This window comes from Halomonas sp. H10-9-1, from assembly GCF_040147005.1.
GTDB lineage: Bacteria > Pseudomonadota > Gammaproteobacteria > Pseudomonadales > Halomonadaceae > Halomonas.
In genome coordinates, this window is record NZ_JAMSHO010000001.1 from 1,306,035 (window position 1) to 1,752,428 (window position 446,394).

Here is a 446,394-nt window from a genome sequence, read left to right on the forward strand (position 1 = left end):
TGACCCAGCTACGCCTCCATAACCAGTTCGGCCTGCACCTGGTGGCGGTGGCCCGGGACGGCGGCCGCCTCAAGCAGCGTCTGCGCGAGATCCGCTTCCGCCCGGGGGACGTGTTGCTGCTGCAGGGCGGCGAGAGCGAGCTCGCCGAGAGCCTGGCGACCCTGGGCTGCCTGCCGCTGGCCCGGCGCGAGCTCAGGCTCGGCCAGCCGCGCCTGCTGCTGGTGTCGCTGGCCATCTTCGCCGCCGCCATCCTGGCCATCCTCACCGGGATGCTGCCGGCGGCGGTGGCGCTGGCCACCGCCGCGCTGGTCTCGCTGCTGGTGGAAGTGCTGCCTCTGCGCGAGGGCTACCAGGCCATCGACGGGCCGGTGATCGTGCTGCTCGGCGCCATGATTCCGGTGGGGCAGGCGCTGGAGACCAGCGGTGGCGCCGCCCTGATCGCCGAGGCGATGCTCGCCTGGGGCAGCGAGTGGCCGGTGGTGATCACCCTGACCGGCCTCTTCGTGATCACCATGATGCTCTCCGACGTGGTCAACAACGCCGCGGCGGCGGTGCTGATGGCGCCCATTGCCGCGAGCCTGGCCAATGGCTTCGGGGTCTCGCTGGACCCCTTCCTGATGGCGGTGGCGATCAGTGCCTCCTGTGCCTTCCTGACGCCCATTGGCCACCAGTCCAACACCCTGGTGATGGGCCCCGGCGGCTACCGCTTCGGCGACTACTGGCGCATGGGGCTGCCCCTGGAGGGGGTGATCACCCTGGTGGCGATCCCCATGATCCTGCTGGTGTGGCCGCTATAAAGCGGTGCCAGGGTACGAGAGGCGCCGGGGAAAGGACGTAGAGGGGGCCTATGTCAGGGATGGCATCGGTAGCGTACAGGGAGGTATTCACAGCGCCCCCTCGTAGGCCTTTCGCCGGAATAGCCTCGAGTCATGCTTTGGGGGACGCACAACCCCCGGCACCTGGCCGGGGCGTGGGGATGGTGGGGATGGCGAGGATGAGAGCCGTCAGGCGCCGTGGTGGCGCAGCACCTTGGACTTGTCGGTGACGAAGGCGTCGTACTCGAAGTCGTCCACGGTGAGCAGCTCCAGCACCTGGGCCTCCCGCTCGCGCATGAAGGCGGCGTCGTCTGCCGAGACCAGCCCGGCGGCGAGCGCGGCCTCCACCCGCTGCTCGGGGTGCAGGGCCGCCGCGGGCAGCTCCCCTTTCGCATAGGCCTTGTTGACGGTGCGGTAGAGGGCCTCGGCGCGCTCCTGGGAGGCCAGCAGGGTGTTGTAGCGAGCCAGGAAGTTGGGCTGGCTGCCGTCGTCGACGCTCCAGGTGTTGGCCAGCAGCTTGGCGCGCAGGGGGCTGTCCCGCGAGACCGCCTGGGCGATGGTCCGGGCCAAGTCGTCATGGGGACGCTTGAAGCGTCGGCCCCGCGGCATCACCACCCGGCGCAACACGCCGGCCAGGGCGCGGTTGGGCAGGTTGTCGAACAGCTCGTCCAGGGCCTGCTCGGCGCGCCCCAGCAGGAATTGGCAACTGTAGTGGAGGAGCGCCGCCTCGTCCTCGACCTTGTCGCCCTCGTGCCACTGCTTGATCACCATGGAGGCGAGATAGAGGTTCGCGAGCACATCGCCCAGCCGCGCCGAGAGCATCTCGCGCAGCTTGAGGGTGGCGCCGAGGCTCGCCATGGCGGCGTCGGCACACAGCCCGAAGCCGGCCGAGAGGCGGGCGATCTCCTGGGCGTAGCGCCCGGCCTCGGCGTCGAAGGGCACTGCCGGCTTGCCGATCCCCAGCCCCAGGGTGAAGGCCCGGGCGGCGTTGCCGAAGATCAGGCCGGCATGCCCGAAGAAGGCGCGGTCGAAGGCCTGGAGGTCGTCGGCGTCCTTGGCGGCCAGCTCCTCGAGTACGTAGGGATGGCAGCGGATGGCGCCCTGACCGAAGATCATCAGGTTACGGGTCATGATGTTGGCGCCCTCCACGGTGATCGCCACCGGGTTGGCGCTATAGCCGATCCCCAGATAGTTGCGCGGGCCCAGGGTCACCGCCTTGCCGCCATGGATATCCATGGCATCGCCGAGGATCACCCGCTGAAACTCGGTGAGCTGGCTCTTGAGGATCGCCGAGGGCACCGCCGGCTTCTCGCCGTGATCGATGGTGTTGGCGGTCTGGTAGACCGCGGCCTGGGCGATATAGCCCAGTGCCGTCATGCGGGCCAGCGGCTCCTGTACGCCCTCCATCTCGGCCACGGGCACATTGAACTGACGACGGATGCGGGCGAAGCCACCGCTCCAGCCGATGGCGTAACGCGCGGTGCCGGTGGCACCGGAAGGCAGGGTGATACAGCGACCCACCGAGAGGCACTCCACCAGCATGCGCCAGCCCTGGCCGATCATCGTCTCGCCGCCGATGATGGTGGAGAGCGGCACGAACACATCCTTGCCGCGGATCGGACCATTCAGGAAGGGGCTGCCGATGGGGTGATGCCGGCGGCCGATCTCCATGCCCTCGGTATCGCGAGGGATCAGTGCCAGGGTGATGCCGCGATCCTCTTCCTCGCCGAGCAGATGGTCCGGGTCGAAGAGGCGGAAGGCCAGGCCCACCACGGTGGCGATGGGTGCCAGGGTGATCCAGCGCTTCTCGAAGTTGAGGCGCAGGCCGATCACCTCCTCGCCATCGATCACCTGCTTGCAGACCACGCCGGTATCGGGCAGCGAGGTCGCATCACTGCCGGCGCGAGGGCCGGTCAGGCCGAAGCAGGGTATCTCGCGGCCGTCGGCCAGGCGGGGCAGGTAGTGGTTCTTCTGCTCGTCGGTGCCGTACTTCAGCAGCAGCTCACCCGGCCCAAGGGAGTTGGGCACGCCAACGGTGACCATCAGGGTCTCGTTGATCGACAGCTTCTGCAGCACCAGCGACTGGGCCTTGGCCGAGAAGCCGAGGCCGCCGTACTCCTTGGGAATGATCATCCCGAAGTAGCGCTCCTGCTTGAGGTGATCCCACAGCGCCTGGGGCAGGTCGGCCCGCTCCTTGGCGATATCCCAGGCATTGCACATGCCGGCGGCCACGGAGCACTGATTGTCGAGGAAGGCCTGCTCCTCCTCACTCAGCCCCTCGTCGGTGTAGTCGAGCAGGGCCTGCCAGTTCGGCTTGCCGGTGAAGAGCTCGCCGTCCCAGGCGACGCTACCGGCCTCCAGCGCCACACGCTCGGTCTCGGAGACCCTGGGCGAGACCTTCTTGAACATGGTGAACAGGCGAGGGGTCAGCCACTTGCCGCGCAGGGCCGGCAGCCCGGCGGCGGCCACGCCAGCGGCGCCAAGCAGCAGCAGGATGCCGAGCACGGGGGAGGCGGCCAGCAGGCTTATCAGGCCGATGACGGCGAGCACCGCCAGGGCGGGCAGGGCGCCAGCCTCCCGGCGCATCACCGCGAGCAGGCCGATGATGGCCGCGAGCAGCAAGATCAGGGTGAACATGGGACGTCTCCAGGGGGCGATGATAGAGATTCGAACATTTGTTTGAATTCTTTCAGACTAGCCCACATCGCTGCGACTGGCCAGTGCCGTCATGCCAAGTCCGACTGCCTCGCGCAGCCGCAGGCCGTCGATCACTGCCGCCAGGGTGTGCGAGGCCAGGCCGCCTCCATCGATGACCGCCCCCGCGGTGGCTTCGTCGAGGAGTGCACCAACGTCGGGCTTGCCAAGCGGCGTGCCCGTGTGCATAATGCGTCTCCATTGCTCGGCCAGGGTCGGGCAATCTTGTGAAAAGGCTACGTAGCTCAGCTGGTTAGAGCACATCACTCATAATGATGGGGTCCCCTGTTCGAATCAGGGCGTAGCCACCAGGATTTATTCAGCGCCCGCCCGGCATCGCCAGGCGGGCGCTGTGCGTATAGGCGGCAGCAGACACGGATCATCGCGGATGTCCTTGACCTTGTCGGGCGGATCCGTATACTACGCCCCGTGTTCGACGCCGTTCCCGGATAGCTCAGTTGGTAGAGCAAGTGACTGTTAATCACTGGGTCGCAGGTTCGAGTCCTGCTCCGGGAGCCAACACGGCGCCAGTAACACAACGATACGGCGTGATTCCTCGATAGCTCAGTTGGTAGAGCAAGTGACTGTTAATCACTGGGTCGCAGGTTCGAGTCCTGCTCGAGGAGCCAACCGCCCGTCATCGTCACCTCAGGTCATTCCCGGATAGCTCAGTTGGTAGAGCAAGTGACTGTTAATCACTGGGTCGCAGGTTCGAGTCCTGCTCCGGGAGCCATCTCTTCCTTGTACTGATCCCTCTTTCGTCTCGCGCTGATCGCGTAGCCTGAATCCCCGCTCCGGCCCTGGTCCCGGAATTTTCGTGTGCCTGCCGTTGTCGGTAGCGACACCCTGTCGCTGACGCAGCGTCCACGAAAAAGGCCGCCGCCCGGAAGGGGCGACGGCCTGCTGTGGTGCGGGAAGAGGCGACGTCAGTCGCGGTGGGCGAAGCGAAAGTTGTTCTCCAGCTGGGCGTAGTCGAGCAGGATATGGGCGGCTTCCTGGGTCTGTACCTGCTCTACCGGCTCCTCCTCTTCGGCGCTGCCCTCGTCCTCCTCGCCTCGGGTATCGGTCCACTCCTCCAGGTGCTCCAGACCGAGTGCCTCGCGGCGCTGGTTCTCCAGGGCAAGCTGTTCGGCCTCCTGGGCCTTGAACTCTTCCTGACGGAGCTCGCGGTTGAGGCTGACGCTGGTCGTTTCCTCGCGCATCCGGCGATTCAGCTCGGCCTGCTGCTCGAGATAGCGGAAGTTGGGATGGACCTCGGTGCGCTGGCGATGGCGGTCGCGCAGCGACTCCAGGAAACGCCACGGCTCGCCGTACTTGCGGTACTGCACCGAGCGCACCGTGTCCCAGTCCAGGGCGTTGTCGAGGCTGCTCTCGCCGATCAGTTCAGGGTCAATCAGGCTCGGGAAGATGATGTCCGGCTCCACGCCGCGGTTCTGGGTGCTCTCGCCCGAGATGCGGTAGAACTTGGCGCGGGTCAGCTTGATCTCGCCGTGGGAGAGCTCGTTGAGGGTCTGCACCGTGCCCTTGCCGAAGGTGGGGGTTCCCACCACCAGGCCGCGGCCGTAGTCCTGGATGGCGCCGGCGAAGATCTCCGAGGCGGAGGCCGACAGGCGGTTGACCAGCACCACCAGCGGGCCGTCGTAGGCGGCGCCGGTCTCGGTATCACCGTAGAGGCTGATGCGCCCGCGTGCGTCGCGTACCTGGACGGTGGGGCCGCGATCGATGAACAGCCCGATCAGCGAGTTGGCCTCCTGCAGGGCGCCGCCGCCGTTGTTGCGCAGATCGAGCACGATGCCCTCGATCCCCTGCGCCTGGAGTGATGCAATCTCCTTGGCCACGTCGCGAGTGGTGCTGCGATACTCCTCTTCGCCGGCCTGCCAGGCGTCGAAGTCGACATAGAAGGTGGGCACGGTGATTAGGCCGACACGGTGGCTGCCGTCGTCGCGCTCGAGTTCGATCACCTCGCTCTGTGCCGCCTGGTCCTCGAGCTTCACGGTGTCGCGGGTGATCTGCACTTCCTTGGAGCGAGTCATGTCCACCGCCTGGGCGGGGACGATGTCGAGGCGTACCACCGAGCCCTTGGGTCCGCGGATCAGTTCCACCACCTCATCCAGGCGCATGCCCACCACGTTCACCATCTCGCCATCCTCCTGGCCGACGCCGACGATGCGGTCGGCGGGCTCCAGCACCCCGGCGCGTTCGGCGGGGCCGCCCGGCACTAGGCTTGCCACCTTGACGTACTCGCCGTCGGCCTGCAGCAGGGCGCCGATGCCCTCCAGCGAGAGGCGCATCTGGATGTCGAAGGACTCGCCCTGGCGGGGTGAGAGGTACTCGCTGTGGGGGTCGATGGTGCTGGTGACCGCGGCCATCAGCAGGCCGAAGACATCTTCCGGCTTGGTCTGGCGCAGGCGGCTGAGCTGGCCCTCGTAGCGCTGCCGAAGGTTGCCCTCGACCTGCTCGTCGTCCTGGTCGCTGATCACCAGGGTAAGGGCGGCATTCTTGAGGCGGCGAGTCCACAATTCGTCGAGGGCCAGGGGGGTCTCGGCCCAGGGGGCATCCTCGCGGTCCACCTCCAGACGCTGCTGTCCGTCGTAGGTGAAGTCGAGACCGTCGTCGAGGCGCGCCAGCAGCCACTCGAAGCGTGCCTCGGCGCGCTTGTGGTAGCGCTGATAGAGAGCGAAGAAGGGGGCCAGCTCGCCATCGAGCAGGGCGTCATCGATCTGCTCTTCCAGCGGGAGGAACTCCGCCACGTCCTGTGCGGTGAGGAAGGCGCGCTGGCCGTCGAGCACGTCGAGATAGCGCTCGAAGGCCTGGCGTGACCAGCTGTCATCCAGGCTGACGTCGGCGTAGTGGCCGTAGCGCAGCGATTCGGCCACTTCGGTGGCGACCTGGCGCTGGGCGTCGGTGGGTTCTAGCTGTGCCAGGGCGACGCCGGCGCTCAGCAGCAGGCCTGCCAGTACGGCCATGGATCGTCCCATATGGGCAAGCGGGCTCATCGATGAAGCACTCCCGGTTTGATGTACACTCATTTCCCTTGACCCTGATCCGGCCCGCGAGTTGCGCTGGCCGGAGATCCATTGTAGCAGCTTACCTGCTGCGCCCATCACCTCCAGCCCCGAGGAATCCATGCTGTCCCAGGACGATCTGCTCCAGCGGCTTCTCGACTTCCTGCATCGCTCGCCCACTCCCTGGCATGCCACCGCGAACATGGCCGCCCGCCTCGAATCGGCCGGTTTCCGGCGTCTCGATGAGCGCGAGGCCTGGGCGTTCACGCCCGGCGAGCGGGTCTATGTGACGCGTAACGACTCGTCGATCATCGCCCTGCAGCTGCCAGCAGGCAGGCTCGAGGCGCTGCGCATGATCGGTGCTCACACCGATAGCCCCGGACTGCGGCTCAAGCCCAATGCCGCCCAGACCGCGGCGGGCTGGCTGCAGCTCGGCGTCGAGGTCTATGGTGGGGCGCTGCTTGCGCCCTGGTTCGACCGCGACCTGGGGCTCGCCGGCCGGGTCCATGTGCGTCGCTCCGACGGGCGTCTCGAGGGACGGTTGCTGCATGTCGATCGCCCCGTGGCGATCATTCCCAGCCTGGCCATCCACCTCGATCGCGAGGCCAACAACGGTCGTGCGCTCAATGCCCAGACCGAGATGGCGCCGGTGCTGCTGCAGGGCGGGGAGGGCGCCGACCTCAAGCGGCTACTCGAGGAGTGGATCGTCGAGCAGCATGCTCTCGAGGCGTTCGAAGTGCTCGACTTCGAACTGGGCTTCCATGACATGCAGCCGCCGGCACGGGTGGGGGTCAACGGCGAGCTGGTCGCCAGCGCCCGGCTCGACAACCTGCTCTCCTGCTTTATCGGCCTGGAGGCGCTGCTGGCCAGCGATGGCAGGCAGGGGGCGTTGCTGGTGGCCAATGACCATGAGGAGGTGGGTAGCGCCAGCGCCTGTGGCGCCCAGGGGCCCTTTCTGGGCGATGTGCTGCGCCGGGTCAACGAGCGACTCGGTGACGGCGGCGAGGAGGGGTTCATCCGCCTGATCCAGGCCTCCAGGATGATCTCCTGCGACAACGCCCATGCCCTGCACCCCAATTTCCAGAACAAGCACGATGCCGCGCATGGCCCGGCGCTCAATGGCGGTCCGGTGATCAAGGTCAATGCCAGCCAGCGCTATGCCACCAATAGCGCCACCGCGGCGCTGTTCCGCGACCTCTGTCGCGAGGCCGAGGTGCCGGTACAGAGCTTCGTGACGCGCGCCGACATGGGGTGCGGCAGTACCATCGGGCCGATCACCGCCACCGAGCTCGGTGTGCCGACCCTGGACGTGGGGGTTCCCCAGTGGGCCATGCACTCGATCCGTGAGACCGCGGGTGCCCAGGATGTGGCCTACCTGGCACGGGTGCTTGCCGCCTTCTGCAATCGCGCCGAACTGGCCTGACGCTAAACACCAAGAAGCCCGCCTGACGATATCAGGCGGGCTTCTTGGTGTTTGGCTGGTGGCTACGCCCTGATTCGAACAGGGGACCCCATCATTATGAGTGATGTGCTCTAACCAGCTGAGCTACGTAGCCAGCGGCGAGTAATCTATCCATCGCCGGACGGACTGTCAAGCGTTTGATGTGGATCCTGATCCCGCATTATCCCGCACGGCCTCTTCGGGGTGTCGCATCTACCGGCGAGAGGCTGGCGATTAAAGCGGATTGGCCGCGGGCCAGATCGTCCGGTCCGCGGCCAGCTCTGTCGGATTACTCCGACTTGACATCGATACGCTTCACCCTTGACTTGGCCTCTTCGGTCTTGGGTAGCGTGACGGTCAACACGCCGCGCTTGAACTCCGCCTCGGCCTTTTCGGGGTCCACGCCCGGTGGCACCGGGATCATCCGATGGAAGCTGCGCCGCGATTGCGAGGTGAAGTCGCCTTCGTTGCTCTTCTCCTCGCGCTCGCCACGAATCGTCAGCATGTCATCGGTGACGTTCACCTCGATGTCCTTGTCATCGAGTCCCGGCAGGTCAACCGAGACCAGCATCGCCTCATCGGTCTCCGAGATGTTGGTGCGCGGCCCGGCGGCGAGATTGTCCCCGAAGGGGCTGTCGAAGCGTGCCCAGAAATCCTCGAACACACGGTTCAGGTCACGCTGCAGCGAGACCATCGGGTTCTCGTCCGCCTCGCGGCGGGCCGGCGCCCGGTTACGCTCCCGGCTCCAGGGAATAAGATCACTGAATGCCATCTTGATCCTCCTTTCGTGTTTGCCACGTGGTTGCCAAGGTGGGTCGAGGCCGCTTCAGGTAGCCTTGACTTCGATCCGCTTCGGCTTGGCGGCCTCGCTCTTCGTTAGCCTGAGCGTGAGCACACCGTCGCGGTGGCTGGCCTCGATGCCGTTCGCATCGATTGTTTCGGGCAGGCTGAAGGCCCGCTCGAAGGTGCCTGGCGCATATTCGGCATAGATGCGCCGGTAACCTTCAGGCGCAGGCGCGTCGATGACTCCCCGCACCGTCAGTGCGCGGTTCTCGACCGAGACATCGACGCTGTCGGGCGTCACCCCCGGCATGTCGATGGCCAGCGTCACAACGCCATCCTTCTCGACGATATCAGTGGCCGGTCGGAACACGGGGCCGCTGATGCTCTCTTCGTTACGCTCGCTGGTCGTTGCGACGTCACCGCCTGTCTTCTTGAGCTCCTGTACCATGTCACGCCTCCTTATTTTCCCGTTCGTCAACTGGCCTTGACCGAGATCTTGCGCGGCTGTTCCGCATCGGGGCGGCCCATCTCGATCTCCAGAACGCCGTTCTTCGCCCGCGCCTCGACCTTGTCGGGATCCACCCTCAGGGGCAGGCGGATCGAGCGTGAGAATTCGCCCGTTGGGCGCTCGCGGCGGTGCCAGGACGCACTCTCGTCTTCGGTGGGGGAGCTGCGCTTGCCGGCGATGATCAGGGTGTTTTCACGCACGGTCAGATCGATGTCGTCGGTGCCGACACCCGGTATCTCGGCGGTGACCACGACACTGTTATCGCTTAGCCACATATTCACCGGCGGCCAGGCGCCATCGCCGACGGTGCGCGCGCCGCCGGCGAACAGGCGGTTCATCTGCGATTGAAGTTGCCTCAGCTCGGCAAAAGGATCCCATTGTGCCGATGGTAATCCGAAATTCAGCATTGTCTTCTCCTCTTCTCACGGTTTTCAGACACTGCACGTTCTCACCAGGGGTGCGAACGAGTCTTATTGGTGGAAGTGTCGCAAACGTCGCAAAAGAAGAAGCAGAACCGTCGTCGGTCCGGCAGGAAGAGGCATGTCGGCCCCATGTTGCGGCATTCCACGCAATCTATAGATGGGAGCGCGGTGGGTAATTATCAAGGGTCGGGTAGGCTGGGCGATTGGCCGCGGACAACGCAACCACGGTTGTTGGGTATCTAGTCAATGCTTGACACTCTGCCAGGTGGTAGTTACTATGCGCGCCACTTCGATGAGACGAGACATTGCGTCCCATTCGTCTAGTGGTCCAGGACACCGCCCTTTCACGGCGGGAACAGGGGTTCGAACCCCCTATGGGACGCCACTCGACTCATCAGGTAACCGGAGTGCGGGAATAGCTCAGTGGTAGAGCATCGCCTTGCCAAGGCGAGGGTCGGGAGTTCGAATCTCCTTTCCCGCTCCATGCGTCCCATTCGTCTAGTGGTCCAGGACACCGCCCTTTCACGGCGGGAACAGGGGTTCGAACCCCCTATGGGACGCCACTTCTTCGGCAGCAGCAGTGAGTCGTCGAAGTAGAAGTAGAACGAGAAGTGCGAGACAGGCGGGAATAGCTCAGTGGTAGAGCATCGCCTTGCCAAGGCGAGGGTCGGGAGTTCGAATCTCCTTTCCCGCTCCATCTTCCGAAGGGAAGACGCTGCGTCCCATTCGTCTAGTGGTCCAGGACACCGCCCTTTCACGGCGGGAACAGGGGTTCGAACCCCCTATGGGACGCCACCTCGCTCGCCGCACCACCGATAAAGCGGGAATAGCTCAGTGGTAGAGCATCGCCTTGCCAAGGCGAGGGTCGGGAGTTCGAATCTCCTTTCCCGCTCCAATCGGTCACCTGCAATCGGCCAAGGCTCGCGTCAGGAGCTGGGGCGCCAGCCCGGTCGAATCTCCTTCCCGTTCCAATCGGAACCTGCCCCCTATTTACTTCGATGTAGTCTGCCGTTGTGCAGGCCGTTCTGCGTGCCCGGCCCGCAGGAAATCGCCCATGGCTTGAACTCTGGCGGCCTCGTCCCCATATCGTCATGCCTTTGCGGCATGCCCGCACCGAACCCCGAACCGTTCCAAGGATTGCGCATGGCCGAACCGGCTCTGTCCATCCGTGGCCTGACCAAGGTCTACGGCAATGGCTTCCAGGCCCTCAAGGGCATCGATCTCGACGTCGCCGAAGGGGACTTCTTCGCGCTGCTGGGCCCCAACGGCGCCGGCAAGTCCACCACCCTGGGGGTGGTGTCGTCGCTGGTGCAGAAGAGCGCCGGTCGGGTGTCGATCTTCGGCATCGATATCGACCAGGATTTCGCCCGCGCCAAGTACCACCTCGGCGTGGTGCCCCAGGAGTTCAACTTCAACCAGTTCGAGAGGGTCATCGACATCGTGCTGGCCCAGGCCGGCTACTACGGCATGTCGCGTCGCGAGGCGCTGCCCCGTGCCGAGGAGCTGCTGCGTGACCTGGGGCTCTGGGACAAGCGCAATGGCAGTGCGCGGATGCTTTCAGGCGGCATGAAGCGCCGGCTGATGATCGCCCGGGCGCTGATGCACCGGCCGAAGTTGCTGATCCTCGATGAGCCCACCGCGGGTGTGGACATCGAGTTGCGTCGCAGCATGTGGGAGTACATGCGGCGCATCAACCGTGAGGAGGGCACCACCATCATCCTCACTACCCACTATCTGGAGGAGGCGGAGAGCCTGTGTCGCAACGTGGCGATCATCAACCATGGCGAGATCATCCGTAACACCAGCGTGCGCGACCTGCTGATGGAGCTGGACACCGAGACCTTCCTGCTCGACCTGGCCCACCCGCTGGAGGAAGTACCGGTGGTGTCGGGCTTCGAGGTCAACCAGTCGGAGCCCGCCCAGCTCAGTGTGGCGGTGCAGCGTGGCCAGCGCCTCAATGATATCTTCGAGGTGCTCTCTGCCCGGGGCATCCAGGTGGTCTCCATGCGCAACCGCGCCAACCGCCTGGAGGAGATGTTCGTCAGCATGGTGGAGCAGGGCAACGAGGCCCTGGACCGGGCCGCCGAAGCCGGCAAGGACAAGGAGGCGCGCGCATGAATCCGCATCAGATCGCCATTGCCCTCTGGACCCTGGTGGTCAAGGAGATCAAGCGCTTCACGCGCATCTGGCCGCAAACCCTGCTGCCGCCGTCGATCACCATGACCATGTACTTCATCATCTTCGGTAACCTGATCGGCTCGCGCATCGGCGAGATGGACGGCTACAGCTATATGGACTTCATCGTCCCCGGACTGATCATGATGGCGGTGATCACCAACAGCTACTCCAACGTCGCCTCGAGCTTCTTCTCCAACAAGTTCCAGCGCAGCGTGGAGGAGATGATGGTGTCGCCGATGCCCAGTTGGGTGGTCTTGACGGGCTTCGTGCTCGGCGGCATGGCGCGAGGCCTCGGCGTGGGGCTGATCGTCACCGGCGTCTCGCTGTTCTTCACCCGGCTCGAGGTGGCCCATCCGCTGCTCACGGTGCTGGTGGTGGTGCTGACCGCGGCACTGTTCGCCATCGGCGGCTTCATCAACGCCCTGCTGGGCAAGAAGTTCGACGATATCTCCATCGTGCCGACCTTTATCCTGACGCCGCTGACCTACCTGGGCGGGGTCTTCTACTCGATCTCGTTGCTGCCGGAGTTCTGGCAGGGGGTGTCGATGCTCAACCCGATCCTCTACATGGTCAACGTCTTCCGTTACGGCTTCCTCGGCGTCTCCGACATTCCGGTCGGCTGGGCCCTGGCCGCCATCCTTGCCTTCATCGCGGTACTCTTCACCATCGCCCTGCGCATGCTGGAGCGTGGCCAGGGGATCCGCTCATGAGCCAGCGGCCGGAGACTCTCGCCGATGCCCCCCTGGGGCGCGAATCCGCCTATCCCGAGCGCTATGACGCCGGGCTGCTCTATCCCATCCCCCGTGCCGCCAACCGCGCCCCGCTGGGGATCGAGGAGGGCGCCTTGCCCTTCGTCGGCGAGGACGAGTGGCACGCCTTCGAGGTCAGCTGGCTCAACGCCCGGGGCAAGCCGGTGGTCGCCGTGGCTCGCTTCCGGGTACCGGCGCAGTCGCCCTGCCTGATCGAATCGAAGTCGTGGAAGCTCTACCTCAACGGCTTCAACCAGAGCCGCTTCGCCAGTCGCGAGGCGGTCATCGAGACCCTGGAGCGCGACCTGGCGCAGGTTGCCGGGGCCGCGGTGTCGGTGGAACTCTTCGCGGTCGACGACGAGGCGCTCGCGCCGCGCCGGCTGCCCGGCGAGTGCCTGGACGACCTGGATATCGCCATCGACGACTACACCCCGAGTGCCGAACACCTGCGTGTCGGCGACGAGGTGGTGGAGGAGACCCTCCACTCCCACCTGCTCAAGTCCAACTGCCCGGTCACCGGCCAGCCCGACTGGGGCAGCGTGCTGATCCGCTACCGCGGGCCGCGCCTCGACCGCGAGGGACTGCTGCGCTACCTGGTGGGCTACCGCCAGCACCAGGACTTCCACGAGCACTGCGTGGAGCATATCTTCATGGACCTGATGGCCCGCGCCCGACCCGAGCGGCTGCTGGTGCTGGCGCGTTACGTGCGCCGCGGCGGGCTGGACATCAGCCCCTGGCGCGCCACCCCGGGTGAGCGTCCCCCGGCGCCGCTGCGGCTCTCTCGCCAGTAAGGACGCGCGGCAGAGAGGCGCTAGGCGGGCAGGGCTATCGCAGTTACGAAGGCCGAGGGGCGCTGGGGGCAAGCCGACGAGGAGGTCCTACGCCAGGGATGGCGTCGGTAGCGCCCAAGGAAGGGTTCACAGCGCCTCCTCACAGGCTTGCCCCCAGATCAGCCCCGAGCGATGTATCTATCTGCGATAGCCCTAACGAGGAGGGCGCCCGGCACGACAGGCGTTCGGGCAGCTGATAGAGTGACGAGAAAGATTCTCGTCTGAAAAACCCAAGGAGAGACTCAATGGACGCGCTGACGCTGCTGCACGAACGCAGCTCCATGGGCAAGTTGATGGGCCCGCCGCCGAGCCCCGATCAGCTCGAGGCCATTTATCGGGCGGCGCTGCGGGCGCCGGATCACAAGGAGTTGCGCCCCTGGCGCTTCATCGAGTTCTCCGGCGAGGGCCTCTCGCGCCTCGGCGAGCTGTTCGCCGAGGCCGAGTTCCACGAGGATCCCCACGCCTCTGACACCACCCTCAACGCGGCTCGCAAGAAGCTGCTGCGTGCGCCGATGATCATCGCGGTGATCGCCAAGGTCACCCCGAACGAGCCCAAGGTGCCGAAGGTCGAGCAGGTAATCTCTGCCGGCTGTGCCGCCCACGGTATCCTGCTCGCCGCCCACGCCCTGGGCCTCGGTGCCATGTGGCGCAGCGGCAAGTACGCCTTCGACCCGGTGGTGCGCAAGGGGCTGGGCCTCGAGGAGGAGGACGAGGTGGTGGCCTTCATCTATCTGGGCCGTCTCGGCGGGCGCCACAAGCCGCTGCCGGAACACGATATCGGTGCCTTCGTCGAGCGCTGGCGCTGAGGTGCGCGAGGTCGGCGTTCCCCACCCGCGCCTCCCGCTGCCGTCCCCCGGCGGCGAGGATGACCCCACGGCCTTCCTGACCTGGCTAGGCGAGGCGATCCCCATGGTGGCGCATCTCGGCATCCGCGAGATGCACCGCGACGGCGACGTCCTCCACTGGTCGCTGGCCCTCACTCCCAGCCTCAACGACAAGGGTACCGGTTTCGGCGGCGCCCTGGCCGCCCAGACCACCCTGCTGGGATGGTGTTGGACCACCCTCTGGCTGCGCCGTCGCGGACTCTCCCGCGACGTCGTCGTGGCCGAGGCGACCCAGCGCTTCCTCGCCCCGGTGACCGGCGACTATCGCCTGGAGTGCCTGCCCGAGGACGCGCGGGGGCCCGAGGTTCTCGCCGCGCGGCTCGCCGAGAAGGGGCGTGGGCGCATCCGTCTGGTTCAGCGCCTGTGGTGCGGCGATACCCTCTGCCTGGAAGCCCGCGGCGACTACGCGGTACTGCCAGCGGCTTGAATGTGGGCCTCCGGTCGTCACGATTCCACCTTCTATACCGAGATGTGGCAGACCATCGCCGCCGATGGCAGCTGGCAGGGCGAGGTGTGGAATCGCCGCAAGAGCGGCGAGGTCTACCCCCAGTGGCTGACCATCAGCGCCATCCACGACGACCACGGTGGGGTCCTGCACTATGTCGCCACCCTCACCGACCTCTCCGCGACCAAGGCGGCGGAGTCCACCATCCAGCGCCTGGCCTTCTACGACCCCTTGACCGGCCTGCCCAATCGCCGCCTGCTGATCGATCGCCTGGGCGAGGTGATCAAGCACACGCGGCGGCGGGGTCACTACGCCGCCCTCTTGCTGGTGGGGCTGGACAACTTCAAGGCCTACAACAGCACCCTGGGCCACGCCCGCGGCGACACCCTGCTGCGTCACCTGGCGGAGGGGCTGCGCGGTCGCCTGCGCGAGAGCGACACCCTGGCGCGCTGGGGTGGCGACCAGTTCGCCCTGCTGGTCCAGGACCTGGGAGAGCGCTCCGCCCATGCCGCCCGCGGCGTCGAGCGCCTGGCCGACAAGCTGCTTCACGAGGTGGCGCGCCTGGCCGGCGGCGAAGACGTGACCCTGCCCCTCTCGGCCAGCATCGGCATCGCGCTGTTCCACGACGACGAGCTGGACGCCGCCGAGGCGATCCAGCAGGCGGAGCTCGCCATGTACGAGGCCAAGCGGGAGGGCGGGGCGGCGCTGCGCTTCTTCGACCGCGCCATGCAGACCCAGGTGATCGAGCGCGCTCACCTGGAGGCGGACCTAGAGCGCGCCCTCGACGCCGACCAGCTGCGCCTCTTCTATCAGCCCCAGGTTGATGCCGCGGGGGTCACCGTGGGACTGGAGGCGCTGCTGCGCTGGGAGCATCCGGTGCGCGGCATGGTCTCGCCGGGGGTGTTCATCCCCCTGGCCGAGGAGGGCGGGCGCATCGTGGCCATCGGCAATTGGGTGCTGGAGCAGGCCTGCCACCAGCTGGCGCATTGGGCTGACCAGCCGGCGCGATGCGAGCTGACCATCTCGGTGAATGTCAGCCCGGTACAGTTCCGCGAGGCGGGCTTCGTCGACGGGGTTCGCGAGATCCGCGCCGCCACCGGCGCCGACCCGCGGCGGCTGGTGCTGGAGGTGACCGAGTCGCTGTTCCTGCAGGACCCGAAGCTGGCCCGCGAGACCATGCTGGCGCTCAGCGCGCTGGGGGTGCGTTTCGCCCTGGACGACTTCGGCACCGGCTACTCGTCGCTGAGCTACCTCAAGCGCCTGCCCCTGGACGAGCTCAAGATCGACCAGAGCTTCGTGCGCGACCTGTTGGCGAGCCCCGCCGACGCCGCCATCGTCGAGACCATCATCGCCCTGGCCGACCGGCTCTCGCTGTCGGTCACCGCCGAGGGGGTGGAGACCGAGGCCCAGGCGGCCTGGCTACGCGATCACGGTTGCCGCCACTTCCAGGGCTACCTCTTCGCGCGGCCGGCGCCGCTGGTGAGCGGGAAGGAGCCCCTGCCGGGGCTTCCGAGCTGACGCCGTCCCGGCCGATGGCGGCGGCGAGTCAGCGGCCGTAGCGCGACAGCATCACTGCGGGTTCCAGCGGCCGGGCGAACAGGAAGCCCTGCACCTCGTCGATACCCAGCGAGCGTAGCCACTCGGCCTGCTCCGGTTCCTCGACCCCTTCGGCCACCACCGCCAGCCCCAGGTGCCGGGAGAACTGCACCATGGCGGCATAGGCTTCCCGGGCCCGGGGATAGCGGTCGGCGCCCAGCAGTAGACTGCGGTCCATCTTGATCGCCGTGAAGGGCAGACGCTGGATCAGCTGGAAGGAGGTGTTGCCGGTGCCGAAGTCGTCCAGCGCCAGGCGCACGCCGTGGGCCCGCAGGTCGTTCATGTGCCGCTCCACCGCCTCCAAGTCACGGAAGTCGGAGTGCTCGGTGACCTCCAGCTCGATCATCGACGCCGGCAGCGCCAGGGCCTGCAGCCGTTCCAGCAGGCGGCGCCGGAAGGCCGCCTCGGCCAGGGTCGCCAGCTTGACGTTGATGGCCAGGCTGCCGAGCCCTGGCAGCCGTGGCCTGGCGGCGGCCAGCCAGGTGAGGCTCTCCTCCATCACCCAGTGGTCCAGCCGCGAGGCCAGCCCGAGGATCTCCGCCACCGGCAGGAACTCGCCGGGAGAGATCTCGCCCAGCACCGGGTGATGCCAGCGCAGCAGCACCTCGGCGCCGCGCAGCTCGCCGTCGGCCGCGGCCACCTTGGGCTGCAGCACCAGCCGCCATTCGCGGCCGGGGTCGTCGATCAGCCCCTCGAGGGCATCGGAGAGCTGGCGGAAGCGGGTGGCACGCTCCCGGTCGAGCGGCTCGACACGGATCAGTGGCTGCCGCCAGCCCTGGCGCTCGAGGCGAAACAGCCCGTCGTCCAGGGCCGCGCGGCACTGGGGGAAGTCCGCCTCGCTGCCGGGCAGGCGCAGCAGGCTGGCGTACCAGGCCAGGCGGCGTATGCCGCCCTCGTCGCTGGCATGCGCCAGGGAGGTGAGCATGCGGTCGACCAGGGGCTCGGCCTGGTCGCGATCGTGGAGCGGCAGGAAGCCGATCACCCCCAGGTCGGCGTTGAGGTAGAGTCGGCCCGCGCGGGGCAGCAGCCTGCGCAGGGTGGCGAGCTGCTCCCGGAACAGCGCCTGGGCGGCGGGCAGGCCGAGGTGCTGGCGGTAGTCACGCAGCCCCGGCGAGACCAGTGCAAACAGCCAGCCGCCGGCGTGGCGACGGCACAGCCCGGGCAGTTCGTTCTCCAGCACCTGGCGAGTCGGCAGGCCGCTGCCCGGGTCGATGGCCAGCCGGCGCTGGGCGCGCCTGGCGCGGCGCCGCGACAGCCCCATCAGCAGCAGCGCCGCGAGCAGCACGGCGGTGACCGCGCCACCCCCGCGGATCAGCAGCGAGATCCGGCTGTCGGCGTTGGCGATGGTGCCCTCCACCGCCAGCCACTCGATGCTGTCGCGGTAGGCCTCGGGGGCCTGGCGATGGAAGCTGGCGTGCAGTGCGTAGCGCCCCGCCCCGACCTCCTGGATGGCCGGCAGGGCCTCGAAGGCGGGGCTGATCAGCGACTCCACCGCCAGCCGTCCCAGGCGCCGGGTGTCGAGCAGGGCGCCTCCGGCGCACCCCAGCGACACCTGGTAGGGGAGGTGGCAGAACACCCGCACGCCGCGCTCGGCGAGCCGCTCCAGCCACTCCCGTGAGCCGGGATAGAGGTCCTGGGCACCGGTGGTGTGGCCCTCCACGAGGTAGACGCGGGTATCCGCCGGCAGGCGCTCGAGGGCGGCCAGCACGCTCTCCGGGCGCCACTCCCACAGCACCCGGGCGGCCCTGATCTCCGGCTCCTCGGCGATGCTGTCGAGGAAGTGCCGGGTCAGGTAGCGCCCGCTGCCCTGTTCGTCACCCAGCACCAGCAGCGACAGCGGCTCGCCGAAGAGCGCCCGGAGGAACGCCAGCGACTGGCGCTCTACCCTGCGGGTGACGATCACGCGCACGCCGCGCTCGATGGCCCGGGCGAGCAGCTCGGGGTCGTTGATGCCGATCGCCACCACCCGGGTGGGGTGGTCCAGGGCCGCGGGGTGGCGCAGGTAGAAGCGCAGGGCGGCATCATCGATCAGCAGCACCCGCTCGGCGGGGGCCACGGCGCGGCGCTCGGCGAGGCGGCGGCGCTCGATGTCGAAGGCGGTCTCGAGGCCAAGCCGGCGGGCGTCCAGATAGTCGACGTCCAGGCCCTCGTCCCAGCCGAGCTGTATCGCCGCCTCTTCGATTCGGTCGACCAGCTCGTCCGACCAGGGGCTGCCCCGGTGGTAGGAGGCGAGCACCTGGATGGCATCGCCCGTTGCTTCGGCATCGGGTTGCGCCTGGGCTGTCGGCCCCAGGCTTCCGGCCAGCAGCAACCAGGGAGCGCCCCAGCGGGTCAGTCGGCGCAGGCCCCTGTGCATCAGGCCACCACCAGTCGGTCGCGGCCGTTCTCCTTGGCGCGGTAGAGCGCCTCGTCGGCGCGCTGCAGCGCGCTTTCCAGCGTCTCGCCGGGCTGGGCCAGGCAGGCGCCCACGCTGACGGTGACACCGCCACCTGGGTAACGGGCCTGCTCGGCGACTTCCTGGCGCAGGCGGGCGGCGATAGTCATCAGGTCGTCGGCCTCACAGGGGGTCAGCAGCACCAGGAATTCATCACCGCCCCAACGCGCCGCGTGGTCGTAGCCGCGCAGGCCGGCCTCCAGCACCCGGGCGACCTCGCACAGTGCCTGGTCGCCGGCGGCATGGCCCGCATCGTCGTTGATCTCCTTGAAGCGGTCCAGGTCGAGCCAGATCAGGCCGAAGGCGAGGTTGTCGCGAGCCGCCCGCGCGGTCTGCTCCCCCAATAGCAGGGTCATGCCCCGGCGATTGAGTAAGCCGGTCAGCACGTCGACTCGGGCCAGGCGCTCCAGCTCCTCGGTGCGCTCGCGTACCTTGGCTTCCAGCGCCTCGGTGTGGCGGGTGACCTCGTCGGCCATGTCGCCGAAATGGCGGATCAGCTGGCCCATCTCGCCGCTACCGCGGGGCAGAGAAACCTCGCGGCGCCCCTCGCGCAGCGCCCCCATGGCCTGCCTGAGCGAGGCCATGGGGCTGAGCAGCTGGCGGTGTAGCGCCCAGTAGAACAGCAGCAGTGCCACCAGCAGAAAGGCGATCAGCAGGCCCAGCGCCGGCACGAAGCTGGCCACCGGCATTACCTCGTCGAGGTCGAGCAGCGTGACCTCGAACCAGCCGATGCTGGCCAGGTAGGCGATGCCGGCGAGGTGGCGTTTGCCGTCCACGGTGACGAAATCGGTGATCACACTGGGTTGCTCCAGCGGGGCATCGCGCAGGCGACGCATGCGCTCCATCACCCGCTCGCCGTCGCTGGGGAGGTCGAACAGCAGGTCGAGGGTGCGCTTCTGCCCCTCGGGCTTGACGAAGCTGGCGAAGTCGATGAAGCGTGGATCGCGGTAGAGCTGGATGGCGCCGTTGACGTCGGCAAACAGGGTGGTGATGCCGCGCTGATCGATGTCGATGATCTGCTCGAGGATGTTGCCGAGCTCGATGCCGGTGCCTACCACGCCGAGGATCTCGCCCTCTTCGTCGCGCATCAGCACGTCGATCCACAGCTGGGTGATACCGAGCTCGACGTCCGGGTTGACGTTGAGGTGGAAGTCTCGCCCCTCTTCGATCAGCTGATAGAACCAGGCGTCGGCGGGGCGGTTCTCGCGCAGGTGGTAGCGCAGCGGGTCATCGCCGAAGTCGTCCTCGGCGTTGTTATGGTAGTAGGCGCCGCTCTCGCGAAGGGCGACGAAGTAGTTGCGGTCGATGAAGTTGCGCCGGAAGCTCTCCATCTCGCTGATCGCCTGGGCGCGCAGCAGGGGCTCCTCGGGGTTTGCCGCCCAGCGCTTGAGCACCTGGGAGTTGGCGAGCTGGTGGGCGAGGGCGACCTCGCGCTCCAGCGGCTGCAGCAGGCGGGCGCTGTCGTATTGCACCTGTACCTCGGCCACCCGTCGTCCCCACTGCTCGACGATCCGCTCCGCCATGTACTGGAAGCTGAACCAGGCCAGCAGCGAGGCACCCAGCATCAGGGCCGCCGCCACCAGCAGGAAGCGCAGTTTCAGGCTCAAGAGAGGCTCCTTCGTTTCTCATCTGCAACGGCGTGGAGGGGATTCGGTATATCTTCAGGATACCTGCTATGCCGGTGACGGTATTCAGCGCAGGACGTGACGCTGGCAACGCGGAGGAAGATAGGCTTTGAGTAACTCCTCAGTGCTCCTCGAGGATGGCCCGCAGCCCTTCGAGGGAGAGGATGGTCAGCTCTCGCGTGGCAATCTGGATCACCCCCTGGCGCTGGAAACGCCCCAGCACACGACTGACCGTCTCCAGAGCCAGGCCGAGGTGGCTGCCGATGTCACCGCGGGACATGGCCAGGCGGAACCGGTAGCGGCTGCAGCCGCGCTGCTGGAAGCGTTCGGAGAGCCCCAGCAGGAAGCCGGCCAGGCGCTGCTCGGCGGTGCGTCCGGACATCAGGCAGAGCTGGCGCTTCTCGCCGCGCAACTCGCGGCTCATGCGATGAAGAAGCGACTCACTGAGGGAGGGGTTGTTGCAATACAGCTCGCGCAGGCGCGCATAGGGCAGCTCACAGACGAAGGTGGTTTCCATCGCCACCACCGAGGCGGGACAGTGAGATTCGCCGATCCCTTCCAGGCCCACCGTTTCACCTGGCAAGTAGAATCCCACCACGTGTTCCAGCTCATGGCCCAGGGGCCTGACCACCTGCTTTAGGCTACCGCTGCGCACCAGATAGAGGCTGGTGAAGGCGTTGCCCTGGGTGATCAGCGATTCACCACGCTTGAGCGGGCTGGGCTGGTCAAGCATCGAGTCGAGCCGCTCCAGTGCATCCGCGGAGAGGTCCTGAGTCAGGCAGACCCCATGCAGGCTGCAGACGTCACACTGGGCGCCCGGCAAACGGGTGACGGGGTCCTGTTCGGTGGCGGTCATCTTTCATCCTTGGATGTTGCCGATCAAACCTTGACCCGGGTCAGCCTAGCCCACCATGGCGAAATTTAATAGACGGATAGGCGTGTCCAGGCAGGTGGCCTGCAAGGTAAAGCGGGTATGGGGTGGAGGGCAGCAACGCTAACGCGCCTTGCGGGCCCGCTTGCGTGTATACATCTCGGCATCCGACAGCTGCAGCAGCGTCATGGCATCGGTATCACTTGGCGTCGAGGTGATCACGCCGACGCTGGCCCCGGGATACTGGATGCGCTTGCCGCAGACTCGGAACTCGCCGGCGGTCAGTGCCTCCAGCGCCGCCTTGACGGCTTCACGCTCGGCCGATGGATCCTCGCCTGCCTGGCGCACGATCACGAACTCGTCGCCGCCGAAGCGTGCCACCAGGTCGTCGGCCTGACACCCGCCGACCAGGCGGTGGGCCATCTCGATCAGGAAGCGGTCCCCCGCGTCGTGGCCATGTTGGTCGTTGATCGCCTTGAAACCGTCCAGGTCGATGAAGGCCACATGCAAGCGGCCGCCGGCGCCCCCCGCCTGCTCGAGGCGCCGCGTGAGCTCCTGGAGCAGCGCGCGGCGGTTGGCGATGCCTGTCAGCGGGTCGGTGTTGGCGTGCTGGGCCAGGGTGCGGTTCTCGCTGACCAGCTGGCGCAGCAGGCGTTCGCTGTCCACGTAGCGGGCGATCAACTCGGCGAAGGTGTCCAGCGTCTCCATTGCCTCCGCCGACACCTCGATGGCCTGGTCGCTGGCCGCGCAAAGGGTGCCCAGCAGCGTCTCATCGCCCAGGCGGATCGGTTGGCTGAGGTAGGTCTGGAGGCCGAGCTCGCGCGCCGCCTCGGAATCCCCCCAGCAGCTCGCCACGTCGGCGGTGTAGCGCTGCCCCTCGAGGATCGCCCGGCGGCAGAGGGTGTCCTCCCAAGGCACCGACAGCCCCTCGGGCAGCTGCAGACTGCCGCTGTTGCGGGCATACAACACCCGCTGCACGCCGGCCTGTTCGTCGATCAGCGTGAAGTAGGTGGAATGTAGCCCGGTGACCTCCTCCAGCAGGCGGAGCAGCGGGCGTATCACCGCCTCCAGGCGCGCGCCGAGTACCGGCGTCTGCAGCAGCGACTGCGGGTCGACTCGGTCGTTCATTTTGCCTCCTCGGAATCCGTGGGTGTCGCGGGGCCGAGCCACTCTTCGGCGAACGCTTGCGCGGCGAGCGGACGGCCGAACCAGTAGCCCTGGGCCTCGTCGCAGCCCATCTCGGCGAGCGCCTCGGCCTGTGCGGCGGTTTCGACCCCTTCCGCTACGGTCTTCATGCCCAGCGCCTGGGCCATGGCGATGATGGTGTTGATGATGGTGCGGTCGTGTCGACTCTCCAGCATGTGCCTGACGAAGGACATGTCGATCTTGAGGGCCTGAGCGGCGAAGCGGCGCAGGTAGGCAAGCGAGGAGTAGCCGGTGCCGAAGTCATCGATGGCCAGGGAGAAGCCCGCCCGGCGTAGTGCCCGGGTGATGGTCACCGCCTGCTCGGGGTCGCGCATGAAGTCGCTCTCGGTGAGCTCCAGGGCGATGGCACTGGCGGAAAGTCCGGCGGTCAGGCGCTGGATATGCTCGGCCAGGTGGGGGTCGGCGAACTGCTGCGCCGAGATGTTGAGCGAGAGCCGACCGGGCAGCGTCAGCTTCTGTTCGCCCCAGCCCAGCAGCTGGCGGGTGGCCTGCTCCAGTACCCGGTCTCCCAGCGCGCGGATCAGGCCACGCTCCTCGGCCAGTGGGATGAACTCGCCGGGACTGACCCAGCCCCAGGTCGCGTCCTGCCAGCGGCACAGCGCCTCGGCGCCGGTCAACCTGCCCGTACGCAGGTCGATCTGGGGCTGGTAGTGCAGTGCCAGGCGGTCCTCGCGGATCGCCTCGCCGAGGCGCTCGGTCATCTGCTGACGACGCTCCAGGGCGCGGTGCATGGAGACGCTGAAGGGGCAGACGCCGTCATCCTCGCGCTTGGCATGATAGAGCGCGATGCTGGCCGCCTTGAACAGCTCCCCCGGCGTTCGCGCATCGCGTGGGTAGCCTGCCAGGCCGATGGAAACCCGCAGCGAGAAGGCGTGGTGCTCGAGATGGATGGGGCGGGCGATGACCTCGCGCATGCGGGCGACGCACTGCTCGATGCGCTCCGGGGTAGCCTCGGGAACCAGCAGGGCGAACTCATCGCCGGAGAGCCGTGACAGCGTCTCGTTCGGTGCCACCGAGCGCTGCAGCCTGCCGGCCAGGGTGGCCAGCAGCCGGTCACCCAACTGGTGCCCATGCAGGTCGTTGATCTCCTTGAAGCGCCGAATGTCGAGCAGCAGCAGGCCCAGTGGCTTCAGGTCGCGCTCGGCGGTGTCGCGCATCGTCGCCAGGTCTTCCATGAAGCGCACACGGTTGGCAAGCCCCGTGGTGCCATCGAAGTAGGCGAGCTGGCGCATACGACGATGGTCATGGCGGCGCTCCACCTCCGCCGCAGCGCCGCTGGAGAGGATGCGCAGCACCGAGGAGGCGAAGCCGTTGGTCTCCGGCGGCTTACGGTAGAGCACCACGATGATGCCCTCCGGCTCGCCGCAGGTGCTGTCGAGTCGCCGCCCGATCCAGGCCGCGTGGTCCTCGGCAAGGCCTGCCCAGCGCAGCGGCGGATCCGCCTGCCCGGCACACTCCGGCGTCGTCATCAGCGTCGCGAAGGGCGAGGTCGAAAGGTCGAAGGCGTGAGCCTCCAGGCGCCCGTCACCCCCGACCGCGCTGACGGTGGTGAGGTGGCGCGGTGCGGTTGCCCTCTTCTGCCGCGGGGAGGCGTCTTGGGAGAAGGTGGCGATGAACCCGGCATCGGCCTCGAGAATCTCTACCAGGTGGCGCACCAACTGGTGGAAGTAGCCGTCGCCGATGCGCGTGGTGATCGCCGCGGCCACCCGCGCCACGGCATCCTGCACCCGCTGCGCCTCGTGCTGCTCGGTGATGTCGCTGATGAAGCCCTCCAGGACCTTCACCTCATCCTCGGTGTCGTAGAGCGCCTGACCCTGCTCCAGCATCCAGCGCCACTGGCCGGAGGCGGTACGCAGCCGGTAGACCACCCGAAAGGGGCTGCACGTGGCGACGCCTTCCTCGACGGCGGCCTGCACCCGGGCACGGTCCAGCGGATGGATCAGCGCCGCATAGCTGACCTCGCGGCTATGCAGCAGCGCCTCGCGGGCGTAGCCGGTCAACGTTTCGGCCCCCTGGCTGACCACTAGCATCGTCCAGTCGGCATCATTCAGGCAGCGGTAGGCCATGCCGGGCAGGTGGTTGAGCAGCGTCTCGAGCCGACGCTCGCTCTCGCGGGCCACCGCCTCGCTCCTCTGCAGCGCCAGGTTGGCCTGGCTGCGCTCGATCTGGGCGCTCGCCTGGGCCGCGGCGATATGCAGGACCTCCGACTCGAGGCCGGCCAGGCGCATGGGGCTGCTGCTGAGTACCGCCAGCAGGCCCAGCGCTCGGCCGTCCTGGGCGTTGAGAGGCAGGCCAAGGTAGCCCTCCGCCCCCAGCTGCGACAGCAGCTCGTCTTCGGGAAAGCGGTGTTGCACCCCTTCCGGATAGAGGCAGACCGCCTGATCCACCACCGTCTCGCAGGGTGTGCCGGCCAGGTCGTAGCTGAGGTTGGGTGCCGGCTCGCCGCGTGACCATACCGCCAGGGTATACGCGCGATGATCCTCGCCGACCCGGGCCACCAGCACATGGTCCACGTCGAGGATCTCCGCCAGCTTCTTCACCAGGATGGAGAAGAAGTTCTCGCCGGTGGCCTGGCTCATCCCATCGGCCAGCAGTCGGAAGGCGGCTTCGGCGGTCACGCGGGCTTGCATCGCTTCATCCTTGTTCCAATGACTCTCCGGGCACACGCTACCATACCATTTTGGCACAGGACCGATTGCCAAGGTTGCTTCGCCCTGGCGGCATCCGATGCTGGATGGGGCCGAGTGAGTGCGTTGCCGACACCATCCATTGGTCGCAGTACCACCAGCCATTTGGGAAAGAACAGGCCTGGTTACGCTGCCTTATGCCCTACACCCGGCACGTCCATGCCTGACGATGATCTTGTAATTCATTGATTTTATATGCTTGTGATCTGACTGTTTGCTCAATTTTCCGGACGAGCGAAGTATGCCTGCCAACCCCCTGGGTATTGGCCGCGCCGCTCAGATAGCGAGCACACTTGATGGTTTCGTCATGCGGACTCAGGTGCAGATCATGTCGCAAACTACCGGGACAGCCGAACAGGCACCCTACACGGAAGCTACGGCCTTCAAGCCCGTACCCTTGGCCCTCGGCCTCATCATCGGCCTAGCAGTCTGTCGGGTTATGGGTGTCGCTCACAGTAACGACACCCACTTCTCTCCATTTTCGTGTTGGCGCCGGCCATGTCAGCAACCTGGCGTCGTTCGGCAATCCTGGAGTAGCCTGAGCGCTTGTGACACCGCCCTATCAGGCTAAGGGACGGCCCTCAGCCTGCTGCCAAGCGATGCATCCGCTTGATATTCCATGCCAGGGTGGCCAGTCGCCACTCACCGCTGACCTTATCCAGACCGCGTAGCGAGAACTGCCGGAATCCCATCACGTGTTTGATGATCCCGAAGACCGGCTCCACCGTGTGCTTGCGCAGCGCATAGAGCGCTCGGCCCGCCTGCGTCTTCAAGCGGTACGCCATGTGCTCGACAGGGTCCTCGCTCTCCGGTGCGGGCGGGTCCGCGGCGAAACGTTCGAAGACCGGAAGGTGATGGACATCACGCCTCATCGCCAATAGCGGTTCGATACCATGGTCATGGCAGGCCTGGATATTGGCGGTACTGAAGTAGCCGGTATCACCCAGCAGGTGGTCAGGCTTGCCCAGCGTCTCCGGGTAACCCTGCCAGGCCGTCAGTAACGGCATGACTTGCTGCTTGTCGTTGGTCGCCTGAGTGACGTGGACATGGGTCACCAGCAGACTCTCGGTATCGACGGCGGCCTGGGCGTTGTAGCACTGATCAAACCCCTTGCCGGTGACCGGCATGATGCGAGACTGCGGGTCGGTGAAGTTGATCTGGTCCTTGTCACGCGGGCCGCCAGTCGGCGGTTCGGGATCACGCCCACGGGGCTTCTTGCCGGCCTTGCGCTGTGCGTCTCGTCGCGCCACCTTTTCCTGGTAGGCGGCTTGCTCGGTGGCGTCCCGCTCCTCGGCACGCGCCTCGATCTTGGCCTTCGCCTCGGCGATGGCCGCCAGGCGTGCTTCACGGCGGGCAATCTCGGCGGGGATATCCATGCCATCGGCCGCATCCTCCTTGTCCGCCGACTCGGCCCGCTGCGTCAGCGCTTTCACCTCAGCCCTGAACTGCGCCTCCAGCTTCTTGGCGTGGCCATACGATAGCGCCTTGTGCTTGCTGGCGTTGGCCTTGAGCTTGGTGCCGTCCAGGGCGATGGTGCCGAGCTTGAGCAGCTTCATCTCGCGGGCCAGCAACAGCACCTGCACGAACAACTGTTCCAGTTCCGGCAGAAAGCGGCGGCGAAAGGTGGCCAGCGTGTCATGGTCGGGATGGGTATTGGCGGCCAGGTAACGGAACGCCACCGAGTCATAGGTGGCGCGCTCGATCTTGCGGCTGGAGACCACCCCGGTGGCGTAGCCGTAGACCAGCAGGCTCAGCAGTACCGCCGGGTGATGCGCCTTGTGCCCGCGGCCGGCGTAGCGCCGCGTTAATGCCGAGAGGTCCAGCTGCTCGACAACATCCACCACGAACCGTGCCAGGTGGCCATCGGGCAGCCACTCATCCACCGAAGGCGGCAGGAGATAGTCGGTCTGGCGGTCAACGGGGATGAAGCGACTCATGGCGACGTTCCAGTAGTGGCGGCATGCTGAGAGTATCTCACGGCATTATCGAAAACCCGACAGACTGCTAGGGGTCTTCTTCCTGCTGCCGGAGTCGCTGGCATTCAATGCCCGTATCGTGGCGGGCATCGCCATGCTGATGGCCACCTGGTGGATGACCGAGGCGATTCCGATCCCCGCCACCTCGCTGCTGCCACTGGTGCTGTTTCCCTTCTTCGACATCGCCTCGGTGGGGGCCACGGCCGCGCCCTACGCACACAGCATCGTCTTCCTGGTGCTGGGCGGGGTGCTGCTCGGCCTGGCCACGCAGCGCTGGAACTTGCATCGACGCTTCGCCCTGCTGACCGTACTCACCGTGGGCACCAAGCCGGCGCAGATCGTCTTCGGCCTGATGGCAGCCAGCTGGTTCATCACCATGTGGGTCAGTAACACCGCCACCGCGGTGATCATGGTACCTATCGGCGGCTCCATCATCGCCCTGGTGAAGTCGCTGGGTAATGGTGATGACACGCCCAAGTTCTCGGCCGCCGTGCTGCTGGGTATCGCCTACGCCATCACCATCGGTTCCATGGCGACGCTTATCGGTCAACCGCCCATGGCGCTGATGCGCGCCTATATGGAGGATACCCATGGCCTGACCATCGGCTTTGGCCACTGGATGCTGATGGGCGTGCCGTTCTCCGCCACCATGTTGGTTCTGGCGTGGTTCGTGCTGAACAAGATCGTGTTCCGCGCCGAGGTCGAGGACATCAAGGGCGGTCGGCAGATGATCGAGTCCGAGCTCAAGGCCATGGGCCGACTGACGCCGGAAGAGGGGCGGGTGCTGATGGTCTTCGCCGGGGCGGTCTTCTGCTGGGTGTTCCTGCCGCTGATCGCGAGGATTCCTGCGGTGCAGGGTGCGCTGCCGTGGCTGTCCAACATCAACGACACCAGCGTGGCGATCCTGGCCGCGATCCTGATGTTCGTGATTCCCGCCTCCAGGGGGCAGGGTGCGTTGCTGGAATGGACGGCCACGCGTGACGTTCCCTGGGGCGTACTGATCCTGTTCGGCGGCGGCCTGACCCTCTCTGCGCAGTTCACGGCCACCGGGCTGAGTGTCTGGATCGGCGAGAGCGTCTCGGGCTTGTCGGGACTCCCGCCGATCATGATCCTGGCCGTCACCGCCATCGTGATCATCCTGCTCACGTAGCTGACCAGCAACACGGCCACGGCGGCGGCCTTCTTCCCGATCATGGGGGCCATTGCCGTCGGGCTGGGTATTGAGCCCTTCCTGATGACCATCGTGGTGACCTTCGCGGTGAGCTGTGCCTTCATGTTGCCGGTGGCGACGCCTTCCAACGCCGTGGCCTTCGCCACCGGCGACCTGCCGATCAAGCACATGATCCGCGCCGGCATCTGGCTCAACATTATCGGCCTGCTGGTGATCATGGTGGCTCTCTACACCATCGTGCCACTGGTCTTCGACGTCTCGTTCTGATCCAGCCATGGTCTTCCCGCCCCAATTTTGATGAGATAGCCGCCTGTCACCATGGCCGCCTGCGGCGGCCGTGCTCATCGCCAAGGGAACCGCAGCACATGATCCTCACCCTCAACCAGCTGGAGCGGCACCTGTTCAAGGCCGCCGACATCCTGCGTGGGCGCATGGACGCCTCGGAGTTCAAGGAATACATCTTCGGCATGCTCTTCCTGAAGCGCTGCTCGGACGTGTTCGAGCAGCGTCAGGAGGAGGTGCGTGAGCAGCTCGCCCAGGCCGGCAGGAGCGAGATCGATATCGCCCAGGTCATCGAGATGACGAGCTGGTACAAGGCCACCTTCTACGTGCCCGAGCAGGCGCGCTGGTCCTATCTGCTCAAGGAGGCGCACCAGGGTGTCGGCAATGCGCTGAACAAGGCGCTGGCGGGCCTGGAGGAGCATAACCCCAGCCTCGCCGGGGTGCTGGAGCATATCGACTTCACCCGCAAGGTGGGCTCCACCACCCTGCCGGACAAGAAGCTCCGGGACCTGATTACCCACTTCAGCGAGTACCGCCTGCGTAACGAGGACTTCGAGTTCCCCGATCTGCTCGGCGCCGCCTACGAGTATCTGATCCGCGACTTCGCCGACTCCGCCGGCAAGAAGGGTGGCGAGTTCTACACCCCGCGCCCGGTGGTCCGCATGATGGTGCGGCTGATGGACCCCGAGGAGGGCCATAGCGTCTACGACCCCTGCATGGGCTCTGGCGGTATGCTGATCCACGCCAAGGAGTACCTGGAGGAGCAGGGCTGCGACCCACGCCGGCTCAACCTGTTCGGCCAGGAGGCGTCGGGCTCGGTATGGGCCATCGCCAAGATGAACATGCTGCTGCACGGGGTGAGCAGTGCGGATCTGCGCAACGACGACACTCTCACCGACCCACAGCACGTCGAGGGCGGCGAGCTTACGCGCTTCGATCGCATCCTCACCAACCCGCCTTTCTCCATCGGCTATACGCCGAGCCAGAACTTCCCCGAGCGTTTCCATTACGGCAGCGTGCCCGAGGGCGCCAAGAAGGCCGACCTGATGTTCCTGCAGCATATGGTCGCCTGCCTCAAGTCCGATGGCCGCCTGGCCACCGTCATGCCCCACGGCGTGCTGTTCCGCGGCGGCGACGAGAAGCGCATCCGCGCCGGCATGCTCGAGGACGACCTGGTGGAAGCGGTGATCGGCCTGGCGCCCAATCTCTTCTACGGCACCGGCATCCCGGCCAGCATCCTGATCCTGCGTGCCAAGGGCGCCAAGCCCGAGGCGCGTCAGGGCAAGGTGCTGTTCATCAATGCCGATCGCGAATACTATGAGGGCCGCGCCCAGAACCACCTGCTGCCCGAGCATATCGAGAAGATCGCCAGCACCTTCGATGCCTTCGATGACGTGCCCGGCTTCGCCCGGGTGGTACCCATCGAGGAGCTGCGCAACAACGACTACAACCTCAACATCCGCCGCTACGCCGATAACACCCCACCGCCGGAGCCCCAGGATGTGCGCGCCCACCTCAAGGGTGGCGTGCCGGTGGCCGAGATCGAGGCCAAGCGCCCGCTGTTCGACGCCCAGGGCCTCGACCCCATGGCGCTCTTTACCCCCAGGGCGAACGATCCCGACTATGCAGACTTCGCCGAGTGCCTGAGCGAGAAGCGCGACCTCAAGCCCGCCATCGAACAGGACACCGGCCTGACGAGCAAGGAGGCCAGCGTGATGGCCGCCTTCGAGACCTGGTGGGCGGAACACGGGGCGAGCATCACGGGGCTCTCCGGCAACGGAGGCCGCCTCACCCAGCTGCGCGACGAGCTGCTCAGCAGCTTCTCTGAGGCGCTTGAGCCCACCGCCATGCTCGACCGTTTCGCGGTGCGCGGGATCATCGCCGGCTTCTGGTTCGACAACAAGAACGAGTTTCGTACCCTGCAGGCCCGCGGCTGTCCGGGTGTGGTGGACGCCTGGCGCACCAGTATCAACAGCCTTTTGGAAGACGAGCAGAGCAAGGCCAATCCGCTGGACCACCGTCTGGTCCACTTCCTGCTGGCGGACTACGTGGCCGAGCTGGAAGCACTCGACGCCCAGCGCGCCGAGCTGGACGCCCGCATCAAGGCCGCCGAGGCCAAGCCCGACAATGACGACGACGCCGAGAGCGATGACGGCGAGGACGACGCGCCCACCGAAGACGAGATCAAGGCCTGGAAGAAGGAGCGCACTCAGGTGCGTAAACAGCACCGCGCCAAACAGGCCAGCTTCGAGCAGCACCTCAACGCCGCCGTGGACGCCCTGGACGAACCCGCCGCCGCCGAGCTGGTGAGTACCATTCTGCACAACGACCTCAAGGGCATCCTCGAGCGCTATATCCGCCAGCAGCGCCAGCAGGTGATCGCCGCCTTCGAGACCTGGTGGGACAAGTACCGGGTGACGCTGGCCGATATCGAGGCCGAGCGAGATGCCGCCGCCAAGGAGCTGCAGCAGTATTTGGAGGGGCTGGAGTATGCTTGAACCTATAGCCGAATTGGCTGAAATCAATCCACCTCTCAGAGCGCCAACTCCAGATAGCCCTGACGCACCCATCTCGTTCATCCCGATGGGTGACGTGAGTGAAAGTGGTCAGTGGATGGCTCGCCAGACAAGACCATTACGAGAGGTGAAGTCTGGCTTCACCCCTTTCCAGGAAGGCGATGTTCTTTTCGCGAAGATCACCCCCTGCATGGAGAATGGAAAGGGCGCCCATGCTTTTGGCCTTGAGAGCGGTGTCGGCTACGGCAGCACGGAGTTCCATGTCCTGCGAGCCAAAGCTGGAAACTCCCCACGCTATATCTTCCACCTCTCCCAAAGCTCGAGCCTCAGGCTGAAAGCAGAAGCCTCTATGATCGGGTCAGCCGGTCAGAAGCGAGTGCCCTCGGACTTCTTTCGGAAGCACCGAGTCTTTGCTCCCGACTCGGCTGAGCAACGCCTCATCGCTGGCATCCTCGACACCCTCGATACCCAGATCCAGAAGACCGAGGCGCTGATCGCCAAGTTGGAGAAAGTCAAGGAGGGCCTGCTCCAAGACCTGCTGACCCGCGGTATCGACAAGAACGGTCGACTGCGCCCCAGCCCCGGGCAGGCGCCGGAGCTCTATAAGGAGTCGCCGCTGGGGTTGATTCCGAGGGAGTGGGAAGTGAAAAGATTGGAAGGCCTGCTTGACGGTATTGATGCTGGATGGAGCCCCAGCTGTTCAGACGTTGCGCCTAAAGAAGGCGAATGGGGTGTATTGAAAGTGAGTGCCATTTCTACAGGGTCTTACCTACCCCATAAGTCAAAGACTCTTCCGGAGAGGCTCTCTCCCATAGAAGAAATTGAAGTTAAATCGGGCGACGTGATTTGCGTCAGAGCAAATGGCGTTGCCGACTTGGTAGGAAAAGTGGCATATGTATCCTCCACCCCAAGGAGGCTGATGCTTTCAGATAAAACACTTCGACTAAGACCGGGAAAAAACCTTGATTCACGCTTTCTATTTCTTCTTATGGGTAGTGCAAGTTCGAGGAGGCAAATCGCTTCATTGATAAGCGGGAGTAGCGGGCAAAAAAACCTTTCCCAGAGCCAGATAAACTCAATGAGAGTAAAGGCTCCCAGTATTGACGAACAGAGAAGGATTTCCGGCGCATTATCTTCAATAACCAGTCGGATCGAGCACGAAAAATCTGCATGCAATAATGCAGCAACCCTTAAGTCAGGCCTAATGGACGACCTCCTTACCGGCCGCGTCCGCGTCACCCCGCTTCTTGAAAGGACCCAGGCCACCACCCCGGCATAGACCGGGGCTCTTACAACATCACAACACCAGGATCACATCGCAAAGGGAACCGCCATGACCACCTTCGACAGCACTCTTTCAACGCCCAGGCGCTCGCTGCCGCTGACTATAGAAGGTCAGACTCAAGGACACCACCACCGGCAAGACCCCGGTGCTCAGGTGGCGCGTGGCAGCCCATCGACCGGGCAACTAAGCTAAGAGCAATGAGTCAAATGAGTGAACGCAGGGAAGCCCCATGATCAACGTACCGATTCCTGACTGGACAGCGGAAAGCGTACTGCCGCCGGTGGATGCCAATAATCCGACTTCCCCGGCTCGCTCCCCCTACGAGGTGTCGCTGGTCGACCTCGTCCAGCGCTTCGGCACTTCACAGGAACGCATCAGGATACTCGATGGGTTTCTGCGCTACCGCCAGGGCCTGCATGATGCCGGGCTGACCCAGGGGTTCCAGTGGCTGGATGGAAGCTATATGGAACACGTTGAAGCGCTTGAAAAACGGCCTCCGAATGACATCGATGTTGTCAGTTTTATTGATTTTCCTGGCGTAAAAAACCAGCAAGAAGTGCTGAACAGCTTTAATGAAATTATTGGGATCCTTCCCGATGCACGCTTGGCGATAAAGAAATACTACCATGTTGATGCGTATTTCGTGGCCATGAACGTCATTCCTCCTGAAAGGTTGGTCGAGCGCTCATCCTATTGGTACAGCATGTGGTCACATCGCCGAGATGACTCATGGAAAGGGTTTCTTCAAATTTCATTATTTCCGAATCAAGCTGCCAGAGAGCATCTTGACAGGCTTAAAGACCAGGAGGGCTTTCAATGAGCCAGAAAGAGCTGTTTGCCCTCAAGGCGGAGGTCAATAGCCTCCAAAAAATGCTGGAAAAAATTCCTTTCGAGGATGTCCTCGACCGGGCCAGCGTAGAAACTCGCTTGAAAGTTGTTCAAGAACAACTTGAGGAAGTGGTGCCTCAAGAGCGAGAACTTGCTCGAGCCGTGCTGACATTCAGCGGGCGCCCGGTAGCAGGGTCGGAGGGCGTTATTGCCGACTTTGCTACCAAGGCGCTATCCGCTTTTTCCGACGCAATCACTGCTGTCGGCGCCTCTTTGCATGCCACCTTGGCCCCCACAGGACCCGTTCCAAATCGTCAGCAGTACCAGATGATGATCACCGGCACGGCACGCGGCTCCTTTGGTTTCCAGCTTCAGGAGTCGTCGGCGCAGCTGGAGTTAGACGATGACAGTACGGTTTCCCAAGCCCTGGAGGCGACTCGAAACCTACTGGACGGCAGTATCGGCATCGACGATGAGGAGCTAGCAGAAGCCGCCGCTGATATGGATCAGCGGGCTCTGGACAAGATTCGGAGCTTTGTCAGTGTCCTGAATGACCATGAGGCTGTCTGTTCACTCAAACACGCCGACAAATCATTCCGCTTCAGAGATTCGAGTCAGGTCAAACGCAGCCTCGAACGCCTGAGCACGGAGTATCTATCCGAGAGCGAACAGGTGCTCTCGGTAGTGTTTGGAGGCGCAATGCCTCATAAGGGCAGCTGCGAATTCCAGATTGAAGATGACAAGGAGTGGCTAACGGCCAAGATAGGGCCAGGCGTTGAAGCCCCCGACTCCATTAATGACCATCGCGGCCAGGTGGTCGAGGCGAAGATGCTGGTGACCCAGGCCGGGCGCGGCAGACCCCGCTACAAGCTGCTGGAACTGCCCGCATGGCCGCTGGGTAAAGCAACAGAGTGAGTGGGTTCTCTATGAGTGCGGCATGATGACACTCAGTAGCCCATGTCCAGGTCCTGAGCCTGGTCGGCCAGCGCCTGCAGAGCGGCCTCGGAGGCTTCCTCCTGCTGGCGCTTGTAGGCCAGCAAGTCCTGCAGGCGAATCCGGCGGTGCGTGCCCACTCGGGTGAAAGGAATCGCGCCCTCCTCAAGCAGTTTGACCAGGTGGGGCCGCGAGACATTGAGCATGTTGGCGGCTTCCTGGGTCGTCACCTCGGCATGGGTGGGAAGGATGGTCACGGCATTGCCCTGGGCCATTTCGATGAGCAGGTCACGCAGCAGCACCAGCGCCTGGCGGGGCAGCACCAGGTCCGCCCCATCCAGCTTGATATGCGCACGGTCGCTCTCGGGCCGCTCGCGGAGCAGCTGACTAAGCTCAGTGGCGCTGGCCCTAGCCAGGCGAGTGAGCTCGGCATCGTGGGGCACGGACTCCTGGACGATAGTGTTCATAGTATGACCTCTTGATAGCCGCGGCTTTTGCTGGCTGCCTCTTGTGCTTCATCATTATCAGACAAGATATTCGAAATAAACAAAAATCGCAATATCCGAAACGAGTGATTGGCCTCCGGGCTGGTATGCTCAGGATAGTGATTTTATTCAGGGAGCCACGGTATGGCAGGACCCGAGTACACGGATGTCGAGAAGCCCTTTATCGATCAGCTGGTAAGCCAGGGCTGGGAGTACCTGGCCGGTTCGGTGGACGATCCCGCCGTGACCCACCGCGAGAGCTTCGCTCAGGTAGTGATGGAGCCGCTGCTGAGAGATCGTCTGCGCAGGATCAACCTGCGTGACGGTAACCCCTGGCTGGATGAGGCGCGCCTGGATCAGGCAGTGGCGGCCATCACCCGGCTGCCGGCCAGCAAGGTGCTGGAGGCCAACAAGCTGGCCACCGAGCTGCTCCATGATGGGCTGGCGGTGGAGGGGCTCGAGGGATGGGACGGTGGCCGTGGGCAGGTAGTGCGCTACATCGACTGGGACGAGCCCACCAACAACGTCTTCACCGTGGTCAACCAGTTCAAGGTGAAGTGCCCACCCGGCCACGACTCCGCCAAGGGCCACGTGATCCCGGATCTGGTGCTGTTCGTGAACGGCATCCCGCTGGTGGTGGTGGAGTGCAAGAGCCGCACCGTGCCGGAGGGGCTCAGCGAAGCGGTGGATCAGCTACGCCGCTACCATAACCAGCGCTTCCTGGAGAATGAGGTGGGGGAGCATGAAGGCGCCCCGGCGCTGTTCGCCACCTGCCAGTTCCTGGTGGCCAGCAACTTCGACGAGGCCCGCGTTGGCACCGTTGGTGCTCGCTTCGCTCACTACCTGAGCTGGAAGACGGTAGCCCCGATGCGAGAGGCGGAGGTGGCCATCGACCTGGACGTGGCGGAGCTCTCGGCCCAGCAGCGCCTGATCGCTGGCATGCTAACCCGCACCAACCTGCTCGATATCGTGCGTCACTACACCCTGTTCATGAATATTGGCGGCCAGGAGATCAAGCTGGTGTGCCGCTATCAGCAGTTCCGTGGCGTCACCCGGGCCGTTGAGCGCCTGAAGAGCGGCAAGACCCGCCGCGAGGATGGTGAGAGCGATCGCCGAGGCGGCATCGTCTGGCACACCCAGGGCAGTGGCAAGAGCCTCTCCATGGTGTTTCTGGTGCGCAAGCTGCGGACCGACCCAGCGCTGCGCCGCTTCAAGGTCGTGGTCATCACCGACCGCAAGGACCTGCAGGCCCAGCTCTCCGCTACCGCCGAACTCACCGGCGAGAGCGTCGAGAAGGCCGGCAATACCACCCAGCTCAAGAAGCTGCTGAGCCGCGAGGGACCCGGCCTGGTATTCGGCACGGTTCAGAAATACAGAGACCAGAAATATCGCGACCCGGATGCCGAGGGAGAGGGTGAGGCAGCGCCGGAAACAGATGAGGCTGGCGCCAGCAGCGGGCTGGACAGCGGCCGCCGTGATGCCGCCGAACCGAGCGCCGCTACCCCCAAGAAGCCGATCCTGAGCGAGCCCTTCGAGGTGCTCAATACCAGCGAGGACATCCTGATCCTGGTGGACGAGGCCCACCGTACTCAGGCCGGCGACCTGCACGCCAATATGATGCGCGCCCTGCCCAATGCCGCGCGCATCGGCTTCACCGGCACGCCGATTATCATGGGCGACAAGAAGCGCACCCACGATATCTTCGGCGAGTACATCGACCGCTACACCATCAAGGAGGCGGAGCAGGATGGTGCCACGGTGCCGATCCTCTATGAGGGGCGCACCACCAAGGGGGCGATCAAGGAGGGCGCCAGCCTCGATGGCCTGTTCGAGGATCTGTTCCGCGATCACAGCAAGGAGGAGCTGGAGGCGATCAGGAAGAAGTACGCCACCAAGGGGCAGATCTTCGAGGCGCCACAGCTGATCCAGGAGAAGGCCCAGGACATCCTGCGCCACTACGTCACCCATATCCTCCCCAACGGTTACAAGGCCCAGCTGGTGGCCTACAGCCGCCGGGCCGCCCTGCGCTACGTCGAGGCCCTCGAGCAGGCCAAGGTAGCGCTGCTGGAGGAGGCCATGGCGCTCTCTCCCGAGGACAAGGCGCTGGAAGAGGGCGAGCTGCTGTTGCGCCCGCCGCGGGTCAAGGCGGCGATCCAGGCCTGGCGCTATCGCAAGGTGCTGGCTGAGCTCGAGTTCGCGGTGGTGTTCAGCAGCGGCAACAACGATGATCCCGCCTGGGCGAAGTGGAGCGACCGCGCCGCCGTCGAGAACCACATCAAGCGCTTCAAGAAGCCGCTTCCGCCGCTGGATGACATATCCCAGCCATCACAACATCACGATCCCGCCAAGCACGACCCGCTGGCCTTCCTGATCGTCAAGAGCATGCTGCTCACCGGCTTCGACGCCCCCATCGAGGGGGTGATGTACCTCGACCGCTCACTGCGCGAGGCAGAGCTCTTGCAGGCCATCGCCCGGGTCAACCGTACCGGCCACGGCAAGACCCACGGCATCGTGGTGGACTACTTCGGTGTGGCCAACCACCTCAAGGAGGCGCTGGCCGCCTACAGCGAGGAGGACATCGAGGGTGCCCTGCAGAGCCTCAAGGATGAGATCCCGCTGCTGCGTGACCGTCACCTGCGAGTGGTCGATGTACTGCGCGCCCAGGGTGTGGACAACCTGGATGACGCCGAGGAGGCGGTACAGGTGCTCGCCGATGAACGGCTGCGGGCCGAATTCCTGGTCAAGCTCAAGGAGTTCAACCGCAGCCTGGATGATGTGCTGCCGCGCCCCGAGGGGCTCGAGTTCGTCAATGACGCCAAGCGGCTCGCCTATATCCACGCGCTGGCGCGCAACCGTTACAAGGACACCAAGGAGCTCGGTCGCGACATCGGCAACAAGGTACGCAAGCTGATCGACGACTACGTGATCTCGCTCGGCATCAATCCACGTATTCCACCGGTGCAGCTCACCGACGCCGAGTTCGACGAGCATATCGGCCGCCAGGTGGGCGACCGCGCCAAGGCCTCGGAGATGGAGCACGCCGTGCGCTCCCACGTGCGCAAGCACCTGGACGAGGACCCGGTGAAGTATAGCCAGCTGAGCGAGCGTCTGGAGGAGCTGCTCGACCAGCTCGATGGCCAGTGGGCCGAGCAGGTGGAGGCGTTCAAGGCGCTGATTGAGCAGTTGCGGGATGGAGCACCCGGTCCAGGCGAGGATATCCCTGACATGCCCGCCCATGCTCAGCCCTTCTGGCGCGAGCTGATGGCCAGCGCCGGCCTGGAGGTTGAACAGATGGAGGCTGCCACCGCCCAGAAATTGCTCGACGCCACCGAGGAGGTGGTGGCCACGATCCAGCAGGAGATCGCCATTCCCGACTTCTGGAAGCCCTCCCATATTCCCGACCAGGAGCGCCTCAAGCAGCACCTGTTCAGCCAACTGATGATGGGCAGCCTGGTGCCTATCGACCAGGCCGAGGCCACCGCCGAGCGGCTCTTCGACCTGGCCCGCAGCAACCACCACAAGCTGGCGAAAGCATGACGCAGCTCTCCGTGGATGATCTCACCTTCGAGGTGCGTGAGAGTTCTCGCCGCAAGACGCTCGAGATCACCGTGGACCGTGACGGTGAGCTGATCATCGCCGCGCCCACCGGCATCGACGAGCAGCGGCTGCGCGACTTCGTTCTCGAGAAGCGCTACTGGATCTATCAGAAGCTGGCGCTGAAGGCCGAGCGCCGCCATCGGCTGCCGCGCAAGGAGTACGTCAACGGCGAGGGGTTTCTCTACCTGGGGCGCAGCTACCGGCTCAAGCGCGTGTCACCGGACGACCAGGTGGCGCCGCTCAAGCTTGTCGCCGGCCGCTTCCAGCTACGCGAAGACGCCCTGCCCGACGCCCGCGATCACTTCGTGCGCTGGTACAGCGCCCGCGCCAGCGACTGGCTCACCGCCAGGGTCAAGGAGCACGCCCGGCGAATGGATGTCGAGCCCGCCGGCGTGACGGTCCAGGACCTCGGCTACCGCTGGGGCTCCTGCGGCAAGGGCAACCGAGTCTACTTCCACTGGAAGACCATCCTGCTGCCCCGGCATATCGCCGAGTACGTGGTCGTTCACGAGCTGGTTCACCTGCACGAGCCCCATCACACCCCGGCCTTCTGGCGCCGCCTGGAGCGCGCCATGCCGGACTATGAGCAGCGTAAGGGCTGGCTCGCTAGGCAGGGTATCGAAGTGGAGGGGGTGTGATCCAAGGCGAGGATCAGGCTCAGCGAGGCGGGACGCCTGCTGGTGGAGCACTACCACGCCCAGCACGCTGCGAAAGCGGTGGTTGAGAGCGCTGTGGATAACATATCAATGCCATCAGGTTTGAATAGTCAGCGCGTTAACGCCTAATCTGCTGATATACCGGCGTCGCCGGGTCTTCACCAACAACAAGCCATGGAGATCAGCATGACCCTGTCTGCCCGCAAGCCTCTCGTCTCGCGCCTCGGCCGCTCCCTCGCTGCCGCTCCGCTGCTGACGGCCTGTCTCGCCGCCGCTTTTGCCGGCAGCGCCCAGGCCGCCACCACCGTCAACATCGGCTACAACGGCGCGCCGGATCCCGACAAGAATGCCGTCCACGTCTTCGCCACCAACCTGAAGGCGCTGGTCGAGGAGAAGACCGAGGGCGAGATCGAGCTGAAGCTTTATGCCAATAGCCAGCTGGGCGAAGAGCAGGAGCGCATGGAGCAGGTGATGACCACCCCCAGCCTCAATATCGCCTCCTTCGCCGGCATGTCGCCGGTGGTGCCCGAAGTCTTCGTCAGCGCGATTCCTTTCCTGTTCGACGACTTCGAAGCGGCGCGCACCTTCTTCGACGAGGGCCAGTACTGGCAGGCGGTGGAAGACGCCCTGCGTGAACGCACCGGCCTGGAGCTGCTCGCCGTGGTGGAGGAGGGCGGTTTCCTGGCCTTCACCAACGACGCGCGCCCGATCTCGTCCCCCGAGGACTTCGAGGGGCTGCGCTTCCGCGCCATGGACCCCAGCCAGGTCGCCCTCTATGAGGCCTTCGGCGCCTCCGGCACCCCGATCCCGTGGACCGAGGTCTACATGGCGCTGCGCACCGGGGTCGCCGACGGCCAGATGAACCCGCCCATGTACATCATCCTGGGTAGCCTCTACGAGGTGCAGGACTACCTGACCCTGGCCAACATCCAGTACTCGGATCAGTTCCTGGTCGGCAACGGGGCGATGATCGATGGCTGGGGCGAGGAGATGCGCAGCGCCTTCCTGGAGGCCGTCGAGGAGGCCAACCAGATGGCCCGCGAGCACAACGAGGCTCAGGTAGACGAGCGTATCGCCTACCTCGAAGAGCAGGGCATGGAGATCATCCGTCCTTCGGAAGAAGAGCTGGAGGCGTTCCGCGAGCTGGGCCAGCCCGCCTACCTGGAGTGGCTAGGCGAGCGTGATATCGAGCCGCGCTTCATCGAGATGGCCCTCGAAGACGCCGGCATGACCCACCTGGCCGAGTAAGCATCGCCAACCCACGGGGCAGGCGTCCGCGCCTGCCCTAGGCCTCAATTCGCGACACTCCCGGAATCCTTCATGTCATCCTTGAACGCTCGCGTGCTGGGTATCAGCCGCCGTGTGTCCCTGTCCGTGGCCAGCACGCTGCTGCTGATCGACCTGGCCATCATCCTGTTCGGCGTCTTCATGCGCTACCTCGCCGGTGGGGCGCCCATCTGGACGGATGAGCTGGCCCGTTACCTGATCATCGGCAGCGTCCTGCTGGCCGCCGGTGCCGTCTGGGTCGAGGGCGGCCACATGCGTGTGGCGCTGATCGAGCGATTGTTGCCGGTATCATTGCGACGCCTGCTCAACCTCTACCAATGGCTGCTCACCCTCGGCATCGCCATCGCCGCGGCGATCTTCAGCTACCGCTACGCGCAGTCGGTCGCCATGTTCACCAGCCAGGGGCTGGGGGTCAGCCGCACGGTGCCGGTGATGGCGTTGCCGATCGGCTTTGCGCTGCTGGCCTGGCAGGCGCTCTGGTACGGGCCGGCACCCCTCAAGGAGCTCTCGGAGACGGCGGAGACGGAGGGGGCGTCATGACCCTGACCATGCTTGCCGTCTTCCTGGTACATGTGCTGCTGGGCCTGCCCTTGTTCATCTCCCTGCTGGCCACCGCGCTGGTGGGCTTCCTGTTCGTCGACCCCAGCATGATCCCGCGCATGCTGCCGCAGCAGTTCTTCGGCGGCATCAATGCCTTCTCGCTGATGGCCATCCCGCTGTTCATCCTGGCCGGCAACCTGATGAACGTGACCCGCCTCACCGATCGTCTGATGGCCTTCGCCAAGCTGCTGGTAGGCCACCTGCGCGGGGGCATGGGGCATGTCAACGTGGTGTCCAGCGTGTTCTTCGCCGGCGTCAACGGCTCGGCGGTCGCCGATACCTCGGCGCTGGGCTCGCTGCTGGTGCCGCCGATGCGCAAGGAGGGCTACTCCACCGCCTTCGCCGCCGGGCTCACCGCCGGCAGCTCGTTGATCGGGCCGATCATCCCGCCGAGCATCTTCATGATCCTCTACGCCTCGCTGACCAACACCTCGGTGGGCGACCTCTTCCTCGCCGGGGTGATTCCCGGGCTGCTGCTGGGCGCGGCCTTCATGGGCATGAACGCCTGGTATGCCTGGCGCGTCGGGCTGGAGAAGCGCGGCGGGTGGCCTGGCGCACGCGAGCTGCTGGTCACCGCGGTGGGGGCGCTTCCGGCGCTGGTGGCGCCCTTCATCATCGTGGCGGGTATCGTGCTGGGGTTCGTCACGCCGACCGAGTCTGGCGCCCTGACCGCCCTGTATGTCGCGCTCTGCGGCGCCGCGCTCGGCAACCTTCGCCTGGCCGACCTGTGGAAGGCCATCGTCGATACCACGCGGCTGACCTCGGCCATCTTCGTGATCATGGCCGCCTCGGCCACCATCAGCTGGCTGCTCTCCTACGCCCAGGTACCCAACCAGTTCGTCGAGCTGCTGGCGCCCTACATCGAAAAGCCGGTGGTGATCCTGCTGATGCTGAGCCTGATCACCTTCGTCACCGGCATGTTCATGGAGGAGGTGTCGGCGCTGATGCTGCTGACGCCGATCTTCTCCCCGGTGGCGATGATGGCCGGGATCGACCCGGTGCACCTGGGCATCATCATCACCCTCAACATCACCATCGCCTTGATCACCCCGCCCATGGGGGCCTGCGTGTTCGTGGCGGCCGCGGTCAGCCGGCTGGAGATCGTCTCGCTGTTCCGGACCATCTGGCCCTTCGTGCTGACCGCGGTACTGGTGCTGTTACTCCTGATCCTGTTCCCGGGGCTGGCGCTCTGGCTCCCGACGCTGCTTGGATAGTGCCATGACGGATTCCCTTTCTCAGTTGACCGCCACCCCGATCGTCGCGAGGCCCGAGCCGGACTGGCCGGTGCTGACCCGCATTCCCATCCGGGGCAGCGACGAACCCTTGATGCCGCTCAGCCTGGCGCCATCGCCGATCAAGGTGTTCCCCGTGTATGCCAAGCAGGGGCTCCCGGGGGCGGTGAACGAGTGCTACGTGCGCGAAGGCGTGTACCGCCGCCTGCTCGAGGTGGCGCGCTCGCTGCCCGAGGGAATGGGGTTGATCATCCTCGACGGCTGGCGTCCCTGGCGGGTCCAGCAGTACCTGTTCGATACCCTGCAGGACGCGATTCGCGCCCACCACCCCGAGCTCGACCAGGAGGCGCTGCTGGCGCGCACCCGCGAGTTCGTCTCGGTGCCCAGCCACGAGCCCGACGCACCCAGTCCCCACCTGACCGGCGGGGCGGTGGATGTCACCCTGAGCGATGCCGACGGGTTGCCGCTCGACATGGGCACGCTCTTCGATGAAGCGGTGCCGGCCTCCCACACCGCCTACTTCGAGACCCTTGCAGAGCTGACAGAAACGCAGCGGCAGGTGCGCGACAACCGGCGCTTGCTGTACTCGGTGATGCATAAGGCCGGCTTCACCAACCTGCCCAGCGAGTGGTGGCACTACGACGCCGGCGACCAGCTCTGGGCCCATTACGGCCAGCACAAGCAAGCGATCTATGGCCCGGCCGAGGTGGAGACCGTCGAGAGTCGGTGGCGGAGGCAGCTTTAGGTCCTGCGTTCTAGCAACCGTCACTACAGGAGCGCGCCATGCCGAACTATGAGCTGCACAAGGGCTGGCTTGCCCGGCGCGGCATCGAGGTGGAGGGGGCGTGAGGTCGAGGCGCTGAGTTACAGGGGGCCTAAAGCCCCCGCGTGAACCTTGACGACGTCCATCATGGCGTTGGCTGCGGCCGACCGCGAGGTGCGGGCCGGAGTAATAATGCCCAGGGTTCGCGGTACGTTGGGGTGCGTCAATGGGCGCCACTCCAGGCCTTCGGCCGAAATTTGCTTGAAACTGAGCGAGGGCAGGGCGGCGACGCCGAGCCCCGCCGCGACCATTCTGCCCGCCGTACCGATCTGGCTGACCTCGCACATCACATCCATCCCGGTGCCGAGCTTCTGCAAGACATCATCGATGGCTTGACGTGTGCTCGATAGCCGGCTGAGCGCGATGATCGGAAAGGCGATCAGCTCTTCCCATCTGACTGTCTTGTTCTCGAGCAGCGGGTGACCCTGTGGGCAGACGGCAACGAAGTGGTCGTCTACCAGCGGCTCGAAGTGAATGGCCTCGGCCGCACCAGGCTTCACCGAGAAGCCGATATCCGCGCGTTGGCTGCTGACAAGCTCATCCACCTGATTGGCCAAGACGTCGTGCACATTGATCGCAATGTTGGGATATCGACGGCGATAGTCGGCCAGCACCGCAGGCAGAAAGCCGGCGGCGAGGGTGGGCAGGGCAGCCAGGGTGACCTTTCCTCGCTCCTTGTTGAATAGCTCACCGAGATCGCCCAGGGCGTCATCCCAGTCGCCGATCAGACGCCGTGCCATGGGGAGAAAGTGGCGCCCTTCGGGCGTCAGCTGTACCCCCCGGGGGGAGCGGTTGAAGAGGGCGCCGCCCGCCGACTCCTCGAGCTTGCGAATGGCGATGCTCAAGGCGGGCTGAGAGAGATGAAGACGTTCCGAGGCCTCGACGAAGCTGCCGTGCTCGGCGATGGCCACGAAGGCCTTCAGCTGACGTATCGATGGCTGCATAAAAAAAATAAAAGTCCCGTTCGAATAATTATATTAGACATATACTAGCATCCTTTCCCATGCTGGGGATGTCGCAAGACACCCGTCTATTGGACGCCAAAACCAACAACACCAGAGAGAGCAACGCCATGTCGTCATACAAAACCCCGCTGCTGGCCGCCATGATCAGTGCCGGGCTGATGGCCGGTGCCGCCCAGGCCGAGGAACAGCTGCTGATCGGCTCGACGTCCACCTCGTCGAGCCAGTACGGCTATTTCGTGGCCGTCGGTCAGATCATCAACCAGGAAGTGGAAGGCGTCCGCGCCTCGGTCGTCGAGACGGGAGCCACCGTCGATAACCTGCGCCGAATCCTTCGCGATCAGGTCGATATGGGGCTTGTCACCACCAATGTGGGCTATCACGCCTACGCCGGAGAGGGTGAGTTTGCGGACCGCAAGGTTGATAACCGCCTGCTTTGGGTGTATTCCGCCGCCCCACAGAACGTGGTCATGCGGGTGGATGCCGGCGTCACCTCGATGGCCGAACTGGAAGGTGTGGAACTGAATCCGGGGATCACCGGCTCGGCCACCGAGGCGACCACCATGGCCGTGATGGAGACCCTGGGGATCTCGCCGGACTACGTACGTGGCTCTACCACCGATGTGGTGGCCGGTGTCAAGGACAGCCGCATGGCGGGCTACGTCAAGTCTGGCGTGGGCAACAAGCTCGACGGTTCATCGCTGGATATCGCCACCTTCACTCCGATCGAGGTGTTGTCCCTCACCGAAGAGCAGGCGGATACGCTGCGCCAGCAGATGCCTGATATCTCGGTGGTGGATATTCCGGAAGGCGCCGCCGAAGGCATACCCGCCTATACCACCTGGAGCTTCGGCCTTGCCATGCACTCTTCGCCGAACCTCGATGAGGATACGGCCTATGAGATCGTCAAGGCGGTGATGGAGAATCCTGACCCTCAAGTCAGCGCGCTGGCCAACCTGGCGGATGTGGACCTGGCAGAGCTTACTCTGGAAAGTGGCACCGTGCCCTTCCACCCCGGAGCGGCCCGCTATTTCGAGGAGCAAGGCTACGAGATTCCTGACCACCTGAAGCCGGTGGAATAAGCCCAGGAGCCCGATCCCATGCGTAATACCATGTTGATGCTGGTCGCCCTGGCGCTAGGGGGCTTTATCTTCTACACCTCGGCAACAGGGCCCCTCGATAGCCTGGTACATCGAAGCGTCTTCCTTGCGCTGGTGATCGGGCTGGGCCTTCTCAGTTTCCCCCTGGGTGCGGGCCAGTCCTGGCGCCCAGTGGGGATCATTATTGATCTGTTGCTGGCCGCCGGTGCCATTACGGCCTGTCTCTACGTCACCGTCAAGGCAGACGACATCCTGTCGACGCTGCCCTGGGCGACCACCCAGGACATGCTGCTGGCGGGTATCTTGGTGGTGAGCATCCTTGAAGTTGCCCGGCGCGCCATCGGCTGGATCTTTCCAGTGCTCGTGGCCCTTGGCATTGCCTATGCGCTTTTCGGTAACCATCTCTCTGGGCCGTTGAGCCACCGAGGCTTCGATACCGCCTTCGTTACCGAAACCCTTTTCCTCGGTGACCTGGGGATCTGGGGCATGTTGCTGGGTGTAGCGGCCACCACGATTGCGGCGTTCGTCCTGTTCGGCTCTTTGCTGTTGCATACCGGGGGTGGTCAGACGTTCATCGACCTCTCCATGCGCATCGGTGGACGCAGCCAAGGGGGTGCGGCCAAGATCGCCACCGTCGCCTCCAGCCTGTTCGCCATGGTCAGCGGAAGTGCTGTCGCCAACGTCGCGACGACCGGCAACTTCACCATTCCCATGATGAAACGCTTGAAGTATCCCGCCGCCTTCGCCGGTGGGGTTGAGTCGGTAGCCTCGACGGGGGGGCAGATAGCACCGCCGATCCTGGGTGCTGCCGCCTTCATCATGGCCGAGATTCTGGGCATCAGCTACGTCACCATCGCCCTGGCGGCTCTGCTGCCTGCGGTGCTCTTCTACATTGCGGTGTTTTTTACCATTCATCTGGTGGCGGTGCGTCGCTCTCTGCCATTGGTGCCGGAGGCCGATTTGCCACGCTGGCCAGACGTGCTGCAGCTCAAGCGCATAGTGCCGATCGTAGCAGCCCTCGGAGGCCTCTTCGGTGGCGTGCTCAAGGGCTACTCGATCCAGTACGCGGCATTCTTGGGCATTGCGCTGCTGCTGGTGAGCTATGTGGTCTTCGGGGTGCTGGATCGCATGCCGCCCAGAAAGATGCTGCGCATGCTGATGACTGGGCTGGAAGATGCCGGCAAGGGCATGGTGATCATCGGTGTGCTGCTGGCGGGGGCGCAGATCCTTGTGGCCATGCTCAACATGACGGGGATCGGGGTGACGTTATCGACCCTGGTGGTGAGCGTCGCCGGTGAGCAACTTTTCCTGGTGGCCCTGATTGTGGCCGCTATCTGCTTGATCATGGGCATGGGCATACCCACCACGGCGGCTTATGTGCTGGTGGCCGCCGTCCTGGCGCCTGCCCTGACGCGCATGGGCGTTGAACCGCTGGTCGCTCATCTCTTTGTTTTCTACTTTGCCACGATCTCGGTGATCACTCCGCCCGTGTGCATTGCGGTATTCGTCGCCGCGGGTATCGCCCAGGCGGGCTGGTTGCAGGTAGCGGGCCATGCCGTTCGGCTTGGTGCAACCACTTACATCATTCCTTTCCTGATCTTGGCCTACCCGGCATTGATTGGCATGGGGGACGCGTGGGACATCAGCGTGGCGGCGCTGCGTGCCCTGGCGTTTGTCCTGGCGTTTGCCGGCGTGTTGGGCGGCGCCCGCTTGACGGGTCGTCGCTGGCTGGATACCGCCATGCTTTCGATCGTCGGTGTCCTGGCCGTGCTGCCGGGGGCTGCGCCTGGCTTGGTCGGCGTCATTGGCCTGTTCGCCCTATATGGCTGGGCCTGGCGTGTGGCACGTCGTAACCCGTTGCAGGGAGCATCATCATGAACCATATCGAATCGCCGTTGACGCGCATCGCGATCATCGGTTGCGGGACCATCGGCGTCAGTTGGGCTGCCTACTTCCTTTCCCGGGGCCTGGAGGTCAGAGCCTTTGACCCGGATGCTTCGGCTAGAGCGGCTTTCGTAGACCTTGTGGCTGCCGATATGGTCACACTGGGCAACTCTCCCTGCCAGCCCACGGTATGCGGTTCGCTGGCTGAAGCAGTCGCGCAGACAGAGCTAGTGGTGGAGAATGCGCCGGAGTCGATCGAGCTGAAGCGGAAGTTGCTGGCCGATGTGCAACGGCTGGCACCGGATACGGCACTGATCGTGAGCAGCACGTCTTCGCTGCAACACTCCGATATCGCGCCGGATGCTCCAGAGCCTTCGCGAATCGCGGTCGCTCATCCCTTCAATCCGCCCCACCTGGTGCCGCTGGTCGAGCTCTACGGGACCGATCCGGAGGTGGTCGCAAGGCTGGCCACCTTCTATCGCGCTATCGGTAAGCAGCCTGTGGTGATGCGCAAGGAAATGGTGGGACATATCGCCAACCGACTTTCCTCTGCGCTGTGGCGTGAGGCCCTCTATCTGCTGCAGGAAGGGGTTGCCAGCGTCGAAGATATCGACAGGGCCGTGACCGCGGGGCCGGGAATGCGCTGGGCTATCCAGGGCCCTTTCCTGACCTACCACCTGGGGGGTGGCAAGGGGGGGATTCGACACTATCTCGAACACCTGGGGCCGAGTCAGCAGTACCGCTGGTCGAGCCTGGGAACCCCGGTAATGGATGAGACCTTGAAGGCCAGTGTGGTGACGGGCGTCGAGCAGGTGACGCATGGTCAATCACTGGCCGAGCTTTTTGCTCAGCGAGATGCCCGCCTGGTGTCGCTGCAACAGGCGATCGAGCCTGAGAATCAGCCCGCGGAGGTGCGGTCATGACGATGCCTTGCCTGTTGATGGTGGCCCCCAACGGCGCGCGGCGCACCCATGCCGACCACCCGGCAATACCGCTGACCCCGGAGGCGCTGGCCGCGGATGCCGTGGCCTGCCGCGATGCTGGCGCGGCGATGATCCACGTGCATGTTCGGGAAGACGACGGCCGCCACCTCCTGGATGCGGCAGCTTACCGGGAGGCGTTGAGTGCGATAAGAGCGGCCGTCGGTGATGAGATGGTGCTGCAGGTGACCAGCGAGGCAGGGGGGCGATATGGCCCCGAGGCGCAGCGGCAGCTGCTGTCGGAGCTGCGCCCCGAAGCGGTCTCGGTGGCGATACGTGAATTGTTTGGTGATCCGCAGCAGGTCGAGGCGAGCGGGGCTCTGTGTCGTGACCTCCAGGCCGGCGGTAGCAGCGTTCAGTATATTCTCTACTCTCCTGAAGACTTGATCTACTTCAACCAGTTGCGTGAAGCAGGGGTATTGCCACCCGGAAGTGCCTTTCTTCTATTTGTGTTGGGCCGCTACGAGACCCCACCCGTGGCAGACCCCTCACGCTTGCCTGGGTTCCTCGCAGCACTAGCGCCTGAGGATCGTTGGGCCGTCTGTGCTTTCGGGCCGACGGAAGGCGACTGCATGGGGTTGGCGGCAAGCCATGGGGGGCATGCGCGCGTGGGATTCGAGAACAACCTCTGGCGTCCCGACGGCAGTGTCGTAGAAGACAACGCAGAACTGGTACGACTGGCGCGTGAGCGTATCGAGACCAGCGGTCGCACCCTCATGAATCCTCGTCAGGCTCGAGCCTTTCTCGGGTTGCCTTCGGTGTATTCGGGGGGTGAGACATGACCGTTGTCGTGGGGTGTGGTGCGGGCTTCTCGGGTGATCGTACCGATGCCGCTGTGCCGTTGGTGGATGCGCTGCTCAGCTATGATGCACCGCGTGCCCTGATGTTCGAAACGCTCGGAGAGCGAACCTTGGCGGCGGCGCAGCTGGCTCGTCTTCAAGACCCCGACGGGGGAGATGAGCCGCTACTGGAAGCCTTCCTTGCACCGGTGCTCGGTGACTGTTTGCGCCATGATGTCACCGTGCTGGGTAACTTCGGGGCGGCGAACCCCGAAGCCGCCCGCAGGCGAGTGGCAGGGCTGGCCGTGCGTGAAGGCATCGCTGAGGCGCGTATTGCCGTGATTCAGGGAGATGATGTCCGTGAGCAGATGCACGCGCTCGACTGGCAACCCTGGGAGGGTGAACGCCGTGAGCTCCCGGAGCCCAGTGCTGTGGTGGCCGCCAATGTCTACCTCGGTGCTGAGGCGCTGGTGGAGGCCCTATCCCAGGGGGCTCAGGTGGTGATCACTGGGCGTGTGGCCGACCCCGCCTTGGCGTTGGCACCGCTGCGCTACCATCACGACTGGGCACAAGACGACTGGGACCGGATTGCCGCCGGGACCCTGGCGGGGCACCTTATCGAGTGCGGCGCCCAGGTGACGGGGGGCTATTTCGCCGACCCAGGCGTCAAGGACGTTCCCGGCATGGCAAGCCTCGGGTACCCCATCGTCGAGGTCGAGCGCGATGGGAGCCTGATCGTGACGAAACCGCCAGGCACGGGCGGGTTGGTCACCGAGCAGACCGTCAAAGAGCAGCTTCTCTATGAGATTCACGATCCAGGCGCCTACGTGACTCCGGATGTGGTCCTGGATCTTACCGGTGTTGAGGTTCGCCAGGTCGGCCGTGACCGGGTGTCGGTAAAAGGTGTGCGTGGCAAGCCGGCACCGGAAAGACTGAAGACCACCATCAGCTTCCTCGAAGGTTACCAAGGGGAGGCAGAGATTTCCTATGCGGGGCCAAATGCACTGGCGAGAGCCAAGCTGGCACGCGATACGCTGCGTCAGCGCCTGGCTAGCCGATGTCCGGCTGACATGAGGTCACGCTTCGATTTGATCGGCATATCCAGCGTGTTCGATGGTGATTCAGCCGTCTGGCGCGACATTCCTGGAAGCCTGTCGGAAGATATTCGTCTGCGACTCGCTGTGGAGCATAGGGAGCGTGCCGTTGTTGAACTGGCGACCCAGGAACTGCTCGCTTTATATTGCTGTGGCCCGGCTGGAGGAGGGGGGGTGAGACGCCATCACACCCGCCGTCTCAAGACGGCGTCTTACCTTGTTCGGCGTGAGCAGGTGACGCCGCAAGTCAGTATTAAGCAAGCGAGGGTCAGTCATGCATAGCGAGCATCTTGCTCTCCATCATTTTGCCCATGCCCGGGCCGGTGATAAAGGAGATCGCCTTAACCTTGCTGTCTTCGTCTATCGGGAAGAGCATTACAGTTGGTTGTTAGGGCAACTGACCGAAGAGCGTGTTTCAGACCTCTTTTCGCACCGTGGCGTTACCAGAGTGAGACGCTACCCTATGGCTAATCTCGCTGGTATTAATTTTGTGCTAGACGACGTGCTTCAAGGAGGGGTGAATGGTTCCCTCAATCTTGATGGTCACGGCAAGACGCTATCTGCGATGCTGCTTTCAATGTTGGTTGAGAGCCCTGTCGCGCTGAAGTTATCCTGAATCCGTGAGACCAGCCCCCAGAAATGCTTCTAACCTACTGAACTGCATGGCAATATAGCGAATATCGCCATTCACCCAGATAGTGCCATGCCCAACGTCAAATTCCGTGCCAGTCGCCGCACCCTCACCAGCCACGCCGGGCTGTCCATCATCGGGCAGTGCTTCGAGATCGCTGGCGTCGATAGCATCGACGGGCGCTTCCCCACCACGCTGGGCATGCGCACCAGCGATGTGGTCAAAAGCTACCTGGGCCTGCTGTGTCTGGGCATGAGCGACTATGACGCCATCGAAAACTTCCGCCGCGACAAGCCCTTCCAACAGCTGCTGACCCTGCAAAAGGTGCCGAGCACGGCGACGCTGCGACAGCGGCTGGAGAAACTTGCCGCCAACGACCTGCAGGCGCGCACCGCCACCTGGTCCACGACCCTGCTGTCACTGATCGAAGCACCGATCACCGCCGAGACGACGCACGTCTGCCTGGACATCGACACCTTCGTCATGGACAACAGCAACTCGAAGAAGGAAGGCGTTTCGCGGACTTACCAGAAGGTCGATGGCTACACCCCGATCGCCGCCTATCTGGGCAACGAAGGGTGGTGCCTGGGTCTGGAACTGCGTCCTGGCAAGCAGCACACCATGAAGGAGAGCAACGCCTTCCTGGAGCGGGTACTGCCTCGCGCCCAAGGCCTGACCGAGCAACCGATCCTGTTACGCGAGGACAGCGGCTTCGACAGCCAGGCGCACCTGGCGCTTCTCGAACAGCAGCGCCAGGTCTTTGCCGACGAGGGGCGCCGGCTCGACTATGTCGTCAAATGGAACCCGCTATGCGACGTCAACTACTTTGGCCGCTTGGCGACAATTAAAATGGCCGGTTGGGTGGGGTAGTTGTCGTCAGTCCGACGACCCAGCTTTTCCTCCTTGTAATTGTCGTTGATAAGCACGCTTACGGTAGCTCTCCCCGCTCAGCTCCATCAGCGTGGCGTGGTGCACCAACCGGTCGATGGCAGCCACTGCCATCATGCTGTCGGGGAAGATACTGTCCCAGGCGCTGAACGGCTGGTTGGCGGTGATGATCAGGCTGGCCGACTCGTAGCGATGGGCGATCAGCTCGAACAGCACTGACGTCTCGGCCTCGCTGCGTTGGACGTAGCCGATATCGTCGATCACCAGCACGGCGTACTTGTCGAGCTTGATCAGGGCGTCGCTCAGGCGCAGTGCCTGCTTGGCAGCCTGGAGCTCCTGGACCAGGCTTGAGGCGGTGGCGTAGCGCACCCGGTAACCCTGGTCGACCAGCGTATGCCCGAGCCCGGCCGCCACGTGGCTCTTGCCGACGCCGGAGGGCCCAAACAGCAGCAGGTTGTGAGCCTGGTCGACCCACTGCGTGTCGCCGGCCAAGGCGCTCAGTTGCCGGCGCTGCTCGGCCGCGATGGCGTCGAACTCGAAGGACTCCAGCGTCTTGCCCACCGGCAGCCGGGCCTCCTTGAGGTGCCGGGCCAGCCGGCGTCGCTCACGCTCGGCCAGCTCGTGCTCGCATAGGGCGGCCAGTGTTTGTGGCAGGCTCCAGTTTTCGGCTCGGGCGCGGGTTTCCAGCTGGGGCCAGCAGGCGGCCATGGTGGGCAGGCGGAGCTGTCGCAGTAGCAGCGGCAGCGTCTGGGCATCAGGCATGGCAGCCCACCTCTGTGGTCGGCACGCTGGGCACCAGATGGTTGTAGCTGGCGATGTCATGCTGAGTCACCTGGGGGAAAACCAGCGTGGCGCTCGGCGTGGCGGCGAAGCGGGCCTGGAGCTCGGCCAGCGTCGGGCTCTTCCCGCGCGCCAGGGCGCCCAGCCAGTAACTGGCGATCGCCTCGGCCTGGTCCTGCTCGGCGGCCAACGCCAGAGCGCCAACGATGCGCTTGCAGGCCTCGGCGACCGGCAAGGCGGCGGTCAGCCGGGCGTACAGCTCGCGCCACTCCGCACTCGGCAACAGGTCGTCGCGGAACGTCAGCCCCGCCAGCGCCCGGGGCTTGCGGACCAGCCAGCCGATCACATGGCGGTAATCGATGACCCGCAACCGGCCGCTTTCCGGCGTGGCATGCAGCCGCCTCAGCGTCAGCAATGCTTGCTGTGCGTGATGCAGCACCAAGCGATCATCGTAAAGGTGCACCCGCAGGTTCTCGCCGATCAGCCGGGACGGCACCGAGTAGAGCACCTTGCGCACCTGGATGGTGCTGGAGGTAGTGACGCGCACCGTCACCTCGCTGTAGTCGGTACCGGGCCGGCTGGGCAGTGGCTGCAGCGCGCCACGCTCGACGGTGATCCGGGCCGCGTTGCGGCGGTTGATCGCGGTGGTCACCTCATCGAGGAAGGCCTGGTAGTCATCGAGGCTAGCGAAGTCCTGGGAGCCGCGCAGCGTCAGGCGCTGTTGCAGACGCCGCTTGAAGTGGCCATGCGGCGACTCGATGCTGGCGTTTTCATGGCCGCGCCCTGGGTTATTACGGGTGGCCGTCATGCCGTAGTGAGCGCACAGGGCAGCATAACGCTCGGTGAGGTCGGCTTCCGCCTCCCGGCCGAGGTTGCGGAAGGCCGCCGACAAGCTGTCGGTGCGGTGCTCCGCGGGGACACCGCCAAGCCGCTCCAGCGCACGGGTCAGGCCTTCAGCCAGCGCCGGGTAGCTCTCGCCACCGAGCACCACCCGGACATAACACCAGCCGCTGTAGGCCAGGCGGAAGTGGTAAAGCCGGTGATCAAGCAGCTCCCCTGCCACGGTAATGACAATCCCCTTGAGCTCGGTGAAGTCGGAGAGGCCGCGCAGCCCGGGGCCATGGGTTTGCGGGAACATTACCTCTTTCTCCGGGCCATGCGCGGCTCGCCAGCCCTTGACCCGGCGCTGCAGGGTTCGCAGCAGGCTGTCCGGGTACTGGCCGGGGTGCTGCTCCTGCAACCACTCCAGCAGGGTCAGTGCCTGCAAGCCCGGGGCGGCGGCCAGCTGGGGGACGAGCGTGGTCTCCCACACATCGGCGAAGGGGTCGGGCCGGGTTCGCCAGTGTCGTGATGCCTGCGGCTCGGAGGACTCGGCCCGGCGTTCGAGGCGGCGAGCGGTTCTAACGGAGAGGCCGGCCTTGGCGGCGGCGACCTCCTGGGTCTGGCCTTGTTGACGTTGCGACATATAGAGCGTGACCTGTTGGCTGGTGACCGCCATACCGGCTCCCTGGTGGGTCGGGACAAGCGGTCAAGCTTAGGGCAACCGGTCACAGTAGTTGTCGTCGGCCGGCCAGAGTAATTGTCGCTCTATACCCGCGCGGCTCGGCCACGGCCGATCAGGATACCTGGTTGGCTGTGGCGGCGGACTACTGGGAAGAGCTGCGTCCTGGCAAGCGCCAGGCGCTGTGGACGCAGACCGTCTCGATCCACGACGACAACAAGACCGAATACGTCGTCCAACGCGTGATGCGCCTGGTCGAGCGCACCGCCGATCGCGATGGCCAGTTGCTGCTCGAACCGGACTATGAGTTGGAAGGCTGGTGGACCAGCCTGGACGAGGCGCCGGAGGCGGTGATCAAACGCTACCAGGCGCATGCCACCCACGAGCAATTCCACAGTGAGATCAAGACCGATCTCGACCTGGAGCGGCTGCCGTCGGGCAAGTTCGCCACCAACGATCTGATCCTGCACCTCGCCCAGCTGGCCTACAACATCCTGCGGCTGATGGGGCAGCTGGGCATGACCGGCGAGCTGAGCCCGGTGCGCCATCCCGCCAAGCGGCGCCGGATCCGCACCGTGCTACAAGAGCTGGTGCATCGTGCGGCGCTCGTGGTTCAAAAGGCGCGGCAGATCATCCTCGACTTCGGGCAGGACATCGGACGCATGACGGTATTGAACACCTTGCGAAGCCGCCTGCGCTATCCCCGAGGCAGGCCATGCTGATCGTCTGTCGTACAAAGGCACCACGCAGAGAGCTGACGGTCATCGGCAGCCAGTATCACCGTGTCCGGCGGGTAGAAATGCCTGTCAAAATGGGCTGCTCTCGTCGGTCAGCGTCGCCATGGTTGGTCCTCCCCGGGATGCGTTCAGCGGTTGAGACGGAATCGGCGGTCAAAAAAATGCTCGCTGGCGGTGATAGGGGAAGTGTCGGCGCTGGCTTCACGGAATCAGGATCCACTTATTGTATGGTTGAACAATTTAGATCCAAAACAGCTTTCCAGTTGAGAGATTCTGTTGGCCACTGTGGCCCTAGAAGTTCCAAGGGAGGCTGCAGCATGCGCGATCCTTTTGCATCTATGCAGTGCCAGAAAGTACTCAAGATCTTCCTGGCAAAGGATCAAGGAGGCATCCCCAACGTTGCCTGCAGGTGAGCCACCTTTCGTGACGCTTGGCTGACATTGTGGTTACGGTTTCGTGGCCATCGACTCTAACCTGGATATTGCATCAGACATGAAAAAGGCGGCTGAAAATCGGTTATGATTCAAGGGCCTAATCCAGAATCAACCGCTACAGCCGCCATGACAAAATGTACCACGCCGTCCACTTCCTTTCCACGCTGCAAAGGCCGTCAGGTCATCGCCCGTTTCGATGGCGGTGATGTCACCTCCGACGGCGGTATCCTGCTGCTGCGGCAGCTCGATCGCGAGATGGGCCTGACCCGCGCCGTCGCTCGCCGGCTCAGCGACGAGCGCGACCCGCAGCGCTGCCTGCATCGCACCGAAACCCTGGTCCGGCAGCGCGTTTTCGGCCTGGCGCTGGGCTATGAGGATCTCAATGACCACCAGGCCCTGCGTCACGACATCGCCTTGCAGACCGCAGTCGATACCGATGGCGTGCTGGCCAGCCAGTCCACCTTGTGTCGCTTCGAGCAGCAGGCCGATCGAGACTGGGCGGTTACCATCCACGAGGAGATGATCGAGCAGTTCATCCGCTCGTTCCGGCGGCCACCCAAGAAGCCGCTCTACCTCGACTTCGATGCCACCGACGATCGGGTGCATGGCCAGCAGCTCGGGCGGCACTTCAACGGCTACTACAACCACTACATCTTCCTGCCGCTGTTCGTGTTCTGTGGCGACCAGCTGCTGGTCAGCTACCTTCGTCCGGCCTCGCTGGATGCCGCTCACCACGCCGGTGCCATCCTCGCCCTGTTGGTCCGGCGGCTGCGCCAGGCGTGGCATGAGGTGAAGATTGTCTTCCGAGGCGACAGCGGCTTCTGCCGTCCGCTGATTCTCAACTGGTGCGACCGCCACGGCGTCGATTACATCATCGGCCTCGCCGGCAACAAGCGCTTGGCCAAGCTGGCTCTGGACATCGACTACACGTCGGCTATCCGCTTCGAGAAGAGTTGGGAGAAGGAGCGTGTCTTCGGCTTCATCGAGTACGCTGCCAAGAGCTGGAAGGAGCGTCGACGAAAGGTCATCGTCAAGTCCGAGACCAGCCGGCGTGGCTTCAACACCCGCTATGTGGTCACCAGCCTGCGCGGCTGCAGCGCCGAGTGGCTCTATGACCACCGCTACTGTGCCCGGGGCGAGATGGAGAACCGCATCAAGGAGCAGCAGTTCCTGTTCTCCGACCGCACCAGCTGCCACGAATGGTGGCCCAACCAGTACCGACTGCTGCTGTCGGGGTTGGCCTACCTGCTGCTGGAGCGGCTACGCCGGATTTACCTCAGGCGCACCGCCTTCGCCCAGGCCCAGGTCAACACCCTCCGCCTGAAGCTGCTGAAGATCGGCGCTGTCATCACCCGCAACACGCGCACGATTCGGCTGATGTTGAGCAGCCAGTACCCGGAGCAGGACCTCTTCCTGAAGCTGGCCAACAAGCTGGTGCCCGGATAGCGCCGCGGCGTGCTGTCCCCGGCACAGAAAACACATGGGGGTTGGGGGCAGTGCGTCCTGAGCGCAGAAAATTGATCAATAAATAGCCAATCTCAAGCCCGTAGCGCCATCGTCTTCACCGAGCCTGAGATCTGGGAGCGTCTGGTCGGCCCGGTGCAACATCCGGGCTAACGCACTGATTCTCTGCTAGTGACTCTCTCTGTGGCGGTTAGCCCCTTGCTTCACGAAGGCGCACTGTCACGAGATCATCATTGTCTAGACAACTGCCTTTAACCTGATGCCCCGACACTGATGCCATTCCCAAGAGGAGAGGCATCATGTCGATTCACAGCATCCTGGTCGATCGGGTCAGCAAGACCTTCGGCCAGCGCCCGGTCCTTCGCGACGTCGGCTTTTCGGTATCCCCCGGTGAGATGGTTGCCCTGGTAGGTCCCTCGGGTTCCGGCAAGTCCACCCTGATGCGCCATATGGCCGGCCTGACCCGTGCCAACCGCGACAGCCACAGCCGCATCCAGGTGCTCGGCCGCGACATTCAGCGCGCCGGCCGCCTGTCTCGCCGCACCCGCGAAGAGTGTTGCCGTACCGGCTACATCTTCCAGCAGTTCAACCTCGTCGGCCGCCTGAGCGTGCTCACCAATGTGTTGATCGGACGCCTGGGCAGCATGCCACGTGGCCGTTCCCTGCTGGGCCGCTTTACCGCCGCTGAAGTCGACCAGGCGCTGCGGGCCCTGGCCCGGGTCGGCATCGACGCCTTGGCCCATCAGCGCGCCAACACCCTCTCCGGCGGCCAGATGCAGCGCGTGGCCATCGCCCGCGTCTTGATGCAGGACGCCGACATCATCCTCGCCGACGAGCCGATCGCTTCGCTGGACCCGCGCAGCTCCCGCGAAGTGATGGAGATCCTGGCCCGCATCAACGCCGAGGATGGCCGCACCGTGCTGGTCACCCTGCATCAGGTGGAGGTGGCCCGCCGTTTCTGCCCGCGCACCATTGCGCTGAAGGAGGGCCGGCTCTATTTCGATGGCCCCACCAGCGATCTCACCGATGCGCGCCTCGAGGCGCTCTACGCCAACGCCGGCCTGGATGAGCTGCACGCCAGGCCGGCTCCCCAAGACATCGGCAACGCCATCGGGGCGTTGGGGTAGTGCCCCGCGCCCCGGCCACTCAAAACGTGACACACCACTGAATGCTTGCTTGCCCCCAAGGAGAATTGTCCATGTCCCGCTTCCCCCTGCGTCGTTTCGCGCTGCCGCTGGTCGTCGGCGCCAGCCTGTTCGCCAGCCAGCTGACCCTGGCCGACGAGGCTCTCAACTTCGGTATCATCTCCACCGAGTCCAGCCAGAACCAGGCCGACCAGTGGCAGCCCTTCCTCGACGACATGTCCCGCGAACTGGGCCGTGAGGTGAAGCCCTTCTTCGCCACCGACTATGCCGCGGTCATCCAGGCCATGCGCTTCGACAAGGTCGACCTGGCCTGGTACGGCAACAAGTCCGCCATGGAGGCCGTCGACCGTGCGGGTGGCGAGATCTTCGCCCAGACCGTGGCCCACAACGGTGCCCCGGGCTACTGGAGCCTGATGATCACCCACCGCGACAGCGACCTCGACAGCGTCGAGGAGATGCTGGAGCGCGCCGACGAGCTGGTGTTCGGCAACGGTGATCCCAACTCGACCCGCTGGTGTGGCGCACGAACCTGCCCGAAGAGCTCAAGGCCGACCTGAGCGAGTTCTTCTATTCCTACGGCGAGACCGACGCCCAGCGCGAGATCCTCGAGCCGCTGCAGTGGCTACGTTTCGACGAGTCGAGCAACGACCAGCTGCTGCCGATTCGCCAGCTCGAGCTCTTCAAGGAGCGTGCCCAGGTGGCCAAGGATGACAGCCTCTCCAGCGAGCGGCGCGATGCCCTGCTGGCGGAGCTGGATGCCCAGCTCGACGCCCTCAACCAGCGCATGGAAGAACTCCAGGCCAGCGCCGACGACGCGCCGGCCACCGCCATGGCCAGCCAGTAATCCTGACCGCCTTGCGTCATCACGAGGGGCCGCGCCGGCCCCTCATCGGGAGTCTCCATGAACATGCAACACGCTACCCTCGAGGCCCAGTTGCCACGGCGCCGCTGGAGCACGCTGATCGGTTGGGGCCTTACGCTGGCGGTGCTTGGCTGGGCCTGGCAGGGCGCCGAGATGCAGTCGGGCCAACTGGTCGCCAACGCCGGTAACATGGCCGAGCTCGCCGGCGACTTCATGCCGCCGAGCCTGGGCAACCTTGGCCACTACATCGACCAGATGCTGGTCACCATCCAGATCGCCATCTGGGGCACGCTGCTCGCGGTGATCTGCGCGGTGCCCTGTAGCCTGCTCTCGTCAGAAAACCTCGCCCCCTGGTGGATCCACCAGCCGATGCGGCGCCTGATGGATGCCTGTCGCGCCATCAACGAGCTGGTCTTCGCGATGCTCTTCGTGGTCGCCGTGGGCCTGGGGCCCTTCGCCGGCACCCTGGCGCTCTTCGTGCATACCACCGGGGTGCTCGCCAAGCTCTTCTCCGAGGCCGTGGAGGCCAGCGATGCCGGCCCCATGGAGGGCGTGCGGGTCACTGGGGCCGGGCGCATCGAAGAGATCATATTCGGGTTGATTCCCCAGGTGCTGCCGCTGTGGATCTCGGTGAGCCTCTACCGCTTCGAGTCCAACATCCGCTCGGCCACCGTGCTGGGCATGGTCGGCGGTGGCGGCATCGGCGTCGCGCTGTGGGAAACCATGCGCGGCTTCCAGTACACCGAGACCGCCACCATCCTGCTGGTGATCATCGTTGCCGTGACCCTGCTCGACATGATCTCGCAACAGGTTCGCAAGCGCTTCATCTGAAGCGCTTCTTTTCAGGAGCCGACATGTCTAGACAAGTGCTTCGCGAACCCCGCTACCAGGCCCTCGCCGACACCCTGGCCCAGGAGGTACGTACGCACTTCCAGCCCGGCGAATGGCTGCCCGGCGAGACCCACCTGGCCAGGCGTTTCGGCGTCAACCGCCACACCATACGCCGGGCGCTCGATGAGCTGGTGCGGGCAGGACTGGTGACTCGCCACCAGGGCCTCGGCACCCTGGTCGTCGACCGCCGCCTCGACTACGCGGTGAGTGCCGCCAGCAAGGTCACCCATCACCTGGCCGAGCGTGGCATCGCCTCGCGCACCGAGTGCCTGCACCAGGCCATGGCGCCGGCGCCGGAGGGCGTGGCCGTGCGCTTCGGCCTGGCCACGGATTCACCCCTGATCGCCGTCGACACCCTGCGCTGGGTGGATGAAATCCCGTTGATGCGCCTGCGCCACTGGTTCGATCCCGAGCGGGTGCCTGGCTGGCTTGAACGCTATCGCGGCGGCTCCACCCGGGCGCTGCTGGACCAGCACTACGGCCTGCGCCTGCACCGCCAGCGCGTGCGCATCGAGGCCAGCGGCGCCGAGCGCGACGACCAGCGGCTGCTGCGCTGTGCCAACCAGACCCCGCTGCTCCAGCTGACCAGCGACAACGTCGATGCCGACGGTGTGCTGGTCGAGGTCTCGATCAGCCGCGCCCGGGCCGACCGGCTCGCCTACCACATCGATTTCCCCGACTCACCGACCGACGAGGTGTCTTCATGACCTCTGCACGACGTCAGCGCATCCTCGCGCTGACTCCCTGTGAACGCCTGGCCGAGCAGTGGGCTCGGCTGGGGATCGCCCCCGACTACCGCTGCGTGCGCGGCCCCGAGGTGGGCATGGCCATGGTGCGTGGCCGCATCGGCGGCAGCGGCAATGCCTTCAACCTGGGCGAGATGACGCTGACCCGGGCCAGTGTCCAGTTGACCGACGAGGGTGGCAAGGCCGCCGCAGCCGACACGGCGCTGGGCCATGGCTGGGTGAAGGGGCGCGCTCCTCGTCATGCCGAGCTCATCGCCCTGGTGGACGCCTGTGCCCAACGCCGCGACTGGCAGGCCGCCATCGAGGAGGGGCTGGTGGCCCCGCTGGAGCAGGCGCTCGACGCCGAACGCCATGAACAGGCCCGGCGGGCCGCGGCGACCCGGGTCGATTTCTTCACCATGGTCAGGGGAGAGTAACCATGCGCTGGAACGCCTTCGACACCCCCGTGCACGACAGCCAGCGGGTCTATCGCCAGCTACTCTCGGCGATGGCCGAGCCCGGCACCCTCGCCGAGGTGAGCGGGGCCCCGCTGCCGCCGCCCGAGGCCGCCATCGGTACCGCCTGCTGGGCCACGCTGCTGACCCTGTGTGATCTCGACACCCGGGTCTGGGTGGCCCCCGAGCTCGATGCCGCCGGCATCAACGAGGCGCTGGCCTTCCACTCCGGGGCGCGCCTGACCGAGCGCGCCGATGAGGCCGACTTCGCCCTGGTCACCCCGGCCACCCCGGCCGGGCAGGGCGGGGCCCCCGCCTTCCAGGAAGGCAGCGATAGCTACCCCGACCGCAGCACCACCCTGGTGGTGGTGCTCGACTGCCTGGAGGCCGCCGGCCCCTGGATGCTGAGCGGTCCCGGTATACCTGGCCGGCGGCAACTGGACGTGGGCCAGGGCGGTGAGGCGCTGATGACGCGGCTCGCCGCCAATCGCGCCCGCTTCCCGCGCGGGCTCGACGCCATCCTCACCTGCGGCAGCCGGCTCGCCGCCGTGCCCCGCAGCACCCGTATCATCCGTTCTGTTGCAGAGGAGGTCGACGCATGTATGTCGCCGTGAAGGGGGGCGAGCAGGCCATCGCCAACGCCCACCGCTGGCTCGCCGATCGTCGCCGTGGCCCGCGCGAGACGCCGGAGCTCGCCGTCTCCCAGGTCGAGGGGCAACTGCGCCTGGCCGTCTCCCGGGTGATGGCCGAGGCCTCGCTCTACGACCCCGAACTCGCCGCCCTTGCCATCAAGCAGGCCAGCGGCGACATGGTCGAGGCGGTCTTCCTGCTGCGTGCCTATCGCACCACGCTGCCGCGCCTGGCCGAGAGCGTGCCGCTGGACACCGCGGGGATGCGTATCGAACGGCGCATCAGCGCCACCTACAAGGATATTCCGGGTGGCCAGGTGCTGGGCCCGACCTATGACTACACCCACCGCCTGCTCGACTTCCTGCAACTGGCCAATGCCGAGGTGACGCCGCCGGCCGTGGCCGAGGAGACCCTGGACGCCTGTCCCCAGGTGCTGGAACTGCTCGATGCCGAGGGGCTGGTCGAGCGCGAGGAGGATGACGGCGCCGAGCCCTACGACATCACCCGCGACCCCCCCGACTTCCCGGTGGACCGCGCCACCCGCCTGCAGATGCTGGCCCGCGGCGACGAGGGCTACCTGCTGGCACTCGGTTACTCCACCCAGCGCGGCTACGGCCGCAACCACCCCTTCGCCGGCGAGATCCGCCTGGGCAGCGTGGAGGTCGAGATCGCGGTCGAGGAGGGCGTTGATCCGCTGTGCATCGGCGAGATCGAGATCAGCGAGTGCCAGATGATCAACCAGTTCGGTGGCTCGCGGGAGACCGCGCCCCAGTTCACCCGCGGTTATGGCCTGGCCTTCGGCCACAACGAACGCAAGTCCATGGCCATGGCGCTGGTCGATCGTGCCCTGCGCGCCGAGGAGCTGGGCGAGACGGCCACCGGCCCCGCCCAGCAGGCGGAGTTCGTGCTGGCTCACGCCGATAGCGTCGAGGCGGCGGGCTTCGTCTCCCACCTCAAGCTGCCGCACTACGTCGACTTCCAGTCGGAGCTGGAACTGCTGCGACGGCTGCGCCGCGAGCACGCCACGCGCCACGAGGCCTCATCCAGCGCCCCCGCCGAGACGCCCGCAGAGGAGCCCCAGGCATGAACGGCTACAACTTCGCCTACCTGGACGAACAGACCAAGCGCATGATCCGCCGCGGCCTGCTCAAGGCGGTGGCGATCCCCGGCTACCAGGTACCCTTCGGTGGGCGCGAGATGCCTATGCCCTATGGCTGGGGCACCGGCGGCATGCAGCTGACCGCCAGCGTCCTGGGCCAGGACGACGTGCTCAAGGTGATCGACCAGGGCGCCGACGACACCACCAATGCGGTCAGCATCCGCGCCTTCTTCGAGCGCGTGGCCGGTGTCGAGACCACCACCGCCACCGCGGAGGCGGATGTGATCCAGACCCGCCACCGCATCCCCGAGCAGCCGCTGCGCCAGGGGCAGCTGTTGATCTTCCAGGTGCCGATCCCCGAGCCGCTGCGCTTCATCGAGCCAAGCGAGGAGGAGACCCGGCTGATGCACGCCCTGGAGGAGTATGGGGTCATGCACGTCAAGCTCTACGAGGACATCGCCCGCCACGGCCACATCGCCACCACCTATGCCTATCCGGTCAAGGTGGACGGGCGCTACGTCACCGATCCCTCGCCGATCCCCAAGTTCGATAACCCCAAGCTGCACATGAACGAGGCGCTGATGCTGTTCGGCGCCGGGCGCGAGAAGCGCCTCTACGCCATCCCGCCCTATACCCGGGTGGAGAGCCTGGACTTCGAGGACCACCCGTTCGAGGTCCAGCAGTGGGACGCCCCCTGCGCCATCTGCGGGGCCCGCGACACCTTCCTCGACGAGGTGATCACCGACGACCAGGGCGGGCGCATCTTCGTCTGCTCCGATACCGACTACTGCCAGTCACGCACCGAGGAGGTGGCATGAAGCGTCCCGACCTTGATCGCGCTACGCTGCTCGAGGCGCGCGGCGTCTCGCGACTCTACGGTCCCGGCAAGGGCTGCGAGGCCATCGATATCCGCCTGCACCGCGGCGAGGTGCTGGGCATCGTCGGCGAGTCCGGTTCCGGCAAGTCGACGCTGCTACGCCTGCTCGCCGGGATGGAGCGCCCCGATGCCGGCCAGGTGGTCTATCACGCGCATGAAGGCGAGCTCGACCTCTACGCCATCGGTGAGGCCCGTCGCCGGGCCCTGCTGCGCATGGAGTGGGGCCTGGTGCACCAGAACCCTCGCGACGGCCTGCGCCTGGGCGTCTCGGCCGGCGCCAACATCGGCGAGCGCCTGATGGCGCTGGGCGAGCGCCACTACGGGCAGCTGCGCGCCGCCGGCCAGGACTGGATGGGGCGCGTCGAGCTCGACCCGCGGCGTATCGATGACGCCCCGAAGACCTTCTCGGGCGGCATGCAGCAGCGCCTGCAGATCGCCCGCACCCTGGTCACCCGCCCCAACCTGGTGTTCATGGACGAGCCCACCGGGGGCCTGGATGTCTCCGTGCAGGCCCGGCTGCTCGACATGCTGCGCACCCTGGTCCGCGAGCTCGGCCTCTCGGTGATCCTGGTCACCCATGACCTGGCGGTGGCTCGCCTGCTGGCCCACCGCCTGATGGTGATGCGCCGTGGCCAGGTGGTGGAGACCGGCCTGACCGACCAAATCCTCGACGATCCCCAGCATGCCTACACGCAGCTGCTGGTGTCGTCGGTCCTGACCTCGTGAGGAGGCCCGCCATGACATCCCTGACGCAACCTTTTCTCAGCGTCGACGCCCTGCACAAGGCCTTCGTGCTTCACGGCCAGGGGGGCATGACCCTGGAGGTGATGCGTGACCTGTCGCTGACCCTGTCGCCCGGCGAGTGCCTGGTGCTCGCCGGGCCCAGCGGCATCGGCAAGAGCACGCTGCTCAAGATGCTCCACGGCAGCTACCGCGTCACCGGCGGCACGCTGCGCCTGCACTTTGATAGTGACGGGCAGGAGGACGGCGACCTGGCGCTGGAGACCTTGCCGGCCCACGCCTGGCACACCCTGCGGCGCGACGTGATCGGCTACGTCAGCCAGTTCCTGCGCGTGGTGCCGCGGGTGCCGGCGGTAGAGGTGGTGATGGAGCCGCTGCTGGCCCGTGGCGAGGACGCGGCCGTGGCGCGCGCGCGGGCCGAGGCGATGCTGGCCCGCCTCAACCTGCCCGAGCGCCTGTGGAGCCTGCCTCCGGGCACCTTCTCCGGCGGCGAGCAGCAGCGGGTCAACATCGCCCGCGGCTTCATCGCCGAGCATCCGCTGTTGCTGCTGGATGAGCCCACCGCCTCGCTGGATGCCGCCAACCGTGAGGTGGTGGTGCAACTGATCCAGGAGGCCAAGGCGCGCGGCGCGGCCCTGCTGGGCATCTTTCACGACGAGGACGTGCGCGACCGCGTTGCCGACCGCCTGCTGCCCCTGACGCCGCATATGGGGGCGGCGCTTGCCACCATGCCAGCCAATGATGAGGAGATTCGCGGATGAGTGCTTCCGAACAGGTGCTGACCAACGCCCGGCTGGTCCTCGACGACGAGGTGTGCCGGGGCTCGCTGGTGATTCGCGACGGACGCATCGCGGCCGTGGATCGTGGCGCCACCGGCGTGGCCTCCGCGCTGGACTGCGATGGCGACTACCTGATGCCGGGTCTGATCGAGCTGCACACCGACAACATGGAGAAGTATTTCCAGCCCCGCCCCAAGGTGGCCTGGCCGGGACGTTCCGCGGCGCTTGCCCATGACGCCCAGATGGCCGCCAGCGGCATCACCACGGTGTTCGATGCGCTCTCCATCGGTGACATCGACGAACAGAGCATGCGCGAGGGCGCACTCAAGCAGATGGTCGGTGCGCTGCAGGCGATCATGGACGACGGCATGGCCCGCATCGACCACCGCCTTCACCTGCGCTGCGAGGTCTGTCAGCCGGCCACCCTGGAGCGCTTCGAGTCGCTGGCCGATTCGTCGCTGCTGGGCCTGGTGTCGCTGATGGATCACGCCCCCGGGCAGCGCCAGTTCGTGAGCCTCGACGCCTACCGCACCTATTACCAGGGCAAGCACCGCATGAGCGACGAGGCGCTGGAGACCTTCATCGAGAAGCAACTGACCAATAGCGCCCGCTACAGTAGCCCCAATCGTCAGGCGATCGCCGCGGCCTGTCACCGGCGTGGCCTGGCCCTCGCCAGCCACGACGATGCCACCATCGAGCACGTGGCCGAGAGCGTGGAGTACGGTACCCGCGTGGCGGAGTTCCCGACCACGCGCGAGGCGGCCGAGGCCTCCCACCGCCACGGGCTGGCGGTGATGATGGGCGCACCCAACGTGGTCCGCGGCGGCTCCCACTCCGGCAATATCGCCGCGGCGGAGCTGGTCGCGCTGGGCGTGCTCGATGTGCTCTCATCGGACTACTACCCGGCGGCGCTGCTGGATGCCGTCTTCCGTATCGCCGACATGCAGGGCGGTTACTCGCTGCCTAAGGCCGTGGCCACGGCCACCCGCACCCCGGCCCAGGCCGTTGGCCTGGAGGACCGCGGGCGCCTGGCCAACGGCTTGCGTGCCGACCTGCTGCGCGTGCGGGTCGTGGACGACCACCCGCTGGTCCAGCGGGTGTGGTGCGCCGGACGGCAGGTGCACTGATGGGCCGGCTGATCTATCTGGTCGGGGCCAGCGGCGTGGGCAAGGACACGCTACTGGCCGCTACCCGCCAGCGCTATCCGGAGTGGCTCGTCGCCCACCGTTACGTGACGCGGGAGAGCGGGGCCTCGGAGAACAGCGTCGCCCTGACACCAGAGGAGTTCCTGGCCCGACAGCGCGCAGGCCTGTTCGCCCTGAGCTGGGAGGCCCATGGCCTTCACTATGGATTGGGGGTCGAGCTCGACGCCTGGCTGGCTCGCGACCGAGTGGTGCTGGTCAACGGCAGCCGGCGTGCCTTGCCATCGGCCAGGGCGCGTTTCGGTGCGGCGCTGGCGCCGGTGGTGATGACCGCCGCGGACGAGGTGCTGCGTGCGCGGTTACGCCGCCGTGGGCGCGAGGATGAGGCCGAGATCGAGGCCCGCCTGGCGCGCCATCGCGAGCTGCGTGATGCACTGCCGGAGCTGCCGCGCCTGGATAATGGGGGGCCACTGGATGGCACCCTGACAGCCTTGGAGCGGCTGGTGGAAGGGGAGGTCATGGCGTGAGGTTTCGCTTCATCGGCACCGGCGACAGCGCCCAGGTGCCTTGCTTCGGCTGTGATTGCGTTGTGTGTGCCCGGGCGCGGGTGATCGCCAGCGACCGGCGCGGGCCCTGCGGCGCCGAGCTCGAGGTCGATGGGTACCGCTACCTGCTGGATGCAGGGCGGATGGACCTGGCCGAACGCTGCCAGCGGCAGCGCCCCGAGGCCATCCTGCTCACCCACTACCACCCCGATCACGTGCAGGGGCTGTTTCACCTGCGCTGGGGGTGTGGCGAGTCGATCCCGGTCTATGGCCCCAAGGATCCCCAGGGGTGTGCCGACCTCTATCGTCACCCCGGCGTACTCGACTTCCGGGTGCCCCTCAAGCCCTTCAAGCCCCTGTCACTCGCGTCGCTGACGGTGACGCCGGTGCCGCTCAACCATAGCAAGCCGACGCTGGGCTACTGCCTGGATGATGGGGAAGGGCGGCTGGCCTACCTGACCGATACCTGTGGCCTGCCGGGGGCGACCGAGCGCTTCCTGCGCGAATGGCAGCCGGACGTGGTGGTGCTGGACTGCGGCTACCCGAGTCGCGTGACGGAGCCCCGCAACCACAACACCCCGGCGCTTGCCGTGCAGATCATCGAACGACTGGCGGTGCCGATGGCCTACCTGACCCACATCGGCCACGAGCTCGACCGGGAGCTGCATGAGGGGGCGTGTGCCTTGCCGGCCAACGTGCAGGTGGCGAAGGATGGCGAGGAGCTGAGCCTGTAGAGGCGGGGCAAGGGTTGGGGGTGCGGCGCCCTCCCTTGCGGCCGCGAGCTCTGGCCGCTGCCAGGCCAGCCAGGGTCCGTTCCCGGATCAGGCTATGCTCGAACTCGGCCAAGGCGCCAAAGATATGGAACACCAGCTTGCCGCCGGCGCTGGTGGTATCGATCGCTTCAGTCAGAGACCGGAAGCCCACACCGCGCTCGTTGAGGTCGTGGATCAGCTCCATCAGGTCCTTGAGCGAACGAGCCAGCCGATCGAGCTTCCATACCACCAGGGTGTCGCCGTCGCGCAGGGTACGCAGGCAGGCCTGCAGCTCGGGACGCTCCCGCTTGGTACCGGTGACACGCTCCTCGAAGACCAGCTCGCAGCCGGCCTCCTCGAGCGCATCACGCTGCAGCTGGGGATTCTGGTCCTGCGTGCTAACGCGAGCGTAGCCAATGATCATGCAAAGCCTCCCTGCTGTTCAGCGTCGAGGTATGCCCGGAGTTCACGTAAGGCGGATAGCCCACCATGGCGCAGGTGCTCCATTGGTGCCCTGCCCTGGAAGAGCGCCCCTGATTGGGGTGATGTAGCCACCGACACTGGCGATCGGCCGACTGAAACAGGGTCTCCAGCGCCGAGTAGATCCCCAGCAGTAGAGGTGCTCGCTCGCGTTGCTCTCCATCCAAAGCTGCCCGGGAGGGATCGCTCGACCATGCACAGTACGTCGCCACCCCCCAGCCCCAGGAGAGCCGCCACCTCCTCATCAGAACACCCCACTCGCGAGCAATTCTCGGCATTGTCCGCAGTACAGCCGCGCTAATAGCAGCATGATTGTCATGTGCCTCCCAATCCTCGAGGCCCACTGGCTCAAACGGCTCCTGGTACCCCTGCACCGAACCCTTCAGGCGATCTCGGGGGTTATCGGGGGTAGCTCCCTCAACAGCATGGCTCGGCGCTCCATCTTCCTCGTTTCATCACGGCACCTCACAGAAAACAAACCCTCTTTTTCTTTGCATCATGGCCATGAATTATACTCGAGACAATAATTGACCATAATTTCCTCTCACACCCACCGTGACACCAGAGGCTGAGCCAGATGCGGACTGTACCGATCCATACCCTCGAAGGGGATCAGGTAGTGTGCCTACCGGCTGACATGGCTTATGAAGGCGTAGAGGAGTTGGCCATCTCTCGGAAGGGGAACGTGGTCACCCTGCGTCCTGTGCGTCCCTCGTGGACGACCTTCCTGGAGCTGCCGAAGGCAGAGGATACGTATCTTCAGGAGCGCCCCGCCGTCGTGGGTGACGCCTACTCCCCGTCGTTCTGACGGAGCCGTTCCGACACCTGATAGCGCGTGCTGCGACCACCTCCGGGAAGCTTCACCAAGCAACCCTTCTCGACCAGCCCAGCGAGGTGACGGGTGGCGGTTGCCTTACTGACCTTGGCGACTTTCTGGTACTGCGACGCACTGATGCCGTGTTCGAAGCCTCGCTCACCGCCATCCAGCAGGCGGTTCAGCACTGTCACCTGCTCAGGCAACAGGCCGGCCGCCCTGAAATTCTGCCAGAAGTGGGCCTTGGCCAGTGTCCGCTCTACCTTGTCCAGGACATCCAGCAAGGTGGCATCCAGAATCTCCAGGAACCAGACAAGCCAGGCCGTCAGGTCTGGCGTGCCATGCTGGCTCGCTTCCAGGCGGCAATAGTAGTCGGCGCGGCGCTTCAGGATGGCCGCCGACATGGCATACAGGCGGATACTCTGCTGATCCGCCTGCGCCAAGGCGCGATCGGCGATGGCCCGAGCAATCCGGCCGTTGCCATCTTCAAACGGATGCAGCGTCACAAACCAGAAGTGTGCCATGCCCGCCCGAACCAGGGGATCCAACTCGGGGTCATGACGGCTGGACTCGAACCACGCGAGGAACTGATCAACCTCATGCTCCAACCCCTCACGCGGCGGTGCCTCGAAATGCACCTTGGGACGATCGAGGCGACCCGAGACCACCTGCATGGGCTCCACCCCGCGCCACTGCCCGGGCCTTAGCGTCGTCAAGCCGGCGTCAGCATCAGGGAACAACCACCGATGCCACTGAAACAGCCTCTTGGTGTCCAGCGGCGTGTCAGGCTTGAAGGTGGCATCCAGCATTAGCTCCGCCAGGCCTTCGGAACGTGGTGACGTCACCCCCTCTGCTTCCTCCACGCCAAGGCGCCGGGCCAGGGATGAGCGAACTGACGCCACATTGAGCCGCTCCCCCTCGATGGCCGAGGAGGTGACGATATTCTGCAATAGCGTATCCAGAGCGGCTCTTGCCTCAGCGTCCTGGTCATCCGCGGATGTCAGGGCTCCCGACCGTCCCAGCAAGATGCCGAGATCCCTCCTGTCAGGCGACACGTAAAACTGACCCCCAGGCGACACGGAGAACTGACCCCTCCGTAAGCTCATCAGGAGGGTCCGCCCATGAAGAAATCCGGATATAACGTTCCCCACACTCAGGTACGAGGGGAACCGATGCAGAGCCCAGAGGATGTCGCCGCCATGCTGCGCCTGAAGGCCTGTGGCTGGGGGACGAAACGCATCGCCGATGAACTCGGTGTCAGCAGGAACACCGTCAAGCGCTACCTGCGCCAGGGCGGCTGGGCGCCCTACGCGAGCCCGCAGCGCAGCAAGTCGCTGGAAGGGCTGGAGGAATGGCTGAAGGCCCGCTTCCTGCAGCATGCCGGCAACGCCGCCGTGGTCCTGCAGGACCTGCAGCTCGAACACGGCGTCACGGTCAGCCTGCGTACGGTGGAACGCGCCTGCGCGCCCTTCCGTCAGGCCCTGGCCGCCGAAGCCAAGGCCACGGTGAGGTTCGAGACTCCGCCCGGGAAGCAGCTCCAGATCGACTTCGGCAGCCGCCACATCACCATCAATGGGGAGTCGGTCAAGGTCTTCCTGTTTGTCGCCACCCTGGGCTACTCCCGCCGCCACTACGTCCGCGCCTTCCGGCACGAGCGGCAGTCGGCGTGGTTCGCCGGCCTGGACGGCGCCTTCCGCCACTTTGGCGGCGTGCCGGAGCAGGTACTGCTGGATAACGCCCGGGCGCTGGTCGATCACCACAACGCTGCGACCCGCGAGGTGGTGTTCAACGAGCGGCTGGCGACCTTTGCCCGCTACTGGGGGTTCCGGCCGGTGGCCTGTGCGCCGTACCGCGCCCGCACCAAGGGCAAGGACGAGCGTGGCGTCGGCTATGTGAAACGTAACGCCATCGCCGGCCGGACCTTCGCCTCCTGGGCGGCGCTGGAGGCCCACCTGATCTGGTGGATGCGTGAGATCGCCGACCAGCGGGTCCACGGCACCACCGGCGAGCTGCCAGCGGTGCGCTTCACTGCCGAGCAGGCCAGCCTGCAGCCGCTGAACGACCGGGCGCCCTTCGAGCAGGCCCGAGAACTGAACCGTCGGGTCCAGCGCGATGCCACCGTGGAGGTCGACACCAACCGCTACAGCGTGCCCTGGCGCCTGATCGGTGAGCCCGTCCAGGTCAGCGTGACCGACGGCGAACTGCGGGTGCATCACGCCGGCCGCGAGGTGGCCCGCCACCCGGAGCTGGGCGGGCGTCGCCAGGTGCGCTGCCTGCCGGAGCACCTACAGGGCATTGTCGGCTACCGGCCGCCCAAGGCGGACACCGGAGGCGCCGTGTCGCCCAGCGAGGTCGTGGCAACCTTGCCATCGGCGGCAGTTCCGCCGGCCGCGCTGCAGCGCGACCTGACTGAGTACGACGCCGTGGTGGGAGGTGGCTGGTGATGACGACGCCAGACATCGAGCGCCTGGACGCCATGCTGACGCGTCTCAAGCTGACCGCCATCCGTGAGCGGCTCGACACGCTGCTCGACGAGGCCGCACGCCGGGAGTTGACCCTGCGCGAGACGCTGGCCTACCTGTGCGAACAGGAGGTGGCCCACAAGGAACAGCGACGCATCCAGATGGGGCTGAGCATCGCCCGCTTCCCGTTCCTGCGCACCCTGGAGGGCTTCGACTTCAGCGCCCAGCCTGCCGTGGATCCCGGCCAGATCCGTGAACTGGCCTGCGGGCGCTGGATCGCCAACGGCGATGCCCTGCTGCTGCTGGGCCCGCCGGGCGTGGGCAAGAGCCACCTCGCCGTGGCACTGGGTCGGGAAGCAGTCAAGGCCGGCTACTCGGTGCTGTTCACCACCGCCACGGCACTGATCACCCAGCTGGTCCAGGCCCATGCCAACGGCGCCCTGGAGGAGCGGCTGAGGCACTTCGCCAAGCCCAAGCTCTTGATCATCGACGAACTGGGCTACCTGCCGCTGGAGCCGGGGGCGGCCAACCTGTTCTTCCAGCTGGTCACCCGGCGTTACGAACGCGGAAGCCTACTGGTGACCAGCAACCGGGCGGTCAGCGAGTGGGGCGAGGTGTTCGGTGACGCCGTGGTCGCCACGGCGATCCTTGACCGACTGCTGCATCACAGCCACGTCATCACCATCCGCGGCGACAGTTACCGACTGCGTGCCAAACGCAAGGCCGGGCTGATCAAGCCCGACACCATCCACCATCACGAGCAGGTCGTCAGGTAAGGGGGTCAGATTTCACTGTCGCCAGGGGGTCAGTTTCTGATGTCGCTTGACAGGTCGATCAGCTCGGCCCGTGTCTGTGTCTCGGATTTAGACATGTCTAGCATCCTCCCTGGCGATGAGGAAGTCCTGGCTACCTGCAGCTATTTTCCCGGCCAGGAGCGCGGACACGTTGCCGCAGGTGTAATTATCGCGGATGCCGTGGCTGAAGACCTTTTTTTGAGTACTCATTTGTCACCCAATTGATGGGTGCGGCGCCACTTTGTTCCACGCCCCTTGCCGGTCGATTCGATCAAACCCTCTGATTTCATCGCCCGGTGAACCGTACCGGCTTTCTCGGAGACTCGTTGGTTTGAGTCAGGCCGTCCTCTTGGCCTAACCCTGTTGCTCATAATACAGCGCTTCTCGCTCAGCAGGCGGTATGTTGCCGATCGGCTCCAGGAGCCGTCGATGATTGAACCAGTCGACCCACTCCAGGGTGGCGAACTCAACAGCTTCCAGGTGCCGCCATGGCCCGTTTCGGCGGATGCCCTCCGTCTTGAACAACCCGATCACCGCCTCGGCCAGTGCATTGTCATATGAGTCACCGACATTCCCGACAGACGGGGCGACGCCGGCGTCCTCCAAGCGCTCTGTGTATTGAATCGAAACATACTGGACGCCCCTGACGCTATGGTGAATCAAGTCGCCGTCAGGTCGCTGAGGCCGTTCATGAGACACTTGTTCCAGTGCCTCCAGCACCATGTCGGTGCGGGGAGAGCGGGAGACTCGCCAGCCGATGATCCGGCGGGCAAAGGCACCGATGACGAAAGCGACGTACACGAACCCCTGCCAGGTCGCAACATAGGTGAAATCCGACACCCACAGCGCATTTGGCTGAGCTGGTTGAAACTGCCGTCGCACCAGGTCCGCCGGAGAGGCCTTGTTGGGGTATGGTACGGTCGTACGGACCGGCTTGCCTCTCACCACGCCTCGCAGCCCCATCCAACGCATCAGGCGCTCGACGGTGCAACGAGCGGTGGGAATCGCTTCTCGATGCAATTGTCGCCAGACCTTGCGGATACCGCAGACACCGAAGTTCTCGTCCCAGACGTGCTGGGTTTCGGCACTCAGCCAGCGATCACGCTGGATGTGTCGACGGGGCGATCGGCAGGATGCGGCAGATCGGCTCGACCCCGTACGACTCCCGGTGATCATCGATGAACTCGATCATCACTTGCCGCGGCGGTCGAGCTCCGCCTGGGCAAAATACGTGGAGGCCTTGCGGAGAATCTCGTTGGCCTGCTTTAACTCGCGATTCTCGCGCTCCAGGGCCTTGATCCGCTCGCGCTCAGTAGTGGTCGTGCCTTCTCGACGTCCCGCATCACGTTCGGCCTGACGAACCCAACTACGCAGCGTCTCCGGTGTGCAGCCGATCTTGGGGGCAATGGCGCCGATGGCCGCCCATTGGGAGGGGTAGTCGGCCTCGTGGTCGAAGACCATGCGGACGGCCCGCTGACGGACCTCTGGGGCATATCGCTTGGAAGTGTTCATGGCTCCATCCTCTCAATGTTTGGAGCCTCCGGGAATTCCGGTACGGTTCACCGTATTGTTTGGCAAGCCATTGATTGCAAATGGCCTGCCCAGTCCACCAAGCGCTACCGAACGCTCCTGAGCTCAGAAAAAATAATCAGACGTTGAAGCGGAAGTGGATCACGTCGCCGTCCTTGACGATGTACTCCTTGCCCTCCAGGCGCCACTTGCCGGCGTCCTTGGCGCCCTGCTCGCCGCCCAGCGAGACGAAGTCGTCGTAGGCGATGACCTCGGCGCGGATGAAGCCCTTCTGGAAGTCGGTATGGATCACCCCGGCGGCCTCGGGGGCGGTGGCGCCCACCTTCACGGTCCAAGCGCGCACCTCCTTCACGCCAGCGGTGAAGTAGGTCTGCAGGCCCAGCAGGGCGTAGCCGGCGCGGATCACGCGGTCGAGCCCGGGTTCGGCCATGCCCATCTCGTCGAGGAACATGGCGCGCTCCTCGTCATCGAGTTCGGCGATCTCGGCTTCGAGCTGGTTGCATACCGGCACCACCACGGCGCCCTCCTGCTCGGCGATCTCGCGGACCACGTCGAGATAGGGATTGTCGGCGAAGCCATCTTCGTTGACGTTGGCGATGTACATGGTGGGCTTGAGGGTCAGGAAGCCGAATCCCTTGAGCTGGTGCTGCTCGTCGTCGCTGAGCCCGAAGCTCCTCAGCGGCATGCCCTCGGCCAGGTGGGGCTGGATGCGCTCGAGGATCGCCTTGGTGGCGATGGCCTCCTTGTCGCCGCCCTTGGCCACCCGCACCAGGCGCTGGATGGCGCGCTCCACGGTGTCGAGGTCGGCCAGCGCCAGCTCCATGTTGATGATCTCGATATCGGCCCGCGGGTCGACCTGGTTGGCGACGTGGATGATGTTGTCGTTCTCGAAGCAGCGCACCACATGGGCGATGGCCTGGGTCTCGCGGATGTTGGCCAGGAACTTGTTGCCAAGGCCCTCGCCCTTGGAGGCGCCGGCGACCAGGCCGGCGATATCCACGAACTCCATGGTGGTCGGCAGCACCTTCTGCGGCTTGACGATCTCCGCCAGCTTGTCGAGTCGCGGGTCGGGCATCGGCACGATGCCCACATTGGGCTCGATGGTGCAGAAGGGGAAGTTCTCGGCATCGATGCCGGACTTGGTCAGGGCGTTGAAGAGGGTCGACTTGCCGACATTGGGCAGGCCGACGATACCGCAGTTGAAACCCATGGGATCATCCTGGAAGCGTGTACGCGAGTAGAAAGTGGCGACTATTCTACGAGATAAAAGCGGTAAGCTCTAAGCTTTGAGCGGCAAGGCCCCCCTGGGAGCAAGAGTCTGCCTGAACTGGCCCCCCCCCAATAGTTGGGTGGTGGTTCATTCAGCCGGCGGCTGAAAAGCTGTGCAGCCGGTTCATGGCCTTCGCCCATTCGCCGTCGAGGGCGTCGGGCAGGGTGGCCAGGCTCTCGTCGATGGTGGCCTCGATGGCGGCGTGTTCGGCCTTGCCGGGGCGCCCCAGCACGTAGTTCGTTACCTGGCGCGAGTCCCCGGGGTGGCCGATGCCGAGGCGCAGGCGGTGAAAGCCGCGCTCGTTGCCCAGTGCACTGATGATGTCGCGCAGGCCGTTGTGGCCGCCGTGGCCGCCGCCGGTCTTGTAGCGGGCGCTGCCCGGCGGCAGGTCGAGCTCGTCATGAACCACCAGCAGCTCATCGGGTGCCAGCTTGTAGAATTGACAGAGTGCCGCCACCGCATCGCCGCTGCGGTTCATGAAGGTGGTGGGGTTGAGCAGGTGGAGGTCGCGCCCCTCGAACTGGACCCTGGCATGCAGGCCCATGAACTTGCGATCGGCGCGCAGCGCACCGCCGGCGCGGCGCGCCACGGCCTCCACCAGCCAGGCCCCGGCGTTGTGACGGGTGGCCTCATAGTCGGCGCCGGGGTTGCCCAGTCCGATGATCGCTCTGACCTGACTCATGTGTCACCTCCAAAAAAAATCAAGCGCCGAGGCGCTTGATCATCAGCAGAGGGGCCGCGTCTGGCGCGGCCCCGGAGCGGGTAAGGATCACTCGCCCTGCTCGCCTTCTTCGCCGCCCTCGGCACCTTCCGCGTCATCACCCGCGGAGCGGACCTTGGCCTTGACGATGCTCAGCACCGGGCCGTCGTGGTCCTCGCCCAGCGCCAGCGCCGGGATGGTCACGCCGGCCGGCAGGCTCAGGTCGGAGAGGTGCTTGATGGCACCGACCTCGAGGGCGCTGATGTCGATCTCCAGGTAGTCGGGCAGGTCCTTGGGCAGGCAGCTGATCTCGACCTCGGAAGCCAGCTGATGCAGCTCGCCGTCCTGGTCCTTGATGCCCACACAGGCCTCTTCGCCGGCGATGTGCAGCGGCACGCGGGTGGTGAACACCTGGTTGGCCGCCACGCGCAGGAAGTCGACGTGGGTGATCAGCGGCTTGAAGGGGTGACGCTGCAGGTCACGCACCACGACCTGCTCGCTCTTGCCGTCGATCACCAGGTTGAGGATGGAGGAGAAGAACACCTCTTCCTCGATCGCCTTGTAGAAGGCGGCCTTCTCGACGGAGATCGGCTGGGGCTCCTTCTCACCACCATAGACGATGGCGGGAACCCGCTCGTTCGCACGACGCAGGCGGCGGCTCGCACCTTTCCCCAGGTCGTTACGAGCGCTGGCGTTAATAGTGAAATCGGACATGGAATTGCCTCTTGCTTGCAGTAAGAAAGCGTCAGGGACCGCGACCAGAGCCCTGATGCTTCCGGATGCCCCGAAGGGCGCTTTCCGGCGCCTGTTCCCCAGAGGGGTGCTCCCAGTGGAGCTCTCTCAATGGAGCTCTCTCAGTGGAGCTCCCTCAATGGAACATGGCGCTGACGGATTCTTCGTTGCTCACTCGGCGGATCGCCTCGGCGATCAGGCCGGCGACGCTCAGCTGGCGGATCTTGCCACTGCGCCGGGCGATGTCGGCCAGCGGAATGGTGTCGGTGACCACGACCTCGTCGAGTACCGAGCCGATGATGTTATCGACCGCCGGGCCCGAGAGGATGGGGTGGGTGGCATAGGCCACCACGCGCTCGGCGCCGTGGTCCTTGAGTGCCTCGCCGGCCTTGCACAGGGTGCCGGCGGTATCGATCATGTCGTCCACCACCACGCAGTTGCGACCCTCGATCTCGCCGATAATGTGCATTACCTGGGCCTGATTGGCCGCGGGGCGGCGCTTGTCGATAATGGCGAGGTCGGCGTTGAGCTGCTTGGCGATGGCACGGGCGCGCACCACGCCGCCCACGTCGGGGGAGACCACCACCAGGTTCTCGTAGTTCTGGCGCTCGATGTCGTCGAGCAGGATCGGCGAGCCGTAGACGTTGTCCACCGGCACGTCGAAGAAGCCCTGAATCTGGTCGGCATGGAGGTCCATGGTCATCACGCGATCCACGCCGGCCTTGACCATCATGTCGGCCACGATCTTGGCCGAGATCGGCACCCGCGCCGAGCGTACCCGGCGGTCCTGACGGGCATAACCGAAGTAGGGCACTACGGCGGTGATCCGCGATGCAGAGGCCCGGCGCAGGGCGTCTATCATCAGGATCAGCTCCATCAGGTTGTCATTGGTCGGGGCACAGGTGGACTGCAGGACGAAGACATCCTTGCCGCGTACGTTCTCATTGATCTCGACCGCAATCTCGCCATCGCTGAACTGGCCAACCGTGGCGTTGCCCTGGCGGGTGTCCAGACTCTCGGCGATCTTGCGGGCGAGTTCGGGATTGGCGTTCCCGGCGAAAACCATCAATTTTGACACGCGCGGCCACCTATGCAGTGTGTTGGGTCATCGGGGGTTTGGAGCGGATGCGATCAGCGATCCAGAGCGTCATGCAGTGGAGAACGGTTCAGGCCGCGGGCCTTGAAGGCCTGCCAGCGACCGTCGATCTCGGCCAGCAGTCGGTCGGACTGCTGCTCGTCTGCCAGACTGGCGAAGACGCATGCGCCCGTGCCGGTCAACAGGGTCGGGGCTCGTCGTGCCAGCCAGTCCAGGGTTGCGGCTACCGGCGGATAGAGAGACCTGACCGTGGCCTCGCAGTCGTTGCGCCAACTGGACGCTCCCCCCTGCAGGGCGCGCGCCATGGTAATAGGGGGGGTGTGGCGTGTCAATTCAGGGGCCTGGAATACCGCCGGGGTGGCCACCTCGATGCCGGGGTGCACCACCACGAACCAGGGCGTGTCGAGATCCACCGGAGTGAGGTGCTCGCCGACCCCTTCGGCCCAGGCGGCGCGGCCGCGCACGAAGACCGGCACATCGGCGCCCAGCGCCAGGCCCAGCTCGGCGAGGCGGTCGAGCGACAGTCCCAGCCCCCAGAGCGCGTCGAGGCCGAGCAGGACGGTGGCGGCATCGGAGCTGCCACCGCCCAGGCCGCCGCCCATGGGCAGGCGCTTCTCGAGATGGATATCGACACCCAGCGGAGAGCCGCTCACGGCCTGGAGCCGGCGTGCCGCTCGTACGATCAGGTTGTGGTCATGGGGCACGCCGGGAATCTCCGGCGCCAGCCGGATCTCGCCATCCTCGCGCAGGGTCAGGCGCAGGGTGTCGCCGTGGTCGAGGAACTGGAATAGCGTCTGGAGCTCGTGGTAGCCGTCCGTGCGTCGCCCGGTGATGTGCAGCATGCGGTTGAGCTTGGCGGGCGCCGGCAGGACCAGCGACCCGGCGTGTGGCGTGAGCATGCTGGCGTCTCCCCGCTCACTCATCGACGACGGGGTGCCAGGCGTTGACCACCAGGGTCACGCGCAGCTCGCCGTAGGTCATCACCAGGCGACGCGGCAGCCACAGGCCGTCGGTGCGGGTCCAGTCGCGGTAGGCGACTTCCCAGCCATCCTGCTCGAGGCGCGCCGGGAAGCCCAGTTCGTCCTCCTCCAGGCGATGTTCGCTGGCGTCGCCGGGCAGGCCGCGAATCCAGTCCGACAGTGCGCCCAGCGGCAGCGACCAGCCCAACTGCTGCTCCATCAACGCCTCGGGGGTCTCGGCCTCGAAGCGACCCTCCGCGGTGGTCAGCGAGAAGCGACCCTCGCGGCCCTCCAGGGTGCTGCGACCGCTGCCGAAGGGGCCGCTGATAAGCAGGCGGTAGTAGTGGGGATGCTGGTTCCAGTCGAGGTTGGCGCTGGTGGAGTCCTCGGGGGTGCGCAGCCCGGCCTTGCCGGCCAGTTGCCAGGTATCCAGTGACTCGATGCGCGCCTCCTGGGCTTGCCACTGCCCCGGGCCTCGCTCCCCCTCGGGCAGCGGTGCCTGGCGGGCACAGCCGGCGGCCAGGGTCATCAGTAGCAGGGCGGCGGTGAGTCGAAGCGGGTGTCGGCGTGGCATGGCGGCCTCGGGGTCGGTTGGGCGTGTCATCGGGGGGCAATCCCGGGGATGCGTTGCAGCAGGTCGTCGATCAGCGGGTGGTCGTCGAAACGCTCGAGGGCCTCACGAACCAGGTCGCGGGCCTCCGCGTGGCGCTTCAGGGCCCACAGCACCTCGGCCAGGTGGGCGGCGATCTCCTGGTCGGGCATGGCGCGATAGGCGCGCTCGAGCCAGGGCAAGGCCTCCTGGGGGTCGCCCTGGCGATAGCTGACCCAGCCCATGCTGTCGAGGATCGCCGGGCTGTCGGGCTCGAGCTCATGGGCGCGCTCGACCAGTTCGCGGGCCTCGTCGAGACGGTCCTCGGGGCCCTGGTCGGCGAGGGTGTAGCCCAGGGCGTTGAGGGCCATGGCGTTGTCGGGGTTGCGTTCGATGATGCGCCCGAGGTCGCGCTCCATGCCCGCCAGGTCGCCCGCCTCCCAGGCGCGCATGCCACGCAGGTAGAGCAGTTGTTCGTCGTTGGGAGTGCGCGTCAGTTCGCGGTCGAGCAGGGCGCTGGCGTCCTGGCTGAGCCCCTCGCGGTCGAGCAGCTCGATCTCCAGGGAGAGCAGGTCGTCGAACCAGTCGTCGTGGCGCAGCCGCTCGACGCGCAGGAAGGCGCGGGCGTCATCCAGCCGATCATTCTCGACCAGCATCTCGGCGGCTCGCAGCCGGCTGAGCAGGAAACCCTGCTCCGGCGGCACCTGGCGATAATAGAGCAGGGCGTTGTCGGCCTCGCCCTCGGCGCGGGCGATATCGCCCAGCAGCAGGAAGGCGTCGGGCGGGGGCTCGGGGGTGTCCACCAACGGCAGCAGCAGGCGGCGTGCCGGCTCGTGGTGCCCTTCATCCAGGTAAAGGCGGGCCAGGCCGATGGTCAGTGCGCTGTCGCCGGCATGCGCTTCGAGCAGGGCATCGGTCTGCGCCTCGGCGGCGGCGACGTTGCCCAGGCGCAGCTCGCTCTGGGCCAGCAGCAGGATGAAGCGTGCATCGCCCGGAGAGACGTCGAGGCCGCGGCGCGCGGCGGTGCGCGCGGCGAGCGGGTCCTGCGCCTCCTGGGCCAGCCGGGTGCGAGTCAGCCACAGCGCGGGCAACTCGGGCGCGCGCGCCCCCAGGCGGTCGAGGCGCCGCTCGGCGGCGGCCGTCTCGCCCACGGCCACCTCGAGCAGCGCAGTGGCGAGCTCGGCGTCATGGCGGCGGGCGTCCTCGGGCGCCGTGGCCAGGTGGTCGCGTAGCCTGGCGAGGAGTGGGGCCGGGTCGGCGTTGGTGGCCAGGGCGGACTCGACCAGCGACGAGATCTCGCTGTCGCCGCCTTCTCGGACCAGCGCCAGGCGCTGGCGCAGGGCTTCGTCCCAGTCGCCGCGCTGCACGGCGAGGCCGGCCAGCAGTCGGGCCGGCGCGAGGCTGCCGGGAGCCAGCACCTGCCACTCCCGGGCGGCCCGGTCGAGCAGCTCGGGTTCGTTGCCGAAGCTGGCGGCAAGCGCCGCCCGCTCCGCCAGGCCGGCGCTGTGGTAGCGTTGGCTTGCGGTAAGATAGCCCTCGGCCGCACGTCGGTAATCACCGCGCTGGCCGGCCAGCTCCGCGGTAAGCAGCCCGGCCAGGCCTTCTGCGTCGAGGCCGCGCTCGATGGGCGGGGCACCGGCCAGCGGGTCCTCCATCAGCGAGGCATCGTCGTCGGCGAGCGGCCACGCCTGGCAGCCGGCCAGCATCAGGGCCAGTGCCGGCATCGCCAGAGACAGGGATAACAGGGAAAGCGGGGCGCGGGCCATGGGGGTCTCGCTTGCGGTGCGGTGGCCTCAGCATAACGGCTCGGCCGGCGTGGGCAAAGGCAAGCGGTGGGGTGCGCCCTTCGCCTTTCGGCTGTGATAGAATCCACGCGCCTCGATCGCGAGGCCGTAACGGCCGCACACCCCACGTTCAAGATGCCCGACGCATGACGCTGCTTGCCCTTGGAATCAATCACCGAACCGCCACCGTGGAGGTGCGCGAGCAGGTGGCCTTCGACCCCGCCGAGCTGGATGCCGCGCTGGGCGAACTGCGTGGCCTGCCCGAGGTAAAGGAGGCGGCTGTCCTCTCCACCTGCAATCGCACCGAGCTCTACTGCGTGACCGAGCCCGAAGGGGAGGTGGCCATCCTGCACTGGCTGGGCCGTTTCCACGGTCTGCCGGTCGACGACCTCGCGAAGTGCGCCTACCACTACCTGGAACATGATGCCGCTCGCCACCTGATGCGGGTGGCTGTGGGCCTGGACTCCATGGTGCTGGGCGAGCCGCAGATACTCGGCCAGCTCAAGGACGCCTACCAGGCCAGCCGCCTGGGGCGTGGCCTGGGCAAGGAGCTGGAGTGCCTGTTCCAGCACACCTTCTCCGTGGCCAAGCAGGTGCGCACCGAGACCGGCATTGGCCGCAACCCGGTGTCGGTGGCCTATGCGGCGGTGAGCCTGGCGAGCCGCATCTTCGATGACTTCGGTCGTGCCCGGGCACTGCTGATCGGCGCCGGCGAGACCATCGAGCTGGTGGCCCGCCACCTGGTAGAGGCGGGCGTCAGCCAGCTTACCGTGGCCAACCGCACCCGCGAGAGGGGGGAGCTTCTGGCCGCACCGCTGGGCGGCCAGGCGATCACCCTGGACGCCATCCCCGATGCCCTGGTTAACGCCGATATCGTCATCTCCTCCACGGCGGCCCCGCTGCCGATCCTCGGCAAGGGCATGGTGGAGCGGGCGCTGAAGAAGCGCCGTCACCGGCCGATCTTCATGGTCGACATCGCCGTGCCCCGGGATATCGAGCCCGAGGTGGGCCAGCTCGCCGACATCTTCCTTTATACGGTGGATGATCTTCAGGAGGTGATCGCGGAGAATCGCCGCCACCGCCAGGTGGCCGCCGACCAGGCGGAGTCGCTGATCGAGCATGGCGTGGGGGCCTGGTTGCATGACCGGCGCGTCCGCAGCGGCGGCGAGCTGATTCACGACTACCGCTCCCGCGGCGAGTCACGGCGTGACCACTCCCTGGAGCAGGCCCTGGCACGCCTGGGGAATGGCGAGGATCCCGAGGCCGTGGTGCGCCGGCTGGCCTACCAGCTCACCAACCGGCTGCTGCACGGTCCCACCGTGGCGCTGCGCGAGGCCGCCTCCGCCGAACGCCATGACCTGCTCGAGGCGGCCAGCGTGCTGCTGCTCGAGGCGACTCCCGACAAGATCCGATAGGACCGATTCATGAAAGCTTCCCTGCGTGTGCGTCTCGACGCCTTCGGTGAGCGCTTCGAGGAGCTCGCCGCCCTGCTGTCGGAGCCCGAGGTGCTCGGCGACCAGGCCCGTTTCCGCGACTACTCCCGAGAATATGCCGAGCTCGAGGCACTGGTGGAGGCATGGCGCGAGTATCGCGCCGTGGAGGGCACCATCGAGGAGGCCGCACAGCTCGCCTCCGACAGTGACCCCGAGATGCGCGAGCTGGCCGAGCTCGAGCTGGCCGAAGGGCGTGAGCAGCGTGACGCCCTGGAGGAGACCCTCAAGCGCCTGCTGGTGCCCAGGGATCCCGACGATGGCCGTGGCGTCTTCCTGGAGGTGCGCGCCGGCACCGGTGGCGACGAGGCGGCACTGTTCGCCGGCGACCTCTTCCGCATGTACTCGCGCTACGCCGAGAAGCACGGCTGGAAGGTAGAGGTGGTCAGCGCCAATCACGGTGAACAGGGCGGCTACAAGGAGGTCATCGCGCGTATCAAGGGCGAGGGGGCCTATGCCCGGCTCAAGTTCGAATCCGGCGCCCACCGCGTGCAGCGCGTGCCGGCTACCGAGTCCCAGGGGCGCATCCACACCTCGGCCTGCACCGTGGCGGTAATGCCCGAGGTGGAGGCGGTGGGTGACATCGACCTCGACCCGAGTGACCTGCGCGTGGACACCTTCCGCTCCAGCGGCGCCGGCGGCCAGCACGTCAACACCACCGATTCGGCGATTCGCATCACGCACCTGCCCAGCGGCGTGGTCGTCGAGTGTCAGGAGGAGCGCAGCCAGCACAAGAACCGTGCCAAGGCGATGTCGCTGCTCGCCGCCCGCCTCAAGCAGCATGCCGTGGACAGCCAGCGCCAGCAGCAGGCCGACACCCGGCGCTCCCTGGTCGGCTCCGGGGATCGTAGCGAGCGCATCCGTACCTATAACTTCCCCCAGGGGCGTGTCACCGACCACCGCATCAACCTCACCCTCTACAAGCTCGCCGAGGTGATCGGCGGTGAATACCTCGACGAGGTGATCGAACCGCTGATCCACGAGTATCAGGCGGAGCAGCTCGCCGCCCTGCAGCAGGAGGCCTGACGTGGCGGGGGCAAGCGCGACCCTCGACACCCTGCTGGCCGCGGCCGCGGCCCGCCTGGTAGCGGCCGGTTCGCCGACGGCCCGCCTCGATGCCGAGGTGCTGCTCTGCCATGTGCTGGGCGTCGAGCGCACCTGGCTCTACACCTGGGGCGACCGCCAGGCCGAGGAGGCCCCGGCCCGGCGTTTCCAGGCGCTGGTGGCGCGGCGCGAGGCGGGGGAGCCGGTGGCCTACCTCACAGGCGAGCGCGAATTCTGGGGGCTGGCCCTGGCCACCGCCCCCAGCACCCTGATCCCGCGCCCCGACACCGAGACCCTGGTCGCGGCGGCGCTGTCCCTGGCGGCGGCCCCCCGCGGGCGGCTGCTCGACCTGGGCAGCGGCAGCGGCGCCATCGCCCTGGCCTTCGCCAGCGAGCGCCCCGGCTGGTGGGTGCTGGGGCTGGAGCTGCGCCCCGAGGCGGTGGCCCTGGCGCGACACAATGCCGCGCGCCACGCCCTGGCCAATGCCGAGTTCCGCGAGAGTGACTGGTTCTCGGCCCTGGACGCGGGGACGATCGCCGAGGGCTTCGAGTTGATCGTCTCCAACCCCCCCTATATCGCCGCGGATGACCCGCACCTGGCATCGGGCGACGTGCGCTTCGAGCCGCGTTCGGCGCTGGTGGCCGGCGATGAAGGCCTGGCCGACCTGCGTCATCTGGTGGCCGCGGCGCGTGACTATCTCCTGCCTGGCGGCTGGTTGCTGCTGGAGCACGGCTTTCGGCAGGCCGCGGCGGTGCGCGAGGCGCTCGTCGCGGCGGGCTATGCCGAGGTGGCCAGTCGCCGCGACCTGGGCGGCCACGAGCGCATCAGCCTGGGGCGCCATCCGGCCTGAGTCAGACCACAGGCAGTCGCATTTACGGAAACCAAGGGGCGCTGGGGACAAGCCGAAGAGGAGGTCCTACGCCAGGGGTGAGAAGCACTGCTTCGAACGGGCTGGCCATGGTCAGCGATACCTCTGGGTCAGACCAAGCGTTGATAGCCGTGGAAGCGAGGGTGTGGTACACATTCGGCAGAGGATTATTCCGTTTGCTGCCGTGATGTCGGGCGATTTCCAGTCAATTTCGCTGCCACGGCGGCGCTCATGACTCTGCCGACCGGTGCCTGCCATTACAATGAAAGCCAAGACTCGCTCCCTCGACCGCATCGACCTCAAGATCCTGCGTTGCCTGCAGGAGAATGCCCGCATCTCCTACGTCGATCTCGCCTCCCAGGTGGGACTCTCCACCACGCCCTGCCTGGAGCGGGTCAAGCGCCTGGAGCGCGCCGGGGTGATCCGCGGCTATCGCGCCGTGCTCGACCCCCGGGCGCTCAAGGCCAACTTGCTGGTGTTCGTCGAGATCAGCCTGGAGACGCAGTCGCCGGCGGTGTTCGACGAGTTCCGCCGCGCCGTGGCGCGCCTGCCCCAGATCCAGGAGTGCCACCTGGTCTCGGGGCAGTTCGACTACATCCTCAAGTGTCGTATTCCCGAGATGTCCGCCTATCGCCAGCTGCTCGGCGACGTGGTGCTGACCCTGCCGGGGGTCAAGGAGTCCAAGAGCTATGTGGTGATGGAGGAGGTCAAGGAGGAGTTCTCTCTGCACGTGCCCGACATCGAGGAGTTCGACGACAAGTGAGCCACGCCATGAACGACCGGGAACTGCTGCGCTACAGCCGCCAGATCATGCTGGAAGCCATCGATATCGAGGGCCAGGAGCGCCTGCTCGCGGGCCATGCCCTGGTCATCGGTGCCGGCGGGCTCGGCTCGCCGGTGGCGCTGTACCTCGCCGCCGCCGGGGTGGGTCGGCTGACCCTGGCCGATGCCGATGAGGTCGAACTCTCCAACCTGCAGCGCCAGATCGCCCATGGCGAGGCGGACCTGGGACGTCACAAGGCCGAGTCGGCCCGGGAGGCGGTACTGGCGCTCAACCCGGGCTGTCGCATCGAGGCGCTGACGGCGCACCTGGCGGGGGAGAGCATGGCCGCAGCGGTGGCCGCGGCCGATGTGGTGCTCGACTGCACCGACCGCTTCTCCAGCCGCTATGCGATCAACGCCGCCTGCCGCGCGGCCGGGGTGCCGCTGGTCTCCGGGGCGGCGATCCGCTTCTCCGGCCAGCTGGCGGTGTTCGATCCCCGCGACCCCGCGTGTCCCTGTTATGCCTGCCTCTATCCTCCGGATGGTCAGGGCGACGAGGCGCTCTCCTGTGCCGAAAGCGGGGTGGTGGCACCGCTGGTGGGGTTGATCGGCAGCTTCCAGGCACTGGAGGCGATCAAGCTGCTCAGCGGTGCGGGCACCCTCCATCGCGGGCTCTCCACCTTCGATGGCCTGAGCGGCGAGTGGCGCCGCTTCGAGGTGCCCCGCGATCCGGCGTGTGCCACCTGCGGCGGTGGCGTGCCCGCGTTGTGATCGTGATTTCTTGACGCTTTCGGCGCCGCGTCGAGCGACGGTTCGCCCGGGATGTTTGGTCTGTCGTGCCTGGCAATCCAGGCGATATCCTGGACCAGGGCGGGTAGGGGAGGGAGTCGAATTGGTGGTGTATTGTTATTAAATACTTGACACTCGAGTGCCGCCTGGTGTCAAACTGACTCCCGGGAGCATCCTGTCATCCTGGCAGTCATCACAACAACGACACTGGCCACCGGCGCCGAGCGCCCACTCCCGGGGAGCCTGCATGATCGACCACGCCGCACCTCCGAACTCCTGGTATCGCGATTCCATTGCCGTCGAGATCGGCGCCTGCCCGCCCCTCGAGGGTGAGGTGCGCGCCGACATCTGCGTGGTGGGTGGCGGCATCACCGGTTGTTCGGCGGCGCTCGAGCTGGCCGAGCGCGGCTACACGGTGGTGCTGCTGGAGGCCGGCGAGATCGGCTACGGGGCGTCGGGGCGCAGCGGCGGCCAGATCCTGCCGGGGCTGGGCACCGACATGGCCACCGTGGAGAAGGCGCTGGGGCGCGAGGCCGCCCGCGACATCTGGGCGCTGAGCCGCGAGGCGGTGCGTCTCACCGCCGAGCGTGTTGAGCGCCACGCTATCCCCTGCGACCTGCAGTGGGGCTACCTGCATGCCGCGGTCAAGCCGCGCCATGTGCGCGAGCTGGCCGAGCATCGCGAGCACATGGCCCGCGACTACGGCTATCACGACCTCGAGATGCTCGAGGGCGAGGCGTTGCGCGAACGGGTGGTCACCGACGCCTATCCGGCCGCCCTGCACGAGCGCTCGGCTGGGCACCTCCACCCGCTCAATTACACCCTGGGGCTGGCCCGCGCCGCCCGCGAGGCTGGGGTGATCATCCATGAGCAGAGCGCCGCCGTGGCGATCGAGCGCGGCCAGCCGGCCAGCGTGCGCACCGCTGCCGGCCGGGTCACCGCCGACTTCGTGGTGCTGGGCACCAACGCCTACCAGACGGGGCTGGTCGCGGAGCTCTCGGGGCGGGTGATGAGGGCGGCCAACTACATGATCGCCACCGCCCCCCTGACAGAGGCTCAGGCAGCCCGGGTGCTGCCCCGCAACGACGCCCTGTCGGATGCCAACTTCGTGCTCGACTACTACCGTCTCTCCGGCGATCGGCGCCTGATCTACGGCGGCGAGGTGAGCTACGACGGCCGCGAGCCCCCGGGACTTCAGGCGCGCATGGATGCCAAGATCGCCCGGCTCTTCCCGCTGCTCGAGGGCATCCCCATCGAGTACCGCTGGGGGGGCGATGTGGCCATCACTCTCAACCGTGCGCCGGACTTCGGCCGCCTGGGTGGCAATATCTACTATGCCCAGGGCTACTCCGGCCATGGCATGGCCCTGGCGGGCATGGCCGGGCGACTGATGGCCGAGGCCATCGGTGGCCAGGCCGAGCGCTTCGATGCCTTCGCCGCCATGCCCCACCGACGCTTTCCCGGCGGGGCCCTGCTGCGCACCCCGCTGCTGGTACTGGCGACCCATTTCTACAAGTTGCGCGACCGGCTGTGACGGGACAGCTGACCGCGAACATCACCACCGAGGGCAAGCCCATGACCGACACCCTGACCCCGGATGCCGCTGAGGCCTCGCACGCGGAGCGCACCGAGTCGACCCGCGCGGCCTCCTCCATCGAGATGCAGGGTCTGCACAAGCGCTTCGGCCGCGACACCGTGGCCCTGGACGGCGTCGACCTGGTCATCGAGGCCGGCGAGTTCTTTACCCTGCTGGGCCCCTCGGGCTGCGGCAAGACCACCCTGCTGCGCATCCTCGCCGGGCTGGAGGAGGCCGATGACGGGCGCCTGGCCATCGGCGGACGCGACGTCACCGAGGTGCCGCCCCACCGGCGTAGCGTCAACACCGTCTTCCAGTCCTATGCACTCTTCCCGCACCTGTCGGTGCGTGAGAACCTCGCCTTCGGCCTCAAGATGCGCGGCATGCCCCCCGAGGAGCGCGCGGCCCGGGTGGCCAGGATCGCCGAGTTCATCAAGCTGGGCGACCTGGTGGAGCGTCGCGTCGACCAGCTCTCCGGGGGGCAGCGCCAGCGCATCGCCCTGGCTCGGGCGCTGGTCAACGAACCCGACGTGCTGCTGCTCGACGAGCCGCTCTCGGCGCTGGACGCCGGCCTGCGCAGCCAGCTGCAGGTGGAGCTGCTGCGGGTCCAGAAGCGCCTGGGGATGACCTTCGTCTTCGTCACCCACGACCAGGACGAGGCCATGGTGATGTCCGATCGCATCGCCGTGCTCAACGGCGGGGTGATCCAGCAGGTCGGCCCGCCCCGGGAGGTCTACGAGCATCCGGCCAACGCCTTCGTGGCGCGCTTCATGGGCCACGCCAACCTCTATCCGATCCGCGCCCGGGATGGCGACCGGCTGACCACGCCGCTGGGCGTGCTCACCGCCGAGGCGGCCGGGGAGGGCGGCCTGCTGCTGATCCGCCCCGAGACCCTCGACCTGCTGCCCGGCGAGCAGGCCGGCGAGAACCAGTTGCCGGCCACCGTCACCGAGCGGCTCTATCGTGGCAGCCACGCCGAGTATCGCCTGGAGGTGGGTGAGAGCACCCTGCAGGCCACGCTGAGCAATCGCGGCCGGCGCCTGCCCGAGGTGGGCGATCGGGTCACCGTCAAGGTGGCGCCGGAAGACCTGGTCACCCTGAGCGAATGAGGAGTCTCCCATGTCCTACGCCGGCGTGACCCCGACGGCCCGCAGCCGGGCCATGGTCCAAGAGAGTCGCCACCTGCTGTTCACCGTGGCACCGGGAGCGGCCTGGATCGTTATCTTCCTGGTGCTGCCCAGTGCCTACCTGATGGGCGTGGCCTTCATGACCAACGGCCCCTACGGCCTGCCGGAGATGCCGCTGTCGCTTGCGTCCTTCGAGCGCCTGGCGGGCTTCGGCTTCCTGGGCTGGAGCCCGGGCAATCTCTATACCCTGCTGCGCTCTCTCTGGCAGACCCTGGTCTCCACCGGCCTGGTGGTGCTGGTGGCCTACCCCATCGCCTACTACATCAGCACCTGCCGCGAGAAGTGGCGGCCGATCATGCTGCTGCTGGTCGTGGTGCCGAGCTGGACCAACCAGGTGATTCGCACCTTCGGCTGGATGAACCTGCTGGCGCCGGGGACCCCGCTCTCCGGCCTGGCCGAGGGGTTGGGCCTGATACCGCCCAACATGGGGCTCTACCCCTCCAACTTCGCGGTCACCCTGGGGCTGGTCTACAACTTCCTGCCCTTCATGGTGCTGCCGCTCTACGCCGCCTTCGAGAAGCTCGATACCGCCCAGGTGGAGGCCGCCCAGGACCTCTACGCCTCGCCGGTGCGCGCCTTCTGGCATGCGGTGTTCCCCCAGACGCTGCCGGGCCTCCTGGCCGGCATCGTGCTGGTGGCGATCCCCGCCTTCGGCATGTATGTGATCCCGGAGCTGCTCGGCGGTGGCAAGGGCATGATGCTGGGCAATCTGGTGGCCAACCAGTTCTCCGGCGGGGCCAACTGGCCGCTGGGGGCGGCCGGCGCCATCCTGATGCTGATCGCCACCTTCGTGGGGCTCTTCGCCATGCGTCGCATCGGCAAGCGCCTGGGTGGCGGCGAGGAGGTGGTGATATGAGAAAGCGTACGCTCAAGCGCGGCCTGACCGGCTTCTGGTGGTTCACCCTGGCCTTCCTCTATCTGCCGCTGGCGGTGGTGATGCTGTTCTCCTTCAACGCCTCCAACAGTGCCGCGCGCTTCACGGGATTTTCCTGGCGCTGGTACGAGCGGCTGTTGGGCAACGAGGAGATCCTCTCGGCCTTCGCCAACAGCATGGTGCTGGCCATCGTCTCCTCGCTGATCGCACTGGTGGTCGGCTGCCTGATCGGCTACGGCATGTATCGGCATCGTCACCGCAAGCTGGGTTGGCTGATCGTGCTGATCTACCTGCCCATCGTGTTGCCGGACATCGTCTTCGGCATCTCGGAGATGGCCTTCTTCGTGCAGATTCACCGCCTGACCGGGCTCTTCCAGCCGGGGCTCGGCACCATGATCATCGCCCATGTCACCTTCCAGATCCCGTTCGTGGCGCTGATCGTCTACTCGCGCTTCGTGGGGCTCGACCCGACGCTGTTCGAGGCGGCCAAGGACCTCTATGCGACCCCGGCCAAGCGGGTGGTTCACTTCATGTTGCCGACCATCAAGCCGGCCCTGATCTCGGCCTTCTTCCTCTCCTTCACGCTGTCGGTGGATGACTTCGTCATCAGCTTCTTCACCGCCGGGCCGGAGAGTGCGACCCTGCCGATCTACATCTGGGGGGCGATCAAGAAGGGGGTCTCGCCGGAGATCAACGCCATCGCCACGCTGATGATCGGCGCGGTGGCCATCGCCGCCATCATCAGCCTGATATTCAGTCGTCGCCGGCAGGCTTGAGCCGGCATTCCATCCCGCGGGGAAATCAGGAGAGTCATCATGACAATCAACAAGACCGCCTTCGCCCTGTCCGTCGGTGCCGCGCTGCTGGCCGGCAGCGTCCAGGCCCAGGAGAACAAGCTCTACCTGTTCAACTGGACCGAATACATGGACCCCGAGATCATCGCGGCCTTCGAGGCGAAACACGATGTCGAGGTGGTGCAGAACTACTTCAACTCGCTGCCGGAGATGCTCTCCAAGCTCCAGGCGGGGGGTGTCTCGCAGTACGACATCATCGTGCCTTCCAACTATTATGTGCCGCGGCTGATCGAGACCGGCCTGGTACAGCCGCTGGACAAGTCGAAGATCCCCAACTTCGACAACCTCATGGCGCAGTTCAAGGATCCCTCCTTCGACCCGGGTGGCGAGTACACCGCCGCCTACCAGTGGGGTACCACCGGGGTGGTCTACAACAGCGAGACCTTCCCGGATGCGCCCAAGAGCTGGTCGCTGCTCTTCGACCCCGAGGTCAATCCCGACCACCCCTTCGCGCTGATGGGCGATGGCCAGGTCAGCCTGGGCGGTGCCTGTGCCTATCTGGGGCATGGCTACGACTGCACCGACCCCGAGGGCTGGAAGGCAGCCGCGCGGCTGCTGATCGAGACCAAGAATCGCGAGACCTTCAGCGGCTTCAGCGACGGCACGCCACAGCTGCAGCAACTGGCCCGGGGGGTGACCCATGTCGGACTCAGCTACAACGGTGACTATCTCTACTTCAAGGAGGAGGATCCCGAGACCTTTGCGTCGCTGGATTTCATGATCCCCGACGAGGGCGCCGAGATGTGGGTCGACTCGATGATGATCACCGCCGAGGCCCCCAATCCCGATCTGGCACACCAGTTCATCGACTTCATTCTCGATGCCGAGGTTGGCGCCCAGCTCTCCAACTTCAACTACTACGCCAGCCCCAACGCCGCGGCGGAGCCCTACCTGGATGAAGTGCTGACCCAGCCCCCGGTGCAGCCCAGCGAGGCGGATATGGAGCGCTTGCGCTTCACTCCGAGCCTTGAGGGCGAGTCGCTGCAGGTGTTCCAGCAACTATGGTCGGAAGTGCAGTCGCGCTGAGTGGACGGCCCCGGAGAGCGGGGCCGCCTTTCCATGAGCAAGGACATTCCCCATGAGTAACCGACAGGAACAGCCGCTTCTCAACGACTGGTTCCAGAAACATGGCATCACCGAGGTCGAGTGCCTGGTCAGCGACCTGACCGGCATCCTCAAGGGCAAGATCATGCCCGCCGGCAAGTACCTCAACGGCGGTCGCCCACGCCTGCCCGACTCGATCTTTATCCAGACCGTTACCGGCGGTTATCCCGACGACGAGGATATCCGCTTCTGGAACCAGACCGAGCGGGACATGGAGCTGGTGCCCGACCCCGGTGCCATCTACCTGGTGCCCTGGGCCGAGGATCCCACCGCCCAGATCATCCACGACTGCTTCTACCTGACCGGCGAGCCGGTGGATCTGGCGCCGCGCCATGTACTCAAGCGAGTACTGGGGCTCTACGCCGAGCGCGGCTGGAAACCGGTGATCGCGCCGGAGGTGGAGTTCTACCTGGTCAAGACCAACACCGACTCCGACTACCCGCTGGAGCCACCCATCGGGCGCACCGGGCGCCAGGAGAGCAGTCGCCAGTCGTTTTCCATCGATGCGGTCAACGAGTTCGACCCGCTGTTCGAGGAGATGTATGACTACTGCGACGCCATGAACCTCGATCTGGACACCCTGATCCACGAGGAGGGAGCGGGTCAGATGGAGGTCAACTTCCAGCATGGTGACCCGCTGGCCCTGGCCGACCAGGTGGTGATGTTCAAGCGCACCCTGCGTGAAACCGCGCTGCGCCATGGCATGTATGCCACCTTCATGGCCAAGCCGATGGCGAATGAGCCCGGTAGCTCCATGCATATCCATCAGAGCCTGCTGGATAGCGAGTGCGGCCACAATCTCTTCGCCGGCGACGACGGCCAGTCCAGCGAGCTGTTCCATCACTTCATCGGTGGCCTGCAGCAGTACCTGCCGGCCGCGATGCCGCTGCTGGCGCCCAACGTCAACTCCTATCGTCGCCTGATGCGCACCGAAAGCAGCGGCTCGGCGCCGATCAACGTGGAGTGGGGCATGGATAACCGCACCGTGGGGTTGCGGGTGCCGGTATCGACGCCCGAGTCGACCCGCGTAGAGAACCGGCTGGCCGGTGCCGATGCCAACCCGTATCTGGTGATGGCGGCCTCGCTGGCCTGTGGCTATCTGGGCATGACCCACCGGCTCGAGCCGCGCCCGCCGATGACCGGCTCAGCCTGGTCCGGCGGTCACAGGCTGCCCGACGATATCGGTCCGGCCCTGGATCTGCTGCGCGACTGCCAGCCGCTGGCCGATATCCTCGGCGAACGCTTCACCCACAGCTACCTGGCGGTGAAGCGCGCCGAGCATCGTGCCTACTTCCAGGTGATCAGCTCCTGGGAGCGGGAGCATCTGCTGCTTCGGGTCTAGGCTGGTAGCGGGGCCCTCGCCACGCGAGGGCGCCATCCAACAGGAACGCGACAAGGAGAGTGACGATGCCGATGACACCGAGACGCTGGGCGCCGCTGGCCGGCGTGAGCCTGCTCACGCTGAGCGTGGCGGCGGCCGCCGACGACGGCAAGCTGCGGCTGTTCAACTGGTCCGACTACATGGACCCGGCGATCATCGCCGACTTCGAGGCCGAGAGCGGCCTGGAGGTGGTGCAGAACTACTACAACTCCAACGCCGAGCTGTTCTCCAAGCTCACCGCCGGCGGCGATGCCCAGTACGACCTGATCGTGCCCTCGGACTACTTCGTGCCGCGCCTGATCGACGCTGGCCTGGTGCAGCCGCTGGCCGAGGAGGGCGAGGGACTCGCGGGGCATGACAACATCCTCGCCGAGTTCCGGGCGCCGAGCTACGACCCGGAGGGCGACTACACCGTGCCCTACCTGTGGGGCGCCACCGGCATCGTCTACAACACCGAGACCTGGCCCGAGCCGGCACCCAGCTGGGGGCTTCTGTATGACCCCGAGGTCAACGGCGACTACCCCTTCGCGCTGCTCAAGGGCGATGCCCAGTTCACCTTCGGCACCGCCTGCGCCTTCCAGGGCGCCGGCTTCGACTGCGTGGGGCAGGCGCCCTGGGTGGAGGCGGCGCGGCTGGTGATCGAGACCCGCGGGCGCGACAACTTCGTCGGCTTCGTGGATGCCACGGCGGCCATCGAGCAGGTGGCCAGCGGCGTGATCCATGCCGGCATCGCCTACAACGGCGACCTCGCCGGCAAGCGCGCCGAGGACCCCGAGACCTACGGCAAGCTGGGCTTCTTCATCCCCGAGGAGGGGGCCCAGCGCTGGGTCGATGTCATGGCGATCCCCGCCCGGGCGCCCAATCCCGAGGCCGCCCGCGCCTTCATCGAGTACCTGCTGCGCCCCGAGGTGGCCGCCCGCCTGGCCAACTACAACTACTACACCACGCCCAACGAGGCCGCCCTGGAGCGGGTCGATGACGCCCTGCGCGAACCGCCGGTGATGCCCGACGCCGCCGCCCGAGAGCGGCTGCACTTCACCCCCTCGGTGAGCGGCGAGCAGCTGGAACTGCTGCAGGAGCTGTGGAACGAGGCGCGCAGCCGCTGAGACCGCCCACGCGTGCCATCACGCCGCCGGGGGCTCGCCTCCGGCGGCGTCTTGTTGGTGAGTATTGCATGGCACCCTGTTTGCCATCTTTCGCCAAGCCTCGGTAGTATGGTGGAAAGGTGTTGAATAAAATTTCCAAAGGGGGTCTCATGTCCGTCTCGTTCGAGCCCGATCACGCCGCGTCCTGGTACGCCGCCACCGCCAACCCCGCCGCCGAGCGCCCGGCCCTCGAGGGCGAGGTCGAATGCGACGTCTGCGTGGTGGGCGCCGGCTTCACCGGCATCTCCGCCGCCCTGCACCTGGCCGAGCGCGGCCTCTCGGTGGTGGTGCTGGAGGCGGTCAGGGTCGGCTACGGCGCCTCCGGGCGCAACGGTGGCCAGATCGTCAACAGCTACAGCCGCGACATGGACGTCATCGAGGCGAAGTACGGCGCCGAGATCGCCCGCGCCTTGGGCGACATGGCCTTCGAGGGCAACCGCATCATCCGCGAGCGGGTCGCGCGCTACGCCATCGACTGCGACCTCGCCGACGGCAACCTCTTCGCCGCCTGCAACGCCAAGCAGCTCGAGGGCCTGCGCGAGCACCAGGCGCTGTGGGAGCGCTACGGCTACCGCGAGCTGGAGCTGCTGGAGGGGGACGCGCTCAAGCGCGAGGTCAATTCCGACCGCTACACCGGCGCCCTGGTGGACCACGGCGGCGGCCACCTGCACCCGCTCAACCTGGTGCTGGGCCAGGCGGCGGCGGTCGAGTCGCTGGGCGGGCGCATCTTCGAGTACTCGCCGGTAACCGCCCTTGAACATGGGGAGCCCGTGGTGGTGACCACCGCCAACGGCCGGGTGCGCGCCGAACGGGTGGTGATGGCGGGCAACGCCTACCTCAAGGGCGTGCTGCCGGAGATCGAGGGCAGGTCGATGCCCTGCGGCACCCAGATCATCACCACCGAGCCGCTGGGCGAAAAGCGTGCCCGTGAGCTGATTCCCAATGGCCTGGCGGTGGAGGACTGCAACTACCTGCTCGACTACTATCGGCTGACTCGTGACAACCGCCTGCTCTACGGCGGCGGGGTCAACTACGGTGGCAGCGACCCGGCGGATATCACCGCGGTGATCCGCCCCAAGATGCTCAAGACCTTCCCCCAGCTTGCCGACGTGGCGATCGACTACGCCTGGAGCGGCACCTTCCTGATGACCCTCAGTCGCCTGCCCCAATTCGGGGTGGTCAACGGCAATGTCTACTATGCCCAGGGCTACTCCGGCCACGGGGTCACCTGCACCCACCTGGCCGGCAAGCTGATCGCCGAGGTGATGCATGGCCAGGGGGAGCGCTTCGATGCCTTCGCCGGGTTGCCCCAGCTGCCGTTCCCGGGTGGCCGCCTGCTGCGGGTGCCGCTCTCGGCCATCGGCGCCTGGTATTACCAGACCCGCGACAGGCTGGGGCTATGACCCCTGTCGCCTGCGCGCGACACCACGACAACCTTCATGCAACGTCCCGGCGCTATCTTCCCGGTGGCGCCGCGCCTGTCTATGCTCTTGTCACGGGGGTGCAGGAGGCGCCGCCTCTCATCTAGATATCGGTCATGCCATCCTGGAGAGACTGTCGAATCGAAGCAGGCGGCGCCCTTGAGCGCTCAGGAGGTGACAGATGAACAAGTCGATTGTGGTAGGCACGACCCTGTCCGTGCTGGGCCTGGGCGGGCTGGCCTTCGGGGCCTGGCAGGTGCAGCAGCCGAGCGGTCCTCGCTACGCAGAGATCGTGGGGGTGCAGCCGGTGACCCGCAGCGTGGAGCGTCCCCGTGAGGTGTGCGAGGACGTGGAACGGGTGGTCAACGAGCAGGTGCCGGTGGAGGTACCAGTGCAGGCCCCCTCCGGGCCGGCGGCGAGCCGCGACCCGCACCGCATCGTCGGCAGCGCGGCGGGGGCCCTGGTGGGCGGCCTGCTGGGCAACCAGGTGGGCGGCGGCAGTGGCAAGAAGATCGCCACCGTGGCCGGCGCCATCGGCGGTGCCCTGGCCGGGCGCGAGGTGCAGGAGCGGGTCGAGGCGCGCCAGCATGCCCAGGCGGGCGGCCAGGTGCGCTACGAGACGCGTTACGAGACCCGCGAGCGGGTGGTCACCGAGGAGCAGTGCCGCACGGTCATGGAGACGCACCAGGAGACGCACGGCTATGACGTCACCTACCGCCTCGATGGCGAGGAGCTCATCCACCGCCTGGAGGAACCGCCCCAGGCCGAGCGCCTGCCGGTCGTCGACGGCGAGGTGCAGTGGCGGGCCGGGTCCGGGGAGGCGTCGGCCGAGGCCATCACCGAGGCATAAGGCGCGCCGCGCCTAGCAGTCTGTCGGGTTTTCGATAATGCCGTGAGATACTCTCAGCATGCCGCCACTACTGGAACGTCGCCATGAGTCGCTTCATCCCCGTTGACCGCCAGACCGACTATCTCCTGCCGCCTTCGGTGGATGAGTGGCTGCCCGATGGCCACCTGGCACGGTTCGTGGTGGATGTTGTCGAGCAGCTGGACCTCTCGGCATTAACGCGGCGCTACGCCGGCCGCGGGCACAAGGCGCATCACCCGGCGGTACTGCTGAGCCTGCTGGTCTACGGCTACGCCACCGGGGTGGTCTCCAGCCGCAAGATCGAGCGCGCCACCTATGACTCGGTGGCGTTCCGTTACCTGGCCGCCAATACCCATCCCGACCATGACACGCTGGCCACCTTTCGCCGCCGCTTTCTGCCGGAACTGGAACAGTTGTTCGTGCAGGTGCTGTTGCTGGCCCGCGAGATGAAGCTGCTCAAGCTCGGCACCATCGCCCTGGACGGCACCAAGCTCAAGGCCAACGCCAGCAAGCACAAGGCGCTATCGTATGGCCACGCCAAGAAGCTGGAGGCGCAGTTCAGGGCTGAGGTGAAAGCGCTGACGCAGCGGGCCGAGTCGGCGGACAAGGAGGATGCGGCCGATGGCATGGATATCCCCGCCGAGATTGCCCGCCGTGAAGCACGCCTGGCGGCCATCGCCGAGGCGAAGGCCAAGATCGAGGCGCGTGCCGAGGAGCGGGACGCCACCGAGCAAGCCGCCTACCAGGAAAAGGTGGCGCGACGAGACGCACAGCGCAAGGCCGGCAAGAAGCCCCGTGGGCGTGATCCCGAACCGCCGACTGGCGGCCCGCGTGACAAGGACCAGATCAACTTCACCGACCCGCAGTCTCGCATCATGCCGGTCACCGGCAAGGGGTTTGATCAGTGCTACAACGCCCAGGCCGCCGTCGATACCGAGAGTCTGCTGGTGACCCATGTCCACGTCACTCAGGCGACCAACGACAAGCAGCAAGTCATGCCGTTACTGACGGCCTGGCAGGGTTACCCGGAGACGCTGGGCAAGCCTGACCACCTGCTGGGTGATACCGGCTACTTCAGTACCGCCAATATCCAGGCCTGCCATGACCATGGTATCGAACCGCTATTGGCGATGAAGCGTGACATCCATCACCTGCCGGTCTTCGAACGTTTCGCCGCGGACCCGCCCGCACCGGAGAGCGAGGATCCCGTCGAGCACATGGCGTACCGCTTGAAGACGCAGGCGGGCCGAGCGCTCTATGCGCTGCGCAAGCACACGGTGGAGCCGGTCTTCGGGATCATCAAACACGTGATGGGATTCCGGCAGTTCTCGCTACGCGGTCTGGATAAGGTCAGCGGTGAGTGGCGACTGGCCACCCTGGCATGGAATATCAAGCGGATGCATCGCTTGGCAGCAGGCTGAGGGCCGTCCCTTAGCCTGATAGGGCGGCGTCACAAGCGCTCAGGCCACTCCAGGATCGCCGAACGACGCCAGGTTGCTGACATGGCCGGCGCCAACACGAAAAACTGAGAGAAGCAGGCGTCGCCACTGTGAGCGACACCCATAACCCGACAGACTGCTAGACGTGGCGCAGGTACCAGTCGGTCTCCAGGCGGCTGACATGCTGCATCGCCTGGTCACGCTCGGCGCGGCGGTTGGCCAGGAAGACCCCGAGGAAGTTGCCGCCCAGGGCCGCGCCGAGCGGCTCGCTCGCCTCGAGCAGTTCCAGTGACTGGCGCCAGCTGTTGGTCAGGCTGGTCGCGACCTGGTCGTAGGCGTTGCCGGTGATCGGGGGCGGGGGCGCGAGCTCGCCGGAGAGCCCGTGCTCGATGCCGGCCAGTAGGGCGGCCAGCAGCAGGTAGGGGTTGGCGTCGGCACCGGCCACCCGGTGCTCCAGGCGCCGCGCCGCGTTGGGGCCGGAGGGGATGCGGATCGCCACCGAGCGGTTGTCGAAGCCCCAGGTGGGGGCCATGGGCACGTAGAGCCCCGGCTGGAAGCGGCGGAAGGAGTTGAGGTTCGGCGCGAACAGCGCCACGCTCGCCGGCATCAGCGCCAGCAGGCCGGCGATGGCCTGCTTTAGCGTCGTGCTGCCCAGCACGTCGCCCTCGGCGTCGGCGAAGACGTTCTCCCCGGCCGCGTCCAGCAGGCTGATATGCACATGGGTGCCGTTGCCCGCCTCCAGGCCGTAGGGCTTGGCCATGAAGGTGGCCTCGACGCCGTGGTTCTGGGCCACCCCCTTGATCAGCCGCTTGAGCAGCACCGCCGCGTCGCAGGCGGCCAGCACGTCCGCGCCATGCTTGAGGGTGATCTCGAACTGGCCCGGGGCACACTCCTTGAGCATGGTGTCCAGCGGTAGCCCCTGGGCCTCGGCGGCCGCCTGCACCTCGCCGAGGAAGTCGGCGTACTCGTCGAGCTCGCCGACCGAATAGAGCTGGCTGTGGTGGGCCCGCTCGCCGGTGGCGGGCGAGCAGGGCGGCTGGATGCCGCCGGCGGCATCGCGCTCGCGATCCACCAGGTAGAACTCCATCTCCACGGCGACCACCGGGGTCAGGCCGCGCTCGGCCAGGCGCGCCAGCTGGCGCGCCAGCACCCGTCGCGGCTCGGCGAAGAAGCCCGTCCCATCCGGCTCCTCCATGGCCATCAGCAGCTGGGCCTGACGCCCCTGGCGGCGCCAGGGGGTAGGCATCAGGGTGCCGGGCAACGGCCGGCAGACCCGGTCGGCGTCACCGCTGGCCAGCCCCAGCCCGGTCTCCTCGATGGTGTTGCCGAGGATGTCCAGGGCATACACCGAGGCGGGCAGGTTGATGCCCTGGGTGTAGGCCTTCTCGAGGTTCTCCCGCGCCACCCGCTTGCCGCGCAGCACGCCGTTCAGGTCGCTGATCAGCAGGTCGACGGTCTCGATCTCGGGATGACGGGCGAGGAAGTCTCGTGCCTCGGCGGCGGGGTGTGGCGACATGGCGTGACGTCCCTTGTTCTGCTTGGCATGGCGCTATCTTTGAGGGTGGCTCGGGGTGTTGTCAAATTCTTTACGGCGAGCCGGCCGGTTGTCCGCCGCGCCGGCGCCTCGAAGTTGCCTCTTTATTCCAGCTTTACTGATCCTTCCTGACGTCTGCCGGGGTGTCGCTTGGCATCGGCGGTGTGACGCGCTATGTTGAGCAAAGCATAACATCTGGCTTCATAACCGAGAGGAGGGCGCCATGTCGTCCCGACCCCTGGTGGGCGTGATCGCCTGCCGTCGCGAGGTGGAGGGCCATCCGGCCCACATGGTCACCGACAAGTACCTGGCCGCGCTGCGCGAGTACGGCCTGGCGCCGGTGATCCTGCCGGTCTGGGAAGATGCCGTGGCCGGCGACCTGCCGGCCCACCTCGATGGCCTGCTGCTCACCGGCAGCTACACCAACATGGCGCCGGGACGCTACGGCGCCGAGCGGGCCCCGGAGAATACCCGCGACGACCGGGATCGGGATGCCGCCGCCCTGGCCTGGATTCCCGCCGCCCTCGACCTCGGCCTGCCGCTGTTCGGCATCTGTCGCGGCTTCCAGGAGCTCAACGTGGCCTTCGGCGGCACCCTGCACCAGGCGGTGCAGACGGTACCGGGGCTGATCGACCATCGCGAGCCCGAGGGCGAGCGGGCGGAGAAGTACGCCCCGAGCCACGACCTTGCCATCGTGCCCGGTGGGCGGCTGGCCGCGCTCCATCCCGAGCCCACCTCGCGGGTGAACTCGCTTCACCAGCAGGGCATCGCCAGCCTGGGGCCGGGCCTGGTCGCCGAGGCCCACGCCCCGGACGGGCTCATCGAGGCGATCTCGGTGCGCGATGCCCCGGGCTTCGCCCTGGCGGTGCAGTGGCACCCCGAGTGGCAGCCCCGCGAGCATCCTCTCTACGACGCCCTGTTCCGCGCCTTCGCCGCGGCCTGCGAGGCGCGCCACGCCCACCGTGTCCAGTCCCCGGGAGCCCTCGACCATGCAGACGCCTGACTACCAGCGCCTCGACCGCGCCCACCATCTGCACCCCTTCACCGACTTCAAGGCCCTGGGCGAGGAGGGCAGTCGCATCATCGAGCGCGGCGAGGGGGTCTACATCATCGACTCCGAGGGCAACCGCATCCTCGACGGCATGGCCGGCCTGTGGTGCGTCAACCTCGGCTACGGCCGTGAGGAGCTGGTGGAGGCGGCCGCCGCCCAGATGCGTCAGCTCCCCTACTACAACAACTTCTTCAAGACCACCCATCCGCCGGCGGTGAAACTCGCCGAGACCCTCTGCCGCCTGGCGCCTGGTCACCTCAACCGCGTCTTCTTCACCGGCTCCGGCTCCGAGGCCAACGACACCGTGCTGCGCATGGTGCGCCGCTACTGGGCGCTCAAGGGGCAGCCCGAGAAGCAGTGGGTGATCGGCCGCGAGAACGCCTACCACGGCTCCACCGTGGCCGGCATGAGCCTGGGCGGCATGGCGCCAATGCACGAGCAGGGTGGCCCCTGTGTGCCCGGCATCGCCCATGTGCGCCAGCCCTACTGGTTTGGAGAGGGGCGGTTCGGCGAGGAGCGTGACCGGTCGCCCGAGGCCTTCGGCCGCGAGTGCGCCGCGGCACTGGAGGCGAAGATCCGCGAGCTCGGAGAGGAGAACGTGGCCGCCTTCATCGCCGAGCCGGTGCAGGGCGCTGGCGGGGCCATCATCCCCCCCGCAAGCTACTGGCCGGCGGTGAAGGCGGTGCTCGAGAAGTACGACATCCTGCTGGTGGTGGACGAGGTGATCTGCGGCTTCGGCCGGCTGGGGGAGTGGTTCGGCAGCGTCCACTACGACCTCGAGCCGGACCTGATGCCGATCGCCAAGGGGCTCTCCTCGGGCTACCTGCCCATCGGCGGGGTGCTGGTGGGCGATCGCGTCGCCGAGACCCTGATCGAGGAGGGCGGCGAGTTCTTCCACGGCTTCACCTACTCCGGCCATCCCACCTGCGCCGCCGTGGCGCTCAAGAACCTCGAGCTGATGGAGGCCGAGGGCGTGGTCGAGCGAGTGCGTGACGACCTGGGCCCCTACCTGGCGAAGCGCTGGCGGGAGCTGGCGGAGCATCCGCTGGTGGGGGAGGCGCGTTCGCTGGGGCTGATCGGGGCGCTTGAGCTGATCGACCCCGCCAGCGGCCAGCGCTTCGACAAGGCGCTCGGAGTGGGCAACCTGTGTCGCGATCTGTGCTTCGCTTCGGGGCTGGTGATGCGCTCGGTGGGCGATACCATGATCATCTCACCGCCCCTGGTGATCACCCATGCCGAGATCGACGAGCTGGTCGACAAGGCGCGCGCCGCGCTAGATGCTACCCTGGGCCGACTGGCCGAGACGACCACCGATCAGCAGCAGGAGATTCCCGTATGAGCCGTCCCGAGATGCCCAAGACCCTGGCGGACTGGCAGGCCCTGGCCGCTTCCCTGACGTCGGGAGCGGGGCTCGAGACCCGCGCCTACATCAACGACGTCTTCGTCGATGCCGCCAGCGGCGAGGCCTTCGAGAGCATCAACCCGGCCACCGGCGAAGTGCTGGCGAGGGTGGCGAGCTGCGACGCCGCCGACGCCGACGTGGCGGTGAGCCACGCCCGGGCCGCCTTCGACGGCGGTGACTGGTCGCGCCTGGCCCCGGGCAAGCGCAAGAGGACGTTGTTGCGCCTGGCCGACCTGATGGAGGCGAACAAGGCCGAGCTGGCCCTGCTCGACACCCTCGACATGGGCAAGCCGATCGCAAGCGCACTCGGTGACATCGGCGGTGCCATCGCCTGCTTCCGCTACCAGGCGGAGTGCATCGACAAGCGCTACGGCGAAGTGGCCCCCACCGGCGAGGAGACCCTGGCGCTGGTGCTGCGCGAGCCGCTCGGCGTGGTGGCCTCCATCGTGCCCTGGAACTTCCCGCTGATGATGACCGCCTGGAAGGTGGCCCCGGCGCTCGCCGCCGGCAACAGCGTGATACTGAAGCCCTCGGAGAAGTCGCCGCTCTCGGCGCTGCGCCTGGCGGCGCTGGCCAAGGAGGCGGGCCTGCCGCGGGGCGTCTTCCAGGTGCTGCCGGGCTTCGGCCACACCGTGGGCAAGGCGCTCGCCCTGTCCATGGAAGTGGACTGCCTGGCCTTCACCGGCTCCACCGCGGTGGGCAAGCAGCTGATGCAGTATGCCGGCGAGTCCAACCTCAAGCGCGTCTACCTGGAGTGCGGCGGCAAGAGCCCCAATCTCGTGTTTGCCGACTGCAAGGACCTGGACCGGGTGGCGCGCCACGCCGCCGAGGCGATCTTCCACAACCAGGGCGAGGTGTGCATCGCCGGTTCCCGGCTGCTGGTGGAGAACTCGATCCGCGAGGCCTTCATCGACAGGGTGGTGGCCGCGGCCGAGACCATGCAGCCCGGCGACCCCCTGGACCCGGCGAGCTTCATGGGGGCCATGGTGGACGAGACCCAGCACCGCCGGGTGCTGGAGTTCATTCGCCGCGGCCAGGAGGAGGGCGCCCGGCTACGCGCCGGTGGTCGAGCCCTGGAGGGGCCGGGACTCTTTATCCCGCCCACGGTGTTCGACGGCGTGACCGCCGAGATGGCCATCGGCCGCGAGGAGATCTTCGGCCCGGTGCTGTCGGTGTTTGGCTTCGACACGGAGGAGGAGGCGGTGCGCCTGGCCAACGACAGCGTCTACGGCCTGGCGGCGGGCCTGTGGAGCCAGGATATCGACCGCATCATGCGGGTGACCCGGCGGCTGCAGTCGGGCCAGGTATTCGTCAACAACTGGGCCGGCGGCGACCAGACCATGCCCTTCGGCGGGGTCAAGCAGTCGGGCAACGGCCGCGACAAGTCCCACCACAGCCTGGAGGAGTACTCCACGCTCAAGAGCGTGTGGATGGCGCTGGCTACTTGAGCGCGCCTTTTTCCATGACCCGGCGAGTTCCATGACTCGGCGAGGTCGCTGTGCGAGGAGCTGGGAAAGCTGGAGCGGGCCCGGGCCTCAGAACGCCCGGGCCGGCGTGGCGCAGCTCACCAGGCGGCAGGGTTCCTTGCCCGGGTTGCGGAAGCGGTGGGGCACGTTGGTCTCGAAGTAGTAGGCCTCTCCTGCCTTCAGCATGCGCGACTCGGCGCCGATGGTGATCTCGATCTCGCCCTCCAGCACCACGCCGGCCTCCTCGCCCTGGTGGGCGATCATCTCGCGGCCGGTGTCGGCGCCGGGCGGGTAGGTCTCGATCATGAAGGCCAGTGCCCGGTCGCGGCGATCCGCGCCCACCAGCTTGAACACCACGTCCCCCGAGCCGACGTCGGCGAGGTCCTCGGCCGCGTAGAAGACCCGGCGGCCGCTCTCCAGGTCCATGGTGAAGAAGTCCCCGACGCTCATGGGAATGGCATCGAGGATCTTCTTCAGCGAGCTGACCGAGGGGCTTACCTTGCCCTGCTCGATCAGCGACAGGCTGGAGTGTGTCACCCCGCAACGCTTGGCGAGCTCGCGCTGGGAGATGCCGCGCAGGGTGCGCAGGGTGCGCAGTCGTGCGCCGACGTCATCGGCCATACCGGCCCTCCTCCTGGGCTTCGAGAGTCGCTCCTGTCGTCAGCACAGGGCGTCGAGCTTCTCTTTGAGCAGACTGTTGACCTGCTGCGGGTTGGCGGTGCCGTGGGAGGCCTTCATCACCTGGCCGACGAAGTAGCCGATCATCTTGCCGCGCTTGTCGGGCTCGGCGTCACGGTACTGGGCCACCTGGGCGGGGCTGTCCGCGATCACCCGGTCGATCATCGCCTCGATGGCGCCGCTGTCGGTGACCTGCTTGAGGCCCTTGGCCTCGATCACCTCGTCGGCGTTGGCGCCCTGGCCGTTCCAGAGTGCCTGGAACACCTGCTTGGCGGCCTTGCCGCTGATGGTGTCGTCCATCACCCGTGCGATCAGCCCGCCGAGCTGGGGGGCGGAGACGGGGCTGTCCTGGATCGCCAGGCCCTCGCGATTGAGGGCGCCTGCGAGCTCGCCCTGCACCCAGTTGGCGGCCTGCTTGGCATCGCCGCAGGCCTCCTTGACCGCCTCGAAGTACTCGGCCATCTCGCGACTCGCCGCAAGCACTCCGGCGTCATAGGCGGAGAGCCCCAGCGCGCTCTGGAAACGGGCGCGCTTCTCGTCAGGCAGCTCCGGCAGGGTCTCGCGCAGGTGGTCCACATAGGCGGCATCAAGCACCACCGGCAGCAGGTCGGGGCAGGGGAAGTAGCGGTAGTCGTTGGCCTCCTCCTTGGTGCGCATGCTGCGGGTCTCGTCGCGCTCGGGGTCATAGAGGCGTGTCTCCTGGACCACCTTGCCGCCATCCTCGATCAGCTCGATCTGGCGCTCCACCTCGAACTCGATGGCGCGCTCCACGAAGCGGAAGGAGTTGACGTTCTTGATCTCGGCGCGGGTACCGAACTCGGCCTGGCCCACGGGGCGCACCGAGACGTTGACGTCGCAGCGCATCGAGCCCTCTGCCATGTTGCCGTCGCTGATGCCGAGATAGGTGACGATGGAGTGGATCGCCTTGAGGTAGGCGGCCGCCTCCTTCGCCGAGCGCATGTCCGGCTCGGAGACGATCTCCAGCAGCGGGGTGCCGGCACGGTTGAGGTCGATGCCGGTCATGGCGTGGCCCATGCCGTCAGAAAAGGATTCGTGGAGCGACTTGCCGGCGTCCTCCTCGAGGTGGGCGTGGTGCACCCGGACACGCTTGCTGCTGCCGTCATCCAGGGTGACCTCCACCTCGCCGGGGCCGACGATGGGGTGATACATCTGGCTGGTCTGGTAGCCCTTGGGCAGATCGGGGTAGAAGTAGTTCTTGCGGTCGAACACCGAGACCTCGGGGATCTCGGCGTGGATCGCCAGGCCGAACTGCACCGCCATGGCCACCGCTTGCTCGTTGAGCACCGGCAGCACCCCGGGCAGGCCCAGGTCCACGGCGCAGGCCTGGGTGTTGGGCTCGGCGCCGAAGGCGGTGGAGGCACCGGAGAAGATCTTCGAGTGCGTGGCGAGCTGGACGTGCACCTCAAGGCCGATCACGGTTTCCCATTGCATCAGGCGCTCTCCTCGACAAGCTGGGGACGACGCAGGTGCCAGTCGGTGGCCTGCTGGAACTGGTGGGCGACGTTGAGCAGACGCTGTTCGGCGAAGTGGGTGCCGAGGATCTGCAGGCCCACGGGACGCTTGCCCACGAACCCCGCCGGCACGCTGATCCCGGGGATGCCGGCCAGGTTCACCGCGATGGTGTAGATGTCCTGCAGGTACATGGAGACCGGATCCTTCTGGGCGCCCAGGTCGAAGGCTGGGGTGGGGGAGGCCGGGCCCATCAGCACGTCGACCTCCTCAAAGGCATCTAGGAAGTCCTGGCGGATCAGGCGGCGCACCTGTTGGGCCTTCTTGTAGTAGGCGTCGAAGAAGCCCTCGGAGAGGGTATGGGTGCCGATCAGGATGCGCCGCTTGACCTCCTCGCCGAAGCCCTCGGCGCGGGAGCGCTTGTAGAGGTCGATAAGGTCGCTGGGGTTCTCGCAGCGGTGGCCGAAGCGCACGCCGTCGTAGCGGGAGAGGTTCGACGAGGCCTCCGCCGGGGCGATGACGTAGTAGGCCGGGATCGCGTAGTGGGTGTGCGGCAGGCTGACCTCGCGCACCGTAGCGCCCAGCGACTCGTAGACCGCCACCGCCTCGCGCACCGCACGCTCCACCTCCGGGTCGAGGCCGTCGCCGAAGTACTCCCGGGGCAGGCCGATCTTGAGGCCCGCCAGTGGCGCGTCGAGTTCCTCGCGGTAGTCGGGCACGCCGCGGGCCACGCAGGTGGAATCCCTGGGGTCGTGGCCGGCGATGGCGTTCAGCAGCAGGGCACAGTCCTCGGCGGTGCGCGCCATGGGGCCCGCCTGGTCGAGGCTCGAGGCGTAGGCGATGATGCCCCAGCGCGAGACCCGGCCGTAGGTGGGCTTGAGGCCGGTGATGCCGCAAAAGGCCGCCGGCTGGCGGATCGAGCCGCCGGTATCGGTGCCCATGGCCGCGGGAGCCAGCCCCGCGGCCACCGCGGCGGCGCTGCCGCCGGAGGAGCCGCCGGGCACGGCGCTGGTGTCCCAGGGGTTCTTCACCGCGCCGAAGGCGCTGTTCTCGTTGGAGGAGCCCATGGCGAACTCGTCCAGGTTGGCCTTGCCCAGGCTCACCGTGCCGGCGGCCTTGAGTCGCTCGACCACGCTGGCATCGTAGGGAGCGATGAAATTGGCCAGCATCTTCGAGCCGGCGGTGGTCAGCACGCCGTCGGTGCAGAACAGGTCCTTGATCGCCACCGGCAGGCCGGTCAGCGGCCCGGCCTCGCCGCGGGAGCGCGCGGCATCGGCGGCGTCGGCCGCGGCCAGGGCCTGCTCCGGGGTGACGGTAATAAAGCTGTTGAGGGTGCCATCGAGGCGCTCGATGCGCCCCAGCAGATGTTCGGTCAGCTCGCGGCTGGTGAACTCGCCGGCCGCCAGGCTGGCGGCGAGCTCGGTCAGTGTCTTGTCATGCATGGGCCGGAGGCTCCGTAGAAAGTGGCTCACTCGACGACGCGGGGTACCAGGTAAAGGCCCTGTTCCACCGCCGGGGCGCAGCGCTGGAAATGGTCGCGTCGGTCGCTCTCGGTGACCTCGTCGGCGCGCAGCCGCTGGGTGGCGTCCAGGGGGTGGGCCAGGGGGGCAACGCCCTCGGTGTCCAGTGCCTGGAGGCGGTCGACCATCTCGAGGATGCGGCCGAGGTCGTCCAGGTAGTGGACGGCGTCTTCGTCGGAGAGGCCGAGCCGGGCGAGATGCGCGGCCCTGAGCACATCAGCGTGTTCAAGCGCCATGAGTCGGGTGTCCTCGATGAGAAAATCAGGCCGCTGAAGGTACCATATTCGGCGTCGCTCGGGCAGGGCCTCGATGTGCCAGTGCACGGGGGTTTCGCTTGCTGCTGAGGGGGTGCGGTGATACCGTTTGCCTCCGCACAGGGTTCCCGGACTGCACTAGGTAACGACTTCCATGTTCAAACGCTTGAGGGGGCTGTTCTCCAGCGATCTGTCGATCGATCTGGGCACGGCCAATACGCTGATCTACGTCCGCGGCCGAGGCATCGTGCTCGACGAACCATCGGTCGTGGCCATTCGCCAGTCCGGCAACATGCGCAGCGTGGCCGCCGTGGGCTCCGACGCCAAGCGCATGCTGGGCCGCACCCCTGGCAACATCACTGCCATCCGGCCGATGAAGGACGGGGTGATCGCCGACTTCACCGTCACCGAGCAGATGCTCCAGCACTTCATCCGCAAGGTCCATCAGAGCACCTTCCTCACCCCGAGTCCGCGGGTGCTGGTGTGCGTGCCCTGCATGTCGACCCAGGTGGAGCGCCGGGCCATCAAGGAGTCCGCCGAGGGCGCCGGTGCCCGTGAGGTGTTCCTGATCGAGGAGCCGATGGCGGCCGCCATCGGTGCCGGCCTGCCGGTGGAGGAGGCCCAGGGTTCCATGGTGGTGGATATCGGTGGCGGCACCAGCGAGATCGCCATCATCTCCTTGAATGGCATCGTCTACTCCGAGTCGATCCGCGTCGGCGGCGACCGCTTCGACGAGGCGATCATCGGCTATGTGCGGCGCCACTATGGCAGCCTGATCGGTGAGGCCACCGCCGAGCGCATCAAGGAGGAGATCGGCTGCGCCTACCCCGGCGGCGAGCTGCGCGAGATCGATGTGCGCGGCCGCAACCTGGCCGAGGGCATCCCGCGCAGCTTCACCCTCAATTCCCACGAGATTCTCGACGCCCTGCAGGAGACCCTGGCCTCCATCGTCGCCGCGGTGAAGAACGCCCTGGAGCAGTCCCCCCCGGAACTCGCCTCCGATATCGCCGAGCGTGGCCTGGTGCTGACCGGCGGGGGTGCGCTGCTGCGTGACCTGGACAAGCTGATCGCCGAGGAGACCGGCCTGCCGGTGATCGTCGCCGAGGATCCGCTGACCTGCGTGGCGCGCGGCGGCGGCAAGGCCCTCGAGATGATCGACCAGCACACCTTCGAGCTGCTGTCCAGCGACTGACCCGGGGAGACGCGTCATCAAGCCGCTGTTCTCGCATGGCCCGCTGCCTGTCTATCGCCTGCTGGTCTGCGCGATCGTCGCGGTCGGGCTGATGGTCGCCGACTTGCGGTTGACCCGCATGGAGGAGGTGCGCGCCCAGCTCTCCACGGTGGTGGCGCCCGTCCAGTGGGTGGTCAGTCTGCCCAGCAGCGTGCTGAGCTGGGCGACGCTGGCGCTCTCCGACCAGCGCGCCCTGGTCGACGAGAACGGTCGACTGCGTGAGCAGATCCTGACCCTCTCGCATCGGGTCCAGCGCATGGCGGATCTCACCGCCGAGAACGTGCGCCTGCGCGAGCTGCTCTCCGCGGCCCGCCAGCACGACATGCCCTTCATCACCGCCGAGCTGCTCTCCCTGGACCCCGACCCCTTCGCCCATCAGATGGTGCTGGATCGTGGTCGTCGCGACGGGGTCCATGTGGGGCAGCCGGTGATGGATGCTGCCGGCCTGGTCGGCCAGGTGACTTCGGTCTCGGCCTACTCCAGCCGGGTGCTGATGGTGGCCGATGCCAGCCATGCGCTGCCGGTACGGGTCAATCGCAATGGCCTGCGCTTCATTCTTCAGGGCGGTGGGAGCTACGACCGCCTCAACGTCCTGCATGTCCCCGATACCGCCGATATCCGTGTGGGCGACCTGCTGGTGACCTCGGGCCTGGCGCGACGCTTCCCCCCCGGTTACCCGGTGGCCCGGGTCAGTGAGGTGGTGCACGACCCTGGCGAGCCGTTCGCCCGGGTCTCCGCCACTCCGGTGGCCCAGCTGCAGCGCTCGCGCCACTTCCTGCTGCTCTTTCCGCCCGGCCAGCTGCGCTTCGATGATCCCGGCTGGGAGGGTGACATCGACGCGGCGGCCATCGACGCCGCCCGGGTAGTGGCCGGTGACGCCGCCGTTCGGGACGCTGCCACCCGGGGCGTCGACGAGGAGGAACGCTGATGGCCGTACCCTCCGCCGCCAACCTGGCGCTGCCATGGATCTGGTGCTCCCTGCTGCTGGCGCTCTGCCTGCAGGTGATGCCGCTGGCCGAGGGCTGGCAGATCTGGCGGCCCGACTGGCTGGGGCTGATGCTGGTCTACTGGTGCATGAAGACCCCCTATCGGGTGGGTGTCTTCCATGCCTTCGTGCTGGGCATCCTGCTCGACCTGATCGAGGGGGCGGTGCTCGGCCAGAACGCCTTGCTGCTGTCGCTGCTGGCCTTCCTGTGCGCCCTGGTCTATCCGCGCTTCCGTGCCTACTCGCTGCTTCAGCAGGCACTGATGGTGCTGGTGCTGCTGGGCAGCGTGCAGCTCGCCGAGCAGTGGCTGCGTACTCTGCTTGGCCCCTTCGCCATCCACCTCTCCTTCCTGACGCCGTCGCTGATCGGCGCGTTGCTCTGGCCTTGGTTTGCCACCCTCTTCAACGCCCTGGGGCGGCGCCTGGCCCGCGACTGACCGGAGCCCATTCATGTCCGCTATGCCATCCCCCATGCTCTGCCTGGCCTCCGCCTCGCCGCGGCGGCACGAACTGCTGGCCACCATCGGCGTGTCGCTGACGGCGTGTCCGGTGGATATCGACGAGAGCCCGGCGCCCGGGGAGGGCGCCGAGGCGTATGTGAGCCGCCTGGCCCGGGAGAAGGCGCTGGCCGGTGCGCGGCTCTCCGCGTTGCCGACCCTGGGCGCCGATACCGCTGTGGTCCGCGACGGCGAGATCCTTGGCAAGCCCGAGGGGCCGGAGCACGCCGCCGCCATGCTGCGCTCGCTCTCGGGACGCGAGCACCGGGTGCTCACCGCGGTGGCGGTGACCGGCCCCGTCGGCCTGCTCGAGGCCTGCGTGGCCACCCGGGTGGCCATGCGTGTGATCTCGGATGCCGAGATCGCCGCCTACTGGGCCAGCGGTGAGCCCACGGACAAGGCGGGAGGCTATGCCATCCAGGGGCGGGGCGCGGTGTTCGTCGAGCATATTGCCGGCAGCCACTCCGCGGTGGTGGGTCTGCCGCTGTTCGAGACCGCCGCGCTGTTGCGCCGCCAGGGGGTGGTGCTGTGGGATGGCGCCCTCGGCTGAGGCCGCGGCCCATCTCTCCGCCTTGGGGCCGGGTCTCTATGTCATAATGGCCGCAAAGCAATCTGGACAAGGATTTCCGCATGAGCGGCGAAGTACTGATCAACCTGACGCCGATGGAGACCCGCGTCGCCGTGGTGGAAAACGGCGTGCTCCAGGAAGCCTTCATCGAGCGCAGCCGGCGACGCGGCATCGTCGGCAATATCTACAAGGGCCGGGTGGTGAGGGTACTGCCCGGCATGCAGGCGGCGTTCGTCGACATCGGCCTCGACCGTGCCGCCTTCATCCATGCCCATGAGGTGATGCCCCCCGGCACCCCGGCCGAGGAGCAGCTCTCCATAGGCCACCTGCTCCACGAGGGCCAGGCGCTGGTGGTGCAGGTCACCAAGGACCCCATCGGCTCCAAGGGGGCGCGGCTCACCACCCATCTGTCGGTGCCGTCGCGCTACCTGGTCTATATGCCCGATGCTCCCCATCACGGCGTCTCCCAGCGTATCGAGGACGAACGTGAGCGTGAGCGCCTGCGCGGCCTGATCGAGGAGGCCCAGGCCCAGCAGAGCCTGGAGGTGGCCGGCGGCTTTATCGTGCGCACCGCCGCCGAGGGGGTGGGCGTCCAGGAACTGGCCGCCGATATGCACTTCCTGCTGCGGCTGTGTCGCAAGGTGAGCGAGCGCAAGGTGACCTCTTCGGCGCCCAGCGTGATCTACGACGACCTGCCGCTGTTCATGCGCATCCTGCGCGACGTGATGCGTGACGACATCGAGAAGGTGCGCATCGACTCCCGGGAGAACTACGTCAAGCTGATCGAGTTCGCCGAGGAGTTCATGCCTGACGCCGTGGAGCGCATCGAGCACTACGCCGGCGAGCGGCCGATCTTCGACCTCTACAGCGTCGAGGACGAGATTCACAAGGCGCTGGGCCGCAAGGTTCAGCTCAAGTCCGGTGGCTACCTGGTGATCGACCCCACCGAGGCGATGACCACCATCGACGTCAATACCGGCGGCTATGTGGGGCACCGCAACCTCGAGGAGACCATCTTCAAGACCAATCTCGAGGCCGCCACCGCCATCGCCCGCCAGCTGCGGCTGCGCAATCTCGGCGGCATCATCATTATCGACTTCATCGACATGGAGGATACCGAGCATCAGCGCCAGGTGCTGCGCATGCTCGAGAAGTCGCTGGAGCGCGATCACGCCAAGACCAAGTGCACCGGGGTCACCGAACTGGGTCTCGTGCAGCTGACCCGCAAGCGCACCCGGGAGAGCCTCGAGCAGACGCTCTGCGAGGCGTGCCCGACCTGCGCGGGCCGTGGCACTCTCAAGACCCCCGAGACGGTCTGCTACGAGATCTTCCGTGAGATCCTGCGCGAGGAGCGTGCCTACAGTGCCGAGACCTACATGGTACTGGCGGCGCAGGAGGTGGTGGACCGCCTGCTCGACGAGGAGTCGGCGGCGGTGGCCGACCTGGAGGAGTTCATCGGCAAGCCGATCCGCTTCCAGGTGGAGGCCCACTACTCCCAGGAGCAGTACGACATCGTGCTGATGTGAGCCCATGGCCATGACTCGCCCGGTGATTCGCTGGACCCTGACCCTGGTGGCCTTGCTGCTGGCGGGGGTGGCGCTACTGGTGCTGCTGGCGCGCCTGGCGCTGGGGCTGGCCGATGGCCTGGTGCCGCGGCTGGAGGCGCTGCTCTCGGCGCGTTTCGCGGCGGAGGTGCGGATCGCCTCCCTGGAAGGCGGCCTGGCGTACCTCGACCCGCACCTCAGCCTGGATGATCTGAGCCTGAGCACCCGGGAGGGTGACAGGCCGCTGCTGGAGGTCCGGTCGGGCCACCTGCGCCTGGACAGCTGGCAGAGCCTGCGCGAAGGGCTGCCGGTGGTGGAGGATGCTCGCCTCGAGGGCGTGACGTTGCACCTCTACCAGACTCCCGACGGGGGCTGGCACTGGCCCGATCCCGCCGAGCTACCGCCCGAACTGCAGCCCGAGGGCGAGCTCGACCTGGAACGTATCGACTTCTGGGTCGGGGTCCTGCTGCGTCAGCGCGCCTGGGCCGAGCGGGTGAACGTGGTGCTGCATGGCCGTGAACGGCGTGTCGCCTTCGAGGCGCCGCGACTGCTGATGACCGGCGATGACCGACGCGCCCATCTCGAGGGGGAACTGCGCCTGGTCGGCGACCGTGACATCGCCATGCAGGTGGCCCTGGAGGTGCTGCCGGGGCCCCGGGGGCTCGGCGACTTCAACGCCGCCCTGCAGGTCGAGTTGCGCCTCGACAGCCTGGTGGAGCTGGCCGCGGTGCTGGGCAACAGCCAGCCGCTGCGCCTCGACGAGGCGCGTGGTGAGGCGAGCCTGTGGGGGCGCTGGCAAGGCGGCAGCCTGGCCGACGCCCGCCTGGCCCTGGACATCGAACGGCTGGCGGTCAGCCACCGGGACGCGGCGGGAGAGCGCCATGACCTGGAACTCGACAGCGTGACCGGGCGCGGCCAGTGGTTGAAGGGAGAGAGTGGCTGGCAGGCGTGGTTCCAGGGCGACGCCGAGAGTCCCGATGCCAGCGAGCCAGATGTCCCCGCACCGCGCTGGGGCCCGGCCTTGCCCTATCGCTGGCACCTGAGCGGTGATGCCGACGGCTGGTGGCTCAACACCAGTGCCTTCGACCTGGGTTCGCTGGCCGCCTGGCGTGACCGGGTGCCGCTGCCCGAGGCCCTGGCCCGGGTGGTGGAGAGCCTCGACCCGCGTGGGCGCGTGATGGGCTTCGGCCTGGGTTTCCAGGAGGGAGAGTGGCAGGCGCGAGCCGCCCTGCACGGAGTGGAGGTCTCGCCCTGGCAGCAGGCGCCGGGCGGCGGGCCCCTCGACATGTGGGTGGAGGCCCGGGGGGGGAACGGGTTGGTGCGCTTCGTCGGCGGCGACGCGGCCACGCTGCACTTTCCCGAGATCTTCGCCGGCCCCATGGCCCTCGAGCACGCCTCGGGCGAGGTGCGCTGGGTCTACGATGGCCCGCGCAGCATGGTCAGCGGCCGCGACCTGCGGGTGGGCTGGAACGGCGCCGAGGTGAGTGGTGGCTTCGGCCTCTCGATTGGCCTCGGCGCCCGGGGCGGCTTCGGCCTGACCCTGGCCCTCGAGGATGTCGATGCCGTGGAGACGCCGCTCGTCGAGTGGTTGCCGGTGGGTATCCTCGGCGATGAGCTGCGTGACTGGCTCGCCGACGGCGTGGCGGGACGGGTGCCCGAGGGGGCGTTGCGCCTGCATGTGCCGCTTTCCGGAGGCAGTGACGAGCATATCGCGGCGAACTTCGGCCTCGACCTCGCCATTCGCGACGGTCGCCTGCCCATCGCCCCGGGCTGGCCGATGCTGGAGGGCATCGAGGGGCGGATGCGGCTCGACAATGCCATCCTGGAGGCCGAGGTGAGCCACGCCGAGAGCCTCGGGGTGGAGGCGCACGGTGGCCGGATACGCCTGGCCGACGAGCACCTCGAGGTGGAGGGCACCCTCGCGGCCGACGCCGAGGCCCTGCGCGACTTCCTGCGGGCGATGCCGGTGGACGGCATGCAGGCGCTCGACGACTGGCGGGCCGAGGGGCGCGCCGAGGGCACGCTTTCCCTGGCGCTGCCCCTGGGTGACCCGGAGGCCATGGCGCTCACGGTCGCCACCCAGGCCGCCTTCCCGCGCCTCGAGTACGTCCCCCTGGGGCTCGCCTTCCGTGACCTCGAGGGGCCCCTGACCTGGCGCCAGCAGGGCGGGGCGGGCGGCCTCGAGGGGCGCCTCGAGGGGCGAGCGCTGGGTGGGCCGGTGCGTGCCGCGATCGACACCACCGCCGGCGGCCTCGACCTTTCCGGACGCGCCGAGATCACCCCCCTGCTGGCGCTGGTCGATGCCTCGGCGCTGGCGGGGTCGCTCGCGGGGGCCGTCGACTGGCAGGGTCGCCTGGCGATCGCCGATACGAGCGTCAGCCTGAGCCTTGCCAGCGACCTCACCGGCCTCGCCATCGACCTGCCGTCGCCCCTGGGCAAGGCGGCCGGCGAGGTTCGCCCCCTGCGACTCGACATGGACCTCACCCGGGGCCGGCTGGAGGGGCGGCTGGGCGAGGCGCTGGCGCTGCGCTGGCGGCGGCTCGATGGCACCTCGGGCCAGGGCCAGGTGTGGCTGGGTCGCCCGCCCGCGAGCAACTGGCCCACGGGGGCGGGGTGGTGGGTCGATGCCTACCTGCCGAGGCTGTCGCCCGCCGCATGGGGCGAGGCGCTCTCCGGCCTGCTGGGGGACGATTCGGGAGCGGCAGGCGGCGCCCTGGGCCTGCGCGAGATGCGCCTGGCGAGTGACTGCCTGCATCACGACGACCGCTGTCTCGGCTCGTTCTATGCCACGGCACGCCCCCAGACCGGAGGCGGCTGGCGCCTGGCGCTGGATGGCAGCCTGCTGGAGGGGCAGCTCGACTACCGGCCCCAACTCGCCGAGCCCCTGGATATCGGCCTGGCGCGGCTCTCCCTGGATGCGCTGATGCCGGGGAGTCGCGAGGCCGGTTCGTTGTTCGACGAAATCGCCATCCCGCCCGAGCCACAGCCGCTGCCCGGCTGGGTGGCCGACCTCCCCGATGGTCGCCTGCGCGTCGCCGACATCGAGCGTGCCGGCCAGCGTCTCGGCCCCCTGACCGCCCGCTGGCAGGCCACGCCCGAACGACTCCGCATCGCTCCCCTGGGGCTGACCCTGGGCGAGATCAGTGCCCGTGGTGAGCTGGTCTGGGAGGCCGCCGGCACCGGGGCCAGCCTGACCCGTGCGCGCCTCGACCTGGATGGGCGGGACCTGGGCACGGCGCTGGAGCGCCTGGGGCAGGAGGCGGTGATCCGCAGCCAGGAGACCCGGGTCAAGAGCCAGCTGGCCTGGCCGGGGGCGCCCTGGCAGTTTGCCCTGGAACGCTCCCGGGGCAGCGTCGAGGCACAGCTGCGTGACGGGCGCTTCGTCAACCTGGAGTCCACCCCGGCGCGCCTGGTGGGGCTGCTTAATATCGACAACCTGGTGCGTCGCCTGCGCCTGGACTTCTCCGACGTGACCGGGCAGGGGACCGCCTTCGATCGTGTCAGTGGCGCGGCAACCCTGTATGGTGGCAGTCTCGAGACGCGGGGGCCGGTCGAGGTCGTGGGGCCCGCCACCCGCTTCTCCCTGGATGGCAGCGTCGCGCTGGCGCGGCGGGAACTCGACATGCGGCTGGCGGTCACGCTACCCGTCAGCCGCAATCTGCCGCTGGCCGCGGTGATCGCCGGCGCCCCCATGGTAGGCGGCGCCCTGTTCATCGCCGACCGCCTGTTCGGTGATGTCATCGACAGCGTGACCCGAATTCATTATCGCGTGCTCGGTCCCTGGACCGCGCCGCAGATCTCAGTGGAAAGCGCCGAATGACCCAAGCGAGACACACACTGCTAGACGAAGCCGCCGGTATCCTGCTGGCTCCCGGCGGCCTCTCCCTGGATGACCTGGATGCCGGCCTCGGCCACGCCATGGGCCCGGGCATCGATTATGCCGACCTCTACTTCCAGCGCAGCTGGCATGAGGGGTGGGTGCTGGAGGACGGCAAGGTCAAGGAGGCCAGCTACAATATCGACGGCGGGGTGGGCGTGCGCTCCCTGGCCGGCGAGAAGACCGGCTTCGCCTACTCCAACCAGATCACCGCCGATGCCCTGGGCGAGACCGGGCGCACCGCCGCGGGCATCGTGCGCGGCGGCAGCCGCCTGGCCCTGGGCGTGGCGGTCGCTGCCGCTCCCCAGGCACGCTATGCCGGGGTCGACCCGCTCTCCGGCCTCAGCGCCGAGGAGAAGGTCGCCATGCTCAAGGAGGCGGATCGCGTGGCCCGGGCCGCCGACCCCTCGGTCAGCCAGGTCAGTGCCTCGCTTTCCGGGGTCCATGAAGTGGTGCTGGTGCGCGCCAGTGACGGCACCCTGGTGGCCGATATCCGTCCCCTGGTGCGTTTCAACGTCAGCGTGATCGTGGTGCGGGGCGGCCGTCGCGAGCGTGGCAGCGCCGGTGGCGGTGGGCGCTATTCCATGTCGCGGCTGCGCGACGAGGGCGTGGCCGAGCGCTACGCGAAGGAGGCGGTACGCCAGGCGCTGGTCAACCTGGAAGCCGTCGATGCACCGGCCGGCCAGCTGCCGGTGGTGCTGGCGCCGGGCTGGCCGGGGATCCTGCTCCACGAAGCGGTGGGCCACGGCCTGGAAGGTGACTTCAATCGCAGGGGCAGCTCCGCCTTCGCGGGTCGCCTGGGGCAGCGCGTCGCCGCCCCGGGGGTGACGGTGGTGGACGATGCCACCCTGGCCGACCGCCGCGGCTCCATGAGCGTCGATGATGAGGGCACCCCGGGACAGCGCACGCCGCTGATCGAGGATGGCATCCTCACCGGCTACATGCAGGACAAGCTCAACGCCCGGCTGATGGGCATGGCGCCCACCGGCAACGCCCGGCGCGAGTCCTTCGCTCACCTGCCCATGCCGCGCATGACCAACACCGTCATGCTGGCCGGGCAGGACGACCCCGCCGATATCCTCAAGAGCGTCAAGCGTGGCCTCTATGCGGTGAGCTTCGGCGGCGGCCAGGTGGACATCACCTCGGGCAAGTTCGTGTTCTCGGCAAGCGAGGCCTACCTGATCGAGGATGGGCGGATCGGTGCCCCGGTGAAGGGGGCGACGCTGATCGGCAACGGCCCCGAGGTGATGGGGCAGGTGTCGATGATCGGCCATGACATGGAGCTGGACAGCGGCATCGGGGTCTGTGGCAAGGAGGGGCAGGGCGTGCCCGTGGGCGTCGGCCAGCCCACCCTCAAGATCGACGAGCTGACCGTGGGTGGTACTGCTTCCTGATCGAGCGAGGGGCGCCGGGGGCAAGCTGAAGAGGAGGTCCGATTCCAGGGAAGGAATCGGTAGCAATGGGATGGAGTCCTCCCCACCCTATATCGGCGTCGTTGCGCCACACTGGTGGGCGAGAACACCAACCAGCCTGAGGGTGAGGAGAACTCGTCATGAACATTACCCGTGTCGGCGTCGATATCGCAAAGTCTGTTTTTCATGTCCACGGCGTCGATCGCCATGATCAGGTGCAGTGGCAAGGTAAGTACACCCGCGAAAAATGGCTGAATGCGGTCAGCAAGCGGGTGCCGGCGGGAGCCGAGATCGGCATGGAAGCCTGTGCCTCGTCTCACTTCTGGGCGCGGGCCCTGCAGGCGCGGGGCTATCGCGTCAAGTTGATCGCCGCACAGTTCGTGACGCCCTACGTGAAGAGCAACAAGAATGACCGGGTCGACGCCGAAGCGATCTGTGAAGCCATGGGGCGGCCCAGTATGCGCTTCGTGGCCGTCAAGAGCGTCGCTCAGCAGGATACCCAGGCGGCACACCGCATTCGTGAAGAGCTGGTACGGCAGCGCACGGCCAAGGCCAACCAGATACGCGGGCTGGTGGGGGAGTATGGCCTGGTCGCTCCGGTGGGTATCGGTCAGTTGCGTGCCGCCCTGCCTCGCTGGCTGGAAGCGGCAGACAACGGGCTGACGGATGCCTTTCGTGTCCTGCTTGCCGGCCTTGCCGAGGATCTGCGCCACCTGGATGAGCGCATCGCGACGGTCACGGCAAGCCTCGAGCGACAGGCCAAGACCGACCCCGTGGCCAAGCGGCTGATGACGCTGCAGGGTATCGGTCCACTGACCGCCACCGCGCTGGCCGGCGCCCTCGGCGATGGCAAGAGCTTTCGGCGCGGGCGAGATTTTGCCGCCTCGCTCGGCTTGACGCCGCGACAGCACAGCACCGGGGGGCGAGACCGCCTGCTGGGCATCAGCAAACGCGGCGACAGTTACCTGCGCAAGCTACTGGTGCATGGCGCGCGCTCGGTGCTCCGGCATGTGGGCACCAAGGACGACGGCCTGAGCCAGTGGGTCAGGCACCTGGCCGAGCACAAGCATGCCAATGTGGCGGTCGTCGCACTGGCCAACAAGACGGCACGGATCGCCTGGGCGGTAACCCGCCATGAGACGGCCTATGATGCGTCGCTGGCGTCGCGGCTGTCGGCATGAAAAACGATTGGATTTAGCACGTTAGTGTAATATTGAGCATCGTCCACCACGATTGCTGAGCATGCTGCAGGATGGCGAACAGGTCGAACCGACGTCAGACAACCCCTTCTGGACGCTGAGCCTTTTGAGCTCGAGGTAGCGATTGGGAGCTGACGTGCGGATAGCCCATCAAGGTCCGATGCTCATCAGAGCATCATTAACGAGACCGGATATACGTGTGCAGTCGTACCTACCGACCATCGTGCCTCGTGCTTGCAAACGGGGAGGACTCCATATACGTACAGGGAGGTATTCACAGCGCCTCCTTGCAAGCTTGCCGCCGGATCAGCCCCGAGCAGTGCGAGACCTACAGCCCCGCGATATCGCGGATCAGCTTGAACAACTTGCGGGCGCTGGCCGGGGGCTTGCCCTTCTCGCGCTCGCGCTGGGCGTTGCGGATCAGCTGGCGCAGCGCCTGGCGGTCGGCGTCGGGGTAGTCGGCCACGAAGGCATCCAGCGCGACGTCGCCCTCGTCGACGAGGCGGTCACGCCATCTCTCGAGGCGATGGAAGGCGTGGTCGCGGCGCAGCGTTTCCTGCTCGATCTCGTCGTGGACGGCGCGGATCGCCTCGAGGTCCTCGCGGCGCATCAGCTTGCCGACGTACTGCATATGCCGTCGCCGCCCCTCGTGGGAGCGGATGCGCGCGGTCTCCTCCACGGCGGCGAGCATGTCGTCGGAGAGCGGAAAGCGCGCCCGTTCGCCGGGGGTCATGGCGATGATCTGTTCGCCCAGCGCCTGCAGCGCCTGCATCTCGCGCTTGAGCTGGGACTTGCTGGGACGTTCGTCGTTGTCCGGCTGCTGAAGGACCTGGTCGAGCAGCTCGCGGGGAGATTCCTGGGACATGCCGCTTCCATCGGTTGGGGGCTGGGTGTCCCGACAGTATACCAGTCCGCTTCACCGGGCTGAGAATGAACATCACAGGCGTGGCCCACGGGCCCGCCGCAGGAGGATAGAGATGACTCAGGCTTTCGATGCCGCCGCCCAGCAGATCCAGCTGGAGAGCCGTTCCCGACAGGCGGTGGAGCTGGCCCGCACGTTGGGCGCCGACGCCTGCGAGGTGGGTGCCAGCGTCGACCAGGGCGTCGACATCAGCGTGCGCGAGGGCGAGGTAGAGACCGTCGAGCTCTCCCGCGACCAGGGCATTGCGGTGACGGTCTATCTCGGGCAGCGCAAGGGCAGCGCCTCCTCCACCGATGCCAGTGAGGCCTCGTTACGTGCCGTGGTCGAGAAGGCCATCGCCATCGCCCGCCATACCGGCGAGGATTCCGCCGCCGGTCTTGCCGATGCCGAGTTGATGGCCACCCGCCTGCCCGACCTCGACGTGCACCACCCTTGGGCGCTGACCACCGAGGAGGCCATCGACCTGGCGCTGGCTTGCGAGGCCGCTGGCCGCGGCAAGGCCGGGATCAAGAGCTCCGACGGGGCCTCGCTCTCCAGCGGCGAGGGGGTGCGGGTCTACGCCAACAGCCACGGTTTCCTGGGCAGCCAGCGCGGCAGCCGCCACTCCCTCTCCTGCATGCTCATCGCCGAGGATGCCGCCGGCATGCAGCGTGACTACGACTACACCAGTGCCCGCAACCCCCGTGACCTGCTGGCCCCCGAGCGCGTCGGTGAACGTGCCGCCGAGCACACCCTGCGGCGCCTCGGTGCGCGGCGTCCGGCCACCGGGCGCCTGCCGGTGCTCTTCGATCCGGACCTGGCCGCGGGGCTGATCGGTTCGCTGATGGGCGCCATCGCCGGCGGGGCGCTGTTCCGCCAGGCCTCCTTCCTCTGTGACCGCCTCGGTGACGGGCTCTTCCCCGAGTGGTTCAGCCTGCAGGAGAGGCCCATGGAGATCGGTGCCATGGCCAGCTCGCCCTTCGACAACGACGGCGTGCAGACGCGCGACAATGTGTTCATCGAGAACGGGCGCCTGGCCAGCTATATGCTCTCCGCCTACAGTGCGCGCCGCCTCGGCATGCAGAGCACCGCCAACGCCGGGGGCGCCCGCAACCTGCGCATCGCAGCACCACTGGCATCGCGGGACGAGCTGCTCGCCCGCATGGGGCGCGGGGTGGTGGTCAGCGAGCTGATGGGGCAGGGGGTGAACGCCGTCACCGGCGATTACTCACGTGGCGCGGCCGGCTTCTGGGTGGAGAATGGCGAGATCCAGCACCCGGTGGAGGAGTTCACCATCGCCGGCAACCTGGAGGCGATGTTCCGGGGACTCTCCGGCGTGGGCAGCGATATCGACACCCGCGGCAGCATCCATAGCGGGAGCTGGCTGATCGACGAGATGACCGTGGCCGGGAGCTAGTCAGCCTCGTCGAAGCGGGCCTCGAACAGCGCCTCAACGGCGTCGAGGGCCGCTTCCGCGTCCTCCCCCTCGGCACTGACGGTGAGCTCGGTGCCGCAGGGGGCGGCAAGCATCAGCAGCGACATGATGTTGTCGGCCTCTCCCAGCATGGAGCCATTGGCTACGCGGATGCGGGCCGCGAAGCGCTGGCAGCACTGCACCAGCCGGGTGGCGGCGCGGGCGTGGAGTCCGCGCTTGTTGGTCAGGGTCAGCTTGCGTTGCGGCACGCTCAACGTCCTTGATGCGATGTGACGTCGGGGTCTGGCAGGGTGTCCTGGGTGCCCAGCTCGCGGTGGCGCAGGCGGACATGGGACTGGCCCTGCGCCAGGTGCATCGCCAGTCGCTCGGCGATATAGACCGAGCGATGCTGCCCGCCGGTGCAGCCGATGGCTACGGTCAGGTAGCTGCGATGGCTGGCCTCGTAGCTGGGTAGCCAGCGTGTCAGCCAGGCGTGGATATCCTCGAGCATCGCCTGGACCAGCGGGTACCCCTCGAGGAAGGCGATGATCTCGGGGTCCTGGCCAGTGAAGGGTCTCAGCCGCGGGTCCCAGTAGGGATTGGGCAGGCAGCGGGCGTCGAACACCAGGTCGGCGTCGAGGGGTACGCCGCGCTTGAAACCGAAGGATTCCACGGTCAGGGTCAGCTGCTCCGGGCGATGCCGGGCCACCTGGTCAGCGATGCGGCCGCGCAGTTCGTGCACCGACAGTCGTGAGGTATCGATCACCAGATCGGCCAGGTCACGGATCGCGGCCAGCGCCTGCTCCTCGGAGTCGATCGCCTCGCCCAGTGTCATCTCGTTGCCCCGGGTCAGCGGATGGCGGCGCCGGGTGGCGGAGTAGCGCTCGATCAGGATGCGCGCATCGGTGGTCAGGTAGATCACCTGGCAATCGATGCCGCGTCCGCGTACCTCCTCGAGCAGGCTGGGAAAGCGTTTCAGGGCCTCGGGCAGGTTGCGTGCGTCGATGCTGACGGCGATGGAAGAGCGTGCAGATTCGGGGTTGCCCAGCTCATCGATCAACGATCCCAGCAGCATGGCCGGCAGGTTGTCGATGGCGTAGTAGCCGAGATCCTCCAAGGCCTGTAGCGCGATCGACTTGCCGGAGCCGGAACGGCCGCTGATGATCACGAGCTGCATGGGGGTCTCCTGGTCGGGGGGTGGCCTCAGCCCTGTCGTCGGATCGCCTCGATCAGGCGCTCGTGGAGGTCGCGCTGGCTGTGGCTGCCGCGCAGCCGCGAACGGGTCTCGGCATCGTTCATGATGCCGGCGACCTCGGCCAGCAGCGCCAGGTGGGCGGCGTCGGCCTCCTCGGGGACCAGCAGCACGAACACCAGGTCCACCGGTTCGCCGTCGATGGCGTCGAAGTCCACCGGCTCGGCGAGCCTGAGGAAGGCGGCGACGGGTTCCTTGCAGTGGGGGCTGCGGGCATGGGGGATCGCCACGCCGTTGCCGATCCCCGTGCTGCCCAGGCGTTCACGGGCGATCAGGCGCGCGAAGACCTCCTGGCTGTCGAGGCTCGGCGTGTTCTGGGCAATGAAGGTGCTAAAGAACTCCAGTACCCTTTTCTTGCTTCCCCCGGGCACATCGAAGAGGGTGCGCTCGGGGGGCAGGATGGTTTCGAGAGATGACATCGTGGACTCAGCGAGCGCCGGCGCCCTGGGCGCGGGCCTGGGCCTTCTCCTTGTGCTTGACCAGCTGGCGGTCCAGCTTGTCAGCCAGGGCATCGATGGCGGCGTACATGTCGACATCCTGGGCTTCTGCATGCAGCTCGGCACCGGCAACATGCATGGTGCAGGCGGCGGACTGACGCTCCTTCTCGACAGACAGGGTCACCTGCACATTGGTGATGTTGTCATAATGGCGTTCCACGCGCGTCAGCTTCTCGTTGACATAGTCACGCAGGGCATCGGTCAGTTCCACATGAAGGCCGGTGATATTCACTTGCATGACACGCTCCTTGCTCGATGGTTGTGATTCGATTGTAACCCTTTTTCCTGCCTTGCATACCCCCCGGCGGCCCCGGGGCGATTTCCCGCCATGTTCAAGGGGTTGAGCCGGTTGAACAGGGGATGATTTGCTGTCATACGCACTCGGCGCAGTCGCTTGCGCTCGCTGGAGGAGGGGATGCCCATGGCCTCGCGGGTAAGCGTTGGAGAGCGCCACGGTGCGGCGTCGCACCGGGATCAGCGCAGTCGCTTGCGCTCGCTGGAGGAGGGGATGCCCATGGCCTCGCGGTACTTGGCGACGGTGCGACGTGCGACCCGGATCCCGGCCTCGTCGAGCAGGCTGACCAGCCGGCTGTCGGAGAGCGGCTTGTGTGGCGGCTCCTCCTGGATCAGCTTGCGGAGGCGGGCACGGATGGCGGTGCTGGAGTGGGCGTCGCCCTCGCTCTCGCCGCCGACCTGGCTGGAGAAGAAGTACTTGAGCTCAAACACCCCCCGCGGCGTGTGGATGAACTTCTGGGTGGTGACCCGCGAGATGGTGGATTCGTGCATCTCCACCGCCTGGGCGATATCGGCCAGGACGAGAGGCTTCATCGCCTCCTCTCCGTGCTCGAGGAAGTCGAGCTGGCGGGCGAGGATCTCGCGGCCGACTCGCAGCAGGGTGTCGTTGCGGCTGGACAGGCTCTTCATCAGCCAGCGCGCCTCCTGGAGGTGCTCCTTGAGGAACTGGTTGTCGCTGCTCTTGTCGGCGCGGCGCACCAGGGCCGCGTAATCGGGTTGGATGCGCAGTCGTGGCAGTGCCTCGGAGTTGAGCTCCACGTGCCAGCCACGCTGGTCGTGGAAGGCGACCAGGTCGGGGGTCACATAGTCGTCGGTCACGCTGGCAAAGGCGCTGCCGGGCCGTGGATCCAGGCCTCGCACCAGGGCGATGGTGGCGTCGAGCGCGGCATCGTCCAGCCCCAGGCGTCGCTTGAGCAGGCGCCGGTCTCCGCCGGCCAGAGCCTCGAGGAACTGGCGTACCAGGCGCCGCGCCTGGGGCAGCAGCGGCGTGCCGTCGGGGAGGGTGGCGAGCTGCAGCTGCAGGCATTCGCGCAGGTCGCGGGCGAAGATGCCGGTGGGCTCGAACTGCTGCAGGCGCAGCAGCACCCGCTCCATCTCTTGGCTGCGCAGGTCGGCAAGCCCCTGCTGCCTCAGGCCGTCACGGATCTCGTCGAGGGGGGCGGTCAGGTAGCCGGCATCGTCCACGGCATCGATCAGGCTCTCGGCAATCTGGCGTGCCCGGGGTTCGAGGTCGCTCATCGCCAGCTGCCAGATGAGGTGGCCCTGGAGGCTCTGGCCCTGGGCCTGGCGCTCGAAGTCGGGGCCCTCGCCTCCGGCCGGTGCGCCCAGGTCCTGATAGGTATCGGACCAGTCGCTGTCGGTGGTGAGCTGTTCGGGAATCTCGCTTGCCCAGTCGTCTTCCGTGGGTTCCTGAGTGGCCTGCTCGCCAAACTCGTCGTCGAGCTCCAGCAGTGGGTTGCTCTCCATGGCCTGCTGGATCTCCTGGCGCAGGTCCAGGGTGGAGAGCTGCAGCAGGGCGATGGCCTGCTGCAACTGGGGTGTCATGGTCAGCTGAGTGCCGACCCGCAACTGCAGGGATGCCTTCATGGCCATGGCAGGCGTCCTCCTGGCGTGTCGGAAAGCCTTACCCTAGCCGCTGGTCTCGCAAGGTGCAATACGATCTTAAGCAACAATCATGCCATTGGCGCGGGCGCGGCGTTCCATGAAGAGAGTGGGGCGCCCATGCGGGCCGGGGGTCACAGGCGGAAGTCTTCGCCGAGGTAGACCTCGCGCACCCTCTGGTTGGCGAGGATCGATTCGGCGTCGCCCTCGGCGATGATCTTGCCGTCGCCGACGATATAGGCGGTGTCGCAGATGTCGAGGGTCTCGCGGACGTTGTGGTCGGTGATCAGCACGCCGATGCCCCGCGCCTTCAGCTGGCGGATGATGCCCTTGATCTCGCCCACCGAGATCGGGTCGACTCCGGCAAAGGGCTCGTCGAGCAGGATAAAGGCGGGCTCCGTCGCCAGAGCCCTGGCAATCTCGACCCGGCGTCGCTCGCCGCCGGAGAGGCTCATGCCCGGGTTGTCGCGGATATGGGTGACGTGGAACTCCTCGAGCAGCTGCTCCAGGCGTGCCCGGCGGCCCTCCCGGTCGAGATCCTTGCGGGTCTCGAGGATGGCCATGATGTTGTCTGCCACCGACAGCTTGCGGAAGATCGAGGCCTCCTGGGGCAGGTAGCCAATCCCCGCCCGGGCCCGCTCGTGCATGGCGGCGCGCGAGAGGTCCAGGTCATCGATGGCCACCGAGCCGGCATCGGCGCGTACCAGCCCCACGATCATGTAGAAGGAGGTGGTCTTGCCGGCGCCGTTGGGGCCCAGCAGTCCGACGATGCTGCCCTGACGGATCGACAGGCCGATGTCCTGAACCACGCGGCGGCGCTTGTAGCTCTTGGCGAGATGACGGGCGTGAAGGGTCTTCATGAACGTCCTTACTGCTGTTCCGGCTGGAGCGTCATGCGGATGCGCTGGTTGCCCTCGACGCCCTCGGCATCGGCGCGGGCCTGCACCACGCGGCGGTCGAGGAAGTACTCCAGATACCCCCCCTCGAAGGTGTCGCCGCCCTGGTGGAGCTCGGCGCGATCGATCAGCTCCACGCGCCGCTCGGCCACATGATAGATGACGGTGCGTCCCCATCCCTTGACGACCGGCTCGGTGGGGTCGGGTTGCTGCTCGAGGTAGGCCCGCTCGCCGGTGGCGGTGGCCAGGGAGAGCTCACCGGCCGCGTTGCGGCGGATCTCCACCCGGTTGCCGGTCAGGCGCATGCTGCCCTGGCGGATATCCACGTTGCCGGTATACACGGCGGTACCGGCGCGGTCGTCCAGGTCGAGGCGGTCCGCCTCGACCAGGATAGGCGCATTGGCATCCTGGTTCTGAGACTGGGCCTGGCTGGCCGGGGCGACAGCCAGTGCCAGCAGCAGCACATAGGCCAGCGTGGGGAGCAGGGGGCGCGTCATGACGAGGACTCCTCGGATGTCTCGGGCGGATGGTGGCCGCGCACATTGTCGGTCAGGCGCGCCCGGTTGTCATCGAGCCAGGCGTCGAAACGCTCGCCGCTCACCTGCTGTGGCGGCTGGTGCAGCGTCGCCGGGGTGGTGCTCCAGGCGTGGCCTGTGTCGGCATCGTAGTGCAGCGTCTCGGTCTCGAGCCGCCAGCGCTCGGCGGGAGCCTGCAGGCGGGCCTCACCGTCGAGCAGCAGCGGATTGCCCCCGGGGCCCAGTTCGCCGCGCTCGGCCTCGGCCAGCCACAGTCGGCCGTCGCGGTCGTGGAGCCGGGCCAGCGGAGTTTCCAGGCGGATCACGTCGTCCACCGGGGTGTGGACCAGGCGTGGCGTGGTCACCCTCTGGTGCGGCCGGCCTTCGGTGTCGAAGCGCGTGAGGCGTGCGTTCTCGAGGTAGAAGTCTGGCTCGCCCGCAGCGTCGCGCGGTACCTGGCCGGTGGGGGTGGGGGTGTGCTGGTCGAGCAGCGCCAGGCCCCCACCCAGGGCCAGCAGCAGCAGGGTCAGCCAGGTGCGAAAGCCAGGACGCGGTAGGGCCATGGGCTCAGCCGGCTCCGTGGACGTAGGTGTCGGTGACCGCGTCCCAGTGGCCCTGGGCGCGCAGCAGGGTGTCGCTGATCTCACGGGCCGCACCCTGGCCACCGCTGCGCTCGGTGACCCAGTCCGCATGCTGCTGGATATAGGCCGGTGCGTTGGGCACGCTGATGCCCACGCCGGCACGACGGATGGCGCCGATATCGGGCATGTCATCGCCGCAGTAGGCCACCTGCTCGAACTCCAGGCCCAGGCGTGCGGTGAGCTCCCGCAGCACCGGCAGTTTCTTCTCGACGCCCTGGAAGACATGCTGGATGCCCAGGGCGGCGGCGCGGCGACTCACGGTGGGGGAGTCGCGGCCGGTGATCAGCGCGACCTGGATCCCGGCACGCTTGAGCAGCTTGAGGCCGTGGCCATCCTGGACATTGAAGGCCTTGATCTCGATGCCGTCGGCCTGGAAGTAGAGCTGGCCGTCGGTGAGCACGCCATCGACGTCCAGTGCGAGCAGGCGGATACGGCGCAGGCGGTCGGTCAGCAGCGGGTCCTGCAGGGGGGAGGTGTGGGTCATGGGGGCTCCATGTCGTTGGGGTCAGATCACGCCACTGGCGAGCAGGTCGTGCATATGCAGGGCGCCCACCGGGCGCCCCTCGTCATCGACCACGGCCAGGGCGGAGATGCGGTGGTCTTCCATCAGGCTTACCGCCTCGGCGGCCAGGGTCTCCGGGGCGACGCGCTTGCCGGGGCAGGTCATCACCTCGTCCACGCTCAGGCCGGTGAGATCGCTGTGCTGGTCCAGGGTGCGGCGCAGGTCGCCATCGGTATAGACCCCGGCGAGGCGGCCGTCGGGGGCCACCACGCAGGTGAAGCCGAGCCCCTGTCGGGTGATCTCCAGCAGGGCGTCGCGCAGGGGGCTGCCCAGTGCCACCCGGGGCAGCCTGTCGCCCGAGTGCATCAGGTCGCCAACGCGCAGCAGTAGCCGCTTGCCGAGGCTGCCACCGGGGTGGGAAAGGGCGAAGTCCTCGGCAGTGAAGCCGCGTGACTCCAGCAGCGCCACGGCCAGGGCATCCCCCATGGCCAGGGCGGCGGTGGTGGAGGCGGTGGGGGCCAGGTCGAGAGGACAGGCCTCGCGTTCGACGCCGACATCGAGATGCGCATCGGCATGGCGGGCCAGGCTCGAGGCCGGGCGACCGGTCATGCTGATCAGCGGCACCTTCATGCGCTTGAGCAGCGGCAGCAGGGCGGTCACCTCGGCGGTCTCGCCCGAGTTGGAGAGGGCCAGCACCACATCCCCGGGCGTGATCATGCCCAAGTCGCCGTGACTGGCCTCGCCGGGATGCACGAAGAAGGCCGGCGTGCCGGTACTGGCCAGGGTGGCGGCGATCTTGCCCGCGATATGGCCTGACTTGCCCATGCCGGTGACCACCACGCGACCGCGGCAGGCCAGGATCAGTTCGCAGGCGCGGTCGAAGGCGTCGTCGAGGCGCGCCACCAGGGCGCCGACGGCCTGCTGCTCGAGGCGCAGGGTGCGGCGGGCGCTGTCACGGAGGGCCGGACCGGCCGGGGGGGTGTCGGATGTCATGGTGTCGATTGTTGCCTGTTGCGGGGAATCACTCAAGGGCCGTTGCCCAGACTGGCCATGCCGAGCCAGGCCAGGTAGCCGAAATAGGTGGCGGCCAGCGCCGCGCCGGGGAGCCGGCCCAGGTGGTTGCGGCGGTGCCACAGCAGCAGGGCGCCGAGCGCCAGGGTCAGCAGCAGTAGCAGGGGGTAGTCACGCTCGCCGGCGGCGGGGTCGGTCGCGCCCGGGGCGAGCAGGCCGGGGATCGGCAGCACCGCCAGCAGGTTGAAGAGGTTGGAGCCGATGATGTTGCCGATGGCCAGGTCGTGGTGCCGCTTGAGGGCGCTGGCTATGCAGGCCACCAGTTCGGGCAGGCTGGTACCGATGGCGACGATGGTCAGGCCGATGACCAGCTCGCTGATCCCCATGCTGCGGGCCAGTTCGCTGGCTCCCCACACCAGGCCCCGGGAGCCGGCGACCATCACCGCGAGTGTCACCACCAGCCACAGCAGCGCACGCGCCAGCGTCATGTCGGGGATCTCCCCCGAGACGGCTTCCTCGGCGTCCGGGGTATCGGCACGGAACAGCCACCACAGGCTGAACACCAGCAGGGCGATGAGCAGTGCGGCATCCAGGCGCCCCAGGTGGCCATTGGCCAGGGTGTAACCGGCGAGCCCGGTGGCACCGAGCAGCAGCGGCAGCTCGCGGCGCACGATGGAGAAGCGTACCGGGATCGGCACCACCAGCGCGGTGATGCCCAGCACCAGGCCGATATTGGCGATGTTGGAGCCCAGGGCGTTGCCGGTGGCGAGGTCGGGAATGCCGTCCAGGGACGCCATCAGCGAGACCACGATCTCGGGCGCCGAGGTGCCCAGGGCGACGATGGTCATGCCCACCAGCAGCGTGCTCATGCCGGCACGGCGGGCGGTGGCGGCCGCCGCGCCGACGAAGTGGTCGGCGCTCCACAGCAGGGCCACGAGGCCCAGGGCGACGGCGATCAGGGGAAGCAGCATGGGATATCGACTCGTTCGGCCAGTGTCGGAAGGGCGCCATTAAACGTGCTGGCCAGCAGTGGTGCAAGCCGGGTGGACGGCATCGGGCTGGCACCCGGCAGGGCAGTTAGGATACGATGTTCGATAATTTTACTGGGATGGCTGAGCCAATGAGTGACACTCCCTTCGTGGCAGTGGAGGGGCTGCATTTCGCGCGTGGCGACAAGGAGATATTCCGCGGCGTCGACATGACGATCCAGCGAGGCGGCATCACCGCCATCATGGGCCCCAGCGGCAGTGGCAAGACCACCCTGCTCAAGCTGGTCGGTGGCCAGCTCATGCCCGACGCCGGACGAGTGCTGATCGAGGGCCAGGATGTGCACCGCCAGTCGCGCAAGGCGCTGTTCTCCATGCGCCGACGCATGGGCATGCTGTTCCAGAGCGGCGCGCTGTTCTCCGACCTCAGCGTGTTCGAGAACGTGGCCTTCCCGCTGCGGGTGCATACCGACCTGCCGGGCAGCATGGTTCGCGACCTGGTGCTGATGAAGCTTGAGGCGGTGGGGTTGCGCGGTGCCCGGGAGCTGATGCCCTCGGAACTCTCCGGGGGCATGGCGCGCCGGGTGGCCCTGGCCCGGGCCATCGCCCTGGATCCCGAGCTGATCCTCTATGACGAGCCGTTCGTCGGCCAGGACCCGATCTCCATGGGGGTGCTGGTGCAGCTGATCAAGCGCCTCAACCAGGCGCTGGGCCTGACCTCCATCGTGGTCTCCCACGATATCAAGGAGACCCTGAGCATCGCCGACTACGTCTACGTGATCGCCAATGGCCAGGTGATGGCCCACGGCACGCCCAAGAGCCTCGACGTGGACCAGGACCCCCGGGTCAGCCAGTTCGTCCACGGCGAGCCCGATGGGCCGGTGCCCTTCCACTACCCGGCGGTGGACTTCGTCAGCGACATGCTCAGCCCGGGAGGCCCACGATGATCCACCGAATTCGCCGCCTGGGGCGCCGCGGCTGCGACCTGCTCGAGGCCTTCGGTCGCGCCGGCATCTTCCTGGCCCAGTCCGCCGTGGGGCTGCCGAGTCGCGAGGGGCTCTACCTCTGGGTACGCCAGATGCACTTCGTTGGCGTGCTGTCGCTGGCCATCGTGCTCGTTTCGGGGCTCTTCATCGGCATGGTGCTGTCGCTGCAGGGGTATACCATCCTGGTCGACTTCGGCGCCGAGGATGCGCTGGGGCAGATGGTGGCGCTATCGTTGCTGCGTGAGCTTGCCCCGGTGGTGGCGGCACTGCTGTTCGCCGGGCGTGCCGGCTCGGCATTGACCGCCGAGATCGGGCTGATGAAGGCCACCGAGCAGTTGACCAGCATGGAGATGATCGGCGTCGACCCGCTGCGGCGGGTGGTGGCGCCACGCCTGTGGGCCGGCTTCGTGGCGCTGCCGCTGCTTACCGTAGGCTTCAGCGTGGTGGGCATCTACGGAGGTTACCTGGTCGGGGTCGACTGGCTGGGCGTCTTCGAGGGCTCCTATTGGTCCAACATGCAGGCCAGCGTCGACTTCATCGACGACGTGGGCAACGGCATCATCAAGAGCCTGGTGTTCGCCTTGGTGGTGACCTGGATCGCGGTATTCCAGGGCTATGACCTGCTGCCCACCTCGGAGGGCATCTCGCGGGCCACCACCCGTACCGTGGTCTATTCCTCGCTGGCCGTGCTCGGCCTCGATTTCGTGCTGACCGCCGTGATGTTCGGCGGCCTCGCCTGAGCGGCGAGCGATCGCCCTGATGTGTGGAGATACTAGATGAAGCGCAGCAAAACCATGGAACTGGGGGTGGGGCTGTTCATGCTGGCCGGCATCCTCGGCCTGGTGTTCCTCGGCCTGCGGGTCAGCGGCATGACCCTGCAGGCATCCAGCGATACCTTCCGCCTGGAGGCCAACTTCGCCAATATCGGCGGCCTCAAGCCCCGGGCACGGGTCACCATGGCCGGGGTGACGGTGGGGCGCGTGGCGGCCATCGAGCTCGATACCGCCTGGTACGATGCCCGGGTGGTGCTCGAGCTCGATGATGCACTGCAGGGACAGCTCTCGCGGGATACCACCGCGGCGATCCTGACCTCGGGGCTGCTCGGTGAGCAGTACGTAGGGCTTTCCGTGGGCGGCGATCCCGAGACCCTGGCCGACGGCGATACCATCCGCGATACCCAGTCGGCCCTGGTGCTCGAAGAACTCATCCAGCAGTTCGTGTCCAACATGGTCAGCGACTAGCCGCTGACCGCCCCCCCATCGACCCTGACATGGAGACGTTGATCATGATCCGTTCCCCCCTGGCCCTGGCGGCACTGCTGCTGGGTCTGCTGTTCAGCCTGGCCGTGCAGGCCGCTCCCGAGCGCACCCCCGACCAGGTGATCCGCCACAGCGTCGAGACGCTGACCGGCAAGATCGAAGGTCAGCGTGACCACTTCGCCGAGAACATGGACGAGCTCGAGGCGCTGGTCGACGACAGCCTCGAGGATATCGCCGACTTCCGCTACATCGGCGCCAGCGTGATGGGGCGCTACTTCGCCAACGCCACCCCTCAGCAGCGCTCGCGCTTCGTCGAGACCTTCCGCCAGACCCTGATCGACACCTACGCCAAGGGGTTGGTCACCTTCGATTACCGCGAGTTGCGCGTGCTCGATGCCCAGCGCGCCCAGCGCCATGAGGATCAGGCCAGCGTCGACATGGAGGTGGTAGCCAAGGATGGCACCGTCTATCCGGTCAGCTACTCCCTGCGCCTCTCCGGTGGCGAATGGCGGGTGGTCAACGTGATCGTCAACGGCATCAACCTGGGGCTGACCTTCCGCAACCAGTTCGATCAGGCGATGCGTGACAACGCTCGCGACTACGACGCCGTGATCGACGGCTGGTCGCCCGAGGTGGGCGTCGAGGCGCTGGAGCAGGGCGCGTGAGCGACCTGCTTGCACGCGAGGGCTTGTGCCTGGAGACCGGCGATGCCGGTCTGGTGGTGCGCGGAGAAGTGGGCTTCGAGCATGCCGCCGAACTCGCCGAGGTGGGCAGTCGCTGGCTCGCCGAGCGCCAGTCGGGCGAGGTCGTGAGCTTCGACCTGCGCGGCGTCGCTGGCGTCAGCAGTGCGGCCCTCTCCGTGTTGCTGGAATGGGCCCGAGCGGCAAGCCGTGCCGGGCTCGCCCTGGAGCGGGTGTACCTGTCGGCCTCCCTCTGGCGCCTCACCGACCTGGCCGGCCTCGAGCGCCTGCTGCCGCTGGAGGCGGCGGGCGAGTAGCCGGGGCGATCGCCAAGCGCGGTGCTTTTCATTACCATGGGCCATCCCCATTGCCTGTCGACGACGAAGTGCCTGGCGTCGGCGGGCCCGTTTCAGTACTGACATTTCAGGACTACTAATTTCAGGACTACTAAGGAGTGCCTCACCATGCAACCCAGTGACGTCAAGGGGCTGCTCGAGTCGCGTATCGACGGCTGCGATTTCCACATCCAGGGCGAGGGCTGCAACTTCCAGGTGGTGGCCGTGGGCGAGGTGTTCGCGGGCATGTCGCCGGTCAAGCGCCAGCAGCTGATCTATGGCGCGCTCTCCGACGAGATCGCTTCCGGCGCGCTGCATGCGGTGAGCATCAAGACCTATACCCCGGCGCAGTGGCAAGATGCGCCGGAGAACTCCCGCGCCTGAGACCCGACCCTCCATGGACAAGTTGATCATTACCGGCAATGGGCCGGTCGATGGCGAGGTGTGGGTCAGCGGCGCCAAGAACGCCGCCCTGCCTATCCTCTGCGCCACCCTGTTGGCTGACGAGCCGGTCACCATCGGTAACCTGCCGCACCTGCAGGACATCACCACCACGCTGGAGCTGCTCGGCCACCTGGGGGTGGAGCCGGTGATGGGCGAGAAGATGACCATCCAGCTCGATGGCTCCCAGGTGAAGCACTGCGATGCGCCCTATGAGCTGGTCAAGAAGATGCGCGCCTCGATCCTGGTGCTCGGCCCGCTGGTGGCTCACTTCGGCCATGCCGACGTCTCCCTGCCGGGGGGCTGCGCCATCGGTTCGCGTCCGGTCGACCTGCACCTGCGTGGCCTCGAGGCCATGGGGGCCGAGATTCGCGTCGATGGCGGCTATATCCGTGCCCGGGTGGAGGGGCGGCTGAAGGGGGCCACCATCTTCTTCGATACCGTCACGGTGACCGGCACCGAGAACCTGCTGATGGCGGCCGCGCTGGCGGAGGGCACCACGGTGCTCGAGAACGCCGCCCGGGAGCCGGAGGTGGTCGACCTGGCCGAGTTGCTGATCAAGATGGGTGCGAAGATCAGCGGTCACGGCACCGATACCATCACCATCGAGGGGGTGGAGCGCCTGCATGGTGCCTACCACGACGTGATGCCCGACCGCATCGAGACCGGCACCTTCCTGGTCGCCGCCGCCCTGTCTCGTGGGCGCGTCCGGGTGCGACGCACCCGCGCCGATATCCTCGAGGCGGTGCTGGCCAAGCTCGAGGAGGCCGGCGCCGAGATCACCACCGGCGATGACTGGATCGGGCTGGACATGCACGGCAAGCGTCCGCGGCCGGTCAATATCCGTACCGCGCCCTATCCCGCCTTCCCCACCGACATGCAGGCCCAGTTCGTGGCCATGAACGCGGTGGCCGGTGGCACCTCGCGGGTGGTGGAAACCATCTTCGAGAACCGCTTCATGCACGTCCAGGAGCTCAATCGCATGGGCGCGAGGATCGCCCTGGAGGGCAACACCGCGGTGATCGAGGGGGTCGAGAAGCTCTCCGGCGCCCCGGTGATGGCGACCGACCTGCGCGCCTCGGCGTCGCTGGTGATCGCGGCGATGATGGCCGAGGGCGAGACCCTGGTCGACCGCATCTACCATATCGATCGCGGCTACGAGTGCATCGAGGAGAAGCTGCAACTGCTGGGCGCACGAATCCGGCGCGTACCGGGCTAGCCTGCCCCCTGACCAAGGCGAGAGCATGAGCAAACAACTGATCGTGGCCCTCTCCAAGGGCCGTATCCTGGACGAGACCCTGCCGCTGCTGGCCGACGCCGGTGTCGAGCCGGTGGAAGACCTGGGCAGCAGTCGCAAGCTGCTGTTCGCTACCAACCTGCCCGACGTCAAGCTGGTGGTGATCCGGGCCACCGACGTGCCGACCTATGTGCAGCTGGGCGCCGCCGACCTGGGGGTGGCGGGCAAGGACGTGCTCCTCGAGCACGGTGCGGCGGGGCTCTACGAGCCGCTGGACCTGGAGATCGCCCGCTGCAGGCTGATGACCGCCGGCATCACCGGCGCCGAGCCGGCCCGTGCCCGGCGCCGGGTGGCCACCAAGTTCGTCAACGTCGCCCGGCGCTGGTACGCCGAGCAGGGGATCCAGGCCGAGGTCATCAAGCTCTATGGTGCCATGGAGCTGGCGCCGCTGATGAACCTGGCCGACGAGATCGTGGATATCGTCGATACCGGCAATACCCTGCGCGCCAACGGCATGGAGCCCCGCGAGTTGATCGCGCCGATCTCTACCCGGCTGGTGGTCAACAAGGCGGCGATGACCATGAAGCATTCGCGCATCAAGCCGCTGCTCGAGCGCCTCGAGCAGGCGGTGACCGCACGTCGCGAGGGCGTCGCGGGCTGAGATGCCCGCGATGGACCCGACTGGATAGGCCCGACACGATATGGATGCTGCCATGACCGAGACCACTGCCCCCGCTGGAATCGCCCGCCTCGCTACCACCGACGCCGACTTCACGGCACGGCTCGACCACCTGCTGGCCTGGGAGGGAGTCTCCGACGGCGAGGTCCAGGCGCGGGTCGCGGAGATCCTCGCCGCGGTGAGGGAGCGCGGCGACGCCGCCCTGGTGGAGGCCAGCAACCGCTTCGATCGCCTCTCGGTATCGAGCATGGCCGAGCTGACCCTCAGCGCGCCGCGCCTGCGCCAGGCCTATGAGGGGCTGCCCGCCGAGCAGCGCGAGGCGCTGACGCAGGCCGCCGAGCGTGTCCGGCTCTACCATGAGCGCCAGAAGCCCGAGTCCTGGCACTACACCGAAGATGACGGCAGCGTGCTTGGCCAGCAGGTCATGCCGCTGGATCGTGCCGGCATCTACGTGCCCGGCGGCAAGGCGGCCTATCCCTCCTCGGTGCTGATGAATGCGATTCCCGCCCACGTGGCCGGCGTCCGCGAGATCATCATGGTGGTGCCCACGCCGGATGGGGTACTCAACGAACTGGTGCTGGCCGCGGCGCACCTCGCCGGGGTCGACCGGGTGTTCACGGTGGGGGGCGCCCAGGCGATCGCGGCCCTGGCCTATGGCACCGAGAGCGTGCCGCGGGTCGACAAGATCGTCGGTCCGGGCAACATCTACGTGGCAACGGCCAAGCGCGCGGTGTTCGGGCAGGTGGGCATCGACATGATCGCCGGCCCCTCGGAGATCCTGGTGGTCTCCGACGGCGGCACCGACCCCGACTGGCTGGCCATGGACCTGTTCTCCCAGGCCGAGCATGACGAGGATGCCCAGGCGATCCTGGTGGGCTGGGATGCCGGGCACCTCGACGCCGTGGAGGCCGCCATCGACCGACTCTTGCCGACCCTGGAGCGTCATGCGATCGTCCGCGAGTCGCTCTCCCGGCGCGGGGCGCTGATCCATTGTCGCGATCGTGCCGAGGCGATGACGCTGATCAACCGCATCGCACCTGAGCATCTCGAGCTCTCCGTGGCCAACCCCGAGGGCTGGTTGCCCGAGGTGCGCCACGCCGGCGCCATCTTCATGGGGCGCTATACCGCCGAGGCGCTGGGGGACTACTGCGCGGGCCCCAACCATGTGCTGCCCACCTCGGGCACCGCGCGCTTCTCGTCGCCGCTGGGGGTCTACGACTTCCAGAAGCGCTCATCGATCATCCACTGCTCGCCCGAAGGGGCGTCGAAGCTGGGTCGGGTGGCCTCGGTGCTGGCGCGCGGCGAGTCGTTGACCGCCCATGCACGCAGCGCCGAGTACCGCATCCGGAAGTGACCGAGCGGTGTGGCTGGAAATAGGGAGGGCCTCGCCGGATGGCGAGGCCCTCTCTGCCTATCGGGGCACCTTGGCGGTGTCGTCATGGGCGAGGGGCTACTCGGGGGCGCTCAGCTCGGGGGGCGGGCGCTCGCCGACCTCGACCGTCAGTTCCAGCTCCTCGCCGCCGCGCACCACGGTGAGCGGCAGGCTGTCGCCCGGTTCCACCGCGGCGATGTCGGACATCGCTTCCCGGGCGTCCAGGATCGGCCGGCCCTCGATGGAGAGCAGCACGTCCCCGGGTCGCAGGCCGGCCCGGTCGGCGGGTCCTCCCGGCACCACCCCGGCAATGATCACGCCGCGGGGCGCCTGCAGGCCGAAGGAGGCGGCCAGCTCCGGGTTGAGCTCCTGGGCCTCGACCCCCAGCCAGCCGCGGATCACACGCCCCTGGATGACCAGCTCCTCGAGGATGTTGCGCGCCAGGTTGGCGGGGATGGCGAAGCCGATGCCCTGGGAGCCGCCCGAGCGCGAGAAGATGGCGGTATTGATGCCGACCATGGCCCCGTCGGGGCTGATCAGCGCGCCCCCGGAGTTCCCCGGGTTGATGGCGGCATCGGTCTGGATGAAGTCCTCGTAGGCGTTGAGCCCCAGGTGGCTGCGGCCGGTGGCGCTGATGATGCCCATGGTGACCGTCTGGCCGACCCCGAAGGGATTGCCGATGGCCAGCGCCACGTCGCCGATGGCCACGTCGGCGGAGTCGGCCAGCTCGATCACTGGCAGGTCGTCGAGCTGGATGCGCAGCACCGCGAGGTCGCTCTCCGGGTCGGTGCCGATGACCTCGGCCAGGGTTTCGCGGCCATCGCGCAGGGCGACCTGGATCTGGTCGGCGCCGCCGATGACATGGTGGTTGGTCAGCACATAGCCCTCTGCGCTGACGATGACGCCCGAGCCGAGGCTCGACAGCATGCGCTGGCGCGCCGGCATGTCGTCGCCGAAGAATTGGCGGAAGAAGGGATCCGATATCAACGGGTGCTGGTCGCGCTCGATGACCCTGGAGGAGTAGATGTTGACGACCGCCGGGGCGGCGCGCTCCACCGCGGCGGCGTAGCTGGCGGGTCCCTGCTCGCGGGCGAGCGGCGGTGCCTGGCGCAGTACCGGAGCGGGACGCTCGGCCTCGTCGCTGGATGCCGTGACCTCGGGGGATACCGCCAGCGGCTCGCTCAAGGGCGGGGCGGGCGTCGCGAGGGCGGGCGGCTGGCGACCATCGCGGCCGGATAGCTGTGGGAAGGCGTTGAGCAGCACCACGGCCAGCAGCACCCCGATCAGTACCGGTAGCAGGTAGGGGGCAAGGGCGCGAAGGCGCTGGCGCGGCGGTCGGTACGGCATGCGGGGCTCGGTTCTCGGTCGCGTCGGGTCTGTGGTGGTCGCCGGCACTCGTCGGTGACGGTTACAATCGGCGCATGGTAACACCTTCTATTCCGCAGCGTCCGGAGGAGACGATGACACATCGCGACACGCTGGTGGCGGCCTGCGCAGGCAAGTTGCAACCCGAGCGCTTCAATGACTATACCGTCAATGGCTTGCAGGTGGAGGGGCGTGACGAGGTCAGGCGGGTGCTGAGCGGCGTCACCGCCTGCCAGGCACTGCTCGACGAGGCGTTGGCCTGGGAGGCCGACCTGGTGCTGGTCCACCACGGCTATTTCTGGAAGAACGAGCCGGTGGCCATCACCGGCATGAAGCGGCGTCGCCTGCAGACCCTGCTGGCCCATGACATCAGCCTGCTGGCCTACCACCTGCCGTTGGATGCCCATGCCGGGCTCGGCAACAACGCCGAGCTGGGGCGTCGCCTGGGCTTCACGGTGGAAGGGTGTGCTGACGGTGAGCTGGGAGAGGGGCTCCTGTGGCTGGGGGCGCCACCGTCGGTAATGGATGCGCGGGCGCTGGGCGAGCACGTCGGTGAGCGGCTGGGACGCGAGACGCTGGTGGTTGAGGCGCCGTCCGGCGGTCCCGTGCGACGGGTGGCCTGGTGCACCGGTGGTGCCCAGGACATGATTACCGCGGCCTGGGAGGCCGGGGCCGATGCCTTCATCTCCGGGGAGATCTCCGAACGCACCACTCACCTGGCCCGCGAGTTGGGCATTCACTACCTGTGTGCCGGTCATCACGCCACGGAGCGGGACGGCGTGCGGGCGCTGGGCGAGTGGCTGGCCGCTGAGTTCGGTCTCGAGCACCGTTTCGTGGATATCGAAAACCCGGCATGAGGCCCTGAAACCGCGACGCCCCGCCGGTGGGGCGGGGCGTCGCTGGGCCTGGCGCTCGCTCAGTAGCGGGGCTCGGGCTTACGGCTGGCATCATCCTTGAGTCCGAAGTCCTCGGAGAGGGTGCCACCGGAGCCATCGGCATAGTCACGGGGGGTCGATACGGGCGCGTTGCTGGTGGCGTCGGCAGGGGCGGCGGGCGCCTCCACGGCAAGGCCCGGGCGGCTCCTGGTGTGCCCCCCGAGGCTATCGGCATCCTCGGCAAGGCGGGTGGCCAGCGCCTCGCCATCCCGGCGCAGCGCGTCCACCAGGCGACCGACCTCGTCGAAGTGCACGTCCAGGCCATCGCGTAGGGCCGCGAGCTCCCGGTCGCGTTCGGCGAGTCGCTGGCGCAGGCGCTGTATGCCATGGGCACCGGCATTGAGCAGGTGGTAGCCCAGTGCACCTAGGCCGATACCGGCCAGCAGGCAGGCGATGGCCAGAATCCAGTTGATGTTGCTCTCGTCCACGTCGGTCTCCCAGCGGCGGTGAACGATCCAGCGGCCGGCGTTACGGCGGGCGGATCCGATGGTGGGGCGGCGGCCCCGGCGCACCATTATAGGGCCGAGCGCCGCCGCCGGGTCAACGCGGAGAGGTGCCGGCGATGCGCTTCGTGGTTCAGGCGCGTATAATATGCAGCCTGTCGAAGCCGCAACAGGCCGTTTTCGCCCCCATGAGTGCCGTAAACCGAGACGTTCGCCCCACCCCCATGGCCCGCTACCGGGCCGATCTGCAGCGCGATGACTTCCAGTATGACGCTGCCCAGGAGCAGGCCGTGGCGCATCTGCAGCGCCTCTACGAGGCGCTGCTCGCGACGCCGCCGTCGCCGCGCTCCGCTCCCTCGGGTGGTGGCCTGAGCTCCCGCGTGGCCGGGCTGTTCGGCAGGCGTGCACACCGCGAGCCCCAGGCGCCGGTGCTGCCGGAGATCCGCGGGCTTTACTTCTGGGGCGGTGTCGGGCGCGGCAAGACCTACCTGGTGGATGCCTTCTACGAGTCGCTGCCCTTCCCCGAGAAGATGCGCACCCACTTCCACCGCTTCATGCAGCGGGTCCACAACGAGCTCGAGCACTACAAGGGCGAGAAGAACCCACTGCGCCTGATTGCCGCGAAGTTCGCCGCCGAGGCCCGGGTGATCTGCTTCGACGAGTTCTTCGTCAAGGACATCACCGATGCCATGATCCTGGCCAACCTGCTCGAGGCGTTGTTCGAGCGCGGGGTGGTGCTGGTGGCGACCTCCAATATCGTGCCCGGCGAGCTCTACAAGGATGGCCTGCAGCGCACACGCTTCCTGCCTGCCATCGACCTCCTCGAGCGCCACTGCGAGGTGGTCAACGTCGACTCGGGTATCGACTACCGGCTGCGCGCCCTGGAGCGTGCCGAGATCTTTCACTCGCCCCTCGACGCGGCCGCCGAGGTGGAGCTGGCGCGCAGCTTCCGCGAGATCGCCGGTCATGATGGCGAGGCGGGCGTGCCGCTGGAGATCAATCGCCGTGTGCTGCATGCCCGCAGGCTCCACGACGACGTGGTGTGGTTCGAGTTCCGCGAACTGTGCGACGGTCCGCGCAGCCAGAACGACTATATCGAGCTGGCCCGCGAGTTCCACACCGTACTGGTCTCCAACGTGACCCGCATGAGCGGGGCCACCGACGACCAGGCGCGACGCTTTATCAACATGGTCGACGAGTTCTACGACCGTGGGGTCAAGCTGCTGATGTCCGCCGAGGTACCCGCCGAGGCGCTGTATGCCGACGGGCGCCTCGAGTTCGAGTTTCAGCGCACCTTGTCGCGGCTGCAGGAGATGCAGTCCCACGACTACCTGGCGCTGCCCCACAAGCCTTGACCCGGCCCGGCTTCGCCGGGAGCTGTAAGCCTTAAGCTATAAGCTGGAAGAAAACCCTGGATCCGGGCGGTGGAGGTTTCATGCTGCCTTCCAGCTTCCAGCTTCCAGCTTCCAGCTTCCAGCTTCCAGCTTCCAGCTTCCAGCTTCCAGCTTCCAGCTGGCATTGCCTCGGGTGGGTCGATTCGTGTAGACTTCGCGCGCTCTACTCGTTGTCACCGCCTGTCGGGGGCAACCAAGAAGAATAGGGATGGTTGCATGCCGGATGATCGGCTGATAACCCACTACAATTTGATTGGTGAGATTCCATGAAGACGTTCACTGCCAAACCGCAGTCCGTCGAGCGCGACTGGTACGTCGTCGACGCCACGGACAAGACGCTGGGCCGGCTGGCCACAGAGATCGCTCGCCGCCTTCGCGGCAAGCACAAGCCGGAGTTCACCCCGCACATCGATACCGGCGACTACATCGTCGTGATCAACGCCGAGAAGGTGAAGGTCACCGGCAACAAGGCCAAGGCCAAGACCTACTATCGCCACACCGGTTACCCGGGTGGCCTGCGTTCCATGACTTTCGACAAGATGCTCGACCACGCCCCCGAGCGTATCATCGAGAGCGCCGTCAAGGGCATGCTGCCGAAGGGTCCCCTGGGCCGCGCCATGTACGGCAAGCTCAAGGTCTACGCCGGCGCCGAGCATCCGCACGCCGCCCAGCAGCCGCAAGAACTGAACCTCTGAGGGAGTCTTCGCCATGACACAGCAGTATTACGGTACCGGGCGCCGCAAGACCTCTACCGCCCGCGTTTTCCTGAAGCCGGGCACCGGCAAGATCACCGTCAACAGCCGTGAGCTGGACCAGTACTTCGGTCGCGTCACCGGTCGCATGGTGGTCCGTCAGCCCCTCGAGTTGACCGAGACCCTGGGTCAGTTCGACGTCTACGTGACCGTCAAGGGCGGTGGTGGTTCCTCCCAGGCCGGCGCGATCCGTCACGGCATCACGCGTGCGCTGATGGCCTACAATGAAGACTTCCGCGCGCCGCTGCGCGAGGCCGGCTACGTCACGCGTGACGCACGCCAGGTCGAGCGCAAGAAGGTTGGCCTGCGCAAGGCGCGTCGCCGTCCGCAGTTCTCCAAGCGCTGATCGCCAGCCAGTTTGGAATGCTCAACGCCCGGGTTTATCAACCCGGGCGTTTCTTGTTCTGGGTCAACAATTTGTATGTGTTATGCCACCTTCGTCAAGGTCCTTTTCCTTGTGCAGGGCGGCTCGATTTCTTAACATGTAGCGCATTTGGTGTCCGTGTTCGCGGGGATGATGCCCGTGATGGATCAACGGGTAAGCTGATGGGAGAAACCTTGAAATGGCAGATAACGGCGTGAACAAGGGTCGGCGCCGTTTCCTCGTGGGTGCCACCACCGTTGTAGGTGGGGTTGGTGCCGTCGGGGTTGCGGTCCCCTTTGTGGCTTCCTGGCAGCCGAGTGCCAGGGCGAGAGCGGCGGGCGCGCCGGTTCAGGCGGATGTGTCCAAGCTGGAGCCGGGTCAGCAGATGACCGTGGAGTGGCGTGGCAAGCCGGTATGGATCGTCAACCGTACGCCGGAGATGATCGAGCGGACCGAGGGGTTCGACGCCTCGCGACTGGCCGATCCCGACTCCGAAGTACCCCAGCAACCCGCCTATGTGACGGGGCCGCTGCGGGCCATCAAGCCCGAGATCGGGGTGCTGATCGGAATCTGTACCCACCTGGGCTGCTCACCGCTGTTCAAGCCTGAGCCCAACGCCGAGGGTGTGGGCACCGACGACTGGCCGGGCGGCTACTTCTGCCCCTGTCACGGTTCGCGTTTCGATCTGGCGGGTCGGGTATTCCGCAACGTGCCGGCGCCCACCAACCTGGAGATCCCGCCATACCGCTTCGAGACCGACGACATCATTGTCGTGGGCGAAGATGAGGAGACTGCCTGATGGGTAACCCGAACAAGGCGATGGCGGAAAAGGGCATCATGCGCTGGGTGGATGAGCGCTTCCCCGCGACGCAGATGTGGCAGGAGCACCTGTCCAAGTACTACGCCCCCAAGAACTTCAACTTCTGGTACTTCTTCGGCTCGCTGGCACTGCTGGTGCTGGTCAACCAGATCCTCACCGGCATCTGGCTGACCATGAGCTACAACCCCTCCGCGGAAGGCGCCTTCGCCTCCGTCGAGTACATCATGCGCGACGTGGAGTGGGGCTGGCTGATCCGCTACCTGCACTCCACCGGTGCCACGGCCTTCTTCGTGGTCGTGTACCTGCACATGTTCCGTGGCCTGCTCTACGGCTCCTACAAGGCGCCACGCGAGCTGGTGTGGATCTTTGGCATGGCGATCTACCTGGCGCTGATGGCCGAGGCCTTCATGGGCTACCTGCTCCCCTGGGGCCAGATGTCCTACTGGGGTGCCCAGGTCATCATCTCGCTGTTCTCCGCCATCCCGGTGATCGGTCCCGATCTCACCCAGTGGGTGCGTGGTGACTTCCTGATCTCCGGTATCACCCTCAACCGCTTCTTCGCGCTGCACGTGGTGGCGCTGCCCATCGTGATCCTGGCGCTGGTGGTGCTGCACATCATCGCCCTGCACGAGGTCGGTTCCAACAACCCGGACGGCATCGACATCAAGCAGAAGAAGGACGAGACCGGCAAGCCCCTGGACGGCATCCCCTTCCATCCGTACTACACGGTGAAGGATATCGTTGGCGTGGCGGTGTTCCTGTTCGTCTTCGCGGTGGTGATCTTCTACTTCCCCGAAGGGGGCGGCTACTTCCTCGAGAAGCCCAACTTCGAGCCGGCCAACCCGCTGAAGACCCCGGATCATATCGCACCGGTGTGGTACTTCACGCCCTTCTACGCGATCCTGCGCGCCATCAACTTCTCGTTGTTCGGCCTCGACGCCAAGCTCCTGGGCGTGATCTGCATGGGGGCGGCCATCGCGGTGCTGTTCGTGCTGCCCTGGCTTGACCGCAGCCCGGTGCGCTCCATCCGCTACAAGGGCTGGATCTCCAAGGTGATGCTGGTGCTGTTCGCCATCAGCTTCGTGATCCTCGGGGTGCTTGGGGTGCTGCCCGCTACCGATGGTCGGACCCTGGTGGCTCAGATCTGCACCGCCATCTACTTTGCCTTCTTCCTGCTGATGCCGTTCTACACCCGGCTGGAGAAGACCAAACCCGTTCCGGAGAGGGTGACTGGCTAATGAAAAAGCAACTGTTCGCACTGCTCTTCGCGCTGGTACCCCTGGCGGCGATGGCCGCGGGGGGGGCGAGCGTGCCGTTTCACATGACGCCCGACCTCGAGGACAAGGCGTCGCTGCAGCGGGGCATGCAGCTCTACACCAACTACTGTATGGGGTGTCACTCCCTCGGGCACCAGCGCTTCGCGCGGGCCGCCGAGGATCTGGGGATGCCCCAGGACCTGGTCGAGGAGCACCTGATCTTCTCCTCCGACCTGGCCTTCAATGACCAGATGCACAGCGCCATGGACAGCGGCGATGGCACGGCCTGGTTCGGGGCGCCGCCGCCCGACCTGACCCTGGAGTCGCGCCTGCGTGGCACCGACTGGATCTACTCCTACTTGCTCTCGTTCTACAAGGACCCGAGCACCGGCACCGGGGTGAACAACACCGTGTTCGACCTGGTGGCCATGCCCAACGTGCTGGAGCCGCTGCAGGGCGTGCAGGAGATGGTGTGTGCCGAGACCGACCGTCCGGTCGATGGTGCCGAGCTCGACCCGCTGACCGGCAAGTACCAGTCCTGCGCGACCCTGCAGGTGACGCAGCCGGGGGAGCTGGAGCCGGATGAGTTCGAGGAAGTGGTCTACGACCTGACGAACTTCCTGGCCTATGTCGGCGAGCCCTCCAAGCTCCAGGCCCAGGCGCTGGCGCCCAAGGTGCTGATCTTCATCTTCATCTTCGGTGTCATCGCCTACCTGCTCAAGCGCGAGTACTGGCGCGACATCCACTGATCCACCGCGGTGGACAATGCGGGGGCGCACGGCCATCGGCCATGCGCCCCCGCGACGTATGTACCGCGAAACGCTCCTCCGCGGAGCGCTGCCCGCGTGCTATCATAGCCGTTCGATTTGATGCGAGGATTGTTTCATGGGTGTAGTGGCCAAGCGGTCGTCGATGATCTTCTATTCCGGTGGTACCGACCACTTCAGTCATCGAGTGCGTATCGTGCTCGCCGAGAAGGGTGTGGCGGTAGACATCCTGGAAGTCACCCAGGACCAGCACCCCGAGGAGCTCGCCGATCTCAACCCCTACAACAGCGTGCCGACCCTGCTGGATCGTGAGCTGGTGTTGTATGAGTCCAAGGTGATGATGGAGTACCTGGACGAGCGCTTCCCGCATCCTCCGCTGCTGCCGGTCTACCCGGTGGCGCGAGCCCAGAGCCGCCTCTGGATGCACCGCATCGAGCGCGAGTGGTGCCCTCTGGTGGAGCAGATCGAGCAGGGGGCCAAGAAGGAGGCGGACAAGGCGCGCAAGGAGCTGCGCGAGAGCCTGGTGGGCATCTCGCCCATCTTCGAGGACATGGCGTTCTTCATGAGCGAGGAGTTCACGCTGGTGGACTGCTGCCTGGCCCCGATCCTGTGGCGCCTGCCGGCGCTGGGCATCGAGCTGCCCGAGAAGCAGGTGGCGCCACTGCTCGGCTACATGGAGCGGGTCTTCGAGCGTGAAGGCTTCAAGGCCTCGCTGAGTGAGCGCGAGCGCGAGATGCGCAGCTGATACACTTCCGGTCGCCTGCGGGCGGCCGTTCAACGGAGGAGGGCCAGACGATGGATTCCAGTCGTCCCAACCTATCCAGTCGCCCCTACCTGGCCAGGGCCCTGTTCCAGTGGCTGCTGGACAACGATCTCACCCCGCATATCGTGGTCGATGCGGAGCATCCCGAGGTCGAGATCCCGCGGCAGTTCGTGCAGAACGGCCAGATCGTCCTCAACCTGTCGCCGACCGCGGTGCGCGATCTCGCCATGGAGAACGACGCGATCAGCTTCGGGGCCCGCTTCGGCGGCCAGCCCATGCGGGTGATGGTGCCGAGCGATGCCCTGGTGGCGATCTACGGTCGCGAGAATGGCGTGGGCATGGTCTTCGGCCATGAGCCGGTGATGCCCCGGCCCGCCGACGCCAGCGATGAGGAGGCGCCGACGCTGACCGAGGTGGAGAGCGCTGCTGAAGCTTCGGCAGAGGAGGCGCTTCCGGTCGAGGATGACGAGGGCAGCCGTCGTCCACCCAGGGGGAAACCCTCGTTGCGCGTGATCAAGTAGCTTCTGGTCAGGCGCTGAAAACGCAGTACGGCAGGCCCTTGGGCCTGCCGTACTGCGTTGGCGGCCTGGTGTCGGACACGCCGCTCAGTCGAGCCCGTCAGTCAAGATAGTCGAACACCTTGACGATGCGTTGCATGCCGCCCAGTTGCGAGACCGCCTGGACGATGCGTTCGGCCTCGGCGCGGGTCACGATACCCATCAGGTAGACGCTGGCGTTCTCGGTAATCACCCGGATGCGGCCCGAATCGATGCGTTCGTTGGCGGCCAGGTGGGTGCGGATGCGCGTGTTGAGCCAGGTATCCGAGAGTCGCTGGCTGGCGGGCAGGTTGCCGGCGATGGTGAGTTCATTGTGAACGGTACGCACGTTGCGTACCTCGCCGGCCACCTCGCTGGCCCGGGCCTTGAGCTCCTCGCTGGGGACCTGGCCGGTGAGCAGGACCACGCCGTTGTAGCTATCGACATTGATCCTGGCATCCCCCAGGCGGGCATCGGTGCGACCCAGGTTGTGGCTGATCTTGGTCTCGATGCTTTGATCCTCGACCTGGGCGCCGGAGGTGCGCTTGCCGTAGTTCTCATCGATGGTGCCCTGGTGCGTCACGCTGGTCACGGTGGTGCAGCCGGCGAGGCCCACCATGGCGGAGAGCAGCAGCGCGCTGAGCAGAGGGGTGCGAGTCGTCATTCACTTGCTCCAAAGAGTTGTTCGTCGATCAGATCGCAGAGGCAGTGGATCACCAGCAGGTGGACCTCCTGGATGCGCGCCGTGGAGGTCGCCGGGACGCGGATCTCGCAGTCGTCCTGGCCCAGCAGCGAGGCCATGTTGCCGCCGTCGCGGCCGGTCAGGGCCACCACCGTCATGTCGCGGTCATGGGCGGCCTGGATGGCCTGGATGACGTTGGCCGAATTGCCGCTGGTGGAGATCGCCAGCAGGATGTCGCCGGGCTGTCCCAGGGCGCGTACCTGCTTGGAGAAGACCTCGTTGTAGCTGTAGTCGTTGGCGATGGAGGTGAGGGTCGAGGTGTCGGTGGTCAGGGCCAGGGCGGGCAGGCTGGGCCGTTCCCGTTCGAAGCGGTTGAGCAGTTCCGAGGAGAAATGCTGGCTGTCTCCGGCGCTGCCGCCGTTGCCGCAGGCGAGGATCTTGCCCTCGCTGACCAGGCACTGGACCATCATCTGGCTGGCCACTTCGATAAAAGGCGGCAGCACCTCGCTGGCATAGGTCTTGGTGTCGATGCTGGCGTTGAAGTGGCCGAGAATGCGCTGCTGGAAATCCATGCTGAGTCGGGTTCCTCTGGCGGGTTAGTAGGCATCGAAGGCATTGACCACCCACTGAATGTCGAGTTCGGGCGGCAGGCCGGTCACGGCTACCACATCGAAGCGGCAGGGACATGATAGCCGGTTGCGCTGGAGATAAAAACGCGCCGCCCGGATCAGGCGGCGCTGCTTGGTGGCGGTGATGGTCTCGAGGGGGTGGCCATGACGGGTATCGGCACGGTGGCGTACCTCGACGAAGACCAGGGTGTCGCCGTCACGCATTACCAGGTCCAGCTCGCCGCCCTTGGCGTGCTGGTTGGCGGCCACCGGCGTTAGGCCGCGTTCGACCAGCCAGGTCGCGACGAGGCGCTCGATGGCCTCGCCGCGTGCCCGCGCGTCACGGGGACCGGTCATCGCCGAGCAGGCCCGGGATCAGTACCGGCTGCGGCACGCCGTTGACGAAGCGTGCCCAGGGCAGCAGGCGTTCGACCCGGCCGTCGGGCTGCGGCCGCAGGGTGCCGGTGGCGCCGAACAGCTCGCTGCCCGAGAGCAGCTGGAGCTGGGGCAGCCGCAGCGCCAGCTCGAGGGCGTCGACCCCCATGGCGTTCAAGCGGAACAGGTTGGGGTCCGACTCCTCGCGCAGCGCGCGGTAGCTCGCGGTGAAGGGCAGGGCATCCTCGCCACCCACGGCGGCATCGGGGATCTGCCAGGGAATGTCGAGGAACAGCACGTCATTCAGGTCGCCGTCGAGGCGCGGGTTGAGCCGCCCGCTGAACAGGTGCGAGGTGGCATACACCGGCAGGTTTGGGGCGCCATAATAGTCCAGGGTCGGCGGTACCTGGCGCGCGTAGTCGGGCAGCGCCAGCATGAACAGGGCGTCGGGGCGTGCCTCGGCGATGGTGCGGCGGGTGCTCTCGGTGGCCGCGGCCGCGGGGTTGTAGCGTACGGCGCGGGTGACCTCGCCGCCCTGGGCGCGCCACTCGTCCCAGAAGGCCTCGCCGACACGGCGGCCCCAGTCGTTGTCGGGCACCAGCAGGGCGGCACGGCGGTGGCCGTCGCGCCAGGCGCGTCGGGCGGCCTGGCGGGCCTCGTCCTCGGCGGAGAGGCCGTATTGGAAGAGTCCCGCGGGAGAGTTGCCGCCCGCCGAGGCGTAGTTGAGTGCCAGGGTGGGCAGTGGCACCCGGTCGCGGTGCTGGAGCTCGTTGACCCGGTCCTTGTCGAGGGGGCCGATCACGACCTGGGCGCCACGATTCTCGGCCTCCCGGTAGAGCGCCTCGAGGCTGCCGCTCGTATCATCGATGAAGCTCAGGCGGACGTCGGTGTCGTTCGACAGGCGGTGCTGGGTACGAATGCCATCGGCGATGGCCGTGGCGATTCGGGACAGCGGGCCGGATTCGGGCAGCAGCACGGCGATATGCTGCACCTCCTGGCCGCTCAGTTCACGCAGGGCTAGCAGGTCCGCCGGCAGTCGGCGGGCCGCCGGGTGGCGCTGGTTGCGGCTGCGCCAGTCGTCCAGGCGCAAGAACAGCCGCTCGATATCGCCACTGCCGCTGCGCACCGTCTCGCTCAGTTCGACCCAGCCGCGGGTCAGGGCATCACCCTGTTCGCCGAGCCGGGTCAGTCGACGCCCGTCGAGGCCCCCCAGGGCACGCCAGATGGGGTCATTGAGCGCCTCGTCATCGGATTCCGCCTGCACCGCCAGGAGTGCCTCGGCCGCGGCGAGGGGTTCATCCACCTCGAGCAGGGCCAGGCCCCGCTGCTCACGCAGGGCCAGCGCTTGGCCACGATTGAGCTCCAGCCCGTCGAGCTCCTGGGTGGCTCGTATCACCGCCTGGGGGTCGCCTTCGCTCTCGCCGAGATCGGCCAGCAGCAGTGCCCAGCGTGCCCGCTGGTCGCCGCTCAGCCGCGCGTCGTCGATGTTGCGGGCGATCTCGAGCGCCTGGGTGCGCGCTCCCTGGCGTGCTAGGATATCCGCCGCATCCAGCCGCGTGCGGGCCGCCTGGGTCGGCTCCTGTTGCTGGGCCCGCTCGAGCAGGCTCGCGGGATCGTCATCCGGGATGCGCTCGATGATACCCGGCCGGTAGGCGCAGCCGACCAGCAGTAGCGCGAGGAGTGCCGTGGCCAGCAGGCCGCGTGTGTGTGTGAGCATGAATCCTTCCTTTCTTCATCCTTCGTATCGGGAGCCCGCCGAGGAGGCGACGTGTCAGAACCGAACTCAGCTTCATTGTACGTGGTCGCCACGCCGATTGGGAATCTGGCCGACCTGAGTCCGCGTGCCGCCCGAGTGCTCGGCGAGGTGGCGCTGGTCGCCGCGGAGGATACCCGGCACACCGCACGCCTGCTGCGTCATCTGGGGGTGCAGGTGCCCCTGCTGTCGCTGCACGAGCACAACGAGGCGGCGCGGGTCGAGCGTATCGATGCGCACCTGGCCGCCGGTGAGTCGATTGCCCTGGTCTCCGATGCGGGCACGCCGTTGATCAGCGATCCCGGCTTCGTGCTGGTGCGCGAGCTGCGCGCCCGGGGGCGGCGCATCGTGCCGGTTCCCGGGGCCTGTGCGCTGGTCGCCGCCCTCTCGGCCGCGGGCCTGCCTACCGACCGCTTCACCTTCCATGGCTTCTTGCCGGCCAAGGGTGGGGCGCGCCGGGCGCAGCTCGAGGAGCTGGCAGCGCGCACCGAGACCCTGGTCTTCTATGAATCGCCCCATCGCATCCGCGATACCCTGACGGACATCGATACGCTGTTCGGTGAGCGTCGCCTGGTGCTGGCTCGGGAGCTGACCAAGGCCTTCGAGACCTTCCTGTCGGGCAGTGCGGCCGAGCTTTCCCGGTGCATGGAGGAGGATCCGAACCAGGCCCGCGGCGAGTTCGTGGTGATGATGGCCGGTGCGCCCCCTCGCGAGCAGGGGGGGAGCGGCCAGGTGGAGGGAGAGGCGCTGCTCGCAGCGCTGCTGGCCGAGGGCGTCGGTGTCAAGCAGGCCGCCGCGGTGGCGTCGCGGGTGCTGGGGGGCGCCAAGAAGGCCTGGTATGCCCGCGCCCAGGCGTTGAAAGAGCGGGAGTAGGGCGGCCGGCGTTGAGGGGCGGCCGGGGCACTGGTATCCTTGCCGCGGGAGTCGGCCAGACAGTCGCCGCCGGAGTGATCCGGGGGAGGAAAGTCCGGGCTCCATAGGGCAGAGTGCCAGGTAACGCCTGGGCGGCGCGAGCCGACGGAAAGTGCAGCAGAGAGCAGACCGCCTACGTCTCCCTCGGGAGGCCGGTAAGGGTGAAAGGGTGCGGTAAGAGCGCACCGCGCGCCTGGTAACAGTGCGTGGCACGGTAAACCCCACTCGGAGCAAGACCAAATAGGAACCCGTTGGCGTGGCCCGCGTCGGGTTCGGGTAGGTTGCTCGAGGGTCGCGGTGACGCGACCCCTAGATGAATGACTGTCCTCGACAGAACCCGGCTTATCGGCCGGCTCCCCCCTTGTTTTATGAGTTTCAGAGCTTTCAGTTTCAGACCGGCGGCGGAACTCTTCGTCGCCCCACCGTGGATCGAGAAGCCCATGCCGTCCGCCCCTGATACCCCACCACAGGGTTTTCGCCACGCCAGCGTGTTGCTCGACGGTGCGGTCGAGGCCCTGGTCCACGATGCCGATGGTGCCTATCTGGACGGCACCTTCGGTCGCGGCGGCCACTCCCGGGAGATCCTCGCGCGCCTCTCGCCCCGGGGCCGGCTGCTGGCCATCGATCGTGATCCCCAGGCGATCGCCGAGGCCGCCGCTATCGAGGATCCGCGCTTTAGCATCGAGCGTGCCGAGTTCGCCCGCCTCGGCGAGGTCGCCCAGAGGCATGACCTGCACGGCCGCCTGGCTGGGGTGTTGCTCGATATCGGGGTCTCCTCCCCTCAGCTCGATGATCCCGAGCGCGGCTTCAGCTTCCTGCGTGATGGCCCGTTGGACATGCGCATGGATCCGACCCGGGGCGAGAGCGCGGCGGGCTTCATCGCTCGGGCCGGGGAGGCCGAGCTTGCGCGGGTGTTCAAGGAGTACGGCGAGGAGCGCTCTGCCCGGCGCCTGGCCAAGGCGATCCTCGAGCGGCGCAGTGAGCGGTGCTTCGAGCGCACCGCCGACCTGGCCGAGGTGGTCAAGGCCGCGCATCCCGCCTGGGAGAAGCACAAGCACCCCGCCACCCGGGTGTTCCAGGCCCTGCGTATCCAGGTCAATGGTGAGCTCGAGCAGCTCGATGCGGCCCTGGAGGCGGCCCTGGAGGCCCTGGCGCCCGGGGGGCACCTGGTGGTGATCAGCTTTCACTCCCTGGAGGATCGTCGGGTCAAGCGCTTCATCCGGCACCACGTGCGGGGCGATACCCATCTGCCGCGGGGCATCCCGATTCGTGACGAGCAGCTCGAGCGCCGCCTCGAGGCGGTCGGCAAGGCCCAGCGCCCCGGAGAGGCAGAGGTCAAGGAGAACCCCCGTGCGCGTAGCGCGGTGATGCGAGTGGCGCGCAAGCGCTATTGATGATGTGGCATTTCATGGGGCATTGAAGGAGTCGGCATGACACAGGGACGGTCGTTTACCGCGCGCCTCGCCTGGCCCTCGGCGCTGCGCCTGAACCCGCGAGCGCTGCTGGTTCTGGTGTTGCTGATGGCCTGCCTGGTGAGCGCCCTGGCGGTGATCGCCATCAGCCATCTGACCCGCGAAGAGTATGCTGCCTTGCAGCAGCTCGAGCGTGAGCAGCAGCAGCTGCAGACCGAGTGGGGTCAGCTGTTGCTCGAAGAGAGTGCCTGGTCGTCGCCGGCGCGCATCGAGCGCCTGGCCCTGGAGCGCCTGGAGATGCGCCTGCCCGGCGTGGACGAGGTGGAGGTGATCCGGCGATGAGTAGCGAGGTTCGCAGCGGCGTCTCGCCGCGCCGACCGCCGCCCGGCGCGCCCATGGGGCGGCTGCGCTATGCCGTGATGCTGGGGCTGGTGCTTCTCGGGTTGGGCTTGCTGGTGGGACGGGTGGTGATCCTGCATGTGGTCGACCGTCCCTTCCTCCAGGGGCAGGGCGACGCCCGCACGCTGCGCACCGACGCGCTGCCCGCCCACCGTGGGATGATCGCCGACCGCCACGGCGAGCCGCTGGCCATCTCCACTCCGGTGGTGACCCTGTGGGCCAATCCCCAGGATGTGCCCGACGACCCCATTCTGCGCGTCCAGTTGGCCACGGCGCTGGGCATGGACCTGGAGGCCTTGAACGAGCGACTGGCGCGCTATGCCGAACGCGAGTTCATGTATCTGCGCCGGCAGCTGACCCCCGAGGCGGCCCAGCGGGTCCTTGACCTGCGCGTGCCCGGTGTCTACGGCCAGGACGAGTACAAGCGCTACTACCCGGCCGGCGAGGTGGCCGCCCAACTGCTGGGCGTGACCAACGTCGATGATGTGGGCCAGGAGGGGCTCGAGCTCGCCTACCAGCCCTACCTGGCGGGCACCCCCGGGCTGCGGCGCGTGCTCAAGGATCGCCGCGGGCGCTTGGTGCGTGACCTCGAGGTGCTGCGCGAGGCCAAGCCCGGTGGCGAGCTGACGCTGGCCATCGACCAGCGTCTCCAGTACATGGCCTATCGCGAGCTCAAGGCCGCGGTGGCCGAACACGATGCCGACGGTGGCGTGGTGGTGATGCTGGACGCCCGCACTGGCGAGGTGCTGGCCATGGCCAACCAGCCCTCCTATAACCCTAACAACCGTGCCGGCCTCGACCCCCAGGGGCTGCGCAACCGTGCCATCGTCGACCCCTACGAGCCCGGTTCGGTGGTCAAGCCGCTGGCCATGGCGGCGATGCTCGATGCCGGTGACCTGTCTCCCGCCACCGTGGTGGATACCTCCCCCGGCTGGATGCGCATCGACCGCTTCACCATCCGTGATGTTCGCAACTACGGCGAGCTCGACCTCGCCGGTATCCTCGGGAAGTCCTCCAACATCGGTATGTCCAAGCTGGTGCTGCGCTACGACGAGCCGGTGGTGCCCCAGCTCTACCGCCGCCTGGGCTTCGGCCAGGCACCCGGTACCGGCTTTCCCGGCGAGGCGACCGGGGAGGTGCCGGCTCCGGTGCGCTGGTCGAGCAGCCAGTGGGCGGCACTCTCCTACGGCTACGGGCTCTCGGTCACGCCGCTGCAGCTGGCCAGTGCCTTCACCGCCATCGCCAACCAGGGGCGCCTGCTGCCGCCATCGCTGCTGCGCCTGGACGAACCCGTCGTGGGGGAGCAGGTCATCTCGCCTGAGGTCGCCCGTCAGGTGCTGGCTATGATGGATGAGGTCGTCGCGCCGGGTACCGGGGCCCGGCGAGCCGAGGTGCCGGGCTATCGGGTCGCCGGCAAGACCGGCACGGTGCGCAAGACCGGCGCCGGCGGCTACCAGGCAAATGCCTATCGCGGCTTCTTCGTGGGCATTGCCCCGGTCAGCAACCCGCGCATCGTGGCGGTGGTGATGATCGACCACCCGCGCGGCGACTCCTATTATGGTGGGGCGGTGGCGGCACCAGTGTTCTCGCGGGTCGCCGGCAGCGCCCTGCGCCTGCTCGATGTGCCCCCCGACCAGCGTCACGTCCCGGAGGCCGAATGAGCGAGCCCCTCCCGCCAACCGACCGCCTGAAGCGAGTCCCGTCATGTCGATAGCACTGTCCCGCCTGGACGCCACCCTGTCGCGACTCTGGCCCGATCGCGAGTTCGTCACGCATGGCGGGGGGGAGACCCGCCTACAGACCGACAGCCGGCGGGTGGCAGCGGGCGATGTGTTCGTCGCGGTGCCCGGGGTGACGGTGGACGGGCGCGACTTCATCGACACGGCCTTGGCCGGGGGCGCGGCGCGGGTGCTGTGCCACTCGGGGGATGGCCGTGGCTGCCCCGATGACCCGCGGGTGGTGCCGTTGGCGGGGCTGCGCGAGCGGCTGGGGGACCTCGGGCGCATGCTCTATGGCGTACCCGAGTCCCTGGAGCTGATCGGCGTTACCGGTACCAACGGCAAGAGCTCGGTGACCCATTACATCGCCGAGCTGAGCCAGGCGCTGGGCGTCGATGCCGCGGTGATCGGCACCCTGGGCCATGGTCGCCCCGGCGAACTGGTCGACGCCGGCCTGACGACGCCGGGTCCCCTGGCGCTGCAGGCCTCGCTCGCCGCGCTCGCCGGTGACGGCGTCACCCGGGTAGCCATGGAAGTCTCCTCCCATGCCCTGGAGCAGGGGCGCCTCGCGGGCTGTCGGGTGCAGGCCGCGGTCTTCACCAACCTGACTCGTGACCACCTCGACTACCATGGCAGCATGGCCGCCTATGCCGCCGCCAAGGCGCGGCTGTTCCGGCGTGCCGAGCTCGAACTCGCCGTGGTCAATGGCGACGATTCCCTGGCCCGGCTGATGCTGGCCGGACTGCCAGCCGGCGTGCGGGTGCTGGCCACTGGGCAGGCTGAGGCGGTGACCCTGCGGGTGCTGGAGCGCTTCCCCCATGCCACCGGACAGCGGGCCCTGGTCGCCACCCCCGGGGGCGAGCGAGAGCTGTCGCTGCCGCTGGTGGGGCGCTTCAACCTCGACAATGTGCTGCTGGCCATGGCCACGCTGCGCGGCCTGGGGCATGACCTCGCGGCGCTGTTCGAGGCGGCGGCGCACCTGGCGCCGGTGCCGGGGCGCATGGAGATCCTGGCGCGGCCCGGGACACCCACGGTGGTGATCGACTATGCCCATACCCCGGATGCTCTGGACAATGCCCTGGCAGCGCTGCGTGACCACCTGCCGGGGCGCGGCCACCTATGGTGCCTGTTCGGCTGTGGCGGCGATCGCGATCCCGGCAAGCGGGCGCCCATGGCCGCCGCCGCCGAGCGCCATGCCGATCGCCTGGTGCTCACCGACGACAATCCACGCAGCGAGGATCCCGGAGCCATCCGCGCGCAGATGCTGACCGGGCTGAGCCAAGCGGCTCGCGAGCGAGCCTGGGATATCGGCGGCCGTGCTGCGGCCATCCGCCGTACCCTGGCCGAGGCGGGTCCCGACGATGTGGTGCTGATCGCCGGCAAGGGGCATGAGAACTACCAGGAGATCGCCGGCGTGCGTCACCCCTTCGACGACCGCGAGGTGGCCGAGCAGGCGCTGGCGGCTCGCGGCAAGGGGGAGGGAGCGCCATGAGCCGCTGCGGGCTGTCCAGCCTGGCCGAGGTGGCCGAGGCCCTGGGGGTCGCCACCCCGGCCGATGACCTGCCGGTCGGGGCGATCGTTACCGATACCCGCAGGGTGTCGGCGGGGGCGCTCTTCGTCGCCCTGCGCGGCGCGCGCTTCGATGCCCATGACTTCCTCGCCGAGGCTCGCGAGGCGGGGGCCGTGGCCGCCGTGGTCGCGGAAGCGGTGGATGACCCGTTGCCCCAACTGGTGGTGGCCGATACCCGTCTCGCCCTGGGGCTGCTGGGCCGGGCTCGCCGTCGCGTCTGGGGTGGCCCGGTGGTAGCGGTCACCGGCAATAGCGGCAAGACCACCGTCAAGGAGCTGCTGGCCGCGATCCTCGGCCGGCAGGGGGCGACCCTGGCCACCCGTGGCAACCTCAACAACGACTACGGGGCGCCGTTGACCCTGCTCGAACTGACCCCGGACCACCGTCAGGCGGTGGTGGAACTGGGGGCCAACCATCTGGGCGGGATCGCCTGGACGGTGAGCCTGGCCGAGCCTCGAGTGGCCCTGATCACCAATGTCACCGGCGCCCATGTCGGCGAGTTCGGGGGCATGGGACAGATCGCCCAGGCCAAGGCGGAGATCCTCGCTGGCCTGCCCGCGGACGGCGTGGCGGTGCTCAACCGCGACGATGCCTACTTCGCCACCTGGAGCCGGCTGGCCGCCCCACGGGAGGTGCTCGACTTCGGGCTGACCGAGGGCGCCAGGGTCACGGCGCGCTCACTGGTCGCCGATGCCCTCGGGCGTTATGCTTTCTCGCTGGTCGTCGATGACCGCGAGGTCGGCCATGTCAGGCTGCGGCTGATGGGGCGCCACAGCGTGGCCAATGCCCTGGCCGCGGCGGCCGCGGCGCTGGCCATGGGGGCCTCCGCCAGCGCCCTGCTGGCAGGCCTCGCGGCGGTCGAGCCGATGGCCGGTCGCCAGGCCGTGGTGGCGGGCATCCGCGCCACGCGCATCATCGATGATACCTATAACGCCAACCCCGGTGCAGTGAAGGCCGCACTCGAGCTGCTGGGCAGCCTGCCCGCGCCTCGCTGGTGCCTGCTGGGCGCCATGGGAGAGTTGGGAGAGGCGTCCGCGGCGCTGCATGCCGAGATCGGGCGCCATGCACGGGAATTGGGGATCGACTTCCTGGGCACCCTTGGCGAGGCGGCACGCCCCGCCAGCCAGGCCTTCGGTGAAGGCGGGTGCCATTTCAACGGCCGCGAGGCGCTGCTGCGCCATGCGCTGGACCATCTTCCCCCCGGCGCCAGCGTGCTGGTCAAGGGGTCGCGGAGTGTCGCCATGGAGCAGGTGGTGGCGGCACTGCGCGAGGACACAACACGGTGAACGTGATACATGCTTCTCTATCTGGCTGAATTTCTGGCGCAGTACTTCAGAGCCTTCAACGTCTTCGAGTACCTCACGTTGAGGATGATCCTGGCCACCATCACTGCTCTGGTACTCTGCCTGTGGCTCGGCCCGGTGATGATCCGCCGCCTGGTCGAGGGACAGATCGGCCAGGCGGTGCGCGACGATGGTCCACAATCGCACCTCTCCAAGGCGGGTACCCCGACCATGGGGGGGGCCATGATCCTGATGGCCATCGCCGTGAGCACCCTGCTGTGGGGGGACCTGGCCAACCACTACGTCTGGATCGTGCTGGCCGTGACCCTGGGCTTCGGTGCCATCGGCTGGGTGGACGATTACCGCAAGGTGGTGGAGAAGAACCCGCGCGGGCTGCCGGCGCGCTGGAAGTATCTCTGGCAGTCGGTGGTCGGCCTGGCGGCGGCGGTGCTGCTCTATGCCACCGCCGCCTCGCCGGTGGAGACCAGCCTGATCGTGCCGCTGTTCAAGGAGTTCGTGCTGCCGCTGGGGCTCTTCTACGTGGTGCTGGCCTACCTGGTGATCGTCGGCAGCTCCAACGCCGTCAACCTCACCGACGGCCTCGATGGCCTGGCGATCATGCCCACCGTGCTGGTGGCCATGGGGCTGGGTATCTTCGCCTATGCCAGCGGCAATGCGGTGTTTGCCGAGTACCTGCAGATCCCGGGGATTCCCGGAGCGGGTGAGCTCGCCGTGTTCTGTGCCACCATCGCCGGTGCCGGCCTGGGCTTTTTGTGGTTCAACACCTATCCGGCCCAAGTGTTCATGGGCGATGTGGGAGCGCTGGCCCTCGGCGCGGCCCTCGGCGTGGTGGCGGTGATCGTGCGCCAGGAGATCGTGCTGTTCATCATGGGCGGGATCTTCGTGATGGAGACCGTCTCGGTGATCCTGCAGGTGGCGTCCTACAAGCTCACCGGTCGGCGCATCTTCCGCATGGCGCCGCTGCACCACCATTACGAGCTCAAGGGCTGGCCGGAGCCGCGGGTCATCGTGCGCTTCTGGATCATCACCGTGGTGCTGGTGCTGATCGGCCTGGCCACCCTCAAGGTGCGTTGATGGAGCGCGATGCCAGCGCCACGCAAGTGGCCGTCATCCCGGTGCCCCCCGGCACCACCCTGGTGGTAGGGCTGGGGCTATCGGGGCGTGCGATCTGCCGCCATCTGGCGCGCCGCGGCGTGCCCTTCATGGTCGCCGACACTCGCCAGGCACCGCCCGGACTCGACGACTTTCGCGCTACTCATCCCGGCGTCGTGGTGCACCTCGGTCCCCTCGAGGCGCTCGACCTCGAGGCGGCCGAGGAGGTGGTGCTGAGTCCTGGCATCGACCCGCATGCGCCGGGGCTCGCGGCCATGGCCGGCCGGGTCAACCCCGCCACCGGCGAGCCGCGGCTGGTCGGAGAAATCGCGCTGTTCGTGCGGGCGGCGCAAGCACCCATCGTCGCCATCACCGGCTCCAATGCCAAGTCCACCGTGACCACCCTGGTCGGCGAGATGGCCCGGGAAGCGGGGGTCAGGGTGGCCGTGGGCGGCAATCTCGGCACCCCCGCCCTGGACCTCCTCGACGAAGTGCCCGACGCCGGCCTCTTCGTGCTGGAGCTCTCCAGCTTCCAGCTCGAGACGACGCCGCGGCTGGGCGCCGAGTGCGCACTCTTCCTGAATCTCTCCGAGGACCACCTGGACCGCCATGGCGACATGGCCGGCTACCGGGCCGCCAAGCTCGCCATCTTCCGTGGTGCCCGTCATGCCGTGGTCAATGCCGACGACGCCCTGACCTGGCCGGCGGACGAGGTGCCTGCCATAGACCGCTTCACCAGCGGGCAGCCGCAGGGCGACGACTGGGGCGTGGCCGGCCGCGCCGATGGTGACTGGCTGATGCATGGCGAGTCGCCGTTGATGCCGGTCGCCGCCATGCGCCTGGCCGGTCGTCACCACCAGGCCAATGCCCTGGCCGCCCTGGCCATGGGCCATCGACTCGGCTTTCCGCTGGCCGCCATGCGGGCGGTGCTCGAACGCTTCCCGGGGCTGCCCCATCGCAGCGAGCTGGTCGCCGAGGCGGGCGGCGTGCGCTGGATCAACGACTCCAAAGGCACCAACGTCGGCGCGACCCTGGCGGCCATCGCCGGGCTCGGGCCGACCCTCGAGGGCCGGCTGGTCCTGCTGGCCGGTGGCGTGGGCAAGGGCGCCGACTTCACGCCCCTGGCCGAGCCTCTGGCGCGCTTCGGCCGCGAGGCGATCCTGTTCGGCGCCGATGCCGGCCGCCTCGAGGCGGCCCTCGCCGGGCGATTGCCGATCACCCGGGTCGCCGATCTGGCCACGGCCCTGGCGCGGGCCGCGACCATCGCCGAGCCGGGCGACGCGGTACTGCTCTCGCCGGCCTGTGCCAGTCTCGATCAGTTCGCCAACTATCAGGCGCGCGGCGACGCCTTTCGCGACTGGGTCCACCACCACCTGGCGCAGGAGGGGACATGAGCCGCCTGACAAGACTCCGCGAGGGACTCTCGACCCGCGACCACCCCGTCGATGGCTGGCTGCTGGTGGCCGCCCTGGCACTGCTGCTGGTCGGCTGGGTCATGGTCACTTCCGCCTCCACCGGCGTGGCGGCGAGCCTGACCGGCAACCCCTGGTACTTCAGCATTCGTCACGGCATCTTCCTGCTGGTGGCGATCACGGTGGCGACCGGCGTGTTGCGCGTGCCGCTGGGCTGGTGGCGGGCCAACGGCCCCCTGCTGCTGCTGCTGGGGATAGTGCTGCTGGTGCTGGTCCTGCTGGTCGGGCGTGAGGTCAATGGCAGCAAGCGCTGGCTGGCGATCCCCGGGGTGCCCTTCAATGTCCAGGCCTCCGAGTTCGCCAAACTGTTCCTGATCGTCTATCTGGCAGGCTACCTGGAGCGCTTCCTGCCCCAGGTGCGTCGCCATTGGGGGGCCTTCCTGCGTCCGCTGATGGTGCTTGGCCTGTTCGGGGGCCTGCTGATCCTGGAGCCCGACTACGGCGCCGTGGTGGTGATGACCGGTTGCGTGATGGGCATGTTGCTGATGGCCGGGGCGCCCTGGGGGCGCTTCCTGCTGCTGGCGCTGCTGGTGGCGGTGGGGGGTGCCCTGCTGGCCATCGCCGAGCCCTACCGGTTGGCGCGGCTGACCAGCTTCGTCGACCCCTGGGCCGATCAGTTCGCCAGCGGCTACCAGCTGACCCAGGCGCTCATCGCCTTCGGTCGTGGGGGCTGGCTGGGGGTGGGGCTGGGCAACAGCGTCCAGAAACTCTTCTACCTGCCCGAAGCGCACACCGACTTCGTTTTTGCCGTGCTGGCCGAAGAGCTGGGGCTGCTGGGCGCGGCCTGCGTCATCGGCCTTTTCGCCCTGCTGGTATGGCGTGCCATGGCGGTGGGGCGTCGCGCCGAGCTGGCGGGGCGCTCATTCTCCGCGTACCTGAGCTATGGCATCGCGCTGGTGATCGGCGCCCAGGCCTTCATCAATATCGCGGTGAGCAGCGGCATGCTGCCCACCAAGGGCCTGACCCTGCCGCTGCTCAGCTATGGCGGCTCCAGCCTGCTGGTATGTACCTGCATGGTGGCGATGCTGCTGCGCGTCGATATCGAGACGCGGCGCGAACAGGGGCGCCGCTCCCCGGCGGCCCCTCGTCCGGTGGCGGCTGCCGGTCCGTCCACGCTGGCCAGACAAGGAGTCGAGCCATGAGCGAATCCACTCCCCGCCGGGCCCTGATCATGGCCGGCGGCACCGGTGGCCATGTGATCCCCGCACTCTCCCTGGCCCGCGGCCTGCAGGCCCGCGGCGTGGAGGTCGCCTGGCTGGGCAGCCCGCGGGGCATCGAGAACCGGCTGGTGCCCGAGGCGGGCATTCCCCTCCAGCGCATCGCGGTGGCCGGTCTGCGCGGCAACGGCGCGGCCGGCTGGCTGTTGGCCCCCTTCAACCTGACCCGGGCGGTATGGCAGGCCTGGCGGGTCATCCGCGAGTTCGACCCCCAGTTGGTGGTGGGGCTCGGTGGCTTTGCCAGCGGTCCCGGTGGGCTCGCCGCCTGGCTGTCGCGGCGCCCGCTGGTGATCCACGAGCAGAACGCCGTGGCCGGGCTCACCAATCGTGCCCTGGCGCGCCTGGCGCGGCGGGTCTATGCGGCCTTTCCCCAGGCCTTCCAGGGCCGTGGCGAGGTGATCGGCAATCCGGTGCGCGATGCCATCGCGGCCCTGGGCGAGGCCCCGCGTGGCGCCGCCGAGATGGCCGGGCGTCCACTGCGTCTGCTGGTGGTCGGGGGTTCCCTGGGGGCCCAGGCATTGAATGAGGGCCTGCCGGCGGCCCTGGCCCGGCTGCCCGAGGAACTCAGGCCCGAGGTTCGCCACCAGGCGGGGCGCGACAAGGATGCCGCGACCCGCGACGCCTATGCACGGCAGGGCGTCGGCGCGGAGGTCACAGCCTTTATCGACGACATGGCCTCCGCCTATGCCTGGGCCGACCTGGTGGTGTGCCGGGCCGGCGCCCTGACCGTGGCGGAGCTCGCCGCCGCGGCGAAGCCGGCGCTGTTCGTGCCCTTCCCGCATGCCGTCGACGATCATCAGACCGCCAACGCCAGGGCGCTGGTGGAGGAGGGCGCAGCCGAGCTGCTGCCCCAGAGAGAACTCAGCGCGGCGACGCTGGCCGATCGGCTGGCGGCGCTGCTCGACCCCGACACCCTCGCCACCATGGTATCGCGGGCCCGCGCCTGCGCCCATCTCGACGCCGTCGAGCGCCTGGTGGCCGGCTGCATGGAGACAGGTTTTGAGCGATAGCAGATCACACCCGATGCCCGATCAGGCCGAGCCCACCCGCCATGGTCGCGGGCTGGGCATGCGCCGTATTCGCAACATCCACTTCGTGGGCATCGGCGGTGCCGGCATGTGCGGCATCGCCGAGGTACTGGCCAACCAGGGCTACACCGTCAGCGGCAGCGACCTGCGCGAGTCGCCGGTGGTCGCCAGGCTGCGCCGCTGCGGGATCCAGGTGGCCATTGGTCACGCCGCCGAGCATGTCGCCGGCGCCGACGTGGTGGTGGTCTCCACTGCGGTGGACGAGACCAACCCCGAGATCCTCTGGGCCCATGAGCATCGTGTGCCGGTGGTGCGGCGTGCCGAGATGCTTGCCGAGCTGATGCGTTTCCGCCACGGCATCGCCGTGGCCGGCACCCACGGCAAGACCACCACCACCAGCCTGACCGCGACGCTGCTAGGCGAGGGCGGCCTCGATCCCACCTTCGTGATCGGTGGCCGACTGACCAGCGCCGGGACCAACGCCCGGTTGGGAGTAGGCGACTACCTGGTGGCGGAGGCCGACGAGTCCGATGCCTCCTTCCTGCACCTGCAGCCCATGGTCTCCATCGTCACCAATATCGATGCCGACCACATGAGCACCTACGGCGGTGACTTCGAGAAGCTCAAGGGCACTTTCATCGAGTTCCTGCATAACCTGCCCTTCTATGGGCTGGCCATCCTGTGTATCGACGACGAGCACGTCCGCAGCCTGCTCGATCGCGTCAGTCGCCAGTTCGTCACCTACGGCTTCAGCGAGGATGCCGACTACCGCGTCGAGGCATTCGTCCAGGCCCGGGGCGAGGTGCGCTTCACCGCTCGGCGTCCCGGCGGACTGGCGCCCCTCGAGGTGAGGTTGGCGATGCCCGGCCGTCATAACGCCCTGAATGCCCTGGCTGCCATCGCCGTGGCCAGCGACGCCGGCGTGGATGACGACGCCATCCTGCGCGGCCTTGCCGGCTTCCAGGGGGTGGGGCGCCGCTTCCAGGTCCACGGTCACTTCCCGGCCCCGGGAGGCGAGGGCGAGGTGATGCTGGTGGACGACTATGGTCATCATCCCCGCGAGGTGGAGATGGTGATCCAGGCGGTGCGTGCCGGCTGGCCCGAGCGTCGCCTGGTGATGCTCTACCAGCCCCACCGCTACACGCGCACGCGTGACCTCTTCGAAGACTTCGTGCGGGTGCTGGGCGGGGTCGACACCCTGCTGCTGCTCGACGTCTACAGTGCGGGCGAGGCGGTGATTCCCGGGGCCGAGGGGCGCACCCTGACCGGCTCCATTCGCCAACGCGGCGCCGTCGACCCGATCTTCGTCCAGGACAAGACAGAGTTGCCTGAGCTGCTCGGCCGCGTGCTCAGGCCCGACGATATCCTGATCACTCAGGGGGCCGGTGATATCGGAGGGATCTCCCTGGCGCTGGCCGCGACGGCGCTGAGACTCGAGGAGGTGATGCTATGAGCCTGGTGACGGATCTCGGCCGCGTGGCGGTGCTCTTCGGCGGTGCCTCCGCCGAACGTGAGGTCTCGCTCAAGAGCGGGCAGGCGGTGCTTTCGGCGCTCACCCGTGCCGGTGTCGATGCGGTCGGCTACGACCCTGCCGACGGTGGCCTGGTGGGGCTCGAGGCGCTGGCGCCGGACCGCGTGTTCATCGCCCTGCACGGGCGTGGCGGCGAGGACGGCACCCTGCAGGGGGCGCTGGAATTGCTGGGCATTCCCTACACCGGCAGCGGGGTGCTGGCCTCGGCGCTGGGCATGGACAAGCAGCGGACCAAGCTGGTGTGGCAGGCGCTGGGCCTGCCCACCCCCGAGGCGGAGATGCTGGGGCCGGATGCCGACTGGCCGGCGGTGATAGGGCGCCTGGGGCTGCCGCTGATCGTCAAGCCGGTACACGAGGGCTCGACGCTGGGCATCAGCGTGGTGGAGAGCGCCGAGGCACTGGCCGAGGCCTATCGCGAGGCGTCGCGCTTCGACACTCGGGTGATGGCAGAGCGCTTCGTGAAGGGCGAGGAGTACACGGTGTCGCTGCTCGGCGACGAGGTGTTGCCGGCGATTCGCGTCGAGGCCGCCGGGGGCTTCTACGACTACGCGGCCAAGTACCTCTCCGACGAGACCCGTTACCACCTGCCCTGCGGGCTGGAAGAGGGTGCCGAGGCCGAGCTGGGTGAGTTGTGCCGTCAGGCCTTCGTCGCGGTGGGCGGCGAGGGCTGGGGACGCGTCGATGTCATGCGTGATGCCCAGGGACGCTTCTGGCTGATCGAGGTCAACACCTCGCCGGGCATGACCGATCACAGCCTGGTCCCCCAGGCCGCGGCTCATGTCGGCATCGACTTCGAGGCGCTGGTGCTGCGTATCCTGGCCACCACCCTGGAGAGCCGTCCGGCATGAACCCGCGCGGTGGATGGCTGGGCGTGATGCTGCTGGTGGTGCTGTTTGGCGCCGGAGGCAGGGCGCTGTGGTTATGGCTGGATCGCCCCCTCGAGCGGGTCTCGATCGGCGGTGACCTGGAGCATGTCAGCGCCGACTATCTGCGCAGCGAGCTGTCGCCGCTGCTGCGCGGTCATACCTGGCTGTCCGTGGATGTCGCGGAACTCCGCGAGCAGGCCCTGGAGGTCGACTGGATCGCCGAGGCCCGGGTCAGCCGCGAATGGCCCAATGCCTTGACCCTTGAGCTGGTGGAGCAGGTGCCGATAGCGCGCTGGAACGACGATTACCTGCTGAACCCCGAGGGGGAGCCCTTCGCCACCGGTCCGGTGTCGCCTCCCGGCGACTTGCCCGATCTCGCCGGTCCCCGCGGGAGCGGTGCCGAGGTGCTCGCCTACCACGAGCGCCTCGCCACGCGCTTCGCCGAACTGGGGCTCGAGCTGACCCAGCTGCGTCTGGAGCCGCGGGGCGCCTGGCGTTTCCAGCTCGATGACGGCGTCTGGGTGATGCTGGGGCGCAGCGACCGCGAAGGACGCCTGGCGCGCCTGACCGCGGCCTGGCGTCGACAGCTCGAGGAGCAGGCGTCGCATATCCGCTACATCGACCTTCGATACCCCAATGGGGTGGCGGTGGCATGGCACGGTGAAAGCGATCCGCTGGAGCAGGATGGCGAAGAGGAGGGTTGAGCCCTTTTTCCGGCGAAACACGCATGGTGAAAGGCGTACGCCTGTTTCTTTCACGACAAAATGGCCGTATCGTGGAAGGGCTTTTCGTCCCGGGGTGGAGGAATATACCCAGTTGTTCCTATAATTGGCCCCAGGTTCATTTTTGTGTTGCAGGCCCATCGAGAGGGCCAGGTTCGAGGAGACTCCCCGACTCATGGCAGGTCCATCCAATGCGTCCAATATGGTAGTCGGGCTGGATATCGGAACGTCCAAGGTGGTGGCGATCGTGGGGCAGCCCACCGATGACGGCGGCATCGAGATCGCCGGTATCGGCTCGCACCCCTCCCGTGGCATGAAGAAGGGAGTGGTGATCAACATCGAATCCACGGTGCAGTCGATCCAGCGCGCCGTGGAAGAAGCGGAGCTGATGGCCGGCTGCGACATCCACTCGGTCTATGTGGGGGTCGCGGGCAGCCATATCAGCTCCATGAACTCCGACGGCGTAGTGGCGATCAAGGAGCGCGAAGTCACCCCCTCGGATATCGATCGGGTGATCGACTCGGCGCGTGCCCGGGCCATCTCCGAGGGGCAGCGGGTGCTGCATGTGTTGCCTCAGGAGTTCGCCATCGATGCCCAGGGCGGCATCCGCGAGCCGCTGGGCATGTCCGGTGTGCGGCTCGAGGCGCGCGTCCACCTGGTGACCGCCGCCCTCAATGCGGTGCAGAACATCGAGAAGTGCGTGCGCCGCTGCGGCCTGGAGGTCGATGCCATCATTCTCGAGCAACTCGCCTCCAGCATGGCGGTGCTCACCGAGGATGAGCGCGAGCTCGGGGTCTGCATGGTGGACATCGGCGGTGGCACCACCGATATCGCCGTGTTCACCGAGGGAGCCATTCGCTACACCGCGGTGATTCCCATTGCCGGCGACCAGGTGACCAACGATATCGCCATGGCGCTGCGTACGCCGACCCAGCATGCGGAAGAGATCAAGGTCAAGTACGCCTGCGCGCTGACCCAGCTGGCGGCCAGCGACGAGCTGATCAAGGTGCCCAGCGTCGGCGACCGCCCGGCCCGCGACCTCTCCCGCCAGGCCCTCGCCGAGGTGGTCGAGCCGCGCTACGAGGAGCTCTTTACCCTGGTCCGCGACGAGCTGCGCCGCAGCGGTTACGAGGATCTGGTAGCCGCCGGCGTGGTGTTGACCGGCGGCACCGCCCGTATGGAGGGCGTGGTGGAGCTGGCCGAAGAGATCTTCCATATGCCGGTGCGCATCGCCTGCCCGCAGAACGTGCGGGGCCTGGCCGATGTGGTCCGCAACCCGATTTATTCGACTGGAGTCGGTTTGTTACATTACGCTCTGCAGGAAACACGGCAGGGGCACGGTCGACAGGCACAGGGCAGCATGATGTCCGCACAGCCCCGGCGCGAGGACGCCGCACGCCGCGGCGACAGGGAAGGACTCTCGGCGCTGGCGAGGCTGAAGGGCTGGTTGAAAGGAAATTTCTGACAGGATCGCCAGCGGCGGTTCAGGAGACGGGGCAAATGTTCGAACTGGTAGATAGCGCACCCTCAAGCAGCGCGGTCATCAAGGTGATCGGCGTGGGTGGCGGCGGCGGCAATGCCGTCAACCATATGGTCGAGAGCAGCATCGAGGGGGTGGAGTTCATCTGCGCCAATACCGATGCCCAGGCGCTCAAGCGAGTGGCGGCCAAGACCGTGCTCCAGCTCGGCAACGAGATCACCAAGGGACTGGGTGCCGGTGCCAACCCCGAGGTCGGGCGACAGGCGGCCATGGAGGATCGCGAGCGCATCGCCGAGCTGCTCGAGGGCGCCGACATGGTGTTCATCACCGCCGGCATGGGTGGCGGCACCGGCACCGGTGGCGCCCCCGTGGTGGCGCAGGTGGCCAAGGAGCTGGGCATCCTCACCGTGGCGGTGGTGACCCGGCCCTTTCCCTTCGAGGGCCCCAAGCGCATGCGCGCCGCCGAGGAGGGCATGCGTGAGCTCTCCGAGCACGTCGACTCGCTGATCACCATTCCCAACGAGAAGCTGCTCTCCGTGCTGGGCAAGAGTGCCAGCCTGCTCTCCGCCTTCAGCGCCGCCAACGACGTGCTGCTGGGAGCCGTGCAGGGCATCGCCGAATTGATCACCAGCCCCGGTATCATCAACGTCGACTTCGCCGACGTGCGCACCGTGATGTCCGAGATGGGCATGGCGATGATGGGCACAGGCAGTGCCACCGGCGAGAATCGTGCCCGCGAAGCCGCCGAGAAGGCGATCCGCAGCCCGTTGCTGGAGGATATCGACCTGCACGGCGCCCGCGGCATCCTGGTCAATATCACGGCCGGCCCGGATCTCTCCATCGGTGAGTTCAACGATGTGGGGGCCACCGTTCAGGAGTTCGCCTCCCAGGACGCCACCATCGTGGTCGGCACTTCCATCGACATGGAGCTGACCGACGAGCTGCGCGTCACCGTGGTGGCCGCCGGTCTCGAGGACATCCAGAAGAAGGCGACGAGCCGCGAGAGCACCAAGCGGGTCGAGACGGGTGGCGATTACCGCCGCAGTGCCCAGTCGGGCATTGCCGCGCGTCAGTCTGCCGCGGCAGCGGCGCGCGCCGAGCCCGAGGAGGCCCCCAAGCCCCGGGCCGAGCAGCGGCGCTCCCAGGATCTGGATGACTATCTCGATATTCCGGCCTTCCTGCGTCGTCAGGCCGATTGAGGCGGGCTATCGGGCCCATGCGCCTTGCCGAACGAGCTTTTTTTGTTGAAACGCTCGTTCGGTGCTATAGTGAACGCTGTTTGATAATCCGATAACCGCCTGGCCACTGCCCATGATCAGACAACGCACCCTGAAGAACGTCATCCGCGCCACCGGCGTCGGCCTGCATTCCGGCAAGAAGGTCTACATGACCCTGAGGCCGGCGCCTGTCGATAGCGGTATCATCTTCGTGCGCACCGATCTGGATCCCGAGGTGCAGATTCCGGCCCGCGCGGAACTGGTCACCGATACCACCCTGTGCACCGCCCTGACCCATGCCGGCGCCAAGGTCGCCACCGTGGAGCACCTGATGTCGGCGCTGGCAGGCCTCGGTATCGATAACGCCTATGTGGACCTCAGTGCCGCCGAGGTGCCGATCATGGATGGCAGCGCCGGCCCCTTCGTGTTCCTGATCCAGTCAGCCGGCATCAGCGAGCAGAACGCCCCCAAGAAGTTCATCCGCATCAAGCGGGAGCTGACGGTGCGCGACGGCGACAAGGAGGCTACCTTCCGCCCCCACAAGGGCTTCAAGGTGGGCTTCTCCATCGACTTCGATCACCCGGTGTTCGAGAGTCAGACCCAGACCGCGACGGTGGACTTTTCCACCACCTCCTTCGTCAAGGAGGTATCGCGGGCGCGGACCTTCGGCTTCATGCGTGACCTGGAGTATCTGCGTTCCAACAACCTGGCGCTGGGCGGCAGCCTCGACAACGCCATCGTCGTGGACGACTACCGTATCGTCAACGAAGGCGGGCTGCGCTACGACGACGAGTTCGTCAAGCACAAGGTGCTCGATGCCATCGGCGACCTCTATCAGTTGGGTCACAGCCTGATCGGCGAGTTTCACGGCGTGAAGTCCGGTCATGCGCTCAACAATCAGCTGTGTCGTGCCCTGATGGCCCAGCCCGATGCCTACGAGATCGTCACCTTCGAGGATGAGAGCGAGGCCGCCCCGATCTCCTATGCCGCCCCCGCCATGGCCTGAGCCCGGCTGCGCCGGGAGCTGTAAGCCATAAGCTTTACGCTGTAAGAGAAACGCCCCCTTGGCCTGGCCCTTGGGGGCGTTTCCGTTGAGGCTGTTCGTGGCTTACGGCTTACGGCTTACGGCTTACGGCTTACGGCTTACGGCTTACGGCTTACGGCTTACGGCTTACGGCTCGCGTTCGGCATGGGACGCCAGTCGTTCGAGGGCTTCACGAAGCCGCGGGTTTTCGGTATCGGCCGCACAGCTGGAGATCTCGTCGGCGGCCCGGGCTGGCAGGTGGCGGACCTGGCGCAGCGGCGCCTTCGGTGGGCGCACGGGCCTGACCTTCAGGTTGAATCCCCGCACCGCCTCGAAGCCCGGTAGCTCGTGCAGCAGCGCCAGCAGCCGCGGCTGCTCGTAGCGCAGTCGGGTCAGCCAGGCGGCACCGTCGGCGATCAGGGTGAGGCGGCCGTCGCGATACCCGCCCACGTGAAGATGGCTGGCCAGCTCCTCGGGCAGGTGGGCGCGCAGGTGTGCCTGGGCGAGGTCGATGAGTCGCGCCATGCGCATCAGCGAGCCGAGTTCGCCGCGCCCGCCCAGCAGCCGGGACATGGGCTGGGCGCGAAAGCGCTTAACCTTTATACTCATGGGCTTGACTCTTTCATCCCGCGCCAGGCGGGCTAGACGATGAACGCGATGGGCCAGCAGCGCCTGTCAGATTAGCACGCCCGGGAGCCCCTGCCAGCATGGCCGTGACCCTCAGCCACTCGCCAGCCACACCCGCCAGGCCCGCTTCGGCACGGCGTCACGCCCGTTGGTGGCTGGCCGGCCTGCTGGTGGGATGCCTGTTGCCCGCGGGCCTTGCCCAGGGCGATCTCACGCGCCAGGCCGAGCGGCTGGTGCAGGTGTGCATCCTGGCCCCGGCGCTGATCCGTGCCCGCTCGCGCCTCAAGGCGCGTCGGCGGATGCGGGGCTGGCCGCTGATGCACCGGGCCAACGAGACGCGTGCCGGCGCCTCACCCGCGCTTTTGCGCGTGGCAGTGGCCATGGGGCCGGCTACCGCCGCCCATGACGTCCTGACCCGCCGCGGTCCTCCCTCTGCGTGGGCAAGCTGAATTCCTGACCATGGCCGGCCGCTCCGGGCGGTTGGCGCTATGCCATACGCAGATTACGGACATTTCATGATCAATTCCCTGTTACGCAAGGTCGTCGGCTCCAAGAACGACCGCGAAGTCAAGCGCATGGGCCGCCAGGTCGAGCGCGTCAATGTTCTCGAGAGCGAGCTCGAAGGGCTCGACGATGCGGCCATCAAGGCGCGTACCGACGCCTTCCGCGCGCGCCTCGAGGCGGGCGAGGCGCTGGATGCCTTGCTGCCCGAGGCCTTCGCCACGGTACGCGAGGCCAGCAAGCGGGTCATGGGCATGCGCCACTTCGACGTCCAGATGATCGGCGGCATGACCCTGCACAATGGTCGCATCGCGGAGATGAAGACCGGTGAGGGCAAGACCCTGGTGGCGACCCTGGCGGTCTATCTCAATGCCCTGCCCGGCAAGGGGGTGCATGTGGTGACCGTCAACGACTACCTGGCGCGGCGTGACGCCCAGTGGATGCGTCCCCTCTACGAGTTTGTCGGGCTCAGCGTCGGCGTCATCTACGCCGGCCAGACACCCGAGGAGAAGCGTGCCGCTTATGCCTGCGACATCACCTACGGCACCAACAACGAGTTCGGTTTCGACTACCTGCGCGACAACATGGCCTTCTCGCTGGAGGACAAGGTCCAGCGGCGGCTCGCCTACGCCATCGTCGACGAGGTGGACTCGATCCTGATCGACGAGGCGCGCACCCCGCTGATCATCTCCGGGGCGGTGGACGAGAACACCGAGCTCTACAAGGTGGTCGACCGCCTGGCGGTGCATCTTGTCCGGGGCGAGGTGTCGGAAGACACCGACGCGCCGGTTGACGGTGACTTCACCCTGGACGAGAAGCACAAGCAGGTGGAGATCACCGAGAGTGGCCACCACAAGGTGGAGGCCCTGATGCGCGAGCAGGGGCTGCTGGGCGAGGAGGACTCCCTTTACGCCGCCCAGAACCTCAACCTGCTGCAGCATATGCACTCGGCCCTGCGCGCCCGCCATCTCTATCATCGTGACGTCGACTATATCGTCAGCGACGGCCAGGTGGTGATCGTCGACGAGCACACCGGCCGCACTATGCCCGGACGGCGCTGGTCCGAGGGGCTGCACCAGGCGGTGGAGGCCAAGGAGGGCGTGGCCGTGCAGCGCGAGAGCCAGACGCTCGCCTCCACCACCTTCCAGAACTACTTCCGCCTCTACGAGAAGCTGTCGGGCATGACCGGCACCGCCGATACCGAGGCCTTCGAGTTCCGTCAGATCTACGGCCTCGACGTGGTGGTGATCCCCACCAACAAGCCGCTGGTTCGCCACGATCGCAACGACCTGGTCTATCTCACCGCCGAGGAGAAGTTCGAGGCGATCATCGAGGACGTCAAGGCCGAGACCGAGGCGGGCAGGCCGGTGCTGGTGGGTACCGCCTCCATCGAGACCTCCGAGTACCTGGCCAACCTGATGAAGAAGGGCGGCCTCAAGTTCAACGTGCTCAACGCCAAGCAGCACCAGAGCGAGGCCGAGATCATCGCTCAGGCCGGTCGCCCGGGGGCCATCACCATCGCCACCAACATGGCCGGCCGCGGTACCGATATCATGCTGGGTGGCAACTGGGAGGCCGAGGCGGCCAAGCTGGAGAACCCCACCGCCGCGCAGATCGAGCAGCTCAAGGCCGAGTGGCAGGCCCGCCATGAGGCGGTGCTCGAGGCCGGCGGCCTGCACGTGATCGGCTCCGAGCGCCACGAGTCGCGGCGCATCGACAACCAGCTGCGCGGCCGCGCCGGCCGCCAGGGCGACCCGGGCTCGACCCGCTTCTTCCTGTCGCTGGAGGACGGCCTGATGCGCCTGTTCGGCTCCGACCGGGTACAGCGGATGATGAAGGCGCTGGGCCTGGAGCGCGGCGAGGCGATCGAGCACAAGATGGTGTCGAATGCCGTGGAGCGTGCCCAGAAGAAGGTCGAGAGCCGCAACTTCGATATCCGCAAGCAGCTGCTCGAGTATGACGACGTGGCCAACGACCAGCGCCGCGTGATCTACGAGCAGCGCAACGAGGTACTCGCCGCCGAGGAGGTATCGGCGGCGGTGGCCGGCATTCGCGAGGAGGTCATGGACCTCGCGATCAGCGACTATGTGCCCCCCCAGAGCCTGCCCGAGCAGTGGGACCTGGCCGGCCTCCAGGAGTACCTCAGGTCCGAGTTCAATCTGGACGCCCCGGTGGTGCAGTGGTCCGAGGAGGACGAGCGCTTCCACGAGGAGCAGCTGCGCGAGCGCCTGCAGGCCCTGCACCGCGAGGCCTATGAAGCCAAGGTGGAGCAGGCCGGTGCCGAGCTGATGCGCCGCTTCGAGAAGCAGGTGATGCTGCAGGTGCTGGATACCCGTTGGAAGGAGCACCTGCAGTCCATGGATCATCTGCGCCGGGGCATCCACCTGCGCGGCTACGCCCAGAAGAATCCCAAGCAGGAGTACAAGCGCGAGGCCTTCGAGCTGTTCCAGAGCCTGCTGGCCAATATCAAGGCCGATGTCACGCGAATCCTCAGCCACGTGCAGGTGCGCCGTCCCGAGGAGGTCGAGGAGCTGGAGCGTCAGCGGCGTGAGGCCCTGGCGCGCGAGAAGGCCACCGCGGCGAGTCGCCATGATGCACCCGCCGCCGTTGGGGATGAAGACCCCGAGGCGTCGGTGGCGCCGGGAGCCGATGGGCGTCCGGTGCGGCGTGAGGGGCCCAAGGTGGGACGCAACGACCCCTGCCCCTGCGGCTCCGGAAAGAAGTACAAGCAGTGCTGCGGCAAGCTGAGCTGAACCTGGCCTTCGGCCAACCCCAGAGGAGACGAGACGATGGCAGTGGGTGAAGCAACATTTCCCGAGATGCCGGCCATTCCCGGCGTACGGCTGGGCAGCGCCATGGCGGGTATCAAGCGGCCAGGTCGCCGCGACCTGGTGGTGATCGAGAGTCCCGAGGGCGCCCGCCTGGCGGGGGCCTTCACCCGCAATGCCTTCTGCGCGGCTCCGGTGACGGTGGCCCGTGAGCATCTGGCGAGCGGTGAGGCGCCACGCTACCTGCTCATCAACACCGGCAACGCCAATGCCGGCACCGGCGAGGGCGGGCTGCGCGACGCCCGGGCCAGCTGTGCCGAGCTGGCACGACTGGCCGGAGTGAAGGCGCACAGCGTGTTGCCGTTCTCCACCGGGGTGATCGGTGAGCCGCTGCCCATGGAGCGGCTGCTGGCCGGGCTGCCGGCGGCTCTCGACAGCCTCGGCGCAGGCGCCGAGGCGTGGCACCAGGCCGGCGAAGGGATCCTGACCACCGATACCCGCCCCAAGGGCGCTAGCGTGACCCTGGAGATTGCCGGGGAGCGGGTGGTCATCAACGGCATCGCCAAGGGTTCGGGGATGATCCAGCCCAACATGGCCACTATGCTGGCCTTCGTGGCCACCGATGCAAGCCTCGAGCAGGCGCTCCTCGACAGCCTGCTGCGCGAGACCGTCGAGCGCTCCTTCAACTGCATCACCGTGGATGGCGATACCTCTACCAACGACGCCTGTGTGCTGATCAGCACCCAGCGTGGTCCGGTAGTGGCGGGCGAGGAGGCGATCGCCATCTTCCGCGACGCTCTGCAGCGGGTGATGAACGAGCTCGCCCAGGCGATCATTCGCGACGGCGAGGGCGCCACCAAGTTCGTGACCCTGCAGGTCGATGGTGCCAGCAGCCGGCGGGAAGCCCTGGACGTGGCCTTCACGGTGGCCAACTCGCCGCTGGTCAAGACGGCACTGTACGCCTCGGATGCCAACTGGGGGCGGATACTCGCCGCGGTGGGACGTGCGCCGGTGGCCGACTTCGATGTGTCTCGGGTGACCATCGACCTGGGCGAGGTGCGCCTGGTGGAAGGTGGCGGGCGTGCCCCGGGCTACACCGAGGAGGCCGGAAGCGCGGTGATGGGGCGCGAGGAGATTCCCATCCGCATCGCACTCGACCGCGGTGGGGAGAGCGCCACGGTATGGACCACCGACCTGTCCCATGACTATGTCAGCATCAATGCCGACTACCGCAGCTGAGCGTCGGCATACTGCCAGATCCGGGAGACCCGGTCAGACACAGACCCCGCGCCGCCGTGCGCGAATACGTTGGAAGGGTGAATGAACGCAATGGTGAAGAGAAGGGTGCATGTGGCGGCGGCGGCCATCATCAGCGCCGACGGGCGCGAGGTACTGATCGCACGCCGGCCCAGTAACGTCGATCATGGTGGACTCTGGGAGTTTCCCGGCGGCAAGCTGGCGCCTTACGAGACGGGCCTGGGGGGGTTGAAGCGTGAGCTCCACGAGGAGCTGGGCGTCGAGATACGGCGCTCCCAGCCGCTGATTCGCATCCATCACGAGTACCCCGACAAGCATATCCTGCTCGATGTGTGGCAGGTCCATGAATTCTCCGGTGAGCCCTTCGGCCGCGAGGGCCAGGCGGTGCGCTGGGTGCCAATGAAGGACCTGGTCAACTACCCCTTTCCGGCGGCCAACCTGCCGATCCTGCGTGCGGTGATGCTGCCCACCGAGTACCTCATCACCGGCGAGGAGGAGGACGAGGGGCTGTTTGACCAGCGTCTCGAGCGCGCCCTGGTAGAGGACGGTGTACGCCTGGTGCAGCTGCGTGCCAAGCAGCTGGATGACGCCGCCTTCCTGGCGCGCGCGGAGTCCGCCCTGGCGCGTTGTCGCCGGCACGGCGCACGCTTGCTGCTCAACGGGGAGCCTGGGCTGCTCGAGTCGGTGGATGCCGATGGCATCCACCTGACCAGCGAACGACTGATGCAGCTGGAGCGGCGCCCCATCGCCGAGGGCAAATGGCTCTCCGCCTCGACCCACGACCGCGAGCAGCTCGTCCAGGCCGGCAGGCTGGGCTGTGACTTCGTGACCCTCTCGCCGCTGCGGACCACGCCGTCGCATCCCGACGTGCCGCCCGTGGGCTGGCACGATTTCCAGGAGCTGGTGGAGCGCGCCGCCATGCCGGTCTTTGCGCTGGGTGGCATGACCCGCTTCGATGCCAACCACGCCCGCGCCGTGGGGGCCCAGGGGGTCGCCTCGATCCGCGACTTCTGGAAGTGAGGCAGTGCCGCGGCACGCGGCAGTCCTGAACGACTCGCCCCGCCAATCGGCGGGGCGAGTCGTCTGTGGCGGCCGTGATACCGCTCAGCGTGGCCGGGCGGCGGGAGCGCCTGCCGCCTGGCGACGCTCCTGCCAGGCGAAGTAGAGGAACAGCCCACCCATCACCAGGTAGCCCAGGGTGTAGTCACCGGCGGCATTGAAGGCGAGCTTCGGCGCGTGCATCAGCCCCACGAAGGAGAAGCCCGCGGCCACGACGGCGAAGGCGGCGGCGCGGCGGAACTGGTGATCAATCACGGCCACCGTCATGGCCCCGAGGAAGATCGCCGTGAACATGGCGCCCTGGCCCAGGGGCACCACGCCGCTGGAGATGCCGGCAACCGTCTCCTCGGCAGCGCGGTTGAAGCGGGTCATCACGTAGTTGGCGAAGTAGGGCAGCATGGCCAGCGCCACCGCCGGGTAGTAGCGGGTGTCGTTGGACTGGAAGGCGGTGGCGATCATCGACATGCCGACGAACACCAGGATCGGCGCCACCACCGAGACCGGGATGATGGCGGCCAGTGCCGCGATCAGCCCAAACATGGTGGCGATGGCATAGACGGCGCCATTGAGGATGCTGTAGCCACGGCCGGCGCCCATCCACTTGGCGCCCACGGTGGCGATATAGACGGTGGTCGGGAAGACCCCGCCGAACAGGGCGCCGAGCATGGTGCCCACGCCATCCACCGCTTGGCACTCGCGCACGTCGTACTTGTCGCCGGCGGCCTCCATGGCCTCGACGTTGTTCATGGTCTCGATGGCGTTGTACAGCGTGATCGGCAGCACCACAGTGAGCACCGCCAGCATGCCGGTGAACAGCAGCCCCAGGCCCTCGAACCAGGCCAGGTTGGGCATCAGCGGGTAGAAGCCCAGGTGGGTGAAGGCATCGCTGAAGCGCTCGCCGCCGGCGTCGCCGATCAGGTAGGCCATGGCGGTGCCCACCACGATGGCGAACAGCGAGGTGGGCAGGCGCAGCGGCATGCTGACCCGGGCCACCAGGCCGACGATGATGATCGCCAGCACTAGCAGGCCGATCACCGGTATCTCCAGGGTCTTGAAGAGCATCTCACCGGCGATAAAGGTCAAGGCAACGCCAGCGACCGCCCCCAGCATCGCCGCCCGCGGCAGGTGGTGTTGCACCCAGCGGCCGATCAGGCTGATGGCGGCTTCGATGGCGCCGCTGATGAAGCAGGCCGCCACCGCCACCTTCCAGGCCAGCTCCGGGTCGCCGGTGAGCTGCTTGGCAGGGAGCAGCACGCCGAACAGGAAGACAAACATCACCGGAGTGGAGATGCCGTAGGAGAGGGCGGTGACGTCGGCACGGTTCTCCTTGCGGGCCAGGCGCGCCGCGCTCCAGGCGTAGTAGAAGTTGCCCACCATCACCGCCACGGCGGCGCCGGGCAGCACCTGCCCGAAGACGATGGATGCGGGAAACTCCATGCCGAGCATGGTGATGGCGATGATCACGAAGTTGGCGATGTTGTTCTGGAACAGGGCGAAGAAGGCGTCGGTATCCTCCTTCTTGTACCAGGGGTAGTGCACGGGGGGAGCCGCCATGGTGGAGCCTCTTGATTGTTGGGTTATTGGAACAAGGCCGAGAGGCAGTCTGGCTGAAACCTGACTGTTTGGTCAAACCTGGCCGTTCCACGGGTGCCGCGTGGCGCCCCGGGCCCCGGCGGCGATGGATCGATGACTCTGGAGGGCGAGAATTCTACCCGAAACGCAGACGCCCGGGCAGGGCCCGGGCGTCTGGTGGCGATGCAGGCGCGGCGATCAGTTGACCGCGGCAACCGCCTTGGCCAGGTAGGGCAGGTTCGCGTGGGAGAAACCTGCCACGTTGGCGCGGCCGGAGCGCACCATGTAGATGCCGAACTCGTCGCGCAGGCGGTCGACCTGCTCCGGCGTCAGGCCGGTGTAGCTGAACATGCCGCGCTGCTCGGCGATATGCGCATACTTCTGGTCCAGGCCGTAGGGTGCCAGCGCCTCGACGAAGTCGCGACGCAGGGTATTGATGCGGTCGCGCATCTCGGTGAGCTCCTCGCGCCAGATGACGGCGAGCTCCGCGGAGTGCAGGATCTCGCTGACGATGGCGCCGCCGTGGGCCGGCGGGTTGGAGTAGTTCTCACGGGCGACGATGGCCACCTGGGAGCGCACATTCTCCATCTGCTCGGCATCCTTCGCCACCATGATCAGGCAGCCGGTGCGCTCGCAGTAGATGCCGAAGTTCTTGGAACAGGAGCTGGTGATGATCACCTCGTCGAGGCTCTCGGCCAGCAGGCGCACCCCGTAGGCGTCCTCGTCCAGGCCTTCGCCGAAGCCCTGGTAGGCGAAGTCGACCAGCGGCAGCAGGTTGCGCTCGCGAACCACTTCCAGTACCTGCTGCCACTGGGCCTGGGAGAGGTCGAAACCGGTGGGGTTGTGGCAGCAGGCGTGCAGCAGCACCACGTCGCCGTGTGGAATCTGCTTGAGCGCACCGAGCATGCCGTCGAAGTCCAGGCGGTTCTCGGCGTCCACGTAGGGGTACTTGTGCAGCTCGATGCCCGCGGCGGTGAAGATGCCGTGGTGGTTGGGCCAGGTGGGGTCGGAGAGCCAGATGCCCTTGCCGGGCAGCATCTTGGCGATGAAGTCCGCCGCCAGGCGCAGGGCGCCGGTGCCGCCGGGGGACTGGGTGGCGCTGGCGCGACCGGCCGCGAGTACCGGCGAACCCTCGCCGAACACCATGGGCAGGATCGCCGCGCCATACTCCAGCGCCCCGTGGGAGCCGATGTAGGTCTTGGTGGTCTCGTTCTTGAGCAGCAGGGCCTCGGCTTCCTTGACGGCGCGCATCACCGGGGTATTGCCCTGGGCGTCCTTGTAGACGCCGACGCCGAGATCGACCTTCTGAGGATTGGTGTCCTTCTTGAAGGCCTCGATCAGACCGAGGATGGCATCCCCGGGAACCCGCTCAATGTGTTCGAACATTTATTTCGCTACCTCATCGGTTCTGGCGGCAAGAATGAAGTCATTGCGGTGCAGCCCCTTGATCTTGTGTGACCACCAGGTCACGGTGACCCGGCCCCATTCGGTCAGCAGGGCCGGGTGGTGATCCGCCTGCTGGGCGAGATCGCCGACGCGGTTGGTGAAGTCCAGGGCCTGCACGAAATCCTTGAACGTGAAGGTTCGTTCAAGCTTCATGATGCCATCGCGCTCGACGATCCGCCACTCGGGAACCGCGTTGCCAAGCGCCTTCATCTCCTCCTCGGTGACCGTCGGGGCGCCGACGCGGCAGGCCTCGCAGGACTCTCTGGAAAGCTGGCCCATGGTCGTCTCCTGGATCGGGGGTTCACCCCGAAAGGTCGTGGAGGCGGCGCGTGGCGTCAAGTGCTGGAGCCAGGAGGCGCGCGCTCCGGCGCCGGGGCTTATGGCACCGAATCGGTTTCGCCATGGGCCGATAGCCAGTCGCGGACCTCGGCGTAGGGGTAGCCCTCCAGGGCCGCGAAGCCCGCCAGCTGGCGAGCCTTGAGCCGGGTGAAGAGCGGCGTGGTGATCCCGCACAGGAAGCGGGCCAGCAGGTCCGGCGTGGCGGGGTGGCCTTCGCCCTGGTGGGCCAGGCGAGCCACGAGCTCACTGAGCAGCTCTCCAGGGGAGCGCTCCTCCAGCGGGGCACGCTCGGCCCCCTGGGGTAGCCGGGCGGGCTGGCCGCGGCAGGCCGAGCAGTGGCAGCAGCGCTCGGGGGCCCGCTGGTCGCCGAACCACTCGGCCAGGCGGCGGCTCAGGCAGCGCTCGCTCTCGAAGAGCGCGAGCATGGCGTGCAGCCGGGCGATCTCGGCGGCCTCCTTGTCGTGAAAGTAGGCGTGGAGCTCCCCGGTCAGCGCTTGCGGGTCGAACTCGGCGCGCATCACCTCGTAGACCTCGGTGAGCTGGCGGCTCTGGAGTTCGATCCAGCCCTTGTCGACGAAGTAATCCAGAGCGGTGATCACCCGGGCGCGCGAGGTGTCGAGGCCGCGTTCCCGGCCGAGGGCCTCCAGGGCCGCGAAGTCGAGTTCGTGCCAGGTGCGCGCCTTGCGGGCCGCGTCGAGGATCGCCTGGACGAAGGCCTGGCGCTCTCCCTGGAAGCGGACCACCAGGGCCTCGGGCTCGCCATGCAGCTTGAAGCGGTAGTCGGCGAAGTAGGCGTGGCGGGGCTGGATGATGCCACGCAGCTCCAGCTGTACCAGCAGGGTCTTGAGCGGCAGCGGCCGGATGTTGGCGTGCTGGGAGAGGGCGTTGAGGGTCAGCTCCCAGCGTGTCCCGGCGGCGCGCAGCTCGTCGATCACCCGGCGGATGCCGTGGCGCTCCGGGGTGTCGCCGTAGACGAAGGACTCCAGCACGCCGAGGGTATCGCGCCCGGCCAGCATCAGGCACTCCGAGGGCTGGCCGTCCCGGCCCGCCCGGCCGATCTCCTGGCTGTAGTTCTCGATGGACTTGGGCAGGTCGAAGTGCACCACGGCGCGGATATCGGCCTTGTCGATGCCCATGCCGAAGGCGATGGTGGCGACGATGCAGTCCGTCTGTCCGGCCATGAAGTCGCGCTGGATCGCCTCGCGCTTGGCGGCCTCCAGCCCCGCATGGTAGGCGGTGGCGGAGATGTTGGCCTTGCCCAGGTAGGCGGCGAGTCGCTCGGCGGTCTGCTGCAGGGTGACATAGACGATGGTGGGGAAGGGGGCATCGTCGCGCCGCGCCTGGAGCCACGCGGCCAGTGCCCGAGGGCGGGCGTCGGCGGCCACCGGGGCCACCGTGAGGTCGAGGTTCGCCCGGTAGAAGCCGGTGGTGGTGACGTCGGAGGCCGCGATGGCGAAGCGACGGCGCATGTCGTCGATCACCCGCGGGGTGGCCGTGGCGGTGAGCAGTAGCGCCTGGGGAATGCCGAACTCGCGCTGGTAGTCCGGCAGCTTGAGGTAGTCGGGGCGGAAGTTGTGGCCCCACTCGGAGATGCAGTGGGCCTCGTCCACCACCATCAGCGAGATCGGCACCCGGCGGATGAAGGCACGGAAGCGCTCGTTCTTGAGGCGCTCCACCGAGATCATCAGGATACGGATCTCGCCGCGCTCGACCCCGGCCATCACCGCGGCGGCCTCTTCGCGACTCTGCCCCGAATCAATGCTGGCCGCGGGGATACCGTGGCGTTCGAGGAAGGCGAGCTGGTCCTGCATCAGCGCCAGCAGCGGTGAGATCACCAGGGTGAGGTGAGGCAGGTGCAGGGCGGGGAGTTGGTAGCAAAGCGACTTCCCGGAGCCGGTGGGGAAGATCGCCGCCGCCGAGCGGCCCGCCACCACCGCCTCGATCACCGGGCGCTGGCCGGGGCGAAAGTCGGCGTAGCCGAAGCGCTGCAGGAGGGTCTCGTCGATCATGGCGGGGCGCTTTGTATGGATGAATGTCCAGTATAGGTGCCTTGGCCGCCGTTGTCTTCCTCGCGCCGGGCCACTCTGGTCTCAGGCGTCCGCCTGGGCGCGTCTGGTTTCAGGCATCCGCCAGGGCGCGGTTGCGGCCGTCGCCCTTGGCGGCGTAGAGCCGGTGGTCGGCACGCGCGATTAGCTGACGGTGCTCCTCGCCGATGCGGTGTTCGGCGATGCCGATGCTGACCGTGACGGGATTCTCCACGCCGAAGTCGTGCCCGGCGATCGCGTCGCACAGCCGCTCCGCCAGGACCAGTGCACGGCATTTCGGCGTCAGCGGCAGCAGCAGGGCGAACTCCTCGCCCCCCATGCGTGCTACCAGGTCCTCCTCCCGCAGCGTCTCCTGGCAGAGGCGCGCTACCTCGTGCAGTACCTCGTCGCCCTGGAGGTGGCCGTAGGTGTCGTTGATGCTCTTGAAGTGGTCGATGTCGAGGATCATCAGCGACAGCGGCGTGGTGTGTCGGTTGCTGAGTGACACGGCCTCCTCGAGACGCGCCATCAGGCAGCGGCGATTGGCGACGCCGGTGAGGTCGTCGGTGTCGGAGAGGCGGCGCAGGCGAGCCTCCTCGGCCACCTGCTCGGAGATGTCCATCAGCATGCCGTGCCACAGCACGCCATCCTTGGCGGGGGTGGGCTGGGCGCGCAGGGCGACCCAGCGCATGCCGTGTCCCTTGAGGGGCAGCCGGAAGCGGGTGCTCACTGGAGTCTGTCCGCGCACCGAGCGCTCCAGTGCCGCCATCAGGCGTGGGTAATCCTCTTCGACCAGGCGGTCCAGGGCAGGGCGGGCATCCTCGGCGAGTCGCTCCGGGGCGATGCCGATCAGGCGGACGCCGCCGCCGGCCAGGTAGGGGAAACGTAGCCGCCCGTCATGGTGACGGTGCAGTTGGAAGATGACCCCGGGCAGCCGGTCGATGGCCGCGGCATCAGCCTCCCTCCCGCCCGGCATGACTGTGCTCGACGTCATGCGGGGTTCCTTGTTCAGTGTCCCGCTGCGTACGGGTGGTGTTCTGGTTATGGTGGGCGCGGCCCAGTGGCCGGCCTTGCGACAAGTCTACTCTGATTTCCTGTCGTCGTGCGCTGATGGGGCTCCGCCTGACGATGTAGGAGATCGCTGACAACTTGGCGTTTCCTGCCCCTTGTCGGGAGGGCGACGTTGGTCAGCGTGGTGCATCATAGCGCCGGGCACGGTCCCGGGAGAAGGCTATCTGCCATAGCTGCAGATGACGGGCCCGGAAGGCACCGGCACACGCGGAAAGGTAGTAGCGGAACATGCGCCGGGTACGCTCGCGGTAGCGGTGGGCGATCTCCGGCCAGTGGGCATCGACGTTGGCCAGCCACGCCATCAGGGTGCGGTCGTAGTCCGGGCCGAAGTTCTGCCAGTCCTCCATCAGCAGATGCGGCTCGCTGGCACGGGCGATCTGCATCGCCGACGGCAGCACCCCGTTGGGGAAGATGTACTTGTTGATCCAGGGGTCGGCGGTGATCTCGGAGTGGTTGGAGCCGATGGTGTGCAGCAGGAAGAGCCCCTCGGCTTCGAGCAGCCGCTCCACGGTGGCGAAGTAGGTGGGGTAGTTGCGGTGGCCCACATGCTCGAACATGCCGATGGAGACGATGCGGTCGAAGCTGCCCTCGAGGTCGCGGTAGTCCTGGAGCTCGATGCTCACCGGAAGCCCCGCGCAGCGCTCCCGGGCCAGCGCCGCCTGCTCCCGGGAGATGGTGATGCCGACCACCTCCACGCCGTGGTGGCGCGCGGCGTGTTCGGCGAAGCTGCCCCAGCCGCAACCGATGTCCAGCACGCGCATGCCCGGTGCCAGCGCGAGCTTGCGACAGGCGAGCTCGAGCTTGGCGCGCTGGGCCTGGTGCAGGGTATCGGCCTCTTTCCAGTAGCCGCAGGAGTAGCACATGGTGGGGTCGAGCATGCGCTCGAAGAGGTCGTTGCCGAGGTCGTAGTGGGCCTCGCCGACGATATAGGCCCGCGCCCGGCTCTGCAGGTTGAAGAAGCCGGCCTGGAGGCGATACATCAGCCGCTCAGAGGGGGTGTGGGCGCGCTCAGCGAGGCCGTGGCGCAGTAGCCGGTAGGCCATCTCATCGATGCGCTGGCACTCCCACCAGCCGTCCATGTAGGCCTCGCCGAGGCCCAGGGTGCCCTGGTGCAGCACCCGCGCAAAGAAGTCGGGGTGGTAGATGCGCAGATCCTGGGGGGCATCGCCGTTGAGGGTGACGCCGGCACCCTCGAGCAGTTCCTGAACGATGCGGCGTGCTCGAGTGTCGGGTAGGGCAATGGGGCCGACCCGAGGACCACTGGTCATGGCAGGCTCCGAGTTCAAGGTCTCGGGTATTGAGCATAGTTGAGCCTGCCAGCGAGGGAAAAATCCGGCACAATACGCGGCTTATGGCATGGCTGTGATTCCTCGACCGACGGGCATGAGATGACGACGACGCAACCCCGTATCCAGTGGCTGGGCCGCTGGGGCTTCGTGCTGGCGGCCACCGGCTCGGCGGTGGGCCTGGGCAATATCTGGAAGTTTCCTTACATGACCGGCGAGTATGGCGGTGGCGCCTTCGTGCTGGTCTATCTGGTCTGCATCCTGGCGCTTGGGGTGCCGCTGATGATGGCCGAGATCGCACTGGGGCGACGCGGCCGAGGCAGCCCCATCGATGCGGTTCGCCGCGTGGCCGCCGAGTCGGGGCGCTCGGCGGCCTGGTCGCTGCTGGGCTGGATGGCGATGCTCTGTGGCTTCCTGATCCTGTGCTTCTATGTGGTGGTGGCCGGCTGGTCCTTTGCCTACCTGTGGAAGATGCTCACCGGTGGCCTGGCCGGTGGTAGCGTCGACGACATGCTGGCGATCTTCGCGGCCAACAACGCAAGCCCCCTGAACCTGGGGTTCTGGAGCACCCTGGTGACGGTGGTTACCATGGTCATCGTCGGCAAGGGCGTGCAGGGCGGCATCGAGAAGAGCGTCGGTTGGATGATGCCCGGCATGGTGGTGATGCTGCTGGTGCTGATCCTGTATGGCGTGTTCTCCGGCGGCTTCGCCGATGCCGTGCGCTTCATGTTCGTCTTCGACGCCGGCTCGCTCTCCAGTGACGGCTTGCTGGCGGCCCTGGGACACGCCTTCTTCACGCTGTCGCTGGCCGCGGGTGCCATCCTGACCTACGGCAGCTACCTGCCGGCGCATACCTCCATTGCCCGCACGACCCTGACGGTGGCGGTGGCCGACACCCTGGTGGCGCTGATGGCGGGGCTGGCGATCTTCCCGGCCATCTTTGCCAATGGCATGAATCCCGGCGAAGGTCCGGGGCTGATCTTCATGAGCCTGCCGTTGGCCTTTCAGGCCATGCCCCTGGGCACCCTGTTCGGCGTGCTGTTCTTCGTCATGCTCTCCATGGCGGCGCTGACCTCGTCGATCTCGATGATCGAGGCCACCGTCTCCTGGCTATGCGACCACCGGGGGCTCTCGCGTCGCGCCGCGGCCTGGACGGCGGGTGGCGTGCTGTGGGTGATCAGCACCCTGGCGATGCTCTCCTTCAACGTCGGTGCCGACTGGACCCTGGCCGGCCGCCACCTGTTCGACTGGCTCGACTACCTCACCTCGCGCTGGATGATGCCGCTGGGCGGCCTGGGCATGGCGCTGCTGGTCGGTTTCGTGCTGCGCGCGGCCCCGCTCCACGAGGAGCTGCAGCTGGGCTCGGCCTGGCATGCCCTGTGGCTGTTCATGGTGCGCTACGTCAGCCCCCTGGGGATCCTGGTAATCTTCGTGGATGCCCTGGGTATCGTGGCCGTGGAGTTCGGTTCACACTGGCCCATCCTGCTGGGGCTGCTGTTGCTCTTCGCCCTGGTGGGGGAGCTGGCCAGCCCCAGGCTGCGCCCCACCCTGACGGATGATGCCGGATCACGAGAGGGAGCCGAATGAGTGCCGACAGAGACCCACGGGGGGGGCGCCCCGGCGCAAGCCAAGCCGCGGGGCATGGTCAGCCTGGTGGGCGCGGGCCCCGGCGACCCCGAGCTGCTGACCCTCAAGGCGCTGCGGCGTCTCGAGGCGGCCGAGGTCATCCTCCATGACCGCCTGGTGAGCCCCGAGGTGCTGGCCATGGCCAATCCCGCCGCCCGGCGGCTGTATGTCGGCAAGGCGCGATCCTTCCATAGCCTGCCCCAGGCCGAGATCAACCAGGCGCTGGTCGACTGGGCATGCCAAGGCAAGCGGGTGGTGCGCCTCAAGGGCGGTGACCCCTTCATCTTCGGGCGCGGCGGCGAGGAGCTCGAACGCCTGGCCGAGGCCGGCGTTGACTTCGAGGTGATCCCCGGCATCACCGCCGCCTCGGGCTGCGCCGCCTACGCCGGCATTCCGCTGACCCACCGCGACTACGCCCAGTCGGTGCGCTTCATCACCGGCCACCTCAAGAACGGTAGTGCCGATCTCGACTGGCCGGCGCTGGCGAGTCGAGGCCAGACCCTGGTCTTCTACATGGGCCTGCATGGCCTGCCCGAGATCTGCCGTCAGTTGGTCGCTCACGGCCTGCCGGGCGAGACCCCGGTGGCGCTGATCGAACAGGGCTCCACGGCCCGTCAGCGAGTGCACCGGGCGAGCCTTGCCAGCCTGCCGGGGGAGCTGCTCGGGGTCGGCGTCAAGCCGCCCACCCTGATCATCGTCGGTGGCGTGGTGGCGTTGCATGACCGCCTGGCCTGGTTCGAGACGGCCCAGGCCGGAACCGCCGGCTGGGAAACCACCGGGCGCCGCGGCTAGTCGGAGGCGCCGTTTTGGCCAGCGCCGAGCGGGCGGCGAAACTCGCGCTGCCAGCGCGCCAGTAGCGCCTGGCGCTTGAGACGGTCGAGGCCGGCGAGCAGGCTGGGGCCCAGGCCCGGTGGACGCAGGGCGTTGCCGAATCGCTCGCGCAGTGCGGTGGCGCTACCCGGGCCAGTCAATGCGGGGTGGATGGCGCCCAGCGAGGTCTCTTCGGCCAGCGTGCGTTGGCCCTCCAGGCTGATCAGGAAATCCATGAACAGGCTCGCGTTTTCCGGGTTCGGCGCGCGACGCGGCACGAAGGCCAGGCGCTGGCTGACCAGGGCGTAGTCATCGGGAATGATCATCTCGAGATCCGGGGCCGCCGCCACGATGGGGGCGGCATAGCTGCCGAGCAGGTTGTAGCCGACCAGGAAACGACCCTCAGCAAGGCCATCGAGCATCGCCCCGGTGGTCTCCACCAGCTCCGCCTCGACGCCACCCAGGGCGGCCACCAGATCCCAGTAGCGCGGCGAGAGTCGCGACTCCTGCATGGCATAGGCATAGCCTGCGCCGCTGCGCACCGGGTCATAGCTGGCCACGCGTCCCGCCAGTGGCTGGCGCTGGGTATGCAGCAGCGCCAGCAGTTCGGCGTGGTTGCGTGGTGGGGGGGCGAGCTCTGCCAGCTCGCGGCGAACCACCATGACGATGGGCTCGAAGGTGAAGGCGACCAGCTCGTCGCGCCAGCGCGCCCAGGCCGGCCAGGTGTCGAGGTGCGGGCTGTCGAGCGCTCGGGCGTGGCCCTCGTTGGCCAGCGCGAACTGCCAGGGCATGGCCGAGGAGATCAAGACGTCAACCTCGTCGGGGTGTGCGAGGAAGCGCTCATGCAGCGCCAGGGTGGTGAGGTTCCGGTAGCGCAGCTCGATTCCCGGGTGACGGCGATGGAAGGCTTCCAGCAGCGGTCGTGCCTGGGGCAGGTCCAGGGCGGCATGAATCACCAGCGAGCGTGTCGGGCCGGCATCGCCCTCGGCGGGCAGTCGCAGGGTCTGCCCGGCGAGGGCGATCAGCGGCAGCAGGCAGAGGGCGGCGAGGAGCGCCCGGCGAACGATCGCGTGCTTCATGTCAGCGCCTCCGGAAAGCGTAGCTCCACCCGCAGCCCATCCCCGCCGGCGCCTTCGCCGAGACTCAGTCGAGCGCCGTGGTTGCGGGCAATGCCGTCGACGATGGCGAGACCCAACCCCGAGCCGTCTCCGTCATCGCGTCCCCGGTGAAAGGGGCGCAGGACCAGCAGGCGTCGCTCGGCCGGGATGCCTGGCCCGTCATCCTCGACGAACAGTCGGGGAGGGTCGCTGAGGACACCCAGGGTGATGCGGCGAGCGCCATAGCGGCGTGAATTGTCGATGAGATTGGCCAGGGCTTCCTGGAGCTGCCATTCGCTCGCCGCTACGCGCAGCGGCGATGCCAGGCAGTCGGCGCCCAGGTCGATGCCGGCCTGGTGGCAGGCCATCCAGTGGTCGCGAATCGCCTGGCGCACGCAGTGGTTGAGGTCGAGGGGGTGAAGCTCGGGGCGGTATTCGGGGTTGTCGAGGCGGGTCAGCGAGAGCAGCTGCATGGCCAGCCGGGCGGTTCGCTCGCTGGTGGAGTGCACCGTCTCCAGGGCGGCACGCCACTCCTCGGGTTCCGGCCGGCGCAGGGCCAGCTCGGCACGTGCCGAGATGCCTGCGAGGGGCGTGCGCAGCTGATGCGAGGCATCGCCGATGAAGCGTTCCTGGTTGGCGCGCACCCGCCGCATGCGTGCCAGCAGCTCGTTGAGCGCCTCGCGCAGTTCGGCGAGCTCCCGGGGCAGGTCCAGGTCGAGCGAGGTCAGGGTGCGTGGATCCCGGGCGCGGATGGCGTGACGCAGCCGGGTCAGCGGCTCGAGTGCGGTGCGGGTGGCCAGCAGAAGGGTGGCCACCGCCAGTGCCCCCATGGCCAGGATGCCGGCCAGGTTGCTGCGCAGCAGCTCGAGGCGCAGGGCGTCGCGCCCTTCGCGGGTGTGGGCAACCCGCACCTCGAATCGCTCTCCACTGCGCCAGTCCTCGAGGCGTGAGCGGCGAACGCCCTGGCGCAGGGCCATGCCGTGCCATTCGATATCGCGGTAGAGCAGGGTATCGCCGCTGGGCGCGCTCTCGGCAGGATGCGCGGGCAGCTTGGCGTTGCCGGTGATGTGGCGGCCCTGCTGGTCCACCAGGGAGTAGAAGACTCGCTCCTGGGCGTCGCCCGCCAGCATCTCGAGGGCGGCTGGCGGCAGGTCGAGCCACAGCCGCTCGTCCTGCCACTGCACCTGTTCGGCGATCGCCAGGGTGGCGGCGTCGAGCAGGCGGTCATAGGCACGGTCGGCGGTGCTGCGGGCCTCGAGCCAGGCCTGCAGCAGCAGCAGGGCACCCAGCGTCAATAGCGGCAGGGTCAGCCAGGCCAGCAGGCGCCCGTAGAGGCTGCCGGCAAGGTTCACGGCTTGGCTTCCAGCAGGTAGCCGAGGCCGCGTACCGTCCTGAGCGCCACGCGCTCTCCTGGCAGGCGCTTGCGCAGCCGGTGCACGTAGACCTCGATGGCGTTGTCACCTAGCATCTCGCCGCCGAAGGCCTCCTCGGCGAGGCGCGCCTTCTCCACGGGTTCGCCGGCATGGCGCAGCAGGCACGCCAGCAGGCGCTGCTCGCGGGGCGGAAGGGGGAAGGGGATGCCGTCGATGGTGAAGCCGAGGGTGGTGGCGTCGAGCTCGAGCGGCCCCAGGGTGAGGCGGGTAGCGCGGGCGTGACGCCTCAGCAGGGCGCGGACCCGGGCCTCCAGTTCGTCGAGGGCGAAGGGCTTGGCCAGGTAGTCATCGGCCCCCAGGTCCAGGCCGCGTACGCGGTCCTCCACGGCGCCACGCGCGGTCAGCACCAGCACTGGGGTCTCGCGGTCGTGTCGGCGTAGTGCCTCCAGGACCCCGAGGCCGCCGGTTCCCGGCAGGTTGAGGTCGAGTAGCACCAGGTCGATGCCGTGTTCGCGATCCGCGAGCCGCGCCAGGGCCGTGTCACCACGGGGCAGGTGTTCGACCCGGTGACCGTGGTCGCGCAGCAGGGACAGCAGGGTGTCGGCCAGCAGGGCATCATCTTCCACCAGCAGCAGGTTCATGGCGCCGGCTCCTCGACAACGTCTCCGGGGGGAGTGTCCAGGTGGTGGATGGCCTCGGCCAGGGCCCGGTCTGCAGTAGCGGTCACCAGGCGCCCCTCGGGACCCGAAAGCGCCAGCCAGCGGGGCGGTGACCCCGGCAGGGGATGGGCGACCATCACGCCACCGGCAAGCGCGGGGCAGGGTGAGCCGCGGGTGGCCGGGGGCCAGGTGACGCCGGGGCGCAGATCATGGCGCAGGGCGCTGGCGGGTAGCGCCGCCAGCCGGCACTCGATACGTCCTCCCACCTGCTCCAGCAGCGAGGCGGTCTCGCCGAGGCGGGCCGCCAGGCGCTCGAGGAGCGGCTGGATACGAGCGGCGAGCAGGCGGGCGGGATCCTGGCGCCGTGCCAGGCGCGCGGGGGTCTCGCCCAGCTGCCAGCGGCCGTCGGCATCGCGGCGCACATAGTCGAAGCGCGAAAGCGACCCCAGCAGGCGCAGCAGGGTGCTCTTGTAGAAGCCGGTGGCCTGGGCCAGCTCGGCGAGGCTCATGACCGGCCGGTCGGCGTCGAACGCCTCCAGTACCGTCAACGCGCGCTCGACGGCCTCCACGCGATCTTGGGCCATACTGAAGCGACTCCCTCGGGGCCATCCCCCTCTCAAACTTTGGTCGTAATTCGCCCGCGCGGCGTTGACGGGCCGCGGGCCGCCCTCTAGCTTTCCATCCTGAAGAATATAGTTCTGCCTTACAGAATTGTAAGGCAGATGACAGCCTCCGGCAAGCGCCCTCTGCTGCCGGCCTTCGAGACAACAAGACGAGGAGATCCTCCATGTCGATCAAGACGCCGCTCACGCTTATCGCCGTCGCCGCCCTCTCGGCCGGCGCCGGCAACGCCATGGCCTTCGAACCCCAGGGCAAGGTGGAGTGCATCGCGCCATCGGATCCCGGCGGCGGCTGGGACTTCACCTGCCGCAGCGTGGGCAACGTCCTGCAGGAGCTGGACCTGGTGCCCGGCAACGTCCAGACCATCAACATGGCCGGCGCCGGTGGGGGGGTGGCCTATGCCCACGTGGTCAGCAAGCGCGCCGGTGACGAGCAGCTGCTGGTGGCCGCCTCGACCGCTACCACCACGCGCCTGGCCCAGGGGCAGTTTCCCGGCATGGATGCCGACATGGTCAACTGGATCGGCGCCCTGGGTGCCGACTATGGCGTGATCGCCGTGTCGGCCGACTCCGAGTACCAGGACCTGCCGGCGCTCATGGAAGCCGTCGATGAGGACCCGCGTAGCGTCAAGTTCGCCGGCGGCAGCGCCAAGGGCGGCTGGGACCACCTCAAGGTGCTGATCACCGCGAATGCGGCCGGGGTCGATGAGCTGCCGCGTATCCCCTACCTCTCCTACAACAACGGCGGCGAGGCCATGACCCAGGTCGTCGGTGGCCATGTCGACGCCTTCACCGGCGATATCTCCGAGGCCCAGGGCTTCATGGAGTCGGGGGACCTCAGGGTGCTCGCGGTGCTTGCCGAGGAGCGCCTGCCGGGGGAGGAGTTCAGCCACATTCCCACCGCCATCGAGCAGGGCATCGAGGCGCTGGGGCCCAACTGGCGTGGCTTCTATACGCCGGCCGAGATCTCCGATGAGGCGCGCCAGTACTGGAGCGATGCCATGGATACCGTCTATGCCAGCGAGGAGTGGAAGGAGTTGATGGTCAGCAACGGCCTGATGCCGTTCCACATGACCGCCGGCGAGTTCGAGACCTTCGTCAAGGAGCAGATTGCCGATATCGAGCAGCTCTCCAAGGATATCGGGCTGATCCAGTGACCACTATGAACGATCGCATCTTCGGCATCCTGCTGATCGCCCTGGCCGTCGCGTACGGCTGGGGTGCCACTCAGCTTCCCGCTCCCTTCGGCGGCAGTGAGGCGGTGGGTCCCGAGACCTTCCCGCTGCTGCTCTCGGTGGTGCTGGTTCTCTCCAGCCTGTATCTCATCGTGCGTCCCGACCCCGACAACGCCTGGCCCTGGAGCCGCACCGGCATCGAGCTTGTGATCGCCGTCGTGGTGCTGGTGCTCTATGCGGCGCTGCTGCAGCCGCTGGGCTTCATTCTCAGCACTACCCTGGCGGTCGGCACCCTGTGCTGGCGCATGGGGTCGGCGCCGGTGCGCGCCTACCTGACCGGCGGGGTGTCGGGCGTGGTGGTGTTCCTGCTGTTCAACTTCGCCCTCGACCTGGCCTTGCCACTGGGCGTGCTTTCCTTTCTGGAGGTGGGCTGATGGAGACCCTCGGCTACCTGATCGACGGCTTCGGGGTGGCGCTGGCGCCCCATAACCTGATGTTCGCGCTGCTCGGGGCCTTCCTGGGCACCCTGATCGGCGCGCTGCCGGGCCTGGGGCCGGCCAACGGCGTGGCGATCCTGATTCCACTGGCCTTTTCCCTGGGCCTGGCCCCCGAGACGGCACTGATCATGCTCACCTCGGTCTATGCGGGGGCCATGTATGGAGGCCGGATCTCCTCGATCCTGCTCAATATCCCTGGCGATGAGCCGGCCATGATGACCTGCCTGGATGGCTATCCCATGGCTCAGCAGGGCAAGGCCGCCGAGGCGCTGGCGATCTCCGCCGTGGCTTCCTTCATCGGCAGCCTGGTGGCCACCATCGGGCTGATCCTGCTCGCCCCGCTGCTGGCGAAGTTCGCCCTGACCTTCGGCCCCGCCGAGTACTTCGCGCTCTTCCTGCTGGCCTTCGCCACCCTGGGGGGGATCACCGGCAAGAACCCCATGAAGACCGTGGTGGCGGCCTGCATCGGCCTGATGATCGCTACCGTGGGCATCGACAATACCGGGGTGCAGCGCTACACCTTCGGGGTGCTGGAGCTCTACGAGGGCGTGGACTTCATCATTGCCATCGTCGGCCTGTTCGCCATCTCCGAGCTGCTGTTCTTCATCGAGGAGCGCGCCGGCGGGGGCAAGGCGAAGATGACCGTCAACAAGCTGTCACTGAAGTGGGCCGACATCCGCAATATCCTGCCGTCGAGCCTGCGCGGCGGGGTGCTGGGCTTCATCGCCGGCGTGCTGCCGGGTGCCGGGGCGTCACTGGGCAGCTTCATCGGCTATACCCTCGAGAAGAAGGTGGTGGGCAAGAAGGGGTATTTCGGCGCGGGGGACCCGCGCGGCGTGGCTGGCCCCGAGGCCGGCAACAACGGGGCCTCCAGTGGTGCGCTGGTACCCATGCTGACGCTGGGGGTACCAGGCAGTGGTACCACGGCGGTGCTGCTGGCGCTGCTGATCTCGCTCAACATCACCCCCGGCCCGCTGATGTTCACCCAGAACGCCGATATTGTCTGGGGCGTGATCGCGGCGTTGCTGATCGGCAACTTCCTGCTGCTGCTGCTGAATATCCCGCTGGTGGGGATCTTCGTGAAGCTGCTCTCGGTGCCGCCGATGTTCCTGCTGCCGGTGGTGACCATGATCGCCTTCGTGGGCATCTACTCGATCAGCAACACCACCTTCGATCTCTATTTCATGGTGGCCTTCGGCGTCGCCGGCTATATCTTCCGCAAGCTGGAGATCCCGCTGGTGCCGATCATCCTCGGCCTGCTGCTGGGGCCGGAGATGGAGAAGAACCTGCGCCATGCCATGGATATCTCCGATGGTGACTGGACCATCCTGTGGAACAGCGGCCTGGCCATCGGCCTGTGGGTATTCGCCGGCCTGGGGCTGATCCTGCCCTATGTCGTCGGACCGCTGCTGCGTCGGCGCATGAAGGTGACCACCGGTACGGGAGGTCCCGAGGGCGACTGAAGCGCGCTTGCCAGAACTGCCCACGGGGGTGCCGGCCGAGCCGGCGCCCCCGTTGCGTGAGCGGGCCAGCCTCGCCACCCCACTGCGCGCCGCGGGTTTCGGCGTTATGCTGGCGCTTTAGTGGAGTGCGCTGGCTGATGAACAGAGAGGGGAGAATGGCCAAGGTGAGGAGGCGGCGAATGTGGCCATGGATCCTGATGGCGTTGCTGGTGGCCTGGGGCGCCATGGGCGCGTGGCAGCGCTATAAGCCGCTGCCCGACGGCGTCTCCCGGGCCTTCCCGGAGCGCCCGGCCGAGGCGGTCCGCTTCCTGGCCGACGAGTCGTGGTTCGATGCGACGGGTGAGCGTCATCTGGAGCAGCACATCTTCGACGAGGTGCTGGACCTGATCGGCCAGGCCCGGCGCCTGGTGGTGCTGGACATGTTCCTCTTCAACGACTTCGCCGGGGGGAGCGATGGCGACGGCTTTCGTCCGCTCTCCACGGAGCTGAGCGATGCCCTGATCGCGCAGAAGCGACGCTACCCCGGGCTCGAGGCGGTGGTGATCACCGACCCGCTCAACACCCTCTACGGGGGACTCGAGCTCGACCATCTCCAGGCCCTGCGCGATGCCGGTATCCGGGTGGTGATCACCGACCTCAATCGCCTGCGGGCGTCCAACCCGCTCTGGTCGGGCGGCTGGCACCTGGGCCCGCGATGGCTCGGCAACGCCAGCGAGGGCGGCTGGCTGCCCAATGCCCTGGGGCCGGGGCGGGTGCCACTGCGCAGCTACCTGGCGCTGCTCAACTTCAATGCCAACCATCGCAAGACCCTGGTGGTGGACCATGGCGATCGCTGGGCTGGCCTGGTGACCTCCGCCAATCCCCACGACGCCAGCAGCCTGCATGGCAACGTGGCGTTGCGATTCGAGGGAGCGGCGGCGCTGGACCTGCTGGCCTCCGAACGCCCGGTGGCGGGCTGGTCGGGCGTGCGCCTGGCCGGGCCGCCGGCGCCCGACGATGAGAACGCGCCGCCCGGGAAGGCGAGGCTGCAGGTGCTGACCGAGGGCGCCATCCGCGATGCGCTGCTGGCGGCCATCGAGGCCAGCGGCGAGGGCGATCGGCTGGACATCGCCGTCTTCTATCTGGCCCACCGTGAGGTGATCGCCGCGCTGGTGGCGGCCAAGGCGCGTGGCGTGGCGCTTCGTGTGCTGCTTGATCCCAACCGCGACGCCTTCGGGCTGGAGAAGGGCGGCATCCCCAACCGTCCGGTGGCCCGTGAGCTCCATGAGGCCGGTATCCCGGTGCGCTGGTGTGCCAGCCAGGGCGAGCAGTGCCATAGCAAGTTGCTGCTGCGTCGCCCGGCCGGCGGCGGAGAAGCCGAACTGATCCTCGGCTCGGCTAATTTCACGCGCCGCAATCTCGATAATCTGAACCTGGAGACCAGCGTGCGCCTGGTGGGCACGGCGGATGCGCCGGCACTCCGGGAGGCGGCGGCCTTCTTCGAGGAGCGCTGGAGCGACTCCCCCGAGCGCAGCACCAGCGTGCCCTTTGCGGCCTTCGACGACGCCACGCCCTGGCAGCGCTTCCGCTATCGGGTCATGGAGGCGACGGGGCTCTCTACCTTCTAGCGCCTGCCGCCAAGGCGCCCCCTGTTCGGGGCATCAATCCACGTGGGTGATGGGCTGATGCCGCGGGTCGATGTGCCAGGGCAGGCCGAGGCGGGCATTGCGCTCCAGTTCGGCGATCACCTGGGCGCCCAGCAGCAGGATGATGGCGCCGACCTCCAGGCTCAGCAGCACCACGATCAGGGTGGCGAGTGATCCGTAGACGGCGTTGACGAAGGAGAGGTTGGCGAAGTAGTAGACCAGCAGCAGGCGCACGCCTTCCCATAGCAGGGCGGCCACGAAGCCGCCCACCAGGGCGCGACGCAGGGCGATCCGCACCACGGGCAATACCTTGTAGATGGCGCTGAACAGCAGGAAGACGCCGGCGAAGCTGGTCAGGTTGAGCAGCGGCTCGGACAGGCCGGCCAGCGGCAGGGCGTGCCCGCGTAGCGCCAGCGTCAGGGCGTTGAGCCCGCTCAACAGGCTGACCGCCAGGGTCAGCGCCAGCAGCCCGGCGCCGAGCACCAGCATGAAGGCGTAGGGCAGCAGCACCGAGACCCAGACGCGGCGCCCCTGGTGCGGGGTATCCGGGGCGTGGAAGATGATCGCCAGGGCGTCTTCCAGCATGCGGAAGGCGAAGGAGCTGAACAGCAGCAGCACCGGAAAGCCCAGCAGGCCGATCACATCGCGGGATGCCAGCAGGGTATCGACCGCATCGAGCAGCACCTCGGCGTGGGCCGGCGCCAGATGGCGGGCCTGAATCGTCAGCACCTCCAGCAACTGCTGCTGGTCGACCACGCGGGTCAGCAGCACCACCATCACGGCGAACAGCGGCACGATAGAGAGCAGGATGTTGTAGCCCACCCCGCCGGCCAGCAGGACGCCACGGTTGCGCAGGAAGGCGCAGATTACCCGCCACAGGAAGCGCGCTATCCGCGGCAGCAGGGTAACGGCAAGAGGGCGAGCAGGGGGAGGAGATATCATCGGCCTTGCCATCCGTGGACGTTACGGCATCATACGCTCGCGCCTGCGCCCTGCGTCAACGCTTGGCGTGCCGGGACGGCTCTTGCGTACCTCGCAGATACTGCATGGCAACGCCTCGCCGGGGCCCGCATAATGCGGCGAGCCGACTTCCCGAGGCGCCTCCACCTCCTTCCGATAAGAGACCCCATGGCCAAGTTCGAAACGATCGGTATCGCAAGCATCCCCGGCAAGGGCAGTGAGCTGCGGCTGTTGCAGCGCAACGACGAGTTCTCGATTCGCATCGTCGGGGCCCCCGGCGAGCTGATGAACACTCGCCTGCACGGCTCCGAGGATGCCCTGGCCGAGCTGGCCTGCCAACGGGTCGCCGAGCGGCCCGGCGCTCGGGTGCTGGTGGGTGGCCTGGGCATGGGCTTCACCCTGGCCGCGGCGCTCAAGGCCCTGGGGGCAGATGCCGAGGTGGTGGTGGCCGAGCTGGTGCCGGGCGTGGTGGAGTGGAATCGTGGCCCGCTGGGTACCGCCGCCGGCAATCCCCTGGCCGACCCTCGCACGCGGGTCAGCATCGGCGACGTGGGTGAGCTGCTGCGCCGCGAGCCCGGCGGCTTCGATGCGATCATGCTCGACGTGGACAACGGCCCCGAGGGGCTGACAAGGCGCGAGAACGACTGGCTCTATTCGCCCGAGGGACTGGCCACTGCACAGCAGGTACTGCGTCCCGATGGGGTGCTCGCGGTGTGGTCGGCGGGCCAGGATCCGGCCTTTACCGAGCGCCTGCGGCGGGTCGGCCTGCTGGTCGAGACGGTCGCGGTGCGCGCCCAGCGTCCCGGCAAGGGGGCCAGGCACTGCATCTGGCTGGCCTACTGAGATGTCGGCAACGGTAGCGCTGGGGCAGGAGCCCCAGAGCATGGTGGATCGGAACGCTTCGGCAGAGGAGCAGGAATGAGCAACAACGAAAGTGGCGAACGCCTCTCCAAGCGGCTGGCCCGCGAGCTGCCCTGTTCTCGCCGCGAGGCCGAACTCTATATTGCCGGGGGCTGGGTGAGCGTCGATGGCCGGATCGTCGAGGAGCCCCAGTTCAAGGTCATCGACCAGCGACTCGAGCTCATGCCGGGGGCCCGGCCCTTGGAGATTCCGCCGGCGACACTGCTGTTCAACTGCCCTGCCGATATCGGCGTCGCCGAGGGCGAGGACCTGGCCAGGCGACTGATCCGCAAGGCCAACCACTGGACGGAGGATCCCGCCGGTCAGCCGCCGCTCAAGGCACACTTCCGTGGACTGGTCACCCTGCTGCCGCTGGGCCCCGCCGAAGCGGGCCTGCTGGTATTCACCCAGGATCGTGGCGTGGTGCGACGCCTGGAGGAGAAGCGCTCGCGGCTGGAGGAGGAGTGGCTGGTGGAGGTGACCGGTACTCTGGACGAGCAGGGGCTCACGGCGCTGCGCGATGGGTCGGCGGTGCCGGGGCGCCGCCTGGCCCCGGGCAAGGTCAGCTGGCAGAGCGAGACCCGCCTGCGCTTCGCAATGAAAGGCATGGTACCCGGCCAGCTCGAACCGATGTGCCGTGCCGTGGGTCTCACGGTGGTTGGCCTGCGCCGCCTGCGTGTTGGCGGCGTATCACTGGGTTCGGTGCCGGCCGGAGAGTGGCGTTACCTGCGGCGCGACGAGCGTTTCTGAGTCGCGAGGGGCAAGTCCGCGAGGCCCTTTCCCCGCTGGGTATCGCTCTGTATGCTGGACCCGAGTACCCCACAATTGCCCGGTTCCTGCCGACCGGCGCCGAATCCGGTGCCGGCTTCTGGGCCAACTCAACGAGGATACATCCATGTCGGAAACCCCGCAGACATCACCGTTCAAGGATAACCGCGTGCGCGGCCTCGCCGGCATCGCGGCCGTCGGTGTGGTCTGGGCGATCATCGCCCAGAGCAGTGCCGGTACCCACAAGGAGGCGCGCGAGGCCCTGGAGGCCGAGATGGCCGTGCTGGAGTCGCGCAATCAGGCGTTGGCCACCCAGCTGGAAGAGCACGACCAGGCCAGCCAGGAGATCGAGGCGCTCGAGGCGCAGATCGCCGAACTCGAGCAGCGCCGACAGACCCTGGAGGCCGACGTCGAGGCACGTGAGGCCGAGGCCAGCGAGCGCCTGGAGGCCATCCAGGCCGAGATCGGCTCTGCCGAGACGCGACTCGAGGAGCTGAAGGGGTCCCGGGAGGCCCTTGAGGCGAATATTGCCACACTCGAAGAGGAGCAGTCGGGCCTCGAGGTGACCCTGGCGGAGCTGAAGGAGGAGCGCGACACCGTGGAGCAGGCGCTCAGCGATGCCGAGGAGGCGCGCGAATCCGCCGAGGCTGCCCGTCAGGAGGCCGAGGGCCAGCGTCAGGAGGCCGAAGAGGCCCGCCAGGCGGCGCTGGAGGAGCGCCAGGCCGCCGAGGAGGCGCGTCAGCAGGCAGAAGCGGACCTGGAGAGCCTGCAGGGGGAGATCGATGCGGCGGGAGAGCGCCATGCGGCACTCCAGGAGGAGGTCGAGGCCAGCCAGGAGGAACACGAGGCGCTGCGCTCCGAGCTCGCCACCCTCACCGAGGAGCGCGATGCCCTGAACCAGGCACTCGAATCGCTGCGTGGAGAGCGTGACGAGGCGCAGCGGGCGGTCGAGGAGGCCGAGGGCCGGCTCGAGGATCTCAGGCTCGCGATCGGCATCGGTCGTGACGAGCTGGCCAGTGTGGAGAGCGAGGTCGAGCGGCGCGAGACCCAACTGCGTGGGTTGGAATCGCAGCTGGCGAGGTGGCGCAGTGAGCTCGAGTCGCTGGAGGTCGGCAGCGAGGCGAGCGGCGCCGATGCACCGTCGGCAGACACCGAAACCAACCTTGGTGGTGAAGCCGAGGGGCAGGGCTGACCCCGCGTGTCTCGACGGCATCACAGGACGGCGGGCCCCAGGGCCCGCCGTCCTGCCATGGGAGGTTCGGTCGACGCAGTGCAGGGCGTATACTGATTTCCAGAGGGGCGGCCGCGTGCCGGCCTTGGATTCAACAAGCGAAGGAGCAGGACGTGATCGAAGGGGTCAAGCATATCGTCGCCGTGGCATCCGGCAAGGGCGGCGTCGGCAAGTCCACCGTGACCGTGAACCTGGCCCTGGCCATGGCCGCGGAAGGCTATCGGGTCGGTATCCTGGATGCCGATATCCATGGCCCCAGCCAGGCCCAGATGCTCGGCGTGGGGGAGGGGGTGCGTCCCGCGGCGGCCGGCGAGAATCGCATGCGTCCGCTCGAGGCCCACGGTATCCAGGCCATGTCCATGGCCTTCATGGTCGATGTCCGCGAGCCCATGGTGTGGCGCGGCCCCATGGTGGCCGGCGCCTTCCAGCAGCTGCTGACCCAGACCGCCTGGAATGACCTGGACTACCTGTTCATCGACATGCCGCCGGGCACCGGTGATATCCAGCTGACCCTGGCCCAGAAGGTGGCGGTGGATGGTGCGGTGATCGTCACCACGCCCCAGGACATCGCCCTGCTGGATGCCCGCAAGGGCATCGAGATGTTCCGCAAGGTCAATGTGCCGGTGCTCGGGGTGGTGGAGAACATGTCGCTGCATACCTGCTCGAACTGCGGTCATGCGGAGCCGATCTTCGGCGAGGGGGGCGGCGAGCGCATCGCCCAGGAGTACGAAACCCGGGTGCTGGGTCGCCTGCCGCTGTCGCTCTCCATCCGCGAGCAGGTCGATGGCGGCCGGCCCACGGTGGTCGCCGAACCGGAGGGCGAGGTAACCGCTACCTTCCGCGACATGGCGCGCCAGGTGGCCGCGCAGGTGCAGGTGCCGTCCGGCGAGGGGCCGAGTATCTCGTTCAGCGATTGAGCCTCGAGTGCTCGCCGGCGTGACGCCCGCGCCCGGGGCCGCTATCATGGCGGCCCCGGGCCCAGGCGCCCCCTGATTCCAACGCAGCAGGAAAAGGTTCCATGAGCATCAAGTCCGACAACTGGATTCGCCGCATGGCCGAGCAGGAGGGGATGATCGAACCCTTCGAGGCCGACCAGGTTCGCTATGTGAACGAGCGTCGGGTGATCTCCTACGGGACCTCCAGTTATGGCTATGACGTGCGTTGCGCCGACGAATTCAAGGTGTTCACCAACATCCATTCGGCGGTGGTTGACCCCAAGGCCTTCGACGACAAGAGCTTCGTTGACGTCAAGGGCGATGTCTGCGTGATACCGCCCAACTCCTTCGCCCTGGCACGTACCGTGGAGTACTTTCGCATCCCGCGCAGCGTGCTGACCATCTGCCTGGGCAAGTCCACCTACGCCCGCTGCGGCATCATCGTCAACGTGACGCCGCTGGAGCCGGAGTGGGAAGGGCACGTAACCCTGGAGTTCTCCAATACCACCAACCTGCCGGCCAAGATCTATGCCAACGAGGGGGTGGCCCAGATGCTGTTCCTGGAGTCCGACGAGGTGTGCGCGATCTCCTACAAGGATCGTGGCGGCAAGTACATGGGCCAGCGGGGCGTAACGCTGCCGCGCACCTGAGGGCCTGCGGCCAGGTTCAAGTGACAAGGTGCCAGTGACAAGGTGCCAGTGACAAGAAAGCCCCGCCGGCGCTTAGCCTGCGGGGCTTTTCAGTGCCGCTGAACGCCTTTCTACTTGTTTCTACTTTCTACTTTCTACTTTCTACTTTCTACTTTCTACGTTGGCCGCTGGCCACTTATTCCTCGACGTCCTCGTCGAGCTCCTCGGCGGCGTCGGCGTGGGACATGCGCAGGCCGTGGGGCGGCAGCGGGGTGCCGTCCAGGGTCGCACCCTCGCCGCTGAACTGCAGGCGCCCCTCCAGGCACCACTTCACGGCGATCGGGTAGATCAGGTGCTCGCGGGCGTGGACCTTCTGCTTGAGGCTCTCCTCGGTCTCGTCCGCGGCCACCTCGACCACGGCCTGCATCAGGACCGGACCGCCGTCGAGCTCCTCGGTGACGAAGTGCACGCTGCAGCCGTGCTCGGCGACACCATCGGCCAGCGCCCGGGCGTGGGTGTTCAGGCCCTGGTAGTTGGGCAGCAACGAGGGGTGGATATTGATCAGGCGGCCCAGGTAGCGTTGCACGAAGCGTGGGGTGAGGATGCGCATGAAGCCGGCGAGTACCACCAGGTCCGGCTCATGGCGATCGATCACCTTGATCAGCGCGCCGTCGTAGGCGTCGCGGCTCTCGTACTCGCGATGGGGCAGGGCGACGGCATCGATGCCGGCATCCCTGGCACGCTTGAGCCCGTAGGCGTCCGGCTCGTTGGCGATCACCGCGACGATCTCGCCGCCCAGGCGGTCGTGGACCTGCTCGTCGATCAGCGCCTGAAGGTTGCTGCCGTTACCGGAGATCAGCACCACCACCCGCGGGGCATCGGCGGCCTCGGGGGTGAAGTCCTGTAGGGTATCGCTCTGGTAGTGCTCGCTCATGCCTCCAGGTTCTCCAGCACCACTCGTTCGCCGCCATCCTCGCCGGCGACGATCTCGCCGATCCGATAGACCGCTTCGCCCTGGGCCTGCAGGTGGGCACGGGCCTGGTCGGCCTTCTCGGCCGGGACCACGATGACCATGCCGATGCCGCAGTTGAGCACCCGGTACATCTCCTCCTCGGCGACGTTGCCCTGTTCGCGCAGCCACTCGAAGACGGCCGGACGCTGCCAGGCGGTAACATCGACCCGGGCGGCGAGGCCCTCGGGCAGCACCCGGGGCAGGTTCTCGGTGAGGCCGCCACCGGTGATATGGGAGAGGGCATGCACCGGCACGCCGCTCTCCTTGATCAGCGACAGCAGCGGCTTCACATAGATGCGTGTGGGCGCCATCAGGGCGTTGCCCAGTGACTCGCCGTCCAGTTCGGTGTCCAGCGAGGCGCCGGAGACCTCGAGGATCTTGCGGATCAGCGAGTAGCCGTTGGAGTGGGGACCGGAGGAGGCCATGCCCAGCAGCACGTCGCCCTCGGCCACCTTGCGGCCGTCGAGGATCTCGGACTTCTCGACGACGCCGACGCAGAAGCCGGCCAGGTCGTAGTCGCTGCCGTCGTACATGCCAGGCATCTCGGCGGTCTCGCCGCCGACCAGGGCACAGCCGGCCTTCTCGCAGCCGCTGCCGATGCCGTCGACCACGTCGGCGGCGATGTCCACGTCGAGCTTGCCCGTGGCATAGTAGTCGAGGAAGAACAGCGGCTCGGCGCCGGCCACCACCAGGTCGTTGACGCACATGGCCACCAGGTCGATACCGATGGTGTCGTGGCGACCCAGGTCCATGGCCAGGCGCAGCTTGGTGCCGACGCCGTCGGTGCCCGATACCAGCACCGGCTCACGGTAGCCGGCGGGCAGTTCACAGAGGGCGCCGAAGCCGCCCAGTCCGCCCATCACTTCCGGGCGAGTGGTACGCTTGGCGACCCCCTTGATGCGGTCGACCAGGGCGTTGCCAGCGTCGATATCGACGCCGGCGTCCTTGTAGCTGAGCGAGGGGCGTGAGGAGGAGTCGGTCATCGGGAGTCCTGTCGGGTGGTCGGCGTGGCGGGAGCCGCCACGCGGTAGGCAAGTCTGGGGCGGAATTGTAGCATCACGGCGAACGGCTGGCAGCCCGTCGGCGGTCGTGGGACAAGGAGGTAGCAATGCGCAGACAGTGGTGGGTCGCGGCCGGGTTGGCGGCGCTGGCGCTGTGGTTCTTCATCAGCATCGAGCCGGTGCTGATGCCGTTCTTTGTCAGCATGGTGCTGGCCTATCTGGGTGACCCCCTGGCCGACCGCCTGGAGGCACTGGGCCTGTCGCGCCGACTCTCGGTGTCGCTGGTGTTCCTGCTGCTGACGCTGGTTATCGTGGTCTCGCTGCTGCTGGTGATGCCGGTGCTGGGTCGCCAGCTCGCCCAGCTGGTGGAGTCGCTGCCGGCAGTGCTCGAGTGGGTACAGCAGACGGTGGTACCGAAGGTGCAGTCGTTGACCGGCATGGACCTTTCCACCGATATCGATGCCCTGCGCCAGACGGTGATGGACAACTGGAAGGAGACCGGCACCTTCGCCGCGACCCTGCTCTCCCAGGTGTCGCGTTCGGGCCTGGCACTGGTCGGCTGGATCGGCAACCTGGCATTGATTCCGGTGGTCACCTTCTACCTGCTGCTCGACTGGGACATCATCGTCGCCAAGGTGCGCGACTGGCTGCCGCGGCGCTGGGAGGATACCGTGATCCGCCTGGCGGGCCAGTGCGACGAGGTGCTCTCGGCGTTCCTGCGCGGCCAGCTGATCGTGATGCTGTGCCTGGGGATCATCTACGCCATCGGCCTCACCCTGCTGGGGGTGCGCTTCGGCCTGCTGATCGGTCTGCTCTCGGGGCTGGCCAGCATCGTGCCCTACCTGGGTGTGATCGTCGGCATCAGCGTGGCCGGCCTGGTGGCCTTCTTTCAGGGCGGCGAGTGGTGGCTGCTGCCGGGGGTGGCGGCGGTGTTCGGCTTCGGCCAGGTGGTGGAGAGCGTGGTGCTGCAACCCAAGCTGCTGGGCGACAAGATCGGCCTGCACCCGGTGGCGGTGATCTTCGCGGTACTCGCCGGTGGCAACCTGTTCGGCTTCACCGGGGTGCTGCTGGCGCTGCCGGCGGCGGCGGTGATCATGGTACTCTTGCGGGAACTCAACAGCCGCTACAAGAACAGTGCCTTGTACGACGAGACACTCAACCGAAGCCACGACGAGGAGTCGCCATGAGCCGTGCGCCCGCGCAGCTGCCACTGGGCGTCGGGCTGCGTGACGATGCCACCTTCGTCAACTTCCATCCTGGCCCCAACGCCACCCTGGTGGGGCGGCTGACTCACCAGCTCGAGCCCGAGGGCGAGCCCTTTCTCTACCTGTGGGGGGCGCCGGGAGTGGGGCGCAGCCACCTGCTGCAGGCCGCCTGCCACGCGGCCTCGGATCGCGACATGCGGGCCCTCTATCTGCCGCTGGAGGAGCTCGGCCACTTCCCCCCGCTGATGCTCGAGGATATCGAGCGCCTGGACCTGGTGGCCATCGATGACCTGGATCGGGTGGTGGGACGGCCGCGCTGGGAGGAGGCGCTCTTTCACGCCTTCAACCGCCTGCGTGACGCCGGCAAGCGGCTGGTGGTGGCCGCCGAGGCGTCGCCGCGCCAGCTGCCCGTGAAGCTTCCCGACCTCGCCTCGCGCCTCACCTGGGGGGTGACCTTCCACGTCCAGGGCCTGGACGACAGCGGCCGCCTGGCCGCCCTCCAGCTACGCGCTCGAGTGCGTGGCATGCTGCTCACCGATGACGTGGCTCGCTACATCCTCCACCGCGGGCCGCGGCGGCTCGACGAGCTGTTCCGACTGTTGGAGGAGCTCGACCGCGCCTCGCTCTCCGCCCAGCGCAAGCTGACCATTCCCTTCGTCAAGCTGGCGCTGGGCTGGTAGCCAAGCACTTGACTCACCGCGCGAGCGTTATCTCCCTGTGCTGTCCGTTACCCAGCGAGATCTGGCGGATCACTACCCTGGGTTTGCCGGTCTGCGGGTCTGGGCCTGCACCCGAGACGTAGAACTCCCCTGCGGGCAGGTTGGAGACACGGAAGTAGCCGTTGCCGTCGGTGCGCGTGGTGTGGGTGTACTCCCGTGCCCTGGGGTCGGCGGGCTCCACGGCAACACCGGCCAGCGCCTTCTCGGCGGCCTCGGCGGAGTAGCTGGTCACCGGCGCCACCGAGACGCCGGCATTGGGCACCGGGCGGCCGCTCAGCGTCAGGCGTCCGCTGACTACCGCGCTGCCTTGCTTCTCTAGTCTGGCGTATTCGGCCTCGGGGAAGGCGACTCGGCGGGTCGCACGCGGCGGGCCGGCAGTGCGCTCGGGCTCGGCCGTCGGCTGTGACGGCGAGGGTTCGCCTCGTTCGATGACCTCGATGCGCTCGGTGGGGGCGGGGGGAACGACCTCGCAGCCGGCCAGCACCAGCGCCGCCAGGACGATGGGAAAGAAGCGTTTCATGATTGACCTCCCTATCCGGTTGAATGTCAGCAGGCGCCCCGTGCCTGGGCCAAGGGTAGCGCAAAGCCGGGGCGAAGGGCATGCCGGGACAAAACGAAGACCGCCGCCCTGCGAGGGGCGGCGGTTTCGGGCTCTTCCGGGGGAGAGCAGGGCGCCGTGGCGCCCCTGGGTCAAGCTTACTGGGCGGCCTTGGTGGCGGTCGCCTGGGCCTGCTTGACGTTGTCCTCGGTGAGCTTCTGGCTCTGCTGGACGAAGTCCTGCTGCAGGGAGACCACCTTCTCGGCGTCGCTCTTCATGCGCTCGGCGAGGTCCTTGGCGACCTTCTGCTGGCCTTCCATGTAGGTGCGCAGGCCTTCGGCATCCTTGACGTTCATCAGGGTGCGCAGCTGGGCCAGGCCGGTGTCGGTGTAGGCCTTGGTGGCGTCGAGCTGGGCGTGGGCCAGCTTCTCGCTGTAGTCCACGGCCAGGTTGGCGTAGGCGAGTGCCGGGGCGAAGAACATGGACTCGACCTGCTTGGTGTCGAAGACCTTGGTGTCGAAGTTGAAGGCGTTCATCATGGTGGAACCTCCTGGTTTCACTGAGTGTCGGGGGAGCATTGCTGCTCTGTTGCAATGCACAATAGCAGACCGCCTTGTGCGGTGCAACATCGATATCGAGTGTCGCCTCGAATATCGCCTCGTATAGTGTGGGCCTTGCCGAATGCGGCGCGCGGCACCATGGTGGGAGGAGAGACCCATGACCGACACGAGGAGCCAGGCGATGAGTGCGACACGCAGCGAACGCGACAGCATGGGGGCGCTGGAGGTCCCGGCGGATGCCCTCTATGGGGCGCAGACCCAGCGCGCCGTCAACAACTTCCCGGTCTCTGGCCAGGCCATGCCAGCGCCGTTCATTCACGCTATTGCGCATATCAAGCTCGCCGCGGCGCGCGTCAATGCCGAGCTTAAGTTGCTCGACGACGAGCGCGCCGAGGCGATCGCCACCGCCGCCGAGGCGGTGATCCGCGGCGAGCATGATGAGCACTTTCCGGTGGACGTCTTCCAGACCGGTTCTGGTACGTCCAGTAACATGAATGTCAACGAGGTGCTGGCGAACCTGGCCAGTCGCAAGGGGCTGGAGGTGGGGCCCAATGATCATGTCAACATGGGCCAGTCCAGCAATGACGTGATTCCCACCGCCATCCATGTCGCCGCGGCGCTGGAGGTGACCAACCGCCTGCGACCGGCCCTGGTCCACCTGCGCGAGACCATCGACAGGCGTGCCGCCGAGCTCGACGGCGTGGTCAAGACTGGCCGCACCCACCTGATGGACGCCATGCCGCTGCGCATGAGCCAGGAGCTGGGCGGCTGGTCGAGCCAGCTGGGGCAGGCCATCGAGCGTCTCGACAGTGCCCTGGTCAGGCTCTGCCGCATTGCTCAGGGCGGCACGGCAGTGGGCACGGGCATCAACGCCCACCCCGAGTTCGCCTCGCGCATGGCCGCCCGGCTCTCCGCACAGAGCGGGCTCGTGTTCACCGCCAACGACAGCTTCTTCGCCAGCCTCGCCTCCCAGGATGCGGCGGTGGAGCTATCCGGGCAGCTCAGGGGCCTGGCCTGCGTGATCATGAAGATCGCCAACGATCTGCGCTGGATGAACTCCGGCCCCCTGGCCGGCCTCGGCGAGATCGAGCTGGAGGCCCTGCAACCGGGCAGCTCGATCATGCCGGGCAAGGTCAACCCGGTGATCCCCGAGTCGGCGGCCCAGGCCGCTGCCCAGGTGATCGGGCTCGATACGGCGGTCACCGTGGCCGGGCAGAGCGGCAACTTCCAGCTCAACGTCATGCTGCCGCTGATCGCACACAATCTGCTGACGTCGATCACCCTGATGAGCAATACCGCCTGGTTGCTCGGCAACCGCGCCATTGCCACCTTCCGGGTGCGTGAGGAGAACCTCGCCGAGCCGTTGTCACGCAACCCCATCCTGGTGACGGCGCTGAACTCGGTGATCGGCTACAACGCCGCGGCGGCCATCGCCAAGCAGGCCTACCAGGCCGGTCGGCCGATCATCGAGGTGGCCGAGGAGCTGACCGGGCTCTCCCGCGCCGAGCTTGAACGGCTCCTCGATCCCGCTGCCCTGACGCGAGGCGGAATACCGGAATAGCGCTCACTCCTGCTGCTCGCGCTCCTTGCCCTCGTGGACCGTGTCGCGGGCCTCGAGGTGCTCATCGGCGTTCGCCTCGGGCGTGTCGTGTTCGTCGGCTCGGGCTGGCCGGAAGCAGACCGTGGTCAGGATCGGGAAGTGGTCGGAACCGATGTGTGGCAGGCTTCGCATGGCCTCGAGGGTGAAATGCTCGCTGGTGAAGACATGGTCCAGTGGCCAGCGCAGCAGCGGGTAACTGGCGTGGAAGGTGCTGAACATGCCACGCCCCCGACGCGGGTCGAGCATGCCACTGACACGGCAGAACAGTCGCGTGGTTCGCGACCAGGCCACGTCGTTGAGGTCGCCCGCCACCAGCGTCGGCACCGGGTCATTGTGGATCGCCTTGCCCACCAGCAGCAGCTCGGCATCGCGCCACAGTGACTCTTCGCTCTCGCCGGGGGCCGGCGGGCGTGGGTGCAGGGCGTGGAGGTGGACCTCGTCGCCGCAAGGCAGGCGAACGCCGGTATGGATCGAGGGAATATCATCCTGGATCAGCCACTCCACCCGAGGCGATATCAGGGGCAGGCGCGAGTAGAGGTGCATGCCGTAGAGGTTGTCCAACGGAACCCGCACCGCTTCGGGCCACTCCTGGTTCAGGGCGGCATCGAGCTGCTCCTGCCACCAGTCATCCGACTCCAGGGTGAGCACCAGATCTGGGCGGTGTTCGCGGATCTGCGTGATCAGCGCTCGGGCGTTACGGTTGGGGGTGAGGACATTGGCGACAAGCAGTGTCAGGCAGCGCTCATCGAGGCCGGGTCGGGCGGCCTTCACCTGCACCGGCCATAGCGGGGTCCAGGGGAGTATATAGGCGAGCTGGATCGCGATGACCAGCAGGCAGGCCCCCGAACCGATCCACGACCAGGGGGCGTCGGCGACTACGCAGAGGGGCAGCAGCAGCAGGGCGGCGATGGCCAGCTGTACTCGGGGGAATTCGGCAACACGAATCCACCACCAGGTAACGCGCAGTCTGGCGACGAGGGTGATGCCGAGCAGCAGCAAGGCAAGCACGGCAGACGCAATGGAGATCACGATGCAGTTTTCCTTGCGGACGATGGTGCCAGCATACCCCGCAAAGGCCCGTTTGGCTCGACCAGCTCATCCGACCAGCCCGTTCTAACCGGAGCTCATGCCAACACCATGTCAAACATCCATCCGATGACGTCAGGCCAGTGGCATAACCGTTACCTTCTGATGCGCCACGGCCACAGCCAGGCCAACCAGCAGGGCGTCATCATCAGCTCGCCGGAACAGGGGGTTGCCGGCTATGGTCTCTCGTGCCGAGGGCGGGAGCAGCTCGATGCGCTGCTGGCCGACTGGCGATGGGCGATCCCCGAGCGAATCCTGCATTCGGATTTCCTGCGCACCACCGAGACGGCAGCGCGCATCGCGCAGTACTTCGGCCTGCGGCTCGAGCCCGAAACACGATTAAGGGAACGCCATTTCGGGGCGTTCGAGGGTGAGGGGGACGAGCACTACGCCGAGGTCTGGGCGCGAGATGCCCTGGACCCCGGGCATCGGCATGCCGGCGTCGAGTCGGTGGTCGAGGTGGCCGCGCGGATGATGGCGGCGATCGAGGCGCTGGAGCGGGAGCATGCTGGTGAGACGCTGCTGCTGGTCAGCCACGGCGACCCGCTGCAGATCCTGCTGACCGCCCTGGAGGGCCGCGAACTGGCTCGGCATCGCGATCGAGAGCCGCTGGCGCCGGCCAGCATCACGTCATTGAACACGCCTTGAGGGCGGCGCGTTCGGCGAGGTAGTCGACGAGGCGCCGGCGTTGGCCCGGGGTGACGCGTATGTCGAGCTTGGTGCGTCGCCACAGGATATCCTCGGCCCCACGGGCCCACTCCTTGTCGACCAGGTAGTTGACCTCGGCGGCGCTAAGGCCGGCGCCGAGGCTCTCGCCCAGGTCCGCCTCCTCCCGCGCGCCGCCGAGGAATTCTCGACACAGGCTGCCGTAGCTGCGTGCGAAGCGGGCCGCTCGTGCTTCACCCAGCCAAGGGTAATCGCGGAGCAGTTCGGCCCGGAAGGTCGCCTGGCTCTCGATGTCGCCGCCCGGCAGCGGGACGTGCTCGGTCCACGCCGGGCCCATGGCAGGCAGCCACGGGGCCAGGCGTGCCAGGGCCGCTTCGGCGAGCTTGCGGTAGGTGGTGATCTTGCCACCGAACACCGATAGCAGCGGTGCGCCCCGGCAGTCGAGGGAGAGGGTGTAGTCCCGCGTCATGGCGGCGGGGTCGGTGGACTCGTCATCACACAGCGGCCGCACCCCGGAGTAAGTCCGCAGCACATCATGGCGGCCGAGTTGCTGTCGGAAGTGAGCGTTGACCACCTCGAGCAGGTAGTCGACCTCCTCGGTGCTGGCGCTGACCCGTCCTGGATCGCCGGTGTAGCGGCGATCTGTGGTGCCGATCAGGCTGAAGTCCTGCTCCCACGGCAACACGAAGACGATGCGCCCGTCGTGATGCTGCAGGATATAGGCGCGGGGATCATCGTGAAGTCGTCGCACGATCAAGTGGCTGCCCTGGATCAGGCGCACGGCGTAGCGTGGCATGCGCCCGACCTGCTCGCGGATCACGCGCTCGACCCAAGGGCCCGCGGCGTTGACTAGGGTACGTGCGAGGCGCGTGAAGCGTTGGCCCCCGTGGGACTCCTCCAGGGTGATCTCCCAGAGGCCGTTGATCTCGCGGGCCGAGATGCAGCGGGTTGCCACCAGAATCTCGGCGCCACTAGCGTGGGCCTGGCGGGCGTTGAGCACTACCAGCCGGGCATCGTCGACCCAGCAGTCCGAGTACTCGAAGCCGCGCCGGATCGTGTCGACCAGCGGGGAGTCGGCAGCGAAACGCAGGCTACGGGAAGCGGGAAGTGCCTGGCGTCCACCGAGGTGGTCGTAGAGGAGCAGTCCGGTGCGCAGCAACCAGGCGGGGCGTAGGTGAGCGCGATGGGGCAGGATGAAGCGCAGCGGCCAGATGATGTGTGGCGCCTTGGCGAGCAGCACCTCGCGCTCGCGCAGCGCCTCTCGCACCAGCCGAAACTCGTGGTGTTCGAGGTAGCGCAGGCCGCCGTGGATCAGCTTGCTGCTGGCCGATGAGGTGGCACCCGCGAGATCGCCCTGTTCGCAAAGCCCGACGCTGAGCCCCCGGCCCGCGGCGTCGTTGGCGATGCCGGTGCCGTTGATGCCGCCGCCGATCACGAACAGGTCGAGGGGGCTGGCGTTGGGCACCAGGGTCACTGACAGTTCGTTAGTGAAATCATAAGACTCACAATAGAACATAACTGCAGATGAAGATTTCACGGACATTGTGCCTTACCCTGAATCATTAGAATTGAACCTTCCTGCAGGAGCTCCTATGGCCGACTATCTGCTCGCTATCGATCAGGGCACTACCAGCTCCCGCGCTATCCTCTTCGATCGCGAGGGACAGGCCGTTGCCACGGCGCAGCGCGAGTTCCCGCAGCACTTTCCGCATGATGGCTGGATCGAGCATGACCCCGAGGATATCTGGGAGTCCGTGCTCACCACCTGCCGCGAAGTGCTCGCCGAGAGCGGCGTGGGCCCCGAGGCGATCGCCGGGGTCGGGATCACCAACCAGCGCGAGACCACCCTGCTGTGGGATCGGGCCACCGGGGAGCCGCTGTACAACGCCATCGTCTGGCAGGATCGTCGCACCGACCAGGCCTGCCGCAAGCTGCGCGATGCCGGCCACCTCGAGCGGGTGCAGTCGCGCACGGGGCTGCTGATCGACCCCTACTTCTCGGCGACCAAGCTGGCCTGGTTGCTGGACAACGTCGAGGGGGCGCGGGAGCGCGCCGTGCGCGGCGAGCTGGCCTTTGGCACCGTGGACAGTTTCCTGATCTGGCGCCTCACCGGTGGCCGGGTGCACGCCACCGATGCCACCAACGCCTCGCGCACCGCCCTGTTCAACATCCACGAGCAGTGCTGGGACGAGGCGCTGCTGGCGCTGTTCGACATTCCGGCGAGCCTGCTGCCCGAGGTCAGGGACTCCAGCGACGACTTCGGCCGCGTCGAGGCCCACTGGCTGGGCGGTGCACTGCCCATCGCCGGGGTGGCGGGCGACCAGCAGGCCGCGCTGGTCGGCCAGGCCTGCTTCTCGCCGGGCATGGGCAAGAGCACCTACGGCACCGGCTGCTTCATGATCGTCAATACCGGAGAGGGCGCCGAGACTTCCCGCAATCGCCTGCTGACCACGGTGGCCTACCGGCTCGACGGCAAGCCCACCTATGCCATGGAGGGCAGCATCTTCGTGGCCGGGGCCACGGTACAGTGGCTGCGCGACGGCCTGCGGCTGTTCGCGCATGCCGCCGAGACGGAGGCCCTGGCGCGCCAGACCCGCGGCGGCCACAGCGTCTACCTGGTGCCGGCCTTCACCGGCCTGGGCGCCCCGCACTGGGATCCCAAGGCGAGGGGGGCCATCTTCGGCCTGACCCGCGACACCGGGATTGCCGAGATCGTCGCCGCCGGCCTGCAGGCGGTCTGCTACCAGACACGCGACCTGCAGGTCTGCATGGACGATGACATGTCGGCCACGCCGGGTATCCTCAGGGTCGATGGGGGGATGGTGGCCAACAACTGGGTGATGCAGTTCCTCGCCGACATGCTGGGTGTTCCGGTGGACCGTCCCACGGTGCTCGAGACCACGGCCCTGGGGGCGGCCTACCTGGCGGGCCTGCGGCTCGGCTGGTATCGCGACCTCGACGAGATCGCCGCGCTATGGCGCTGCGAGCGACGCTTCGAGCCGCAGATGGAGGAGGCCGAGCGCGAGCGCCTCTATAGTGGCTGGAAGGAGGCCGTCGAGCGGGTGCGCACCGAGTGACCCTCGGGTGGCTTCGGACATGGTGCCGCGCCCTGGGGGGGCTGACCCCGCTGCCGAGCGTGTGGCGCCAACCCTCTGATACTACTGAGCAGTCAACAACCTGGGGGCAGGCCCCCAGGGCTACTTCGAGTTCTCGGCGAGGCCATCGGGGCTTGCATTTCCGAGACGGATGGGTAGAATACGCATCCGTTGCCACGCCCTAGGCATGATGCAGCAGTGATCCAGGACCATAGCTCAGTTGGTTAGAGCGCCACGTTGACATCGTGGAGGTCGGCGGTTCAAATCCGCCTGGTCCTACCAGATCTCGCTCGGTGACACTCGTTCCAGGACCATAGCTCAGTTGGTTAGAGCGCCACGTTGACATCGTGGAGGTCGGCGGTTCAAATCCGCCTGGTCCTACCAGATTTTGAATGGCCCCCGCAGCCCTTGCTGCGGGGGCCATTTGCCTTGCATGACGGCAGGGATCAGGCGAGGTCGGTACGCTCGATGAAGGTGGATGCCAGGGCCTCGATGCCGGCCTGGTCCGTGTCGGTGAAGCGCCCCCGGTGCGGGCTGTCCAGGTCCAGCACGCCCCACAGTCGGCCTGCCACCACGATGGGCACCACCAGTTCGGCGCGGGAGGCGGCATCGCAGGCGATATGGTCGGCCACGGTGTGGACATCATCCACGCGCTGGGTGGAGCGTGTGCGTGCTGCTGCCCCGCACACTCCCTTGGCGAAGGGGATGGGGTGGCAGGCCGGTTTGCCCTGGAAGGGGCCCAGGGAGAGCAGCTCTGGCTGGCGCTGCAGATAGAACCCGACCCAGTTGAGATCGGGGACCTGCTGCATGATGAAGGCACAGGTCTGGGCGCTGTTGGTCAGCCAGTCGCGGGTGTCGAGCAGGGCTGCCAGCTGGCGATTCAGCAGCGAATAGTCGGGCGTCATCTTGGCTCCTTGAAACAGCAGGGCCGGCCTTGCGGCCGGCCCTCTGGCATTGTCGGTGCTGATCCGGCGGCAAGCCTGCGAGGAGGCGCTGTGAACCCCTCCCTGGGCGCTACCGACGCCATCCCTGGCGTAGGACCTCCTCTCCGGCTTGCCCCCGGCGCACCTTGCCGCCAGGCAATCGAGTTACCTTACTTCCAGCCGGGCACCGCCTGGGCACCGAACAGCTCCGCCGCCTTGGCCTCGACCTCCTCGGTCTGGTAGGCCTTGACCAACTGCTGGATCGCCTCGCGCTCCTCGTCGCCGCCCCGCACCGCGATCAGGTTGACGTAGGGCGATTCCGGGCCCTCCTTGATCAGGGCGTCATCCAGGGTCAGGCCGGCAGGCTGGGCAAAGGTGTTGTTGATGAAGGCCATGTCGACGTCGGGCAGCACCCGCGGGAGCTGGGCGGCCTCGATCTCGCGGAACTCGAAGTCGCGCGGGTTGGCGGCGATGTCCAGCGGCGTGGCTTCCAGATTCTCCGGGTCGGCCAGCTCGAGCATGCCGAGGTTGTGCATCAGGATAAGCGCGCGCCCCTCGTTGGAGGGGTCGTTGGGCAGGGCGATGGTGGCGCCGTCCGGCAGCTCGTCGATGCTGTCGTACTTCTCGGAGTACGCGCCGATCGGGTAGACGAAGGTGTAGCCGGCGATGGCGAAGTCATAGCCGCGATCCTCGACCATGGAGCGCATGTAGGGCTCGTGCTGGTAGGCATTGGCGTCGAGGCTGCCGTCGGCCAGGGCGGCGTTGGGCGTCACGTAGTCGGTGAACTCGATGATCTCCACCTCGAGGCCGTATTCGCGCTCGGCGATTTCGGCGGCCACCTCCATGACCTGGGTCTCGGGGCCGGCGACGGTGCCGATCTTGATGGCATGATCGTCGGCCAGCGCGCTGCCCAGGGGCAGGGTAGAGGCGAGCAGGGTGGCGAGCAGTGTCTTGCGCATGGAATCGCTCCTTGTTGGGTGATGGATCGATAATAATGGAATAATAAAAGTAATTTAAATAGCAAAATGCTATTGAATGATTGCGAACAGGGTCTGATTTACGCAGCGAGCGAAGTCACGCCGGTCGCCGCCGCAGCGCAGCTCCCGGAGTGTAGCCTGTTACATGAGGAGAGCGAGCAGCGCCGGCGGCCGGGATGTCGAGCGCCGCAGGAAATCAGAACCCTTTTATTTGTGGTCGCTCTTGCGAACGAGATAATCCCCCAGGCTCTGGAAGCCCTGCACCATGACCACCAGGATCACCACGGTAATCAGCATGATGGTGGGATTGAAGCGATTGTAGCCGTAGCGGATCCCGAGGTCGCCCAGGCCGCCGCCACCGACGGCGCCGGCCATGGCCGAGTAGCTCACCAGGGTCACGATGGTGATGGTGAGCGCGGTGAAGATGCCGCCTCGGGCCTCCGGCAACAGCACCTTGGCGATGATCTGCCAGGGCGTGGCCCCCATGGACTGGGCGGCCTCCACCAGCCCCGGGTTGATCTCGTTGAGCGCGCCCTCCACCAGCCGTGCGATGAACGGAATGGCGGCGATGGTCAGTGGCACGGCGGCGGCGTTGGTGCCGATGGAGGTGCCCACCAGCATCCGCGTGAAGGGAATGATCGCCACCATCAGGATGATGAAGGGGATCGAGCGGCCGATATTGGTGATGATGCCCAGTGCGCCGTTGAGTGCCGACTGGGCCAGCACCTGGCCGGGGCGGGTGACATAGAGCAGCACCCCCAGCGGGATGCCCACCAGAGCCGAGATCACCCCGGAGATGGCCACCATGTAGAGAGTGTCGAGAGTCGCCTCGAGGATCAGTTCAAGCATTGCGCTGGACATGGCCGAGCACCTCCACGTGAAGATCATGGGATTCGAGATAGTCGAGGGCCTCGAGGGTCTTCTCCGCCGGCCCCATCAGCTCGGCGATCATCAGCCCCAGGGTGCGTTCCTGGATCGACTCCACCTTGGCCTGCAGGATGCTGACGTCGACGCCGCACTCCCGGGCCAGGCGCGACACCAGTGGTGAGGCCACGGCGTCGCCGCGAAAGGCCAGGCGTACCACTGGGTGGGTGTTATGGCCCGGGGACGCCTCGAGTCGCTCGATCAGTGCCCGGGGGGGCTCCAGCTTGAGGAAGTCGTTGAGGAACTCGCGGCCCAGCCGGGTCTGCGGGGCGGTGAAGAAGTCGCCCACATCGGCCTCCTCCACCAACTCGCCGTCGGAGATCAGGCTCACCCGATGGCAGATCGACTTGACCACCTCCATCTCGTGGGTGATCAGCAGGATGGTCAGGCCGAGCTTCTGGTTGATATCGCGCAGCAGGGCGAGGATCGAGCCGGTGGTCTGGGGGTCGAGCGCCGAGGTGGCCTCGTCGCACAGCAGTACCTTGGGGCGGCTGGCGAGTGCCCGGGCGATGGCCACGCGTTGCTTCTGGCCGCCAGAGAGCTGGGCCGGATACTGGTTCGCCTTGTCGGCGAGGCCCACCAGCTCCAGCAGCGGGGTGACCCGGCTGCGGATCTCGGCGCCCTTCATGCCCATCAGTTCCAGGGGCAGGGCCACATTGGCGAAGGCCGTGCGGTTGGTGAGCAGGTTGAAGTGCTGGAAGATCATGCCTATGCCGTGGCGCGCCTGGTTCAGCGCCTGGCGTGACAGGCCGGTGAGTTCGCGGCCGTCGACGGTGACGGTGCCCGTGGTGGGGCGTTCCAGCAGGTTGACGCAGCGGATCAGGGTCGACTTGCCTGCGCCGGACAGGCCGATCACGCCATGGATGCGGCCCGCGGGCACGTGGAAGTCGACATGCTTGAGCGCCGGCACGGTCCTGGCGATGCCGCCGTGTCGGCCCTTGAGCACATAGGTCTTGGAAACGTTGTCGAGTCGGATCATGGATACCACCGCTGTGGGCGCCGAGGCGGGTAGTGCGGGGCAGGGGCCAAAAAAAAGGCCACCCTTGCGGGTGGCCATCAACGCTGGACACACCCTTTTAGCTGCACTTCACGCCATGACCGAGTCATGTCGCGGGCGCCCGCAAGCCGGGTTCAAATCGGCGCCATTCAATGTAGCGGGCAAGCATAGGGGTAGGCCAGGAGCCTGTCAATCACGCCGGCGGCCTACCTGGCTTCTCGGTGTTAATGCCGAAATATCATTTGTTGATGTCGCGAGATATGGTGGATCTTGTGGTGTCTGGCGGCGATGGACGCGAGTGTGACGAATTGCCTACACTCGTCTTCCTTTCCAAGCCCCGTGCGGGCGTCAGCTGCCAGGAGCCGTCATGTTCACCGGTATCGTCCAGGGCACCGCCGAGGTGGTGGCCATCCAGGAGGCCGAAGCCTTCCGTACCCATGTCGTCGCGTTGCCCGGGAGCCTGGGGGATGGGCTCGCGATCGGGGCCTCGGTGGCCCATAACGGCGTCTGTCTCACGGTGACCGCCATCGATGGCGAGCACGTCAGCTTCGACCTGATGCGCGAGACGCTGCGGGTCACCAACCTCGGTGAGCTGGCGATGGGCGATCGCGTCAACATCGAGCGCGCGGCGCGCTTCGGTGATGAGATCGGCGGTCACGCCATGTCGGGCCATGTCATGGCCGTGGCCGAGTTGGCGGAGCTCGATGAGGCACCCAACAACCGCCGACTGTGGTTCGAGGTGCCCCATGCCCTGGGGCGCTTCCTGTTCGCCAAGGGCTATATCGGTGTCGACGGGGCAAGCCTGACCATCGGTGAGGTGCGTCGTGCCACCGCCGAGCATGGCCCGCGCTTCTGCGTCGACCTGATTCCCGAGACCCTGCACCGCACCATCCTGGGCGAGCGTGTGCCCGGCGATCGGGTCAATATCGAGATCGACCCTCAGACCCAGGCCATCGTCGAGACGGTGGAGCGGGTGCTGGAGACCCGCGGCATCTAGCGTTGGTGGCGGCGGCTGACGCGGCCCCCGCCAGCTGCTTAACTTTGCCAGACGCTGCCGCCTCGCTTCGCCGCGAGGCTTTGGGTACCATGTGCGGTTTTCTGTACCCAGGATTGCAGCACCGTCCACGCGCCCAGGAACGACACCATGCTGAATCGCCTGATCGAACGCCAATTCAAGCTCGCCGAGCACAACACCTCCGTCAAGACGGAGGTCATCGCGGGGTTCACCACCTTCCTGACGATGGCCTACATCATCTTCGTCAACCCGAGCATCCTCTCCGAGGCGGGCATGGACTACGGTGCGGTGTTCGTCGCCACCTGCCTGGCCGCGGCGCTGGGCTGCCTGGTGATGGGGCTATGGGCCAACTATCCCATCGCCCAGGCGCCGGGCATGGGGCTCAACGCCTTCTTCACCTACGGCGTGGTACTGGGCATGGGCTACACCTGGGAGGCGGCGCTGGGCGCGGTCTTCTTCTCGGGCCTGACATTCTTCCTGCTCAGCATCTTCCGAATCCGTGAGTGGATCATCAACTCGATCCCGTTCTCCCTGCGCTTGGGGATCGCCGCGGGCATCGGCCTGTTCCTGGCGATGATCGCCATGAAGAACGCCGGCATCGTGGTCGCCAACCCGGCCACCTATGTCGCGGTGGGCGACCTCTCCGAACCGCCGGCGCTGTATGCCCTGCTGGGCTTCTTCGTGATCACCGCGCTCTCCTACATGCGGGTCACCGGGGCGGTGATGATCGGCATCCTCGGCATCACCGTGCTGGCCATGGTGCTGGGCCACAATGAATATGGCGGCCTGATGTCCATGCCGCCCTCCATGGCCCCCACCTTCATGGCGCTGGATCTGGCCGGTGCGCTGGATGTGGCGATGCTCAGCGTGATCTTCGCCTTCCTGTTCGTCGACCTCTTCGACACCTCCGGCACCCTGATCGGCGTGGCCCACAAGGGCGACCTGCTCGACGAGGAAGGCAAGCTGCCCCGCATCGGACGGGCGATGATGGCCGACAGCACCGCCTCCATGGCCGGTGCCGTGTTCGGCACCTCCACCACCACCAGCTACGTGGAGTCTACCGCCGGCATCGCCGCGGGGGGGCGCACCGGCCTGACCGCCGTGGTGGTGGCCGTGCTGTTCCTGGTCAGCCTGTTCTTCGCCCCGCTGGCGGGCTCCATCCCGGCCTACGCCACCGCCGGCGCGCTGCTCTACGTGGCGGTGCTGATGGCCGGCAGCCTGGCCCATGCCAACTGGGATGACCCCACCGATGCCGCCCCGGTGCTGATCGCCGCCCTGGCCATGCCGCTGACCTTCTCCATCGCCGAGGGGATCGCCCTGGGCTTCATCAGCTTCGTCGCCATCAAGGCGTTGGCGGGGCGCTTTGGCGACCTCAACCCGGCAGTGATCGTGCTGGCGCTGCTGTTCGCCGCCAAGTTCCTGTTCCTCGACTGACCACTCACTACCGAGACCCGCCATGAGCATCTACGGCGACTATATCAAGTCCGTCATTCGCACCGTCCCCGACTGGCCCCAGCCGGGGGTCAACTTCCGCGATATCACGCCCCTGCTGCAAAACAGCGCCGCCTTCCGCAAGCTGATCGACAGCTTCGTGCACCGTTACCAGGAGATGGACATCGACGCCGTGGCGGCTATCGACGCCCGCGGCTTCATCGTCGGGGCGCCGCTGGCCTACGAGCTGGGCTGTAGCTTCGTGCCGGTGCGCAAGAAGGGCAAGCTGCCGTTTCGCACCATCAGCGAGACCTACACCCTGGAATACGGCGAGGCGGAGGTGGAGCTGCACTCCGATGCCTTCAAGGCAGGCGATCGCATCCTGGTCGTCGATGACCTGATCGCCACCGGTGGTACCATGCTGGCCGCCGCCAAGCTGATCAGCCGCAGCGGCGGCCAGGTGGTGGAGACCGCCACCATCGTCGACCTGCCGGACCTGGGGGGCTCGCAGCATATCCGCAAGGCCGGCTACGGCGTCTTCGCCGTCTGTTCCTTCACCGAGGACGAATGATCCCATGAGCAGCAACCGCTATCACCAGCACTTCACCGTCTCCTGGGATCAGCTCCATCGCGACGTGCGCGAACTCTGCCACCGCCTGGTGGAGCGCGACTTCAAGGGCATCGTCGCCATTACGCGGGGTGGCCTGATTCCCGCGGCGCTGATCGCCCGCGAGCTCAATGTCCGGCTGATCGACACGGTCTGCATCAGCAGCTATGACCATATGGACCAGGGGGGCCTGGATGTGATGAAGGGCGTCGACCATGACGGCGAAGGCTGGCTGCTGGTCGATGACCTGGTGGATACCGGCAAGACCGCCCGCAAGGTGCGCGAAATGTTGCCTAGGGCGCATTTCGTCACCGTCTACGCCAAGCCCGAAGGCAAGCCGTTGGTCGACCAGTACCTCACCGAGGTGGCCCAGGACTGCTGGATCCAGTTCCCCTGGGACATGGGCGTGGCCTACGTCGAACCGCTGGCCGACCAGGTCAAGCGCTGAGCATGGACTGCCCCCTCCCCGATAGCTGGCGGCAGTGGCTGGGTCCGGAGTTCCAGGCGCCCTACATGCAGGTGCTGCGCGACTTTCTCGCCGCCGAGAAGGCCGCCCGCAAGGTCATCTACCCGCACTCGTCGCACTGGTTCCGGGTCTTCGAGCTCACGCCGCTGGATCGGGTCAAGGTGGTGATCCTGGGCCAGGACCCCTACCACGGCCCGAACCAGGCCCATGGGCTCTGTTTCTCGGTCAATCCCGGGGTGCGCATCCCCCCGTCGCTTGCCAATATCTACAAGGAGCTCGCCGCCGACGTCGGTTTCCGGCCCGTGTCCCATGGCAACCTCGAGCACTGGGCGCGCCAGGGGGTGCTGTTGCTCAACGCCTCGCTGACGGTGGAGCAGGGCAGCGCCGGCTCGCATCGAGGGCGCGGCTGGGAGGTCTTCACCGACCGCGCTATCGAAACGGTGAGTGCCCACGCGCCACCCTCGGTATTCCTGCTGTGGGGCAGCCATGCCCGCCAGAAGCGGGGGCTGATCGACACCTCGCGGCACCTGGTGCTGGAGTCGCCGCACCCCTCGCCGCTCTCCGCCCATCGCGGCTTCTTCGGCAACCACCACTTCTCCCGGGCCAACGCCTTCCTGGTCGAGCACGGCCGCGCGCCCATCGAGTGGCAGCTGCCCGAACAAGCGGACAGGCCAACGCCTTAACCTCAACGCAGGATGTGGGTAGAATGGCGCGCAATTTATCACCGTGGTCCATGTGACCAAGGTCGCCCGGTTTCCGTCGCCCGCCAACCCCCGTCGCACCAGTGAAGAGGTCTCGACCATGAGCGTCCATGCCATCCAGCACCCCCTGGTCCAGCACAAGCTGGGCCTGATGCGTGAAGCCGGCATCAGCACCAAGAGTTTTCGCGAACTGGCCGGCGAGTTGGCCAAGCTGCTCACCTACGAGGCGACCCAGGACCTGGAGCTCCAGCCCCAGGAGATCGATGGCTGGAGCGGCGAGAAGATCCCAGTCATGCTGCTCAAGGGCAAGAAGGTCACCATCGTGCCGATCCTGCGTGCCGGCCTGGGCATGCTCGACGGTGTCACCGACCTGATTCCCAGCGCGCGAATCAGCGTGGTGGGCCTCTACCGCGATGAGGAGACCCTCGAGCCGGTGCCGTACTTTGCCAAGTTCGCCAATGACCTCGACGAACGCATGGCCATCGTCATCGACCCCATGCTGGCCACCGGCGGGACCATGGTGGCGACCCTGGACATGCTGCGCGAACGGGGTTGCAAGCACATGAAGGTGATCGTGCTGGTGGCCGCCCCCGAGGGCATCAAGCGGGTGCAGGAGGCCTACCCGGATATCGAGATCTATACCGCCGGGGTGGATGAACGCCTCGACGAGAACGGCTATATCGTCCCCGGCCTGGGCGATGCCGGTGACAAGATCTTCGGCACGCGCTGATCCCTTCGAACCTGTTGTCACGCCCCTGAGACCTCGCTCCAGGGGCGTTTTTATGGAGCTCTGCCATATGAGTGATACCCCTGCGGCCGCCTCACGCCCCGTCGACTCCCTGCCACGCACGCTGCTCACCGGCGTGCAGATGCTGTTCGTCGCCTTCGGCGCCCTGGTACTGGTGCCGTTGCTCACCGGCCTGGACCCCAGCGTGGCGCTGTTCACCGCCGGTATCGGTACGCTGCTGTTCCATGGCGTAACGAGGCTGACGGTGCCGGTCTTCCTGGCCTCGTCGTTTGCCTTTATCGCGCCGATTCAGGGGTCCATCGCCAACTTCGGTGTGTCGGCCACCATGGGGGGGCTGATGGCCGCCGGCCTGGTCTATGTGGTGATCTCCCAGGCCGTTCGCCTCAAGGGTACCGCCTGGCTGCACCGCCTGTTGCCGCCGGTGGTGGTGGGGCCGGTGATCATGGTGATCGGCCTGGCCCTGGCGCCGGTGGCGGTGAGTATGGCGACCGGCGAGACCAGCGATCATATCGACTACGGTCCGGCGCTGTTCCTGTCGATGGCAAGCCTCCTGGTGACCCTGGTGCTGGCGGTCTTCGGTCGCGGCATCGTGCGCCTGGTGCCGATCATGGGCGGCATCGTCAGCGGCTATGTCCTGGCATGGGGCATGGGGCTGGTGGACTTCACCCCGGTGCGCGAGGCGGCCTGGTTGGCCCTCCCCGAGTTCACCGCGCCAAGCTTCCACTGGGCGGCGATCCTGTTCATGATCCCGGTGGCCATCGCGCCGGCGGTGGAGCATATCGGCGACATGGTGGCGATCGGTTCGGTGACCCGTCAGAACTACCTCCTGAAACCGGGCCTGCATCGCACCCTGCTCGGCGATGGCCTGGCCACCACCGTGGCGGCGCTGTTCGGTGGGCCGCCCAATACCACCTACTCCGAGGTGACCGGGGCGGTGACCCTGACCCGTGCCTTCGACCCGCGCATCATGCTGGTGGCGGCCTGTACCGCCATTACCCTGGCCTTCGTCGCCAAGCTGGGGGCGCTGTTGCAGACCATCCCCGGGCCGGTGATGGGGGGCATCATGACGCTGCTGTTCGGCTCCATCGCCGTGGTGGGCATGAACACCCTGGTGCGTGCCGGTCACTCGCTGACCGCGCCGCGCAACCTGGTGGTGATCTCGCTGATCCTGGTGTTCGGCATCGGCGGCATGCAGGTGGGCGGCGGCCAGTTCACCCTGCAGGGGGTGAGCCTGGCCGCCCTGGTGGGCATCGTCCTGAACTGGGTGCTGCCCGGCGCCGAGGAGGACGAGTAAGCAACGGCCAATCAGGCTTGTCGCCGGGCTTTACCGGCGGCAGGCCTGCGAGGAGGCGCTGTAAATACATCCCTGTACACTACCTCGGCCATCCCTGGTCCTCGGACCTCCTCTTCGGCCTGCCCCCGGCGCCCTTGGCTTGCTGGCTATTCCAGTATCAGTCTCTGTAGCGGCGTGTGAGGTCGCCGTAGGCGTCGATGCGGCGGTCGCGCAGGTAAGGCCAGATACGCCGCACCTCCTCGCCGCGGCCCATGTCCAGGGTCACCAGCAGGCGCTCGGCCTGGGTGCCGGCGTGGGCCAGCAGCTCGCCCTGGGGCCCGGCGATGAAGCTGCCGCCCCAGAAGTCGACGCCGCGCGCGACCCCGGAGTGGTCCGGCTCGTGGCCGACCCGGTTGGCCACCACCACCGGCACGCCGTTGGCCACCGCGTGGCTGCGCTGGATCAGGGTCCAGGCGTCCTTCTGGCGCGCCTTCTCGTCATCGTCGTCGGCGGGGTCCCAGCCGATGGCGGTGGGGTAGAGCAGCAACTCCGCCCCGGCCAGGGCCATCAGCCGCGCCGCCTCCGGGTACCACTGGTCCCAGCACACCAGCACCCCGAGCCGCCCCACCGAGGTGTCGATGGGGGCGAAGCCCTGGCCGGCGCCATCGGCATCTCCCGGGGTGAAGTAGAACTTTTCATAGAAGCCCGGATCGTCGGGGATGTGCATCTTGCGGTAGTGGCCGACGGCGCCGAGCTTGCGGTCGTAGACCACCGCGGTGTTGTGGTAGAGGCCTGCCGCGCGGCGCTCGAAGAGCGAGCCCACCAGCACGATGTCGAGCTCGGCGGCCAGCGCGGCGAGGCGAGTGCCGGTGGGGCCGTCCAGGGGCTCGGCCAGGTCGAAGAGCTCGGTATCCTCGTACTGGCAGAAGTAGTGGGTGGCGTGCAGCTCCTGCAACATGACCAGCTCGGCGCCGGTGGCGGCCAGCTCGCGGATGCCGGCCTCGCTCTCGGCGAGGCTTCTGGCCTTGTCGGGCCAGGCGGGCTGCTGGACCAGGCCGACCTTCAGATGACGGGACATGGTGAACTCTCCTCGTGTCTGGTTACTCTGGATTCACTTTAAGGCTGTTCATCGCCGTCGGGGCCTTTCTGGCGACACGCCTATGAAGAGGCGCTGTGAATGCTTGTTCCCAGCGCCCCTGCTAGTTTGGCTATAAGACTGTTTTCAAAGACTGTTTTCAAAGACAGTTTTCAAAGACAGTTTTCAGGCCTGTTTGCTTAGGCTGCCACTGGGCAGCTGCATGGTCAGGCAGTGCAGGCTGCCGTGCTGGCGGATCACGCTGCGACAGTCGATGGGCACGATGTCGCGGCCCGGGAAGGCCTCGGCCAGGGCGGCCAGGGCCCGGGCGTCGGCGGCGTCGGCGTAGGTGGGCACCAGCACGGCGCCGTTGATGATCAGGAAGTTGGCGTAGGTGGCCGGCAGCCGGTGGCCATCCTCCGGGTCCAGGCAGGGCGCCGGCCAGGGGAGGGGGATCAGCCGGTAGGGCTGGCCGTCGGCGCGGCGCAGCGCCTTGAGTTCCGCCTCCATGGCGGCAAGCGCCGGGTAGTGCGGGTCGTGCTCGTCGTCGCAGCGCACGTAGGCGATGGTGGCCGGATCGCAGAAGCGCGCCAGGGTATCCACATGACTGTCGGTGTCGTCGCCCTCCAGGTGCCCGTGGGACAACCACAGCACCCGCCTCACGCCGAAGTCCGCGTGGAGCCACTTCTCCACGGCGCGGCGGTCGAGCCCGGGGTTACGGTTGGGGTTGAGCAGGCAGGCCTCGGTGGTGAGCAGGGTGCCTTCGCCGTCGCTCTCGATGGCGCCGCCCTCCAGCACCAGGCCGCGCTCGCTGACCGCGCAGGCGTAGGCGCCGGCGGCGGCCAGGCGGCGGGTCAGGGTGTTGTCCCTGGCGGCGGGAAACTTGCCGCCCCAGCCGGTGAACACATAGTCATGCAGCTCCAGCCGTCCGTCGCGCTCCACCGCCAGGGGGCCATGGTCGCGGGCCCAGGTATCGTTGCTTTCGGCGACCACCAGCCGCAGGCGGTCGGCGGGGACGCCCAGCAATGCCAGGCGCCGTTCGAGATGGGTGCGGACCAGCGTGGTGGGCACGCTGATCAACACGCTCTCGTAGCGGGCGATGGCGACCACCATCGCCTCTAGGGTCGCTTCGATGCGTTCCAGCATCGGCGCCCAGTCGCTCTCCGGGCCGGGCCAGGTCAGTTGGACGGCATCCTGGGGATGCCACTCGGGGAGCAGGCGTGTGGCCATCGGGTCATGTCCCTGATCGTGGGGTGTCAGGCGGCGAATGTAGGCGGCCCGGTCGCATGATGCAAGCGCTCCACCGTGGAGCAGACCGGGCTATATCATGGTGCGGCGAGACACGTGCAAATCCCGTGGATTAGCGCTTCCCGGCGATGCAGCGCCAAGGCAAAAGCCTTACCATGGGCGCCCGCCGCCTGGCTACGGGGCTATCGCCGCCTGATACCAGGACCATTGCCGACAAGGAATGCCATCAATGCTGGATAGACTGCCCTTCCTGATCGGGTTGCGCTATGTGCGCGCCAAGCGCCGCAACCACTTCATCTCCTTCATCTCGTTGACCTCCATGCTGGGCCTGATGCTCGGTGTGGCCGTGCTGATCCTGGTGCTTTCGGTGATGAACGGCTTCGATCACGAGCTGCGCACGCGGATCCTCGGCATGGTGCCCCATACCAAGATCGAATCGCGCACCGGCATGGTGGAGTGGCAGGCGCTGGCCGAGCGACTGATGGCGCGCGAGCGGGTGATCGGTGCCGCTCCCTATGTGGAGCAGCAGGGCATGTTCTCGGCAGGCGGCCGCAACGAGGGAGCCATGGTCAACGGCATCCATCCCGAGTGGGAGGACCGGGTGTCGATCATCGGTGAGAACATGCAGCAGGGCAGTCTCGCCGACCTCGAGCCCGGGGAGTGGAATATCGTGCTCGGCTCGATCCTGGCGCGGCGTCTGGGAGTGGGGGTCGGCGACCGGGTCACCCTGCTGGTGCCCGAGGCCTCGATCACGCCGGCCGGTGTCTTTCCGCGCCTCAAGCGCTTCAATGTCAGCGGTATCTTCAGCGTCGGGGCCGACCTCGATGCCGCCCTGGCCTACGCCCATATCGAGGACTTGCAGACCCTGGCGCGCCTGGGCGACGCCGTGGGCGGCCTGCGCCTGGAGCTTGATGACCTCTTCGCGGCGAGTGCCGAGACCCGCGCGATCATCAACGAGCTGGGGGCGGGCTACCGCGGCTACGACTGGACCTTCTCCCACGGCAACCTCTTCCAGGCGATCCAGATGGAGAAGCGCATGATCGCGCTGTTGCTCACGGTGATCATCGCCGTGGCGGCCTTCAATATCGTCTCGACCCTGGTCATGGTGGTCACCGACAAGCACGCCGATATCGCCATCCTGCGCACCATCGGCGCCACCCCGCGCTCGATCATGGGTATCTTCGTGGTCCAGGGCCTGGCCATCGGGGTGATCGGCATCCTGGTGGGCGTGGGGCTCGGGGTGCTGCTGGCGCTGACCATCTCCGACATCATCGATTGGGTCGAGGCGGTATTCGGCATCCAGTTCCTCGACGCCGGTGTCTACTTCATCAGCAACCTTCCCTCGCGGCTGCACTGGGAGGACGTCGGCAATATCGTCGCCGCGGCCCTGGTCCTGACCTTCCTCTCCACCCTCTATCCGGCATGGCGCGCCGCCCGCGTGCAACCGGCGGAGGTGCTGCGCTATGAGTGATGCCCGCCACGCCCCGAGCCCCCATCAGGAGACCGCCATGGAACGCACCGCCGGGCAGACGATGCTGGAGTGCCACGACCTGACCCGCATCTACCGCGAAGGGCCCCAGGACATTACCGTGCTCGATGGGCTCACCCTCACCGTCAATGCCGGTGAGCGGGTGGCCATCGTCGGTAGCTCCGGCTCCGGCAAGACCACGCTACTCAACCTGCTGGGGGGGCTCGACCGGCCCAGCCGCGGCGAGGTGCGCATCGCCGATGAGTCGCTGCTCAACCTCGGCGAGGCCGCCCTGGGACGCTTCCGCAACCGTCATATCGGCTTCGTCTACCAGTTTCACCATCTGCTGGCCGAGTTCAGCGCGGTCGAGAACGCGGCCCTGCCGCTGATCGTGCGGGGCCAGCGCAAGCAGGTCGCCGAGGCCAGCGCCATGGCGCTGCTGGAGAAGGTGGGCATGGCGTCGCGCGCCGATCACAAGCCCGGCGAGCTCTCCGGCGGCGAGCGCCAGCGGGTGGCCATCGCCCGTGCGCTGGTCACCGATCCCAGCCTGGTGCTGATGGACGAGCCCACCGGCAACCTGGACCAGCACACCGCCGCCGGTATCCTGGCCCTGATGGATGAGCTGGCGCGTACCGCCGCCTGCGCCTTCGTCATCGTCACCCACGACCCGGCCCTGGCCGCTCATCAGGATCGCGTCATGCGCCTCGATGAAGGGCGGCTGAGCGAACAGCGGCGGTCGATGACCGAGGTGTGAGCGCGTCCTCTTGATTCACCGTGCCGACGGCCGCCCCTCGTAGCGGCCGTCGCCATGTGGGGGCGGGTTCGCGGGGCGAGATGGGTGGGGCAGTGAGGCGTCGCCTCGCCCGTGGGGCTACCCTTGCCCGTGGGGCTACAGACCGTCGTCGCAATCGACGCGCCGCCGCCGTCGATGGCGGGCCTTCCAGCTGCGCGAGACATGCCAGCGCCACAGCAGCCGCACCGACAGGTTGGCGGCGAGCGCCAGCGCCACCGCCGTGACCGCCGAGCCCAGCGCCAGGGCGGGAAGGATGTCGCCCAGCCGTTCGGCGACCCAGTGGGTGGAGAGGCGCTTGGGGGCGTCACGTACCGGCACATCCATCAGCCAGGCCCCGAGGCGGTAGTTGGCGTAGAAGATCAGCGGCATGGTCAAGGGGTTGGTGACCCACACCAGGCTCACCGCGAGCGGGAGGTTGCAGCGTGTCAGCCAGGCGCCGCAGGCCGCCACCGCCATCTGCAGCGGGATCGGCAGCATGGCGCTGAACAGGCCCACCGAGAAGGCGTTGGCCACGCTGCAGCGACTCAATACCCATAGCGCAGGATTGCCGATCAGGCCGTCCATGAAGCGTAGCGAGCGCTGTCGCCTCAGGGTGTCGGGGTGGGGCATGTAGCGCTGTAGCAGGCGGCGCGGCATGGGCACTGGCTCGCGGCATCATGACCTGGCCTATTATCCATACAAGGCGGCGGCACCGCACCCGCGGCCTTTCACGCTGCGGGGAGATCGGCCCCGGTTGTCGGAGCCAGGCAATGCCGAGAGGATGGGCACTTCCCCTGGCCCTTGCCGTGCTGTCGGGCATCGGGCTGGGGGCCAGTCCGCCGCCGGGCCTCGCCGAGGGGTTGGGCCTGGCGCTGCTGGTCGCGTTGGCGCTGCGCTGTCGGGCGGCGCAGGCGGGTGTGCTGCTGGCCGCCTGGATGGCGGGTTGCGTGTTGACAGTACAGGGCGGTCAGCTACCGCCGGGACTGGGGGGCGTCGACCTGGCGCTGGAGGGACGGCTCGAAGCGGTGGCGCCCCAGGGGCGCCTGACCCGTCTCGTCGTGGCCGTGGAGCGCTGCCGGCCCATTGCCTCGCCGCGGCTGCCCTGCGCGGAGTTGCGGCGGGTCCGCCTCAATGCCTATGCGCCGCCTGCCATGCTGGCGGGTGAACGCTGGGCGCTCACCGTCAGGCTGCGACCGCCCGGCGGCCTCGCCAACCCCGGCACCTTCGACTATCGCGCCTGGCTGTGGCGCGAGGGCATCCAGGCGACCGGCTATGTCCGCGATTTCCCGGCCCCGCAGCGCCTCGCGCCGGCGTCGCCCGACCCTCGCCGGCTGGCACTGGCGCTGCTCGACGAGCGGGACCTGCCTGCCCGTCCGGCGCGCTGGCTGGCGGCCTTGACCCTGGGAGCCGGTGACCGGCTCTCCGATGAGGACTGGGCGCTGCTCAACGCCAGCGGCACCACCCACCTGATGGTGATCTCCGGCCTCCACGTGAGCCTGGTGGCGGGCTTCGTGCTGCTGCTGGGGCGCGGCGTCGCACGCCTGGTGACCCCGGGCCGCTGGCGGCTGGCGGTGTGGCCCTGGTGGCTGGCGGCGCTCGGGGCGAGTGGCTATGCGCTGCTGGCCGGGCTCGAGCCGCCGGCCCTGCGCGCCTTGACCATGACCCTGGTGGGCCTCTGGGTAGCCAGCGGGCGCCATGCGCCTGGACCCTGGCAGGGCTGGTGGCTGGCGCTCGCCCTGGTGCTGCTGATCGACCCGCTCAGCGCCTGGCGGCCGGGGCTATGGCTCTCCTTCGGGGCGGTGGCCATGCTGATCCTCATCTGGCAGGGCCGTCCGCGACCGCGCGGGGTGCATGGCTGGCTATGGGGTCTGGTGCGTACCCAACTGTTGCTGGCCCCGGCGATGGCGGCCGCCGTACTGCTGGCCTTCGACCGGCTGGCGCCGGTGGCACCGCTGGTCAATCTGGTCGCCGTGCCGCTGGTGGGCAGCCTGCTGGTTCCCCTGGGGCTGCTGGGCTGGCTGCTGATACCCTTGCCGGGCCTGACGCACGCCTGCTGGTGGCTGTTTGCACGGCTGGCGGAGGCGCTGGCCCGGCTGCTGGAAGCGGCGGTGGCATGGCAGCCACCATGGTACCCCGAGCCCGACCAGGCGCTGCCGGTGGCGCTCGCGCTGTTCCTCCTGGCCGCGCTGTGGGGGCTGCCCGGCCTGGATCGACGCCTGCGAGTGACGGCCGCGCTGCTGCTGGGGCTGGTCCCGCTGCTGTGGCAGCCCGTCCGCGTGCCCGCCGGCGAGCTGGTGGTCAGGGTCCATGACGTGGGGCAGGGACAGCTGGTGGAGTTGCGTACCGCCGGCTATCGGCTGCTCTACGATACCGGTCCACGTTTCGCTTCCGGCTTTACGCCGCTGGAAACGCTGTGGCCACCGGGGCAAGCCTTCGACACGGTGATCGTCAGCCATGCCGATGGCGACCATGCCGGTGGCGTGGTGGGCCTGGAAGCGCAGCATCGCGTCGTGCGCTATCTGGGGCCCCCGGCGGCCCTGCCGGAGGCCCGCGGCGAGCCCTGCACGGCCGGTCGCGAGTGGCGCCGGGATGGCGTCGGTTTCCGCCTGTTGTGGCCACCCGAGAGTGCCCAGGGACTCTCGGACAACGACCTCTCCTGCGTGCTGGAGGTCACCGCCGGCGACCATCGCCTGCTGCTGACCGGCGACCTGGGCAAGGCCCAGGAGCGTCGGCTGCTGGGTGGGGTCGCGGCTCCCGTGAGCCTGCTGCTCGCCGGCCACCACGGCAGTGCCACCAGCTCAGACCCGGCGCTGGTGATGGCGCTGGCCCCGCGCCACCTGGTCTACAGCGTGGGGCGCCATAACCCCTTCGGCCACCCGGCGCCCGAGGTGGTCAGGCGCTTCCGGCGTGCCGGGGCCTGCCAGTGGAGCACCGGCCTGGACGGCGCCCTGACCTTCCGGCTCGGCGGTGACGGGCCACCGAGGCTGGAGACGGCCCGCCCCGGTGCGCGGCCCGGTGTTGATTGCGAGCACCTTGCGTTAGAATCGCCGTAAACGTGGCGGGACTCCCGCGGCCACCGGAGAGGATGAGCGCATGGACATGATGGAGGCCCTGGTCGCCGGGGGCTGGCTGATGCTGCCGCTGCTCGGCTGCTCGCTGCTGGCCACGGTGATCATCATCGAGCGCCTGTGGACCCTGCGCGCCGGGCGCATCGCCCCGCGCGGGCTGGGCCAGGAGGTCTGCACACTGATCAGCCGTGGCCAGGTCAACCTCTACTGGCTGGAGAGCCACTCGCCGCTGGGCGGGGTGCTGGCCGCTGGGTTGCGCAACGCCCGGCTTGGCCACGAGCAGGTCAGGGCGCGCCTGAGCGAGGCCGCCACCGCGGTGATCCATGACATGGAGCGCTTCCTGAGCCCGCTGGGCACCATCGCCGCCATCGCCCCGCTGATTGGCCTGCTGGGAACCGTGGTGGGCATGATCGAGGTGTTCGCGGTGATCGTCTCGGGGGACGGGGCGAGCCGTACGGCGGATCTAGCCGGCGGCATCTCTCAGGCGCTGGTGACCACCGCGGCGGGCCTCACCGTGGCGATCCCCGCGCTGATGTTCCACCGCTACTTCCAGCGCCGGGTGGAGGATATCACCGTGCGCATGGAGGAGCAGGCCGGCCAGGTGGTGGAGTTCCTCGCCCACTATGGCGACGACATCACCCTGGCCGAGCGCCAGGAGCCGGCCCGTGATGCCGAGCGTGTCGAGGCCGACGGCCGGCTCGCCCCCGAGGTGAAGCGCCCGTGAGGTTCCCGCGACGCCGCCGTGAGCCGGTGGAGGTGAATCTCACCCCGCTGATCGATGTGGTGTTCCTGCTGCTGATCTTCTTCATGGTCTCCACCACCTTCGAGACCCGCCAGGCACTCGAGCTCACCCTGCCGGAGTCGGTCAGCGGCGTTGCCACCGAGCCGTCGCCGGTGACCCTGGTGGTCAGCGCCGAGGGCGTCTATCGGCTGGCAGGGCGCGAGCTGGCCCCTGGGTCGCTGGGCGCGGCGCTGGCCGCCGAGGCACAGCAGGCCCGCGAACATGGCTTGGTGGTGGAGGCCGATGCGCAAGCCCGCCATGCCGACGTGGTGCGCGCCCTCGACCAGGCCGGCCTGCAGGGCATCCGGCGCGTGCGCATCGCCACCACCGAGAGTTCGCCGAGCGATTCCTCACCCAGACCAACGGAGACGCCGTGACTCCCATCGGGACTTCCCAACACGCTTCCCGGCAGTCGGGCCTGACGCTCTATCGCCGCCTGCTGAGCTATGTGCGCCCCTACTGGCGCTCCTTCGCCCTGGCCACCTTCGGCTACGCCATCTATGCCGCCTCCAGTACCGCCCTGGCGGAGATGATGAAGCGCCTGATCGATGGCATCCAGGATCCCGATGCGGCCTTTCGGCTGTTCCTGCCATTGTTCGTGGTGGGCATGTTCGCCGCCCGGGGCCTGGGGACCTTCCTCGGCACCTACTTCATGAGCAACGTGGCGCGCAACGTGGTCCATGCGCTGCGCTGCGATGTCTTCAACCATATGCTGCACCTGCCGGGGCGCTTCTTCGACAACCACTCCAGCGGCCACCTGATCTCGCGGGTCACCTACCACGTGGAGCAGGTCACCGGGGCGGCCACCAAGGCACTGACCATCCTGTTGCGCGAGGGGCTCTTCGTGATCGGCCTGGTCAGCTACCTGCTGTGGACCAACTGGATGCTGACGCTGCTGTTCCTGGCGGTCACCCCGCTGATCGGCGGGGTGGTGAGCTATACCAGCAAGCGCTTCCGGCGTATCTCGGGGCGTATCCAGGCCTCCATGGGAGAGGTCACCCACGTCGCCTCCGAGGCGCTCTCCGGCTACCGGGTGGTGCGCACCCACGGCGCCGAGGAGTTCGAGAAGGCCCGCTTCGCGGCGGCCAGCGACTACAACCGCCAGCAGAGCCTGAAGGAGGCGCTGACCAAGGCGGTCAGTACCCCGGTGATCCAGCTGCTGGTGGCCCTGGCCCTGGCGGTACTGGTGTGGCTGGCCATGTCGCCGGCGCTGATGGCCGACATGACCGCCGGCGAGTTCGTGGCCTTCATCACCGCTGCCTCGCTGATGGCCAAGCCGGTGCGTCAGCTGACCGAGATCAACAGCGAGATCCAGAAGGGCCTGGCCGCCTCGTCGGAGCTGTTCGGGCTGCTCGAGCAGCCTCCCGAGCGCGACGAGGGTACCTACGAGCCCTCGCGACTTGCCGGTCGCGTGACCCTGGAGGGGGTCGCCTTCCGCTATGCCGATGGCCAGCCGGAGGTGCTCAAGGGCATCGACCTTGAGGTGGCCGAGGGTGAGATGGTGGCGATCGTCGGGCGCTCGGGCAGTGGCAAGTCGACCCTGGTGGGCCTGTTACCGCGTTTCTATCGTCCGACTGCCGGGCGCGTGCTGATCGACGACGTGCCCCTGGATGACTACCGGCTGGCGCCCCTGCGCCGCCAGATCGCCCTGGTCTCCCAGCAGGTGACCCTGTTCAACGCGAGCATCGCCGACAACATCGCCTACGGGGTGGAGAGCGCCGACCTGGCGGCCATCGAGGCGGCGGCCCGCTCCGCCCATGCCCATGAGTTCATCGAGCGCCTGCCCCAGGGCTATGCGACGCTGGTCGGTGACAACGGCGTGATGCTCTCCGGCGGGCAGCGTCAGCGCCTGGCCATCGCCCGGGCGATCTTCAAGGATGCGCCGCTGCTGATCCTCGACGAGGCCACCTCGGCTCTGGATACCGAGTCCGAACGCCATATCCAGGCGGCACTGGAAGAGGTCTGCAAGGGGCGCACCACCCTGGTGATCGCCCACCGCCTCTCCACCATCGAGCGCGCCGATCGCATCCTGGTGATGGAGCAGGGCGAGATCATCGAGCAGGGCAGCCATGCCGAGCTGCTGGCCCGTGATGGTGCCTATGCAGCGCTGCATCGCCTGCAGTTCCAGGAGGCCGACCCGGCATGAAGCACAGGCAGGATGGCGGAACGGCGACCCTGGCCGCGGCGCAGCATCGCCTGCGCTGCCGGAAGTCCAGGCCGGCATGAGCGGGCTGGGCGAGCGCTGGCTGACCGCCGCCTACCGGGGGGATGCCTGGCTGGGGCTGCTGCGCCCACTGGAGGCGCTCTACCGCTGGGCGGTGCGGCGTCGCGCCGCTGCCTATGCCAGCGGGCGCCGCCAGGCATGGCGGGCGCCAGTGCCGGTGATCGTGGTCGGCAACCTGACCCTGGGCGGGACCGGCAAGTCGCCGCTGGTGGCCTGGCTGGTGGAGCGCCTGGCCGCACGCGGCTGGCGGCCGGGTATCCTGTCGCGGGGCTATGGCGGCAAGGGGGCCGATCATCCGCTGCTCGTGGAGCCCTCGACGCCGGCCGCGGCCTGCGGCGACGAGCCGCGCATGCTGGCCGACCAGACCGGCGTGCCGGTGGTGGTGGACCCCGACCGCCCGCGCGGGGCGCGGCGACTGCTCGACGCCGGCTGCGACATCCTGGTCAGCGACGACGGCCTGCAGCACCTGGCCTTGGCCCGCGACCTGGAGCTGGTGGTGGTGGATGGGGCGCGTGGCTTCGGCAACGGGCGCTGCCTGCCGGCGGGGCCGCTGCGCGAACCCATGTCGCGCCTGGACAGCGTCGATGCCATCCTGGTCAACGGCGAGCCACGGAGCTCGTTGCCCCCGGCCGCCAGGCGCATGGCGCTGGTGCCATCTGCCTGGCGTCGCCTCGGCGATGGCCGGCGCTACCCCATCGCGGCGCCACCCTTCGTGGGGCCGGTGCATGCCGTGGCCGGCATCGGCCGCCCGGAACGCTTCTTCGAGACCCTGGAGGGGCTCGGCATCGAAGTGATGGCCCACCCCTTCGGTGACCATCATGCCTTCCGTGCCGACGAGCTACGCTTCGCCGATCATCGGCCGCTGGTGATGACCGCCAAGGATGCCGTCAAGTGCCGTGACCTGGCCCCCGGGGAGAGCTGGGTGCTGGAAGTGGAGGCCGCCCCCGAGCCTGCCTTTGTCGCCTGGCTCGACGAGTGCCTGGCGGCGCTGAGGGTTCGCCGGGTGCCCGGGAAAGATGACACGAATTCGCGAGCCGGCGAGATGCCGGCTCATCCCCCGACCTGAGGTGAATACGATGGACAAGGAACTGCTGGCCATGCTGGTCTGCCCGCTGTGCAAGGGCAAGCTCAAGTACCACCGCGAGGCCGATGAACTGCACTGCCTCTTCGATGGCCTGGCCTATCCGGTTCGCGATGGCATCCCGGTGATGCTGGCCGAGGAGGCGCGACAGCTCTCCGTCGACGAGAAGCTGCATGACTCGCCCGGACGCACGGGAGAGGCCTGATGGCGGAGGGGACGGGGAAAAATCGAAGGGAGTTCATCGCGGTCATCCCGGCACGCTTCGCCTCGTCACGGTTGCCTGGCAAGCCGCTGGCCGAGATCGCCGGTGAGCCTATGCTGGCCCACGTCTGGCGACGCGCCAGGGAGAGCGGGGCGACTCGGGTGGTGGTGGCCACCGACGATCCGCGTATCGAGCAGGCCATGGCGCCGCTGGGAGCGGAGGTGGTGATGACTCGCGCGGACCACCCCTCCGGCACCGACCGACTGGCCGAGGTCGCCGAGCGCCTGGGGCTCGATGACGATGCCGTACTGGTCAACGTCCAGGGCGACGAGCCTCTGATCCCCCCGGCGCTGATTGATCAGGTCGCCGAGCGACTGTTCGATGATCCCGGGGCTTCCATCGCGACCCTGGCCGAGCCGATCAACGAGGTGGCGACGCTGTTCAACCCCAACGTGGTCAAGGTGGTACGCGCCCGCGACGGGCGTGCCCTCTACTTCTCGCGCTCTCCCATCCCCTGGGATAGAGAGTCCTGGGATAGAGAGTTCTGGGATAGAGAGTTCTGGGATAGGGAAGCCTGGAGTCGTGATGCCCTGGCCGCGCGCCCCGAGCGGCTGGCCACCGAGGCCTGGTTGCGTCATATCGGCCTCTACGCCTACCGGGCCGCCTTCCTCGCCGAGTACCGCGGCTGGCCGCCGTCGCCCCTCGAGGCGCTCGAGCAGCTTGAACAGCTGCGCGCGCTGCATCACGGGCATGCCATACAGGTGGCCCTGGCCCGCGAGTCACATCCCGCCGGTGTCGACACCGCCGAGGACCTTGCCCGGGTACGGGCGCTGCTGGAGTCGGGACAGCCAGGAGGAAACCACTGATGCGCGTACTGTTCGTCTGCCTGGGCAATATCTGTCGCTCGCCCACCGCCGAGGGTGTCTTGCGGCACCGGCTCGAGGCCCACGGCCTGGCGGCCCGTGTCGAGGTCGACTCCTGCGGTATCGCCTCCTGGCACGAGGGCAAGGCGCCGGATCGGCGCACCTGTGAAGCGGCCGCCCGGCGTGGCATCGACCTCTCGGCGCTGCGCGCCCGCCAGCTGAGGGAGACCGACTTCCATGCCTTCGACTACCTGCTGGCCATGGACCACGACAACCTGAGGGCCATGCGCGAGCAGGCCCCCGCGGGTCTCGACGTCCATATGGGGCTGTTCCTCGAGTTCGCCGGCCTGCCGGATGGCGCCGTGCCGGATCCCTATTATGGCGGCGAGGAGGGGTTCGAGGAGGTCCTCGACCTGGTCGAGCGAGCCGCCGACGGCCTGCTCGAGGAGATCGCCGGGCGCCTGGAGGCAGCGCGTTGAATCCGGAGCGTTTCTCCTCGCATGACCTGACCCGTGCCAATACTCTGGGCCTGCCCTGTGTGGCGGAGCGCTTCTGCGCCCCGGGGAACCTGGCCGAGCTGCAGGCTGCCCTGGCCGAGGCCAGGGAGCAGGGCTGGCCGCTGACGCTTCTCGGCGGCGGCAGCAACCTGATCCTGCCGCCGTTCCTGCAGGGCCTGGTGGTGCGGCCGGCCATGACCGAGTGGTGGCAGGAGGAGAGCGAGGAGGGCTCGCTGCGGATCCATGCCGAGGCCGGGGTGAACTGGCACGAGCTGGTCATGGGGCTGGCCGCCCGGGGCCTGTGGGGAACCGAGAACCTGGCGCTGATTCCCGGCCTCTGTGGCGCCGCGCCGATTCAGAACATCGGCGCCTACGGCGTGGAGCTGGCCGATGTGCTGGAGGCGGTGGAGGTGGTCCATCTGGCGGATGGCAGCGTGAACTGGCTGAGCCCCGAGGCGTGCCGCTTCGGCTATCGTGACAGCGTCTTCAAGGGGGCGCTGGCGGGACGGGTGGTGATCACCCGGCTGGTGTTGCGCCTGTCGCGCCGGGCCCAGCCGCGTCTCGGCTATGGCGACCTGGCGAGCCGCCTGGGGGCGTCACCCACGGCGTTGGAGGTGGCCGAGGCGGTATGCGCCATTCGCCGCGAGAAGCTGCCCGACCCCGCACTGCTGGGCAATGCCGGCAGCTTCTTCAAGAATCCGCTGGTCGCGAGTGAGCTGGCCGAGCGATTGCTGGTCGAGCATCCCGAGATGCCGCACTTCCCCCAGCCGGACGGCCGCGTCAAGCTGGCTGCCGGCTGGCTGATCGAGCGCTGTGGCCTCAAGGGCTGGCGGGAGGGCCACTTCGGCGTGCACGACCGCCAGGCGCTGGTGCTGGTGCACTTCGGCGGCGGCAGTGCCGCCGAGCTGATGGCCTTCGCCGACCGGGTGGCTGACAGCGTTCGCGACCGTTTCGGCGTCGAGCTCGAGCGCGAGCCACGCGTGGCCGGGGAGCCGGTGCTCCGCTGACCCTCTTCGCCGAGGCCCAGGGTCAGGCCCACGAAACGACAGCGCCCGCAGCCATGGCTGCGGTGCGCTGTGCCTTCCAGGGGGGAGCGGGGCTTCAGCCCTGCTTGCCCTCCTGCTCGCGACGGCGGATCTCCCGCGGGTCGTTATGGGCGCGGCGGCGGCGACGGCCTGCGCGGTGCTCGGCCGGCGTCTCGGCGTCGGGCTTCGGCTCTGCCTTGGGCACCTCGGCCTTCTGCTCGGGCTTCTGCTCTGCCTTGGGCGCCTCGGCCTTCGGCTCCGCCTTGGGCGCCTCGGCCTTGGGCTCGGGCTTCGGTTCCGCCTTGGGCGCCTCGGCCTTCTGCTCGGGCGTCGACTCCGCCTTGGGCGTCTCGGCCTTCTGCTCGGGCTTCGGTTCGGCCTTGGGCTCGGGCTTAGGTTCGGGCGTCGGCTCCGCCTTGGGCGCCTCGGCCTTCTGCTCGGGCGTCGGTTCGGCCTTGGGCGCCTCGGCCTTCTGCTCGGGCTTCGGCTCCGCCTTGGGTGCCTCGGCCTTGGTCTCGGGCGTCGGCTCCGCCTTGGGCGCCTCGGCCTTCTGCTCGGGCTTCGGCTCCGCCTTGGGCGCCTCGGCCTCGGGCTTCGACTCCGTCTTGGGCGTCTCGGCCTTGGCCTCGGGCTTCGGTTCCGCCTTGGGCGCCTTGGCCTCGGGCTTCGGCTCGGCCTTGGGTGCCTCGGCCTTGGGCTCGGGCTTCGACTCCGCCTTGGGCGTCTCGGCCTTGGGCTCGGGCTTCGGCTCCGCCTTGGGCGCCTCGGCCTTGGGCTCGGGTTTAGGTTCGGGCTTGGTCTCCGCCTTGGGCGCCTCGGCCTTCTGCTCGGGCTTCGGCTCCGCCTTGGGCGTCTCGGCCTTCTGCTCGGCCAGCTCCACCGGCTGGGTGTCTTCCGTGGCCTCGGCCTTGGCGGCTTCCGCCTGCAGACGCTGCTGCTCCTCTAGTGCCTTGGGATGGATGGCGTGCTGGCGGCTGCGGTTGCGCGGGTTGTTGCGCATGCGCTTGGGCTTGCCGTCATCCACCGGCGCATCGTTCCTGGTCTCGGCCGGCTTTCTGACCTCCTCCTGCTTCTGCGGTTCGGCCGGTTTCTGGCTGGCGCGTGGGTCGCGCTTGTCGCCGGCGTTCTGGCGGCGGCTGTCGTCGCGTCCCTTGGTGGCATCCTGCTGGCGGGGCTGGCGGCCCTCGTCCTGGCGGTTGCCGTCCTGGCGGCCACGGCCGCGACCCCCACGATTACCGCGGTTGTCACGGTTGTCGTTGCCTTCCGCCTTGCCATCCGTGTGCTCGTTGTCCTGGCGCGCCACGCTACGCCTGTCATCGTTGCGTGGGCGGCGCTGACGGGTGTTGCGTCCGCCGCGTTCTTCCTCGCGGGGGGCGGCCCGGCGCTCGCCCTTGTCGTTGCCTGCTGGTGCGTTGGCGGGCGCCGGCTTCCGGGGGGCGTCGCCGGAGGGGGCCTCGTCGCCGCCTAGCAACTTGGAGAGTCCCTTGACCAGGCGACCCAACACCCCGCCCTGGGGCTCCTGGGCCACGGGAGGCGCACTGCGCCTAGGGGCGGCGGCCTTGGCGGGGGTGGCGGGCGCTGCCTGCTTCACGGGAGGCTCGTCCTGCTGCAGCGAGGCGGGCGCCGGCTCATGATGGATCACGGTCTTCACCGCGGCTTCGGCGCGCTGCACCGGCTTGCCGAAGGAGGCTTCCGGCTCCTTGCCCACCTCGGTGTCGAGGGGGAGCTCAAAGCTGGATTTCTGGCTGCCGTCCTCCTCGACATGGTCGTCGCGCAGGCGCTGAACGTCGTAGTGGGGGGTGGCCATGTCGGGGTTGGGCAGCAGCACGACGCGCACATCCTGGCGGCGCTCGATGTCGGCCAGTACCTTGCGCTTCTCGTTGAGCAGGTAGGTCGCCACCGGCACCGGCAGGATGGCGCGGATCTGGGCGCTGCGCTCCTTCATGGCCTCTTCCTCGATGAGGCGCATGATCGACAGCGAGATGGAGCGCACGTCGCGGATTGTGCCCTGGCCGTTGCAGCGCGGGCAGACCACGCCGCTGGTCTCGCCCAGCGAGGGGCGCAGGCGCTGGCGCGACATCTCCATCAGGCCGAAGCGCGAGATGCGGCCGATCTGGACCCGGGCGCGATCGATCTTGAGGGCGTCGCGCATGCGGTTCTCGACCTCGCGCTGGTTGCGCGCCGGGCTCATGTCGATGAAATCGATCACCACCAGGCCGCCGATATCGCGCAGGCGCAGCTGGCGCGCGGCCTCGTCGGCTGCCTCCAGGTTGGTCTGCAGGGCCGTCTCCTCGATGTCGCTGCCGCGGGTGGCGCGCGCCGAGTTGATGTCGATGGAGACCAGCGCCTCGGTATGGTCGATGACGATGGAGCCGCCGGAGGGGAGCTTCACCTCGCGTTCGTAGGCGGTCTCGATCTGTGACTCGATCTGGAAGCGCGAGAAGAGCGGCACCTCGTCGACATAGAGCTTGATCTTCTGCTGGTAGGAGGGCATCACCTGGCGGATGAAGGCCAGTGCCTCCTCGTGCACCGCGGGGTTGTCGATCAGTACCTCGCCGATATCCTGGCGCAGGTAGTCACGCATAGCGCGGATGATGACGTTGGACTCGCGGTAGATCAGGAAGGGGGCGGGGCGCTTGCCGGCCTCGGCGGTGATCGATTCCCACACCTGCACCAGGTAGTCCAGGTCCCACTGCAGCTCCTCGGGGCTGCGGCCGATGCCGGCGGTGCGCACGATCAGGCCCATGCGGTCCGGCACGCTGAGCTGGTTCATCGCCTCCTTGAGCTGGCTACGCTCCTCGCCCTCGATGCGCCGCGAGATGCCGCCGGCCTTGGGGTTGTTGGGCATCAGCACCAGGAAGCGGCCGGCCAGGGAGATGAAGGTGGTCAGGGCGGCGCCCTTGTTGCCACGCTCTTCCTTGTCGACCTGGACGATCACCTCCTGGCCCTCCTTCAGCACCTCCTTGATGCTGGGGCGGCCGTCGGGATCCTTGACGAAGTACTCGCGGGAGATCTCCTTGAGGGGCAGGAAGCCGTGGCGCTCGGCGCCGAAGTCGACGAAGGCGGCTTCGAGGGAGGGTTCTATGCGGGTGATCTTGCCGCGATAGATATTGGCTTTCTTCTGTTCCCGGGCACCGGATTCGATGTCCAGATCGTAGAGGCGTTGTCCATCGACCAGCGCGACGCGCAGCTCTTCGGGCTGGGTCGCATTGATGAGCATCCGTTTCATGTTGACTCGCACTATATGGCGCCGGTGAGCGCGACGTGGCGAACCGCTGTGTGCTGCGTGCCTGTGCTCAGCGCATGTCACGGATGCGCAGCTGCGTCCGACCGCGTCGCTCCCGGTGGGGCAGCGCCGCGGCATGAGCCTGTTGAGTACGGGGCGGGGGCAAGACATGTTCCGGCGGGCGTCACCCATCCGGCCCTGCGGTCACCGCCAACACCTGGCATTCATCGATTCGCCTACGCCGGCCTTCCGGCACGCTGTTGAACGTGTCCCGTGGCCTGCCGTCGCTCCGTGACTGGGGTAGCGGCGGGGGGGGGGTACGGGCGTGGCGCGTTTATCGCTGTATCATTTGTCTCTTGCTACGGGCGGCGGGACGTCTTGGCGTCATCGCGGCCTGATCTTTTCGCTCCGGCCTGCGTGTCTGTCGGGCAGGCGCCTTGCGGGTGCAATGATGCCCATTGGAGCGACTTGGCAATATAACAGCAAGCGCCATGGGCAGCAATTGGCGCCGCATGGGGCACAGTGCGTTAGAATGCGCCCTTTCGCAGTTTCTGATCAGTGGAGTCTCGGCATGGCCGAAGGGCGCGACGTACAGTGGGTGGAGGTGACGGAAGGACAGGACGGCCAGCGGGTCGACAACTTCCTGATGACGCGCATCAAGGGAGCGCCCCGGGCGCTGATCTACCGCATCGTGCGCAAGGGCGAGGTGCGTGTGAACAAGAAGCGCGTCAAGCCGGATACTCGCCTCGCCACGGGCGACCTGGTGCGTATCCCGCCGCTGAAGCTGTCGCCTCGCGAGGCGGTGCGCGAGGTGAGCGACAACCTGCGCAACCTGCTGGCGGGCAGCGTGCTGGTGGAGGGGCGTGACTGGCTGGTGATCAACAAGCCCTCGGGGCTGGCCGTGCACGGCGGCAGCGGAGTCAAGATCGGCCTGATCGAGGCGCTGCGCCAGGTGCGCGAGGATCTCGACTTCCTGGAGCTGGTGCACCGGCTGGATCGTGATACCTCGGGCTGCCTGCTGCTGGCCAAGTCACGGCCGGCGCTGCTGGCGCTCAACGCCTCCCTCAAGCAGCAGCAGATGGAGAAGTGCTACCTGGCGTTGGTGGCGGGGCGCTGGCCCGCGCGCCGCGACTTCGTGGCGGCGCGTCTGGATCGCTACACCCTGGCCAACGGCGAGCGCCGGGTGCGGGTGGATCCCGCGGGCAAGGTGGCCCGTACCCGGTTCGCGGTGCGCGAGGCCTTCCCCGGGGTGAGCCTGCTGGAGGCGGAGCCAGTGACCGGCCGCACCCACCAGATCCGCGTCCACGCCGCCCATGCGGGGCATCCGCTGCTCGGCGACGACAAGTATGGTAACCGCGAGGGCCAGGCGCTGGCGGCGCGGCTGGGCCTCGCACGACTCTTCCTGCATGCCGAGTCGCTGGCCTTTCCCGAGCCCACCAGCGGCCGCGAGGTGCGCATCCGCGCGCCGCTGCCCGACGACCTTCAGGCGGTGCTTGCCCGCGCCCGCCGGGCCAGCTGAGGAGTGACGATGCGTTATCGACTGGTGATCTTCGATTGGGATGGGACCCTGATGGACTCCGCGGCGCGGATCGTCGGCTGTATGCAGGCGGCGTCACGCGATGCCGGCTGGGGAGAGCTGTCGGCCGAGGCGGTGCGCGACATCATCGGCCTGGGGTTGCCCGAGGCGATTGCGACGCTCTGCCCGGGCATCGACCCGGATCGCGCCGAGTTGCTGCGTAGCCGTTACGCCTGGCACTTCGTGGAGGGCAGCGACACGCCCATGACCTTCTTCCCCGAGGTGGAGCGCGGACTGGCCGAGCTGCATGGGCGGCCGGGGCAGCGCCTGGCGGTGGCTACCGGCAAGAGCCGGCGCGGCCTCGACCGTGTCTTCCGCGAGAGTGCCTGCGGGCACTGGTTCCATGCCAGCCGGACCGCCGACGAGACCCGCTCCAAGCCACATCCGTTGATGCTCGAGGAGCTGCTGGCGGAGCTCGCCGTGCCCCCGGCGGAGGCGGTGATGGTGGGGGATACCGAGTATGACCTGGAGATGGCCCGAGCCATCGGCATGGATCGCGTGGCGGTCACCTGGGGAGTGCATGCCCCCGAGCGCCTGGCGGCGAGTCGGCCGGCCTTCACCGCCCAGACGGTGCCCGAGCTGTTCGACTGGTTGCAGAGGAGATAGACGATGTCCGATGAGCGCAATGAGCACCCGGGGGGCGGGGATCCCTGGACCCAGGGGCCCGAGCTGAGTCGCGACGAGGCCAGGGCACGGCGCCAGGCGAGCGATTCGGACCTGGCGCCGCCGGCAGAGGATGCCGAGGCGCTGCGCGAGCGCCAGCGACTCGAGCAGACGGCGATGATGGGGCGCTGGATTGATGGCGTGCTCACCGAGCAGCGACGTTCGCGGCGCTGGAAGCTGTTCTTCCGTTTCCTGTTCGCGGCGCTGATCGCCGCCTCATTGTCGATCACCCTCTATGGCCTGCTGGCGGGGCCATCCGCGGTGGGCGGGGCGGAGGGGGCGCACCTCGGGGTGGTCAAGGTGGAGGGCGTGATCGATGCCGATGGGGCGGCCAGCGCGCAGCGCATCAATGCCGGCCTGAGGCGTGCCTGGGAGGCCGAGCAGAGCCGCGCGGTGGTGCTGCATATCAATAGCCCCGGGGGCAGCCCGGTGCAGTCCCAGCGCATCTTCGACGAGGTGATGCGGCTGCGCGGCGAGGGCGACAAGCCGATCATCGCGGTGATCGAGGACATCGGTGCCAGCGGTGCCTACTACATCGCCGCCGGTGCCGATGAGATCATCGCTGCGCCGGCCAGCCTGGTGGGCTCCATTGGAGTGATCTACTCGAGCTTCGGCTTCCAGGAGGCGATCGACCGCCTGGGTGTGGAGCGCCGCGTCTATACCGCCGGCGACAACAAGGCCTTCCTCGACCCTTTCTCGGAGGTGGCCCCGGCGCAGCGCGAGTTCTGGCAGTCGGTGCTGGACAGCACCCATGAGCAGTTCATCGCCGCGGTGCGCGAGGGGCGCGGCGAGCGCCTGAGCGATGATGATGCCCTGTTCAGCGGCCTCGTCTGGAGCGGCGAGCAGGCCCTCGAATTCGGCCTGGTGGACTCCCTGGGCAGCCTCGATACCCTGGCACGGGAGCGTCTTCCCGAGCCCAGGCTGCGCGACTACACGCCGCGCCTGGATCCCTTCGAGCGCCTCTCGCGACAGTTCGGTCGCGTGGCCCTGGAGTGGCTGGGGCTGCCCCGCGCCGACTCGCCGGTACGCTACCAGCTGCCCTGAAGCTGGCTGAAGAGGCGGCTCTTCCGGCGCCACTGCCTACTCGGTGGCGGCGCCCAGCGGGTCCAGGCCCGCCTCGCGCAGCAGCGCGCAGAGGCGGATCAGCGGCAGGCCGATCAGGGTGTTGGGGTCGTCGCCCTCGAGGCGCTCGAACAGGGTGATGCCCAGCCCCTCCATGCGAAAACTTCCGGCGCACTCCAGCGGCTGCTCCCGCTCTATATAGTGCGCGATCTCATCCTTGCTCAAGTGGCGAAACAGCACGTCATAGGTCTCGTGGCAGACCCAGTGGCGGGCGTGGCGGGTGTCCACCAGCGCCAGGCCGGTCAGAAAGCGCACCCGGTGGCCCGAGAATCGCGCCAGTTGGGCGCGGGCGGTGGCGAGGTCGGTGGGCTTGCCGAGGACCTCGCCGGCGAACAGGGCGACCTGGTCGGAGCCGATGATCAGGTGTTGCGGCCACTCGCCGGCCAGTTGCTGTGCCTTGGCGAGCGCCAGGCGGTGCACCAGGCCGCTGGGCGACTCGCCGGGACGGGGCGTCTCGTCGATGTCGGGGCTCTGCCAGGCATAGGGGAGCCCCAGGCGGTCGAGGAGCTGGCGTCGCCAGCGTGATCCGGAGGCGAGGACGAGGCGTGGCATGCGGGGGTCTCCAGGCTATCGGTAGCGCCGCAGGTTAGCATGCTGCGTGGTGCCACGGCGGCTTTGACAGGGGCGGGTCGAGTGCCTATCATTGCGCGCCTATGTTGACCACGCGACTCCCTGGCAGGGTCGAGCCCTACAAGCTCGCCGCCCGTGCCGAACACCTGGAAGGGCTGATGGCCCTGGACGCCTTCGAGCGACTGACCGACGCGGTCGGTCAGCAACAGGGCGATGTCGAGGTATGGCTGGATTTTGCCATCGACCCCCAGGGGCGCCGCGAGATTCATGGGCGGCTGCAGGCCGTTCTGCAGCTGCCCTGTCGGCGCTGCCTGCGCCCCATGGCGCAGACCGTCGAGAGCGAGTTCCTGCTCGGCATGGTCACCAGTGACGCCTTGGCGGCCGAGTTGCCCAGCACCCATGAGCCGGTGCTGGTGGAAGACGAACAGCTGAACCTGCTGACGATGGTTGAGGATGAACTGATCCTCAGCCTTCCCCAGGTGGTTTACCACGCTGAGGCCGACTGTGCGGTCTCGCGCGACCAGCTGACCAGCGGGGAGGATGCCGTGGCATCCCGCGAGCCCGCAGCCAGCCCCTTTGACGTGCTCCGGCACCTCAAGGGGAAATCCTGATTCATTACCGTTTCACTCTGGAGTGACATCCCATGGCAGTTCAAAAGAACCGCAAGACCCGTTCCAAGCGCGGCATGCGTCGCAGCCACGACGCCCTGAGCGCCCCGGCCCTGTCCCAGGACAAGGAGAGCGGTGCCACTCACCTGCGCCACCACGTCTCTCCGGACGGCTTCTATCGTGGTCGCAAGGTCGTCGACGCATAAGTCGACGACGCGACCCGTGGTGACCCCCGGCCCCTGATCCCCTCATGCGAATCGCCATCGATGCGATGGGGGGAGACCTCGGGCCCCGCGCCACGGTGCGTGGTGCCGCGGGGGCGGCCCTCCAGGATACTCGTCTTGCGCTCAGGCTGTTCGGCCCCCGGGCACGGCTGGAGCGTGAGATCGCCAGCCTGCCGCGGCGTCTCGCCGCGGCAAGCTCGCGTATGGAGGTCGTGGATGCCAGCGGCGAGATCGTCCCGGGGCTGCGGCCCTCCGAGGCGCTGCGTCACGGCAGCGACAGCAGCATGGCACGCATGCTCGGCTGCGTGGCCGCTGGGGAGGCATCTGCCGGTGTCAGCGGGGGAAATACCGGGGCCTTGATGGCCCTGGGGCGGCGTGCCCTGGGCACCGTGGCCGGCATTCCCCGTCCTGCGATCAGCACCGCGATTCCCACGCGCGAGCAGGGGCGCTGTTATCTGCTCGATCTGGGTGCCAACGTCGAGGCCTCCGCCGACCGCCTGGTAGACTTCGCCCGCATGGGCGAGGCGATGGCACGTCATGTGGATGGCCTCGCGCGGCCGCGGGTGGCATTGCTCAACGTCGGTGTCGAGGGCACCAAGGGCACCGCCAGCGTGCGCCAGGCCGACGCCCGGCTGCGCGAGCTGCCGGCGTTCGCCTACTGTGGCTATGTGGAAGGCGACGGCATCTTCGCCGGGGCCGCGGACGTGGTGGTGTGCGACGGTTTCGTCGGCAATGCCGTGCTCAAGGCCAGCGAGGGCCTGGCCCGGATGCTGGTCGCGCGGGTCCAGCAGACCTTCGAGGCCCACTGGGGCAGCCGTCTGGTGGGGCTGGCGGCGCGGCCGGCGCTGCGCCGGCTGCGCGCCGAACTCGACCCGGTGCGCTACAACGGGGCCAGCCTGCTGGGGCTTTCGGGTATCGTGGTGAAGAGTCACGGCGGCGCCGACGCCGAGGGTTTCCGCTATGCCGTGCTGCGCGCCGTGCAGGAGGTGGAGCACGATCTGCCGCGACGGCTGGCTCGGGAATTGGGCGGAGCTCCACGGCATTCTACTTCTCGCCCCGGTGCGGCCGATGGCGATGACAGGCAATAAAAGCCAGGCAATAAAAGCAAAGGTGACCAAGATGACTCAACCGCTCGCCCTCGTGTTTCCCGGACAGGGTTCCCAGCAGGTCGGCATGCTGCGGGAGCTGGCGGAGCGCTACAGCGTGGTGGGCACGACCTTCGAGGAGGCCTCGGAGGCGCTCGGCTATGACCTCTGGCAGGTGGTCCAGGAGGGGCCCGCCGAGGCGCTCAACGCCACGGCCTGTACCCAGCCGGCGCTGCTCGCCGCCAGCGTCGCCATCTGGCGCATCTGGCAGGAGCTCGAGGGGCCGCGTCCGGGTGCCATGGCCGGTCACAGCCTCGGCGAATACAGCGCCATGGTCTGTGCCGGGGTGATGCCCTTCGCCGAGGGGGTCAGGCTGGTCAAGCTGCGCGGTGAGGCCATGCAGGCGGCGGTGCCGGCGGGCCAGGGCGCCATGGCGGCGATCCTGGGGCTCGACGACGCGGTGGTGGAGCAGGCCTGTGCCGAGGCGGCCCAGGGCGATGTGGTCTCGGCGGTGAACTATAATGCCCCGGGACAGGTGGTGATCGCCGGCAGCAAGGCGGCCGTGGAGCGGGCCATCGCGGCCTGTCAGGAGGCGGGCGCCAAGCGAGCCATGCCGCTGCCGGTCTCGGTGCCCTCCCACTGTGCGTTGATGGAGCCGGCCGCCGAGCGCCTGGCCGCCGCACTGGGTGAGGTGACACTCAAGACGCCACGTTATACCGTGGTCCAGAACGTCGATGCCCAGGCCCATGCCGACATCGAGACCCTGCGCACGCGGCTGATCGAGCAGCTCTATCGGCCGGTACGCTGGACCTCCTGCGTCGAGGCCATGGGCCAGCGAGGCGCCGAGGTGTTCATCGAGTGCGGACCGGGCAAGGTGCTCACCGGCCTGGGCAAGCGTATCGCCCGCGGCAGCAAGGGGTTGGCGGTCAATGATCCGGACAGCCTCGACGCCGCCCTGGCGCTGGCGCGCGGTGCGGCCACCAGCAACGGTTGATCTCTTTTCACAGGATGAAGGCGTAATTCTCATGACTAGCGAAACCAGAGTCGCTCTGGTCACTGGGGCCAGCCGTGGCATCGGCCGGGCCATCGCCCACGAGTTGGGCCGCCAGGGACGCATCGTGATCGGCACCGCGACCAGTGATGCCGGCGCCGAGAAGATCGATGCCGACCTCAGGGCACGGGGCATCCAGGGGGCCGGCCGGCGCCTCGATGTCACCGACCAGGAGAGTGTCGACGGGTTGGTCAAGGCGATCAGCGAGGAGTTCGGCGCGCCGACCATCCTGGTCAACAACGCCGGCATCACCCGCGACAACCTGCTGATGCGGATGAAGGAAGGGGAGTGGGACGATGTCGTCGACACCAACCTCAAGTCGGTCTATCGCGTCAGCAAGGCGTGCCTGCGCGGCATGACCCGGGCGCGTTTCGGCCGCATCGTCAGCATCAGCTCGGTGGTGGCCAGCATGGGCAACCTGGGGCAGGCCAACTATGCTGCCGCCAAGGCGGGCATGGAGGGCTTCACTCGCGCCCTGGCCCGCGAAGTGGCCTCCCGCGCCATTACCGTCAATGCCGTGGCGCCGGGCTTCATCGCCACCGACATGACCGAGGCGCTGCCCGAGGAGCAGCACAAGGCCCTGCTCACGCAGATTCCGCTGGCGCGCCTCGGCCAGCCCGAGGAGATCGCCGCGGCGGTGGGCTTCCTCACTGGCGAGACAGCCAGCTATATCACCGGCGAGATTCTGCATGTCAACGGCGGTATGAACATGCGTTGAGAGGTGCCGGGTCCGGCGGTTGCGCCGGCCCCGGGGGCTCTATACACTACCCCGCAGCTTCCGGCTTGCGGATCTGGAACCCCAAACGGCTGGTCATCTGGACGGCCAATGTGAACGACTGGAGTACGTCATAATGAGCACCATCGAAGAGCGCGTTAAGAAGGTTGTGGCCGAGCGCCTGAACGTCAAGGAAGAGGACATCCAGAACAGCTCCTCCTTCACCGAGGACCTGGGCGCCGACTCCCTGGACACCGTCGAGCTGGTCATGGCGCTCGAGGAGGAGTTCGATACCGAGATTCCCGACGAGGAAGCCGAGAAGATCACCACCGTTCAGGAAGCCATCGACTACGTCAACGCCCACCAGTAAGCCTGGTGGCGGTCGATACCGCTTGTTGATGCTCGGGCCGTCCTCGCCGGAACGGCCATTGGAAAGCCGCCTTCAGGGGCGGCTTTTTCGCACCTGGAAGGTGCGCTTGTGCCTTGTCGGGGCGGCATGTCTCGGGGAGACTCGTTATAATGCGCCGAAACAGGCGGCCCGGTCGGGCCGCAATCATACCTGGACGCCTGGAGGAACGCTGATGACACGTAGACGGGTAGTGGTGACAGGCCTGGGCCTGGTCACACCGGTGGGGAATAGCGTGGAAGAGAGCTGGCGCAACATCGTGGCCGGCAAGAGCGGCATCGCCCCCATCCAGCACTTCGATGTCAGCGGCTTCAACACGAGCTTCGGTGGTTCGGTGAAGGACTTCGATATCAGTCCCTATCTGAACCCCAAGGACGCCCGCAAGATGGACCTGTTCATCCAGTATGGCGTGGCGGCCGGGAGCCAGGCGATCCAGGATGCCGGCATCGAGTGCACGGAAGAGAATGCCGATCGCATCGGTGTGGCCATCGGCTCCGGTATCGGTGGGTTGCCGATGATCGAGCACAACCACAACGCCCTGCTCAAGAGCGGGCCGCGGCGCATCTCGCCGTTCTTCGTGCCCGGTTCGATCATCAACATGATCTCCGGCAACCTGGCGATCCAGCATGGCTTCCGCGGTCCCAATATCGCGATCACCACCGCCTGCACCACCGGCACCCATAACATCGGCTACAGTGCGCGAACCATCGCCTATGGCGATGCCGATGTGATGGTCTGCGGCGGCGCCGAGATGGCTACCACGCCGCTGGGCCTGGGCGGCTTCTCGGCGGCCCGGGCGCTGTCCACCCGTAACGATGACCCCCAGGCCGCCAGTCGACCCTGGGATCGCGACCGCGACGGCTTCGTGCTCTCCGACGGTGCCGGCGTGCTGGTGCTGGAGGAGTACGAGCATGCCAAGGCGCGCGGGGCGACCATCTACGCGGAAATCGCCGGCTTCGGCATGAGCGATGATGCCTATCACATGACCGCCCCCCCCGAGGATGGCAGTGGCGCGGCCCTGTCCATGGCCAACGCCGTGCGCGATGCCGGCCTCGAGCCGGCGGCGATCGACTATATCAACGCCCACGGCACCTCCACGCCGGCCGGGGATCTCGCCGAGAGCCGTGCCGTTCAGCGCGTGATGGGCGAGGCGGCGAGGTCGGTGGCAGTGAGCTCCACCAAGTCGATGATCGGCCACCTGCTGGGCGCCGCCGGTGCCGTCGAGGCGGTGTTCTCGATACTCGCGATCCGCGACCAGGTCGCGCCGCCCACCATCAACCTGGACAACCCCCAGGAAGGTTGCGACCTCGACTATGTGCCGCATACCGCTCGAGAGATGAAGATCGACGTGGCGCTGTCGAACTCCTTCGGCTTCGGCGGCACCAACGGCACTCTGGTATTCACACGGGTCTGAGGAGGGCGCGCCCCGCGTGAGCGAGCAGCCTGCCTGGCCCCTGGACGACCGCGGCGCCGCCTACGGTGACGGCCTCTTCGAGACCATCCTGGTCCGCGGTGGTCGCCCACTGCTGTGGGATGAACACCTGGCACGGCTGGCCCGGGGCTGCCACGTGCTGGGCATTCCCATGCCGCCCGAGCACGCGTTGGCAGCGCCCCTGGCCGAAGCGGGTCCGGGGCTTGAGGTACTCAAGCTGACGCTCACCCGGGGCAGCGGCGGGCGTGGCTATTGCCCGCCGGCGTCCCCGCGGCCACGGCTGCGCTGGCAGCTTGCCGAGTTTGTGCCCGTCGAGTCGCGCTGGCACTCGGGGGTGCGAGTGCGCCACTGTCGGCTACGCCTCGCCAGCCAGCCGCTGCTCGCCGGACTCAAGCACCTCAACCGCCTGGAGAACGTGCTGGCGCGTGCCGAGTGGAGCGACGACGGCATCGCCGAGGGGCTGCTCAGCGATGCCGACGGGCGACTGGTGGAGGCCACCGCCATGAATCTCTTCTGGCAGCGTGGCGGCCGCCTGGAGACCCCGTGTCTCGAGCGCTGCGGGGTGGCGGGAAGCCTGCGCGAGGCGTTGATCTCCCGCCTCGATATCCACGCGGTCGAGGCGGGAGACGAGGCGCTGGTGGGGGCCGAGGCGGTGTGGCTGGGCAACTCCATCCAGGGCGTCTGGCCGGTGGTGCGCCTCGATGATGCGGCGGGTGCCGAGCGGTACCGCTGGACGCTCGGAGCCGTACATCGCACCTTCCAGGCCGAGGCCCACGCGCTGCTGGGCTATCCCTGCCCCTGAACCCTATCGACTCACGAGGACTCCGATGCGGCGAGTGCTGATCTTCCTGTTTGTGCTGGCCATGGTGGTCGTGACGGCCCTGTTTGGCGGCTATCGCTACTGGCAGTCGCGCCTGGCGGCCCCCATCGCGATCAGCGAGATGACGCTCTACGAGGTGCCGCGCGGCGCCGGCTACCATCGTGTGGTGGCCGACCTGGCGGCGCAGGGCGTGATCGAGGATGTCTGGGCCTTCCGTGCGCTGGCGCGTCTCGCGCCCGAGCAGCTGCCGCGGCTACGTCCCGGGGAGTTCCGGCTGGAGCCCGGCATGAGCGGTCGCGAGCTGCTCGAGCTGCTGGGCAGTGAGCGCATGGTGACCTATCCACTCACCATCCCGGAAGGCTGGACCTTCCGCCAGATGCGTGATGCCCTGGATGCCGCACCCAAGCTTGAGCACCGCACCGAGGGGCTCGATGCCGAGGAGGTGATGGCGCTGCTCGGCCGCGCGGGAGAGCATCCGGAGGGCTGGTTCTTCCCCGATACCTACCTCTATCACAAGGGCAGCAGCGATCTGGAGATCCTCGAGCAGGCGCTCACGCGCATGCAAGAGGCCCTCGAGGCGGCGTGGGCACAGCGCGCCGACGACCTGCCGTTCGCGACACCCTACGAGGCGCTGATCATGGCCTCGCTGATCGAGCGCGAGACCGGCGCCCCCGAGGAGCGTCGCGAGATCGCCGGCGTCTTCAAGCGCCGCCTGGAGAGCGGCATGCGCCTGCAGACCGATCCCACGGTGATCTACGGCATGGGCGAGCGCTACGCGGGCAACATCACCCGCGCGGACCTGCGCGAGGCGACCCCCTACAACACCTATGTGATCGATGGTATGCCGCCCACGCCGATCGCGTTGCCCGGGCGGGCCTCCCTGGAGGCGGCGGTCGACCCGCTGCCCGGCGAGACGCTCTACTTCGTTTCCAAGGGCGACGGCACGCACCACTTCTCGCGTACGCTGCGCGAGCACAACAACGCGGTGAACCGGTATATCCGCAATCGCTGATGGGAGCCGGCATGAGCAATAGATATTCGGATGTGCCAGCGAGTGACGTCGGGGACACTCCGGAGAGGAGGTCCTACGCCAGGGAGGGCGTCGGTAGCGTACAGGGAGGTATTCACAGCACCTCCTCGAAGGAGTGTCGCCGAGCAAGTCGCGAGCGGAATATTGCTTATGATCAACGAGGCCGCTTCATTACCCTGGAAGGGGGCGAGGGGGTGGGCAAGTCCACCAACCTGGCGCGGATCGTCGAGTGGCTCGAGGCACGCGGCCTGGAGGTCGTGCAGACCCGCGAGCCGGGTGGCACGCCGCGGGCCGAGGCGATCCGCCGCCTGCTGCTCGACCCCGATGAGCCCGAGCCGCTGGATGACGACGCCGAGCTGCTGCTGGTGTTCGCCGCCCGTGCCCAGCACCTGGCCCAGGTGATTCGCCCGGCCCTGGCGCGCGGCGCCTGGGTGGTGTGCGACCGCTTCACCGATGCCACCTTCGCCTACCAGGGCACGGGGCGTGGCATCGACGGCGCGCGGATCGCCCAGCTCGAGGCGTTTGTCCAGCGGGGCCTGGCACCCGACCTGACCCTGCTCCTCGACATGCCCATGGCGGCGGCCCAGCGGCGCCTGGATCAGCGCGGCGAGCGCCGCGATCGTTTCGAACAGGAGCGCGGTGAGTTCTTCGAAGCGGTACGCCAGGGCTACCTGGCACGGGCGGCCAGTGAGCCGCAGCGCTTCGCCGTCATCGATGCCGCCCGCTCCCGGGGGGCGGTAGGCGAGCAGATCGAGAACGTGCTCGAGGCAAGGATGGCGACATGGCAGAGCTGAACGCGACGCCGATCACCACCCTGGAGCCGCTGCCCTGGCTAGGCGAGCGCTTCGCCGAGCTTGTCCGCCTGGCCGACAGCGGACGGCTGCCGCATGCGCTGCTGATCTCCGGACCGCGGGGAGTGGGCAAGCGCTCGCTGGTGGATGCCCTGGCCGCCCGGACCCTGTGTGCCGAGCCCGGCAGGCTGGCCTGCGGTCACTGCCATGGCTGTCGCATGCTGGCTTCCGGCTATCATCCCGACCTGATGAGCGTCGAGCTCGAGGAGGGCAAGCGCCAGATCCGCATTGATGCCATCCGCGAGATCAACCACTTCGTCTCCCAGACCGCCCAGCAGGGCGGCTACCGGGTGATCCTGATCGCGCCGGCCGAGGCGCTCAACGTGGCGGCGGCCAACGCGCTGCTCAAGAGCCTCGAGGAGCCCGGCGCGCGGACCCTGTTCCTGTTGCTCTCGGATATTCCCTCCCGGCTGCTGCCGACCATTCGCTCGCGCTGCCAGCACTGGAACCTGACGACGCCCGCCGCGACCGATTGCCTGCCCTGGTTGACCGAGCACCTCGGCGATGCTCAGGAGGCGCGCTTCTGGTTGAAGGTGGCTGGCGGGATGCCGCTCGAGGCGCTGCGACTGGCCGACCCCGAGGCCAGGGCCCTGCGCCAGCAGCTGGTGGAGACCTTCGAGGCGCTGGTGCGGGGGGCCGAGCCGGTGGCCGAGGCGGCCCGGCTCGACCGCCAATCCATCGATGCCATCCTGTGGTACGGTATCGCCTGGCTCGAGGATCTGATTCGCCTGGGGCTCTCCGGCGACAGCGGTGGGCTGTGCAATCCCGACCTGTTGCCGCTCTATCGCCAGGCGGTCAAGAATGCCCGGGTGCGTGACTGGTTCCGCCTGCTCGACTACGCCCGCGAGGAGCGCCGGCTGCTGGCCGCCGGTGGCAACCCCAACCCCCAGCTGGTGCTGGAGGCCTGGCTGGTACGCTGGTCTGCACTGCTGCGCTCATGATGCGGCGCATGAGAACATCAAGGAGGGCCCCATGGCCGCCCAGAAGGCGCTGTCGCTGAACATCCAGGACGTCCAGACGTTGCTGTCGGCCTATATGCCGGCGCTCGAGCGGGGCGGCATCTTCGTGCCCACCCGCGAGCGCTATGAGCTTGGCCAGCAGATCTATCTGCTGTTGACCCTGCCCGGCGAGAGCGAGCGGGTGCCGGTCACCGGCCAGGTGGTGTGGGTCTCGCCGGAGGGCGTCACCGGCCGGCGCATGCCGGGTGTGGGCATCCACTTCAGCGCCGCCGACCAGGGCGTTCGCGACCGCATCGAGAACCTGCTCGCCGGGCATCTCGACAAGGGCGTGCCCACCTATACACTCTGAGCCCCGCCCGAGCCATTCACCCTATCGGTACTTCACTGCATGTTCGTTGATTCCCACTGCCATCTCGACCGACTCGATTCCACCACCCACGGCGGAGATCTCGCTGCCACCCTGGACGCCGCCCGGGCGCGCGGGGTCAAGCAGTTCCTGGCCATTGGCGTCACCCTGGATGACGTTCCGGGGGTCGCCGCCATCGCCCGGGAGCACGCCGACGTGGTGATCTCCGCCGGTGTCCACCCGTTGCACCGGGTGGCCGAGGAGCCGACCATCGAGGCGATCAAGGAGGCCACCGAGCGGCATGGCGCGGTGGCCATCGGCGAGTGCGGGCTGGACTATCATTACCTGGAGAAGGCGCCGGACCAGGTGCCGTCGCGGGAGGTCCAGCGCGAGCGCTTCCGTCGCCAGTTGGTCGCCGCCAGCGAACTGGAGCTACCGGTGATCATCCATACCCGGGAGGCCCGTGACGAGACGCTGGCGTTGATCCGGGAACATACCAATCCCGCGGTGGGTGGCGTGCTCCACTGCTTCACCGAGGACCTGGAGATGGCTCGGGAGGCGGTGCGCCATGGCTTCTACATCTCGCTCTCCGGGATCGTGACCTTCCATAGCGCCAAGGCCCTGCGCGAGGTTGCCAGGCGGGTACCCCTGGACCGGCTGCTGATCGAGACCGATAGTCCCTACCTGGCCCCGGTACCCCATCGCGGCAAGCCCAATGAGCCGGCCTGGGTGGTGGAGGTGGCCGAATGCATCGCCGCCGAGCGTGGGATCAGCGTGGAGGAGGTCGCCATGCAGACCACCGCCAACTTCTATCGGCTGTTCCGCGCCGCCGCCCCGCAGGCCACCCAGGAAATGCGTGACCTCCTGCAGGGCGCGGGACTGGTCAAGTAGGAGGAAGACGATGGACCTGGAGCCGCTGGTGGCACGGATCGACCCCGAGGGCGAGATTCCTCCGGTGGGGGACTGGCACCCCGAACACACTGGCGAGATGGACCTGATGATCGCCGCCGACGGCCGCTGGATCCACGAGGGTGCCGTCATGTCGCGCCCGCGACTGGTGCGCCTGCTCTCCACCATCCTGCGTCGGGAAACCGACGGCCGCCACGCACTGGTCACACCGGTCGAGAAGCAGCTGATCCGCGTCGAGGACCGCCCCTTCCTGGTGGTCGATGCCGAGCGTGCCGATGAGGGTCTCTGGTGGCTGACCACCAACATGGGCGACCGCCTGCCCCTGGATGCCGACCATCCCTTCACCCTTAGCGAGACGCCGGCGGGCGAATGCGTCCCCGAGGTGGCGGTGCGCTTCGGCCTGGCCGCACGCCTCGGGCGTAATGTCTTCTACCGGCTGGTCGAAGAGGCCGTGCCGTTCACCCTGGATGACGGGCGCGCTGCCCTGGGACTCGAGAGCGGCGGCGTCTGGCATCCGCTGGGCCTGGTCGATGGCGAGACCGCGTGCGGCTGACCGATGAACAGCGCGCCGTGGTCGAGCATGGCGCCGGGCATGCGCGCGTCGCCGCGGTGGCGGGGTCCGGCAAGACCACCACCATGGTGGCGAGGGTGCTGCACCTGCTCGAACGCGGGGTGGCGCCGCAGCGTATCCTGGTGCTGATGTTCAACCGGTCTGCGCGAGCGGACTTCCAGGCGCGCCTGGCGGCCATGGCCCCCGTGGGCCGGCAGTTGCCGGATGTTCGCACCTTCCACTCCCTGGGCCACCGGCTGAGTGCCAGCCTGACGCGCTGGGGGGCACTGGCGCCTCGCCAGCTGCTCACCGCCGACTGGCAGCTCGAGCGCCTGCTGCGCCAGGCCACCCAACTCAGCCTGGGTGACCAGGATGCCGAGGCCAGGGAGTCGGCGCTGGATGCCGAGCGACTCGAGGCGCTCGCCCACTTCTGTGCCCTGGTGAAGGCCGAGATGTTGCCCGCCGCCGAGCTCCACGAGCGGCTGGATTACGGCGAGGAGACCCGCTACTTTCCGGCCGCTTTCGAGCAGGTCGAGGCGCTGCTGGAGCAGCATGGCCTGATGGGCTATGCCGACCTGCTCTATCGCCCCTTGCGCGTGCTGGAAGCGGATGGCGCCCTGCGCGGTCGCATCCAGGGCTACCTCGACCATGTGATCATCGACGAGTATCAGGACATCAACGTCGCCCAGCAGCGGCTGCTGGCGCTGCTCGCCGGCGAGCGTGCCGAGGTGATGGCGGTGGGGGATGCCAACCAGTGCATCTACGAGTGGCGTGGGGCCCATCCGGAGACCATGCTCCAGCGCTTCACCGCCACCTTCGGGGTGGCGGTCGACTACCCGCTCTCCACCACCTTCCGCCACGGACACGCCCTGGCGCTGGCGGCCAACCACGCCATCGAGGCCAATCGCCGACGCCCCGACCAGCAGTGTCTGGCGGCCCCCGGGAACCCGCTGACCCGGATCGAGTCCGGTCAGGGCAGCCGTGGCCTGCTGGATGGCCTGGCCGCGTGGCAGCGGGAGGGGAGGGCGCTTGCCGAGGCCTGTGTGTTGGTGCGCAGCTGGGCCCTCTCCGTTCCGCTGCAACTGGCGCTGCTGCGCGAGGGCATCTCCTTCCGCCTGGCGCGGGAGGATCGCTTCGTCTACCGTTTGCCGCTGGTGCAGGCGCTGGCCGGCTACCTGCGCCTGGCATGTGACCCGAGCCTGCTGCGTGATCCCGCGCACCTGACACTGCTGTTCGGCCAGCCGACACCCTTCGTGGCCCGCGAGCGCCTCGAGGCGCTGGCCCGGCACCTGGCCCAGAGTCAGCGCTGGCCGGCGCCCCAGGACCCGCTGCTGGCTCCTTTGAAGCCCCACCAGAAGCGCACCCTCAAGAGGCGCTGGGCGTTGCTCTGCGAGTTGCCACGGCTGGCGGCCCGGCCCCCGGTCGAGTTGCTCGAGTACGTGGTGGCCGAGGTCGATGCCGAAAAGGTGCTCAAGCGTGCCGCGTCGCGTCGCGACAAGGGCGAGGAGGATGTGCGCCTGCTCGATGTGCTCAAGGAGCAGGCCGGCGAGCTGGGCAACGATACCGAGGCCTTCGTCGAGCTGCTCAGCCGCCCGGTGGAGAACCGCGATGACGGCGTGCTGATCAACACCGTGCACGGTGCCAAGGGGCTGGAGTGGCCGCTGGTGGCAGTGGCAGGCGTCAATGAACAGGACTTTCCTCTCTACACCCGCGACAACCCGCTGTCGCCGCAGCGGCTCGAGGAGGAGCGCAGGCTCTTCTACGTAGCCATCACCCGGGCCCGGGAGCGGCTGCTCCTGCTGCATGATGGTGGCGATCATCGTCCCAGCCGTTTCCTTGCCGAGAGTGCCTGGCAGGAGTGTGATCACCTGGCCCGACGATTGGATGGGGAGGGCGAAGGGGCCATCGACGTATCCCGCCCTGCTCTGGTGCGTCACTACCTGGCGAGGCTGGGCCAGGACCTGCCGCTGGTCGACGGCGGCTCGGGGGTCGCAGAGCCCAGGCGTGACTATCGTGCCTTCGACGTGGGGCAGCGCCTGCGCCATGCTGTGTTCGGCGAAGGCGAGATCGACCTGGTCGAGGGGGATCCTGACAACCCGGTGATCGAGGTGCGTTTTCGCCATGCCGGCCGACGACGGTTGATCGCTCGCCGGGCGCCCATCGAACTGCTCAATGGAGAAAACGCATGAGCCAACCGCTGATCGCCGCCTGGGAACTGGAAGAGGCCCTGGAGGGCAGGCGCCCCCCACGGCTGCTGGACTGCCGGGCCCGCCTGGGGGACTCCGATGCCGGCCACGGCCTGTGGTGGAAGGCCCACCTGCCGGGCAGCCACCACCTCGACCTGGACCGTGACCTCGCGGGGCCGCCGGGAGAGGGGGGACGACATCCCCTGCCGCGACAGGAGGCGTTTACCGCGACGCTCCAGCGACTGGGGGTGGCGCCGGATATGCCGGTGGTGGTGTATGACGACATGGGCGGACAGCTGGCCGCCGCGCGGGCCTGGTGGATGCTGGCCTGCTGGGCCGGCCATCCCGATGTCCGGGTGCTGGATGGTGGCATCCAGGCCTGGCTGGGACATGGTGGGGAGCTGCGCGAGGGCGATGCCGTGGCGTCGCGTCCCACCGACTGGACACCCGACTATCGTGATACGGCTTGGGTGACGGCCGCCGCTGTCGCCTCCTCCGAGAGCGGACTGAAGCTGGATGCTCGCAGTCGCGCTCGCTTCCGTGGCGAGGTCGAGCCCATCGACCCGGTAGCGGGCCATATCCCGGGAGCGGTATGCCGCCCCAGCACCGAGAACCTGGGCGAGGACGGGCGTTTCAAGAACCCTCGGCGCCTGGCCGAGGAACTGCCCCGGGCCGAGGAGGGCGTGGCCTACTGTGGCTCCGGCGTCACCGCCTGTCACACCATCCTCGCCTATGCAGTGGCCGGCCGGCCGTTGCCGCGTCTCTATCCCGGCTCCTGGAGCGAGTGGATCCGCGACCCGGCGCGCCCGGTGGCGACCGGAGACTGAGCCCGACGTCGCCGGGCTCAAGCTTGAAGCCTTCAGCCTGAAGCTGGAAGGAACATCGCCCCCATGGCCTTGCCGTGGGGGCGATTGTCGTTATGCAGCTTGCAGCTTACATATTCGGATAGTTCGGCCCGCCACCGCCTTCCGGCGCTACCCAGGTGATGTTCTGGGCCGGGTCCTTGATATCGCAGGTCTTGCAGTGCACGCAGTTCTGGAAATTGATCTGGAACCGCGGCTTGCCGTCGTCATCCTCGACCACCTCGTAGACCCCCGCCGGGCAGTAGCGCTGGGCCGGTTCGGCATACTCGGGCAGGTTGTCACGGATCGGCAGTTCCGGATCGGTCAGCCTCAGGTGACAGGGCTGGTCCTCCTCGTGGTTGGTGTTGGACAAGAACACCGAGGAGAGCTTGTCGAAGGAGAGCTTGCCGTCGGGCCTGGGGTAGTCGATCTTCTCGAATTCGGCGGCCGGCTTGAGCGCCGCATGGTCCGGGATGGTGTCGTGAAGATTGGGGAGCTTGCCGCCCAGCAGCTGGTCGACGAAGTTGTAGGCCCCGCCCGCCCAGGTGCCGTACTTGTGGATCGCCGGCCCGAAGCTTGAGCTCTCCTTGAGCTCGGCATAGGCCCAGCTCGCTTCCCACTTCGTGGTGAAGGCGGTCAGCTCCTGGCCCCCTTCATCGCCTGCGGCTCTTGCTTCACGATCGTTTAGCGCCTCGAATACCGTCTCGGCGGCCACCAGGCCGGACTTCATGGCGGTGTGCAGCCCCTTGATCTTGGCGAAGTTGAGGGTGCCGGCGTCGCAGCCGATCAGCAGGCCGCCGGGGAAGGTCATCTTCGGCAGGCAGTTGAGGCCGCCCTTGGTGATGGCCCGGGCACCGTAGGCGACGCGCTTGCCGCCCTCGAGATGTTTCGCCAGCACCGGGTGGTGCTTCATGCGCTGGAACTCGTCGAAGGGCGACAGCCAGGGATTCTGGTAGGAGAGATCCATGATCAGGCCGACCACCACCTGCTGGTTGTCGCCGTGGTAGAGGAACCAGCCGCCGTGGGTGTGCTTGCCCAGCGGCCAGCCGGAGCCGTGCAGCACCAGTCCGGGCTCGTGCTGCTCGGCGGGCACGTCCCACAGCTCCTTCAGGCCGATGCCGTAGTGTTGCGGGTCCTTGCCGGCGGCGAGGTCATACTCCTGGATCAGGCGCTTGCCGATATGCCCTCGGGCGCCCTCGGCGAACAGGGTGTACTTGGCGCGCAGCTCCATGCCCGGCATATGCCCGTCCTTGGGTTGCCCGTCGGCGCCCACGCCCATGTCGCCGATCAGGATGCCCTTGACCACGCCCTCCTCGACGATCGCCTCCTGGGCGGCGAAGCCCGGGAAGATCTCCACGCCCAGTCCCTCGGCCTGCTCGGCCAGCCAGCGACAGAGGTTGCCGGCGCTGATCACGTAACGCGTCAGCTCGCCACCGGTGTTGTGCATGGTCTTCGGCACCAGGGCGTTGGGTAGCTTCTGCCCCTTGTCGGCGTCCTTGAGCAGGTAGACCTCGTCGCGACTCGCCGGGGTGGTCAACGGGGCGCCGCGCTCCGCCCAGTCGGGGAACAGCTCGGCCAGGGCGCGGGGCTCGAAGATGGCGCCGGAGAGGATATGGGCGCCCACCTCGGAGCCCTTCTCCACCACGCAGACGGAGAGTTCCTGCTCTGCCTCATTGGCCTGCTGCATCAGCCGACACGCCGCGGCCAGGCCGGAGGGCCCGGCGCCGACGATGACGACATCGAATTCCATGGATTCGCGCTCGATTTGTTCTTCCATCAGTTCTCTCCTGACTGCCCGACTCGACGTTGAGGTCCATGCCACCAACGTCGAATCAATTTAAAACGGTCGTTTGCTTCTAGCCTGTCCCCATGATAGGCATAATAGGCCAACAAGGTCACCCCTTGCGATTGGGCAATCACGGTGTCATGCCGATCAGGGGCCGGAGAGGGCCGATATTGAGATTGTTGCCATGCACAAGGGTATGGCACATTGACACAGTTTTTTCGATGCGACGGCTATCAAACGCCCGCATGAAACCTAGAAGAGCATGTCACGCCGTTCTATGCGGCCTGTTCCAGGACGGTGCGGATGGCAGTGTCGCACCATTGGATTTGTGATGGTTCAACTCCCGAGCACCAAGCGAGGCAATCATGAAAGTACTCGTCGCGGTCAAACGCGTCATCGACTACAACGTCAAGATCCGGGTCAAGCCGGATCACTCCGATGTCGACCTCACCAACGTCAAGATGGCCATGAACCCCTTCTGCGAGATCGCCGTGGAAGAGGCGGTGCGCCTGAAGGAAAAGGGCATTGCCACCGAGGTGGTCGCCGTCACCATCGGTCCCAAGGCCGCCCAGGAGCAGCTGCGCACCGCCCTGGCATTGGGTGCCGACCGCGCCATTCATGTCGAGACCGATGAGCGCGTCGAGTCGCTGGGCGCCGCCAAGGCGCTGGCCAAGCTGGTGGAAGAGGAGCAGCCGGGCCTTACGATCCTCGGCAAGCAGGCCATCGATACCGACAACAACCAGACCGGCCAGATGCTCGCCGCCCTGACTGGCCTGCCCCAGGGCACCTTCGCCTCGGAAGTCGTCATCGACAACGGCAAGGCCCAGGTGACCCGTGAGGTCGACGGTGGCCTGCAGACCGTCGCGCTTTCCCTGCCGGCGATCGTCACCACCGACCTGCGCCTGAACGAGCCGCGCTACGCCAAGCTGCCCGACATCATGAAGGCCAAGAAGAAGCCGCTGGACGTCAAGTCCCCGGCGGAGCTGGGCGTGGAGGTGGCGAGCAAGATCAAGCTGCTCAAGGTCGAGCCGCCGGCCGAGCGCCAGGGTGGCATCAAGGTGGGCTCCGTGGACGAGCTGGTCGACAAACTCAAGAATGAGGCGAAGGTGATCTGATGAGCATCCTGGTACTTGCCGAACATCATGACGGCGCCCTGGCCGGCGCCACCGCCCACGTGGTCGCGGCCGCCAAGGCCATCGGTGGTGATATCGACGTGCTGGTGGCAGGCGAAGGCGTCGCTGCCATCGCCGAGGCCGCCGCCAGGCTCGACGGCGTGGCCCGCGTGCGGGTGGCCGACAACGCCGCCTACGCCCACCAGCTGGCCGAGCCGATGTCGGCGCTGCTCAATGAGCTCGCCTCCGACTACAGCCATCTGCTGGCCGCCGCCTCCACCACCGGCAAGAACGTATTGCCGCGCGTCGCCGCGCTCAAGGACGTCGCACAGATCTCCGAGATCATCGCGGTGGAGAGCGCCGACACCTTCAAGCGGCCGATCTACGCCGGCAACGCCATCGCTACCGTGCAGAGCGACGACGCGCTGAAGGTGATCACCGTGCGCACCACCGGTTTCGATGCCGTCGCCGAGGGGGGCAGTGCCGCCGTCGAGGAGGTGGACTTCGTGGCCGACAACGCCCAGTCCACCTTTATCAAGGAGGAGCTGGCCCAATCCGACCGCCCCGAGCTGGGTGCCGCCAAGGTGGTCATCTCCGGCGGCCGTGGCATGGGCAGCGGCGACAACTTCAAGCTCCTCGACGGCATCGCCGACAAGCTCGGCGCCGCCATCGGCGCCTCGCGCGCCGCGGTGGATGCCGGCTTCGTGCCCAACGACATGCAGGTGGGGCAGACCGGCAAGATCGTCGCCCCGGAGCTCTACATCGCCGTGGGCATCTCGGGGGCCATCCAGCACCTGGCCGGCATGAAGGACTCCAAGGTGATCGTCGCCATCAACAAGGACGAGGAGGCGCCGATCTTCCAGGTCGCCGACTATGGTCTCGTCGGCGATCTGTTCGAGGTGCTACCGGAGTTGGAAAGCAAGCTGTAAGGAAGATCGGGATCTTCAAGGTCGCGCTCTCGACAGTTACCGGCCTGGTGGCGGATCTCTTCGAGGCCCTGCCGGAACTCGAGAGCAAGTTGTAAGGGATTGCCCGATAGCATGAGCGAAAGCCGGTTCCGTCAGGAACCGGCTTTCTGCTCTCTGCAGGGCCGTCGCAGTTGTGCCAACCCCTTCGTGGCCGATCCTCGTCTGCCCTGCGCTAGACGGATTCGCGCTGGTTGGGGTAGGGTGGCCAGAGGATAAAAAGTGCGTGCGGTGCGGTTGAAATCCCTATGCGGCGACCGCATCTCAATGAGTTGCAGCACAATGAAAGCCACCAAAAGGAGATGATCAACATGGCACATACCCTCCCTGACCTGCCGTATGCCTACGATGCGCTCGAGCCCCATATCGATGCGCTGACCATGGAGATCCACCACTCGCGTCACCACCAGACCTACGTCAACAACCTGAACGCTGCCCTCGAGGGCACCGGCCTGGAAGATGTGCCGGCCGACGAGCTGCTGGCCGATCTGGACAAGGTGCCGGCAGAGAAGCGCCAGGCGGTGATCAACAATGGTGGCGGCCACTCCAACCACACCATGTTCTGGCAGATGATGTCGCCCAACGGCGGCGGTCAGCCCAAGGGCAAGGTGGCCGAGGCCATCGACAGCGAGCTGGGTGGCTTCGAGTCCTTCAAGGACGCCTTCACCAAGGCCGCCCTGGGTCGCTTCGGCAGCGGCTGGGCCTGGCTCAGCGTCACCCCGCAGAAGACGCTGGTAGTGGAGAACTCCCTCAACCAGGATAGCCCGATCTCCAACGGCAACACCCCGGTGCTGGGTCTGGACGTGTGGGAGCACGCCTACTACCTCAAGTTCCAGAACAAGCGCCCGGACTACATCGCCGAGTTCTTCAACGTGGTCAACTGGGACGAGGTCGAGCGCCGCTACCAGGCCGCCACCGCCTGATCGACCGACCGACTCCTCGGTCTCACCACGCAGCGCCGCGGCCCTTGGGCCGCGGCGCTGTCTTTTTCAGGTATCTGTCATCTCAGGTATCTGTCATCTGCGCCCTGATATGATCTCGACGCCGCCAGGACGCCTCGTGGCGGCATCCTGCCTTGCTTGCCCCTTGCCCCTTGCCCCTTGCCCCTTGCCCCTTGCCCCTTGCCCCTTGCCCCTTGCCCCTTGCCCCTTGCCCCTTGTCATGCGGCCGACTGTGCGCCTCTCTTGTGTCAAAATGTCTTCTACACCACAACATATGGTATTTCAAGGGTGACGAATTCTATATATGGTGTATCCTTCCCTTCGTAGACGCCATATATAGTTTTCCTGCCACAGGGAGTGTCACCATGGAAATTGAAGTCTATACCCGTCCGGCCTGCCCCCAGTGCACGGCCACCTGTCGCACCCTGGAGCGCCAGGGCATCGCCTACCGCCTGATCGACCTGGAGCGTGACCCGGACGCCCGCCAGCGTGTCGTGGCCCTTGGCCACCGCCAGCTGCCCGTGGTGGTTGCCGGCGCCGAGCACTGGTCCGGCTTTCGTCCGGACCGCCTCGGCCATCTGGCCCGGGCGTGATCATGCCCCCACCGTGGACTGCAGCGCCGGAGTTGATCTACTTCTCGACCCGCTCCGGCAATACCCATCGCTTTATCCAGAAGCTGGATCTGCCCGCGCGGCGCATCCCGTTCGAGCGCGCTGCGCCGCTGCCTGAAGCGACGCACCCCTTCATCCTGGTCACGCCCACCTACGGTGGGGGCCAGGCGAAGGGGGCGGTACCGGCGCCGGTGATCCGTTTCCTCAACGACGCCGCCAATCGGGCCCTGCTGCGCGGGGTGATCGCCGCCGGCAATACCAACTTCGGCGCCGCCTACGGGTTGGCCGGGCGCATCATCGCCGAGAAGTGCAGAGTCCCGCTGCTGTATCGATTCGAGTTGCTGGGCACGGACAACGACGTGACCCGGGTTTGCAAGGGAGTGAGAGAGTTTTGGACACGACAATCCTGACCCCGCCACGCCGCCAGGCGGAGAGCGCCGCGCGCGAACTGGACTACCATGCGCTGAACGCCATGCTCAACCTGTATGGTCCCGACGGGCGCCTGCAGCTGGCACGCGACCGGGAGGCGGTACGCCAGTACTTCCTGCAGCACGTCAACCAGAACACGGTGTTCTTCCACTCGCTGGAGGAGAAGCTCGACTACCTGATCGAGCAGGAGTACTACGAGCCGGAGGTGCTGGCACAGTACGATGCCAGCTTCATCAAGTCGCTGTTTGAGCAGGCCTATGCCTGGAAGTTTCGCTTCCCGAGCTTCCTCGGCGCCTTCAAGTACTACACCAGCTACACCCTGAAGACCTTCGATGGGCGCCGCTATCTGGAGCGCTTCGAGGATCGGGTATGCATGGTGGCCCTGACCCTGGCTCGCGGTGACGAGACGCTGGCCCGGTCGCTGGTGGACGAGATCGTTACCGGTCGTTTCCAGCCGGCCACGCCCACCTTCCTCAATGCCGGCAAGCGTCAACGCGGCGAGCTGGTCTCCTGCTTCCTGCTGCGCCTCGAGGACAACATGGAGTCCATCGGGCGGGGCATCAACTCGGCCCTGCAGCTCTCCAAGCGTGGCGGAGGCGTGGCCCTGTTGCTCAGCAACATCCGCGAGGCGGGTGCCCCGATCAAGCGCATCGAGAACCAGTCATCGGGCATCATCCCGATCATGAAACTGCTCGAGGATGCCTTCTCCTACGCCAACCAGCTGGGGGCCCGCCAGGGGGCGGGGGCGGTCTACCTCAATGCCCACCACCCCGACATCCTGCGCTTCCTCGACACCAAGCGCGAGAATGCCGATGAGAAGGTGCGCATCAAGACCCTCTCGCTGGGGGTCACCATCCCCGACATCACCTTCGATCTCGCCAGGCGCAACGCGCCGATGTATCTCTTCTCGCCCTACGATGTGGAGCGTGTCTACGGCATCCCCTTCGGAGACATCAGCGTCACCGAGAAGTACCACGAGATGGTCGATGACCGGCGTATCCGCAAGACCAGGATCGACGCCCGGGCCTTCTTCCAGGCCCTGGCCGAGGTGCAGTTCGAGTCTGGCTATCCCTATGTGATGTTCGAAGACAATGCCAACCGCGCCAATCCCATCGCCGGGCGCATCAATATGAGCAACCTCTGCTCGGAGATCCTGCAGGTCAACACACCCAGCGAATTCGGCGAAGATCTTGGCTATCGCCGCGTAGGGGAGGATATCTCCTGTAACCTGGGCTCGCTGAACATCGCCCGGGTGATGGATTCGGGTGATATCGGCAGCAGTGTCGAGGTCGCCGTGCGCGGCCTGACCGCGGTGGCCGAGATGACCGAGATCGCCTCGGTGCCCTCGGTGGCCAACGGCAACGCCCGCTCGCGGGCCATCGGCCTGGGGCAGATGAACCTGCATGGCTTCCTGGCCCGGGAACATATCCACTACGGCTCGCCGGAGGCGCTGGAGTTCACCAGTGTCTACTTCGCCTGCGTGGCCTACCATGCCATCGCCGCCTCCAACCGGCTGGCCAGAGAGCGCGGCGAGGCCTTCGCCGGCTTCGAGGCGTCCGCCTACGCCAGCGGCACCTTCTTCGACCGGTACACCGAGCGCGACTGGCTGCCGCGCATCGAACGTGTCCAAGCGTTGTTCAAGCGCTTCGGCATCACGCTGCCGACGCGCGCTGACTGGGCAGTGCTCAAGTCGGCGGTGATGACCCATGGGCTCTACAACCGCTACCTGCAGGCGGTGCCGCCCACCGGGTCGATCTCCTACATCAATCATGCCACCTCCAGCATCCACCCGGTGGCCTCGCCGATCGAGATCCGCAAGGAGGGCAAGCTGGGACGGGTCTACTATCCGGCGCCCTATCTCGACGACGACAACCTGGCGTTCTATCGCGACGCCTACGAGATCGGACCCGAGGCGATCATCGATACCTACGCCGCGGCCTCGGAGCACGTCGATCAGGGGTTGTCGCTGACGCTTTTCTTCCCCGATACCGCCACCACCCGCGATATCAACCGCGCGCAGATCAGCGCCTGGCGCAAGGGGATCAAGACTCTCTACTACGTGCGCCTGCGCCAGAGTGCCCTGGAGGGTACCGAGGTCGAAGGCTGCGTCTCCTGCACACTCTAGGAAAACATGATTCGCTACTGCGCTCGATATCCTGGCCCCCGGCGGTACTCGGAATCCTCATGTAGCAGGCTACATTCCGGTTCCTGCGTGCCGGCGGTGGCCAGCCTCTCTTCGCTCGTTGCGCAAATCAGCGTTTCCCTGATCCCTTTATTTAGACAAGTGATATGAAATGAGTAACGGAAACCCGCATCACACCCGCTCATCACGCCTGGTCCGAGTGTCTGCCATCAACTGGAACCGTCTGGAGGACGACAAGGACCTGGAGGTGTGGAACCGCCTGACCAGCAACTTCTGGCTGCCGGAGAAGGTGCCGCTCTCCAATGATATCCCGTCCTGGAACACCCTGAGCGAGCCGGAGCGGCGGCTCACCATCCGGGTGTTCACCGGGTTGACCCTGCTCGACACCATCCAGAGCAGCGTCGGCGCGCCGATGCTGATGCCGGACGCGATGACGCCCCACGAGGAGGCGGTCTACGCCAATATCACCTTCATGGAGGCGGTGCACGCCCGCTCCTATAGCTCGATCTTCTCCACGCTGTGCACCACCCGAGAGGTAGACGACGCCTTCCGCTGGAGCGAGGAGAATCCCACCCTGCAGGCCAAGGCGGAGTTGGTGCTCGAACGCTACTGGGCCGAGGACCCGCTGATGCGCAAGGTGGCCAGTGTCTTCCTGGAGTCGTTCCTGTTCTATTCGGGCTTCTATCTGCCGATGTACTGGTCCAGCCACGCCAAGCTGACCAATACCGCTGATCTGATTCGCCTGATCATTCGCGACGAGGCGGTGCATGGCTACTACATCGGCTACAAGTTCCAGCGGGCCATGGCCGAGGGGACGCCGGAGCGCCAGGAGGAGGTCAAGGCCTACGCCTATGAGCTGATGCTGGCGCTCTATGAGAACGAGGTGGCCTATACCGAGCTGCTCTACGATGAGGTCGGGCTCACCGAGGACGTCAAGAAGTTCCTCCACTACAACGCCAACAAGGCGCTGATGAACCTGGGCTTCGAGGGGCTCTTCCCCCAGGAGGTGTGCGACGTGGATCCCACCATCCTGGCCGCGCTCTCGCCGGGGGCCGACGAGAACCACGACTTCTTCTCCGGGTCGGGTTCCTCGTATGTCGTCGGCCGCACCGAGGCCACCGAAGACGAGGATTGGGCCTTCTAGTGCGATTGCCTCGCTCTTCCAGGGTTGGAGGGGGAGGCTATCTCCTGCGGCTGGCTGGATAACGGTGTGCCTCGGGTGTCTTTCGAGAGCGTGACTTACCCGGCGCTGAGCCAGTAGCGCAGCCGTTGCACCGGGCCTGGCTGTGAGCGGGGCTGGTGCCTCTCCAGCCTGGCAATGGCCTCCAGCAGTGGCTGCCGGATAGCCTGAAGATGATGCTGACAGAGCCGCTTGCCGAGGGCGCCTGGGCACTGCGCCATCAGCAGTCCGGCATGATAGACCGCCGTGCCCAGTGGTTCGGCCACGTCGGGAGCCCCCTGGGCATCGCGCCGGCAGCGTTCCAGTTCGCTGGTGAGCAGGGTGAGGGTACGGGCATCCAGCCAGCAGGGCGTATCATCACCCTGCGTCTGCGCACTCACCCGCTCCAGAAGCTCCCTAAAGGAGACCTCGAGAAAGATGCAATGGTAGCGGAGCTGCGGGGAGGGTGGCATGACTTGCTCCTTATGATATTAATTCTCAATATCATTCTTATCCGGGAGCCTTCTCTTGTCAATGCCAAAGCCAGAGCTGTAATTAGCTCGGGTTGACATGCAAGGTAATGTCACCCAAACCAATAATCAGTAGCGATTACCAGTTGTATTTGATTGTGAGGGAAGATCTGCCGAAGGGTCTGCATAAAGAGGTGCAGGCCTATTCTGCCGTTAGCTCGATGATCTGCCAGACCCTGCTGTCGGAGGGGCCTTCATCGAGATCGGCGCAGGTATCGGCGGCCGGCGCCTGGTCTGTCGAGGCAGACTCCCCCGTGGAGTGGGCGGGGTGCATCGGGGGGCGTCAGCGGTGATATGTGCCGGGGTGGGGCCTGGCTAGAGCCGCCGCAGCCCCCACATGAAGTAGGCGCCCCCCAGCAGCGATGCCATCAGGCCGGCCGGGATCTCCTGGGGGAACAGCAGCTGTCGGCCGAGCCAGTCGGCCAGCACCATCAGCAGGGCGCCGACCAGGGCCGCGCCGGCAAGATGCGCCCGGGCGCGGGCGAAGCCCAGCAGGCGGGCCATATGGGGGGCCAGCAAGCCGACGAACGACAGCGGCCCCACCACCAGGGTAGCGGCGGCGGTGAGCAGGGCCAGCAGCAGCAGCAGGGCGAGTCGCGCCCGGCCCAGGTGGATGCCCAGGGCGGCGGCGGTAGCGCCGCCCAGCGGCAGGATGTCCAGCCAGCGGGCGAGCGGCGCGGCCGCCAGTGCCAGCAGCAGGGCCACGGCGGCCACGACCCCCGCGCTGGTGGCGTCGACGTAGTAGGTGGAGCCGGAGAGCCAGGCGATGATCTGTTGGCCGCGCGGGTCGCCGCCGGCCAGCACGATGGCGCGCACCGCATCGAACAGCGCGGTGATCGCCACCCCGGTGAGCAGCAGTCGCGCCGGCTGGAAACCGCTCTTGCGGTTGACCAGCACCAGCATCGCCAGTGCCGCCAGGGCGCCCAGGGTGCCGACGCCGACCAGGGGCAGGTTGCCGGGGGCGGGCAGCAGGAAGATCGCCCCCATCAGGGCGATGGCGCTGCCGCCGCTGATGCCGAGCACCTCGGGGCTGGCCATGGGATTGGCGGTCAGGCGCTGGATCAGGGTACCGGCGATGGCCAGCATCACGCCGCAGCCGGCGGCGGCCAGCAGGCGCGGCCATCGCCACTGCAGCAGCTCGCCATCGGCGGGGGAGGCCCACTGCCAGCCGCCAGCGCCCTGGCCGGCCAGGGCGGCGATCACCGCTACGCCGAGCAGGGCGATGGCCAGCCCGGTGGCCAGCCGCCGGGGTGCCGGATGCCGGCTGCCAATGGCATGGGCCTCGCGGGGGGGCGATTCGTTGGCAAGGCGCAGGCGGGGGATCAGCCACAGCAGCAGCGGGGCGCCAAGGGCGGCGGTGGTGGCGCCGGTGGGGATCAGCGTCGGCAGGATGCCGGCATAGCGCTGCAGCAGCTGGTCGGTGGTCGCCAGCAGCAGGGCGCCGAGCAGCGTCGACCAGACCAGCCGCGCCCCCAGCCGGCGGGCGCCGGCCAGGCGCACGATGTTGGGCGCCGCCAGGCCGAGGAAGCCGATGATGCCGACCACGCTGACCACGCAGCCGGTCAGGAAGACCGCGAGGCCCAGCCCGCCCAGGCGCAGCCACTTGAGCGACACGCCGAGGCTCTTGGCGCTGGCGTCGTCCAGCTCCAGCATCGCCAGCGGGCGCAGCAGCCAGGCGGCGAGCAGGGCACCCAGCGCCAGGCGTGGGGCCAGGAAGGCGGCGTCCTGCCAGCCGTTCTGGGAAAGCGACCCCGCCCCCCAGATCAGCAGCCCCTTGAGTTCCTCCTGGTGGAAGAGCAGCAGCACCATGGCCAGCGCGCCGAGATAGAGGTTGACCACCAGCCCGCTGAGCACCACCACCACCGGCGCCAGCCCGCGCCGCCAGGCCAGCAGAAACACCAGCCCCATGGCCAGGCCGCCGCCGGCCAGGGCCACCCACTCGCGACCCAGCGCCACCAGGCGGTCGCAGTAGCGCGAGGCCATGTTGATGTCGTGGAGCACGATGATCACGCCGAGACCGAGCTCCTGGGACAGCCGGCGCGTCAGGGCCAGCACCTCGACCTGGTGGGCGATGTCCAGCGCCGCCAGCGGCTCGTCGAGCAGCAGGAAGCGGCTGCCCTGGGCCAGCAGCATGGCCAGCCAGACGCGCTGGCGCTCGCCGCCGGAGAGGGTGTCCACCAGGCGGTCGGCGAAGGGCTCGGTATGGGTCAAGGCGATGGCGCGCTCGACCTGTTCGCGATCCTCCCGGGTATGGCGCCCCAGCAGGCCATGCCAGGGATAGCGCCCCAGTCCGATCAACTCGCGTCCGGTCAGCGACTCGGCGCTGGGCAGGTGCTGGGGCAGGTAGGCCACCTGGCGGGCGAACTCACGGTTGCCCCAGTCGCTCAAGGGGCGGCCATCGAAGCGGATCTCGCCGCCGCTGGCGGGCTGTTGCTGGGCCAGCAGCTTGAGCAGTGTCGACTTGCCCGAACCGTTGTGGCCGATCAGGCCATGGACCTGGCCTTCCTCGAAGCGCAGGTCGATGGGAGACAGCAGGTGTTTGCCGTTGACCTCGAAGGTCGCGGCCTGGGCGTCGAACATGGTGGACTCCGTGGCTCGTAGAGTGCGCTGCGCCCCGCAAGGCAGCCGGGAACGGGCGACTGATCGAGGGTACCTGCGATAGTAATGGTTATCAATACGGTTGTATTGGGCATCGGTCCATCGCGAGGATGAGCACTGTCGGACGTGGCGGGGCTCAGAAATCGTAGCTGAGGGTGGCCTTCACGCTGCGCTCGGCGCCGAAGTAGCAGTAGTTGAGGTCGTAGCAGGAGGCGACGTACTCCTTGTCGAGCAGGTTGCCGACGTTGAGTCGCGCCGAGACGCCGTCGAGGCCCACGCGGGAGAGGTCATAGCCGAGGGTGGCGTCGACCAGGGTGTAGTCCGGGACCTTCTCGGTGTTTTCCTCGTCGGCGTGGATGTCGGCGTGATAGCGCACCCCGAGCCCGGCATCCAGGCCCGCCAGGGCGCCGCGGTCGAAGGCGTAGTTGGCCCAGACGCTGGCCTGGTGACGCGGCACCTGGTTGGCGGCGTTGCCCTGGGTGTCGTCCTCGGTCTTGGCGTAGGTCACGTCGGTGAAGCTGTAGCCGGCCTGGAGACGCAGGTTGTCGGTCAGCTGGGTATGGGCCTCGAGCTCGACGCCCTGGGACTCGATCTCGCCCACCGCGCGGTAGAAGCTCTCGTTGGGGTCCTTGGTGGCGACGCTCTCCTGGGAGATGTGGAACAGCGCGAGGCGGTAGCGATCCCGGGTGCCATTGGGCTGGAACTTCAGGCCCGTCTCGAGCTGCTCGCCCTCGGTGGGCGCCAGCAGGTTGCCGTTCGCGTCGGTATAGGCATTGGGCGAGAACGAGGTGGAGTAGCTGACGTAGGGCGATACGCCGTTGTCGAAGCGATACAGCAGCCCGACGCGGCCGCTGAGCTGGGTGTCGTCCAGTTCGCTGGTGGTGCCGGTGCCCTCATTGGTGTTCTCGATATCGACCCAGTCGTGGCGCAGGCCCAGCACCAGGTGCCAGTGGCCGACGGCCATCTGATCCTGCAGGTAGACGCCGGTCTGGCTCAGGTCGCGCTGCTGGTCGTCGGTCTGGTAGATCGAGACATCGCTGCCGTACTGAGGGTCTGTCACGTCGAGCGAGGCGGTGGTGCCGTAGTCCCAGAGCACGTCGTTCTCGCGCTGCTGGTAGTCGGCGCCGAACAGCAGGATGTGGTCGACGGCGCCGGTGGTGAGCTCGGCCTGGAGCTGGTTGTCGACGGTCCAGGCCTCGAGGTCCTCCTGGCCGCCGGAATAGTAGCGGGTGAGATCGGTGTCGTTGGCCCAGCCGTAGGCGTAGACCTGGTTCATGGTGACGTCCGCGTTCAGGTAGCGGGCGTTCTGGCGCAGGGTCAGGGTGTCGTTGAGGCGATGCTCCAGCGCATAGCCGAACATCCTTTGCTCGCGCTCGAAGGCCTCGAAGTCCTCCTCGCCCTCGAAGAAGGTGTTGGAGAGCCGACGGCCGGCGTGATTCTTTATGGTGCCCTCGAACGGCAGGCCGGAGTGGTAGCCGCCCTCGGGATCCTTCTGCAGGTAGGCGTACAGCGTCAGGCTGGTGGCATCGGTGGCATCCCAGGTGAGCGAGGGCGCCAGGGCATAGCGCTGCTCCTCGACCGGGCCGAACTGGGTGTCGGCGCTGCGCGCCAGGCCGGTCAGCCGATAGGCCAGGCGGCGCTCGTCGTCCAGCGGCCCGGTGAGATCGAAGGCGGCGCTCTTGTGGGCGTTGTTGCCGGCGCCCAGGCGCAGCTGGCCCGAGCGCTCGAACTCGGGGCGCTTGCCGGTCAGCGCCACCAGGCCGCCGGGGGAGGCGCGGCCATAGAGCACCGAGGCCGGCCCCTTGACCACCTCGATGCTGTCGAGGAAGTAGGGGTCGATGACCATCGAGCTGAACGAGCCCGCATCGCCCATCACCTTGAGGCCGTCGAGGAAGGTGTTGTTGATGCTGCCGTCGGAGAAGCCGCGCAGCACCAGATAGTCGTAGCGATTGGACGCACCGATCTGGTTGGTGAAGACGCCGGGGGTGTAGTCGGCGGCGCGCTGCACCGTCTCGGCGCCGTGCTCTTCCCACGCCTCGCGCTGGATGACCGAGATGGCCTGGGGCGTCTCGCTGAACGGTGTCTCCGTCTTGGTGGCCGCGGTGCCGGTGACGGTCAGGGTGGAGAGCTGTTCGGTGTCCTGGGCCTGGGCCATGAACGACGAGCCGGCGGCGGCGAGCGCTACCGCCAGCGCCAATGGGCGTGGGGTCGACATGAGGAAGATCCTTGGTGTGAATGAATAACGCTGAGTAATGAGAATTATTGCCTTTAAGAGGCGGGTCGAGGTATGCGCAGCGCTCACCCATCTATGCGTGATGCTCAGTCGTCGTGGAGCAGGGAACTCGGCGCCACGCCGTAGCGGCGACGGAAGGCGGTGGCGAAGTTGGAGGCGTGGCGATAGCCGCAGAAGTGGGCGGCCTGCTGCACGCTGTAGCCACGTCGCAGATAGTCGTGGGCGAGGCGCAGTCGGCAGTCACGCAGGTAATCGAAGACGCTACGGCCGAAGGCGGCCTGGAACTTGCGCCGCAGGCTGGCGGGGCTCATGGCGGCAAGCCTCGCCAGAGCCTCCAGGCGATGCTCGGCGGCGGGGGCCTCCTCCAGCGCGGCGCGGACCCGCTCCAGGCGCTGATGCTCCCCGGGGGGCAGCGCGGAACCGGGCGCCCGGTCCCGCGTCGGGGGCAGGCCGTGGGCCAGTAGCTGCAGGCCGAGCCCTTCCAGCAGCAGGCCCTGGGCGCGCTCGGGCAGCGGCGAGGCCAGGGCCTGTTCGAGCCCCTGGTGCAGCGGGGTGGGCAGCTGCCAGGCATGCATGCGCGAACCCTCGTGGCTCGTAGGCGCCGCGCCCAACTCGGCCAGGCGCGACGCCTCGAGCCCCAGGGTCAGGGCGCGGATACGCTGCCCGGCGGGCTGGGTAGCCTGCAGGCCATCGCGGCGGTCGAGCTGCACGCTCAACGCCGTACCCGGCGTCAGGACCAGGCGGCGGTCCGCCAGGCGAACCTCGGCCCGACCCTCCAGCATGACCACGATCGACAGCGGCGAGGGCGCCCGGGAGCGGGAGTCGTAGCGATGCAGCACCTCCACGTCGGAGGCCACCAGCTCCATGCCCTGGCCCAGGGCCATCTCGCGGACCGCGCCGCGCACCACCGGCTCCTCGGCCCTGGCGTGCAGCGCCGGCACCCGGTAATCGATGCCGTAACGCCGCCCGTAGGCCTGCAGGTCGCGGGCGGTATGCTGGCGCACCCGGGAGGCGATCGCGCTCAAGAGACTGCCTTTGCCGCCGGGGCAGCGCGTCGGCATTCGAGCGGGCAGTTGCCGCAGTAGCCGAGCTCGTCGATCAGGTAGCGGATGCAGCATAGCCGGCGCACCCGACGCGGTGCCTCGGCGTCGTTGGGTTCGACGTAGCGCACCGGACGATACAGCGGGTTGCGGCGCCCGTCGGCCAGCTGGCGGCTGGCCAGCAGCCGCTGGGCCTCGTCGGCGCCGTGGGGCGAGGCCATGGGATGGCTCGGCAGGGCGTTGGCGAAGTACTCGAAGTAGTTGCCGGCGTTGCTCCAGAAGACCTTGGGCGAGGCCCCGGTAAGGGAGGCCAGGGCCTCGATCAGCGGCGTGAGGTGACCATCGAGCAGGGTGGCGAAGCGGGACAGGCCGTCGAGTTCAGCGAGCGGGCGGCCGGCGTGGAACAGGTGAAGCCCGGTGGTCTGGCCCTCCGGCGATTGAGCGAGGTGCAGCTCGTCCAGCCCCAGGGGGAGGTCGCGCTCCAGCAGCAGGTTGGCGGCCAGGCCATGGGCGCAGAGCGCGCTGAAATGCCACTTGGACCACAGCGAGGCCACGGCCCGGCGATCGCCGTTGCCGTACTGGACTCCGAAGCGCTCGAGCAGCGCGGCCAGATAGGCCGGGTCGAGCAGCCGGCGAGCGGGCACGCTGTCGGCCGCGGGCGTCGCCGCGACCTGCGGGGGTGGCAGGTGCTGCAGGGGGCCGATATAGAGCTGCGACAGCGCGAGAGTCATGGCACATCCATCGCCGTGGGAAACGTCGGTATCTTAAATCAAATGGTAATCATTATCAAAATGTCGGGCCGGCATACGCAAGCGCCCACCGAGGGGTGGGCGCGGGGTAGGGCGAGAGCCCTCAGGTGTCGTATAGAGCCTAGGCTTTGTCTGAAAAGTCGGCGAGCGAAGGTCAAACAAGGCAAAAATCGGCGAAAAGACGGAGTTTACGGGGGGTAAATGAGTACTTTGAGTCGATTTTTAACGCCGTATGGCCGAGCGCAGCCAGTTTTCGGACATAGCCTAGTAGTCCATCGACCAAGTCAGGGTATAGGTCCGACCGCGACCCTGGTAATCGTAGAGGTATTCCGGGCCGTAGTAGGGGGAATAGAACATCGCGGCGCGCTGCCCCCAGACGGTGGAGTACTGCTTGTCCAGCAGGTTGGCCACGCCGAGGCTGACCTCCCCGACCGGCAGGGCCTGGCGGAGGTTAAGGTCCAGGGTGGTGAAGCCGTCGATCCGGCGCTCGTTGTCGTCCTCCAGGTCGAAGGCGTGGTTGGCCTGCAGGCGCGCCGAGCGCTCGCCCTGGAGGTCCTGCCAGCCGAGGAAGGCGGTGGCGGAGGACAGCGAGGCGTAGCGGGCGTCACGCTTCTCCCATTCGCCGTCGGCGTTCTCCTGCTCGGAGCGCACCAGGTGCAGGGTCGCGCCGGCTTCCAGGCCGCTGTCGAAGTAACGGGTCACGGCGCCCTCGAGGCCGTAGTCGCGCTTCTTCTCCTCGACCACGCTGACGCTGAGGTCCTCGGCGTTCTCCACGGCCTTGTCGGACCAGGCGTAATAGAGGGCCGCCTGGGTCATCCAGGCGCCGTCGTTGTAGCGCCAGCCCAGTTCGACCTGGTCGGTCTTGATGGCAGACAGCGGGTTCCCGTCGACGCTGACCTCCGCGCTCTTGCCGTAGTACTTGGCCGGGTCGGGCAGTTCGAAGCCCTGGCTGAACTGCAGCCAGTTCTGGTGGCCGTTGCCGTAGTTGTACAGGACACCGGCGTTGACCAGGGTGGCGTCGTAGTCGTTCTCGCCGCCGGGGATGCCCCGGAACTCCTCGACCTCGACGTCCATGTGCTGGCGACGCACGCCAGCAGAGAGCTGCAGCCCCTCGGTGGCCTGCCACTCCCCCTGGGCGAAGGCCGAGATGCCGTCGACCCGGTAGCCGGGATAGCGCGGCATCACCTCGGACTCTTCCTGCACCAGGCCCCCGCTGGCATCCGAGACGACCTTGTCGAAGGTCATCTGGCTGGCGTCGAACGACTCGCGGTCCAGGTCCAGGCCATAGGTCAGCGACAGGGAATCGGTGAGGTCGGCCGCGAACAGCGCCTTGAGGCCCGAGAGGTCGGTGTTCTGCTTCGAGGCGCGGAACTCCGAACCGCCGGCCACCGGGTAGGGGAAGGCCTGGAAGCTGGCTTCTTCCTCGCGGTGGAAGGCCTGCAGGTAGAAGTCCTGGCCGAGCAGGTCGGCGTGGTGATACTGCAGGTTGACCATCTTGCGGTCGGTGGCCGGGTCGCGGTCGGAGGCATAGCCGTCGCGGATCTCGGCGTCGTTCAGGTCGGGGTTGGCGGCGTCCAGGTGCGGGAAGTAGACCCCGCGATCCCCTTCGTAGCCGGAGCGGTAGAGCTGGGCGCCGAACTGCAGGCTCTGCTGCTCGGTCAACTGCACGTCCAGGCTGCCCATGACGTCGATGCTGCGGTTGTCCTGCAGGTCGGTCTGGGCGATGTCGGGGAAGATCTCGTCGCCGCCGGCAGCGAAGTGGCGGCCGTTGTCCTGGTAGGCCACGGCGAGGCGGCCGCGGAGGGTCTCGGTGCCGCCGCTCATCGACTGGGCGAGGCGGTAGTCCAGGTCGTCGGCGCCGTTGAAGCCGGAGGTCATGCCGGCCTCGGTGGCCAGGTGGATGCCCTCTCGATCCCCTTTCTTGGTGATGATGTTGATCAGGCCGCCGGTGGCGCCTCCACCATAGAGGCTACTGGCCCCCGAGAGCACCTCGACGCGCTCGATGTTGAAGGGGTCGATGGCATCGAACTGGCGCGACAGGCCCCGGGAGCTGTTCAGCGACACGCCATCGATCAACACCTGTACGCTGCGCCCGCGCATGTTCTGGCCGTAATTGGTGCGCCCCTGGGGCGCCAGGTCCAGGCCGGGCACCAGCTTGCCCAGGGCCGTCTTCAGGTCGGCGCCGGTGCGCAGCTGTGTCTGCAGTTGCTGCTGGTCGACGATCCAGACGGCGCCGGGAATCCGGCTGATCTCCGTGGGAGTGCGCGAGCCGACCACGATCATGGTCTCCTGAGCCTCGATCGTGCCGGCATCCTGGGCCTGGGCGGGGAGTGCCAGAGTGCCAGCCAGGATCGTAAACCCTGTCGTGATATTGCGTGAGCTCATTGAATACCTTACGTAAGTCGTTATCTTTTGGCGGCAGGCAGTATATTGGAAGTCAATGCTAACGAGAAGTATTTTCATTAAACTTCTTTAGGCTCCATCCGGGCTTCCGCTGGTCGAGGTCGTTGCTTATATTCCGAGTCTTTGCAGTGATTGATAATTGTTATCAATCGTGAGAGCATCCGCTCGCCATTCGTCACGGAACCAGGGAGCCTGACGTGAAGAGGAACCGATCAACTCTGATAGTGGGGGCGGCTGCCCTGCTGCTTGTTACCCCCCCGCTGCTGGGCCAGGACCTCTTGCAGGAGGCCGGCGAGGCCCAGCGCGCCCAGGCCGAGCTGCAGGCGCGCATCGATGCCACCGACGAGCAGGGGCGCGAGATGCTCGCCGAGCTGCGCCGCCTGGAGGCGGAGACTCGTCGCCTCCGGGCGCAGGGCGAGGCCCAGGCGCCGCGCCTGGAGCGCTGGGCCGAGCGGCTCGACGAGCGCGAGGCCGCCCTGGAGACCCTGGCCGAGACCCGCGAGAGGCTGCCGGCACTCGAAAGCGCGCTGGTCTCGCGCCTGCAGGCCTGGGTCGAGCGCGATCTGCCGTTTCTCGTGGAGGAGCGCCTGGCGCGCGTCGCGGGCCTCGAGCAGGGGCTGGCCGACCCGGGCGTCTCGGCCGCCGAGCGGCTGGATCGGATCCTGGCGGCCTGGCGTGTCGAGCTAGAGTACGGTCGCCAGCTCGACGCCTGGCGCGGCACCCTGGACGAGGGCGGCAAGCGCCGCGAGGTGGACTTCCTGCGCCTCGGGCGGGTGGGGCTCTACTACCTGACGCCGGATGGTCGGGAGGCCGCCGTCTGGCGCGCCGACGAGGCACGCTGGCAACCGCTGGATGAGGCCGGGCGGGTCGAGCTTCGCCACGGCCTGCGCATCGCTCGGGACCAGCGAGCGCCGGAGCTGCTGACCCTGCCGGTCTCCCATCCCGTCACTGCCGCCACCCCCCAGGAGGCCTCATGATCCCCCTCGTCATGCCGGGTGCCCGACGTCTCGCCGTGGCTGCCCTGGCCACGCTGCTGCTTGCCGGCGTGCTGCCCGCCGCGGCCCAGGACGACCCCCTGGCCACCCTGCGTGCCGAGCGCGAGGCCGCCGAGGCCCGCGATGCCGAGCGGCTGGCCGGGCTGGTCGAGGATCGTGACGCGCTGGCCGCTGCCCTCGAGGAGGCCCAGGCCGCCCATGCGCAGGCCGAGGCGCGCGCCGCGGCCCTTGAGGAGCGCCAGGACGCGCTGCAGGCGCGCGAAGGCGCGCTGGTTGCCCGCCAGGCAGAACAGGGGGAGGACCTCTCGGCGGTGCTGGACACCCTGGCGCGTCACAGTGGCGAGCTGCGCGATGCCCTGGCCGAGAGCTGGGTCACGGTGGGCGGTGCCGCGTCGCCGCCGCGCCTGGATAATGCCGAGGTGCTGCGTCCCGAGCACCTGGAGACCCTGGGCGATGCGTTGATGGCGCTGACCGCCGAGACCGGCCGCATCCGGACCTTCACGGCAGCGGTGGCCGGAGGCGACGGGGAGATCGCCCCGCGCGAGGTGGTGCGCTTGGGTGACCTGGCGGCATTCAGTGGCGGCGAGCTGCTCGAGCGCGGTGCCGAGGAGGGCGTGCTGGCCACGCTGGCGCGCACCCCCGGCGAGGCCGCCACGCGGCTGACAGCCTTTCAGGCAGGCGAGGGGGAGAGCGTTGTGCTGGACCCTACCGGTGGCGATGTCTTGGCCGCCCTGGCCCAGCGGCCCGGCCTGGTGGAGCGTTTCCATCAGGGCGGCGCCGTGGGCTATGTCGTGGTGGGGCTCGGTGCATTCGGCCTGCTGGTGGCGCTTGCCCAGTACGCCTATCTGCTGCGCGTCAGCCTGGCGGTCAGGCGTCAGCGCCAGAACGTGGGCGACCTGCGCCGGGATAACCCGCTGGGTCGCGTGCTGCTCCGCTTCCGGGCGCTCAGCGACGAGCCGGTTCCCGAGGCACTGGAGGCGCGACTCGACGAGGCGGTGCTGGCCGAGATGCCGCGCCTGGAGCGCGGTCAGCCGCTGGTCAAGCTGCTCGCTGCGGTGTCGCCGCTGCTCGGCCTGCTGGGCACGGTGACCGGCATGATCGTCACCTTCCAGGCGATCACCGTGTTCGGTACCGGCGACCCTCAACTGATGGCCGGTGGCATCAGCCAGGCGCTGGTGACCACCGTGCTGGGACTGATCACCGCGGTACCGCTGCTCTTCGCCCACACGGCCCTGGCCGGGCGCAGTCGTCGACTCATCGGCGTCATCGAAGGGCAGGCCAGCGCCGCCCTGGCCGAGCGCCTGGAGTCCCAGCACCCGGTGGCCGGTATACAGGGAAAGACCTCGCATGCTGCCGCTTTGGCTTGAGCCCCTGGCCCGGCTGATCGATGCCGGCGGCGTCGTGCTGCTGGGCATCGTTGCGGTGGCGGCGCTGCTCTTCAGCCTGGCCCTGGAGCGGGTGCTCTTCTTCCGCCTCACCTATCGCCGTGCGCGGCGCACGCTGATCCGACGCTGGGCCGCTCGGCGGGACCATCACAGCTGGAGCGCCCTGACCCTGCGCGAGGTATGGACCCGCGAGCTGATCGGTCGGCTGCGCCGGCCGCTACCCTGGCTCAAGCTGCTGGTGGCGCTCTGCCCGCTGCTCGGCCTGCTGGGCACCGTGACCGGCATGATCGCGGTGTTCGACAGCCTGGCGCTGAGCGACACCGGCCAGGCGCGGGCCATGGCCGACGGCGTGGCGCGCGCCACCCTGCCCACCCTGGCCGGCATGGCCGTGGCGGTGGTGGGGTTGTTGTTTACTAGCCGGCTCGAACAGATCATCCGGCGCGAGGACCAGCGGCTGCACGACCGCCTGGCTCGCGCCGTGGAGGAGAACGATGCGTAAACGCCGCATGACCGTCGGCGAGACGGGTGACGCCGGGGAGGTCAACCTGACCCCGATGCTCGACGTGGTCTTCATCATGCTGATCTTCTTCATCGTGACCACCAGCTTCATCAAGGAGAGCGGGATCGAGGTCGAGCGTCCCGAGTCGAGCGCCGCCACGCCACGGCCGGACGCCCAGCTGATGGTGGCCATCACCCCCGAGGGGGCGGTATGGGTCGATGGCGAGCCGGTGGATGCCCATCGGGTCGGGGACGCCGTTGCCGCGCTGGTGAGCGACGAGGGCGGCGTGGTGATCCAGGCCGACCGTGACGCCACCACGGGGCTCTTGATCGAGGTGATGGACCGCATTCGCGAGGCCGGCGTGGAGAAGGTCGCGGTGGCGGCCACCCGAGGCGCACCATGACCCGGGTGGCGGTCGCCACCCTGGCCGGCGTGCTGATGGCGCTGGGGCTCTTCTGGCTGCTGGCGCTGCTGGTGGCGCCGCCGGAGCAGGAGATCGAGGTGCTGGAGATGCCCTTGACAATGACGCAACTGGCGGCGGCGCCGCCCGAAGCGGCCGAGCCCGCCTCCCCGCCGCCCCCCGCGGTGCCGCCTGCCGCCACTCCGCCGCCGCTGCCGGAGCCCGCTCCCCTGCCGGACAGCGCGCTGGCGCTGCCGGAGCCGGAGTTGCCGGCCGAGCGGGCGGAGCCGGTGGCGCTGGACAGCTCGCTCCCCGAGCTGACCGAGGTGCGCCCCGACCCGCCACCCGCCCCACCACGTGAGCCGCCGCCCCCCGAGCCCCGCCCCGAGCCGCGGCCGGCACCGCGCGCGGCGCCGAGCCCTGACCCGACACCCTCACCGACCCCCGCGCCGACGACCTCCCCGGCGGCGGAGAGTCCCGTCGACGCGGTGGCCCAGGCGCCCGTCAGCCGTGAGCCGGTCGAAGTGGGGCGGCTCGCTCCCACCCGCCGCGTACCGCCGGAGTATCCGTCGCGGGCCCAGCGACGTGGCCTGGAGGGTTACGTCGAGCTCGGGTTCGTCATCCGCCCCGACGGTGGCGTGGAGCCGGGTAGCATCCGGGTGCTCTCGGCGCGCCCCGCCAACGTCTTCGACAAGGCGGCGCGCCAAGCGGTATCGCGCTGGCGCTTCGAGCCCGCCCAGGGGCTGCGGCGGGCGCGCCAGCGCCTGGAGTTCCAGCTGAGATGAATCGCCAGGAGTCTCTCTTGCGTCGACGCTTGCCCCTTCTCGTCGTTGTGCTGCTCGGCCTGGTCGCCGTGTCGTCGGCCCAGGCCGCTCCCCCGCTCGAGGCCACCTTCATCGAGGACCTGCAGCGGCTGGAGGCGCGCCTCCAGGGCGGCGAATCCGCCGCGGTGGAGCGGCGAGCCCTGGAGCAGGCGCGGCGCCTGGCTGGCGGCAATGCGGCCGACCGCTGGGCCCGCGCGCTCTATCTGCAACTGGCGGCCGGCGCCGCTTCGCGACAGGACGAGCCGGCGCGGGCCGCCGATCTTCTCGCCGAGGCGCGTGGTCTCGACGGTCTCGAGGCGGCGCAGCACGATCGCTGGCTGTACGACGAGGCACGCCTGCGCCTGGCCGCCGGCCAGCACCCACAGGGCAGCGAACTGCTGACGGAGTGGCTGGCGCGTCACCGGGGCGAACCGCGGGACCGCTGGCGCCTGGCGCGGGCGCTGGCCGAGCTCGAGCGCTGGGAGGCCGCGGCGACCTGGGTGGAGGAGGCCCTGGCGGTGACGCCCCGGCCCGATGCCGGGCAACGAACCCTGGCCGGCACCGTGCTGCGGCGTGCCGGACGCGAGGGGCAGGCGCTCTCCCTGCTCGTGGGTGGGCTGGCCGACAGTCGCGAGCCGGTGCGCTGGCGCGAGGCGGCCGCCCTGGCCCAGCGCGCCGGGGATGACGGCCAGGCCGCGGCGATCTGGGAGGCGGGGTGGCGCGCCGGGATACTCAGCGGCTCCGATGACCTTCGGCGTCTGGCCGAGCTGCATCTGGTCGGCGGCACCCCGGCGCGTGCCGCCGAGTACCTGGAGACGGGGCTGGCGTCGGGAGAGTTGGTGGACGGCGAGGCGAACCGACGCCTGCTGGCCCAGGCCTGGGAGCGGGCGCGCGATCGCGAGCGCGCCCTGGCCGCCTGGCAGGCGGTGGCGGAGCTCAGCGAGAAGGAGGAGGACTGGGCGCGGCTCGCTCGCCTGGCCCGCGCCTACCGCCTCACCCCGTCGATCTCGCGCACGAAGGGCGGTAGCGAGTCGAGCAGTGCCCGCCCGTAGCGCCGGGTGAGCACGCGCCTGTCGAGCAGGGTGATGCGACCGTGGTCGGCCTCCTTGCGGATCAGGCGGCCGCAGGCCTGGACCAGCTTGATGGAGGCGTCCGGCACGCTGATGCGCATGAAGGGGTTGCCGCCGCGGCTCTCGATCCATTCGGCCAGGGTGGCACCTACCGGGTCGTCAGGCACCGCGAAGGGCAGCCGGGTGATGACCACATGGGTCAGGTAGTCACCGGGCAGGTCGATCCCCTCGGCGAAGCTCGCCAGGCCGAAGATGATGCTGCCCTCGCCGGCGTCGACCCGCTCGCGATGACGGACGATCAGCTCGCGCTTGGGCAGGCGGTCCTGGGCCAGTACCCGCTCGGCCAGCGGCCTGGGCAGTGCCTTCTCCACGGCACGCAGCTGGGCCCGGGAGGAGAACAGCATCAGCACCGCCTCCTGCTTGCCTAGCCCCTGAACGAAGTCGACGATGGCCCGCTCATGGCCCTCGCGGTCGGCGGGGTCGACCGCCTCCCTGGGCACGCTGAGCACCGCGCGGGAGTAGTCGAAGGGGCTGGGCAGGCGCTGGTAGCGATAGCGGTTGGCCAGCCCGGCGCGCTCCTGCAGCCGCTCGAAGCGCCCCAGGGCGGTCAGTGTCGCCGAGGTGACCACGGCACCGAAGGTGGTGCCCCACAGGCTCTTGGCCAGCGTGTGGGCGGCCGACACGGGGCTGGCCGAGAAGGTCAGCTCCGGCTCGCCGCCGAAGCGTTCCAGGGTCAGCCAGCGTGCCCGCGGAGGTTCGCCCTCGGGGTCGGTCGCGCCGAAGGCCTGCCACAGGGCGTGGGCCTCCAGGGCGCGGCCGTAGAGCAGCGCCACCAGCGGCAGCCACGCCTCGGCGGCGTCCCGGGGCAGGCCGGTATGCTTCTCGGGGTCGAGGCTCTCGCGCAGGATGTCGGCCATGCTCTCCAGGGTGCGGGAGAGCTCGGCGAACAGCGTGACCAGCGCCGCGGCGTGCTCGCGCAGCGCCTGCGGGGCGCGCCCCATCTCGAAGCGGTGCTGATGAAACTCCTCGCCGTCGCCGAGTCCCTGGGGGCGTTCAGCCAACTGGTGGCCCAGGGCGAAGGCCTCGCCCAGTCGCGGCTCGGCGGCATCCATCGCCTGGGGCAGGGTGGCCAGCAGCCGCGCCAGGGTGGGCTGGCCACCCAGGGCGGCGTTGAGCTCGGTGAGCGACTTCCTGAGATTGCGCATCCAGCGCAGGCCGGCATTCACACCGAAGCGATAGGTGAAGTGGTTGAGCGCCTTGTCGGGCAGGTGGTGCCCCTCGTCGAAGACGTGGATGCAGTCGCCCGGGTCGGGCAGCACTACGCCGCCGCCCAGGGAGAGGTCGGCCAGCACCAGGTCATGGTTGGCGACGATGATGTCGGCCTGTTCCATGTCGCGGCGGGCGCGAAAGAAGGCGCAGGCGCCGAAGTGGCCGCAGCGTCGGTTGGTGCACTGGCGGTGGTCCACGGTCAGGCGCCGCCAGTGTTCATCCTTGATGGCCTCGGGCCAGCTATCGCGGTCTCCCTCCCAGCGGCCGCTGCCGTAGGCATCGCCCAGCGCCTTGACCAGCGACTGCCAGTCGTCGCCACCCCCCTCGAGGGCCTGCTCGAACATCGACAGGGTGGGGTTCTCCTCGCCGCCATCGAGGGCCTGGTCGAGGCGCGCCACGCACACATAGCGGCCACGCCCCTTGGCCAGGGCGTAGCTGAAGTCGATCCCGCTGTGGGCCTTGAGCGCCGGGAGGTCCTGATGGAGTACCTGCTCCTGCAGCGCCACCGTGGCGGTGGAGATCACCAGCCGCTTGCCGCGGGCCTTGGCCACCGGCAGGGCGGCGAGCAGGTAGGCCAGGGTCTTGCCGGTGCCGGTGCCTGCCTCGAGCACGCAGACATGCTCGTCGCTTGTGCGCTTGCCGGACTCGTCGGCCTCGATGCCCGCCAGGGTGCGGGCGATCTCGGCGATCATCAGGCGCTGGCCATAGCGGGGCGTGAGCCCGAGGCCCTCCAGCGCATGGCGGTAGGCGGTCTGGATCTCGCTCTTCAGGGCCTCGTCGAGCATCGTGGCTACAGCAGGCCTTCGGGAGGATGCTCGCAGGGCAGCTTGTCGCCGATGAAGCGCTCGATCTCGGGCAGCGAGAAGGCATCCTCCTCGCCCACGAAGCTGATCGATATGCCCTTGGCGCCGGCCCGGCCGGTGCGGCCGATACGGTGGACGTAGTCCTCCGGGTCTTCCGGCAGGGTGTAGTTGATGACGTGGCTGACATCCTCGATATGGATGCCGCGGCCGGCCACATCGGTGGCCACCAGCACCTGGATCTCGCCGGCGCGGAACTTCTCGAGGGTTTCGATGCGCTGGTTCTGCGGCACGTCCCCGGAGAGCATGGCCACGTCGATGCCCGTCTTGCGCAGCAGGTCGTCGAGCTTGCGCACCAGGTCGCGGCGATTGCCGAAGACCATCACGCGGTCGAAGCTCTCCTGCTGGAGGAGCTTGACCAGCAGGCGCTGCTTGTCGGCATCGCCGACCATGTAGACCCGCTGGTCGATGTCGGCGGCGTTATCGATGGTGACCGCGATCTCGACATGGGCCGGCTCATGGGTCCACTGGCTGGCCAGCGCCAGGATATCCTCGCTGAAGGTGGCCGAGAACAGGAAGGTCTGGCGCTCCTCCTTCTTCGGCGTGTGGCGGATGATCCGCCTGACGTCGGGAATGAAGCCCATGGAGAGCATGCGGTCGGCCTCATCGAGCACCAGCACCTCGACCTGGGTCAGGTCGACGTCGCGCTTCTGGTGGAAGTCGAGCAGGCGCCCCGGGGTGGCCACCAGGATGTCCAGCTTGCCGCCGAGGGCGTCGCGCTGCTTCTGGTAGTCCATGCCGCCCACCACGCTTGCCACCTTGAGATCGGTGAAGCGGGCCAGGGCCTTGGCATCCTTCTCGATCTGCAGGGCGAGCTCGCGTGTCGGCGCCACGATCAGCGCGCGGGGGGCGCCGTCCTTCTGGCCGTTGGGGCGCTCTTCCTCGAGGAAGTAGGCGATGATCGAGATCAGGAAGGCGGCGGTCTTGCCGGTGCCGGTCTGGGCCTTGCCGACGATATCGCCGCCGAGCAGGGCGTGGCCGAGGGCCTCGGCCTGGATCGGCGTGCAGTACTCGAAGCCCAGCGCATGGATGGCATGCATCAGCGGCAGGGGCAGGTCGAAGTCGTGAAAGCGCCACTTGCCGGCCACCGGGGGGACCTGGAACTGGCGTAGATCCCAGTTCGACTGGCGACGGCGCGGCTTGCGACGACGACGCTTGGGCTTGCGGTTCTCGGCCGGGGCCGTGGTCTGTTCCGACTCGCTCATAGGCTTGCTGTCTTTCCGTATCGATAGGGTAGTCGTGAGATGCAAACGGGCATTGTACCAGTCTATGCGACGAAGGGCGCGTCTCGCCGCGAAGGGCTGGTAGAATGCGCGCCAAAGCAGAGGAGTTTATCCATGACACGTCGCAAGAAGACCCGTTCGTTGGCCGACAAGGTGCAGATCCGCACCGGTCGACGCAAGGATTACAAGAAGTGGCGCCACGAGAACCCTGACCAGGTGGTCTCGTCGACCCGCTATACCCAGAAGAAGCGTCAGCAGCGCAAGCTGCAGGCCGCTCGCAAGCAGGCCCGCCAGGAAGCCGGCCAGGAGATCGCCATCCACCCCGAGCGCGAAGGCGGCGAGGGGCCGGAGCAGGGAGGTACGTCGAGCTGATGCGCCTGGTTTCATTCAATATCAACGGCATTCGTGCGCGTCTCCATCAGCTGGAAGCGTTGGTGGCGGCTTGTCGTCCGGCGGTGATCGGGCTGCAGGAGACCAAGGTGCAGGACGCCGAGTTTCCGCGCGAGGCGGTGGAAGCCCTGGGCTACCGGGTCGTCTACCACGGGCAGAAGGGCCACTACGGGGTGGCCTTGATGATCGATGTCGCCCAGTGCGGTGAGCCCCGGGCGGTGCACTACGGCTTCCCCGACGACGGCGAGACGTCCCAGCGGCGCATGATCGGCGTGGTCCTGGAGCCGGCCGCCGGTGAGCCGTTGACGGTGTGGAACGGCTACTTCCCCCAGGGCGAGAACATCGAGCATCCACTGAAGTTTCCCCACAAGCGTGAGTTCTATGCCCAGCTCCGGCGCCTGCTGGAGGGCGCCCATCGCCCCGACGAGCGCCTGGCGGTGATGGGCGACTTCAACATCTCTCCCGAGGATATCGATATCGGCATCGGCGAGCCCAACCGCCGGCGCTGGCTGCGCGAGGGCAAGACCAGCTTCCAGCCCGTGGAGCGCGAGTGGCTCGCCGGGATCAAGGCCTGGGGGCTCACCGACAGTTACCGCCTGCACTATCCGACGGTGGACGATCGCTTCAGCTGGTTCGACTATCGTTCGAAGGGCTTCGACCGGGAGCCGAAGCGCGGCCTGCGCATCGACCATATCCTGGTCACCGCACCGCTGGCGGAAAGGGTGGTCGACGCCGGTATCGACTATGAGCTGCGCGGCATGGAAAAGCCCTCCGACCACGCCCCGGTATGGGCCGAGCTGGCGCTGTAGCGCCGCTGGCCAAACACAGCAAACCCCACGCCCGGCAGCCGGGACGTGGGGTTCACGTTGATGCGGTGGCGCGTCGCCAGCGTGTCGCTCCGGGCGGCTCGATCAGCCCTCGATCCGCTTGGCCAGGACCGGTGCCAGCTTCTCGTTCATCTCCCTGAATGCCTGCTCGGTGGTCTCCCAGTCGATGCAGGCGTCGGTGATGGAGACACCGTACTCGAGCTGGCTGGGATCCTCGGTCAGCTTCTGGTTGCCCCAGCCGATGTTGGACTCGACCATCAGGCCGATGATCGAACGGTTGCCGTCGAGCAGTTGGTTGGTGACGTTCTCCAGTACCAGCGGCTGCAGTGCGGCATCCTTGTTGGAGTTGGCGTGGGAGCAGTCGATCATGATGTTGGGCTTGATGCCGGCCTGGTTGAGCTCCTGCTCGGCCAGTGCCACGCTGACGCTGTCGTAGTTGGGCTTGCCATTGCCGCCGCGCAGTACCACGTGGCCGTATACGTTGCCGCGTGTGCGAATGATCGCCACTCGGCCCTTGTAGTCGATGCCCAGGAAGTTGTGGGGGTGTGCCACCGACTGCAGGGCGTTGACCGCGACATCCAGGCTGCCGTCGGTGCCGTTCTTGAAGCCCACCGGGCAGGAGAGGCCGGAGGACATCTCGCGGTGGGTCTGGGACTCGGTAGTGCGCGCCCCGATGGCCGACCAGCTGATGCAGTCCTGGATATATTGCGGCGAGATCGGGTCGAGTGCCTCGGTGGCCAGCGGCAGGCCCATCTCGGCGAGCTCCACCAGCAGCTTGCGGGCGATATGCAGCCCTTCCTCGATCTCGAAGGAGCCATTGAGGTGGGGGTCGTTGATCAGGCCCTTCCAGCCCACGGTGGTGCGCGGCTTCTCGAAGTAGACGCGCATCACGATATACAGGCTGTCCTTCACCTCATCGGCCAGGCGGCGCAGGCGGCGCGCGTAGTCGAGGGCGGCGTCCACGTCGTGGATGGAGCAGGGGCCGACCACGACCAGCAGGCGTGGATCCTCGCCGTCGAGGATGCGCTGGATGGTGTGGCGCCCCTCGATGACCGTCTTCTCGGCGGCGTCGGTAAGCGGAATCTCCTGCTTGAGGGCTTCCGGGGTGATAAGCACGTCCTGGGAGAGGACGTTGAGGTTGCTGACCTGCTGATCTGTCATTCGAGTACCTTGTGTTGTGTCTGCGCTGATGGCCTGACGGCGTGACCCTGGTGGCCCTACTATATACCGGCCGGGGCATGCCGGATCAATCACGGGAACCTGTGGGGCATTCGCATTGTCTCAGCGCCCGCGTCCGCTATCGACCGCGGCTTGATGGATGAACTGGAAAAAGGAACACTTGTGCGATTCTTGTTGACGGTCATTGACCCCCATCCGCCCAGGCTCCAGGTAGACGCTATGCAAGCACGCCACGCTGTTGACGTTTCAAGGCATTCCGGACGACGCCGCCTCTCCCGTCGCCTGATGACGGGGAGGGGCTAGATGGGTGCCAGGGAAACCGACCAGCAGCTCGTCGAGCGTGCCCAGAAGGGCGATACTCGCGCCTTCGACCTGCTGGTGAAGAAGTATCAGCACAAGATCATCGGCCTGATCGGTCGCTATGTGCACGATCATGCCGAAGTGCAGGATGTGGCCCAGGAGGCCTTCATCAAGGCCTATCGTGCCCTGGGCAAGTTCCGCGCCGAGAGTGCGTTCTATACCTGGATGTACCGTATTGCCATCAATACGGCGAAGAACCATCTGGTGTCCCGGGGACGGCGTCCGCCGGGCAGCGATCTGGATATCGTCGATGCCGAGATCCTCGACCAGAGCGGGCGTCTCTCAGATACCGAGACCCCCGAGGCGGCCATGGCCCGCGACCAGCTGGAGGCGGCCATCTTCGAGGCGATCGAGGCGCTGCCCGATGACCTGCGCACGGCGATCACGCTGCGCGAGCTGGATGGCCTCTCCTACGAGGACATCTCCAATATCATGGAATGCCCGGTCGGCACGGTACGTTCGCGTATCTTCCGGGCACGGGAGGCGGTGGATGCGCATATCCAGCCGCTGGTCACCACCGCGCGCAATCGCGAGGCGGGAGATGAGTGACAGGTGTCGGGAAATTGCCGATTTCTTGTCGATTCGCTGAACTGTCCGGCGCCTTTGGCGTCACATGCAGTGTTCGATCCGCCCATGGCGGTTCACAGTGTCGGCATTCCCGGAGCCGTTTCCGCGAATGCCGATATCTGGCTGATAACGGATGCAAGGCCACGGCCTTGCCAGGCTGAGGTGTTGAGAATGAGTCAGAACGCACGGGAATCGCTTTCTGCCCTGATGGACAACGAGGGCGACGAGCTGGAGCTTCGCCGCGTACTGAAGTCGCTGGACGACGAACCGGATGCCGCCGAGGCGTGGCGACGCTATCACCTCATGCGCAGCCTGATGCGGCGCGAGACGGAGGTGGATGTCAGCGTCGACCTCTCCGCAGGCATCCTGGCGCGTCTCGAGAGCGAGCCGGCGCCGGTCCTCGACGCCGGCACTGCACCCGCCGCCCGCCGCCGCGCGCTGCCATTCGCGCGCAGTGCCGGCATCGCCGCCGCCGTATCGCTGATGGTGATCAGCGGCGTGCAGTTCTACAACGGTGGCGGCATACCCGCCGAGGGCGGGGCATCCGAGCTGGCCGCCGGCGCCGGAGAGGGGGGGCAGGCCTCTCCCGCGGGCCTTTCGAGTCAAGGTATCCAGCGCCCCTCGCTGGCCGACCTGCCGCTCTTCCAGTTTCCCCAGGGGGGGGGCAGTGGCCTGATGACCGTGGGTGCCGGAATGCAGAGCACGCCGATGTTCATGGTCCCCAGCCAGCGGCAGTCGCTGATGGCGGACGAGGAGCAGGCGCGTCTGCTCCAATCCTACCTGGATCGCCACGCCGAGGGCGCCGCCTATCGCAGCGGCGACGCCTGGATGCCGCTGCTGCGCGCCAGCGGGGGCGATAACCTGGGCCAGCGCTGAGCGGGAGGCGGGCGATGCGCGTTCTTCGCAGCTGCGCCGCGGGCCTTCTGCCGTTTCTGCTGGCGACCTCGGTGCCGGCGGTGGCGATGCAGGCGACGCCCGAGGTGGAGCGCTTCGACTGCCGTGCACTCGCGGAGGAGCCTGCCCCCCAGAGTGCGCGCGACTGGTATGAGCTCAGTCTCTGGGCGGGTCACTGTTACCGCTATGACGCCCACGCGGTGCGTATCGGTTTCGACGGCGTGCGTACCCTCGTGCTCAGTCACGAGGTCAGTGAAGGCGTCGAGCATGGCCGGATCCGTTTCCTCGATGGCCCCCCCATGGCCGTCGAGCGGCACAGCCGCATCGGTCGCCTGGGCTGGTCGGGGGGCAACCAGGCGCCCGCCACACCAGAGGGCATCGCTGCCAGCATCGACTCCCACTACCGACTGAGTCTGGGCGGCGAGGAGCGCATCGCCAACCGGCGCGCCCGACGCCTGGATGTTTCACCGCTCGACAGCTTCCGCTACGGGAAGCGGCTGTGGCTCGATGTCGATACCGGCTTGACCCTCAAGCAGAGCCTGCTCGACGAGACCGGGCGGGTCGTGGAAACCTTCCAGCTGACGGTGCTCGAGCGGCCGCGGTTGCACCAGGGTGAAGTGAGCGTCGACGCCCCCCGCGAGGCGCCCCGGGATGCGTGGCGTCCCGGCTGGCTGCCCGCGGGCTTCCGGTCGCTGCCGGTAGAGACCGGAAGCGGGCCCCATGGCAGTGAAGTGACCCATCGCCTCTACAGCGATGGCCTGTCCACCTTCAGTGTCTTCGTCTCACCCCTCGATGGCATCGCGTCCCTGGCTCCCGGCCTGCATCGGCTCGGCGTCTCCCATGCCGTGGTGCGTCATCGCGACCTGGGTGGTGCCCCGCGCCAGGTATTGGTCATGGGCGAGATGCCGCCGCGGGTGCTGCTGCGGGTCGCCGATGCCCTGAGCTGGGAGGCCACCGATTCCTGACCCGTGACAACTCGCTGTCGCTACCCACCAGATCTTCGCATTGCCCAACCCAAACTACGCAGGAGTCAACATGATGCGAATGCTGCGATACCTTTCCCAGTGGATGCTGCTGGCCGCGGCCTTGCTGGCCTGGCAGAGTGCCATGGCCCGCGAGCTACCCGACTTCACCGAGCTGGTGGAGGAGGCCGCCCCCGGCGTGGTGAACATCTCGACGACCCGCCTGGTCGAGAGCCGCAATCCCTTCCAGGGGTTTGGCAGCGAGGAGATCCCTGAGATCTTCCGCCACTTCTTCGGCGACCGTTTCCCGATGCCGCCTGGCCAGGCCCCGGGAAAGCCCCAGGAGCGTCAGTCGCTGGGCTCCGGCTTCATCATCAGCGATGACGGCTACATCATGACTAACGCCCATGTGGTCGATGGCGCCGATGAAATCCTGGTGCGCCTCAACGATCGCCGCGAGCTGCCCGCGGAGCTGGTGGGCAGCGACGAGCGCACCGACGTGGCGGTGCTCAAGGTCGATGCCGGCGACCTGCCGGCGTTGCGGCTGGGCGACTCCGATAGCCTCAGGGTCGGCGAGTGGGTGGCGGCCATCGGCTCCCCCTTCGGCTTCGATCATTCGGTTACCGCGGGCATCATCAGCGCCATCGACCGTACCCTGCCGCGGGATGCCTATGTGCCGTTCATCCAGACCGATGTGGCGATCAATCCCGGCAACTCCGGTGGGCCGCTGTTCAATCTCGATGGCGAGGTCGTGGGCATCAACTCCCAGATCTTCACCCGCAGCGGTGGCTTCATGGGACTGTCGTTCGCGATTCCCATCAACGTCGCCATGGACGTTGCCAACCAACTGCGCGATGGTGGCGAGGTGCGCCGCGGCTGGCTGGGGGTGATGATCCAGCCGGTATCGCGTGACCTGGCCGAGTCCTTCGACATGGACGAGCCGCGTGGTGCGCTGATCGCCGACCTCGACCCCGAGGGGCCAGCGGCGGAGGGCGGCCTCCAGGCCGGCGACGTCATTCTCGCCGTGGATGGTGCACGGGTACATGACTCCAGCACCCTGCCACGCCTGATCGGGCGCATCGCGCCGGGCAGCGATGTCGAGCTCGAGCTGATGCGCGACGGCGAGCGCCAAACCCTGGAGCTGACCCTGGGAGACTGGCCCGACAGCGGCAGTGTCGCCACAGGAAAGAGCCGCGATAGCCAGCAGTCGCGCCTGGGCATCTCCGTGGTCGAGCTGGATGCCGCCGAACGCGAGCGCCTGGGCATCGAGGGCGGTGTGCGCATCGCCGAGGTCGACTCCAGCGGCGCCGCAGCATCGGCGGGCCTGCAGCCCGGCGACATCCTGGTCAGCATCGATCACCGGACCGTCAACAGCGCATCACAGCTGGTCTCCCTGGTGAGCGAACTGCCCGCGGATCGCGCCGTGCCGGTGCGCCTCTATCGTGATGGCCACTCGCTGTTCGTGGCCCTGCGCCTGACCGGCGATTGACCCCAGCATTACCCTCCGCCACCCGCAGCCCGACGGTCCTCCCGTCGGGCTGCTGTATCTGACACCCGCATCCCGGTACAATGCGTCCATCCTGGCCGCCGGCTCAGCGTTGCTGCGCCCGGCCCCGGCTCGAACTCCATCAGGCAGAAGTCCACCGATGTCCCAAGACACCTCCTCCGACAAGCTCAAGCATATCCGCAATTTCTCGATCATCGCGCATATCGACCATGGCAAATCCACGCTGGCCGACCGGTTGATCCAGAGCTGTGGAGGCCTGACCGAGCGCGAGCTCAAGGAGCAGGTGCTGGACTCCATGGAGCTTGAGCGCGAGCGGGGCATCACCATCAAGGCCCAGTCGGTGACGCTCGACTACCACTCGCCGGACGGCAAGACCTATCAGCTCAACTTCATCGACACCCCCGGACACGTCGACTTCTCCTATGAGGTGTCGCGCTCGCTGTATGCCTGTGAAGGCGCCCTGCTGGTCGTGGACGCCGGTCAGGGTGTCGAGGCGCAGTCGGTGGCCAACTGCTACACCGCCATCGAGCAGGGCCTCGAGGTGCTGCCGGTACTCAACAAGATGGACCTGCCCCAGGCGGACCCCGATAAGGTCTCCCACGAGATCGAGGAGATCATCGGCCTGGACGCCACCGATGCCTGCCAGGTCTCGGCCAAGAGCGGGATGGGAATCGACGCGCTGCTCGAGCGGCTGGTGCGTGACATCCCGCCGCCCAAGGGAGATCCCGATGCTCAGCTGCAGGCGCTGATCATCGACTCCTGGTTCGACAACTACCTGGGCGTGGTCTCGCTGGTGCGAATCTTCGACGGCACCCTGAAGAGGGGCGAGAAGATCCGCATCAAGTCCACCGGTCGCGACTGGCAGGTCAATGAAGTGGGCATCTTCACGCCGCTGCGCAAGGAGACAGGTGTGCTGCGCGCCGGCGAGGTGGGCTTTATCGTCGCCGGCATCAAGGAGATCCAGGGGGCGCCGGTGGGGGATACCATCACCCACACCAAGACCCCGGATGTGGCCCGCCTGCCCGGTTTCCAGAAGGTCAAGCCACAGGTCTATGCGGGCATGTTCCCGGTCTCGGCCGACGACTACGAGGACTTCCGCGACGCGCTCGAGAAGCTGGCGCTCAACGACGCCTCCCTGGAGTACGAGCCGGAGAACTCCGATGCCCTGGGCTTCGGCTTCCGGGTCGGCTTCCTGGGCACCCTGCACATGGAGATCATCCAGGAGCGCCTCGAGCGCGAGTATAACCTGGACCTGCTGACCACCGCGCCGACGGTGGTCTACGAGCTGGCACTCAAGAATGGCGAGGTGATCTACGTCGCCAACCCCTCCAAGCTGCCCGACATGGCCGACGTCGAGGAGATGCGCGAGCCCATCGTGCGTGCCAGCATCCTGGTGCCCCAGGAGTTCGTCGGCAACGTCATCGCCGAGTGCGAGAATCGGCGCGGCACCCAGAAGGACATGCAGTTCCTGGGGAGCCAGATCCAGCTCACCTACGAGCTGCCGATGTCGGAGGTGGTGATGGACTTCTTCGACCGCCTGAAGTCGATCTCCCGAGGCTATGCCTCGTTGGATTACAACTTCGAGCGCTTCGAAGCGGCCAGGCTGGTGCGCCTGGACGTGCTGATCAACGGCGACAAGGTCGATGCCCTGGCGGTGATCATCCATCGCGATCATGCACACTCCCGCGGTCGCCTGCTGGTGGAAAAGATGAAGGAGCTGATCCCGCGCCAGATGTTCGACGTGGCGATCCAGGCGGCCATCGGCGGCCAGGTGGTGGCCCGCTCCACTGTCAAGGCGCTGCGCAAGAACGTCACCGCCAAGTGCTATGGCGGCGATGTCTCCCGCAAGAAGAAGCTGCTCGAGAAGCAGAAGGCGGGCAAGAAGCGCATGAAGCAGGTGGGCCGGGTGGAAATCCCCCAGGACGCCTTCCTCGCCGTGCTCCGGGTCAACGACTGATACCACCAGCTAGGGACAAACAACCGCCATGGACTTCTCACTGCTGCTGGTGATCGCCGTCGCCGTCACCGGCGTGATCACCCTGCTCAACCTTATCTGGTGGCGCCCGGCGCGCCGTCAGTCACTGCAGGCCGCCGAGGCCGGCACGACCGAAGGCTTGACGCCCCAGGCCCGGGAGCAGGTGATGAAGGAGCCGTGGCCGGTGGATTACGCCCGCTCCTTCTTCCCCGTGCTGTTGGTGGTGCTGGTGCTGCGAAGCTTCGTGGTGGAGCCATTCCAGATCCCATCCGGCTCCATGCGCCCGACCCTGGAGATCGGTGACTTCATCCTGGTCAACAAGTTTGCCTATGGACTGCGCTTGCCGGTCGTGCACACCGAGATCGTCGACCTGGGCGAGCCCGAGCGCGGCGACGTCATGGTGTTCCGCTTTCCCAGCGACCCCTCGGTCAACTTCATCAAGCGCGTGGTGGGCCTCCCCGGGGACCGCATCCGCTACGAGGGCAAGCAGCTCTACATCAACGGCGAGGCGGTGCCCAAGGCGCTGCTGGAGGAGGGGCTGGCGGCCGCTCCCGGTGAGCTGCTGTTCGCCGAGCAGCTGGGCGAGGTGGAGCACCGCATCTACAATAATCCTCGGGATCTTGGGCCTCAGATGCGCGAGCTGGTGGTGCCGGATGGTCACTACTTCACCATGGGCGACAACCGCGACCACTCCAACGACAGCCGCTACTGGGGCTTCGTGCCGGAGGGCAACGTGGTGGGTCGCGCCTTCGCCGTATGGATGCACTGGGACGGCGGCCTGCCCAGCTTCACCAGCATGCGGCGCATCCTCTGAGCGAGCCTTGCACCATCGGAGCCAGACGCACAGAACCAGACGACAGCAACAGACAACAGGATTTTCGTGAGCCAAACCCTCAACGCCTTTAGCCGACGCCTCGGCCACGACTTCAGCGACGACTCGCTGCTCGAGCTTGCCATGACCCACCGCAGCTTCGGTGGCCGGAACAACGAGCGCCTCGAGTTCCTGGGAGACTCCATCGTCAACTTCGTCATCGCCGAGGCCCTGTTCCGGCGCTTCCCCGAGGCCCGGGAGGGACAGCTCTCCCGCCTGCGCGCGCGGCTGGTCAAGGGGCAGACCCTGGCCGAGCTGGCCCGTGAGATGAGCTTCGGCGAGCACCTGCGCCTCGGTTCCGGGGAGATGAAGAGCGGCGGGCACCGCCGCGAGTCGATCCTCGCCGATGCCGTCGAAGCCATCATCGGTGCCATCTACCTGGATGCCGGCATGGAGACGGTACGCGCCCGGATACTCTCCTGGTACGCCACGCGGCTCGAGGAGATCAGCCTGCAGGATACCCAGAAGGATCCCAAGACGCGGCTTCAGGAATTCCTGCAGTCGCGCCAGGTGCCGCTGCCACGTTACGAGGTGGTCAGCGTGGAGGGCGAGGCCCATGCCCAGACCTTCACCGTGGAGTGCCACGTGGAGTTGCTGGACGATCACACCACCGGTATCGGTGCCAGCCGCCGTCACGCCGAGCAGCAGGCCGCCGAGATGGCCCTCAAGCAACTCGAGCCGAAAGGAGTCCGGTCATGACCCAGACCTGTGGTTTCGTGGCCATCGTCGGCCGCCCCAATGTCGGCAAGTCCACGCTGATGAACCGTATCCTCGGCCAGAAGGTCTCGATCACCTCGCGGCGGCCCCAGACCACTCGCCACCAGGTGATGGGCATCAAGACCGAGGGGGAGGCCCAGTTCATCTACGTCGACACCCCCGGCATCCACATTCAGACCCGCGATCGCAACAAGGCGATCAACCGCTTCATGAACCAGGCGGCCACCCAGGCCCTGCGCGATGTCGACTGCGTGGTCTTCATCATCGACCGCACCCGCTGGAGCGAGGAGGACCAGATCGTACTGCAGCGTCTCGAACACGTGGAGGCGCCGGTGATCCTGGCCGTCAACAAGGTCGACCGCCTGCAGGACAAGGCCTCGCTGCTGCCCTGGCTGGAGGAGGTCGGCGCGCGCCGCGATTTCGCCGCCATCGTGCCGATCTCCGCCAAGCACGGCACCAACGTGCCGGAGCTTGAGGGCGAGGTGGCCAAGCACCTGCCGGAGAGCGTGCACTTCTTCCCCGAGGACCAGATCACCGACAAGAGCCAGCGCTTCCTGGCGGCGGAGCTGGTGCGCGAGAAGGTGATGCGCCAGCTCGGCGACGAGCTGCCCTACCAGATGACCGTGGAGATCGAGGAGTTCCGTGACGAGGGCAGGGTGGTGCATATCAGCGCCCTGATCCTGGTGGAGCGCCAGGGCCAGAAGAAGATCCTCATCGGTGAGAACGGCGAACGCATCAAGAGCATCGGTCGCGAAGCACGCCTGGACATGGAGCGCGCCCTGGGCGCCAAGGTGATGCTCAACCTGTGGGTCAAGGTGAAGCGCGGCTGGTCCGACGACGAGCGGGCCCTGAAGAGCCTCGGCTACGACCTCGACTGATGCTGCGGCGGCGGAATCCCTTCGCGGTCAGACCCCGGCGGCGGGCAGTATCTCGGGAAGCGGGCACGATGATGGGCCGTGTGGCTTGGCTGGGGTCTGACCCCGAAAGGGCGACACGGTACTGGCCCCTTGCATGACCCCCGAACCCGCCTTCCTGCTGCACAAGCGGCCCTACCGCGAGACCAGCGCCCTGGTGGATCTGCTGACCCTGCATCACGGGCGCATCAGGGCCGTGGCCCAGGGGGTCCAGCGCCCCGGATCGCGTGCGCGTGGCCGGTTGCAACCCTTCGCTCCACTGCATGTCACCTGGGGTGGTGAGGGCGAGCTCAAGCGGCTGCGCTTGATGGAGAGCCGCGGCGCGGTGGCGCTGCTGGCCGGCGAAGGCCTGCTGTGCGGCCTCTACGCCAACGAGCTGCTGACCCGCACCCTGCCGGTGGAGCTGCCGGTGGATTCGGTGTTCGCCTTCTACACCGCCCTGCTCGAAGCGCTGCCGCGGCCCGATGCCCGCGCCGGCAGCCTGCGACGGCTGGAATTCGCCCTGCTCGAGGCGCTGGATGCTGCGCCGCGCTTCCTCCAGGCCGACGGCGCCGAGCTCGACCCCCAGGCCCGCTATGTCTTCGACGCCGCGACCCGCGCCTTTCGCCCCGGTCGGCCGGGGCTGGATGGGCGTACCCTGCGCCTGCTGGCCGCCGGCGACTGGGACGCCCCGGGGCTCGCCGGTCCCGCCAAGGCGGTGGCCCGTGCGGCCCTGGCCCCGCTGCTGGGCGCACGTCCCCTGCGCTCCCGGGAGCTGATGCGCCAGCTGGCGGCCCGGCGTCGCCGGTCGCTGTAAACCATGAGCTTGACGCTGAGCCTTTTGGGGTCAGACCCCGGCGGGGGGTAATATCGTCGCTGTAGTGCTCCAAGATGGGCAGGGTGGCCTGGCCGGGGTCAGCCCCCAAAAGACAAGGCCCCAAAAGACACGCTGCCTCCCGACTTCCTGCATACTCAAGGATCGTGCCATGCATCCCCCCCGTATCCTTCTCGGCGTCAATATCGACCATATCGCCACCCTGCGTCAGGCCCGCGGCACGCGCTACCCCGACCCGGTCCAGGCAGCATTGCTGGCCGAAGAGGCCGGTGCCGATGGCATCACCATCCACCTGCGCGAGGATCGTCGGCATATCCAGGAGCGCGATGTGCGCCTGCTGGCCGAGGTCCTCAACACTCGCATGAACCTCGAGATAGCCGTGACCGAGGAGATGATCGCCCTGGCCGAACAGGTGCGCCCGGCCCACGTCTGCCTGGTGCCCGAGAAGCGCGAGGAGCTCACGACCGAGGGCGGTCTCGACGTGGTGGGCGGCTTCGACGCGATCCGTGCCGCCTGCCGCCGCCTGGCCGCCGCGGGCTGCGAGGTATCGCTGTTCATCGATCCGGAGCCAGCCCAGATCGAGGCCGCTGCCAAGGCGGGAGCACCGGTCGTCGAGCTGCATACCGGGGGCTATGCCGAGGCCACGGGAGATGCGGCGGCCCGCGAGCATGCGCGACTCTCGGCGGCTGCCGAGATGGCCCTGGAACTCGGCCTGGTGGTGAATGCGGGGCACGGGCTTCACTACCACAATGTGGAGGCGGTGGCCGCCATCCCGGGCATTCATGAGCTCAATATCGGCCATGCCATCATTGCCCGGGCGCTGTTCGTGGGCCTCAAGGAGGCGGTGGCCGAGATGAAGCGACTGGCCATCGCAGGCCAGGAGGCCGGGTTCGTCGCCGCCCTCGAGGAGCATGACCACGATCACGAACATGCCCATGAGCATGACGATCGCGTGCACTGAACCATGATTGTCGGGATTGGCACCGATATTGCCAGGGTGGCGCGCTTCGAGGCCGCCCTGTCACGCCGGGGTGAGCGCCTGAGCGAGCGCCTGTTGGGGGCGGTGGAGCGGGAGCGTTTTCAGGCCCAGGCCCAGGCCCGGCCCGCGGCCTTCCTGGCCAAGCGCTTCGCGGCGAAGGAGGCCTTCGTCAAGGCGCTGGGTACCGGGTTGCGCAACGGCATGCGCTGGACCGAGATTCAGGTGGTCAATGACACGCTCGGCAGGCCCTCGCTGCTGCTCGCCGGCAGGGCTCACGAGCTGGCGCGAGCCGCCGGGGTGCGTGCCACTCACCTGTCGTTATCCGATGAGGCGGAGTTCGCGGTGGCCTTCGTGGTGCTGGAAGGGTGAGGGTCCAGGGGGTGCTCGTGGCGCCAGCGGCGCAGCTGTGCCATGGCGCTGAAGAGATCCTCCAGCAGCGGAGTCACGGCTTCGCGCCCGCGGCTTCTCAAGCGGGTCTCCATGGTCTCGGCGAGTAGTCCCAGGCGCGGCGCACCGCAGTAGCGGCAGGCGCCGTTGAGGGCGTGGATCGCGTCCAGTAGCGCCTCGTCATCCTGCTCGGCGTGGGCACGACGTATCGTGGCTTCGCTCTCGTCGAGGGAGTCGGCCAACTGGTCGAGCAGCTGGCGGGCCAGGGCTTCCCGGCCTCCGGCCAGGTCCGTGCCCAGCGACAGGTCCACCGCGCGCAGCTCCGATGCCTGGGGCCGTGCGGGCGCCGCGGCGTGGCGTGCGAGCGGCGCCGTGAGATGGTCGGGTGCACTGCCCAGGTGGCGAATCAGCAGGGTGGCCAGCTCCTCGGCATCCAGCGGCTTGACCAGCACGCCATCCAGGCCACTGGCCAGCAGGCGACGACGCTCGTCCTGCAGGGCATGGGCGGTCACGGCGACGATCGGCGTTCGGCCCCAGGCATCCCCGAGGCGACGCAGCGCACGGCTTGTCTCGATGCCGTCCATGTCCGGCATGCGGATATCCATCAGCACCAGGTCGAAGTGCTGCCGGCGCCCCAGGGCCACGGCCTGCTCACCGCTGCTGGCCAGGGTGACTTCCATGCCGGGGCCGGCCAGCAGTTCGCTCATCAGCCGGCGGTTGGCGTCGTTGTCGTCCACGGCGAGCAGGTGCAGGCGGGTGTCGGGGCCGCTCGATGCGTCGCCGCTACCGGAGGCGTCCTGCTTCCGGGGCAACAGTCGCTCGATGGCGTCGGCCAGGGTATGTCGGGTCACCGGCTTGGCCAGGATCTCTCCGCCATGGGGCAGCGCCAGGTCGGGGAAGTCCAGCGGACTGGCGGTGCACAGCAGCAGGGCCGGACAGGGCAGCTCGGCGAGGCGTTCGCGCCAGTGGCGCAGCCGCTCGGAGGAGTAGGGCGGGCCACCCAGGCTGGCCACCAGCAGGCTGGCCGAAGAAGAGGCCGACGCCTTGGCGTCCAGTGTCCTGGCTCCCCAGCGCCGTAGGAGGTACTGCAGGGCATGCCGTGTGGCCGGATGCGGTTCCTCCAGCAGGATATTCTCCCCCGCCAGGTGCAGCTCCGCCGGCCGCTCCGGCCCGGGTTCGCCGGCCAGTGGCAGGGTGAAGGTGAAGGTGCTGCCCCGCCCCGGGGTGCTCTCCACCCCGATCTCGCCGCCCATCTGCTCCACCAACTGGCGGCAGATGGAGAGCCCCAGCCCGCTGCCGCCGAACTCTCGCGAGTGGCTCGGGAGCGCCTGCTGGAAGGCATCGAACAGCCCGCGACTGTGCTCTGCCGACAGGCCGATGCCGGTGTCCGACACGTTGACGCGCAAGGTGACCCGGCCGGGTTCGGCCTCCTCCACCATGACTCGCACCAGGACCTCACCGTGCTCGGTGAACTTCACCGCATTGCCGACCAGGTTGGTCAGCAGCTGGCGGATGCGCATGGGGTCGCCATGCAGTACCGGCGGCACGTCGTCATAGACCATGCCGACCAGCTCCAGCCCCTTCTGCTGGACCATGGGGGCCTGCAGGGCCAGCACCTCGTCGACGATCTCCGCCATCTCCACCGGCAGCCGCTCGAGCTCCAGCCGGCCCGCCTCGAGCTTGGAGTAGTCGAGCACGTCATTGACCAGCAGCAGCAGGTTGCCACAGGCGCGGTCGACGTGCTCCAGCCACTCCTGCTGGCGGGCATTCAGCGGCGAGCGGCCCAGCAGCCGACAGAAGCCGACGATACCGTTGAGCGGGGTGCGGATCTCGTGACTCATGTTGGCCAGGAATTCCGATTTCACCCGGTTGGCCTCCACGGCGCGCCGGTGGGCCAGGTCGAGCTGCATGTTCTGGACCTCGACGGTCTCCATCGACTCCTCGAGTTCCGCGGTGGCCTGGGTGATCTGGCGCTGTATCTCCTCGCGGGCCTCCTCCAGTTGCGTGGCCAGCGTATTGATACGGCTGGCCAGGGGAGGCAGCTCGGTGGGTGACGGTGGAAGGTGGCGCACAGCCTCGCCCCGGGTCAGGCGCTCCAGGGTGGCGTCGATCTCCTCGAGGGGGCGCTGCAGGCGCCGATAGCTGATGCTCGTGGCCAGCCCCAGCACGCCCGCGCCCAGCAACAGCAGCAGGGCGGTAACCGCCAGCTGTCGGTAGTGCTCGAGGAGCAACCCGCTGGCATCGATATCCATGACCAGGTGCTCGCCGCCGCCTGCGAGGGGGGTGCTCAGGCGCCAGTGGCCATCGTCATGGCGCTGCCAACCCGGCTCGTCGGCGAGGGGCACGCTCGTCTCGAGGCGCCCGATCTCCACTTGTAGCGTGCCGCCGGCAGCGACCACCGCCACGGCCTTCACCTCCTTGAGGTCGAGCAGGCGGCCGGCGTTCGCCTCCAGGGCTTGAGTGTCATTATCCCGCAGCGCGGCGGTCAGGCCAGGCGCGACCAGGCCCACGGCGCGTGCCAGCTCCGCCTCGAGCTGCGTCTCATGCTGTCCGCGGTGCAGGGGTAGGGTGATAAGCGCCACGCTGGCCATCAGCAGCATGGGCAGTACCAGGGTGATCAACAGCAGACGCAGCTTCAGGGACATGGGAACTCTCGAGTGTGGATGGCACCAAATGCCACGCGGCCGCGGACGCCTGTCCACCCCGGAGCCACGCGGATATAATGGTGAAAATACCTTTAGAGAAGGATGCTTGCATGCATTTTCCCACCGTCGAGGAGATTATCGGCCACACCCCGCTGGTGCGCCTCAAGCGGATCGCTGCCGGCCGCAACAATGTGCTGCTGGCCAAGCTCGAGGGCAACAACCCGGCGGGTTCGGTGAAGGACCGTCCGGCACTCACCATGCTCGAGCAAGCCGAGGCCCGCGGCGAGATCGTCCCGGGTGACACCCTGATCGAGGCTACTTCGGGCAATACCGGCATCGCCCTGGCCATGGCCGCGGCGATCAAGGGCTATCGCATGGTGCTGATCATGCCCGATAACTCCTCGGAGGAGCGCAAGCAGTGCATGGCCGCCTATGGCGCCAGGCTGATCACGGTCAGCAAGGAGGGGGGCATGGAGGAGGCCCGCGACCTGGCTGACGCCATGATCGCCCGCGGTGAGGGCAAGCGTCTCGACCAGTTCGCCAATCCCGACAACCCGCTCTCCCACTACCGCGGCACAGGCCCGGAAATCTGGGCGCAGACCGGCGGCACGGTGACCCACTTCATCAGCTCCATGGGTACCACCGGCACCATCATGGGCGTCTCCCAGGCGCTCAAGGAGCGTAATCCCGAGGTCGAGATCATCGGCCTGCAGCCCGAGGACGGCGCCAGCATCGCCGGCATCCGTCGCTGGCCGACGGAGTACCTGCCGAGCATCTTCGATGCCAGTCGCCTCGATCGCGTGCTCGATATCGGCCAGCACGAGGCCGAGCTGCATATGCGCCGCCTGGCCCAGGAGGAGGGCATCCTGGCCGGCGTCAGCTCCGGTGGCGCCCTGGCCGGTGCCCTGCGCGTTGCCGAACAGGTCGAGAACGCGGTCATCGTGTTTATCGTCTGCGATCGCGGCGACCGCTACCTCTCCACCGGCCTGTTTGCCCCGGAGGCCTGAGTCATGGCGATGCTGGGCAAGCGGCGGCCGCCCCGCGAGCGGTCGGGTGTCTCCGGGCTCCAGGGCCGTCAACCACCTACCCGGGCGGTGGCCAGGGCGACGCATGACGGTGAGGCGCCGGGCCTGCGGATCGAGCGCCTGGCCCATGACGGCCGAGGGGTTGCCCACGACGCCGCCGGCAAGGCGCTGTTCGTCGAGGGGGCACTGCCCGGCGAGCGGGTCGAGGCGGCGGTCCATCGCACCCGCAAGCGCTTCGACGAGGCCCATGTGCGCGAGGTGCTCGAGGCCTCGCCGGAGCGCGTCGAGCCGCCCTGTGGCCACTATGCCCGCTGCGGTGGCTGCGACCTCCAGCACCTGGCGGTCCCCGCCCAGCGTCGCCACAAGCAGGCCGTGCTGATCGACCTGCTGGCCCGCCAGGGCATCGAGATCGACGGCGAGCCCGAGCTGCTGGCTGGCGCCAGCCACGGCTATCGCCGGCGTGCGCGGCTGGGGGTGAAGCGGGATGCCGAGGGCCGCCTGCACCTGGGGTTCCGGGCGCGGCATACCCACCGCCTGGTGGATATCGAGCACTGCACCATCCTGGTGCCGGAGCTCGATGCGCTGCTGGCCCCCCTGCACCGCCAGGTGGCATCGCTCCAGGCGCCACGCCAGGTGGGGCACCTGGAGCTGCTGGCCGGCGACCAGGGCACCACCCTGGTGGTGCGCCAGTTGAAGGAGCACGCCGCGGATCGCGAGGCCTGGCGTGCCTTCGGCAGCGCACACGGGGTGCACCTTGCCTGGCTGGCGGGGCGAGAAGCCCCCGTGCTCGAGTGGTTGACCCCTGCGCCGGCGCTGAGCTATCGGGTGCCGGGTGCCGGCGTTGAACTGACCCTGGGCTTCGCGCCAGGAGAGTTTCTGCAGGCCAATGCCGAGGTCAACCGACGGCTGGTCTCGACCGCCCTCGAGTGGCTGGGCGGCCTCGCTGGCGTCGCGCTGCTCGACCTCTTCGCCGGGGTGGGTAACTTCAGCCTGCCGCTGGCCTCCGCCGGGGCCAGGGTGACCGCGGTGGAGGGCAGCCCGTCCATGGTCGAGCGCCTGGAGCGCAACGTCCTGGCCAATGCTCGCGGGCCGGCCCTTACGGTCACGGCTCGCCAGGCCGACCTGGCGCAGGCGGGCGCCGTGGCGGCGCTGCTCGCGGAGACCCACCCCGAAGTGGTGGTGCTCGACCCGCCACGGGACGGCGCCGAGGAGGCCGCCCGGGCGCTGGTAGCCGCGCCGGTCCCGCGGCTGCTCTATGTCTCCTGTGATCCGGCCACCCTGGCCCGGGATGTGGCACACCTCGTGCATGGTGGGTATCGGATCACCCGCATCGCCGTGGCCGACATGTTCGTGCACACCTCACACCTGGAGTCGATGCTGCTGTTCGAGCATTCACGGGCTCAGCGGCAGTGGCAGCGGCAAGGAGCATCAGCCGATGGTTAAAGTCCGCGAGGACCAGCCCCTCACCACGTCGGGACGCGTGGATATCGACCTGTGGGTGGCGCGCCTGCAGGAGGACGTCAAGCTGCGCGACCCGGCCAGTATGGTCGAGGCCTGCCGCCTCGCCGAGCGGCTGGAGTGCGAGTCTGAGCGTCCCCACCGCGACTGGCTGGCAGATGGCTCCAGCTTTCGCATGGGCCTGGAGATGGCCGATATCCTGGGGGAGCTCAGGCTCGACCAGGCGGTGCTCGAGGCCGCCGTGCTCTATCGTGCGGTGCGCGAAGGGCTGACCGGCCTGGAGGCCGTCGCCAAGCAGTTCGGCACAGAGGTGGCCGGCCTGATCGACGGCGTGCTGCAGATGGCGGCGATCAGTGCCACCCAGCTGCCCAGCCACGAGATGAGCCAGCATGACCAGCAGGACAACCTGCGCAAGATGCTGGTCAACATGATCGACGATGTGCGCGTGGCGCTGATCAAGATCGCCGAGCGCACCTGTGCGCTGCGCCAGGTCAGGGATGCCCCGCGCGAGAAGCAGCAGCGCGTGGCCCGTGAGGTGTTCGACATCTATGCTCCCCTGGCGCATCGCCTGGGCATCGGCCACCTCAAGTGGGAGCTGGAGGACCTTTCCTTCCGCTACCTCCACGAGGACGACTACAAGGCCATCGCCCGCCAGTTGGCCGAGAAGCGCCTCGATCGCGACCGCTACATTGCCGATGTGGTCGACACCCTCAAGGCGCTCCTCGAGGCCCAGGGCATCAGCCGCTATGACGTCGATGGCCGGGCCAAGCACATCTACTCGATCTGGCGGAAGATGAAGCGCAAGCGCATCGACTTCTCCCAGGTCCACGACATCCGCGCGGTGCGCATCCTGGTGCCCGAGGTGGCCGACTGCTACACCGTGCTGGGGCTCGTGCATTCGTGCTGGCACCACGTGCCCAACGAGTTCGACGACTACATCGCCAACCCCAAGAAGAACGGCTACCAGTCGCTGCATACGGCGGTGATCGGCCCCGAGAACAAGGTGCTGGAGATCCAGATCCGCACCTTCACCATGCACGAGGAGGCGGAGCTCGGGGTGTGTGCCCATTGGCGCTACAAGGGCCACGACGCCAAGGCCAAGAGCAGCAGCTACGAGGAGAAGATCGCCTGGCTGCGCCAGGTGCTGGAGTGGCAGGAGGAGGTCGGCGACTTCGGCGACCTGCGCGAGGGCCTCTCGAGCGACGTCGCCCCCGACCGCATCTACGTCTTCACGCCAGACGGCCATGTCATCGACCTGCCGCGCATCGCCACCCCCATCGACTTCGCCTATCGGGTGCATACCGAGGTAGGCCATCGTTGCCGGGGCGCCAAGGTCAATGGCCGCATCGTACCGCTCACCTACCGTCTCAAGACCAGCCAGCAGGTGGAGATCCTTACCGCCAGCAAGAGCGGCCCCAGCCGCGACTGGCTCAACCCGAGCCTTGGCTATGTGCGGACCTCTCGTGCCCGCGCCAAGATCCAGGCCTGGTTCAAGCACCAGGCCCGCGACCAGAACCTCGAGGAGGGGCGTGCCCTCTTCGAGCGCGAGATGAAGCGCCTCGACCTCGAGGACATGGATCTCGATACCCTGGCCCGCAAGGTCAACTACCAGAGCCCGGACGACATGTATGCGGCGCTGGGGGCGGGCGACCTGCGCATCGGCCAGGTGCTGCATCAGGCCCAGCAGCTGTTCGGCGAGAACGACGACCAGGAGCAGCTCGAGCGGCTGCTGGCCAAGCCCAGGCGTTCGCCGGCCAAGGGGGCGCAGAGCGATATCACCGTGCTCGGGGTCGGCAACCTCAAGACCAGCATGGCCAACTGCTGCCACCCGGTGCCCGGCGAGCCCATCGTCGGCTTCATCACCCAGGGGCGCGGCGTCACGGTCCATCGCCAGGACTGCCCTAACATCCTCCAGCTACGCCTCGACGAGCCCCAGCGCATCATCGAGGTGGAGTGGGGCGAGCGGGCCCGCACCCAGTATCCGGTCAATATCGAGGTGCAGGCCTGGGACCGCTCTGGCCTGCTGCGCGACGTCACCGGGGTGCTCGGCAACGAGAAGGTCAACGTGCTGGCGGTCAACACCCTCACCGACAGCGACGACGGCATCGCTCGCCTGACCATCACCGTGGAGGTGGATGGCCTGGAGACCCTGGGGCGACTCTTCTCGCGCATCCAGCAGCTCACCAATGTCATCGAAGTGCGGCGCCTGCGCAGTGCCGGCGGTGGCAGCCGCAAGGGCAAGAAGAAGGAGCGCGGGTCATGAGCCATCGCCACTCCCTGGAGGATCTGCTGACCCTGATGGCGGTGCTGCGCGATCCCGAGCAGGGCTGTCCCTGGGACCTCGCCCAGGGCTGGGACTCCATCGTCCCCCACACCCTGGAGGAGGCCTACGAGGTCGCCGACGCCATCGAGCGTCGCGCCTGGAACGAAGTGCCGGGAGAGTTGGGTGACCTGCTCTTCCAAGTGGTCTATTACGCCCAGTTCGGCGCGGAGGAGAAGCGCTTCGACTTCCATGACGTCGTGGATACCCTGACCGCCAAGATGCTGCGCCGCCACCCCCATGTCTTCCCCGCTGGCACCCTGGCCACGCGGCGCCCGCCGGGGGTGACGGCAGAGGAGATCGAGCGCCGCCAGGTGCCCGAACTCGAAAACATCAATAGGCGCTGGGAGGCACTCAAGGCGCAGGAGCGCGCCGCGCGGGCCGCCCAGGTAGAGGGCACCTCGGGGTCTGGCTCGGCGTCGGTGCCGGATAGCGCCGCGGCTTCGGTGTTGGATAGCGCCGCGGCTTCGGTGTTGGATGACGTCCCGCGCACCCTGCCGGCCCTCTCCCGGGCCGCCAAGCTCTCGAAGCGTGCCGCCCGGGTGGGCTTCGACTGGCCCGACGCCCGCGGGGTGATCGCCAAGATCCGCGAGGAACTGGATGAGGTGGAGGAGGCGCTGGCCGCGGGTGACCGGGAGCACGCCGCCGAGGAGGTCGGTGACCTGCTGTTCGCGGTGACCAACCTCGCCCGCACCCTCAAGGCCGACCCGGAGCGATGCCTGCGCGCCACCAACGCCAAGTTCGAGCGTCGCTTCCGCCATGTGGAGGCGGCCCTGGCTGCCGAAGGGATTAGCCCCGAGGCGTCCGATCTCGATACCATGGAGCGTTACTGGCAGGCCGCCAAGCGCAGCGAGGGCCGGCGCTCGGACAGCGCTGCCGACATCGACACTGACACTGATACTGATACTGACAACAACGCCACCGCCATCCCCGGAGAGACACGGCCATGAGCCACGATCTGCACGAATCCCTGCGCGACAACGTCCGTATCCTGGGTGACGGCCTGGGACGCACCATCGCCGACGACCTGGGCCATGGCTTCGTCGATCGGATCGAGGCGATCCGTGGCTTCGCCAAGCGCGGCCGCCAGGGCGATGCGGCGGCCCAGCGTGAGCTGATCGACTACCTGCGCTGCCTGCCCGACCGCGACCTGCTGCCGGTGACCCGGGCCTTCAACCAGTTCCTCAACCTGGCCAACATCGCCGAGCAGCACTACCGGGCGCGCTTCCGCCGCGTGGAGGACTATCGCCCGGGCTCACAGCCGGTGCTCTCGGAGCTGCTGGAGCGGGCGCGCGCTGCCGGCAACTCGCCGCGCAGGCTGGTGGAGAGCCTGGCCGGGATGCGTGTCGAGCTGGTGCTGACCGCCCACCCCACCGAGGTCATCCGGCGGACCCTGATCCAGAAATATGACGCCATCGACGACTGCCTGACCGCCATCGAGTCCTCGGCGGATTATCCCGAGCGCGGTGCCCGGGCCAAGGGGCGCCTGGAAGAGCTGATCAGCCAGGCGTGGCATACCGACGAGATTCGCCATGAGCGTCCCTCGCCGGTGGATGAGGCCAAGTGGGGCTTCGCGGTGATCGAGAACTCGCTGTGGCAGGCGGTGCCCGACTTCCATCGCGACCTGGACAACCTGTTGCTGGAGACCGCCGGCGAGCGCCTGCCGCTGGATGCCGCGCCGCTGCGCTTCGCCTCCTGGATGGGGGGCGACCGGGATGGTAACCCCAATGTCACCTCCCGGGTGACCCGCGAGGTGCTCCTGCTCGGGCGCTGGATGGCGGCCGACCTCTATCTGCGCGACCTGGAGCAGCTCAAGGCCGAGCTCTCCATGTGGAAGGCCAACAGCGCCCTGCAGGCCGAGGTCGGCGATGCGGCGGAGCCGTATCGCGAACTGCTGCGCCGGCTGCTGGCGCGGGTCGAGGCGACCCGCGACTGGGCCAAGGCGAGCCTCGACGGCAAGCCCTACGACGGTGGCCCGATCATCGAGAGCCGCGACCAGCTCTATTCGCCCCTGCTCGCCTGTTACCGCTCGCTGTGCGACGTGGGGCTAGACACCATCGCCAACGGCGCGCTGCTCGACACCCTGCGCCGGGTGGCGGTGTTCGGCGTCACCCTGACCAAGCTCGATATCCGTCAGGAGGCGGGACGCCACGCCCAGGTGATGGAGGAGCTTACCGACAGCCTGGGGCTCGGGCACTATCGCGATTGGAGCGAGGAGCAGCGCCAGGCCTTCCTGCTCGAGGAGCTCGCCTCGCGGCGGCCACTGATTCCGCGGCGCTGGGAGTGCTCGCCGGAGTCCCGGGAGGTGATCGATACCTTCCGGGAGATTGCCGCCGAGCAGCCCGAGGCGCTGGGCACCTATGTCATCTCCATGGCGGCAGAGCCCTCCGACGTGCTGGCCGTGGCGCTGTTGATGAAGGAGGTCGGGGGCGAGGTCAAGCTGCCCATCGCGCCGCTGTTCGAGACCCTCAACGATCTCAACCATGCCGGCGAGGTGATCGACCGGCTGCTGGCGCTGCCCGGCTACCGTCGCCACGCCGGGGATCGCCAGGAGGTGATGATCGGCTACTCGGACTCGGCCAAGGATGCCGGCCAGTTGGCCGCAGCCTGGGCCCAGTACCGTGCCCAGGAGAGCCTGGTGGAGGTGTGTCGTCGCCATGCGGTGGACCTGACCCTGTTCCACGGCCGCGGTGGCACCGTGGGGCGCGGCGGTGGCCCGGCCCATGCCGCCATCCTCTCCCAGCCGCCAGGCTCGGTGAACGGCAGTTTGCGAGTGACCGAGCAGGGCGAGATGATCCGCTTCAAGTTCGGCCAGCCGGAGATCGCCCTGCGCTCCATGGAGATCTACGCCTGTGCGGTGCTGGAGGCGACCCTGCTGCCGCCACCCGATCCGGAGCCTCGCTGGCGCGAGGAGATGGACCGCCTGGCCGAGATCGCCCATGGCGCCTACGTGGGAGTGGTGCGCGAGGACCCCGACTTCGTGCCCTACTTCCGGGCGGTGACCCCGGAGGGCTCGCTGGGACGGCTGCCACTGGGCTCACGGCCCACCAAGCGCCGCCAGGACGGCGGGGTGGAGACCCTGCGGGCGATCCCCTGGATCTTCGCCTGGACCCAGGTCCGGCTGATGTTGCCGGCCTGGCTGGGCAGCGGCGAGGCCTTCGCCACGCGTCTCGAGGAGGAGGGCGGTCGTGAGGTGCTCCAGGAGATGCGGGATCGCTGGCCCTTCTTCGGCACCTATCTGGACATGCTGGAGATGCTGCTGGCCAAGGCCGACGTGGGCATCGCCGCCTACTATGAGCATCGCCTGGTCGACGAGCCGGCGCTCAAGGCGCTGGGTGAGCGCCTGCGCGCCCGCTTCGAGCGTCTCAACGGAGTGCTGCTGGAGATCCTTGAACAGCAGGAGCTGCTGGAGAAGACGCCGCTGATCTACCAGGCGATTGCCGTGCGCAACCCCTATATCGACCCGCTGCACGGCCTGCAGGCGGAGCTGCTGCAGCGTAACCGCGATGCCGACGGTGCGATCAGCGCCGATCTCTCGCGGGCGCTGATGGTGACCATGGCGGGCATCGCCGCGGGGCTGCGCAATACCGGCTGACCCCGCCGGACTTTGCTCACGGCTGCCGCCAGAGTTGTAGGAGGGAGGCTCTGCCTCGCGACTGGCGCCGTCAGGCGCCCGGCGGTGTTGCAGATCTCTTTGGCGCTACAGGGAGGCCTTCGGCCTCCATTCGCCCGGGGGACCCGGCCTCCTACAGGGTGGCGGAGGCGCCAATGGGTGCCGACATCCTGACGGCCAGCTCAGAAGGGAATATTGATCGAGGCGGTCAGCAGGTTGAGGTGGGCCATGTCGGGGGCGTCGTACTCCTCGATCTCCAGGCGGCTGGTGAAGCCCGGGAACTGCAGCCGGGCGCCGAACCCCTGCACCCGGGTGGTGCCGGCCTCTTCGAAGTCGCCGCGGGGAATCACGGCATCCCCTTCCCAGCCCACCAGGCCGGATTTGGCATACAGGCCGAAGTGCCCCAGGCGCACGCCCGCCACCAGGCTGCCGCCGAGGCTGACGGTGTTGACCAGCATCTGCTGGTCGCCGAGGCGCGTGGGCACCTCATCGCTCTCGCGGTAGCTGAACTCGGCAGCGAGATCGAGCCTGGGTAGCTGGAAGGGGCTGAAGCCGGCGATCAGGCGAAAGCCGGAGGTGTAGCCGTCGGGGGTTTCGATGTCCTGGCCGTCGATGATGACGCCGTTGTCCAGGCGCACGATATCTTCCGTGTGACCGACATAGGCGGGGCTGTCGTCATTGGCGTATCTGGCCTTGCTGGCCAGGTCATCTCTGGCCTTGCCGGCCATGTCGTCCGCGGCGGCGCTCGCCCCCTGCGCCGCGACGAGGGCAAGGCAGGCCAGTAGTAGTAGGGCGGTAGTGTGACGGGATGTCATGTGTCCCTGTCCTTGCGCTACGGCCTGACCCACGAAGGGGCAAGCCGCAGGGCGAGTCGCGATGAGATCCTCCAAGGCTAGCAAGTTGCCCCGGGATCCGCCAGCCATTGAGGCGCCAGCCCCTCCATGACGCCCGATGGCCGGGCTTGAATATGCCTGGAAGCGAGCCCCCTGGCCCTTGGGGATCGCCCTTGGAGTCTGCCCCAAGGGCGTGCTACCTCATGGTGGCAAGCAGCGCCTCCAGCCGCGGTGTGGCCAGGCCGTGGCGGGTGGCGGCCGACACCAGGGGGGCCAGGATCGCCTCATGCTCGGTGGCGCGGCCCGCCAGCACATCCTGAAGCATCGAGGCGCGGTTATTGGCGGTGGCACCCACCACTCGCCAGACCAGGGCCCGCCAGCCATCGAGCCCCGCGCCGGCGGGCGGGGCTATCCCTTCGGCCTGCATCACCCCCGCCACCTCAGCGATGACCGCCTCCACCTCGGCCCGGTAGGGGGCATCGCGCAGCTCGCCATTGCGAATCCGGTAGCGAGCGACCAGCGGGTTGATGGCGGCGTTGACGGCCAGCTTCTGCCACAGTCGGTGCCGAATGTCCGGCACCGCCGCGGCTGGCAGGCCGGCCTCGCTCAATAGGGCTGCTAGTGACTCGGCGAGGGCAGCATGGCCGCCGTCCAGGCAGCCGATGGCGGTGTCGCCATGTCCCGCGTGGACCACTCGGTCATCGCCCTCCACATAGGCGCCTTCGGTGGTGGTGGCGCACAGCACCGGGCCGGCGTGACAGGCGCCGAGCCGCGGCTGGGTGAAGAAACCGTTCTGCCACAGCACCAGCGGGGTGTGCCCAGGGAGGTGCCCTGCCAGCGCCGCATAGGCCGCCTCGGCGGCGTAGGCCTTGGTGGTCAGGTGCACCATCTCCGGGCAGTCCTGGGGTGGGCAGTCACGGGTGGCCACCTCGAGGGTCGCCGCTGCACCCTCGGGTGTGACAAGGGTCTGGCGGCCGGGGAGGGCGCGACGACCGATCAGCGTCACCCCATGGCCGTGCTGGACGAGGCGCAGGGCGAGCAGTCGGCCGATGGCTCCCGGGCCGACGATCCAGTGGGTTCGCCGGGTCATCGGCTGCCCTCCTGGCGGCGGCGTGGCGCGCGTCGCTTGCTGCCCCTGGCCGGCGTGCGGCCGTTGCTGCGGCGGCGTGACGCCCGCTGGGGTGGCGAGGCTTCCTCGCCCTCGGCACTCTGCAGTGCCTGGCGCAGCCGGTCGGCATCGGCGGTGCCGAGTAGCGCATGCAGGTCGGCCACCAGTGAGTCGAGGAAGGGGGCGGGGGCGGCGTCCTCCTCGGCGATGGCGGTGAGGCGCTGCTCCCATAGCGCGGTGCGCTCGGGGCGGCCCACCGCCTCGGGCAGCGAGGCGATCAGCGCGCTGCCCAGGCGGGTGGCGCGTAGCGCCTTGCCCTGGCGCACCAGGTAGCCGCGCTCCACCAGGGTCTCGAGGATGCCGGCTCGCGTCGCCTCGGTGCCCAGTCCGTCATGCTCGCGCAGGGTGCGCCTGACCGCGGGGTCGTCCACGTAGCGGCCGATGTTCATCATCGCCTTGATCAGGCTGGCGTCGTTGAAGGGCTCGGGCGGGCGGGTCTCGCGATCCTCCACGCCGGCCTCCTGGACGCGACAGCCTTCGCCCTCGCTGAGGGGCGGCAGCGGTAGTGCCTCGTCGCGGGTGGTGAACAGCGGCTTCCAGCCGGGGGCGAGGATCTCCTGGCCGCGCGCACGGAAGGTCTCCTCGAGTATGTTGAACTCGGCCTTCACCTCGCGGGTGGAGAGCGCGGGGTAGAACTGGGCCAGCACATTGCGGGCGATCAGCCGGAAGACATTGGCCTCGGTGGTCGTGAGGCGCGTGCTATCGGCGGGGCGCCCGGTCGGCGCCAGGGCGTGGTGAGCCCCTACCTTGGCGTCGTTCCAGGCCTTCGAGCGGCGGGTGAAGTCGGCGCCGGCTAGCCACTGGCGCAGGGTCGCGTCCTCCCGGCAGGCGCTTGCCAGGGTGCTGCGTGCGGCGGCGAAGTGCTCCTCGGGGAGATAGCGGCAGTCGGAGCGTGGGTAGGTGATCAGCTGGTGGCGTTCGTAGAGCGCCTGGCAGGTGTCGAGGACGACCTTGGCGGAGATCCCGTAGCGCCTGGCGGCGTCGACCTGCAGCGCCGACAGCGAGTAGGGCAGCGGGGCGGCCTGGCGCTTCTGCTGGGTCTCCAGGGCCGCCAGCCGGCCGGCGGCCCCCGGCAGGCGCTCGGCCAGGGTCGCGGCGGGTTCCCGGGCCAGCAGGCGTCCCTGGTCGTCCAGCCCATGGCGGTCGCCGGGGACCCACCAGGCGCGCAGCGCACCGCGCGCCACCGCGAGATCGGCCCACAGCACGAAGAAGGGCCGGGGCGTGAAGTCGCGGATCTCGGCGTCGCGGCGCACCACCAGGCCGAGCACCGGCGTCTGCACGCGGCCTACCGAGAGCACGCCGTCATGGCCGGCCTGGCGACCGGTCAGCGTCCAGGCCCGGGTCAGGTTGATGCCATAGAGCCAGTCGGCGCGCGAGCGCGATTCGGCGGCCCGGTAGAGCGGCTGGTAGCGGGCGTTGTCCTCCAGGCGCGAGAGCGCCCGCTGCACCGCCGGGCGGTTGAGGTCGCTGACCAGCAGCCGGGACACCCTGCCCTTCCAGCCGAGGTACTCGATCACCTCCTGGACCAGCAGTTGGCCCTCGCGGTCGGGGTCGCCGGCGTGCACCACCTCGTCGGCCGTCTTGAGCAGCCGGCGAATCGTCGCCAACTGGCCGCGGGCCTTGGGGCGCGGCGTGAGCTTCCAGCGCTCGGGCAGGATCGGCAGGGTATCCAGGCGCCACTGCTTGAGGGCGGGGTCATAGGCATCGGGGGGCGCCTGCTCCAGCAGGTGGCCCAGACACCAGGTCACGGTGGTATCGCCCGCGGCGATCGCCCCCTCCAGTTTGCGGGGAGAGCCGGGCAGGGCGTCGGCGATGGCCCGGGCCAGGCTGGGCTTCTCGGCGATGATCAGGCGCATGGTGGCCTCGAGAACGGCGAAAGATGGACATTCTTCCAGTATTCGTGGCAGTTGGCCAGGTGTTACGTAGCGCTCATGATGTACGCCGGTTGTCATGTCATGCACGTTCAGCGGGTACTACGGGAACCCGGTACGTCCCGGCGCTCGACTCAATAGGCAGGCCCGCTCACGGTCGCTGCTGGCGTGGGCGAGGGGCGTGGCCGGGGCTGACCCCGAAGGGGTGTCCGTGGTGACTGCCAAGCCCCCTTGCGGGCTGGTAGACTGTGCCGTTTTCCGGATGGTGGAGGGCGCGATGCTGGCGGTATGGGTCGAACAGCTGCTGGGGTTTGCCTCGGGAGCACTCAAGGCGATTCGCCAGGACGAGCGCTATCCGGCGCTGATGGCCTGGGCGCGGGACGCGGGGCCCGCGCTGGTGGGCGGTGACCTGCCGCTGGCCCAGGCGCTGGCGCCGGAGCTGTGGTCCCAGACGCCACTGGCGCGCCTGGACTTCCGCTGCGAGCCACTCGCGCGCCCGGGGCGCAACGAGCCCTGCTGGTGCGACTCCGGTCGCAAGACCAAGCACTGCTGTGGCGCCGTGACGCTGCCCGGTTCGGTGCCCGATCATCTGATGTGGATGCTCTCGCTGCGCGACTGGAAGGGCGACGCCCTCAAGGCGGCGCTGGCCAGCGGCCGGGCCCCGGCCCAGGCGCTGCTCGAGGCGGGCCTGATCGCCGCCGAGACCGGCCAGCGCGGGCGTGCCCAGCAGATCCTCGAATCGCTGTTCGAGCGCGGCGACTGGTCGCGGCTACCGGAACAGGCCGAGCCCGCCTTCGAGATCCTCATCGACCTCTACCAGGAGCGCGGCTTCCATCGCAAGCGCGAGAGGCTCCTCGATGCCGTGCTCGAGCACGGCCCGCTGTTCCTGCGCGGTGTGGCCCTCGAGCGGCTGTGCCTGATGCACCTCGACAACGACGACCTGGACAGCGCCCGTGCCGCCTTCGTGCGTGCCCAGCAGGCGCTACCTGACTCACCCACCCTGGCCTATATCGAGGCCATGCTGCTGCTTCACGAGGGGCATGAGGAGGAAGCCGCCGAGCGGGCGCGCTTCTGGTTCCGGCGCCTGGCGCGCCAGGGCGACCTGGACCCCGACCAGCTGCAGTTCCTTGCCGACCTGGCCGAGAATCCTGGCGCCACCCTGGCCGAGCAGCTGCTCAATGCCGAGGAGGACCTGGCCGGGCCGCTGGCCTCGCTGCAGGCGCTGCTCGAGGAGCTGCCCATCGCCCCGCGCCTGGCCGGTCTCGGCGGCGATCAGGGCCGCCTCGAGTATCGCACCACCGCCCGCGAGGACACCCTGCACGCTGCCTGGCGCCAGGTCTTCCCCGTCTCCGCCGTCACCGACTCGCCGCTGGGGCTCGAGGATGACCCCTGGCCGAGCGCCGCGGAGTGGCTTCCCGAGCTGTGCAGCCATCCCGAGTGGCTGGATGCCCCGGCGGTGGCGCAGGAGCTGGCGCTGGCGCTGACCACCCGCTTCGGCAGCCTGCCGTGGATGGCACCTAGCCTGTTCGTGCCGCTGGCCAGTCGGCTGGAGCGCTGGCTCGAACAGGTGGCGGCAGAAGGTCCGGGTACCCTGGCCTGGGAGGACGCCGACAATGCCCTGCTGCTGCGCACGGGACTGGCGCTGGTGGTGGGCATGGAGCGGGGCGCCCGCGAGCGCTCCCGCCGGCTGGCCGAACGCCTGCTGGCGCTGGATAACCATGACAGCCTGGGACTGCGGGAGCTGGTGCTCGACCAGCTGCTGCGGGATGGCCGCGACAGCGATGCCCTGGCGCTCAGTGAGCAGCCGCCGGAGACCGAAGCAGAAGGGCCGGCGCTGGGCGTGCTGATGGGGCGCTGCCTGGCCCTCTATCGCCTCGGCCGGCTCGAGGAGGCCGGCCAGGCACTGGTCGAGACCCATGCCAGCAATGCCCATGCGCTGCGCCTGCTGTGCAGTGACAACCCGCGGCCGGTGCCGGGAGGCGATGATGGCCCCGCGGAACCCGGTAGCCGCGCCGAAGCCTGGCAGTATCGCACCCTGATGCGCGACCAGTGGCGAGTCACCCCGGGGGCGCTCGGCTGGCTGCAGGGGTGGCTCGACGGCTGACAGGGTAGCCGCTCACCCTGGGGGTCTGACCACGTTGAGAGCTATGCCTTCGCCGGCACCGGCGCGGGCATCAGCTCCCGGTCACGGCTGATCCACACCGCCAGCAGCACCGCCGGAATCCCCATGCAGGCGGAGATCATGAAGAAGGTGGCGTAGCCCTCGACCTCGACCACCAGCCCACCGAAGCCGCTCAGGAACTTGCCGGGCAGGGTCATCAGCGACGAGAACAGCGCGTACTGTGTCGCGGTGTAGGCCCGCGATGTCAGGCTCGAGAGAAAGGCGATGAACACCGCACTGGCCAGGCCATTGGCCAGGTTGTCGCCGACGATGGCCATCACCAGCAACGGCAGGCTCTGGCCGGTGAGCGCCAGGGCGCTGAACAGCAGGTTGGTCAGCGCCGCCGCCGTGGCGCCCAGCACCAGGATGGGCCCGATGCCGTAGCGCGCTACCAGTAGCCCGCCCAGCATGCCGCCGGCGATGCTCATGGCAATGCCGAAGGCGTTGGTGACGTTGGCGATCTCGGTCAGCGTGAACCCCAGGTCGATATACAGCGGGTTGGCCATGGAGGCCATGGCCAGGTCGCTGATGCGGAATACCGCCACGAACAGCAGCAGCCACAGGGCCTTGCGCCGATAGCGGGTGAAGAAGTCGGTGAAGGGACAGACGATGGCCCCGGTCGCCCAGGCACCCAGGCGGCGCAGGAGCCTGGGCTGGCCGCGGCTGGCCCGCAGAAAGGCGCGTACCCGTGGCTCATGGATCAACTGGCTGGTCAGTGAGAGACGCTCGGGCTCGGGGCGCACCAGCACCGTGATGACGCCGATGCCAACCAGCGCGGCCATGGTCAGGTAGGCGGCTTCCCAGGAGAGCCAGGAGGCAACGTAGAGCGCACCGGCACCGGCCGCCAGCAGGCCGCCGCGGTAGCCGATGATATAGGTCGAGGCCATGGCCGCCTGGATGTCCTCGGGCGCCGACTCGATGCGGAAGGCATCGATGGCGATGTCCTGGGTGGCGCTACCGAAGGCGACCAGCAGGGCGAAGGCGGCCACCAGCGGCAGCTGCCCCAGCGGGTCGACCCCGGCGAGCCCGACCAGGCCGGCGACGATCATCGCCTGTGCCAGCAGCATCCAGCCGCGGCGCTGGCCGAGGCGGCGCGTCAGCAGTGGCAAGGGCAGGCGGTCCACCACCGGGGCCCAGAAGAACTTGATCGAATAGAGCATGCCGATCCAGGCGAAGAAGCCGATCGCCGCCACCTCGACGCCGTCGCTGCGCAGCCAGGCCGAGAGCGTGGAGAATACCAGCAGGAAGGGCAGGCCGGCGGAGAAGCCCAGGAACAGCATGGTGATGACGGGGGCGCGCAGGTAGATCGCCAGGGAGGCTTGCCAGCTTCTCTGGACGGTAGGCGTCGGCATGGGGCTCTCCTTGCAACGGTGTTAGAATCCTTGCCTCTTTCGCCGGGCACCCGGCCCGCGAGACGGGTCGCGCAGGGCAGCAGTCGATTGTTGCAGAGCCCCGGCAGCGATACCAGCGTGCAGCGTGAAGGGAGAATCATGAACGAGAGCGATGCGATACGCGATGAGAGCGAAGCAGCGGTACCTCGCTGGTATGTGATCCAGTGCAAGGGCGGCGAATCCTTCCGCGCCACCGAGAACCTGGTCAATCAGGGCTTCGAGGTCTTTCATCCGGTGCTCGAGGTGCAGAAGAAGCGCCGCGGCAAGTTGACCTGGGTGGCCGAGCCGCTGTTTCCCTACTACCTGTTCATCCGCCTCGACCGGCTGGTGAGCAACTGGCGCCCCATCCGCTCCACCCGCGGCGTGCTGAAGCTGGTCAGCTTCGGCGAGACGCCCATCGCCGTGGATGATGCCCTGGTGGAGACGCTGTGCGAGAAGGGCAGCGAGCGCGACCAGGATGCCAACCTCTACTTCCACGCCGGCGAGGCGGTGCAGATCACCGACGGGCCCTTCAAGGAGCTGCAGGCGGTGTTCGAGAGCCACAAGGGCGAGGAGCGCGCCATCGTACTGCTCAACCTGTTGCATCGCCAGCAGCGCCTGGAGATGCCGGTGGCCAATCTGCGCCGCAACTGAGTCGGTCATCGCCGCCGGCTTTCACCCGCGACACCCCCAGCCAGGAGATCCGCATGACCATTGTCCCTCAGCGCGTCGTCACCCTGCATTATGTCTTGAGGGAGGTCCTCAGCGACGCCGACGGCCGGGTCCTCGATGATTCCCGCGCCCGCCAGCAGCCCCTCGAGTACCTGCATGGCCACCACAATATCGTCGCCGGCCTGGAGCGCGCCCTGGAGGGCCAGGGCGCCGGGGCCGAGCTGACCGTGACCCTGATGCCCGCCGACGCCTATGGCCTGCGCGATGAGGCGCTGGTGCGTGAGGTGGGGCGTGACGCCTTCCCGGTGCCGGACCTCGCCCCCGGCATGCGCTTCCAGACGCCCGGTGATGATGGCCCCGAGGTCGTCACCGTCATCGAGGTGCGCGACGACAGCGTGCTGATCGACACCAACCACCCGCTGGCCGGCCACACCCTGCGCTACGCGCTCCAGGTGCTGTCGGTGCGCGATGCCACCCGCGCCGAGCTGGCCAAGGGTCACCCGCTGCCCCCCGACACCGATCACACCCAGGTCGAGGACAGGAAGCTGCCCTGAAAACTGACCTGAATCAATTATGCCGGGTCTCGTAGCGGCCCCCGGGGCGTAACTTGATTCAGGTCAGCTTTCCCAGCGTCTTCCCGGGCTACAGTGCATCCAACACATCGAGTCGGGGAGAACACCACCATGTATCTGGATGACGCCGTAATCTTCGGGTTAGTCACCGTCGCGATGATGATCGCTTTCATGGGTGGCTGGGTCGCCTTCATCGTGCGGGATCACCGCAAGAAGCGCTGAAGCCAGCCGCAGCACGAGTCGTCAGGGGAGGGGGGAGTCTTTCCCCCCAGTGGGCCGACCTTCACGGGTCGGCCCTTTTTTATTCTTGTGGCAATATTCTTGTGGCAATGAGTTGTGGCACGCCGGTGTCGCAGATCGGCAACGACCGTGGAACAAATCGACAACGCCTCTCCGGTGGCGGCATCTCACGGTCGCAGTGGCTAGGATGAACAGTGTTCGAAATGACACCGCTCGTCGAGCCGCAGGAGGTTCCCATGCGACACCATGATCGTGAAATCGACGCCGCCGATACCCACCGTCGGCGTCGGCGCCGGCTCCTCGCCACACTCGGCGTGGGGCTGGCCGGTGCCTATGTGGCCCCCACGCTGTTCAGCGTCGGCCAGGCCCAGGCCTGGGACGGACGCCGCCGTTCGCGTCCCAGCCACTCGCGACCCAGCTGGTCGCGCCCCAGCCGTTCCCGGCCCAGCCGCTACGACGGTGCCTACCGGAGGCATGAGCGGGCCCGCCAGGAGCGTCGTTATCGTCACGACGACCGTTATCACCGGGACGACCGCTATCACCGGGACGACCGCTATCACCGGGACGACCGCTACGTCTCGCGGCGTGCCTACGAGCACGATCGCCGTCGGCTGCGCGACTATCGTGAAGACCCGGTGACCATCATCGAGGACATCGTCTTCGGTCGCCCCGATCGCCGCTGGTGATGACCGAGGCCTGGGATATTGCCCTGCCTGGTCTCGGGCGCCTCCTGCGTGTGCAGGAGGCGCCCGAGGTAGTCGAGGCCCTGGGCCAGGCGCTGCCGGGCTGGCCCCTCGCCATCGCGCGTGCCCGGGGCCTGGCCCCGGCGATACGCCTGCGGCGCAGCCGCGGAGGCTATCTGCAGCGTTCGCCCCAGCTCCCTCGCGGTCTCGAGTTGCCGACGCCGGCCTCGGCGGTATGCAGCCTGATCGCCGACCTGGGCGGCGAGCGGTTCGAGCGCGCTACCGGGCTGCTCGGCCTGCACTGTGCCAGCGTCGAGGTGGGGGGCCGCCTGGTGCTATTTCCCGAGAGCCACCGCGCCGGCAAGAGCACCCTGGCGGTGGCTTTCGCGGTGGCCGGGTATCGGCTGTTCGGCGATGATGTGCTGGGCCTGACGCGGGAGGGGTGTGGCGTGGCGCTGGGCATCGCACCACGGCTGCGCCTGCCGCTGCCCGAGACGCTTGCCCCCGAACTGGCCGATTACGCCGAGGTCCATGCCGGCCCGGAGGATGCACGCTACCGTTTCGTGCTGCCGCCCGGCAATGCCCTGGCACGCCATGGCGAGCAGGGCCCGGTGGGGGCGCTGGTGCTGCTGGAGCGCGATGACCAGCGGCGTGCACCCGAGGTGGTCCGGCTCCTGCCGGGAGAGGGGCTGCTACAGCTGCTCGCCCAGAACTTCGCCCACCATGCCGCGCCCGAGACGCTGATGGCCCACCTGCTGCCGCTGATGGAGCGCGTGCCCTGCCTGCTGCTGCGTTATGCCGAGCCGCTGGCGGCGGCCCGCCATCTGGGTGCCGTTCTCGAGGCGGTCGAGGGCGAAGTTGGTGGGAACGAGGATGGTGGGAACGCGAAGAGCAAGGCGGGGCACGACGGGATCGGGGCGGTGTGCCATGCCGGCGCCCTGGCCAGGCGCGATGCCGTGCCGGTAAACGGCCCGTTCCCCGCGACGCGGCGTTGGATGGCCGCGCGCGAGGTGCGAGGCTATCCCCTCGGCCACGAGCTGTTCCTGATCCAGCCCGCCAGCGGGGTCATCCACCGCCTGAACCCCACCGGCGAGGCGGTTTGGCGGCTGCTGTGCCAGGAGCCGCTGACCGGGAGGGAGCTAGGGGAACTGCTGGGCGAGCACTTCGACGAGCCGCTGGCGTCGGTCACCGAGGATGTCTGTCGCCTGCTGGCGGGGCTTGCCGATGCCGGCCTGTTGACCGCTGCCGAATAGCCGTGGCGCTCAGCGCTGCACCGTCAGGCGCTCCTCGGCGGGGCGCCAGTGGCGTTGCCAGGCGCGCATCACGCGTTCCGGGTACCAGGTCTTGCCCAGGCTGCCGTTGTAGCGGGCCAGGGCCCGGGTGAAGTCGCCGCGCTCCACTGCCAGGTAGTGGGCGAGTATCGTGCAACCATAGCGCAGGTTTCGCCACGGATCCTTGAGGTCGTCGGCGGGCAGGCCCAGTTCGCGGATCCAGAATGGCATGATCTGCATCAGTCCCACCGCGCCGGCGGAAGAAACCGCCTCGACCTGGAAGGCACTCTCCACCTGGATCAGGGCCAGTACCAGCTCGGGAGGCAGCCCCGCCAGCGTCGCCTCGTGATAGACACGACGCAGCAACTCGCTGCGCAGCATTGGATCCTTCACATGGCGCGACAGCGCCGGCTGCATGGCGGTAAACCACTGGCGTGCGGCCCACACCTCGGCCGGGTCACGGGAGATGGAGAGCGTCTCGTCGAGGGTGGTGCGCAGCGTATGCGGGGTATCCGGCAGCGGCTGGACCAGCAGCGGCCGACCATCGGCCGCCAGGGATGCCAGGAAATCGCCATCATCGGCCGCTACACCCGCCGCCAGCAGGCTGCTTGCCAGCATGGCGGCAAGTGAGCGGCGCATTCTGGCCAAGCTGAAACTAGCCGAGCTGGATCTTGTGGCGCAGGAAGTCGAGGATCTCCCCGGCCGGCACCATGGTGGCTTCGCTGTCACGGCGTCCCTTGTACTCCAGTTCACCCTTGTCCAGTCCGCGATCCCCGACCACCAGGCGATGGGGCAGGCCCATCAGCTCATGGTCGGCGAACTTCGCGCCGGGGCGCAGGTCGCGGTCGTCCAGCAGTACCTCGAAACCGGCGGCACTCAGCTCGGCGTAGAGTTTCTCCGACTCCTCGCGCACACGCTGCGACTTGTGGGCATTCATTGGCACCAGCGCCAGTTGGAATGGCGCGATGGCGTCCGGCCAGATGATGCCGGCGGCATCGTGGTTCTGCTCGATGGCCGCCGCCACCACGCGGGTCACCCCGATACCATAGCAGCCCATCCAGGGGTGTAGGGCACGACCTTCGTCGCCCAGCACGCTGGCGTTCATCGCCTCGGAGTACTTCTTGCCGAGCTGGAAGACATGGCCCACCTCGATGCCGCGCTTGATGGCGAGCATGCCCTGGCCGTCCGGTGAGGGGTCGCCCTCGACCACCTTGCGTATGTCGGCCACCTTGGGCAGCGCCGCATCGCGCTCCCAGTTGATGCCGAAGTAGTGCTTGCCGTCGATATTGGCACCGGCGCCGAAGTCGCTCATCAGGGCCACGCTGCGATCGATGATGACCGGCATCGCGAGGTTGACCGGGCCCAGGGAGCCGGGGCCGGCACCCACCACGGCGCGAATCTCCTCCTCGTTGGCCATGGTCAGCGGGGCCGCCACCTCGGGCAGGTTCTCGGCCTTCACCTCGTTGAGCTCGTGGTCGCCACGCACCAGCAGGGCGATCAGGCCCCCCTCGGCGGCGTGGACCATCAGGGTCTTGATGGTCTTCTCGATGGGCAGGCCGTGCTGCTCCACCAGGGTGGCGATGGTCTTGGCGTCAGGCGTATCCACCAGGCGCAGTGCCTCGCCGGGCGCCGGGCGCCGAGCGTCACTGCCCAGCGGCGCCGGCAGCGCCTCGGCCTTCTCCATATTGGCCGCGTAGTCGGACCCGGTGGAGAACACGATGTCGTCCTCGCCGGAGTCGGCCAGCACGTGGAACTCGTGGGAGCCGGTGCCGCCGATGGCGCCGTTGTCGGCGATCACCGGGCGGAAGTCCAGCCCCAGGCGGGTGAAGATCCGCACGTAGGCGTCATACATCGCCTGGTAGGTCTCCTTGAGGGAGTCCTCGTCGACGTGGAAGGAGTAGGCGTCCTTCATGATGAACTCGCGGGAACGCATCACGCCGAAGCGCGGGCGGATCTCGTCGCGGAACTTGGTCTGGATCTGGTAGAAGTTGGCCGGCAGTTGCTTGTAGCTGGAGATCTCCTTGCGGACCAGGTCGGTGATCACTTCCTCGTGGGTGGGGCCCACGCAGTAGTCGCGATCGTGGCGGTCCTTGAGGCGCAGCAGCTCGGGGCCGTACTGCTCCCAGCGGCCGGACTCCTGCCACAGTTCGGCGGGCTGGACCGCCGGCATCAGCACCTCCTGGGCGCCGGCCCGATCCATCTCCTCGCGCACGATGCGTTCGACCTTGCGCAGGGTCTTGAGCCCCAATGGCAGCCAGGTGTAGAGGCCGGAGGTGAGGCGGCGGATCATGCCTGAACGCAGCATCAGCTGGTGGCTGATGACTTCTGCATCGGCGGGGGTTTCCTTGAGGGTGGCGATCAGCATCTGGGTAGCGCGCATGGGTCCGGGGTGTCCTCGGTCGTCAAAGGGGATGGCCGCAGGGGCGGCGATGATGCGGGCATTGTACGGTGAACCCACGGGGGCGGCAAAAGCCACGCGCCCCCGCCGCTCCCGGGCGCCGATGGCTAGCGGGCCAGCTCGCGCATGGCGCTCTCCAGTCCCGCCAGGGTCATGGGGTACATGCGATCGTCGATCAACTGGCGGATCAGCTGGGTGGAGTAGGTGGTGTCCCAGGCCCGCCGCGGCATGGGATTGAGCCAGGCCAGGCGCGGGAATTTTGCCGTCAGGCGCTGGAGCCATACGGCCCCGGCCTCGTCGTTGAAGTGCTCCACGCTGCCGCCGGGGTGGGTGATCTCGTAGGGCGACATGGCGGCGTCGCCGACGATCACCACCTGGTAGTCATCGCCGTAGGTGTGCAGCACCTCCAGGGTCGGGATGCGCTCGGCGTGGCGGCGCACCTGGTCGTGGGCGTTGCTACGCCACACCCCCTCGTAGACACAGTTGTGGAAGTAGTAGGCCTCCAGGTGCTTGAACTCCGAACGCGCCGCGGAGAAGAGCTCCTCGCAGGTGCGGATATGGTCGTCCATGGAGCCCCCCACGTCGAGCAGCAGCAGCACCTTCACCGCGTTGTGGCGCTCGGGGCGCAACTGCACGTTGAGCAGGCCGGCATCCCGGGCCGTCTCACGGATGGTGGCCTCCACGTCGAACTCCTCCGCCGCCCCCTGGCGGGCGAACTTGCGCAGCCGGCGCAGCGCCATCTTGATGTTGCGGGTGCCAAGCTCGAGGGTGTCGTCGTAGTCGCGGAAGCGGCGCTCGTCCCACACCTTCACCGCGCGGCGGTGGCGAGAGCCCTCCTGGCCGATGCGGATCCCCTCGGGGTTGTAGCCGTAGGCACCGAAGGGGCTGGTGCCGCCGGTGCCGATCCACTTGTTGCCGCCGGCGTGGCGCTCCTTCTGCTCCTCGAGGCGCTGCTTGAAGGTCTCGATCAGCGCCTCGAGGCCGCCCAGGGACTCGATCTGCGCCTTCTCTTCCTCGGAGAGCTGCTTCTCGAACTCGCGTCGCAGCCAGTCGTCGGGGATCAGCGCCTCGATGGCGGCGTCGAGGTTCGAAAGCCCCTCGAACCAGGCCGCGAAGGCGCGATCGAAGCGGTCGAAGTGGCGCTCGTCCTTGACCATTACGGTGCGGGCAAGCCGGTAGAACGCCTCCATGTCGGCGAACACCACGCCGCGCTCCACCACCGCATGAAGGTCGAGCAGCTCACGCAGCGACACCGGCACCCCGGCGCGCTTGAGGGTCTCGAACAGGCCGATAAACATCCGTCAGCGCCTCTGGTTGCCCTGGCGACGCAGCATGAAGGCCAGCCGCTCCAGCAGTTGCGTATCCTGCTCGTTCTTGACGAGTGCCCCGGCCAGCGGCGGAATCGCCTTGACCGGGTCGCGCTGGTAGAGCGCCTCCCGGGCCAGCTCGTCGCTCATCAGCAGTTTGAGCCAGTCGACCAGCTCCGAGGTGGAGGGCTTCTTCTTGAGCCCCGGCGCCTGGCGCAGCTCGAAGAACACCTCCAGGGCTTCGCCGACCAGCCTGGGGGCGATGTCGGGGAAGTGCACGTCGACGATCGCCTGCATGGTCTGCCGGTCGGGGAACTCGATGTAGTAAAAGAAGCAGCGACGCAGGAAGGCGTCGGGCAGCTCCTTCTCGTTGTTGGAGGTGATGACGATGATCGGGCGGTGGCGGGCGCGGATGGTTTCGCCGGTTTCAAAGACATGGAACTCCATGCGATCCAGCTCCTGGAGCAGGTCGTTGGGGAACTCGATGTCCGCCTTGTCGATCTCGTCGATCAGCAGCACCACCCGCTGGTCGGCGGTGAAGGCGTCCCACAGCTTGCCGGGCTTGATGTAGTTGGCGACGTTCTCCACGCCCTCGACCCCCAGTTGGGAGTCGCGCAGCCGGCTCACCGCATCGTACTCGTAGAGCCCCTGTGCCGCCTTGGTGGAGGACTTGATATGCCAGGTGTGCAGCTCGGTGCCCAGCGAGGCCGCCAGCTCCTCGGCGAGCAGGGTCTTGCCGGTGCCCGGCTCCCCCTTGATCAGCAGCGGGCGCTCCAGGGTCACGGCGGCATTGACCGCCTGCTTGAGGGCCTCGGTGGCCACGTAGGTGGAAGTGGAATCAAACGCCATGGATCGTGTCTCGGCTTGTTATCAGACGGGTAAGGGGATCGAACGAGTGTACGGAAGGGGCGACGCGGCGACAAATGCCCCCGTGCGCCGCCGCGGGGCGGCGGGGGAGGGTGCTACTCCTCTGGTGTGGCGGGGCGATAGGCCTCGACCAGGGTCGCCGGGTCGTGTTCGGCATGGCCGCGGGTGGCGTGGGCGCGCAGCAGCTGGGCGGCCAGGCCGCTCATGGGTGTGGCGCTGGCGCTGCGGCGGCTCTGGGCCACCGCCATGTCCAGGTCCTTGAGCAGGGTACGCAGGTGCCAGGGCGGATCGGCGAAGTCGCTGGCCGCCATGCGCGGGGTGAGGATCCGGAAGGGCGTGGAGTCCGCGAATCCGCCGGCAAGCGCCTCGGTCAACCGGCCAGCCTCCACGCCGCTGGCCTCGGCCAGGGCCACCATCTCGGCGAGCACCGCGGCCTGGCAGCCTACGACCATCTGGTTGCACACCTTGGTGACCTGGCCGGCGCCCACCGGGCCCATATGGGTGACACGCGAGGCCAGCGGAGCGAGCTGCGGGCGCAGGGCGTCGATCCGCGACGCCTCGCCGCCGGCCATCATCACCAGGCTGCCCGCCTCGGCGCCGGCCACGCCCCCGGAGACCGGGCAGTCGACCCACCCCATGCCACAGCGCGCCTCGAGCCGGGCGGCAAAGTCACGCGTCGCCTCGGGGTCGCTGCTCGAGAAGTCGATCAGGGTCTGGCCGTGGCGGCCGTGCTCCGCCACGCCGCCCTCGCCGAACACCACGGCTTCCACCACCTCGGTATTGGCAAGGCACAGCATCACCACGTCCACACCCTGCACCAGCTCGCCGATGGAGCCGGCGACTCTTGCCCCGGCCCTGCCCAGCGCCTCGCTCTTGGTCGTGGTGCGATTCCAGACGGTCACGTCGAAGCCGGCGTCGAGCAGGCGGCGGGTCATGGGGTCGCCCATCAGGCCGAGGCCGATGAAGCCGAGCGTGGGGTGGGGCATGGGGTTCACCTCGAGAATCATTTCAATAGATAGGCCCTGAGCAGCCGCTCTTCGCGCATGACGTGCAGAATCAAGACCCGCTCACCATCAAGGCGATAGAAGATGCGACACGGCGTCACGACCACTTCCCGGTAGACGGAGTCGAAGAGTTCCGGTGGTACACGGCCTGACTGGGGGAAGCGTTCCAGGCGGTCGGTGGCGGCAAAGATGGCATGAACCAACCGTCGAGCGGCCGCGGGGTTGTCCAGAGCGATGTAGTCGGCGACGTCCTCCATGTCGAGGAGGGCTGGCTCGGTCCAAACTACGTCAGCCATCTGCTCAGCCTTTCCTTCGCCTCCGACTGGGTGAGCGTCCGTTTCTCAATGGCCGCTCGCTCACCTCGGGAGAGTCCCTCCAGCAGTGCCATTCGACGCTGCATCAGCTCGTAGTCATCCACGTCGACGAGATAGGCGGACGGCCTGCCGTGCTCGGTGATCATCACCGGCTCCTTGGAGTGGTGCAGTTCGGCCAGGATGCGAGTGGCCTGGCGTTTCAGGCTGGTAACCAGTTCAACTTTCACCGGCGTTATCCTCGAAATCTACTGTCGAGTGATACTATAGTGCTACTTCTGGGGTTTGGCAAAGCGGTCTGCAGGGTTGAACAACGCAGAAGGCCGCCCGAAGGCGGCCTTCTGTCTGTTAGCAACTTCGGCACTACCCGTAGACCTGGAAGCTTCCGGCGTTGAGCCACAGGTGCACCAGGATGCTGGCAATATAGCCCAGGGCGATCACCGGCGCCCAGCGCAGGTGGCCGGCGAAGGTGTAGTAGCCGCGGGCCTGGCCCATCAGTGCCACCCCGGCGGCGGAGCCGATGGAGAGCAGGCTGCCACCCACGCCGGCGGTGAGGGTGATCAGCAGCCAGTGGCCGTGGGACATCTCGGGCTGCATGGTCAGCACCGCGAACATCACCGGGATGTTGTCGACCACCGCCGAGATCAGGCCCAGGGCGATGTTGGCCCAGGTGGCGTCCCAGCCGGTGTAGAGGGCCTCGGAGAGCAGGCCGAGATAGCCCATGAAGCCCAGGCCACCCACGCACATCACCACCCCATAGAAGAACAGCAGGGTGTCCCACTCGGCGCGCGCCACGCGGTTGAAGACATCGAAGGGCACCACGCTGCCCAGCTGGGCCAGGCGCTTGTCGTCGCCGAGGCGAGTGTAGCGGGCACGCTTGCGCTCCAGCGAGCGGGGCAGGGTGCGGCGCAGGAAGAAGCCGAAGAACTGCAAGTAGCCCAGGCCCGTCATCATGCCCAGCACCGGTGGCAGGTGCAGCAGGCTGTGGCAGGCCACGGCGGTGGCCACGGTCAGCAGGAACAGCAGCACGATCCGGCGCGCACCGCGCTTGAGCTCCACCTCCTCCTCGACACCCTCCGGCGTGCGCTTGCCGATGAACAGACTCATGGCGACGGCGGGCACCAGGAAGTTGACCAGCGAGGGGCCCAGCAGGGCGAAGAACTCGTAGAACTTGACCATGCCGGCCTGCCACACCATCAGGGTGGTGATGTCGCCGAAGGGGCTGAAGGCGCCGCCGGCGTTGGCCGCCACCACGATATTGATACAGGCCAGGTTGATGAAGCGCTTGTCGCCTTCGGCCACCTTGATCACCACCGCGCACATCAGCATGGCGGTGGTCAGGTTGTCGGCGACGGGGGAGATCACGAAGGCCAGGCCGCCGGTGATCCAGAACAGCTGGCGATAGCTGAAGCCCTTGCGCACCATCCAGGCGCGCAGGGCGTCGAACACCCGGCGCTCCTCCATGGCGTTGATATAGGTCATCGCCACCAGCAGGAAGAGCATCAGCTCGGTGAACTCGAGCAGGGTCTCGCGGAAGGCATGTTCGGCATCGGTGGGCATGCCGGCCTGCACATAGACCCAGCCGATCAGACCCCAGATCAGGCCGGCGGCGATCAGCACCGGCTTGGACTTGCGCATATGCAGCTTCTCCTCGCCCATGACGAGCGCATAGGCGAGGATGAACAGCGCCACCGCCACGAACCCGGAAAACGACCCGGTCAGGTCCAGGGGGCCGGTGACGGCATGGGCGGGAGCGCTGGCAAGCAGCAAAACGGAAACGACGGACAGCAGAAGACCCGGCCGGCGGAGGCTCCGCGACCAGGCTGAAGGGTGACAGCCGGTAGGTATGGCAGTGTGTCCTGGGAAGGAAGGGAAGGGTGGGAAAACCCCTTACTTATAGCACGCGATGCTGCGCTGCGGTATCGGCGCACATTTCCCTGGCCATGCCAATTCGGCATGAGCGCGATCGGGCCTGCCCAATGCCCCTGCATGGGCAGTAGAGTTTGCTTGAAGCGTGTATCACACTGGCACGAACGGTCGCTGCAAAGGGAACCGATCATGCGATTAAGGATACTTTCCGACCTGCATCTCGAATGTTTCGACAAGGAGCGAGAGCTGCCGGACAAGGCGTGCGATGTGGTGATCCTCGCCGGCGATATCTCGCGCAAGACCCGTGGGCTCGAGTGGGCGGCGGAGCGTTTCGCCGGCACACCGATACTCTATGTTCCCGGCAACCACGAGTTCTATCGGAGCAGCATGCCGCAACTGCGCAGGGAGCTGGAGGTCGAGGCAGACCGTCTCGGTATCCATCTGCTCGACAACCGCACCCTGACCCTGGGTGGAGTGCGCTTTCATGGCACCACTCTATGGACCGATTTCGATCTCTACGCGGGGAAGCCGGATCACGATCCGGCACTCACCGAGGAGAGGGTGCTGGCCTTCATGCCGGATTTCCACATCATCGAGCAGCCCGATGGGGTGGTGTTCTCCCAGGCGGAGAGCCGACGACTGCATGCCGAAGCGGTGGCCTGGCTGGAAGGGGAACTGGCACAGCCGTTCGATGGACCGCGGGTGGTGATTAGTCACCACGCGCCCCTGGCCGAGTGCATTCCGCCCCGTTATCGCGGTGATGCGGCCTCTCCGGCCTTCGCCTCGCATCTGCCGCAGCTTATGGGCCGGATGGATCTGTGGATCCATGGGCATGTGCATGAGCCGGTGGACTTAGAATCAGGTGGTACGCGCATCATCGCCAACCCTGGCGGTTATCCCGATGAGTTCGACCCGCCCCTGTTCTCGCCCGACCTGACGGTCGAAGTAGGCGTGCCATGATGTTGCTGAGTGGTGTCTACCTGCTGGCGAGCCTGGTGGCCCTGGGTCTGTATGGCACCGACAAGGCTGCGGCGCGCCGAGATAGGCGACGCATCCGCGAGTCGACCCTGCAGCTTGTCGCCCTGGTGGGCGGCTGGCCCGGCGCCTTGCTGGCGCGGCGCTGGTTTCGCCACAAGACCCACAAGCAGCCGTTCGGGACGATCCTCTGGGGATGCGTCGCCTTGAATCTCGGCGCCGTGACCTGGCTGGCCATGGCGGATTCCGCGGCAGGGCTGCGGCGACTGGTCGCTCTGGAGTAGCCCCTTGCCGAGTCGACAAGGATTCATCCTGACCCGTCACTGGCAGGATACCGCCGAGGGCATCCGGGTATGGCTGTGGCTGGCCACCGATGAGGGGCCACTGTGCGTCACCCTGCTGGTGCAGCACGCGGTGGCCTTCCTGCCGGCTGAGCAGCGTGCCGAGGCCGAGTCGGTGGTCGGTAGCGAATCGGGCCTCGAGCTGCGGGGCCTCGAGTTGAAGGACTTTCGGCACCGACCGGTCCTTGGGCTATATGCGCGTCACTATCGTGAGCTGCAGGCGGCGGGACGTCGCCTGCAGGAGGTTGGCGTCACGCTCTACGAAGCTGACATCCGTCCTCCGGAGCGCTATCTGATGGAGCGGTTCATCACCGCACCTGTGGAGGTGCAGGGTACGCCGGACGGAGTGGGTGGCCTGATCGAGGCGCACCTGCGCCCGGCCCCCGGCTACCGCCCACGTCTTCGCACTGTCTCGCTGGATATCGAGACCAGCGCCCGGGGCGAGCTCTACTCGATCGCCCTGGAAGGCTGCGGGCAGCGCCAGGTGTTCATGCTCGGCCCGCCCAACGGCGAGGCCGGCGAGCTCGACTTCCGCCTCGACTACTGCGCGAGCCGCGGGGCGCTGATCGAGGCGCTGAACGCCTGGATCGCGACCCATGACCCGGACGCCATCATCGGCTGGAATCTGGTGCAGTTCGACCTGCGCCTGCTCCACGAGCACGCCCGCCGGCTCGGCGTGGCGCTGCGGCTGGGCCGCGGCGGGGCCGAGATGGAGTGGCGCGCCCACGGTCACCAGGCCAATCATTTCTTCGCCTCGGCGGCGGGTCGGCTGATCATCGACGGCATCGAGGCGCTGCGCTCGGCCACCTGGCACTTCCCCTCCTTCAGCCTCGAGCACGTGGCGCAGGCCCTGCTCGGTGAGGGCAAGGCGATCGAGACCCCCTACCAGCGCCTCGACGAGATCCTGCGCCTCTTCGCCGAGGACAAGCCGGCGCTGGCGCGCTACAACCTCAAGGACTGCGAGCTGGTGACGCGGATCTTCGCGCACACCGAGCTCTTCGCCTTCCTGCTGGAGCGGGCCAGCGTCACCGGGCTCGCCGCCGATCGCAGCGGCGGCTCGGTGGCGGCCTTCACCCACCTCTACCTGCCGCGGCTGCACCGGCTGGGCCTGGTGGCGCCGAACCTCGGCGCGGGCGAGACCGCGGAGAGCCCCGGCGGCTTCGTCATGGACTCGCGCCCCGGCCTCTACGACTCGGTGCTGGTGCTCGACTTCAAGAGCCTCTATCCGTCGATCATCCGAAGCTTCCTGATCGATCCGGCGGGGCTGGTGGAGGGGCTCGCCGAGCCCACCGACGCCGCCTCGGTGCCGGGCTACCTGGGCGCGCGCTTCTCGCGCACTCGCCACGCCCTGCCGGGCATCGTGGCGCGGGTCGGGGAGGGGCGCGAGGCCGCCAAGCGGGCCGGCAACGCGCCGCTCGCCCAGGCGCTCAAGATCATCATGAACAGCTTCTATGGGGTGCTGGGCTCGAAGGGCTGTCGCTTCTTCGATGCGCGCCTGGCCTCGTCGATCACCATGCGCGGCCACGCCATCATGCATCGCACCCGCGAGCTGATCGAGGCCGAGGGGGTTACCGTGATCTACGGCGACACCGACTCCACCTTCGTCTGGCTCGGCCGCGCGCACCCGGAGAATGAGGCAGCGGCGATCGGCCGGCGCCTGGTGGCGCGGGTCAACGCCTGGTGGCGCGAGCACCTGGCCGTCGAGTACGGCCTGAAAAGCGCCCTGGAGCTGCAGTTCGAGACCCACTACCGACGTTTCCTGATGCCCACCATCCGCGGCGCGGAGGCGGGCAGCAAGAAGCGCTACGCCGGGCTCGTGCGCGACGCGGCGGGGGAGGAGCGGCTGGTCTTCAAGGGCCTGGAGACGGTGCGCAGCGACTGGACGGAGCTCGCCAAGGAGTTCCAGCAGGAGCTCTACCGGCGCGTCTTCGCCGGCGAGCCGTGGCGCGAGTACGTGCAGGCGTTCGTCGGCGACTTCCTGCGCCGCACCCGGGAAGGCGAGGAGGACGCGCGGCTGATCTACCGCAAGCGGCTGCGCCGGCGCCTCGCCGACTACCAGCGCAACGTGCCGCCCCACGTGCGCGCCGCCCGGCTCGCCGACGAGCACAACGACCGCCTGGGCCGTCCGCGCCAGTACCAGCAGGGGGGCTGGATCCGCTACGTGATGACGGTGGCCGGGCCCGAGCCCCTGGAGCGGCGCCGGGCGGCGATCGATGCCGACCACTACCTGACCCGCCAGCTCCAGCCGGTGGCCGATGCCATCCTGCCCTTCGTGGGCGACGACTTCGCGGCGCTGATCGACCGCCAACTGGGACTGTTCTAAACCGGCGGGCCGGGGTCGGTCAGGGTATGGGGGGCGTCTCACGGCTGGCGCCCGAGGAGCGCGTGGCGAACTGCAGCTCGGCCAGATGGCGATAGAGCGGGCTTGTCTCCATCAGCTCGGCGTGGCGGCCGGCGGCGACCAGGCGCCCCTCGTCCATCACCAGCAGCCGGTCGGCGGCGACCACCGTGGCCAGGCGGTGGGCGATCACCAGGCTCGTGCGGCCCACCATCAGCCGGTCCAGCGCCTGCTGCACCAGTCGCTCGCTCTCGGCATCCAGGGCGCTGGTCGCCTCGTCCAGCAGCAGCACCCGGGGATCCTTGAGCAGCGCCCGGGCAATCGCCAGGCGCTGACGCTGGCCACCGGAGAGCTGCACGCCACCCGGGCCCAGCGGGGTATCGAAGCCCTGGGGCAGGGCGTCGATAAAGGTCAGGACGTTGGCGTCCCGGGCGGCGGCGCGCAGCGCCTCGAGGTCCGCCCCGGGGTCTCCATAGCCCAGGTTGTCGGCCACGCTGCCGGTGAACAGCACGGGTTCCTGGGCCACCAGGCCCAGCGCCGAGCGCAGCTCGCCCGGATCCAGGTCGCGCAGGTCGATGCCGTCCAGGCGCAGGCTGCCGCTGTCGGGATCGTGGAAGCGCAGCAGCAGCGCGAGCAGGGTGCTCTTGCCGGCCCCGGAGGGGCCCACCAGCGCCACTCGCTCGCCCGGCTGGATGGTCAGGTCGAAGGCCTCAAGCGCCGGGGTGTCGCGCCCTGGATAGGTGAAGCTCACCCCCTCCAGGCGGATCTCGCCGGCGAGGGGGCGGGGCAGCGGCACTGGGCAGGCCGGTGGCGCGATGGTGGGGCGGGTATCCAGCAGCTCCAGCAAGCGTTCCGCTGCCCCCGCCGCCCGCTGGACATCCCCGGCCACCTCGGCCAGGGTCGCCACGGCGCCGGCCGCCAGCACGGCGTAGAAGACGAAGGCCGAGAGCTCGCCGGCGCTCATGGTGCCGGCCAGTACCGCCTGGCCACCCTGCCACAGCATGATGCCTACCGCCGCGAAGACCGCCAGCATGGCCAGCCCCGTCAGCATGGCGCGCTGTCGGGTGCGCGTCACGGCGCTGGCGAAGGCCTCCTCGACGCGCCCGGCATAGTCGCGCCGATCGATCGTCTCATGGGTGAAGGCCTGGACGCTGCGGATACCGGACAGGGCCTCGCCGGCATAGCGGCCGAGTTCCGCCACCCGGTCCTGGCTGACACGCGAGAGCCGCCGCACCCGCCGGCCGAACCACAGGATCGGCAGCACGGTGGCGGGGATGCCCAGCAGCACGATGGCCGAGAGCCAGGGCTGGGTCACCAGCATCAGCGCTACGGCACCGGCGAGCATCAGCAGGTTGCGCAGGGCCAGCGAGATCGAGGAGCCGAACAGGCTCTGCAGCACGCTGGTGTCGGCGGTGAGTCGTGAGGTGATCTCGCCGGCGGCCTGTCCCGGCCCCTGGGCACTCTCGAAGAAGCCCGGCTCCAGGGTCAACAGGTGGTCGAAGACCCGGCGGCGCAGGTCCGCGGCCAGCCGCTCGCCGATCCAGGTTACCAAGTAGTAGCGCAGCGCCGAGGCCATCGCCAGTACCGTCACCACGGCCAGCATGCCGAGCAGCACCCGGTTGAGCTGGCGGGCATCCTCGGCCAGGAAGCCCTGGTCGATCACCAGGCGCAGCCCCTGGCCGAGCAGCAGCACGCTGCCGGAGGCCAGCAGCAGCGCCAGTGCGGCCAACGCCAGGCGCCATCGATAGGGGGCGAGCAGCGACAGCAGGCGCAGCAGCACGCGGGGATCGGGACGCTCGGTCATGGGGCTCTCTTGCGGGACGCCTTCCGGCATTGCCGCGACGATAACAGCCCGGGCGGCGCGCTGCATGATGCCCCGGCCCTGCTTCTAGTGTCATTGCGTTCGACAGGCGTCGCGGGCCGTTGCCGTTCATGGGTATTGTTCGCCGATGACACTGTCGCCTGAGAGGTGATGCCCGACACGAGAGCGCCGCCTCGCGCCTTCACTCCTGGCGCTTGAGCTGCTCGCGGAGCTGCTTGGGCACCTGCTTGATAATCAGCCGGTCCTGCTCCTCGTCATACTCCACGCTGGAGCCCAGCAGGTGGGAGTCGAAGCTGATCGACACCCCGCCGGCGCGGCCGGTGAAGCGCCGGAAGCGGTTGAGGGTCTTTCTGTCCGGCGGGATCTCCGGAGACAGCCCATAGTCGGCATTGCGGATATGATCAAAGAAGGCCCTGGGCTGCTGCTCGTCGAGCATGCCCGAGAGTTCCTCCAGAGTGATCGGTTCGCCGCGGCTGGCCTGCTCGCTGGCGTAGTCGACCAGTGCTTCGGTCTTCTCGCGACAGGCCTCCTCCGCCAGGTCTTCCTGCTCCACGTAGTCGCTGAACGCCTTGAGCAGGGTGCGGGTCTCGCCGGGGGCATCGACGCCCTCCACCGCACCCAGCAGGGCCGCGAAGCCTTCGGCGAGTGCCTTGCCGCCACGCTCGCGGGTCCAGGAGAGGTACTGCCTGGAATCACCGCCCTGCCACTGGCTGATATCGAGCCGGGCGGCCAGGCTCATCTGCGTCAGGTTGAGCTGACGCGCGGATACCGGCTGCAGGGTGTCGTCGATGGCGAAGCCCTCGCGATGGTGCAGCAGGGCCAGGGTCAGGAAGCGTGCATCGCCGAAGCGTGTGTCCAGCACCATCAGGTCGCCGGAGACCGACAGATGGGCGTCCAGCAGCCTGGCCAGGCGCTCGGCGACGCCCCGCGTCAGGGCCACGAACTCCCGTTTCTCCTCGAGATAGTCGGTGATCTCCGCCGCCAGCACCGAGCCTTCGCCTTGGCTATCCGCCTCGGCGTCGCCTGGCGTGTCGAGCCCGCCAGCATGGAAGTGCCCCCACGCCTTGCTCTTGGCATGATAGGCCCGGGTCAGGCCCTCCAGCATGGCCTCCAGGGCGTCCGAGGCGGGCAGGGCGGCGCTGGCCGGCAGCAGGCGTGCCGGGGCGTCGCCGGCCTTCTCGATGCGATGGACGATGGCGTTGAGAATCGGCATGGGGGCTCCCGCGATGGTGGACGAGGAGCCGGATGATACCTGGCGCGGTGCGTTGCCGATAGGCGACCCGCGTCAGCGCCCCTCGAGATAGGCGGTCATCGAGCCGGCCATCAGCAGGGCGATCAAGTCGGCCTGGCGATGGGTATCGGTCTTCTGGAAGAGGTTGCGCAGGTGGAAGGCCACGGTGGTGGGGGAGACGCCCATCTGCTCGGCGATCTCCTCGCTGCGCAGCCCCTCCAGCAGCGCCAGGGCGATGCGCGTCTCGGTGGGGGTCAGCCCGAACAGGCTGGCCAGCACGCCGCGCGGCAGCGGTGGGCGCTGGCTCGGTGCCGAGAGCAGCGCCACCACGCAGGCCTCCTCGCCGCTGCTCTCCGGTGACTGGCCCAGGGCACAGATCAGTACCAGCAGGCCATGATCCCCCGGGCGATGGGGCAGGCGCAGGGAGAAGACCGGCTCCTCCCCCTGGCGGCTGGAGCGGGTCGCCGCCGCGAGGCACTCCCGCAGACGACGCGCCATGACGCCGCTGGCCGAGAGCCGCGTGTTCAACGCCAGCACGTCACTCTCGCCAGCCAGCTGTTGCGCACGCTGGTTGGCGAAGATGATGCGGCCTTCGCTATCCAGCAGCACCATGCCGGGGGCGACCAGGTCCAGGGCGCGGGTGGCCGCCTGGAAGGCCTGCTGCGAGGCTTTCTGGTGGAGTGCCGCCATGGCCTCGCGCAGCTCCTGCAGCTCATGGTTGGACTTGTCGCGCATGCGGCGGACCTGGCGCAGGCGGGCGGCCACGGTAGCCAGCAGCAGATCATAGTCGATGGGCTTGACCAGGTAGTCATCGGCGCCCAGGCGCTTGCCTTCCACCACATCCTGGGGGGCGGAGAGCGCGGTCAGGAACACGAAGGGGGTATCGGCCAACTGGGGCCGGCGTTCGCGCACGGCATCGAGGACCGCATAACCGTTGAGGCCGGGCATGTTGATATCGCACAGGATCAGGTCCGGGGTGCAGGCGTCCAACTGCTGCAGGGTGGCGTCGCCATCGGCCGCCTCGAGCACGGCGTAGCCGGATTCCCTCAGCTCGTCGCAGATATCCGCGCGCAGGTCCTCCTGGTCCTCGGCACACAGGATCAGCGGTGCACGTGCAGAGGGCTTATGACGGCTCATTACGAGTCTCCTGGATATCGGCGGCGGGTAGCCACAGGGTGACGTGGGTGCCCTCGCCGAGGGTCGACTCCAGCGTCAGGTCGCCGTGCTGGATGCGGGCCAGGTGGCGGGCGATGTTCAGCCCCAGGCCGGTGCCGTCGGTGCCCGTGGCATTGCTGCCGCGAAAGAAGCGTTCGAACAGCTGCGGCTGCTCGTCAGCCGGAATCCCCGGGCCGAAGTCCGTGACCCGGCAGGTCACGTGATCGCCTTCCCGCGCGGTGGTGATGCACACTGGCCGGCCCTCGGGCGAGTACTTCAGGGCGTTGTCGATCAGGTTGGCCAGTACCTGTTCGGTCAGGACGCGGTCGCACCAGGCCAGGGGTTCCGGTGTGCCGTGCTGCGTCTGCAGCCGCCGGGTTTCGGTGGCCTCCCACTGCTGGCGGCAGAGGTGATCGACGATGTCCCACAGCGAGTGACGGCCGAGGTTGGGGTCGACCTGCTTGCCGTCGAGTCGCGCCGCGGTCAGCGAGGATTCGACCAGGCGCGTCATCTGGGCCACCGCCTCGCGCAGCCGCGTGTAGCGCCCGCTGCGCTGCTCGGCGGTGAACTGGTGGTGACGTCGCTGCAGGCGTTGCAGGCCGGAGTCGATCACCGCCAGCGGAGTGCGGAACTGGTGTGACACCATGGCCGCGAAACTGCGGTAGAACTCGCTGACGCTGCGTTCGCGATCGAGCGCCTGGGCCAGCGCCTCGGCGGCGCGACGGTAGCGGTGGATATGGTGTGCGACCTCCTGCTTCAGGTGGTCGCGATGGGTCGTCAGGGCGCGCTGGGCGGCACGCCGCTGGCGCAGGGCGGTGACCAGCAGCATGACCAGTATCCACCCGCTCAGGCCGATGCCGACGATGGAGGTGATGACCTTCTCGAGGCTGCTGCGGTAGGTGTCCAGGCGTGCCCCCGCACTCTCCCACTCGACGATCATCACCCGGTTGGCGATGCGGTTGAGGCTGTCCATCAGCGCATCCAAGTGGGGCGTGAGCCGCTCGGGCGCGAAGCGTGCCTCGCCCCGGGCCGTCGTGGCGGCCTCGCGCAGGGCATGCATTTGGGCCAGCGCCTCGTCGAGACGCGGCTCCAGCCCCTCGGCGGCCAGGTAGCGGCGCTGGGGGCCCTCATCCATCAGCGTCAGGCGGCTGGTGAGGATATCCAGGCGCAGTTCGGGATCCTCCTCGCTATCACCCAGCGCCCGGCGGTTCACCGCCTGGTCCAGGAGGTGGCTGGCCACCTGCGCCTGGGTGACGACCCACAGCATGTTCTCGTCCACGTTGCTGCGCATGGCCTGCTCGACCTGGAAGAGGCGCACCAGGGCGAAGGCCAGGAAGGCGGTCAGGGCCACGATGGCCAGGCTGGGAAGGGCGTAGGCCGGTACGGCGCGCAGCCTGGCCATCACTCGATCTCGAGCTGGCGCAGTTGCCAGACCCAGCGATAGTCGTAACGGATGTCCTGCAGCTCGGCGTGAGCGTCGCGGGGATAGACGATCCAGAGTGGCCCCTTGTCGCGCCGGGTCAGGCGCTCGCCGTTCATGGTGTCGGCGAGCATGACGTCATAGCGCTCGAAGTCCGCGGCGGGGATCTCGGTGAGGTAGTCATTGAGGGCCCGGGCCGTCACCGTCTCGCCCTTGGCCTGCAGGGCAGCCAGCAGGTCCCGGGCCAGAAAGCCTTCGAACGTCTGGGGGCCATCGGTGACGCTGGTGTGGGTCGTTAGCCGTTCACGGGGCAGGGCCGCCAGCATGTGCGCGTCCAGCCGTGCCTCGTCATCCACGTTGGTCAGGCCGATCGCGCCGCTCACCGTCAGGATGACCTCCCCCGAGGGCGGAGGTAGCGGGCCCGCGGCGAGTGGCGGTGCGGCCAGCAGCACTCCCCAGAGCAGCAGGGCACTCTGTGTTGCCTTCACATGGTTACTCCTTCCCCGGGGCCTGCTCTCAGACTAGTCGAAACGCAGTCCGTGTCCCCCTGCAAACGAAGGGGGCGAGTCGCCGGTAAATGGCTACTCTGCTCATACCCTGTCGATATCCGGTGCATTCGCCGTGCCGGGAGATCCGTGCAACGGGGTGCCACAGCCACACAGGAGAACCATCATCATGAAAGCAGGCATGACATCCATGACAGTGGGCATTCTGCTCGCGACCCTGGGAGTTTCCTCCACTGCCCTGGGGCAGGCGGACGAGGTGACGGAGCAGATCGAACTGGGCCTGGAACTCTACCAGGAACGGGAGTATGGCGCGGCCATCACCGAGCTGGAGTTCGCCATCGGCGATATCCGCAAGCTGATATCGGAGCGGATCGGCGAGACCTTTCCGGAGCCTCCCGAGGGCTGGAGTGCTGCCGAGATAGCCTCCAGCGGCGGCGGTGGGGCGGCGGCCATGTTCGGTGGCGGCGGCAGCATGCTGGAGCGTGAGTACCGGCAGGAGGGCGGAGAGGGGCGGCTCACCGCCAAGCTGATGATCGACAACCCCATGATTCAGGCGATGTCGGCGATGTTCAACAACCCGGCGCTGATCGCCGCCCAGTCCAATATGGAGCGTATCCGCATCGGTCGTGACTCGGCGCTGCTCAAGTGGGAGCCGGAACGCGGCAGCGCCGAGGTCTCCTTCCTGATGGATGGGCGCATTCTGGTCCAGGTCGCGGGTCAGGGGCTGGAGTCCAGCGACCCCGCAGTGGAGCTGCTCAAGGCGTGGGATCTCGACGCCGTTCGCGAGCAGGCCGCTCGCTAGGGAGTCGGCGGCGGCGCCCTCGATGTCACGGCTTGAGGCGGTAGCCGGTGCGGAAGATCCAGGCCACCAGGGCGATCGCCGTCCCCAGGAACAGCAGGATCATGGCCAGGCTGAGCAGCGGGCTGACATCGCTGATGCCATAGAAGCTCCAGCGGAAGCCGCTCACCAGGTAGACCACCGGGTTGGCCAGGGTCAGCGCCTGCCAGAAGGGGGGCAGCATGTCGATGGAGTAGAAGGTGCCGCCGAGGAAGGTGAGCGGCGTGATCACCAGCAGCGGCACCAGCTGCAGCTTCTCGAAGCCGTCGGCCCAGATGCCGATGATGAAGCCCAGCAGGCTGAAGGTCGCGGCTGTCAGCACCAGGAACAGCACCATCATCAGCGGATGCTCGATGGAGTAGGGCACGAACAGCCGTGCGGTGGCCAGCACGATAAGGCCCAGCAGCAGCGACTTGCTGGCCGCCGCACCCACATAGCCGACCACCACCTCCCAGTAGGACATGGGCGACGAGAGCACCTCGTAGATGGTCCCCGAGAAGCGCGGGAAGAAGATCCCGAAGGAGGCGTTGGAGACACTCTGGGTCAGCAGCATCAGCATGATCAGCCCGGGCACGATGAAGGCGCCGTAGCTGACGCCATCCACCTCGCTGATCCGCGTCCCGATGGCGGCGCCGAACACCACGAAGTAGAGCGAGGTGGAGAGCACCGGCGAGACGATGCTCTGCAGCACCGTACGCAGGCTGCGCGCCATCTCGGCCAGGTAGAGCGTCTTCACGGATTCGAGGTTCACGCTGTCTCCTTGACCAGGTTAACGAAGATCTCCTCCAGGGAGCTCTGGCGAGTGTGCAGGTCCTTGACCGCGATGCCCGCCGCTTCGAGGTCGGCGAGCAGCTCGGCGATACCGGTACCGTCATCTTCACCCGCCTCGGCGTCATAGGTGTAGAGCAGGGCGTGGCCCTCGTCGATGAGCCTCAGCCCATGGCTCGAGAGGCGTTGCGGCATGGCATCCAGCGGCTCACGCAGATGGATCGTCAGTTCCTTGCGGCCGAGCTTGCGCATCAGCGCCTGTTTATCTTCCACCAGCACCAGCTCACCGGCGCGGATCACCCCGATGCGGTCGGCCATCTCCTCGGCCTCCTCGATGTAGTGCGTGGTGAGGATGATGGTGACCCCGCTGTCGCGCAGTTGGCGCACCACCTCCCACATGTCCCGGCGCAGGGTCACATCGACCCCGGCGGTGGGCTCGTCGAGAAACAGGATCTCGGGCTCGTGGGCCAGCGCCTTGGCGATCAGCACCCGCCGCTTCATGCCTCCGGAGAGCGTGATCATGCGGTTGTGGCGCTTCTCCCACAGCGACAGCGCGCGCAGTACCTTCTCGATATGGGCCGGGTCCCTGGGCTTGCCGAACAGGCCGCGGCTGAAGCTGACCGTGTCCCAGACACGGATGAAGGCGTCGTTGGTCAGCTCCTGGGGGACCAGGCCGATGCGTGCCCGGGCCTGGCGAAACTGGCGCACGTTGTCGTAGCCGTCGACCAGCACCCGGCCGCGGCTCGGGTTGACCAGCCCGCAGATCACACTGATCAGCGTGGTCTTGCCGGCGCCGTTGGGGCCGAGCAGGGCGAAGATCTCGCCACGGCGAATCTCGAGATCGATATCACGCAGTGCCTCGAAGCCGCCGGCAAAGGTCTTGCCCAGCGACTCGACGCGGATGACCGTGGCATCGCGTGCCTCACTCAAGGGTGATGTTCCCGTCGAAGGTCAGCGTCAGGCTGAGGCCGTCCACCTCCACCGTGACCCGCGCCGGGAAGCGCTCGTCGCCACCGAGACGGCCCGCCTCGAGCCCCTCGGCAACGGCCTTCTCGATCTCCTGCTGGGTCGTCACGCCGACATTCTTGAGCAGCTTGCGGATGCTGTGCTGGAAGGTGTCCTGGTTCATGGTGGGCTCCCGTTTCTGGTGGGGTTGACCCCTCTATCCTACCCGGTAGAGGCGTTCCGTACAGGCCCTGTATAAAAATGGTTCATCACAGAGTGGGGGGAAGTCTCTTGGTAGGTGCCGAAACCGCCCTTGAATGACGACCTCATTGTAGGAGGGAGGCTCCGCCTCGCGACTGGCGCCGCCAGGCGCCCTGGCGGTAATGGTTCATCGCAGATTGGGGAGAAGTCTCTTGGTAGGTGCCGAAGCCGCCCTTGAATGACGACCTCATTGTAGGAGGGAGGCTCCGCCTCGCGACTGGCGCCGCCAGGCGCCCTGGTGGTGTTTGCCGATCGCAGGGGCATTATCCGGGGAGGCCTTCGGCCTCCTATCGCGATGCAGAGCATCCCTCCTACAGCCCCAATCACGCCAAAGTACGAACATCCACACACGCCAAAGTACGAACATCCATACACGCCAAAGTACGAACATCCATAAAAAAAGCGCCCCTGGCGGGGCGCTTCGTTCATCGACTCTCGGGGGTGACCCGGGCCGCCGCGGACGGCGGCCTTCGACGTTGCGAGCATCGGAGTCGAACCTGAGGATATCAGAATACCGTGTATCAGGCTTCCTGGGCGATCGGAATCACGTTGGAAGCGGCGTTCTGATACTCCTCGATCTCGTGGAAGTTCATGTAGCGGTAGATCTCGCCGGCCATGGCGTCGAACTCGCTCATGTAGCGGCGATACTCGTCGACGCTGGGCAGGCGACCCTCCACCGCGGCCACGGCGGCCAGCTCCGCCGAGGCGAGGTAGACGTTGGCGCCATCGCCCAGGCGGTTGGGGAAGTTACGCGTGGAGGTGGAGACCACGGTGCTCTTGGCGGCCACTCGCGCCTGGTTGCCCATGCACAGCGAGCAGCCCGGCATCTCCATGCGCGCGCCGGCGCGGCCGTAGATGCCGTAGTAGCCCTCTTCGGTCAGCTGGTGCTGGTCCATCTTGGTCGGCGGCGCCAGCCACAGGCGGGTCTTCAGGCTGCCGGCCGGCTGCTTCTCGAGCAGCTTGCCTGCGGCGCGGAAGTGGCCGATGTTGGTCATGCACGAGCCGATGAAGACCTCGTCGATCTTCTCGCCGGCCACCTCGGAGAGCAGGCGGGCGTCGTCGGGGTCGTTCGGGGCGCAGAGAACCGGCTCCTTGAGCTCCTCGAGATCGATCTCGATGACCTCTGCGTACTCGGCGTCCTGGTCGGCACGCATCAGGCTCGGGTTGGCCAGCCACTCTTCCATGCCCAGGATGCGACGCTCGATGGTACGGCGGTCGCCGTAGCCGTTGGCGATCATCCACTTGAGCAGGGTGATGTTGGACTTCAGGTACTCGGTCACGCTCTCCTCGGACAGCGTGATGGTGCAGCCCGCGGCGGAGCGCTCGGCGGAGGCGTCGGAGAGCTCGAAGGCCTGCTCCACGGTGAGGTCCTCGAGGCCCTCGATCTCCAGCACGCGGCCGGAGAAGGCGTTCTTCTTGCCGGACTTCTCGACGGTCAGCAGCCCCTGCTGGATGGCGTAGTAGGGGATGGCGTGGACCAGGTCACGCAGGGTGACGCCGGGCTGACGCTTGCCCTTGAAACGCACCAGCACGGACTCCGGCATGTCCAGCGGCATCACGCCGGTGGCGGCGGCGAAGGCCACCAGGCCCGAGCCTGCCGGGAAGGAGATGCCCAGCGGGAAGCGGGTGTGGGAGTCGCCGCCGGTGCCCACGGTGTCGGGCAGCAGCATGCGGTTCAGCCAGCTGTGGATGATGCCGTCGCCCGGACGCAGCGAGACGCCGCCGCGGTTCATGATGAAGTCGGGCAGGGTGTGGTGGGTGTCCACGTCCACCGGCTTCGGGTAGGCGGCGGTGTGGCAGAAGGACTGCATCACCAGGTCGGCCTGGAAGCCGAGGCAGGCCAGGTCCTTGAGCTCGTCGCGGGTCATCGGGCCGGTGGTGTCCTGGGAGCCCACGGTCGCCATCTTCGGCTCGCAGTACATGCCCGGGCGCACGCCGTCCAGGCCGCAGGCCTTGCCGACCATCTTCTGGGCCAGGGTGTAGCCCTTGCCGCTGTCCTTGGGCTGCTCGGGCAGGCGGAAGACGTCGGAGGCGGGCAGGCCGAGGGACTCGCGGGCCTTGGTGGTCAGGCCGCGGCCGATGATCAGCGGGATGCGCCCGCCCGCGCGCACCTCATCGAGGATGACCTGGGTCTTGAGCTCGAAGGTGGTCAGCACCTCGTCGGTGCCGTGCTTGCACACCTTGCCCTCGTAGGGGTAGACGTCGATCACGTCGCCCATCTCCATCCTGGAGACGTCCATCTCCACCGGCAGTGCGCCGGAGTCTTCCATGGTGTTGAAGAAGATCGGCGCGATCTTGCCACCGAAGCAGAAGCCGCCGGCGCGCTTGTTGGGCACGTTGGGGATGTCGTCGCCGAAGAACCACAGCACGGAGTTGGTGGCGGACTTGCGCGAGGAGCCGGTACCCACCACGTCGCCCACGTAGGCGACCGGGTAGCCCTTGGCCTTCACTTCCTCGATCTGCTTGAGCGGGCCCTTGACGCCCGGCTCCTCCGGCTCGATACCCTCACGCTCGTTCTTGAGCATGGCGTTGGCATGCACCGGGATATCGGGGCGCGACCAGGCATCGGGGGCGGGGGAGAGGTCGTCGGTGTTGGTCTCGCCCGGCACCTTGAAGACGGTGAGGGTAATCTTCTCTTCCAGCTTGGGCTTTGCGAGGAACCACTCGGCGTCGGCCCAGGACTGGATGACCTCCTTGGCCACGGCGTTGCCCGCGCGGGCGCGCTCTTCCACGTCGTGAAAGGCGTCGAACATCAGCAGGGTGTGCTTGAGCTGCTCGCCCACTTCCTTGGCCAGGTCGGCGTCGTCCAGCAGCTCGACCATGGAGGCGATGTTGTAGCCGCCCTGCATGGTGCCCAGCAGCTTGACCGCGTGGATCCTGTCGATCAGCGGCGACTCGGCCTCGCCCTTGGCGATGGCGGTCAGGAAGCCGGCCTTGACGTAGGCAGCCTCGTCGACGCCCGGGGGCACGCGGTTGGTCAGCAGGTCGAGGATGAACTCCTCCTCGCCGGCCGGCGGATTCTTCAGCAGCTCGACCAGGGCGGCGACCTGCTCGGCGTTCAGCGGCTTAGGCGGCACGCCTTCGGCGGCGCGCTCCTCGACATGTTGGCGATAGGCTTCAAGCACGTTAGGGCCCTCATTGCGTGTGGGGCCAGAGTGTCGCGACCCGGCAAAAGCACCGCCGGAACAAGCCTCTGGCGCATGGAACAGGGGATCGAAACTCCCGTCTCAGGTGGCCGCGATTCTACGCGAGACTGTCGACAATGTTAAGCGAGGCCCATGCCGACGGGCCTTGCACTTTGGTCGGCGCCGTGTGGGTTGGGTTACAGGATAAGTATGGAAAGCCGGCTTCTGCGGTAGGAGGGATGCTGTGCATCGCGACTGGAGGCCGAAGGCCTCCTGAAGAGGACCGAGAGCTCAGTAACATCCTTGAGACGCCTGACGGCGCCAGTCGCGCGGCAGAGCCGCCCTCCTACTGGCATTGCATTAAGTCTGAAAGGGCAGGCTGAGCTGGCGCCGGGCGTCGGCCTCCACCAGCCGGGTGCCGACGCCGAGCAGGCGCACCGGGCGGCGGCCGCGCTCCCAGGCCTGTTCCAGCAGGCGGGCGTAGTTCTCCGCCGCCGGTGCCAGGCCGCGGCTCTCCAGGGTGGTCAGGCTGAAGTCGTCGAAGCGCACCTTGATCACGATGCCGGAAAGCGGCGGGTGGCCGTGGCGGGCCAGGCGCTCCTCCAGCTTCTCGCACAGCGCCACCAGGGCCTCGCGGCAGTGGGCCAGGTCGGGCAGGTCCCGGGCGAAGGTGGTCTCCACGCTCACCGACTTGCGTTCCCGCTCGGGCCTCACCGGCCGCTCGTCGATGCCCCGGGCCAGCTCGAACAGGCGCTTGCCGAACTTGCCGAACTCCTCGACCAGCCGCGCCAGGCGCAGCTCGCGCAGCTCGGCACAGGTCGTGATGCCCAGGGTCTCGAGCCGGGCACCGGTGGCCGGGCCCACACCGTGCAGCTTCTTCACCGGCAGGGCGCTGATAAAGGCCTCGACACGCTCCGGCGTGATCACCGTCAGGCCGTCGGGCTTCTCCCAGTCGCTGGCGATCTTGGCGAGGAACTTCGCGGGGGCCGCCCCCACCGAGACGGTGATGCCGGTACGCCGGAGGCTCTCCTGCTTGATCCATTGCGCCATCCAGGTGGCGCTGCCCGAGAAGCGTTCGACCCCGGTGACATCCAGGAAGGCCTCGTCCAGGGAGAGTGGCTCCACCAGCGGCGTCAGCTCATGGAAGATCGCCTGGATCTGGCGAGAGACCTCCCGGTACTTGTCGAAGTCGCCGCGCAGCAAGGTGAGGTGAGGGCAGAGGCGCAGGGCGCGTGCCGTGGGCATCGCCGAATGGATGCCGAAGGCGCGTGCCGGATAGTTGCAGGTGGCGATCACCCCGCGGTGATCGGCGCTGCCGCCGATCGCCAGCGGGATGTCGCGCAGCGCCGGGTTGTCGCGCATCTCCACCGCCGCATAGAAGCAGTCGCAGTCGGCGTGGAGAATCTTGCGCTCAGGAGAGGGCTTGGCCATTGCCGCCGCGGATCACGCCCACGCCGATGCCCTCGATCTCCAGCGGATCGTGTCGCAGGTCCAGCTCGATGGGGGCGAACTCCGGGTTCTCTGCCAGCAGTGTCACCCGGTGGCCCTTGCGCTCGAAGCGCTTGACCGTAACCTCCTCCTCCAGGCGCGCCACCACGATCTGGCCGTTGCGTACCCGGTCGGTACGGTGCACGGCGAGCAGGTCGCCCTCCAGGATGCCGATATCCTTCATGGAGAGGCCGCGCACGCGCAGCAGGTAGTCCGCCCGGGGCGTGAAGTACTCGGGGGGCAGCGGGCAGTAGCGGTCGATATGCTCGGCGGCCAGGATCGGACTGCCAGCGGCCACCTCGCCGATGATCGGCAGCCCCTGGGAGGGCGACTCCCCGCTGCCGGTATCGGCCTCGGCCTCCTGGGCGGGCAGGCGGATGCCGCGCGAGGTGCCGGCGATCATGCGGATGGCCCCCTTGCGCTCCAGGGCGCGCAGGTGCTCCTCGGCGGCATTGGGTGAACGGAAGCCCAGGGCGCGGGCGATCTCGGCGCGTGTCGGCGGATAGCCGAGCTCCTGCATGGTCTTGACGATGAAGTCGTAGACGTTCTGCTGGCGCTGGGTGAGGGGGCGTGCCATGGGACCTCCTGTGCGGATAGCATAACCGTATTGATCAACTATACAGCATGTTGTTCCATACAGTAATCGGCTTTCCAACAGGTCCGCTTTGTTCTACGGGGATCGTAGTACCTCAGTTCTATCCAGTAGAAGGGATGCCCTGCATCGCGACTCAGTTCTATCCGGTAGGAGGGATGCTCTGCATCGCGACTGGAGGCCGAAGGCCTCCCAGAGTATAGGGCCCTGAATTCGGTAACACCGCGGGGGCGCCTGACGGCGCCAGTCGCGCGGCGGAGCCGCCCTCCTACAAGGAAGTCTCCCGCTGTTTCAAACACTGCGTGGGCCCAGCGTTGAGCCGCAAGGTGCGCCTGGCGTAGAATTGTGCCACGTTTGAAACAATTGTTTATAACCAGGCACCCCCTCCATGGCACAGAACGATACCGTCACCCGGATCCTCGATACCGCCGAGGTGCTGTTCGCCGAACGCGGCTTCGCCGAGACGTCGCTGCGCACCATCACCAGCAAGGCCAAGGTCAACCTGGCGGCGGTGAACTATCATTTCGGCTCCAAGAAATCGCTGATCCAGGCGGTCTTCGCACGCTACCTCGACCCCTTTACCGAGCGCTTCCATGGCGCCCTGGATGACCTCGAGCGCCGCTACCAGGGCCAGGCCATTCCCCTGGAGGAGCTGCTCGAGACCATGGCGCGCTGCGTGCTGGAGGTGCCGGCGGAGCGCAACAGCCTCAAGGTCTTCATGCGCCTGCTGGGGCTCGCCTACAGCCAGGCCCAGGGCCATCTGCGCCGCTACATCCAGCAGGAGTACGGCAGCGTCTTCACCCGCTTCACCGAGCTGATTCGCCAGGCCACCCCCGAGCTGCCCGACGCCGAGCGCTTCTGGCGCCTGCACTTCATGCTGGGCACCGTGATCTTCACCCTCTCCGGCCTGGATGCCCTGCGCGATATCGCCGAGAACGACTACGACGAACACATCACGGTGCGCGACCTGGTGCGCCGCCTGCGCCCGGTGGTGGTGGCTGCCATGCAGGCACCGCTGCCGGCGCCGGCGCCCGCCCCGGCCAGCGCTCGGGAGGCCTGATCATGCCTGGAAACCGTCCACAGCCCCAGTCGCACTCCCAGCCGCTGGGCCCGGTGATGCTCGATCTCGAGGGACCCCGGCTGACGGCCGCTGAGCGCGCGCTGCTGCGTCGCCCAGAAGTCGGTGGGGTGATCCTGTTTGCCCGCAATGTCGAGTCCGCCCCCCAGGTGCGCGAGCTATGCGACGCGATCCGTCATGTACGCCCCAACGTGTTGATCGGTATCGACCAGGAGGGCGGGCGCGTGCAGCGCATCCGCCAGGGCGTGACCCGGCTGCCCCCCATGCGCCGGCTGGGCCGCGACGCCGCCAGCCATCCCGAGGTCATCCGGCGCCTGTGCCAGGATACCGGCTGGCTGCTGGGCATGGAGATGGCCGCCTGCGGTATCGATATCACCTTCGCCCCGGTGCTCGACGTCGACGGCGGCACCTCCACGGTGATCGGCGATCGCAGCTTCTCGAGTTACCCCGAGACCGTCGCCGCCCTGGCCGGTGCCTTTATCGACGGCCTGCACGAGGCCGGCATGGTGGCGGTGGGCAAGCACTTCCCCGGCCATGGCGGCGTGGCGGCGGACTCCCACCTCGAGCTCCCCGTGGACACACGGCCGCTGGAGGCGCTGCGCGCCCACGACCTGGTGCCCTTCGAGCGCCTGGCCCCGCGGCTCGATGCGGTGATGCCGGCCCATGTGGTCTACAGCGCCTTCGATACGCGCCCGGCGGGGTTCTCTCCCGCCTGGCTGGGCATGCTGCGCGAAAGCCTCGGCTTCAAGGGGGTGATCTTCTCCGACGACCTCAGCATGGCCGGGGCCGCCACGGCGGGCTCTCCCGCCGAGCGCGCGCAGGCCGCGCTCTCCGCCGGTTGCGACATGCTGCTGGTCTGCAATGACCGGCAGGCCGCCCTGGAGGTGCTCGACAGCTGTCGTGAGCACCCGCCCGCGCCGCGCCTCTCGAAGCTGCGCTTTGCCCGGGCCCGCCCCCGACTGGAGAGCCTGCCGGCGCTCTCCCGCTGGCGTCGCCTCCACGCCCACCTCGAAGCCATGGGGGCAGACGCCAAGGCAGACTGAGGCGTCTTGAGCGGCCGGCCCCAAATTCGACATAACCACGAGACACCCAACGATGTCCCAACTCGACCCCGAGAGCCACGCCTCCCTTCATCACATGCGCGAGCTGATGGCCAGCGCCGATTGCCTGGTCAGCCAGGCGCAGGTCGAGCTCGCCCTCGATCGCATGGCCGAGGCGATCACCCGTGACCTGGGTGACAAGCTGCCGGTGTTCTACTGCGTGATGAACGGCGGGCTGATCACCACCGGCCACCTGCTGACCCGCCTCGGCTTCCCGCTGGAAGTGGATTACCTCCACGCCACCCGCTACCGCGGCAAGACGCGCGGCGGCGAGCTGTTCTGGCGTGTCTCGCCGGAGATTCCCATGGCCGGGCGTCACGTGGTGGTCGTCGACGATATCCTCGACGAGGGCGCGACCCTGGCCGCGATCCTGGATTACTGCCGCGAGGCGGGGGCGGCCAGCATCACCACCGCGGTGCTGGTCGACAAGCAGCACGACCGCAAGGCAGTTCCCGGCCTCAAGGCCGACTACTGCAGCCTGGAAGTCGCCGATCGCTACGTCTTCGGCTTCGGCATGGATATCAAGGGCTACTGGCGCAACGCCCCGGGGATCTTCGCGCCCAAGGGGCTTTAAGATGCAAGAGTGGCGTGATGGTGCTGTTGCGTTAGACTGTTTCATGACCTGCCTCTCTCAATAGTGGCTCTGCATTTTGGTCCCTACCTCAACGTAACCCACGACGTTGAGAAGGGGCAGGTCAATCCATGATGTCTACTTAGCGCACGCTACGCCCGCCATCAAAAACCCCGCCGGCCCTCAAGGCCCGCGGGGTTTCGCTTTCTACTTTCTACTTTCTACTTTCTATTTGGCGCTCGGCCGCTTGGCTGCCCGGCGCCTGGCCGCTTACGCCAAGCCTAGCTCGTGGGTGGCTTCCTCGCGCATCTTGAACTTCTGGATCTTGCCGGTGACGGTCATCGGGAACTCGTCGACGAACTTCACGTAGCGCGGGACCTTGTAATGGGCGATCTTGCCCTTGCAGAACGCCTTGAGCGTCTCCTCGTCGAGCGACTCGCCGTCGGTCAGCTTGACCCACGCCATCACCTCCTCGCCGTACTTCTCATCGGGCACGCCGATCACCTGCACGTCCGAGATCGCCGGGTGGGTGTAGAGGAAGTCCTCGATCTCGCGGGGATAGATGTTCTCACCGCCGCGGATGATCATGTCCTTGATGCGCCCGACGATTGCCACGTAGCCCTCGTCGTCCATGGTGGCGAGGTCGCCGGTGTGCATCCAGCCGGCGTTGTCGATCGCCTTGGCGGTGGCCTCGGGGTTCTCCCAGTAGCCGAGCATCACGCTGTAGCCGCGGGTGCACAGCTCGCCGGTCTCGCCGCGGGCCACCACGGCGCCGGTCTCGGGGCTGACCAGCTTCACCTCCAGGTGAGGGTGGATGGTGCCCACAGTGGTCACCCGCTTCTCCAGCGGGGCGTCGGTCTGGGTCTGGAAGCTCACCGGGCTGGTCTCGGTCATGCCGTAGCAGATGGTGACGTCCTGCATGTTCATCTTGTCGATCACCTTGCGCATCACCTCGATGGGGCAGATGGAGCCCGCCATGATGCCGGTACGCAGGTGGGAGAGGTCGAAGCTCTCGAACGCCGGGTGCTCCAGCTCGGCGATGAACATGGTCGGCACCCCATACAGGGTGGTGGCCTTCTCTTCGGAGACCGCGGCTAGCGTCGCCTCGGGGTCGAAGCCGTCGCTTGGATAGATCATCGTGGCGCCGTGGGTCACGCAGCCGAGGTTGCCCATCACCATGCCGAAGCAGTGATAGAGCGGCACCGGAATCACCATGCGGTCCTCTTCGGTGAGCGCCATGGTGCGTGCCACGTAGTAGCCGTTGTTGAGGATGTTGTGATGGGAGAGGGTGGCCCCCTTGGGCGCGCCGGTGGTGCCGGAGGTGTACTGGATATTGATCGGGTCGTCGAACTGCAGGGTGGCCTGCACCTCGGCCAGGTGCTCGGCGGAGACCTCGTCCGCGTGGGCCAGCATCGACTGCCAGCTGAACATGCCGGTCAGCGCGCGGTCGGCGTCCAGGCACACCACCCGCTTGAGTTCGGGGAGCTTGGCGCTCTTGAAGGTGCCGGGACCGCCCTCGCGCAGCTCCGGGGCCAGCTCGGCCACGGTCGCCACATAGTCGGAGCTCTTGAACTTGCCCTGCAAGACCAGCGTCGAGGCGCCGGACTGCCTGAGGGCGTACTCCAGCTCATGGGTGCGGTAGCTGGGGTTGATGTTGACCAGGATGGCGCCGATCTTGGCGGTGGCGAACTGGGTGATGGTCCACTCGGCGCAGTTGGGCGACCAGATACCGACTCGCTCGCCCTTCTTGATGCCGAGGGCGAGCATGGCGCGGGCGGCCTGGTCCACGGCGGCCTGCAGCGCCTTCCAGGTGAGGCGCAGGCCCTGGTGGCGGCTGATCAGCGCATCGCGGTCGGGGAAGCGGGCCACGGTGTCGTCGAAGCAATCACCGATGGTCTGCCCCTTGAGCGGGGTCTCGCTGGTGCCGCTGACATAGCTGATGGGATGGTGTTGGCGTGTCATGAGCGTGTCTCGCGATTGTTGGCTAAAACTGTTGGGCAAGAGCGATTGCTGGAATTGTTGGCCAGGCTCAGTTACTGAAATTGTTAGGTGCCGTGACACCGCTGTCATGATCCAGGCAGGGCGCCTCAGTCCGGCTGGTCGCCAAGGCTGGCCAGCACGTCCAGGGCGCGCCGCTCGACGTCGTCGATGTCGAGTTGCATCAGCCGGATGTCCTCCAGCTGGCGCTCGAGGTTGGCGCGCTTGTTGGCCAGGATCTCGAGAAGACGCTGCAGCTGTCGCCGGTTACCGTCGGGCATGGCGTCATACATCATCACCACCTCGCGGATCTCGGCCAGCGAGAAGCCCAGGCGCTTGCCGCGCAGGGTCAGCTTCAGGCGCACGCGATCCTTCTCATTGTAGATTCGCGTCTGTCCGCGCCGCTCGGGGGCCAGCAGCCCCTCCTGCTCGTAGAAGCGGATGGTGCGTGTGGTCACCTCGAACATCTTGGCCAGCTCGCCGATGCTGTAGTGGCGAGTCTGCCGGGGGAGAGGGCCGTCCTGAGCGGCGCCGGGCGCCGTGGAGGATGATTGGATCATGAGCGTCTTCCGTTTTTATTAGCAAGCGGGACGTTGTTCGCCCGCCTGCTGGCAACACTAGCCGAGGTTTACGTTAACGTAAAGTGCTTGTTCGACCATGGGGTGATAGGGTAAAAACCAAGCAAGTGCTAGGTTGGTGCCATCGCACCGTGAACTTAACAACTACGCAACGACGAGGAATCTTCCATGGACTTCGCCTTGACCGACGACCAGAAGGCGCTGGCCCAGGCCGCCGCCGACTTCGCCCGGGCCGAGCTCAGCGATCACGCCGCCGAGTGGGACGCCACCGCCCACTTTCCCCTCGATGTGATCCGCCGCGCGGGGGAAGCCGGCTTCCTGGGCATCTATACCCCGGAGGAGCACGGCGGGCTGGGACTCTCGCGGCTCGATGCCTCGCTGATCTTCGAACAGCTCGCCCAGGGCTGCGTGGCCACCACCGCCTATCTCACCATACACAACATGGTGGCCTGGATGATCGCCAACTGGGGCGATGACGCCCTGCGCGAGCGCTGGGTCCCGGCCATGGTAGCCGGTGAGGCGCTGGGTTCCTATTGCCTCACCGAGCCCGGCGCGGGTTCCGATGCCGCCAGCCTGCGCACCAAGGCGGTGCGCGAGGGCGACGAGTACGTGATCTCGGGCTCGAAGATGTTCATCTCCGGGGCCGGCAGCACCGAGGTGCTGGTGGTGATGGCCCGCACCGGCGCTCCCGACAGCGGCGCCGGTGGTGTCTCCGCCATCGTGGTGCCCGCCGATGCCGCCGGCATCGAGTACGGCAAGAACGAGGAGAAGATGGGCTGGAAGAGCCAGCCCACCCGCCTGGTGAGCTTCGATGGCGTGCGCGTGCCGGTCACCAACCGCCTGGGCGAGGAGGGCGAGGGCTTCAGGTTCGCCATGAAGGGGCTCGATGGTGGCCGCCTCAATATTGCCAGCTGCTCGCTGGGGGCCGCCCAGCACGCCCTGACCCTAGCCCGCGACTATCTCGCCGAGCGCAAGCAGTTCGGTCGCGAACTCAACCAGTTCCAGGCGCTGCAGTTCAAGCTCGCCGACATGGCCAGCGAGCTCACCGCGGCACGCCTGATGGTGCGCCATGCCGCCTGGCGCCTGGACAACCACGACCCCGAGGCCAGCGCCTACTGCGCCATGGCCAAGCGCTTCGCCACCGACATGGGCTTCAACGTCTGCAACGAGGCCCTGCAGCTGCACGGCGGTTATGGTTATATCCGCGAGTACCCCCTGGAGCGGCTGGTGCGCGACACCCGCGTCCATCAGATCCTCGAGGGGACCAACGAGATCATGCGGCTGATCGTCGCCCGGCGCCTGCTCGCCGACGGCGTGATCGAATCGCTTCAGCTTACTTGAACTTAAGGGGACCAGGATGTCGGACCTTTCCGTGATCTTCGACGAGCTGCCCACCGCCGACGGTGGGCGCATCGGCGTCGCCACCCTCAACGCACCGCGCTCGCTCAACTCCCTGTCGTTGGAGATGGCCAACCAGCTGGAGGCCAAGCTCCAGGCCTGGGCCGTGGATCGCAACATCGTCGCCGTGTGGCTCGAGGGCAGCGGCGACAAGGCCTTCTGCGCCGGCGGCGATGTGGTGGCGCTCTACCGCGCGCTGACCGAGGAGGGCGAGAACCGCGGATCGGGCCGCGACAGCGAGCTGCCGGGCGTCTACTTCAGCGTGGAGTACCGCCTCGATTACCGCATCCACACCTATCCCAAGCCGGTGATGGTGTGGGCCGACGGCATCGTGATGGGCGGCGGCCTGGGCCTCACCGCCGGCGCCTCGCACCGCATCGTCACCGAGACCACCCTGATCGCCATGCCCGAGATCACCATCGGGCTCTATCCGGACATCGGCGCCAGCTGGTTCCTCAACCGCATGCCCCCCGGCGTGGGTGCCTACCTGGGCCTCACCGGTGCCCAGCTCAACGCCCGCGACGCCCTGGACATGGGCCTGGCCGACCGCTTCGTGCCCCGTGCCCGCCGCGCCGACCTGCTCGCGGCCCTTGGCGAGGCCGACTTCGGTGATCGCAGCCCCGAGGCGCGCCGCGCCGCCGTGCAAGCCGTGCTCGATCGGCTCGAGGAGCGCAGCGAGGCCCCGGCGGGGCGGGTGCAGCCCCACCAGGACGCCATCCAGGCACTGGTCGGCAGCGTCGACGTCGAGACCGCCGTGGCGCGCATCCTGGCCGACGACAGCGATGACCAGTGGCTCGCCGCCAACCGGGCGCGCCTCGCCGCCGGCTGCCCGATCAGCGCCCATCTGGTGTGGCGCATGCTGCAGCGCCACGCCCACTCGAGCCTCGCCGACGCCTTCCGCGACGAGCTGGTACTGTCGGTGCAGTGCGGCCGCCTCGGCGACTTCACCGAAGGCGTGCGCGCGCTGCTGATCGATAAGGACAAGAATCCCCAGTGGACCTACAGCGATGTCGGCAGCGTCCCGGAAACCTTTATCGACGCCATGTTCCAATCCCCCTGGCCCGCCGAGGAGCACCCGCTGCGCGACCTCGGCTGGGGCCAGCGGGTGGGCTAACGCTGCGAATGCGCCGCTGTACCACCAATCTTTCCAGCACTTTTAAGGTTAACAATCACAAGGAGCCAATCATGAAAATCGCCTTTATCGGCCTCGGTAACATGGGTGCGCCCATGGCCAGCAACCTGGTCAGCGCCGGGCACGATGTCACCGTCTTTGACCTGGTCGAGAGCGCCATGCAGGCGCTGGAGAGCGAGGGCGCCAAGCGCGCCGACAGCGCCGAGGGTGCCGCCAAGGGTGCCGAGGTGGTCATCTCCATGCTGCCCGCCGGCGTCCACGTCAAGGGCCTCTACCTGGGTCGCGACGGTGCCCCCGGCCTGCTTGATGCATTGGAGGCCAAGCCACTGATTATCGACGCCTCCACCATCTCCCCTGAGGATGCCCGCACGGTAGCCGCCGCGGCCAAGAAGAAGGGCCTGACCTGGCTCGACGCCCCGGTCTCCGGCGGCGTGGGCGGCGCCAAGGCTGGCACCCTGACCTTTATCGTCGGTGGCGAGACGGCCGGTTTCGAGCAGGCCAAGCCGGTGCTCGAGGCCATGGGCAAGAACATCTTCCACGCCGGCGACAGTGGTGCCGGCCAGGTCGCCAAGATCTGCAACAACATGCTGCTTGGCATCCTGATGAGCGGCACCGCCGAAGCCCTGGCGCTGGGCGTCAAGAACGGCATGGATCCGGCGGTGCTTTCCGAGATCATGAAGCAGAGCAGCGGCGGCAACTGGGCGCTCAACGTCTACAACCCCTGGCCCGGCGTGATGGAAGGCTCTGCCGCCAGCCGCGACTACCAGGGCGGCTTCCTCACCGACCTGATGGCCAAGGACCTCGGCCTCGCCTGGGAACTGGCGCTCGGCTCCAAGGCCACGGTGCCCATGGGCTCCCAGGCCCGCAACCTCTTCGCCCTGCACAGCAGCCAGGGCAACGGCGCCATCGACTTCTCCAGCATCCAGAAGCTCTACAGGGCGGGGGAGTAGAAGATAAGCGTTACCTGTGGGTCTCGGCCTTTATTGGAAGCCCGACTATGCGTGAGCCCGGTTGTTGTGGGAGCTGGACTTGTGGGAGCCCGATTTATCGGCGATGGAAGAGGCCACCGGGAGCCCGATATTGTGGGAGCCCGATTTATCGGCGATGGAAGAGGCCACCGGGAGCCCGATATTGTGGGAGCTCGATTTATCGGCGACGGAAGAGGCCACCGGGAGCCCGATATTGTGGGAGCCCGATTTATCGGCGATGGAAGAGGCCACCACAACACAGCCAGGCACCTGTCGGCGCCATCGCCCGGAATCCGGGCTCCCACAAGTGACTCGCCTTTATCGCGGTGCCTCCCAAGGGAGGCCTGCAGCCTCCATCGCCCGGAATCGGGGCTCCCACATCAGCTGCAGGGGCACCTCCTCCGGGAAGGCCCGGGCCTATAGCCCTGTGGGAGCCCGATATTGTGGGAGCCCGATTTATCGGCGATTGGTGGCCTCAACATCTCCTGTCTATCTTGATATCACAGAGTCCGAAGAGCCTCAGTCGCATGTCCCCCCGTTCCCATGCCCTTCGGCGAGGACGCCGTTCGCTGGAGGGTCATTACTATCTTGTAACAGCGGTTACATTGAACCGAGCTCGCTGGTTTGATGTTCCTGAATACGCCCAGGCTGCCTGCCGTGCCTTTAATTCTCAGTCGATTACAGTTGAGGCAGGTACCCTTGCTTTTGTTGTCATGCCTGACCACGTCCACTGGCTGCTGGAGTTGCACGGCAACCTTTCTGAGGCTGTTCGCCGCTATAAGGCCATTGTGAGCCATAGGGTGGGTGCGGGGCTCTGGCAGCGTGGTTTCCATGATCACTGTATTCGTAAGGAGGATAACGTGATCAAGGCCGCTCGCTATATCGTGGCCAACCCACTTCGCGCGGGAATAGTCGACGATATTCTGCAATACCCGTACTGGGATGCCGTCTGGTTGAGTTCAGACTCTTGAAGGATGCGGCCTTGGGGGCACCGCCATCGCCGATAAATCGGGCTCCCACAACAATCGGGCTCCCACAACAATCGGGCTCTCACACCCACAATATCCTGCTACCACAGGGCCGAGCATGAATCGAGCCACCTGTGGGAGCCCGGATTCCGGGCGATGGCGCCGACAGGCGCCTGGCTGTGTTGTGGTGGCCTCTTCCATCGCCGATAAATCCGGCTCCCACAAAAGCCGAGAGCTGGCTTACCTTGGGAGGCACAGCTATCGCCGATAAATCGGGCTCCCACAACAATCGGGCTCCCACACCCACAATATCCTGCTCCCACAGGGCCGAGCATGAATCGAGCCAGCTGTGGGATCCCGGGTTCCGGGCGATGGAGGCCGCAGGCCTCCCTTGGGAGGCACCGCTATCGCCGATAAATCGGGCTCCCACAGCAATCGGGCTCCCACATCAGCTGCAGGGTTTACCTGGAGTTCACCCAATCCTCCACCCTTAACCCCGGTACGCGTTCGAACTCCTGCCGGTTGTTGGTGACCAGGATCAGGCCCCGGGACCTGGCATGGCCGGCAATCATCTGGTCGTAGGGACCGATGGGAGTGCCGCCGCGGGCGAGTTCGGCCCTTAGCTGACCGCTGTGTGCAGCCGCCTCGTTGTCATAGGCGAGCACGTCGAGGCGCGCAGCGAAGCCCTCTATGACCTCGAGATTTCTCTCAGGCGCTGCCGATTTCTCCGCCCCATAGATCAGCTCCATCAGGGTGATGGTGCTGATGCAGAGTTGATGGTGATGCCGCTTGAAGGCTTCGCGGACCTCGGGTGGACGGTTCTTGATGGTGTAGATGCAGATATTGGTATCGAGCAGGTACTTGAGCATTCAGAAGGCCTCGCGTTCCTGCTCGGGGGGTTGGTCCCGGTCGGCCATGAAGTCGGCCGAGACCGGCGGGCCATCGAACCAGCTGTCCCAGGATTCCCCGGCCGGGGTGATGATCCGTGTGCGGCCGATGGCGATGATCTCCACGCGTTTAACGTCCTCAGGCAGGGCGACGGCCTTGGGTAGCCGAACCGCCTGGCTGCGATTAGTCTTGAACACGGCTGCCTGTTCCAAGGTGCGGCTCCTTGAGGTTGTGGTAGGTGTGCCATTCAATCCTAGTCGTATGATGGGATATGTCAATGGGATATGGCAGGCCGGTTCACACCAAGGTCGAATCCCCTCCTATCCGGACTCTGTTCGCGCTACCATGGCGTTTTAACGTTATCTTCACCCAGTGAGACGCGAACCGATCATGTCCGAGACCCTGACCGAGCCAGCTGCCGTGTCCGACACCAGCGCCGCCGCGGCCGATGCCGAGGCGCTGCTCTCCGACGAGCTGCTGGCGTTTTTGGGCTGCCGTACCCCCGATGCCTGGGTGGCCTGGGCGCTGGCGAATCCCGAGCTGCTGCTGATCGACCACGCCCAGTGCGAGAAGAAGGCGGCCTCCACGGCCATGAGCCTGCTCTACCGTTACGTCGACCAGCCGCTGCTGCTCACCAAGATGAGCCAGCTGGCCCGCGAGGAGCTGCTGCACTTCGAGCAGGTGGTCAAGCTGATGGAGGCCCGCGGCATCGCCTACCGGCACCTGAGCGCCTCGCGCTACGCCGAGGGGCTGCGTCGCCACGTGCGACCCACCGACCCCGAGCGGCTCACCGATATCCTGATCATCGGCGCGCTGATCGAGGCGCGCAGTTGCGAGCGCTTCGCGCGGCTGATTCCTCACCTCGATGCCGAACTTGCCAAGTTCTATCGCACTCTGGTTAAGTCGGAGGGACGCCATTACGAGGACTACCTGATGCTGGCCCGCCATCTGAGCGACACGTCGATCGAGTCCCGAATTGCCTTCTTCGTCGAGTGCGAAGCGGCACTAATACAAGAGCCGGACACGGCCTTTCGTTTTCACAGCGGTGTGCCGGCCTGATCCCGGCCCGCCGCTCAGGACGCAGGAATACCACGATGCGGGATGCCTCCGACGTCGCCGAGACCCTCACCTCGGCTCGGCTGACACTCTTCGGCCACTTCTCGCTCTCTCTCGGCGAGGACACCCTTACCCAGTTCAGCTACGACAAGGTCAAGGCGCTGCTGGTCTACCTGCTGCTGCACCATCAGCCGGTCAGCCGCGCCACCCAGGCCGAGCTGCTGTGGCCCGACCAGGGCCTCTCGTCGGGGCGCACCAACCTGCGTCACGCCTTGCATTGCCTGCGTCAGTCGCTGGGCGAGCACGCCGATGAGGTGCTGGTGGTCTCCCGCCAGACCATCGCCTTCCAGCTGCCCGAGCACTGGAGCCTCGACCTGCACGATATCCAGCGGCTGCTCGATGGCGCGCGCGATCTGCCGACCCTGGCCACCATGCTCGAGCACTATCAGGGCGACCTGGTGGAGGAGCTGCAGATCGCCAACTGTCCCGAGTTCCAGCGCTGGCTGGTACAGGTGCGCAACGACTGGCGCCAGCGGGTCATACGCTTCGCCGAGACGGTGCTCGAGAGCTTCGAGAGCGTGCCCGACCCGCTTCTCGAGAGCCTGGTCAATCGCTTCTCCGGCTACGGCCCCTTCCACGAGCGACTGGTGCGCCAACTGGCCGAGCAGGGCCAGCTGGCCGCCGCCCACGAGCAGTACAGCGCCTACCTGCAACTGCTGGCGCTCTCTGGTCAGCAGCCCGAGCCCGGCTTCCTGCAGCTGGCGCGCTACTGGTCCGACGCCCAGGCCGACGCCGCCTGCGCCGGCAGTGTCGGCTTCTCGCGCACCCTGGCGGCGGACAGCGCGCCGCTGCACGACGAGGAGATCGAGCAGCGCCAGCTCTCGGTGATGGCCATCCGCCTGCGCCTCAAGGGCGACCTCTCCTCGCGTTCGGCCAGCCGCGCCTGCCTGACGCTACAGTTCGAACTGATGCGCTGGCTGGAGGAGCAGTGCCACCACCTGGGTGGCTTCTGGCTGCCCGGTGCCACCGGCGGGCTGGGGCTCGCCTGCTTCGGTACCCATGGCCCAGCCCATCAACTGGCCGAACTGGTGGCGCTCTACGAGCACTGCCGGCGCATGCTGCCGGAGGAGTCCGCGCGTCACTGGACGGGGGAGGGCGAACCGCCGCGTGTCGAGCTGGCCGCCGGCCTCAACAGCGGCCGGGTGATCTACCTGCCCGAGCGCCGCCTGGTCGACCCCATGGGCCAGGTGACCCAGGGTTCCCTGGACCTGATGGGGGCCGCCGAAGGTAGCGAGCTGGTGATCTCCCAGGATGCCAGCCAGCACATGCCGCCGGCGCTGGACCTGCAGCCGCGGCTCAGCTCGCGCCTGGTGGCCAGCGATGGCCGGGTGCGCCTGCGCGCGCTGGTCCTGGGGGCCAGCGAAGGCGGTCGCGAGGCCCTGCCGCCGAGCCTGGTGGGCCGCGAGGCCCAACTGCTCAGCCTGCGCGATGCCCTGGCCCGGGCCGGCATCGGCCTGCGCCAGAGCGTGCTGGTGCGTGGCCCCTCGGGGATGGGCAAGTCGGCATTGATGGTGGGCTTCCGCCAGCTGGAGCGCAGCCGCGACGCCGCCATCTGCTGGCAGCCCACCACCCGGCTCTCGGTGCAGGAGCCCTACGGCGTGGCGCGCAAGCTGGTGCGCTGGCACCTCGGCCATGAGGGCGATGCCGCCAGCCTGCAGGCACTGTGCGAGGAGCTCGGTGCCGCCGAGCTCGAAGAGTCGCGCTGCCGCCTGCTGCAGGAGGCCCTGGGCGTCCGCGAGGCCCATGCCGTGGCAGAGCTCACCCAGAGCGGCGAGGCGGTGGAGCTGGTCGTCGACCTGCTGCAGCGCCTGATCGGGCGAATCGCCGCCGTGCGCACCCTGGTGCTGATGATCGACGACCTGCAGTGGCTCGACGAACCCAGCGTCAAGGTGCTGGCCGCCCTCCAGGCGCGCCTGCCGATCAACTGCGGCTTCATGCTGGTGGCCAGCCACCACGGCCGCGAGGGGCTGCCCGCCAAGCTGCACTGGGACCAGCAGATCACCCTCGGCAAGCTCGATGCCATGCAGTCCTCGCGGCTGCTCACCCAACTGGCGCGACGCTACCGCATCCACATCAGCCCGCGGCTGCGCGGCCAGATCATCGAGCGCTGTGACGGCGTGCCGCTCTACCTGCAGGAGATCGTGCGCCGCGTCGACATGGACCGCCGCGAGGGGCGCAGCGTGCAGCTCGACGAGTTGCCCCACGGCCTGCTCGGCCTGCTTGCCAGCCGCATCGACCAGCTCGACGGCGACCGCGAGGTGGCGCATGTGGCCGCGGTGCTGGGGCGCCGCTTCCGCTACGACTTCCTCGCCGAGTGCAGCGAGCTCGATGGGGCCCGGCTGACCCAGGCCCTGGAGCAGATGCGCCGGCTCGAGATCATCGAATCCGTGGAGGGCGATGACGTCGGCCGCGAGTTCCAGTTTACCCACCAGCTGCTGCAGGAAGCGGCCTACCTCTCCTGCCCGCGGGACGTGCGCAGTGCCATCCATCGCCAGGTGGTCGAGCTGATCGAGGAGCGCTTCCCGATGTGGATCGGTCGCCACCCGGGAGACTTCGCCACCCACCTGCGACGCAGCGGCCAATATGCCCGCGGCGCGCGCTATTACGAGCTGGCCGCCCGCGAGGCGCTCAAGGTCAGCGCCAATCGCACCGCGCTGAAGATGGCCGACCTGGGGCTGGTCAGCCTGCGTCAGGTGGCCGGCCAGACCGAGCGCGAGATCAGCCTGCTCACCGTGCGCGGCCAGGCCGCCTTCGCCCTGGAAGGGCACGGCTCGCGCACCGCCCACGAGAGCTTCGTGCGTGCCCGCGAGCTGATCAAGGCGCTGGCCGAGGAGGGCGAGAGCGTCGACCTGGAGCAGGCCTTCCTGGTCAAGTGGGGCCTGTGGGTAGGCTGCAGCCAGCGCCACGCCCACGCCGATGCCTTCCGCCTGGCGACCGCGCTGGCCGACCTGGCCCGCCAGCTCGACGACCCGCGCTATTCGCGCCTCGCCGAGTATGCCCAGGCCAGCTGTGAATACTGGGCCGGGCGTATCCCCCTGGCCTATGACCATCTCGACGAGATCAATCCCCTCGAAACCGAGATGATGATCGAGTGGCTGCCGTTCTCCGATCACCCCCAGGTTGCCGCGGCCTGCTTCCAGGGCTGGGCGCTCTGCCTGCGGGGCGACTACCGGCGCGCCGAGGCCCAGGTCGAGTCGGCCATTCGCCTCGCCGAGCGCATCGCTCACCCGGGCAGCCTGGCCATGGCGCTGATGTATGCGGCCGCGCTCTATCGTCAGCTGGGCCACGTGCACCTGGCCGCCGACCGCGCCGAGCGCGCCCACCGGCTGACCGGCACCCCCGACCTGCATCTCTGGCAGATAGCGGCAAGAAGCGTGCTTGGCTGGCAGCGGGCCATCGCCGGCGACCGCGACGGCCTGGCCCAGATCGATGCCATCCTCGAGGAGCTTACCGAGCTGACCGGCCGCGATCACTATGCGCGTCCCTCGCTCTGGTATGTGGATGCCTGCATCGCCCTTGGGGAGTATGCCCGCGCCGAGGAGTACCTCGACCAGGCCCTGGTGCTCGCCCGCGAGCGCTCCACGCTATTTGTGCCGGAGCTCGCCGTGAAGCTGGCCCGGGTGAGGCACCACCTCGGCCACCCGCGCGAGGAGATCGTCGCGCTGATCGAGCTGGCCCTGAGCGATGCCCGGGAGGATGGTAACCTGCATCTGCAGATCTCCGCCCTGGAGGCCTGGCTGACCCTGGTCGACCCCGCCGACGCCACTGCCCGCCAGGAGTTTCGCCGGCTGCTCGCCGAGATCAGCTACAGCGATGCCCCCATCCTTACCCGCTGGCACAGCCTGCTCGACCGCGCCCAACCCAGGGCCATGGATACCGCCCACTGACCCCGCCTTGGAAATTGGGGTCAGACCCCTAATTCCCAGACCCCTAACTCCCCTTAGGGGTCTGACCCCAAGGGGGGCTGAGGCTCGGGCCGACCGAAGAGGAAGCCCTGAAACCGGCGGCAGCCGCGGGCCTGGAGCCAGCGGTGCCTCCTCGTCTTCCAGGGCGTCTTCCAGGTTCTCCGCGACACGAAACAGCATGCGGTCACCGTCGCGGTGGCTCAGGGTGTCGTTGATGCGCTTGAAGCGGTCCAGGATCTGGTAGTAGCGCTCGCCGTGAGGGTCAGACCCTTAAGGGGATTTAAGGGTCTGACCCTCGAGGGGCTGGGGTGGGATCACTCCCAGGTCGCCGGGTACTCGTCCCAGTAGCGGCCCATCTGGCGCTCACGCGTCAGGTCGTAGAGCTCGTACTGGCGATCCAGCGTCGCGCCGCCGTCGCGGGTCAAGGGGCGCCATGAGATATCCGCGCGGTCGCGGCTGGAGCGGGTGAAGAAGGCATCCAGCGGAATCGACAGGTAGAGCCCCTTGTCGAAGCCCCCCTCGCCGAAGTCGTCGTCGGCGTCGGTCCAGGTGCCCCAGGCGCCGATGCGCACGCCGGAATCGAACTCCCGCGAGAAGTCCAGGGTTGTCCCCACGTCGCCGGCGAGATAGCGCCCCACGCTCAGCTTGGCGAGGATCTCCTCGATACCGGTTTCCACGTAGGCCGTCGCATGCCCCGTCCAGGTATCGTAGTCACGCAGCCCGAAGCGCTGCTCGAAGTCGCGCTGACGCACCCAGTTGGCATCCAGGCCCAGGGCCAGCGGGCTGTTGAACGGCCGGTAGAGCAGCTCGGCCCCGGCACCGGCATACATCATCTCCAGCAGGCCGCCGTAGCCCATGGCGTACCAATCATTGCCAAGCCTGGCGGTTCGGGTGTATTGCAGGTTCTCGATGCCCAGGCTGGACTCGCTCAGGTAGTCGCCAATAAAGGTGCGCACTCGCGGCAGCTCGGAATCGGCAATGTAGTCGTACTCGTCGAGGTTGTCCCAGGCCGTCCAGGCCAGCTCACCGCTGAACCAGCCGTTGGCATCGGTGCGATACTCGGCGTCCAGCACCGCCATCAGCCGGAACAGGTAGCCATCGGGGCCCCCGAAGTTCTGGTCCAGGCGTGGGCCCAAGCTCCACGCGAAGCCACGCAACGGCGCCGAATAGAGGGCATCACCGCGCTGCGGTTCGAGGCGGGCATGTGCGTAGATGCTGTGCAGGTGGGCCTGCTCGGCGTTTTCGCTCCGCGCCGCGGCGACCAGCGGCTCGCGGGGATGCACGTCTTCGCGCAGCGGCATGCCGCGTTCTGACCAGCTGAAGTGAAAGCGCTCGATCTCGTCATCGGCCTGGGCGTGAAGAATACGCCCCGCGCGCCCCTCGCTTTGCTGCAGCCGGCGGAAGGTGGTGGGCTCGGCCTCCACGATCAGCTCATCGTCATCGCGGGCGATGCGCGAGACCCGCATGCCGGCGTTACTTTCCAGGGCCTGCGCTACCTCCGCCCAGTTCTCGCGAGGCGGCGCATCGAGCGCCTGCGGTGCCGGGTCACGCTTCACTTGACGCAGGCCGGCCAGATCGATGTTGTAGGTCACACCGGCCATGGCGGTATTGCCACGTTGCCAGCCGCCGTGCAGCTCCAGGTTGTCGGTCACCGCCAGGCGCGCTCCCAGGTTCACGCGGCTATCCTGTTCCTGGTCATTGGCCTGGGGTTCGCTGCCGTAGTCATTGCCCTCGACCTCCAGCTGCAGCACCAGCGGGTCCCAAGGGGTCTGGTATTCCACCCCGCCGAACAGCGCCATGGGGCCGCGGAACAGCGCATCGATGGCGAACTCACCACCCTGGTCGCCGCCGGCGTCGCCTGGCCGCTCATCGAAACGGTCATGCACCCAGCCCAGCGGGGAGTCCACATCAGCCGCATTGCCGAGATAGCCCCAGCCCAGGCCCAGGGTGAGGTCGAAATCGCCCCAGCGCTTGCTCGCCGCCAGGTATTCGGCACCGAACAGCGTGGTGCCACCCACATCGCGAAACCCCAGCGCCAGCTGCGGCCAGTAGCGGGTCTCCTCGAGCAGGCGAAACTTCATATCGAAGCCCTTGTCGAGATTGGGCCGCCCATCGCCCGCCGCGGCGAACTCGCGGTTCTCCACCTCCACATAGCGAAAGCCTCCCTCGAACCACTCCAGCGGCTGGAAGAATACGCTGTAGCGTCGGTAGGGCGACGTTCGGCTCCAGTTCACACTCATGGTGCCCTCCGGCGCCATGCGCGCGGTAGGCGTCTGCATCAGGCCCACGCCGCCGAAGTCGCTCTGGCCGGTGCCTAACTCGCCTGCCAGGCCGGCGGCGAGGGTGGGTGTCGCCGTAAGGGCAAGCAGACTAGATACTTTCCACTGCATTACTTTCCACTTTCTACTCATTCCCTTGACCCCTTGACCCCTTGACCCCTTGACCCCTTGACCCCTTGACCCCTTGACCCCTTGACCCATCAAACCTCACTCCACATCCCATAGCTGGCACTCCTCTCCCGGTAGCCGTGTGGCCAGGAACTCCGGCAGCGCCTGGTTGACCCAGCCGGCCTCTTCCACGGTGCCGGGGAAGGGCAGGGCGGCGCGCAAGCCCTGGGCCTCCGGCAGCAGCAACACCACCCGGGCCCCTGGCGCCAAGCCCGTAGCTTCGTTGTTCCAGTCGGCGATGCCACGCATCTGGAGCTCTCCTAGCGGCGAGATCACCGCCGCGCGGTTGATCTTGGTGGTGGCGTTATCGGGCAGGGTGCTCAGCGCCCCTGCCAGGGTCATCTGCGATTGCCAGCGCACCCGGGTGATGCCACCAAGGTGCCACACCTCTACCCAGCGCGGTGGCTCACACAGGGCGAAGCTTGCGACCGCCGTTAGTGGCAGGTCACGCCGCAAGTCTGCGGCGATCCACGGCAGGTCATGGCGTCCTGGCGTTCGGCTGCGCGTGAGGTCGGCGTCGGCAATGGCCTGACGCCAAGCCGCCAGCCCCTGGCTCAGGGCGCCGTTTCCGCTCAGGCGAGCACTGGCAACCAAGGTATCCAGCTCCGCGCGCAGACGCGCTTGCTGAACGGGAAGCGACTCAAGCGTGGCGCGGCGTGTCGCTACCGCATGGCCCCAGCTGATCGCCCCGGGCACCCCGCCCAGCACGCTTACCCAGGCATCGCTCAGCTGCTGGGTCGGTTGCGCCACCACCGGCGTCGCCATCAGCAGCGCCGCTAGCACCGCGCCATGACGGCACCATGCGGCAATCCGGCGGCGTTTTGCCCCCGTACGCCGCTGCGACTGCTTCATGTCGTGATCCTTGACCCTTTTACCATCGATTACCACCACGCTCGCGCCACCTCCCATGCAATCTGATCACCCTCGGGCCATGGCGAAACCTCCGCCGCCCACAAGCGCCTGTCTTGCGGACTGCGATAAAAGCGCGATTGGCTCACGCCCCCACTGTCCCAGGTAATGAGCTCGCGACATAACTCCAGCGGCCGCGAACTCAGCGGCAGGGCGCGTGTCTGTGCCGGCTCGCAGCGCAGCTCGGCATCACCTTCAGCGGCCAGCACGTCACCGCTGGCGTTCTGCCAGTGGCTGGCGACCCGGTAGCTGACCGGCGTGTCGGATCGCCACGGCACCCAGCCAGAAGCGCTGGACTCTGCATGATTCTCGAGCGGGGCATGATTCTCGAGCGGGGTATAGCGCAGGCTCAACAGGTCGCGACGAAAGCCCACGGTAGCGGCAAGCCCATCGCGGTAGAGCACCAGCGCACCCTGCTGACCGGTGGGCCATAGCGTGGTATCACCGGCCAACGCGCCCAGCACTACCAAGCCGCTTCGCGAGGCGCTCTCCAGCACAAGTGAGGCGAAGCGCAGCGATTCGGCCCGTTCGCTGGGGCTGCTAGCCCCCATACCGCCCGGGAATGCAGCGCCGATCGAGCTGCCCAGGGGCGAAACGCCGCCGCCGGCACAGCCCGTCAAGATCAGGGCGGCACCGGCGGCGAGCGCAACGCTGGCGTGGCGGAAGCCAGACGCAGTGTTAGTCAAAAGATCCATCCTTGGAAGCAAGGAGACTGGTTGACCGCTTCTCAGCGGATCGTTGTGCGAAGATGGCCCTGATCAAGCCGATCAGTTGGTACCGGAGCTTGAGCTGCTGTCGGAGGCGACGATGACCCCGCCTATCACGGCGACAGCGGCGATGGCCCCAAGGGTAGTGGCGGAGAGGCCGGTCGCCTGTTGCAGACCGGCCGCGAAGCCTTGCGGCTGGTTCTGCGCGGTGGCGACACCCTGGCCGCTGCCGCCGGCCTCTTCGCCAGTCGGCTCTCCCTGCGCCATCGCCAGCGGCGTGGTCAGCATGCCGGCAATGGCCACCAGCGCGCTGGCTTTCTTGAATCCTGCGGTCTTGAAGGTCGGCATCGTGAGACTCCTGTGCATATGGTGTCGACGTGAGATTTCTTACGTTACGTGATGGTAGCCCAATGCTCGGCAGACTGCGACCCTCGAATGGTCGATAACTCGACAGCGCAGAAGGCCGCCCTTTGACAAGGCAACGCATGTGCTTACAGGCGGCACAAGTCGCCGGGCTATTGACCTCAATATTCCTGTCACGTTTTGCCAACATCATGACGGTAAAAGCATGTATCTGGGAGTGGCCGTCTACCGCCCAACGTGTAGGACATTGACTACAATCGTTGAAATGCCGCCTCGAGCGGTAGGCCTCGAGCGCTTAGCCAGTTATAATTCGCCCCTTTCAGCAGTACACCCAATAACAATAAGCCAAAGCGTTGACCATCCAGGCCTCGGGGACTCGCCTATGACACCTCGGGGCGGTAGCGTGTCCAGACGACCCATCGACGAGAGACCGAGCCATGCGCCACCACCGCCTCAACCGACTGCGACTCGCCGGCCTCGGCCTGGCCGCCCTCGGCCTGCTTGCCGGCTGCTCCCTGGCCCCCGGTAGCCATATGGACTACCAGACCGAGACTGCACCCATCGACGAGCTGGTGGATATCGAACCCATCACCCCGGGGCTGATCGCCAGCTGGCAGACCGCGGCGGGCGGCCAGCCGATGAGTGCCGAGCTCAAGGCGCAGCTTGAGGCCTACGAATACCGCGTCGGCCCCGGCGACGTGCTCAGTATCATCGTCTACGACCACCCAGAGCTCACCAACCCCGGTGGCACCGAGCGCAGCGCCGCCGAGGTCGGCAACCGCGTGCAGGCCGACGGCACCTTTTTTTACCCTTATATCGGCCGGGTGCAGGCCGAGGGCAAGACCATCGGCGAGATCCGCAGCGAGCTAAGCCGCCGGCTCGCCGCCTATATCACCCAGCCCCAGGTCGAGGTCAGCGTCGCCGCCTTCAACGCCAAGAAGGTCTACCTCAGCGGCGAGGTCAGCGAGCCCAAGACCCTGCCCATCACCAGCGTGCCGCTGACCCTGGTCGACGCCATCAGCCAGGTGGGCAGCGCCAACCCCGGTGCCAACTGGCACGCCGTCTACCTCAATCGCAACGGCCAGCAGCAGCGTATCTCGCTGTTCGAGCTGATGCGCAACGGCGACATGACCCAGAACCGCCTGCTACAGCCCGGCGACATCCTGCATGTGCCCAGCGCCGAGAACCAGGCTGTGGCGGTGATGGGCCAGGTCAATCGACCCGGCAGTATCCCGCTGGGCAACGAGCGCATGACGCTCACCGACGCCATCTCGCGCAGCGGCGGTATCGATGAGCGCAGTGCCAACCCCTCCGGCATCTTCGTCATTCGTGGCCAGGAGCAGGGCGACAAGCTCGCCACCGTCTACCAGCTCGATGTGCGCAACGCCGCCTCCTTCACCCTGGGCAACCGCTTCACCCTCGAGCCTCAGGACGTGATCTACGTCACCACCGCGCCCATCGCCCGCTGGAACCGCGTGATCAGCCTGCTGCTGCCCTCCATCAGCCTTCCGGGTGTGGCGGCCGAGACGGTCAACGACGTCGACGACGCCCGGAACTGATGTTTGCACGCATCCTGGTCGTCTGCACCGGCAACATCTGCCGCAGCCCGGTGGCCGAGGCCATGCTGCGCCGGGCCCTCCCGGCCAAGCAGCTGAGCTCCGCCGGCCTCGGCGCCCTGGTCGGCCACGGCGTCGAACCCACCGCCCGGGAGCTTGCCGAAGCCGACGGCCTCGATGTCGCCGGCCACCAGGCCCGCCAGCTCACCCGCGAGATGCTGGCTCAGGCCGATCTGATACTCGTCATGAGCCAAGGCCAACGCCGCGCCGTCGGTGAGCTGGCCCCGCAGGCCCTCGGCAAGACCATGCTCCTCGGCAAATGGCTGCCCGGAGAACCGGAGATACCGGATCCGTACCGCAAGAGCCGGGAGGCGTTTGAGCACGTGCACGGGCTACTGGCCGCCGCGGTGGGGGAGTGGGCGAGGAGGCTGTAGGGGCAAGCTACAAGCTACAAGCTACAAGGAAACCCGGGAATAACTTGTAGGAGGCCGGCTCTGCCGGGCGAGCGGAGGCCGAAGGCCTCCCCCGGTGCCCCCGAATCGCCGATAAACCGGGCTCCCACGAAAGCTGCAAGCTACAAGCTACAAGCTACAAGGAAACCCGGGAATAACTTGTAGGAGGCCGGCTCTGCCGGGCGAGCGGAGGCCGAAGGCCTCCCCCGGTGCCCCCGAATCGCCGATAAACCGGGCTCCCACGAAAGCTGCAAGCTACAAGCCGCAAGCTACAAGGAAACCCGGGAATAACTTGTAGGAGGCCGGCTCTGCCGGGCGAACGGAGGCCGAAGGCCTCCCCCGGTGCCCCCGAATCGCCGATAAACCGGGCTCCCACGAAAGCTGCAAGCTACAAGCCGCAAGCTACAAGGAAACCCGGGAATAACTTGTAGGAGGCCGGCTCTGCCGGGCGAACGGAGGCCGAAGGCCTCCCCAAGGCACATCTGGTGACTCATTAGCTAATCTCAAAGAACATGTTTCGCTTGGAGATTGGCTATATGAAATTCGAGGATCTGCAGGTTTGGAAACGCGCTGCGCGCCTGTGTGCCAATGTCTATACCGAATTCAAAGGCTGTCGAGATTTCGGCTTCAAGGACCAGATCACCCGCTCGGCCTTATCCATCGCCAGCAACATCGCCGAAGGGTACGAACGGGATAGCGAGAAAGACCGAGTCCGCTTCTTGAGTTACTCCAAAGGCTCATGCGGTGAACTCAGAACACAGATATATATCGGCATCGAGATTGGTTACATCGAAAAACAGCTCGGCCAGCAGTGGGCCCAGGAGACCCGCGAAATCTCCAAGATGCTCCACGGCCTGATGGCCTCCTTCCGCCGCTAAGAATCATCAACATAGAAACGCTGGGTTTCCTTGCAGCTTGCAGCTTGCTCCTTGCAGCTGACCACCCAGCCCGGAGAGCTCACCCCACATGTCTGACCCACAGAACCCCGGAACGAAGCCATCTTCAGTGGCGGATGATGAGATAGACCTCGGCCGTCTCTTCGGCCTGCTCCTCGACCACAAGTGGCTAATCATCGCCATCACCTTCGTGTTTGCCCTGGGTGGCGTGGCCTATGCGCTGCTGGCCACCCCCGTGTATCAGGGTGATGCCCTGGTGCAGGTGGAGCGCCGCTCCACCGTCAGCCCGCTGGGCGATCTCGCCGAGGTGTTCGGCCAGGAGGGCGAGTCCTCCACTGCCGCCGAGGTGCAGATCCTGCAGTCGCGCATGGTGCTGGGGCAGGTGGTCGATCGTATCGGCCTGGAAACCGTGGTGCAGCCGCGCACCCTGCCGGTCATCGGTAACTTCATTCGTCGTCACGGTATCGAGCGCCCTGAGTTCATGGCCGGCCAGGCGTTCGTGTGGGGGGGCGAGACCATCGAGGTAGGGCGGCTGGATGTCACCCAGGCATGGCGCGGCAAGCCGCTCACCCTGATCGCCCAGGGCAACGGCGGCTACCAGCTCGAACACGAAGGCCAGGTCCTCGGCGCCGGGGAGGTGGGGCAGCTCGCGACGCTCGCCCAGGGCGACATCACCCTGCGCGTGGCCGATCTCGAGGCGCCCGCCGGCGCCGAGTTCACCCTGCTCAAGCGCAGCCGCCCGGCGGCGATCAACCAGCTCCAGAGCCGCCTCTCCGTGAGCGAGGTGGGTGGTGGGCGCAACAGTAGCACTGGCATGCTGCGTATCACCCTCACCGGCACCGAGCGTGCCGAGATCCGCCAGGCGCTGGACGCCGTCACCGAAACCTTCCTCACCCAGAACGTCGAGCGCCAATCCGCCGAGGCCCAGCAGAGCCTAGAGTTTCTGCGCGAGCAGGCCCCCGAGCTGCGCGCCCAGCTGGCCCAGGCTGAGGACGCCCTGAACGACTACCGCGTCGAGATGGACAGCGTGGACCTCTCCAGCGAGTCCCAGGCCGCCATCGAGCAGTTCATCGCCCTGGAGCAGCAGCTCAACGAGCTGGAGTTCCAGGAAGCCGAGCTGGCCCAGCGTTTTACCCCTAACCATCCTGCCTACCAGACCCTGCTGCGCAAGAAGCGTCAGCTGCAGCAGGAGCGTGCCCAGCTCAACGAGCGCGTCAACGAGCTGCCCGCCGCCCAGCAGGAAATCGTGCGCCTGACTCGCGACGTTGAGGTCACCCAAGCGATCTACGTCAGCGTGCTCAACAAGATCCAGGAGCTCGAAGTAGCCCGCGCCGGCACTGTGGGCAACGTGCGCATCATCGACGAGGCGCTGGTGGGCGAGGCCCCCATCGAGCCTAAGAAGCCGCTGATCGTGGTGCTGGCCACCCTGCTGGGTGGCATGCTGGCGGTGGGCCTGGTGCTGGTGCGCGGCCTGCTCAACCGCGGTGTGGAGAGCCCGGAGCAGATCGAGGATGCCGGCCTGCCGGTGTACGCCACCGTGCCGCTCTCGGATGAGCAGCAGAAGCTGGTGCGCCGGGTGAAGCACAAGCGCGACCGCCACGCCAGTGAGATCGCTACCGCGGTGCTCGCCGAGCGGGCGCCGGCCGACAATGCCATCGAGGCGCTGCGCGGCCTACGCACCAGCCTGCACTTCGCCATGCTGGAAGCCGATGACAACCGCCTGGTGATCACCGGCTCCAGCCCCTCGGTAGGCAAGAGCTTTGTTTCCATCAACCTCGGCGCGGTGTGTGCCCAGGCCGGCCAGCGCGTGCTGGTGGTGGATGCCGACATGCGCAAGGGCCACGTGCACAACGCCTTCGGCGGGCGCAGCAAGAATGGCCTTTCGGAGCTACTTGCCGGCAAGCTCGGCCTCGAGGAGGTGGTGCGCCACAGCACGCAGGAAGGGCTCGATTACCTCTCACGGGGCGAATCACCGCCCAACCCCTCGGAGCTTTTGATGCACCAGCGCTTCAGCCAGTTCCTGGAGATCGCCAGCCGGCAGTATGACCTGGTCATCCTCGACACCCCGCCGGTGCTGGCCGTCACCGATGCCGCCGTGGTCGGCCGCCAGTGTGGTACCACCCTGATGGTCGCTCGTTTCCAGCAGAACCCGGTCAAGGAGATCCAGATCGCCACCCGCCGCCTGGAAACCGCCGGCGTCAGCGTCAAGGGCGCCATCCTTAACGCCATGCAGCGCAAGGCCGCCACCTACTACGGCTACGGCTACTACAACTACTCCTACAAGTAGGGCGCCCCTTGACCCCTTGCTCCCAAGGACTACCCCCTTGATGAGGTCTTCAATCGGATGAGGTCTTCAAGCGCTGAGCCATGCGACTGAATCAGCACGAAATCGATGTCATCAAGGCAGCCACAGCCGAGATCTTCGGCAATGAGGCCGAGATCCGGCTCTTCGGCTCGCGCATTGACGACGCTGCCAGAGGCGGCGACATCGACCTCATGGTCACGGTCAACCAACCTGTCGATAATCCGGCCTGGGATTGCGCGCGCCTCGAAGGATCCATCATCATGAAACTCGGGGAGCAGAAGATCGATGTTCTGCTGGAGGCTCCCGGCTTGAAGCGTTTTCCGATCCATGAAATCGCCCGGGAGCAGGGCATCCGGCTGTGAGGAGCCCGCTATGACGCTATCGCCGGAAACGACGGAAAGACTGGCCTTCCTCGTCAGGGTCGTCGGCAAGGAAATTGCTCACCTCGAGTATGCCGATAAGCAGGCGTTCAGCCCGCCGCTGACCCGTGACGCCGTCGAAGGCCTGGATAGCAATCCCGCACTGGCTTTGAAAATCGAAGCCTTCACCAGCCGATTCTGTCGTCTACAGGATACGGTCGGCGACAAATTGCTTCCGGCGCTTCTCAAGGCATTGGGAGAACCTGCCAGCGCGCTGCTTATCAACCTCAACAAGGCGGAAAAGTACGGTTGGCTTGACTCAGCAGATCAATGGGTCAACTTGCGACAGCTGCGCAACAAGATGATCCATGAATATATTGAGGATTCAGACGTCCTATACGTCTCACTGATGACGGCGCATGACAACCTCTCGGTCTTGAACCGGTTTGCCAGAAGTCTTGTTGTCCAAGTTGAGCAGCTGCAAACGCTGTGAGGCCTTATCCTTACCGCCAATACACCCAGGGCAACGCCTCCTCCATGCCCAGGGCGCGCTGGTCGGCGATGAAGTTGGCGATATCGAATTCATCCGCCGGCAGCAGGCCGCCCGCTCGCTGGTAGACGCGCAGATCGGCCCGCATGCCGCGGATGGTATTCTTCGACACGCTGTTAGCGATATGCCGGCGCGCCCGAGCCGAGAGCCGCTTCACCACCTGGGGCAGGCGTTCGAACTCCACCACCGCCTCATCGGCTTGGATGAGCTCGTCGGGTCGGCTATCACGGCTCATGGCACCCCCGCTCCTGTCGGGCTGGACCGTGTTCAGACTATAAATAGCTGGATAGATAGCCAGTATAGCCGCCGCGAGGGCCGCTATACTGACGCCCAGCTTGAACAGCGCCACAGCCCGCTGAGCAGTGTCTTCGGCGTTGAGAATGCCGGCGCCAGCTGGGAAGCGTTGCAGCAAGCCGTGGATCGGATGGTCGCGATTGTTCAGGAAGACCCTCACAAGGAGCGCATCGACAGGATTGTCACCCGGTGGCTGAAGCGCCACCTGCATCGGCTCGGTGCCGACGTCAACCTGGATCAGCTCGATAGCCTGGTGGAGGATAAAGCGATGCTGGCAGAGAACTTGGAAAACCTGGTCAAAAAGGAGCGCTTGGAAGGTCGCCAGGAAGGAGAAGTCATAGGGCAGCGTCATATCTTACTAAGGCAGCTTGGTCTGAAGTTTGGAGAGCTCCCCACGTGGGCTCAGCAGCTGCTCGACGAAGCGACTCCCGAGCAACTAGAGGCATGGTCCGCAGCCATTCTCACCGCTAACACCCTCGATGACGTGTTCAAGCGTTGAATCATGCGTCTATCCCCGTCTGACATTGATGCCATCAAGGCAGTGGTTAGCGAAAACTGTGGCGAAAGGGCCGTCGTCCGGCTCTTCGGCTCCCGCCTCGATGACACCGCCAAGGGTGGCGATATCGACCTCATGGTGGAGCTTGATGAAGCGGTTGAGCACCCTGCGCGCCTGTCGGCCTGGCTCAGCGTCAAGGTCATGCGCGCCACGCAGGGTCGCAAGGTGGATGTGATACTGGCGGCACCTAACCTCGAAGAACTGCCGATTCACCGTATCGCTCGGGACCAGGGAGTCATACTGTCTAATGACAAATAATCATCAAGAACGCCTTGCCTTTCTGCACCGGGTCGTCAGCAAAGAAATTCGGCACCTGCACTTTTCGGCATCTCGCGTCTTCGACCAGCCACTGGATGTCGACCGAGCCGCAACGCTCGCCAATGACGAAGCGTTCGCTGAAAGGGTCGAGGCGTTTGTAAGCCGTTTCTGTCGGCTGCAAGACACTGTTGGAGACAAGCTTCTCCCAGTCTGGCTGCAGGCACTTGGGGAGAAGCGGGGTGCGGTAGTCGATAACCTCGACAAGGCAGAGAAGCTGGGAATGCTGGAGTCCGCCGATCGCTGGCTGGCAATACGCCAGACTCGTAATCAGATGATCCATGAGTATATCGAGTCTGCCCAGGTATTGGTTGATGCGTTGAATGCGGCTCACGATTACCAAGAAGAAATCATTAGTTTTGCTAACGCAATGTTAACCGATGCCAAAAAGCGTGGGTTAATCTAATTTTCTGAGTCTGGATTCGATTGGCAGCCTTCGCTTATCTTGAGGCTTGATCGCAGCGCCGGAAGACCTTGAATATTCCGGCGAGCTTCGGCAGCGCGTGGCGTACTGGGCTTCCATGTCTATACTGTACCGATAGACAGTGGCGCGAGGTAGGCATGGCAAATCATCACGACACCGGTTACAAGGAGCTTTTCAGCCACCCCGAATTTGTTCAACAGCTTATCGAAGGCTTCGCGCCGAACGAGATCGCCGAGCTGATGGACTTCTCGACGCTCAAGAAGCATAACGGCCACTACATTACGCCGCTGTTCGAGGAAAAGATCGAAGACGTGGTGTGGTCAGTCGAGGTGACCTGGCAGGGGCTGACGCAGCGGGTGTTTCTCTACATTTTGCTGGAGTTTCAGTCGTCCGTGGATCGCACGATGCCGATTCGCCTGCTGCACTATGCTGCCTGCTTCTACAGTGAGCTGCTTAAGCAGAAGACACTCACACCCGGGCAAAGCTTACCGCCGGTGTTCCCGGTGGTGGTCTACAACGGCTCACGGCGCTGGACGGCACCGCAGGATGTCTACGAGATGGTGCAGCCGGAACCCCCGGCCTTTCTCCAGGTCTACCAGCCGCACCTGCGCTACTATCTGATCGACGAGGGGCGCTATACTGAAGCCCAGCTCGAACAGCGACACAGCCCGCTAAGTGGTGTCTTCGGCGTCGAGAACGCCGGGGCCAGTTGGAAAGCGTTGCAGCAAGCCGTGGATCGGATGGTCGCCATCATTCAGGAAGACCCGCACAAGGAACGCATCGACAGGATTGTCACTCGGTGGCTGAAGCGCCATCTGCATCGGCTGGGCGCCGCCGTCAACCTGGATCAGCTCGACAGTCTGGTGGAGGATAAAGCGATGCTGGCAGAGAATTTGGAAAATCTGGTCAAGAAGGAGCGCCTGGAGGGTCGTCAGGAAGGCCGTCAGGAAGGCCGTCAGGAAGCTAATCGTGAAACTGCTCGCAACCTAATTAAATTAGGTGTGCTGAGTGACTTGCAGATCGCGGAGGCGACTGGCCTGACCGTGGCAGATGTGCAAATGCTGCGAGAAGACGATCTGCATTGATCTCTATGAGTGGCTGCACGGCCTCCATTGATGCCTTTTCCTCACTCGCTGATGCGACCGCAACGCATGATGTTCTGAACAAGCGGGTTGGCACCGCCCTCCCTTGTCGCCAACTCACTCAATAAATCAGTGAACTAGCAGGCTTCAGTTAGCATTCCGCACCGCCCCTGCCAACGGCACTAATGGAGCTTGCTTCTTGCGGCGATCTCGGGCCATCACCGCGCCGGGTCAGACACCGGCCAGGGATGGCCGGGGTCTGACCCAAGCGGGCCGCCGTTGCCACGCTTTCCCTGCAGGCACTCCATGAAACGACCTTCTCGACGGCAGCGTATCAAGCCCAAACAGGCGTTACTGGAAGCTAGTCAGCTGTCCGAGTGTGAGCGGCAACAGCTTGCAGATCGCATACGTTATCAAGGCAGCCCGTTCCATAAGCGCTATCCTGCAGACTATGGATTTCCTGAGCCCAAACCACGGCCAGACAAGACGCTCTGTGATGCTGACGCGCCCCTTTTGAAATCACAGGCTGAGGAACTATTGGCGGCCGGGGTGCTACGAGGCATGGTGAGTGTTCAGTTTCGTAGTGGCTGGCCTCAGAATATCTGGTCCGTCTGCGAGGGCGTCGTTTACGAGTCCCAGCTTCAGAATCAGGAGCTGGGTGAGTACCATGGCTATCCAATGAGCCTTGATACAGCCTTTGCTGTGGTCGTTCTTGAAGAGTGGGAGAATCGAGCCCCATGAGCTTTCGCATGACCACCCGCTGGTGCAAGGTAAGCTCACTGGGCAGTGGCAGTGCCCAGGAGCGCCAACCTGATCGGGCAACCCTGGCAGAGTTGGAGTTGGCAGTAGGTGAGCTACTTTTCACTCGTGCCGAAGACTCCCTGAGTGGCGAGGTTCGCCATCATGCGATTCTGGCGGCCAACCCGCTTGCCGAGTGGCTGGTGTGGAACTGGTGGCGGCTATGCTTTGAACCCCAGCCCGCCGGCAAGCAAACGCTAGGCTGGCTCGAGGCCCACCGGATGGCCAATGTGGGTGGAGGTTGGTTGTGGCCAAATGTCGAGTTCGTCAGCGATGGCGTGCGGATGCGCGTAGGCGCCAAAGCTAGTGCCGCGTCAGCGCATCAACCGCTGCGTTATCTTTCTGCCGACCACGCCGTCATTCCCTTGGCACAGTTCGAACAAGGCGTTGATGCATTTGTAGAGCGGGTGATCGAACGGCTATCGAAACTGGCAGTGGCGGGTGCCGATCTTCCTCACATGTATGAAGAGCTACTGGCTGAGCGGGCCGATTCCGAGACGGCGACCTATCGGCGGCTGGAAGCCCTGCTGGGCTTTGACCCAGACGAATGCCCCGATGAGCGCGTGATGACGCTTTATCAGGATGCGCAAGGCTTAGGGCTCGAGGCGATCGCCGAGTTGGCAGCGGGTGCCGGCAGCTCCCCGCTGAGTGCCAGCCAGCTCAAGGCTTGGGCGCGCTCTCAAGGCTGCGAATCGGACCAGCAGAACCGCCTTGGCTGGGTAGGGCAGGGCTATCGAGTGGACCACCAGCTTCCCGCCTGGCGAAATGGGGTGAAAGCGGCCCACGCCGTGAGAGCTCAAGAAAGGCTAGCGGATGCCGCCATTGGCAATCGCCAGCTTGCGGAATGGTTTGCCGTGCCGGCTGGGCTTTTCGAGGAACAGCGCCATAACAAGGCGTTAGCCTATGAACTGGCCTTCGAATCAGACAAGAGTCGCGTGCTGTTACGCTCGCGGTGGCAGGCAGGGCGCCGTTTCGAAGTGGCTCGGTTGTTAGGGGATGTACTCTTACAGACTGAGCCCAAGCCTTTGCATCTGGCAACGGCGCAGAATACCTACCGGCAGAAGCTGCAGCGCGCCTTCGCCGCCGAGCTGCTCTGCCCCATAGAAGCGCTTTCAGAGCTATTGGCAGGTGATTTTTCGGACGATGCGATTCAGGGTGCCGCCGATACTTTCGGGGTAAGCCCGATGACGGTGACGGTGCAGCTGCTTAATAATCGCGTGATGCAGAGCGATGAACTCAACGGCCTGGACCCAGACTGGGCCGTGGCGTGAAGCCTGGTGGAAGCGACATGCACAGGCAAACAGCAGCCTTTCCTTATCGCTAGGTTCGTGAAAAATCAGTGGGTTAGGTGACGCGCTTCCGCCAGGATGCGGCACCACCCCGCCAAATGGCGGGGCCTTTGGCGAAACGGTCGATGCCGCCATATGGCGGACTGGGCCCGCCAATTGGCGGGGTCAGGTGTTTCGCCAGAACGTTGACAAAGGCCCTTTGTCATCCAGTCGCCATTCTTGTGATGACGCCCTGGGTACAGCAGATGCTGAACTTATTTCTTGAATTCAGAATTCAACTTTGAAGTGCTTGTAAATGACTGACTCCGCCATTGCGAGTGGGAAAAAGAAAAGCCTTGCATCAGGCGCAATAGTTTACTTGGCTTCAAATATCCTGAATGCGTCCATTCCTTTCCTTCTGCTGCCGATTCTGACACGTCATCTTGAACCATCTGAATATGGTCAAGTGGCCATGTTTCAGTTGTTAATATCGGCGCTTACTGCTTTTGTCGGGTTGAATGCGGTTGGGGCGGCAAATAGAAAATACTTCGATGAAGATGCGCGGAAGGAGATGCCTAGCTATATAGGAGCGTGTTTCCAGATATTAGCTGTCAGCTTCCTGCTAGTATCAGTGTTTCTGCTGATTTTTCAAGACTGGCTAGCAGGAGCGCTAGGGCTCTCGCCCATCTGGATCCTTCTGGCTGCGGTTTCATCAGGCGCTAGCTTTGTTGTAAGAATGCGGCTTGGTCAATGGCAGGTTAGAAAGCAGGCTTTAAAATATGGTGCATTGCAGATTTTATTAAGTCTTTTCAATGGCACCTTATCATTAGTGTTGGTTTTAGCCTTGTCTTATGGGCCGGAAGGACCTATGGCTGGACAGACAGTTGCTTCGATCATTGTTGGAGGCATAGCTCTTCTTTTGTTAATTAAAGATGGCTTGGTGCATTTTTCACTGCGGCTTGATCAGGTCAAGGACGCGTTGAGCTTTGGTGTTCCCCTAATTCCTCATATAGGTGGCGCCTTTCTCCTTTCCACCGTAGACCGATTTTTTATTAACAAGCACTTGGGCCTTGATTCTGCCGGCGTCTATATGGTGGCTGTGCAGATAACCATGGCAATGTCGATTTGTTTTGATGCATTTAACAAGGCGTATGTGCCATGGCTGTTTGAAAGGCTTAGGGCGAACGACTCGGCAACCAAGCGCCGCATTGTTAAGTGGACTTATGCTTACTTTGTGATCGTGCTGATGATGGCTGGTATGGCTTTTCTCGCTGGACCGTATGCCATCACGCTTATCGCAGGTGAAAAATATGCGGCTGCGGGAGCCATTATTGGGATATTGACCTTGGGGCAGGCATTCCAAGGCATGTACCTGATGGTGACTAACTATATTTTCTTTTCTAAGAAAACCGCCAGGCTGTCTATGGTCACAATCTTTTCCGGGGTGCTGAACGTAGGGCTGCTGCTGCTGCTGATTCCCATTCTAGGCCTGCAAGGGGCTGCGATTTCGTTCGTGCTTGCTATGGCGATTCGTTTCGTCAGCACCTGGTGGCTTGCAAGCATTAGTCATCCGATGCCTTGGTTTAATTTTAGAAATAAGGAAGTTTGATACATGTTCGACAATGCATCCATCCTGGTCACCGGTGGGACCGGCTCCTTTGGCCACACCTTCATTCCCATGCTGCTGGAGCGCTACAACCCCAAGCGGGTGATCATCTTCTCTCGCGATGAGATGAAACAGTGGGAGATGGCCAAAAAGTTCGAGGGCGATCCCCGTGTGCGCTTCTTCATCGGTGATGTGCGCGACCGCGATCGGGTCTACCGGGCCCTGGATGGCGTCGACTACGTGGTGCATGCGGCGGCCACCAAGATCGTGCCCACCGCCGAGTACAACCCCTTCGAGTGCGTCAAGACCAACGTGATGGGCGCCATGAACCTGATCGATGCCTGCATCGACAAGGGCGTGAAGAAGGTGGTGGCGCTCTCCACCGACAAGGCCAGCAGCCCCATCAACCTGTATGGCGCCACCAAGCTCACCTCCGACAAGCTCTTCGTAGCCGGCAACTCCTACGCCGGCGGCCACGAGACCCGCTTCGCCGTGGTCCGCTACGGCAATGTCATGGGGTCTCGTGGGTCGGTGATTCCCTTCTTCACCTCTATCCGCGACAAGGGCGTGCTGCCCATCACCGATGAGCGCATGACCCGCTTCATGATCAGCCTGGAGGAGGGCGTGGAGCTGGTCTGGCACGCCTTCGAGGACATGGAAGGCGGCGAGATCTACGTCAAGAAGATCCCCTCCATGAAGGTCACCGACCTGGCCCGGGTTATCGCCCCAGAGGCCAGGCAGGAAGTGGTGGGCATTCGCCCCGGCGAGAAGCTGCACGAGCAGATGATCGGTGCCGAAGACGCCTACTACACCTACGAGTACCCCGAGCACTACAAGATCCTGCCGGCCATCAACAGCTGGGACAAGGACGCCAACCGCATCAAGGATGGCAAGAAGGTGCCGGAAGGCTTCGTCTACGCCAGCGACAATAACGGCGAGTGGATGAGTGACGCCGAGCTGCGCGCCTGGATCGACGCCAACTGGGAAAAGATCGGAGCCATCTGATGATCCCCTACGGATGCCAGGATATTCAGCAGGCCGACATCGACGCGGTGCTGGAAGTGCTTCATTCGGACTTCCTGACCCAGGGCCCGATGGTGCCGCGCTTCGAGCAGGCGGTGGCGACCAAGGTAGGCGCGCGCCATGCGCTGGCGGTCAACAGCGCCACTTCGGCCCTGCATATCGCCTGCCTGGCGCTGGGCCTGGGGGAGGGCGACTGGCTCTGGACCACGCCGATCACCTTCGTCGCCTCCGCCAACTGCGGCCGCTACTGCGGCGCCCAGGTCGACTTCGTCGATATCGACCCGCGCACCTATAACCTCTGCCCGCAAGGGCTCGCGACCAAGCTCGAACGGGCCGAGGCGGAAGGGCGCCTGCCCAAGGTGGTGGTGGCGGTGCACCTCTGCGGCCAGCCCTGCGACATGCAGGCGATCCACGCCCTTGGCCAGCATTACGGCTTCCGGATCATCGAGGACGCGTCTCACGCCATCGGCGGCAAGTACCAGGGCGACTACATCGGCAGCGGTCGCTACAGCGATATCACCGTGTTCAGCTTCCACCCGGTGAAGATCATCACCACCGCCGAAGGCGGCATGGCGCTGACCAACGACGAGGATCTTGCCCAGCGAATGGACCTGCTGCGCAGCCACGGGGTGACCCGGGATCCGGCGCTGATGACCCATGAGGCCGATGGCCCCTGGTACTACCAGCAGATCAACCTCGGCTACAACTACCGCATGACCGAGCTGCAGGCGGCTTTGGGGCTCTCCCAGCTGGAGCGCCTGGACGACTACGTGGCACGGCGCAACGCCCTGGCCGAGCGCTACGATGCCGCCCTGGCCGAGCTGCCCGTGACCACCCCCTGGCAGCACCCGGACAGCGTCTCCGGCCGTCACCTCTACGTCATCCGCCTGCAACGCGACCGGATCACCCCGTCCCACCGCCAGGTGTTCGAACGCCTGCGCGAGCAGGGCATCGGCGTGAACCTGCACTACATCCCGGTGCATACCCAGCCCTACTACCGAGAGCTGGGTTTCAAGCACGGAGATTTTCCTGTTGCGGAAGCCTACTACGACGAGGCTATCAGCCTGCCGCTCTATCCGACCATGACCCCTGCCCAGCAGGATGAGGTGGTGACGGCGCTGGCTCGGGCCCTGGAGGTCGCATGAAACAGGCGGTAGACGGACAAGCCATTGCGGTTATCCCCGCCCGCGGCGGCAGCAAGCGCATTCCGCGCAAGAACATTCGCGAGTTTGTCGGCAAGCCGATGATCGCCTGGTCGATCGAGGCCGCGCTGGCCAGCGGCTGCTTCGACCGGGTGATCGTCTCCACCGACGATGACGAGATCGCCGCCGTGGCCGAGGCCCAAGGTGCCGAGGTGCCGTTCCGCCGCCCGGCCGCGCTCTCCGATGACCATGCCGGCACCATCCCGGTCATCGCCCACGCCATCGACTGGCTGGGCGAGCAGGGTCAGGCGCCTGAGGCGGTCTGCTGCCTCTACGCCACGGCGCCGTTCGTGCAGGCCGAGGATCTGCAGGCCGGGTTTCGCGCCCTGCAGGCAAGCCGTGACGTCGACTACGCCTTCTCGGTGACCAGCTACGCCTTTCCCATTCAGCGTGCGCTACGCCTGACCCCGGAAGGGCGCGTGGCCATGTTCCAGCCCGAGCACTTCCATACCCGCTCTCAGGATCTTGAGGAGGCCTGGCACGATGCCGGGCAGTTCTACTGGGGCCGCGCCGCCGCCTGGCGCGAGGGCACGCCGATCTTCAGCGAGCGTGCCGTGCCGGTGAAGTTGCCGCGCCACCGCGTGCAGGATATCGACACGCCGGAAGACTGGCAGCGCGCCGAATGGCTGTTCAAGGCCTGGCAGGCCTGCCACACTCATGTGGATCAAGAATAACGGTGAGAAGTGTCATGGAAGATGTGAAATTCCCTGATGGCTGTCCAGACGGCTGCCCGCCCAGCGATGCTGAGGACGCTAATGGACAAGTTTACCGCGTTTGCCGAGCTAACCCTCCAGTAGCCAAAGATTTTGCAAGCCATGTGGAGCTGGGGAAAGTAAGAGGCGGTGATGAATGTATGCGGTGTGGGCTCTCGGTTTTTCGTAATGAGGCCGATGCCAGACAGCTGACGAAGTTGTTTCCCAAGCTTGGAAAATGGGTGTTTAGCGGGCGGTTAACACCTGAAGCCGGCAAGATAAAACCAACTCCTGCTCGGCAGCGGCCTTCGCATACCACATGGTGGCCCTATGCGGGCGTGGATCGTGCAGCTGCTTTCCAGCCGGTCGATGAGGAGTAATGCGATGGACTGGCAAGTAGGCGGTGCACCGGTAGAAACGACCTTTTTTGATGGTTTTGAAATTGAAAAAGTGCTAATAGAGTTTGATGGCCCGCGGTTGTTCTATGCTAGCACCTCTTTTTGTTCCATGTTGTTCATGCTAGTGGATGAAGATGAACTGCATTTGAGGCATTTGGTGGTGCCGGCAAGTCAAGCGATGCTTGGCAACCTAAAAAAAGGACTGCTGACGGTGAGGGAGGCTTTAGATCAGCCGCTACTTTGGGTGGTAGATACCAATTTAAATTACTCACCCCAAGCCGCTTGGCGCTCAGACTTGCTGGCGTTACCCAAGGATGTGTTGCCACAGCCAGGTGTGATGCTGTGGCCGCATCTACAACCAACGTTTTCACTTCGTGCTATTGGTGATGGACTGGCAGAAGGCGCAGTGCCAGCCAGTGTGATCAGACAAGTGGTTGATGGTGCAAGCACAGCGCTGCGAAAAGCAGCGCTATATGTCACCGACGAGCCTACTCGACAAGGCAGAGTGAGAAAGTCCTTAAAGCGTCTTTATGACCTGCCAGCACAACGGTTTGCTTACCGCAGCTTTGAGATCGCTTTTGGCGAGCCTGAAGAAACTGCGGGTAAGGCTAGTTCTCTGTGGGAAGATGAAGAAGATGAGCTGGCTCCCCTTGGTGCGGCATTGGAAAAAGTGATTACCGCAGCGGCTTCGGAAGATCAGCTGGAATCGCTTGATATCACCTTGCTGGAAGCGATTGAGAAATTGGTGCCACCGCTATCAGGGGTGGTTTCGGAGTTTGAGGTTAGTGGAAGAATTGTTAATGCAACAGGAAGAAAATACTCTTTGAAGCGTGAAGACTCTCAGCGAGTCAAGAAGGTGTTGCAGAAAGTAAGGGGACGAGAGGAGAAAATTAGCACCTTGGAAGGCATGGTGTCAGAGATGGACCGTGATAACTTGACGTTCACACTGCGTCAAACTTCAGACGACAAAGACCATGTGTGTGCCTTCTCCTCTGACATCTTTGACGAAGTGCTAGAGGCTTTCAGTCAAGCCGTGCGGGTCACGGTGAGCGGTCGTGAGACACTGAAGAACGGTAACATCGAAGTGTCTATTTTCAATCTTAATGAGCCTGCGAAACATTCAGCTGAAGATGATTGATCGCGTCAGAGTGACTATCGCCTTCCGCGCCGACGCCTCGCTGGAGATCGGCAGCGGTCATGTTATGCGCTGCCTGACCCTCGCCGATGCTCTGCAGGCTCAGGGTGCCCAGTGCCACTTCCTCTGCCGGGAGCACCCTGGGCACCTGTGTGAACTGATCGAGGCCCGTGGCTACCCGGTCCATCGGCTACCGCAGGAAGCGCGCGACACTAACACAGCCGTCACGTCTGTCACCGAGCCTAAGCTTGATCATGCCCACTGGCTGGGCGCGAGCTGGGACGAAGACGCCGCAGCCTGTCTGCCGCTCCTGGCCGAGCTGGCCCCGGCCTGGCTGGTGGTGGACCATTACGCCCTGGATCATCGCTGGGAAAGGGCGGTACTCGACGGGCTTTCCGGCTCAAGGCCTCGCCTGCTGGTGATCGATGACCTGGCGGACCGTCACCATATTGCTGATCTGCTGCTGGACCAGAACCTCGGCCGGCAGGTGGAGGACTATCGTGGCTTGGTGCCCGAGGGCTGCCAGGTGCTGGCAGGGCCCCGCTATGCGTTGTTGCGCCCCGAGTTCCGCGAGTGGCGCGAGGCCAGCCTCAGCCGGCGTGCCCGCGAGCCCGGGCTGCGGCGTCTGTTGATCAACCTCGGTGGCGTGGACAAGGACAACGTCACCGGCCAGGTGCTGGACGCCCTGATCACCTGCGACCTGCCGGCTGACCTCCAGATCAGCGTGGTGATGGGGGCTTCCGCCCCCTGGCGGGAGTCGGTGGCGGCCCAGGCCGCGGCGATGCCCTGCCCCACCGAGGTGGTGGTTAACGTCAGCGATATGGCCCGGCGCATGGCCGAGGCGGACCTTGCCATCGGCGCGGCTGGCAGCACCTCCTGGGAGCGCTGCTGCCTGGGCGTGCCCTCAATCATTGTCGAGATTGCCGATAACCAAGCCGGCATTGTGGCAGCGGTGGTAAAGGCTGGAGCTGGTATCGCCCCCAGCGGGCTGCACACTTCCTGTTTCGTGCGTAGTATTGACAATGCGGTTGCCAAAGCAGTTGAACGTTCACGACTAAAAACTATGTCTGATGCTGCTTCCGAGCTTTGTGACGGTGATGGGGTACCACGGGTAGTGCAAGCACTTATATCTAAAGGTATCACTGTGCGCCCGGCACTTTCTGACGATGCCGAAAACGTCTGGCGCTGGCGAAACGATGGTGTTTCGACAGCGTTCTACCTGAGCCAGGAAAAAACGAAATTTTCCGATCATCTTGCTTGGTTCGAGTCAGCGCTCGCATCACCCGAACGTGATTTGCTTATAGTTGAAATCGGGCGAAAACCAGCAGCACATGTCCGATTCGATAGGTGCTTGGAGACCAAAGGCACCGCTGAGGTAAGTATTTACCTTAATCCGGACCTTCGTGGGCAAGGACTTGGCGCACCAATTTTAAGAGCGGCTTGCAATTTTGCTTTTGAAAAAGGCTTAAATCTTATTCTTGCGCAGGTGCATATCGAAAACACAGCTTCATTGAAGATCTTTACTCGGGCAGGGTTTAAGCAGATCTCAATAAATGGAAGTTTTAAATCGCTCGAAATGGAAAGATCCACTTTTCCCCGAGTAGATGTCAATGTTCCGAAAGGAGCAACTTAAAGCATGGAATATCTGATTTGTACCAACCGTTCTTGGGTGCTGGATGCTTTTTTGCAGGTGCGGAGATCGCTGCCCGGCCGTTGGAGCATTTGCGTCACACCTGAAGACCTCGCTAGCACGGCTCAGCGCCTCAAACCTCGGTTTATTTTTTTCCCGCATTGGTCTTTCATCGTGCCCGAAGAAATTCTTTGTGAGTACGAGTGCGTATGCTTTCATATGACTGACGTGCCCTATGGGCGCGGAGGGAGCCCATTGCAGAACCTGATCGTGCGAGGTCACACATCGACGCAACTAACAGCTCTTAGGATGACTTCTGAAATCGATGCGGGTCCGATTTATATGAAACGTCCTCTTAGCCTTGAAGGCAGCGCTGAAGAAATTTTCTGCCGTGCTTCTGAACTGAGTGTGCAGATGATGGCCGAGATTGTCGCCACTGAGCCCGAACCGGTTCCGCAAAAGGGTGAATCGACCATTTTTTCTCGTCGCAACCCGTCGCAGAGCGAACTCCCAATAAACTCGAGCCCTGAGGTGCTTTATGATCATATTCGTATGCTCGACGCACCGGGCTATCCACATGCTTTTCTGCGTCACGGTTCTTGGCGGGCGATATTTACAGATGCCCAATTGATCGGCGATACCGTCGAAGCTCGTGTGCGATTCGAGAAACCGATTGCAGAGGACCTTTCATGAAGAGAATATTGGTCATCGCCGCGCATTCCGACGATGAGGTGCTCGGGTGTGGTGGTTCTATCGCGGCCCAAGTCGATCAGGGTGCGGAAGTTAGCGTGGTGTTTCTTACCAACGGTGTTGGAGCACGCAATACTGATAGCAACTCCGCCATCGAGCGGCGCATGGAAGCATCGCGCAATGCAGGCAAGATTTTAGGCGTGAAAGAGATCACGCAGCGAAATTTTCCTGATAATCGGCTAGACAGCATACCTCTTCTAGACATCGTGCAGTCGATTGAGCCTGTAATTGCTGATCTATGCCCCTCTGTTATCTTGACTCATCATGCGCACGACTTAAATATAGATCATCGTGTGTGTCACCAAGCGGTTCTGACAGCTTGTCGTCCTCAGCCGAAACATCCGGTGAAGACGATTCTTGGGTTCGAGGTCGCCTCATCGACCGAATGGGCTTTTTCGGCCCCGGCCTTCGTGCCGAACTATTATGTAGATATTAGCTCGCAACTGGACAAGAAACTTCGAGCGCTAGATGCCTATCGCGAGGAAATGCGACCAGCGCCGCATCCGCGTTCGGCAAGTAGTGTCGAAGCCCTAGCGCGTTGGCGGGGGGCAACGGTCGGATGTAGTGCAGCTGAGGCTTTTTCAGTAGTTCGAATGATTAGCGGGGATATTTAAATTATGAAAACACATATTGATATCGCAGGTCGAATTATCGGGCCTGGGCATGCGCCTTATATTATCGCCGAGCTTTCTGCTAACCATAATGGCAGCCTGGAAACGGCTATGCGCATCATTCAAGAGGCTGCTAAGGCAGGCGCTGATGCCGTGAAGCTTCAGACTTATCGCCCGGATACCATGACGCTTGATTGTGATAGCGAGGACTTCCAGATCCATGGGGGCCTGTGGGATGGCCGCACGCTCTATGAGCTCTACGAAGAGGCCCATACCCCTTGGGAGTGGCACCAGCCGCTCTTCGAGCATGCCCGCAAGCTGGGTATTACCATCTTCAGCTCCCCCTTCGATACCACCGCGGTGGACCTGCTCGAAGAGCTCGGCGCCCCGGCCTACAAGATCGCCTCCTTCGAAGCGGTGGACCTGCCGCTGATCGAGTACGTGGCCAGGACCGGCAAGCCGATGATCATCTCCACCGGCATGGCTGACGCCGAGGAGATACAGGAGGCCATCGACGCCGCTCTTGGCGCCGGTTGTGAACAGCTCGCCATCCTCCACTGCGTCAGCGGCTACCCAGCCCCGCCGGAGGACTACAATCTTCGTACCATCCCCGACATGGTCGAGCGCTTCGGCCTGGTCACTGGCCTTTCCGACCATACCATCGACAACACCACCGCCGTCACCAGCGTAGCGCTTGGCGCCAGCCTGATTGAAAAGCACTTTACCCTGGATCGTAACGGCGGCGGCCCCGACGACAGCTTCTCCCTGGAGCCGAAGGAACTCGCTGCCCTTTGCTGCGATGCGAAGACCGCCTGGCAGGCGCTGGGCAAAATCGATTACGGAAGAAAATCCAGCGAACAGGGCAATGTGCAGTTCCGGCGCTCGCTTTATTTTGTGAAGGACCTCAAGGCTGGGGATGTCATTACCGAGGATGCGGTGAGGAGTGTGAGGCCGGGGTATGGGATTGCGCCCAAGCATTTGAATAAAGTTCTAGGCCACTCACTTAATCAGGACGTGAAAGCCGCAAGCCCTGTCCGGGGTGATGTCGTTCATTCGCTGGAGAATTCGTGAGGTGCACGCATTAGCTACAAGACAAAAGAAATCTCTCGTTCTTGTTAGGACGCCTTTTCAAGCTTGGCTTGTAGAAAAGGTACTCAAAGCGGAAGAGGTGACATCTTTCGATCTACTTTATTTTACGCAAAATGACTCCAGAGAGGATCAAGTCTATTACCAGCGTTTAGCTGAAAAGTCTCGAAATGCAAAATACATTCATGTGCCGAGGCAAGTCGTTGACATCCTGAATCATGTACGCTTTTCCTTGGCATCATGGGCTTTCGTTTATCGAAAGAGTTACGGTGCTACTCTTTTGGCTAGCGTTGACTCCTATGCCATTAATGCTATTGCTAATCGCCGTCAAGCCGGTGAAATCGTGACTTTCGATGATGGCACAGCAAACTATAATCAGGCTGGTCTATACTTTCGTGATGTGCATAACTGGAGAGAGCGTTTTTATCTTCGAGCTTTCGGTGCCAAGACTATACAAGATACGAGGATGAATATCGTGAGGCATTACACGATTCATCCAGCTTTGGAAAATATTGTGGATAGGACTCGGTTGCGATCGGTCCCTGGCTGGGAGTCTTTTTCGCGAGAAAGGTCGCAAGGTAATAAAAAAGTATTTTTTATCGGGGCTCCGTTTAGAGAAACTTTGAACCATATCCAAATAGAAAATCTTGAAGCCTATGCTAGAGAGATAGGTGTTGATGTCTATGTCCGCCACCCGCGGGAAGATAAACCACTGAATCTTGACGCACCGTTTCTTGAAAAGAAAGGAAGGATTGCCGAAGAAGCAATTCTTAACGATGCCGGAGGTCAGCAGATTGTTCTTGTGGGATTTTTGAGCAGCGTGATGTTCAATTTGGCATCGTGTGCATATCATAGAATAGTTTTGGTTCCGACTGGTTCACAACGGTATACCTTTTTGATAAAGCTCGCACAGGAAGCCGGTTGTGAGATTGTAAATCTCAGTGATAGATAGTAACCAGACTTATTTGTACGCAAATAGAAGCCTAGCCACTTGGAAATCGGTTATGAGCAGCCGAGGGTACTGTTTTCGGAGCCTAGTGGGTTGCCAACCCGCACTTGGTCAAGATTTGTCACCAGCTGGAAGCGGGTCTTGCTTTGCTATGGATGACCGTGAAGCCTAGGCAGCTAGCCGATAGGGTGCGTGATCGAGCCCCGAAAGCAGGATTGTGGCAGGTGTCGACGTCGTGAATAAGGCGAATTTGGTTCGATACCATCACAGAGGGGGTATCCGCCGCGGCTCACTTTCCAAAGTCAAGGACCTCGTGAACAAGATCGAACACTTCACCAATCAACGAGAACACTACGCTGTTTATCTGGACAGCTACCGCCGGCTGCATCCTCGAAAATATCAAACGCATCAGTTCAATTATTTCTGGGACGACACACTAGGAACGACTTGGAAACATGGATGAATCTAAGGTCATTTCCTTGTTGAGTGAGTATTTTATCGAGCCGAACTGCCAATTGGAGAAACTTCTTGGTCGGCCTATCTCCTGCTGGAAAACATTTGAGTCGAAGCTGCAAAATGATTAGCGAACCAAAACCAGGTGTCGAGCCATTGCGTGTTCTCCACGCGGTTAATCGAATGGACCTTGGAGGTATAGAGACGTTTTTGATGCGAGTTTACCGCGAAATTGAGCATGATCGTGTTCAATTCGATTTTCTTGCTCATCGGCCAGGGGAAGGTGCCTATGACGATGAAATTCGGTCGTTAGGTGGACAAATATTTAATATCGATTTCAGTTATAATCCGGCACGCTTTCCAGGTTATCGAGGTGATGCCTTGTCGTTTTTTTACGATCATCCTGAATTTAAGGTGGTGCACTCTCATCTGAATGCTTTCAACGGTATTTTTCTGTCTCTTGCCGCTCGTTCGGGTGTTCCTGTTAAGATTGCGCATATTCATGCGCAATCTTCTGGTAATGCACTCAGAGAACCGCTCTGGAATTTGCTAAAAAAGATCGGAAGAAAATGCTTTTCGAAGCAGTTCGCTTGTTCCAGTCGTGCCGGTCGTTGGGCGTATGGGCGAGATGCTGAATTTTCAGTTATTCAGAATGCCATTCCTTTGGATGCTTTCGCATTCAATGCTCAAGATCGGCAAGAAATTCGTCAAGAGTATGGTCTCGGTCAGCGTACTGTGATTGGGCATGTGGGGGCGTTTCGTCCGAACAAGAACCAGCGGTTTCTCCTTCCCGTTCTGGATGAGCTTAGACGCTACGATCCTACTGCCTGTCTATTCTTCCTGGGAGAGGGAGAAGAGAAAGACAATGTATCAATATTGGCTTCTGAAATGGGATTGAGCAAGCACGTGGTGTTCGCCGGTGAAGTCTCCAAGCCGGAAAGATATTACTCTGCTATGGATGTGCTGGCCTTTCCATCTGTCGACGAGGGCCTTGGTATCGTTGCAATTGAGGCGCAGGCCTCGGGGCTGCCATGCGTGCTTTCTACGGGAGTGCCGGATGAGGCCGCGGTAACTGACCTGGCGATCAGGTTGCCGCTAGACGGAAACCGTAATATCAAGGAATGGACATCTACTATTAATGAACTAAGCGCGAGGAGCCTAGCCCGTGATGTTATAACGCCGGGCTTGGAAGGATTTGACATAAAAGCAACCGCCCGACAATTGCAGGAGATGTATCTTGCCATGGCGGACGAACAGCGAAAACCATGATTCCTAATAATCTTGAACGTGGTTGTACGCCCCGGGTCCTCCAATTCGTCCCGGGTTTTTTTTCCGGCGGTATCGAATCGCTGCTGATGGGGCTGTTACGGTGCATGGACAATAGCCGGCTTCAGTTTGATTTCCTAGTCGATACGCAAGAGGCGCTACCCGAGTTCGAGGAGATTCGCTCGGCGGGCGGCAGGGTGTTCCAGTTGGGGCGCTTCTTGGATGCGCCGTTTCGATACCAGCGCGAAGTAGGTCGAATTCTGGATACCTACAGCGAGGAGTACTTGGCGGTGCATTGCCACACTGTAATCCGAGCCTTACCGATCTTGCTGGCGGCCCGAAGGCGCGGTATTCGCAAGCGTATACTTCATTCGCATACCGATAGTTTGCAGGGTTCGCGACAAGCATTGATCGCACCGGCAATCTCTGCCGCCACGGCGCCGCTCGCCACCGATTTCTGGGCCTGTTCGGATGCGGCAGGCCGCTTCTTTTTTGGACGCCGAGCGTTCAAAGTGTTTAGGAATACCATTCGTACGTCGCAGTTTGCTTTTGATTCCGACGATCGTTCGCGCGTCAGGCTACGGCTGGGGATCGATTCCTGTGATCTGGTGATCGGGCATACAGGCCGTTTTACATTCCAGAAAAACCACGACTGGCTGATTCGTGTATTCGCATCGCTTCATGCCCAGTGCCCGAACACCCGGCTGCTTCTGGTCGGCGAGGGTCCACTCAAAGCTGAAATGAGATCGCTGACCGAAGCGCTTGGCGTGGCCGATGCGGTCTGCTTTGTCGGCCTGCAAAGCGACGTAGCCGCTTACTTGTCGGCGATGGATGTTTTCTTTCTCCCTTCACACTACGAGGGCTTCTGCATTTCCTTGCTGGAGGCTCAGGCCAACGGTTTACCGTGCCTGGCCGCGGACGTCATCCAAGATGACGTGCAGGTGACCCCCCTAGTGAGAACCTGTAGCCTGGATGAACCACTCGAGCATTGGACTGATGCCCTTATGGGCTTGGCCGACCGGAAACAAGACCGTAAGGGCTCAAACGTGGAAATCATCCGAACTGCCGGCTTTGATACCGCCTTGCAGCTCGAACAGCTGATAGACATGTATCATCAGAGCTGACGGAAACCGTATCTAGCCTGAATGAAAGGCCCGTTCACCAGAAATGAGAATCATGTATGTGCGGAATAGCACTCGTATTTACAGCCGAACATCATAGCGCCGAAATGCTCGATCGCCTGGTGAAGGCACTCGAGCATCGGGGACCTGATGGGCAAGGCACGGTATCGTTCAGGTCGCGCACAGAACCTGGATGGTCAATTTCCCTAGCACACACTCGCCTTGAGATCGTCGGACTGGGTGAAATCGGTGATCAGCCAAAAAGCGGTGCGGACCAGGGCGGCCTGATTTTCAATGGCGAGATATACGGCCCCACGGCAGAACAGAGCCTGCGCCAAGCCGGTATCTCTTCCGATACTCAGTGGATTTGGGAGCAACTCAAGGCCACGGCTCGGATAGGGCCACCAAAAGGCTCCGATGGGATCTGGGGTATGGTGTCTTATGATCCGATGGACGAAGTTATCAGCATTAGCCGTGATCCACTGGGTGTGGTCCCGGTCTATGTATATGAATGGTCAGGCGGACTAGTGGTTGCCTCGGAGATCCAGGCAATCGCGAAGGCTGTCGGGTCTCTGCCGATCAATTATGACGAGTTGCTCGCTGCCGTGGCCTCCCGACAACTTTCCTACGGCAGGTACGTTGACGGCCTTTCCTGCATCAGTCCGGGCGAAACCCGGAAATATGGCTTGCGCAACGGCAAGGTGGTCTGTCTCGGAAGCAGTTTCGAAGATTACTTTCTGGACTACCTCGAAGGCAATCATCGGTTCGATACCGCATTCGATGAGGCAATTTACCGGCAGTTCCAAGCGGATGTTCCGCTTGGTGTGCAATTGAGCGGCGGCATCGATTCGACCCTCATCGCCGCAACGCTGGCACATCAGGGAAACAAAGGAATCAACACCTTTGTTGCACGCACTAATCTCGCCGGTCATGATGAGGCCGATTTTGCTATAGAAAATGCCCGAAAACTCGGGTTGAGAAAGCCAATTGAAGTGCCTATTGATGCGCAGGCCTTTTCCGAGGAAATTCTGGGTTCTTTCGGAAATATCGACCCGGCTTTTAGTCATCCAAATTTCTTTGCCGTGAAAAAGATCGCTCGTTCCGCTCGGGAAATGGGGATTAAGGTCCTGTTGTGCGGTGAAGGCGCCGATGAACTGTTTCGTGGATACTCCCGGCTACTGCCCAGCAATCTGGCTCGGCTAGTAAGCTCGTCGTTTTCAGAGTACGTTCAGAAAAGTGTGGATAACCGTCGCTTAAATTTCGATCAGTGTCTCCCTGGCGCAGCAAAGCGCGCAATGCATGCCAATGGGTCGCTACATTATCGATGGGTAGAGGATCCCTCGCTGAGGCATTTATTCTGCAATTACCTGCACGAATTATTGTATCGCCAGAACATTGCGGGGATGGCGCATTCGGTGGAAGTCAGGCCTCCTTTTCTCGATTTTTCCGTTGTAGGATTCGCGATGAACCACCCAAATGCCTTTTTATCTTGCCGTCACGGTAAAGTCGATTTTCTCAAGGGTGCCGTGAAGTCTCGTTTGCGTGACTTGTTTCCAGGTTACACAGGACCAAGCAGGAAAAGCGGATTTTCCATGCCTCTTCAGCACTTATTAAATTCAGATGCAGTGGCTTTGCTTGGGGATTCGGTGAAATTCTCTGCGGAGCATTTGGGGATCGATAGAAGTACTTGCTTTGAACGCTTCCAGAAAGGTGAATTGAGCACTTTCGAATTCGAAAGAAATTTATGGCCTGCATTGGTGCTCGGCGGGGCCGTGTCAGCCGCCGGCCATAGCATATCCTGATGCTGAACCAGTGATCGTGGGAAGGCTTCCCAAGCAAGCGGCATTAATAACTTGAGTTGAGTAATACTCTTTATAGTTGATTTATGATGGATATAAAAGAAAAACTCCTTTTCAGAGCCCCCCCGTGGCTCAAAAACTTGATGATCAGTGCCTACGGTTGGCTTGAGCAGCGAAAGCGCTACGGCTCTTTTTATAGGAAAAATTACCAACAGTTGTCGCTGCTAATGCAGGCGACGCCGGAAGCAGTACTAGCTTATCATTCTAAAAGGCTACGGGAGTTACTGCACGAGGCAATTACGTATTCGCCTTGGTATAGTGCTGTGTTTCAGCAAAATGGTGTAACAGCCGATATGGTCGCTAATGAGCCACCATTGGATATCCTTGGGCGATTACCTTTGCTTGAAAAAACGACGCTAAAAACACGGACCGAAGAGGTTATGTCGGCCAACCCTGCCCGGGAAGCTTTTACCACGGTCAGTACTAGTGGCACCAGCGGTAGTCCCATGAAGGTGGTATTTGATGCAGAGGGGCGTCAAGGTACCTACGCAGAATGGCGACGTTACCACGATTGGCTGGGGTTGCCAGAAAAGTTTCACTCGGTTCGATTTTCCGGTCGAATTATTGTTGATCCGGCGACTACTAGATCGCCATTCTGGGCGCATAATTGGCCTGATTGTCAACTCTTCATGTCTGCATACCATCTGAAAAAAGATTACCTTCCATTCTATGTCGAAAAACTTAGTTCATTCAAACCTGACCTGATAGACGGCTATCCTTCTGCCGTATACATACTGGCAAGATATTTGCTGAGAACAAAAACTCGACTTCCCTTTCAGCCAACGGCCATTTCTCTAACAGCGGAAACGCTGATGGAACACCAACGAAAGACAATCGAACAGGCCTTCGGCTGCAAGGTGTATAATCAGTATGCTTCATCGGAGGGCGCCCCATGGATTGTGGAGTGTAGCCAAGGGAATTACCACCTTTGGCTGGATACTGGGGTGTTTGAGTTTATTAACCGCCAAGAGTTGGATTCAGAAACGGATGTTGCCGAGTTGGTGGTGACTAGTTTTAGGAATTTTAAAACACCTCTTATTAGATACCGTATAGGTGACTATGTCCAGCTATACAAGAAACCTGTCCAATGTGATTGTGGTGCACCTTATCCTATTATAAGAGGTATTATTGGGCGCAACGATGATATCTTGTTTACTCATGAAAAGGGTAGTGTAGGGCGACTAGACCCTGCTTACAAGGGTGTGGAAGGTATTCAGAAATCCAAGATTGTCCAGTACACACCTGAGGAAGTGGCTGTTTATTTGGTGCCTGAAGAGGGGTTTGACGATAGCCAAAAATTATTGTTGATTCATAATCTAAAGGAACGCCTCGGTAGCAAGCTATCTATTAGTATTAAAATTGTAGATGATATCCCCCCTGGGAAAAATGGAAAGTTAAAAAGCGTTGAGCGCCGATTTCAATTGCCTGAAACTTGAGAGAGAAGAAGAATGTCATTGAAAATTGCGCTTCTGGGTGATATTTGTCTAACCGGAAAGTATGATTTGAAAAATAACCCTGAGGCTCTACGTCAGTTTGACGACATCAAAGTTTTTCTTAAAGGATTTGATTTGGTTATTGCTAACCTTGAGTCTCCTTTAACTGATAAAAACTTATCATTTGTTTGTAAAGCAATTCACATCAAGTCTCCTTTGGTAAATGTAGAGATATTGAAATACCTAGGCGTTGATGCTGTTAGCTTGGCTAATAATCACATATTTGATTTTGGGTATTCTGGATATGCTTCGACCATCTCTGCCTTGCAAGAAGCAGGCATAGACTACTTTGGTGTCGAAGGCCGTGAAATTCTTTTGGAAAAAGGTCGTGAACGAATATTGCTGGGTGGATTTTGTTGTCTTTCTGCTCATCCGAGCAAAGCGAACAGTAAAGGTGTTAATGTTTTAAACTATGAATCATTCAGGAGTTTTCTTGAGCGATCTCGTAGTGATAATGCATTTCCTATAGCCAGCGTGCATTGGGGTGATGAAAATGTACATCACCCTCGCAAGGATCATGTTGCCTTTTCCAGATTAATGGCCATTGATTATGATTTCTTGCTCCATGGTAATCATCCCCATGTCATTCAGGGAGTTGAAGAACTAGGGAAGTCATTGGTTGCTTATAGCTTGGGGAATTTCTGTACCGACGAACATAGATCTCGGGCTATCAAGAATTTGATTGTTAAGCATGCAAGGGAAAATCAGAAATCTTTTGTTTTGAGCGTTGATATAGAAAGTAGTGAAATCAATTCATACGATACCATTCCGGTTGGTGATTCAGCTAATGCACTGTTAGTTATGGGTGAAGAAGAAAGGTGGGAAATTTTAAATCTTTCGAGATCATTAGTTAAAAATGGAAATTCTCATAGTCGGCATTTTTTACCATCTTTTCAGGGATCTGAAAATGACTCGCAAAATCCTCCTAGGTTTAGTGTCTCCTGGTTTTTGGCGCGTTTAAATTATTATTTTATAGGGGCCTTCTTGAAAGGATTGATAAATAGGGTTAGATATAGAATTATTTTCACAAAAATTCGTAAGATAGCTCAGCAAAGAAATGTTGCCTGAGTTTTAATTATATATATTATGTTTGCCTTGGTTTTTTTTCTTTGATGTTTTTGTTGTGGCAGGTAACATGACTCCTTACTGGATTCTTTTTCTGATTCCCGCTGCTGGGGTGCTAGCCATTCGGCGACTGTCCTCGGCGTCGCAATCCCCCGTGTGGTGGATGGTGGGGGCACTCTTTGCTTTAGCCATCGGTCTTCGCTTCCAAGTGGGCGGCGACTGGGGTGCCTACATGCGCTATTTTGACAATGCGGAAGGCATGTCGCTGCTCGAAGTGCTCGCGGATGGTGATCCCGGTTATTCCCTGCTCAACTGGCTTGTCACCCAGCTGGGCGGTAACATCTACTGGGTCAATCTCTTCTGCGGCGTAGTGGTGATGGCCGGCTTGGTGGTCTTCTCACGTCGTCAGCCCCTACCCTGGTTGGCGCTGCTGGTGGCGGTGCCCTATCTGATCGTGGTGGTGGCCATGGGCTATACACGCCAGTCCACGGCCCTAGGCTTTGTGCTGCTGGGCCTGGTGGCCCTCGGCGATAACCGGGTGCGCATCTTTGTAGTATGGGTACTTGTTGGTGCCGCCTTCCACAAGTCCGCTGTATTGATGCTGCCGGTGGCTGGCTTGGCCGCTAGCCAGAACCGCCTCTCCTCGCTGGCCTGGGCCGGCGCCGCCTCTCTGATCGGCGGCTATCTGTTCCTTTTCGATTCCGTCGATCGGCTCTGGACCAACTATGTGGAGGCGGACTATCAGTCACAGGGTGGGCTGATCCGTGTGCTGATGAACGCCGTGCCGGCAGTTTTGTTCTTGCTGTTAAACCGTTACATGCGCCTGAGCCAAGCTGAGCAGCGCCTCTGGTGGTGGATGTCGGTGCTGGCCATCGCCTGCCTGCCGCTGGTGGTGATGTCCTCTACAGCAACGGACCGGGTTGCGCTTTATTTGATACCTCTGCAGGTTTTCGTGTTTGCACGGTTGCACCTGGTGACCCGCGATTCCCTGCGTCGTGCTTATATCGTTACGGGTGTGGTGGCCTATTACGCTGCAGTTTTGGCGGTATGGCTGCTCTTTGCTAGCCACTCCTCGTCATGGTTACCGTATCGAGCGTTGGGGATGTGAGTGAGGGGCGAGGGCGTTGTCTGATTTGCCCGTGATGTGGTTAACTAAAATCCCAACACATATTATGTTTTTTTAGTTAAAGTACCGACTAGGGTCATCTGCGTGAGGAAACAGCGTGAGCTACACGCGGCTTCAACTGGAGCAAGCCAAGGTCGCCACCAATGCCATTCAGCTCTTCGAGGCGTTGGAGGCGCATCGAGACCAGGCACGCCAGGTGGCTGGCTCCATGCACTGGAAACGTATCGCCGGCCGCGACTATCTCTACCGCGGGTATTCCCACGGCAAGAACCAGTCGCTGGGGCCGCGTTCACCCGAGACGGAATCCATCAAGGCGTCGTTTGACGCCGGGAAGGCGGCACACAAGACGAGAGAAGACGCCCTGAAGCAGCAGTTGAAGACCCACGCGGCTTACGCGCGAGCCAATCGGCTGCACCGTTTCCCTCTCATCGCCGCCCGCATCATTCGTGCTCTGCAGCGTCGGGGCGTTCCTTTCCGCATCATCGGTACCAATGCCCTCTATGCGTATGAGGCACGGGCCGGCGTGCTGATCGAGCCCGAGCACCTGGCCACCTCCGATGTGGATGTGCTGATGGATGCCCGCCAGGGAGTTCGTATCGCGGCTCAGGTGAAACCCGAGGGCTTGCTCTCCCTGCTGCGCCGAACCGACAAGACCTTCCAGCGGATCACTGATGCGACGTTCATGTTCTGCGCGGTCAATGACACCGGCTATCGCGTCGACTTCATTACTCAGGGTGGCAGCGATCCTCTTCAGGTGAACGACTTCGAGCGCCTGCTGGAGGAGGGGGATCTGACGCCGGTGATCATCGAGTCACTCAAGTGGCTGGTGGCATCGCCGCGCTTCGAGGCGGTCGTCTTCGATGAGCGGGGGATGCCGCTTCGGCTATCGACGGCCGACCCCCGAGCGTTCGTGCTGCACAAGTGGTATGTCAGCCAGCGCCCCGACCGTGAGCCGGCCAAGCGGTACCGTGATGAAGCCCAGGCCAGGCTGGTGGCCAGCCTGCTTCATCACGAGTTGAGGGACTTGCCAACGACGCGGGCGGTGACACGGGCCTTTCCCCACTTGCTGCGTCAAGACGCCAGCGCCGAGCTGGATGACTTTGATGTGTGACGAGGGGGCGAGGTTCGAGGGACGAGGGATGGGGCCTGAGGTTTGGGGAAGCTTGTTGAAAGCTGTGCACTGGCGCATAATCAACAAAATATTGTAAGAAGTGCGCGACTATGATCCAGACGCTACAGTTCAGCAACTTCTACTCGTTCCGCGATGACGCCGAGGTGTCGTTTGAGGTGGGGCGCCAGCCTGCGGCATCCCAGTATGACCTGTCATATGCCGATGGCTCTCGTGGCAACAAGGTGCTGGCGGTGGTGGGGGCCAATGGCTCGGGCAAGACGCAGTTTCTCAAGCCTCTGGCCTTCCTGAGCTGGTTCGTGGCCGACTCCTTTCTGAATACCGAGCCGAAGGTGCGTATCCCGTTTCGCCCGCATGCCCTCAGCCCAGAGGAACCCACCTGCTTCGAGCTGTCGTTTGAGCTGGATGAAGAGCACTACCGTTACCGCCTTGAAATCAACCAGCATCATGTCCTGCATGAGTCGTTGCACCTCAAGACGAGCCGGCTGTACAGCTATGTGTTCGTGCGCGAGCGCGAGGAGGAGGGGTACACGGTCAAGCAGAAGGGATTCGGTTTTCGCAGTACCCAGGCCCGGCAGGTGCGCGGTAACGTGTCGCTGCTTGCGGCGGCGCATATGCATGATGTACCGCTGGCGACGTCGATGGTGGAGTACTTCCGTGGGTTTTCCTACAACCTGCAGGTGACAGGGCGTGCCCACTACGATCACGCACGCCTGTTGAATAGCGCACTTTTTTTCCAGGATCACCCTGCCATGCATCGCCGGGCGAGTGACCTGCTGTGCCGGTTGGACCTGGGGCTGGAAGATGTGGAGCTCGAGGAGGTGGAGATCAGCGGTGGTGGTGAGCATGACGTCGAGGGCCCGCTGTACATGCCGATGGGGATACACCGCTCCGCTGCTGGCAGCTTTCGCCTGCCATTCCTCGATGAGTCCAGCGGTACACAATCCGCCTATGTGCTGCTTCACCGGATTCTCCCCGTACTGGAGCATGGCGGCATCGCCGTGATCGATGAGCTCGACAATGACCTGCATCCGCATATGCTGGAAGCGTTCCTGGACCTGTTCCGCTTCGAGCATTCCAATCCCCATCAGGCACAGCTGATCTTTTCTTGCCATACCTCTGAAGTCTTCAACCTGCTGGCCAAGCATCAGGTCTATCTGGTCGAGAAGCGTGACCTGGATAGCGAGGCCTGGCGCCTTGATGACATGGTGGGATTGAGAGCCGACGACAATCTCTACGCCAAGTACCAGTCCGGCGCGCTGGGCGCGGTACCCGAGATCTGAGTCTGAGATTTAAGTGACAGGATGGCCAGACAACGCAAGCGCCGTGATGTGAGAGTCAAGCAGAGTACCTTGCTGGTGGTAGGCGAAGGTGCCCACGAGCGCGCTTTCCTTGAACACATGAAGCAGCTCTATGACCGTCGGAATAACCAACAGCGGCTGACCGTGAAGGCCGCTGACGGGGGCTCACCCGGAGATATCCTGCGTGTTGTTCGCAAGCGCTACCAGCACATTGACTACGATCGTCGCGTGATTCTGCTCGATGACGATGTGCCGATCTCCGTTTCCGTGGCGGACGAGGCCCGCCGGTTGGGCATCGTGTTGTTGGTATCACGGCCCGTATGCTTGGAAGGGTTGTTGCTGGATGTGCTGGGGCAGCGTGCCCCGGCAACGGCAAAAGCATGCAAGTCTTGCCTTCATCCACAGTTGAGCGGCCCGCCCACCGAAAAATCCAGTTATTCGGCCTTGTTTCCCGTGGCTGTGCTGGATGGAACCACCCAAGAGGCCATCGCGGAACTACGCCGTTTGATGCGTAACTGACGCGCGCTGCCTATGCCTCGCTGCTTCTTTCAGCCCTGAAGGCGATTTCGCGTATGCAAGACAAGGACGTTGTGGTGTTGGTCTCCAACACCTCCTGGTATCTCTATAACTTCCGTCGCGGCACCATCCTGGCGCTGATTGATGCGGGCTACCGGGTGATCGGCCTGGCGCCGGAGGATGACTACGCCGCGCGGCTGGTGGAGGAGCTGGGGATCGAGCATATGACGCTGCCCATGGAGGGCAAGAGCACGCGCCTGGTGGGGGAAGGCAGGAGCCTGCTGGTGCTGGCCACTACGCTGCGCCGGCTCAAGCCGGCCTTCGTTTTCAACTTCACGGTTAAGGCCAATATCTATTCGGGGCTGGCCTGCCGGGTGCTGGGGATTCCCTATGCCAACAATGTCTCCGGCCTAGGCACCGCCTTTCTTCACGACAGCTGGCTGTTTCGTCGGGTGCGTTCACTCTATGGCTTCGCCAACCGCGGGGCGCGACGGGTGTTCTTCCAGAACCAGGAAGACCACGACCTCTTCCAGTCTCACGGCTTGCTGCGCGACACCCCCACCACGGTGCTGCCTGGCTCCGGCATGGATACCACCCGCTTCGCCTTCTCGCCGCTGCCTGGGGTTGGAACGGAAGCTGGCCCCTTTACCTTCGTGATGATCGCCCGCCTGCTTGGCGACAAGGGCGTGCGCGAATACGTGCAGGCCGCCGAGCAGGTGCGCATCCAGCATCCGGAGACGCGCTTTATGTTGATCGGCCCCCATGGCGCCAGCAATCGTACCGCCATTAGCGAAGATGAGGTGCGCGAGTGGCAGGCCGCCGGGGTGATCGACTACCTGGGCGAACAGGGTGACGTGCGGCCCTTTATCGAGCAGGCCCAGGTGCTGGTGCTGCCCTCCTACCGGGAGGGCATGCCGCGCACGGTGCTGGAGGCCGCGGCCATGGGCCGCCCGGCCATCGTTTCCGATGTGCCGGGCTGTCGCCACGCCATTGCGCCTGAGGTGACCGGCTGGCTGTGCGAGGTGAAGAGCGCCGATTCCCTGGCCGAGCGCATGCGGGAGTGTATCGAGATGCCGAGCGAGCAGCTGCAGCAGGCCGGCACGGCGGCACGCCAGCGCATCGAGGACGAGTTCGATGAGCGCATCGTCATCGACGCCGCCATGGATTGCCTGACGGGGACTGTCCCCAAGGAGACGCGATGATAACGCCACTGCTTCCTCTGGTGGCGCTGCTGCTGACCAGCCTGGCCATCGTGCTGTTGCGCCAGCCGGCGATTGCCTGGGGGCTGGCGGATATCCCCGGGGGAAGAAAGCAGCACGATGGCATCATCCCCCTCACCGGGGGGCTCAGCGTGTTTATCGGCTTCCTGCTGGTCCAGCCGCTGCTCTCGGTGTCGGTTGGCGAGCTGCTGCCGCTCTATGTGGGGCTGGTGGCACTGGTGGCCTGCGGGGTGGTTGACGACGCCCGCGATATGCGCAGCACCGTGAAGCTGGGCATCCAGCTGGCGGTGGCCGCCCTGATGGTGCTGTGGGGCGGCCGGGAGCTGGTTTATCTGGGAAGTTTCCCGCTGGTGGGCGAGGTGAGCCTGGGCTGGCTGGCGGTACCGGTGAGCATCGTGGCGGTGGCGGGACTGATCAATGCCATCAACATGATGGATGGGGTGGATGGCCTGGCCGGCGGCAGTGCGCTGAGCGTGCTGGCCTGGCTGGCGCTGGTGGCGGCGCTGCAGAGCCAGCTGACGCTGCTGGCGGTGATCGTGACCCTGGGCGCGGCGCTGGTGGGGTTCCTGTTGTTCAACCTGCGCCACCCCTGGCGTAGCCGCGCCAGCGTGTTCATGGGCGATGCCGGCAGCATGGCGCTGGGCTTCGCCATCGCCTGGTTCGTGGTGGAGCTCTCCCAGAGCGAGCGGGCGGTGGTCAGCCCCGTGGCCTACGCCTGGGTGCTGGCGCTGCCGGTGATGGATACCCTGAGCCTGATGGTGCGCCGGATCCGCAAGGGGCGCAGCCCCTTCTCGGCGGATCGTGACCACCTGCACCATATCATCCTGCGTGCCGGCTTCACCCCGGGGCAGACCACGCTGATCCTGATACTGCTGGTGGTGGCGCTGGGCGGCGTGGGCGTGGTGTTCTCCCTGGCGGGGGTGCCGGATCTGTTGCTGCTGCTGGGGCTTACGGGGTTGATCGCGGTGCATGGGCTGTTCGTGCAGCGTGCCTGGGTGACCAGCAAGGCGCTGCGCCGGTTGCATGGTGCCACCCTGAGGCAGGGCGCGGTGCGTGCGCCTGCGCAGATGATGCGGCTGCGACGCCACACGCGGGTGGGCAGTGGCCGCCGCCGGGTGGCGCTGGTTGGCCTCTACCTGATGGCCTTCAGCCTGGGCCTGGATGGCCGCCTGGCGATGCTGGGGGCGGCGCTGGCGGTGGCCGCGGCGGTGCTGGCCTTCCCGGTATTCTGGCGCGATGTGCTCAAGCTGAAGCTGTTCTGGGTGAGCGCGGCGCTGTGCCTCTATCTACTTTTGCGCGCCTGGAGCGGTGGCGAGCTGGACGAGCCGCTGTGGTGGCGGCTGATGGCGATTACTGGCCTAGTCAGCCTGCCGCTGGCCTGGTGGCTGGCGCAGTGCCGGCTGCACTGGAATTGGCTGGTAGCCACGCTGCTGCTGGGCGGCGGCGTGGCCTTTATGCTGGGTGCCGAGTGGGCGAGCCTGGAGCGTGGCCTGCTGGGCAACCCCTGGGTATGGGGGCAGCCGGCCGAGATCGGTTTCATGGCGGCGGTGGGCCTGATGCTGCTGATGGGCGTGCTGCTGGTCGGACTGCAGCGCCTGGGCACCGGCTGGCGGCCCAAGGCCCAGCTGTTGCTGGCGGTGCTGCTCGCCGTTCCCGGGGTGTTGATGCTGATGGGCACCGGCTATACCACGGCCTGGGTGGCGGCCGGAAGCGGCGCGCTGATGTACGTGCTGGCCACCCCGGTGCTGGGGCGCCATCAGGGGGATCGGCTGGGCCGGCTGGGCTTGACGGCGCTGCTGGGGGTGCTGGCGCTGGGGGTGATCAGCCACGACTGGCTGCTGCCCGACAGTGCCACGTTAGTACAGCGGCTGGTGGAGCCGCTGCAGGCGCTGGGCCTGATGATCAACGGCGAGTGGGAGCAGGCCCATGCCCTGCATCCCGGCGTGGTCGAGCGGGTGATGTTGTGCCGCCAGGCGTGGGACGCCTTCCAGCAGCAGTGGCTGCTGGGCAGCGGCCGGCTGGCGCTGGAGCAACTGGAGCGACCGCTGGCGAGCTACGGTGGCTACTATTCGCTGCTGGCCAATATCGCCGCTGCCACCGGCCTGTTGGGTATCGTCGGCTTCGCCGCCGTGGCGCTGCTGCCGCTCAAGGCCCTGCTGTGGGCCAACCTGCGCCGCCACTGGCACGCGGTATGGGGTCTGGGCCTGATGAGCGCCAGTGTGACCGTGCTGGTACTCTGCCTGCTCTCCATGCCGCTGCGCTTCTCCGGCCCCACCGGGGTGATCGTGCTGCTCGCCGCCGCCATGCAGGTGGCGGTGTTCCAGCGGCAGTGGGTGAAGGGCTGACATCTTCCTATAGCAGAGTCATCAACAGCGCCAATAAACCACCTGCACCCATAAGGGGCATCAACGCCAGCGGCAGTTTGCCATCCCGTACCCAACTGCCTAGCTCTAGGCATGCCGCGGTGGCGATAACTCCCATCAGTGCCAGCAGATGATTGGAGAGCGAGGGTAATGGCATATGGCTAAGCCCCCAGAAAAGCAGGCCGTAAACCAAGACGCCCAACAGTATCCATGGCGCCCACTGCATTAGCTTTGGTGTTGGTAGTACCGGCCAGCGGCGATTCCGCCGTTTTGGTGCTCCCTTCGGCGTGGGGATCTCCCCACGAAAAAGATACGGTTGGGTGGTGTTCATGGGTATTTCCGCATGGTGCATGAGAGCAAGGAGGCTAGCGATGCAGGCTTACGCGGTCAATGCTCAATGCCTGGTTGCAGGTATGCGTCTTTGCTTGTGGTCACGCGTGAATTAGATAGCGCTTGTTGAGGACCATGAGCCAGCATTTCTGCTCGTGGCTGGGCGCTATGGACTTTCTGGCTCGTGTCCCTATCCTCAGTGCCTCACTATTTTACTGAAATGTATTGGGAAGTGTATGACCCGTTTCGAGACACTCCAGGCCGAGCTTCAGGCCGCGCCGCGTACCTGGCTGGTGACCGGCTGTGCCGGCTTTATCGGCAGCAACCTGCTGGAAACCCTGCTTAGGCTCGACCAGCGGGTGGTGGGCCTGGACAACTTCGCCACCGGCTTTCAGGCCAACCTGGATGAGGTACGCGGGTTGGTGAGCCCCGAGCAGTGGGCGCGGTTTACCTTTATCGAGGGGGATATCCGCGACCCCGAGACCTGCCGCGAGGCGATGCGGCTGGAAGGCGAACCGGTGGATCATGTGCTGCACCAGGCGGCGCTGGGGTCGGTGCCGCGTTCCATCGCCGATCCGCTGGCCACCAACGCGGCCAATATCACCGGGCACCTGAACATGCTGGTGGCGGCCAAGGATGTCGGGGTGAAAAGCTTCGTCTATGCCGCCTCGAGCTCCACCTACGGCGACCACCCAGCGCTGCCCAAGGTGGAGGAGCGCATCGGCAAGCCGCTGTCGCCCTATGCGGTGACCAAGTTGGTCAACGAGATGTATGCCGAGGTGTTCGCCAGCACCTACGGCTTCAAGGCCACCGGGCTTCGCTACTTCAACGTGTTCGGCAAGCGCCAGAACCCCAACGGCGCCTATGCGGCGGTGATCCCCAAGTGGGCCGGCGCCATGCTCACCGACGAGACGCTGTTCATCAACGGCGACGGCGAGACCAGCCGCGACTTCTGCTATATCGCCAACGCCGTGCAGGCCAACCTGCTGGCGGCCACCGCGGACGACGCGGCCCAGGGCGAGGTCTACAACGTGGCGGTGAGCGGGCGCACCACCCTGAACCAGCTGTTCGAGTACCTGCGTGAGGCCCTGGCCGAGCAGGGCGTGAGCTACACCCAGGACCCCACCTACCGCGACTTCCGCCCTGGGGACGTGCGCCACTCCCAGGCGGACATCGGCAAGGCCAGCCGGCTGCTAGGCTATGAGCCCAGCCACACCATCGTCGAGGGCATCCACGAGGCGATGCCCTGGTATATCGACCACTTTCGGCGGGGGTAACCGCCTCGGGGTCAGACCAGTTGAACAAGGGACAAGGAGCAAGGAAGCAAGGGCGTGCGACCCCTTGCTCCTTGACCCGTGATTTCTTTTTTACTCTTCTTCGCAAGGATCTAATTCGTGGCATCAATGGATAACGTGCGCCTGGGCGTGATCGGCCTGGGCTATGTGGGGCTGCCGCTGGCGGTGGAGTTCGGCAAGGTGCTGCCCACCGTGGGCTTCGATATCAACGCCAAGCGCATCGCTGAGCTGCGCGACGGCGTGGACCACACCCTGGAGGTGGAGCCGGAGCTGCTGGCCGCGGCGAGCCAGCTGAGTTTCGAGAGCGAGCTCGAGGCGCTGCGCGATTGCAACGTCTATATCGTCACCGTGCCGACGCCCATCGATTCGAGCCGCCGGCCGGACCTGACGCCGTTGGTCAAGGCCAGCGAGACCCTGGGCCAGGTGGTGGGGCAGGGCGATGTGGTGATCTATGAGTCCACCGTCTACCCGGGCGCTACCGAGGAGGCGTGTATTCCGGTGGTGGAGCGGGTCTCCGGGCTCGCCTACAACCGTGACTTCTTCGCCGGCTACAGCCCCGAGCGGATCAATCCGGGCGACAAGGAGCACCGCGTCACCACCATCAAGAAGGTGACCTCGGGCTCCACCCCCGAGATCGCCGAGTTCGTCGATGCGCTCTATCGCCGGGTGATCACCGCCGGTACCCATCTGGCCAGCTCGATTGCCGTGGCCGAGGCGGCCAAGGTGATCGAGAACACTCAGCGCGACGTCAACATCGCCCTGATCAACGAGCTGGCGGTGATCTTCAACCGCCTGGGGATCGACACCGAGGAGGTGCTGGAGGCCGCCGGCACCAAGTGGAACTTCCTGCCGTTCCGACCGGGGCTGGTGGGCGGCCACTGCATCGGCGTGGACCCCTACTACCTTACCCACCGCGCCCAGCAGGTGGGCTACCACCCGGAGATGATCCTCGCCGGGCGGCGCCTCAATGACGGCATGGGCGCCTATGTGGCCAGCCAGCTGGTCAAGCAGATGATCAAGCGGCGCCTCCATGTGGAAGGCGCTCGGGTGCTGGTGATGGGCCTCACCTTCAAGGAGAACTGCCCGGACCTGCGTAACACCCGGGTGGTGGATATCATCAGGGAGTTGGCCGACTACGGGGTGGCGGTGGACGTATTCGATCCCCAGGTCAACAAGGACGAAGCCGAGGCGGAGTATGGCATTCGCCCCGTGGAGCAGCCCACTGAAGGCGCCTATGACGCCATGATCCTCGCCGTCGCCCACCGCGAGTTCAAGGCCCTCGGCTGTGATGGCATCCGCGCCTGGGGCAAGGCCGAGCATGTGCTCTATGACCTCAAGTACCTGCTGCCCAAGGAGAGCGTGGACCTGAGGCTGTAATCAGCCTTTGTGGCGCCTTCACCGGGGTCAGACCCTTCAGGGAACTTAGGCCAACCCCCGCCTAAGTTCCCTGAAGGGTCTGACCCCTGCTGCTTAAGGCTTATCGTTGCATGTAACAAGGTGGCGCGCTACCCTTGCACATGAAACGAAGGAGGGTTCGTCATGGTAGCGACCAATGACGTGAATAATCGGGTGAAGAGGCATCGCGCTGCCTTGCGGGCAGCCGGCCTTCGCCCGATCCAGATTTGGGTGCCGGACACCCGACAACCCGGCTTTGCCGAAGAGGCTCGGCGCCAGTGTGCTGTCGTCGCGGCTGCCGACGCCGACGATCAGGACGTCCACGCCTTCATGGATGCCGCTCTTCTGGACTTGGACGAAGACGAGAGTGACGCATGAGGCGAGGCGACCTGGTCACCCTTGTCCTGTCCGGTGACTTCGGGAAGCCGCGTCCCGCTCTCATTATTCAGTCGGATCAGTTTGCCGGTACCGGCAGTGTGACGGTGCTGCTGCTCTCCAGTGCCCGGGTGGATGCGCCGTTGCTTCGCCTTGATGTGGAGCCCACCCCCGAGAATGGCTTGCAGCGACGCTCCCAGATCATGGTGGACAAGCCCATGACGGTGAAGCGTCAGAGGGTGGGACAGGCCTTCGGCCACCTCGACGACAGCGTCATGCTCGCCGTCAACAGGGCGCTGGCTGTCTTCTTGGGCTTCGCGTGAGGCGCCACTCTAGGGGGGCAGACCCTTCAGCAAACTTAGGCAATAGGCCGCCTAAGCCTATTTAAGGGTCTGACCCCAAAGCACGCGGTGTGCTCGACGTGCGTCCTGGTATCACCGGACTCGCACAGGTCAATGACATCGACATGTCCACGCCCAAGCTGTTAGCCGAAACGGATGCTAGGATGCTGGCTAGTCTGACTGTTGGTGCGTATTTCAGATATATCTTCCAGACTGTTGCCGGCAAGGGCGCTGGTGATCGCGTTCGTCAGGACAGTTGATCTGCTTTATATGCTGACACCGTGCTCAGAGCGAAAGGATTCACCATGACCCAATCAGGAAAGATGCACCGTTCCATCGCCACCCTCAGTCGCGGCAAGAAACGCCTGTTCATGGTGGCCGCGGACCTGATGGCGTTGCCCCTGACACTGGGGGACTCCCAGGCTTGCCAGCTGAGCCGAAACCGATCACTATTCGGCTCATAGCGTGAGTCGAATGCCGTTGTCATTCGGCTCCTCCGCCTTCTTGGAGGTCTGGCATGACCGATCACGCCTCGACATGGATCTGGCAGCATCCTGACTGGCCGAACTTCACCTGGCACGCGGCCGAGGTTCAGCCGCGGGTCCAGGCATGCTGGAGGAATCTCGGCATCTTGCTGGGACGGTCAGGGGCCCTGACATCCGCGGATGACCAGGACGCTGAGGCAAGAGCCGCCCTGGATACGCTATTGCAGAATATCGTCACCTCCTCGGCTATCGAGGGGGAGCGGCTCAATGTGGCGTCAGTTCGCTCATCCCTGGCCCGGCGCCTTGGCGTGGAGGAAGCAGAGGGGGTGACGTCACCACGTTCCGAAGGCCTGGCGGAGCTAATGCTGGATGCCACCTTCAAGCCTGACACGCCGCTGGACACCAAGAGGCTGTTTCAGTGGCATCGGTGGTTGTTCCCTGATGCTGACGCCGGCCTGACGACGCTAAGGCCCGGGCAGTGGCGCGGGGTGGAGCCCATGCAGGTGGTCTCGGGTCGCCTCGATCGCCCCAAGGTGCATTTCGAGGCACCGCCGCGCAGGGAAAACGCATGAAAAACCGCTCTACGACGGGCTTCGTAGCGCTTTACCAGTAGGAGCTAATGTGGTCATCTAACGGCTTTTGCTCATGGATGACCCGATGCTGACACCGTCCCTTATGCACCATTTATCGATCGTTCCCGACTTCCGCCAGGCTTGGAAAGTGCAGCATCAGCTGTCGGATATCCTGTTTCTGACGGTGTGTGCGGTGATCTGTGGTGCCGAAGGTTGGGACGAAATCGAGGATTTTGGCCACGCAAAGCTCGATTTTCTTCGCCAGTACGGCAATTTTGAGGCCGGCGTGCCCAGCCATGACACCCTGGCCAGGGTGATGGCCCTGGTGAATGCCGAGCAGCTGCAAAGCGCGTTTGCCGAGTGGATGAAGGCCTGTCACGACGTAACCGAAGGAGCGGTGGTAGCCATCGATGGCAAGACGTTGCGTGGGTCGTACTGCCGAGGGAAGGGCAAAGGGGCGATACACATGGTCAGTGCCTTCAGTGCGGCAAATGGTGTGGTGCTGGGCCAGGTCAAGACGGCCGAGAAATCCAACGAGATCACGGCGATTCCCGAGCTGCTCAAGCTTCTCAATCTGCAAGGCTGTCTGGTGACGATCGATGCTATGGGCTGCCAAAAGAAGATCGCCACTCAGGTGCTGCAGAAGGGCGCCGATTACCTGCTGTCGGTGAAGGAAAATCAGCCAGCCCTAGCGGATGCCTTCGAGGCGGCGTTTCCCATGGCCAAGGTGGTCAACTTCGAAGGGGATGCCTATGTCACGGACGAGAAGAACCGAGGGCGGCAAGAGACCAGATACCATATTGTCAGCAAGGTTACTGAAGAATTTCAGGAGCTTAGCTATGAATGGCCAGGCCTGAAAACGGTGGGCGTGGTGATGAGTTTCCGCCAGGAAGGCGATGAGGTGCCAGAAGCCCCGATGATCCGTTACTACATCAGCTCTGCGGAGCTGAGCGCCAAGAAGCTCGCCGAAGCGGCTCGCCAGCATTGGTTCGTGGAAAATAAGCTTCACTGGTCATTGGACGTCGCTCTCCGCGAGGACGCCTGCAAAATTCACCGAGGACAGGCGGCGGAAAACCTCGCCAGGATCCGGCATATCGCGCTGAATTACCTGAAAGGGGAGACCCGTTTCAAAGGCGGCATCCGGCGAAAACAGAAGAAAGCGGCGCTGGATGAGACCTACCTGGCGGACATTCTTGCGGTGTAGGATTTTTCATGCGTTTTCCCTGCACCGCCGCGTGAGGGGTTGGAACATGAGGTTGATCAGTTCCTCGCGTGGTTCGAGTCCAGCCGTCATGACCCCGAGTTGGATCCCCTGGTTCGGGCGGGCCTGGCACACTTCTGGTGTGTGACGCTGCATCCGTTTGAAGATGGCAACGGCCGGATTGCCCGGGCCATCGCCGATCGTGCCTTGGCGCAGGCGGATCAGCAGAGTATCCGCCTGTATGCCATGTCGGCGGCTATCTTGGAGCGCCGCGCTGACTACTATCGCCGCCTGGAAGCGAGCCAGCATGGCACGCCAGACCTGACGGCCTGGCTTGTCTGGTTCCTGGAGACTCTGGATGCCACCTTGCTGGATGTCTTGGCGCAGGTCGAACGGACGTTGGCCAAGACCCGTTTCTGGCAGCACTTCAGGGCGGCCGGCCTGTTGCCTGAGCAGGTGAAGGTGCTGAACCGCCTGCTGGATGGCGGCGAGAGAGGCTTCGAACACGGCATCAGTGCGTCGCAGTACCAGAAAGTCGCCAAGGTCAGTAAGGCAACCGCCACCCGCCATCTCGCTGGGCTGGTCGAGAAGGGGTGCTTGGTGAAGCTTCCAGGAGGTAGCCGCAGCACGCGCTATCAGGTGTCGCACTCTAGGGGGTCAGACCCTTCAGCAAACTTAGGCAATAGGCCGCCTAAGCCTATTTAAGGGTCTGACCCCAAAGCACGAGGGTCTGACCCCAAAGCACGATTAGCAAGGAGCGAGAATGAAGATCGCCATTGCCGGTACCGGCTACGTGGGCCTCTCCAACGCCGTGTTGCTGGCCCAGCACAACGAGGTGGTGGCGCTGGATATCGTCGCCGAGAAGGTGGCGTTGCTGAATGATCGGGTGTCGCCCATCGAGGACGCCGAGATCAGCGACTTCCTGGCCCATCGCGAGCTCAACTTCACGGCGACCCTCGACAAGCAGGCCGCCTATCGCGATGCCGACTTCGTGGTGATCGCCACGCCTACCGACTACGACCCGTTCACCAACCACTTCGATACCTCAAGCGTCGAGGCGGTGATCCAGGACGTGATGGCCATCAACCCCGAGGCGGTGATGGTCATCAAGTCCACCGTGCCGGTGGGCTACACCGTGAAGGCCGGCGAGCGCTTCGGCACCCGGAACCTGCTCTTCTCGCCGGAGTTCCTGCGCGAGGGCAAGGCCCTGTATGACAACCTGCATCCGTCGCGGATCATCGTCGGGGAGCGCTCCGCGCGTGCCGAGGCGTTCGCGGGGCTGCTTGTCCAGGGAGCCGTGAAGCACGATATCCCGGTGCTCTTCACCAACAGCACCGAGGCGGAGGCGATCAAGCTGTTCGCCAACACCTACCTGGCCATGCGAGTGGCCTACTTCAATGAGCTGGATACCTACGCCGAGACACACGGCCTGGATACCCGCCAGATCATCGAGGGGGTGGGGCTGGACCCGCACATCGGCAGCCACTATCACAACCCCAGCTTCGGCTACGGCGGCTACTGCCTTCCCAAGGATACCAAGCAGCTGCTGGCCAACTACCAGGACGTGCCAAGCAACCTGATCCAGGCGGTGGTGGATGCCAACCGCACCCGCAAGGACTTCATCGCCGAGCAGGTGCTGGCGCGCAAGCCAGGCGTGGTGGGGGTCTATCGGCTGATCATGAAGGCCGGCTCCGACAACTTCCGCGCCAGCGCCATGCAGGGCGTGATGAAGCGCATCAAGGCCAAGGGCATCGAGGTGATCGTCTATGAGCCGGTACTGGAGGAGGCCACCTTCTTCGGCTCCCGGGTGATCCGCGACCTCGAGGCCTTCAAGGCCGAGGCCGATGTGATCCTCTCCAACCGCATGGCGGAAGAGCTCGAAGACGTCGCCGAGAAGGTCTATACCCGGGATCTGTTCGGCAGCGACTAGCCCACCGGGGTCAGACCCTAGCCCCCGGGGTCTGACCCCTACTCGTTGTAAGCCACCTCTTACACGCCGCGTAACCCTTGTCTTACACAGCGGCCTCTCAGCTGCCTTAATTCCGCCACCTTGCGCTGATAGAATGCTCGCTCTGTCACGATGTCTCGTCTCCGCCCTCTTTCACGCAGGAGTTCTGCGTTAATGATTCGCCTTCTCCAGCCGCTTTTTCGCCTGCCACGCGCCCATAAACGGCTGATTCAGCTGGTGGTGGATAGCGTGCTGATCGCGCTGAGCTTCCTGCTGGCGATGCTGTTGCGCCTGGACAGCTGGGCCTTCGCCAGTCAGCCGGCGGTGTGGTGGGTGCTGCCGGTGGTGATTCCGGTGAGCCTTTTGATCTTCATGCGCCTGGGTTTCTACCGCGCGGTGATCCGCTACATGAGCATGAAGGCGGTGAAGGCGGTGCTGGCCGGGGTGGCGGCATCCACCCTCTCGCTGATGGTGGTCAACGCCATCTACCAGCTGCCGGTGCCGCGTTCGGTGCCGTTCATCTACGCCATGCTGGCCACCCTGACCATCGGTGGGGTGCGCATGGCGCTGCGTAGCCTCTACCTGCGCAACCAGCTGCGCTACAAGACCCGGGTGCTTGTCTACGGCGCCGGGGCGGCGGGGCGCCAGCTGGTGCAGTCGCTGCGCCATGGCCAGGAGTATGAGCCGGTGGGCTTCATCGACGATGATCCGGCGCTGATCGGTACCCTGATCCAGGGCATCAAGGTCTATCCTCAGGCGCGGATCGAGCAGCTGGTGGAGGACTACGGCATCGAGAAGCTGCTGCTGGCCATGCCCAGCGCCAGCCGGGCGCGGCGCCGGGCGATCCTCGAGCGCCTGGAGCCCCTCGACGTGCCGGTGCAGACCATTCCCGGCATGGCCGACGTGGTGGCCGGGCGTGCCCGCATCAGCGAGCTGCGCGACGTGGCGGTAGAGGACCTGCTGGGCCGCGACCCGGTGCCGCCGGAGCCGGAGCTGATGGGCGCCAACATCACCGGCAAGGTGGTGATGGTGACCGGCGCCGGGGGGTCCATCGGCAGCGAGCTATGCCGGCAGATCCTGCGTCAGTCCCCGGCCCGGTTGCTGCTGTTCGAGCTCTCCGAGTTCAGCCTCTATCGCATCGAGCAGGACCTGGCGCAGATCGCCCGGGAGGAGGGCCTGGAGGTGCCGGTGCACGCCCTGCTGGGCTCGGTGCAGCACCGCGACCGGGTGCAGAAGATCCTCGAGGCCTTCGCGGTGCAGACGGTCTACCATGCCGCGGCCTACAAGCATGTGCCGATGGTAGAGCACAACGTGGTGGAGGGGCTGCGCAACAACGTGATGGGCACCCGCGAGCTGGCCCTGGCCGCCATCGAGGCGGGGGTCGAGCGCTTCGTGCTGGTCTCCACCGACAAGGCGGTGCGCCCCACCAACGTGATGGGCGCCAGCAAGCGCCTCGCCGAGCTGGTGTGCCAGGCCCTGGCCACCTACCAGTCGCGCACGCGCTTCTGCATGGTGCGCTTCGGCAACGTGCTCGGCTCCAGCGGCTCGGTGGTGCCGCTGTTCCGTCGCCAGATCGCCGCCGGCGGGCCCATCACCGTGACCCATCCCGAGATTACCCGCTACTTCATGACCATCCCCGAGGCCGCCCAGCTGGTGATCCAGGCCGGCGCCATGGGGCAGGGCGGTGATGTGTTCGTGCTCGACATGGGCGAGCCGGTGAAGATCGCCGAGCTGGCCGGGCGGTTGGTGCGCCTCTCGGGCCTGGAGCCCTGTTTCCCGACGCTGGACGGCGCCGAAGCTCCGCTGCCCGCCGCCGAGCAGGGCGATATCGAGATCCGCTTCACCGGCCTGCGCCCCGGCGAGAAGCTCTATGAAGAGCTCCTGATCGGCGAAGCCGTCTCGCCCACCCGCCACTCGCGCATCATGACCGCCAGCGAAGTCGCCCTCAGCTGGGACGAGATGCAGGCCCTGCTCGACGCGCTCTTCCATGCCTGCCAGGCCTTCGACGCCGCCCGCATCCGCGAACTGCTGATCCAGGCTCCGCTTGGCTACCACCCCCAAAGCCCCCTCGTCGACCTGGTGTGGGAACAGCCCAAGCAGGGTCAGACCCTCAAGGTCACTTCGGTTTCTTGATGCGCTCCATCCAGCTCAATGCGCCGGGGGTGGCGAGGAAGGTGTCGCGCATCTCTTCGCGGTAGTACCACGCCTGGTCGGCGCCGCCGATGGTGATGCCGAGGGGGTCGAGCCTGGGCGCCTTGCGCTGGCTCGCCACCAGGTAGTTGAGCACCTTGGGCATCGCCTGGTAGGCAGTGGTCAGGGCCTCTTTGGCGTCGTGGAGCCGATTCAGGCGGATGAGTGCCAGCACGCGTCCGTAGCGTGTCTCGGGCAGGAAGTCGTCGGGGTAGCGTTCACAGATCGCCAGGGCGTGTTCGTCGCGCTCCGCCTGCAGCAGGGCGTTGATCAGGGGGCCGCGCACGCCCAGGTTGTCATCGGGACAGAGTGCCAGCACCCGGGTAAGCAGCTCGATCTCATCGTCGGGGTTCGCCTGGCCCAGCGCCATCTCCCTCATCAGCCGTAGCAGCGGGCGGTGTTCCAGCCATGCCCAGGGCAGCTGGCCACCGGCCGGCAGGGCATCGAGGAGGTGGGCGATCACGCGCTCCTGCTGGGCGAAGAGCGCCATGTTGAACGCTTCCTGGAGCAGGCTCGACGAGGCGCCGGTGAAGGCGCCGAGGCGCTCCAGGAAGTCCGGGCTCTGCAGCAGGGCCGGGTGCCGGCGGATCTGCTCGGCGTCAGTCACGCTCTGCGTCTCGCCGGCCTGGTAGAACGCCGCCTGAGCCTTGTCGACCTCCTCGGGCAGCACCAGCACCCACTGCTCCTGGCGGCCCTCCGCCGAGGGCGGGCCGGGGTCGAAGTGTGCGGGGTGCAGCGGCTGCTCCAGCGCTTCCTCGAGCAGGCCGACAAGCGGTTGCAGTTGCTCCTCGGGGATGCCGAAGATGGCATAGGCCTCGTCGCCCATGGGCGCCTGTGCCAGGCTCCATTCATCGTCACCGTTATCGTCATCAGCGAGGTCATCCAGCGACGCCAGGCTGGCCTGCTCCTCCAGCATGGCGATGGCGTCCTCATCCCCCAGCTCATGGGCCACCGCTAGCCACGCCTTGGCGGTGCGCTGTGCCTCGGCGTCGTCGCCCAGCTGGCGCAGGCAAAGGGTCTTCAAGACCCCGGTCGACAGCTGCTCGGGCGCCAGCCGCTCGAGTCGGCCCACATGCTCTAGCGCCTCCTGGTTGCGCCACTGCTCGAGACAGTGGATCACCAGCCAACACAGTGCCTGGTTGGCGGCCTGGGGTTTGAGGTCCGGCAGCAGCGCCGTCAGCTTCCTTTCCCCGGCGTCGAGGTGGCCAAGCGCCGAGTAGGCATTGCCCAGCAGCTGCAGGGTATCGGCCTGTAGCTCCGTGGACAGTCCGCCCTTGTCGAGAATGGCCAGCAACAGGTTGCGCGCCTTGCCGGGGTGATCGTCCTCCAATTCCTTGGCTGCCAAGGCAAGCCGTACCTCGGCGGGCGCGGTCTTGGCAGCGGCCTGACGCTGCGCCTTGGTGAAGTGATCGACGGCGAGCCGTGGAATCGGCAGCACGTCATCCAAGTCGATCATCGGCGAGTTCACCAGCGGCTGGCAGCAGCGCTTGAACTTCTTGCCTGAACCGCAAGGGCAGCTGTCGTTGCGCCGTGGGGCGGGCAGCGGAGCGCACTGGAAGTGGCGGCACGGCAGCGGCATCTGGTTCCAGATCGCGCGGCCAAGCATCCAGTAGGGCATGCTCCCCTCGAGCCAGGTGTCGAGGCCGCTCTGCCTGACGATGTCACCCAGGTCGGCGAAGTAGCGCTCGGCATCCTGGTGCGCCAGGATATGCGCGATGGAAGCATCGAAGAAACGCAGGAAGCCCTCCCACAGCTCGGGGGGCATCTCGGAGGCGATGTCGTCTTGATTCATGGGCGATTTCGGGGTCTGGATGTTGTGGCCAGTACGGTAACACGCTGCCCCGCCAGGGTCAGACCCTTAAGCGAATTTAAGGGTCTGACCCTCAGCGGGGGAGCCAGCGGCTGGCGAAGGCGTCGGCGGGCTGGGGCGTGTCGTAGAGGAAGCCTTGTACCAGGTCGATGGGGTAGCAGGGAAAACGCATGAAAAACCGCTCTACGACGGGCTTCGTAGCGCTTTACCAGTAGGAGCTAATGTGGTCATCTAACGGCTTTTGCTCATGGATGACCCGATGCTGACTCCGTCGCTTATGCACCATTTATCGATCGTTCCCGACTTCCGCCAGGCCTGGAAAGTGCAGCATCAGCTTTCCGACATCCTGTTCCTGACCGTCTGTGCAGTGATCTGTGGAGCTGAAGGATGGGACGAGATTGAGGATTTTGGCCACGCAAAGCTAGATTTTCTTCGCCAGTACGGCGATTTTGAGGCTGGCGTACCGAGCCATGACACCTTGGCCAGGGTAATGGCGTTGGTGAATGCCGAGCAGCTCCAAACCGCCTTTGCCGAGTGGATGAAGGCCTGCCATGACGTGACTGATGGGGCGGTGGTGGCCATTGATGGCAAGACGCTGCGCGGCTCGTACTGCCGCGGCAAGGGCAAAGGGGCGATACACATGGTCAGTGCCTTCAGCGCGGCGAATGGCGTGGTGCTGGGGCAGGTCAAGACAGCGGAGAAGTCCAACGAGATAACTGCCATTCCTGAGCTACTCAAGCTGCTGAATCTGCAAGGTTGTCTGGTAACAATCGATGCCATGGGTTGCCAGAAGAAGATCGCCACTCAGATCCTGCAGAAGGGCGCCGATTACCTACTCTCGGTGAAGGAAAATCAGCCAGCCTTGGCAGATGCCTTTGAGGCGGCGTTCCCCATGACCAAGGTGGTCAACTTCGATGGGGATGCCTATGTCACGGATGAAAAGAACCGGGGGCGGCAAGAGACTCGCTACCACATCGTGAGTGAGATTACTGAAGATTTTCAGGAGCTTAGCTACGAGTGGCCAGGCTTAAAAACGGTGGGAGTCGTCATGAGTTTCCGTCAGGAAGGTGACGAAGCCCCAGAGGCTCCGATGATCCGTTACTACATCAGCTCAGCCGAGCTTAGCGCCAAAAAGCTAGCCGAAGCGGCCCGCCAGCATTGGTTCGTGGAAAATAAGCTTCACTGGTCGCTGGACGTCGCTCTCCGTGAGGATGCCTGCAAAATCCATCGCGGACAGGCGGCGGAAAACCTCGCCAGAGTCCGGCATATCGCCTTGAATTACCTGAAAGGGGAGAAGTCTTTCAAGGGCGGAATCCGGCGGAAGCAGAAGAAAGCCGCACTGGATGAGACGTACCTGGCGGACATTCTCGCGGTATGAAATTTTTCATGCGTTTTCCCTGGGGTATGATCGGTCTTGGTGTTCTTCTGGCGCTCTATCTGGTGCCGATGAGCCTGTTTGGCCGCGAGTTGCACGCGCCCGACCTGCAGCAGCGTTCGTTGGCGATCGCCGGAGTGCTGCTTAGCGTGGCCTATATCGACTTCGGTCTGTCGCAGTCTTTCCTGACCCATAACAGCGGGGTGATGATGTTCGCCTTCCTGCTGGCGGTGTTGTGGGGCTGCTTCCGAGCCACGGGTAGACCGTAGTCAGCTGAGTCTGTCTGGTTTGGGGGCATACATTGGAGGCCTTCGGCCTCCAGTCGCGATGCGGAGCATCCCTCCTACTGCTGTCTCTGCCGACCTCTCGACCCCTCAGATCAGGAAAAACCGCCCATACACCGCCATCAGCGGCTCCCCGGCAAGCAGCGCGATCCAGCCGGCCAGCGCCAGGTAGGGGCCGAAGGGCATGGGGGCGCCGCGTAGCCTGGGCACGGCGAGCTGGATCAGGATGCCGAGCACCGCGCCGACGCCGGCGGAGAGGATCAGCAGCAGTGGCAGGTATTGCCAGCCCAGCCAGGCGCCCAGGGCGGCAAGCAGCTTGAAGTCGCCGTAGCCCATGCCCTCCTTGCCGGTGATCAGCCGGAACAGCCAGTAGACGCTCCACAGCGCCAGGTAGCCGGCCATGGCGCCGATCACCGCGCTTTCCAGCATCAGCGGCTGGAACAGTAACTGGTAGAGCAGGCCCGCCCACAGCAGCGGCAGGGTCAACACGTCCGGCAGCAGCTGGGTGCGCAGGTCGATCACCGCCATGGCCAGCAAGGCCAGGCACGCCGCCAGCATGAAGCCGGCCTGAAAGCCAACGCCATACAGCGCCACCACGGCCACCGCCAGCACCCCGCCGGCCAGCTCCACCAGCGGGTACTGGGGGCTGATGCGCGCCTGGCAGTTGGCGCAGCGCCCGCGGCGCTTCAGCCAGCCGATGACCGGGATATTGTCGTGCCAGGCGATGGGCGCCTCGCAACTGGGGCACATGGAGCGGGGGGTGACCAGGTTGAAGGGCTCGTTGTGCTCCTCGGGCAGCTCCAGCGCCTCGCGTGCCTCGGCTCGCCAGCCGTGCATCAGCATCACCGGCAGCCGCACGATCACCACATTGAGAAAGCTGCCCAGGCACAGCCCCAGCAGGGCCGCCAGCAGCAGCAGGGAGGCGGAAAGGTCGAGCACGAGGATGTCCTTGTCGAGTGAGTGATAAGGGTGGCCGAGCACGCACTTCCTTTACAGTACCGAGCCCAGCTCGAAGATCGGCAGGTACATCGAGACCACCAGGCCGCCCACCATGGTGCCGAGAATCACGATGATGAACGGCTCGATCAGCGAGGTCAGGCTGTCGACCATGTTGTCGACCTCCTCCTCGTAGTAGGTGGCCACGCGGTCCAGCATGGCGTCCAGGGCGCCGGACTCCTCGCCGATGCCCACCATCTGCACCATCATCGCCGGGAAGCGCTCGGTCATGCGCAGCGCGAACTGGATGCGTTGCCCCTCGGAGACGTCATCGCGCACCCGCAGCACGGCGCGCTCGTAGACCTTGTTGCCGGTACTGCCCGCCGAGGTCCCCAGGGCGTCGATCAATGGAATGCCGGCGGCGAAGGTGGTCGAGAGGGTGCGCGCGAAGCGCGCCATCACCGACTTGAGCAGTATCTGGCCGAGCACCGGGATATGCAGCATCAGCGCGTGCACGCGGTAGGTCACCGCGGGTGACAGCTTCATGCTCCAGCGCAGCAGCATGATGCTGCCGACCACCGCCAGCAGGGCCTTCCACCAGTAGGCCTGGGCCAGCTCCGAGAGGTGGATGGTGAACTGGGTGGCGGCGGGCAGCTCGGCGCCGAAGCCGGCGAACATGCTCTCGAACTGCGGCACCACCTTGATCAGCAGCAGGGCGCTGACGCCGATGCCCACCAGGATCACCGCCGCCGGGTACCACAGCGCCTTCTTGACCCGCGACTTGAGCGACTCGGTCTTCTCCTTGTAGATGGCGATGCGCTCGAGCATGCCGTCGAGCGTGCCCGACTGCTCGCCGGCGTCGATCAGGTGGCAGAACAGGCTGTCGAAGTGCTGCGGGTGCTGGCGCAGTGCCTCGGCGAAGCTGGAGCCGCCCGCCACGTCGTTCATCAGCCGCTGCACCAGGGCGCTCATCGCCGGCTTGCGCATGCTCTCCGAGACCACCTGGAAGGCCTGCAGCACCGGCAGGCCCGCGCTGATCATGGTCGCCATCTGGCGGGCGAAGAGCATGATGTCGCGGTTGGTGATGCGCCCCAGCCCGCGCCCCACCTTGCCCTTGCGGCGGATGAAGGTCACCGTGATGCGCTGGGTACGCAGCATGTTCTCCACCTCCTCGCGGGAGGTGGCCACCACGTTGCCCTTGACACGCTGGCCGCGGGGGTTCTTGCCGCCCCATTTCCAGCGCGACAGGCTGATCTCTTTCTCGTTGAAGCGTACGGGACCGGCCATGGGGTTCCTCGTCGGGCGGTTTACACCTTGATGATACGGTTGACCTCGGCCAGGCTGGTGACCCCGGCGCGCACCGCCTCCAGGCCACTGTGGCGCAGGTCCGGGTAGCCCTCTCGGCGGGCCTGCTGATCGAAGTCCAGCGAGGTGCCGTTGCGCAGGATCAGCTCGCTCATCGCCTCGCTGATCGGCACCACCTCGTAGATGCCCACGCGCCCCTTGAAGCCCTTGGTGCAGCGCCGGCAGCCCACCGGCTCATACAGCGTCAGGGTGTCCAGCTCGTCCTCGGCGAAGCCCTGGTCGCGCAGGGTGTCGCGGGGCAGGGTGGTGCTCTGCTTGCAGTGTGGGCACAGCCGCCGGGCCAGGCGCTGGGCGATGATCAGGCTCAGCGAGCTGGCGATATTGAACGGCGCCAGCCCCATGTTGGCAAGACGGGTCAGGGTCTCCGCCGCCGAGTTGGTGTGCACCGTGGAGAGCACCAGGTGGCCGGTCTGCGAGGCCTTCACCGCGATCTCGGCGGTCTCCAGGTCGCGGATCTCGCCGACCATGACGATATCCGGGTCCTGGCGCAGGAAGGCGCGCAGCGCGCTGGCGAAGTCGAGCCCCACCTTGGGCAGGATATTGACCTGGTTGACCCCCGGCACCTTGATCTCCACCGGGTCTTCCGCGGTGCAGATGTTGCGCTCCTCCTCGTTGAGCATGTTGATGCCGGTGTAGAGGGTCACCGTCTTGCCGCTGCCGGTGGGGCCGGTGACCAGGATCATGCCCTGGGGCTGGAACAGTACCTCCTCGAACAGCGCGCGCTGCTGGGGGCTGAAGCCCAGCTTCTCGATGCCCATCTTGGCCGAGCTGGGGTCGAGGATACGCAGCACCACCTTCTCGCCGTAGACGGTGGGCAGCGAGTTGACGCGAAAGTCGATGGAGTGGTGGCTGGAGGTACGCAGCTTGATGGCGCCATCCTGGGGGATGCGCCGCTCGGAGATATCCAGCCGCGCCATCACCTTGAGGCGCGCCAGGATGCGCGTGCGCATGCCGAACGGCGGGTGGGCCACGTCGTGCAGGATGCCGTCGATACGAAAGCGCACCCGGAAGCTGGTCTCGTAGGGCTCGAAGTGGATATCCGAGGCGCCGCGCTTGATGGCATCCATCAGGATCTTGTTGACGAACTTGATGATCGGCCCGTCTTCCCTGACAGAAGCCATCTCGCTCTGCAGGTCGACCTCGCCGCTACCCTGCTCCTCGTACTCCAGCTGGCCCAGCGCCTCGTCGGCGTCCTCCAGCTCCTCCATCAGCCGCCGGCTGCTGTGCATCAGGTACTGTTCGAGCAGCGCCTGCAGCTGGTCCAGCGGCGCCAGGATGCCTTCCGGGGTCAGCCCGGTGGCGAACTGCAGCTCGTCGAGCCCCACCAGGGTAGCGGGGTAGGGCACCGCCACCAGCAGGCGGTTGCCCTGGCGCTTGAGCGGCAGCACCTGCAGCCGGCGCAGCAGCTCCTCGGGGAAGCTCTCGGCCGGGGGCAGCACGTCCTGGCGCAGTGCATCCAGGTCGAGCGCCGGGATGCCGTACTCCCACGAGGCCGACACACACGCCTGATGGGCCGGCACCAGGCCGTTCTCGATCACGTGCTGGAGCAGCGAGATCTGCGCCTCGTGGGCCTCCGTCTCGGCGCGCCGGGCGGCGGCGCTGCTCATCAGGCCATCGTCGACCAGGCGCCGAGCCAGGCCGCGCAGGCGCGTGGAGACCGGCGGCGCATCGGGCGGCGGGGAAGCGGGGGCGTCGCCATCGCCGGCAGGTGGCGTAGCGCCTCCTGCGCCGGGGGTGGGGCGGGCCTCGTGGGCGTCGTCCATGGGGCTCCAGGCAGACTGCATAAGGAATTACCACTTTAGCCGCTAGGCCCCGTCACTGGCCAGTTGGTGCCCCATCGCAAGGCCAACGGTAACAAATATTTACACACCGTTCACGTAATGAGGTAGACTGGCTACACTAGCATCGCCATTCACCCAACCGCGAGGGCGGCCGTGGGCCTGTTCATCCTCCCGTTACTGCGCCTTGCCGGCCGCGCCCAGCGCGCCGCCCGCCGGGGCCCTAGCCGCCAGGTCGGCTTTACGCTGATCGAGCTGTTGATCGTGGTGGCCATCATCGGCATCCTCGCCGCCATCGCCGTGCCCAGCTATCGGCAGTATGTGGTGCGCGCCGAGGCCGGCGCCGCCCTGGCCGATGCCGCGGCGCAGCGCACCCCGGTGGAGGCCCACCTGCAGAACGTCAGCCCCGCGCCGCCCGCCAATCCCCCCCCCGGCACCCAGATCAGCCTCGATGCCCAGCAGGCCACCATCACCGCCAGCCGCGAGCGTGGCGCGGTGACGCTGACCCGTCCCGCCCAGGGTGGTTGGCAGTGTTCGCATACCTTCGCTGTCTCGCTGCCCGGGTGCGCGGCCGGCGCTGGGCAAGGCTCGCCCCCGCCTGATGACCCTGGGGCCGAGGGCGACGGCACACCGGGTAATGCGGGCCAGGGCAACGGCAACGGCAACGGCAACGGCAACGGCAACGGCAACGGCAACGGCAACGGCCAGGGCCAGGGCCAAGGCCAAGGCAACGGCCAGGGCAATAGCCAGGGCGGCAGCAATGCCAGCGAAGAGGGTCAGGCCAACGGCAACCCCGGCGGCTGACCGGCGCCCCCGGCTTCGGCTTGATGCAGGTCAAGTCCAACGCCGGCACACCGCGAATAGCGCTTGCGCGATTACAAAGCATAACGTACCGTTACTCTAACGCCTGGTGGTAGACTGGGCTGGGCAAGCGCCTGGCCTTGGGTATACTGGGCGGGCGGTTGAGAGATGCGGCAGAGGCCAATTCTGGATCAGCCGTCGTGATTGACCAACGCGCTGTGGGCGGCAGCCAGGGAAAACGCATGAAAAACCGCTCTACGACGGGCTTCGTAGCGCTTTACCAGTAGGAGCTAATGTGGTCATCTAACGGCTTTTGCTCATGGATGACCCGATGCTGACTCCGTCGCTTATGCACCATTTATCGATCGTTCCCGACTTCCGCCAGGCCTGGAAAGTGCAGCATCAGCTTTCCGACATCCTGTTCCTGACCGTCTGTGCAGTGATCTGTGGAGCTGAAGGATGGGACGAGATTGAGGATTTTGGCCACGCAAAGCTAGATTTTCTTCGCCAGTACGGCGATTTTGAGGCTGGCGTACCGAGCCATGACACCTTGGCCAGGGTAATGGCGTTGGTGAATGCCGAGCAGCTCCAAACCGCCTTTGCCGAGTGGATGAAGGCCTGCCATGACGTGACTGATGGGGCGGTGGTGGCCATTGATGGCAAGACGCTGCGCGGCTCGTACTGCCGCGGCAAGGGCAAAGGGGCGATACACATGGTCAGTGCCTTCAGCGCGGCGAATGGCGTGGTGCTGGGGCAGGTCAAGACAGCGGAGAAGTCCAACGAGATAACTGCCATTCCTGAGCTACTCAAGCTGCTGAATCTGCAAGGTTGTCTGGTAACAATCGATGCCATGGGTTGCCAGAAGAAGATCGCCACTCAGATCCTGCAGAAGGGCGCCGATTACCTACTCTCGGTGAAGGAAAATCAGCCAGCCTTGGCAGATGCCTTTGAGGCGGCGTTCCCCATGACCAAGGTGGTCAACTTCGATGGGGATGCCTATGTCACGGATGAAAAGAACCGGGGGCGGCAAGAGACTCGCTACCACATCGTGAGTGAGATTACTGAAGATTTTCAGGAGCTTAGCTACGAGTGGCCAGGCTTAAAAACGGTGGGAGTCGTCATGAGTTTCCGTCAGGAAGGTGACGAAGCCCCAGAGGCTCCGATGATCCGTTACTACATCAGCTCAGCCGAGCTTAGCGCCAAAAAGCTAGCCGAAGCGGCCCGCCAGCATTGGTTCGTGGAAAATAAGCTTCACTGGTCGCTGGACGTCGCTCTCCGTGAGGATGCCTGCAAAATCCATCGCGGACAGGCGGCGGAAAACCTCGCCAGAGTCCGGCATATCGCCTTGAATTACCTGAAAGGGGAGAAGTCTTTCAAGGGCGGAATCCGGCGGAAGCAGAAGAAAGCCGCACTGGATGAGACGTACCTGGCGGACATTCTCGCGGTATGAAATTTTTCATGCGTTTTCCCTGGGTGAAGCCCTGGGCCTCCAGCACCTCGTGGGGAATATCCGCCGGCTGCTTGCAGTGCTTGCACAGCCGGCGCGCCAGGCGCTGGGCGATGATCAGGCTCACGGAGCTGGCGATATTGAACGGTGCCAGGCCCATGTTGGCCAGGCGCGTCAGGGTCTCCGCCGCCGAATTGGTGTGCACGGTGGAGAGCACCAGGTGGCCGGTCTGGGAGGCCTTGACGGCGATCTCGGCGGTCTCCAGGTCGCGGATCTCGCCGACCATCACCACGTCGGGGTCCTGGCGCAGGAAGGCGCGCAGGGCGCTGGCGAAGTCCAGCCCGATCTTGGGCAGCACGTTGACCTGGTTGACCCCGGGTACCTTGATCTCCACCGGATCCTCGGCGGTGCAGATATTGCGCTCCACCTCGTTGAGGATATTGATACCGGTGTAGAGGGTCACCGTCTTGCCGCTGCCGGTGGGGCCGGTGACCAGGATCATGCCCTGGGGCTGGTCGAGCACCGCTTCGTACATCGCCTTCTGCTCGGGGGTGAAGCCGAGCTGCTCGATGCCGATCTGCGCCGAGGTCGGGTCCAGTATCCGCAGCACCACCTTCTCGCCGTAGACCGTGGGCAGCGAGTTGACGCGGAAGTCGATGGAGCGGCTCTTGGAGAGCCGCAGCTTGATGGCGCCATCCTGGGGCAGGCGGCGTTCGGAGATATCCAGGCGCGACATCACCTTCAGGCGTGCTGCGATGCGGGTGCGCATGGCGAAGGGCGGGTGGGCCACGTCGTGGAGCATGCCGTCGATGCGGAAGCGCACCCGGTAGCTGGTCTCGTAGGGCTCGAAGTGGATGTCCGAGGCGCCACGGTTGATGGCGTCGAGCAGGATCTTGTTGACGAACTTGATGATCGGAGCGTCTTCACGGGCAGTCTTTGCCTCGGCGTTGATGTCCACCTCGCCGCTGCCTTCGCCCTCATCGAATCCCAGCTCACCCAGGGCGTCATCCACCCCTTTGAGCTCATCCAGCATGCTCTTCTCGCTGCGGGCGAGGTAGCTCTCCAGCACCGGCACCAGCTGGTCCACCGGGGCCAGTATCCCTTCCGGCGTCAGGCCGGTAGCGAACTGCAGCTCGTCCAGCTGGGCAAGCGTCGAAGGGTAGGGCACCGCCACGGTGAGGCGGTGGCCGTGCTGGATCAACGGCAGCACCTTGAGCTTGCGCAGGATCTTCTCGGCGAATTGCTCGGCGCCGGGCAGGGTCTCGGGGCGGATGGCGTCCAGGTCCATGATCGGCAGGCCATACTCCCAGGCGGCGGAGAGGGTGGCTTGGCGGGCCGAGACCAGACCGGTGTCGATCACGTGCTCCATCAGCAAGACCTCACCCTCCCGCGCCTCCTCCTCGGCGCGCACCGCCGCCGCATGGGACAGCCGCCCGTCTGCCACCAGTCGCCGCGCCAGGCCGCGCAGCCCGCCGGTATCGGGCTGGGCGCTCTTGAGCGGGGCATGGGGCGGGTTGCGGTAGTCGTTCATGGCGTCTCGCTGAGGGAGGGAAACATTGTTCCCCATTCTAGCCCCCAACCCTACCCCGCGCCCAGCCGCCGCCGTGCCGGCTACCACGCGAATTCAACCTTGTGACAGCCCCCTGCCCCGAAGCGTTGAGCCAGCTCATGAAATTTATTGCCGCAGCGCCTAAGATGAGTGTTGCAAGGGAACGGAACGTAACTTAATGTAAGCGTAAGCACCATGGAACGGTGCCACCGTTCAACCGGGCGGCCACCCAACACCACCCGGACTGGCCAGGGGCCACGACGGACAGGAGACAAGGGGCTAGATCATGAAGACAAATGAATTGATCACCGAATTTAAGACAAAGAGGGGCAAGCGCGGCCAGGGCGGTTTTACCCTGATCGAGCTGCTGATCGTGGTGGCGATTATCGGCATCCTGGCGGCGATTGCGATTCCGCAGTATCAGGATTATACAGTGCGTTCTGCTAATAATGCATGTATTTCTGACTTGCGTGCTTATGGAACTGCTGTTGCGGTAGCGAGAAATCAAGGTGAAGGCGAGCCAACACCTCAATCTGTATTACCCCGTTATACCGGCGGTACTGGGGTCACAAATCCTGACGCTGATGGTGGGCTTACAGCTTGCGCGTCGATTACACAGTCTGTCGAAGGCACCTCAACACTTACTGGAACGGCACGAGCTCCGAGTGGGGAAACAGTTACAGTTGATATCGGTATTACTGGAACCTGATTTGACTGATCCCATAAGTCTAAATAGAGATATTTCTTCATTCCACACCTAGCCTGAACCTAGCGGCCGGCATAATGCCGGCCGCTGACGTTGCTGAGTCCGTTTACGAGCTCAAACTTGCTCCTTTGTTAACCTGCTTCTTTTTCTCTTCCCAGCCCGGCCGCCGATTCGATGCCAAGTCACTCGCCCCGATCCCCGCTCCGCTACTGTTTGCCGCTGCTGATTTCTCTCGGGTTTCCTATCTTTACAGCAATTGGCCTAGCCCTGGGCGTGCTGCTGCCCTGGCAGCTGGGCTCGGCGAGCCTCTATCCGCTGCAGCGGGTTGTTCAGCTGGCCACCCTGGGGCTGGTGCTGCCGATCGGTGGTCTGGTGCTGCTCCGCGCCTTCGAACCGGCCCGGCTGCTGCGTCTACCAGCACGCCTTCGCTGGACGTTGAGCGTGGCCGCGGTGTTGATGGCGGCTGCGCTGGTCTTGGCGCCTCATGCTGGCGTGGCATTGCTGGAGCTTGGCTATCTTATGCTGCTGAGTGTCGCCGGCTCGCTGCTGGCAGCAAGCTCAAACAACCTCCCTCGCCTGGCCTGGGCGGCACTGGGTGGGCTGCTGACACTTTTCTTGCTGCTCTATTCCGTCTTCGCCGCCGACCATCTGCACTTGGTATGGCCCTTCGCTAACCGCCACGACTTCGGCCCCGGTTTCGCCAATGTGCGCTTCTTCGCCGATGTGGCGGTGGGGGTGATGCCGCTGGCTTTGCTGTATGCCGTGGCAAGGCGACGCCCCTCCGCGGTGGCGGCCTTCCTGTGTGTGATACCGCTCACCTTCTGGTGGTGGCTGCTCTGGGTCAGCGAAAGCCGGGCGGCGCTCTTGGGGCTTATCGCCGGCGCGGCGGTTGCGCTCTTTCTGTTTGGTCGCGCCGCGCGCTGGCCGCTGACCATGCTGGCGATTTCCGGGGCGCTGGGCTTGGTGGGGTGGTGGTTCCTTAACCCTATTGGTGGCGGTGGCAGTGGTGCGGAGCAGGCCTTCGTGCGCGATATCACTTCATCAAGCGGCCGCCTCGATCTCTGGCGTGATGCCCTGCGCTATTCGCTGGGACACTTCCCTTTGGGCATCGGACCGATGGGCTTCGCGGGCGATGGCAACCTGCGCAGCGCCCATGCTCATAACTTTTTCCTCAATACCGCCGCGGAGTGGGGCTTGCCACTGGCGCTTTTGCTGCTGGCGCTGCTTCTCTACGGCTGCTGGGTGATCGTTCGTCGGGCCCGCGCCATGCCCGAGGGCGACAAGCCCATCTATGCTTGCCTGGTGATCGCCTTCGTCGGGGTGGTGGTCAACGCCCAGTTTGCCGGTTCACATATCATCCCGCTGAGTTCGCTGGTGCTGGTGCTCTCCATCGGACTGGTCTTTGGTTACCGGCCAAGCAACGAAGCACCACCGCCCATCCCGGTCGGACCGGTACCGCTAAGGGCTACCCTTATATGGGCGGCGTTGATGCTGCTCTACGCCTACCTGCTCTATGCCGGCCTCGAACTCTACTGGCTCGCCGAGGACTCCACTGCCACCTGCTTCCAGGAGCAGGGCCGCGCCTACTATTACCCGCGCTTCTGGGCCCAGGGGCGGCTGGAGTGCATGCAGATGGTCGACCCGGACCACTGGCTGTTCTGGAGCTGGCGCGATTGGCGTCAAGGCTGAGGGGCCAGGTGCCTGCTCGCGTTTTCCGTCGATAGACTTCCCTAGGTAATGCTTGGTAATCGATTGTGATATTGTGTTAGAGGAATCTTCTTCACGGTAACAGGGAAGTTGCGCATGCGTTCACGCCACGGCTATCGTGTTGCCGCCGCTCGACGCGAAAAGGGCGCCGCCTTGATCATGGTGCTGAGCATGCTGGTGGGCTCGAGCATCATCGGGATCAGCGCCATGAACCTCTCGCTGACCGGCGAGCGGCTGGCCGGCAACCAGAAGGCCAGCCTGCAGGCGCGCATGATCGCCGAGAGCGCGACGGCGGAGCTGTTCGGTTCGTTGGGCGCCGTCATGCAGGCGGCTACCGCCGACGGCGAGCCGCCGGCGTGCACCAGCGAGGCGCAGCGAGAGGCGCTGTGGGCGAATGACGAGGCCTATAGCGTTTATCCGCCAGATGCCAGTAGTGATACCTATCCCCAGGCACGGGTGGTGATCTGTAACGCCAGAGACGACGAGGTCGGGAACTCTGGCCGCACCTCCGCCGCCATCCTGGGGCTTGCCGGTAACGCCCAGCATCCGGCGCGTTACCCGGCCACGGTGTCGGTGCGCGAGAATTTCGCCGGTCTGGCCACCACCAACTTCATCGGCGGCATCGCCGAGGATGCCGATATCCAGTGGCCTAACTCCCAGAACTCGCGGCTCGATATGGGCCCCGGCGGCAGGGCGATCTACTTCGATGAGCTGGTGGGCAGTAGCCATGCCGATCTCTTCCAGTCGCTGATCGACGACGGCGACCTCGACGAGGGAGACTACACCGCGCTCGACAAGGCCGCGCTGATCGGCAGTATGGGTGAGAATACCGACAAGATCATCGACGGTAGCCCCCAGGCCGCCATCGCCGCTGCGCAGCCTGATCGCGACGGCATCAATTCGACCATCGATCTGCTGCAGGATATCTACCAGACCTGCCAGGGGGAGGGTGGCCAGGCGGCGAGCAACGCCATGCTGGCCAATGAGGGCGCGGTTGCCCTCAGTGCCAACGCCAATGCCAATAATGGTGGCGGCAACAACGGCAACAACGGCAACAACGGCAACAACGGCAACAACGGCAATGGTCAGGGTGGTTCAGGCGCAGGCCTGTGCGCCTATGTGCGTATCGTGCCGCCGGGTGCCAGAGATAAAGAAAACGGCTTTGGCCCAGGTGAAAAGACCTTCAACGGCCTCTATATCGACCTAAGCGGCAAGCTGGATCTGCGTGGTCAGGAAAGGGTGAATGGCGCCGCCGTGGTGGCGAATGTGGAAGTGATCGACGGCGACTGGGTCAGCCTGCCCAACCACACCCTCAAGCTGGCCGGTGGCGGCAACGCGGGCACGGTGTGGCACGACAACTTCAACCTAGAACTCGCCATCGCCGAGCTCAAGAACCTGGATCCTGATCGCTTCGAAGACCTCACCATCGAGTCCTTCTGGGGCGGTGGGGAAAGCGGATCGAATGGCTGGTCGTTCGAGGGCTGGATCCAGCTTAGCGTGGAGTGACGCCCGACAAGCGCCCGCCGCTAGCCGTCACGCTTATCAGGTGTCTTCCGTGTGATGCTGCTCGTGATGGGTGAAGGCCTGGCGGTGACGCTGGGCGCGCTCGATGGCGTCGCGGATATCCTTCTCCGGTGCCTCCAGGGCGTTCATCGGCCTGAAGATGGCGCGGCCGGGCGGAGCGCCACTGGTATCGATACGCTGGCGCAGGAAACGCACATCCTCCTGACTGACCAGGCCTTCCCCATCGGTGGCGGGGATGGTTTTGAGCTGCCCCTCCCAGGTCCAACAGTGCTGAGGCACGCTGGCGATGCGCCATGAGCGCTCCAACCACAGGGCGCGGTCGGGAAAGGTGATGCTGAGCTCCTCTTCGGGCACCAGCCCCTCGAAGAGGCGGGCATGCAGTACCCAGCCGGTGTCGCCCATGCGCACGCCACCCTGATAGCGCCGGCCGCGCAGCTGGTTCAAGGCTTCGCGCGGCTTGAGGTCGGTGGTCAGAGTACCCTGGCCACACAGGTGAATCAGGCGCTGGGACATATCGACCTGCTTGATGATCCACACGCGAATCGGCTTCCTGCCAAATAGTGTCTTGAACACTTCGGATTCCTTGAGGGGCGGAAGGGTGTGGCCACCCAGCTGAAACAAACCGTTACACACCTATGGTGCCAGCAAGGTACGCGTATGTGCGTATTCCGACGAACGTGACCGGTCATTCCGGGGATCGTGACCGATTTGCTCACCGCTCTCTCACTGGATCTGGTTTTGTAAGCTGACCGGTCACGATGGGTCAACTTCTGCCGCTTGCGGGGCGGCGCTCTTGCGCATCGATTCTCCTCTGAGTGTCAGGCGGTGGGCGCTGTGCAGCAGCCGGTCCAGGATGGCGTCGGCCACCGTCGCCGCGCCGATGTAGTCGTGCCAGTGCTCGATGGGCAGCTGGCTGGCGATCAGCGTCGAACCCCGGCCGTGCCGGTCCTCGATCACCTCCATCAGGTCCTGGCGCTGCGGCGCGGTCATCTTCTGCATGCCCCAGTCGTCGAGGATCAGCAGGTCGGTCTTCTGCAGCTGGCCCATCAGCCGGGCGTAGGAGCCGTCGCCCTGGGCGATGCGCAGCTGCTCGAACAGGCGCGGCACCCGCAGGTAACGCACCGAGTAACCCTGCCGGCAGGCCTGGTTGCCCAGCGCGCAGGCCAGCCAGGTCTTGCCGCACCCGGTGGGGCCGGTGATGCACAGGTTGAGGGACTGGCCGATCCACTCGCCGGTGGCCAGCGGCGCCATGCGGCCCCGCTCCAGGCCGCGAGGGTGGCGGTAGTCGATGTCCTCGACGCAGGCCGTCACGCGCAGCTTGGCGGTCTTCAGCAACCGGTCGAGGCGGCGGTTATCGCGATGCAGGACCTCTCGGTCGAGCAGCATGCCCAGGCGATCCTCGAACGGCAGGTCGTAGGTGTCCGGCTGGGTGAGCTGGTGGGCCAGTGCGTCATACATGCCGGTCAGCTTGAGGCGGCGCAGGGTGTCGAGCAGGGGCTGGGTCATCATCGGTCGTCTCCTCGGATCAGTGGTAGTACTCGGCACCGCGCACGTTGGTGTGGGGCGGCAAGTCATCGAGCGCCTCGGGGAGCGTCAGCATCGGCTGCTGATCTAGCCCCTGCTTGAGGATCGAGGCGATGCTGCTGTAGCGGGTGGTGGGGATCGCCAGGGCATGCGCGCAGGCCTGCTCCAGCCGGGCCTTGCCGTAGCGCCGGCTGAGCTGCAACAGGCCCAGGCAGGCACGGTAGCCATGCTCGGGATGGGGGCGGTCCTGCAGCTGTCGCTGGGTCATTTCCAGGGTGGCGACGCCGATGTCCTTCGCCCAGTCCAGGAAGCGGCTTGGCGACCAGTCGCGGTGGGCCTGGTGACGCTTGGGCATGTGCTCGGCCAGGGTCGAGAAACGTCCCGGGGCGTGGCGCGGGTGCGCCGCCACCCGCTGCCCTTTGTGGAACACCTCCACCATGGCGTGGGTCAGGCGCACCTCCAGCACCTGGCCGACCAGGCTGTGAGGGACGCTGTAGAAGTGTTTGTCGAGGTCGAGGTGGTAGTCGATGCCGGGCCTGGCCTTGCGCCACTCGGCGTACTCGTAGGGCGTCTCCGGCAGCGGGCGCAGCACCGGCCGGTCGATGGCCGCGAACAAATCGCGCCGGCTCTCCTCGCGGCCCTGGAAGGGTCGGCGGTTGAGATCCTCCAGCAGCTCGCGGATGGCCTGGTTCAGCGAGGCCAGCGTGAAGAAGGTGTGGTGGCGCAGTCGGGCCAGGATCCAGCGCTCCACCAACAGCACCGCGGCCTCCGCCTTGGCCTTGTCCTTGGGTTTGTAAGGCCGCGCCGGCAGCACCGCGACCTGGTAGTGCTGGGCCATCTCGGCGTAGGTCGCGTTGAGCTGGCTCTCGTAGCGACATGCCCGCGTCACGGCGCTCTTCAGGTTGTCGGGCACCAGTAGCTCGGGGACACCGCCCAGGAACTGGAAGGCGCGCTGGTGAGAGGCGATCCAGTCGGGCAGCGCCTGGCTCCAGGTGGCCTCGGCGTAGGTGTAGCTGGAGGCGCCCAGCACGGCAACGAACACCTGGGCCCGTCGCTCCTCGCCGGTGGCCTGGTTGATGATCGGCACGGTCGGGCCGCAGTAGTCGATGAACAGCTTCTCGCCGGCGCGGTGGACCTGACGCATGCTGCGCCGCTGGCGGTCCCGCCAGGCGCGGTAATGATCGCAGAACCGACTGTAGCGGTAGGCCTTGTCGCCGTGGACCTCGACGTACTCGGCCCACAGCAGCTGCAGGGTGACGCCCTTGCGCTTGAGCGCCTGGTGGACCTGGAAGTAGTCCGGCGCCGAGAAGCGCATCGGCGGCGATTTGGCCGGGAACAGCCGCGCCTCCAGCGCCGCCTCGTCGGTGCCGTCGGGCAACGGCCAGCGGATGCCGGCCACCTGGGCCAGGCTGACGTACTTGCTGACCACGCCCTTGGAGAGGCCGCAGGCCCGCGCAATCTTCTCGTGGCTGAGGCCGGCGTCGTACTTGAGGCGCAACACCTCGGTGATGGTTCGCATGGGAATCCTCGGTGCTGGCATGGTCCCCTCCAGGGGCAAAGGCAATAGGAGGGATATGCCGTAAAAGTCCGAATCATTCCAGCGAGTTAGGTGAGATTCCGGGAACGTGACCGAGGATTCCGACATCGTGACCGCGGATTCCGGAAAAGAGGCCGAAATCGGTCACGATGAAACGGAATAGCCGGTCACGTTGGCCCGGAATGGTCGGTCACGATAGATCGGAACGGGCGGTCACGATGGCGCGGAATACGCAGTATGGCCAGTTCTGGTGCCATTCGGCTTGGGGGAGGCGACGAGCTGGGGCAGCGTTACCGGCTGTTGACGTCGCCGATGTGCCCCAGCCGTTGGCAGAGTCGCGGGTAGAGCGGGTCCAGCAGCAATAACACCAGCGCCATCAGCCCGACCACGGCGGTGGGTAGGGTGGCCTGGATGAGGGGTTCGTTGATCAGCACGTCCCAGGGGCGTGGCGCGAGATCCTCGCGGCTGCGATCTCCATAACGCTGGATATTCAGCGATTAAAGAGGGTCTGTCCCCGATTTCCTATCTTTGAAGATAGCCGCTAGTCGATCAGGCGCCAGCCTTGGGCAGCCTGGCGAGCGGGCGGCTCCAGATGGTCAGGAAGCGCTCGGTGTTGACGCTGCGCTGCTCGCTCTTGCGCTTGGTGCGGGGGAGGGGCTGGTCCCAGATGGTGGGGATGCGCTCGGTGGTCATGGGGAAATCTCCTGGGTTTCAGTTTTCGGAAAGCATTTTCACATATCTTATCTTCGACCAAGGTCGCAGGCAAGTATTTGTGAAAAATATTTCTGAAAATTCCGCGCCCCCTGAATCGCCCCACAAAGCGTGGCTCCCACCAGTAGCAATAGCCTCTATGCAAGCGGGATAGCCAACAGTGACAACAGGCTCCGTGGCAGTGGCATAACCACCCATGACAGCAGCCTCCGTGGCAGCGGTATGACTCCTGGAGCTTGGCTCCACTGGTGGGAGATCGGCTCCGCCGGCGGTTCGACGCTTCGACGAATGGCGGTGAAGCCGCCCGGCGGGGTTGCCGAACGCGGCAGCGGTTGCGACAGCGGCTATAGTGAAACGACCACTCTCGGCAGGGAGGCCGTGCGCATGAACCCCTATCCACAGCTCCTCCACCACGGCGGCGCCACCGGCGTCACCGGCAGTTGCCATCGGCTGCAGATCAGCGATGACCGCGCCCTGCTGGTGGATTGCGGGCTCTTCCAGGGCCAGGACGCCGACCATGTCGACAGCTTCGAGCAGTACAAGGTCAATTTTCCGGTCGATGACGTGCTGGCGCTGGTGGTGACCCATGTGCATATCGACCATATCGGCCGGCTGCCCTACCTGCTGGCGGCGGGGTATCGCGGGCCCATCCTCTGCTCGGTGCCCTCGGCAAGACTGCTGCCGCTGGTGATCGAGGATGCGCTGAAGATCGGCTTCACCCGCGACCGGGCGCTGATCGAGCGTTTCCTGGCCGAGGTGGAGGGTCGGCTGGCGGCGCTTGGCTACCGTGAGTGGCACACCCTGGTGGATGACGACCGACATCGGGTGCGGGTGAGGCTGCAGCGCGCCGGGCATATCCTCGGCTCCTGCTATGTGGAGGTGGACACCCTAGACCGAGAGAGTGGAAAAGTGCATCGCACGCTGTTCTCCGGCGACCTGGGCGCGCCCTATGCGCCGCTTCTGCCGGCGCCGAAGCCGCCCTGGGGCTGCGACACCCTGGTGCTGGAGAGCACCTACGGCGACCGGCGCCACGAGGGTCGTCGCCACCGCCGCGCCCGGCTCAAGGCGGCCATCGAGCGGTTGACCGATGTCATCGAGGAGTGGGAGAGCATCGCCCCCGATTTCGCCAAGTTCAATGCGGGTGTAGAAACTCTGGATGCCGTCGATATGCTCAAGTTTCTCATGGAGCAGCACGGGCTTGGCATTGCCGACTTTCCGGAGATCGGCAGCAAGTCGCTAGTGTCCAGGATTCTCAATCGCCGCGGGCGCGAACTGACGCGTCGACACATCCAGGCCCTGTCGAAGCGCTTCGGCGTCAGTCCCGCGCTTTTCTTCGGGTAATCGCGCCCTTGGGGTCTGACCCCGCTGCTACATGTTGCGCCAACACTCTGATATGACTGAGCAATCAACAACATGGGGGTCAGACCCCAAGGGCTACGCCGAACTCTCGCAGCCAATCGGGGATAGCCCCCAGTTTCCCCCGGAGCCACCATGCCGGCCGATGGCGTTTCGGGCGGTCGTCGGGCCGGCCCCTTGGAACTGACAGGCAAGTACAAGAATACGTACAATGAGCGATGAGCCTAGAGGAGGAAAGCATGGATACCGTGACCTACAGCCATTTTCGCAGCCACCTGGCCAAGGTGCTGGACCGGGTCAACGATGACCACGTGCCGGTGCTGATCACGCGCCAGAATGGTAAACCCGCGATTGTGATGTCGGTAGAGGACTTCAAGTCCTACGAGGAAACCGCCTACCTGATGGCCAGCCCGCGCAACGTCCAGCGACTTAACGAGGCCATTGCCGAGGTGGAACGGGGCGATGCCACTGAGCATGGCCTGATCGATCCATGATGCTGACCTGGGCCAGCCAGGCTTGGCAGGACTACCTCTACTGGCAGTCACGCGACAGGAAGACCCCCGAGCGCATCAACATGCTGATCAAGGACATCCAGCGCCAGCCGTTTGATGGCCTGGGCGATCCCGAGCCATTGCGGCACCAGTGGTCAGGGTACTGGTCGCGACGGATCGACCGGGAACATCGCCTCGTCTACAAGGTGACCGACAGCGCTATCGTGATCGTTCAGTGTCGGTACCGCTATTGATCATCGATAATCGGGGACAGGCCCCATTTCCCCACTTCTCTTTTTCCTCAGGCTGCTGGTTCGTGGGGGCGTGCGGTGAGATCGACTCCCAGCGCGCGCATCACCGCGAGCATCGTCTTGAGAGTGGGGTTTCCTTGCTCACTGAAAGAGCGGTAGAGCTGCTCACGGGATAGCCCGGTTTCACGGGCGAGTTCTGTCATGCCCTTGGCGCGGGCCACCACGCCCATTGCCTTGGCGATATAGGCCGAATCCCCAGATTCCAAGGCGTCGGCCAGAAAAATGGCAATCGCCTCTTCGCTTTCCAGGGCGGCCGCCGGGTCGTACTCATAGACCTTCTCGTTCATGACGCCTCCCACTCTGATGCCAGACGTTTCGCGGTTTCGATATCATCTTGCTGGCTGCTTTTATCGCCGCCACACAGAAGGATGATGATTGCGTTACCGTGCTTCTTGAAGTAAATCCGACATCCTGGTCCGAAGTGGATGCGCAGTTCACTGATGCCGTTTCCAACCGACTTTACGTCGCCTGGCAAGCCATTGGCCAAGCGGAACACACGGGCCGCAATCATGGCCTTGGCGCGTTGTTTACGATTAGCCGATGTATCCTGCCGATGTTGCAATGCACAAAAGTGGGTGCTAGTGTACATTGTGCATTGCAGCAGAGCAGGGCGGGGCCTTCATGAGAGATCCCGTTCCCATCAGCCAGAACCGGAGTATTTCATAATGACCAACGCATTCGCATTCGACACCAAAGCGTTCGACACCGCCCAGTTCGAGTCACTGTTCTTCGCCCCGGCGCGCGCCTTCGCCGCTCTCTCGGTCGACTACACCGAGAAGCTGGTCAACGCCCAGTTCGAGGCCACCAAGGCTTACACCGACACCAACCTGGCGCAGCTGCGCAACCTGGTGCAGGTCAAGGACGCCGAAGGCCTGAAGAGCTACCTGGAAGGCCAGCAGCAAGTCGCCCAGGAGCTCAGCGAGCGCCTGAAGAGCGACGCCGAGAAGGTGGTGGCCCTGCAGCAGGAGTTCGTGCAGGAGAGCCAGAAGCTGACCGAGGGCAGCGTCAAGCAGGCCCAGGAAAGCGTCAAGCAGGCCACCGAGACTGCCGCTACCGCCACCAGCAAGACCGCCAGGGGCAAGGCTGCCGCTCAGGCGTAAGTCGCCGGCCCGCACCGCGCGGGCCTGCAAGACTGCTGAGCCGAGCTGGTAGACCAACAGGCCGCCGATCACATGATCGGCGGCCTGTTTTTTAATTCTTGGCGGATATCCGAGGGTTCGGCGTAGCCCTTGGGGTCTGACCCCCACGTTGTTGATTACTCAGTCATATCAGAGTGTTGGCGTAACATGTAGCAGCGGGGTCAGACCCCAAGGGCGAATTCCCCCAGGGCAGGCCCCGATCAACCTGCTACCAGGTGGCGCCGGGCTTCTTCCAGGTCGTAGGCGTTTTGAAGCCTGAGCCAGTAGCCTTCGCTGGTGCCAAAGTAGCGAGAAAACCTCAGATCGGTGTCACCGGTGATGCGGCGGCGGCCTAGGGTGATCTGGCTGATACGGGTCACCGGTACTCCGATGGCCTTGGCCAGGGCATTCCTGCTGATCCCCATGGGCTCCAGGAACTCCTCCTGCAGGATCTCACCCGGATGGATATTGGGAAGCTTCTCGGTCACTTGCTTGCCTCCTGTCAGTGGTAGTCAACGATCTCGACGTCATAGGCATCGCCGTCGATAAAGCGAAAACAAAGTCGCCACTGGTCATTGATGCGGATACTGAATTGGCCCTCTCGATCGCCCCTGAGGCCTTCAAGCCGGTTACCCGGAGGAATGCGCAGATCGTCGAGCACGACGGCGGCATCGAGCTGGCGTAATTTTTTGGTTCATCGCACTTTGCCGGGAAACGCGGCACGGATCTTCAGGAAGAAGTACTCCGTGTCGCGGTACCCGTAAGCCATCCGCTTCATGACCTTGATCCGGTTGTTCATGCCCTCCAGCACGCTGGTATTTAGCCGGTGCCGGGCACTGGACAGGATCCCTTCAAGGTACGGGGCCAGTCGCTTGGCGAAGCGCCCCAGAGCCTCGATGCCACTGCTGGTGGCCATCTCGTACCATTCCTGCCAGGCGCTTCGGGCAGTAGCCTCGTCGTCGGCAAACCACAGGGTCTTCAACTGGTCCTTGAGCACATAGGCCGTGGTCAATGACGCGTTGGCTGCCAGCAACTCCTCCAGCTTGACCGCCTGCTCGGGCTTGAGGTTGTCGGCGTTGCGCAGCAGTAGCCAGCGGCTTCCCTTGATGACCTTGCGAGCGGCCTTGTCGTCGCGCAGTTGGTTGGCCTGATCAACGCGAACCCGGTCCATCACCTCGCGTCCGTACTTGGCCACCACATGGAAGCGGTCGTAGACCACCTCGGCATTGGGGCACTGGTCCTTCACCTCTGCATCAAAGGCTGAGTTCATGTCCATGGCGACCGCCTCGATCTGTTCACGCGCCTCGCCCAGCCATTCGAAGAACGGCCGGATTGCTTCGCGGGAGCGGCCTTCGCCCACCCATACCACCTGCTGGGTGTCGGCGCAGGCGACCACCGTGGCGTAGCGGTGCCCCTTGTGCAGGGCGAACTCATCCATCATCAGCCGCCGTAACCGACTCGGGTCAGGTGCCGGCAGGTCGCGCTGCAGACGCTGCTTGTCAATGGTCTTGACGGTATGCCAGTGCAAGCCGACCAGGTCGGCGACATGCCGAATCGGCAGCAACGTGACCAGGCGCTCCACCCACTGGCGCAACGTGGTGGTGACCGGTGAGCGCCCCGGCAGCCAGTCGATACGCTCCCGTGTCGGGCCACAAACCGGGCAGCGCAGGCGGCGTACCGGCACCTCCAGCTCCACCCGGTAGATCAGCAACGGCGCCTCTCGGACGCGACGGTGATGCACGTCATGGACGAGAAAGCAGGCATGGTCACAGCCGCTGCAAACCGGCGGGATCCGGTCATCGGGCTCCAACTGGAGCCGCAGCGTCTGAGGATCCAGGAACTCGTGGTGGGTGACGGTGAAACCTTTCCAGAACAGGCAGAGCGGGGTAGCATCCATGGCAACGGCGGTGTCCGTAGGCTGACGTTTTGGCGAATATCAGCTTACTCGGATTTACCGCCGTTTCTCTATCCCGCCTCTGCCTAAGGTTGCTTCGCTTTCACGCCAGTCTGCGAAGAACCAATTTTTTAAGTGCCTGGCGTTGCATACTGTGGGGCAGTTTTCGAGCCACGTTGCCGCGTGCGATGGATTCTGCCTGGCGGTCCTTGAAATGCTTGATCACGGTGACTCATCTGCTCGCCATGCGCTCCATTGAGCTTAACGTGTTGCGTTATGGTCCACAAGCGCGAGGCTTATAGCCAATCGGGGACAGTCCCTGAAGCTTCCCCACGAATGATGTCACGATATCGACATATTCGAAGGTGTTGGCGCCTCATGCGAGCACAGCGCCGCGCCCTTGGGGTCAGACCCCAAGGACTATTCCCTGTCCCTCAATCTCTCCGCCGCATGGCGTCGCGGGTGCGCCTTAGCCGACGGCAGAGCCGTGGGTAGAGTGGGTCCAGCAGCAGTAGCACCAGCGCCATCAGCCCGACCACGGCGGTGGGTAGGGTGGCCTGGATGAGGGGTTCGTTGATCAGCACGTCCCAGGGGCGTGGCGCGAGATCCTCGCGGCTGCGATCTCCATAACGCTGGATATTCAGGGCCTGCCCATTGGCATGGCAGGCAAGCTCGATGCCGCCCGGGCCTTTTTCGCCCTCCACTGCGAACAGGCAGGTGAGTAGGGCGCCGTGCGGGGGCTGGTCCGCTGGCTTTCTGTCGTCCTTGGCTGCAGCGCTGCGCGTGACGCGCACTACGTCGCCCAGGTAGAGCGGTGCCTCCTGCAGGGTGTAGGCGCGCTCCGAGAGGAGTCGACGCCCCATGATCACGGCTCGGCCGTTGCGCAACAGGGGCGGTGATTCGGCGAGGTTGGCGAAGTAGGGGGAGCCGCCGAGGCGACCGACGCCCCGCAGGGTGCCGTTGAGTGGTGTGTCGCCTGGGGTTGCTTCGAGAGTCAGGCGCGCCAGTGCCTCGACGCCCGTCTGCTCGGCGCATTGCTGGCCTGCGCCTGCGGCGGCGCCGGTCAGAGGGCGCAGCACCACCGGGGGCGACGGGGCGGGGCCGTCGACTGCAACCCCTTCGATGTCGATATGCAACGGGCCTTTGCCCTGGCGGCGCAGGGTGACCCGTGCGTGGGGCCCGATCTCGAGGCACCCCTGGAACTCCTGTGGTTGCCCTGGCGGTGCGGCGGTGGGCACCGCGACGAAGCCATCCGGGAGAGAGGGGGGCATGTCCTGGCGTGGCGAGGTCGGCGCGACGCGATGGAGGATCCTGGCATCCGCCAGGTACCAGCTGGCGGAGACGTTGCCCTGGGTGGTCAGCTCCAGGGTCTCGCTATTGGCCTCGAGATAGATGGCATAGGGCCGCTGGAGGACTGCGGTGATCAGCTGCAGAAGCAGTGGTATCGCCGGCAGGGTGATGGCCAGGGTGAGCAGTACCTGGCCGAGTGGCCGGTCGACCAGCTCGCCGCCGAGCCAGTCGTTGAACACGCCCTTGCCGGTGCCGCTGGGCGTGCGCGGGCGTTTCACAGGCGTAGCTCCAGGGCGAGCGTGCCTGCCACATTGCCACCGCGCTGGCGGATGATGACAGGATCGTGGTCCTGCTCCAGCAGCAGGGTGCCCACCTGCGCCTCGAGCCGCCCAGGATCGAGCTCGCAGACGGTGTCATAGGCGATGCGCGGCGAGACGTCGAGAGGGATGCAGGGAATGCCCAGTTCGCGCTCAGCGGTTTCCCCCTTCACCCACACCGCCAGCAGCGTCTCCAGGCGATTGGCGTTGACCAGTATGCTCAGGCGCTGCGGTGGGAGGGCGTCCCCGGGGCTGGGCTGCCAGCCGACGACCAGCACCGCCTCGCGCCGGGTGGCAGGGGCGCAGTCGGCCTTGAGCTCGGCGAGCGCGGCCAGGCGGTAGGGGGCGGGGATGCGTTCGTACTCGTGGTAGTAGTCCGGCTGGCGGCTGGTGAAGTCGGCGCGTATCTGGATGTAATCCGTGCGCGGCGAGGAGAGCCCTGTCGCGCCGTCGAGAGGCACCTCCAGTTGGCCGTTGTACTGGCCATCGCGGGAGCTGAGGGTAAGGCATAGCTGTTTCCCCTCGATCTCGACCTCCGGGGGCAGGATGACATAGAGATGCTGGTCGTCGGATTCCCGGTTGGGGTCGCCCCCGGGTTCGGCCATCACGCCCTTCAGGGTGCTGCCCGAGACATCCACCATGGGCGTATAGTGCTCGTGGCGCAGGGTGGCGGCGATGGGCACGATCCGCACCTCGCTCTGCTCATCCGTCGGCTGGGCCTGGACGCCGGCGACCAGGCCGGCCAGGAGGGCCAAGGTGAGGCGGGCCAGCAGGCGTGGCCGCTTGACCGGCAGGCTGGCGTTCATGACAGCCGGATCCGGAAGGGAAGGGTGGCGCGATCGTCGCCGGCGTTGTCGTCATTGGCGCTGCGGCCAGCGATGGCACAGTCTAGCGAGCCGGTCAGGTCGACACCGCTCAGCTCGGTCAGGCTCAGGTGGCAGTTGTAATCAAATTTCTGCAACTGAAGCCGCCAGCCGCCGCGGGTGAGCTGTCCGGCGAAGGAGGTGTTCGAGTTGCCGGCGCTGTGGAAGAGCCCGCTCACCTGGTCCGTGGCGTCATCGATCGTCAGGTTGGTCAGCATCAGCTCGCGCCACACCGAGTAGGTGTAGGCCTGGGCCTGGCTGGGGTTGCTGGGTTCGAGCAGCTCGACGGCCAGGAAGTCGCGGTTGCGGATCAGCTCGCGCAGGCCGGCGGTATGAAGCCGCTCGTCGTCGCCTTGGAAGGCGGCTTCCAGGGCCATGCTGCGCAGCACCGGGTCGTCATCCTTCATCACCTCTTCGAACACTGCGAGGCGCACCGAGGCGCTCTCGTCCGCCAGCAGGGTGCGCACCCGGTCGAGCAGAGCGGCACGCTCCTGGGCGGCTTCGAAGCGACTCGGGTCGAAGGCCTGGGCATCGGAGTGGATGAAGGAGAAGGCCGGCATGAGCGCCAGAGCCAGGACCAGGTAGGGACGTTTGCCGAGGGTCATGGGAACTCCTGTGTGTTGTCATCGGGGCTCGCTGGCGCATCATTGGCCGGTGGTGTGGCCGATACGCACGTAACCTTGGTCTGCCACCAGGGGCGACCCTGAACCTTGCCCCGCAGCTCGATGCTCTGGCCTACCTCGAGCCAGCGCAGCGCCGGGGACCAGGCATCCGGTGACTCGCGTATCGCCGTGCGCGTGGTGGCGATCACCCGCCCCCGGCGTGGTGCCAGTGGCAGCGCCGGAGGGGAGTCAAAAACGTCGGCCACCAGACGCTCGAGGGCGTCGAGGCGGTAGGCGCGTACGACGCCCTGCACGGTGGTCAGCACCATGCCCACCAGGCGCCCGTCCAGCATCAGGCGTGAGCCGCTGATGCCTTCGAAGGCACCACCGTCCTGCTGGAGCGGGGTGACCTCCACATGGCGCCCCTCCACGGCACTGAAGCGCACCGCGTAGGATTCGAGGCCGCCGGTGGGGCGCACGCGCAGCAGGCTGCCCAGGCGGCCCTGTCGCACCGCCTCGCTGAGCAGCGGGGCCAGGGAATCGCTGCGCGGCCAGCCCCGGCCACAGGTCATGCGGCCTTCTGCCTCGACCCGGACGACCGCGATATCGTCGCCGAAGTCGGTGAGCCGCTCGGCGGGGGCGCGAGTTCGCTCGGCGTTGATCACGCTCAGCCCGCTGCCGCCCAGGCCCACCACATGCTGCGGCGTGATCGCGAAGCATTCGCCGCCGCGGGCACGCAGTAGGCCCTGGCCCTCCTCGACGCCGCTGACCAGCACACCTTCGGCGGCGAGGGCGGGGGCCGCCACCGACAGCAGGCCCGCCAGCATCCCTATTCGTAGGGTACGCATGGTTTCTCTCCCACCGGAGGTGTCGTCTCCTAGCGTAGACAGCTTCGCTTAGGCCTGCCTTTAAATCGGGGACAGTCCCCATTTCCGCTTTGCCCGTCGCCCCTTGTCGTCCGTTCTTGCACAAGGTGCGTCATTGACGTACAGTGTTGTCATGTACACGATCATCGAAACTGCCATGTTTCGGCGCTATGCCGAACAGGTGTGGAAAGACGATGAGCGAGAGGCCTTCATTGCCTGGCTTGCCTCGGACCCACTGGTTGGCGATGTCATTCCCGGTACGGGCGGTGTACGCAAGGTGCGCTGGCGACGCCAGGGGAGTGGCAAGAGAGGTGGTGCGCGAGTGATCTACTACAACACCCTCGATGACGGCCAGGTGTGGTTGTTGATCGTGTACTCGAAATCAAAGTTCGACAACCTGCCTACCTCGCTTTTGACACAACTGAAAGAGGAACTGGACCATGGATAAAGAGATGGAACAGTTTGGACGTGATCTGCTCGAATCTGTGCGCCAGATGAAACGCGGTGAGGCGTCTCGAGTTACTAAGGTCGAAGTGCCCATGGCGGCTCAGATTCGCCATCGGTTAGGACTATCGCAGAAGGCGTTTGCTGAGCTATTGGACGTTAGCCCCGGCACATTGCGTGGTTGGGAGCAGGGACGCCGAGAGCCTACCGGCACTGCGCGAACCTTGCTGCGTGTGGCGGCAAAGCACCCCGAGGCGCTGAGGGATCTGGGTTAATCGGGGGCTGCCCCCCATTTCCGCCTTGCCCCCTGCCGTTGGCCTACACTGAAACCGATTCCCCGGCATGGAGGCCTGCGCGATGCCCGATACGTCCTCTTCCTTCCCCTACCTCGAACACCACGGCGGGGCGCGCGGCGTCACCGGCAGTTGTCATCGCCTGCAGATCTCCGCTGACCGCGCGCTGCTGGTGGACTGCGGGCTCTTCCAGGGCCAGGACGCCGACCACGTCGATAGCTTCGAGCAGTTGAAGGTCACGTTCCCGGTCGAAGACGTGCTGGCGCTGGTGGTGACCCATGTGCATATCGACCATATCGGCCGGCTGCCCTATCTGCTGGCGGCGGGGTATGGCGGGCCGATCATCTGTTCGCTGCCATCCGCGCGGCTGCTGCCGCTGGTGATCGAGGATGCACTGAAGATCGGCTTCACCCGCGACCGGGCGCTGATCGAGCGCTTCCTGGCCGAGGTGGAGGGGCGCCTGGTGGCGCTCGATTACCGCGAGTGGCACACCCTGGTGGATGACGCGCGCCACCGGGTGCGGGTGAAGCTGCGCCGCGCGGGGCATATCCTCGGCTCCTGCTATGTGGAGGTGGATGTGCTCGATCGGCAGGGCGGCCGGGCGCAGCGCACGCTGTTCTCCGGGGACCTGGGCGCGCCCTATGCGCCGCTCTTGCCGGCGCCCAAGTCGCCCTGGGGCTGCGATACCCTGGTGCTGGAGAGCACCTACGGCGACCGGCGCCACGAGGATCGCCGCCACCGCCGGGCGCGGCTCAAGGCGGCCATCGACCGGGCGTTGGAGAATGGCGGCACGGTGGTGATCCCGGCGTTCAGCATCGGCCGCACCCAGGAGCTGCTCTACGAGATGGAGACGCTGATCCATCGTGCGGGCACACGGCGCTGGCGGGAGCTGGAGATCATCGTCGATTCGCCACTGGCGGCGCGCTTCACCGCGGTGTATCGCGAGCTCCGGCCGTGGTGGGACGCCGAGGCCCACGCCCGGTTGCGCGCCGGGCGCCATCCGCTGAGTTTCGAGAATCTTTATACCGTTAACTCGCACGAGGAGCACGAGCGTACGGTGGCCTACCTGGCAGAGAGCCACCGCCCGGCGGTGGTGATCGCGGCGAGCGGCATGGTCAGTGGCGGGCGGGTGGTCAACTACCTCAAGCGCATGCTGGGCGATCCGCGCCACTGCGTGCTGTTCACCGGCTACCAGGGCGCCGGCACCCCGGGGCGTGATATCCAGCGCCATGGCCCGCGGGGCGGCTGGGTGGAGCTCGACGGCGAGCGCATCGATATTCGCGCCCGGGTGGAGACGGTCTCGGGCTACTCGGCCCACGCCGACGGCCAGGATCTGCTCAACTTCGTGCGCCGCATGCGTCGCCCGCCGCGCCATATCCGCCTGGTGCACGGCGAACGCCACGCCCAGCAGGCGCTGCGCGATTCGCTGCTGGAATGGGCGACGGAGAAGGGCCATGCGATGACGGTGACGCTGGGGGTGGACCTTCCATGACGGCCTCCATGACGGCCGGGGCGCTGGAAGTGACAGCGACCTCATGGCGGCACCTGTCGTTTTGCGATACATTGACTACATGTATCACACGAGGGTGGCATCATGCCTATCAGCCTACGACTGGACCCGGACATCGAGGCGCGGCTGACGCACCTTGCTCAGGCGACAGGACGTTCCAAGACTTTCTATCTGCGCAAGTTGATCGAGGAGCATCTCGAGGAGATGGAGGATGCGTACCTGGCCGAGCATGCGCTGGAGCAGCTCCGGCAGGGGCGGGATCGCGTGATGAGTGCCGAGGAGTTCTGGCGTGAGTTGGAGGATTGAGTACCTGGCCTCGGCCGCGAAGGGCTTCAGGAAGATTGCCCCCCAACAGCGTCAGCGCATCCGCGCTTTTCTGGAGCAGCGCGTGGTGGCGCTTGAACATCCGCGCCAGCTGGGAAAGCCGCTGAAGGGTGAGTTGACCGAGCTCTGGCGCTATCGGGTGGGGGATTATCGCGTGATCTGTCAGATACAGGATGATCGGCTGGTGGTGCTGGTGGTCCGGGCAGCGCACCGCAAGGATATCTACGATTGAGGGCGCAGTGACGGCCCATACCGCCGGAAGCCTTCGAGATATGCCAGCCAAGCTGCGATACTCTGCCGCTGACCCCGATCATCGTTGCAGGGAGCACGCCATGGCCACCATCGAACACTCCGCGATCCTCGCGGCCCCGCCGGGGCGGGTCTTCGCGCTGCTGGAGCGAGTGGAGGACTTCGCCGACTACTCCGACCTGATCCACAGCATCGAGGCGCTGGGCGACGACCGCTACCGCTGGCACGTGCACGCCGTGGGGCGCGACTGGCACTTCGATGTGGCGATCACCGAGCGTCGTGCGCCGGAGGCGCTGGCCTGGGCATCGCTGGACGGCGTGGAGAACCAGGGGCGCTACTGCCTGCGCCCGGTGGAGGGCGGCACCGAGGTGAGCCTGACCCTGACCTACCGGCTGCGCAACAAGCTGCTGGAGAAGGCGGTGAACAAGGCCGCCACACCGCTGGTGAACCGGGTGAGCCGGCAGATACTGGAAAGGGTGGCGGAGAGGCTATAAGGCAACCCCGCCAGATCAAAAAATTTCATTAGGCGGCTAGCTACCTTGGCATGTGTGGTGGCGCTATGATCATGTCTGAGGAGGCCGTGGGCCTCCCTTGAGGATATCGACATGATCAAGGCGCTGTTCTGGTGTTTCGCCGTGCTGGCCGCCCAGTTGGGGCTGCTGCACTGGGTTGACAGGCGGGTGTTGGGGATGCAGTTCGGAGACAGGCAAGAGAGGAACGAACTGCCGGAGGAGGCGCGGCCGGAGGGCTGATGCCCTGGAGGAGGGTTACTGTCGTCTGGCGGCCTTGAGATAGACGCCGTTGCGATCCCGCTTGCCGACCGCGATGACCAGCACGATCAGTTCGCTGCCACGCACCTCGTAAACGAGCCGGAAGCCGGCGCTGCGCAACTTGATCTTGTAGCGATTGTTGCTGCCTGAGAGACGAGAAGCGGGGATAGTGGGGGACGCCAGGACCGCCCGTAGTTTTTTCTTGAACTGCTCGCGCACGCTGCCGTCGAGCTTGTGCCACTCCTTCAGCGCCTCGGCGCGAAAGCGCAGTTCATAGCTCATCCAGTGTCACCGAGATCTCTGCCTGGTCGCTGCGCTCGTCGGCGATGCGGTTGAGCTCGGCGTCTTCCAGCTTCTCGAGCAGCTCCTCGTAGACGGCGGCAGGGATGCAGTAGAAGGCGGGCTCGTTGCGGTTCAACACGGCGACCGGGAAGCCCTCTCCGGCGGCCACGGTGGCCATCGGGTTCTTCTTGAGCTCGGAGATGCTGGCAGTGGTGGTCGCCAGAATATGGTGAGGCATGGGAGGTCTCCTGTGGTGATCTCATCACCATTCTAGACCTGTTCCAAGTCTTTCAACAGGTCTTGAAGCTTCCCTTATCGATACCGATAGACCCTCAGGCTGGGCAGAAAGGGCTCATCCTCGAGCTTCTCGTCGCGGCGGCGGGCGCGGGTGCGTTTCTCCGGCGGCGAAAGCGGTGGCAGGTTGTGATCGGGCAGGCGGCCGTCGGGCGAGGGGATGAACAGCGGCAGGGCGACGTTCATGGCGCGGCGGGTGCGGCCATCCTCCAGCGGCTCGCGGTAGAAGAGGTTGGCGCGCATCAGTGGCGCCTGACGTTGCACCTGGGCCAGGGGTTCGCCGCTGGGCAGGCCGGCCAGCTTGCGTAGCTGGATGCGGATGTGCGGCGCCTCGCTGTCGAGGGCCAGCAGCTTGTGCTCGGCCTCGGCCACCGTGAGCTTCTTGATCGAGCGTCCGCTCGAGTACCAGGCCAGGCGCACCCGGGCGAGCGGTGCCTCGCTTGCCGGTATGGCCCGCCAGCACTGCTTGAGGTGCACCCGGGCCAGCCCCTCGCCGCGCAGGTGGTCGTGCAGGGCGGGGTGGCGGAAGGGCAGCACCGCCTTGGCCTCGGGGATCAGCCCCGGTACCTGGTCGCGGATCTTCGCGGTCAGGGCAGCGAACCCGGCCTTGGCGGTATTGGCCGCGGCCACCGCTTCCATCACTTCCTCGCTTGCCGCCACCAGGCCGATATGCGCGCGGGTGGCGCGGCCGTCCTGGCCATCCTGGTACCAGACATCCTGCAGCGCCCGGCGCAGCCACTCCGCGGCGCGGGCGTGCTCGACCGGCCCGGGCTCGCCGAAGATCCAGGCGGCGCCGGGGGCGCGGGCATATGCCTCGGCGACCTCGGCGGTACGCTCGATCACGGCATCGAAGGCCGCCTCCAGCTCGGCGAGCAGGCGGTACTGCGGCGGCTGGATGTGGGGCCCCGTCATGGTTATTGCTCGTCCTGGAAGGCACGCTCGGCGCGCATGATCATTTCGTCGATCTCGGTCTCGTCCATGGCTGGCTCACCGGCGATACGGTGGCTGCCGTCGGCCCAGGCGCCGAGATCGATCAGCCGGCAGCGTTCGCTGCAGAAGGGGCGGAAGGGGTTGTCCTCGCGCCATTGCACCTTCTTGCGGCATTGCGGGCAGGCGACTTGCAGGGGGCGATTGGAATCGGTCATGGGGCTCCGTGGGGAGGGTTGGTTGGTGTGGAGCCTGCAGGAGGACGCGGTTCGGCGTTCCGACTCTGCCGCGCGACAGGAGGCCGCAGGCCTTCCGGTGATGCCTTCGTGATTGGCACGACCTCTTGGGCGCCTGACGGCGCCAGTCGCGAGGCGTAGCCTCCCTCCTACAGGGAGTCGGTCAGATAGTGGGGTCATTGGCCAGTTGGTCAACATGCTTCGCCTATGACGGCTCGCCCAACTGGCGATAGCGCCGGTCGAGCTCGGCGACCTGGCGGCGCATCTCGGCTTCGCTGCCGCCATTATCCAGTACGTCGTCGGCGCGGGCCAGGCGTTCGGCGCGGGGCATCTGGGCGGCGATGATGCGCCGGGCCTGGGCGTCGTCCACCTCGTCGCGGGCGGCGGTGCGCTCTATCTGCAGCGCTTCGGGTACGTCGATGACCAGGGCGCGGTCGACCATCTCGACCTGGCCGGACTCGAACAGCAGCGGGGTGACCAGCAGCACATAGGGGGCGCCGTCGGCGGCCAGGCGCTGCAGGTGGGCGACCAGCCGCTCGCGGATGCGCGGGTGGGTGACCGACTCCAGCCAGCGCCGTTCGCCTGCGTCGGCGAAGACGATCTCGCGTAGCCTGCGGCGGTTCAGGGTGCCGTCGTCGTTGAGCACCTCGCTGCCGAAGCGCGCGGCGATCGCGGCCAGGGCGGGTTCGCCGGGCTCGACCACCTCGCGGGCGACATCGTCGGCGTCCACCCAGGGCGCGCCCAGTGCCGCGAAGGCGCGCGCCACGGTGGACTTTCCCGAGGCGATGCCGCCGGTCAGGCCGATGATCAGGGCCATGCTGGGTCTCCTTTTGCGCCTGCCATGAAGGTCTTGTGAATGAAGGCCTTGTGGCGGCCTAGTCTAGCATTCTTGATCTCGATGCTGGCGGTTGGGCCGCGCCTGCTCCATGGTGGAGGTATGAGCCATGGAGGATAGCCGAGGAGGGGATGTGGTCGAGCCGCTAACTACCGAACAGGTGTATCAGGCATGTCCGGAGGAGGCGTTCGCCTTCGAGGTCACCAGCGAACTCGAGTCGCTGGACTTGCTGGCGGGGCACGAGCGGGCGCGGGAGGCGCTGGCCTTCGGCACGGCGATCCGCGGCGACGGCTTCAATCTGTTCGTGCTCGGCCAGCCTGGGCACGGCAAGCACTCCCTGGTGGAGCGCTACCTGACCGAACGCTCGAGCGACGAGGCCGCGCCGCCGGACTGGTGCTATCTCTACAACTTCGAGGATCCCTCGGTGCCGCTCTATCTGCAGCTGCCCCCGGGGCTGGGGCGCCAGTTGCGCGGCGATATCGAGGCGCTGGTGGAGGAGCTGCGCGGGGCCATCCCGGCGGTGTTCGAGAGCGACGAGTACCAGAATCGCCTGCAGGAGATGAAGCAGGCCATGGGCGAGCGCCAGCGCGATGCCATCGAGGCGGTGCGTCGCGAGGCCCGGGAGCAGGGTGTGCTGCTGCTCTCCACGCCGAATGGCTTCAGTTTCGCCCCCGCCGACGGCGACAGCGACAAGATAATGTCGCCCCAGGAGTACGAGACGCTGCCCCAGGAGGAGCGCGAGCGGATCGAGCACACGGTGGAGATCCTGCAGCGCAAGCTGACCCAGGCCATCCGCCGCATGCCCCGGCTGGCCAAGGAGCTGCGCGAGCAGGTCCAGCAGCTCAACGAGGAGGTGCTGCAGGGCGCCATCGGCGCGCCGCTGGCGGAACTGGAGGAGCGCTATGCGGCCGAGGAGGGCGTGGTCGCCCACCTGACGACGATCCGCGAGGCGATCCTGCAGCATGCCGAGGCCTTTACCGCCGACGAGCCCGAGATCCCGCCGGAGGCGATCTTCAGTCGCTTCTACCTGAACCTGCTGGTCGACAATGCCGATACCCAGGGGGCGCCGGTGGTCTACCAGGACCTGCCGGGCCACCAGCACCTGGTGGGGCGCATCGAGCATCATGTGCACAACGGCACCCTGCTGACCGATTTCTCGCTGATCCGCGCCGGCGCCCTGCATCGCGCCAATGGTGGCTATCTGGTGCTGGATATCCGTGGCCTGCTGACCCAGCCCGGCGCCTGGGAGAGCCTCAAGCGGGTGCTGCATGCCCGCGAGATCCGCACCGAATCGCTGGAGCAGGCCTACGGGCTGATCAGCACCGTGAGCCTGGAGCCCCAGCCGATCCCACTGGACGTCAAGATCGTGCTGCTCGGCGAGCGGCTGTTCTACTACCTGCTCAGCGAGCATGACCCGGAGTTCCTGGAGCTGTTCAAGGTGCAGGTGGACCTGGAGGACGAGCTTGAACGCAACGCGGAGAGCCTGGCGCTCTATGCGCGGATGATCGCGACCCTGGCCCGGGAGGCGGCCCTGGCGCCGCTGGATCGCAGCGGGGTGGCGGCGGCCATCGAGCGCGCGAGCCGGCTGGCCGACGACCAGCGGCGGCTGACCGCGCGGCATCGCGACCTGCATGACCTGCTGATGGAGGCCGATCACTGGGCCAGCGTGGCCGGCTGCAGCGTGATCCAGCGTGAGCATGTGGAGAAGGCGGTGGCCCAGCAGTTGTGGCGGGCCGGGCGCATCCGCGAGCGCAGCCACGAGCAGATCATCCGCGGCACTCATATGATCGCCACCGAGGGGCGCGTGGTGGGGCAGGTCAATGGCCTCTCGGTGATGGCGCTGGGCGATTTTGCCTTCGGCCAGCCCACCCGCATCACCGCCACGGCGCGGCCCGGCAGCGGCCAGGTGGTGGATATCGAGCGCGAGGCGCGCCTGGGCGGACGCATCCACTCCAAGGCGGTGATGATCCTGTCGCGCTACCTGGCCGGGCGCTATGCCCGGGAGGTGCCGTTGTCGCTGTCGGCGAGCCTCGCCTTCGAGCAGTCCTATGGCGGCATCGAGGGCGACAGCGCCTCGGTGGCGGAGGTGTGCGTGCTGGTTTCGGCCATCGCCCGGGTGGAGCTCGACCAGGCCTTCGCGGTCACCGGCTCGATCAACCAGCATGGCGAGGTGCAGGCGGTGGGTGGGGTCAACGAGAAGATCGAGGGCTTCTTCGATGTCTGCCGGGCGCGGGGCGAGCTGTGCGGCCAGGCGGTGATCCTGCCCGCCACCAACGTCGAGCACCTGATGCTCAAGCGCGAGGTGCGCGAGGCGCTGGAGGCGGGCGAGTTCCGCCTCTATGCGGCGCGCCACGTGGACGAGGCGCTCGCCCTGCTCACCGGCGAGACGCTGGGTGAGGCCGATGAGGAGGGCAACTTCCCGGCGGAGAGCCTCAACGGTCGCGTCCAGGCGCGCCTGGCGGCCTTCCGGGCGGTGGTGGAGGCGGCCTCGGACAAGCAGGACGCTGAGGCCACCCAGGGTGGTGAGGAGGGCGGCGATGACGACTGAGCCGCAGGGCCCGTTGGAGCCGGCAGTGGACGCCGAGGTGCTGCGCGTGCTGGCGCTGCTGGATGACTCCCGCCAGGGGCTGGCGGCGCTCGGGGCCGCGGTGGCCCTGGCGGAGCAGGCGCGTGCCGAGCTGGTGGCGCTGTTCGTCGAGGATCTGGACCTGCTGCACTGCGCGGCCTATCCGTTTTCGTGCGAAGTGGGGGCGAGCAGCGGTGTGGCGCGGCCGCTCAGCCTGGAGGTGATGGAGTCGAGCCTGACGCATCAGGTGCGCCGGGTAGAGCGGGCGCTGCGGCAGGCTGCGGCAGGCAGGGAGCTGCGCCATCGCCTGCAGGTCAGCCGGGGCCAGGTGGTCAGCGCCGCCCTGGCCGAGGCGTTGCCCGGCGATGTGCT

General features: G+C 66.3%; 416 protein-coding genes, 13 tRNA genes, 1 other RNA gene, 7 pseudogenes and 1 other annotated feature (2 of these 438 running past the window's edge). Of the genes and pseudogenes, 290 read left to right on the forward strand and 147 right to left on the reverse strand.

Annotation, left to right across the window (positions count from 1 at the left end):
* On the forward strand, positions 1-797 hold the 3' end of the coding sequence (locus tag NFH66_RS05880) for an SLC13 family permease (RefSeq protein WP_349609094.1). The gene continues 1,123 nt to the left of window position 1, outside the view; 797 of the gene's 1,920 nt are visible here — the last part of the coding sequence; its start codon lies off the left edge, out of view; its stop codon occupies positions 795-797.
* Positions 798-1,004: 207 nt separating this feature from the next.
* On the opposite strand, the gene NFH66_RS05885 is transcribed toward NFH66_RS05880, so the two are convergent.
* Both NFH66_RS05885 and NFH66_RS05890 read right to left on the reverse strand, forming a co-directional pair.
* Positions 1,005-3,452, reverse strand: a complete 2,448-nt coding sequence (locus NFH66_RS05885) for an acyl-CoA dehydrogenase (RefSeq protein ID WP_349609096.1) — start codon at positions 3,450-3,452, stop codon at positions 1,005-1,007.
* A gap of 57 nt (positions 3,453-3,509) precedes the next feature.
* On the reverse strand, positions 3,510-3,698 hold the full coding sequence (locus NFH66_RS05890; protein WP_349609098.1) for a hypothetical protein: 189 nt from the start codon (positions 3,696-3,698) through the stop codon (positions 3,510-3,512).
* Between the two features lie 45 nt (positions 3,699-3,743).
* On the opposite strand from NFH66_RS05890, the gene NFH66_RS05895 reads away from it, so the two are divergent.
* The 4 genes from NFH66_RS05895 (at position 3,744) to NFH66_RS05910 (ending at position 4,242) form a co-directional block, all read left to right on the forward strand.
* A tRNA-Met gene (locus tag NFH66_RS05895) sits at positions 3,744-3,820 on the forward strand.
* 132 nt (positions 3,821-3,952) lie between these two features.
* Positions 3,953-4,028 (forward strand) — tRNA-Asn (locus NFH66_RS05900).
* A gap of 34 nt (positions 4,029-4,062) precedes the next feature.
* Positions 4,063-4,138, forward strand: a tRNA-Asn gene (locus NFH66_RS05905).
* Between the two features lie 28 nt (positions 4,139-4,166).
* Positions 4,167-4,242: transfer RNA gene (locus tag NFH66_RS05910), tRNA-Asn, on the forward strand.
* Between the two features lie 193 nt (positions 4,243-4,435).
* On the opposite strand, the gene NFH66_RS05915 is transcribed toward NFH66_RS05910, so the two are convergent.
* Positions 4,436-6,505: a carboxy terminal-processing peptidase gene (locus tag NFH66_RS05915; RefSeq protein WP_349609100.1), complete on the reverse strand. Its 2,070-nt coding sequence runs from the start codon at positions 6,503-6,505 to the stop codon at positions 4,436-4,438.
* Positions 6,506-6,635: 130 nt separating this feature from the next.
* Between NFH66_RS05915 and NFH66_RS05920 the strand changes: the two genes are divergently transcribed.
* The gene (locus tag NFH66_RS05920) at positions 6,636-7,937 is read left to right on the forward strand and encodes a M18 family aminopeptidase (protein WP_349609102.1); all 1,302 of its coding nucleotides are present in this window, start codon (positions 6,636-6,638) and stop codon (positions 7,935-7,937) included.
* Between the two features lie 56 nt (positions 7,938-7,993).
* On the opposite strand, the gene NFH66_RS05925 is transcribed toward NFH66_RS05920, so the two are convergent.
* From NFH66_RS05925 to NFH66_RS05940, 4 genes are all read right to left on the reverse strand, one after another.
* Positions 7,994-8,070, reverse strand: a tRNA-Met gene (locus NFH66_RS05925).
* A gap of 174 nt (positions 8,071-8,244) precedes the next feature.
* A complete protein-coding gene (locus NFH66_RS05930; RefSeq protein ID WP_349609104.1) occupies positions 8,245-8,727 on the reverse strand; it encodes an Hsp20/alpha crystallin family protein in 483 nt (160 codons plus the stop codon).
* 54 nt (positions 8,728-8,781) lie between these two features.
* The gene (locus tag NFH66_RS05935; protein ID WP_132041401.1) at positions 8,782-9,186 is read right to left on the reverse strand and encodes an Hsp20/alpha crystallin family protein; all 405 of its coding nucleotides are present in this window, start codon (positions 9,184-9,186) and stop codon (positions 8,782-8,784) included.
* A 26-nt stretch (positions 9,187-9,212) separates the two neighbouring features.
* The gene (locus tag NFH66_RS05940) at positions 9,213-9,653 is read right to left on the reverse strand and encodes an Hsp20/alpha crystallin family protein (RefSeq protein WP_132041402.1); all 441 of its coding nucleotides are present in this window, start codon (positions 9,651-9,653) and stop codon (positions 9,213-9,215) included.
* Positions 9,654-9,977: 324 nt separating this feature from the next.
* On the opposite strand from NFH66_RS05940, the gene NFH66_RS05945 reads away from it, so the two are divergent.
* From NFH66_RS05945 to NFH66_RS06000, 12 genes are all read left to right on the forward strand, one after another.
* Positions 9,978-10,053, forward strand: a tRNA-Glu gene (locus tag NFH66_RS05945).
* A gap of 24 nt (positions 10,054-10,077) precedes the next feature.
* Positions 10,078-10,152, forward strand: a tRNA-Gly gene (locus NFH66_RS05950).
* A gap of 3 nt (positions 10,153-10,155) precedes the next feature.
* Positions 10,156-10,231, forward strand: a tRNA-Glu gene (locus tag NFH66_RS05955).
* A gap of 59 nt (positions 10,232-10,290) precedes the next feature.
* Positions 10,291-10,365, forward strand: a tRNA-Gly gene (locus NFH66_RS05960).
* 22 nt (positions 10,366-10,387) lie between these two features.
* Positions 10,388-10,463, forward strand: a tRNA-Glu gene (locus tag NFH66_RS05965).
* A gap of 25 nt (positions 10,464-10,488) precedes the next feature.
* A tRNA-Gly gene (locus NFH66_RS05970) sits at positions 10,489-10,563 on the forward strand.
* Between the two features lie 248 nt (positions 10,564-10,811).
* Positions 10,812-11,786: an ABC transporter ATP-binding protein gene (locus tag NFH66_RS05975; RefSeq protein WP_349609107.1), complete on the forward strand. Its 975-nt coding sequence runs from the start codon at positions 10,812-10,814 to the stop codon at positions 11,784-11,786.
* Entirely contained in the window at positions 11,783-12,556 is a 774-nt protein-coding gene (locus NFH66_RS05980) for an ABC transporter permease (protein ID WP_349609109.1), read from the forward strand. The genes NFH66_RS05975 and NFH66_RS05980 overlap by 4 nt, the downstream gene beginning before the upstream one ends.
* On the forward strand, positions 12,553-13,386 hold the full coding sequence (gene queF / locus NFH66_RS05985; RefSeq protein ID WP_349609111.1) for an NADPH-dependent 7-cyano-7-deazaguanine reductase QueF: 834 nt from the start codon (positions 12,553-12,555) through the stop codon (positions 13,384-13,386). Before NFH66_RS05980 ends, queF begins: the two co-directional genes overlap by 4 nt.
* Positions 13,387-13,670: 284 nt before the next feature.
* Positions 13,671-14,231: a nitroreductase family protein gene (locus NFH66_RS05990; protein ID WP_349609113.1), complete on the forward strand. Its 561-nt coding sequence runs from the start codon at positions 13,671-13,673 to the stop codon at positions 14,229-14,231.
* Position 14,232: 1 nt separating this feature from the next.
* On the forward strand, positions 14,233-14,736 hold the full coding sequence (locus NFH66_RS05995; RefSeq protein ID WP_349609115.1) for a YiiD C-terminal domain-containing protein: 504 nt from the start codon (positions 14,233-14,235) through the stop codon (positions 14,734-14,736).
* The gene (locus NFH66_RS06000; protein ID WP_349609117.1) at positions 14,737-16,272 is read left to right on the forward strand and encodes a putative bifunctional diguanylate cyclase/phosphodiesterase; all 1,536 of its coding nucleotides are present in this window, start codon (positions 14,737-14,739) and stop codon (positions 16,270-16,272) included.
* 28 nt (positions 16,273-16,300) lie between these two features.
* Here NFH66_RS06000 and NFH66_RS06005 read toward each other — a convergent pair whose 3' ends face one another.
* The 6 genes from NFH66_RS06005 to NFH66_RS06030 all read right to left on the reverse strand — a co-directional run bounded on the left by NFH66_RS06005 (position 16,301) and on the right by NFH66_RS06030 (position 27,110).
* On the reverse strand, positions 16,301-18,706 hold the full coding sequence (locus NFH66_RS06005) for an EAL domain-containing protein (RefSeq protein WP_349609119.1): 2,406 nt from the start codon (positions 18,704-18,706) through the stop codon (positions 16,301-16,303).
* Complete coding sequence (locus NFH66_RS06010) at positions 18,706-20,391, reverse strand: sensor domain-containing diguanylate cyclase (RefSeq protein WP_349609121.1); 1,686 nt, start codon at positions 20,389-20,391, stop codon at positions 18,706-18,708. Before NFH66_RS06010 ends, NFH66_RS06005 begins: the two co-directional genes overlap by 1 nt.
* 139 nt (positions 20,392-20,530) lie before the next feature.
* Positions 20,531-21,265 carry a helix-turn-helix domain-containing protein gene (locus tag NFH66_RS06015; RefSeq protein ID WP_349609123.1) on the reverse strand — a complete coding sequence of 245 codons (735 nt, stop codon included), beginning with the start codon at positions 21,263-21,265 and terminating at the stop codon, positions 20,531-20,533.
* A 138-nt stretch (positions 21,266-21,403) separates the two neighbouring features.
* Positions 21,404-22,408: a GGDEF domain-containing protein gene (locus tag NFH66_RS06020; protein ID WP_349609125.1), complete on the reverse strand. Its 1,005-nt coding sequence runs from the start codon at positions 22,406-22,408 to the stop codon at positions 21,404-21,406.
* Positions 22,405-25,116: a bifunctional diguanylate cyclase/phosphodiesterase gene (locus NFH66_RS06025; protein WP_349609127.1), complete on the reverse strand. Its 2,712-nt coding sequence runs from the start codon at positions 25,114-25,116 to the stop codon at positions 22,405-22,407. Before NFH66_RS06025 ends, NFH66_RS06020 begins: the two co-directional genes overlap by 4 nt.
* A gap of 638 nt (positions 25,117-25,754) precedes the next feature.
* Positions 25,755-27,110: an IS1182 family transposase gene (locus tag NFH66_RS06030; protein ID WP_349609129.1), complete on the reverse strand. Its 1,356-nt coding sequence runs from the start codon at positions 27,108-27,110 to the stop codon at positions 25,755-25,757.
* A 97-nt stretch (positions 27,111-27,207) separates the two neighbouring features.
* On the opposite strand from NFH66_RS06030, the pseudogene NFH66_RS06035 reads away from it, so the two are divergent.
* From NFH66_RS06035 to NFH66_RS06055, 5 genes and pseudogenes are all read left to right on the forward strand, one after another.
* A pseudogene (locus tag NFH66_RS06035) lies at positions 27,208-28,587 on the forward strand (SLC13 family permease).
* A 98-nt stretch (positions 28,588-28,685) separates the two neighbouring features.
* Positions 28,686-31,100, forward strand: coding sequence for a type I restriction-modification system subunit M (locus NFH66_RS06040; protein ID WP_349609131.1), 2,415 nt, complete (start codon positions 28,686-28,688; stop codon positions 31,098-31,100).
* Between the two features lie 115 nt (positions 31,101-31,215).
* Positions 31,216-32,397, forward strand: a complete 1,182-nt coding sequence (locus NFH66_RS06045) for a restriction endonuclease subunit S (protein ID WP_349609133.1) — start codon at positions 31,216-31,218, stop codon at positions 32,395-32,397.
* Positions 32,398-32,632: 235 nt separating this feature from the next.
* Positions 32,633-33,223 (forward strand): DUF6932 family protein, encoded by a 591-nt coding sequence (locus NFH66_RS06050; RefSeq protein ID WP_349609135.1) that lies wholly within the window; start codon positions 32,633-32,635, stop codon positions 33,221-33,223.
* Positions 33,220-34,146 (forward strand): hypothetical protein, encoded by a 927-nt coding sequence (locus tag NFH66_RS06055; RefSeq protein ID WP_349609137.1) that lies wholly within the window; start codon positions 33,220-33,222, stop codon positions 34,144-34,146. The genes NFH66_RS06050 and NFH66_RS06055 overlap by 4 nt, the downstream gene beginning before the upstream one ends.
* A 32-nt stretch (positions 34,147-34,178) precedes the next feature.
* Here the strand turns inward: NFH66_RS06055 and NFH66_RS06060 are convergent, their stop codons facing one another.
* Positions 34,179-34,631: a helix-turn-helix domain-containing protein gene (locus tag NFH66_RS06060; RefSeq protein WP_349609139.1), complete on the reverse strand. Its 453-nt coding sequence runs from the start codon at positions 34,629-34,631 to the stop codon at positions 34,179-34,181.
* A 162-nt stretch (positions 34,632-34,793) separates the two neighbouring features.
* Here NFH66_RS06060 and NFH66_RS06065 point away from each other — a divergent pair, with 162 nt between their 5' ends.
* From NFH66_RS06065 to NFH66_RS06090, 6 genes are all read left to right on the forward strand, one after another.
* The gene (locus NFH66_RS06065; protein ID WP_349609141.1) at positions 34,794-38,186 is read left to right on the forward strand and encodes a type I restriction endonuclease subunit R; all 3,393 of its coding nucleotides are present in this window, start codon (positions 34,794-34,796) and stop codon (positions 38,184-38,186) included.
* On the forward strand, positions 38,183-38,884 hold the full coding sequence (locus NFH66_RS06070) for a M48 family metallopeptidase (RefSeq protein WP_349609143.1): 702 nt from the start codon (positions 38,183-38,185) through the stop codon (positions 38,882-38,884). The genes NFH66_RS06065 and NFH66_RS06070 overlap by 4 nt, the downstream gene beginning before the upstream one ends.
* 204 nt (positions 38,885-39,088) lie before the next feature.
* The gene (locus NFH66_RS06075) at positions 39,089-40,150 is read left to right on the forward strand and encodes a TRAP transporter substrate-binding protein (RefSeq protein WP_349609145.1); all 1,062 of its coding nucleotides are present in this window, start codon (positions 39,089-39,091) and stop codon (positions 40,148-40,150) included.
* A 72-nt stretch (positions 40,151-40,222) separates the two neighbouring features.
* On the forward strand, positions 40,223-40,729 hold the full coding sequence (locus tag NFH66_RS06080) for a TRAP transporter small permease (RefSeq protein WP_349609147.1): 507 nt from the start codon (positions 40,223-40,225) through the stop codon (positions 40,727-40,729).
* On the forward strand, positions 40,726-42,003 hold the full coding sequence (locus NFH66_RS06085; RefSeq protein ID WP_349609149.1) for a TRAP transporter large permease: 1,278 nt from the start codon (positions 40,726-40,728) through the stop codon (positions 42,001-42,003). The genes NFH66_RS06080 and NFH66_RS06085 overlap by 4 nt, the downstream gene beginning before the upstream one ends.
* A gap of 4 nt (positions 42,004-42,007) precedes the next feature.
* A complete protein-coding gene (locus NFH66_RS06090; protein WP_349609151.1) occupies positions 42,008-42,766 on the forward strand; it encodes a M15 family metallopeptidase in 759 nt (252 codons plus the stop codon).
* Positions 42,767-42,885: 119 nt separating this feature from the next.
* Here NFH66_RS06090 and NFH66_RS06095 read toward each other — a convergent pair whose 3' ends face one another.
* Positions 42,886-43,788: a LysR family transcriptional regulator gene (locus NFH66_RS06095; protein WP_349609153.1), complete on the reverse strand. Its 903-nt coding sequence runs from the start codon at positions 43,786-43,788 to the stop codon at positions 42,886-42,888.
* 89 nt (positions 43,789-43,877) lie between these two features.
* Between NFH66_RS06095 and NFH66_RS06100 the strand changes: the two genes are divergently transcribed.
* From NFH66_RS06100 to NFH66_RS06130, 7 genes and pseudogenes are all read left to right on the forward strand, one after another.
* The gene (locus tag NFH66_RS06100) at positions 43,878-44,888 is read left to right on the forward strand and encodes a TAXI family TRAP transporter solute-binding subunit (protein ID WP_349609155.1); all 1,011 of its coding nucleotides are present in this window, start codon (positions 43,878-43,880) and stop codon (positions 44,886-44,888) included.
* Positions 44,889-44,906: 18 nt separating this feature from the next.
* A complete protein-coding gene (locus NFH66_RS06105) occupies positions 44,907-46,784 on the forward strand; it encodes a TRAP transporter permease (protein WP_349609157.1) in 1,878 nt (625 codons plus the stop codon).
* Positions 46,781-47,713, forward strand: coding sequence for a 3-hydroxyacyl-CoA dehydrogenase NAD-binding domain-containing protein (locus NFH66_RS06110; RefSeq protein WP_349609159.1), 933 nt, complete (start codon positions 46,781-46,783; stop codon positions 47,711-47,713). Before NFH66_RS06105 ends, NFH66_RS06110 begins: the two co-directional genes overlap by 4 nt.
* Entirely contained in the window at positions 47,710-48,552 is an 843-nt protein-coding gene (locus tag NFH66_RS06115; RefSeq protein ID WP_349609161.1) for a beta-keto acid cleavage family enzyme, read from the forward strand. Before NFH66_RS06110 ends, NFH66_RS06115 begins: the two co-directional genes overlap by 4 nt.
* Entirely contained in the window at positions 48,549-49,925 is a 1,377-nt protein-coding gene (locus NFH66_RS06120; RefSeq protein WP_349609163.1) for an acyclic terpene utilization AtuA family protein, read from the forward strand. Before NFH66_RS06115 ends, NFH66_RS06120 begins: the two co-directional genes overlap by 4 nt.
* On the forward strand, positions 49,918-50,259 hold the full coding sequence (locus NFH66_RS06125) for an AtuA-related protein (RefSeq protein ID WP_349609165.1): 342 nt from the start codon (positions 49,918-49,920) through the stop codon (positions 50,257-50,259). Before NFH66_RS06120 ends, NFH66_RS06125 begins: the two co-directional genes overlap by 8 nt.
* 87 nt (positions 50,260-50,346) lie before the next feature.
* Positions 50,347-51,081 (forward strand): annotated as a pseudogene (locus NFH66_RS06130) (IS1380 family transposase); the annotation flags it as partial.
* A 69-nt stretch (positions 51,082-51,150) separates the two neighbouring features.
* On the opposite strand, the gene istB (NFH66_RS06135) reads toward NFH66_RS06130, so the two are convergent.
* Together istB (NFH66_RS06135) and istA (NFH66_RS06140) are read right to left on the reverse strand one after the other, a co-directional pair.
* Entirely contained in the window at positions 51,151-51,924 is a 774-nt protein-coding gene (gene istB / locus NFH66_RS06135) for an IS21-like element helper ATPase IstB (RefSeq protein WP_133483961.1), read from the reverse strand.
* Entirely contained in the window at positions 51,917-53,440 is a 1,524-nt protein-coding gene (gene istA, locus NFH66_RS06140; protein ID WP_502878638.1) for an IS21 family transposase, read from the reverse strand. The genes istB (NFH66_RS06135) and istA (NFH66_RS06140) overlap by 8 nt, the downstream gene beginning before the upstream one ends.
* A gap of 80 nt (positions 53,441-53,520) precedes the next feature.
* On the opposite strand from istA (NFH66_RS06140), the pseudogene NFH66_RS06145 reads away from it, so the two are divergent.
* Positions 53,521-54,165: pseudogene (locus NFH66_RS06145) on the forward strand (transposase); the annotation flags it as partial.
* A 224-nt stretch (positions 54,166-54,389) separates the two neighbouring features.
* Here the strand turns inward: NFH66_RS06145 and NFH66_RS17740 are convergent.
* Positions 54,390-54,563, reverse strand: coding sequence for a helix-turn-helix domain-containing protein (locus NFH66_RS17740; RefSeq protein WP_502878639.1), 174 nt, complete (start codon positions 54,561-54,563; stop codon positions 54,390-54,392).
* A 177-nt stretch (positions 54,564-54,740) separates the two neighbouring features.
* Between NFH66_RS17740 and NFH66_RS06150 the strand changes: the two genes are divergently transcribed.
* The 15 genes from NFH66_RS06150 (at position 54,741) to phnP (ending at position 66,703) form a co-directional block, all read left to right on the forward strand.
* Positions 54,741-56,060 carry an IS1380 family transposase gene (locus NFH66_RS06150; protein WP_349608085.1) on the forward strand — a complete coding sequence of 440 codons (1,320 nt, stop codon included), beginning with the start codon at positions 54,741-54,743 and terminating at the stop codon, positions 56,058-56,060.
* Between the two features lie 317 nt (positions 56,061-56,377).
* On the forward strand, positions 56,378-57,205 hold the full coding sequence (phnC, locus tag NFH66_RS06155) for a phosphonate ABC transporter ATP-binding protein (RefSeq protein ID WP_349609169.1): 828 nt from the start codon (positions 56,378-56,380) through the stop codon (positions 57,203-57,205).
* Positions 57,206-57,276: 71 nt separating this feature from the next.
* Positions 57,277-57,780, forward strand: coding sequence for a phosphate/phosphite/phosphonate ABC transporter substrate-binding protein (gene phnD, locus NFH66_RS06160; RefSeq protein WP_349609171.1), 504 nt, complete (start codon positions 57,277-57,279; stop codon positions 57,778-57,780).
* Positions 57,738-58,067, forward strand: a complete 330-nt coding sequence (locus NFH66_RS06165; RefSeq protein ID WP_349609173.1) for a hypothetical protein — start codon at positions 57,738-57,740, stop codon at positions 58,065-58,067. Before phnD ends, NFH66_RS06165 begins: the two co-directional genes overlap by 43 nt.
* Before the next feature lie 57 nt (positions 58,068-58,124).
* Complete coding sequence (phnE, locus tag NFH66_RS06170) at positions 58,125-58,916, forward strand: phosphonate ABC transporter, permease protein PhnE (RefSeq protein ID WP_349609175.1); 792 nt, start codon at positions 58,125-58,127, stop codon at positions 58,914-58,916.
* 23 nt (positions 58,917-58,939) lie between these two features.
* On the forward strand, positions 58,940-59,683 hold the full coding sequence (gene phnF / locus NFH66_RS06175; protein ID WP_349609177.1) for a phosphonate metabolism transcriptional regulator PhnF: 744 nt from the start codon (positions 58,940-58,942) through the stop codon (positions 59,681-59,683).
* A complete protein-coding gene (gene phnG, locus NFH66_RS06180) occupies positions 59,680-60,138 on the forward strand; it encodes a phosphonate C-P lyase system protein PhnG (protein ID WP_349609179.1) in 459 nt (152 codons plus the stop codon). Before phnF ends, phnG begins: the two co-directional genes overlap by 4 nt.
* 2 nt (positions 60,139-60,140) lie before the next feature.
* Positions 60,141-60,770, forward strand: a complete 630-nt coding sequence (gene phnH, locus NFH66_RS06185) for a phosphonate C-P lyase system protein PhnH (RefSeq protein ID WP_349609181.1) — start codon at positions 60,141-60,143, stop codon at positions 60,768-60,770.
* On the forward strand, positions 60,755-61,873 hold the full coding sequence (locus NFH66_RS06190) for a carbon-phosphorus lyase complex subunit (protein ID WP_349609183.1): 1,119 nt from the start codon (positions 60,755-60,757) through the stop codon (positions 61,871-61,873). The genes phnH and NFH66_RS06190 overlap by 16 nt, the downstream gene beginning before the upstream one ends.
* Positions 61,870-62,703, forward strand: coding sequence for an alpha-D-ribose 1-methylphosphonate 5-phosphate C-P-lyase PhnJ (locus NFH66_RS06195; RefSeq protein ID WP_349609185.1), 834 nt, complete (start codon positions 61,870-61,872; stop codon positions 62,701-62,703). Before NFH66_RS06190 ends, NFH66_RS06195 begins: the two co-directional genes overlap by 4 nt.
* The gene (gene phnK, locus NFH66_RS06200) at positions 62,700-63,488 is read left to right on the forward strand and encodes a phosphonate C-P lyase system protein PhnK (protein WP_349609187.1); all 789 of its coding nucleotides are present in this window, start codon (positions 62,700-62,702) and stop codon (positions 63,486-63,488) included. The genes NFH66_RS06195 and phnK overlap by 4 nt, the downstream gene beginning before the upstream one ends.
* Before the next feature lie 11 nt (positions 63,489-63,499).
* Positions 63,500-64,264, forward strand: a complete 765-nt coding sequence (gene phnL, locus NFH66_RS06205; RefSeq protein WP_349609188.1) for a phosphonate C-P lyase system protein PhnL — start codon at positions 63,500-63,502, stop codon at positions 64,262-64,264.
* The gene (locus NFH66_RS06210; protein ID WP_349609189.1) at positions 64,261-65,409 is read left to right on the forward strand and encodes an alpha-D-ribose 1-methylphosphonate 5-triphosphate diphosphatase; all 1,149 of its coding nucleotides are present in this window, start codon (positions 64,261-64,263) and stop codon (positions 65,407-65,409) included. The genes phnL and NFH66_RS06210 overlap by 4 nt, the downstream gene beginning before the upstream one ends.
* Complete coding sequence (gene phnN, locus NFH66_RS06215; RefSeq protein WP_349609190.1) at positions 65,409-65,951, forward strand: ribose 1,5-bisphosphokinase; 543 nt, start codon at positions 65,409-65,411, stop codon at positions 65,949-65,951. Before NFH66_RS06210 ends, phnN begins: the two co-directional genes overlap by 1 nt.
* Complete coding sequence (phnP, locus tag NFH66_RS06220) at positions 65,948-66,703, forward strand: phosphonate metabolism protein PhnP (protein WP_349609191.1); 756 nt, start codon at positions 65,948-65,950, stop codon at positions 66,701-66,703. Before phnN ends, phnP begins: the two co-directional genes overlap by 4 nt.
* A gap of 49 nt (positions 66,704-66,752) precedes the next feature.
* Here the strand turns inward: phnP and NFH66_RS06225 are convergent.
* Together NFH66_RS06225 and NFH66_RS06230 are read right to left on the reverse strand one after the other, a co-directional pair.
* A pseudogene (locus tag NFH66_RS06225) lies at positions 66,753-67,145 on the reverse strand (recombinase family protein); the annotation flags it as partial.
* A gap of 845 nt (positions 67,146-67,990) precedes the next feature.
* Entirely contained in the window at positions 67,991-69,121 is a 1,131-nt protein-coding gene (locus tag NFH66_RS06230) for a Fic family protein (protein ID WP_502878640.1), read from the reverse strand.
* Between the two features lie 15 nt (positions 69,122-69,136).
* On the opposite strand from NFH66_RS06230, the gene istA (NFH66_RS06235) reads away from it, so the two are divergent.
* Complete coding sequence (gene istA, locus NFH66_RS06235) at positions 69,137-70,459, forward strand: IS21 family transposase (protein WP_502878641.1); 1,323 nt, start codon at positions 69,137-69,139, stop codon at positions 70,457-70,459.
* Positions 70,459-71,253 carry an IS21-like element helper ATPase IstB gene (gene istB / locus NFH66_RS06240; protein ID WP_349609192.1) on the forward strand — a complete coding sequence of 265 codons (795 nt, stop codon included), beginning with the start codon at positions 70,459-70,461 and terminating at the stop codon, positions 71,251-71,253. Before istA (NFH66_RS06235) ends, istB (NFH66_RS06240) begins: the two co-directional genes overlap by 1 nt.
* A gap of 372 nt (positions 71,254-71,625) precedes the next feature.
* On the opposite strand, the pseudogene NFH66_RS06245 reads toward istB (NFH66_RS06240), so the two are convergent.
* The 8 genes and pseudogenes from NFH66_RS06245 to NFH66_RS06280 form a co-directional block, all read right to left on the reverse strand.
* Positions 71,626-72,783: pseudogene (locus NFH66_RS06245) on the reverse strand (IS3 family transposase).
* Positions 72,389-72,505 (reverse strand) — a sequence feature (AL1L pseudoknot). Its footprint overlaps the pseudogene before it by 117 nt.
* Before the next feature lie 136 nt (positions 72,784-72,919).
* The gene (gene ychF / locus NFH66_RS06250) at positions 72,920-74,011 is read right to left on the reverse strand and encodes a redox-regulated ATPase YchF (protein WP_349609193.1); all 1,092 of its coding nucleotides are present in this window, start codon (positions 74,009-74,011) and stop codon (positions 72,920-72,922) included.
* 151 nt (positions 74,012-74,162) lie between these two features.
* The gene (pth, locus tag NFH66_RS06255; RefSeq protein ID WP_349609195.1) at positions 74,163-74,753 is read right to left on the reverse strand and encodes an aminoacyl-tRNA hydrolase; all 591 of its coding nucleotides are present in this window, start codon (positions 74,751-74,753) and stop codon (positions 74,163-74,165) included.
* A gap of 87 nt (positions 74,754-74,840) precedes the next feature.
* Positions 74,841-75,485 (reverse strand): 50S ribosomal protein L25/general stress protein Ctc, encoded by a 645-nt coding sequence (locus NFH66_RS06260; protein ID WP_349609197.1) that lies wholly within the window; start codon positions 75,483-75,485, stop codon positions 74,841-74,843.
* A 154-nt stretch (positions 75,486-75,639) separates the two neighbouring features.
* Positions 75,640-76,581 (reverse strand): ribose-phosphate pyrophosphokinase, encoded by a 942-nt coding sequence (locus tag NFH66_RS06265; protein WP_349609198.1) that lies wholly within the window; start codon positions 76,579-76,581, stop codon positions 75,640-75,642.
* A 53-nt stretch (positions 76,582-76,634) separates the two neighbouring features.
* Positions 76,635-77,498 (reverse strand): 4-(cytidine 5'-diphospho)-2-C-methyl-D-erythritol kinase, encoded by an 864-nt coding sequence (ispE, locus tag NFH66_RS06270; protein ID WP_349609199.1) that lies wholly within the window; start codon positions 77,496-77,498, stop codon positions 76,635-76,637.
* Positions 77,499-77,514: 16 nt separating this feature from the next.
* Positions 77,515-78,162, reverse strand: coding sequence for a lipoprotein insertase outer membrane protein LolB (lolB, locus tag NFH66_RS06275; RefSeq protein WP_502878642.1), 648 nt, complete (start codon positions 78,160-78,162; stop codon positions 77,515-77,517).
* Positions 78,159-79,913 (reverse strand): tetratricopeptide repeat protein, encoded by a 1,755-nt coding sequence (locus NFH66_RS06280; RefSeq protein WP_349609200.1) that lies wholly within the window; start codon positions 79,911-79,913, stop codon positions 78,159-78,161. The genes lolB and NFH66_RS06280 overlap by 4 nt, the downstream gene beginning before the upstream one ends.
* Before the next feature lie 164 nt (positions 79,914-80,077).
* Here NFH66_RS06280 and hemA point away from each other — a divergent pair, with 164 nt between their 5' ends.
* The 15 genes from hemA to NFH66_RS06355 all read left to right on the forward strand — a co-directional run bounded on the left by hemA (position 80,078) and on the right by NFH66_RS06355 (position 96,715).
* Entirely contained in the window at positions 80,078-81,346 is a 1,269-nt protein-coding gene (hemA, locus tag NFH66_RS06285; protein ID WP_349609202.1) for a glutamyl-tRNA reductase, read from the forward strand.
* Positions 81,347-81,355: 9 nt separating this feature from the next.
* Complete coding sequence (prfA, locus tag NFH66_RS06290; protein WP_349609204.1) at positions 81,356-82,447, forward strand: peptide chain release factor 1; 1,092 nt, start codon at positions 81,356-81,358, stop codon at positions 82,445-82,447.
* 1 nt (position 82,448) lies between these two features.
* On the forward strand, positions 82,449-83,315 hold the full coding sequence (gene prmC / locus NFH66_RS06295; RefSeq protein WP_349609205.1) for a peptide chain release factor N(5)-glutamine methyltransferase: 867 nt from the start codon (positions 82,449-82,451) through the stop codon (positions 83,313-83,315).
* 280 nt (positions 83,316-83,595) lie between these two features.
* On the forward strand, positions 83,596-84,096 hold the full coding sequence (locus NFH66_RS06300) for an Lrp/AsnC ligand binding domain-containing protein (RefSeq protein ID WP_349609207.1): 501 nt from the start codon (positions 83,596-83,598) through the stop codon (positions 84,094-84,096).
* Between the two features lie 8 nt (positions 84,097-84,104).
* On the forward strand, positions 84,105-84,866 hold the full coding sequence (locus tag NFH66_RS06305; RefSeq protein WP_349609209.1) for a HesA/MoeB/ThiF family protein: 762 nt from the start codon (positions 84,105-84,107) through the stop codon (positions 84,864-84,866).
* A 265-nt stretch (positions 84,867-85,131) separates the two neighbouring features.
* Positions 85,132-86,418, forward strand: coding sequence for an NAD(P)/FAD-dependent oxidoreductase (locus tag NFH66_RS06310; protein ID WP_349609211.1), 1,287 nt, complete (start codon positions 85,132-85,134; stop codon positions 86,416-86,418).
* A 41-nt stretch (positions 86,419-86,459) separates the two neighbouring features.
* On the forward strand, positions 86,460-87,569 hold the full coding sequence (locus NFH66_RS06315) for an ABC transporter ATP-binding protein (RefSeq protein WP_349609212.1): 1,110 nt from the start codon (positions 86,460-86,462) through the stop codon (positions 87,567-87,569).
* A gap of 10 nt (positions 87,570-87,579) precedes the next feature.
* Positions 87,580-88,503, forward strand: coding sequence for an ABC transporter permease (locus NFH66_RS06320; protein ID WP_349609214.1), 924 nt, complete (start codon positions 87,580-87,582; stop codon positions 88,501-88,503).
* A complete protein-coding gene (locus NFH66_RS06325) occupies positions 88,500-89,297 on the forward strand; it encodes an ABC transporter permease (RefSeq protein ID WP_349609216.1) in 798 nt (265 codons plus the stop codon). The genes NFH66_RS06320 and NFH66_RS06325 overlap by 4 nt, the downstream gene beginning before the upstream one ends.
* Before the next feature lie 39 nt (positions 89,298-89,336).
* Positions 89,337-90,401, forward strand: coding sequence for an ABC transporter substrate-binding protein (locus tag NFH66_RS06330; RefSeq protein WP_349609218.1), 1,065 nt, complete (start codon positions 89,337-89,339; stop codon positions 90,399-90,401).
* 52 nt (positions 90,402-90,453) lie between these two features.
* A complete protein-coding gene (locus NFH66_RS06335) occupies positions 90,454-91,821 on the forward strand; it encodes a glutamine synthetase family protein (protein WP_349609219.1) in 1,368 nt (455 codons plus the stop codon).
* Between the two features lie 65 nt (positions 91,822-91,886).
* Positions 91,887-92,966, forward strand: a complete 1,080-nt coding sequence (locus NFH66_RS06340; protein ID WP_349609221.1) for an ABC transporter substrate-binding protein — start codon at positions 91,887-91,889, stop codon at positions 92,964-92,966.
* A 149-nt stretch (positions 92,967-93,115) separates the two neighbouring features.
* Complete coding sequence (locus NFH66_RS06345; protein WP_349609223.1) at positions 93,116-94,408, forward strand: NAD(P)/FAD-dependent oxidoreductase; 1,293 nt, start codon at positions 93,116-93,118, stop codon at positions 94,406-94,408.
* 199 nt (positions 94,409-94,607) lie between these two features.
* A complete protein-coding gene (locus NFH66_RS06350) occupies positions 94,608-95,276 on the forward strand; it encodes a glycine zipper 2TM domain-containing protein (RefSeq protein ID WP_349609225.1) in 669 nt (222 codons plus the stop codon).
* 83 nt (positions 95,277-95,359) lie between these two features.
* Complete coding sequence (locus NFH66_RS06355) at positions 95,360-96,715, forward strand: IS1182 family transposase (protein ID WP_349609226.1); 1,356 nt, start codon at positions 95,360-95,362, stop codon at positions 96,713-96,715.
* A gap of 157 nt (positions 96,716-96,872) precedes the next feature.
* Here the strand turns inward: NFH66_RS06355 and NFH66_RS06360 are convergent, their stop codons facing one another.
* On the reverse strand, positions 96,873-98,249 hold the full coding sequence (locus NFH66_RS06360; protein ID WP_349609228.1) for a glutamine synthetase family protein: 1,377 nt from the start codon (positions 98,247-98,249) through the stop codon (positions 96,873-96,875).
* 241 nt (positions 98,250-98,490) lie between these two features.
* On the opposite strand from NFH66_RS06360, the gene NFH66_RS06365 reads away from it, so the two are divergent.
* From NFH66_RS06365 to NFH66_RS06375, 3 genes are read left to right on the forward strand one after another with little or no spacing between them, the layout of a single operon-like run.
* Complete coding sequence (locus NFH66_RS06365; protein WP_349609229.1) at positions 98,491-99,270, forward strand: gamma-glutamyl-gamma-aminobutyrate hydrolase family protein; 780 nt, start codon at positions 98,491-98,493, stop codon at positions 99,268-99,270.
* Positions 99,257-100,657, forward strand: a complete 1,401-nt coding sequence (locus tag NFH66_RS06370; protein WP_349609231.1) for an aspartate aminotransferase family protein — start codon at positions 99,257-99,259, stop codon at positions 100,655-100,657. Before NFH66_RS06365 ends, NFH66_RS06370 begins: the two co-directional genes overlap by 14 nt.
* Positions 100,654-102,168 carry an aldehyde dehydrogenase gene (locus tag NFH66_RS06375; protein ID WP_349609232.1) on the forward strand — a complete coding sequence of 505 codons (1,515 nt, stop codon included), beginning with the start codon at positions 100,654-100,656 and terminating at the stop codon, positions 102,166-102,168. Before NFH66_RS06370 ends, NFH66_RS06375 begins: the two co-directional genes overlap by 4 nt.
* 87 nt (positions 102,169-102,255) lie before the next feature.
* Here NFH66_RS06375 and NFH66_RS06380 read toward each other — a convergent pair whose 3' ends face one another.
* From NFH66_RS06380 to gatC, 4 genes are read right to left on the reverse strand one after another with little or no spacing between them, the layout of a single operon-like run.
* On the reverse strand, positions 102,256-102,807 hold the full coding sequence (locus NFH66_RS06380; protein WP_349609234.1) for a cupin domain-containing protein: 552 nt from the start codon (positions 102,805-102,807) through the stop codon (positions 102,256-102,258).
* A 39-nt stretch (positions 102,808-102,846) separates the two neighbouring features.
* Positions 102,847-104,316 carry an Asp-tRNA(Asn)/Glu-tRNA(Gln) amidotransferase subunit GatB gene (gene gatB / locus NFH66_RS06385; RefSeq protein ID WP_349609236.1) on the reverse strand — a complete coding sequence of 490 codons (1,470 nt, stop codon included), beginning with the start codon at positions 104,314-104,316 and terminating at the stop codon, positions 102,847-102,849.
* Positions 104,316-105,776, reverse strand: a complete 1,461-nt coding sequence (gatA, locus tag NFH66_RS06390) for an Asp-tRNA(Asn)/Glu-tRNA(Gln) amidotransferase subunit GatA (protein WP_349609238.1) — start codon at positions 105,774-105,776, stop codon at positions 104,316-104,318. The genes gatB and gatA overlap by 1 nt, the downstream gene beginning before the upstream one ends.
* Positions 105,777-105,802: 26 nt before the next feature.
* Positions 105,803-106,090, reverse strand: a complete 288-nt coding sequence (gatC, locus tag NFH66_RS06395; RefSeq protein WP_161432417.1) for an Asp-tRNA(Asn)/Glu-tRNA(Gln) amidotransferase subunit GatC — start codon at positions 106,088-106,090, stop codon at positions 105,803-105,805.
* A gap of 172 nt (positions 106,091-106,262) precedes the next feature.
* On the opposite strand from gatC, the gene NFH66_RS06400 reads away from it, so the two are divergent.
* The 8 genes from NFH66_RS06400 to NFH66_RS06435 all read left to right on the forward strand — a co-directional run bounded on the left by NFH66_RS06400 (position 106,263) and on the right by NFH66_RS06435 (position 117,403).
* Positions 106,263-107,300 (forward strand): rod shape-determining protein, encoded by a 1,038-nt coding sequence (locus NFH66_RS06400; protein WP_023005904.1) that lies wholly within the window; start codon positions 106,263-106,265, stop codon positions 107,298-107,300.
* Between the two features lie 58 nt (positions 107,301-107,358).
* The gene (gene mreC / locus NFH66_RS06405) at positions 107,359-108,267 is read left to right on the forward strand and encodes a rod shape-determining protein MreC (RefSeq protein ID WP_502878668.1); all 909 of its coding nucleotides are present in this window, start codon (positions 107,359-107,361) and stop codon (positions 108,265-108,267) included.
* On the forward strand, positions 108,267-108,761 hold the full coding sequence (gene mreD, locus NFH66_RS06410) for a rod shape-determining protein MreD (protein WP_349609240.1): 495 nt from the start codon (positions 108,267-108,269) through the stop codon (positions 108,759-108,761). Before mreC ends, mreD begins: the two co-directional genes overlap by 1 nt.
* A 13-nt stretch (positions 108,762-108,774) precedes the next feature.
* Positions 108,775-109,371 carry a Maf family protein gene (locus NFH66_RS06415; RefSeq protein ID WP_502878643.1) on the forward strand — a complete coding sequence of 199 codons (597 nt, stop codon included), beginning with the start codon at positions 108,775-108,777 and terminating at the stop codon, positions 109,369-109,371.
* Between the two features lie 80 nt (positions 109,372-109,451).
* Positions 109,452-110,915 carry a ribonuclease G gene (rng, locus tag NFH66_RS06420; RefSeq protein ID WP_161432414.1) on the forward strand — a complete coding sequence of 488 codons (1,464 nt, stop codon included), beginning with the start codon at positions 109,452-109,454 and terminating at the stop codon, positions 110,913-110,915.
* A 4-nt stretch (positions 110,916-110,919) separates the two neighbouring features.
* Positions 110,920-114,753, forward strand: a complete 3,834-nt coding sequence (locus NFH66_RS06425) for a YhdP family phospholipid transporter (RefSeq protein ID WP_349609242.1) — start codon at positions 110,920-110,922, stop codon at positions 114,751-114,753.
* Complete coding sequence (gene tldD, locus NFH66_RS06430) at positions 114,750-116,204, forward strand: metalloprotease TldD (RefSeq protein WP_349609243.1); 1,455 nt, start codon at positions 114,750-114,752, stop codon at positions 116,202-116,204. The genes NFH66_RS06425 and tldD overlap by 4 nt, the downstream gene beginning before the upstream one ends.
* Before the next feature lie 158 nt (positions 116,205-116,362).
* Positions 116,363-117,403, forward strand: a complete 1,041-nt coding sequence (locus tag NFH66_RS06435; RefSeq protein ID WP_023006782.1) for an IS110 family RNA-guided transposase — start codon at positions 116,363-116,365, stop codon at positions 117,401-117,403.
* Positions 117,404-117,749: 346 nt separating this feature from the next.
* Here NFH66_RS06435 and yjgA read toward each other — a convergent pair whose 3' ends face one another.
* Positions 117,750-118,286, reverse strand: a complete 537-nt coding sequence (yjgA, locus tag NFH66_RS06440) for a ribosome biogenesis factor YjgA (protein WP_349609245.1) — start codon at positions 118,284-118,286, stop codon at positions 117,750-117,752.
* Positions 118,287-118,398: 112 nt separating this feature from the next.
* Here yjgA and pmbA point away from each other — a divergent pair, with 112 nt between their 5' ends.
* Positions 118,399-119,739, forward strand: a complete 1,341-nt coding sequence (pmbA, locus tag NFH66_RS06445) for a metalloprotease PmbA (RefSeq protein ID WP_349609246.1) — start codon at positions 118,399-118,401, stop codon at positions 119,737-119,739.
* Here the strand turns inward: pmbA and NFH66_RS06450 are convergent.
* The 11 genes from NFH66_RS06450 to NFH66_RS06500 form a co-directional block, all read right to left on the reverse strand.
* Positions 119,736-120,005 carry an HPr family phosphocarrier protein gene (locus NFH66_RS06450; RefSeq protein ID WP_349609248.1) on the reverse strand — a complete coding sequence of 90 codons (270 nt, stop codon included), beginning with the start codon at positions 120,003-120,005 and terminating at the stop codon, positions 119,736-119,738. The genes pmbA and NFH66_RS06450 overlap by 4 nt on opposite strands.
* Before the next feature lie 2 nt (positions 120,006-120,007).
* Positions 120,008-120,913, reverse strand: coding sequence for an RNase adapter RapZ (gene rapZ / locus NFH66_RS06455; RefSeq protein ID WP_349609249.1), 906 nt, complete (start codon positions 120,911-120,913; stop codon positions 120,008-120,010).
* A 26-nt stretch (positions 120,914-120,939) separates the two neighbouring features.
* Positions 120,940-121,407, reverse strand: coding sequence for a PTS IIA-like nitrogen regulatory protein PtsN (gene ptsN, locus NFH66_RS06460; protein ID WP_349609251.1), 468 nt, complete (start codon positions 121,405-121,407; stop codon positions 120,940-120,942).
* 7 nt (positions 121,408-121,414) lie between these two features.
* Positions 121,415-121,723, reverse strand: a complete 309-nt coding sequence (gene hpf / locus NFH66_RS06465) for a ribosome hibernation-promoting factor, HPF/YfiA family (RefSeq protein ID WP_195689442.1) — start codon at positions 121,721-121,723, stop codon at positions 121,415-121,417.
* A gap of 236 nt (positions 121,724-121,959) precedes the next feature.
* Positions 121,960-123,372: an RNA polymerase factor sigma-54 gene (locus NFH66_RS06470; protein ID WP_349609252.1), complete on the reverse strand. Its 1,413-nt coding sequence runs from the start codon at positions 123,370-123,372 to the stop codon at positions 121,960-121,962.
* Positions 123,373-123,515: 143 nt separating this feature from the next.
* Positions 123,516-124,241 (reverse strand): LPS export ABC transporter ATP-binding protein, encoded by a 726-nt coding sequence (lptB, locus tag NFH66_RS06475; protein ID WP_349609253.1) that lies wholly within the window; start codon positions 124,239-124,241, stop codon positions 123,516-123,518.
* Between the two features lie 8 nt (positions 124,242-124,249).
* The gene (gene lptA, locus NFH66_RS06480; RefSeq protein ID WP_349609254.1) at positions 124,250-124,774 is read right to left on the reverse strand and encodes a lipopolysaccharide transport periplasmic protein LptA; all 525 of its coding nucleotides are present in this window, start codon (positions 124,772-124,774) and stop codon (positions 124,250-124,252) included.
* Positions 124,771-125,355 carry an LPS export ABC transporter periplasmic protein LptC gene (gene lptC / locus NFH66_RS06485; protein WP_349609255.1) on the reverse strand — a complete coding sequence of 195 codons (585 nt, stop codon included), beginning with the start codon at positions 125,353-125,355 and terminating at the stop codon, positions 124,771-124,773. The genes lptA and lptC overlap by 4 nt, the downstream gene beginning before the upstream one ends.
* A 4-nt stretch (positions 125,356-125,359) precedes the next feature.
* Positions 125,360-125,917, reverse strand: a complete 558-nt coding sequence (locus tag NFH66_RS06490; protein ID WP_349609257.1) for a KdsC family phosphatase — start codon at positions 125,915-125,917, stop codon at positions 125,360-125,362.
* Positions 125,918-125,938: 21 nt separating this feature from the next.
* On the reverse strand, positions 125,939-126,928 hold the full coding sequence (locus tag NFH66_RS06495; RefSeq protein WP_349609258.1) for a KpsF/GutQ family sugar-phosphate isomerase: 990 nt from the start codon (positions 126,926-126,928) through the stop codon (positions 125,939-125,941).
* 32 nt (positions 126,929-126,960) lie between these two features.
* Positions 126,961-127,917 (reverse strand): calcium/sodium antiporter, encoded by a 957-nt coding sequence (locus tag NFH66_RS06500; protein WP_349609260.1) that lies wholly within the window; start codon positions 127,915-127,917, stop codon positions 126,961-126,963.
* 149 nt (positions 127,918-128,066) lie between these two features.
* Between NFH66_RS06500 and NFH66_RS06505 the strand changes: the two genes are divergently transcribed.
* The 9 genes from NFH66_RS06505 to hisD all read left to right on the forward strand — a co-directional run bounded on the left by NFH66_RS06505 (position 128,067) and on the right by hisD (position 134,903).
* On the forward strand, positions 128,067-128,879 hold the full coding sequence (locus NFH66_RS06505) for an ABC transporter ATP-binding protein (RefSeq protein WP_349609261.1): 813 nt from the start codon (positions 128,067-128,069) through the stop codon (positions 128,877-128,879).
* Complete coding sequence (mlaE, locus tag NFH66_RS06510; protein WP_349609262.1) at positions 128,876-129,658, forward strand: lipid asymmetry maintenance ABC transporter permease subunit MlaE; 783 nt, start codon at positions 128,876-128,878, stop codon at positions 129,656-129,658. The genes NFH66_RS06505 and mlaE overlap by 4 nt, the downstream gene beginning before the upstream one ends.
* 36 nt (positions 129,659-129,694) lie before the next feature.
* Positions 129,695-130,159, forward strand: coding sequence for an outer membrane lipid asymmetry maintenance protein MlaD (gene mlaD / locus NFH66_RS06515; RefSeq protein WP_349609263.1), 465 nt, complete (start codon positions 129,695-129,697; stop codon positions 130,157-130,159).
* Positions 130,160-130,203: 44 nt separating this feature from the next.
* A complete protein-coding gene (locus NFH66_RS06520) occupies positions 130,204-130,842 on the forward strand; it encodes an MlaC/ttg2D family ABC transporter substrate-binding protein (RefSeq protein ID WP_349609265.1) in 639 nt (212 codons plus the stop codon).
* On the forward strand, positions 130,839-131,174 hold the full coding sequence (locus tag NFH66_RS06525; RefSeq protein ID WP_349609267.1) for an STAS domain-containing protein: 336 nt from the start codon (positions 130,839-130,841) through the stop codon (positions 131,172-131,174). The genes NFH66_RS06520 and NFH66_RS06525 overlap by 4 nt, the downstream gene beginning before the upstream one ends.
* 147 nt (positions 131,175-131,321) lie before the next feature.
* Positions 131,322-131,576 carry a BolA family protein gene (locus tag NFH66_RS06530; RefSeq protein WP_161432393.1) on the forward strand — a complete coding sequence of 85 codons (255 nt, stop codon included), beginning with the start codon at positions 131,322-131,324 and terminating at the stop codon, positions 131,574-131,576.
* A 13-nt stretch (positions 131,577-131,589) separates the two neighbouring features.
* Positions 131,590-132,852, forward strand: coding sequence for a UDP-N-acetylglucosamine 1-carboxyvinyltransferase (gene murA / locus NFH66_RS06535; RefSeq protein ID WP_349609271.1), 1,263 nt, complete (start codon positions 131,590-131,592; stop codon positions 132,850-132,852).
* Positions 132,853-132,877: 25 nt separating this feature from the next.
* A complete protein-coding gene (gene hisG / locus NFH66_RS06540; protein WP_349609272.1) occupies positions 132,878-133,531 on the forward strand; it encodes an ATP phosphoribosyltransferase in 654 nt (217 codons plus the stop codon).
* A gap of 52 nt (positions 133,532-133,583) precedes the next feature.
* Entirely contained in the window at positions 133,584-134,903 is a 1,320-nt protein-coding gene (gene hisD, locus NFH66_RS06545) for a histidinol dehydrogenase (protein ID WP_349609273.1), read from the forward strand.
* Positions 134,904-134,999: 96 nt separating this feature from the next.
* Here the strand turns inward: hisD and NFH66_RS06550 are convergent, their stop codons facing one another.
* Positions 135,000-136,268 carry a Do family serine endopeptidase gene (locus NFH66_RS06550; RefSeq protein ID WP_349609274.1) on the reverse strand — a complete coding sequence of 423 codons (1,269 nt, stop codon included), beginning with the start codon at positions 136,266-136,268 and terminating at the stop codon, positions 135,000-135,002.
* Positions 136,269-136,381: 113 nt separating this feature from the next.
* Between NFH66_RS06550 and NFH66_RS06555 the strand changes: the two genes are divergently transcribed.
* A complete protein-coding gene (locus NFH66_RS06555) occupies positions 136,382-137,143 on the forward strand; it encodes a Nif3-like dinuclear metal center hexameric protein (protein ID WP_349609275.1) in 762 nt (253 codons plus the stop codon).
* A 59-nt stretch (positions 137,144-137,202) separates the two neighbouring features.
* On the opposite strand, the gene NFH66_RS06560 is transcribed toward NFH66_RS06555, so the two are convergent.
* Positions 137,203-137,649, reverse strand: coding sequence for a Z-ring associated ZapG family protein (locus NFH66_RS06560; protein ID WP_349609276.1), 447 nt, complete (start codon positions 137,647-137,649; stop codon positions 137,203-137,205).
* 203 nt (positions 137,650-137,852) lie between these two features.
* On the opposite strand from NFH66_RS06560, the gene zapE reads away from it, so the two are divergent.
* The 8 genes from zapE (at position 137,853) to NFH66_RS06600 (ending at position 144,301) form a co-directional block, all read left to right on the forward strand.
* On the forward strand, positions 137,853-139,019 hold the full coding sequence (gene zapE / locus NFH66_RS06565) for a cell division protein ZapE (protein ID WP_349609277.1): 1,167 nt from the start codon (positions 137,853-137,855) through the stop codon (positions 139,017-139,019).
* A 305-nt stretch (positions 139,020-139,324) separates the two neighbouring features.
* Positions 139,325-139,753 carry a 50S ribosomal protein L13 gene (rplM, locus tag NFH66_RS06570; protein WP_349609278.1) on the forward strand — a complete coding sequence of 143 codons (429 nt, stop codon included), beginning with the start codon at positions 139,325-139,327 and terminating at the stop codon, positions 139,751-139,753.
* Between the two features lie 13 nt (positions 139,754-139,766).
* Positions 139,767-140,156 carry a 30S ribosomal protein S9 gene (gene rpsI / locus NFH66_RS06575; RefSeq protein ID WP_349609279.1) on the forward strand — a complete coding sequence of 130 codons (390 nt, stop codon included), beginning with the start codon at positions 139,767-139,769 and terminating at the stop codon, positions 140,154-140,156.
* A 217-nt stretch (positions 140,157-140,373) separates the two neighbouring features.
* Positions 140,374-140,973: a ubiquinol-cytochrome c reductase iron-sulfur subunit gene (gene petA / locus NFH66_RS06580; RefSeq protein ID WP_349609280.1), complete on the forward strand. Its 600-nt coding sequence runs from the start codon at positions 140,374-140,376 to the stop codon at positions 140,971-140,973.
* Positions 140,973-142,232, forward strand: coding sequence for a cytochrome b (locus tag NFH66_RS06585; RefSeq protein ID WP_349609281.1), 1,260 nt, complete (start codon positions 140,973-140,975; stop codon positions 142,230-142,232). The genes petA and NFH66_RS06585 overlap by 1 nt, the downstream gene beginning before the upstream one ends.
* Positions 142,232-142,999 (forward strand): cytochrome c1, encoded by a 768-nt coding sequence (locus tag NFH66_RS06590; RefSeq protein WP_349609283.1) that lies wholly within the window; start codon positions 142,232-142,234, stop codon positions 142,997-142,999. Before NFH66_RS06585 ends, NFH66_RS06590 begins: the two co-directional genes overlap by 1 nt.
* 136 nt (positions 143,000-143,135) lie before the next feature.
* Positions 143,136-143,762, forward strand: coding sequence for a stringent starvation protein SspA (gene sspA / locus NFH66_RS06595; RefSeq protein WP_349609284.1), 627 nt, complete (start codon positions 143,136-143,138; stop codon positions 143,760-143,762).
* 50 nt (positions 143,763-143,812) lie between these two features.
* Positions 143,813-144,301, forward strand: a complete 489-nt coding sequence (locus NFH66_RS06600; protein WP_349609286.1) for a ClpXP protease specificity-enhancing factor — start codon at positions 143,813-143,815, stop codon at positions 144,299-144,301.
* A 97-nt stretch (positions 144,302-144,398) separates the two neighbouring features.
* Here the strand turns inward: NFH66_RS06600 and NFH66_RS06605 are convergent, their stop codons facing one another.
* Genes NFH66_RS06605 through NFH66_RS06620 form a run of 4 tightly spaced genes read right to left on the reverse strand, consistent with a single transcriptional unit; the run spans position 144,399 to position 147,698 of the window.
* The gene (locus tag NFH66_RS06605) at positions 144,399-144,980 is read right to left on the reverse strand and encodes a BON domain-containing protein (protein WP_349609287.1); all 582 of its coding nucleotides are present in this window, start codon (positions 144,978-144,980) and stop codon (positions 144,399-144,401) included.
* Positions 144,977-145,570, reverse strand: coding sequence for a phosphoheptose isomerase (locus NFH66_RS06610; RefSeq protein WP_110281837.1), 594 nt, complete (start codon positions 145,568-145,570; stop codon positions 144,977-144,979). The genes NFH66_RS06605 and NFH66_RS06610 overlap by 4 nt, the downstream gene beginning before the upstream one ends.
* A 24-nt stretch (positions 145,571-145,594) precedes the next feature.
* Entirely contained in the window at positions 145,595-145,963 is a 369-nt protein-coding gene (locus NFH66_RS06615; protein ID WP_349609289.1) for a YraN family protein, read from the reverse strand.
* The gene (locus NFH66_RS06620) at positions 145,947-147,698 is read right to left on the reverse strand and encodes a penicillin-binding protein activator (protein WP_349609291.1); all 1,752 of its coding nucleotides are present in this window, start codon (positions 147,696-147,698) and stop codon (positions 145,947-145,949) included. Before NFH66_RS06620 ends, NFH66_RS06615 begins: the two co-directional genes overlap by 17 nt.
* A 51-nt stretch (positions 147,699-147,749) precedes the next feature.
* Between NFH66_RS06620 and rsmI the strand changes: the two genes are divergently transcribed.
* The 17 genes from rsmI to lpxC all read left to right on the forward strand — a co-directional run bounded on the left by rsmI (position 147,750) and on the right by lpxC (position 166,680).
* Positions 147,750-148,607, forward strand: a complete 858-nt coding sequence (gene rsmI, locus NFH66_RS06625; RefSeq protein ID WP_349609292.1) for a 16S rRNA (cytidine(1402)-2'-O)-methyltransferase — start codon at positions 147,750-147,752, stop codon at positions 148,605-148,607.
* Positions 148,608-148,654: 47 nt separating this feature from the next.
* Positions 148,655-149,007: RNase P RNA component class A (gene rnpB / locus NFH66_RS06630), an RNA gene on the forward strand.
* A gap of 79 nt (positions 149,008-149,086) precedes the next feature.
* The gene (gene rsmH / locus NFH66_RS06635; RefSeq protein ID WP_349609294.1) at positions 149,087-150,040 is read left to right on the forward strand and encodes a 16S rRNA (cytosine(1402)-N(4))-methyltransferase RsmH; all 954 of its coding nucleotides are present in this window, start codon (positions 149,087-149,089) and stop codon (positions 150,038-150,040) included.
* Positions 150,041-150,076: 36 nt separating this feature from the next.
* Positions 150,077-150,400: a cell division protein FtsL gene (gene ftsL, locus NFH66_RS06640; RefSeq protein ID WP_349609296.1), complete on the forward strand. Its 324-nt coding sequence runs from the start codon at positions 150,077-150,079 to the stop codon at positions 150,398-150,400.
* A complete protein-coding gene (locus NFH66_RS06645) occupies positions 150,397-152,118 on the forward strand; it encodes a peptidoglycan D,D-transpeptidase FtsI family protein (RefSeq protein WP_349609297.1) in 1,722 nt (573 codons plus the stop codon). The genes ftsL and NFH66_RS06645 overlap by 4 nt, the downstream gene beginning before the upstream one ends.
* Before the next feature lie 43 nt (positions 152,119-152,161).
* Complete coding sequence (locus tag NFH66_RS06650) at positions 152,162-153,667, forward strand: UDP-N-acetylmuramoyl-L-alanyl-D-glutamate--2,6-diaminopimelate ligase (protein ID WP_349609299.1); 1,506 nt, start codon at positions 152,162-152,164, stop codon at positions 153,665-153,667.
* A complete protein-coding gene (locus NFH66_RS06655; protein ID WP_349609301.1) occupies positions 153,664-155,031 on the forward strand; it encodes a UDP-N-acetylmuramoyl-tripeptide--D-alanyl-D-alanine ligase in 1,368 nt (455 codons plus the stop codon). The genes NFH66_RS06650 and NFH66_RS06655 overlap by 4 nt, the downstream gene beginning before the upstream one ends.
* A gap of 9 nt (positions 155,032-155,040) precedes the next feature.
* Positions 155,041-156,123 (forward strand): phospho-N-acetylmuramoyl-pentapeptide-transferase, encoded by a 1,083-nt coding sequence (gene mraY, locus NFH66_RS06660; protein WP_349609302.1) that lies wholly within the window; start codon positions 155,041-155,043, stop codon positions 156,121-156,123.
* Entirely contained in the window at positions 156,123-157,535 is a 1,413-nt protein-coding gene (gene murD / locus NFH66_RS06665; RefSeq protein ID WP_349609303.1) for a UDP-N-acetylmuramoyl-L-alanine--D-glutamate ligase, read from the forward strand. The genes mraY and murD overlap by 1 nt, the downstream gene beginning before the upstream one ends.
* Positions 157,532-158,755, forward strand: coding sequence for a putative lipid II flippase FtsW (gene ftsW, locus NFH66_RS06670; protein WP_349609305.1), 1,224 nt, complete (start codon positions 157,532-157,534; stop codon positions 158,753-158,755). The genes murD and ftsW overlap by 4 nt, the downstream gene beginning before the upstream one ends.
* Complete coding sequence (murG, locus tag NFH66_RS06675) at positions 158,752-159,840, forward strand: undecaprenyldiphospho-muramoylpentapeptide beta-N-acetylglucosaminyltransferase (protein WP_349609307.1); 1,089 nt, start codon at positions 158,752-158,754, stop codon at positions 159,838-159,840. Before ftsW ends, murG begins: the two co-directional genes overlap by 4 nt.
* Before the next feature lie 13 nt (positions 159,841-159,853).
* Positions 159,854-161,311, forward strand: a complete 1,458-nt coding sequence (gene murC / locus NFH66_RS06680) for a UDP-N-acetylmuramate--L-alanine ligase (RefSeq protein ID WP_349611675.1) — start codon at positions 159,854-159,856, stop codon at positions 161,309-161,311.
* The gene (locus NFH66_RS06685; protein WP_349609308.1) at positions 161,308-162,237 is read left to right on the forward strand and encodes a D-alanine--D-alanine ligase; all 930 of its coding nucleotides are present in this window, start codon (positions 161,308-161,310) and stop codon (positions 162,235-162,237) included. The genes murC and NFH66_RS06685 overlap by 4 nt, the downstream gene beginning before the upstream one ends.
* Positions 162,234-162,959 (forward strand): cell division protein FtsQ/DivIB, encoded by a 726-nt coding sequence (locus NFH66_RS06690; protein WP_349609309.1) that lies wholly within the window; start codon positions 162,234-162,236, stop codon positions 162,957-162,959. Before NFH66_RS06685 ends, NFH66_RS06690 begins: the two co-directional genes overlap by 4 nt.
* A 193-nt stretch (positions 162,960-163,152) precedes the next feature.
* Positions 163,153-164,442, forward strand: a complete 1,290-nt coding sequence (gene ftsA / locus NFH66_RS06695; RefSeq protein WP_349609311.1) for a cell division protein FtsA — start codon at positions 163,153-163,155, stop codon at positions 164,440-164,442.
* Positions 164,443-164,477: 35 nt separating this feature from the next.
* Positions 164,478-165,656, forward strand: coding sequence for a cell division protein FtsZ (ftsZ, locus tag NFH66_RS06700; protein ID WP_349609312.1), 1,179 nt, complete (start codon positions 164,478-164,480; stop codon positions 165,654-165,656).
* A 112-nt stretch (positions 165,657-165,768) separates the two neighbouring features.
* The gene (gene lpxC / locus NFH66_RS06705; RefSeq protein ID WP_349609313.1) at positions 165,769-166,680 is read left to right on the forward strand and encodes a UDP-3-O-acyl-N-acetylglucosamine deacetylase; all 912 of its coding nucleotides are present in this window, start codon (positions 165,769-165,771) and stop codon (positions 166,678-166,680) included.
* A gap of 165 nt (positions 166,681-166,845) precedes the next feature.
* On the opposite strand, the gene NFH66_RS06710 is transcribed toward lpxC, so the two are convergent.
* A complete protein-coding gene (locus NFH66_RS06710) occupies positions 166,846-167,307 on the reverse strand; it encodes a DUF721 domain-containing protein (protein WP_349609315.1) in 462 nt (153 codons plus the stop codon).
* Between the two features lie 98 nt (positions 167,308-167,405).
* Between NFH66_RS06710 and NFH66_RS06715 the strand changes: the two genes are divergently transcribed.
* The 4 genes from NFH66_RS06715 (at position 167,406) to NFH66_RS06730 (ending at position 172,871) form a co-directional block, all read left to right on the forward strand.
* Positions 167,406-167,774, forward strand: coding sequence for a hypothetical protein (locus tag NFH66_RS06715; RefSeq protein ID WP_349609317.1), 369 nt, complete (start codon positions 167,406-167,408; stop codon positions 167,772-167,774).
* Positions 167,775-167,840: 66 nt separating this feature from the next.
* The gene (secA, locus tag NFH66_RS06720) at positions 167,841-170,579 is read left to right on the forward strand and encodes a preprotein translocase subunit SecA (RefSeq protein ID WP_349609319.1); all 2,739 of its coding nucleotides are present in this window, start codon (positions 167,841-167,843) and stop codon (positions 170,577-170,579) included.
* A 36-nt stretch (positions 170,580-170,615) separates the two neighbouring features.
* Complete coding sequence (gene argJ / locus NFH66_RS06725; protein ID WP_349609321.1) at positions 170,616-171,833, forward strand: bifunctional glutamate N-acetyltransferase/amino-acid acetyltransferase ArgJ; 1,218 nt, start codon at positions 170,616-170,618, stop codon at positions 171,831-171,833.
* A gap of 90 nt (positions 171,834-171,923) precedes the next feature.
* Complete coding sequence (locus NFH66_RS06730) at positions 171,924-172,871, forward strand: Nudix family hydrolase (protein ID WP_349611677.1); 948 nt, start codon at positions 171,924-171,926, stop codon at positions 172,869-172,871.
* A gap of 84 nt (positions 172,872-172,955) precedes the next feature.
* Here the strand turns inward: NFH66_RS06730 and NFH66_RS06735 are convergent, their stop codons facing one another.
* The 6 genes from NFH66_RS06735 to cfa all read right to left on the reverse strand — a co-directional run bounded on the left by NFH66_RS06735 (position 172,956) and on the right by cfa (position 180,630).
* Entirely contained in the window at positions 172,956-174,464 is a 1,509-nt protein-coding gene (locus tag NFH66_RS06735; RefSeq protein WP_349609323.1) for an NCS2 family permease, read from the reverse strand.
* A 216-nt stretch (positions 174,465-174,680) separates the two neighbouring features.
* Entirely contained in the window at positions 174,681-175,868 is a 1,188-nt protein-coding gene (locus tag NFH66_RS06740; RefSeq protein WP_349609325.1) for an amino acid aminotransferase, read from the reverse strand.
* Positions 175,869-176,207, reverse strand: coding sequence for a 4a-hydroxytetrahydrobiopterin dehydratase (locus NFH66_RS06745; RefSeq protein ID WP_349609327.1), 339 nt, complete (start codon positions 176,205-176,207; stop codon positions 175,869-175,871). It lies immediately after the preceding gene.
* Positions 176,208-176,305: 98 nt separating this feature from the next.
* Positions 176,306-178,276, reverse strand: a complete 1,971-nt coding sequence (locus tag NFH66_RS06750; RefSeq protein ID WP_349609329.1) for a RecQ family ATP-dependent DNA helicase — start codon at positions 178,274-178,276, stop codon at positions 176,306-176,308.
* A 109-nt stretch (positions 178,277-178,385) separates the two neighbouring features.
* Positions 178,386-179,285 carry a GGDEF domain-containing protein gene (locus NFH66_RS06755; protein ID WP_349609331.1) on the reverse strand — a complete coding sequence of 300 codons (900 nt, stop codon included), beginning with the start codon at positions 179,283-179,285 and terminating at the stop codon, positions 178,386-178,388.
* A gap of 193 nt (positions 179,286-179,478) precedes the next feature.
* Positions 179,479-180,630 (reverse strand): cyclopropane fatty acyl phospholipid synthase, encoded by a 1,152-nt coding sequence (gene cfa / locus NFH66_RS06760; RefSeq protein ID WP_349609332.1) that lies wholly within the window; start codon positions 180,628-180,630, stop codon positions 179,479-179,481.
* 120 nt (positions 180,631-180,750) lie between these two features.
* Here cfa and NFH66_RS06765 point away from each other — a divergent pair, with 120 nt between their 5' ends.
* Both NFH66_RS06765 and cobA read left to right on the forward strand, forming a co-directional pair.
* Positions 180,751-182,235: a sodium-dependent transporter gene (locus NFH66_RS06765; RefSeq protein WP_349609334.1), complete on the forward strand. Its 1,485-nt coding sequence runs from the start codon at positions 180,751-180,753 to the stop codon at positions 182,233-182,235.
* Between the two features lie 54 nt (positions 182,236-182,289).
* The gene (cobA, locus tag NFH66_RS06770; protein ID WP_349611678.1) at positions 182,290-183,066 is read left to right on the forward strand and encodes a uroporphyrinogen-III C-methyltransferase; all 777 of its coding nucleotides are present in this window, start codon (positions 182,290-182,292) and stop codon (positions 183,064-183,066) included.
* Here cobA and NFH66_RS06775 read toward each other — a convergent pair.
* The 4 genes from NFH66_RS06775 to NFH66_RS06790 are packed head-to-tail and all read right to left on the reverse strand — an operon-like array spanning position 183,063 to position 186,797.
* Complete coding sequence (locus tag NFH66_RS06775; RefSeq protein WP_349609337.1) at positions 183,063-184,163, reverse strand: ABC transporter substrate-binding protein; 1,101 nt, start codon at positions 184,161-184,163, stop codon at positions 183,063-183,065. The two genes, cobA and NFH66_RS06775, sit on opposite strands and share 4 nt — an antisense overlap.
* Positions 184,160-185,533, reverse strand: a complete 1,374-nt coding sequence (locus NFH66_RS06780; RefSeq protein WP_349609338.1) for a sensor histidine kinase — start codon at positions 185,531-185,533, stop codon at positions 184,160-184,162. The genes NFH66_RS06775 and NFH66_RS06780 overlap by 4 nt, the downstream gene beginning before the upstream one ends.
* Positions 185,530-186,195, reverse strand: a complete 666-nt coding sequence (locus NFH66_RS06785; RefSeq protein ID WP_349609339.1) for a response regulator transcription factor — start codon at positions 186,193-186,195, stop codon at positions 185,530-185,532. Before NFH66_RS06785 ends, NFH66_RS06780 begins: the two co-directional genes overlap by 4 nt.
* Positions 186,192-186,797: a helix-turn-helix domain-containing protein gene (locus NFH66_RS06790; protein WP_349609342.1), complete on the reverse strand. Its 606-nt coding sequence runs from the start codon at positions 186,795-186,797 to the stop codon at positions 186,192-186,194. The genes NFH66_RS06785 and NFH66_RS06790 overlap by 4 nt, the downstream gene beginning before the upstream one ends.
* Positions 186,798-187,000: 203 nt before the next feature.
* On the opposite strand from NFH66_RS06790, the gene NFH66_RS06795 reads away from it, so the two are divergent.
* The 4 genes from NFH66_RS06795 to NFH66_RS06810 all read left to right on the forward strand — a co-directional run bounded on the left by NFH66_RS06795 (position 187,001) and on the right by NFH66_RS06810 (position 191,575).
* The gene (locus tag NFH66_RS06795; RefSeq protein WP_349609344.1) at positions 187,001-187,990 is read left to right on the forward strand and encodes a Bug family tripartite tricarboxylate transporter substrate binding protein; all 990 of its coding nucleotides are present in this window, start codon (positions 187,001-187,003) and stop codon (positions 187,988-187,990) included.
* Between the two features lie 5 nt (positions 187,991-187,995).
* The gene (locus NFH66_RS06800; RefSeq protein ID WP_349609345.1) at positions 187,996-188,442 is read left to right on the forward strand and encodes a tripartite tricarboxylate transporter TctB family protein; all 447 of its coding nucleotides are present in this window, start codon (positions 187,996-187,998) and stop codon (positions 188,440-188,442) included.
* Positions 188,442-189,968 (forward strand): tripartite tricarboxylate transporter permease, encoded by a 1,527-nt coding sequence (locus NFH66_RS06805; protein WP_349609347.1) that lies wholly within the window; start codon positions 188,442-188,444, stop codon positions 189,966-189,968. The genes NFH66_RS06800 and NFH66_RS06805 overlap by 1 nt, the downstream gene beginning before the upstream one ends.
* 179 nt (positions 189,969-190,147) lie before the next feature.
* Positions 190,148-191,575, forward strand: a complete 1,428-nt coding sequence (locus tag NFH66_RS06810) for a phospholipase D family protein (protein WP_349609348.1) — start codon at positions 190,148-190,150, stop codon at positions 191,573-191,575.
* Between the two features lie 33 nt (positions 191,576-191,608).
* Here NFH66_RS06810 and NFH66_RS06815 read toward each other — a convergent pair whose 3' ends face one another.
* Positions 191,609-192,535: a YihY/virulence factor BrkB family protein gene (locus NFH66_RS06815; RefSeq protein WP_349609350.1), complete on the reverse strand. Its 927-nt coding sequence runs from the start codon at positions 192,533-192,535 to the stop codon at positions 191,609-191,611.
* A 186-nt stretch (positions 192,536-192,721) separates the two neighbouring features.
* Here NFH66_RS06815 and NFH66_RS06820 point away from each other — a divergent pair, with 186 nt between their 5' ends.
* The 5 genes from NFH66_RS06820 to dcd all read left to right on the forward strand — a co-directional run bounded on the left by NFH66_RS06820 (position 192,722) and on the right by dcd (position 197,037).
* Complete coding sequence (locus NFH66_RS06820; RefSeq protein WP_349609351.1) at positions 192,722-193,396, forward strand: spermine/spermidine synthase domain-containing protein; 675 nt, start codon at positions 192,722-192,724, stop codon at positions 193,394-193,396.
* A gap of 75 nt (positions 193,397-193,471) precedes the next feature.
* Entirely contained in the window at positions 193,472-194,203 is a 732-nt protein-coding gene (locus tag NFH66_RS06825; RefSeq protein ID WP_349609352.1) for an RNA pseudouridine synthase, read from the forward strand.
* A 145-nt stretch (positions 194,204-194,348) separates the two neighbouring features.
* Positions 194,349-195,413 (forward strand): coiled-coil domain-containing protein, encoded by a 1,065-nt coding sequence (locus NFH66_RS06830; protein WP_349609353.1) that lies wholly within the window; start codon positions 194,349-194,351, stop codon positions 195,411-195,413.
* Between the two features lie 155 nt (positions 195,414-195,568).
* The gene (gene apbC / locus NFH66_RS06835) at positions 195,569-196,369 is read left to right on the forward strand and encodes an iron-sulfur cluster carrier protein ApbC (protein WP_502878669.1); all 801 of its coding nucleotides are present in this window, start codon (positions 195,569-195,571) and stop codon (positions 196,367-196,369) included.
* Positions 196,370-196,470: 101 nt separating this feature from the next.
* Entirely contained in the window at positions 196,471-197,037 is a 567-nt protein-coding gene (dcd, locus tag NFH66_RS06840) for a dCTP deaminase (protein WP_349609355.1), read from the forward strand.
* A 175-nt stretch (positions 197,038-197,212) separates the two neighbouring features.
* On the opposite strand, the gene purN is transcribed toward dcd, so the two are convergent.
* Together purN and purM are read right to left on the reverse strand one after the other, a co-directional pair.
* Positions 197,213-197,950, reverse strand: a complete 738-nt coding sequence (gene purN, locus NFH66_RS06845; RefSeq protein WP_349609358.1) for a phosphoribosylglycinamide formyltransferase — start codon at positions 197,948-197,950, stop codon at positions 197,213-197,215.
* On the reverse strand, positions 197,947-199,011 hold the full coding sequence (purM, locus tag NFH66_RS06850) for a phosphoribosylformylglycinamidine cyclo-ligase (protein ID WP_349609360.1): 1,065 nt from the start codon (positions 199,009-199,011) through the stop codon (positions 197,947-197,949). Before purM ends, purN begins: the two co-directional genes overlap by 4 nt.
* A 125-nt stretch (positions 199,012-199,136) precedes the next feature.
* Here purM and NFH66_RS06855 point away from each other — a divergent pair, with 125 nt between their 5' ends.
* Together NFH66_RS06855 and hda are read left to right on the forward strand one after the other, a co-directional pair.
* Positions 199,137-200,216 (forward strand): AI-2E family transporter, encoded by a 1,080-nt coding sequence (locus NFH66_RS06855; RefSeq protein WP_349609363.1) that lies wholly within the window; start codon positions 199,137-199,139, stop codon positions 200,214-200,216.
* Positions 200,213-200,914: a DnaA regulatory inactivator Hda gene (gene hda / locus NFH66_RS06860; protein WP_349609365.1), complete on the forward strand. Its 702-nt coding sequence runs from the start codon at positions 200,213-200,215 to the stop codon at positions 200,912-200,914. The genes NFH66_RS06855 and hda overlap by 4 nt, the downstream gene beginning before the upstream one ends.
* 13 nt (positions 200,915-200,927) lie before the next feature.
* On the opposite strand, the gene NFH66_RS06865 is transcribed toward hda, so the two are convergent.
* Both NFH66_RS06865 and NFH66_RS06870 read right to left on the reverse strand, forming a co-directional pair.
* A complete protein-coding gene (locus tag NFH66_RS06865; protein WP_349609368.1) occupies positions 200,928-201,473 on the reverse strand; it encodes a carboxypeptidase-like regulatory domain-containing protein in 546 nt (181 codons plus the stop codon).
* 176 nt (positions 201,474-201,649) lie between these two features.
* Positions 201,650-202,027, reverse strand: coding sequence for a phasin family protein (locus tag NFH66_RS06870; RefSeq protein WP_502878670.1), 378 nt, complete (start codon positions 202,025-202,027; stop codon positions 201,650-201,652).
* A gap of 205 nt (positions 202,028-202,232) precedes the next feature.
* On the opposite strand from NFH66_RS06870, the gene NFH66_RS06875 reads away from it, so the two are divergent.
* Entirely contained in the window at positions 202,233-203,612 is a 1,380-nt protein-coding gene (locus NFH66_RS06875) for a class II fumarate hydratase (RefSeq protein ID WP_349611681.1), read from the forward strand.
* A gap of 3 nt (positions 203,613-203,615) precedes the next feature.
* On the opposite strand, the gene NFH66_RS06880 is transcribed toward NFH66_RS06875, so the two are convergent.
* The gene (locus NFH66_RS06880; RefSeq protein ID WP_349609371.1) at positions 203,616-204,680 is read right to left on the reverse strand and encodes an endonuclease/exonuclease/phosphatase family protein; all 1,065 of its coding nucleotides are present in this window, start codon (positions 204,678-204,680) and stop codon (positions 203,616-203,618) included.
* A 108-nt stretch (positions 204,681-204,788) separates the two neighbouring features.
* On the opposite strand from NFH66_RS06880, the gene NFH66_RS06885 reads away from it, so the two are divergent.
* The gene (locus NFH66_RS06885; RefSeq protein ID WP_349609372.1) at positions 204,789-205,385 is read left to right on the forward strand and encodes a histidine phosphatase family protein; all 597 of its coding nucleotides are present in this window, start codon (positions 204,789-204,791) and stop codon (positions 205,383-205,385) included.
* Here the strand turns inward: NFH66_RS06885 and glpD are convergent.
* Positions 205,363-206,877, reverse strand: a complete 1,515-nt coding sequence (glpD, locus tag NFH66_RS06890; RefSeq protein WP_349609374.1) for a glycerol-3-phosphate dehydrogenase — start codon at positions 206,875-206,877, stop codon at positions 205,363-205,365. The genes NFH66_RS06885 and glpD overlap by 23 nt on opposite strands.
* Before the next feature lie 118 nt (positions 206,878-206,995).
* Between glpD and glpK the strand changes: the two genes are divergently transcribed.
* The 3 genes from glpK to NFH66_RS06905 all read left to right on the forward strand — a co-directional run bounded on the left by glpK (position 206,996) and on the right by NFH66_RS06905 (position 208,882).
* Positions 206,996-208,480, forward strand: coding sequence for a glycerol kinase GlpK (gene glpK / locus NFH66_RS06895; RefSeq protein WP_349609375.1), 1,485 nt, complete (start codon positions 206,996-206,998; stop codon positions 208,478-208,480).
* A 223-nt stretch (positions 208,481-208,703) separates the two neighbouring features.
* Positions 208,704-208,780: transfer RNA gene (locus NFH66_RS06900), tRNA-Val, on the forward strand.
* Positions 208,781-208,805: 25 nt separating this feature from the next.
* Positions 208,806-208,882, forward strand: a tRNA-Val gene (locus NFH66_RS06905).
* Positions 208,883-208,944: 62 nt separating this feature from the next.
* Here NFH66_RS06905 and msrC read toward each other — a convergent pair.
* The 4 genes from msrC to NFH66_RS06925 form a co-directional block, all read right to left on the reverse strand.
* Complete coding sequence (gene msrC / locus NFH66_RS06910) at positions 208,945-209,403, reverse strand: free L-methionine (R)-S-oxide reductase MsrC (protein ID WP_349609377.1); 459 nt, start codon at positions 209,401-209,403, stop codon at positions 208,945-208,947.
* Between the two features lie 188 nt (positions 209,404-209,591).
* Positions 209,592-210,380, reverse strand: coding sequence for a MetQ/NlpA family ABC transporter substrate-binding protein (locus tag NFH66_RS06915; RefSeq protein ID WP_349609379.1), 789 nt, complete (start codon positions 210,378-210,380; stop codon positions 209,592-209,594).
* A 225-nt stretch (positions 210,381-210,605) separates the two neighbouring features.
* Positions 210,606-211,259, reverse strand: coding sequence for a methionine ABC transporter permease (locus NFH66_RS06920; RefSeq protein ID WP_349609381.1), 654 nt, complete (start codon positions 211,257-211,259; stop codon positions 210,606-210,608).
* Positions 211,240-212,301, reverse strand: coding sequence for a methionine ABC transporter ATP-binding protein (locus NFH66_RS06925; protein WP_349609382.1), 1,062 nt, complete (start codon positions 212,299-212,301; stop codon positions 211,240-211,242). The genes NFH66_RS06920 and NFH66_RS06925 overlap by 20 nt, the downstream gene beginning before the upstream one ends.
* A gap of 385 nt (positions 212,302-212,686) precedes the next feature.
* Between NFH66_RS06925 and NFH66_RS06930 the strand changes: the two genes are divergently transcribed.
* From NFH66_RS06930 to NFH66_RS06960, 7 genes are all read left to right on the forward strand, one after another.
* Positions 212,687-213,316: a riboflavin synthase subunit alpha gene (locus NFH66_RS06930; RefSeq protein WP_349609384.1), complete on the forward strand. Its 630-nt coding sequence runs from the start codon at positions 212,687-212,689 to the stop codon at positions 213,314-213,316.
* Between the two features lie 147 nt (positions 213,317-213,463).
* On the forward strand, positions 213,464-214,768 hold the full coding sequence (locus NFH66_RS06935) for an NCS2 family permease (protein WP_349609385.1): 1,305 nt from the start codon (positions 213,464-213,466) through the stop codon (positions 214,766-214,768).
* Positions 214,769-214,790: 22 nt separating this feature from the next.
* Entirely contained in the window at positions 214,791-215,336 is a 546-nt protein-coding gene (locus NFH66_RS06940) for an adenine phosphoribosyltransferase (RefSeq protein ID WP_349609387.1), read from the forward strand.
* 4 nt (positions 215,337-215,340) lie between these two features.
* Positions 215,341-215,820, forward strand: a complete 480-nt coding sequence (gene gpt / locus NFH66_RS06945; protein ID WP_349609388.1) for a xanthine phosphoribosyltransferase — start codon at positions 215,341-215,343, stop codon at positions 215,818-215,820.
* Positions 215,821-215,822: 2 nt separating this feature from the next.
* Positions 215,823-216,521: a uracil-DNA glycosylase gene (gene ung, locus NFH66_RS06950; RefSeq protein ID WP_349609389.1), complete on the forward strand. Its 699-nt coding sequence runs from the start codon at positions 215,823-215,825 to the stop codon at positions 216,519-216,521.
* A gap of 118 nt (positions 216,522-216,639) precedes the next feature.
* Positions 216,640-217,269, forward strand: coding sequence for a uracil phosphoribosyltransferase (gene upp / locus NFH66_RS06955; RefSeq protein WP_349609391.1), 630 nt, complete (start codon positions 216,640-216,642; stop codon positions 217,267-217,269).
* A 67-nt stretch (positions 217,270-217,336) separates the two neighbouring features.
* On the forward strand, positions 217,337-218,581 hold the full coding sequence (locus NFH66_RS06960; RefSeq protein ID WP_349609393.1) for a uracil-xanthine permease family protein: 1,245 nt from the start codon (positions 217,337-217,339) through the stop codon (positions 218,579-218,581).
* A gap of 157 nt (positions 218,582-218,738) precedes the next feature.
* On the opposite strand, the gene NFH66_RS06965 is transcribed toward NFH66_RS06960, so the two are convergent.
* Both NFH66_RS06965 and NFH66_RS06970 read right to left on the reverse strand, forming a co-directional pair.
* The gene (locus NFH66_RS06965; protein ID WP_349609394.1) at positions 218,739-219,638 is read right to left on the reverse strand and encodes a carbon-nitrogen hydrolase; all 900 of its coding nucleotides are present in this window, start codon (positions 219,636-219,638) and stop codon (positions 218,739-218,741) included.
* A gap of 183 nt (positions 219,639-219,821) precedes the next feature.
* Entirely contained in the window at positions 219,822-220,865 is a 1,044-nt protein-coding gene (locus NFH66_RS06970) for an agmatine deiminase family protein (protein WP_349609395.1), read from the reverse strand.
* Positions 220,866-221,112: 247 nt separating this feature from the next.
* Here NFH66_RS06970 and NFH66_RS06975 point away from each other — a divergent pair, with 247 nt between their 5' ends.
* Together NFH66_RS06975 and NFH66_RS06980 are read left to right on the forward strand one after the other, a co-directional pair.
* Positions 221,113-222,354 (forward strand): lipoprotein-releasing ABC transporter permease subunit, encoded by a 1,242-nt coding sequence (locus NFH66_RS06975; protein WP_349609396.1) that lies wholly within the window; start codon positions 221,113-221,115, stop codon positions 222,352-222,354.
* A 37-nt stretch (positions 222,355-222,391) separates the two neighbouring features.
* Positions 222,392-223,105 (forward strand): ABC transporter ATP-binding protein, encoded by a 714-nt coding sequence (locus NFH66_RS06980; RefSeq protein WP_349611682.1) that lies wholly within the window; start codon positions 222,392-222,394, stop codon positions 223,103-223,105.
* A 135-nt stretch (positions 223,106-223,240) separates the two neighbouring features.
* On the opposite strand, the gene NFH66_RS06985 is transcribed toward NFH66_RS06980, so the two are convergent.
* Complete coding sequence (locus tag NFH66_RS06985; protein WP_349609397.1) at positions 223,241-223,780, reverse strand: DUF2062 domain-containing protein; 540 nt, start codon at positions 223,778-223,780, stop codon at positions 223,241-223,243.
* A 113-nt stretch (positions 223,781-223,893) separates the two neighbouring features.
* On the opposite strand from NFH66_RS06985, the gene NFH66_RS06990 reads away from it, so the two are divergent.
* The 9 genes from NFH66_RS06990 to murB all read left to right on the forward strand — a co-directional run bounded on the left by NFH66_RS06990 (position 223,894) and on the right by murB (position 232,846).
* A complete protein-coding gene (locus NFH66_RS06990; RefSeq protein ID WP_349609398.1) occupies positions 223,894-226,176 on the forward strand; it encodes a DNA internalization-related competence protein ComEC/Rec2 in 2,283 nt (760 codons plus the stop codon).
* 40 nt (positions 226,177-226,216) lie between these two features.
* Entirely contained in the window at positions 226,217-226,915 is a 699-nt protein-coding gene (locus NFH66_RS06995; RefSeq protein WP_349609399.1) for a MotA/TolQ/ExbB proton channel family protein, read from the forward strand.
* Positions 226,912-227,349, forward strand: a complete 438-nt coding sequence (locus NFH66_RS07000) for an ExbD/TolR family protein (protein WP_349609401.1) — start codon at positions 226,912-226,914, stop codon at positions 227,347-227,349. Before NFH66_RS06995 ends, NFH66_RS07000 begins: the two co-directional genes overlap by 4 nt.
* Complete coding sequence (msbA, locus tag NFH66_RS07005; RefSeq protein ID WP_349609403.1) at positions 227,346-229,118, forward strand: lipid A export permease/ATP-binding protein MsbA; 1,773 nt, start codon at positions 227,346-227,348, stop codon at positions 229,116-229,118. The genes NFH66_RS07000 and msbA overlap by 4 nt, the downstream gene beginning before the upstream one ends.
* Before the next feature lie 76 nt (positions 229,119-229,194).
* Positions 229,195-230,262 (forward strand): tetraacyldisaccharide 4'-kinase, encoded by a 1,068-nt coding sequence (gene lpxK / locus NFH66_RS07010; protein WP_349609404.1) that lies wholly within the window; start codon positions 229,195-229,197, stop codon positions 230,260-230,262.
* A gap of 10 nt (positions 230,263-230,272) precedes the next feature.
* Positions 230,273-230,482: a Trm112 family protein gene (locus tag NFH66_RS07015; RefSeq protein ID WP_213313321.1), complete on the forward strand. Its 210-nt coding sequence runs from the start codon at positions 230,273-230,275 to the stop codon at positions 230,480-230,482.
* Entirely contained in the window at positions 230,482-231,345 is an 864-nt protein-coding gene (gene kdsB, locus NFH66_RS07020) for a 3-deoxy-manno-octulosonate cytidylyltransferase (RefSeq protein WP_349609405.1), read from the forward strand. Before NFH66_RS07015 ends, kdsB begins: the two co-directional genes overlap by 1 nt.
* Entirely contained in the window at positions 231,345-231,821 is a 477-nt protein-coding gene (locus tag NFH66_RS07025; RefSeq protein ID WP_349609406.1) for a low molecular weight protein-tyrosine-phosphatase, read from the forward strand. The genes kdsB and NFH66_RS07025 overlap by 1 nt, the downstream gene beginning before the upstream one ends.
* A complete protein-coding gene (gene murB / locus NFH66_RS07030) occupies positions 231,818-232,846 on the forward strand; it encodes a UDP-N-acetylmuramate dehydrogenase (RefSeq protein WP_349609407.1) in 1,029 nt (342 codons plus the stop codon). The genes NFH66_RS07025 and murB overlap by 4 nt, the downstream gene beginning before the upstream one ends.
* Positions 232,847-232,940: 94 nt before the next feature.
* Here the strand turns inward: murB and rne are convergent, their stop codons facing one another.
* Entirely contained in the window at positions 232,941-236,093 is a 3,153-nt protein-coding gene (gene rne, locus NFH66_RS07035; protein WP_349609408.1) for a ribonuclease E, read from the reverse strand.
* A gap of 568 nt (positions 236,094-236,661) precedes the next feature.
* Here rne and NFH66_RS07040 point away from each other — a divergent pair.
* Genes NFH66_RS07040 through sppA form a run of 3 tightly spaced genes read left to right on the forward strand, consistent with a single transcriptional unit; the run spans position 236,662 to position 239,373 of the window.
* On the forward strand, positions 236,662-237,609 hold the full coding sequence (locus NFH66_RS07040; protein ID WP_349609410.1) for an RluA family pseudouridine synthase: 948 nt from the start codon (positions 236,662-236,664) through the stop codon (positions 237,607-237,609).
* Positions 237,610-237,618: 9 nt separating this feature from the next.
* Positions 237,619-238,272 carry an HAD-IA family hydrolase gene (locus NFH66_RS07045; RefSeq protein ID WP_349609412.1) on the forward strand — a complete coding sequence of 218 codons (654 nt, stop codon included), beginning with the start codon at positions 237,619-237,621 and terminating at the stop codon, positions 238,270-238,272.
* A 3-nt stretch (positions 238,273-238,275) separates the two neighbouring features.
* Positions 238,276-239,373, forward strand: coding sequence for a signal peptide peptidase SppA (sppA, locus tag NFH66_RS07050; protein ID WP_349609413.1), 1,098 nt, complete (start codon positions 238,276-238,278; stop codon positions 239,371-239,373).
* 36 nt (positions 239,374-239,409) lie between these two features.
* Here the strand turns inward: sppA and NFH66_RS07055 are convergent, their stop codons facing one another.
* On the reverse strand, positions 239,410-240,003 hold the full coding sequence (locus tag NFH66_RS07055; RefSeq protein ID WP_349609414.1) for a Maf family protein: 594 nt from the start codon (positions 240,001-240,003) through the stop codon (positions 239,410-239,412).
* A 101-nt stretch (positions 240,004-240,104) separates the two neighbouring features.
* Here NFH66_RS07055 and NFH66_RS07060 point away from each other — a divergent pair, with 101 nt between their 5' ends.
* The 16 genes from NFH66_RS07060 to NFH66_RS07135 all read left to right on the forward strand — a co-directional run bounded on the left by NFH66_RS07060 (position 240,105) and on the right by NFH66_RS07135 (position 254,020).
* Positions 240,105-240,632 carry a YceD family protein gene (locus NFH66_RS07060; protein ID WP_349609416.1) on the forward strand — a complete coding sequence of 176 codons (528 nt, stop codon included), beginning with the start codon at positions 240,105-240,107 and terminating at the stop codon, positions 240,630-240,632.
* 32 nt (positions 240,633-240,664) lie between these two features.
* Positions 240,665-240,835: a 50S ribosomal protein L32 gene (rpmF, locus tag NFH66_RS07065; protein WP_349609417.1), complete on the forward strand. Its 171-nt coding sequence runs from the start codon at positions 240,665-240,667 to the stop codon at positions 240,833-240,835.
* A gap of 44 nt (positions 240,836-240,879) precedes the next feature.
* Complete coding sequence (gene plsX, locus NFH66_RS07070; RefSeq protein ID WP_349609419.1) at positions 240,880-241,941, forward strand: phosphate acyltransferase PlsX; 1,062 nt, start codon at positions 240,880-240,882, stop codon at positions 241,939-241,941.
* 31 nt (positions 241,942-241,972) lie between these two features.
* Complete coding sequence (gene fabD, locus NFH66_RS07075) at positions 241,973-242,932, forward strand: ACP S-malonyltransferase (protein ID WP_349609421.1); 960 nt, start codon at positions 241,973-241,975, stop codon at positions 242,930-242,932.
* A gap of 31 nt (positions 242,933-242,963) precedes the next feature.
* The gene (fabG, locus tag NFH66_RS07080) at positions 242,964-243,707 is read left to right on the forward strand and encodes a 3-oxoacyl-ACP reductase FabG (RefSeq protein WP_349609422.1); all 744 of its coding nucleotides are present in this window, start codon (positions 242,964-242,966) and stop codon (positions 243,705-243,707) included.
* 133 nt (positions 243,708-243,840) lie between these two features.
* Complete coding sequence (gene acpP, locus NFH66_RS07085; RefSeq protein WP_008956801.1) at positions 243,841-244,074, forward strand: acyl carrier protein; 234 nt, start codon at positions 243,841-243,843, stop codon at positions 244,072-244,074.
* A 211-nt stretch (positions 244,075-244,285) separates the two neighbouring features.
* Positions 244,286-245,524 (forward strand): beta-ketoacyl-ACP synthase II, encoded by a 1,239-nt coding sequence (gene fabF / locus NFH66_RS07090; protein ID WP_349609423.1) that lies wholly within the window; start codon positions 244,286-244,288, stop codon positions 245,522-245,524.
* Positions 245,525-245,540: 16 nt separating this feature from the next.
* Entirely contained in the window at positions 245,541-246,344 is an 804-nt protein-coding gene (gene pabC, locus NFH66_RS07095) for an aminodeoxychorismate lyase (protein WP_349609425.1), read from the forward strand.
* A gap of 25 nt (positions 246,345-246,369) precedes the next feature.
* On the forward strand, positions 246,370-247,374 hold the full coding sequence (gene mltG / locus NFH66_RS07100; protein WP_349609426.1) for an endolytic transglycosylase MltG: 1,005 nt from the start codon (positions 246,370-246,372) through the stop codon (positions 247,372-247,374).
* Between the two features lie 11 nt (positions 247,375-247,385).
* On the forward strand, positions 247,386-248,186 hold the full coding sequence (gene tmk, locus NFH66_RS07105) for a dTMP kinase (protein WP_349609427.1): 801 nt from the start codon (positions 247,386-247,388) through the stop codon (positions 248,184-248,186).
* Positions 248,174-249,184, forward strand: a complete 1,011-nt coding sequence (locus tag NFH66_RS07110) for a DNA polymerase III subunit delta' (protein ID WP_349609429.1) — start codon at positions 248,174-248,176, stop codon at positions 249,182-249,184. The genes tmk and NFH66_RS07110 overlap by 13 nt, the downstream gene beginning before the upstream one ends.
* 31 nt (positions 249,185-249,215) lie before the next feature.
* Complete coding sequence (locus tag NFH66_RS07115) at positions 249,216-249,551, forward strand: PilZ domain-containing protein (protein ID WP_349609430.1); 336 nt, start codon at positions 249,216-249,218, stop codon at positions 249,549-249,551.
* A gap of 39 nt (positions 249,552-249,590) precedes the next feature.
* Entirely contained in the window at positions 249,591-250,439 is an 849-nt protein-coding gene (locus NFH66_RS07120) for a TatD family hydrolase (protein ID WP_349609432.1), read from the forward strand.
* A gap of 10 nt (positions 250,440-250,449) precedes the next feature.
* Positions 250,450-251,010, forward strand: a complete 561-nt coding sequence (locus tag NFH66_RS07125; protein ID WP_349609433.1) for a DUF1285 domain-containing protein — start codon at positions 250,450-250,452, stop codon at positions 251,008-251,010.
* The gene (locus NFH66_RS07130) at positions 251,001-253,196 is read left to right on the forward strand and encodes an ATP-dependent helicase (protein ID WP_349609434.1); all 2,196 of its coding nucleotides are present in this window, start codon (positions 251,001-251,003) and stop codon (positions 253,194-253,196) included. Before NFH66_RS07125 ends, NFH66_RS07130 begins: the two co-directional genes overlap by 10 nt.
* A complete protein-coding gene (locus NFH66_RS07135; RefSeq protein ID WP_349609436.1) occupies positions 253,193-254,020 on the forward strand; it encodes a sulfurtransferase in 828 nt (275 codons plus the stop codon). The genes NFH66_RS07130 and NFH66_RS07135 overlap by 4 nt, the downstream gene beginning before the upstream one ends.
* A gap of 106 nt (positions 254,021-254,126) precedes the next feature.
* On the opposite strand, the gene NFH66_RS07140 is transcribed toward NFH66_RS07135, so the two are convergent.
* Positions 254,127-255,857, reverse strand: coding sequence for an electron transfer flavoprotein-ubiquinone oxidoreductase (locus tag NFH66_RS07140; RefSeq protein WP_349609438.1), 1,731 nt, complete (start codon positions 255,855-255,857; stop codon positions 254,127-254,129).
* Positions 255,858-256,186: 329 nt separating this feature from the next.
* Here NFH66_RS07140 and NFH66_RS07145 point away from each other — a divergent pair, with 329 nt between their 5' ends.
* The 7 genes from NFH66_RS07145 to nrdF all read left to right on the forward strand — a co-directional run bounded on the left by NFH66_RS07145 (position 256,187) and on the right by nrdF (position 263,166).
* Positions 256,187-256,936: an electron transfer flavoprotein subunit beta/FixA family protein gene (locus NFH66_RS07145; RefSeq protein WP_349609439.1), complete on the forward strand. Its 750-nt coding sequence runs from the start codon at positions 256,187-256,189 to the stop codon at positions 256,934-256,936.
* On the forward strand, positions 256,936-257,862 hold the full coding sequence (locus NFH66_RS07150; protein WP_349609441.1) for an electron transfer flavoprotein subunit alpha/FixB family protein: 927 nt from the start codon (positions 256,936-256,938) through the stop codon (positions 257,860-257,862). The genes NFH66_RS07145 and NFH66_RS07150 overlap by 1 nt, the downstream gene beginning before the upstream one ends.
* Positions 257,863-258,209: 347 nt before the next feature.
* Positions 258,210-258,821: a superoxide dismutase gene (locus NFH66_RS07155; RefSeq protein ID WP_349609443.1), complete on the forward strand. Its 612-nt coding sequence runs from the start codon at positions 258,210-258,212 to the stop codon at positions 258,819-258,821.
* A gap of 383 nt (positions 258,822-259,204) precedes the next feature.
* Complete coding sequence (nrdH, locus tag NFH66_RS07160) at positions 259,205-259,432, forward strand: glutaredoxin-like protein NrdH (protein ID WP_349609444.1); 228 nt, start codon at positions 259,205-259,207, stop codon at positions 259,430-259,432.
* Positions 259,433-259,434: 2 nt separating this feature from the next.
* Entirely contained in the window at positions 259,435-259,860 is a 426-nt protein-coding gene (nrdI, locus tag NFH66_RS07165) for a class Ib ribonucleoside-diphosphate reductase assembly flavoprotein NrdI (RefSeq protein WP_349609446.1), read from the forward strand.
* Entirely contained in the window at positions 259,842-262,004 is a 2,163-nt protein-coding gene (nrdE, locus tag NFH66_RS07170; RefSeq protein ID WP_349609448.1) for a class 1b ribonucleoside-diphosphate reductase subunit alpha, read from the forward strand. The genes nrdI and nrdE overlap by 19 nt, the downstream gene beginning before the upstream one ends.
* A gap of 169 nt (positions 262,005-262,173) precedes the next feature.
* Entirely contained in the window at positions 262,174-263,166 is a 993-nt protein-coding gene (nrdF, locus tag NFH66_RS07175; protein ID WP_349609450.1) for a class 1b ribonucleoside-diphosphate reductase subunit beta, read from the forward strand.
* A gap of 95 nt (positions 263,167-263,261) precedes the next feature.
* On the opposite strand, the gene NFH66_RS07180 is transcribed toward nrdF, so the two are convergent.
* From NFH66_RS07180 to NFH66_RS07205, 6 genes are all read right to left on the reverse strand, one after another.
* A complete protein-coding gene (locus NFH66_RS07180) occupies positions 263,262-263,654 on the reverse strand; it encodes a hypothetical protein (RefSeq protein ID WP_349609451.1) in 393 nt (130 codons plus the stop codon).
* Positions 263,655-264,026: 372 nt separating this feature from the next.
* Positions 264,027-266,291, reverse strand: a complete 2,265-nt coding sequence (gene fhuB / locus NFH66_RS07185; protein ID WP_349609452.1) for a Fe(3+)-hydroxamate ABC transporter permease FhuB — start codon at positions 266,289-266,291, stop codon at positions 264,027-264,029.
* A gap of 154 nt (positions 266,292-266,445) precedes the next feature.
* Positions 266,446-268,524 carry a TonB-dependent siderophore receptor gene (locus NFH66_RS07190; protein WP_349609453.1) on the reverse strand — a complete coding sequence of 693 codons (2,079 nt, stop codon included), beginning with the start codon at positions 268,522-268,524 and terminating at the stop codon, positions 266,446-266,448.
* Between the two features lie 104 nt (positions 268,525-268,628).
* The gene (locus tag NFH66_RS07195) at positions 268,629-269,567 is read right to left on the reverse strand and encodes a helix-turn-helix transcriptional regulator (RefSeq protein ID WP_349609455.1); all 939 of its coding nucleotides are present in this window, start codon (positions 269,565-269,567) and stop codon (positions 268,629-268,631) included.
* A complete protein-coding gene (fhuF, locus tag NFH66_RS07200; protein WP_349609456.1) occupies positions 269,564-270,313 on the reverse strand; it encodes a siderophore-iron reductase FhuF in 750 nt (249 codons plus the stop codon). Before fhuF ends, NFH66_RS07195 begins: the two co-directional genes overlap by 4 nt.
* A gap of 282 nt (positions 270,314-270,595) precedes the next feature.
* Positions 270,596-272,716 (reverse strand): TonB-dependent receptor, encoded by a 2,121-nt coding sequence (locus tag NFH66_RS07205; protein ID WP_349609457.1) that lies wholly within the window; start codon positions 272,714-272,716, stop codon positions 270,596-270,598.
* A 215-nt stretch (positions 272,717-272,931) separates the two neighbouring features.
* Here NFH66_RS07205 and NFH66_RS07210 point away from each other — a divergent pair, with 215 nt between their 5' ends.
* The 6 genes from NFH66_RS07210 to NFH66_RS07235 are packed head-to-tail and all read left to right on the forward strand — an operon-like array spanning position 272,932 to position 277,868.
* Positions 272,932-273,711 carry a DUF3450 domain-containing protein gene (locus NFH66_RS07210; RefSeq protein WP_349609459.1) on the forward strand — a complete coding sequence of 260 codons (780 nt, stop codon included), beginning with the start codon at positions 272,932-272,934 and terminating at the stop codon, positions 273,709-273,711.
* Entirely contained in the window at positions 273,708-275,096 is a 1,389-nt protein-coding gene (locus tag NFH66_RS07215) for a MotA/TolQ/ExbB proton channel family protein (protein ID WP_349609460.1), read from the forward strand. Before NFH66_RS07210 ends, NFH66_RS07215 begins: the two co-directional genes overlap by 4 nt.
* The gene (locus NFH66_RS07220; RefSeq protein ID WP_349609461.1) at positions 275,077-275,613 is read left to right on the forward strand and encodes a MotA/TolQ/ExbB proton channel family protein; all 537 of its coding nucleotides are present in this window, start codon (positions 275,077-275,079) and stop codon (positions 275,611-275,613) included. Before NFH66_RS07215 ends, NFH66_RS07220 begins: the two co-directional genes overlap by 20 nt.
* The gene (locus tag NFH66_RS07225; RefSeq protein ID WP_349609462.1) at positions 275,606-276,016 is read left to right on the forward strand and encodes an ExbD/TolR family protein; all 411 of its coding nucleotides are present in this window, start codon (positions 275,606-275,608) and stop codon (positions 276,014-276,016) included. The genes NFH66_RS07220 and NFH66_RS07225 overlap by 8 nt, the downstream gene beginning before the upstream one ends.
* A complete protein-coding gene (locus NFH66_RS07230) occupies positions 276,013-276,798 on the forward strand; it encodes an energy transducer TonB (RefSeq protein WP_349609463.1) in 786 nt (261 codons plus the stop codon). The genes NFH66_RS07225 and NFH66_RS07230 overlap by 4 nt, the downstream gene beginning before the upstream one ends.
* Before the next feature lie 17 nt (positions 276,799-276,815).
* Positions 276,816-277,868 (forward strand): tetratricopeptide repeat protein, encoded by a 1,053-nt coding sequence (locus tag NFH66_RS07235; protein ID WP_349609465.1) that lies wholly within the window; start codon positions 276,816-276,818, stop codon positions 277,866-277,868.
* On the opposite strand, the gene dinG is transcribed toward NFH66_RS07235, so the two are convergent.
* Together dinG and rhlB are read right to left on the reverse strand one after the other, a co-directional pair.
* Complete coding sequence (dinG, locus tag NFH66_RS07240; protein WP_349609467.1) at positions 277,802-279,940, reverse strand: ATP-dependent DNA helicase DinG; 2,139 nt, start codon at positions 279,938-279,940, stop codon at positions 277,802-277,804. The genes NFH66_RS07235 and dinG overlap by 67 nt on opposite strands.
* 5 nt (positions 279,941-279,945) lie before the next feature.
* Positions 279,946-281,220 carry an ATP-dependent RNA helicase RhlB gene (gene rhlB / locus NFH66_RS07245; RefSeq protein WP_349609468.1) on the reverse strand — a complete coding sequence of 425 codons (1,275 nt, stop codon included), beginning with the start codon at positions 281,218-281,220 and terminating at the stop codon, positions 279,946-279,948.
* Between the two features lie 132 nt (positions 281,221-281,352).
* Between rhlB and NFH66_RS07250 the strand changes: the two genes are divergently transcribed.
* Both NFH66_RS07250 and xthA read left to right on the forward strand, forming a co-directional pair.
* Complete coding sequence (locus NFH66_RS07250; protein WP_349609469.1) at positions 281,353-281,610, forward strand: hypothetical protein; 258 nt, start codon at positions 281,353-281,355, stop codon at positions 281,608-281,610.
* Entirely contained in the window at positions 281,610-282,437 is an 828-nt protein-coding gene (gene xthA, locus NFH66_RS07255; protein ID WP_349609470.1) for an exodeoxyribonuclease III, read from the forward strand. Before NFH66_RS07250 ends, xthA begins: the two co-directional genes overlap by 1 nt.
* A 102-nt stretch (positions 282,438-282,539) precedes the next feature.
* Here the strand turns inward: xthA and NFH66_RS07260 are convergent, their stop codons facing one another.
* Positions 282,540-283,616 carry a 3-deoxy-7-phosphoheptulonate synthase gene (locus tag NFH66_RS07260; RefSeq protein ID WP_349609472.1) on the reverse strand — a complete coding sequence of 359 codons (1,077 nt, stop codon included), beginning with the start codon at positions 283,614-283,616 and terminating at the stop codon, positions 282,540-282,542.
* Between the two features lie 321 nt (positions 283,617-283,937).
* Here NFH66_RS07260 and rpoE point away from each other — a divergent pair, with 321 nt between their 5' ends.
* The 11 genes from rpoE to NFH66_RS07315 all read left to right on the forward strand — a co-directional run bounded on the left by rpoE (position 283,938) and on the right by NFH66_RS07315 (position 294,563).
* Entirely contained in the window at positions 283,938-284,543 is a 606-nt protein-coding gene (rpoE, locus tag NFH66_RS07265; RefSeq protein ID WP_349609473.1) for an RNA polymerase sigma factor RpoE, read from the forward strand.
* A 189-nt stretch (positions 284,544-284,732) separates the two neighbouring features.
* Entirely contained in the window at positions 284,733-285,437 is a 705-nt protein-coding gene (locus NFH66_RS07270; protein ID WP_349609475.1) for a sigma-E factor negative regulatory protein, read from the forward strand.
* Between the two features lie 14 nt (positions 285,438-285,451).
* The gene (locus NFH66_RS07275) at positions 285,452-286,420 is read left to right on the forward strand and encodes a MucB/RseB C-terminal domain-containing protein (protein ID WP_349609476.1); all 969 of its coding nucleotides are present in this window, start codon (positions 285,452-285,454) and stop codon (positions 286,418-286,420) included.
* Positions 286,421-286,490: 70 nt separating this feature from the next.
* A complete protein-coding gene (locus NFH66_RS07280; RefSeq protein ID WP_349609477.1) occupies positions 286,491-287,906 on the forward strand; it encodes a DegQ family serine endoprotease in 1,416 nt (471 codons plus the stop codon).
* A 157-nt stretch (positions 287,907-288,063) separates the two neighbouring features.
* A complete protein-coding gene (lepA, locus tag NFH66_RS07285; RefSeq protein WP_349609478.1) occupies positions 288,064-289,881 on the forward strand; it encodes a translation elongation factor 4 in 1,818 nt (605 codons plus the stop codon).
* 28 nt (positions 289,882-289,909) lie between these two features.
* Positions 289,910-290,713, forward strand: coding sequence for a signal peptidase I (gene lepB, locus NFH66_RS07290; RefSeq protein ID WP_349609479.1), 804 nt, complete (start codon positions 289,910-289,912; stop codon positions 290,711-290,713).
* A gap of 66 nt (positions 290,714-290,779) precedes the next feature.
* A complete protein-coding gene (rnc, locus tag NFH66_RS07295) occupies positions 290,780-291,469 on the forward strand; it encodes a ribonuclease III (protein WP_349609480.1) in 690 nt (229 codons plus the stop codon).
* Positions 291,466-292,365, forward strand: a complete 900-nt coding sequence (gene era, locus NFH66_RS07300; protein WP_349609481.1) for a GTPase Era — start codon at positions 291,466-291,468, stop codon at positions 292,363-292,365. The genes rnc and era overlap by 4 nt, the downstream gene beginning before the upstream one ends.
* A 133-nt stretch (positions 292,366-292,498) precedes the next feature.
* Positions 292,499-293,197 (forward strand): DNA repair protein RecO, encoded by a 699-nt coding sequence (gene recO / locus NFH66_RS07305; protein WP_349609482.1) that lies wholly within the window; start codon positions 292,499-292,501, stop codon positions 293,195-293,197.
* A gap of 169 nt (positions 293,198-293,366) precedes the next feature.
* The gene (pdxJ, locus tag NFH66_RS07310) at positions 293,367-294,176 is read left to right on the forward strand and encodes a pyridoxine 5'-phosphate synthase (RefSeq protein ID WP_349609483.1); all 810 of its coding nucleotides are present in this window, start codon (positions 293,367-293,369) and stop codon (positions 294,174-294,176) included.
* Between the two features lie 3 nt (positions 294,177-294,179).
* Entirely contained in the window at positions 294,180-294,563 is a 384-nt protein-coding gene (locus NFH66_RS07315) for a holo-ACP synthase (protein WP_349609484.1), read from the forward strand.
* Here the strand turns inward: NFH66_RS07315 and NFH66_RS07320 are convergent.
* On the reverse strand, positions 294,503-297,226 hold the full coding sequence (locus NFH66_RS07320) for an ATP-binding protein (protein ID WP_349609485.1): 2,724 nt from the start codon (positions 297,224-297,226) through the stop codon (positions 294,503-294,505). The two genes, NFH66_RS07315 and NFH66_RS07320, sit on opposite strands and share 61 nt — an antisense overlap.
* A gap of 110 nt (positions 297,227-297,336) precedes the next feature.
* Here NFH66_RS07320 and cysM point away from each other — a divergent pair, with 110 nt between their 5' ends.
* The 5 genes from cysM to ppc are packed head-to-tail and all read left to right on the forward strand — an operon-like array spanning position 297,337 to position 305,624.
* Positions 297,337-298,233, forward strand: coding sequence for a cysteine synthase CysM (gene cysM, locus NFH66_RS07325; protein WP_349609486.1), 897 nt, complete (start codon positions 297,337-297,339; stop codon positions 298,231-298,233).
* Positions 298,234-298,236: 3 nt separating this feature from the next.
* Entirely contained in the window at positions 298,237-299,694 is a 1,458-nt protein-coding gene (locus NFH66_RS07330) for a TRAM domain-containing protein (RefSeq protein ID WP_349609487.1), read from the forward strand.
* Positions 299,687-301,972: a GTP diphosphokinase gene (gene relA, locus NFH66_RS07335; RefSeq protein WP_349609488.1), complete on the forward strand. Its 2,286-nt coding sequence runs from the start codon at positions 299,687-299,689 to the stop codon at positions 301,970-301,972. The genes NFH66_RS07330 and relA overlap by 8 nt, the downstream gene beginning before the upstream one ends.
* Positions 301,969-302,979 (forward strand): nucleoside triphosphate pyrophosphohydrolase, encoded by a 1,011-nt coding sequence (gene mazG, locus NFH66_RS07340; RefSeq protein WP_349609490.1) that lies wholly within the window; start codon positions 301,969-301,971, stop codon positions 302,977-302,979. The genes relA and mazG overlap by 4 nt, the downstream gene beginning before the upstream one ends.
* A complete protein-coding gene (gene ppc, locus NFH66_RS07345; protein WP_349609491.1) occupies positions 302,976-305,624 on the forward strand; it encodes a phosphoenolpyruvate carboxylase in 2,649 nt (882 codons plus the stop codon). Before mazG ends, ppc begins: the two co-directional genes overlap by 4 nt.
* 200 nt (positions 305,625-305,824) lie before the next feature.
* Here the strand turns inward: ppc and NFH66_RS07350 are convergent, their stop codons facing one another.
* The 3 genes from NFH66_RS07350 to NFH66_RS07360 form a co-directional block, all read right to left on the reverse strand.
* The gene (locus tag NFH66_RS07350; protein ID WP_349609493.1) at positions 305,825-306,457 is read right to left on the reverse strand and encodes a hypothetical protein; all 633 of its coding nucleotides are present in this window, start codon (positions 306,455-306,457) and stop codon (positions 305,825-305,827) included.
* A gap of 214 nt (positions 306,458-306,671) precedes the next feature.
* Positions 306,672-307,565, reverse strand: coding sequence for a ketopantoate reductase family protein (locus tag NFH66_RS07355; RefSeq protein WP_349609494.1), 894 nt, complete (start codon positions 307,563-307,565; stop codon positions 306,672-306,674).
* Positions 307,562-309,499 carry a DNA topoisomerase III gene (locus tag NFH66_RS07360; protein WP_349609495.1) on the reverse strand — a complete coding sequence of 646 codons (1,938 nt, stop codon included), beginning with the start codon at positions 309,497-309,499 and terminating at the stop codon, positions 307,562-307,564. The genes NFH66_RS07355 and NFH66_RS07360 overlap by 4 nt, the downstream gene beginning before the upstream one ends.
* 292 nt (positions 309,500-309,791) lie before the next feature.
* On the opposite strand from NFH66_RS07360, the gene NFH66_RS07365 reads away from it, so the two are divergent.
* Entirely contained in the window at positions 309,792-311,618 is a 1,827-nt protein-coding gene (locus tag NFH66_RS07365) for an SEC-C metal-binding domain-containing protein (protein WP_349609497.1), read from the forward strand.
* Positions 311,619-311,659: 41 nt separating this feature from the next.
* On the opposite strand, the gene NFH66_RS07370 is transcribed toward NFH66_RS07365, so the two are convergent.
* Positions 311,660-313,027 (reverse strand): AmpG family muropeptide MFS transporter, encoded by a 1,368-nt coding sequence (locus tag NFH66_RS07370; RefSeq protein WP_349609499.1) that lies wholly within the window; start codon positions 313,025-313,027, stop codon positions 311,660-311,662.
* A gap of 138 nt (positions 313,028-313,165) precedes the next feature.
* Between NFH66_RS07370 and rfaH the strand changes: the two genes are divergently transcribed.
* The 5 genes from rfaH to NFH66_RS07395 all read left to right on the forward strand — a co-directional run bounded on the left by rfaH (position 313,166) and on the right by NFH66_RS07395 (position 316,465).
* The gene (gene rfaH / locus NFH66_RS07375; protein ID WP_349609501.1) at positions 313,166-313,699 is read left to right on the forward strand and encodes a transcription/translation regulatory transformer protein RfaH; all 534 of its coding nucleotides are present in this window, start codon (positions 313,166-313,168) and stop codon (positions 313,697-313,699) included.
* Positions 313,700-313,752: 53 nt separating this feature from the next.
* Complete coding sequence (locus NFH66_RS07380) at positions 313,753-314,271, forward strand: FKBP-type peptidyl-prolyl cis-trans isomerase (protein WP_349609503.1); 519 nt, start codon at positions 313,753-313,755, stop codon at positions 314,269-314,271.
* Between the two features lie 129 nt (positions 314,272-314,400).
* Positions 314,401-314,511: a cytochrome c oxidase subunit CcoM gene (gene ccoM / locus NFH66_RS07385; RefSeq protein WP_349609505.1), complete on the forward strand. Its 111-nt coding sequence runs from the start codon at positions 314,401-314,403 to the stop codon at positions 314,509-314,511.
* Positions 314,512-314,765: 254 nt separating this feature from the next.
* Complete coding sequence (locus NFH66_RS07390) at positions 314,766-315,215, forward strand: hypothetical protein (protein WP_349609507.1); 450 nt, start codon at positions 314,766-314,768, stop codon at positions 315,213-315,215.
* Complete coding sequence (locus tag NFH66_RS07395; RefSeq protein WP_349609508.1) at positions 315,215-316,465, forward strand: PqqD family peptide modification chaperone; 1,251 nt, start codon at positions 315,215-315,217, stop codon at positions 316,463-316,465. The genes NFH66_RS07390 and NFH66_RS07395 overlap by 1 nt, the downstream gene beginning before the upstream one ends.
* A gap of 9 nt (positions 316,466-316,474) precedes the next feature.
* Here NFH66_RS07395 and NFH66_RS07400 read toward each other — a convergent pair whose 3' ends face one another.
* From NFH66_RS07400 to nhaD, 8 genes are all read right to left on the reverse strand, one after another.
* Positions 316,475-317,122: a lytic transglycosylase domain-containing protein gene (locus NFH66_RS07400; RefSeq protein WP_349609510.1), complete on the reverse strand. Its 648-nt coding sequence runs from the start codon at positions 317,120-317,122 to the stop codon at positions 316,475-316,477.
* Positions 317,123-317,138: 16 nt separating this feature from the next.
* Positions 317,139-318,863 (reverse strand): proline--tRNA ligase, encoded by a 1,725-nt coding sequence (locus NFH66_RS07405; RefSeq protein WP_349609511.1) that lies wholly within the window; start codon positions 318,861-318,863, stop codon positions 317,139-317,141.
* A gap of 125 nt (positions 318,864-318,988) precedes the next feature.
* Positions 318,989-320,179, reverse strand: coding sequence for a vWA domain-containing protein (locus NFH66_RS07410; RefSeq protein ID WP_349609513.1), 1,191 nt, complete (start codon positions 320,177-320,179; stop codon positions 318,989-318,991).
* Positions 320,180-320,182: 3 nt separating this feature from the next.
* Positions 320,183-321,037 carry an AAA family ATPase gene (locus tag NFH66_RS07415; RefSeq protein WP_349609514.1) on the reverse strand — a complete coding sequence of 285 codons (855 nt, stop codon included), beginning with the start codon at positions 321,035-321,037 and terminating at the stop codon, positions 320,183-320,185.
* 113 nt (positions 321,038-321,150) lie between these two features.
* Entirely contained in the window at positions 321,151-322,041 is an 891-nt protein-coding gene (locus tag NFH66_RS07420; RefSeq protein WP_349609515.1) for an NAD(P)-dependent oxidoreductase, read from the reverse strand.
* 17 nt (positions 322,042-322,058) lie between these two features.
* Positions 322,059-322,355 (reverse strand): type II toxin-antitoxin system RelE/ParE family toxin, encoded by a 297-nt coding sequence (locus NFH66_RS07425; protein ID WP_349609517.1) that lies wholly within the window; start codon positions 322,353-322,355, stop codon positions 322,059-322,061.
* Positions 322,343-322,600 (reverse strand): type II toxin-antitoxin system Phd/YefM family antitoxin, encoded by a 258-nt coding sequence (locus NFH66_RS07430; RefSeq protein ID WP_349609518.1) that lies wholly within the window; start codon positions 322,598-322,600, stop codon positions 322,343-322,345. Before NFH66_RS07430 ends, NFH66_RS07425 begins: the two co-directional genes overlap by 13 nt.
* Positions 322,601-322,733: 133 nt before the next feature.
* Positions 322,734-324,161, reverse strand: coding sequence for a sodium:proton antiporter NhaD (gene nhaD / locus NFH66_RS07435; RefSeq protein WP_502878671.1), 1,428 nt, complete (start codon positions 324,159-324,161; stop codon positions 322,734-322,736).
* 267 nt (positions 324,162-324,428) lie between these two features.
* Here nhaD and NFH66_RS07440 point away from each other — a divergent pair, with 267 nt between their 5' ends.
* From NFH66_RS07440 to NFH66_RS07450, 3 genes are read left to right on the forward strand one after another with little or no spacing between them, the layout of a single operon-like run.
* Positions 324,429-325,199, forward strand: coding sequence for a metallophosphoesterase (locus NFH66_RS07440; protein WP_349609521.1), 771 nt, complete (start codon positions 324,429-324,431; stop codon positions 325,197-325,199).
* Positions 325,196-325,498 (forward strand): DUF1294 domain-containing protein, encoded by a 303-nt coding sequence (locus tag NFH66_RS07445; RefSeq protein ID WP_349609523.1) that lies wholly within the window; start codon positions 325,196-325,198, stop codon positions 325,496-325,498. The genes NFH66_RS07440 and NFH66_RS07445 overlap by 4 nt, the downstream gene beginning before the upstream one ends.
* Before the next feature lie 4 nt (positions 325,499-325,502).
* Positions 325,503-327,878 (forward strand): DNA polymerase II, encoded by a 2,376-nt coding sequence (locus NFH66_RS07450; RefSeq protein ID WP_349609524.1) that lies wholly within the window; start codon positions 325,503-325,505, stop codon positions 327,876-327,878.
* Positions 327,879-327,897: 19 nt separating this feature from the next.
* Here the strand turns inward: NFH66_RS07450 and NFH66_RS07455 are convergent, their stop codons facing one another.
* The 5 genes from NFH66_RS07455 to NFH66_RS07475 form a co-directional block, all read right to left on the reverse strand.
* A complete protein-coding gene (locus tag NFH66_RS07455; protein ID WP_349609525.1) occupies positions 327,898-329,697 on the reverse strand; it encodes an ABC transporter transmembrane domain-containing protein in 1,800 nt (599 codons plus the stop codon).
* Between the two features lie 199 nt (positions 329,698-329,896).
* Positions 329,897-330,928, reverse strand: a complete 1,032-nt coding sequence (locus NFH66_RS07460) for a nucleoid-associated protein (protein ID WP_349609527.1) — start codon at positions 330,926-330,928, stop codon at positions 329,897-329,899.
* Between the two features lie 72 nt (positions 330,929-331,000).
* Positions 331,001-332,083: a response regulator gene (locus NFH66_RS07465; protein WP_349609529.1), complete on the reverse strand. Its 1,083-nt coding sequence runs from the start codon at positions 332,081-332,083 to the stop codon at positions 331,001-331,003.
* Positions 332,070-333,503: a sensor histidine kinase gene (locus NFH66_RS07470; RefSeq protein WP_349609531.1), complete on the reverse strand. Its 1,434-nt coding sequence runs from the start codon at positions 333,501-333,503 to the stop codon at positions 332,070-332,072. Before NFH66_RS07470 ends, NFH66_RS07465 begins: the two co-directional genes overlap by 14 nt.
* Positions 333,503-334,009, reverse strand: a complete 507-nt coding sequence (locus NFH66_RS07475) for a putative pterin-binding protein (protein WP_349609533.1) — start codon at positions 334,007-334,009, stop codon at positions 333,503-333,505. Before NFH66_RS07475 ends, NFH66_RS07470 begins: the two co-directional genes overlap by 1 nt.
* Positions 334,010-334,208: 199 nt before the next feature.
* Here NFH66_RS07475 and NFH66_RS07480 point away from each other — a divergent pair, with 199 nt between their 5' ends.
* Positions 334,209-334,829, forward strand: coding sequence for a hypothetical protein (locus NFH66_RS07480; RefSeq protein WP_349609535.1), 621 nt, complete (start codon positions 334,209-334,211; stop codon positions 334,827-334,829).
* A gap of 25 nt (positions 334,830-334,854) precedes the next feature.
* Here NFH66_RS07480 and NFH66_RS07485 read toward each other — a convergent pair whose 3' ends face one another.
* The 6 genes from NFH66_RS07485 to lexA all read right to left on the reverse strand — a co-directional run bounded on the left by NFH66_RS07485 (position 334,855) and on the right by lexA (position 342,029).
* Positions 334,855-335,616, reverse strand: a complete 762-nt coding sequence (locus NFH66_RS07485; protein WP_349609537.1) for an ABC transporter permease — start codon at positions 335,614-335,616, stop codon at positions 334,855-334,857.
* The gene (locus NFH66_RS07490; RefSeq protein ID WP_349609538.1) at positions 335,613-336,563 is read right to left on the reverse strand and encodes an ABC transporter ATP-binding protein; all 951 of its coding nucleotides are present in this window, start codon (positions 336,561-336,563) and stop codon (positions 335,613-335,615) included. The genes NFH66_RS07485 and NFH66_RS07490 overlap by 4 nt, the downstream gene beginning before the upstream one ends.
* The gene (locus NFH66_RS07495) at positions 336,556-336,762 is read right to left on the reverse strand and encodes a DUF6494 family protein (protein WP_349609539.1); all 207 of its coding nucleotides are present in this window, start codon (positions 336,760-336,762) and stop codon (positions 336,556-336,558) included. Before NFH66_RS07495 ends, NFH66_RS07490 begins: the two co-directional genes overlap by 8 nt.
* 598 nt (positions 336,763-337,360) lie before the next feature.
* On the reverse strand, positions 337,361-339,964 hold the full coding sequence (acnB, locus tag NFH66_RS07500) for a bifunctional aconitate hydratase 2/2-methylisocitrate dehydratase (RefSeq protein WP_349609540.1): 2,604 nt from the start codon (positions 339,962-339,964) through the stop codon (positions 337,361-337,363).
* A 360-nt stretch (positions 339,965-340,324) separates the two neighbouring features.
* A complete protein-coding gene (gene dinB / locus NFH66_RS07505; protein WP_349609542.1) occupies positions 340,325-341,395 on the reverse strand; it encodes a DNA polymerase IV in 1,071 nt (356 codons plus the stop codon).
* On the reverse strand, positions 341,376-342,029 hold the full coding sequence (gene lexA, locus NFH66_RS07510) for a transcriptional repressor LexA (RefSeq protein ID WP_349609543.1): 654 nt from the start codon (positions 342,027-342,029) through the stop codon (positions 341,376-341,378). The genes dinB and lexA overlap by 20 nt, the downstream gene beginning before the upstream one ends.
* Positions 342,030-342,432: 403 nt before the next feature.
* Between lexA and NFH66_RS07515 the strand changes: the two genes are divergently transcribed.
* From NFH66_RS07515 to NFH66_RS07525, 3 genes are read left to right on the forward strand one after another with little or no spacing between them, the layout of a single operon-like run.
* Positions 342,433-343,104 carry a TetR/AcrR family transcriptional regulator gene (locus NFH66_RS07515; protein WP_349609544.1) on the forward strand — a complete coding sequence of 224 codons (672 nt, stop codon included), beginning with the start codon at positions 342,433-342,435 and terminating at the stop codon, positions 343,102-343,104.
* 2 nt (positions 343,105-343,106) lie between these two features.
* Positions 343,107-344,165 (forward strand): beta-N-acetylhexosaminidase, encoded by a 1,059-nt coding sequence (gene nagZ / locus NFH66_RS07520; RefSeq protein WP_349609545.1) that lies wholly within the window; start codon positions 343,107-343,109, stop codon positions 344,163-344,165.
* Between the two features lie 52 nt (positions 344,166-344,217).
* Entirely contained in the window at positions 344,218-344,796 is a 579-nt protein-coding gene (locus NFH66_RS07525) for a hypoxanthine-guanine phosphoribosyltransferase (RefSeq protein ID WP_349609546.1), read from the forward strand.
* Positions 344,797-345,063: 267 nt separating this feature from the next.
* On the opposite strand, the gene NFH66_RS07530 is transcribed toward NFH66_RS07525, so the two are convergent.
* Both NFH66_RS07530 and NFH66_RS07535 read right to left on the reverse strand, forming a co-directional pair.
* Positions 345,064-346,755: an AMP-binding protein gene (locus tag NFH66_RS07530; protein ID WP_349609548.1), complete on the reverse strand. Its 1,692-nt coding sequence runs from the start codon at positions 346,753-346,755 to the stop codon at positions 345,064-345,066.
* A gap of 125 nt (positions 346,756-346,880) precedes the next feature.
* The gene (locus tag NFH66_RS07535) at positions 346,881-347,330 is read right to left on the reverse strand and encodes a MerR family transcriptional regulator (RefSeq protein ID WP_349609550.1); all 450 of its coding nucleotides are present in this window, start codon (positions 347,328-347,330) and stop codon (positions 346,881-346,883) included.
* 186 nt (positions 347,331-347,516) lie between these two features.
* Between NFH66_RS07535 and NFH66_RS07540 the strand changes: the two genes are divergently transcribed.
* The 4 genes from NFH66_RS07540 to NFH66_RS07555 all read left to right on the forward strand — a co-directional run bounded on the left by NFH66_RS07540 (position 347,517) and on the right by NFH66_RS07555 (position 351,817).
* The gene (locus NFH66_RS07540) at positions 347,517-348,689 is read left to right on the forward strand and encodes an acyl-CoA dehydrogenase family protein (RefSeq protein WP_349609552.1); all 1,173 of its coding nucleotides are present in this window, start codon (positions 347,517-347,519) and stop codon (positions 348,687-348,689) included.
* Between the two features lie 16 nt (positions 348,690-348,705).
* Positions 348,706-349,860: an enoyl-CoA hydratase/isomerase family protein gene (locus NFH66_RS07545; RefSeq protein ID WP_349609554.1), complete on the forward strand. Its 1,155-nt coding sequence runs from the start codon at positions 348,706-348,708 to the stop codon at positions 349,858-349,860.
* Between the two features lie 71 nt (positions 349,861-349,931).
* The gene (gene mmsB, locus NFH66_RS07550) at positions 349,932-350,828 is read left to right on the forward strand and encodes a 3-hydroxyisobutyrate dehydrogenase (protein ID WP_349609556.1); all 897 of its coding nucleotides are present in this window, start codon (positions 349,932-349,934) and stop codon (positions 350,826-350,828) included.
* 545 nt (positions 350,829-351,373) lie between these two features.
* Positions 351,374-351,817 (forward strand): REP-associated tyrosine transposase, encoded by a 444-nt coding sequence (locus NFH66_RS07555; RefSeq protein ID WP_232910793.1) that lies wholly within the window; start codon positions 351,374-351,376, stop codon positions 351,815-351,817.
* Between the two features lie 458 nt (positions 351,818-352,275).
* Here the strand turns inward: NFH66_RS07555 and vapC are convergent, their stop codons facing one another.
* Together vapC and vapB are read right to left on the reverse strand one after the other, a co-directional pair.
* Positions 352,276-352,683 carry a type II toxin-antitoxin system tRNA(fMet)-specific endonuclease VapC gene (vapC, locus tag NFH66_RS07560; RefSeq protein ID WP_023004962.1) on the reverse strand — a complete coding sequence of 136 codons (408 nt, stop codon included), beginning with the start codon at positions 352,681-352,683 and terminating at the stop codon, positions 352,276-352,278.
* Complete coding sequence (gene vapB / locus NFH66_RS07565) at positions 352,684-352,914, reverse strand: type II toxin-antitoxin system VapB family antitoxin (RefSeq protein ID WP_023004963.1); 231 nt, start codon at positions 352,912-352,914, stop codon at positions 352,684-352,686. It abuts the gene before it with no gap.
* 178 nt (positions 352,915-353,092) lie between these two features.
* On the opposite strand from vapB, the gene NFH66_RS07570 reads away from it, so the two are divergent.
* Positions 353,093-353,761: a MiaE family protein gene (locus NFH66_RS07570; RefSeq protein WP_349609559.1), complete on the forward strand. Its 669-nt coding sequence runs from the start codon at positions 353,093-353,095 to the stop codon at positions 353,759-353,761.
* Between the two features lie 35 nt (positions 353,762-353,796).
* The gene (locus tag NFH66_RS07575; protein WP_349609560.1) at positions 353,797-357,705 is read left to right on the forward strand and encodes an ATP-binding protein; all 3,909 of its coding nucleotides are present in this window, start codon (positions 353,797-353,799) and stop codon (positions 357,703-357,705) included.
* A gap of 162 nt (positions 357,706-357,867) precedes the next feature.
* On the opposite strand, the pseudogene NFH66_RS17745 reads toward NFH66_RS07575, so the two are convergent.
* From NFH66_RS17745 to NFH66_RS07595, 5 genes and pseudogenes are all read right to left on the reverse strand, one after another.
* Positions 357,868-357,960 (reverse strand): annotated as a pseudogene (locus NFH66_RS17745) (diguanylate cyclase domain-containing protein); the annotation flags it as partial.
* A 77-nt stretch (positions 357,961-358,037) separates the two neighbouring features.
* The gene (locus NFH66_RS07580) at positions 358,038-360,113 is read right to left on the reverse strand and encodes a YjbH domain-containing protein (RefSeq protein WP_349609562.1); all 2,076 of its coding nucleotides are present in this window, start codon (positions 360,111-360,113) and stop codon (positions 358,038-358,040) included.
* A gap of 96 nt (positions 360,114-360,209) precedes the next feature.
* A complete protein-coding gene (locus NFH66_RS07585; RefSeq protein ID WP_349609563.1) occupies positions 360,210-361,022 on the reverse strand; it encodes a hypothetical protein in 813 nt (270 codons plus the stop codon).
* Positions 361,023-361,051: 29 nt separating this feature from the next.
* Entirely contained in the window at positions 361,052-361,765 is a 714-nt protein-coding gene (locus NFH66_RS07590) for a hypothetical protein (RefSeq protein WP_349609564.1), read from the reverse strand.
* Positions 361,766-361,846: 81 nt separating this feature from the next.
* The gene (locus NFH66_RS07595) at positions 361,847-362,134 is read right to left on the reverse strand and encodes a hypothetical protein (protein ID WP_349609566.1); all 288 of its coding nucleotides are present in this window, start codon (positions 362,132-362,134) and stop codon (positions 361,847-361,849) included.
* 452 nt (positions 362,135-362,586) lie between these two features.
* On the opposite strand from NFH66_RS07595, the gene NFH66_RS07600 reads away from it, so the two are divergent.
* The 6 genes from NFH66_RS07600 to NFH66_RS07625 all read left to right on the forward strand — a co-directional run bounded on the left by NFH66_RS07600 (position 362,587) and on the right by NFH66_RS07625 (position 368,210).
* Positions 362,587-363,708 carry a polysaccharide export protein gene (locus NFH66_RS07600; RefSeq protein WP_349609568.1) on the forward strand — a complete coding sequence of 374 codons (1,122 nt, stop codon included), beginning with the start codon at positions 362,587-362,589 and terminating at the stop codon, positions 363,706-363,708.
* Positions 363,708-364,139, forward strand: a complete 432-nt coding sequence (locus NFH66_RS07605) for a low molecular weight protein-tyrosine-phosphatase (protein WP_349609570.1) — start codon at positions 363,708-363,710, stop codon at positions 364,137-364,139. The genes NFH66_RS07600 and NFH66_RS07605 overlap by 1 nt, the downstream gene beginning before the upstream one ends.
* Before the next feature lie 554 nt (positions 364,140-364,693).
* Positions 364,694-365,035 (forward strand): four helix bundle protein, encoded by a 342-nt coding sequence (locus NFH66_RS07610; protein ID WP_349609571.1) that lies wholly within the window; start codon positions 364,694-364,696, stop codon positions 365,033-365,035.
* Positions 365,036-365,123: 88 nt separating this feature from the next.
* Positions 365,124-367,340, forward strand: a complete 2,217-nt coding sequence (locus NFH66_RS07615; RefSeq protein WP_349609573.1) for a polysaccharide biosynthesis tyrosine autokinase — start codon at positions 365,124-365,126, stop codon at positions 367,338-367,340.
* Positions 367,341-367,420: 80 nt separating this feature from the next.
* Positions 367,421-367,720, forward strand: coding sequence for a nucleotidyltransferase domain-containing protein (locus NFH66_RS07620; protein ID WP_349609575.1), 300 nt, complete (start codon positions 367,421-367,423; stop codon positions 367,718-367,720).
* A 10-nt stretch (positions 367,721-367,730) separates the two neighbouring features.
* Complete coding sequence (locus tag NFH66_RS07625; RefSeq protein WP_349609577.1) at positions 367,731-368,210, forward strand: hypothetical protein; 480 nt, start codon at positions 367,731-367,733, stop codon at positions 368,208-368,210.
* A 10-nt stretch (positions 368,211-368,220) separates the two neighbouring features.
* Here the strand turns inward: NFH66_RS07625 and NFH66_RS07630 are convergent, their stop codons facing one another.
* Positions 368,221-368,502: a hypothetical protein gene (locus NFH66_RS07630; RefSeq protein ID WP_349609579.1), complete on the reverse strand. Its 282-nt coding sequence runs from the start codon at positions 368,500-368,502 to the stop codon at positions 368,221-368,223.
* Between NFH66_RS07630 and NFH66_RS07635 the strand changes: the two genes are divergently transcribed.
* From NFH66_RS07635 to NFH66_RS07770, 28 genes are all read left to right on the forward strand, one after another.
* Positions 368,467-369,060: a DUF4351 domain-containing protein gene (locus NFH66_RS07635; RefSeq protein WP_349609580.1), complete on the forward strand. Its 594-nt coding sequence runs from the start codon at positions 368,467-368,469 to the stop codon at positions 369,058-369,060. The two genes, NFH66_RS07630 and NFH66_RS07635, sit on opposite strands and share 36 nt — an antisense overlap.
* 3 nt (positions 369,061-369,063) lie before the next feature.
* A complete protein-coding gene (locus NFH66_RS07640) occupies positions 369,064-369,375 on the forward strand; it encodes a nucleotidyltransferase domain-containing protein (RefSeq protein WP_349609582.1) in 312 nt (103 codons plus the stop codon).
* Entirely contained in the window at positions 369,365-369,838 is a 474-nt protein-coding gene (locus NFH66_RS07645) for a hypothetical protein (RefSeq protein WP_349609584.1), read from the forward strand. The genes NFH66_RS07640 and NFH66_RS07645 overlap by 11 nt, the downstream gene beginning before the upstream one ends.
* Before the next feature lie 155 nt (positions 369,839-369,993).
* The gene (locus NFH66_RS07650; RefSeq protein ID WP_349609586.1) at positions 369,994-370,941 is read left to right on the forward strand and encodes an Rpn family recombination-promoting nuclease/putative transposase; all 948 of its coding nucleotides are present in this window, start codon (positions 369,994-369,996) and stop codon (positions 370,939-370,941) included.
* Between the two features lie 303 nt (positions 370,942-371,244).
* On the forward strand, positions 371,245-371,679 hold the full coding sequence (locus NFH66_RS07655; RefSeq protein ID WP_349609588.1) for a hypothetical protein: 435 nt from the start codon (positions 371,245-371,247) through the stop codon (positions 371,677-371,679).
* An 8-nt stretch (positions 371,680-371,687) separates the two neighbouring features.
* Entirely contained in the window at positions 371,688-373,007 is a 1,320-nt protein-coding gene (locus NFH66_RS07660; RefSeq protein ID WP_349609590.1) for an ImmA/IrrE family metallo-endopeptidase, read from the forward strand.
* A 313-nt stretch (positions 373,008-373,320) separates the two neighbouring features.
* Positions 373,321-374,613, forward strand: coding sequence for a lipopolysaccharide biosynthesis protein (locus NFH66_RS07665; protein ID WP_349609592.1), 1,293 nt, complete (start codon positions 373,321-373,323; stop codon positions 374,611-374,613).
* Positions 374,614-374,616: 3 nt separating this feature from the next.
* Positions 374,617-375,615, forward strand: coding sequence for a UDP-N-acetylglucosamine 4,6-dehydratase (inverting) (gene pseB, locus NFH66_RS07670; protein WP_349609593.1), 999 nt, complete (start codon positions 374,617-374,619; stop codon positions 375,613-375,615).
* Positions 375,615-376,778 carry a UDP-4-amino-4,6-dideoxy-N-acetyl-beta-L-altrosamine transaminase gene (pseC, locus tag NFH66_RS07675; protein ID WP_349609594.1) on the forward strand — a complete coding sequence of 388 codons (1,164 nt, stop codon included), beginning with the start codon at positions 375,615-375,617 and terminating at the stop codon, positions 376,776-376,778. The genes pseB and pseC overlap by 1 nt, the downstream gene beginning before the upstream one ends.
* Positions 376,775-377,509 carry a pseudaminic acid cytidylyltransferase gene (pseF, locus tag NFH66_RS07680; RefSeq protein ID WP_349609595.1) on the forward strand — a complete coding sequence of 245 codons (735 nt, stop codon included), beginning with the start codon at positions 376,775-376,777 and terminating at the stop codon, positions 377,507-377,509. The genes pseC and pseF overlap by 4 nt, the downstream gene beginning before the upstream one ends.
* A 14-nt stretch (positions 377,510-377,523) precedes the next feature.
* Positions 377,524-377,907 carry a hypothetical protein gene (locus NFH66_RS07685; RefSeq protein WP_349609597.1) on the forward strand — a complete coding sequence of 128 codons (384 nt, stop codon included), beginning with the start codon at positions 377,524-377,526 and terminating at the stop codon, positions 377,905-377,907.
* Between the two features lie 4 nt (positions 377,908-377,911).
* Positions 377,912-379,063, forward strand: a complete 1,152-nt coding sequence (locus tag NFH66_RS07690) for a hypothetical protein (protein ID WP_349609598.1) — start codon at positions 377,912-377,914, stop codon at positions 379,061-379,063.
* Positions 379,056-380,693 carry a UDP-2,4-diacetamido-2,4,6-trideoxy-beta-L-altropyranose hydrolase gene (gene pseG / locus NFH66_RS07695; RefSeq protein WP_349609599.1) on the forward strand — a complete coding sequence of 546 codons (1,638 nt, stop codon included), beginning with the start codon at positions 379,056-379,058 and terminating at the stop codon, positions 380,691-380,693. The genes NFH66_RS07690 and pseG overlap by 8 nt, the downstream gene beginning before the upstream one ends.
* Positions 380,694-380,696: 3 nt before the next feature.
* The gene (locus NFH66_RS07700) at positions 380,697-381,383 is read left to right on the forward strand and encodes a formyl transferase (protein WP_349609600.1); all 687 of its coding nucleotides are present in this window, start codon (positions 380,697-380,699) and stop codon (positions 381,381-381,383) included.
* Positions 381,380-382,054, forward strand: coding sequence for a PIG-L deacetylase family protein (locus tag NFH66_RS07705; RefSeq protein ID WP_349609601.1), 675 nt, complete (start codon positions 381,380-381,382; stop codon positions 382,052-382,054). Before NFH66_RS07700 ends, NFH66_RS07705 begins: the two co-directional genes overlap by 4 nt.
* Positions 382,055-382,057: 3 nt before the next feature.
* A complete protein-coding gene (pseI, locus tag NFH66_RS07710; protein WP_349609603.1) occupies positions 382,058-383,122 on the forward strand; it encodes a pseudaminic acid synthase in 1,065 nt (354 codons plus the stop codon).
* Complete coding sequence (locus NFH66_RS07715; RefSeq protein ID WP_349609605.1) at positions 383,094-384,089, forward strand: glycosyltransferase family 52; 996 nt, start codon at positions 383,094-383,096, stop codon at positions 384,087-384,089. The genes pseI and NFH66_RS07715 overlap by 29 nt, the downstream gene beginning before the upstream one ends.
* Before the next feature lie 573 nt (positions 384,090-384,662).
* Positions 384,663-385,808, forward strand: coding sequence for a glycosyltransferase family 1 protein (locus NFH66_RS07720; RefSeq protein WP_349609606.1), 1,146 nt, complete (start codon positions 384,663-384,665; stop codon positions 385,806-385,808).
* Complete coding sequence (locus NFH66_RS07725; RefSeq protein WP_349609607.1) at positions 385,805-386,929, forward strand: glycosyltransferase; 1,125 nt, start codon at positions 385,805-385,807, stop codon at positions 386,927-386,929. The genes NFH66_RS07720 and NFH66_RS07725 overlap by 4 nt, the downstream gene beginning before the upstream one ends.
* A 56-nt stretch (positions 386,930-386,985) precedes the next feature.
* Positions 386,986-388,728, forward strand: coding sequence for an asparagine synthetase B family protein (locus NFH66_RS07730; RefSeq protein ID WP_502878644.1), 1,743 nt, complete (start codon positions 386,986-386,988; stop codon positions 388,726-388,728).
* Positions 388,729-388,814: 86 nt separating this feature from the next.
* Positions 388,815-390,221 (forward strand): phenylacetate--CoA ligase family protein, encoded by a 1,407-nt coding sequence (locus NFH66_RS07735; RefSeq protein ID WP_349609611.1) that lies wholly within the window; start codon positions 388,815-388,817, stop codon positions 390,219-390,221.
* Between the two features lie 12 nt (positions 390,222-390,233).
* Entirely contained in the window at positions 390,234-391,346 is a 1,113-nt protein-coding gene (locus NFH66_RS07740) for a CapA family protein (protein ID WP_349609612.1), read from the forward strand.
* A gap of 67 nt (positions 391,347-391,413) precedes the next feature.
* Positions 391,414-392,451, forward strand: a complete 1,038-nt coding sequence (locus tag NFH66_RS07745; RefSeq protein ID WP_349609614.1) for an EpsG family protein — start codon at positions 391,414-391,416, stop codon at positions 392,449-392,451.
* A gap of 115 nt (positions 392,452-392,566) precedes the next feature.
* Positions 392,567-393,580: a GSU2403 family nucleotidyltransferase fold protein gene (locus NFH66_RS07750; protein WP_349609615.1), complete on the forward strand. Its 1,014-nt coding sequence runs from the start codon at positions 392,567-392,569 to the stop codon at positions 393,578-393,580.
* Positions 393,581-393,690: 110 nt separating this feature from the next.
* Positions 393,691-394,881 (forward strand): AAA family ATPase, encoded by a 1,191-nt coding sequence (locus NFH66_RS07755; RefSeq protein WP_349609617.1) that lies wholly within the window; start codon positions 393,691-393,693, stop codon positions 394,879-394,881.
* 21 nt (positions 394,882-394,902) lie between these two features.
* Entirely contained in the window at positions 394,903-395,418 is a 516-nt protein-coding gene (locus NFH66_RS07760) for a hypothetical protein (RefSeq protein WP_349609619.1), read from the forward strand.
* Positions 395,419-395,471: 53 nt separating this feature from the next.
* A complete protein-coding gene (locus NFH66_RS07765) occupies positions 395,472-396,617 on the forward strand; it encodes a glycosyltransferase family 4 protein (protein ID WP_349609620.1) in 1,146 nt (381 codons plus the stop codon).
* Positions 396,614-398,980, forward strand: coding sequence for an MraY family glycosyltransferase (locus tag NFH66_RS07770; RefSeq protein ID WP_349609622.1), 2,367 nt, complete (start codon positions 396,614-396,616; stop codon positions 398,978-398,980). Before NFH66_RS07765 ends, NFH66_RS07770 begins: the two co-directional genes overlap by 4 nt.
* Before the next feature lie 7 nt (positions 398,981-398,987).
* On the opposite strand, the gene NFH66_RS07775 is transcribed toward NFH66_RS07770, so the two are convergent.
* Positions 398,988-399,329, reverse strand: a complete 342-nt coding sequence (locus NFH66_RS07775; RefSeq protein WP_349609624.1) for a hypothetical protein — start codon at positions 399,327-399,329, stop codon at positions 398,988-398,990.
* Positions 399,330-399,564: 235 nt separating this feature from the next.
* Here NFH66_RS07775 and NFH66_RS07780 point away from each other — a divergent pair, with 235 nt between their 5' ends.
* From NFH66_RS07780 to NFH66_RS07830, 11 genes and pseudogenes are all read left to right on the forward strand, one after another.
* The gene (locus NFH66_RS07780) at positions 399,565-400,605 is read left to right on the forward strand and encodes an NAD-dependent epimerase/dehydratase family protein (protein ID WP_349609625.1); all 1,041 of its coding nucleotides are present in this window, start codon (positions 399,565-399,567) and stop codon (positions 400,603-400,605) included.
* Positions 400,606-400,731: 126 nt separating this feature from the next.
* Positions 400,732-402,000 carry a Vi polysaccharide biosynthesis UDP-N-acetylglucosamine C-6 dehydrogenase TviB gene (tviB, locus tag NFH66_RS07785; protein WP_349611683.1) on the forward strand — a complete coding sequence of 423 codons (1,269 nt, stop codon included), beginning with the start codon at positions 400,732-400,734 and terminating at the stop codon, positions 401,998-402,000.
* Positions 402,001-402,162: 162 nt separating this feature from the next.
* Positions 402,163-402,396, forward strand: a complete 234-nt coding sequence (locus tag NFH66_RS07790; RefSeq protein WP_349609626.1) for an antitoxin MazE family protein — start codon at positions 402,163-402,165, stop codon at positions 402,394-402,396.
* The gene (locus NFH66_RS07795; protein WP_349609627.1) at positions 402,393-402,716 is read left to right on the forward strand and encodes a type II toxin-antitoxin system PemK/MazF family toxin; all 324 of its coding nucleotides are present in this window, start codon (positions 402,393-402,395) and stop codon (positions 402,714-402,716) included. Before NFH66_RS07790 ends, NFH66_RS07795 begins: the two co-directional genes overlap by 4 nt.
* Before the next feature lie 89 nt (positions 402,717-402,805).
* Positions 402,806-402,994 carry a hypothetical protein gene (locus NFH66_RS07800; RefSeq protein WP_349609628.1) on the forward strand — a complete coding sequence of 63 codons (189 nt, stop codon included), beginning with the start codon at positions 402,806-402,808 and terminating at the stop codon, positions 402,992-402,994.
* A 45-nt stretch (positions 402,995-403,039) separates the two neighbouring features.
* Complete coding sequence (locus NFH66_RS07805) at positions 403,040-403,198, forward strand: hypothetical protein (RefSeq protein ID WP_349609630.1); 159 nt, start codon at positions 403,040-403,042, stop codon at positions 403,196-403,198.
* A gap of 53 nt (positions 403,199-403,251) precedes the next feature.
* Complete coding sequence (locus NFH66_RS07810; RefSeq protein ID WP_349609631.1) at positions 403,252-403,791, forward strand: DUF4172 domain-containing protein; 540 nt, start codon at positions 403,252-403,254, stop codon at positions 403,789-403,791.
* Positions 403,792-403,876: 85 nt separating this feature from the next.
* Complete coding sequence (locus NFH66_RS07815; RefSeq protein ID WP_349608077.1) at positions 403,877-404,995, forward strand: ISAs1 family transposase; 1,119 nt, start codon at positions 403,877-403,879, stop codon at positions 404,993-404,995.
* Between the two features lie 33 nt (positions 404,996-405,028).
* Positions 405,029-405,697 (forward strand): annotated as a pseudogene (locus NFH66_RS07820) (Fic family protein); the annotation flags it as partial.
* Between the two features lie 58 nt (positions 405,698-405,755).
* On the forward strand, positions 405,756-406,922 hold the full coding sequence (locus tag NFH66_RS07825) for a nucleotide sugar dehydrogenase (RefSeq protein WP_349609633.1): 1,167 nt from the start codon (positions 405,756-405,758) through the stop codon (positions 406,920-406,922).
* A gap of 192 nt (positions 406,923-407,114) precedes the next feature.
* Complete coding sequence (locus NFH66_RS07830) at positions 407,115-409,073, forward strand: polysaccharide biosynthesis protein (protein ID WP_349609634.1); 1,959 nt, start codon at positions 407,115-407,117, stop codon at positions 409,071-409,073.
* Here the strand turns inward: NFH66_RS07830 and NFH66_RS07835 are convergent.
* The gene (locus NFH66_RS07835; RefSeq protein ID WP_349609636.1) at positions 409,057-410,922 is read right to left on the reverse strand and encodes an SEC-C metal-binding domain-containing protein; all 1,866 of its coding nucleotides are present in this window, start codon (positions 410,920-410,922) and stop codon (positions 409,057-409,059) included. The genes NFH66_RS07830 and NFH66_RS07835 overlap by 17 nt on opposite strands.
* 277 nt (positions 410,923-411,199) lie before the next feature.
* Here NFH66_RS07835 and NFH66_RS07840 point away from each other — a divergent pair, with 277 nt between their 5' ends.
* Both NFH66_RS07840 and NFH66_RS07845 read left to right on the forward strand, forming a co-directional pair.
* Positions 411,200-412,318, forward strand: coding sequence for an ISAs1 family transposase (locus NFH66_RS07840; RefSeq protein ID WP_349611684.1), 1,119 nt, complete (start codon positions 411,200-411,202; stop codon positions 412,316-412,318).
* 8 nt (positions 412,319-412,326) lie between these two features.
* The gene (locus NFH66_RS07845; protein WP_349609638.1) at positions 412,327-412,584 is read left to right on the forward strand and encodes a hypothetical protein; all 258 of its coding nucleotides are present in this window, start codon (positions 412,327-412,329) and stop codon (positions 412,582-412,584) included.
* Between the two features lie 105 nt (positions 412,585-412,689).
* On the opposite strand, the gene NFH66_RS07850 is transcribed toward NFH66_RS07845, so the two are convergent.
* Genes NFH66_RS07850 through pilB form a run of 3 tightly spaced genes read right to left on the reverse strand, consistent with a single transcriptional unit; the run spans position 412,690 to position 416,663 of the window.
* Entirely contained in the window at positions 412,690-413,538 is an 849-nt protein-coding gene (locus NFH66_RS07850) for a prepilin peptidase (protein ID WP_502878672.1), read from the reverse strand.
* A gap of 51 nt (positions 413,539-413,589) precedes the next feature.
* Positions 413,590-414,822 (reverse strand): type II secretion system F family protein, encoded by a 1,233-nt coding sequence (locus NFH66_RS07855; RefSeq protein ID WP_349609639.1) that lies wholly within the window; start codon positions 414,820-414,822, stop codon positions 413,590-413,592.
* A 20-nt stretch (positions 414,823-414,842) separates the two neighbouring features.
* Positions 414,843-416,663, reverse strand: coding sequence for a type IV-A pilus assembly ATPase PilB (gene pilB, locus NFH66_RS07860; RefSeq protein WP_349609641.1), 1,821 nt, complete (start codon positions 416,661-416,663; stop codon positions 414,843-414,845).
* Between the two features lie 171 nt (positions 416,664-416,834).
* Here pilB and NFH66_RS07865 point away from each other — a divergent pair, with 171 nt between their 5' ends.
* Both NFH66_RS07865 and NFH66_RS07870 read left to right on the forward strand, forming a co-directional pair.
* Positions 416,835-417,482, forward strand: a complete 648-nt coding sequence (locus NFH66_RS07865; protein ID WP_349609643.1) for a prepilin-type N-terminal cleavage/methylation domain-containing protein — start codon at positions 416,835-416,837, stop codon at positions 417,480-417,482.
* A gap of 328 nt (positions 417,483-417,810) precedes the next feature.
* Entirely contained in the window at positions 417,811-418,929 is a 1,119-nt protein-coding gene (locus NFH66_RS07870) for an ISAs1 family transposase (RefSeq protein WP_349611684.1), read from the forward strand.
* Here NFH66_RS07870 and NFH66_RS07875 read toward each other — a convergent pair.
* Positions 418,853-420,457, reverse strand: coding sequence for an ATPase, T2SS/T4P/T4SS family (locus tag NFH66_RS07875; protein ID WP_349609645.1), 1,605 nt, complete (start codon positions 420,455-420,457; stop codon positions 418,853-418,855). The genes NFH66_RS07870 and NFH66_RS07875 overlap by 77 nt on opposite strands.
* Positions 420,458-420,761: 304 nt before the next feature.
* Between NFH66_RS07875 and NFH66_RS07880 the strand changes: the two genes are divergently transcribed.
* The 3 genes from NFH66_RS07880 to NFH66_RS07890 all read left to right on the forward strand — a co-directional run bounded on the left by NFH66_RS07880 (position 420,762) and on the right by NFH66_RS07890 (position 424,394).
* Positions 420,762-421,184, forward strand: a complete 423-nt coding sequence (locus NFH66_RS07880; RefSeq protein WP_349609646.1) for a pilin — start codon at positions 420,762-420,764, stop codon at positions 421,182-421,184.
* A 270-nt stretch (positions 421,185-421,454) separates the two neighbouring features.
* Positions 421,455-422,870, forward strand: a complete 1,416-nt coding sequence (locus NFH66_RS07885) for an O-antigen ligase family protein (protein WP_349609647.1) — start codon at positions 421,455-421,457, stop codon at positions 422,868-422,870.
* Between the two features lie 114 nt (positions 422,871-422,984).
* Positions 422,985-424,394, forward strand: a complete 1,410-nt coding sequence (locus NFH66_RS07890; RefSeq protein WP_349609648.1) for a pilus assembly PilX family protein — start codon at positions 422,985-422,987, stop codon at positions 424,392-424,394.
* Between the two features lie 36 nt (positions 424,395-424,430).
* Here the strand turns inward: NFH66_RS07890 and NFH66_RS07895 are convergent, their stop codons facing one another.
* From NFH66_RS07895 to NFH66_RS07915, 5 genes are all read right to left on the reverse strand, one after another.
* A complete protein-coding gene (locus NFH66_RS07895; RefSeq protein ID WP_349609650.1) occupies positions 424,431-424,985 on the reverse strand; it encodes a hypothetical protein in 555 nt (184 codons plus the stop codon).
* Between the two features lie 180 nt (positions 424,986-425,165).
* Positions 425,166-425,921, reverse strand: coding sequence for an IS21-like element helper ATPase IstB (gene istB, locus NFH66_RS07900; protein ID WP_349608073.1), 756 nt, complete (start codon positions 425,919-425,921; stop codon positions 425,166-425,168).
* A 16-nt stretch (positions 425,922-425,937) separates the two neighbouring features.
* On the reverse strand, positions 425,938-427,476 hold the full coding sequence (gene istA, locus NFH66_RS07905; protein WP_349609651.1) for an IS21 family transposase: 1,539 nt from the start codon (positions 427,474-427,476) through the stop codon (positions 425,938-425,940).
* A gap of 287 nt (positions 427,477-427,763) precedes the next feature.
* Complete coding sequence (locus NFH66_RS07910) at positions 427,764-427,907, reverse strand: hypothetical protein (RefSeq protein WP_349609652.1); 144 nt, start codon at positions 427,905-427,907, stop codon at positions 427,764-427,766.
* 115 nt (positions 427,908-428,022) lie between these two features.
* Positions 428,023-428,166, reverse strand: coding sequence for a hypothetical protein (locus tag NFH66_RS07915; protein ID WP_349609653.1), 144 nt, complete (start codon positions 428,164-428,166; stop codon positions 428,023-428,025).
* A gap of 402 nt (positions 428,167-428,568) precedes the next feature.
* On the opposite strand from NFH66_RS07915, the gene NFH66_RS07920 reads away from it, so the two are divergent.
* From NFH66_RS07920 to NFH66_RS07930, 3 genes are all read left to right on the forward strand, one after another.
* On the forward strand, positions 428,569-429,525 hold the full coding sequence (locus tag NFH66_RS07920) for an MBL fold metallo-hydrolase (protein WP_349609654.1): 957 nt from the start codon (positions 428,569-428,571) through the stop codon (positions 429,523-429,525).
* Between the two features lie 254 nt (positions 429,526-429,779).
* Positions 429,780-430,034 (forward strand): type II toxin-antitoxin system Phd/YefM family antitoxin, encoded by a 255-nt coding sequence (locus NFH66_RS07925; RefSeq protein ID WP_349609655.1) that lies wholly within the window; start codon positions 429,780-429,782, stop codon positions 430,032-430,034.
* A complete protein-coding gene (locus tag NFH66_RS07930) occupies positions 430,031-430,285 on the forward strand; it encodes a Txe/YoeB family addiction module toxin (protein ID WP_349609656.1) in 255 nt (84 codons plus the stop codon). Before NFH66_RS07925 ends, NFH66_RS07930 begins: the two co-directional genes overlap by 4 nt.
* A gap of 47 nt (positions 430,286-430,332) precedes the next feature.
* Here the strand turns inward: NFH66_RS07930 and NFH66_RS07935 are convergent, their stop codons facing one another.
* Together NFH66_RS07935 and NFH66_RS07940 are read right to left on the reverse strand one after the other, a co-directional pair.
* Positions 430,333-430,629 carry an addiction module antidote protein gene (locus tag NFH66_RS07935; protein WP_349609658.1) on the reverse strand — a complete coding sequence of 99 codons (297 nt, stop codon included), beginning with the start codon at positions 430,627-430,629 and terminating at the stop codon, positions 430,333-430,335.
* Positions 430,626-430,931 (reverse strand): type II toxin-antitoxin system RelE/ParE family toxin, encoded by a 306-nt coding sequence (locus NFH66_RS07940; RefSeq protein ID WP_349609660.1) that lies wholly within the window; start codon positions 430,929-430,931, stop codon positions 430,626-430,628. Before NFH66_RS07940 ends, NFH66_RS07935 begins: the two co-directional genes overlap by 4 nt.
* Before the next feature lie 76 nt (positions 430,932-431,007).
* On the opposite strand from NFH66_RS07940, the gene NFH66_RS07945 reads away from it, so the two are divergent.
* Entirely contained in the window at positions 431,008-431,442 is a 435-nt protein-coding gene (locus NFH66_RS07945) for a phasin family protein (protein WP_349609662.1), read from the forward strand.
* 239 nt (positions 431,443-431,681) lie between these two features.
* On the opposite strand, the gene NFH66_RS07950 is transcribed toward NFH66_RS07945, so the two are convergent.
* From NFH66_RS07950 to NFH66_RS07980, 7 genes are all read right to left on the reverse strand, one after another.
* Positions 431,682-431,948 carry a HigA family addiction module antitoxin gene (locus NFH66_RS07950; protein ID WP_349609664.1) on the reverse strand — a complete coding sequence of 89 codons (267 nt, stop codon included), beginning with the start codon at positions 431,946-431,948 and terminating at the stop codon, positions 431,682-431,684.
* Positions 431,949-431,962: 14 nt separating this feature from the next.
* The gene (locus NFH66_RS07955) at positions 431,963-432,121 is read right to left on the reverse strand and encodes a type II toxin-antitoxin system RelE/ParE family toxin (RefSeq protein ID WP_349609666.1); all 159 of its coding nucleotides are present in this window, start codon (positions 432,119-432,121) and stop codon (positions 431,963-431,965) included.
* Positions 432,122-432,154: 33 nt separating this feature from the next.
* Positions 432,155-433,357: an ISL3 family transposase gene (locus NFH66_RS07960; RefSeq protein WP_349609668.1), complete on the reverse strand. Its 1,203-nt coding sequence runs from the start codon at positions 433,355-433,357 to the stop codon at positions 432,155-432,157.
* 431 nt (positions 433,358-433,788) lie between these two features.
* Positions 433,789-434,922: a hypothetical protein gene (locus NFH66_RS07965; RefSeq protein WP_349609670.1), complete on the reverse strand. Its 1,134-nt coding sequence runs from the start codon at positions 434,920-434,922 to the stop codon at positions 433,789-433,791.
* Positions 434,919-435,767 carry a hypothetical protein gene (locus tag NFH66_RS07970; RefSeq protein WP_349609672.1) on the reverse strand — a complete coding sequence of 283 codons (849 nt, stop codon included), beginning with the start codon at positions 435,765-435,767 and terminating at the stop codon, positions 434,919-434,921. The genes NFH66_RS07965 and NFH66_RS07970 overlap by 4 nt, the downstream gene beginning before the upstream one ends.
* Positions 435,764-436,429, reverse strand: a complete 666-nt coding sequence (locus NFH66_RS07975) for a hypothetical protein (protein ID WP_349609674.1) — start codon at positions 436,427-436,429, stop codon at positions 435,764-435,766. The genes NFH66_RS07970 and NFH66_RS07975 overlap by 4 nt, the downstream gene beginning before the upstream one ends.
* Positions 436,426-437,274 (reverse strand): hypothetical protein, encoded by an 849-nt coding sequence (locus NFH66_RS07980; protein ID WP_349609676.1) that lies wholly within the window; start codon positions 437,272-437,274, stop codon positions 436,426-436,428. The genes NFH66_RS07975 and NFH66_RS07980 overlap by 4 nt, the downstream gene beginning before the upstream one ends.
* Before the next feature lie 151 nt (positions 437,275-437,425).
* Between NFH66_RS07980 and NFH66_RS07985 the strand changes: the two genes are divergently transcribed.
* The 7 genes from NFH66_RS07985 to NFH66_RS08015 all read left to right on the forward strand — a co-directional run bounded on the left by NFH66_RS07985 (position 437,426) and on the right by NFH66_RS08015 (position 440,864).
* Complete coding sequence (locus tag NFH66_RS07985; protein ID WP_349609678.1) at positions 437,426-437,740, forward strand: transcriptional regulator; 315 nt, start codon at positions 437,426-437,428, stop codon at positions 437,738-437,740.
* Positions 437,733-438,011: a helix-turn-helix domain-containing protein gene (locus tag NFH66_RS07990; protein WP_349609679.1), complete on the forward strand. Its 279-nt coding sequence runs from the start codon at positions 437,733-437,735 to the stop codon at positions 438,009-438,011. The genes NFH66_RS07985 and NFH66_RS07990 overlap by 8 nt, the downstream gene beginning before the upstream one ends.
* An 82-nt stretch (positions 438,012-438,093) precedes the next feature.
* On the forward strand, positions 438,094-439,521 hold the full coding sequence (locus NFH66_RS07995) for an MBL fold metallo-hydrolase RNA specificity domain-containing protein (RefSeq protein ID WP_349609681.1): 1,428 nt from the start codon (positions 438,094-438,096) through the stop codon (positions 439,519-439,521).
* Between the two features lie 102 nt (positions 439,522-439,623).
* The gene (relB, locus tag NFH66_RS08000; protein ID WP_023005194.1) at positions 439,624-439,845 is read left to right on the forward strand and encodes a type II toxin-antitoxin system RelB family antitoxin; all 222 of its coding nucleotides are present in this window, start codon (positions 439,624-439,626) and stop codon (positions 439,843-439,845) included.
* Positions 439,829-440,095 (forward strand): type II toxin-antitoxin system RelE family toxin, encoded by a 267-nt coding sequence (locus NFH66_RS08005; RefSeq protein ID WP_349609684.1) that lies wholly within the window; start codon positions 439,829-439,831, stop codon positions 440,093-440,095. The genes relB and NFH66_RS08005 overlap by 17 nt, the downstream gene beginning before the upstream one ends.
* Positions 440,096-440,195: 100 nt before the next feature.
* On the forward strand, positions 440,196-440,606 hold the full coding sequence (locus NFH66_RS08010; protein ID WP_349609685.1) for an SRPBCC family protein: 411 nt from the start codon (positions 440,196-440,198) through the stop codon (positions 440,604-440,606).
* 111 nt (positions 440,607-440,717) lie between these two features.
* A complete protein-coding gene (locus NFH66_RS08015) occupies positions 440,718-440,864 on the forward strand; it encodes a hypothetical protein (protein ID WP_349609687.1) in 147 nt (48 codons plus the stop codon).
* A 15-nt stretch (positions 440,865-440,879) separates the two neighbouring features.
* Here NFH66_RS08015 and NFH66_RS08020 read toward each other — a convergent pair whose 3' ends face one another.
* The 5 genes from NFH66_RS08020 to coaE form a co-directional block, all read right to left on the reverse strand.
* On the reverse strand, positions 440,880-441,164 hold the full coding sequence (locus NFH66_RS08020; protein WP_349609689.1) for a type II toxin-antitoxin system RelE family toxin: 285 nt from the start codon (positions 441,162-441,164) through the stop codon (positions 440,880-440,882).
* Positions 441,154-441,402 (reverse strand): type II toxin-antitoxin system Phd/YefM family antitoxin, encoded by a 249-nt coding sequence (locus NFH66_RS08025; RefSeq protein ID WP_023005199.1) that lies wholly within the window; start codon positions 441,400-441,402, stop codon positions 441,154-441,156. The genes NFH66_RS08020 and NFH66_RS08025 overlap by 11 nt, the downstream gene beginning before the upstream one ends.
* A gap of 74 nt (positions 441,403-441,476) precedes the next feature.
* On the reverse strand, positions 441,477-442,370 hold the full coding sequence (locus NFH66_RS08030) for a DNA replication terminus site-binding protein (RefSeq protein WP_349609692.1): 894 nt from the start codon (positions 442,368-442,370) through the stop codon (positions 441,477-441,479).
* A gap of 2 nt (positions 442,371-442,372) precedes the next feature.
* Positions 442,373-442,603 (reverse strand): DNA gyrase inhibitor YacG, encoded by a 231-nt coding sequence (yacG, locus tag NFH66_RS08035; RefSeq protein WP_349609694.1) that lies wholly within the window; start codon positions 442,601-442,603, stop codon positions 442,373-442,375.
* Positions 442,604-442,826: 223 nt separating this feature from the next.
* On the reverse strand, positions 442,827-443,432 hold the full coding sequence (gene coaE, locus NFH66_RS08040; protein ID WP_349611687.1) for a dephospho-CoA kinase: 606 nt from the start codon (positions 443,430-443,432) through the stop codon (positions 442,827-442,829).
* A 133-nt stretch (positions 443,433-443,565) separates the two neighbouring features.
* On the opposite strand from coaE, the gene NFH66_RS08045 reads away from it, so the two are divergent.
* Together NFH66_RS08045 and NFH66_RS08050 are read left to right on the forward strand one after the other, a co-directional pair.
* Complete coding sequence (locus tag NFH66_RS08045; RefSeq protein ID WP_349609696.1) at positions 443,566-446,004, forward strand: Lon protease family protein; 2,439 nt, start codon at positions 443,566-443,568, stop codon at positions 446,002-446,004.
* Positions 445,994-446,394, forward strand: partial view of a universal stress protein gene (locus tag NFH66_RS08050; protein ID WP_349609698.1) — the 5' portion only. It continues 379 nt past the right edge of the window; 401 of the gene's 780 nt are visible here — the first part of the coding sequence; it begins with the start codon at positions 445,994-445,996; the stop codon falls past the right edge of the window. The genes NFH66_RS08045 and NFH66_RS08050 overlap by 11 nt, the downstream gene beginning before the upstream one ends.

What these genes read in the sequence shown, in the direction of transcription:
- NFH66_RS05885 (WP_349609096.1), bottom strand. Translation starts at nt 3,452, where the DNA reads ATGTTCACCCTGATCTTGCTGCTCGCGGCCATCATCGGCCTGCTCGCG.
- NFH66_RS05890 (WP_349609098.1), bottom strand. Translation starts at nt 3,698, where the DNA reads ATGCACACGGGCACGCCGCTTGGCAAGCCCGACGTTGGTGCACTCCTC.
- NFH66_RS05915 (WP_349609100.1), bottom strand. Translation starts at nt 6,505, where the DNA reads ATGAGCCCGCTTGCCCATATGGGACGATCCATGGCCGTACTGGCAGGC.
- NFH66_RS05920 (WP_349609102.1), top strand. Translation starts at nt 6,636, where the DNA reads ATGCTGTCCCAGGACGATCTGCTCCAGCGGCTTCTCGACTTCCTGCAT.
- NFH66_RS05930 (WP_349609104.1), bottom strand. Translation starts at nt 8,727, where the DNA reads ATGGCATTCAGTGATCTTATTCCCTGGAGCCGGGAGCGTAACCGGGCG.
- NFH66_RS05935 (WP_132041401.1), bottom strand. Translation starts at nt 9,186, where the DNA reads ATGGTACAGGAGCTCAAGAAGACAGGCGGTGACGTCGCAACGACCAGC.
- NFH66_RS05940 (WP_132041402.1), bottom strand. Translation starts at nt 9,653, where the DNA reads ATGCTGAATTTCGGATTACCATCGGCACAATGGGATCCTTTTGCCGAG.
- NFH66_RS05975 (WP_349609107.1), top strand. Translation starts at nt 10,812, where the DNA reads ATGGCCGAACCGGCTCTGTCCATCCGTGGCCTGACCAAGGTCTACGGC.
- NFH66_RS05980 (WP_349609109.1), top strand. Translation starts at nt 11,783, where the DNA reads ATGAATCCGCATCAGATCGCCATTGCCCTCTGGACCCTGGTGGTCAAG.
- queF (WP_349609111.1), top strand. Translation starts at nt 12,553, where the DNA reads ATGAGCCAGCGGCCGGAGACTCTCGCCGATGCCCCCCTGGGGCGCGAA.
- NFH66_RS05990 (WP_349609113.1), top strand. Translation starts at nt 13,671, where the DNA reads ATGGACGCGCTGACGCTGCTGCACGAACGCAGCTCCATGGGCAAGTTG.
- NFH66_RS06000 (WP_349609117.1), top strand. Translation starts at nt 14,737, where the DNA reads ATGTGGGCCTCCGGTCGTCACGATTCCACCTTCTATACCGAGATGTGG.
- NFH66_RS06005 (WP_349609119.1), bottom strand. Translation starts at nt 18,706, where the DNA reads ATGCACAGGGGCCTGCGCCGACTGACCCGCTGGGGCGCTCCCTGGTTG.
- NFH66_RS06015 (WP_349609123.1), bottom strand. Translation starts at nt 21,265, where the DNA reads ATGACCGCCACCGAACAGGACCCCGTCACCCGTTTGCCGGGCGCCCAG.
- NFH66_RS06020 (WP_349609125.1), bottom strand. Translation starts at nt 22,408, where the DNA reads ATGAACGACCGAGTCGACCCGCAGTCGCTGCTGCAGACGCCGGTACTC.
- NFH66_RS06025 (WP_349609127.1), bottom strand. Translation starts at nt 25,116, where the DNA reads ATGCAAGCCCGCGTGACCGCCGAAGCCGCCTTCCGACTGCTGGCCGAT.
- NFH66_RS06030 (WP_349609129.1), bottom strand. Translation starts at nt 27,110, where the DNA reads ATGAGTCGCTTCATCCCCGTTGACCGCCAGACCGACTATCTCCTGCCG.
- NFH66_RS06040 (WP_349609131.1), top strand. Translation starts at nt 28,686, where the DNA reads ATGATCCTCACCCTCAACCAGCTGGAGCGGCACCTGTTCAAGGCCGCC.
- NFH66_RS06045 (WP_349609133.1), top strand. Translation starts at nt 31,216, where the DNA reads ATGGCTCGCCAGACAAGACCATTACGAGAGGTGAAGTCTGGCTTCACC.
- NFH66_RS06050 (WP_349609135.1), top strand. Translation starts at nt 32,633, where the DNA reads ATGATCAACGTACCGATTCCTGACTGGACAGCGGAAAGCGTACTGCCG.
- NFH66_RS06055 (WP_349609137.1), top strand. Translation starts at nt 33,220, where the DNA reads ATGAGCCAGAAAGAGCTGTTTGCCCTCAAGGCGGAGGTCAATAGCCTC.
- NFH66_RS06060 (WP_349609139.1), bottom strand. Translation starts at nt 34,631, where the DNA reads ATGAACACTATCGTCCAGGAGTCCGTGCCCCACGATGCCGAGCTCACT.
- NFH66_RS06065 (WP_349609141.1), top strand. Translation starts at nt 34,794, where the DNA reads ATGGCAGGACCCGAGTACACGGATGTCGAGAAGCCCTTTATCGATCAG.
- NFH66_RS06070 (WP_349609143.1), top strand. Translation starts at nt 38,183, where the DNA reads ATGACGCAGCTCTCCGTGGATGATCTCACCTTCGAGGTGCGTGAGAGT.
- NFH66_RS06075 (WP_349609145.1), top strand. Translation starts at nt 39,089, where the DNA reads ATGACCCTGTCTGCCCGCAAGCCTCTCGTCTCGCGCCTCGGCCGCTCC.
- NFH66_RS06080 (WP_349609147.1), top strand. Translation starts at nt 40,223, where the DNA reads ATGTCATCCTTGAACGCTCGCGTGCTGGGTATCAGCCGCCGTGTGTCC.
- NFH66_RS06085 (WP_349609149.1), top strand. Translation starts at nt 40,726, where the DNA reads ATGACCCTGACCATGCTTGCCGTCTTCCTGGTACATGTGCTGCTGGGC.
- NFH66_RS06090 (WP_349609151.1), top strand. Translation starts at nt 42,008, where the DNA reads ATGACGGATTCCCTTTCTCAGTTGACCGCCACCCCGATCGTCGCGAGG.
- NFH66_RS06095 (WP_349609153.1), bottom strand. Translation starts at nt 43,788, where the DNA reads ATGCAGCCATCGATACGTCAGCTGAAGGCCTTCGTGGCCATCGCCGAG.
- NFH66_RS06105 (WP_349609157.1), top strand. Translation starts at nt 44,907, where the DNA reads ATGCGTAATACCATGTTGATGCTGGTCGCCCTGGCGCTAGGGGGCTTT.
- NFH66_RS06110 (WP_349609159.1), top strand. Translation starts at nt 46,781, where the DNA reads ATGAACCATATCGAATCGCCGTTGACGCGCATCGCGATCATCGGTTGC.
- NFH66_RS06115 (WP_349609161.1), top strand. Translation starts at nt 47,710, where the DNA reads ATGACGATGCCTTGCCTGTTGATGGTGGCCCCCAACGGCGCGCGGCGC.
- NFH66_RS06120 (WP_349609163.1), top strand. Translation starts at nt 48,549, where the DNA reads ATGACCGTTGTCGTGGGGTGTGGTGCGGGCTTCTCGGGTGATCGTACC.
- NFH66_RS06125 (WP_349609165.1), top strand. Translation starts at nt 49,918, where the DNA reads ATGCATAGCGAGCATCTTGCTCTCCATCATTTTGCCCATGCCCGGGCC.
- istB (WP_133483961.1), bottom strand. Translation starts at nt 51,924, where the DNA reads ATGCCTGATGCCCAGACGCTGCCGCTGCTACTGCGACAGCTCCGCCTG.
- istA (WP_502878638.1), bottom strand. Translation starts at nt 53,440, where the DNA reads ATGGCGGTCACCAGCCAACAGGTCACGCTCTATATGTCGCAACGTCAA.
- NFH66_RS06150 (WP_349608085.1), top strand. Translation starts at nt 54,741, where the DNA reads ATGACAAAATGTACCACGCCGTCCACTTCCTTTCCACGCTGCAAAGGC.
- phnC (WP_349609169.1), top strand. Translation starts at nt 56,378, where the DNA reads ATGTCGATTCACAGCATCCTGGTCGATCGGGTCAGCAAGACCTTCGGC.
- phnD (WP_349609171.1), top strand. Translation starts at nt 57,277, where the DNA reads ATGTCCCGCTTCCCCCTGCGTCGTTTCGCGCTGCCGCTGGTCGTCGGC.
- phnE (WP_349609175.1), top strand. Translation starts at nt 58,125, where the DNA reads ATGAACATGCAACACGCTACCCTCGAGGCCCAGTTGCCACGGCGCCGC.
- phnF (WP_349609177.1), top strand. Translation starts at nt 58,940, where the DNA reads ATGTCTAGACAAGTGCTTCGCGAACCCCGCTACCAGGCCCTCGCCGAC.
- phnG (WP_349609179.1), top strand. Translation starts at nt 59,680, where the DNA reads ATGACCTCTGCACGACGTCAGCGCATCCTCGCGCTGACTCCCTGTGAA.
- phnH (WP_349609181.1), top strand. Translation starts at nt 60,141, where the DNA reads ATGCGCTGGAACGCCTTCGACACCCCCGTGCACGACAGCCAGCGGGTC.
- NFH66_RS06190 (WP_349609183.1), top strand. Translation starts at nt 60,755, where the DNA reads ATGTATGTCGCCGTGAAGGGGGGCGAGCAGGCCATCGCCAACGCCCAC.
- NFH66_RS06195 (WP_349609185.1), top strand. Translation starts at nt 61,870, where the DNA reads ATGAACGGCTACAACTTCGCCTACCTGGACGAACAGACCAAGCGCATG.
- phnK (WP_349609187.1), top strand. Translation starts at nt 62,700, where the DNA reads ATGAAGCGTCCCGACCTTGATCGCGCTACGCTGCTCGAGGCGCGCGGC.
- phnL (WP_349609188.1), top strand. Translation starts at nt 63,500, where the DNA reads ATGACATCCCTGACGCAACCTTTTCTCAGCGTCGACGCCCTGCACAAG.
- NFH66_RS06210 (WP_349609189.1), top strand. Translation starts at nt 64,261, where the DNA reads ATGAGTGCTTCCGAACAGGTGCTGACCAACGCCCGGCTGGTCCTCGAC.
- phnN (WP_349609190.1), top strand. Translation starts at nt 65,409, where the DNA reads ATGGGCCGGCTGATCTATCTGGTCGGGGCCAGCGGCGTGGGCAAGGAC.
- NFH66_RS06230 (WP_502878640.1), bottom strand. Translation starts at nt 69,121, where the DNA reads ATGAGCTTACGGAGGGGTCAGTTCTCCGTGTCGCCTGGGGGTCAGTTT.
- istA (WP_502878641.1), top strand. Translation starts at nt 69,137, where the DNA reads ATGAAGAAATCCGGATATAACGTTCCCCACACTCAGGTACGAGGGGAA.
- istB (WP_349609192.1), top strand. Translation starts at nt 70,459, where the DNA reads ATGACGACGCCAGACATCGAGCGCCTGGACGCCATGCTGACGCGTCTC.
- ychF (WP_349609193.1), bottom strand. Translation starts at nt 74,011, where the DNA reads ATGGGTTTCAACTGCGGTATCGTCGGCCTGCCCAATGTCGGCAAGTCG.
- pth (WP_349609195.1), bottom strand. Translation starts at nt 74,753, where the DNA reads ATGAGTCAGGTCAGAGCGATCATCGGACTGGGCAACCCCGGCGCCGAC.
- NFH66_RS06260 (WP_349609197.1), bottom strand. Translation starts at nt 75,485, where the DNA reads ATGTCCGATTTCACTATTAACGCCAGCGCTCGTAACGACCTGGGGAAA.
- ispE (WP_349609199.1), bottom strand. Translation starts at nt 77,498, where the DNA reads ATGCTCACGCCACACGCCGGGTCGCTGGTCCTGCCGGCGCCCGCCAAG.
- lolB (WP_502878642.1), bottom strand. Translation starts at nt 78,162, where the DNA reads ATGACACGCCCAACCGACCCCGAGGCCGCCATGCCACGCCGACACCCG.
- NFH66_RS06280 (WP_349609200.1), bottom strand. Translation starts at nt 79,913, where the DNA reads ATGGCCCGCGCCCCGCTTTCCCTGTTATCCCTGTCTCTGGCGATGCCG.
- hemA (WP_349609202.1), top strand. Translation starts at nt 80,078, where the DNA reads ATGACGCTGCTTGCCCTTGGAATCAATCACCGAACCGCCACCGTGGAG.
- prfA (WP_349609204.1), top strand. Translation starts at nt 81,356, where the DNA reads ATGAAAGCTTCCCTGCGTGTGCGTCTCGACGCCTTCGGTGAGCGCTTC.
- NFH66_RS06300 (WP_349609207.1), top strand. Translation starts at nt 83,596, where the DNA reads ATGAAAGCCAAGACTCGCTCCCTCGACCGCATCGACCTCAAGATCCTG.
- NFH66_RS06305 (WP_349609209.1), top strand. Translation starts at nt 84,105, where the DNA reads ATGAACGACCGGGAACTGCTGCGCTACAGCCGCCAGATCATGCTGGAA.
- NFH66_RS06310 (WP_349609211.1), top strand. Translation starts at nt 85,132, where the DNA reads ATGATCGACCACGCCGCACCTCCGAACTCCTGGTATCGCGATTCCATT.
- NFH66_RS06315 (WP_349609212.1), top strand. Translation starts at nt 86,460, where the DNA reads ATGACCGACACCCTGACCCCGGATGCCGCTGAGGCCTCGCACGCGGAG.
- NFH66_RS06320 (WP_349609214.1), top strand. Translation starts at nt 87,580, where the DNA reads ATGTCCTACGCCGGCGTGACCCCGACGGCCCGCAGCCGGGCCATGGTC.
- NFH66_RS06325 (WP_349609216.1), top strand. Translation starts at nt 88,500, where the DNA reads ATGAGAAAGCGTACGCTCAAGCGCGGCCTGACCGGCTTCTGGTGGTTC.
- NFH66_RS06330 (WP_349609218.1), top strand. Translation starts at nt 89,337, where the DNA reads ATGACAATCAACAAGACCGCCTTCGCCCTGTCCGTCGGTGCCGCGCTG.
- NFH66_RS06335 (WP_349609219.1), top strand. Translation starts at nt 90,454, where the DNA reads ATGAGTAACCGACAGGAACAGCCGCTTCTCAACGACTGGTTCCAGAAA.
- NFH66_RS06340 (WP_349609221.1), top strand. Translation starts at nt 91,887, where the DNA reads ATGCCGATGACACCGAGACGCTGGGCGCCGCTGGCCGGCGTGAGCCTG.
- NFH66_RS06345 (WP_349609223.1), top strand. Translation starts at nt 93,116, where the DNA reads ATGTCCGTCTCGTTCGAGCCCGATCACGCCGCGTCCTGGTACGCCGCC.
- NFH66_RS06350 (WP_349609225.1), top strand. Translation starts at nt 94,608, where the DNA reads ATGAACAAGTCGATTGTGGTAGGCACGACCCTGTCCGTGCTGGGCCTG.
- NFH66_RS06355 (WP_349609226.1), top strand. Translation starts at nt 95,360, where the DNA reads ATGAGTCGCTTCATCCCCGTTGACCGCCAGACCGACTATCTCCTGCCG.
- NFH66_RS06360 (WP_349609228.1), bottom strand. Translation starts at nt 98,249, where the DNA reads ATGTCGCCACACCCCGCCGCCGAGGCACGAGACTTCCTCGCCCGTCAT.
- NFH66_RS06365 (WP_349609229.1), top strand. Translation starts at nt 98,491, where the DNA reads ATGTCGTCCCGACCCCTGGTGGGCGTGATCGCCTGCCGTCGCGAGGTG.
- NFH66_RS06370 (WP_349609231.1), top strand. Translation starts at nt 99,257, where the DNA reads ATGCAGACGCCTGACTACCAGCGCCTCGACCGCGCCCACCATCTGCAC.
- NFH66_RS06375 (WP_349609232.1), top strand. Translation starts at nt 100,654, where the DNA reads ATGAGCCGTCCCGAGATGCCCAAGACCCTGGCGGACTGGCAGGCCCTG.
- NFH66_RS06380 (WP_349609234.1), bottom strand. Translation starts at nt 102,807, where the DNA reads ATGGCCGATGACGTCGGCGCACGACTGCGCACCCTGCGCACCCTGCGC.
- gatB (WP_349609236.1), bottom strand. Translation starts at nt 104,316, where the DNA reads ATGCAATGGGAAACCGTGATCGGCCTTGAGGTGCACGTCCAGCTCGCC.
- gatA (WP_349609238.1), bottom strand. Translation starts at nt 105,776, where the DNA reads ATGCATGACAAGACACTGACCGAGCTCGCCGCCAGCCTGGCGGCCGGC.
- gatC (WP_161432417.1), bottom strand. Translation starts at nt 106,090, where the DNA reads ATGGCGCTTGAACACGCTGATGTGCTCAGGGCCGCGCATCTCGCCCGG.
- NFH66_RS06400 (WP_023005904.1), top strand. Translation starts at nt 106,263, where the DNA reads ATGTTCAAACGCTTGAGGGGGCTGTTCTCCAGCGATCTGTCGATCGAT.
- mreD (WP_349609240.1), top strand. Translation starts at nt 108,267, where the DNA reads ATGGCCGTACCCTCCGCCGCCAACCTGGCGCTGCCATGGATCTGGTGC.
- NFH66_RS06415 (WP_502878643.1), top strand. Translation starts at nt 108,775, where the DNA reads ATGTCCGCTATGCCATCCCCCATGCTCTGCCTGGCCTCCGCCTCGCCG.
- rng (WP_161432414.1), top strand. Translation starts at nt 109,452, where the DNA reads ATGAGCGGCGAAGTACTGATCAACCTGACGCCGATGGAGACCCGCGTC.
- NFH66_RS06425 (WP_349609242.1), top strand. Translation starts at nt 110,920, where the DNA reads ATGGCCATGACTCGCCCGGTGATTCGCTGGACCCTGACCCTGGTGGCC.
- tldD (WP_349609243.1), top strand. Translation starts at nt 114,750, where the DNA reads ATGACCCAAGCGAGACACACACTGCTAGACGAAGCCGCCGGTATCCTG.
- NFH66_RS06435 (WP_023006782.1), top strand. Translation starts at nt 116,363, where the DNA reads ATGAACATTACCCGTGTCGGCGTCGATATCGCAAAGTCTGTTTTTCAT.
- yjgA (WP_349609245.1), bottom strand. Translation starts at nt 118,286, where the DNA reads ATGTCCCAGGAATCTCCCCGCGAGCTGCTCGACCAGGTCCTTCAGCAG.
- pmbA (WP_349609246.1), top strand. Translation starts at nt 118,399, where the DNA reads ATGACTCAGGCTTTCGATGCCGCCGCCCAGCAGATCCAGCTGGAGAGC.
- rapZ (WP_349609249.1), bottom strand. Translation starts at nt 120,913, where the DNA reads ATGCAGCTCGTGATCATCAGCGGCCGTTCCGGCTCCGGCAAGTCGATC.
- ptsN (WP_349609251.1), bottom strand. Translation starts at nt 121,407, where the DNA reads ATGTCATCTCTCGAAACCATCCTGCCCCCCGAGCGCACCCTCTTCGAT.
- hpf (WP_195689442.1), bottom strand. Translation starts at nt 121,723, where the DNA reads ATGCAAGTGAATATCACCGGCCTTCATGTGGAACTGACCGATGCCCTG.
- NFH66_RS06470 (WP_349609252.1), bottom strand. Translation starts at nt 123,372, where the DNA reads ATGGCCATGAAGGCATCCCTGCAGTTGCGGGTCGGCACTCAGCTGACC.
- lptB (WP_349609253.1), bottom strand. Translation starts at nt 124,241, where the DNA reads ATGAAGACCCTTCACGCCCGTCATCTCGCCAAGAGCTACAAGCGCCGC.
- lptA (WP_349609254.1), bottom strand. Translation starts at nt 124,774, where the DNA reads ATGACGCGCCCCCTGCTCCCCACGCTGGCCTATGTGCTGCTGCTGGCA.
- lptC (WP_349609255.1), bottom strand. Translation starts at nt 125,355, where the DNA reads ATGGCCCTACCGCGTCCTGGCTTTCGCACCTGGCTGACCCTGCTGCTG.
- NFH66_RS06490 (WP_349609257.1), bottom strand. Translation starts at nt 125,917, where the DNA reads ATGACCCACACCTCCCCCCTGCAGGACCCGCTGCTGACCGACCGCCTG.
- NFH66_RS06495 (WP_349609258.1), bottom strand. Translation starts at nt 126,928, where the DNA reads ATGACATCCGACACCCCCCCGGCCGGTCCGGCCCTCCGTGACAGCGCC.
- NFH66_RS06500 (WP_349609260.1), bottom strand. Translation starts at nt 127,917, where the DNA reads ATGCTGCTTCCCCTGATCGCCGTCGCCCTGGGCCTCGTGGCCCTGCTG.
- NFH66_RS06505 (WP_349609261.1), top strand. Translation starts at nt 128,067, where the DNA reads ATGAGTGACACTCCCTTCGTGGCAGTGGAGGGGCTGCATTTCGCGCGT.
- mlaE (WP_349609262.1), top strand. Translation starts at nt 128,876, where the DNA reads ATGATCCACCGAATTCGCCGCCTGGGGCGCCGCGGCTGCGACCTGCTC.
- mlaD (WP_349609263.1), top strand. Translation starts at nt 129,695, where the DNA reads ATGAAGCGCAGCAAAACCATGGAACTGGGGGTGGGGCTGTTCATGCTG.
- NFH66_RS06520 (WP_349609265.1), top strand. Translation starts at nt 130,204, where the DNA reads ATGATCCGTTCCCCCCTGGCCCTGGCGGCACTGCTGCTGGGTCTGCTG.
- NFH66_RS06530 (WP_161432393.1), top strand. Translation starts at nt 131,322, where the DNA reads ATGCAACCCAGTGACGTCAAGGGGCTGCTCGAGTCGCGTATCGACGGC.
- murA (WP_349609271.1), top strand. Translation starts at nt 131,590, where the DNA reads ATGGACAAGTTGATCATTACCGGCAATGGGCCGGTCGATGGCGAGGTG.
- hisG (WP_349609272.1), top strand. Translation starts at nt 132,878, where the DNA reads ATGAGCAAACAACTGATCGTGGCCCTCTCCAAGGGCCGTATCCTGGAC.
- hisD (WP_349609273.1), top strand. Translation starts at nt 133,584, where the DNA reads ATGACCGAGACCACTGCCCCCGCTGGAATCGCCCGCCTCGCTACCACC.
- NFH66_RS06550 (WP_349609274.1), bottom strand. Translation starts at nt 136,268, where the DNA reads ATGCCGTACCGACCGCCGCGCCAGCGCCTTCGCGCCCTTGCCCCCTAC.
- NFH66_RS06555 (WP_349609275.1), top strand. Translation starts at nt 136,382, where the DNA reads ATGACACATCGCGACACGCTGGTGGCGGCCTGCGCAGGCAAGTTGCAA.
- zapE (WP_349609277.1), top strand. Translation starts at nt 137,853, where the DNA reads ATGAGTGCCGTAAACCGAGACGTTCGCCCCACCCCCATGGCCCGCTAC.
- rplM (WP_349609278.1), top strand. Translation starts at nt 139,325, where the DNA reads ATGAAGACGTTCACTGCCAAACCGCAGTCCGTCGAGCGCGACTGGTAC.
- rpsI (WP_349609279.1), top strand. Translation starts at nt 139,767, where the DNA reads ATGACACAGCAGTATTACGGTACCGGGCGCCGCAAGACCTCTACCGCC.
- petA (WP_349609280.1), top strand. Translation starts at nt 140,374, where the DNA reads ATGGCAGATAACGGCGTGAACAAGGGTCGGCGCCGTTTCCTCGTGGGT.
- NFH66_RS06585 (WP_349609281.1), top strand. Translation starts at nt 140,973, where the DNA reads ATGGGTAACCCGAACAAGGCGATGGCGGAAAAGGGCATCATGCGCTGG.
- NFH66_RS06590 (WP_349609283.1), top strand. Translation starts at nt 142,232, where the DNA reads ATGAAAAAGCAACTGTTCGCACTGCTCTTCGCGCTGGTACCCCTGGCG.
- sspA (WP_349609284.1), top strand. Translation starts at nt 143,136, where the DNA reads ATGGGTGTAGTGGCCAAGCGGTCGTCGATGATCTTCTATTCCGGTGGT.
- NFH66_RS06600 (WP_349609286.1), top strand. Translation starts at nt 143,813, where the DNA reads ATGGATTCCAGTCGTCCCAACCTATCCAGTCGCCCCTACCTGGCCAGG.
- NFH66_RS06605 (WP_349609287.1), bottom strand. Translation starts at nt 144,980, where the DNA reads ATGACGACTCGCACCCCTCTGCTCAGCGCGCTGCTGCTCTCCGCCATG.
- NFH66_RS06610 (WP_110281837.1), bottom strand. Translation starts at nt 145,570, where the DNA reads ATGGATTTCCAGCAGCGCATTCTCGGCCACTTCAACGCCAGCATCGAC.
- NFH66_RS06615 (WP_349609289.1), bottom strand. Translation starts at nt 145,963, where the DNA reads ATGACCGGTCCCCGTGACGCGCGGGCACGCGGCGAGGCCATCGAGCGC.
- NFH66_RS06620 (WP_349609291.1), bottom strand. Translation starts at nt 147,698, where the DNA reads ATGCTCACACACACACGCGGCCTGCTGGCCACGGCACTCCTCGCGCTA.
- rsmH (WP_349609294.1), top strand. Translation starts at nt 149,087, where the DNA reads ATGCCGTCCGCCCCTGATACCCCACCACAGGGTTTTCGCCACGCCAGC.
- ftsL (WP_349609296.1), top strand. Translation starts at nt 150,077, where the DNA reads ATGACACAGGGACGGTCGTTTACCGCGCGCCTCGCCTGGCCCTCGGCG.
- NFH66_RS06645 (WP_349609297.1), top strand. Translation starts at nt 150,397, where the DNA reads ATGAGTAGCGAGGTTCGCAGCGGCGTCTCGCCGCGCCGACCGCCGCCC.
- NFH66_RS06650 (WP_349609299.1), top strand. Translation starts at nt 152,162, where the DNA reads ATGTCGATAGCACTGTCCCGCCTGGACGCCACCCTGTCGCGACTCTGG.
- NFH66_RS06655 (WP_349609301.1), top strand. Translation starts at nt 153,664, where the DNA reads ATGAGCCGCTGCGGGCTGTCCAGCCTGGCCGAGGTGGCCGAGGCCCTG.
- mraY (WP_349609302.1), top strand. Translation starts at nt 155,041, where the DNA reads ATGCTTCTCTATCTGGCTGAATTTCTGGCGCAGTACTTCAGAGCCTTC.
- murD (WP_349609303.1), top strand. Translation starts at nt 156,123, where the DNA reads ATGGAGCGCGATGCCAGCGCCACGCAAGTGGCCGTCATCCCGGTGCCC.
- ftsW (WP_349609305.1), top strand. Translation starts at nt 157,532, where the DNA reads ATGAGCCGCCTGACAAGACTCCGCGAGGGACTCTCGACCCGCGACCAC.
- murG (WP_349609307.1), top strand. Translation starts at nt 158,752, where the DNA reads ATGAGCGAATCCACTCCCCGCCGGGCCCTGATCATGGCCGGCGGCACC.
- murC (WP_349611675.1), top strand. Translation starts at nt 159,854, where the DNA reads ATGCCCGATCAGGCCGAGCCCACCCGCCATGGTCGCGGGCTGGGCATG.
- NFH66_RS06685 (WP_349609308.1), top strand. Translation starts at nt 161,308, where the DNA reads ATGAGCCTGGTGACGGATCTCGGCCGCGTGGCGGTGCTCTTCGGCGGT.
- NFH66_RS06690 (WP_349609309.1), top strand. Translation starts at nt 162,234, where the DNA reads ATGAACCCGCGCGGTGGATGGCTGGGCGTGATGCTGCTGGTGGTGCTG.
- ftsA (WP_349609311.1), top strand. Translation starts at nt 163,153, where the DNA reads ATGGCAGGTCCATCCAATGCGTCCAATATGGTAGTCGGGCTGGATATC.
- ftsZ (WP_349609312.1), top strand. Translation starts at nt 164,478, where the DNA reads ATGTTCGAACTGGTAGATAGCGCACCCTCAAGCAGCGCGGTCATCAAG.
- lpxC (WP_349609313.1), top strand. Translation starts at nt 165,769, where the DNA reads ATGATCAGACAACGCACCCTGAAGAACGTCATCCGCGCCACCGGCGTC.
- NFH66_RS06710 (WP_349609315.1), bottom strand. Translation starts at nt 167,307, where the DNA reads ATGAGTATAAAGGTTAAGCGCTTTCGCGCCCAGCCCATGTCCCGGCTG.
- NFH66_RS06715 (WP_349609317.1), top strand. Translation starts at nt 167,406, where the DNA reads ATGGCCGTGACCCTCAGCCACTCGCCAGCCACACCCGCCAGGCCCGCT.
- secA (WP_349609319.1), top strand. Translation starts at nt 167,841, where the DNA reads ATGATCAATTCCCTGTTACGCAAGGTCGTCGGCTCCAAGAACGACCGC.
- argJ (WP_349609321.1), top strand. Translation starts at nt 170,616, where the DNA reads ATGGCAGTGGGTGAAGCAACATTTCCCGAGATGCCGGCCATTCCCGGC.
- NFH66_RS06730 (WP_349611677.1), top strand. Translation starts at nt 171,924, where the DNA reads ATGGTGAAGAGAAGGGTGCATGTGGCGGCGGCGGCCATCATCAGCGCC.
- NFH66_RS06735 (WP_349609323.1), bottom strand. Translation starts at nt 174,464, where the DNA reads ATGGCGGCTCCCCCCGTGCACTACCCCTGGTACAAGAAGGAGGATACC.
- NFH66_RS06740 (WP_349609325.1), bottom strand. Translation starts at nt 175,868, where the DNA reads ATGTTCGAACACATTGAGCGGGTTCCCGGGGATGCCATCCTCGGTCTG.
- NFH66_RS06745 (WP_349609327.1), bottom strand. Translation starts at nt 176,207, where the DNA reads ATGGGCCAGCTTTCCAGAGAGTCCTGCGAGGCCTGCCGCGTCGGCGCC.
- NFH66_RS06750 (WP_349609329.1), bottom strand. Translation starts at nt 178,276, where the DNA reads ATGATCGACGAGACCCTCCTGCAGCGCTTCGGCTACGCCGACTTTCGC.
- NFH66_RS06755 (WP_349609331.1), bottom strand. Translation starts at nt 179,285, where the DNA reads ATGACGTCGAGCACAGTCATGCCGGGCGGGAGGGAGGCTGATGCCGCG.
- cfa (WP_349609332.1), bottom strand. Translation starts at nt 180,630, where the DNA reads ATGACCAGTGGTCCTCGGGTCGGCCCCATTGCCCTACCCGACACTCGA.
- NFH66_RS06765 (WP_349609334.1), top strand. Translation starts at nt 180,751, where the DNA reads ATGACGACGACGCAACCCCGTATCCAGTGGCTGGGCCGCTGGGGCTTC.
- cobA (WP_349611678.1), top strand. Translation starts at nt 182,290, where the DNA reads ATGGTCAGCCTGGTGGGCGCGGGCCCCGGCGACCCCGAGCTGCTGACC.
- NFH66_RS06775 (WP_349609337.1), bottom strand. Translation starts at nt 184,163, where the DNA reads ATGAAGCACGCGATCGTTCGCCGGGCGCTCCTCGCCGCCCTCTGCCTG.
- NFH66_RS06785 (WP_349609339.1), bottom strand. Translation starts at nt 186,195, where the DNA reads ATGAACCTGCTGCTGGTGGAAGATGATGCCCTGCTGGCCGACACCCTG.
- NFH66_RS06790 (WP_349609342.1), bottom strand. Translation starts at nt 186,797, where the DNA reads ATGGCCCAAGATCGCGTGGAGGCCGTCGAGCGCGCGTTGACGGTACTG.
- NFH66_RS06795 (WP_349609344.1), top strand. Translation starts at nt 187,001, where the DNA reads ATGTCGATCAAGACGCCGCTCACGCTTATCGCCGTCGCCGCCCTCTCG.
- NFH66_RS06800 (WP_349609345.1), top strand. Translation starts at nt 187,996, where the DNA reads ATGAACGATCGCATCTTCGGCATCCTGCTGATCGCCCTGGCCGTCGCG.
- NFH66_RS06805 (WP_349609347.1), top strand. Translation starts at nt 188,442, where the DNA reads ATGGAGACCCTCGGCTACCTGATCGACGGCTTCGGGGTGGCGCTGGCG.
- NFH66_RS06810 (WP_349609348.1), top strand. Translation starts at nt 190,148, where the DNA reads ATGTGGCCATGGATCCTGATGGCGTTGCTGGTGGCCTGGGGCGCCATG.
- NFH66_RS06815 (WP_349609350.1), bottom strand. Translation starts at nt 192,535, where the DNA reads ATGATATCTCCTCCCCCTGCTCGCCCTCTTGCCGTTACCCTGCTGCCG.
- NFH66_RS06820 (WP_349609351.1), top strand. Translation starts at nt 192,722, where the DNA reads ATGGCCAAGTTCGAAACGATCGGTATCGCAAGCATCCCCGGCAAGGGC.
- NFH66_RS06825 (WP_349609352.1), top strand. Translation starts at nt 193,472, where the DNA reads ATGAGCAACAACGAAAGTGGCGAACGCCTCTCCAAGCGGCTGGCCCGC.
- NFH66_RS06830 (WP_349609353.1), top strand. Translation starts at nt 194,349, where the DNA reads ATGTCGGAAACCCCGCAGACATCACCGTTCAAGGATAACCGCGTGCGC.
- dcd (WP_349609355.1), top strand. Translation starts at nt 196,471, where the DNA reads ATGAGCATCAAGTCCGACAACTGGATTCGCCGCATGGCCGAGCAGGAG.
- purN (WP_349609358.1), bottom strand. Translation starts at nt 197,950, where the DNA reads ATGAGCGAGCACTACCAGAGCGATACCCTACAGGACTTCACCCCCGAG.
- purM (WP_349609360.1), bottom strand. Translation starts at nt 199,011, where the DNA reads ATGACCGACTCCTCCTCACGCCCCTCGCTCAGCTACAAGGACGCCGGC.
- NFH66_RS06855 (WP_349609363.1), top strand. Translation starts at nt 199,137, where the DNA reads ATGCGCAGACAGTGGTGGGTCGCGGCCGGGTTGGCGGCGCTGGCGCTG.
- hda (WP_349609365.1), top strand. Translation starts at nt 200,213, where the DNA reads ATGAGCCGTGCGCCCGCGCAGCTGCCACTGGGCGTCGGGCTGCGTGAC.
- NFH66_RS06865 (WP_349609368.1), bottom strand. Translation starts at nt 201,473, where the DNA reads ATGAAACGCTTCTTTCCCATCGTCCTGGCGGCGCTGGTGCTGGCCGGC.
- NFH66_RS06870 (WP_502878670.1), bottom strand. Translation starts at nt 202,027, where the DNA reads ATGAACGCCTTCAACTTCGACACCAAGGTCTTCGACACCAAGCAGGTC.
- NFH66_RS06875 (WP_349611681.1), top strand. Translation starts at nt 202,233, where the DNA reads ATGAGTGCGACACGCAGCGAACGCGACAGCATGGGGGCGCTGGAGGTC.
- NFH66_RS06885 (WP_349609372.1), top strand. Translation starts at nt 204,789, where the DNA reads ATGTCAAACATCCATCCGATGACGTCAGGCCAGTGGCATAACCGTTAC.
- glpK (WP_349609375.1), top strand. Translation starts at nt 206,996, where the DNA reads ATGGCCGACTATCTGCTCGCTATCGATCAGGGCACTACCAGCTCCCGC.
- msrC (WP_349609377.1), bottom strand. Translation starts at nt 209,403, where the DNA reads ATGACGCCCGACTATTCGCTGCTGAATCGCCAGCTGGCAGCCCTGCTC.
- NFH66_RS06915 (WP_349609379.1), bottom strand. Translation starts at nt 210,380, where the DNA reads ATGCGCAAGACACTGCTCGCCACCCTGCTCGCCTCTACCCTGCCCCTG.
- NFH66_RS06920 (WP_349609381.1), bottom strand. Translation starts at nt 211,259, where the DNA reads ATGTCCAGCGCAATGCTTGAACTGATCCTCGAGGCGACTCTCGACACT.
- NFH66_RS06925 (WP_349609382.1), bottom strand. Translation starts at nt 212,301, where the DNA reads ATGATCCGACTCGACAACGTTTCCAAGACCTATGTGCTCAAGGGCCGA.
- NFH66_RS06930 (WP_349609384.1), top strand. Translation starts at nt 212,687, where the DNA reads ATGTTCACCGGTATCGTCCAGGGCACCGCCGAGGTGGTGGCCATCCAG.
- NFH66_RS06935 (WP_349609385.1), top strand. Translation starts at nt 213,464, where the DNA reads ATGCTGAATCGCCTGATCGAACGCCAATTCAAGCTCGCCGAGCACAAC.
- NFH66_RS06940 (WP_349609387.1), top strand. Translation starts at nt 214,791, where the DNA reads ATGAGCATCTACGGCGACTATATCAAGTCCGTCATTCGCACCGTCCCC.
- gpt (WP_349609388.1), top strand. Translation starts at nt 215,341, where the DNA reads ATGAGCAGCAACCGCTATCACCAGCACTTCACCGTCTCCTGGGATCAG.
- ung (WP_349609389.1), top strand. Translation starts at nt 215,823, where the DNA reads ATGGACTGCCCCCTCCCCGATAGCTGGCGGCAGTGGCTGGGTCCGGAG.
- upp (WP_349609391.1), top strand. Translation starts at nt 216,640, where the DNA reads ATGAGCGTCCATGCCATCCAGCACCCCCTGGTCCAGCACAAGCTGGGC.
- NFH66_RS06960 (WP_349609393.1), top strand. Translation starts at nt 217,337, where the DNA reads ATGAGTGATACCCCTGCGGCCGCCTCACGCCCCGTCGACTCCCTGCCA.
- NFH66_RS06965 (WP_349609394.1), bottom strand. Translation starts at nt 219,638, where the DNA reads ATGTCCCGTCATCTGAAGGTCGGCCTGGTCCAGCAGCCCGCCTGGCCC.
- NFH66_RS06970 (WP_349609395.1), bottom strand. Translation starts at nt 220,865, where the DNA reads ATGGCCACACGCCTGCTCCCCGAGTGGCATCCCCAGGATGCCGTCCAA.
- NFH66_RS06975 (WP_349609396.1), top strand. Translation starts at nt 221,113, where the DNA reads ATGCTGGATAGACTGCCCTTCCTGATCGGGTTGCGCTATGTGCGCGCC.
- NFH66_RS06980 (WP_349611682.1), top strand. Translation starts at nt 222,392, where the DNA reads ATGGAACGCACCGCCGGGCAGACGATGCTGGAGTGCCACGACCTGACC.
- NFH66_RS06985 (WP_349609397.1), bottom strand. Translation starts at nt 223,780, where the DNA reads ATGCCGCGCCGCCTGCTACAGCGCTACATGCCCCACCCCGACACCCTG.
- NFH66_RS06990 (WP_349609398.1), top strand. Translation starts at nt 223,894, where the DNA reads ATGCCGAGAGGATGGGCACTTCCCCTGGCCCTTGCCGTGCTGTCGGGC.
- NFH66_RS06995 (WP_349609399.1), top strand. Translation starts at nt 226,217, where the DNA reads ATGGACATGATGGAGGCCCTGGTCGCCGGGGGCTGGCTGATGCTGCCG.
- lpxK (WP_349609404.1), top strand. Translation starts at nt 229,195, where the DNA reads ATGAGCGGGCTGGGCGAGCGCTGGCTGACCGCCGCCTACCGGGGGGAT.
- NFH66_RS07015 (WP_213313321.1), top strand. Translation starts at nt 230,273, where the DNA reads ATGGACAAGGAACTGCTGGCCATGCTGGTCTGCCCGCTGTGCAAGGGC.
- kdsB (WP_349609405.1), top strand. Translation starts at nt 230,482, where the DNA reads ATGGCGGAGGGGACGGGGAAAAATCGAAGGGAGTTCATCGCGGTCATC.
- NFH66_RS07025 (WP_349609406.1), top strand. Translation starts at nt 231,345, where the DNA reads ATGCGCGTACTGTTCGTCTGCCTGGGCAATATCTGTCGCTCGCCCACC.
- rne (WP_349609408.1), bottom strand. Translation starts at nt 236,093, where the DNA reads ATGAAACGGATGCTCATCAATGCGACCCAGCCCGAAGAGCTGCGCGTC.
- NFH66_RS07040 (WP_349609410.1), top strand. Translation starts at nt 236,662, where the DNA reads ATGGCCGAAGGGCGCGACGTACAGTGGGTGGAGGTGACGGAAGGACAG.
- NFH66_RS07045 (WP_349609412.1), top strand. Translation starts at nt 237,619, where the DNA reads ATGCGTTATCGACTGGTGATCTTCGATTGGGATGGGACCCTGATGGAC.
- sppA (WP_349609413.1), top strand. Translation starts at nt 238,276, where the DNA reads ATGTCCGATGAGCGCAATGAGCACCCGGGGGGCGGGGATCCCTGGACC.
- NFH66_RS07055 (WP_349609414.1), bottom strand. Translation starts at nt 240,003, where the DNA reads ATGCCACGCCTCGTCCTCGCCTCCGGATCACGCTGGCGACGCCAGCTC.
- NFH66_RS07060 (WP_349609416.1), top strand. Translation starts at nt 240,105, where the DNA reads ATGTTGACCACGCGACTCCCTGGCAGGGTCGAGCCCTACAAGCTCGCC.
- rpmF (WP_349609417.1), top strand. Translation starts at nt 240,665, where the DNA reads ATGGCAGTTCAAAAGAACCGCAAGACCCGTTCCAAGCGCGGCATGCGT.
- plsX (WP_349609419.1), top strand. Translation starts at nt 240,880, where the DNA reads ATGCGAATCGCCATCGATGCGATGGGGGGAGACCTCGGGCCCCGCGCC.
- fabD (WP_349609421.1), top strand. Translation starts at nt 241,973, where the DNA reads ATGACTCAACCGCTCGCCCTCGTGTTTCCCGGACAGGGTTCCCAGCAG.
- fabG (WP_349609422.1), top strand. Translation starts at nt 242,964, where the DNA reads ATGACTAGCGAAACCAGAGTCGCTCTGGTCACTGGGGCCAGCCGTGGC.
- acpP (WP_008956801.1), top strand. Translation starts at nt 243,841, where the DNA reads ATGAGCACCATCGAAGAGCGCGTTAAGAAGGTTGTGGCCGAGCGCCTG.
- fabF (WP_349609423.1), top strand. Translation starts at nt 244,286, where the DNA reads ATGACACGTAGACGGGTAGTGGTGACAGGCCTGGGCCTGGTCACACCG.
- mltG (WP_349609426.1), top strand. Translation starts at nt 246,370, where the DNA reads ATGCGGCGAGTGCTGATCTTCCTGTTTGTGCTGGCCATGGTGGTCGTG.
- tmk (WP_349609427.1), top strand. Translation starts at nt 247,386, where the DNA reads ATGAGCAATAGATATTCGGATGTGCCAGCGAGTGACGTCGGGGACACT.
- NFH66_RS07110 (WP_349609429.1), top strand. Translation starts at nt 248,174, where the DNA reads ATGGCAGAGCTGAACGCGACGCCGATCACCACCCTGGAGCCGCTGCCC.
- NFH66_RS07115 (WP_349609430.1), top strand. Translation starts at nt 249,216, where the DNA reads ATGGCCGCCCAGAAGGCGCTGTCGCTGAACATCCAGGACGTCCAGACG.
- NFH66_RS07120 (WP_349609432.1), top strand. Translation starts at nt 249,591, where the DNA reads ATGTTCGTTGATTCCCACTGCCATCTCGACCGACTCGATTCCACCACC.
- NFH66_RS07125 (WP_349609433.1), top strand. Translation starts at nt 250,450, where the DNA reads ATGGACCTGGAGCCGCTGGTGGCACGGATCGACCCCGAGGGCGAGATT.
- NFH66_RS07135 (WP_349609436.1), top strand. Translation starts at nt 253,193, where the DNA reads ATGAGCCAACCGCTGATCGCCGCCTGGGAACTGGAAGAGGCCCTGGAG.
- NFH66_RS07145 (WP_349609439.1), top strand. Translation starts at nt 256,187, where the DNA reads ATGAAAGTACTCGTCGCGGTCAAACGCGTCATCGACTACAACGTCAAG.
- NFH66_RS07150 (WP_349609441.1), top strand. Translation starts at nt 256,936, where the DNA reads ATGAGCATCCTGGTACTTGCCGAACATCATGACGGCGCCCTGGCCGGC.
- NFH66_RS07155 (WP_349609443.1), top strand. Translation starts at nt 258,210, where the DNA reads ATGGCACATACCCTCCCTGACCTGCCGTATGCCTACGATGCGCTCGAG.
- nrdH (WP_349609444.1), top strand. Translation starts at nt 259,205, where the DNA reads ATGGAAATTGAAGTCTATACCCGTCCGGCCTGCCCCCAGTGCACGGCC.
- nrdI (WP_349609446.1), top strand. Translation starts at nt 259,435, where the DNA reads ATGCCCCCACCGTGGACTGCAGCGCCGGAGTTGATCTACTTCTCGACC.
- nrdF (WP_349609450.1), top strand. Translation starts at nt 262,174, where the DNA reads ATGAGTAACGGAAACCCGCATCACACCCGCTCATCACGCCTGGTCCGA.
- NFH66_RS07180 (WP_349609451.1), bottom strand. Translation starts at nt 263,654, where the DNA reads ATGCCACCCTCCCCGCAGCTCCGCTACCATTGCATCTTTCTCGAGGTC.
- fhuB (WP_349609452.1), bottom strand. Translation starts at nt 266,291, where the DNA reads ATGTTCGACGCCCAGGCCGCGACCTTCGAGGTCAACGGCAAACACCTG.
- NFH66_RS07190 (WP_349609453.1), bottom strand. Translation starts at nt 268,524, where the DNA reads ATGTCGACCCCACGCCCATTGGCGCTGGCGGTAGCGCTCGCCGCCGCC.
- fhuF (WP_349609456.1), bottom strand. Translation starts at nt 270,313, where the DNA reads ATGACTCTCGCGCTGTCGCAGCTCTATATCGGCCCCCTGCAGCACCTG.
- NFH66_RS07205 (WP_349609457.1), bottom strand. Translation starts at nt 272,716, where the DNA reads ATGAGCTCACGCAATATCACGACAGGGTTTACGATCCTGGCTGGCACT.
- NFH66_RS07215 (WP_349609460.1), top strand. Translation starts at nt 273,708, where the DNA reads ATGATCCCCCTCGTCATGCCGGGTGCCCGACGTCTCGCCGTGGCTGCC.
- NFH66_RS07220 (WP_349609461.1), top strand. Translation starts at nt 275,077, where the DNA reads ATGCTGCCGCTTTGGCTTGAGCCCCTGGCCCGGCTGATCGATGCCGGC.
- NFH66_RS07225 (WP_349609462.1), top strand. Translation starts at nt 275,606, where the DNA reads ATGCGTAAACGCCGCATGACCGTCGGCGAGACGGGTGACGCCGGGGAG.
- NFH66_RS07230 (WP_349609463.1), top strand. Translation starts at nt 276,013, where the DNA reads ATGACCCGGGTGGCGGTCGCCACCCTGGCCGGCGTGCTGATGGCGCTG.
- dinG (WP_349609467.1), bottom strand. Translation starts at nt 279,940, where the DNA reads ATGCTCGACGAGGCCCTGAAGAGCGAGATCCAGACCGCCTACCGCCAT.
- rhlB (WP_349609468.1), bottom strand. Translation starts at nt 281,220, where the DNA reads ATGAGCGAGTCGGAACAGACCACGGCCCCGGCCGAGAACCGCAAGCCC.
- NFH66_RS07250 (WP_349609469.1), top strand. Translation starts at nt 281,353, where the DNA reads ATGACACGTCGCAAGAAGACCCGTTCGTTGGCCGACAAGGTGCAGATC.
- xthA (WP_349609470.1), top strand. Translation starts at nt 281,610, where the DNA reads ATGCGCCTGGTTTCATTCAATATCAACGGCATTCGTGCGCGTCTCCAT.
- NFH66_RS07260 (WP_349609472.1), bottom strand. Translation starts at nt 283,616, where the DNA reads ATGACAGATCAGCAGGTCAGCAACCTCAACGTCCTCTCCCAGGACGTG.
- rpoE (WP_349609473.1), top strand. Translation starts at nt 283,938, where the DNA reads ATGGGTGCCAGGGAAACCGACCAGCAGCTCGTCGAGCGTGCCCAGAAG.
- NFH66_RS07270 (WP_349609475.1), top strand. Translation starts at nt 284,733, where the DNA reads ATGAGTCAGAACGCACGGGAATCGCTTTCTGCCCTGATGGACAACGAG.
- NFH66_RS07275 (WP_349609476.1), top strand. Translation starts at nt 285,452, where the DNA reads ATGCGCGTTCTTCGCAGCTGCGCCGCGGGCCTTCTGCCGTTTCTGCTG.
- NFH66_RS07280 (WP_349609477.1), top strand. Translation starts at nt 286,491, where the DNA reads ATGATGCGAATGCTGCGATACCTTTCCCAGTGGATGCTGCTGGCCGCG.
- lepA (WP_349609478.1), top strand. Translation starts at nt 288,064, where the DNA reads ATGTCCCAAGACACCTCCTCCGACAAGCTCAAGCATATCCGCAATTTC.
- lepB (WP_349609479.1), top strand. Translation starts at nt 289,910, where the DNA reads ATGGACTTCTCACTGCTGCTGGTGATCGCCGTCGCCGTCACCGGCGTG.
- era (WP_349609481.1), top strand. Translation starts at nt 291,466, where the DNA reads ATGACCCAGACCTGTGGTTTCGTGGCCATCGTCGGCCGCCCCAATGTC.
- recO (WP_349609482.1), top strand. Translation starts at nt 292,499, where the DNA reads ATGACCCCCGAACCCGCCTTCCTGCTGCACAAGCGGCCCTACCGCGAG.
- pdxJ (WP_349609483.1), top strand. Translation starts at nt 293,367, where the DNA reads ATGCATCCCCCCCGTATCCTTCTCGGCGTCAATATCGACCATATCGCC.
- NFH66_RS07315 (WP_349609484.1), top strand. Translation starts at nt 294,180, where the DNA reads ATGATTGTCGGGATTGGCACCGATATTGCCAGGGTGGCGCGCTTCGAG.
- NFH66_RS07320 (WP_349609485.1), bottom strand. Translation starts at nt 297,226, where the DNA reads ATGTCCCTGAAGCTGCGTCTGCTGTTGATCACCCTGGTACTGCCCATG.
- cysM (WP_349609486.1), top strand. Translation starts at nt 297,337, where the DNA reads ATGCATTTTCCCACCGTCGAGGAGATTATCGGCCACACCCCGCTGGTG.
- NFH66_RS07330 (WP_349609487.1), top strand. Translation starts at nt 298,237, where the DNA reads ATGGCGATGCTGGGCAAGCGGCGGCCGCCCCGCGAGCGGTCGGGTGTC.
- relA (WP_349609488.1), top strand. Translation starts at nt 299,687, where the DNA reads ATGGTTAAAGTCCGCGAGGACCAGCCCCTCACCACGTCGGGACGCGTG.
- mazG (WP_349609490.1), top strand. Translation starts at nt 301,969, where the DNA reads ATGAGCCATCGCCACTCCCTGGAGGATCTGCTGACCCTGATGGCGGTG.
- ppc (WP_349609491.1), top strand. Translation starts at nt 302,976, where the DNA reads ATGAGCCACGATCTGCACGAATCCCTGCGCGACAACGTCCGTATCCTG.
- NFH66_RS07350 (WP_349609493.1), bottom strand. Translation starts at nt 306,457, where the DNA reads ATGACATCCCGTCACACTACCGCCCTACTACTACTGGCCTGCCTTGCC.
- NFH66_RS07355 (WP_349609494.1), bottom strand. Translation starts at nt 307,565, where the DNA reads ATGACCCGGCGAACCCACTGGATCGTCGGCCCGGGAGCCATCGGCCGA.
- NFH66_RS07360 (WP_349609495.1), bottom strand. Translation starts at nt 309,499, where the DNA reads ATGCGCCTGATCATCGCCGAGAAGCCCAGCCTGGCCCGGGCCATCGCC.
- NFH66_RS07365 (WP_349609497.1), top strand. Translation starts at nt 309,792, where the DNA reads ATGCTGGCGGTATGGGTCGAACAGCTGCTGGGGTTTGCCTCGGGAGCA.
- NFH66_RS07370 (WP_349609499.1), bottom strand. Translation starts at nt 313,027, where the DNA reads ATGCCGACGCCTACCGTCCAGAGAAGCTGGCAAGCCTCCCTGGCGATC.
- rfaH (WP_349609501.1), top strand. Translation starts at nt 313,166, where the DNA reads ATGAACGAGAGCGATGCGATACGCGATGAGAGCGAAGCAGCGGTACCT.
- NFH66_RS07380 (WP_349609503.1), top strand. Translation starts at nt 313,753, where the DNA reads ATGACCATTGTCCCTCAGCGCGTCGTCACCCTGCATTATGTCTTGAGG.
- ccoM (WP_349609505.1), top strand. Translation starts at nt 314,401, where the DNA reads ATGTATCTGGATGACGCCGTAATCTTCGGGTTAGTCACCGTCGCGATG.
- NFH66_RS07390 (WP_349609507.1), top strand. Translation starts at nt 314,766, where the DNA reads ATGCGACACCATGATCGTGAAATCGACGCCGCCGATACCCACCGTCGG.
- NFH66_RS07395 (WP_349609508.1), top strand. Translation starts at nt 315,215, where the DNA reads ATGACCGAGGCCTGGGATATTGCCCTGCCTGGTCTCGGGCGCCTCCTG.
- NFH66_RS07400 (WP_349609510.1), bottom strand. Translation starts at nt 317,122, where the DNA reads ATGCGCCGCTCACTTGCCGCCATGCTGGCAAGCAGCCTGCTGGCGGCG.
- NFH66_RS07405 (WP_349609511.1), bottom strand. Translation starts at nt 318,863, where the DNA reads ATGCGCGCTACCCAGATGCTGATCGCCACCCTCAAGGAAACCCCCGCC.
- NFH66_RS07410 (WP_349609513.1), bottom strand. Translation starts at nt 320,179, where the DNA reads ATGTTTATCGGCCTGTTCGAGACCCTCAAGCGCGCCGGGGTGCCGGTG.
- NFH66_RS07415 (WP_349609514.1), bottom strand. Translation starts at nt 321,037, where the DNA reads ATGGCGTTTGATTCCACTTCCACCTACGTGGCCACCGAGGCCCTCAAG.
- NFH66_RS07420 (WP_349609515.1), bottom strand. Translation starts at nt 322,041, where the DNA reads ATGCCCCACCCCACGCTCGGCTTCATCGGCCTCGGCCTGATGGGCGAC.
- NFH66_RS07425 (WP_349609517.1), bottom strand. Translation starts at nt 322,355, where the DNA reads ATGGCTGACGTAGTTTGGACCGAGCCAGCCCTCCTCGACATGGAGGAC.
- NFH66_RS07440 (WP_349609521.1), top strand. Translation starts at nt 324,429, where the DNA reads ATGCGATTAAGGATACTTTCCGACCTGCATCTCGAATGTTTCGACAAG.
- NFH66_RS07445 (WP_349609523.1), top strand. Translation starts at nt 325,196, where the DNA reads ATGATGTTGCTGAGTGGTGTCTACCTGCTGGCGAGCCTGGTGGCCCTG.
- NFH66_RS07455 (WP_349609525.1), bottom strand. Translation starts at nt 329,697, where the DNA reads ATGACCGAGCGTCCCGATCCCCGCGTGCTGCTGCGCCTGCTGTCGCTG.
- NFH66_RS07460 (WP_349609527.1), bottom strand. Translation starts at nt 330,928, where the DNA reads ATGCCGATTCTCAACGCCATCGTCCATCGCATCGAGAAGGCCGGCGAC.
- NFH66_RS07465 (WP_349609529.1), bottom strand. Translation starts at nt 332,083, where the DNA reads ATGAGCCGTCATAAGCCCTCTGCACGTGCACCGCTGATCCTGTGTGCC.
- NFH66_RS07470 (WP_349609531.1), bottom strand. Translation starts at nt 333,503, where the DNA reads ATGGCCAGGCTGCGCGCCGTACCGGCCTACGCCCTTCCCAGCCTGGCC.
- NFH66_RS07480 (WP_349609535.1), top strand. Translation starts at nt 334,209, where the DNA reads ATGACATCCATGACAGTGGGCATTCTGCTCGCGACCCTGGGAGTTTCC.
- NFH66_RS07495 (WP_349609539.1), bottom strand. Translation starts at nt 336,762, where the DNA reads ATGAACCAGGACACCTTCCAGCACAGCATCCGCAAGCTGCTCAAGAAT.
- dinB (WP_349609542.1), bottom strand. Translation starts at nt 341,395, where the DNA reads ATGGCCAAGCCCTCTCCTGAGCGCAAGATTCTCCACGCCGACTGCGAC.
- lexA (WP_349609543.1), bottom strand. Translation starts at nt 342,029, where the DNA reads ATGGCACGCCCCCTCACCCAGCGCCAGCAGAACGTCTACGACTTCATC.
- NFH66_RS07515 (WP_349609544.1), top strand. Translation starts at nt 342,433, where the DNA reads ATGGCACAGAACGATACCGTCACCCGGATCCTCGATACCGCCGAGGTG.
- nagZ (WP_349609545.1), top strand. Translation starts at nt 343,107, where the DNA reads ATGCCTGGAAACCGTCCACAGCCCCAGTCGCACTCCCAGCCGCTGGGC.
- NFH66_RS07525 (WP_349609546.1), top strand. Translation starts at nt 344,218, where the DNA reads ATGTCCCAACTCGACCCCGAGAGCCACGCCTCCCTTCATCACATGCGC.
- NFH66_RS07530 (WP_349609548.1), bottom strand. Translation starts at nt 346,755, where the DNA reads ATGACACGCCAACACCATCCCATCAGCTATGTCAGCGGCACCAGCGAG.
- NFH66_RS07535 (WP_349609550.1), bottom strand. Translation starts at nt 347,330, where the DNA reads ATGATCCAATCATCCTCCACGGCGCCCGGCGCCGCTCAGGACGGCCCT.
- NFH66_RS07540 (WP_349609552.1), top strand. Translation starts at nt 347,517, where the DNA reads ATGGACTTCGCCTTGACCGACGACCAGAAGGCGCTGGCCCAGGCCGCC.
- NFH66_RS07545 (WP_349609554.1), top strand. Translation starts at nt 348,706, where the DNA reads ATGTCGGACCTTTCCGTGATCTTCGACGAGCTGCCCACCGCCGACGGT.
- mmsB (WP_349609556.1), top strand. Translation starts at nt 349,932, where the DNA reads ATGAAAATCGCCTTTATCGGCCTCGGTAACATGGGTGCGCCCATGGCC.
- NFH66_RS07555 (WP_232910793.1), top strand. Translation starts at nt 351,374, where the DNA reads ATGTCCCCCCGTTCCCATGCCCTTCGGCGAGGACGCCGTTCGCTGGAG.
- vapC (WP_023004962.1), bottom strand. Translation starts at nt 352,683, where the DNA reads ATGCTCAAGTACCTGCTCGATACCAATATCTGCATCTACACCATCAAG.
- NFH66_RS07570 (WP_349609559.1), top strand. Translation starts at nt 353,093, where the DNA reads ATGTCCGAGACCCTGACCGAGCCAGCTGCCGTGTCCGACACCAGCGCC.
- NFH66_RS07575 (WP_349609560.1), top strand. Translation starts at nt 353,797, where the DNA reads ATGCGGGATGCCTCCGACGTCGCCGAGACCCTCACCTCGGCTCGGCTG.
- NFH66_RS07580 (WP_349609562.1), bottom strand. Translation starts at nt 360,113, where the DNA reads ATGCAGTGGAAAGTATCTAGTCTGCTTGCCCTTACGGCGACACCCACC.
- NFH66_RS07585 (WP_349609563.1), bottom strand. Translation starts at nt 361,022, where the DNA reads ATGAAGCAGTCGCAGCGGCGTACGGGGGCAAAACGCCGCCGGATTGCC.
- NFH66_RS07595 (WP_349609566.1), bottom strand. Translation starts at nt 362,134, where the DNA reads ATGCCGACCTTCAAGACCGCAGGATTCAAGAAAGCCAGCGCGCTGGTG.
- NFH66_RS07600 (WP_349609568.1), top strand. Translation starts at nt 362,587, where the DNA reads ATGCGCCACCACCGCCTCAACCGACTGCGACTCGCCGGCCTCGGCCTG.
- NFH66_RS07605 (WP_349609570.1), top strand. Translation starts at nt 363,708, where the DNA reads ATGTTTGCACGCATCCTGGTCGTCTGCACCGGCAACATCTGCCGCAGC.
- NFH66_RS07610 (WP_349609571.1), top strand. Translation starts at nt 364,694, where the DNA reads ATGAAATTCGAGGATCTGCAGGTTTGGAAACGCGCTGCGCGCCTGTGT.
- NFH66_RS07615 (WP_349609573.1), top strand. Translation starts at nt 365,124, where the DNA reads ATGTCTGACCCACAGAACCCCGGAACGAAGCCATCTTCAGTGGCGGAT.
- NFH66_RS07620 (WP_349609575.1), top strand. Translation starts at nt 367,421, where the DNA reads ATGCGACTGAATCAGCACGAAATCGATGTCATCAAGGCAGCCACAGCC.
- NFH66_RS07625 (WP_349609577.1), top strand. Translation starts at nt 367,731, where the DNA reads ATGACGCTATCGCCGGAAACGACGGAAAGACTGGCCTTCCTCGTCAGG.
- NFH66_RS07630 (WP_349609579.1), bottom strand. Translation starts at nt 368,502, where the DNA reads ATGAGCCGTGATAGCCGACCCGACGAGCTCATCCAAGCCGATGAGGCG.
- NFH66_RS07640 (WP_349609582.1), top strand. Translation starts at nt 369,064, where the DNA reads ATGCGTCTATCCCCGTCTGACATTGATGCCATCAAGGCAGTGGTTAGC.
- NFH66_RS07645 (WP_349609584.1), top strand. Translation starts at nt 369,365, where the DNA reads ATGACAAATAATCATCAAGAACGCCTTGCCTTTCTGCACCGGGTCGTC.
- NFH66_RS07650 (WP_349609586.1), top strand. Translation starts at nt 369,994, where the DNA reads ATGGCAAATCATCACGACACCGGTTACAAGGAGCTTTTCAGCCACCCC.
- NFH66_RS07655 (WP_349609588.1), top strand. Translation starts at nt 371,245, where the DNA reads ATGAAACGACCTTCTCGACGGCAGCGTATCAAGCCCAAACAGGCGTTA.
- NFH66_RS07660 (WP_349609590.1), top strand. Translation starts at nt 371,688, where the DNA reads ATGACCACCCGCTGGTGCAAGGTAAGCTCACTGGGCAGTGGCAGTGCC.
- NFH66_RS07665 (WP_349609592.1), top strand. Translation starts at nt 373,321, where the DNA reads ATGACTGACTCCGCCATTGCGAGTGGGAAAAAGAAAAGCCTTGCATCA.
- pseB (WP_349609593.1), top strand. Translation starts at nt 374,617, where the DNA reads ATGTTCGACAATGCATCCATCCTGGTCACCGGTGGGACCGGCTCCTTT.
- pseC (WP_349609594.1), top strand. Translation starts at nt 375,615, where the DNA reads ATGATCCCCTACGGATGCCAGGATATTCAGCAGGCCGACATCGACGCG.
- pseF (WP_349609595.1), top strand. Translation starts at nt 376,775, where the DNA reads ATGAAACAGGCGGTAGACGGACAAGCCATTGCGGTTATCCCCGCCCGC.
- NFH66_RS07685 (WP_349609597.1), top strand. Translation starts at nt 377,524, where the DNA reads ATGGAAGATGTGAAATTCCCTGATGGCTGTCCAGACGGCTGCCCGCCC.
- NFH66_RS07690 (WP_349609598.1), top strand. Translation starts at nt 377,912, where the DNA reads ATGGACTGGCAAGTAGGCGGTGCACCGGTAGAAACGACCTTTTTTGAT.
- pseG (WP_349609599.1), top strand. Translation starts at nt 379,056, where the DNA reads ATGATTGATCGCGTCAGAGTGACTATCGCCTTCCGCGCCGACGCCTCG.
- NFH66_RS07700 (WP_349609600.1), top strand. Translation starts at nt 380,697, where the DNA reads ATGGAATATCTGATTTGTACCAACCGTTCTTGGGTGCTGGATGCTTTT.
- NFH66_RS07705 (WP_349609601.1), top strand. Translation starts at nt 381,380, where the DNA reads ATGAAGAGAATATTGGTCATCGCCGCGCATTCCGACGATGAGGTGCTC.
- pseI (WP_349609603.1), top strand. Translation starts at nt 382,058, where the DNA reads ATGAAAACACATATTGATATCGCAGGTCGAATTATCGGGCCTGGGCAT.
- NFH66_RS07715 (WP_349609605.1), top strand. Translation starts at nt 383,094, where the DNA reads ATGTCGTTCATTCGCTGGAGAATTCGTGAGGTGCACGCATTAGCTACA.
- NFH66_RS07720 (WP_349609606.1), top strand. Translation starts at nt 384,663, where the DNA reads ATGATTAGCGAACCAAAACCAGGTGTCGAGCCATTGCGTGTTCTCCAC.
- NFH66_RS07725 (WP_349609607.1), top strand. Translation starts at nt 385,805, where the DNA reads ATGATTCCTAATAATCTTGAACGTGGTTGTACGCCCCGGGTCCTCCAA.
- NFH66_RS07730 (WP_502878644.1), top strand. Translation starts at nt 386,986, where the DNA reads ATGTGCGGAATAGCACTCGTATTTACAGCCGAACATCATAGCGCCGAA.
- NFH66_RS07735 (WP_349609611.1), top strand. Translation starts at nt 388,815, where the DNA reads ATGGATATAAAAGAAAAACTCCTTTTCAGAGCCCCCCCGTGGCTCAAA.
- NFH66_RS07740 (WP_349609612.1), top strand. Translation starts at nt 390,234, where the DNA reads ATGTCATTGAAAATTGCGCTTCTGGGTGATATTTGTCTAACCGGAAAG.
- NFH66_RS07745 (WP_349609614.1), top strand. Translation starts at nt 391,414, where the DNA reads ATGACTCCTTACTGGATTCTTTTTCTGATTCCCGCTGCTGGGGTGCTA.
- NFH66_RS07755 (WP_349609617.1), top strand. Translation starts at nt 393,691, where the DNA reads ATGATCCAGACGCTACAGTTCAGCAACTTCTACTCGTTCCGCGATGAC.
- NFH66_RS07760 (WP_349609619.1), top strand. Translation starts at nt 394,903, where the DNA reads ATGGCCAGACAACGCAAGCGCCGTGATGTGAGAGTCAAGCAGAGTACC.
- NFH66_RS07765 (WP_349609620.1), top strand. Translation starts at nt 395,472, where the DNA reads ATGCAAGACAAGGACGTTGTGGTGTTGGTCTCCAACACCTCCTGGTAT.
- NFH66_RS07770 (WP_349609622.1), top strand. Translation starts at nt 396,614, where the DNA reads ATGATAACGCCACTGCTTCCTCTGGTGGCGCTGCTGCTGACCAGCCTG.
- NFH66_RS07775 (WP_349609624.1), bottom strand. Translation starts at nt 399,329, where the DNA reads ATGAACACCACCCAACCGTATCTTTTTCGTGGGGAGATCCCCACGCCG.
- NFH66_RS07780 (WP_349609625.1), top strand. Translation starts at nt 399,565, where the DNA reads ATGACCCGTTTCGAGACACTCCAGGCCGAGCTTCAGGCCGCGCCGCGT.
- tviB (WP_349611683.1), top strand. Translation starts at nt 400,732, where the DNA reads ATGGATAACGTGCGCCTGGGCGTGATCGGCCTGGGCTATGTGGGGCTG.
- NFH66_RS07790 (WP_349609626.1), top strand. Translation starts at nt 402,163, where the DNA reads ATGGTAGCGACCAATGACGTGAATAATCGGGTGAAGAGGCATCGCGCT.
- NFH66_RS07795 (WP_349609627.1), top strand. Translation starts at nt 402,393, where the DNA reads ATGAGGCGAGGCGACCTGGTCACCCTTGTCCTGTCCGGTGACTTCGGG.
- NFH66_RS07805 (WP_349609630.1), top strand. Translation starts at nt 403,040, where the DNA reads ATGACCCAATCAGGAAAGATGCACCGTTCCATCGCCACCCTCAGTCGC.
- NFH66_RS07810 (WP_349609631.1), top strand. Translation starts at nt 403,252, where the DNA reads ATGACCGATCACGCCTCGACATGGATCTGGCAGCATCCTGACTGGCCG.
- NFH66_RS07815 (WP_349608077.1), top strand. Translation starts at nt 403,877, where the DNA reads ATGCTGACACCGTCCCTTATGCACCATTTATCGATCGTTCCCGACTTC.
- NFH66_RS07825 (WP_349609633.1), top strand. Translation starts at nt 405,756, where the DNA reads ATGAAGATCGCCATTGCCGGTACCGGCTACGTGGGCCTCTCCAACGCC.
- NFH66_RS07830 (WP_349609634.1), top strand. Translation starts at nt 407,115, where the DNA reads ATGATTCGCCTTCTCCAGCCGCTTTTTCGCCTGCCACGCGCCCATAAA.
- NFH66_RS07835 (WP_349609636.1), bottom strand. Translation starts at nt 410,922, where the DNA reads ATGAATCAAGACGACATCGCCTCCGAGATGCCCCCCGAGCTGTGGGAG.
- NFH66_RS07840 (WP_349611684.1), top strand. Translation starts at nt 411,200, where the DNA reads ATGCTGACTCCGTCGCTTATGCACCATTTATCGATCGTTCCCGACTTC.
- NFH66_RS07845 (WP_349609638.1), top strand. Translation starts at nt 412,327, where the DNA reads ATGCGTTTTCCCTGGGGTATGATCGGTCTTGGTGTTCTTCTGGCGCTC.
- NFH66_RS07855 (WP_349609639.1), bottom strand. Translation starts at nt 414,822, where the DNA reads ATGGCCGGTCCCGTACGCTTCAACGAGAAAGAGATCAGCCTGTCGCGC.
- pilB (WP_349609641.1), bottom strand. Translation starts at nt 416,663, where the DNA reads ATGGACGACGCCCACGAGGCCCGCCCCACCCCCGGCGCAGGAGGCGCT.
- NFH66_RS07870 (WP_349611684.1), top strand. Translation starts at nt 417,811, where the DNA reads ATGCTGACTCCGTCGCTTATGCACCATTTATCGATCGTTCCCGACTTC.
- NFH66_RS07875 (WP_349609645.1), bottom strand. Translation starts at nt 420,457, where the DNA reads ATGAACGACTACCGCAACCCGCCCCATGCCCCGCTCAAGAGCGCCCAG.
- NFH66_RS07880 (WP_349609646.1), top strand. Translation starts at nt 420,762, where the DNA reads ATGAAGACAAATGAATTGATCACCGAATTTAAGACAAAGAGGGGCAAG.
- NFH66_RS07890 (WP_349609648.1), top strand. Translation starts at nt 422,985, where the DNA reads ATGCGTTCACGCCACGGCTATCGTGTTGCCGCCGCTCGACGCGAAAAG.
- istB (WP_349608073.1), bottom strand. Translation starts at nt 425,921, where the DNA reads ATGATGACCCAGCCCCTGCTCGACACCCTGCGCCGCCTCAAGCTGACC.
- istA (WP_349609651.1), bottom strand. Translation starts at nt 427,476, where the DNA reads ATGCCAGCACCGAGGATTCCCATGCGAACCATCACCGAGGTGTTGCGC.
- NFH66_RS07915 (WP_349609653.1), bottom strand. Translation starts at nt 428,166, where the DNA reads ATGACCACCGAGCGCATCCCCACCATCTGGGACCAGCCCCTCCCCCGC.
- NFH66_RS07920 (WP_349609654.1), top strand. Translation starts at nt 428,569, where the DNA reads ATGAACCCCTATCCACAGCTCCTCCACCACGGCGGCGCCACCGGCGTC.
- NFH66_RS07925 (WP_349609655.1), top strand. Translation starts at nt 429,780, where the DNA reads ATGGATACCGTGACCTACAGCCATTTTCGCAGCCACCTGGCCAAGGTG.
- NFH66_RS07930 (WP_349609656.1), top strand. Translation starts at nt 430,031, where the DNA reads ATGATGCTGACCTGGGCCAGCCAGGCTTGGCAGGACTACCTCTACTGG.
- NFH66_RS07935 (WP_349609658.1), bottom strand. Translation starts at nt 430,629, where the DNA reads ATGAACGAGAAGGTCTATGAGTACGACCCGGCGGCCGCCCTGGAAAGC.
- NFH66_RS07940 (WP_349609660.1), bottom strand. Translation starts at nt 430,931, where the DNA reads ATGTACACTAGCACCCACTTTTGTGCATTGCAACATCGGCAGGATACA.
- NFH66_RS07945 (WP_349609662.1), top strand. Translation starts at nt 431,008, where the DNA reads ATGACCAACGCATTCGCATTCGACACCAAAGCGTTCGACACCGCCCAG.
- NFH66_RS07960 (WP_349609668.1), bottom strand. Translation starts at nt 433,357, where the DNA reads ATGGATGCTACCCCGCTCTGCCTGTTCTGGAAAGGTTTCACCGTCACC.
- NFH66_RS07970 (WP_349609672.1), bottom strand. Translation starts at nt 435,767, where the DNA reads ATGAACGCCAGCCTGCCGGTCAAGCGGCCACGCCTGCTGGCCCGCCTC.
- NFH66_RS07975 (WP_349609674.1), bottom strand. Translation starts at nt 436,429, where the DNA reads ATGACCCTCGGCAAACGTCCCTACCTGGTCCTGGCTCTGGCGCTCATG.
- NFH66_RS07980 (WP_349609676.1), bottom strand. Translation starts at nt 437,274, where the DNA reads ATGCGTACCCTACGAATAGGGATGCTGGCGGGCCTGCTGTCGGTGGCG.
- NFH66_RS07985 (WP_349609678.1), top strand. Translation starts at nt 437,426, where the DNA reads ATGTACACGATCATCGAAACTGCCATGTTTCGGCGCTATGCCGAACAG.
- NFH66_RS07990 (WP_349609679.1), top strand. Translation starts at nt 437,733, where the DNA reads ATGGATAAAGAGATGGAACAGTTTGGACGTGATCTGCTCGAATCTGTG.
- NFH66_RS07995 (WP_349609681.1), top strand. Translation starts at nt 438,094, where the DNA reads ATGCCCGATACGTCCTCTTCCTTCCCCTACCTCGAACACCACGGCGGG.
- relB (WP_023005194.1), top strand. Translation starts at nt 439,624, where the DNA reads ATGCCTATCAGCCTACGACTGGACCCGGACATCGAGGCGCGGCTGACG.
- NFH66_RS08010 (WP_349609685.1), top strand. Translation starts at nt 440,196, where the DNA reads ATGGCCACCATCGAACACTCCGCGATCCTCGCGGCCCCGCCGGGGCGG.
- NFH66_RS08015 (WP_349609687.1), top strand. Translation starts at nt 440,718, where the DNA reads ATGATCAAGGCGCTGTTCTGGTGTTTCGCCGTGCTGGCCGCCCAGTTG.
- NFH66_RS08020 (WP_349609689.1), bottom strand. Translation starts at nt 441,164, where the DNA reads ATGAGCTATGAACTGCGCTTTCGCGCCGAGGCGCTGAAGGAGTGGCAC.
- NFH66_RS08025 (WP_023005199.1), bottom strand. Translation starts at nt 441,402, where the DNA reads ATGCCTCACCATATTCTGGCGACCACCACTGCCAGCATCTCCGAGCTC.
- NFH66_RS08030 (WP_349609692.1), bottom strand. Translation starts at nt 442,370, where the DNA reads ATGACGGGGCCCCACATCCAGCCGCCGCAGTACCGCCTGCTCGCCGAG.
- yacG (WP_349609694.1), bottom strand. Translation starts at nt 442,603, where the DNA reads ATGACCGATTCCAATCGCCCCCTGCAAGTCGCCTGCCCGCAATGCCGC.
- NFH66_RS08045 (WP_349609696.1), top strand. Translation starts at nt 443,566, where the DNA reads ATGGAGGATAGCCGAGGAGGGGATGTGGTCGAGCCGCTAACTACCGAA.